The organism is Pseudorhodoferax sp. LjRoot39 (genome assembly GCF_964253035.1).
Taxonomy (GTDB): Bacteria; Pseudomonadota; Gammaproteobacteria; order Burkholderiales; family Burkholderiaceae_C; genus Pseudorhodoferax.
On sequence record NZ_CAXUQL020000001.1, the window covers coordinates 888,811 to 1,326,863 of the forward strand.

A 438,053-nucleotide genomic window follows, 5' to 3' on the forward strand; every position below is an offset into this window, starting at 1 on the left:
CACGCCGGTCAGGACCAGGCCCTGCTTGCGCTTGAGATTCCACCGCTCGTCCTGAGTCAAGCGCTTCCTCAACGTGGGCTTGAGGCGGTTGACGGTCACCAGCGTCGTGGCTTCGGTGGCGCCGTAGCCGTGCACCACCTCGGCACCCGTGAGTTCGTGGAAGCCGATCATCATCGACAGCGGCGGCTCGCTCGCGCCGGACAGCATGCGCATGCGGCTGAAGTCCGGCTTGACCGGCAGCGTCTCGATGTACTGCAGCATCGGTTGGAAGATGGCCGGTGCGCCGTTGGTGATGGTCACGCCCTCGGCAATCATGGTGTCGACCAGCGGCTTGGTGTCCTCGGCAGCGTAGCGTCCCGGCAGCACGATCTTGTCGGCCAGCAGCGTGGCGGCCTGTGGTAAGCCCCAGCACTGCCCGTGGAACATGGGCGTGATGAGCATGACGCAGTCGTCCAGCGTCATGCCCATGTTGGTGGCCATGCCCGTGGAGTGCAGGTAGATGCCGCGGTGCGAGTAGTACACGCCCTTGGGTTTGCCCGTGGTGCCGGTGGTGTAGCAGGCGCTGTAAGCCGAGGTTTCGTCGATCTCGGGCCAGTCGATCTTGGCATCAGCAGCGGCCAGCAGGTCTTCGTAGTGCAGCAGCGGTTTCAGCGTGGTCTTGATCTGGTCCAGCGGCTTGTCGGTCATCACGATCCAGCCCTTGATCTGGGGCGAGTTCGCTGCGACGGATTCGGCGATCGGCAGCAAGGACTCGTCCACGCAAACGTAAGACACCTTGCTGTGGCCGACCACGTAGCCCAGGTCCTCGGCGCCCAGGCGCAGATTCATCTGCAGCATGACCGCGCCCAGGCCGGGGATGGACCAGTACAGCTCGAAGTGGCGCCGGCTGTTCCAGTCCAGCACACCGACGCGGTCGCCCGGCTCGACACCGAGCGCGCGCAGCGCATTGGCGCTGCGGCAGACGCGCGCGTAGCAGTCGGCATAGGTGTAGCGATCCCAGCCGCCATCGGGTGTGCGGTAGACGATCTCCTGGTCCCCGTGGGTGCGCGCGGCGTGCCGGATCAGCGTCGTGGTGTTGAGCTGGCGTTCGTTGCCCGTGGTGGACGGGCAGCCGCGGATGGGCTGGGTGGTGCTGGTCATTTTCTGGTCTCCTAAGTAATTGCGTTGAGTGCCTGGAACCGTGGGGCCGGGGCCGCCTCGATGGCGCCGGAGGGGGTGGTCTGGTAGATACCCCGTGCCGCGTTGTGCGGATGCCGCGCCGCCTCGGCCAGGCTGAGCACGGGCGCGAAGCAGGCGTCGCTGCCTTCGAGCAACGCGCACCAGTGCGCCCTGGGTTGGCTGCGGATGAGGGCCGCAATGCGCTCCTTCAGCGCTGGCCACGTCGTCGTGTCGTACTGGTCGGCAGGGTTCACGTCCGTCAGGCCCAGCTTCGACAGCAGCAGTGCGTGGAACGCGGGCTCCACCACCGCGAGGCTGATGAAGCCGCCGTCGGCACAGGCGTACACGTCATAGAACGGCGAATCGTGAAACGGGCTCGGCTTCGTGCCGTCGATCTGCCCATTGGCGCGAATCCAATGCACCAGCGTGCCCATCATGGCCACGATGTCGATGATGGCGGCATCCACGACCCGGCCGCGGCCACTGCCCCTACCGTTACCGCGCGCATCGACCAGCGCGCAGGCGACACCGAAGGCCATGCCCAGCGCCCCGGCCGCGTCCCCGAGCACCGAGGGCGGCACGATGGGCATCTGCCCCTTGCGGGCCGACAGCGACAGCAGGCCCGTCAGCGCCACGTAGTTCAGGTCGTGGCCAGCGGCCCGGGAGAGCGGGCCGTCCTGGCCCCAGCCCGTCATCCGGCCATAGACCAGCTTGGGGTTGCGCGCCGCGCATTCGGCGGGGCCGAACCCCAGCCGTTCCATCACGCCGGGGCGAAAGCCTTCGATCAGAACGTCGGACTGGCCGATCAGATCCAGGGCGCGCGCCTTGCCGCCGGGCGACTTCAGGTCGGTGATCTCGACCGTCTTGCCCCGGTGCAGCGGGTTGGCCGCCGCCCCGCCCAGCGGCTGCGCCCCGGCGGCCTGCTCGGCCCGTGTCAGCGCAATCACCTCGGCACCCATGTCGGCCAGCATCATGGCGGCCAGCGGGCCCGGCCCGATCCCTTCGAACTCCACCACACGGACGCCGTGCAGTGGCTTTTGCAGCATGTGCGAGGCGTTCACAGCTTCCTCGCAATCAGTTCTTTCATGACCTCGTTCGCGCCGCCGTAGATCTTCTGCACGCGCGAGGTGGTGTACATGCGCGCGATCGGGTATTCGTACATGTAGCCGTAGCCGCCGAACATCTGCAGGCACTCGTCCACCACGCGGCACTGCTGCTCGCTGCACCACCACTTGGCCATGTACGCGGCTTCGGCGTCGAGCTTTCCGTCCAGCAGCCGCTGGATGCAGTCGTTGACGAAGGTGCGCACCACGTGAGCGGTGGTGGCGATCTCGGCCAGCTTGTGGCGCGTGGTCTGCATCTCGAACAGCGGTGCGCCGAAAATCTTGCGCTCCTTCGTGTATTCGACGGTGAGTTCCAGGGCCCGGTCGATGATGGCCGCCGCAGGCACGGCGATGGTCATGCGTTCGTAGGGCAACTGGCCCATCAACTGCTTGAAACCAAGCCCTTCGACGCCCCCCAGGACTTGATCGACCGGCACGCGCACCCCGTCGAAGAAGAGTTCGGCGGTGTCCGACGCATGCAGGCCGATCTTGTCGAGCAGGCGGCCCACGCGGAACCCTGGCAGGTTCTCGGTCTCCACCACGATCAGCGAAAGGCCTCGGCTGCCCGCCTCGCCGGTGCGTGCGACCACAATCAGCAGATTGCAGGTGTAGCCGTTGGTGATGAAGGTCTTGGCACCGTCGATCACGTAGTGGTCGCCATCACGGCGCGCGCGGGTGGCGATGGCCTTGAGGTCCGTCCCGCAGCCGGGTTCGGTCATCGCAATGCCGAGCAGCATCTCGCCGCTGCTCAGCTTGGGCAGCCAGCGCTGCTTCTGCTCCTCGGTGCCGTAGTCCATGATGTAGTGCGCAGCGATGCTGTTCACCTGGACGTTGTTGGGCATTTCCGCTCTGGTCAACTCATCCTGTACCACCAGCTGGTAGGCAATGCTGGCCCCGGTGCCGCCGTAGGCTTCGGGCATTTCGGGCAGCATGAACCCCATCTCGCCGAAGGGCCGCCAGGTCTCGCGCGGGACGTAGCCCTGTTCGCGCCAAGCGGGCAGGTGCGGAGCCATCTCGGCGGCGATGTAGCGGCGCACCTGGTCGCGAAAGGTCTCGATGTCGCTGTCCATCCAGGGTTGACGGTGCAATTGCGGCAGCATGGGAGCGCTCCTCAGAAGGTTTGTACGATGAAGGTTTGAAAACTTGGCCAGCGATGCGGCCCCGGGTCATGCCCGCATACCCACAACGGGGCGGGCGAAGCGTCGAATCTCTGCGTTCTCAGTCTGTCCAGGGCATATGGTCGGCATTCAGCCCGTGCGCGTCTTGCCCGCCAGTGCATGGCAAGTTGACTTTGCGTGTGCAAGGGAAAGCCCGGCTGACTCGACCGGGCCGATGGCGGAGCCGTGAGCAGTCATGCCGCGTGCATCGCTGGGCGACACTCCAAAGCGTTGTTTGAATGCGCGGCAGAAATGGCTGGTGGAGTTGAAGCCCCAGTGAAAGGCGATCGCCGAGACCTGCAGATGCCGGCAGACCGGGTCAACGAGTGTCCGCCAGCACGCTTGCAATCGGCTTTCCAGGATGTGGCCGACCACCGTGGTATCGCCCTGCGCAAACAGCGCATGAAGGTAACGCAGTGAAATACCGTGCGCCGCGGCGATGCGTGCCGGACTCAGGTCATCCTCTTGAAAATGCTGGGCGATGTAGGCAAGTACTCGTTCGCGCAACGCGGCCATGGCCGTGAATCGAGTGGCGCTCTCCGGCTCTGGCAGCGCAATGTCCAGAAGCCCGATCACCGTGCGGCAAAGGGCGACGTGGGCGGAGGGCGGCACGGCGCCGATCTCCTTTGCCAACCCCATCAGGTGTTGGCTGAGCAGTGAGCCCACGCCTGTGTGACTGTCAATGCGGCAGGCTGCGGGCGGCTGCTTGCGGCCCGGTAGATGCTCGCGCATGAGCTGCCAGGGAATCATCAACGACACGCTGTGGGTTCGTTCCAGCACCTCATAGTCTTGCCGCTGATCGGTACGCCAGAGGAACATGTCGCCCTCGCAGATTGGCGTGTCCCACTGCTGCAACTGTACTCGGCCGCTCAGGTTCAGCTGCAGCCCCAGGCAGAACTCATCGTCGAATGACGAATGTCCAGGAGGAGACTGCTCGACGCAAGCACCGGTCACGGTGCATACCAAGGAGGCTCCGGCGAGTTCGTGTCGCCGCAACTTCGCCTGGAATGCAGCAGGCTTCGCCGGGGAGGAAAGACTCCAGCGCTGGAAGGAGTCCTTGAGGATCGCTTCCGTCGCATCTATCCTGCCCTCGATGGGCGCATGGTCGATGGACCATTCCATGGGTGACTGTTGCAGCACTTGTCGTCTCCTGAATCTGCCCCCAGACGCCGCAGCCCATCGGGACCGGAGCGTCGACACCGTGGCGTGCTTTCGTGCGGCGCTCAGGGTACCCAAGGCATACAGGCAATCGTAGGCAGCGGTGCTTGGCGCGGCAATGACGGATGGTCTCGATCAACTGACAAGGCACCTCTTTCGACGGATGGGGGAGCGAGGCAACCCCGCAGCCGAGCGGCCCTGCGCTAACCTCCCGGCATCGACGGCGAACTGAAGATGCAAGGAGACGATGATGGATCTGGGTGCAATGCTGGCAGGCAAGCGGGTGCTGGTCACGGGGGCCTCGTCGGGCCTGGGCGAGAACTTCGCTCGGCTGGCTGCTGGTTGCAAGGCCAAGGTAGTGATTGGGGCGCGGCGCAAGGCGCGGCTCGACAAACTCGCCCAGGAACTCGAAAAGCTCGGTTCGCCTCAGGTCACGGTGCTGGAAATGGATGTGGCTTCCGAGCAGTCCATCGACGACGCCTTCGCCGAGATAGACGCCTCGGGCACCATCCTCGACGTGGTGGTTAACAACGCCGGGGCTTCCAACGACGCCTTGTCGCTCACGCTGCCTGCGTCCGACTTCGACTCGCTGATGGAGACCAACGTGCGCGGCGTGTGGCTGGTGGCCGCGCGTGCCGCGCAGCGCTGGGTGGATGCGGGGCGGGGAGGCTCAGTCATCAACATCGCATCGATCCTGGGCGAACGCGTGATGCCGGGCGCCATGCTGTATGCCACGTCCAAGGCTGCAGTCGTGCACATGACCAAGAGCCTGGCGCTCGAATGGGCGCGCCACGGCATTCGCGTCAATGCCATCGAGCCGGGCTACATCGACACCGAGATGACCGATGCCATGTGGGATACCGACCATGGCAAGGCGCTTATCAAGCGCATCCCGATGCGCCGCCTGGGTAAGCCGGAGGAGCTCAACGGTCTGTTCCTGCTGTTCGCGACCGAGGCCGGGTCGTGGATGACCGGCGCCTGCGTGCCAGTGGATGGCGGGCATCTGTGCTCGTCGCTTTGAGTGCGACCGCGTCGAAGCAGCGCTACGTTTTTTGGGTGCGCGAACGATAGACGCCTGGCGTGCTGCCGGTCCATGACTTGAAGGCCCGCTGGAAGGCGGTGCCGTCGGCGAACCCCAACTCGGCGGCGATGGCGCTCAGCGCGGCATCGGTGCTGGTCAACCGAACGATCGCCATGTCGCGCCGTAACTCGTCCTTCAGCACCTGAAAGGACTTGCCCTCCACGGCCAGATGCCGCTGCAGTGCGCTGACCGACATGTGCAAGCGCTGCGCGGCGACAGTCAGATCGGGCCACTCCGGGCACGCTTGCTGCAATAGCGCGCGCACCCGCGCGCTGGCTGTCCGCTCGATTAGACGCGGGCCGATCAGGTTGCCCGGTGTGGCACGCAAAAAGGTCTGGAGCGCGGCGGTGTCACGGCGCATCGGCTGCGTGAATGCGGATGCCTCGAACCAGACCGCCGACCGCGCCTGCCCGAACCGCAACGTGCCCGAGAAGATTTGGGCATAGTCTGCGGCACGCGGCGGTGGCTCGAAGGCAAAATCGAGCCCTCTGGGCACCAGTCGGCCGCCGTGCAGCCATACCAGCAGACGCCAGAAAACGCGCAACAGCAGCCCGTGCAGGAAGTCTGAATGTTTGCCCAGGGCGTGGCGCACGTCCAGAGCAGCACCCTTGAGCAAGCCATCAGAGACGGGCACAAGCGCCACGTCGTCCTGCAGCAGGGCGAAGGATGCACTCACGCGCTGCAAGGCGGCTGCCAGCGTCTTGGCCCCGAGCGTAGAGCGAGCCATCAGCGCAAAGCTGCCGCAGCGCAACGGCCGACCGTGTAGATGGCCTAGGCATTCGTCGTCCAAGCTGTTCTTCACGGCACTGAAGAGTGCGATGTATTGCTCTATGGTCACACGCGACTGCTCCAGATGCAGCAGCGACTCGGCGATGCGGGCCTGCGCCAGAACGCCATCCAGCCAGGACTCGGTGGCCAGTCCTTTGCTGCGCGCGCCGTCGAGCAGGCCATGCACGGCAAAAACAGGAACAGTGACGACGGGTTTCAACATGGTCAAAGGGAGCAACGATAGCTGGCGCTGAATCCGAAATTACACCAAGAAAACGGCCCGCTAACGATGTAGCGTCCGGCTGCGGTCAACCGGATTTTGCCTTGTGCATACAAAGTCAACTCGCCATGCACTGGCGGGCAAGACGCGTATGTGCCGAGTGCCCAGAATACCGCTTGGTAGCACACCCAGGGACGACCCGTGGACGTTCGGCATCGATGCATTCGCATGAATGCTTCTTCGGCAACGGCATGTCGGTGTGCTCACCCGAATAGCCCAGCAACCAGGAGAGAGTGAATGTCTGTCTGCGCCGTGCCTTTGCGCAACATGCTGATTGATGCGGTGATGCGCGAACGTCGTTCCGTGCGCGCCTTTCTGCCGACCCCGGTGTCGCAAGAAGCGGTGGCCCAGATTCTGTCGGTGGCAGCCAGCGCGCCCAGTGGCACCAACACCCAGCCGTGGCATGTCATTGCCGTGGCGGGCGAGGCGAGGAAGCGCCTATGCGACCGTGTATTGCACGCCTTTCACCATGAAGAGGGAGAGCACCAGTCCGAATACGACATCTACCCGGCCGAGTTCTTCGAGCCCTACCTGACCAGGCGGCGTCGGTGCGGTTTCGCTCTTTATGCCGCAGTCGGAATCTCCAAGGGAGATACGGATGCCATGCGCGCTCAACATGCACGCAACTTTGCCTTCTTCGATGCGCCGGTCGGTTTGATCTTCACCTTGGACCGGCGCATGGTGCAGAGCAGTTGGGTGGACTACGGGATGTTCTTACAGAACATCATGCTGGCGGCCCGCGCACGAGGCCTGGATACCTGTTCGCAGATGGCGTGGACCCTTTACCCGCGCCTTCTGGCTGAAGCCCTGCAAATCCCGGACGGGCAGATGGTCCTGTGCGGCATGGCACTGGGCTATGCCGACCCGGCGGCCGTGGTGAACCGCGTGCGCACCGAGCGTGAGCCGGTCGAGAACTTCACACGCTTCAGCGGCTTCTAGAAATCTTGTCATACCAACTAATCGCGTCGTAAGCCGCCTGAGAAATTCAGCCGCCCTGAAGCGGTTGATCGACCGGGCCTTGTCCTGGTGGGTAGGGTCATGCATGGATGTATGCCCTATGGGGCAGACGGGTTGAACCCACAAAGAGGAGTAAGCAATGTCTACCTACGCCGCGCCCTTGCGCGACATGCTGTTCACGATGAAGGAAGTCGGAGGCCTGGATGCGATCTGTGCCCAGCCGGGCCATGAAGAAACCACGCCCGACCTGGTCGAGGCCATCCTGCAGGAGGCTGCCCACTACGCCACCGGCGTGCTTGATCCGCTGAACCGCACCGGCGACGTGCAGGGCGCGCGCTGGCACGACGGCCAGGTCACGCCAGCCGATGGCTTTCGCGAAGCCTGGGCCAGCTTCTGCGAGAACGGCTGGAACGGCATGCCCGCTGCCACCGAATGGGGCGGCCAGGGCCTGCCCACGCTGGTGTCCACAGCCGTGCTGGAGATGTGGAAGTCGTCCAACCTCGCGTTCAGCCTGTGCCAGATGCTCACGCTGGGCGCGGTGGAAGCCATTGCGCACCATGGCAGCGACGCACTCAAGCGCCGCTTCCTGGAGCCCATGGTCGCGGGCCGCTGGACCGGCACCATGAACCTCACCGAGCCCCAAGCAGGCTCCGACTTGGCCGCGCTGCGCAGTCGCGCCGTGCCCGAAGGCGACCATTACCGCGTCAGCGGAAACAAGATCTTCATCACCTGGGGCGAGCACGACATGGCCGAGAACATCGTCCACCTCGTGCTGGCGCGCCTGCCCGATGCACCGCCCGGCGTGAAAGGCATCTCGCTGTTCCTGTGCCCGAAGTACCTGGTCAACGACGACGGCTCCCTGGGCGAACGCAACGACCTGGCCTGCACCTCCATCGAGCACAAGATGGGCATCCACGGCAGCCCCACGGCGTCGATGAGCTTTGGCGACTGCGGGGGCGCGATCGGCTACCTGGTCGGCGAGCCGAACCAGGGGCTGGCCTGCATGTTCACGATGATGAACCATGCGCGGCTGAACGTCGGCCTTGAAGGCGTGGGCATCGCCGAGCGCGCCTACCAGCGCGCACGCGCCTACGCGCTGGAGCGGGTGCAGGGCAAGCCACTGCTCAGCGGCAGCACCACCATCGCCGGCCACCCGGACGTGCGGCGCATGCTGATGGACATGAAGGCCCGCACCGAGGCCATGCGCGCATTGGCCTATTTCTGCGCCGGCCAGATGGACCGCGCCGCAGGCCACGCCGACGCGCAAGAGCGCGAGCAGGCGCTGGCCCTGGTCGGCCTGCTGATCCCGGTGGTCAAGGGCTGGTGCACCGACAGCGCACAGGGCATCACGTCCGATGGTGTGCAGGTGCATGGCGGCATGGGTTACGTCGAGGAAACCGGCGCCTCACAGCACTTGCGCGACGCGCGCATCACGACCATCTACGAAGGCACGACGGGCATCCAGGCCAACGACCTGATTGGCCGCAAGCTGGCGCGCGAGGGCGGGCGCACGCTGAAGGCACTGCTGGGCCGCATCGACGGCGATGCGCGCCGGTTGGCCGAGATGCCCGATGCCGCGCTGGCGCAGATCGGCGGCGTGTTAGCGGCTTCGGCGCGTGCGCTGGGGGACGCGGCCGACTGGCTGCTGGCCCACGACGACCAACCCGCGCAGTGCGCGGCGGGCGCCGTGCCCTTCTTGCGGCTGGCGGGCACGGTGATCGGCGGCTGGCTGTCGGCGCGCATGGCCGAAGCCGCCACTGCGCAACTCGCGGCGAGATCTGGCGATGCGGGCTTTCTCGGCGCCAAGCGTGCCACGGCCAGCCACTACGCAGCGCATGTCCTAGTGCAGGCGCCGATGTTGCGCGACATCGTCACGGGCGGCGCCGCCAGCACGCTGGCCCTGGCGGATGATCAACTCTGAATGATCCTGAAAGGAAACCCTCCCATGAAAATCCTGGTTCCCGTCAAGCGGGTGGTTGACTACAACGTCAAGGTCCGCGTCCAGAGCGATGGCAGCGGCGTGGACATCGCCAATGTCAAAATGAGCATGAACCCCTTCGACGAGATTGCCGTCGAAGAGGCTGTGCGGCTCAAGGAGAAAGGCGCGGCAACGGAGATCGTCGCCGTCTCGTGCGGCGTGTCCCAATGCCAGGAGACGCTGCGCACCGCCATGGCCATCGGTGCCGACCGCGGCATCCTGGTCGAGACCAATGAAGAACTGCAGCCGCTGGCCGTGGCTAAGCTGCTCAAGGCCCTGATCGACAATGAACAGCCCGGCCTCGTGATCCTGGGCAAGCAGGCCATCGACGACGACTGCAACCAGACCGGCCAGATGCTGGCGGCGCTGGCCGACCTGCCGCAAGCCACCTTCGCCTCCAAGGTCGAGATCGCCGGCGACAAGGCAGCCGTGACCCGCGAAGTGGACGGCGGCCTGGAAACCCTCAGCCTTACGCTGCCCGCCGTCATCACCGCCGACCTGCGCCTGAACGAGCCGCGCTACGTCACGCTGCCCAACATCATGAAGGCCAAGAAAAAGCCGCTGGACACCGTCAAGCCCGAAGACCTCGGCGTGGACGTGGCCCCGCGCCTGAAGACCTTGAAGGTCAGCGAACCCGCCAAGCGCGGCGCCGGCGTGAAGGTGGCCGACGTGGCCGCCCTGGTCGAGAAACTCAAGAACGAAGCGAAGGTGATCTGACATGACCGTACTCGTAATCGCTGAACACGACAACGCGACCATCAAGGGCGCGACGCTCAACACCGTGACGGCCGCCGCAGCCTGCGGCGGCGACGTGCACGTGCTGGTGGCCGGCCACAACGCCGGCGCTGCCGCACAGCAAGCCAGCCAGATCGCCGGCGTTGCCAAGGTCATCCACGCCGACGGCGCCAGCCTGGCCCACGGCCTCGCCGAGAACGTGGCCGCCCAGGTGCTGGCACTCCATGGCAGTGGTGCCGGCAACTACAGCCACATCCTGTTCCCCGCCACCGCCAGCGGCAAGAACGTGGCCCCGCGCGTGGCTGCCAAGCTCGACGTCGCCCAGATCAGCGACATCACCAAGGTCATCTCCGCCGATACCTTCGAGCGCCCCATCTACGCCGGCAACGCCATCGCCACCGTGCAGTCTGCTGATGCCGTGAAGGTCATCACCGTGCGCACCACCGGCTTTGACGCCGCCGCCGCCACGGGTGGCAGCGCCGCTGTCGAAACCGCTGCTGCGGCCGCCGACGCTGGCAAGAGCAGCTACGTGGGCAGCGAGATCGCCAAGAGCGACCGCCCCGAACTCACCGCCGCCAAGATCATCGTGTCTGGTGGCCGTGCGCTGGGCAGCAAGGAAAAGTTCGACGAAGTCATCACCCCCCTGGCCGACAAGCTGGGCGCTGCCATCGGCGCCAGCCGTGCTGCCGTGGATGCGGGCTACGCCCCCAACGACCTGCAAGTGGGCCAGACGGGCAAGATCGTCGCGCCGCAGTTGTACATTGCCGCCGGCATCTCGGGCGCCATCCAGCACCTGGCCGGCATGAAGGACTCCAAGGTGATCGTGGCGATCAACAAGGACCCCGAGGCCCCGATCTTCAGCGTGGCCGACTACGGGCTGGAGGCGGACCTTTTCGCAGTTGTGCCGGAATTCGTCAAGGCCTTTTAAATTGGATGAGATACACCATGGAGCTTCGGCATTTACGTTGCTTTATAGCGGTGGCCGAAGAACTTCACTTCGGCCGCGCAGCGGAAAAGCTGCACATCGATCAGTCCCCTTTGTCGCGCACCATCAAGGAGATAGAGGAAGAGCTCGGGGCGCAACTGTTCACGCGAACCACGCGAAGCACCCGCCTGACCTTTGCCGGAATGGCATTCCTGGAGCGGGTGCCGCGAATCTTCGAAGCTCTGAAACAGGCGTGTGACGGCGTCAAGTCCGCCGCCAGTGGGTTTCAGCGACAGTTGCGCATCGCTTTGTCCGATGGCATCACGCCCTCGCGAATGCCGACGCTGCTGGCACAGTGCCGAGCGGAAGATCCAGAGATTGATGTTCGGCTATTTGAGGTGCCGTTGGATCAACAGATCAAGGGTCTGCACGATGACCTGTATGACGTCGGCTTTTCGATGGCCGAAGAGGTGGGCGACGGCATTGTGGTCAGGCCTGCATGGGAAGACGAACTGATGGTGGCGGTCCCAGCTCGCCATCCTGTTCTGGCCCACAAGCACGTGCCGTTGGAAGAAGTGTTGCGCTATCCGCTGGCGCTATGCGATCCGGCGATATGCGAAGGCCATGCACGCCAAGTTGATCGCGTTTTGCAGCGCTACGAGCAACAGCCACTGATCGCCCAGCGCGTGGCGTCCTATGAGGTGATGATGACCTTGGTCTCAGCCGGATTGGCGCTCGGTTTGGCGGGCGCCGCGCACATTGCATCCGGCCGTGGGCCAGGTGTTGTGGCCCGGCGCTTGGCGGGCAAGCCGCAGATGCTGGCCACGTATCTGCTGCACCGTGACGTGGAGCCCTCCGAAATGCTGGCCCGGTTCATCGAACGAGTGGCCTCCATTGATTCGGCGGATGGCTCCAGCGCCGCCGAGGACTCCTGATCCACCTGCTGAAAGGACCCAAGCCATGACCCGATTCCTGCCGCTGCTGATGGTTGCCGCACTGACGGGCTGTGGACCATCCCAACCGACGGAAACCGTGGACTTCCTCGTTGCCCATCCCGAGCGCCTCAAAGAAGTCCAGCGCCTGTGCAAGGAAGACCGCGCGAAGGCAGGAGAAGAACTCTGCCGCCGTGCGGCCGAAGCCGCCAACCGGCGTTTCTTCGGCGATCGGCCGGAACAGCAATCCAAATAGCGCCCCGCGCCGTCGCCTGGCCGCGACAGAGTTCTTGCTGTTACCTCATCACGCCGCAGCGCGCTCGCGCATGCGGCATTTTTATTGCCTTCGCCACAGCAAGAAGTCTGGCCATTTTGGCCTGAATCCCCGCTATAACGGTCTTTGACCGACCTGCACGCTCGCCTTGATCCTCGGCACTACGGCATGTCCCTGTGCCGTAGCGGGAGGTTGGCCAATGCAAGGAACGAACGTGCTGTTCGGTCAGATTGCCGTTGTCTTCGGCATCGTGATCGCTGGCGTATGGAGCGCCACGCAATGGACAGCAGCGGCGCTGGGCTACCAGCTACGCCTGGGTTCGCCCTGGTTCGATTTCCTCGGCACGCCGGTCTATCACCCCTGGCGCCTGTTCGAGTGGTGGTTCTTCTTCGACGCCTACGCGCCGCATGTATTCGACGTGGGCGGTGCCATTGCCGCAGGCAGCGGCCTGATCGCGGTGGTGGTTGCCATCGGCATGTCGATCTGGCGCTCGCGCCAGTCCAAGCTGGTCACGACCTACGGCACGGCGCGCTGGGCCAACGCGGAGGACATTCACAAGGCGGGCCTTGACCAGCCTGCAGGCGTGTTCCTCGGCCTGCATCGGCAGCAGTACCTGCGGCACGAGGGCCCGGAACATGTCCTGACCTTCGCGCCCACGCGCTCAGGCAAGGGCGTGGGCCTGGTGGTGCCAACGCTTCTTTCTTGGCCAGCGTCTGCCGTCATCCACGACATCAAGGGCGAGAACTGGAGCATCACCGCAGGTTGGCGTTCGCGCTTCTCGCATTGCCTGCTGTTCAATCCGACGGACAGCAAGTCGGCGGCCTACAACCCGCTGCTGGAAGTCCGGCGCGGCGCGCATGAGGTGCGCGACGTGCAGAACATCGCGGACATCCTGGTCGATCCCGATGGCGCGCTGGAGAAGCGCAACCACTGGGAGAAGACTTCGCACGCATTGCTGGTCGGGGCCATTCTGCATGTGCTCTACGCGGGCGAAGACAAGACGCTGCGCGGTGTCGCCAACTTCCTCAGCGACCCGGCTTGTCCCTTTGAGCTGACGCTGCATCGGATGATGACCACATCGCATCTCGGCGATGGCCCGCATCCGGTCGTTTCCTCGGCGGCGCGCGAAGTGCTCAACAAATCGGACAACGAACGCTCGGGCGTGTTGTCCACGGCCATGTCGTTCCTCGGCCTCTACCGCGACCCGACGGTGGCCGAAGTCACCTCGCGCTGCGACTGGCGCATTGCCGACCTGATCGCGGCCGAGCATCCGGGGTCGCTGTACCTGGTGGTGCCGCCTTCGGACATTTCGCGGACGAAGCCGCTGATCCGCCTGATCCTCAACCAGATCGGCCGGCGCCTCACCGAATCACTCGATGGCAGCGACGGCATCGAGCGTCGTCACAAGCTGCTGCTGATGCTCGATGAGTTTCCGGCACTCGGACGCCTCGACTTCTTCGAGACGGCGTTGGCCTTCATGGCTGGCTATGGCATCCGCAGCTTCCTCATCGCGCAGTCGCTCAACCAGATCGACAAAGCCTACGGCCAGAACCATTCGATCCTGGACAACTGCCATGTGCGCGTGACGTTCGCCACCAACGATGAGCGCACCGCCAAACGGATCTCCGAGACGCTCGGCACTGCGACCGAGCTGCGCGCGCAGCGCAACTACGCGGGCCACCGGCTCGCGCCGTGGCTCGGGCACTTGATGGTGTCGCGCCAGGAAACCGCGCGCCCGCTGTTGACGCCGGGCGAAGTCATGCAGCTTCCGCCCGACGAAGCAGTGGTGATGGTGTCCAGCGTGGCGCCGATCAAGGCCAAGAAGCTGCGCTACTACGCGGACAGCAATTTCAAGCGGCGCGTGTTGCCGCCGCCCGCGCTGGCGAGCGAGCGATACGCCGACGCGCCGCCATCGCGTCCCGACGACTGGAGCGGACTGGCGATTCCCGCCGCACCGGCCGCGGCGTCCGCTGATGGCCTGGAGAACTTGGGTTCGACCGACGACGGTGGTCCGCGCCGTCAGCCCGAGCTTTCCGAAACCGTCGCCTACGACCCCGAGCAGGCCGCACCCGTGGCCGACCTTGGCCTGCTCGATGACGACGACATGCCGCTTCCCCTCCCGCGCCGGTTCGATCCGGCCCTGCAACGCACGGCCCGGCTGGCTTCCCTCGACCCTGACGACGGAATCGACCTATGACCCAGCACCGCCTCAATGTGTTCATTCAGCCGGAGCACAGCAAACGGCTCGACGAACTGGCCGCCACCAAAGGCGTATCGAAGTCCAGCATCGTCGCGGCGGCACTCGCATCGTGGCTGTCGCCCGATGCCGCCGACCAGCGGGAGGCGGCCATTGCCAAACGGTTGGATCGGCTGTCGCGCCACGCCGAGCGCATGGAGCGCGACCAGAACATTCAGATCGAGACGCTGGCGCTGTTCATCCGCTACTTCCTCACGGTCAGCACACCCGTGCCCGAAGCACATCAGGACGCCGCTCGCGCCCAGGGCAAGGCCCGCTTCGAGCAGTTCGTGGAGCAGTTGGGCCGCCACCTGCTGCGTGGGCGCAGTCTGGTGCGCGACGTGGTGGAGGAACTGCATCCCGACCCTTCGCGCATGGGTGAAGTGCAGGAGCGTACGTCATGAGTACCACGCCTTCTTCCTTCACCGCCGTTTCGCTAGATCGCCGCATCCAGATGTTGCGCACAGCGATGGGGCCGCTGATCGCCGCTGCGCTCGAAGACCCGGACGTGGTGGAAATCATGCTCAACCCCGACCGGACGCTCTGGGTGGATCGGCTTTCCACGGGCCGCGCGCCGATGGGCGTGGAGCTGTCCGAAGCGGACGGTGAACGCATTATTCGGCTCGTGGCGGCCCATGTCGGTGCCGAGGTGCATCGGGGCCAGCCGCTGTTGACGGCGGAGCTGCCCGAGACGGGCGAACGCTTCGAGGGCATCTTGCCGCCGGCCGCGCCGGGGCCTGCCTTCGCACTGCGCAAGCGCGCCTTTGGCGTGATCCCGCTGTCGCGCTACATCGAGGATGGAATGATGACCGCCGCGCAGGCGGGCTTGCTGGTGCGTGCAGTGCGCGAGCGCAAGAACATTCTGATCGCAGGTGGCACTAGCACCGGCAAGACCACGCTCGCCAATGCCTTGCTTTCCGAGATCGCCGCCACCGGCGACCGCGTGCTGGTGCTCGAAGACACGGTGGAGCTGCAATGCGCGGCCCGCGACCACGTGCCGCTGCGCACACGCGCGGGCGTGGTGTCCATGACCGAGCTGGTGCGCTCGTCCATGCGCCTTCGGCCGGATCGCGTGATCGTCGGCGAAGTGCGCGGCGCCGAGGCGCTGGATCTCATCAAGGTGTGGGGCACCGGCCATCCGGGCGGCATCGCCACGATCCACGCCGGCTCCGCGCTGGGCGCACTGCTGCGCCTGGAGCAACTGATTCTCGAAGTGGCGGTGAACCCGCCCCGTGCGCTGATCGCGGAAGCGGTCAACGTGGTCATCCACATCGCCGGGCGCGGACGCAAGCGCCGCATCGAGAGCATCGCTCGCGTCGTCGGCTTCGATGGCGTTGGGTATCACCTGGCGGACGCGCTGGAGGCTCCATTCCCGGAGTTGCTGCCGCAGTCCGACTTTTCCCCCCCTGTCCCCTGACCACTCTGGAGAACTGCCATGACGCAGATGATCGTTCCTGCTTTCCGTTTTTCCGCGTATCCGCTTCCTCGGCCACCGCGGCTGGATAGCCTGGCTCGCCCGGCCATGCAGGGCTTGATGCTCGCGGCGCTGATGCTGCTGCTTGCGGGCGCGGCTCAGGCCGCCGGTTCGTCGATGCCGTGGGAAGGCCCGCTGCAATCCATCCTGGAGTCGATCCAGGGACCTGTGGCCCGGATCATCGCGGTCATCATCATCATTGCCACGGGCCTGGCGCTGGCCTTCGGCGATACCTCGGGCGGCTTCCGCAAGCTGATCCAGATCGTCTTTGGCCTATCGATCGCGTTCGCGGCTTCGAGCTTCTTCCTGTCGTTCTTCAGCTTCTCCGGTGGGGCCGTCGTATGAACGGCCCGCACGATGGGATGCCTGGCTTCGAGGTGCCGCTGCATCGGTCTTTGACCGAGCCGATTCTGATGGGCGGTGCCCCGCGCACCGTGGCCATCACCAACGGCACCTTGGCCGCTGCCGTGGGCCTGGGCTTGCAGATGTGGATTCCGGGCGTGGTGCTCTGGATCGTCGGCCATGCGCTGGCGGTCTGGGGCGCTCGTGTCGATCCGCAGTTCATGCAGGTCTTCGCCCGCCACATCAAGCACCGGCCGCTGCTGGACGTGTGAGGTGATGCCATGCTGAACCTTGCCGAATACCGCCAGCGGCCCGCGCTGCTGGCCGACTGGCTACCCTGGGCCGGGCTGATCGCGCCCGGAGTCGTGCTGAACAAGGATGGCTCCTTCCAGCGCACTGCGCGCTTTCGGGGGCCAGACCTCGACAGCGCGACACAGGGCGAACTGATTTCCACGTCGGCGAGGCTGAACAACGCGCTGCGCCGGCTCGGTTCGGGCTGGGCGCTGTTCATCGAGGCCGAACGGCGAGCTGCTGCCGGCTACCCACACTCGGACTTCCCGGAGCCCTTGTCCTGGCTGGTCGATGAAGAACGCCGCGCCGCATTTGAGGACTCGGGCAACCACTTCGAGAGCGGCTACCACCTGACATTGGTGTACCTGCCGCCGGAGGAAGCCCGCGCTCGTGCGGCCGGAATGCTGTACGAGAACCGTCCGACCGAGGGAGTGGACTGGCGTGAGCGCCTGACCGCCTTCGTCGCGGAGACGGATCGGATTTTCGACCTGCTCGATGGCGTGATGCCGGAGATTGCGTGGCTCGATGACAGCCAGACGCTGACCTACCTGCACTCGACCATTTCCCCACGGCGATACCGCGTGGGCGTGCCGGAAGTGCCATTCCACCTCGACGCGCTGCTGGCCGACGCGCCGCTGATCGGTGGTCTGGCGCCGATGCTGGGCGACCAGCACCTGCGCGTGGCGACGGTGCGGGGCTTCCCCACCTCGACCTGGCCGGGGATTCTGGACGACCTCAACCGCCTCAGCTTTGGCTATCGCTGGTCAACCCGGTTCCTTTGCATGGACAAAGCCGATGCGGAAAGAGAGCTTTCTCGCCTGCGCCGCCAATGGTTCGCCAAGCGCAAGAACGTCATCGCGCTATTGCGCGAAACCATCTTCCAGCAGGAATCCCCGCTGGTCGATACCGACGCTAGCAACAAATCGGCCGATGCCGATGCTGCCTTGCAGGAGCTGGGCAGCGACCAGGTGGCCTTTGGCTACCTGACGGCAACCGTCATCGTCATGGACGCGGATGCCGCCGTGGCCGACGAGAAGCTGCGCATGGTGGAGCGTGTCATCCAGGGGCGCGGCTTCGTCACCATTCCCGAAACGCTTAATGCGGTGGATGCGTGGTTGTCATCGATTCCGGGTCATGCCTACGCCAATGTCCGCCAGCCCATCGTCTCGACGCTGAACCTGGCGCATCTGGTGCCGGTGTCCGCCGTATGGGCCGGGCCAGAGAAGAACGCGCATCTCGACGGCCCGCCGCTGATCGTGACCCGCACCGAGGGCGCGACGCCGTTCCGGCTGGTCACGCACATCGGCGATGTGGGCCACACGCTGGTGGCCGGCCCCACGGGCATGGGCAAATCGGTGCTGCTCGCCACCTTGGCGATGCAGTTCCGTCGTTATCGCGGATCGCGCGTCTTCGCCTTCGACATGGGGCGCTCGATGCGCGCCACCATCCTGGGCCTGGGCGGTGAGCACTACGACCTCGGGATGGATGGCGAGATCGCCTTCCAGCCCTTGGCCCGTATCGACCGCGAGGGCTACCGCACTTGGGCGGCCGAATGGATCGAAGGCCGGCTACGGCATGAAGGCGTCGCGGTTGGCCCTGACGAGAAGGCAGCGATCTGGTCGGCGCTCGGCAGTCTCGCCGGTGCGCCCGTGGAGCAGCGCACGATGACAGGGCTTTCCGTCCTGCTGCAATCGAACGCACTGCGGCAGGCCCTCGCGCCCTATGTGCTCGGCGGCGCGCACGGCAAGCTGCTGGATGCCGACCATGACCGGCTGGGCATGGCCGACGTGCAGTGCTTCGAGATGGAGGAGCTGATGCACAGCAAGGCCGCCGTCATGGCGGTGCTGCATTACCTCTTTGCGCGCTTCGACGAACGCTTTGACGGCGCCCCCACGCTGCTGATCCTCGACGAGGCGTGGCTGTTCCTTGACGATCCGGTGTTTGCGGCGCGCATCCGCCAGTGGCTCAAGACGCTGCGCAAGAAGAACGTCAGCGTCATCTTCGCCACGCAGAGCCTCGCCGACATCAAGGATTCGAGCATCGCGCCGGCCATCATCGAGAGCTGCGCAAGCCGCATCTTCCTGCCGAACCCGCAGGCGACCGAGCCGCAGATTCGCACGATCTACGAAGGCTTCGGCCTCAACAGCCGCCAGATCGAGATTGTCGCCACCGCGCAGCCCAAGCGCGACTACTACTACCAATCGCGTCTCGGCAATCGCCTGTTTGACCTCGACCTGGGCGCCGCGACGCTGGCCTTCGCGGGTGCTTCCACGCCGCAAGACCAGCGCGACATCGACGCGGTGCTTGCCGCTGCGCATTCCGATTCCTCTCCCTTCGCAGCCGCGTGGCTGCGCCACCGTGGCCTGCATTGGGCCGCCGACCTGCTGTCCTCGTTCCTGTCCACCCACCCCCAGGAGAACCCATCATGAAAAAGCGTCTTCTCGCCGCCGCCGTCGCGGCCATGCTTTGCACCGCTACCGCCGTGCAGGCGCAATGGGTCGTGATCGACCCCACGAACCTCGTGCAGAACACGCTGACCGCGATCCGCACGCTGGAGCAGATCAACAACCAGATCAAGCAGCTCCAGAACGAGGCGCAGATGCTCATCAACCAGGCGCGCAACCTGGCCAGCCTGCCGTCCAGCGTGGTGGGCCAGTTGCGCGCCAATCTGGCGACCACCCAGCGGCTGATCGCGCAAGCCAAGGGCCTGGCCTATGACGTGACGAATCTGGATCGGGAGTTCCAGCGCCTGTATCCCGAGCAATACGCCGCCACCGTGAGCGGCGACCAGATGTACCGCGATACGCAGGAACGCTGGAAGAACACGCTCAATGGTTTGCAGACCACCATGCAGATGCAGGCCCAGGCCTCACAGAACCTGAGCGACGACGAAGGCGTGCTGGCCGACCTCGTGGGCAAGAGCCAATCGGCAGTGGGTGCCTTGCAGGCGATGCAGGCCATGAACCAGCTCTTGGCCCTGCAAGCCAAGCAGTCCATCCAGACGCAGCGCCTGAGCATCACCCAGGATCGCGCTGCGTCGCTGGAACTGGCACGGCAGGCCGCTGCTGTGGAGCGTGGCCGCGAGGTGAATCGGCGCTTCCTGGGCGAAGGCACGCCGTACACACCGCAGTCCGTCGATTTCTACGGCCGGTGACGGGTGCTGTCATGACCCGCGTGCCTGCTCTCTGCGGTTTCGTGCTCCTGCTGGCCGGCTGCGGCCAGCAGGAGGGGCCTTCGGTCGATGCGCTCTCGGCAGATCCGTCGCGGCTGCACTTGCTCAAGGAGCAATGCCGCGCGGGCCAGCTCGACGACGCGTCTTGCGCGCAGGTGGCCCAGGCCGATTTGCGCCGCTTTCTCTCCGGCAAGACCGGGCCAGATGAGTACCAGACGCTGGCCGATCTGCCGCCGATTCCGCCCAGCTTCGATGAACCCGCAGAGGACAGCAATGCGGTGGCCACGGCCTCGCCTGTGCAGGAGGACTCGCCATGAATGACATTTCGGTCATCGACCATTTTCTCGATGTCTTTTCGCGCTACATCGACTCGGGCTTCGGCCTGCTGCACGGCGAGGTCGCATTCCTCACGGCCACGCTGATCGTCATCGACATGACGCTCGCCGGGCTGTTCTGGGCGATGGGGCACGCGACCGGCCAGGGCGAGGACGTGATTGCCAAGCTGATCCGCAAGGTGCTGTACGTCGGTGCCTTCGCCTACATCATCGGCAACTTCAACATGCTGGCCGGTGTCCTGTTCCGCTCCTTCGCGGGTCTTGGCCTGACAGCCAGCGGCTCGACCTTGAGCATGGGCAACTTCTTGCAACCAGGTCGATTGGCCAAGGCCGGCATCGACACAGCGGCGCCGATCCTCGACCAGATCAGGGAGATGGCGGGCTTCCCCGAGGTGTTCATCCACATCGCGCCCATCGTCGTGCTGTTCCTCGCGTGGCTGGTGGTTATCGTTAGCTTCTTCGTGCTGGCGGTGCAGCTCTTCGTCACCCTGATCGAGTTCAAACTGACCACGCTGGCGGGCTTCGTGCTGGTGCCGTTTGCCCTCTGGAACAAGACAGCGTTTATGGCCGAGAAGGTGCTGGGCAACGTGGTGTCCTCGGGCATCAAGGTGCTGGTGCTCGCCGTCATCGTGGGTATCGGCTCGGGGCTATTCGCCGAATTCAGGATACCGCCCGGTTCCGAGCCGTCCATCGACCAGGCGCTGGTCATCATGCTGGCCTCGTTGTCCCTGCTGGCCCTGGGCATCTTTGGGCCGGGCATTGCGACAGGCTTGGTGTCCGGTGGGCCACAGCTCGGCGCGGGCGCGATGGCCGGTGCTGCCATCGGCGCAGCCGGAACCGCCGTGGCGGTCGGTGCCGCGGCTACCGGCGTCGGAAGCGCAGTGGCGGCCGGGGCACGCATGGCACCCGCCGCCGCCCGCTCGATGGCATCGACCGCCAGCAGCGCCAAGTCGGCGTACCAGGCGGGCTCCACTTCGGCCGGTGGCGGCCTGAAGGGTGCCGCCGCCGGCGTGGGCAATGTTGCCAAGACCGGCGCGCAGGCGGCCGGGCAGAAAGTCGCCGATGGGGCGCGGTCGATGAAGGAGCGCATGGCGGCGGCCTTTCGGCCCGATGACGCCGGATCGGCGTCGGGGGGCGGCGCCGCACAGGCCGCAAGCGAGGCTCCCGCCACAGCCCCATCCACCGAGCAACCCGCCTGGGCCAAGCGCCTGCACCGCAGGCAGCAACTCACCCATGCCGCGACGACCGCCGCCCACACGCTGCGCGGCGGCGACGGCGGCAGCTCCAGCCAGGGGCCAAGCCTGCGTGATTCCGATTCCTGATCTTGAAGGAGAACTTCCATGCGATTCAAAAGACCGCAGGTGCGCTATGCCAACACACCGCAGCCTGCTACCCCGTACCAATCCGCTGCCCAGGCCTGGGACGAGCGCATCGGCTCGGCCCGCGCACAGGCGAAGAACTGGCGGCTCATGGCCTTCGGCTGCCTCACTTTGGCCGTACTGATGGCCGGTGGCCTGGTCTGGCGTTCCGCGCAGTCCATCGTCACCCCCTACGTCATCGAGGTGGACAACTCGGGTCAGGTGCGCGCTGTCGGCGAAGCGGCCACGCCGTACCGGCCCAGCGATGCGCAGATTGCTTACCACCTCGGCCGCTTCATCGGTCTGGTGCGCTCGCTGTCCATCGACCCCATCGTGGTGCGGCAGAACTGGCTCGATGCCTATGACTACACGACCGACAAGGGCGCCGTGGTGCTCAACGAGTACGCCCGCGTGAACGATCCGTTCGCGCGCATTGGCAAGGAGTCGGTGACGGTGCAGGTCAGCAGCGTGACTCGCGCGAGCGATACGTCGTTCAACGTGCGCTGGACGGAGACCCGTTTCGTCAACGGTGCGCTGGACCGCACCGAACGCTGGAACGCTGTCGTGTCCATCGTGCAGCAGACGCCGCGCACCGAGCAGCGTGTGCGCAAGAACCCCCTGGGCATCTACGTCAACGGGCTGTCGTGGAGCCGCGAACTGGAAGCTAACGAAGGAGCAAAACCATGAATGATCTTTTCCGTAAATCCGTCTTGCCGATCATGCTGCTTGCCCTCGCGGGCTGCGCCACGCAGGGCAAGCCGCCGCCGTCCATTTCGCTCGACGAGCCGGTACAGGCGCAGCCGCTACCGGAGCCGCCTGCGCCGGTGGAGGTGGTGGCCATGCCGCAAGTGCTGCCGATGCCGGCTCAGATGAAGCCTGTGCCGGATGCCAAGCCCGCAGCAGAACCTGCCGATGAAACCGTGCGTGTGTCCCGCGCCAACGCCGAGGCGCGTATCGCGCCCACGCGCGAGGGGTACGTCAACGCGATTCAGGTGTGGCCTTTCACCGATGGCGCGCTGTATCAGGTCTATGCGGCCGTGGGTCGCGTGACGGTGATCGCGCTCCAGCCCGGTGAGGAACTGGTAACGGTGGCCGCCGGCGATACCGTGCGCTGGATCGTGGGCGATACATCGAGCGGCAGCGGCGATGCGCTGCGCGTCAATGTGATGGTCAAGCCGATCCGCTCGGGCCTCAAGACCAATCTGGTCATCACGACCAGCCGGCGCACGTACCTGATTGAACTGACTTCGACTGAGAAGACGTGGATGGCGTCGGTGTCCTGGGAGTATCCGAAGGACAAGATGCTGGCCTTGCAGCGCCAGGCGCAGGCGGCCAGCGCCGCCGCGCCGGTCGATGCTGGCCTGTCGCTGGAGAAGATCCGCTTTCGCTATGCGGTCAGTGGCAGCAATCCGCCGTGGAAGCCGCTGCGCGCTTTCGACGATGGCGAGAAGGTCTACATCCAGTTCCCGCCGGGCATCGCGCAGGGCGAGCTGCCGCCGCTGTTCGTGATCGGCGCGCAGGGCGATGGGCAACTGGTGAACTACCGATTCCGTGCGCCGTACTACATCGTGGATCGCCTGTTCGGTGCGGCCGAACTGCGCCTGGGCGGAGACAAGGGCGATGTGGTGCGGATCGAGCGCACCGATGGCGTTTCCGGTGGCACGCGGAGGAACTGACCATGAGCCAGGACGACACTCGCGATCTTGGCACGCCACAGGCGGGCAAGGTCGCGCCCGAGGCGGTGGCGCTGCGCGCCCAGCCGCGCCCGGTCACACGTCTGAATCGGCGCACCTTGGCCATGCTCACGGGCGGCCTGTCGGTCGCCGTGCTAGGGGCCACGATCTGGTCATTGCAGCCACATCGGCGCGGCGCAGGCGAGCAGACCGAGCTTTACAACGTGGATCGAGTCTCGAAGTCCGAGGGGCTGGATGGCCTGCCTTCGGATTACTCCAAGCTGCCGAAGGTGCCGGAGCTGGGGCCGCCGCTGCCGGGCGATCTCGGCCCTGCCATCGTGAAGGCGCAGCAGCCGGTGACACCCACGTATGCGCCACCGGGCCACGACCCGGAGGACGCTCGGCGCAAGGAAGCCGAAGCGGCAGCGGCTTCCTCGGTGTTCTTCCGTTCTGGTACGCCCGGCAAGACCGCAGCGCCAGCGAATGCGCAAGCGGCTGGCCCGGCATCGACCTTGGCGGGCTTCGACCCGCTGGCCGCTGGGCCGGCCTCGACGGCTGCCCTGCCTGCCGACCCGACCGCCGTGCAGAACCGGCAAGACCAGAAAGAGGCTTTCCTGAAAGGCGGTTCTACGGAAACCCGCAATTCCGGCAATCTGCAAATGCCGACCTCGCCGTACCAGGTGATGGCCGGGACGGTGATCGCCGGGGCGCTGGTGACAGGCATCAAGTCTGACCTGCCGGGCGACGTGATTGGCACGGTGACGGAGTCGGTCTACGACTCGGCCACCGGCAAGTTTCTGTTGATCCCTCAGGGCTCGCGCCTCATGGGCAAGTACAACAGCCAGGTGAGCTATGGGCAGAGCCGCGTGCAGTTGGTGTGGAACCGCATCATCTTGCCGGACACGTCTTCGCTGAAGCTCGACAACCTCGCGGGCACCGACCCGGCCGGCTACTCCGGCCTGGAGGATGGCGTCGATTGGCACTGGGATCGCGTCTTTGCCGGTGCGGCGCTGACGACACTGCTGGGCGTGGGCGCGGAGCTGGCCGCGCCGGAGAACCGGCAGAACGGCAACCGCATCGTGATTGCCGGGCGCGACAGCGCGCAGGACAGCATCAATCAGGTCGGCCAGGAGATGACCCGGCGCAACATGAACATTCAGCCGACCTTGACGGGGCGGCCGGGCCTGCCGGTGCGGATCATCGTCAACCGTGACCTGATGCTGCGACCGTACCAGCCGCTTTTCGTCCAGAGAGGAGCGGCGAAATGAACACCTCCAAGAAATTGCGGCTTGGGCCGCTACCCAAGACCGAGAGCACGAAGCTCACGTTTTTGTGCCCGGTCAGCCTAAAAGCTGATCTCGACCGCTATGCCGTGGCGCACTCGCAGGCGTATGGCGAGGCAGTCGATGCCACTACGTTGATTCCTCTTATGCTGGAGGCGTTCATGGCCGGCGACCGGGGATTCAGGAAGGGTGGCGGGAGCAAGGCCATACCCTGAAGTAGGGTTGACGATGTGGACGCATCCGCTACCCCTTCACGATGAAAGCGCAGTCCACTGACTGCGCTTTCGCTTTTGACGGGGCTTGCGGCAGGGCGAGACTATGATGGTGCGATCTTGCCCGCCGCGGCGCCCCCACGCTTACCGCCGCGAAGCGCCTATGCAGCACCTAGCTCGAAAAGCAGCAAGAGCACTCAGCGGCTGAAATCTAGCCTAACCTATTGCCCTGTAAGAGCTTTTTCCCCACTGCATGTCTGAATGAAGGACTTGACAGCGGACATTTTTCATGGCGCCGCCTGCGCCAGCGCCACGTACTCGGCCACCGGCACTTCCTCGGCCCGGCGTTGCAGGTCGAAGTGGCCGGCGAACTGGCGCGCCTCGAGCCAGCGGCCCAGGCTGTGGCGCAGCAGCTTGCGGCGCTGGCTGAACGCCACCTGCACGAGCTCGCTGAGCAGCGCCACATTCACGGCCGGCGGCTCCGCCAAGGGCTCCATGCGCACCACGGCACTGTCCACCTTGGGCGGCGGATCGAAGCTCTCGGGCGGCACGAACAGCACGTCCTCCATCGCGTAACGCCACTGCAGCATCACGCTGAGCCGGCCATAGGCCGCAGTGGCCGGCGTGGCCACCATGCGGTCGATGACTTCCTTTTGCAGCATGAAATGCTGGTCGTGCACCTGCTCCACGTGGTCCAGCAGGTGGAACAGGATGGGCGTGGAGATGTTGTAGGGCAGGTTGCCGACGACGCGCAGCTTGCGCCCGATGGCAGCCGCGAGCGCGGTGAAGTCGACCTTGAGCACGTCGGACTCGACCACCGCGAGCTGCGGATGGCGGCGCAGCCGCTCGGCCAGGTCGCGGTCGAGCTCGATGACGGTGAGCCGGCCCACGCGCTCGACCAGCGGCTGGGTCAGCGCCGCCAGGCCCGGGCCGATCTCGACCATGGGGTCGCCCGGCTGCGGCGCGATGGCCCGCACGATGGCGTCGATGACGCCGGCATCCGACAGAAAGTGCTGGCCGAAGCGCTTGCGCGCGATGTGCTTCACTGCGGAGCCTGGCGCAGCTCGACGTAGGCGCGGCCACGCAGTTCCTGCAGCCAGCTGCGGTAGGCCTCGTCCATCTTGCGTTCGCGCACCATGTTGCGGGCCACCTCGCGCTGCTCGCGCGGGTTCAGCTGGTACTGGCGCCGCTCCAGCAGCTGGATCAGGTGCACGCCGAAGCGCGAGACGATGGGCTCGGAGATCTCCCCCGGGCGCAGCGCATCGAGCACTTCCTCGAACTCGGGCACGAACTGGCCCGGGTTGGACCAGCCCAGGTCGCCGCCCTGCGCGGCGCTGCCGTCCTGCGAGCTGGCCTGGGCCAGCGCGGCGAAGTCGGCCTGGCCGGCCTCGATGCGCCGGCGCATGGTGGCCAGGCGCTCGCGCGCATTGGCCTCGGTCTGCTGGGCATCGATGCGCAGCAGGATGTGGCGCGCGTGCTGCTGCGTGATGCTTTGCATCATGCCGCCCTGGCGCTTCTCGACCACCTTGAGGATGTGGAAGCCGGCGCCGGAACGCACCGGCGCCGTGATGCCGCCGGTGGGCAACTGGGCCGTGGCCTGCAGGAACAGCTCGGGGTAGCGGTCGGGGCTGCGCAGGCCCATCTCGCCACCGGCGGCGGCGTCCGTCCCGTCGGAGAAGCTGCGCGCCAGGGCGGCGAAGTCCTCGCCCGCGCGGGCACGCTTCTCCACGTCCTGCGCACGCGCCAGGCGCTCGGCAACCTGCTGCGGCGTGGCGTTCTCGGGCACGGCCACCAGCACCTGGGCCAGGTTGATTTCGCTGGGTGCCGCAGGCGCTGCGTCGGTCTGCTCGCGCAGGTACTGCTCTACCTCGGCATCGCTCACGCGCACGCGCGAGTCGAGCTCGCGGTCGCGCAGGCGCGACATCAGGATCTGGTCGCGCAGCTCGTTGCGGAACTGCGTGCTGGTCATGCCGTCACGCTCGATGCGACGGCGCAGCTCGGCCACGTCGATCGAGTTCTGCCGCGCGACATTCTGTTCGGCCAGATTGATGGCGGCTTCGTCGACTTTCAAGCCCGCCTCGCGCGCCTGCTGCAGCTGGGCGCGCTCGACGACCAGGCTTTCCAGCGCCTGGCGCGAGAGCTCGGCCTGGGTCGGCATGCGCCCCCCCTGCTGGCGCAGCTGCTGCGCCATGCGCGCGGTGCGGCGCTGCACCTCCAGGTTGGTGATGGGCTCGGAATTGACCACCGCCACAATGAAGTCGGACGCGCGCGCCGCGCCCTGGGCCTGGGCTGGCACAGTGGTCCAGCAGGCCGCGGCCAGGGCCACGGCGGTCAGGAAGGAAGCGGGCGCCATGCGGCGCTTGGACTGTTGCATCACTCGTAGGAGCCGAACCGGCTCGATGTGGTCACCTGCTCGCGCAGGAACTGGTAGCGGGGAATGTTGTCGCGCAGGGTCTTGAGCGGGCTGGAGCCCAGGCGCGCCAGGCCGACGAACTCGATCTGGAACATGATCTTGTTGTTGGCCGCGGCGTTGGAGCGCTGGGTGCGCTCCACCACGATGCGGCCGATCCAGCAGTCGCCGTCGTACTCCAGGCCCATGATGGAGTCCACGAACTGGCGGTCCTGCAGGCTGTAGGCCAGCCGGCCCACGCTGTACCAGCGGCCCGAGCCCAGGCCGCGGCCCGGTCCCAGGTCCTGGCCACGGTCGCCCCAGAGATCGTTGAGCGGCCATTGCCAGCCGACGTCGACCTGCTCGCTTTCCGGCAGGCCGCTGGTGGCGCGCTGCATGCGGTAGGCGGTGCTGACGACGCGGTAGTTGCCCGGGCTGTACTTCCCCGAGACCGTGAAACGCTCCGAGCGCCGCGTGTCGGGGTTGTATTGCACCGTGGCATCGGTCGACCACAGCGGATCCCAGTTCACCGAGGCGCCGGCCAGGAAGTCGCTCACACGGTCGTCCACGACGGCACCGCCCGGCAGGAACACGCGCTGGTCCTTGAAGCGCAGGCGCTGCGCGACGCCGAAGCGCGCCACCTGGGCGCCCGTGTCCGGCTGCAGGAAGCGGGTGTCCACGCCCAGCGTGAGCACGTTGCTGTCGGAGATGCGGTCGTTGCCGGTGAAGGTGTTCTCGCTGTAGATGGTGCCGAAGTTGAAGTCGGTGGCGCTGGTGTCGTAGATGGGCAGGCTATTCTGCTCGCGGTACGGCGTGTTCACGTAGAACGCACGCGGCTCCAGGGTCTGGCGCCAGGCTTTGCCGAAGAAATTGGCGTCGCGCTCGAACACCAGGCCGCTGTCGATGCTGAAGGTCGGCACGGTGCGGGTGGCACTGGTGGCGCCGCTGGCCAGCGGCGCATCGAATTCGTACTTGGCGGCGTGCAACTGCAGCTTGGGCGTGAAGAACCAGCCCGGCCGCACCCACGGCCGGCTGATCTGGCCCAGCAGGAAGCCGCGCTTGGCGTTGGGCTGGTTGGTGTAGCTGCGGTCGGCCGAGAACTGGGTGTAGTCGGCATCGACCGAGAAGTCGAACCCGCCCACGTCGTAGCGGCCGTAGCGGCCCGTGATCTGGGGCAGCCGGTCGTAGGGCGGCGTGATGGGGGCGCTGACGTCCTGCAGCGTCTGGTACTTGAGCGCGCGCAGGCCGGCCGAGAAGTCGCCCTGCGACCAGCGCAGGTTGGCGTCGGTGGTGCGCAGGCGCTCGGTCAGCGACGTCGTCGTGCTCGGGAAATCGCGCCAGTAGTCGTTGTCGCTGACCCGGTTGGCGTCCAGCGAGAAGGCCAGGTTGCCGATGCCCTTGACGCCGGTCTGAATCACGCCCGAATGCTTGGCCTCGTAGGACCAGCGGTCGCGGTCGCGCAGCTTGTCGCTGGGCATGTAGTCCAGCCGCAGCTGGCCTGCGTAGGTCGGCTCCATGTAGCGGAACTCGCCGCCCATCATGACGCCGCGCTTGCTCATGACAGAGGGGTAGAGCGTGGCGTCGCGGTTGGGCGCGATGTTCCAGTAGTAGGGCACCAGCAGCTCGACACCGTTGAGGTTGTCCAGCGCCACCGTGGGCGGCAGGAAGCCCGACTTGCGCGCGTCGCTGAGCGGGAAGGTGAAGGTCGGCAGCGCCAGCACCGGCACGTCCATGAAGCGCAGCACGCCGCCCTTGGCCTCGCCCACGTCCTGTTCGGTGTCCAGGTTCATGGTGGTGGCCGTCAGCACCCAGTCGGGCAGCCAGCTCGGGCCGGGCTGGCGCTTGCAGGTGGTGTAGGTGGCGTCGTGCAGCACCGAGCGCTTGTCGTCGATGAAGTCGGCACGGCTGGCCTGTCCATGGGCGCCGGCGCGCAGCAGCTGGTAGCGCGGGCTCTGGAAGAAGCCCTCGAAGGCATCGACCTTGAGCTCCAGCGCCGGGCCCTCGTAGACGTCGCCCGCACGGTTGATGCGCACGTTGCCCTGGGCCTTGGCCTGGTCCGAGGCCTGGTCGTATTCGAGCCGGTCGGCCTGGATCATGGTGTCGCCACGGCGCATCATGGCGTCGCCTTCGATCACGGTTTCCAGGTTGGGCCGGCCCGAGGTGCGCTGGCCGAAGAAGAAGGTCGGCAGCTGCTCGCGCACATCGGCCGGCACCTGCTCGGCCAGCCGCTCGCTGGGCTTGAGCTGCAACGGCGCGGTGTCCGCGGCCGCCCGCGCACGCGCGCCGTCGGCGGCCAGCAACAGCACCAGCGCCGCGACCGCACCAGCCGCGTGGCACAGGGCGAAACCGCCGATGGGGGAACGCTCGGGCAGGACGGAAGGGACGGGAGGCATCGAAGAGATCAGGGACGGTCCGGGCATCCGGGGCAGTCTAGCGTTGGACGAAGGGGCGGGCCTGAAGCCGCCACCAGCCCCGGGGCTTGCCGGCAAGCCGGTTTGTAGAATCGATTATCCATGAGCCAGAAGACCGAACCAACCGGCGTGCCCGGCCCGCAGACGCCGCCAGCCGTGGCCTGGTCCGACCCGCAGCGCGAAGCCGCGTTCCACGGCTGGCTCGCCGCCATCGCGCCGCGCCACCACCTCGTCCCCGCCACGCTGCAACCGGCTTCGGCCGACGCGAGCTTTCGCCGCTACCTGCGCATCGCGACCGAAGGCGGCGCGAGCCGCATCGTCATGGACGCGCCGCCGGTCCAGGAGAACAGCGAACCCTTCGTGCGCGTCGCCGCGCTGATGCGCGAGGCCGGCCTCACGGTGCCAGAGGTGCAGGAATGGGACCAGGCCGCCGGCTTCCTGCTGCTGTCCGACCTGGGCACCCAGACCATGCTGCAGGGCATGGACCGGGACAACGCCGCCGCCAACGCGGGCCGCTACCGCCAGGCCGTCGACGCGCTGATCGCCTGGCAGCTGGCCTCGCGCCCCGGCGTGCTGCCGCCCTACGACGAAGCCGTGCTGCGCCGCGAACTCGCGCTTTTCCCCGACTGGTACCTCGCCAGGCACCGCGGCGTGGTGCTGGACGATGCCCAGCGCGCCACGCTGGAGCAGGCCTTCAACGCCATCGTGGCCGAGAACCTGGCCGCGCCCAGCGTCTACGTGCACCGCGACTTCATGCCGCGCAACCTCATGCTGCTGCCCGGCGACGCCACGCGCCTCGGGGTGCTGGACTTCCAGGACGCGCTGTACGGCCCCATCACCTACGACATCGCCAGCCTCATGCGCGATGCCTTCCTGAGCTGGGACGAGGACTTCGTGCTCGACGTCACCGTGCGCTACTGGCAGGAAGCGAAGAAGGCCGGCCTGCTCGGCGAACGCAGTGCCTCGGGCTGGGGCGACGACTTCGGCACCTTCTACCGCGCCGTCGAATGGATGGGCCTGCAGCGCCACCTCAAGGTGGCGGGCATCTTCGCGCGGCTCACGCTGCGCGACGGCAAGCCCCAGTACCTGGCCGACACGCCGCGTTTCATCGCTTACATCCGCGCCACGGCCGGCCGCTACCGCGAACTCAAGCCCCTGCTGCATCTGGTCGACCAGATCGAAGGCACACAGGCCGTCACGGGTTTCGCCTACGGCCGGATGTAGCTGCCGGTGCCGCGCATCCACTGCCCCTCGCCGCTGGCCGCAGGCAGCACGCTGTCGCTGCCAGCCGGCGCCGCACGCCATGTGCAGGTGCTGCGCCTGCAGCCCGGCGACGCGCTCACCTTGTTCAACGGCGAAGGCGGCGAATTCGAGGCCACCGTCACGCAGATGGGCCGCAGCGAGGTGCAGGTCAGCGTCGGCGCCCACCATGCCATCGAGCGCGAGGCCGCGCAGGCCGTGCACCTGGCCGTCGTGATGCCGGCCAACGACCGCATGGACTGGCTGGTCGAGAAGGCCGCCGAACTCGGCGCGACCAGCATCCAACCCCTGGTGTCGGCACGCAGCGTGCTGCGCCTGCAGGGCGAGCGCGCGGCCAAGAAGGCAGCGCACTGGCAGGCCGTGGCCGTGGCCGCCTGCGAGCAATGCGGCCGCAACCGGGTGCCCACCGTGCATGCTGTGGCCGACCTCGCGCCGTGGCTGGCCCGTCCAGCGCAGGCAGATGCAGGCTTGCGTCTGCTGCTGTCGCTGCGCGAGGGCGCCCGCACGCTGCGGCAACTGGCGCCAGCCGCTGCCGTCACGCTGCTGAACGGCCCCGAAGGTGGCCTCGCGCCCGAAGAAGAAGACCTGGCCATCGCCGCCGGCTTCGCCCCGCTCACCCTGGGCCCGCGCGTGCTGCGCGCCGAGACCGCGCCGCTCGCCGCGCTCGCCGCGCTGGCCGCGCTGGCCGCACTGAACCACTGAGGCATTGCCCGCCATGAACCGCAATCTCTGGCTGCTCGCTTTGTGCCAGGCGCTGTTCCTGGTCAACAACGTGACCTTCATCGCGATCAACGGCCTGGTCGGCTGGTCGCTCGCGCCGCTGGGCTGGATGGCGACCCTGCCCGTCATGGGCTACGTGGTCGGCGGCGCGCTGAGCACCGGCCTCGTGGCGCGCACGCAGAAGCGCTGGGGCCGCAAGCATTCCTTCCTGCTCGGGCTGGGCGTGGCCTTCGGCTCGGCGCTGCTGTGCATGGCGGCGGTGCTGGCCAAGAACTTCTGGCTGCTGTGCGGCGCCACCGTGGTGGCCGGCTACTACAACGCCAACGCCAGCCTGTACCGCTTCGCCGCGGCCGAACTGGCGGCCGCGCCGCAGCGCGAGAAGGCCGTCTCGCTGGTGATGGCGGGCGGCTTGCTGGGCGGCATCGTCGGCCCCAACCTGGCCAATGCCACGCGCGACTGGTTCGCCGTGCCCTTCGCCGGGGCCTATGTGGCGCTGGCGGTGGCGGCCGTGGTGTCGGCCACGCTGCTGGCGTTCATCCAGTTTCCGCAGGCGCCTGCCGCGCAGCAGGGCAATGGTGGCCGGCCGCTCGGCGTGATCGTGCGCCAGCCCGTGTTCATCGTCGCGGCGCTGGCCGGCTCGCTGGGCTTCGGTGTCATGAACCTGCTGATGGCCGCCACACCGCTGGCCATGCAGCAGTGCGGGCTGCCGTTTTCCGCGGCCGCGCTGGTGCTGGAGTGGCATGTGATCGGCATGTTCGCGCCGGGCTTCTTCACGGGCCACCTGATCAAGCGCTACGGCACGCTGCCCATCATGTCCGTGGGCCTGGGGCTGAACCTGGCCTGCATCGCCGTTGCCCTGTCGGGCGTGGAACTGCACCACTTCCTGGTGGCCTTGTTCACGCTCGGCGTGGGCTGGAACTTCCTGTTCACGGGCGCCACCACGCTGTCGCTGCAAGCCTACACGGCCGAGGAAAAGGACAAGGCCCAGGCGGTGCTGAACTTCTGCATGTTCGCCACGCTGGCGCTGACCTCGTTCGCCTCGGGCGTGCTGGTCACCACGCGCGGCTGGACACTGCTGAACTACGGCTCGCTGGTGCCGGTGGCGCTCACAGCGGCCGGCCTGCTCTGGCTGGCGCTGCGCCGCCGCGCGCTGCCACGCACCGCCTGACGCTCAGTTGCCGCCGGTGCGGGCCAGCAGTTCCTGCGGGTCCAGCGACTGCAGCAGCACCTTGGCGCTGCCGTGCCGGTCGTTCACCTGCACGTCGAGCAGGCCGTCCACGCGCGGCGAGAGCTGCAGGAAGCTCTCGGGCACGGCGTGGACCTGCGCGTCCGCCACGTCCAGCATGGTCAGCACGTCGTCCACGCGCAGGCCCAGCACCGGCCGCGAGGGCCGCGCCGGATCGCGCAGCACCAGCACCACGCCGTCGCCGGCGCGCGCCGACTGGGCCATGCCGAACAGGCGGCGCGCGCAGAGCACGGGCACCAGCGGCGCTTCGCCGTTCACGCGCACCTGCAGCAGGCCCAGTGCCGCGCCGCGGCGCTCGGGCGTGCTGACCAGGCCCTCGCCCGACACCGCTTCGAGCAGCGCGCGCACCGGCAGCGCGTAGCGCCCCTGGCCGACCTGGAACACGGCCAGCATGCGCACGGCGGCGCCCGGCACGGGCGCCAGCACCAGGTCCTGGTCGCCCAGGCTCACACGGCGGGCCTCGGGCTTGCCCAGCGGCAGGCCGACCAACGCGCGCATGCCGTTGCGGTAGCCGTCGCTGCGCTTGAACTCGCGGTAGCCGCCGGCATGCAGGCTGGCACAGGCATGGGCCACGCCGCCGATCTCGACCAGGCCGTCGCCGTCCAGCGCCGCCACGGTGCCCAGCGGGTCGGTGCCGCCGCTGCGCGCCAGCACGCGGCCCTGCGCGTCGACGAAGGCGGCAAAGCCGCTGCGCTCGCCCAGCACGTCGCGCAGGATGGCCTGGAACTCGCGCGCGGCGTGGAACACGATGGCGATGCCGCCCAGCAACGCGCCCTGGCCGGGCGCGCGCACCGCGGCCAGGTAGGTGTAGGTGGGGCCGTCCTCGTGCAGGCTGGTGTCGGCGAAATCGCTGGCCGCGTACTGCTGGCTGCCGCGCAGCGCCTGGACCGCCGCAACCCAGCCGGCCGGCACCTCCAGACCGGCCAGGTCAGGCCGCTCGGCCGCGCGCGAGGCGCCGCGGATACGGCCGGCCGGGTCGAACACCACGAGCCGGCTGTAGACCGTGTAGAGCCCGTTCACGTGGTCCAGCACGGCGCTCAGCGCGTCCCAGCTGGCCGGACCGGCCGCGGCCGCCAGCCCCTGCTGCAGGGCCGGCGACAGCGCCCACCAGCGGCAGTCGTTGGCGCGCTCGTAGAGGTTGCGGTCCAGGATGTCGGCGGCCAGCCGCGCCAGCTCGCGCGACTGCCGGCGCGCGCGCCACAGCGAGGTCTGCGCCAGCTCGTCCAGCGCCATGTCCACGCGCCGGCGCGTGCGCAGGCTGGCCTGGTTGATCTGCGTGAGCACGGCTTTCAGCCGCAGCGCGTCGCCTTCCAGGTGCCCGGCCATGAGCTGGCCGTTCCAGACCACGCGGCGCAGCGCGCGGTTGATCGCGTCGGCGTCCTGGCGGATCGCCATCAGCGCCGGTGCGTTCTCGGGCACCACGGCCTGCAGCGGCGTGCCGGGGTCGGCGCCGCCGGTGTGGCGGAACGCGGTCAGCAGCGAGACCATGGCCTGCGCCCGCCAGGCCGGGCCCATATAGCCCTGGTAGCCGCGGCTCACGGAACACACGGCCAGGTACTCGCGGCCGGCGAAGGTGGTCAGCCGCACGCCGTCCGGCGCCACCGGCACCAGGCGCGCACCGGTCGGCACGTGGGCCTCGTCGTTGGTGGCCAGCACGCGGCGCTCGTCGTCCAGCAGCACGATGGCCACTTCCTGGCGGTTGTCGACCATGCTGGCGAAGATCTGCTGCATCTCGTCGCCGAAGCGAAAGCGCAGCACCAGAACGCCCAGCAGCGCGCCGTGCCGGCCCAGGATGCGGTGCGCGTACAGCAGCGCGGCCTGGCCGCTGGGCTGCAGGTCGCTGACGCCGTAGCGCTCGACATGGGCCGGCGCGGCCAGGGCCTGGGCCAGCAGTGGCTCGGCAGTGCTGTGCAGCGTGGCGCTGGTGTCCAGCCGCGCCAGCACCTCGCCCGTGGGCGCCAGCAGCACGATGTCGTCGTACACCGTGTACTTGGCCTGGTACTCCGCCAGCCGCGCCACCATGGCAGCCTGGGCCGCGGCCCGCGCATCGGGCGCCAGCGCGCAGAAGTCGCGCACCACGTCGTCGGTGGCCAGGAAGCCCACGTCGGCGGTGCGCTCGAACAGGTTGCGCACCAGGATGTCGATGGTGCACTGCGCCTGGGCCTGCAGCTCGTCGCCCAGCGAGGCCCGGTTCTCCTCAACGATCTGGCGGATCAGCCGGCCCTGCAACTCCTCGAAGCGCTCGCGCGTGGCGATCAGCGTGGGCAGGATGGGCGCCACCTCGGCCGGGCAACTGATGGCGGCGGCGGCCTCGATCATGCGCCAGATGGTGCCCAGCTCGCGCAGTTCGCGCTCGGCCAGCTGCACGCGGTGCATGTGGGCACTGATGTCCTCCGAAGCCTGCATGCCGCCTCCATGGGTGAAGTCGCCAGCGCCTGGTGGGGCAAGACCCCGTGGCCGGTGGGCGGACCGCAAGCAAGAGCCAAGCCATGCGCCCAGCGCCCTGGGCGGGAGAGTGGCTGCCGCTTGGCTTCCGTGAAATAGTTGCACATGTATGCAAACGGGCGCCGCACAATGCCCACCCCTAGTTCTATACCAGTGAGGCAACCATGGGCCTTCTCGAATCCGTGCTCGGTTCCGTTCTGAACGGCGGCCAGTCTTCCCCCCAGGCGCCTGCCGGACAGGCCGAAGGTGGCCTCGGCGGCATCCTCGGCGCCCTGGCCAGCAACCCGCAGCTGCTGCAGGTACTCATGTCTTTGCTGGCAGGCGGCCAGGGCCGCGCCGCACAGGCCGGTGGCGGGCCGCTGGGTGGCCTGGTGGAACAGTTCCAGCAGGCCGGCCTCGGCGACGTGCTGGGCTCGTGGATCGGCACCGGCCAGAACCGCCCCGTGTCGGCGGATCAGCTCGGCCAGGTGTTCGGCCAGGACCGGCTCTCGGAGCTGGGCTCGCAGCTGGGCATGGGCGGCGGCGACCTGGCCAGCCAGCTGTCGCAGATCCTGCCCGGCCTGGTGGACCAGATGACGCCGCAGGGCCAGCTGCCGGAACCGGGCGCAGCCGGCGGCAACGAAGGCTTGTTCGGAATGCTCGAAGCATTCGGCCAGCGCCGCTGACCTGGCCTGCCGATCCACGACCGCCCGCGCGCCAGCGCCGGGCGGTTTTTTTTCGCCGGCTCAGGCGGCCGGGAAGGCCGCGATCACCTGCGCCACCGCGGCCGTGAGCCGCTTGGCATAGGGCACGTGCAGGAATTCGTTGGGCCCATGGGCGTTGCTCTTGGGGCCCAGCACGCCGCAGACCATCATCTGCGCCTGGGGGAAGCCGGCCGACAGCATGTTCATGAGCGGAATCGTGCCGCCCTGGCCGATGTAGCCGCAGGGCGCGCCGAACTGCGCCTGCGAGGCCGCGTTCAGCGCGTTCTCGAACCACGGCGCCGTGGCCGGTGCGTTCCAGCCGGTGGCGCCGCCACCGCCCTGGAAGGTCACGCGGGCCTGGTAGGGCGCGTTGTCTTCCAGCAGGGTCTTGAGCTCCTGCACGGCCTGCGCGGCGTCGACCAGCGGCGGCAGCCGCAGCGAGAGCTTGAACGCGGTGTAGGGCCGCAGCACGTTGCCGGCGTCGCGCATCTCCGGGAAGCCATCGGCGCCCGTCACCGACAGCGTGGGCAGCCATGTGCGGTTCAGCAGCGCCTGCACCGGATCGGTGGTGGTGGGCAGCGCGGTCTGCACGGCGCCGCCGCAGTCGTAGTGCGCCCAGGGAAAGCGCTTGTAGATCTCCTCGCCCAGGATGGCGGCCGTGGCCTGGGCCTGGGCCAGCCGGTCGGCCGGCACTTCGCAGTGGAAGCTGGCGGGCAGCAGGCGGCCGGTGGCGCTGTCCTCCAGCCGGTCCAGCACCTGGCGCATGACGCGAAAGCTCGACGGCACCAGGCCCGAGGCGTCGCCCGAGTGCACGCCCTCGGTCAGCACCTCCACCTTCAGCACGCCGCCGGCCAGGCCGCGCAGGCTGGTGGTGAGCCAGAGCTGGTCGTAGTTGCCGGCGCCCGAATCCAGGCAGACCACCAGCGCCACGTCGCCCAGGCGCGGGCGCAGCGCGTCCACGTAGGGCAGCAGGTCGTAGGAGCCGCTCTCTTCGCAGGTCTCGATCAGGCCCACGATGCGCGGGTGCGGCGCGTTCTGCGCCTTGAGCGCCTGCACGGCCGCGATGCTGGCGTAGACCGCATAGCCGTCGTCGGCGCCGCCGCGGCCGTAGAGCTTGCCGTCCTCGTACTTGGGCGTCCAGGGGCCGAGGCCGGTGCGCCAGCCGTTGAACTCGGGCTGCTTGTCCAGGTGGCCGTACATCAGCACGGTCTGCGTGGCGGTCGTTCCGCTGGCCGGGATCTCGAAGAACAGCACCGGCGTGCGGCCTTCCAGTCGCACGATCTCCAGCTGCAGGCCCGGCACCTTCTGGGCCTCGACCCAGGCCGCGGCGTTGCGCATCACCGTCTCCAGGTGGCCATGCGCCACCCAATCCGGGTCGAAGGACGGCGACTTGGCCGGAATCGCGATGTAGTCGGTCAGCTGGCGGACGATGTCATCGTCCCAGGCGCGCGTGGCATGGGTCAGCGCGGCATTGGCATCGAGCACGTTGGCAGGGACACGGGCGTTCATGGCGGGGCACTCCAGGGCGCAAAGAGGGCATTGCACCACAAGGCCGGCGTGGCGTCAGGGGCTGCCCGCTACGTCCGCGCCAGCCATGCGGCGATGGCCTGCGCGCTGCGGAACTCGTCGGCCGCGCGCGCCGGCACGCTGGGATGGCGCTGGTTCCACAGGCGGGCCAGCGCCTGGCCAGCGCCGATCTCCAACACGCGGTCGACGCCGCGCGCCTGCAGGTTGTCCATGCATTCGTCCCAGCGCACCGTGGTGGCGATTTGCGCGGCCAGCGCATGGCGGGCCTGCTCGGCGCTGGCGATGCGGTCGGCCGCGTTGCTGAACAGCGGCGTGCGCGGGCGCGCCAGCGGCAGGCTGGCCAGTTGCTCGGCAAAGTCGGCTGCAGCGGCCTGCATGGCGGGCGTGTGCGAGGCCACCGCCACGCGCAACAGCGTGGCATGCGCGCCCGCGGCCACGGCGGCGGCCTCTGCCCGCCCGAGCGCGGCGGGCGGGCCGCCCAGCACCACGCTATCGATGCCGTTTTGGATCGCGATGGCCAGGCCGCTGTCGGCCAGCAGCCGCGCCAGCACGTACGGCGCGCATTGGCTCAGGCCCAGCAGTCCGCCCGGTGTTTGGGCTGCGCAGCGGTCCATCGCGGCGGCCCGCGCCTGCGCCAGGTCCAGCGCCGTGGAGGCGTCGAACACGCCGGCCGCGCTGAAGGCCGCCAGCTCGCCCACGCTGTAGCCGGCGATGGCCGCGGGCGGCGGCAGCAGCGGCGCGAGCTGCGACCAGGCCGCCAGCGCCAGCCCGGTCAGGAGGCATTGCGCATGGGCGTTGCGCGCGCCCCAGTCGGCATCGCTCAGGCTGGCGCGCCAGTCGGCCACGCCCAGCCGCGCGTCGACGCTGCGCGTGAGCGCGTCCTCGCCCAGCCAGGGCAGCATGCCGGGGTGCTGGCCGCCCTGGCCCGAGAACACGAGGCCCCAGGCCATTCAGAGGCTGCCCAGGCGTTGCAGCCAGCAGGCGGCGGCCAGTGTGTCGGCCGCGCCGCCGGGCGACAAGCGGCGGGCCACGAAGTCGCGGCCGATGGCGGCGGCCCGCGCCAGCGCATCGGGCTGCGCGGCGCCGCCTGCGGCCAGGAAGCCGCGCGCCGCGGCCTGGGCATGGCGCAGGCCTTCCAGGCCGCCGCGCAGCGCGAGGTTGCTGTCGTCGAGCACGGCGATCACATGGAACAGCGCGTCGAGCCGGGCCAGCGGCGGTGCCAGGCCACGCGCCTGCGCCACGGCGAGCGCCGGCAGCGCGGTGTCGAACAGCACCGGAAAACCCGCCGCCGCCTCGTGCGCCGCGCCGCGCAGACCCAGACGCCGCGCCACGCGTCCGCCGGGCAGCATGGGCGCGCGCTGGGCGCGCAAGGCCAGCGCCGCGCCCCAGTGCGCCACCAGCGCCGCACGCACGGCCACGGGCCGCAACGGTGCGCCGGCCTGTGCCACCGCGCCGGCAGCCGCGCACAGCAGACCGAGCTGGAACACCGCGCCGCGGTGGGTGTTGATGCCGCCCGTCGCGGCCAGCATGCGCGCCTCGGCCGCGATGCCGCACTGCTCCAGCGCCGCGAAGCCGACACCGGCCTGGCCCAGCGCTGCGACGCGTGGGAAGTAGCCGCGCAGCGCGAACAGGCTGCGCACGAAGGTGGCGGCGTCCATGTCGGCATGGCTGCCGTTGTCCACCAGGGTCACGAGGCCTGGCTTGGGGCTCAGCGCGAGCTCGTCGTACAGCGCCAGCGTGGCGGCGCGGCCGATGGCCTGCGGCGTGGCGCTGGGCTGCGCCGCAGGCCGGTGCGCAGATGCCGTCACGTCGCCTCCGCGGCCTGCCAGAACGGCGCATCGGCCAGGGCCACGCCGTCGAGCTGCTTGACCAGCAGGCTGGCCGTGCGGCCGGCGCGCCAGGCCAGCCATTCGCGCCAGGCCACGGCGCGGTCGCCCGCGAACACCAGTTCGCCGTCCAGCCGCAGCCCGTCCGACCAGGACTGCAGCAGCACGGCCACGGCATCGGCCTGCGCGGGACCCTCGACAGCGATGCACAGGTCGATGTCCGAGCCCGGACGCAGGTGGTCCAGCCCGGTCAGCAGCTGCCAGCCGTGGCTGCCGTAGACGCGCGCCGCGACGCCGCAGGCCGCCAGGCCGCCGCACAGTGCGCGCCAGGGCCGGCGCTGTGCGGCGCAGAGCAGCGGCGCCAGGGCGCTGGCCGGCGGAAAGGCTTGGTGCTGCGCGAGGTGCACCGCCGGCACGGCCAGCGCGATGCGCCGGCGCTCCCAGCGGCCCGGCGCGGGCAGCCCGAGGCAGACGGCGCGCCCGGCCTGCGGCCGCTGCCGCGTGACCACCAGCGGCAGCCGCCGCTGCGCCCAGTGCGCCAGGCAATCCTGCGCCTGCGCGTCCCTGCTACCTGCCAGCACGCGCTGCCAACCGGCGTCGGTCAGCCCCACAAGCTGGTGCCGGTGCAAAGCCCTCATGCTGCGTCCAGCACCCTGTGCGCGACCGCGGCCGCGAGCTTGCGGCCGCCACGCGCCGCGCCGTCCTGCGCACGCACATCCTCCACGGGCGTGTCTGCCAGCGCCTCGCGCAGCGCGGCCTGCAGGTCGCCCCGCCACAGCGCGCGCACGCCGCCCATGGCCACGTAGTTGTCCACGCCGGGCGCGAACACCGGGTTGTCCTTGGACAGCGCGGTCAGCATGGCCTCGGGCAGCTTGGTCACGCGCGCCATGGCCGGGATGCGCATCACGCGGATCTCGGCCTCTGGCAGCGCATAGCAGGCATCGGCGATCAACCCCGAGGTGATGAAGCCGCCCGACAGCGCCTGGTCGTACACCAGCCCCAGCACGCGGTGGCCGCTGCGCCGCGCCAGGTCGATCGCCATGCCCAGGTGCGCCATCGCGCGGTTGATGCCCAGCAGCTCGTCGCGCCGGCGCAGCTGCTGGCCCTGGGTGTCGATCAGCAGCACGATGGGCCGGCCCGGGTGCTGGGCGATGGTGTCCAGCACCACGCGGGCCTGGGCCAGCGCGAGCGCCACGCCGATGGGCGCGTGCCCCGTGGTGCCGACCACCGCGATGGGCGCGCCGTCGAGCTGCGCCGTGCCGTGCAGGAAGTCGCCCTCGGCCTGGATGCCGTGGCCGGGGCCGAACAGTTGGGTGGCGAGCAGGTTCCAGGCGAGCGGCATGGCAGGGTTCCAGAAAGAAATGTCAGTCGAGCTTGATGTTGGCGGCCTTGACCACGCCGGCCCAGCGCGTGATCTCGGCCTGCACGTAGTCGCCGAACTGGGCCGGGCTCAAGCTGCCGAACTGCGCGCCGTTGCTGGCCCACACGGCGCGGATCTCGTCGGACGCACCGGCCTTTTTGACCTCCTCCACCATGCGCGCCTGGGCCTCGGCCGGTGTGCCCTTGGGCGCCCACAGGCCATACCAGGTGGTCACCTTGTAGTCGGGCAGGCCGAGCTCGGCCGCGCAGGGCACGTCGGGCAGCGAAGGGTTGCGCTGGGCACCGGCCACCATCAGCGCCTTGATGCGGCCGCCCTTGATGTGCGCGGCCGAGGAACCCAGGCCGTCGAACATCATGTCCACGTTGCCCGAGATCAGGTCCTGCAGCGCCGGCCCCGCGCCGCGGTAGGGGATGTGGGTGATGAAGGTGCCGGTCTGCAGCTTGAACAGCTCGCCCGCCAGGTGGTGCGAAGTGCCGCCGCCTGCCGAGGCGTAGTTGAGCTTGCCGGGGCTCTTCTTGAGCTCGGCGAGGAAGCTCTTGAAGTCCGGCGCCGTCACGCGCTTGGGGTTGACCACCAGCACCTGCGGCACCTCGGCCAGGAGCGCCATGGGCACGAAGTCGCGCTGCAGGTCGTAGTCCAGCTTGGGGTAGACCGAGGGTGCGATCGCGTGGTGGATGGCGCCCATGAACAGCGTATAGCCGTCGGGCTGCGCGCGTGCGGCGATGGTTGCCCCCAGCGTGCCGCCGGCACCGCCGCGGTTGTCCACGATGAGCTGCTTGCCGGTCTGCTTGGCGAACTGGGCCGACAGCGGGCGCGCGAACGCATCCGTGCCGCCGCCGGCCGGGAACGGCACGACCAGCGTGACAGGCTTGGTGGGCCAGCCGGACTGGGCGCGCAGGCCCAGGCTGGTCAGGGCGATGCCGGCGGCGCCGGCGCGCAGCAGGCTGCGGCGAGGAAAAAGGCTGTGCATGCTCGTGTCTCCTTCGTTGTTGAAATCGGGTGGGCTGTGCCGCGTTCAGGCGCCGCCGTGGGGCCGCAGCGCCAGCAGCGCCGCCACATCGAGTGCGGGCACGCGCTGCGCGTCGGCCACGCCCAGGCGTTCCCACAGCCGCGTGGCATCGTCGTGCACGCCATCGTTCCATTGCGCTTCGGGCACGGCGGCCAGGCGCTCGGCCAGCAGCGCATGCTCGTCTTCCAGTGCCTGCAAGCAGACGGGACGTGCGGCGCCCAGCGCCGCGATGGCGGCGGCACGGAAGGCCGCTGCGTCGTCCTCCACCAGCGCATCGCAGTCGCCGGTCAGCCAGCGGTGCTTGCCGCCGCTCGTGCGCCAGACCAGCGCGCGGTCGCGCGCATCGTACTCGTCCACGCCGTGCGAGGCCTCGATGACCTCGGGCCCCGACATCGCCAGCCGCCCCACGTCGCTCATGACGATGTGGTCGGCACAGCGCGCCACGACGCCCATGCCGCCGAAGCAGCCGTTGGCGCCGCCGACCAGCACGATGACCGGGATGCCTGCGGCACGCACGTCGAGCACGGCGCGCATGACTTCGGACACCGCGATCAGGCCGGCGTTGGCCTCGTGCAGGCGCACGCCGCCCGATTCGGCCAGCAGCAGCACCGCGGCGGGCCGGTCGCGCAGCGTGCGCCGCAGCAGGCCCACGAGCTTGGCGCCGTGCACCTCGCCGACGCCGCCGCCCATGAACGCGCCCTCCTGCGCGGCGACGAACACGGTGCGTCCGTCCAGCAGCGCGCGGCCGATGGCCACGCCATCGTCGAAAGCCGAGGGCACGCCCAGCTGCGCCAGATGCGGGCTGGTCAGGCGCTCGGCCGGCGGCAGCCACTCGTGGAAGCTGCCGGCGTCCAGCAGCAGGTCCAGGCGCTCGCGCGCCGTGCATTCGGCATAGCTGGTCATGCAAGCTCCTTGGGCAAGGCGGCCACGGCCTGGTCCAGCCGCAGGCTCACAACGGCCGGCGTGGCTCCCATGTCGTTGATCGACACGCGCAGGCCGCCCAGGCCGTGCCGCGCGTGGAAATCGTCCACCACGGCCTGCCAGATCGGCGCGAAGCCGCGCGCCGAGGTCTCGACGCGCACGGCACAGTGCGCGTCGGCCGTCGCTTCCAGCAGCACCTCCAGGTTGCCGGAGCCGACCACGCCCACCAGAACCGGAGCAAAGGCACCAGCGGGCCGGCCGCCGACGTAGGAAAAGTCCAGGGTTTCGAGCCCTGCGGGGATGTCGCTCATGGTCTGCCTCTCACCAGTTCCGGAACCGCTTGGGCGGCTGGTACAGCCCGCCCGATGCGCGCACCAGGTCGCGCATGCTGCGCGCGGCCAGCAGCTTGCGCGTCGCATCGCGCGGGTCGATGCCCAGGTCGGCTGGCCGCTGGATGATCTTGCGGTCGCGCAGGTTCTCCACCATGCGCTTGTCTCTGGCCAGGCCCACGGCCGTGTAACCGGCCACGCCGCGGATGGCATGCGCGCGTTCCTCGTCGCTGCGGCACAGCAGCAGGTTGGCGATGCCCTCCTCGGTCAGCACATGCGTCACGTCGTCGCCATAGACCATGATGGGCGGCAGGGCCATGCTGGCCTGCTCCTGCAGCGTCCAGGCGTCCAGCCGCTCGACGAAGGCCGGCTGCATGTGCTCGCGGAAGGTCTCCACCATCTGCACCACGAGCTTCTGCCCGCGCGGCGTGCCGGCCGCGCCATGGCGGCCCGCGCGCGCCTCGGCACCGGCCTTCAGCCAGGCCGCGCTCGCGTGGCGGCGGCCACGCGCATCGGCCCCCATGTTCGGCGCGCCGCCGAAGCCCGCGATGCGGCCCAGCGTGGCGGTGGAGCTGTTGCCGTCCAGGTCCATCTGCAGCGTGGAGCCGATGAACAGGTCGCAGGCATAGTGGCCGGCGGCCTGGCAGAACGCGCGGTTGCTGCGCAGGCTGCCGTCGGGGCCGGTGAAGAACACGTCGGAGCGCGCGCGGATGTAGTCCTCCATGCCCAGCTCGGAGCCGAAGGAATGCACCGACTGCACCCAACCCGCCTCGATCGCCGGGATCAGCGCCGGGTGCGGGTTCAGCGCCCAGTGCTGGCAGATCTTGCCCTTCAGCCCCAGCTGCTCGCCGTAGGTGGGCAGCAGCAGCTCGATGGCCGCGGTGTCGAAGCCGATGCCGTGGTTCAGCCGCTGCACGCCGTACTCGGCATAGATGCCCTTGATCGCCATCATGGCCATCAGCACCTGGATCTCGCTGATCTGCGCCGGATCGCGCGTGAACAGCGGCTCGATGAAGTTGGGCGTGGGTGCCTGCACCACGAAGCCGACCCAGTCCGCCGGGATGTCGACGCGCGGCAACTTGGTCGTGCGCCCGTTCACGAGTTCGTTGACCTGCGCGATCAGGATGCCGCCCGAGAACGCCGTGGCCTCGGCGATGGCCGGCGTGTCTTCGGTGTTGGGGCCGGTGTAGAGGTTGCCCTCGGCATCGGCCGCATGGGCCGCCACCAGCGCCACCTGCGGCGTGAGGTCGACGAAGTAGCGCGCGAACAGCTCCAGGTAGGTGTGGATGGCGCCGATGGCGATGCGCCCGCCCGAGGCCATGCGTGCCAGCCGCGCGCCCTGCGGGCCGGAGAAGCTGAAGTCCAGCCTGGCGGCGATGCCGTTCTCGAACAGGTCCAGGTGCTCGGGCAGTGCCAGCACCGACTGCACCATGTGCAGGCCGTGCACGCGCGCCGGGTCCAGCTGCACCAGCGCCTTGGCGAGGAAGTCGGCCTGCTTCTGGTTGTTGCCCTCCAGGCAGACGCGGTCGCCGGGTTCGAGCACGGCGTGCAGCAGGCTGCCGATGGCGTCAGCCGCCACCACCTTGCCGCGCAGCTGCGGGCCGAGCGCCTGCGCGGCGCGCGCCAGGCGGGCGCTGCGCTGCTGTGCGCGGGTGTTCCAGTCGTTGGGTTTCATGGACGTCTTCTTGCCAAGCTGGGGGAACGATACGCGGCAGCCCGCGGCCCATCAATCACGCGGCGGCCCCGACCGTTACGCGTGGAGGAACGGTCAGGGCGCTGCCACTCAGGGGGCCGGCAGCAGCGTGGCCGAGACGCCGGCCGCGGCGGCCTTGGCGTTGGCCGCGTCGATGGCGCCGTAGTAGCCGCCCGCGACCAGCCCATCGGCCGCGGCGCCAAACTTGGCCAGGTAGTCGGCCCGGCCGCTGTACAGCGCGGACAGCGCGGCGCGCCGGTCACCCGCGGCGCGCGTGGCCGCATCCACCGCCAGCGGCAGCGCGCTGCCCGCGGAGGCGCAGCTCTCGCCTTCGGCATGGCCCTGGCCGCGCACGTTCCAGCCGGTGTAGGTGGCCAGCGGCACCGCCACCTCGGGCATGCGCAGCCCGCCCAGCTCGTTGCCGTTGGCATCGACGCGCGGCACCAGCACGGTGTAGCCCCTGGACAGATCGACCGCGGGCGCGGGTGCGCGGTAGTCGGTCACGAACACCTGGCTGTGGCGGGCCAGCGGCACGCCCAGGGCCAGCGGCGTGACCGCCGCGCCGTTGGGCACGCTGATGGCGGACAGGTCGGGCCAGCCCATGGCGGCTGCGGTGGGCAGCACGGCCGTGCCGGCTGCGATGGTGGGATGGCTGGACGGCGGCGGCGCGGTGTTGCGCACCACCCAGGCCTCCAGCGCGGGCACCAGCGCACGCTCCACCTGGGCCATGCTGACCGGGCTGTTCGCGAAGCGGCAGGTGGCGCCTGCGGCCGGCTGCGTGAACACACCCGTGCTCACGCCCGCGCCGCCGCCGTGGCCCGTGCCCAGCACCAGGTAGTAGCGCACGTTGTCGGGCAGCGCGAGGTCGCGCCCGGCGCCGTCGGTCACCACCAGCGAGGCCCGGCCGCCCCACCACTCGTAGCTGCCGTCCACCTGCATGATCTTGGGGCAGGTGCTGGTCTGCAGGCAGCGGCGCAGCAGCCCGTCGGTGGCGCCGCTGACGGGGTCGGTGCTCACGTTGTAGGCGAACGGGAACTGGTCGCCCACCATGAAGTGGTCCTCGTGCTGCTTGGACCAGCGCCCGGGCTGCGCGAAGCGCTCGTTGATCCAGGTGCGCCGGGCGGCAGGGATCAGCGCCATCATGCCGTCGAACACCGGCTTGCCCGCGCTGTCCTTGTTGAAGCCCTGGTACAGGAAGTCGCGCAGGAAGCGGCCCGACTGCGACAGTCCCTCGCCCAGCGCGATGTCGAAGTTGGTGGCCGGATTGGCCGGGCAGTTGCTGCCGGCCACGCACACCGCGGCCTTGAGGTCGGCCACCGGGTTGGCGTTGCCCTGCGCATCGGCCGCGTCGTGCTTGAGAAAGCTCACGAGGTCGCGCACCGCCGCGAAGCCCACACCCAGCACCTTGGGGTCCTTGGCGCGGTAGGTGAAGTTGTAGATGGTGCCCGCGTCCGGCGCCTGGCTGCCGCCCTGCGCGTCGGGCACGCTGGCCGGCGCCGTGAAGCGCACCGACACCGAGCCGTTGGCGTTGGTCACGTACTCCCAGTCGGTCACGGGCGCGGAGGGCGAGGCGTAGGTCTGCTGCCCGGTTGCGTTGTAGTAGGTCTGCCGCGCCGTGAACACCACCTCGGAGCGGTCCGTCAGCGAGGCGGGCAGGTAGTTCAGCGGCAGGTTGGGCACACCGGCGAAGTCGGGCACGTACTCCTCGCGCGCCAGGCCGGTGATGGCGCTGCCGTCGGCGTTGCGCGCCATCGGGAACGCGGTGCCCAGGTCGGCCGCCGCGCCGTTGCCCGACTGCGCCAGGTCGCCTTGCCAGCCGCTCCAGACCACCGTGTAGCCCTGGCGCAGCAGCGACGGAAAGTCCGCGCCCGGCGCTGCGCCGGTGGCCAGCGCCGCGCCGCCGCCGACGAACAGGTTCTGCCCCAGCTTGCGGCCGCGGTTGACCACGTCGTAGAACAGCACGCGGCGGCCATCGGCGGCGTTCCTGGGCCGCAGGATGACCACGTCGGTGGTGTAGTGCACCTGGCCGTCCGCTGCGCGCGGGGCCTTGTCCAGGTCGACGATGCCGGCGTTGTCGGGGTGGGCCGGATCGAGCTTGCCGTGCACGATGCCGGAGATGACGGTGTAGGGCCCGGCGGCGCCGGCCGGCGTGGCGCCGTTGTAGGCGTCGGTGCGGGACAGGACTTCGAAGCGGTCCACCTGGCCAGCACGCCGGTCTTTGTGGCCGTCGCCACCGCTGGCGCAACCCAGCAACAAGAGCGGCACGGCCGCCAGTGCGATGAATGGTCTCACGCGTTGTCTCCTCGTTTGTGGCGCCCGCGGCGCGGCCGCAGGGATGCGTGCGGCGTCCGGACGAAGGCCGACCATAGGCAGGCGCTGGCGGGCCATCAATCACATGGCTGGCGCGAAGCTTCCGCCGCGCGGAAGGATCGGGGGTTAACCCGTGGGAACGCTTGCCGCCGCAGTGGGGGCCAATACGCCACCAGCTCAGAGAACCGTGCGCGCGAGCGCTGCGCAGGGCATCCATCAAACGCACAGGTGGGCAGCCGATCCGCATTGGCCTTGGAGCGGGCCTCTTTGCATACTTTCCCCGCGGGCAGCGGTCACACATGCCTTTTCTGCGCGCGCGGTCCGAATGTCGATCCGCTGGCGTTCAGTGCGGGCGCGTTCAAGGCACGTCTGCAGGAGCCCGCGGCCAGGGGGTCATGCGGCACCAGCGGTGCGCGCTGATCCTGCGCGGAACCGTTGCCGATGTCAGGCGACCCTGAGGCATGCATCGCACGCCTTGGCCACCAAGCGAGCCATCCAACGGCCCTCGCACCACGTTCCAGCCTGCATGTTGGAGACGACGGCACGCGCGCATGCAGACGCAGATTCAGGTGTCGGCCGCTGCATAGGGACTGAAGCGACTCTGGTTCACGTCCACATCCAACGGCCGCCCGATGAACGGGAACGCGCGTTGCGGACACTGCGCGCGCTCGCACACCTTGCACCCCATGCCGATCGGCGTGGCGGCCTCCGGGTCGGCCAGGTCCAGACCCTTGGTGTAGACCATCCGCGGCGCATGGCGGATGTCGCAACCCAGACCGATCGAGAAGGTCTTGCGTGGCGCACCGTAGCCGCGCTCGCCGCGTGACACGGCACGCGCGATCCACAGGTAGCTGCGGCCATCCGGCATGCGTGCGATCTGCGGCAGGATGCGGCCGGGCTGGCCGAAGGCCTCGTAGACGGTCCACAGCGGACAGGTGCCCCCCGTGCGGCTGAAGTGGAAGTGCGTGGCCGATTGCCGCTTGGAGATGTTGCCGGCCCGGTCCACCCGCACGAAGAAGAATGGAATGCCCGGCGTGCCAGGACGTTGCAGCGTGCTGAGCCGGTGGCATGCGGTCTCGAAGCCCACGCCGAAGCGCTGGCCAAGCAGTTCGATGTCGTAGCGCAGCGCCTCGGCCGCTTGAAGGAAGCTGCCGTAGGGCAGCAGCAACGCGCCGGCGAAGTAGTTCGCCAGGCCGACCCGCGCCAGCTGGCGCGATGCGACATCCTCGGTGAACGGCGCCACGCCGGTCAGCGCGTCGATGAGACCGCCGATCTCCAGCAATGCCAGCTGCGTGCCGAGCTGGAAGGCCTGCTGGCCGGCATCGAGCGCGGCGGACAGGCGCAGCGTGCGGCCACCGGCGTCGAAGTCGCGCTTGCCGTGCGCGACGTCGTCGGTCGCGAGCACGCGCACGCCGTGCTGTTGGCGCAGGCGTTGCGTCAACCAGTCGGTCAGCGGGCTGCCGCTGCTGCTGGCCTGCGTGGCCAGGACTTCGGCCGCCCGGTCGACCGCGTCGAAGTAGTTCTGGTGCGCGAAGAAGAAGTCGCGCACGCGCTCGAAGGGCATCGCCGCCACCGGCGCGCCGCCGGCCCGGTCGTCCCCCACGGTCGCCGACATGTTCTCGATCTGTTCCGCCGCCGCCAGCGTGCGTCGGTACAGGGCCATCATGGCGCGGCCCATGGCCGGCATCTGCGAGGCCACTTCCTTGATCTCCTCCAGGGACACGGGCTCCGGCGCATCGGCCAGGGCTTCGCGCATGCCCGCCACCAAACGCGCCTCCTCGTCCTCGGAGAACTGCTGGATGTCGACACCCAGAACGCTGCTGATCTTCAGCAGCACCGACACCGTCAGCGGCCGCTGGTTCTGCTCCAGCTGGTTGAGGTAGCTGGGCGACAGGCCCAGCGCCTGCGCCGTGGCGATCTGCGACATGCCACGCTCCATGCGCATCTTGCGCAGGCGCACGCCCATGTAGGTCTTCTTCATGGCGCGCCCTGGGGCAAGCCGCCCGACCGTCCGTGCGCGTTCGCCCATCGCGCAAGGCCGGTCGCCTCAACCATGCGCGCACCTCGCCAGATCATTCGCAGAATTCGCAATTTCACGGGTTTCCATTCGCAAGATTTCGCACTTTCAGTCCTGGTGCCAGCCACGCATTCTGCGTAAATTGCGAATCATGACAACTCCTCCCGGCACTGTCGAACTGCGCGAACTGGTCCTGCCGGTGCACGCCAACCACCGTGGCACGCTGTTCGCGGGCCAGGGGCTGGCGCTGCTGGCCAAGGTCGCCTTCCTGTCTGCGCGCAGCCTGGCGCAGCGCGAGGTGGTCATGGCCGGCGTGACGGGCGTGGACTTTCTCGCGCCCGTGCCGGTCGGCCAGCAACTGAGCCTGCGTGCCTGGGTCACCCGCGTCGGCCGCAGCTCCATGACGGTCTGCGTCAGCGGCCTGGCCGACGCACCAGGCATGCCGCCCGAAGAGGTCATCAAGGGCATGTTCGAAATGGTCGCGGTGGACACCGCCGGCCGTCCCGTTGCCATCGATTCGTCCTACCTCCACAAGGAAACCATCCAATGACGTCCACGACCACCGAAGCGCCCGCCACGGGTTTCAAGCCCAAGAAATCCGTCGCGCTGTCGGGCGTGACCGCGGGCAATACCGCGCTGTGCACGGTGGGCCGCACCGGCAACGACCTGCACTACCGCGGCTACGACATCCTGGACATCGCCGAGGTCTGCGAGTTCGAGGAGATCGCCCACCTGCTGGTGCACGGCAAGCTGCCCACGCGCGCCGAACTCAAGGCCTACAAGGCCCGGCTCAAGGCCATGCGCGGGTTGCCGGCCAGCGTGAAGGAATCCCTGGAGAAACTGCCCGCCAGCGCGCACCCGATGGACGTGATGCGCACCGGCGTCTCCGCGCTGGGCTGCATCCTGCCCGAGAAGGACGACCACGGCCTGCCCGGCGCGCGTGACATTGCCGACCGGCTCATGGCCTCGCTGGGCTCCATGCTGCTGTACTGGTACCACTGGAGCACCCAGGGCAAGCGCATCGAGGTGGAGACCGACGACGACTCCATCGGCGGCCATTTCCTGCACCTGCTGCATGGCGAAAAGCCGTCCGAAGGCTGGGTCCGTGCCATGCACACCTCGCTGAACCTCTACGCGGAGCACGAGTTCAACGCCTCCACCTTCACGGCCCGCGTGATCGCCGGCACGGGCAGCGACATGTACTCGGCCATCGCCGGCGCCATCGGCGCGCTGCGCGGCCCCAAGCACGGCGGCGCCAACGAGGTGGCCTTCGAGATCCAGAAGCGCTACGACAACGCCGACCAGGCCGAGGCCGACATCCGTGCGCGCGTGGAGCGCAAGGAGGTCGTGATCGGCTTCGGCCACCCGGTCTACACCGTGAGCGATCCGCGCAACGTGGTCATCAAGGGCGTGGCCAAGAGGCTCTCGGACGAGGCCGGCTCGACCAAGATGTACGACATCGCCGAGCGCCTGGAGTCGGTGATGTGGGAAGTGAAGAAGATGTTCCCCAACCTGGACTGGTTCAGCGCCGTGAGCTACCACATGATGGGCGTGCCGACCGCCATGTTCACGCCGCTGTTCGTCATCGCGCGCACCAGCGGCTGGGCCGCCCACGTGGTCGAGCAGCGCGTGGACAACAAGATCATCCGGCCCAGTGCCAACTACACGGGCCCCGAGGACCTGAAGTTCGTGCCCATCGGAGAGCGCCGCTGACACGGCCGCGCGTTCCACGCGTTCACCCTCGGCCCTTGCCATCGGCAGCGGCCGTTCGGGGCGGGCTGCTGGCCCGCCCCTTTTTTCCTGTCGCCCCATGAACTCGAACCACAGAAAAAAGCTGCCGGGCACGGCGCTGGACTACATCGATGCGCGCGCCGCTGTCGACGCGCTCAAGCCAGGCGCCTGGCAGCGCCTGCCCTACACCGCGCGCGTGCACGCCGAGAACATCGTGCGCCGCGCCGAACCGGCCCGCATCGACGACTACCTGACGCAGCTCATCGAGCGCCGCACCGACCTGGACTTTCCCTGGTACCCCGTGCGCGTGGTCTGCCACGACATCCTGGGCCAGACGGCGTTGGTCGACCTGGCCGGCCTGCGCGACGCCATCGCCAAGGAAGGTGGCGACCCGGCCGCCGTGAATCCGGTGGTGCCCGTGCAGCTGATCGTGGACCACTCGCTGGCCGTGGAGTGCGGCGGTTTCGACCCCGATGCCTTCGCCAAGAACCGCGCCATCGAGGACCGCCGCAACGAAGACCGCTTCCACTTCATCGAGTGGACCAAGAAGGCCTTCGCCAACGTGGACGTGATCCCCGCGGGGAACGGCATCATGCACCAGATCAACCTGGAGAAGATGTCGCCCGTGGTCGCCGTGCAGGACGGCGTGGCCTTCCCCGACACCTGCGTGGGCACCGACAGCCACACGCCGCACGTGGACGCGCTGGGCGTGATCGCGGTCGGCGTGGGCGGCCTGGAGGCCGAGAACGTGATGCTGGGCCGCGCCTCATGGATGCGCCTGCCCGACATCGTGGGCGTGGAGCTGACGGGCCGCCGCCAGAGCGGCATCACGGCCACCGACATCGTGCTCGCGCTGACCGAGTTCCTGCGCCAGCAGAAGGTGGTCGGCGCCTACCTGGAGTTCTTCGGCGAAGGCGCGCGCCACCTCACGATCGGCGACCGCGCGACGATCTCCAACATGTGTCCGGAGTACGGCGCCACGGCCGCGCTGTTCTACATCGATGCGCAGACCACGGAATACCTGCGCCTGACCGGCCGCGACGATGCCCAGGTACAGCTGGTCGAGAACTACGCGAAGACGGCGGGCTTGTGGGCCGACACGCTGGAGACGGCGTTCTACGGGCGGGTGCTGAAGTTCGACCTGTCCACGGTCGTGCGCAACATGGCGGGGCCGTCCAATCCGCACCGGCGCCTGCCCACCTCGGCACTGGTCGAGCGTGGCATCGCCGGCGCCACCCAGCTGGCGATGGCCCGCACCGAGGAGGCCGAGGGGCGGATGCCCGACGGCGCCGTGATCATCGCCGCCATCACGAGCTGCACCAACACCAGCAACCCGCGCAATGTGATCGCCGCCGCGCTGCTCGCGCGCAACGCCAACAGGCTCGGCCTGGTGCGCAAGCCCTGGGTCAAGACCTCGCTCGCGCCGGGTTCCAAGGCCGTGGAGCTGTACCTGCAGGAAGCAGGGCTGCTGGCCGATCTGGAAAAGCTGGGCTTCGGCATCGTGGCCTTCGCTTGCACCACCTGCAACGGCATGAGTGGCGCGCTGGACCCGAAGATCCAGCAGGAGATCATCGACCGCGACCTCTACACCACGGCCGTGCTGTCGGGCAACCGCAACTTCGACGGCCGCATCCACCCCTATGCCAGGCAGGCCTTCCTGGCCTCGCCGCCGCTGGTGGTGGCCTATGCGCTGGCGGGCACGGTGCGCTTCGACATCGAGAACGACGTGCTCACGGTGGTGGATGGCCAGGAGATCCGCTTGAAGGACATCTGGCCGAGCGACGAGGAGATCGATGCCGTGGTCCAGGCGGCCGTCCGACCCGCGCAGTACCGCGCGGTGTACGAACCCATGTTCAGGCTGCGTGTCGACGATGGCGAGCGCGTGGCGCCGCAGTACGACTGGCGCCCCCAGTCCACCTACATCCGCCGCCCGCCCTACTGGGACACCGAGGGCGTGGGCGCACTGGCCGCGAACCCGCGCACGCTGCGCGGCATGCGCCCCCTGGCCCTGCTGCCGGACAACATCACGACCGACCACCTGTCGCCCTCCAACGCCATCCTGCTGGATTCGGCGGCCGGCGAGTACCTCGCGAAGATGGGCCTGCCCGAAGAAGACTTCAACTCCTACGCCACGCACCGCGGCGACCACCTGACCGCCATGCGCGCCACCTTCGCGAACCCGCAGCTGGTCAACGAGATGGCGGTCGTGGGCGGCGTGCAGAAGAAGGGGTCGCTGGCCCGCATCGAGCCCGAGGGCCGGGTCGTGCGCATGTGGGAGGCCATCGAGACCTACCTGCACCGCCGCCAGCCGTTGATCATCATCGCCGGTGCCGACTACGGCCAGGGCTCCAGCCGCGACTGGGCCGCCAAGGGCGTGCGCCTGGCGGGCGTGGAGACGGTGGTGGCCGAGGGCTTCGAGCGCATCCACCGCACCAACCTGATCGGCATGGGCGTGCTGCCGCTGGAGTTCCAGCCCGGCACGACACGGCTGACGCTGGGCCTGGACGGCACGGAAACCTACGACGTGGCCGGCGAGCGCACACCGCGCGCCATGCTGACCCTGCGCATCCACCGCAGGAACGGTTCCATCGACGAGATGCCCGTCCTCTGCCGCCTGGACACGGCGGAGGAAGCCTCCGTCTACGAAGCGGGTGGCGTGCTGCAGCGCTTCGCGCAGGATTTTCTGGCGGAACATGCCGCGATCGCCTGAACAGGAGAAGACAACACCATGCCGTTTGCACCACAGATCCGGATCCCCGCCACCTACCTGCGTGGTGGCACGAGCAAGGGCGTGTTCTTCCGTCTGCAGGACCTGCCCGAGCGCTGCCAGCAGCCAGGGCCCGCACGCGATGCGCTGCTGCTGCGCGTGATCGGCAGCCCCGACCCGTATGGCAAGCAGATCGACGGCATGGGCGCGGCCACCTCGTCCACGTCCAAGACGGTCATCCTGTCGCGCTCGGCTCGCCCGGGCCACGACGTGGACTACCTGTTCGGCCAGGTGGCCATCGACAGCGCGTTCGTGGACTGGTCGGGCAACTGCGGCAACCTGTCTGCGGCCGTCGGCCCCTTCGCCATTGCCAATGGCCTCGTCGACGCCACGCGCGTGCCCCGCAATGGCCTGTGCACGGTGCGCATCTGGCAGGCCAACATCGGCAAGACCATCGTGGCGCATGTGCCGATCACCAACGGCGAGGTGCAGGAGACCGGCGACTTCGAGCTCGATGGCGTGACCTTCCCGGCGGCCGAGGTGCAGCTGGAGTTCATGGACCCGGCCGATGAGGGCGAGGACGGGGGGGCGATGTTCCCCACCGGCAGGCTGGTCGACGATCTGGAGGTGCCCGGTGTGGGGACGTTCAAGGCCACGCTGATCAATGCCGGCATCCCGACCATCTTCCTCAACGCCGAGGACGTCGGCTACACCGGCACCGAGCTGCAGGGTGCCATCAACGGCGACAAGCAGGCGCTGGCCCGCTTCGAGACCATCCGCGCCTGGGGTGCCATCAAGATGGGGCTGATCCAGTCGGTGGACGAGGCGAGCAAACGCCAGCACACGCCCAAGCTCGCCTTCGTCGCGCGGCCGCGCGACTACACGGCCTCGAGCGGCAAGCCCGTGCGTGCGGCCGATGTGGACCTGCTGGTGCGCGCGCTGTCCATGGGCCAGCTGCACCACGCCATGATGGGCACGGCGGCCGTGGCCATCGGCACCGCCGCTGCCGTGCCGGGCACGCTGGTGAACCTCGCCGCCGGAGGGGGCGAGCGCCAGGCCGTCCGCTTCGGCCATCCCTCGGGCACGCTGCGCGTGGGCGCCGAGGCCCGCCTGGTCGACGGCCAGTGGCGCGTGACCAAGGCCTTGATGAGCCGCAGCGCCCGTGTGCTGATGGAGGGCCACATCCGCGTGCCCGCCGACAGTTTCTGATTCCGTAGAAGGTCTTTCCCATGTCCACCCGCAAACAGCTCAAGTCCCTGGTCGAAGCCCGCAAGGGCCTCATCGTGCCGGGCGCCTTCAACGCCCTGTCCGCCAGGGTCATCGCCGACCTGGGCTACCAGGCCATCTACGTGACCGGCGCCGGCGTCACCAACATGTGGTTCGGCATGCCCGACCAGGGCTTCATGGGCCTGTCCGAGATCGCCGAGCACACCGCGCGCATCCGCGACGCCGTGGAGGTGCCGCTGCTGGTCGATGCCGACACCGGCTTCGGCAATGCGCTCAACGTGCGCCACACCGTGCGCGTGCTGGAGCGCGCGGGGGCCGACTGCATCCAGCTGGAGGACCAGGTCGCGCCCAAGCGCTGCGGCCATTTCTCGGGCAAGGAGGTGATCTCCACCGAGGAGGCCGTGAGCAAGATCAAGGCCGCGGTCGATGCACGCCACGACCCCGACTTCCTCGTCATGGCCCGCACCGATGCCGCCGCCACGCACGGCTTCGAGGCCGCCGTCGAGCGCGCCCAGCGTTTCGCCGAGGCGGGTGCCGACATCCTGTTCGTCGAGGCCGTCACCCAGCCCGAAGAAGTGCGCGCCCTGCCGCAGCGCCTGGCCAAGCCCCAGCTCATGAACATGGTGATCGGCGGGCGCACGCCCATCTTCAACGCCGACCAGCTCGGCGAACTGGGCTACGGCATCGTGCTGTATGCCAACGCCGCACTGCAGGGCGCCGTGGCGGGCATGCAGAAGGCGCTGACCGTGCTGCGCGACGAGAAGGAGGTGCAGGAGTCCAGCGGCCTGGTCACGCCGTTTGCGGAACGGCAGCGGCTGGTGGGCAAGGCGGAGTGGGATGCGCTGGAGAAGCGCTATACGTGAATGCGCTGGGCAAGCGATACCGGCTGGTGCGAGGCTGAAGGGAGCTGGCGGGTGGGGCCAACGCCATGGGTGCGCACATGCTGGCGCCGCGGTTCATGCGACTGAGATTTCCGGGGGGAGGAGTTGCCGCGCATTCCTGCGCGGCGACCAGTTTGCGCCCACACCAGCCGTGGGTAATTGCGAAATGAAGGACTGCAATGGGCGCATAGAGGCCGGCGGCCAAAGATCCCTGTTTCCCTGCCGATATGCATCAGGCGCCTACTTGCCATGGACGCTGACCGACCACCGGCTTCTCGTGCCTGATGTCAGGAAGCGAATCGGCAAGAACCTCTCGATGATCGCGAAGTTGGTCTTCGCATGCGGAGTCAGCTCCGTGCTGGTGTAGGACGCTGCGCGCCCGCTCTGCCATACGGCCAGCGCGAGCGGCAGCGCCCACTGGTCGGCCAGGTGCAGCCCGAGCGCGGCGTCGCCGGCCTGGTAGGCCTGCACCTCACGGACCAGATCCTGTGCGACCTGCTCCGCACTGACGCCCTTCTCGCCAAACGCAGTGAAGACCTCGCAGACGTTGCCATGCGACAGGGTTGCCAGCAAGGCGTTGCCAGGACCTTCGTTCTGGCGTGCCGACGCCTCTCGCAACTGCTCGCCACTCCACCCCAGCGCCATGCCCAGGTGCTCGAGTTCGCGCCTGGCCACCGAGCGCGACAGCGCCGGCGAGAAGCACTCGGCATAGACCTCCACTTCGGCGCCGCGGTCGTTCAGATCGAACGGCTGCAACAGAGCTTCTACCGGCCAGACGGTCGCCTCGATCTCGCCGCCGCCGGCCGGATAGAAACCCAGACGACGCAGAGTCAGGTCGACACCCGCACCCAACCGGCGCAGCAGCGGTGCATAGCTGCGCTCCAGGAAGTGGAACGGCGGCGCCATGGGGTTGTGCGTGCCACCGCCCAGCTTCAAGCGGCTGGGCGCCCCAGCCAACAGCAGGGCCGGCCAGATGGTCTGCAGCACCAACGTGCAGCTGCCCGCGCTACCCACGTTGAACAGGTAGTCGCCCGCGCGCACCGGGCCCGGGTGGAAGCGCAGCGACTGAGAACCCAGTTCGGCTCCCTGCACGTCGGCACCTGAGACCTCGGCCGCCGCCTGCACACAGGTCAGGTGCTGGCGCATCAGGCCCGGCTTGGCGCGGCCGGCGCGGATGCTGGACAGCGTGAAGGGCTGGCCCGTGCACATGGACAGGGCCAGCGCGGTGCGCAGGATTTGTCCGCCGCCTTCGCCGGCGGAACCATCGATGTCGATCATGTTCTTCTCTTCTTGTTCTAGGTCTTGGTGTCGAAATGCAGGACGGCATCCCGCAGGTACTGGTCGAGCGCGCGCGCATCCGCCGCCGGACTCTTGCCTGGGACGTGCGCCATCGCTTCGGCAAGCTCCGCCTCGATGAAGGCGTGGATGCCGGCCCAGCGCAGGCTCGTGGCCGATTCTCCGGCCCGCATCTTGACCTCCAGTAACGCGTTGACCTCGTCCAGCACGGCGCGGTCCGTCAGGGTCTGGCTGGCCAGCTCCGCGAACCGCATCGGTGGCACACCACGCGCCTCGCGAATCCAGCGCGCGGCCAGCAACGGGCGCAGCACGTACAGGTACTTCTTGTAGCGCACGACGGCGCCATAGAGGTGTTCACGCAGGTTCTTCCTGGCCATCGACACGTAGTGGTGGTAGCCGCGCACCGGCGAAAACCCCTCCTCGGCCAGCGCCCGCAGCCGCGGTGCCCAGGACGTGTCCTGTCGGTAGACGATGGGCGAGCGTAGCCACTCCAGCAGCACCGGATTGGAGGCGCGCAGCAGCTGAAGCGTCTTGCGCAGGTCCCAGCCGTTGATGTCCAGGTCACCGCTGATGGGCTGCTCGATGACGTCGCGGCCCGGCTCGACGGTCAGGTACCAGTCCAGCCGGTGGACGTAGACGAAGCGCACGTCGTAGTCGCTGTCGGGCGAGGCAAAGCCCCAGCCGCGGCTGCCGGACTCGCACGCAAACAACACCGTCACCTGGTGTTGCTGCTCCAGCGCGGCCAGGTTCTCCAACACGGTGGCGCGCATGCCATCCGAAACGGGATGCGCGCTCACAACCGACTCTTGCTTCATGCTCCTGCTCTCCCCATGCATCTGTGTAGCAGGGTGAGAGCACGCAGCCCTCACCCGGTCAACCCTTCACGCACACCACCTGCTTCAGGGTATGCACCACCTCCACCAGGTCGCGCTGCGCGGCCATGACGGCGTCGATGTCCTTGTAGGCCATTGGGATCTCGTCGATCACGTCGATGTCCTTGCGGCACTCCACGCCAGCGGTCGCCTTCACGTGGTCTTCGACCGTGAACATCTTCTTGGCCTTGGTGCGGCTCATCACGCGGCCTGCGCCGTGGCTGCAGCTCTCGAAGCTCTCCGGGTTGCCCAGGCCGCGGACGATGTAGCTGCGCGCGCCCATGCTGCCGGGGATGATGCCCATCTCGCCGCGCTTCGCTCTCACCGCGCCCTTGCGCGTCACGAACACGTCCTGGCCGAAGTGGCGCTCCTGCTGCACATAGTTGTGGTGGCAGTTCACAGCCTCGACATGCGACTCGAATGGCTTGGCGATCACCGTGCGCACCGTGGCGATCAGGTTGGCCATCATGACTTCGCGGTTCTTCATCGCGAACTTCTGCGCCCAGGACACGCCGCGCACGTAGTCGCCGAAATACTGTGCACCTTCCTCGAAGTAGGCCAGGTCCTTGTCGGGCAGGTTGCGCTGGTGGCGCTCCGCGTCCTTCTTGGCCAGTTCGATGAAGTGCGTGCCGATGGCATTGCCAACGCCACGCGAGCCCGAGTGCAGCATGAACCAGACGAAGCCCGCTTCGTCCAGGCAGACCTCGATGAAGTGGTTGCCCGAGCCCAGCGTGCCCAGGTGCTTGCGGTTGTTCGTGTTCTTCAGGCGCGGGTGCAGTTCGCACAGCGCCTCGAACTCGCCGACCAGCGCGGCCCAGACCTGATCCACCGTCTCCGGCGGGTTCTCCCAGGTTCCCGGGTCACGGCCTCGGCTCTTGGGCGCAGAACCGTGCGGCACGGCCTTCTCGATGGCCGAGCGCAGCGGGCCCAGGTTGTCGGGCAGGTCCTCGGCCCGCAGCGTGGTCTTGGCGGCCATCATGCCGCAGCCGATGTCCACGCCGACGGCAGCCGGGATGATGGCCTTCAGCGTCGGGATCACCGAACCAACGGTGGCGCCGATGCCCAGGTGCACGTCGGGCATGGCCGCGATGTGCTTGAACACGATGGGCAGGCGTGCCGCGTTAGCCAACTGCTGGCGTGCTTCCTCCTCGACCGGGACACCCTGGGTCCACATCTTCACCGGCACACCGCCGGGTACTTCTTGCAGCTCGTAGCTTTGTTCAGACATGTTCTTCTTCTCCATCAAAAGTTGCGGTGACGAGGGGTGATGAAATCTTTCCACTCCGCCATCCACCAGGGGACCGGGATTCGAACCCGGGCGCTCCGCACCTGCGCGCGGAGCCCGCAGCCTGCGCTGCGTGCGTCTACCTGTAGTTCCATCTGCATTCACCGCCTAACAGGCGATGCCTTGCTGCGACAAGGACCGGTGAAACATCGTGCTCTACCACTGAGCTACGGCCCCCCATGTGGGGCCGGCGGGACTCGAACCCGCGACACCGAGCTTAAAAGGCTGTAGTTCCACCTGCATTCGCAGCAGGGCATCTCACAAAAAGCGCGACCAGGGATGGCAGGACATAGCCGTTGCCGGTTGCCCGGCCGGGGAGTCGAACCCCTGGCGATCCCATGTAGTCCTGCCAGCATTCGCGCAAACTCTCAGCATCCCCGCGTGGCGACGAACGGGTGGTGAGACCATTTCTGGCTATGTAGTCCCACCGGCATCCGCCACGCGACAACGCTTGGTTCTTCGGATCGGTGTCCCCGGCGACGAGAGTTGCAAGAGCGGCCTGACGGGGTTCCCGTTGCGGGGTTGCGGCCCCGCGCGGCCAGATGTGCTGTACTCCTGCAGGCATTCGCCTGGGACACCTTCCAATTCCTGCCGTTGCGCCTACTGGGCCGCCAAAGACACCTTCTCGATCTCGCCGAGCCAGTGCTCGGCGTCCATCTTCCCGCTGGCGAAGTTCGCCACCGTGGAGAACACCGCATCCGAGAAGCCACCGACATTGAGGATGTCGTGACGCTCCGCCGCTTGCGTGCTCGCGGTCGGCTGGATGTCGATGCACACCAGGCGCGCCTGCGGATTGCGGCGCTTCAGCAGTCCCCACTCGCGCAGGGTCTGCGTCGCACCACGCCGGTTGGCATCGACCCAGGACTCGTTGTCCGAGACCAGGATCACCAGGTCTACCTCCGCACGCTCGCGGTTGAGCAGCGCCAGTGGCGCGCTGCAGTTGGTGCCGCCGCCACCGATGCTGGCCAACGCCTGCGCGTTGGTCATGACCGAGTCGCGGGCATTCAGCGACAGCTTCACCACGTCCTGCTCGAAGGGCAGCACCCGCGCCTGTGGGTTCTTGCGCAGCACCGCCGCAGCCACCAGGGCGGCCACGTCGATGCAGCGCACGCTGGACGTCGCCGAGCCGCGGTGGCCGGTCACGGGCGAGCCCATGGAGCCCGACACGTCAGGGCAGACCACCACGCGTCCGTCCAGGACAGGCACGTTCGCCAGCGACAGTTCCATCGCGTCCTGCAGGGCGTCGCGCACCTGCACCGGCACGGTCTCACCCGCCGCCTTGAAAGCGGCCAGCAACTGGTACGGCATCACCCGTGCCTTCGCCACGGCCTGCGCGTCGCCCAAGCGGGCGGCCAGCGCGTCGGCCATGCCGGCGATCTCGAACACGCCGTGCCGTGTAAAGGTGTTCAGGTTCTGACGCACCATCTGCCAGGAGCCCGCTCGTGCAACCTGCGCCCATTGCGCCACGTTCAGCTCCAGCGCGGTCAGCATCTGGAACGGCACATCGGGCACCTCGGCCGCAACACCCTGAGCACTGTCGCGCTTGAAGCGCTCGAACGCCTGCGTGATGGGCGGCAGCGCCGCCACGTCGACCGTCTTGCCGATCAGCCAGGCGAACCAGGCTGCGCGCCAAGCCTCGGCCGGTTTGGGGTGGACCATCTTGACCACGTCGGCCAGGGACGGCGTGTTGCCCACGGCGGCGTTCAGCAGCTGCTTCTCGCTGGCGTTCAGCAGCCACTGCTGCACCAGCTTCTTCGGGCGGGTGCCCAGCGACTTGCGGCCCACGGCGCCACTGCGCAGGATCTGCACAAAGTTGCGCAGCATCTTGCCGTTGTCGACCACGCGGCCGAACACCTGGTTCAGCAGCGCGACATCGCGCACGGCCAGATGCGCGGCCAGCAGCGCAGGCATGTCCTTCATGTGGCCGTGCTCTCGGCTGTAGATGGCCGTCTTGGCGACGAAGGCCGGCTCCACTTGCCCGACCAGTGCCTGCACGACGTCGAGCTGGTCTTCGGCACCCGCGTAGAAGGTGCGGCTCAGGCATCCAGTCGCCGCCAGCTGCGCCAGCTGGTGCCGGGCGCTGAAGGCGTAGGCGGGTGCCTGCTCGGCGTTGCGCGCCGTGGCGGTGGGCAGCAGGGCCCCAGGGGCGGATGGGAAGAGCTGGGTGTTGACCATGAGGTTCTCCTCGGTACATTCAACTTGTTGTTGGTGCGTCTGGTATTGCAACGGGCGTGCCAATCCTGCTGTGCCTGGCTCATACCGGAAGAACATCATTGATTTGAAAGAGGAAAATGATGATCTGTGCATCTCCAGCAGACGGAGTTGACGTCTACTGCAAGATCAAGAAATAGAATTGAAGCTAGTAGGTTAGCCTTCTGGATATGGCCAAGAAGAACGTTGCGATTGGATTCATGGGTACCCAGCTGGATTCCGGCCTGGGTGCGGGGCGCTGGGAGAAGTGGCGACCAACCGTCTCCCTGGTCCAGCACGAGGACACGCTGATCGACCGGCTGGAGTTGTTCCACGCCACCAAGCACAAATCGCTGGCCCAGGTCCTGGCAGCCGACATCGCCAATGTGTCGCCCGACACGGTGGTGAACCTGGTGCCCATGGATGTGGCCGATCCCTGGGACTTCGGCGAGATGTACGGCGCGCTCTACGATTGGGCGCGGGGCTACCGTTTCGATCCTGTGCACGAGCAGTATTGGGCCCACATCACCACGGGTACGCATGTGGCGCAGATCTGCATGTTCCTGATGGTGGAGTCGCGCTTCATTCCCGGTGTGCTGCTGCAGACCGCCCCACCCAAGAAGCAGCAGCGTGGCAGTCCGGGCAGCTACACGCTGATCGACCTGGACCTGTCGCGCTACGACGTTCTGGCCCAGCGCTTCAGCCAGGCCCATGCGGAGGCCCTGGATTTCCTCAAGAGCGGCATCCACACCCGCAACCAGCGCTTCAATGCACTGATCGAGGAGATCGAGCGGGTGGCGGTGCGCTCGCAGGCACCCATCTTGCTGACCGGCCCCACGGGCGCCGGCAAGTCGCATCTGGCACGGCGCATGTACGAGCTGAAGAAATCACGGCACCAGGTGCAAGGCGAGTTCGTCGAGGTGAACTGCGCCACGTTGCGCGGCGACAGCGCAGCGTCCACCCTTTTTGGCCACAAGAAGGGTGCCTTCACGGGCGCGGCGAGCGAGCGCGCCGGGCTGCTGCGCACTGCCCACCAGGGGGTGTTGTTCCTCGACGAGATCGGCGAGCTGGGCCTGGACGAGCAGGCCATGCTGCTCAAGGCGGTCGAGGAGAAGCGTTTCCTGCCCATGGGAAGTGACCGCGAAGTCAGCAGCGACTTTGAGCTGATCGCAGGCACCAACCGCGATCTGCGCGTGGACGTGGCGCAGGGGCGCTTCCGCGAAGACCTGTTCGCGCGCATCAACCTCTGGGCCTACACGCTACCCGGGCTGGCGCAACGTCCCGAGGACATCGAGCCCCATGTCGACCATCTGCTCGCGCGGGCAGCGGCGCAGTCAGGCCGCGCGGTGCGCTTCAACGTCGAAGCCAAGGCCCGCTATCTGCAGTTCGCCCGGTCCGGTGAGGCACTGTGGCGCGGCAACTTCCGGGACCTGTTGGCCAGCGTGACGCGCATGGCCACGCTGGCCGATGGCGGGCGGATTTCGACGAGCTTGGTCGATGCGGAGATCCAGCGGCTGCGATGGCTGTGGCAACCACAGGAAGGCGCTAGAGCATCAACCGTCGATCTCGATGCGGTGCTGCCTGCCGGCTCCGCCAGCACGCTGGACCTGTTCGACCGCCTGCAACTTGAGGCTGTGATCCGAGTGTGCCGCGAGGCATCGACGCTGTCGGACGCAGGCCGGCGGCTGTTCGACCAATCGCGCGCCCAGCGGACGGTGATCAACGACGCCGACCGCTTGCGCAAGTACCTGCTCAAGTTCGGGTTGTCATGGGAGACGGTTCGTCAGTCGATGTGATCCCGTCCGAGTCCGCTTGATCTGAAGAGCAGCGGGTAGATTGGACGACAGTGTGTCGAGGCGGGCGGTGAGATACAACTGGCCGCCCTCCGCGGCCAGCCGCCTTGAAGACCTTCGCGGCAGCGGTGCAGCGCTAGCGGTCATTGATGCAGCCAAGTCCTCCGATGACGTCATGCTCAGACCTTGGCGAGGAAGGCCGCTGCATCACCTGCTTCGCACTTCCAGTCTGCGAAGACCCCGACCAGGCTGCATTCCACGCAGCGACAAGCAATGTAGTACCAGCGCACGTCATGTGTGCCGTCGTACACGGAGACACCGGACACCAGCTCGAACACCTCGTTCTCGCACACGCACTCGTGCGCCTCAGGCGCGGCTTCGTCAACGTAGTCCTCGCTGTCGCCCATCAGGTGTTCCTTGCCGCAGTCGGTGCAGGTGCGGATGGCCACACCGGCTTCTTCATCGGTCTGCAGCGCGAAAGTCCGGCATCCGCAATCGCATTTGGACGCGGCAAACCGGACAGCCTCATGGCGATTCGCAACGCTGTAGCTGCGAAGTTCGGCTTGGGTGTCGCCGGACGTAGTCCCGTACCAGAACTTGCCCTTCTTCGTCAGTGCCATGGATGCTGCTCCGTTTCTCAAGATGGGCCTGCCGGCAGGCCTGACGCCGGGCTCGCCCCATTCGTCTAGATTCTGCCTGGAGGTCTGGTGCGTCGTCGTGGAAGGCTTGGGGCGTGGTTGTCGCCGACAGGGGCTGCGGACACCCTTCAATGACTATTCTTGGAGATTGCCGCCATACAGTCTCTCGGATTCGTACGGCGCCTATCAGCCTTGACCCGATGTTCCCCGCCGCGGGTCAACGACTGCTGATGGCCAGAACCGGTGGTAGACCGGAGCCGCAACTCGCATAAACGGCGCCCCTCATACTTTTTCTCCTCACGCCATAGCCGCAGCGCCGAGCGCTGCCGGCTGCCGCGCCATCTCCACAAACGCCCGCAGGTAGTCCGTGGCCTGGTCCGCCTCCCGAGCCCCCAGAAAGATCTGCTTGGCAATGCCCCGCGCCCCCAGCCGCACAGGCACCACGCCCATCCGCGCCGCGTACTCCTCGACCAGCCAGCGCGGCAGCGCGGCCACGCCGCGGCCGCTGGCCACCATCTGCAGCATGATGTCGGTCGTCTCGATGGCCTTGTGGCGCCGGGGCGTGACACCGGCCGGCAACAGGAACTGGTTGTAGATGTCCAGGCGCTCGATGTCCACGGGGTAGCTGATCAGCACCTCCTGCGTCAGCTGCCTGGGCTTCACGTAGGCCGCCGTTGCGAGCGGGTGGCCCTTGGCCACGACCAGCACCTGTTCGTAGTCGAACACGGGCTCGAATGTCAGGCCGGGCTTGTACAGCGGGTCGGGCGTGACCAGCAGGTCGATCTCGTAGCCGAAGAGCGCGCCGATGCCGCCGAACTGGAACTTCTGCTTCACGTCGACATCCACGTCGGGCCAGGCAGCCAGGTAGGGCGAGACCACCTTGAGCAGCCACTGGTAGCAGGGGTGGCATTCCATGCCGATGCGCAGCGCACCGCGCTCGCCCTGCGCGAACTGGCCCAGGCGCTCTTCGGCCAGGTCCAACTGCGGCAGCACCCGGTTCGCCACGGCCAGCAGGTACTGGCCCGCCTGCGTGAGGCGCAGGCTGCGCCCTTCGCGCAGCCAGATGTCGGTGCCGATCTGTTGCTCCAGCTTCTTCATGCTGTGGCTCAGGGCCGACTGGGTCAAATTCAGCACGCCCGCAGCCGCCGTCAGAGACCCTTGCTTCTCGACCTGCTGCACGATGCTGAGGTGGATGCGTTCCAGCATTTCAAGTGAGCCAATTTCATGGATTGATGAAGTAATACCATTTTACTTCATGGGTCGCATTCCCTAGCATCCGGTCCACTGTGCTGCATGGCCGGGCCGCCCTCGCGGCGTGGCGCGTGCAGTTCCATCCCCAGGAACCCATGCAACATCCACTCCGTCTGGTCGCCGTTTCCGGCGGGCTACAGCGCCCCTCCAAGGCTGCCTCGCTGGCAGAGCATCTGCTGGACCTGTTCGCCCTGCAGTTGCCTTGCGAACCGCACCTGGTCGAACTGGGTCGGCTCGCCCCGCAGCTCGCCGGCGCCGTCTGGCGGGCCCAGCTGCCCGACGCGGTGGAGCGCGCGCTCTCGGCCGTCGAACAGGCCGATGCCCTGGTGGTGGTCACGCCGGTCTACCGCGGCGCCTACACGGGGCTGTTCAAGCACTTCTTCGACTTCATCCACCAGGACGCCCTGGTCGACAAGCCGGTGCTGCTGGCGGCCACCGGCGGCAGCGAGCGCCATGCCCTGGTGATCGACCACCAGCTGCGGCCGCTGTTCAGCTTCTTCCAGGCGCGCACGCTGCCCCTGGGCGTCTACGCGACCGACAAGGACTTCGTGGACCACCAGCTGCGGGACGAGGCCCTGATCGAGCGCGCCCGGCTGGCGGTGCAGCGGGCGCTGCCACTGGTGCAGCTCGCGCGCCACGCGCGGCCGTCCCCGGCCGATGCCCTGGTCGCGGCCTGAGCCGGACGTGACTTTCCTCCAGCATTCGACCACCCTATCGCCATGACCCAGGAACTCAGCTTCCAACTCAGGAGCATCCGTTTCGACGAGCACTACCAGCCGTCGGACAGCACGCGCATCACCACCAACTTCGCCAACCTGGCCCGGGGACCGAGCCGGCAGCAGAACCTGCGCAACACGCTGCGGATGATCGACAACCGCTTCAACGACCTGGCGCATTGGGACAACCCCACGGGCGACCGCTACGCCGTGGAACTGGAGATCGTCTCCGTCGAGATGGGCCTGGGTGCCGGCAGCGCGGCGGCCTTTCCGTTGATCGAGATCCTGAAGACCCACATCCTCGACAAGAAGACCAACAAGCGCATCGACGGCATCGTGGGGAACAACTTCTCCTCCTACGTGCGCGACTACGACTTCAGCGTGCTGCTGCCGGGCTACAACGCCGATCGGGCGGAATTCAGCGTTCCCCATGATTTCGGCGACCTGCATGGCAAGCTCTTCAGGCAGTTCGCCGCTTCGGACACGTACAGCCAGCACTTCAGCAAGCCGCCCGTGATCTGCATCAGCGTGTCCACCAGCAAGACCTACCGGCGCACGGACAACCAGCACCCCGTGTTGGGTGTGGAGTACCAGCAGGATGCGCTGTCCTCCACCGACCACTACTTCGCGAAGATGGGCATGCAGGTGCGCTTCTTCCTGCCGCCCAACGGCGTTGCGCCATTGGCCTTCTACTTCCACGGCGACCTGCTGGGCGACTACACGAACCTCGAGCTGATCGGCACCATCGCCACGATGGAGACCTTCCAGAAGATTTACCGCCCCGAGATCTACAACGCCAATGCCGCGGCCGGCAGGCTCTACCGGCCGAGCCTCAAGCACCACGACTATTCGTCGACGCAGATCGTCTACGACCGGGAAGAGCGCAGCCAGCTGGCGGTCAAGCAAGGCAGGTTCGCGGAAGAGCACTTCATCAAGCCCTACAAGCATGTGCTCGAACGGCTGGCTGCCGATGTCGCGCACTGAGCAGCTGGATCGCCACACCCTCTCGACCCATCCCAAGGAAAATCCGAATGTTCGAAACCTCCATCGCCGGCAGCCTGCCCAAACCTGCCTGGCTGGCCGAAACCAACAAGCTGTGGCCCCAGTGGCGGGCCGAAGGCGATGCGCTGCGCCAGGCCAAGGCCGACGCGACGCTGCTGTGGATCAAGGCCCAGGAAGACGCCGGCCTGGACATCGTGTGCGACGGCGAGCAGTCGCGCCAGCATTTCGTGCACGGCTTCCTGGAGCAGGTCGAGGGCATCGACTTCGAGCACAAGGTGAAGATGGGCATCCGCGACAACCGCTACGACGCGATGGTGCCGCAGGTGGTCTCCGCCCTGCGCCTGAAGGGCCGCGTCCATGCCTTCGAGGCGCAGCTGGCGCGCGCCCACACGAACAAGAAGCTCAAGTTCACCCTGCCCGGCCCCATGACCATCGTCGACACCGTGGCCGACCGCTTCTATGGCGACAAGGTCAAGATGGCCTTCGCGTTCGCCGAGCTGCTGAACCAGGAGGCGCTGGCGCTGCAGGCCGATGGCGTGGACATCATCCAGTTCGACGAACCCGCCTTCAATGTCTACATGCAGGACGCTGCCGACTGGGGCGTGCAGGCGCTCGAGCGCGCGGCGCAGGGCCTGACCTGCACGACGGCCGTGCACATCTGCTATGGCTACGGCATCAAGGCCAACACCGACTGGAAGAGCACGCTGGGCGAGGAATGGCGGCAGTACGAGGCGGTGTTCCCCGCGCTGGCCAAAAGCCGCATCGACCAGGTGAGCCTGGAATGCATCCACTCCCATGTGCCGCCCGACCTCATGCAGCTGCTGGCCGGCAAGGACGTGCTGGTCGGCGTGATCGACGTGGCCAGCGACGTGGTCGAGACGCCCGAGGAAGTGGCCGACACCATCGGCCGGGCACTGCAGTTCGTGCCGAAGGAGCGCTTGTTCCCGTGCACGAACTGCGGCCTGGCACCGATGGGGCGAGACGTGGCGTGGCGCAAGCTGCAGGCGCTGGCAGCAGGCACACGGTTGGCGAAGGAGCGGCTCGTCGCCCAGGATTGACTTGGCTGTCGGCATCAACGGCACCTGCGGATCCACTGCGGACGGTTGCGGGACGACCCCGTTCGCAGCGGAGATGCCCTCTGCGTGACCCTCGTGCTCCGAGGCTCCAGCCCAGCGCCGGATCTGCAATGAGGCTGAAGTCCGGACTGCGCGGCCAACCGACGGTCGCTACCGTGCGGCGAACTTCCGTTGGTGTCCGGACAGCGCCAGCTGAACATCAGGCCACGGTCCATGCCGCTCAACATCACGGTCCGGCTGCGCCGCGGACATTCGACGGGGTCCAGCTTCATCTACGGGTCTATCCATCCCGCAGAGCGCTATTTCGATGGAGCGCTGCGGGCGCCTTCAGCGCAGCGACGACTTCAGCATCCGGCACACCGCCAGCAGCGCCAGCAGGTTCGGATCGCGCTCGCGCGAGCGCAGGAAGTTCAGCGCAATCGTCTGCCGCACGCGAAAGCGCGCCTGCAGCGGCACCAGCCGCACATTGGCCGGCAGCACGCTGCGCACGCGGCCGGGCAGCAGCGTGCAGCCCACGCGCCCGTCCACGAGGTTCATGAGCGAGTAGATGTCGCCCGTGTGCATGGCGATCTGCGGCGCGAAGCCGGCGATGCGGAAGGCCTCGACGAAGCTGTCGTGCGTGGCGAAGCCGGCGCCCAGGCTCACGAAGCGCTCCTCCACGCAGGCGCCCAGGTCGACCTCGTCCATCGCCGCGTAGGCCGATTGCGCGGGCGCGGCGAAGAAGGTCTCGTCCTCGAAGAGCGGCTCGGACTCCACGTCGGCCGCGCCGGCCGGCACGGCCATCAGCGCGGCGTCGATGGCGCCCTCGCGCAGCTTGGCCAGCAGGTCGGCGTTGGAGCCCAGCATGAGCTCGGTCTGCACCTCGGGCTTGCGCTGCTTCATGCCCAGCACCAGGGCCGGCACGGCGCGGCTGGTCAGCGAAAACATCGAGCCCATGCGCAGGCGGTCGGCCGCGTAGCCGGCGATCTCGCGCGTGGCGCGCACGCCGTCGGCCAGCAGGCGGTCCATGTCGCGCGCCATCTCGGCCAGGCGCTGGGCCGCGGCCGTGGGCACCAGGTTGCGGCCCTCCTGGCGGAACAGCATGCAGCGCAGCGCCTCCTCCAGCGCATGCAGCGCGCGGTGCACGCTGACGGCGCTGGTCTGCAGGCGCTCGGCCGCGCGCGCGAGGCTGCCGGTTTCCATGAAGGCCAGCAGCACCTGCAGCTGGCGCAGCGTGATGGCCTCGTCGTCGAAGGCAGGCATGGGCGCGCGGGCGCCCTACTCGACGACCACGGCCGTGCCGCTGGCCGAGACCATCAGCATGCCGTTGTCGCGCCCCAGCACCTCGTAGTCCAGGTCCACGCCGACGACGGCGTTGGCGCCGGCCTCCTCGGCGCGCTCCTGCAGCTCGCGCATGGCGATGTCGCGGGCGCGCTGCAGTTCGCGCTCGTAGGTGGCCGAACGGCCGCCGACCAGGTCACGGATGCCGGCGAACATGTCCTTGAAGACATTGGCGCCCAGGATGGCCTCGCCCGCGACCACGCCGCAGTAGCGGGTGATGCGCTTGCCTTCGATGGAGGGGGTGGTGGTGATCAGCATGCGTTGCTCCGGTTACAGGCCATAGGCCAGTCGCGCCGTGGCGTCGAACACAGCGGCCTGGTCGGCCGGCGCAACCCATTGCTGCGCCGCGGCCAGCCACGCATCGTAGCGGCCTGCCAGGTCGAGCACGGGCCAGTCGCTGCCCCACAGGCAGCGCTGCGGGCCGAAGCACTGCAGCAGCCAGTGCGCATGGCGTTCCAGCACATCGACCGGCGCGCCCGTGGCAGCCTCGGTCCACAGGCCGGAGAGCTTGCAGAAGGCGGCCGTCTCGTCGGCCAGCGCCTGAAGACCGGCCGTCCAGGCGGCCCAGCCCGCCGCGTCGCCCGGGATGGCGGGCTTGGCACCGTGGTCGACCACGATGCGCAGATCCGGATGGCGCTCGGCCAGCCGCAGGATGCGCGGCAGGTGGCGGGGCTGCACCAGCGCGTCGAACACCAGGCCGCAGCGCGCCATGGCGGCCAGCGCGGGCCGCAGCGCGCCTTGCAGGATCCAGTCCGCATCGGCGATGTCCTGCAGCATGGGTCGCAGGCCCTTGAGCTTGGGCTGGCGCGCGAGTGCCTCGATGCGCGCGGGCGCATCCGGCGCCAGCAGGTCGACCCAGCCGACCACGCCGAGCACCTCGGGCACCTGCGCCGCCTCGTGCAGCAGGAACGCGGTCTCGGCCTCGGTCGGCGCGGCCTGCACCAGCACGCCGCCCTGCACGCCGCAGGGTGCGCTCACGGCACGCCAGTCGGCCAAGCCAACGTCGCGGTGGATGGGGCCGAGCGCGGGCGTGAGCCAGCCGTAGTCGCCGCGGTCCAGGCGCCAGATGTGGAAGTGGGCGTCGATCATGGCGTGGGAGCCTCCGCGGGCAAGAGACCCTGGGCGCGCAGCGCCTGCCAGAAGGCGGCCGGGATGGGCTGGGCCAGCATGGCGCGGCTGTCCTGCCACTGGGCCACGTCCTGCGCACCGGCCACGACGATGTCCACGGCCGGGTGCGCCAGCGGGAACTGCAGCGCCGCCGCGCGCAGCGGCACGCCATGGTCGGCGCAGGTGCGTTCGATGGCGGCCGTGCGGTCGATCCAGGCCTGCGGCGCGCGCGCGTAGTTGAAGCGCGGCTCGGCACCGCCCAGCACCCCCGTGGCCAGGATGCCCGAGTTGAACGCACCGCCCAGCGCGATGCGCACGCCGCGCTGCACGCACAGCGGCAGCAGGGCCGGCAGCGCGCTGTGGTCGAGCAGGCTGTAGCGGCCGGCCAGCAGCAGGCAGTCGATGTCGGCACCGGCCAGCACGTCCAGGCAGACTTGCACGTCGTTGACGCCCAGGCCGATGGCACCGACCAGCCCCTCGCGCTGCAGTGCGCGCAGCGTGGGCAGCGTCTCGCCCAGCACCTGGGCCAGCACCCGCGGGTAGGCGTCGCCATGCGTGGCGGCGTCGCAGTCGTGCACGTAGGCCACGTCCAGCCGCGCCAGGCCCAGGCGCTGCAGGCTGTCCTCCACGCTGCGGCGTGTGCCGGCGGCAGAGTAGTCCCAGCGTTGCGTGAACGGCAGCACGTCCACATAGCCGTTCTGGTCACGCGCGGCCTGGGCATCCGGGCGCAGCAGGCGGCCGACCTTGCTCGACAGCACGAAGCGCGCGCGCGGCAGCCCACGCAGCACCTGGCCGAAGCGCTGCTCCGACAGGCCGTTGCCGTAGTGCGGCGCGGTGTCGAAGCTCCTGCAACCGTCGGCCAACGCCGCGGCCAGCACGGCATGGGCCTCGGCAGGCGGCACGGCGCGGAACAGGTTGCCCAGCGGCGCACCGCCCAGGCCCAGGCGCAGGCCGTCGTTGCAGGCGGGAAAGCGCGTCACAGGCGCAGGCGGCATCGAACAGTCTCCTCAAGGAAAAATGTCGCTGACCCTATGACTAACATGTCAGTTCGTCAACAGGGCATCTGCCGATGGGACAACGCCTGTGCGCTGGGCACCATGCGCGGCCCATGCTCAAGAACCTGTCTCCCCTGCTCTCGCCCGACCTGCTGCACGCGCTCGCCTCCATGGGCCATGGCGACGAGATCGTGCTGGCCGATGCCTTCTTCCCGGCCGCCACGCACGCGCAGCGGCTGATCCGCCTGCCCGGGGTGTCGGCCGACGCGGTGCTGGACGCCGTGCTCTCGGTGCTGCCGCTGGACGACTTCGTGCCGCAGCCCGCCTGCACCATGCAGGTGGTGGGCCATGCCGAGGAGGTGCCGCCGGCCGTCGCGCAGTTCACCGAGGTGCTGGCCCGGCATGGCGAGGCCGCCCCCGGCGCGGTGGAGCGCTACGCCTTCTACGAGCGCGCGGCCAAGGCCTTCGCCATCGTGGCCACGGGCGATACGCGCACCTACGCCAACATCCTCCTGACGAAGGGCGTGTTGAAGTGACCAAGCCGCGCCGCCTGGCCGTGGTCGCCCCCGAGCCGACCAGCCAGCGTGCGCGTGCCTACCAGGGCTTCACGCAGCAGATCCTGGCCGGCGGCATCAAGCCCGGCCAGTTCGTCTCGCAGCGCGAGCTCATGACCCTGCTGGACATGCCGCTGGGTGCGGTGCGCGAGATGATCCCGCGCCTGGAGGCGGCTGGCCTGGTCAAGACCGTGCCGCAGCGCGGCCTGCAGATCGCGCACGTGGACCTGAAGCTCGTGCGCAACGCCTTCCAGCTGCGCGCCATGATCGAGCGCGAGGCCGTGCGCCACTTCGCGGCCGTGGTCACGGCCCCGGAACTCGCGGCGATCACGGCCGCGCACCAGGACATCATCGACCGCGCGAGCGCCTGTGCCGGCCACGCCGACGCCGCGCTGCTGGACGACGCCCAGGCCGTGGACTGGGGCCTGCACGACCGCATGGTCGATGCGCTGGGCAACGAGATCGTGTCGGAGATCTACCGCGTGAACAGCCTGCGCATCCGGCTGATCCGGCTGGAGCAGGCCGTCATCACGCCGGCCCGGCTGATCCCCGCGATGCAGGAGCACCTGCTGTTCGTCGCGGCGCTGGAACAGCGCGACGCCGCTGCCGCCGTGCGCCTGCTCGACGCCCACATGGACAGCGCGCTCAACCACGCGCTGACCGGCCCTGCGGCGATGCCGTTGCCCGCTTTCGTTCCCCCCAGCAACATCCCGAGGAGACGCACGCGATGACGCATGCCATCACCGGCCTGTGGCCCGCCCTGGCCACGGCCTTCACGGCCGGCGGCGCCGTCGACACCGCCCGCACGCTGGCCCAGGCGCGCCGCATGCTGGCCGCTGGCAGCGACGGCATCACGCCGTTCGGCACCACGGGCGAGGGGCCGGCGCTGACCGTGGCCGAACGCCAGGCGCTGCTGGAGGCTCTGCTGGCCGACGGTGTGCGGCCAGACCAGCTCATCGTCTGCACCACGGCCTGCGCGCTGGGCGACGCCATCACACTGGGCCGCCACGCGATCGCGCTGGGCTGCACGCGCCAGCTGTACATGCCGGCCTTCTACTTCAACCACCCGCGCGACGCGGGCGTGGTCGATGCGGTCAGCCAGATGGTGCGCGGCATCGGCAGCGACGCGCTGCGCGTGCTGCTCTACCAGTTCCCCTCGCTCAGCAACGTGGGCTTCAGCCATGCCGCCATCGCCACGCTGGCCGATGCGCACCCGGGCGTGGTGGTCGGCATCAAGGACAGCACGGGCGACCGTGCGCATTCGCTCGCGTTGGTGAAGGCCTTCCCGCAACTGGGCACGCTGGTCGGAGCCGAGCTCGACGTGGCGCCGGTCATGCTGCAAGGCGGCGCCGGCTCGGTCAACGGCCTGGCCAACCTGGCACCGCACCTGATGCGCCGCGTGGTGTCGCGCCCGGCCGAGGTCTCGGCCGCCGACCTGGCGCTGATGCAAGGCCTGCTGGCCCTGCTCGGCGTGCGCCCCGACATGCCCTTCGTCAGCGCCTACAAGACCGCGCTGGCCGAGCAGACGGGCGACGACGCCTGGCTGCACGTGCGCGCCCCGCTCTCGCCGCTGGAGCCTGCCGAGGCACAGGCCGTGCGCGCCGCCTACCGCGCGCTGGGCCAGGATTTCGCCACCCTGTAGACAACAAGCACCGGAGACAAGCCATGAACCATCCCGCCTTCAAGCGCCGTGAACTGCTGCAGGCCGCCGCCGGCGCCACTGCCATCGGCACCCTGCCCAACGTGTTCGCCCAGGGCAGCTTCGACTGGAAGCGCCACGCCGGCACCAGCATCGAGGTGCACCTGATCAAGAGCCCGCGCGGCGAGCTGCTGCAGCGCCACCAGAAGGAGTTCGAGGACCTCACGGGCATCAAGGTCGGTGCCGAGCAGATGCCCGAACAGCAGTCGCGCCAGAAGACCGTGATCGAGTTCAACTCGGGCCGCACCAGCTTCGACGTGGTGCACCTGTCCTACCACGTGCAAAAGCGCCAGTTCGCCAAGGGCAAGTGGATGGAAGACCTGCGGCCCATGTTCGCCAGCGCCGCGCCGCCGGACTTCGACCAGAAGGACTACTCGGCCGGCGGCATGTTCTACGCCACGCAGAGCGACGGCCGCATCGACAGCCTGCCGCTGAACCTGGACCCCTGGATCCTCTACTACAACAAGGACCTGTTCGCGGCCAAGGGCGTGGCCTACCCCAAGACCTATGCCGAGATCCTGGAGGCCGCGAAGAAGCTGCACGACCCGGCCAATGGCGTCGCCGGCTTCGTCGGCCGCGGCCTCAAGAACGCCAACGTGCCGCTGTGGACCGGCTTCTTCCTGGGCTGGGGCGGACAGTTCTTCGATGCCAACGGCAAGCTCGCGACCGAGACGCCCGAGGCCATCGCCTCGGCCACGCTGTACCGCGACCTGCTCAAGACCACCGGCCCCGCCGGCATCGCCGGCTACAACTGGAACGAATCGCAGAGCCTCTTCTTGCAGGGCAAGGCCGCGATGTGGATCGACGGCTCGGGCTTCGCGCCGCCGCTGGAAGACGCCACCAAGTCCAAGGTGGTCGGCAAGGTCGGCTACGGCGTGATGCCGCCCGGCCCCAAGGCCCAGGTCTCGGCCACCTTCGGCGACGGCATCGGCGTGTCCTCGTTCTCCAAGAAGAAGGAGGCGGCCTTCCTGTACATCGTCTGGGCCACCAACAAGGCCATGCAGGCGCGCATGCTGGCCACGGGCTCGGGCGCACCAGTGCGGCTGTCGGCCTACGGCGACAAGGACGCGATCGCCAACCTCAAGGTGCCGGCTGCCTGGCTCACGGCCGTGGCCGAGTCGCTGCGCATCGCCAAGCCCGGTCTGCCCATCATCGAGCCCGTGACCGAGTTCCGCGATGTCTACGGCATCGCACTCAACAACATGCTGACCGGTGCCGACCCGGCGGCCGAACTCAAGAAGGCCACGGCCGAGTTCGCGCCCGTGCTGGCGAAATCCGAGTCGTGATGCGCAGGCGCGTCTCGCCCTTCCTATGGTTCGTCGTGCCGGCCGTGCTGGTCGTGCTGGCCGTGATCGTCTTCCCGTGGATGTTCACGCTGTGGATGAGCCTGTTCGACTGGAAGATCGGCTCCAAGGCGCAGTTCGTGGGCCTGGAGAACTACCTGGAGCTGGCGACCAACACGCGCTTTCTCACCTCCATCCTGCACACGCTGGTGTTCACGGCGCTGGCCGTCATCGCGCCGCTGGTGCTGGGCACTGCGGCCGCGCTCATCTTCAACCAGAAGTTCGCGGGCCGCGGCTTCTGGCGCGGTGCCTTCGTGCTGCCCATGATGGCCACGCCGGTGGCCATCGCGCTGGTCTGGGTCATGATGTTCCACCCGCAGCAGGGCGTGCTGAACTACCTGCTGTCCCTCGTCGGCATCCCGCCCAGCGAATGGGTCTACTCGCCCATGCTGGCGATCCCCTGCCTGGTGCTGGTCGACATCTGGCAGTGGACGCCGCTGGTGATGCTGATCGTGCTGGGCGGCCTGGCCTCGCTGCCGACCGACCCCTTCGAGGCCGCGCACATGGAGGGCGCCACGCGCTGGCAGACGCTGCGCTACGTCACGCTGCCGCTGCTGATGCCCTTCATCATGGTGGCCGCCGTGGTGCGCCTGATCGACGCGCTCAAGACCTTCGACACCATCTACGTGATCACGCAGGGCGGGCCCGGCACCTCCTCGGAAACCATCAACCTGTACCTGTACCTGCAGGCGTTTTCGTTCTACCAGATCGGCAAGGCATCGGCGGTCGTGGTCGTGTTCTTCGTGCTCGTGGTGGCGCTCAGCCTGCTGCTCTTCTGGCTCAAGGAACGGTCCCGCTATGACGCGTAAGCTCATCGACAAGGCGCTGCTCGCGCTGTGCGTGTTTCTGCTGGTCTCGCCGGCCATCGGCTTCTTCCTCTGGATGCTGTCGCTGGCCTTCAAGAACGACGTGGACAACCTGGCCTACCCACCGGTGTTCATCCCCAGCCCGCCCACGCTGGCCAACTTCGAGAAAGTGTTCGACAGCGGGCCGTTCTTCCAGTACTTCCTGAACAGCATCACGGTGTCGGGCCTGGCCACGCTGGTGGCGCTCTTGATCGGCGTGCCGGCCGGCTACGGCATCGCGCGCCTCAAGGCCAAGAAGCTGCTGCTGACCATCCTGATCGCGCGCATGACGCCGGCCATCAGCTTTCTGATTCCGCTGTTCACGCTGTTCCAGGCGCTGGGCCTCACGGGCACGCTGGCGCCCGTGGTCATCACGCACCTGGTGATCACCGTGCCCATCATGGTCTACATCGTGGCGGGCTACTTCGAGACGCTGCCCATGGAACTGGACGAGGCCGGCCTCATGGACGGCTGCTCGCCCTGGCAGCGCTTTCGCCACATCGCGCTGCCGCTGGCACGGCCCGGCATCACGGTGGCAGCGATCCTGGCCTTCATCTTCTCGTGGAACAACTTCATCTTCGGCGCCGTGCTGGCCGGGCGCGAGACGCGCACCCTGCCGGTGGCCATCTACAACGTGCTGACCTTCGAGCAGATCGCCTGGGGGCCGCTGGCCGCCGCGGCCATCCTGGTCACGCTGCCGGTGCTGGTGCTCACGCTGGTGATTCAGAAAGAGATCGTCGGCGGCCTGACGGCCGGTGGCGTGAAAGGCGGATAAGAACAATGGCATCGGTCACCCTGTCGGGCATCACCAAATCCTTCGCGGAGACGAAGGTCATCAAGGGCGTGGACATCGCCATCGGCGACGGCGAGTTCGCGGTCTTCGTCGGGCCCAGCGGCTGCGGGAAGTCCACGCTGCTGCGCATGATCGCGGGGCTGGACGCGCCCAGCACGGGCGAGATCCGCATCGCCGACACCGTGGTCAACGACCTGCCGCCCAAGCAGCGCGAGGTCTCCATGGTGTTCCAGACCTATGCGCTGTACCCGCACATGACGGTGCGCGAGAACATGGGCTTCGGGCTCATGATCGCCGGCACCGCGGTGGACGCCATCACGTCGAAGGTGGCCGGCGCCGCGCGCATGCTGGGGCTGGATGCACTGCTGGACCGGCTACCCAAGCAGCTCTCGGGCGGCCAGCGCCAGCGCGTGGCCATGGGCCGCGCGATGGTGCGCGACCCCAAGGTCTTCCTGTTCGACGAGCCACTGTCCAACCTGGATGCCAAGCTGCGCGTGCAGATGCGCACCGAGATCCGCGCGCTGCACCAGCGCCTGGCGACCACCTCGGTCTACGTCACGCACGACCAGGTCGAGGCCATGACCATGGCCGACCGCATCGTGGTGCTGCGCGACGGGCTGGTCGAGCAGGTTGGCACGCCCGTGGAGCTGTACGACCGGCCCGGCAACGCCTTCGTCGCGACCTTCATCGGCTCGCCATCGATGAACCTGCTGCCTGCCACGGTGCAGGGCGGGAGCGCCGGCACGCTGGGCGGCGCGGTGCCGCTGCCGACGCCGGCGCAGAACCTTGAAGGCCGCAAGGTGCTGCTGGGCCTGCGGCCCGAACACCTCAAGGTGCAGACCGCCGGCACGCCCGGCATCGCCTGCGAGGTCAAGGTCGTGGAGTTCAGCGGCGCCGACACGCTGCTGGCCTGCGAGTCCCGCGGCCAGGCCGTGCAGGCCCTGGTGCACGACCGGCTGCTGGTCAAGCCCGGCGACATGGTCAGCCTGGCCATTGCACCGAATCTCGTGCACCTGTTCGACGCGGAAACGCAGCAGCGGCTCTGATCAGCCGCGCACGGTCCAGCCGACCAGGCGCAGTACCACGGGCCGCACCAGCATCACGCTGGCGAAGGCCGCCGGCATCGCCAGCGCATAGGACGCCAGCACGCGGTCGAGGAAGCGTGCGTCGACACCACCGTTGGCGGCGACGATCACCATGCTCATGAGGAAGGCCATGATGCAGGCCATGTAGAACGCGAAGGCCACGGGGGCCATGCGCTTGGGAAGTTTCCAGGTGCGGGGAGAAGCGGTTTGCGAAAGCATGGATGTCTTGAAAGCGAAGAGAAGGAATCGGAAAGCGAACACGCGGACCGCACTCTAGAACCGCGCGGCGCAGCGCGGTAGACCCGGATCGCCTGTTGCAGTCGATGGCTAGACTATCGAATCAGCATCTTCACCCACAGGCTTTTCCCATGCTCCAGCTGCGCGGCATCGAAACCTTCCTCAAGGCCGTCGACGGCGGCAGCATCGCGGCGGCCGCGCGCCAGCTGGGGATCACGCCCGCGGCCGCAAGCCAGAACATCGCACGGCTCGAGCAGGCGCTGGGCACGCGGCTGCTCACGCGCACGACGCGTTCGCTCGCATTGACCAACGCGGGCGCGCTGTACCGGGCCCGCGTGGCGCCGGTGCTGGCGCAACTGGAGATGGCCGAATCCGACATCGCCGACCTGGAGGGCCAGCCGCAGGGCCGGCTGCGCATTTCCTGCCCGACCGCCTTCGGCCGCAGCATGCTGGCGCCGCTGCTGCCGCGCTTCATGGCGGCCCATCCGCGCGTGGCGACCGAGCTGCTCATCGTCGACCGGCAGGTCGACGCACTCAAGGAAGACGTGGACATCAGCATCCGCTATAGCCATGCGCTGGAGCCTGGCATGGTGGTGCGCCGCATCGCGGCCGTACCCATGGTGTTCTGCGCCGCGCCGTCCTACCTGGAGCGGAGCGGGCGGCCCGCCACGCCCGAGGACCTGGCGCAGCACGACTGCCTGCTCTACCGCATGGAGGTCGACGGCAAGGTCATGCCCTGGTCCTACCTGCGTGAGGGCACGCGCGTGGTGCCGGAACTGCGCGCCGCGGCCGTGGCCAACGACGTCGACACGCTGGCCATGCTGGCCATACACGGGGCGGGCATCACGCGGCTGGGCTGGTTCATCGCCAGGCCGCTGATCGCCCAAGGCCGGCTGGAGCCGCTGTTCACGCAGAGCACGCGCAGCCGCAAGGCCCCGCGCATCGACCCCGAGCCGCTGGAATTCTTCCTGTGCTACCGCGACCGCCAGCACGTGCCCGCCAAGGTGCGCGTGTTCGCCGAGTACCTGGCCGAGGCGCTGCGCGCGCACCCGGACCTGCGCATGCCCGCATGATCCGGACAGGCCGGGGGCGTGGGCTCAGCGTCCCTTGCCGCCCTGGCGGCTGCGCACCTGATTGCCCGAGCCGATCTGCGATTCGCGGTCGTTGCGGCTGGCCGGCGAGCGCTGCGATTGGTGGACCTGGGTGGCGCCGCCGGGCGTAGGCTGGTTGCGGTCGTTGGCGACCTTGCCGTGGGCCTGTGCCTGCGGATCGCCATCCATGTCGCTGCGGGTGGACGAGGGCTTCTTGGACATGGCGACTCCTGTGTGTCGTGGAACAAGTCACCATGCTCGGCCCGGCCAGCGTGCGGGCGGTGTAGGCGCAGGCCGATTCGGGCGCCGGCCGGTGCCTGGCGCGGCGGCCTGCGCTGGCCACCGGCGGGCGCCGCGGGCCCCGGACACGCGACACTGGCACACTGCCTGCAAGGCGTGTGTGGCTACCCGCCCTTCCACGGCCGCCATCACACACTCCATGCTCCGACGCAAGACCCTGAAGACCCTCACGCGGCTGTTCACCAGCAGCCTGGCACCGCTGATGCCGCCCAAGCCGCGGCGCAGCAAGTCGGTGCAGGTGAAGGCCACCAAGCCCGCCAAGGCCCGCACCGTGCGCACGCCGGCCCAGGCCGCACCGACGGCCAAAGCCGCGGCCAAGCCCTCGGCCGGGCGCTGGCTGGTGGGCGTGGCCGTGGCGCCGGTGGGCAAGCGGCGGTACCGGCTGTTCCTGCCGGCCGGCCGCAAGCCGGGCCAGCGCATCCCGGTGGTGGTGATGCTGCACGGCTGCGACCAGAACGCCGCCCGCTTTGCGGACAGCACGCGCATGCACCTGCTCGCCGCGCGCGCCGGCTTCGCCGTGCTCTACCCCGAGCAGGACCGCCTGGCCAACCCCAATGGTTGCTGGAACTGGTATGACACGCGCACGCAGCGGGCCTTTGCCGAGGCGGCGCTGATCCTGCAGGCGGTCGACCAGGTCTGCACGCTGTACGGTGGCGACCGCACACGCGTGGCCATCGCCGGCCTGTCGGCCGGGGCCGGCATGGCGGCGCTGGTCGCGGCCCGCTATCCAGAGCGCTTCCAGGCCGTGGCCATGCACTCGGGTGTGCCGCCGGGCATGGCGGACAGCACCGCCTCGGCCCTGCGCGCGATGGCCGGCCATGGTGCGGCCGACGCCCTGGCCGCAACGCCCGAGGACATGCTGGCGCGCTGGCCCGCCCTGCTCGTGATCCAGGGCGGGCGCGACCGCGTGGTGGCCCCGCGCAACGGCGAAGCGGCTGCCTCGGCATGGGCCCAGGCAGCGCAGGCGCTGCCGTGCGCCACGCGCGCGGTGCAACGCGGCAACCGCCATGCCATGCACATCACCGACTACCGCGTGCGCCAGCGCACCGTGGCGTCGCTGGTGGAGATACCCGCTTTGGGCCACGCCTGGAGCGGCGGAACGGCCGCGCAGTCCTACGGCGATCCACAGGGGCCAGACGCGTCGCGCCTGGTCTGGGCATTCGCGCAGCGCCAGTTCGCGCGCCGGCGCTGAACCAGCGGCCTCAGCTTTCGCAGAATTCGAGGAAGGCGTCGAGTTCGGTGGACTTGTCGAACACGGCGTCGGCGCCGAGTGCCAGGCACTGGGCGCGGATGTCGACGTCGGCGTAGTTGGTCAGCACCACGGCACGCTGGCGGCCGTTGCGTTCGCGGCAGGCCTGCAGCACGCCCAGCCCCGAGCCGTCGCGCAGAAACAGGTCGATCACGGCCAGTTGCCAGCCGTCGGGATGCGCGCGCAGCCACTCGGCGGCATCGCCTTCCGATTCGGCCCAGGCCACGACGCGCATGTCCACGAGTTCTTCCAGCGCGACGATGAGGTTGTCGCGGATCAGAGCGTTGTCTTCCACCAGGAAGACCACCAGAGGAGCATCAGCACGGTCCATGCGCCGGATACTGCACGGCATCGCGCGCCGCAGGCAGCCGCGCATGGTCGCGGCCGCGCGTAGGACGCCGCCGGGCGCTGGCGCCGCCGTCAGCGCGGTGCCACGGCCCGGGCGATGGCCTGCGCCAGCGCTGCCTGGTCGAAGGGCTTGGCCAGTCGCACGGCCGAGAACGGCAGGCTGGGCGGCAACTCCGCGTAGCCGGTGGCCAGCACCACGGGCAGCTGCGGCCGCGCCTGCAGGGCGGCGGCGATCAGCTGCGCGCCGGTCATGCGCGGCATCACGTGGTCGGTCACCAGCAGGTCGATCGCCGGGTTCTCGTCCAGCAGGCGCAAGGCCTCGTCGCCCGAGCCGGCCTGCAGCACCGTGTGGCCCAGCTCCTCCAGCAGGGCCGCGGTGTTGGTCAGCACCAGCGCATCGTCGTCCACGGCCAGCACGCGCAGCGGGCGGGTGCTGGCCAGCGCGGTGCCATCGCGGGCGGGCCCGTCCGCCGGTTCGTCGCCCGCGGCAGCCGGCAGCCACAGCGTGGCCGTGGTGCCCTCGCCCGGCCGGCTTTGCAGCGTGAAGCGCCCGCCCGACTGGGCAGCCAGGCCGTGCACCATGGCCAGCCCCAGGCCCGTGCCCTTGCCCGCGCCCTTGGTCGTGAAAAAGGGCTCGGTCGCCCGTGCCAGCGTGGCCGCGTCCATGCCGCTGCCGCTGTCGACCACCACCAGGCGCACATAGCGCCCGGGCGCCAGATGGCCTTCCACGGCCACCGTTTCTTCTTGCGCCTGCAGCAGCAGGCGGCCGCCGTCCGGCATGGCGTCGCGCGCGTTCACTGCCAGGTTCAGCAGCGCCAGCTCGAGCTGGTTGGCGTCCACGCGCACCGGGCACAGCGCCGGCGGAAACTCGGTCTGCAACTGCACCATGCTGCCCAGGCTGCGCGCCAGCAGGTCGGCCATGCCGCCGACCAACGCCGGCAGGTGCACCACGGTGGGCTTGAGGTCCTGGCGGCGCGCGAAGGCCAGCATGCGCTGCGTCAGCGCCGCGCCGCGCCGAGCGCCGCTGAGCGCGTTGTCCAGCAGCTGCACGAGCTTGGGGTCGTCGGGCAGGCGGCGCTTGGCCAGGCTCAGGCTGGACATCACCACCATGAGCAGGTTGTTGAAGTCGTGCGCCACGCCGCCCGTGAGCTGGCCGATGGCGTCGAGCTTCTGCGACTGGAACAAGGCCTCGCGCGCCTGCTCCAGCGCCTGCTGGGCGGCACGGCGCTCGGTCAGGTCGCGTGTGACCTTGGCGTAGCCGATGATGGAACCGTCCTCGCCGCGGATCGGATCGATGACCACCAGAGCCCAGAAGCAACTGCCGTCGCGGCGCACGCGCCAGCCTTCGGCTTCGAAGCGGCCCTGCGTGGCGGCCGTCATGAGGGCCCGCGCCGGCAGGCCGGCGGCGCGATCGGCCTCGGTGTAGAAGTTGGAGAAGCTGCGTCCCAGGATCTGCGCCGGTGTGTAGCCCTTCAGGCGTTGCGCACCGGCGTTCCAGCTGACCACCCGGCCCTCGGGATCGAGCATGTAGATCGCGTAGTCGGTGACGGCCTCGACGAGCAACCGGTAGCGCATCTCCTCGCCAAGCTGGGCCAACTGCAATGGTGGGGGCGCTGGAGAAGTCATCGGGCGGAACGTCCCGCGCGACTATAGCCACACCCATGCGGGAACCGCCGCCAGGCGCAGCCGAATGCGGCGTTGTCCGACAGACCGGTGTCAGTACCCGCGCGATCGGTCGATGCGGTTGTCCGGCGGCTCGCCGGCCGCGACGCGCAGGATGTTGGCCGCGATCTGCCGTGCCGACGAGGACGGGATGGCGACCGAGGCCAGGTGCGGCGTGATCAGCACATGGGGCATGCCCCACAACGGATCGGTAGCCGGCAGGGGTTCGCGTTCGAAGACGTCCAGCGTCGCGCTGCCGATGTGGCCGCTCTGCAGCAGTGCCGTCAGCGCGGCCTGGTCGACCAGCGCGCCCCGGGCGACGTTCACGAACGCGGCGCCGGGCCGCAGGCGCTCCAGCCGCGCGCGGTCGAAGAGGTTCTGCGTCTGCGGCGTGAGCGGCAGCATCAGGACCACGATGTCGGCCTGGCCGAGCACCGCATCCAGCGTTTCCATGCCCGAAAAGCAGGCCACGCCCTCGATCTGGCGCGGGCTGCGCGACCAGCCCAGCGTCCTGAAACCCTGGCGCTGCAGTTCGTGGGCGGCCGTGGCGCCGAGCTGGCCCAGGCCCAGCACCGCGGCCGTGGTCTCGTCGGGCGCGCGCGGGTGGCGATAAGTCCATGCGCCGCGCCGCTGCGCCTGCTCGAAGTACGGGATGTCGCGCGCATGCCGCAGTACGGCGAACAGCACGTAGCCGGCCATCATGCGCGACATCTGCGGATCGGTGATCCGGGTGATGGGAACGTCGGGGGGCAGGTCCTTGCGCGCGACCAGCGCATCGACGCCCGCCCCCAGGTTGACGATGAGCCGCAGGTTCGGCATCTGCCGGAAGAAGCCCTCGGGAGGCTTCCAGGCCATCGCGTAGTGCACATCCTGCAGTCGCTCGACGGCGCTGGAATGCACCACCTCCAGGTCCGGGAGCTGCGCCTGCAGCGCATGCTTCCAGGTGTCGAAGTCGTCGAAATCGCTGTAGAAGACCAGGGTGCCCAGGCTTGTCCCCATCCTCAGCCGCCCTGCCGGCTCTTGCGCACCAGGCGCGCCACGGCCTCGATGGCGAACTCGTAGCCGTCGCCGCCCAGGCCTGCGATCACGCCGTCGGCCGCCTTGGAGATGAAGGAATGGTGGCGGAAGGGCTCGCGCTTCCAGATGTTGCTCATGTGGGCCTCGATGATCTTGCCAGGGAAGGCCAGCAGCGCATCGAGGATGGCGATGGAGGTGTAGGTCAGGCCCGCTGCGTTGATGACGATGCCGTCGGCCACGCCGCGTGCCTCCTGCAGCCAGTCGATCAACTGGCCTTCGTGGTTGGACTGCAGGAAGCGCAGCTGCACGCCGAGTGCAGCGGCCTTCTGCTCGCAGCGCGACTGCAGCTGCGGGAAGCTGTCGCTGCCGTAGGTCTTGTTGGCGTCCAGGCCGTAGAGGTTGGCGTTGGGGCCATTCAGGAACCAGACCGTGAGGGGGAGCGTGGCGGTGTCGGGCATGGGTGCTCTCAAGCGTCGTGGGGAAGGGTGGCCTGCATGGCGGGCAGCTGCGCGAGGCCGGCGTACCAGCGCGCCGCGGCGGGGTGGCTGCTGCGCCAGTCCAGTTCGGGGAAGCGGAAGTCCAGGTAGCCCAGGCCGCAGCCGATGGCGATCTCGCCAATCGTCGGGGCTGCCATGGCCAGTTCCGGCGCGGCAGCGTCGATGGCCTGCAGGCAGGCCGCGACCTTGGTCAGCAGCGCCTCGCGCCAGACCGGCCACTGCACCTCGGCAGGCCGCGCCGTCAGCTCGTAGCGCGCCAGCAGCGCGGCATCGAGCAGGCCGTCGCCCAGGGCCTGGCGCGTCAGCGCCGTCCAGCGCGCGGGGCCGGCGGCCGGGAAGATGCCGGCGCCGCCCAGGCTGTCGATGTACTCGCAGATCACGCGGCTGTCGTAGAGCGACTGGCCGTCGTCCAGGATCAGCGTGGGCACCTTGGCCAGCGGGTTGTGCGCTGCGATGCGGCCATCGCGGCGCACCGGGTGGGCGGCACTGTCCAGCCACTGGATGCGGCCGGCCTGGCCGCTCAGGTGGGCGCAAACCATGACCTTGCGCACGAAGGGCGAGGTGGGCGCATAGAGCAACTGCATGGTCAAGGTACCAGGACGAGTTTTCCGAACACCTGGCCGCTTTCCAGCAGCCTGTGGGCCTGCGCGGCCTGCGCCAGCGGCAGGCTGGCGTGCAGGCGCGGCGCGATGCGCCCGCTGCCGATCAGCGGCAGCACATGGCGCGCCAGCGCCTGCGCCATGCGGGCCTTTTCGGCGTGCGTCTGCGGGCGCATGGTGGACGCGTGCAGGCTCAGCTGGCGCTGCATCAGCGTGAGCAGCTCCACCGTGACGGCCGAGCCCTGCATGAAGGACAGGCTCACATGCCGGCCGCCGAAGGCCATGGCCTGCAGGTTGCGGCGCACGTAGTCGCCGCCCACGATGTCCAGCACCACGTCCACGCCGCGGCCCCCGGTGAAGTCCAGGCAGGCCTGGACGAAGTCCGTGGTGGGCCAGCAGACCGCCAGGTCGGCGCCCAGCGCCCGCAACGCGTCGAAGCGGGCCGCGTCGCTGGCGGTCGCGATGACGGTGCAGCCGGCCGCGTGCGCCATCTGCACCGCCAGCGTGCCGATGCCGCCGGCCGCGCCATGGATGAGCACGGTCTCGCCCATGGCCAGGCGGCCCAGCTCGAACAGGTTGTGCCAGACCGTGAACAGCCCCTCGGGCAGGGCCGCGGCCTCGGCGTCGGACAGCCGGGCCGGCACCGCGAACGCGTGCGCGGCCGGGGCCACGCACCAGGGCGCGTAGCCGCCGCCCGGCACCAGCGCCATGCGCCGCTGGCCCAACAGCGCGCTGTCGACCCCCGGGCCACAGGCGACGACCTCGCCGCAGACCTCCAGGCCCAGCACGTCGGTGGCGCCGGGCGCGGGCCTGGCGATGCCCTGGCGCTGCATGATGTCGGGCCGGTTGATGCCGGCGGCCAGCACGCGCAGCAGCAGCTCGCCGTCGCCGGGAACGGGCACCGGGCGTTCGGCCAGCGCCAGCACGCCGGCATCACCGGGTTCGCGGGCGACGATGGCCTGCATGGTGGATGGCAGCACGTCGGCCATGGCGTTCACAGGTGTACCTTCGCGTTGCGCGCTGCGGTGCTGAGCACCTTGGGGCGGCCCGGCGGTGCTCACTGGAGTACCTTCGGCTTCGCCTGCGGAGCGAGCGCCTTCGGGCGGCCGGGCGGCGCTCATTGGAGTACCTTCGCGCTGCGCGCTGCGGTGCTGAGCACCTTGGGGCGGCCCGGCGGTGCTCATGCCCGCGGACTGAAGACGCTCACGCCTTCGTGGGCCAGTGCCAGGCCGGCCACCGAACCCACCGGCCACTGCTGCATGGCCGCCAGGCCCGGGCTGCGCACGGTGATGATCTGGCGCGCGGTCATCGGCAGGTCCACATCGACGAAGGTGTTGATGTGGTCGCCCTGGAACACGTGGTGGACCACGGTGCCGCTCAGCACCGAGGCGGGGTGCAGGTTCTCCATGCGCAGGTGCTCGGGCCGCACGTAGACGTCCAGCCGCTCGCCCTCGTGCGAGGCGTCCACCAGCCGGTCCTGCGACAGGCGGATCAGGCCCGAGCCCAGGCGCAGTTGCACATCGCCCGCGCTCTGGCCGTGGTAGTGCGCCGGCAGGATGTTCACGTCGCCCAGGAAGGACGCGACGAAGGGGTCCTGCGGGTTCTGGTAGAGCTCGGCCGGTGGCGCGATCTGGCGGATCACGCCGCCCGACATCACCGCGATGCGGTCGGACATGGCCAGCGCCTCACCCTGGTCGTGCGTGACGAACACCGTGGTCAGGCCCAGGCGGCGCTGGATCTCGCGGATCTCCACCTGCATGGAGCCGCGCAGGCTCTTGTCCAGGGCCGAGAAGGGCTCGTCGAGCAGCAGCACCTTGGGCTGGATCACGAGCGCGCGGGCCAGTGCCACGCGCTGCTGCTGGCCGCCCGAGAGTTCACGCGGCTTGCGGTGGCCCAGGCCGTCGAGCTTGACCATGGCCATGGCGTCGTGCACGCGCCGGGCCGCCTCGTCCTGGGGCACGCCCTGCATGCGCAGGCCGTAGCCGATGTTGCGCTCCACCGTCATGTGCGGGAACAGCGCGTAGTTCTGGAACACCAGGCCGATCCGGCGCTTGTGCGGCGGCTCGCTGGTCACGGGCCGGCCGTCGATGAAGACCTCGCCGCGGTCGGCCTCGGCGAAGCCGGCGATCAGGTTCAGCAGCGTGGTCTTGCCACAGCCGGACGGGCCCAGCAGGGTCAGGAACTCGCCGCGCCGGATCTTCAGCGAGACCTCGTGCAGCACGGTCTGGTCGCGGTACTTCTTGACCACGCCTTCGAGGCTGACGGCCGTGTCGGCCGCGGCCGGGCCGGGCTCGGATGGGACTGGATGCATGCCGGGGACGATAAGCCAATCGGCCGCCTGCGGGTCTTTGCAGAAATTGAGGCCGCCCCTCGGAAAAAACGAAACAGCGGCCTTCTCCCCAGGCCGCGGTGCGCCCCCGGATGCAGGCGGCGCCGCTTCGCTTTTTCCTAAGCCTTGCGTCTGAAAAACGTGGTTCTCAAACGCGGCCTGCTTCATCAGACTCGGCCCCCATCGGTGCCTGGCAGCGCCGGCTTGCCCGGCCGAAACCACCAGCGTCGATGCTTCTGAGGAATACCAAATGTCAGTGGAGTCAGTGGAGAAAATCAACACCCTGGTGGTCGGCGCAGGCCAGGCCGGCATCGCGATGAGCGAGCACCTGGCCGCCATGGGCGTGCCGCACCTGGTGCTGGAGCGCCAGCGCATCGCGGAGCGCTGGCGCTCGGAGCGCTGGGATTCGCTGGTGGCCAACGGCCCGGCCTGGCACGACCGTTTTCCGGGCCTGAAGTTCGAGGGCGTGTCGCCCGAGGCCTTTCCGCCCAAGGAGCGCATGGCCCAGTACTTCGAGGACTACGCGGCCATGCTCAAGGCACCCGTGCGCACCGGCGTGGAGGTGTTGCAGGTCGAGCGCCACAGCGGCCGCCCGGGCTTCAAGGTGACGACGTCCGAGGGCGTGATCGAGGCCATGAACGTGGTGGCCGCCACCGGCCCGTTCCAGGTGCCGTCCTATCCCGCCATCGTGCCGGCCGACGCGCCCGTCGCGCAGCTGCATTCCTCGGCCTACAAGAACCCCGGCCAGCTGGCCGACGGCGCGGTGCTGGTCGTGGGCGCCGGCGCCTCGGGCTCGCAGATCGCCGAGGAGCTGCGCCAGGCCGGCCGCAAGGTCTACCTGTCGGTGGGCGAGCACTACCGCCCGCCGCGCTCCTACCGCGGCCGCGACTACTGCTGGTGGCTGGGCGCGCTGGGTCTGTGGGACGAGGTGCGCACCAAGCCCAAGAAGAAGCACGTCGCCTTCGCCGTGAGCGGCTACGAGGGCGGCCGGACGGTGGACTTCCGGCGCCTGGCGCATGCCGGCATCGACCTGGTGGGCCTGACCCAGTCGTACGAGAACGGCGTGATGCGTTTCGCAGAAGGCCTGGCGAAAAACGTGGCCGAGGGCGACCAGGCCTACTTCGACGTGCTGCGCGACGCCGACGCCTACATCGCCGAGAACGGCCTGCCGCTGCCGCCCGAGCCCGAAGCCTGGGAGCTGCTGGCCGACCCGCCCTGCCTGACCGAGCCCATCCTGAGCCTGGACCTGCAGCAGGCCGGCATCACCACGGTGCTGTGGGCCACGGGCTTCCAGTTCGACTTCAGCTGGCTCAAGGTCAATGCCTTCCACGAGAACGGCGAGCCGTACCACAAGCGCGGCATCTCGGCGGAAAGCGGCATCTACTTCCTGGGGCTGCCGAACCTCGTGAACCGCGCCTCGTCGTTCATCTACGGCGTCTGGCACGACGCCAAGTACATCGCCGACCACATTCTTCTGCAGCAGGGCTATCTGTCCTACGAGAAGCGCTGATCGCGCCGCAGGCATGCGGCAGGGGCTGCCGGATCGCGACGATCCGGCGGCCCTTTTGATTGTTTCCAGGAGAGCGAGCCCATGCCCGAGATCACCTGCATCGAGGACCTGCGCGTCCTGGCCAGGAAGCGCGTGCCGCGCATGTTCTACGACTACGTGGACACCGGTTCGTGGACCGAATACACCTACCGCAAGAACGAGGCAGACCTGCGCAGCATCGAGTTCCGCCAGCGCGTGGCCGTCGACATCACCGAGCGGAGCACCGCCAGCACCATGGTGGGCCAGCCGGTGCGCATGCCGGTGGCCATTGCACCGACCGGGCTCACGGGCATGCAGCATGCCGACGGCGAGATCCTGGCCGCGCGCGCGGCACAGCGCTTCGGCATCCCGTTCACGCTGTCGACCATGAGCATCTGCCCGATCGAGGCCGTGGCCGAGGCCACGGGGCGCCACCCGTTCTGGTTCCAGCTCTACGTGCTGCGCGACCGCAGCTTCGTCGAAGGCCTGATCGACCGGGCGCGCGCCGCCGGCTGCTCGGCCCTCGTCGTGACCATGGACCTGCAGGTCTTCGGCCAACGCCACAAGGACAAGAAGAACGGCCTGTCCACGCCACCCAGGCCGACGCTGCGCAACCTCGTCGACCTGGCCGGCAAGCCACGCTGGTGCTGGAACATGCTGGGCACGCGGCACCGCCACTTCGGCAACATCGTCGGCCACGCCAAGGGCGTGGAGAACATCGGCTCGCTGGTGGAGTGGACGCGCGAGCAGTTCGATCCGCGGCTGTCGTGGCAGGACGTGGAATGGATCAAGCAGCGCTGGGGCGGCAAGCTCATCGTCAAGGGCATCCAGGAGCCCGAGGACGCGCGGCTGGCCGTGGCCGCCGGTGCCGACGCCATCGTGGTCTCCAACCACGGCGGACGCCAGCTCGACGGGGCGGCCTCGTCCATCGCCATGCTGCCGCACATCGTCGAGGCGGTCGGCGCACAGGTGGAGGTGCACATGGACGGCGGCATCCGCTCGGGCCAGGACGTGCTCAAGGCCATTGCGCTCGGCGCACGCGGCACCTACATCGGCCGCGCCATGCTGTACGGGCTGGGCGCGCTGGGCGAGGCCGGCGTCGCCAAGGCGCTGGAGATCCTCCACACCGAACTCGATCTGTCGATGGCCTTCTGCGGCCGCACCGACATCCGCGCCGTGGACCGCAGCATTCTGCGGCTCGGTTGATCAGAGGCAGAGGTGATCGACGAGGCCGGCCAGCATGCGGTCGCAGGCCTGCAGCTGCGACAGCTCGACATACTCGTCGGCCTTGTGCGCCACCGTGATGCTGCCGGGGCCGCAGACCAGCACGGTCGTCTGCTGCCAGCTCTGCTGGAACAGGCCGCCCTCGCTGCCGTAGTCGACCCGGGTGGTGGGCGTGCCGGCGGGCAGCAGCGCGCGCAGCAGGCCGACGGCCGGCGCGTCCTCCGGCGTGGCCAGGCTGGGGTAGCTGTTGCGCAGCGTGACCTCGGGCAGCGGCGCGTCGGCGTGCTGGGCCTCGCGCTGCACGCGCGCGGCCAGGTTCTGCAGGATGCGCTCGAGGATCTGCGCGGGCTGGTCCTGCGCCACGTTGCGGATCTCGAAGCTGAGCTCGCATTCGCTGGGCACGATGTTCAGCGCACGGCCGCCCTGGATGGTGCCCACGTGCACGGTGGAGTACGGCACGCCGTAGCCCTCCTCGCGCGGGCCGGTCGCGGCCAGTTCGCGCTGGACCTCGCGCGCCGAGGCCACGATGTCGCTGGCCATGTGGATGGCGTTGACGAACTGCGGCGCCAGGCCCGAATGGCCGGCCTGGCCGCAGCAGACCGCGCGGTAGGCGGCCTTGCCCTTGTGGCCGGTGCCGATGCGCATCAGCGTGGGCTCGCCGACGATGCACAGCGTGGGCGCGGGCAGATGGCCTTCGAGCCGGCGCAGCAGGTGGCGCACGCCGACGCAGCCGATCTCCTCGTCGAAGGACAGGGCCAGCTGCAGCGGGCGTTGCAGAGGCCGGCCGGCCGCCGCCACCATCGCCATGACCGCGCAGGCGACGAAGCCCTTCATGTCGGCCGTGCCGCGCCCGTAGATGCGGCCGTCCCGGTGCGTGGCCTCGAAGGGCGGCGAGGTCCAGGGCTGGCCTTCCACGGGCACCACGTCGGTGTGGCCGGACAGCAGCACGCCCGGCACGCCCTCGGGGCCGACCGAGGCGAACAGGTTGGTGCGGCGCGGGTCCTCGGGATCCGGCGCGCGCGTGGAGGCGATGCCGGCCGTGGCCAGGATGTCCTGCACCGTGGCGATGAGCCCGTCGTTGGGCTGCAGCGAGACCGAGGGAAAGGCGATCAAGGTCTCCAGCAGGGCGACGCTGGCAGAGGCGGCAGAGGTCATGGCAGTTGCGCCGCTGGCGCTACCAGATGGGGGTCGAAGAAGCTGGCCGCGCTCATGCCCGGGATGTACTGGTCGGAGATGTAGGCGCGGCAGCGGTCCATGAAGGCCTGGGTCAGCCGGGACTGTTTCACGGGCTTGTAGGTCGCCAGCCCCAGCAGCATGGGCCGGTGCTTGCCGGCCAGGCGCAGGCGCACCAGGCGCTTGCCGTCCAGCGACAGGTTGGACTTGGGCCGCACGTTGAACAGCGCATAGCCGATGCCGTTGGCCGCCATGGAGCGCACCACCTCTTCCGAGCGCGAGCGCGCCACGATGTTGGGCGTCACGCCGGCGCTGGCGAACAGCGAGGTGAAGTAGTCCCGGCTCATGGGCAGGTCCAGCAGCACGAAGGGCTGCGGCGCGAGTTCCTCGAAGGTGACGGCCTTCTGCTGCGCCAGCGGATGCAACTCGCTCACGAGCACGTAGGGCGGCAGCGTGGCCAGGCTCTCGAAGGCGATGTCGTCGTCCAGCCGCAGGTCGTAGGTCAGGGCCAGGTCGATCTCGAGCGCGCGCAGCTTGTGCATGAGGACTTCCTGGTCGCCCTCGACCATCTGCATCTCGACCTTCTCGAACGCGCGCGCGAAGCCGAAGATCACCTCCGGCGCGATCATGGCCGTCAGCGACTGGAAGCTGCCCACGCGCAGCGCGCCCTGCATCACGTCGCCGGCGTCCGACGCGATCTCGTACAGGCGCGAGGAGCGTTCGAGCACGTCCTGGCACTGGTTCAGCACCAGGGTGCCGATGGCCGTCAGCCCCAGCCCCTTGGAGGGATGGCGCACGAACAGCTGCACGCTGAGTTCGCTCTCGATGTGGGCGATGGCTGCGGAGATGGAGGGCGAGGAGATGTGGATCTGCGCGGAGGCCGCGGCGATGCTGCCGTGCTTGGCCGTCGCGACGAAGTACTCCATCTGGCGCAGGGAAACGCGGTTGAGCATGTCGGTACAGAAAGGCGCGTCGGGACGCCGCGGGATGGCAACGGGCCAGTGTAGCGACGCGCTTCTCAGAGGTCTCCCGGCACGCCGAAGCTGGGTGCTGCGCGCGGGTCCAGCGCACGTGTGATGTAGGCCTGCATCTGCGGTTCGTAGAGCTTCCAGGTGGCGTACAGCGCCTGCACCGGGTCGGCTTCGACCCAGTCCAGCCGCAGGTCGACGACGGGCCAGCTCTGCGCGCCGTAGACCAGCAGGCCGGCCGAATGCACGGGCCCTTCCTCGCCACCGGCCGCCTGGCCGGCCAGCATGGCCTGCATCAGGCGCTCGGCCAGCGCGCCACTGGACTGCTCGAAGGCCGCCAGCATGGCCGCGGGCACGCCCCGGTCGCGCAGCATGTTGCCGGCGCAGGCGGCGTGCGTGCCGACCGCACTGGCCAGCGTGCCCAGCGCGTTGGCGCCGGTGAACACCACCGGCGGGTTGTGCGCATCGATGGCCATGAGTTGGCGGTAGTCGATGAAGGGGCGCTGCTGCAGCTCGGCCACGGCCTGTTCGGGTGTCTTGCCGGTGGCCATGAGGTCGAGCAGCAGCGGGCCGAGGTCGGGGTCGGTGATGTTCTGGCTGGCGGCCGCGCCCACGCCCTTGCGGCCGCGCACGCAGCGGGCCGCCACGGCGGGCGAGGACGAGGCCACGGCAGCACCGAACTGGCCGGTGGCGGGGCAGCGCGCGACGATGGAGAAGGTCATGGCGCTCAATCAGGAATGACGGCGGTGGCGTCGATCTCCACCAGCCACTCGGGCCTGGCCAGGGCCGAGACCACGATGCCGGTGGACACCGGGAACACGCCCTTGAGCCAGCGGCCGACCACGAGGTAGACGGCTTCGCGGTAGCGCGGGTCGATGAGGTAGATGGTGATCTTGCAGATGTCCTGCAGCTCGCCGCCGGCCTCCTTGAGCAGCATGGCGATGTTGGCCATGGCCTGCTCGGCCTGCCCGGCCACATCGCCGATGCACACGCTCTCGGAGGTGTCCAGGTTCTGGCCGATCTGCCCGCGCAGGAACACGGTGGCGCCCCGCGCGACGACGGCCTGGCAGAGGTCGTTGTCCAGCTTCTGCTCGGGGTAGGTGAGCTTGGTGTTGAACGGGCGGATGCGGGTGTGCTTCATGGTCGGCTGCAGGGCTGGTGACGGAAGACGCCGATGACGTCGGGAACGACATGGTCATCGCTGCCTGCCCACGGCGCCATTTGTTTTTTCCGGCCGCCCGTTTAGGAATTTCCGAGCGGTGCGCGCGCCTCCCCCTCGGAAAATTTGAGGCACCTCTACGTAAAAGGCGACTTGGCCGCACGCGCCGGCATTCCCATGATCCGGTCCGTGATGCGGGGACCGTTGCGGTCCCCAGGCATTCCAGTACCGGCAGATGTTCAACTTTTTCGATTGAGGTCAATCCATGATTCGCAAGCTTCTGACTCTGTGTGCGCTCTCGGCCACGCTGGGTGGCACCACCGCCTGGGCACAGGACAACGCGCTCGTGGTGAGCACCTGGGGCGGCAGCTTCCGCGACCTCATCGACGAGAACATCGGCAAGGAATTCACCCGCCAGACCGGCGTGCCCGTGAAGTACGTGACGGGCGGCACCATCGACCGCCTGAACAAGGCCAAGCTGGCCTCCAAGCCCGAGAGCGACATCACCTTCACGACCTCGCACGTCGGCTGGCTCTACGTGAGCAGCAATCTGTTCGAGCAGATCGACACGGCCAAGATCCCGAACTACGCCCACCTGGTGGAGCGCGCCAAGATCAGCCCGTTCCACATCGGCAGCTGGGCCTACGTCTACTCCATCGGCTACCGCCCGGACCTGGTGCCCGCGAGCATCAAGCTGGAGAGCTGGAACGACCTGTGGAACCCGGCGCTCAAGGGCAAGCTCAGCGCGCCCGACTTCGACCCCAGCCACATCATCGCGGTGTCGGCCATGCTGTCGGGCGGCGATGCCGCGAGCTGGGAGAAGGGCCAGGACAAGCTCAAGGCGCTCAAGCCCAACTTCAAGGCCTTCTACACCAACGATGCCAACGCGCAGCAGCTGATCGCCACGGGCGAGACGCCGGTGGAGGTGATCCTGTCGATGAACGCGTACCACATGGCCAGCCAGGGCGTGCCGATCAAGGTCGTGATGCCCAAGGAAGGCGCCGTGCTGGGCGTGGACACCATGGCCATCATGAAGGGTACGACCAAGGCCGACCTGGCCTACAAGTTCCTGAACATCGCGCTGTCGGCCGACGTGCAGTCGAAGATCGTCGCGTCGAAGAAGGCCAGCCCGGTCGTCAGCAACGCCAAGGTGTCGGCCGAGGACGCCAAGCTGCCCGGCGTGTTCACGACCAAGGAACAGTGGGACACGCAGACCATCGTGATCGACAACAAGCTGCGCGCAGAGAAGACCGCGGAGTGGCGCAAGTGGTTCACCGAAAACATCATGAACTGATCTCCCCACGAGATCGAGCAACTGGGTTTCGAGAAGGGTGGGCATGCGTTCCGATCTACGCGCCTGGCTGGTGTCCCCGGCCGTCATCGTTGCGGTGTGCATCGCCGTGTCCCTGCTGGCCGTGCTGCAGTTCAGCTTCCGGGCCTTCGTGCCGGGTTCGCTGGACGTGGGCGGCTTCACGCTGGAGAACTTCAGCGGGCTGACCAAGTCGATCTACCTCAGCGCGTTCGCCAACACCTTGCTGCTGAGCGTGGAGACGACTGTGTTCTCGCTGCTGGTGGCCTACCCGCTGGCCTATGCGCTGGTGCGCGTGCGCCACCGCGCGCTCAAGTCCTTCATCCTGGTGGTGTCCATCACGCCGCTGTTCCTGGGCGAGATCGTGCGCACCTACTCGTGGATCGCGGTGCTGGGCAGCAACGGCTTCATCAACGGCGTGCTGCGCCAGCTCGGCGTGATCGAGTGGCCGCTCGAACTCATGTTCACGCACCTGGGCGTGCTGGTGGCGCTGGTGCACGTGACCATTCCGGTGGTGGTGCTGATGCTGGCCACGGCCATCTCGCACATCGACCGCGACTACGAGAAGGCCGCGCAAAGCCTGGGCGCAGGCCCTGTCAAGACCTTCCTGACGGTCACGCTGCCGCTGTCCATGCCCGGCATCCTGGCCAGCATCACCACCGCCTTCGCCTGGACCTTCAGCGCCTTCGCCACGCCGCAGATGATCGGCGGCGGCCGCGTGCCCACCGTGTCCACCCTGGTCTACCAGCTCGGCTTCTCGTCCATGAACTTCCCGCTGGCCGCGAGCCTGAGCGTGGTGGGCCTGCTGCTGACCGCCGCCGCGCTGCTGGCGCTGGCGCAGCTGACCAAGCGGCTGAAGACCATCGGAGGGCACTGACGCCATGAAGATCCAAAGCGCCCTGCCCTTGCCGCTGCGCATCGCCGGCCCCGTGCTGATCGCCATGCTGCTGGCCTTCGTGCTGCTGCCGGTGTTGGTGGTCACCATCGCCGCCTTCAACGAGAAGGCCATCCTCACGTTCCCGCCCGAGTCGTACTCGCTCAAATGGTTCACGCGGGTGTTCAGCTACCCGGACTTCCAGCACGGCTTCCAGGCCAGCCTGGTCATCACCGGCTGGTCGTCGTTCCTGGCACTGGTGATCGGCACGGGCCTGTCGATCGCCGTGAAGCGGCTGGAGTTCAAGGGCAAGGAGACGCTGCTGGCCATCCTGCATTCACCGCTGGTGGTGCCGCACTTCACGCTGGGGCTGGGGCTGTTGATCCTGGTGTCGCAGGCCTCGGTGCAGCGCGGCTACGGCATCGCCATCCTGTGCCATGTGATGCTGGTGCTGCCCTTCGTGATGCGCAGCGTCTACGTGTCGATGGAGAACCTGGACGAACGTCTGGAGCAGGCCGCGGCCAGCCTGGGCGCCTCGCCGCGCAAGGTGCTGCTGACCGTGACGGTGCCGCTGCTGGCGCCCGGGCTGTTCGGCGGCTGGCTGTTCGCGGCCATCATGTCGTTCAGTGAGTTCACGGCCTCGCTGTTCGTGACCACGCAGGACACGCAGACGCTGCCGGTGGCCATGTACAACTACGTGCGCGAGTTCGCCGACCCGACGCTGGCGGCGCTGTCGGTGGTCTACATCGCGGTGACGGCCAGCGTGCTGGCCTTCGCCAACTACTTCCTGGGACTCGGGAAGATCCTCAACATCGAGGAGCACTGAGCTGCCTTCGGCCTGTCGAAACCTATGCACCACCACACTCCTGTCCAACCGGTCTTCCGCTACGACGGCTCAGGCCACCTCTGCAAGCTCGGCCTGATCTACATCGCCTCCAGCATCGTGATGGATGCCGAGTGGTCGGCGATGGCAGCGCCGGGTGTCTCCGTGCACACCACACGGATCAAGCTGCCCAAGGTCACGGTGGAGGGCATCGAGGAGATGATGAACTCCCCGGAACTGGCCCAGTCGGCCCGGTTGGTCGGCTCCGCACCGATCGACCTGATGTGCTTCGGGGGAACGAGCGCATCGTTCCTGCATGGCACGGCCTACGACCACGCCCTCATCGCGAAGATGCAGCAGTGGGTGCCCGGCGTGCGCGTCAACACCGCGTCCACCGCGACGCTGGCGGCCTTGAAGGAGGTGCGGGCGGGCAAGGTGGCACTGGCTTCGCCCTATGTGGATGCCGTCCATGCCAAGGCCATCCGCTTCCTGGAAGAGAACGGCCACCAGGTCGTCCAGCATGCCAACCTGCGCATCGACGAGGACCGCGCGCTGGCGGAGGTACCGCTCGAGAAGGTCTACGACCTGGTGCGCGCGGTGGACCATCCCGAGGCCAGCGCCATCTTCATCAGCTGCACCAACTTTCGCTCGGTCGGGGCGATCGAGGCGCTCGAACAGGCCTTGGGCAAGCCGGTGATCTCGGCGGTGCAGGCCTCGTTCTGGCACTGCCTGGAGACGCTGCAGGTCGCCGGCGCGCGTCCAGGCTATGGCCAGCTGTTCGCCAAGCGGCTGGCCGACTGCTCCGCCCTCTGAACACCCCCCGTTTTCCCCACTGCACCGGAGTTCCGCCATGCCCCTTCTTCGCCGCACCATCGTCTGCGCCGCATGCGTTCTGACCAGCATGGGCGCGCTCGCCCAGAACGCGCTGGATGACATCGTCAAGGCCGGCGTGATCCGCGCCGCGGTGCCGACCGACTATCCGCCCTACGGCTTCGTCGGCGTCGACATGAAGCCCCAGGGCCTGGACGTGGACATGGCCAACTACATCGCCGCCAAGCTGGGCGTGCGCGCCGAGCTGGTGCCGGTGACCAGCACCAACCGCGTGCCCTACCTGCAGACCCGCAAGGTCGACATCGTGGTCTCCACGCTGGCGCGCAATGCGGAGCGCGAAAAGGTCGTGGACTTCACGAGCGCCGCGTACTCGCCCTTCGTCAGCGGCATCTACGCGCCCAAGTCCGTCACGATCAAGAGCTTTGCCGACCTCGACGGCAAGTCGGTGGCCGTGACGCGCGGCACGATCGAGGACCAGGAGCTGACCAAGGTCGCGCCCCGGGGCACCACGCTGATGCGTTTCGAGGACCATGCAGCGACCATCGCCGCGCTGGGCTCCGGCCAGGTTCCGGCGGTCGGCAGCAGCCAGCCGGCGGTGTCCAGGCTCATGCAGACGCAGCCGCAGCTCGGGCTCGAATACAAGCTCCTGCTGAGCCAGAGCCCGAACTTCATCGGGATCCCGAAGGGCGAGGACAAGCTGCGCACCAGGATCAACGACATCGTGACCGAGGCCCGCAAGTCCGGCGAAGCGGACCGCCTCTCCAGCAAGTGGCTCGGCCGCCCGACCGGCGACATTCCGCTCTGAAAGGCCGGTGGCCGCTCAGAACGTGTGAATGAACCGATCGCGCCCACGACGGGGTGCGGCGGGCCGCAGGCGTAGGCGCAGGCCGCAGCCCGGGCTTGTGCCCGGGCAAGGACTGCAACGCCCGCATGTGGCCCGGCGCACCCCGGCCCGAAGGGCGAGGCCCTGGGCGCGGCAAGCATGAGGGAAATGGATGCTCATCGGGGGCCTCGCGTGGGTGTGAGCGGTTCGTTCACACGTTCTCAGTCCACGGCCAGCGTGAGCCAGCGCCCTGTACCGGACTGCGCCAGCTGCCAGGCCGCCAGCGCAATGGCTGCGGGCTGCAGCGCCTCCTCGCCCCACAGCCCCAGGTAGGCGCGGCCCGCGGGCACGAACGCACGCAGCGATTCGGCCTGCGCGCGCCCGCCCTCGGTGATGCACAGCACCGGGCCGGGCACACGGGCGATCCAGCATTCCAGCGGGCTGTCCACGCGCGCGCGCAGGCCGCGCCGCCAGTGGGTCTCGCAGGCCACGCTGGCCTCCAGCTGCGCCGCGCCTTCGTCCAGGTCGCGCAGCGCCACGGCAAGCCCGTGTTCGCGCTCGAAGGCCGCGGCAGCCGACTGCGCGGCGGCCAGCACGCCACGCGCGCAGATCCATTGCATGGCGGGCGGGCGCCGCATGGCTTCAGCCGTTGCGGAAGAGGTAGCTGTAGGCGCTCAGCGCGGGCACGCCGCCGAGGTGGGCGTACAGCACGCGCGAGCCGGATGGGAACTCGCGCTGGCGCACCATCTCGATCATGCCGTGCATGGACTTGCCCTCGTACACCGGGTCGGTCAGCATGCCTTCCTGGCGCGCGCACAGGCGGATGGCTTCCAGCGTGCCTTCGCTGGGCAGGCCGTACTCCGGGCCGCCGAAGCGCGTGTCGAGCACGATGTCCTTGGCGGTGATGTCGCGGCCCAGCTCCACGAGGTTCGCGGTGTTCTTGGCGATGCGCAGCACCTGGTCGAAGGTCTGCTGCGGCTTGGCCGAGGCGTCGATGCCGATCACGCGGTCGGCCCGGCCGTCGGCCGCGAAGCCCACCACCATGCCGGCCTGCGTGCTGCCCGTGACCGAGCAGACGACGATGTAGTCGAACTTGAAACCCAGCTCTTGTTCCTGCTGGCGCACCTCTTCGGCGAAGCCGACGAAGCCCAGGCCGCCCCTGGGATGCTCGGAGCAGCCGGCCGGGATCGGGAAGGGCTTGCCGCCGGCGCGGCGCACGCTGTCCATGGCCTCTTCCCAGCTCTTGCGGATGCCGATGTCGAAGCCGGAGGCATCCAGCCGCACGTCGGCGCCCATGATGCGCGACAGCTCGATGTTGCCCACGCGGTCGTACACGGCGTCGGCGTAGTTGACCCAGTTCTCCTGCACCAGCACGCACTTCATGCCCAGGTGCGCGGCCACGGCGGCAACCTGGCGCGTCTGGTTGGACTGGATGCCGCCGATGGACACCAGCGTGTCGTAGCCACCCTCGATGGCCTCGGGGATGAGGTACTCGAGCTTGCGCGTCTTGTTGCCGCCGAAGGCCAGGCCGCTGTTGCAGTCCTCGCGCTTGGCGTAGAGCTGCACCTCGCCGCCCAGGTGGGCGCTCAGGCGCTTGAGCGACTGGATGGGCGTGGGGCCGAAGGTCAGCGGATGGCGGGGAAACTTCTGCAGGTTCATGCGGGCTCCTGATGGGCGGGGTGGTCGATGGCCCAAAGCATAGGAGGCATGCCGCGCAACAGGGTTGCAAATTCAATCCGGTCTAGGCCAGTGGAATTTTCACAAGGCGTCAGAACATGTCGTAGAAATGCGCAGTCTCAACGTTCAGCGCAACAAAATTCCATTCCAAGAATGTCAGCCTTTGGCATTCCTTCTCTTGGCCGCAGGTCGGCTGCTGCCGCGTGGTGCGGCCAGCTGCGCGATCAGGAAATCGCGGAACACGCGCACGAGTTCTGGGTGCGAGCGCTCGGGCAGCATCTGCACCTCGATGTCGCGCCCGCTCAGCGTGCGGTCGTGGATCGGTACGGCGCAAAGGCCTTCCTCGACCAGCAGGCCGCGCACCGAGATCTCGCTGGCCAGCGTGACCGCATCGCGCAGCCGCACGAAGCGCAGCAGCGCGCCCACGTAGTTGCTCGTGAACACCGTGTCCACCGAGACGCGCTGCTTGATGCAGGCGATGTCGAACAGCTGGCGCAGCGTGGTGTCGGTGCCCGGCAGTGCCATCGGGTGGCCCTGCAGCTGCGCCAGCGTCACCTGCTTGCGCTCGGCGAGCGGGTGGGTGCTGCGCATCACGGCCATGCCGGGCGCGGGCTGGCGGTGCGCGACCTTCACGTCGGTGTAGCCCACGCGGCTGTAGCTGAACACCACGCCGATGTCGCAGGCCGCCTGGCGCACGCGCTGCGTGACCTCGGCCGGCGCCACCACGCCCAGGTGCACGGTGACGCCGCGGTGCCGGGCCAGGAACTCGTCGATCAGCGTGGGCAGGAACTGCAACGCGAAGCCCTCCGAACTCGCGATGCGCACATGGCCGCTGCCCAGGCCCTGCAGCGCCTGCATGCTGGCGACGATGCGCTCGGCGTCGGCCCCGGACTTGCGCGCATGCTCGGCCAGCAGTTCGCCGGCCGGGCTCAGCGTCATGCCGCGCGGGCGGCGCTCGAACAGGGCCAGGCCCAGCGCCTCTTCGAGCCCCGCGATCTGCCGGCTCACGGCCGAGCCGGCCACGTTGACGCGCAAGGCGGCCTCGCTGATCGAACCGCAGCGCACCACCTCGAGAAAGTAGCGCAGGGCGGTGCTCTGGAGTCGGTGCGACAAGGCCATGGCAGGGTCCCGGGAAGGTGTCGGTTTGCCATTTTGGCAAACCGTGCATCTGAATTTTCTGCTTCTCGCAAGTCAGCGTGCTGCCTACCATGCGCTCGTCCAAGCCCACCACGCCACCAACGACAACCTCAGGAGACACCCGAATGCGCAGAGAACAAGCCCTCGCCGCCGCGGCCGACCACTTCGACCAGGGGCACTTCCTGGCCACCCTGTCGCGCCGCGTGGCGCAGCGCACCGAGAGCCAGAACCCCGAGGGTGGACCGGTGCTGCGCGCCTACCTGGCCGAGGACATCACGCCGGAGCTGCAGGCCATGGGGTTCCGCTGCCGCATCCTCGACAACCCCGTGACCGGCGGCGGCCCCTTCCTGATCGCCGAGCGCACCGAGCCCGGCGCCAGCTTCGGCGTGCTGAGCTACGGCCATGCCGACGTGGTGCGCGGCCAGGACGCGCAATGGCGCGAGGGCCTGTCGCCCTGGCGCGTGACGGTGGAGGGTGACCGCTGGTACGGCCGCGGCAGCGCCGACAACAAGGGCCAGCACAGCATCAACCTCGCGGCGCTGGCGCTGGTGCTGCAGGCGCGTGGCGGCCGGCTGGGCTACGACCTCAAGCTCGTGCTGGAGACGGGGGAGGAGATCGGCTCGCCGGGCCTGGGCGCGTTCTGCGCACTGCACCGCGAGGCGCTGGCCGCCGACCTGTTCATCGCCTCGGACGGGCCGCGCGTGGCCGCGCCGCGGCCCACGCTGTTCCTGGGCTCGCGCGGCTTCTTCAACTTCCGCCTGCGCGTGCGGCTGCGGCCGGGCGGCCACCACTCGGGCAATTGGGGCGGCCTGCTGCGCAACGCCGGCACGCGGCTGGCCCATGCCATCGCCAGCCTGGTCGATGCGCGCGGCCGCGTGCTGGTGCGCAGCATGCTGCCCGACGCGCTGCCGCCCAATGTGCGCGAGGCACTGTCGACCATCGAAGTCGGCGGCGGGCCGGCGGACCCGGCCATCGACCCCGACTGGGGCGAGCCCGGCCTGACGCCGACCGAGCGCGTCTACGGCTGGAACACCATCGAGGTGCTGGCCTTCAAGACCGGCAACCCCGAGGCCCCCGTGGGCGCGATCCCGGGCGAGGCCTTCGCGCTGTGCCAGATCCGCTTCGTGGTCGGCACCGACAGCGCGCGCTTCATCGCACACCTGCGTGCGCACCTGGACCAGCAGGGCTTCGACGATGTGGCAGTCGAGCCCGATGGCGAGGCCATGGCCGCCACGCGGCTGGACCCGGACGACCCCTGGGTGCACTGGGCGCTGGACTCCATGCGCCGCAGCAGCGGCAAGGCGCCGGCGCTGCTGCCCAACTTCGGCGGCTCGCTGCCCAACGACGTGTTCGCCGAGCTGCTGGGCCTGCCCACGCTGTGGGTGCCGCACTCCTACCCGGCCTGCAGCCAGCATGCACCCGACGAGCACCTGCTGGGCAGCGTGGCGCGCGAAGGGCTGCAGATCATGGCCGGCCTGTTCTGGGACCTGGCCGAGCAGGGCCCGGCCATCGCAGAGCGGCGGCGCGCGGCCGCAGGTGTACCGGCATGAAGGCCGAGCGCTCGCGCAGCCGCAGCACGGCAGAGGCCGACGCATTGCCGGCCGGACTCGATCGCATCGACCGCGCCATCCTGCGCGCGCTGCAGCGCGATGCCTCGGTCTCCAACGTGGCGCTGGCGGCCAAGGTCAACCTCAGCGCGCCGGCCTGCCTGCGCCGCGTCGAGCGGCTCAAGGCCGAGGGCTTCATCAAGGGCATCGTGGCCTTGCTGAACCCGCGGCCGCTCAACGCCGGCATGCTGGTCATCATCGGCGTGGTGCTGGACCGCTCCACACCCGAGTCCTTCACCGACTTCGAGAAGGCCGCGCAGAAGGTCTCCGGCTGCCTGGAATGCCATGTGGTGACGGGCGAGTTCGACTACATGATGATGCTGCGCACCAAGGACAACGACAGCTTCAACCGCCTGCACGCCGAGCAGCTGCTGTACCTGCCGGGCGTGCGCCAGGTGCGCACGTTCATGGTGCTCAAGCAGGTGCTGTCGACCACGCAGCTGCCGATCTGAGCGGCCCGGCCATGCACTGCCGCGCCCAGCCCCCGCCGCCCTTCTAGCCGCGCGCCCGACCTGGGCCGCACTCCGTCTTCGCCCTGTTCGCCGACCCCGCGTGGCCGGCGCTGGATGCCTGCGTCCTGCGCCAACGCCCTTGCCCATTTTTCAACCCCCGCCCCCCAAGGAGAAAGCATGAAGAACCTCGTCGCAAGCATCGCCAGGGTCGCCCTGGCCACGGCCTTCGCGGCCCCCGCCCTGGGCTGGGCCCAGGCCTGGCCGGCCAGGCCGATCCAGCTCGTGATCCCGTTCCCGCCGGGTGGCGCCGTGGACGTGGTGGGCCGGCTCGTGGCCAAGAGCCTGGGCGAGCGCCTGGGCCAGCCCGTGGTGGCCGACAACCGCGCCGGTGCCGGCACGGTGGTGGGGGCCGTGGTGGCCGCCAACGCCGCGCCCGACGGCTACACGCTGCTGATCAGCTCGGGCTCGACCTTCACGATCAACCCGGCACTGAACCAGAAGCTGCCCTACGACGCGATCAAGAGCTTCGAGCCGCTGGGCATGACGGCGCGCGTGCCGCTGATCCTGCTGGCCCATCCTTCGGTGCCGGCCAAGGACTTCGGCCAGTTGCTGGGTGCCGTGCGCGCCGCGCCGGACAAGTTCGTCTACGGCAGCTTCGGCAACGGCACGACGGGCCACTTCGCCGGCGAGATGCTGTGGGAGCGTGCCGGCGTCAAGCTCACCCACATCCCCTACAAGGGCAGCGCGCCGGCCATGACCGACCTGATCGGCGGGCAGATCCCCCTGAGCGTGGACACCGTGGCCGCGGCGCTGCCGCAGCTCAGGGCCGGCAAGGTCAAGGCCATCGCGGTGCTGGGCGAGAGCCGCGCGCCGCAGCTGCCCCAGGTGCCGACCATCGCCGAGAGCGGCTACCCCGGCTTCGCAGCGGACTCCTGGCTGGCCGTGGTGGCGCCGCGCGGGCTGCCGGCCGGGGTGCGCAGCGCGCTGCACAAGGCGATTGCCGAGACCGCGGCCGCGGCCGACCTGCAGAAGGGGCTGGTGAACAGTGGCCTGCAGCCGGCCTACGAGCCAGGTGAGGCGGTGGCGGCGCGCATCGAGGAGGAGCTGCCGCGCATGCGCGCGACGGTGCTGCGGGCGGGCATGCAGAACTGAGCTGCGCGCAAAGGCGCTCTGAAACGACAAAGCCGCCCGAAGGCGGCTCATGTTCAGGGGGCGCTGGTGACTCAGACTTCGCCGCCAGGCAGTTGGCCATGGCGCACGGCGTAGACAGCTTCGGCGCGCACCGCATCGCGGCTCAGCGTGCTCTTGGCGGTGGCCACGGCGCCGACGTCTGCACCTTCGCCCAGTTCGGGCATCGTGCCGTTGCGTTCTGCTTGCAGGACTTCAGCGCGCACGGCTTCGCGGGTCAGGCCGCTCACGGTGGTGGAGACCTGGGGCACGTAGCCGACCTCACCGCCAACGAAGTCAGCGGCAAAGCTGGGAGCAGCGGCGAAACCGGCAGCTGCGATCAGGGCGGAAGCGACGAACTTGTTCATGGTGAATTCCTTTCGGTGATGGATGCGACTTGCTCAATCGGCGCGACAAGACACCGTGTCTGCCGCGTCTCGATGAGGCGTTGGGGGTGTGTCTCATCGATGGCTCGATTGTCGAAGTGGCTGGCCGAAAGAAAAACCGGGCGCCGGGCAAAGGATCGTTTCTGCAATCCAAACAATCGTGCGGTGGGCTCCTACACGCTGGCGGTGAGCGCGCTGTGCCTGGCGATTCGGACCGAGACGTGAAGTAGCACCCAACAGAAAACGGGCCGTGGGGCCCGTTCTCCTTGGGGGGCGGCCGAATCACTCTGCCGCTTCCACGCGGTCGTCGTTGGTCGTGCTCCGGCTGCCCTTCAGATGCAGCTCCACATCGCTGGCCCGGTCGCCGACCTTTCCGACGGCCTCGCGGATCTGGTCCTGGCTGACGTTCAGGCGTTCGGCCCAGATGCGCAGCGCTTCATCCGAGTTGGCGTCGATACGGTCGGCGCCAGTCGCGTTGGGTGCAAGGTTGATGTCTTCGTTGCCCATCGTTCAGTGCCTCACTTCGACTTGTCGCCGCTGGATTGTTGGTTCGGGTTGTCGCCCTGGGTCATGCCGGGCGGGTGGCCCTTCTGGCCTTGCTGGCCCGACTGCTTGCCGGCATCTTGCTGCTGTTGGCCCTGGGGCTTGCTGCCCTGACCTGGTTGGCCGGCCTGGTTCGGCTGCGACTGGTTGTGCTGGGCCGACTGGTCTTGGTTGGTGCCGCTGGTGGACTGGTTGGGTTGATTCGCCATTTGCGTCTCCTGTGTGCTGAGCGACATGCTCGGTGTCCAAGGTACGCCGCTCAAAATGACGCAGGGTGATCGAGGGGCCCGCTCCGGTGTAGGAAGACGCGCTGTGGAGCCCCCCGATGGCGATCAGCCCTTCATGCGCTTGATTTCGGCCTTCGCCGCTTCATGCTGCGCCTTGGCCTGCTGTTCGCACGCGTCCTTGGCATTGCCGTTCATGTCGTCGCACTTTTCCTTCGCGACTTCATAGGCCATTTCGGCCTTCGCTTCGGCAACCTTCTTGGCGTTGCCGTTGGAAGGCTTGTAGTTCTGCTCCAGCTCCGCCTTGGCGACGTTCTCCGTGCCCTTGGCTTCCTTCTCGCACACGTCCTTCGCGTTGTCCTTCAAGGTGTCGCATTTGGCCTTGGCCACCTTGTAGTCGGCCGAGATCTTCTCCTTGGCGACGTTGTATTCGTCCTTGGTCATCGCGTTTGCGCCGGTCGTGGCGAAGACGCTGCCAGCCAGGGCGATCCAGAGAAGATGCTTTTTCATGATGTGTCCTTCGGAAGTTTGACGTTGCGGTGTTGTTGGTCTGCCGAGCGGTGTGTGTGGCGCCCGGTGCAGCGACTTTCCGGCACCCGCTTGCCCACGGCGGTAGGACGCCGCCCCTTGGTGCGATAGGCTGGCCTGTGATCTGCGCGTGGTCGGACATCAACCGGCCGTCGCGAGAATCGTCCTCGCGGTCTCTCGTGTGGTCGGGTGGGGAAGGTGCGCGACAGAACAGGATGCCCTGCCCGGCGAATCGAGACCTGGAAGCTGGTACGGCCGGCGCTGTCCGTCCGCTTGCCGATGCTTGTGTGACTTTAAGCAAGAAGTTGCATCGCCGTTAAAGCAACAACTTGCACATTGATCCTCCCTGTTCACCGCTGAGGCTCGCCATCCGGGACCTCGCGCGAATGAAATAATTCAATCGATTGCGCTTTGTCTGTCGATGCGATTGAGCCTTGCACTTTGTCATGTGTTGCAAAAGGGCTTCTTCACATTGCCAAGCCGATCCGGCGAACAACGGTACATGCCTCGATACCCGCATCGGCCAAGAGCGACCAGTGAGACGCCTGAAAGCGGACGCTCAACGTTGAAGTTGAGAAGGCGCCGACGGCAGCACGTCAGGGCCCTGCCCGAGAAGATGAACTGATTCAGCGAGGGCCTAAGCCGCCAGCCAAATTGAGCGCAGCTGAGTATGTCTTCATCATTTCCTCCATGGATTTTGCTCGTTCGAGGTTGCTTGGTTGCGCCGCCCAAGCGACGTAATCGGCCTCCCATTCTTGACGTCGCACTATCGGAAAGCCGGCGTCCGCGATACGCGTTTGATGGAAAGACCACTGAAGAGGGCTGACTCGTCTGCCGTACTGGAACGCTCTGAACTGCGGCGTGCCCTCTTGTCGGGCTCGGTGTCTGAGCGTTCGCTTTGTGCCGGTCATGGCTGCCAGCAGGGCAAACTGAAAGTACTTGTTGATCGGGTCGACTTCAATGAACTTGCCGGCCTCCCAAACTTTATCGGAGATTGGGTAGAACAAACCATCCTTCATTTCATAGAGTTTCAGGTCTGCGGAGCAGAAGTCGTCAGGGCTTGCCCGAGCTTCAATTTCGAAGTATGAATCCTTTGGAGTGTCAATAAAGCATATGTCCAGCCTCTGTATCTGACAGTCGTCAATTAGAATTCCGCCTCGGCCCTTGATGGCGTCGCAGATCGCTTTCGCATGATTGTCTAGATCACCGTATTCAGGAGTCTCTAGAAGTTTCTCGTGATTCAAGTACAGAGTGATGGTCAGCGTCACCTGATAGTTGAAAACGAAGGCTGTCTTGAGTTCCGATCGAATCTGCTCCCGAAACTTTTCTTTTAGTTGAGTTTTATTTGAATACGAAATAGGTGGAAATCGAAATGTCCGCTTAAGTGAACCCATGAACGGGTTTACGCCTGCTTCATAGCCTTTGCGCTCGATATCAAGGAAAGCTTCGTCCATAGTGGGTTCTGGAGGTCTAAAACGTTGGAGTTGAATGGCACGCCCCGGCAAGCCGTGCGCGGACGCATACGTCTTGCCGAAGGTTGATCGATGTGAACGACCTGTTGAAACGTGCCGCCGTCTGAAGCTGCGAGCTTGCTTGCACGAACTCATAACGATGCTGAATAGATTGGGTGATGGCGCGCTGAAACGCCGTCAAATCAATAAATGAGGATCGCCAGGACAGATACCGGCACTTATAGAATTCGAAATGTCGTCGTTCGACGTTCGCACAGCCGGCATCGCGAAGGGCAGACCTTGGCGCTGCCGAACAAAAGATCATGAAGCCGTAGCCTTACCGCGGTAATGGAGCAAGCTCCGGGAACAGCCACTCGAATAGCGTCCTGTGGGTTTCGTCCACCTCGTACCGGGCCTCCCGGTTCTTCATCGCCTGCTTATAACGCTTGACTTTGATCGCCCATTTCCCGCTTTGGTCCTGCTCCGCAAGGAGTTGGCCGCGGCCGAACACCTCAAGTGCACGGCGAAACCAGCGCAGATATCTCGGGTAAGACTCGACGACGTAGTGTGCGACCTCAATAAAGTGGCGCCGGCGAATTCCAATGGGGCGGCCGTGCTTGGCAGAGTAGAAGACGTTGAGCATGGCTACGGGCAGGTATAGAGCATGCGCTCTGCCGTACGTGGCAAGGCAGCTTTCGTCGAGCATCCCCCAATCACCCCAGTTCACCGGGGCACATTCTGGAAACTCCCAGACGTTGTCCTCTTGGTCCTCCTGCGTGCGCTCCGTGTCAGCGACCTCAAGCCACCACCTTTCGAAGTAGGCAGGCCAGCGCCTTCGCTCCTCCTCCAGGGTGGCCTGGAACTCGGCCTTTTGACCCCGACAATCGATGTAATAGGCCTGCTGAAGCTCTGTATCGAGCTTCAGTTCGAAGAATGAAACCCGTCGTCGCCGTACCGTCGGCAAAAAGGGCGCAGGCTGGGGCTCAGACCAAGCGCAGTCCAACAAGAAGTCGCTGGCAGCGACCGAGGCATCTCTAGTGTCCTTGGACACAATCAATGCGTTCTGGTTGTTGATGAAGAACAGGTCGTCTTGGGTCAACCGGCGGCGCTCGTCGTCAAAGCGCGCGAACACCCACACGACGAGCCCGCCCTCCTGCTGATAGAAGTTCCAACGCTCGGCGATGACGTCCAAGAACGTCGTGGACAGCTGAACTTCAAAAGCGATCTTCAAGTCTCCGTACATCGCGCTTACGTCGGGCTTGCGCCAAGCCCCGGTTATGGGACCTGTCCAGCGAGCTTCCTGAGCGATGTCTGCGAATTTGCCGCTTGCGTGCAGCGAATCGGCAACCCACTTCTTCATTTCGCGGTGAAGGTAGCTCTCCTTGGCGCCGTTGTACTTGCGCGCATTGATTTCGGCCTGCGACAGCTCGCCACGGGTTATCGCGCTACAGCTTCCGTCTTCGACAAGGTGTCGGAAGTAGAAGCGCCGGGCCTTCTTCATTGACACCAAGGACACCGGGACGAAGCACTCAGGGCATAGGAACTTTGCCCGGTCTTGCTTGATGAGCCGCTTTACCTCGAACCGTAGCTGCATAACAGCCTCTTCTTCGGCCGTCAGCAAGAAGTCTGCATGTACCTCGGCGCCGGAGTCAGTGTCAAAGACGTTGGGAATGGCAGGAACCTCCACGCCGAAATTCCTGCAAGATGTGACCGCCGCTTCCGTCATGTCGGCAATTTTGCGGCCTTCCGCTGCCGTTTACGACCTTCCGGACTCATTGTCTTAATCACGAGGTGGTTGGGTTGAACGTACGCGCAGCTAAGCGATACCAAGCGACCCAGCGGCCTCTCTGCGCCTGTGCACACGTTCAGCACCTACGACCGCAGCATCAGTGTGAGGTCCGTCGGATCCACGTACCCGCAATGTCGCGAAAGCAATCTTGGCAAAAATCGACTTGCACCCGGGCCCCATCCCCGAAAATCGATCCATACCCGCCTACGTAATCAATCGACACAAATTCTGAAAAGATGTAGTCGCTACGTATCGCATGGCGACCACAACGGTCACATGTTAGCTCGTGCACAGCCTCGTTGGCTTCAACTATGGTCTTCTTCATTTTGAATTTTGCAACTGATCCCCATATTCGAAACCGACCAAAGGTGCAAGACCAGCTTTTATCCGCAACATATTGAAATCGCACCAAATCTCGAATCTGATATCGTCACTCGTTATGGGAGGCTCATGGTCTAGAAACCAAGTGTTTGCTGCCCCTGATGCATCGAAGGTTTGAATGGCGTAAAGCAGCCAGCTTGAAAATCCATCAGGTGGGGGAACTATGCGCTTTGTCATGGTCGATCCTTTGAGCATTACCGTCAGATTATTTTGCGCGCAGCTGCTGGATCATCTGTCGCGATTACACCGTCCGATTTCAGCGCTGTATGCGCCTTGAGAAGCTTGAGGGCTTCTTCGACCTTCAGTCGCTCAATTTCTTCGAAGGCCGCGCGACGGGTGTGTGGACATCGAATGCTGAGGTTTTCGGCGGCGAGCGCCTCTTCAATACGCCGCCGCGGGAGATGCTTGCCTTGCTCGAAGAGCTTGCGTGCGATGTGCGCAGCGCGTCGAAGACGATCTTCGCGCTTGGCTTGTGTCACCGCTGATCTAATCTCACGCGAGCGCTCTAAAAATGCGGCGCTCGCCTCGGGAAGTTGATAGCGTAGATGTGATACGGAGCTTCGATATTTTGCAGCGATGCTCTTGAAGGTTGGTGGAGTGGAATTGCCTTCTATGTGACGCCGCAATTCCGCCTCGACCTCACGCAGCTTCTCTGGGGGCAACTTGAATCCACGACGGCCAAAAACCGGCAATTTTGCAAAAAACTTGATGGAGCGCGGAGCTTCACTTCTACTCGCGTCCAGCAAGTCAAGAGGCTTCACGCCTAGCCTGAAGCATAGCTCCATGAAGCTATCAAATCGTGGCTGCGTATTTTGTTTTACCCAATCCGCCATAAGTTCTGGCGCGATCCAAATGACCTTTGCCATCTGTCGGACTGATTCGAACCTAGTGGACTCGGCAATTCGAAGAAGTCCATTGCTTAAATTATCCGGCTTCGCAAGATTTTCTGCAGCCGGTCCGAGCGCGATCATTTCACCGACTGCCTCGTAAAAGAATTCTTGACGGCTTATGTCAAGAGCGTCCTCGGGAATATTCAGGCGTAATCCCAGCGAAGCACCGCAGGCGTAGCATCGCCCATAATGGGAGCTTTCGCAGATCGGGATTTGCTTTGCATGACAAGACGCGCATTCGGACTGGAGCAGCCGGTTGTGCTTTTGGCAGCGCTTAACCACGGCGCAAGCCCACAATAGCGGAAAGTTTAGGGGTGTGCCCTGCTTCTCAGATTTTGAGACGCAGTCTGGGCACCATTGTCGCGAAGGATGAAGTAAGCCCGTTCCTTTTCGGTCGAAGAAGTTCTTCCAGTACAGAAATGTTGCAGGCTTTAGATCGCCAACGCCTGTTAATTTTTCTAAAGCCGAAGAAATCTCGATGGCGTACTTGCTGCAACCATTCACGGTGCGGGCATGATCGCTCGCAAAGCGAAACCGTCCTGTGTTTAGACTTACATTGGTTCTTGGCAGAACGATATGAACCAGCAAGTCCATGACGCGCAGGTTGTGAGCGAGTGCAAGCCGGTGCAGATAGTTGAGCAACGATTCTTGCTGTGCGGTGCCCTCGCCCAGTAGACGGCAGTGGTACAGGGTGCTGCGCGGTGGCATGCTGGAGTCGTTCGGACCTTCGGCAAACAGATCCAGGGTCCGGTTAGGCATGGGGTGCTCCCACCTGATCTCGGCTCGGCCCACGCATTCCGGCGCGGCCGACGCGTTTCTTCACCGGCGGCCGCACGGCGATCTCGAACTCGGGCGCCGGCATATGCATGGACGGCGTGTACGCCAAGTTGAGCTCTTTCGCGACATCTGCGTCATCGACCTCGACCATCTTCAGTTCACCAACCTTGGCTTCCTGCGCGAGGCGCTTGATCTGGCGATTGGGCAGTGCCTCGGCTTCGATGATCTCGCGCGTCAGGAGTGGCTCCTCCGGTGAGGCAGCAAGTGCCGCGACGAATGCTCGATCCAACCAATCTTTCAGAACCCCGACGCAACCAAGTGACTTCATGTAGAAGAAGTCGAAGTGATCCGCGAGACCTGGTTCTTGAGGGCAATCGATTGCCGCCAGCAGCGCGTGCAGAACATCGACAAAATTCGGATCAATTCCGCCGAGAGTCTGACTTTCCTGATAGCGAGGACAGTGGACAACCAGCGATCGACGCAGCAGTTGACCTGTGCCTTCGAGAATGCCGAGAAGGTCATATGCGCCGACCAAGACGATGGGGATCCGTAGCTCGACAGCGAGGGATTTCAGAATCTCGAACTGCAGGAACGGCAAAGCGCCGCGCTTCAACCGCAGCAATGCGCTGGCTTCGTCAAGGATGATGACCGGCACCTTGCGGTGACGTACCAGACTCTCCAAACTTCTTCGCAGCTCTTCGCGGACAAGGCCCTTCGTGCTGTCGATCTTCCGACCGTCCAAGCTCATCTCGAAGCGCGGAAGCACCTTGCGATCGATCAGTACTTCACCCGCGATGTGCAGCGCGCGCGTGAACGCGTCCTTCCAGTTGAAATGACCATCCAGCGGTGTTGGGGCGCGGAGCGAGATGTACGGCAGCATGCCCGGATCGTCTGCCATGCGTTGCGCGTGCACGTTGCGGAGATGCTTTTCCACGGCGCCGATGATGGTGCTCTTGCCGACGCCTGACGGGCCCGTGAGAACGATGACGCTTTCGGGCCGCGGTTGCGTCACTGCGCGGATGAGCTGCGTCAGGGCATGCTCGATGGTCGCGTGCTTCACGAGCTTGGACCGAAAGCTACTGACCCGAGGGTCAAGGGCAACAGCCGTCATAGGTCCTCCAGAACTCGCACGCTACGGCGCCGCACGGGGATCGCTGCGCCATCACCGTTGGTTGTGTGGCGAGGAAGAGATGAGACGACAGGTTGTGTTGCCGGCGCTTGGCCGTGGGGCAGTGACGCAGCGTCGGAATCGGTCTGTTCGATCTTCCTGCGGTGCGTTGCCGCTTCGACGTCGTGGCGAACTTGCCGCGCAACGTCCTCCTCCAGCTCACGCGCGTGCATGAACAGCGCGAGCCGCTCTGCCGTGATGGCCAACTGCTTGCCAGCGGCGCGGTCCTTGAGCTTCATGCTTTCCGTGGCCAGCCACACAGCGCGCTCGCTGTAGGTCGAGAACACCGCGTGAAGTTCGGAGTAGCAGGTGTGCCATTGCCCTCCGACGTATGCGTAGGCGATGCCGGCGTTGAAGGGGTCGTATCGCGCTTCCACGTTGGTGCCAAGCACGCCTGGCACTTGAAGCTCCGGGCACTTGAACCAGCGGTAGTTGATCTTGATGCCGGCAGGAGTGACCCGTGCGGTGCCTTTGCGAACAGCGGGACAGCTCGCAACGATGAAGGCTGCGTTGTAGGGAATTTCTCGATGCTCACGCTTGCCGTGGGATCGGAGGCCCAGTGCCCATGCTGCATCTGGCGACATTCCCAATGTGGTGTGATGGTTGGGGTGGTAGACCTCGTTCAAGTACTTTTCAAAGTTCTTGTCGAACAGTTCCAGCGTCCAGACCGCGTGCCGCGATGGCTCCACCTCCGGGCTGATCCGCCGGAAGTACTTCTCGACCAGGTCGGTGCTACCCATCAAGACCTTGACGAACTGCGACTGCGACGTGTTGAAGATCCGTTCGCAGACACTGCCGCCCTTCGGCTTGCCGGCGAGCCGATCTCTCTTTGAACCGCCCCGGAATTCGCGGAGGCCCGTTGGCTTGAGTCAGGCCGACATGGCCTGCTGCTCAAGAGTTCGATAGTAGTTGGCCTCGAACTCGGCCGGTGGCACGTACCCGATGGGTTCGAGCAGGCGCTGGTGGTTGAACCAGGCCACCCATTGCAGCGTCGCCAGCTCTACCGATTCCTTGGTCTTCCACGCACTGCGCCGATGGATGACTTCGGCCTTGTACAGCCCATTGATGGTCTCGGCCAGCGCGTTGTCGTAGGAGTCGCCCTTGCTGCCCACGGAGGGCTCGATGCCGGCCTCGGCAAGCCGTTCGGTGTAGCGGATGCTGACGTACTGCGATCCGCGGTCGGAGTGGCACACAAGGGCATCTTCGCGCTGCGGACGACGGTCGTACAGCGCCTGCTCCAGTGCGCCCAACACGAAGTCCGTCCGCATGGAGCTGCTCGTGCGCCAGCCCACGATGCGCCGCGCAAACACGTCCACGACGAAGGCCACGTACAGCCAGCCTTGCCAGGTGGACACGTACGTGAAGTCCGACACCCAAAGCTGGTTGGGCCGCTGCGCGTTGAACTGGCGATTGACCCGGTCCAGCGGGCAAGGCGCTTTGGCGTCGCTGATCGTGGTGCGTGCGGCCTTGCCACGCATCACGCCGCGCAGACCCATGTGGCGCATGAGTCGTTCCACGGTGCAGCGGGCCACCGTGACGCCCTCGCGCTGCAACTGGTGCCAGACCTTGTCGGCGCCGTAGACCCGCAGGTTCGATTGCCACACGCGCTCGATCTGCGGCATCAGCACCGCATCGCGTTTCGCGCGGGCGCACAGCAGCTCGGGGTGGCGCTGGCGGGCCGCATGGCGCCGGTACGCCGACGGGGCGACCTGCAGTGCCCTGCAGATCGGCTCGACCCCGTGCGCGGCGCGATGCGCGTCGATGAACGCCTTCACGACTTCAGCCGGCGGTCGAGCTCCGCCTGGGCGAAAAACGCGCTGGCCAGCTTCAGGATCTCGTTGGCCTTGCGCAGCTCGCGGTTCTCCCTTTCAAGCTCCTTCATGCGCTGCGTCTGCGTCGTGGTCACGCCCTCGCGCTGGCCCGTGTCACGCTCTTGTTGGCGCACCCAGTTCAGCAGCGTCTGCGGCGTGCTGCCGATCTTGCCGGCAATCGACACCACCGCCGCCCACTGCGACTCGTACTCACCGCGGTGCTCGAACACCATGCGCACGGCGCGCTCGCGTACCTCGGGCGAAAACTTCACTGACTTCCTCATGGCTCCATCCTCTCAAAAGTTGGAGCCTCCTCAAAATACGGGGCGGTTCAAACCGAGACAACCTTGAAGCGCGGCTGGTCGGGTTGGGCCTTGTGCGAAGGCTTTCCGACTCGTGCTCATTCGTTGAGAACCCGTTCGCGTTCAACAAGGAGTCGGCGTGCTGACCGATCGCATCATCGGGCGCGTGGGCGCCGACATCCTCGCTCAGCGTGTCTCAAGTTCGAACCAGCCGGGAGATTCCGCGGCCCTGTTCCGGCTCGACAAGCTGTCCTCCAGCCAGATCGCGTCCGTTGCGAGGGTCATCCTCGCCAACTCGGATCTGCTTGCTCGGGTTGATCTGATGATCCCCGCTGCTCTCGTTGAGGGGCAAGGCCTGCCGCCCGAGATTTTGATCTCGCACAACGCCGGCTACGTGCGCAACAACGCGGTGACGACGAAAGCGTCGATCCTGACGGCCAACGGAAATGAGCACAACCTGGCCGACACACTTGGCCACGTCATGGCGATTGGCGCAAAAGAACTGCGCGGCGACCCTGCTCCTTGGGTGGATGCCACGCTGCACGCGGGGGGGCTATCACCTGTTCCCGACGACCGAGCCGTGTTTCATTCGGCACTCGGGGGCCTGTTCGCATGCTCTGAGCTATCTCTGGTACAGCTTGGCGAGTTCTGCTCCGACATCGTTGAGGCTATGTCGACGCGTGGTCTTGCTATCCGAGATGCCGTGGGTTTTGCCATGCCGAGAGCAGGCCTGCCGCGCGATAGCGCGTTCTTCTCCAACGCCAAGACCTTCGCAGCCAATCGCAAGCCGTGGCAGAAGGCTTTCACCAAATTGTTTGCCCAACGCGCGCCGCTACTCAAAAAGCTGCGCCAGAACGGTCAGCCGCTGGACCCCGAGGAACTCAACGAACGCATCGCAGCCAACGCTTCTGAAATTGCCGAAGGTGCGCGTCTTGCCTTGGAAGCTTTTGCCACAGCACCGGCGGGCGATGTTGAAGCCGGTACTGCCCTCGCCCAATTCGAGTGGGAAGGCGATGGCGTCTATTTGGCGTTCGACAAGCCCAAGGAGAAGCTGCTCGGCTTGGCTGAGTCAACGATTCGATTCTTCGATCACGATTGCGATCAAGAAAACTCGCTCGATCCCGAAGGGCGCAAGCTCCTGGAGGATCTGAAGTCTCGCGAGCGTCGCTCCGACTTCAGCGAGGATGACGAAGAGTTCTTCGTCAAGCATCGCCGGCTGCTTGAGCAAGACGCCAAGCTCTGCGCACGCTGGGAGAAGGCCCTCTACGGCAAGCCCATCGAATGCGACGATTTCTTCGACGGCTTTGCTCGTGTGGTCAATAGCCTGCACGCCGGCCTGCGCGACGCCGAAGGCGAGCGGATCTTGCGCTTCACCGTGTCCAAGGGCCGGAAAGAGTGGCGCGAGCGCTTCAACTACGACGTCGGCAGCTACTTCTCGGCCATGTATCGCGGTTTGAAGGAGCTCATGGGTTCCAAGGCCGAGTGGAAGGTCGAACGCTTGGGCAACGCGAGCCTTCCCGACCCGCTCTTCGACTACGAGGCCTTCTTCGCCAAGGAAAAGGAACTCCGCAACGACAAGAAGAACAAGGTAAAGCCGAGTTCCTCCCTCTCGCGCGTGGCCTTGCAGATCAAGTTCGACGTGGCCTTGGTCCAGCTCTCCAAGGACAAGGAGACAGTGCTCGCGAAGACCCAGCTCCTATGGAGCTACAAACCCACCGCCATTGGGCTGTCGATGGTCGCGGACATGCGCCGGCTTTTGGAGAAGGGCGCAATCGGTTGCACGGAAGTTCCTCGCCGCCTGGTGAGCAAGAAAGGCGGGGTGCAGAACGTCTCGCTGCTCGACACCGGCACCCTGGAGGCAACCTACTCCACTGACGCGGGTTCCCTTGTGCCGGCCGCCAACAAGCTGCGTAGCCTGCGGGCCGACATCAAAGGCCGGATCAAGGACCTCGCCGAGGGCGGCTACCTTACCCCATCGCAGCGCGACGAGGTCAAGGCGTCCTGGGACAAGTTCGAGGAGGACTACATCAAGGCGATGGAGGATTTCGTCTCCACCGGTTTGCATGGCGAGGCCGTCATGCGCCAGGCGGAGTCCTTTGGTGCTTTGATGTCGACCCTCATGTCCCAGGCGCGCGGCGATGTGTGCCGCTCGCGCTTGGTGTCCGAGATCCTCTCTGTAGGCACCGCTCGCGTCGCTGGAGACAACCCCGCGCTCATCATTCCGCCATGGCACCCGGAACGCATGAAGGCGTTGGCGGTGAAGTCACGCCGCGTGGCTGGGTTCGCCACCCACTTGCTCTCCAGCGGCAGCATCCTGTATGGGGATCGCGAGATCTTCATGCGCGAGCTTTCCGACGAGATTGCCCATCCGTTTTATCCGGAGATCGCTGTCCTCAACCGGGCCGGCGCTCCGACGCTGGTCTCCGAGAGCAGCACGGTCAACGGCTACAGCCTGTTGGAGTCGCCCACTCGCGGCAACCAAGACGCCATGACCGACGTGGACCCGGCCGCCGCTGCCAAGCAGGCTCGTGAGCTCTTGGAGCGCTATGTCGGATTGCAGCCGCACGAAGCCTCCAACCTCAGTGTCGTGCTCTACAACGCCGACGCGGCCGAGCTGCCGCTAGCGACGGTGCGCGAGCTTTCTTCGATTCAAGAGGATGGCAAGCTCCAATGCAGCGTGTCGGTGCGCCACTCGGACCCGGCAAAGCTGCGCAGCGTCTATGGTGAATTGGTTAACAAAGCCGGCGACGATCCGGACTTGCCCGTGGTCAGCGAGACCAGCAACAACTTCATCGCGAAGCTGCGCATCTCGGTAACGCCGATCTCTGCGACTCCGGCTGAGAGCGCCCAGGGCTTCAAGGCCTTTGATGTTGCCTTCTTGCATGACGTGGTCTCTCGGGCTGCCTCGGCCGAATGGCTTTCTGTACCTTGGAGCAATGATCGGCCGAACCTTGAGCATGCTCCATCTCGCTGGTCCTACCGCAGCGTCTCAGGCGAGAACGAACTCAAATCCACTACCTTCTTGACCTGTCCTTTGCAGACAGCCTCCGGTTGGTCCTATGTGTCGGCCGTGGCCGCTGTCTGCCGGCAACTCGACGCTTTGCCCGGTGAGCGCTACCTGCCGGCACGGCGCATTTCTTTGCAAAGCCCAGCGCTGGCCGGCATGATCAAAGACGCCCACGAGTTGGCCGAGTGGGTCGCAACATACGACGAGCTGCTCGACAAGCGTCAGCTTCAGCACAACGACATCACCGTCGTTCGCTATCGCCGTGGTTCGACCAACGGCCGCAACATGATCGTGAGTTCGACGTCCGAACTGCGGCTGCTGGGCGTGCTGGTTCGCCGCCGCCTAGATGAGCTGAAATTGCAGCTCGACGCTTCCGAGGTCCAAGCCGCCGCCGACAAGGCCAAGCGCGATGCGCTTTCGATCTCCGGCGACATCGTGCTGCGGGCAGCCAAGCGTGGTGTCTCCGCGGGCGAAATGATTGGCCTGGTGCTCAGCCGCCATCTGCTCGCCGAAGAGTTCAGAGCTGCGGCGGGCGGGGGCCAGGTCTTGACCGCCTACTTCCTCCTTGACGACTACGCGAGCTGGCTCTCTCAGCCTGAGAGCCGCATCGCCGACATCCTTGCCCTCAATGTCGAGGAGCGGGAGGAAGGCGTCCGCGTGGTCATCTCAATCGTCGAATCGAAATACGTCGCCACCGAGGGCCTCGCAAAGGCGCGGCGCGATTCCAAGGATCAGCTCCTAGCCACGCTGGGCATGTTCCGCGAGGCGCTCTTTGGCGACCCTGGCCGGCTCGACCGCGACGTGTGGCTCGCGCGCCTGGCCGACATGCTCATCGACGCTGACATCCCGCCGGGGAAAACAGACCTGATGGAGCGCGCCCGGGCGAAGCTTCGCGAGGGCGACGTGGAGATTTCGCTCCGCGGCTACTCGCACGTCTACGTCCACAACTCGGACGCTGGCTCATCTTCGGCGTCCGAACAGGAGCTCTTGGAGGAGTCCGATGGGGTGAAGGCTTGGCAGGAGGTCTTCGACCGTCCAGACCTTCGCAAGCTCGCCGAGGCCTATGCCAAGGACGCGGGCGGGCTCGACGCCCGGGCGGGGCTGGGAGCCCATCAACCCTGGGAGGGGCACGGCTTCAAGAAGCCAGCGCCTCGCGTCCCATGGCTCGCTGCCATTGGCCAGCTCGCCAGCGGCGTGGTCGATGCCGCCATTGAAGCCATTCCGGAGCCCGACGTGGCCATCGCGATATCTCTGGCCAGCAACCCGGCGCAAGAGCCTGCGGCTCCTGCGCAAAGCCCGGCCCAAGCCAACGCTGCGCCGCCGGCTTCGGCCCAAAGCCCCGCGCCCCAGTCCTCGCCGTCCGCGAACCTCGGGACTGCGCTCTCCGAGCTCGTCGCTTCCAAATTCGCTGGCGGTGCGCAATCGGATGCCGAACGCGAGGAATGGGCCCAGGACGTCACCAAGAAACTCAAGGCCGCGCTCAACAGCTACGGGCTGCAGGCGGCAGTCCTTGGGACTCGGCTTACGCCCAATGGCTGCCTGGTGCGCCTGGCAGGCTCAGATCGGTTGCGCGTCGAGGATATCGAGAACAAGCGTACGCAGCTTCTGACCACGCACGCCATCAACCTCGTCACAGTCCAACCCAAGCCCGGAGAAATCGTGGTGACGGTCGCCGGCTCCAAACGGCAGGCCGTGTCGCTCTGGGAGCTCTGGTCACGCCGGGAGCTCAATCGCAACGTCGCAGGCATCAACACTTCCTTCCTCTTGGGCCTCCAAGAGATCAACGGCTCACTGTTGTATCTGAACATTGGCGCGGAGTTCGGCGGGCTGTCGTCCCACGAGCCGCATTCGCTGGTTGCCGGCGCGACCGGAAGCGGCAAGTCGGTGCTGATCCAGGCTTTGATTTTGGACATCGCCGCCACGAACTCCAAAGACTTGGCCCAGCTCATTTTGATTGACCCCAAGATGGGCGTCGACTACGCCCCGTTGGCGGACTTGCCGCACATGCGCGACGAGATCGTCACCACAAAGGAGAAGGCAGGCGAGGTGCTCGATGCCCTGGTGCAGGAGATGGAGGACCGCTACCGCGCGTTCGCGAAGGCGCGCGCGCGCGATCTGCCGACATACAACGCCAAAGTCTCGGCCGAAGAGCGACTGCCCATGGTCTTCCTGGTCCATGACGAGTTCGCCGACTGGATGCTTGACGATGCGTACAAAGCGGCGGTCGGCGCGGCAGTGCAGCGTTTGGGCGTGAAAGCACGGGCGGCAGGTATTCACCTCATCTTTGCTGCCCAGCGCCCTGACAAGGACGTAATGCCGATGCAGCTTCGCGAAAATCTCGGAAACCGGTTGATATTGAAGGTGTCTAGTGAGGCCACATCCAAAATCGCTTTGGATCGGCCCGGCGCCGAGCTCCTCCTTGGGCGAGGTCATTTGGCCGCGAAGCTAAATGGCGAGCAAGGTCTGATTTATGGGCAAGCACCGTTTCTTAACGACCCCGATATTTCCTCCGCTGTAGATGCAATCCGAAAAGATAATCTGTAAATATCATGAGAATGCTGATTGCAGCGATGCTTTTTGCCCTTGCCCTCTTCGCAGTAAGCATCGATAGCTACGCCAAGGATGCAAGTAAAAAACAAGGTATTTCCACGCGACCCGTAGAAAATTCTTCCGAAAACCTATCTATCCAAGCAGAGAAAACCCGATGGGAGCTTTCCAATGCGGCTTCCAAGCTCACTTCTGTCGAATCCGCAATTGCAAAGTCAACTGAACGAGCAGACCAGGTAGCACGCAGGACGTCACGATATTCTCTATATACCGTTCTCGGAACGGCAATTCTGACTGCCACCCTAAGTTTGCTTGCACAATTTCTTTTAATGCGCCATCAGCGAAGAATTAATCGGGCTGATGCAGAAGCCAAGGTGGCAAATAGCTACGTGGAATGGCAGCTTCGGCAGCTATCCGAACTTTATGGCCCTGTACGTGCGTTGCTTGGGCAATCTAACGTTCTTTATCGTCAGATGAACAAGGCTTTGGTTGCGGCGGATGCGGGGCGCTTTCGGCTTGTTGCGGGAAATGATTTCGATGGACTAGAGTTTCAAATAAAAATTGCAGAAGCGTGGATTAGGTTTAGAACTGTGAAGCATATTGCCGAGGTTTACAATAAGGACTACGGCGTAGAGCCTTACTTCGATGACGTAATTAACGTCGGCGAGCGGCTGGCAAAAGTAATTCAGGAGAAAGCCGGGTTTGCCCGAGAAGATGAACTAGTTCGAGTGATGGGGGAATACTTGGCTCATTATCTTGTTATGAAGCGACTGCACGAAAGAGCAAAGTCTGGCGAAAAAGTCCACGCAAATGCCGCGGACGAAAAAGCAGTTTTTCCCAACCGAATTCAAGATTTGGTTGATAATGGCTTCAGTACGATCAATAAGCAAGTGATGGTGTGGCGTGGACTCAAGGCTGCAGGAACTGATACGAGCCAACGAGCTGCGAACGTTGGCGTTTTATGAAGAACATGCGGAGCGCTATGCTCACCAGACCGAGCAAGCTGATCTAAGCCAACTTTATGCCCGTTTCTTGCAATTTGTGCCGCCGGGTGGTCGAATTTTGGACATCGGTTGCGGGGGAGGTCGCGACTTGCACGCTTTCAAAATCGCCGGGTTTGACTGCGTTGGACTTGACCCATCCCCGAATCTAGCACGGCTTGCTGCTGCTACTGCCGACTGTGAGGTGATGGTCGGACGGGCTCAGGACTTGAACTTTGTCAACGAATTTGACGGCATTTGGTCATGTGCCTCGCTGTTGCATCTTGATCGATCCGAACTTTCGCCCACGCTGACCCTTGTCCGGCGTGCCTTGAAAGAAAACGGCGTTTTTCTCCTATCAATGCAGAAAGGCCATGACAGCTTTGTGGCATCGGATGGACGATATTACGTTCAATATTCGGAAACCCAACTCAGCTTCGTCGTAGAATCCGCTGGCTTAGATATTATTAGCAATTGGCCAACCACGGACACCCTTCCGGGACGTCAAGCGATCACTTGGACTAATATTCTTGCCAGAAAACCTAAATAAAGTTTTCTCTGTATATTCAAGTGCTTTCCGCCCTATTTCGTTTTATTTGTGGCAAATGGCGCACGAACCATTGCCCTCATCGACCCCGTAAATGTCGTCGATATCATCCGGGCAAGATTTTACGGGCCGTAGCGGATTGATGGGGATGCTTTTGAGCATGCGGGCTCGGCGGATGCCGTATTCAGCTTGGATCTCCGCGATGCGTTCGGGCTGCTCTATGTCCGAGAGCGATTCACCCTTGGACCAGGTAAAGGGCGAGCCATGATCCAATGCGTCCTTCTCGAGCGCCTTTGCGGCCTCGTAGGCCTCCGGGTGCTTTTCCCGCAGGCGCACCCACTCGATTTTTTGCTGGAAGAAGCAGAAGGTGCAGCCGCTGCGCGAACGCCACTCATAGTATTTGGGGTAGCCGACGCCAGAGTTCTCCAAGATGTCGATGACGCCGGCCTTGTCGATACCGGCCTCGCGGAACGGCAGCTTCACAAAGAGGTTCTCGGCCTTTGCCGCGTAGCCCTCGCGATAGTCCTCATCGGCGCGGATGGCCACATAGGATGTGACCTTGTCGCCAGCCGCCAGCATCGGCCTGACCCACTCCTCAAACGGGGCGAGCTTCAACTTCCGAGTGCACCAACGCGAATTGGGGTTGGGCAGGAAGTGGTTGTATTGGCGCAGCCAAAATTTGAAGTCTCGGTTGGGGTTCAACCGAAGGATCGGCTTGTGCAGCTTCCCTTCGAGCTTGGCCAAGAACTCGTAGACCTCGGGGAGCTCTTCGCCGGTGTCAGTGTAGAAGTAGTCAATGTCGAGCTCAGGGTGCTTGGCGGCCATGTAGACGGCCAGCGCCGCGCTGTCCTTTCCGCCCGAGATCCCCAGAACATGCCGCTCAGCCATTGGCCTCCTCCTTGTCGATGGACGCCAGCTTCATCCCGGCCTTGGCCAGGATCGCTAGCAATATGTCGGTTCCCAAGCCTTGGCCCTCGAGCATCAAGGCCACCTCGTCGGCCTTGGCCTCCACGGTCTTGCGATGCCGATCCGAAATCGCGAACGAGCGCGAGATCGTCTTGGTGTCCGCGCCCGCGCCGATGACGACTGCGATGGCTTCGCTGTGCGCCTTGCGGCCCTGCACGGCTGCGAACGCCTCCGATTCGCGGAAGCGCCGGGCAAACTTCGCCAGCTCCAACACGGCCGCATCGATATGCCGGTCCACCCAGTCGCGAGGAGGCCTCTCGGCCGCCAGGGCTAGGATGCCTTCAAGGGAGGAGCGCGATCCGTCGTAGTTGGCCAGGCGCGTGGCGAAGCCATCCATCTGGAAATCACCCGAGATGCCGGAGACCGACTTCGCCCGCTCGCGCAGGGCTTCGAGGTCGTCGCGGCTCGCGTCGAGGGCGGACAGCATCTTGGCTTCGACTTCCGAGAGCATCTTGCCGTAGGCGCCGGCGAGCTCCTGCAGCGGCGCGCGCAGCGCCTTCACGTAGGCCTTACCGTCGGCCGCACCCAAAAGGGACGCCAGGTCGACGAACAACACCTTGTGCGGGTCGCTGGCCTTCAAGAGCATGTCGCGCATGTCCTTGGCTGTCTGGCCTAGCCGGGAGGTTCGGCGGCCCCATTCGGGCAGGTTGAAGACCATTGCCACCAGGCCGCGGGCGGCCTCTAGCGGGTCGGCCGCGCCGGCGTTCTCGCCGATCTCGGCCAGCAGCTTCGAAATGCCTTCGAGGATCCGGTTCTTGTCCTCGTCGATGGCCACCCAACGCAGCGAGAAGCGGTCGGGGTCTTGCAGGCACTCGTCGACATCGAAGTCGGTGAGCCTGGGCACGAACATCCCGTCCTTGTAGACGGCGATGTTCGCCTTGTGGGCGAGCAAAAAGGCCGTGAGGATCACGGGCTGGATGCCCTGCTTCATGCCGAAGGGCGGCGCGCTCCACAGCGCGTAGATCTCGTGCGCGCCCACGCGAGCGTCAGCGTCCGAGAAAAGGGCTCGGGTGGCCTCCCACAACGGCGCGAATCCTTCGGCGAAGCCGTCGCCGGGGGGAATGCATCGCCATGCGCCGGAGGTGTCCTGGCGATGCAGCTCCGTGCGTTTGAGCAGCGTGTCGTAGAGGCCGCGCTCGGCCGGGTAGCCTTCGAAACCCAATGCCTCTTGGCCTTCGGCGTTGATCATCGCGTGCAACAGGTCGCCCCTCGCCCTCACGCTGTTGCTCGACACGCTGTCGCGGTTGACCAGCTCGCTCCACACCGGGGGCGAGTGGGCGAAGAGTTCTTCCGCAAGCTCCGAGGCGACAGGCGATAGCTTGGTGCCAGGCTCCACGACTTCATCGGATCCGTCGTGCCACTTCGCCAGCGACACGGCGGCTTGCAGTTGGTCTTCCAAGTCGGCGCGGGTGGCCGCTAGGCGGGCGTAGACCTCGCGGCGGGCGACGGCGTCGCCCGAGAGCTCGTGGCGATCCTTGACTTGCTCCAAGGCCACCAACTCTGCCGAGAGCTCGGCAATGCGGGCGTGGTTTTCAGGGATGCCGATCATCACCGGCCAAGGACGCAGCTTCGCGCATGCCTGCGCGCGCTTCCTCGCGTCTCTGGGCTTCGTGCCTTTGCTCGGTAGCGCGAGGATGAAGGTGCCGAACTCGCCCTTCTTGGGGCGGTAGTCGGCGGTGATCTTCTCGGCCTGCTCGATGCTGCACAGCGAGAGCTCCATCCAGCGCATAGCGCCGGTCTCGTGGTAGTGCCGCTTGGCCACCACTGGGTGCAGGCCCATAAGCTGCGCGAGCCGGGCGTAGTCGATGCCGGGGGAGGCGGCCAGGGCTTGGGCGATGGCCGCGTCGATGTCGAAATCGCTGCCCTCGAACACCGACCAAGCGCCGGTGTAGCTCTTGAAGAGGGCAACTTTGAGCTCGGTGAGCTTTCGGAGGGCGAGGTCGAGCTCCGCGGCCGGCCGCGGGTAAAAGAGCGAGGCGATCACCGCCGAATCGGCCGCCAGGCCCGATCCGTTGCGGAAGAGGTCGATGATCGCGATGTTCTTGATCATCGAAACAAGCAAGGCGTCGCCCGTCTTGGCTTCGGCCCGCTCCACCGCTTCCACGGCTTGCGACCAGCGGTGGCCGTCGGGCGAGGCCAGGATCGCCGGCTCCAAGTTCGAGCGCAGGTAGTCCCAGTAATCGCTCGGGCGATACCAACTCGCTTCGTCCTTGCGCGTTGAGTTCAGGTACGAGCGGAAGCCATGCGGTTCGACCGACGACAGAAAGCCGAAGGTGCTGCGCTCGTTCTGGCCGAACTGCCGTTTGGAGATTGGGCCGAGCAGCGCGGCCATGGCCGGATGCAGCGGCCAGCAGGCCTCCAAGGCCTTGGCGAAGTTCTTGCCCACGGCAGGGCGGCGCGAACGGATCGCCTCCGCGATGGCGACGGAGGCCTCGGCCATCCATTCGGGGCGCATCTTGGCTTCGATCGCGCGGCCTATGAGCTCAACCACCTCGTCGCTCGCGGCCACGAACGGCAGGTCGACATAGCGGCCTTGGACCTTGGCCCAATCGTCTCGGGTGTCGATGCCAAGCCGGGCCGAGTACTGCGCGAAAGACTGATGGAGCACCCCCACGACCACCAAGCGGCCTTCGGAGCGCGCGGCGGCCTCGGCCAGCTCTTGGAAGAAGTAGACATCGTCCCCGGATCCCAGCGCGGAGGCTTCAAGGAATTTGCCCATCTCGTCGATGATGACCAGAGTGCCGTCATGCGGGCGGCTCTTGGCCTCTTCGAGAAGCTCCGCGATCAGCGATTGGGCAGTGGGCTTGCTGCGGCCATCGACGTTGCGCCCCTGCGCGCGGCGCAGCGACGCATGGAGCTCGGAGACCACGCTTCCGCGCCGACCCACGGCCGGCACAAGTAGCCATCCCTTGCGCACCGGGAAGGCCTTGTCGAAGGTGGGCTTGGAGTCCAGGCGCAGCGCCTCGCGGGCCTTGATCCGCAGGTTCTTATCCGAGTGCAGCGCGCTCGCCAAGGCCACGGCCAGAGAGCTCTTGCCGCCGCCGAAGGGGCCGGTCCAGGTGAAGCAGCGTTGATTGGTGCCGGAAAGCTGCTTGCACATTCCATCGACCACGGAGGCCGCCGTCGCATGACAGATGTATCCGGAGAGGGCGTCAGCGCGGCCGATGTCGGCGTCGACGCGAATGGATCGTTGGTACTGGCGCGAAATCTGGACGATGTCTGAGAGGGCCTGTTGCTTCTTTTCAGTCATAGGCGCGCCTGACCATGTTCTTGATGTCTTCCCCGGACAGCTGCTTGCGGTGGACTTGGCGAAGGCCGGCAGAGTCGGTCCATTCGAGTTTGCGTCCGGTGAAATCGGAGATGGCGATGAGCCGTTGGGCGATCGATTCCTCGTCGAGTTTGAAGACTCTGCCCGGCGATCCTTCGGCATAGGCGATGGTCTCGAAGGCCAGCGAACTTTGGCCTTCGGCCGTTCGGTCCCAGAAGTCGACGAGGGCGTATGCGAAGACGCCGTCATGCAGCGAGGCCTTAGGACCTCGCCGAAAAGCGTACTGGCCCTTGTGGACCTCCTGCAGCAGGCCCAACTCGCCGAGCAGCGGCTCGGCGAAGTCTTCGGGCGAACCACCGGCAGCGCGTGGAGCGTAGCTACGCAGGCAGGTTTCCAAGTCGCGCGAGATCGTTGTCGCGGAAAGTCGATGCTTCGGATCAAGCTCTCGGGCGTGGCGGGCCAAGGGCTCTTCGAGTTCTTGGCGGGTGAAGTTCGGCGCCGTTACGTGGTTGAACAACCATTGCCACGTGGTCGAGCGAAAGCAGCGTCCCGCAAGCTGCCAATGCGCAAGCCATGCGGTTGACGGATTCTCAGCATAGGGGTCAAGGCCGCCGTCTTGGAGGATCTCGGTCGCGAGGCTTGCAATGCGAAAGCCATCATCTACTTCATGCATGACTCCGCATGCCAATGCCCAATGTCGGATCGACGCGACCATGTTCTTGCCAACGCCGAATTCGGCGATCGCGTTCTCATCCGCGAAGGTCGACTTAGAGATGAGCCCTCCCTCTTCGGCCTGATCGAAAGCCTTCTTCAGCCACATCTGACGAAGCGGGAACGTTTCATGGCCGGAAAAATGGGCGGCCTTACCTCTACCGACCTTGGATGCGGACGTCTTCATCACGATGTCTGAGTTGGATGCGGTCTCCGAACTGGTGAAGTCCACCAGTTCGCAGGACTAGCTGTGCGAATATACAGAACTTCTGATGGCATTGGCGCAGCTGTGATGGCTTTCCTCCACAGGGGCGACGAAAGGCTCCGCCGGGGCGACGACGAACCGGCACGTCTGTGCAGGTCAGGCATGGGGAATGACGCGTGCCGCGACTGAATTTCGGCAGCGCTCTGCGTGACAGCGCCACTAAACGCGACCTATGGACGGCCTTGCGTGAGGCCGAGCCAACTTGAACGGCTCCGAACGGAGCGTTTAACTTAAGAATTGCACCTGCAAAATAAACTTAAAACTTGCATGAGGTGCAAGTCTTTGGTTTAAGTCACACTTGCCATCTGTGTGTCCCGCAGCTGTCCCGCCGGAGGCGAGATGGGGTTCCACAGGGCACTCGATCCGGTGGTGGAGAGGATGAGGATCGAACTCACGACCTCCGCATTGCGAACGCGGCGCTCTCCCAACTGAGCTACCCCCCCACGGCGGCAGGATTCTAGTACCGACGCGTGACAACGTGCAGCCATGGTGTCCAATCCCCGCCATGGATGCCCAAGACCCTCTCGAACGGCGGCTCGACGCGTTGGAACTCAAGGCCTGCGAGGCCGAAGACCTGTTGGACGAGCTGAACCTGACCGTGTACCGCCAGCAGCAGCAGATCGACGCCCTGGTCCGCCAGCTGGAGGCACTGCGGGCGCTGCAAACCGACCCCGGCGCCTCAGGGGCGCCGCGCAACCTGCGCGACGAGCTGCCGCCCCACTATTGAGATGGAGCGCCGGCGTGGGCGGCGTTCAGGCAGTCCTGGAACAGCAGCGCCGCACGCGAAGGCTGGGGTGAGCGCCGCAGCAGGCTCACGAACTGGCAGGCGTAGGAAAAGCGCTCGGGCGCCACGGCCTGCATCAGGCCCTTGGCCACGAAGCCGGCCGCGTAGTGGTCGGGCAGGAACCCGAGGAAGCAGCCCGACAGCACCAGCGTGGCGATGGCCTCCTGGTCGTAGCCGCTGGCGCGGCGCACGAGGCGCTCCTGGTGGCTCAGCTCCATGTTGGGCGAGTGGTAACCCAGGCCGGCGAACGGGTACTGGCGCAGCCGCGCCCAGCTGAGACTGGTGTGCGCCGCGCCGAACAGCGCGTGCGCGCGGCCGCAGTACAGCAGCATGGTCTCGCCGAAGAGCTCGGTGTAGCGCAGGCTGCGCGAGGCCCGGTGCGCAGGGATGATGCCGAGCGCGAAGCGGCCGTCGATCACGCCGCGCTCGATCTCGTTGATGGAGGCCACGTGCAGGCTGGGCTGCACCTCGGGCGCCTGGGCGCGGAACAGCGCAATGGCCTCGGCGATGCGCGCCTGCGGGTTGGTGGCGGTCTTGTCGAACACGGCCAGCTCCAGCGCGCCGCCCATGCGGCCGTGGATGTCGTCGATGCCGCTGCGGAACACGTCGACCGAGGCCAGCAGGCGCTGGGTTTCGTCGTAGACGCGCTGGCCTTCCTCGGTCAGCGCGAAGCCGGCCCGGCCGCGCCGGCACAGCACCAGGCCGAGCCGCGTCTCCAGGTCCTTGACGTGGCGGCTGATGGTCGAGGTGCCGATGTTGAGCTCCAGCTCGGCCGCCGTCATGCCGCCGCACTGCACCACGCTGCGAAACACCTTGAGCAGGCGCAGGTCCATGTCGTCCAGCTGCCCCAGCACGGCGCGGTTCTTTACTTGCATGGATCGTCAACTGAAGTTTGATACATCAACATTGTCCAAGAGATGGTGCTGCCGAACAATGCACGCTTTTCCAACCCATCCCGGAGCCGCCATGACCGTGCTGTCCGCGCCGCAGACCCAATCCTCCCCAACCGACGCCGCCTGGCTGGACGCGCACTGGATGCCGTTCACCGGCAACCGCAACTTCAAGGCCGACCCGCGCATGGTCGTGGGCGCCAAGGGCGCCTACTTCACCGACGCCGATGGCCGCAGGATCTTCGACGGCCTGTCGGGCCTGTGGTGCACGGGGCTGGGCCATGGGCGGGCCGAGATCACCGAGGCCGTGTCGCGCCAGATCGCCACGCTGGACTACGCACCGGCGTTCCAGTTCGGCCACCCGGGCTCGTTCGCGCTGGCCAACAAGATCAAGGAACTGACGCCGGCCGGGCTGGACTACGTGTTCTTCGCGGGCTCGGGCTCGGAAGCGGCCGACACCTCGCTCAAGATGGCGCGTGCCTACTGGCGCACCAGGGGCCAGGCCGGCAAGACGCGCCTGATCGGCCGCGAGAAGGGCTACCACGGCGTCAACTTCGGCGGCATCTCGGTCGGCGGCATGGTCGGCAACCGCAAGGCCTTCGGCCAGACCATCGAGGCCGACCACCTGCCGCACACGCAGCTGGCCGCCAACGCGTTCACGCGCGGCATCCCGGAAACAGGCGCCGAGCTGGCCGACCGGCTGCTGGACATCATCGCGCTGCACGACGCCTCCACCATCGCGGCCGTGATCGTCGAGCCGTTCTCGGGCTCGGCCGGCGTGGTGGTGCCGCCCAAGGGCTACCTGCAGCGCCTGCGCGACATCTGCACGGCCCACAACATCCTGCTGGTCTTCGACGAGGTCATCACCGGTTTCGGCCGCTGCGGCGCGATGACGGGTGCCGAGTTCTTCGGCGTGACGCCGGACATCATGAACATCGCCAAGCAGGTGACCAACGGCACGCAGCCGCTGGGCGCCGTGGTGGCCAGCAAGGAGATCTACGACACCTTCATGGCGGCCGGCGGCCCCGAGTACATGGTCGAGTTCCCGCACGGCTACACCTACTCGGCCCACCCGGTGGCCTGCGCTGCCGGCCTGGCCGCGCTGGAGCTGCTGCAGGCCGAGGACGGCGTGGGCCGCGTGAAGGCGCTGGCACCGCATTTCGAGCAGGCCGTGCACAGCTTGAAGGGCGCCAAGCACGTGCTGGACATCCGCAACATCGGCCTGGCCGCAGGCCTGACGATCGCGCCGGTGCCGGGCGAGCCAGCCAAGCGGCCCTACGAGATCGCCATGGCGATGTGGAAGAAGGGCTTCTACGTGCGCTACGGCGGCGACACGATCCAGCTGGCCCCGCCCTTCATCAGCGAGAAGGCCGAGATCGACCGGCTGGTGAACGCGCTGTCGGACGCGCTGGGCGAAGTGGCCTGAGCGGCACGCACAACAGCGGGAAGGGCCTTCGGGCCCTTTTTCTTTGGGCTCAACCGCGCTCGAAGTGGAACAGCGCGGTGGACGCGCGCGCGTTCGGGAACGCGCGGATCTCCAGCCCGGCCTGCAGGCCGAACGCGTCCAGGATCCTGAGGCCGTTCTTGCGCGCCAGCACCCCGAAGTCCTTGAAGGTGCCGACACGGATGTTGGGCGTGTCATACCACTGGTAGGGAAGGCGGCGCGTAACGGGCATGCGCCCGCGCAGCACCGACAGCCGGTTCGGCCAGTGGGCGAAGTTCGGGAAGGCCACGATGCCGCGCCGGCCCACGCGCGCGGTCTCGCGCAGCATGGTCTCGGCGTTGCGCAGGTGCTGCAGCGTGTCGATCTGCAGCACCACGTCGAAGCTGGCGTCGTCGAACATCGCCAGGCCTTCTTCGAGGTTGAGCTGGATCACGTCGACGCCGCGCTGTACGCAGGCGAGCACATTGGCGTCGGCGATCTCGATGCCGTAGCCCGTGCAGCCGCGCGTGGCCCGCAGGTGCGCCAGCAGCGCGCCGTCGCCGCAGCCCAGGTCGAGCACGCGCGCGCCCTGCGGCACGAGCCGTGCGATGGTCTCCATGGTCGACTGGTCGCTCATGCCGCGGCTCCTTCGCTGGCGATGCGCGCGAAGTAGGCGCGCACCACGTTGAGGTAGCGCGCATCGTCGAGCAGGAAGGCGTCGTGCCCATGGGGCGCATCGATCTCCGCGTAGCTGACGGCGCGCTTGTTGTCGAGCAGGGCCTGCACGATCTCGCGGCTGCGCGCAGGCGCGAAGCGCCAGTCGGTCGTGAAGCTCACGAGCAGGAACTTGGCCTGGGTCTGCGCCAGCGCCTGCTGCAGGCTGCCGCCATGGACACGCGCGGGGTCGAAATAGTCGAGCGCGCGCGTGATCAGCAGGTAGGTGTTGGCGTCGAAGTACTCGCTGAACTTGTCGCCCTGGTAGCGCAGGTAGCTCTCGATCTGGAACTCGACCTCCTGCGTGCTGTACTTGAGGTCGATGCCCTCCCGCAACTGGCGCCCGAACTTCTCGTTCATGACGTCGTCGCTGAGGTAGGTGATGTGGCCGATCATGCGCGCGATGCGCAGCCCGCGCTTGGGCACCACGCCCTGCGCATAGAAGTGGCCGCCGTGGAAGTCGGGATCGGTCACGATGGCGCGGCGCGCCACCTCGTTGAAGGCGATGTTCTCGGCGTTGAGGTTGGGCGCGCTGGCCACCACCACGGCATGGCGCACGCGCTCGGGGTAGCGCAGGCTCCAGCACAGGGCCTGCATGCCGCCCAGGCTGCCGCCCATCACGGCGGCCAGCTGGCGGATGCCCAGCGCGTCCAGCAGCCGGGCCTGGGCGTCGACCCAGTCCTCCACGGTGACGACCGGGAAGTCGGCACCGTAGACGCGGCCGGTGTCGGGGTTCACGTGCATGGGGCCGGTGGAGCCGAAGCACGAACCCAGGTTGTTCACGCCGATCACGAAGAAGCGGTCGGTATCGACCGGCTTGCCGGGGCCGATCATGTTGTCCCACCAGCCTTCGGACTTGGGCTGGCCTTCGTAGACGCCAGCGACATGGTGCGAGGCGTTCAGCGCGTGGCAGATCAGCACGGCGTTGCTCTTGTCGGCGTTGAGCTGGCCGTAGGTCTCGTAGCTGAGCGCGTAGTCGCGGATGGCCGCGCCGCTCTGCAGCGGCAGCGGCTGGCTGAACGGCATGGATTGGGGATGCGCGATGAGTGGCATGGACGCAAATACAAAAAACCCGGCTCGCTGAACAACGAAGCCGGGTTTGGGGGCGTCCGTGTTTAGCTGCATTTCGGAACTCGAAGGTTCCGGCGCCCGCAATCTGGAACAAATCGGCGCAGGGCGGCCAGTATAGGCCAAGCCGGCGCGGCCTCCCCAGGCCACCCCCCGGCACGCGCAACGGCTACTTTTGCTGCGCCGCCGCCAACTCCATGGCCTTCTTGCTGGTCTTGATGATGGAGCCGCGTGCCGCGATGCCGCCGTCGATGGTCACGATGGTGCCGGTGATGTAGGCCGCGTGCCTGGAGGCCAGGAACAGCATCAGCTCGGCCACTTCCTGGGCCTCGGCCGGGCGACCGCCCGGGTACTGCAGGAACAGCTCTTCCCAGCGGCCCTCGTCGCCCAGGTTGTCCAGCGCGCGGCGCTTCATGAGCTTGACCATGCGGTCGGTGGCCACCGGGCCGGGGTTCACGCCGACGACGCGGATGCCGTCGTCCAGGCTCACGCCACCCAGTGCCTTGGTGAAGGCCATCACGGCGGCGTTGCCGGTGGAGCCGGCGATGTAGTTGGCATCCCAGTTCTCGCCCGAGTTGCCGATGTCGTTGACGATCACGCCATGGCCCTGGCGCTTCATGCGTGCATAGACCAGTTGCGTGAGTTCCATGTAGCCCAGCACCTTGAGCGCGAAGCCGCGGCGCACCACCTCGAAGTCCAGCGACTCGATCGGGCCCGAGGGAATGTCGCCGGCGTTGTTGACGAGGATGTCGACATCGCCCACGGCTTCGTCCAGCGCGCGCATGGCGCCTGGAGCGGCCAGGTCCATCGGATGGATGGTCACGTGCACGTCGTGTGCGGCCACGATGGCGTCGCGCGCGGTGGCCAGGGCCTCGCCGTCGCGCGCGGCCAGGTGCAGGTGGCAGCCAGCGGCGGCGAAGCTGTGCGCGGCGGCCAGCCCGATGCCCTTGGAGGCGCCCGTGATGAGTGCGGTCTGTCCGCTGAGGTCGAGAGTGATCATGAGATGAGAGAGAACGAAAGGAACAGGGGGCTCACAGGCCGGGGAGGTGCGTGGAAATCGCCGCAATCAGGTCGACCATGTCGTCCTGCAGCAGCGTCACGTGGTCGACGGCCGCGGCAAACGCGGCCTCGGGATCGTTGCGGTCGAGCGCGTCCAGGATGGCCTGGTGCTCGCCGATGGTGGCCGCCATGCGGCCTGGCTGGAAGGTCACATGCCGGCGGTACACGCCCACGCGCTTGCGCAGGCGATGCGTCTGCTCGGACAGGTAGCTGGTGTTGGAGGCGTCGTACAGCGCTTCGTGGAATTCGCGGTTGACCTCGTAGAAGCTCTCGTGGTCGCCGATCGCCAACAGCTCCGTCAGCCGCTTGTGGATGGCGACCAGGTTGGCGCGCTGGGCCGGCGTGGCGCGGCGCGCCGCGTACTTGGCGCACAGGCCTTCGCTGACGGCCATCATCTGGAACATCTCGATCAGCACGGGCACCGAGATCGTCGCCACGCAGACGCCCTGGTGGCCGCGCATGTCGACGAGGCCGTTGCCGGCCAGCGACTTCAATGCCTCGCGCAGCGGCGTGCGCGAGACCTGGAAGCGCTCGACGAGTTCGGCCTCGTCCAGCCGCGTGCCGGGCTTGAGCGCGCCGCTGACGATCAGGCCCTCCAGCGTTTCCTGCAGTTCGTCGGCCAGCGTGACGGACTTGTCCCGGGCGCGCTCGCGCGGCGTGGATGCCGGCGCCTTGCGCGCCTTGCCGCGGCTTTTCTTGTCGTTGGTGTCTACGGTCGTCATGTGTTCTTGGACGGGGGTGGACGGTGGCGGTGGCACCCGCGTCACCGCGGTGGCCATCGACATATACGGTTCCGCAAAAGCAGTATCCATGCCACGGGAACTGCGCCGCCCTCGCGGCACTGCACCGCCTCTCGTGGCGCGCTCTTGGTGCGCCCCTTATCAAAAATACAAAAACTCCGTTTTTGGATGCACCGAATGCCTGCGTCGTGCACCCAAACAGGGTGTGCGAGCGAAAACAGGCCGCAAATGCATTGGCATGGCATCTGCTTTGCAGTCGCCGATGACCGCCAACACCACCACCACTCCGCGCCCGTTCGAACTGCGCAACGCGTACTTCGACCGGCTCTGCAACACCCCCGGCCTGATGTGGCTGGGCCAGAACACCAACCACTTCGACCCGCATCCCTCGGTGCTCGAGGCCGCCGTCGCCGCGCTGCAGGACGGCAGCTACCACGCCTACGCGCCGCCCTGCGGCTTCGAGGAACTGCGCCGGCTCATCGCCCTGGACGTCGGCGTGCCCGGTATGTCGGCCTTCGTGACCGACGGCGCCGTGGAAGGCCTCTACAACGTGTGCAGCAACATCTGCGCACCCGACACCGACTTCGTCACCACCGACCCGAGCTGGGCCTGGCCCATGCACTTCGCGCGCAAGGCCGGCGCACGCGTCGTGGAGCTGCCGATCTACGACGCCGCGCAGGGCTACAAGCTCACGCCCGAGCAGTTGCGCGCGGCCGTGACGGACAAGACCCGCGTGATCTACCTGGTGGACCCCAACAACCCGCTGGGCACCTGCCACACGGCGGCCGAGATCGAGGCCTTCTGCGACATCGCAAAGGCCGTCGGCGCGTACTTCATCCACGACGCCACGTATTCGCAGTTCGCCGACGGCTTCAGCCCCGCGCTGCGCTACTACCCCGAGAAGGCGATCCTGACCTACAGCTTCTCCAAGTGGCTGGGCCTGGCCGGCATGCGCCTGGGCGCGGTGGTCGCCAACCCGGACATCATCGAGCTGCTGGCCACGGCCCCGCCGAACAACCTGGGCAGCAACGTGGTGTCGCAGCGCGCCGCCATCGCCGGCCTCAAGAGCAAGGCCGAGTGGTTCCCCGGCGTGCTGGCCCGGCTGCGCGCCAACCAGAAGGCCGTGTACGAGGCGGTGCAGCGCATCCCGGGCCTGCACATCCCGGTGTATCCGTCCAACGCCAACCTGCTCGTGATCGAGACCGTGGACGCCGGCATCCGCCCCGAGGCGCTGGTCGAGGCCTACCAGCAGGAGGGCGTGATGATCCGCCAGGGCACGTACCACACCAAGCGCTTCGGCGACCGCTTCGTCAAGGTCAGCCTGAGCGTGCCCGAAGCCTGGGCCGCGCGCTTCTGCGAACTGCTGCCGGCCATGGTCGAGAAGGCCCGCAGCATGCCCGTCTCGTCCGCCCTGTTCTGAATGAATCCACCCCGTTTGGATGTCTCACTGCGTGTAGACATCCCATCCCCCTCCAGGGGCGCCGCCTGCGGCCGGGCAGAGCCCGTTCCGCGGCGTCCGCTGGCATGGCCGTCTCCGCGGCCATTTGAACCTTTGCCTGCGACCCGGCTTTGTGTCCTGCGGCTGGTGCGCGGCACGACGAATCGTTGGAGAAAAAGATGCCCATAATCACCACCCGCGACGGCACGCGCCTGCATGTCGAAGAAGCCAGCTCCGGCACGCCCATCGTGTTCGTGCACGAGTTCGGCGGCGACCACCGCAGCTGGGAGCCGCAGATGCGCCACTTCACGCGGCGCTACCGCTGCATCACCTACGGCGCGCGCGGCTACCCGCCGTCGGACGTGCCGACGGACGTGGAGCGCTACTCGCAAGCGATCGCCACAGACGACATCGCCGACGTGATGAGCGCGCTGGGCATCGAGAAGGCGCACATCGTGGGCCTGTCCATGGGCGGCTTCGCCACGCTGCACTTCGGCCTGCGCTATCCGCAGCGCGCGCTGTCGCTGGTCGTGGCAGGCGCCGGCTACGGCGCCGAGAAGCCGCTGGAGGAGTACTTCCGCAACGTCTCGCTGGAGGTGGCGCGCAAGTTCGAGGAACTGGGCGCGGTGGAGTTCTCCAAGATCTATTCGACGGCGGCCTCGCGCATCGTGTTCCAGGTGAAGGACCCGCGCGGCTGGCAGGAGTTCGCGACCCAGCTGTCCGAGCACTCGGCCGTGGGCTCGGCCCGCACCATGCAGGGCGTGCAGGCGCGCCGGCCCTCGATCTACGACCTGGAGGCCGAACTCAAGCAGATGCAGGTGCCCACGCTGGTGATCGTCGGCGACGAGGACGACCACTGCCTGCAGCCCGGCCTGTTCCTGAAGCGCACCGTGCCCGCCAGCGGCCTCCTGGTGCTGCCCAAGACCGGCCACACGCTGAACATCGACGAGCCCGCGCTGTTCAACCAGTTCGTGGCCGACTTCCTCGCCACGGTGGAGCAGAACAAGTGGCTGCCGCGCGACCCCAGGTCGGTTCCCGCCGAGATCATGAAGACCGCGTGATGGCTGCACCTTCCTCCTTCGTCAGCGAGCAGCGGCTGTGGAACAGCCTGCAGGCCATGGCGCGCTTCGGCGCCACGGCCGCCGGCGGTGTGAACCGCCAGGCCCTGTCCCCCGAAGACAGCGCAGCCCAGGCCGAGCTGGTGCGCTGGGGCCAGGCCATCGGCATGCTGGCCAGCCGCGATGCGGCCGGCAACCTGTTCCTGCGCCTGCCCGGCAGCAACCCCGGCGCCGCACCCGTGCTGAGCGGCTCGCACCTGGACAGCCAGCCCACGGGCGGCAAATTCGACGGCGTTTACGGTGTGCTGGCGGCCTTCGAGGCCGCGCGCGCCATCCGTGCGACCGGCGTGGCGCCGCGCCGGTCCATCGACGTGGTGGCCTGGATGAACGAGGAGGGCTCGCGCTTCGCGCCCGGCATGATGGGCTCGGCCGTGTTCGCGGGCGACCGCCCGCTCGACGCCATCCTGGCCGCGCAGGACACGCAGGGCGTGCGCGTGGGCGAGGCCCTGGCCGTGCAGCAGGAACGCCTGGCCCATGTACCGCTGCGCGCGCTGGGCGGCACCGTGCACGCCTTCGTGGAGGCCCACATCGAGCAGGGCCCGGTGCTCGAGCGCGAGGGCTACCCCGTAGGCATCGTGAGCGGCATCCAGGGCAAGCACACCTTCCGCGTGGAGGTGGTCGGCGAGGCCGGGCATGCCGGCACCTCGCAGCGCAGCGAGCGCAAGGATGCGCTGCTGGCCGCCACCGCCATGGTGCAGTCGCTGGCCGCGTCATTCCACGATGCCGAGGACATCACCAAGTTCACGATCGGCCGCTTCGAGGTGCTGCCCAACGCGCCATCGGTGGTGGCTGCCAAGGTGGTGTTCTCGATCGACCTGCGCCACCCCGACACGGCCCGGCTGCGCGCCATGAGCGCGCAGGTGGAGCACCTGTGTGCGGCCGCGCGCGGGCCCTGCGAAGTACACGTGCAGCGCCTGTCGGCCGCCGATTCGCTGGAGTTTCCGCAGGCGCTGCGCCAGCGCGCACGCGCGGTGGCCGACCGGCTCGCCACGCGCTGGCGCGACCTGCCCTCGGCCGCGGGCCACGACGCGCGCTACCTGCACGCGGTCACGCCCACGGCCATGCTGTTCGTGCCCTGCCATCTGGGCATCACCCACAACGAGGCCGAGTCGGCCACGCCCTCGGACCTGGCCGCCGGCACGCGCGTGCTGGCCGACCTCTTGCTTGAACTCGCCAATGACTAAGCCCGCGCACATCAGCGACGCCGAGTGGCAGGCCCGTGTCGACCTCGCCGCCTGCTACCGCCTGGTCGCCCGGCTCGGCCTGGACGACATGATCTACAACCACATCTCGATGCGCGTGCCGGGCAGGCCAGGGGAATTCCTGCTGAACCCCTACGGCCTGCTGTTCGAGGAGATCACGGCCTCCAGCCTGGTGCGCATCGACCTGCAGGGCCGCAAGCTGGAGGACACGCCCTACGAGGTCAACGCCGCGGCCTTCGTGATCCACGGCGCCATCCACGAGAGCCGGCACGACGCGCTGTGCGTGCTGCACACGCACTCGGACGCGAGCCTGGCGGTGTCGGCCCAGCCCGAGGGCCTGCTGCCGCTGTCGCAGTTCGCGATGCGCTTCTACCAGCGCCAGGCCTTCCACGGCTACGAGGGCGTGGCCATCGACCTGGACGAGCAGACGCGCCTGGTGCGCGACTTCGGCCAACACCCGGTCATGCTGCTGCGCAACCACGGCGTGCTGACCGTCGGCCGCACGGTGGGCGAGGCCTTCATGCTGCTGTACTACTTCGAGCGCGCCGCACGCATCCAGCTGCAGATGCAGGCCGCGGTGGCCGGCGGCGCCGGCCCCATCGTCGTGCCACCGCATGCCGTGTGCGAGCACGCCGCGCGCCAGTTCTGGGAGCAGCACGGCGACATCCTGATCGCCGGCGAGCGCGAGTGGCCCGGCCTCCTGCGCAAGCTGCGGCGCGACACGCCGCCCGGCACGCCGGCCCACGACGACTGAGTTCCCCACACCCCTTTCCATCTCCTTCGTTTCTCTGAGAGGTTCCCCATGAAGACGCGTCATTTCCTCAGCACCGTGGCCGCCGCCGTCGCGCTGGCAGCCCTCGCACCCATCGCCCAGGCCCAGACCAAGGAGCCCGTGAAGGCCAGCCTGCGCCTGAAGTGGCTCACGCAGACCCAGTTCGCCGGCTTCTACTACGCCCAGGCCAAGGGGTACTACAAGGACGAGGGCATCGACCTCACGATCAACCCGGGCGGCCCCAACCTGCTGACCGAGAACCTGGTGGCCACGGGCGCCGACACCTTCGGCCTGTCCGGCGGCTCGGACAGCGTGATGGCCGGCGTGGACAAGGGCCTGCCCATCGTCTCCATCGGCGTGGCGCACCAGATCACGCCGTTCGTGTTCGTGACCAAGGCCGACAGCCCCATCAAGACGCTCAAGGACTTCGAAGGCAGGAAGGTCACGACCTGGTTCACGGGCGCCAATTACGTGCTGTTCGGCATGCTGGGCCAGGCCGGCATCGACCGCACCAAGGTCGACATCCAGCCGCAGCAGGTCAGCATGACGCCCTTCGTCAACGGCGACGTCGACGTGGCCACGGCCACGGTCTACAACGAGATGTGGGTCGTGAAGGACAAGCTCGGCGACAAGATCCGCACCTTCCGCGCGGAGGACAGCGGCATCACCTTCCCGCGCGACACGCTGATCGTTTCCAAGGACACGGCGCAGAAGCACCCCGACCTGGTCAAGGGCTTCCTGCGCGCCTCGATCAAGGGCTGGCGCGAGGCCGCGGCCAACCCCAAGGAGGCGGTGGACATCGTCATGAAGGTCGCGCCCACGCTGAACCGCGCGCAGCAGGAGTCCATGCTGACCGAGGCCTACAAGCTCATGACGGCCGGCAAGGCCAAGACCGAGGGCCTGTTCACGATCGATCCGACGGCGCTCAAGAGCGCGCACGACTTCCTGCTGGCCAACAAGGTGCTGACCAAGCCGGTGGACGTGGCAGTCGCCTTTGACGACAGCTTCCTGAAGTCGCTGACGGCCGAGCAGCGCAAGCCCTGATGTCTGCCGCCATGCGCATGGCGGCCATGGGGCCGCAACGCCACGCCGCGCCGGCCGATGCGGCGCAGGCGCGCGCACGTTTCTTCAACTCGGCCAACGCCTTCAACATCCAGCTGCCGCCCGTGCCCTCGCACAGCTTCACGGCCGAGGCACAGCGCGCTATGGACCGGCAGGCACCCACCGGCTGGCAGCCCTGCGACCAGTCGCAGGCGCTGGGCGGCGGTACGCCCGCGACCACGCCGCTGATGCTGGCGCGCTACGCGCACATCGCGCCGGGCGAGACGCTGGCCTCGCACTTCGTGGCCACGGGCGCGATCTGGTACGTGATCGCGGGCAGCGGGCGCACGCAGGAAGGCGATGCCGCGCTGCTGGCCTGGTCGGCCGGCGATGTGTTCCAGGTGCCCGGCACGCGCGACCTGCACCACACCGCCGGCGCCGAGGGCGCGACGCTGTGGGTCGTGACCGACGAGCCGCTGCTGGCCGCCGGTGGCTTCGCGGCGCCCGCGACCGACGAGGGCGTGGTGCACTACCCGGCGGCCGAGATCCAGCGCCAACTCGCGCTGGTCTATGCCGCCGAACCCGAAGCCGAGACCTCGGGCCGTGCGCTGATCTTCTCGTCCGAGCTGCTGGAAAGCACGCACAACATCCACCGCACGATGACGCTGTCGCTGAACACGCTGCCGCCAGGCGACAGCCAGGCCGCGCACCGGCACAACTCGGCGGCGATCACGCTGATCGTGGACGGGGAGGACTGCCACTCCATGGTGGACGGCGAACGCATCGCCTGGGACCGCTGGGCCACGATGGTCACGCCGCCCGGCGCACCGCATTCGCACCACAACGGCGGCGCCACGCGGCGGGCCCTGTTCCTCATCGTGCAGGACGGCCAGTTCTACTACCGCGCGCGGACCATGGGCTTCGCGCCGGTCTGACCCCACGCGACCGCGGTGCGGCGGTCGCTCTCCCTTCGGTTCAGGCCGTCTGCAAGGCTGGGCGGCGCAGGCCCAGCAGCTCGCGCAGCGTGTCGCCCTCGTATGAGCGGCGGAACAAGCCGCGCTCCTGCAGCACCGGCACCACCAGGTCGACGAAGTCGTCGAAGCCTTCGTGGAAGTAGGGCGGCATCACGTTGAAGCCGTCGGCCGCGCCGCCCTCGAACCACTGCTGCAAGGTGTCGGCGATGGTCTCGGGCGATCCGCACAGCACCCAGTGGCCGCGCGCGGCCGCCGTCAGGCTGTACAGGTCGCGCAGGCTCATCTGCTCGCGCCGCGCCTTGGACAGCAGCACGCGCGTGAACGCGTGGTAGGTGTCGGGCAGGGCGAGTTCGGGCACCGGGCCGTCCAGGTCGTAGGTGGAGAAGTCGTGGCCGAAGCGCTCGGACAGCACGGCCAGCGCGCTGCCGCTGCCGATGTGCTCCTGCAGCGCGTTGAGCTTGTCGCGCGCCTCGCGGTCGGTGCGGCCCACCACCGGCATCACGCCGGGAAGCACCGTCACCTCGCTGGCCGTGCGGCCGAAGCGCGGCAAACGGTCCTTGAGCGATGCGTAGGCGGCGCGCGCCTCGTCGAAGTCCTGCACCACGGAGAACACCACGTCGGCCGTGCGCGCGGCCAGGTCCAGGCCCGGCGCGGACCCGCCGGCCTGCAGCACCACCGGGCGGCCCTGCGGCGTGCGGCCGATGTTGAGCGGTCCCTGCACCTTGAAGAAGGTGCCGTCGTGGTTCAGCGCGCGCAGCTTGGCCGGGTCGATGTACAGGCCGCTGGCGCGGTCGGCCACGAGCGCGTCGTCGTCCCAGCCGTCCCACAGGCCCTTGACCACGTCGACGAACTCGCCGGCCATCTCGTAGCGGCGCGCATGGTCGGGGTGGACCTTGCCGAAGTTGGCGGCGGTGCCCGCATGCGAGGTCGTGACGGCGTTCCAGGCCGCGCGGCCGCCGCTGATGTGGTCCAGCGAGGCGAACATGCGCGCCACGGTGTACGGGTCGCTGTAGGTGGTGGAGACGGTCGCGCCCAGGCCGATGTGGCGCGTGGACATGGCCAGCGCCGACAGCATGGTCAGCGGCTCCAGCCGCAGCGTGTACGAGGGATGGGCCTTGGGGTCGGCGTACAGGTTGTCGCCCATGAAGATCAGGTCGAAGCAGCCGCGTTCCGCGGTCTGCCCGATCTTCTGGATGGCGGCGAAGTCCTGGAAGCTGTCGACCGCGCCGGGCATGCGCCAGCCGGCGGTATGGCTGCCCGTTCCCAGCAGGAACAGGCCGAGATGCATCTGTCGTCGGGTCATTTCCAGAAAACCGTCCTGCGTTCGATGAAGCTCACGATGCCGAAGAAGAGCAGGCTGGCGGCCGAGGCCACGAACACTGCGGCCCAGACCTGTACGAAGTCCACCTGCACCACGGCTTGGTAGATCAACAGGCCCAGGCCGGCCTGCGCGCCCAGCATCTCGGTGACCACGGCGATCAGCACGCTGCGCGCGGTGGCCACGCGCAGGCCGGCGAACATGAGCGGCAGCGCGGTGGGCAGGCGAAGCCGCCACAGGATGGCCAGGCGGCTGGCGCCGAAGCTGCGCATGAGGTCCACGCTGCGGCGGTCCACGCGGTCCAGGCCCGACAGCGTGGACAGGAACAGCGTGAATGCAATGGCCAGCGCCACCATGACGTATTTGGACGACATGCCCATGCCGAACCACAGCAGCACCAGCGGCGACCAGGCGATCACGGGCACGGAGTTGAAGGCCGTGGCGGCCGGCAGCACGAAGCCGCGCACGCGCGGCGCCATGGTGACCCAGATGGCGCCGCCGATCCCGATCAGCGCGCCCAGCGCATAGCCGACGAGGGCCTCGGTGACCGTGACGCCGGCCGCGCGCGTCAGCACGGCGCGCATGTCCCAGATCGAGCCGAAGATCTGGCTGATGGCGGGCAGCGTGTACGCCGGCAGCTGGAAGCCGCGCGCCACGCCTTCCCACAGCGCGACCAGCAGCACCGCGCCCAGGATGCCGCGCTGCGCGGCCAGGGGGACCATCGGCTTCATTGCTCGGCCCCCCAGAACACCAGGCGGCGTTCGATGAAGGCCACCACGCCGTAAAACAAGGTGCCCAGCAGCGCACAGCACAGCAGCGCGGCCCACAGGCCCACGGCGTTCTCGTTGAACATGGCCTGCAGCAGCAGAACCCCGAGGCCCGTGGTGTCGCCGAACCATTCGCCGACGATGGCGCCGACCAGGCTCAGCGAGGCGCCCAGGCGCAGCGCCACGAAGATCTGCGGCAGGGCCGTGGGGAACTGCAGTTGGCGCATGAGCTGGCCGCGCGTGGCGCCGAAGCTACGCATCAGATCCACCTGGCGCGGATCGACCGAGCGCAGGCCGACCAGGGTGTTGACCGTGACCGGGAAGAAGGTCACGTAGAACGCGATGATGGCCTTGGCCAGCATGGTGTTGCCGAACCACAGCACGACCAGCGCGCCGAAGGCGATCACCGGGATCGTCTGCGACACGATGAACAGCGGGAACACCATGTCGCGCAGCACCGGCATGCGGTAGAACAGGATGCCGATGCCGATGCCGAACACGGCGCCCGCGCCGAAGCCCATCAGCGCCTCGGTCAGCGTGCGCACGAAGCCGCTCCAGTACGCGTCGGGCGTGGCGGCGATGGCCTGCAGCACCAGGCTCAGGCGCGGCAGGTAGTGGGCCTGGATGGACAGCAGCACGACAGCCGCTTCCCAGACGATGCCGACCGCGAGCAGGGCCAGCGCCACGCGCAGCACGCTGCGCAGGGCGCCGTTGGCGGCGGGGCGCGGCGGCGCGCCGGCAGCGCGTGCGACCGGCATGCCCGCCGGGGCGGAGAGGGGGGGACTGGACATCGCGGGCTCAGGCGTGGGCGGGACGTGCTGCGGTCGCCTGGAAGGACTTCATGCTTTCCTCCTCGATGGCGTCGAGCAGGATGCGCTTTTGGCGGATGAATGCGGGGTCGGTCAGCAGCTCGGGCTTGCGCGGCCGCGGCAGGTCGACCTGGAGCTCGAGCTTGATGCGGCCGGGCCGCGCCGTCATGGCCAGCACGCGGTCGCCCAGGAACAGCGCCTCGTCCACGTCGTGCGTGATGAACAGGATGGTGCGCTTGTGCTTTTGCCACACGTCCAGCAGCCAGCGCTGCATCATGGTGCGCGTGAGCGCATCCAGCGCGCCGAAAGGCTCGTCCAGCAGCATCAGGTCGCGCTTGAACATGAAGGTGCGCATCAGCGCCACGCGCTGGCGCATGCCGCCCGAGAGCTGGTGCGGGTACTGGTTCTCGAAGCCGGCCAGGCCGAACTCGGGCAGCATGCGCAGTGCCAGCGCACGTGCCTCGGCACGTGGCATGCCTTCGATCTCGATGGCCAGGATGGCGTTGTCGATCACAGTGCGCCAGGGCAGCAGCAGGTCGCGCTGCGGCATGAAGGAGACGCGGCCCAGCAACTCGTGCGCATGCACCGAGCGGTCCTCGAAGCGCAGCACGCCGCCGCTGTCGGGCTCGTCCAGGCCGGCCACCATGTTGAACAGCGTGCTCTTGCCGCAGCCGCTGGGGCCGACCACGGTGACCAGCTCACCGGGCGCGATCGCCACGTCCAGGCCCGCCACGGCCTGCACGGGACCGAAGGTCTTGTGGATGTTGCGCATTTCGAGCAGGGGGCCCGAGGGGGTGGAGGTCGGCCCGCTCATCGCGCTGCTCCGAAGGTTTGACGTGGCTTCATGCTGCGGAGAAAAGCAACAGGCATGCCACGTGGACACCGAAATCCTATTTCTCGAACACGAGCACTTCAAATGGGTATGCAAATTGCTGGAATCTGGATATTTGCCAAGCCGAACCATGCGCATGACCTCTGAAACCACCCTGCCGGCCTCGACCGGCCCGGCACCCGTCGACGCCCAGGACTTCCGCGATGGCATGGCCCGTCTGGGTGGCGCCGTGCACCTGGTCACCAGCGATGGCCCCCGGGGCTGGGCCGGCTTTGCGGCCTCGGCCGTGTGCAGCGTGACCGACGATCCACCGACGCTGCTGGTCTGCCTGCGGCGCGATTCATCGGCCCATGCCGCCGTCACCGGCAACGGCGTGCTGTGCGTGAACACGCTGGAGACCGACCACCAGGCCTTGTCGACGCTGTTCGGCGGCAAGACGCCGATGGACACGCGCCGTGCCGCGGCCGACTGGTCGCGCCTGGCCACGGGTGCGCCGGTGCTGGCGGATGCGCGCGTGGCCTTCGATTGCCGCATCGCGCGCAGCGTGGGCATGGGCACACACGACGTGCTGTTCTGCGAGGTGCTGGCCGTCGCCCACGGCGCCGCGGCGCACGGCGGCCTCTACTACACGGAGCGCCAGTACCGACGGCTGGCGCCGCTGCCCGCGTAGCGCCGAATCGGGGCACCGGCGCACACGCACAGGGCATGGTGCCCCGGTGTGGGTCAGGCGCCCAGCAGCGCCACCAGCCCCAGCACCAGGAAGATCACGGCCGACACCAGGTGCACGGCGCGCACCGGCACGCGCTGGGTCAGCTTCTCGCCAAGCCAGACCGCTGGCGCGTTGGCCAGCATCATGCCCAGCGTGGTGCCGGCGACCACCCAGGCCAGGGCGGCCTCGTAGCGCGCGGCCAGCATCACGGTGGCGATCTGCGTCTTGTCGCCGATCTCGGCCAGGAAGAACAGGACCAGCGTGGTGCCGAAGACGCCCAGGCGCGGCGCCTTGTCGCCCGCGTCGTCGTCGATCTTGTCGGGGATCAGCATCCAGACCGCCATGGCGAGGAAGGAGACGCCCAGCACGATGCGCAGGGCCGCAGGGCTGACAAGGGTCTGGATCCAGGCGCCGACCGCGCCGGCCGCGGCATGGTTGGCCAGCGTGGCGACCAGGATGCCGGCGACGATGGGCCAGGGCTTGCGGAAACGTGCGGCCAGCAGCAGGGCCAGCAGCTGCGTCTTGTCGCCCATTTCGGCGAGCGCGACGATTCCGGTGGAGATGAGAAAGGCTTCCAAGAACGAACTCCGGCCGGGACGCGAACACCAATGACTGCAGACAGCTTTCCCGGCACGAGAAGCTGTGCAGTCAAAGGTCTCGCTGAAACCCCGGGAAGGCCGTGCCCATTGCAGGCCCGCCACCGGTGGTCCGTTTGCGCCATGTCGGCCGCAGGCGCGGCACGAACAAGTCTGTTGACGCAAACCCCTCTCGCACGCAGCGAAGGTTGGCTACTCCCCCAAGACGGGCGGAATTGTAGCCCGGGAGAACCCGAGCCCTCGTTTCAGTATTCGCGTTTATCCCTACTTCAACTTGCTCGCAAATTGAACGGGCCCTCGCATAATTAAAAGTTCTTGCGCTTTTGCGGCGCATGAGCTTGCGGTGTTCGGTCGGTTCGGTTTGCGGGCGGCTCCCCCATCGCTTCTATTTCGAGAACTGATTTCCAAGGAGTCCTGCGTGGGCAACAGACTGTATGTGGGCAACCTGCCCTATTCCTTCCGCGACGACGACATGCACCAGGCCTTCAGCGCCTACGGCAACATCGCCAGCGCCAAGGTGATGATGGAACGTGATACCGGTCGCTCCAAGGGCTTCGGCTTTGTCGAGATGTCCAGTGCGGCCGAAGCCCAGGCGGCGATCGAAGGCCTGCACGGCCAAAGCGTCGGCGGCCGCGCGCTGGTGGTCAACGAAGCCCGTCCGCTGGAGCCGCGTCCGCCGCGCAGCGGTGGCTTCGGTGGCGAACGCAGCCGCTACTGAAACCGTTTCGGGGTTCTCACCACGGATTGGCACTTTCCACGTTGAAAATTTTCACGTGATTTGTGTTTCTTTCCGATCCGACCGCATATGATGGTAGAGCGTGGGCCTTGCGCTCATGCGGCTTGCGGTGTCGGCCAGTTCCGCGTCCTTGAGTTCTGCAGATTGCGTTTTCGGGACTCCATCGCTTTTTCTTTGTGTTTTTGAGGAGTCCCTTCAATGGGCAACAAACTGTACGTCGGCAACCTGCCGTATTCGGTTCGCGACAGCGATCTGGAGCAATCCTTCAGCCAGTTCGGCACCGTGACCAGCGCCAAGGTCATGATGGAACGCGACACCGGCCGCTCCAAGGGTTTCGGCTTCGTCGAGATGGGTTCCGACGCAGAAGCGCAGGCAGCCATCAATGGCATGAACGGCCAGTCGCTGGGCGGCCGTAGCTGCGTCGTCAACGAAGCACGCCCCATGGAAGCCCGTCCTCCCCGTAGCGGTGGCTATGGCGGTGGTGGTGGTGGCGGCGGTTACGGTGGCGGCGGTGGTGGCGGCTACGGTGGTGGTGGCGGCGGTTACGGCGGCGGCGGTGGTCGCAGCGGTGGCGGCGGCTACGGTGGTGGCGGCGGCGGTGGCCGCGGTGGCGACAGCTACGGTGGTGGCGGCGGTGGTCGCAGCGGCGGCGGTGGTGGCGACGGCGGTTTCCGCAGCCCCTACGGCTCGGGCCCGCGCGGCGGCGGCGGTGGCCGCGGCGGCAACAACAGCTACTGATCGCTCACAGCGCATCCAAAAAAGGCTCCTTCGGGAGCCTTTTTTCTGCGCGGCACCTGCTGGCGGATCAACCGTCCGCGTGCTCGCGGGGCTTGCGGGCGCGGCCGACCAGCAGCCGGTCGAACCACGCGTTGGGCAGGGCGCGCATGAGCTTGGCGACGACGCCCATCTGCCAGGGGATCACGCGGTAGCTGGCGCCGGCCGCGATGGCCGCGTGCGCCTTGTCGGCAAAGCGCTCTGCCGTCATCAGGAAAGGCATGCCGTAGCGGTTGCGCCGCGTCAGCGGTGTGTCGATGTAGCCAGGCGTGATGGTCACGACCTTCACGCCGAAAGGGCGCAATTCGCCCCGCAGGCTTTCGCAATAGGAAATGACACCGGCCTTGCTCGCGCAGTAGCCGCCGTGACCGGGCAGGCCCCGGATGCCGGCCACGCTGGCAATGCCCACCAGGGAGCCGCTGCGACGCGCGCGCATGGGCTGGATGAAAGGGTGGAAGGTGGCGGCCATGCCCAGGTTGTTGACGGCCAGGATGCGCGCGAACACCGCCAGGTCTTCACGCTCGGCAGTGTCCACACCGATGCTGATACCGGCATTGGCGACCACCACGTCGGGCAGGCCCTGGCGCTCCAGGCACGACCGGGCCGCCGCAATGATGCTGTCGGGCTCGGCCACGTCGGCGCCGTAGACCGCGACCCGCGCCGGGTCCAGACCTTGCGCGGCGCGCCAGCGCTCGATCTCGTCGGTGCGGCGCGCCACCAGCGCCAGGGTGTAACCGGCCTGGTGGTAGCGCAGGGCGAGCGCCTGTCCGATGCCGCTGGACGCACCGGTGATGAAGGCCAGCGGTGCGTCCATGGCGTCAGGGCGCGCGGCCTGTGACGGTGCCGCGCACACGGCCGTCGAGTTGCAGCAGGCGGTCCAGGTTGTCGTAGTCCATGCGGTCGGCCGTGAAGCGGTCGCCGCTACGCAGCAGCTCCACCGGCAGGTGCGAACGCACACGTTCCACATTGGTGTAGGCGTGCAGGAATTCGCTGCGCAGTTCAAGGCGCGGCAGCATGCGGCCGTCTGCGCCCTTGACAGGCTCGCGCACCACCACGGCATCGCCGAACAACTGCACCTCCGACCCATCGGCATTGGACAACGCGCGCTTGGCCGTGGAGACCGTCACATGGCCTTGCTCGTTCAGCGAACGGATGTGCGCCTTCTGGATCTCCAGCGTGTCGGTGTCAGGGTAATGCCAGGCCTGCTCGCCGCGGATGTCGCTGCGCAGCCGGCCATTGGCGTCGAAGGTCTTGACCGAGAAGTTGCGCATGAAGTAATCGGGCTCGTGGTTCACAGGCCGCACCGCGGCGGGCTGCGCCAGCGTGGGTGCGTTGCGCACCAGCCAATAGGTGCCCAGCGCCAGCAGCACCATGAGCACCAGGGGCAGGTAGATCGACAGGCGCTCCCAGGCATCGCGCAGCAGGGCGAACATCTTCATGCCTGGTAGGGCGCCAGCAGCTCGGCGTAGCGGCCGCGCGCCATCAGCAGCAGGTCGCAGAACTCGCGCGCCGCGCCCTGGCCGCCGGCCATGCGCGTCACGTAGTGGGCGGCTGCGAGCACCTCGGGGTGGGCGTGCGGCGGCGCGGCGGACAGCGCGGCGCGGTTGAGCATGGGCAGGTCGGGCCAGTCGTCGCCAATGGCGGCGGCGGCGCTCCAGTCCAACCCGAGTTCGGCCAGGATGGCTTCGGCAGCGGGGCGCTTGTCTTCCGTGCCGAAGCAGGCATGGACCACACCCAGCGCCTTGAGCCGCGCGCGCAGCGCCACGGAATCGCGCCCCGTCACCACAGCAGGCGTGATGCCAGCCGCCTGCAGCAGCTTGATGCCCATGCCGTCCAGCGTGTGGAAGCGCTTGATGGTCTCGGCCGCGCCGCGCGCATCGCCGGGCGGCAGCTCGGTGAAGTACAGGCTGCCGTCGGTCAGCACGCCGTCGACGTCGAAGAAGGCCACGCGCACGTCCTGGCCGCGCAGCAGCAGCTCGGGCGGATGGCTCAGCACCGGGGCGCGCGCCATCAGATCACCTTGGCCCGCATGAGGTCGCCGATGTGCACCACGCCGACCAGCGTGCCAGCCGCATCGACCACCAGCACGGCGGTGATGCGGTGCTGCTCCATGAGCTCGACGGCCTCGGCCGCCAAGGCATCGGCGCGGATCGTCCGCGGCCTGGCATGCATGACGTCGCCTGCGCGCACAGCGCGCAGATCGCTGCCCTTCTCGACGAGGCGGCGCAGGTCGCCGTCGGTGAACACTCCCTGCACACGCAGCACGTCGTCGACGATGGCGGCCAGGCCGCCCTTGGCGCTCATCTCGCGCATCATCTCGGCCAGCGGCGTGTCCACGGCCACGGTCGGCATCTCGGCGCCACTGCGCATCACGTCGCTGACATGGGTCAGCAGGCGCCGGCCCAATGCACCGCCCGGATGCGAACGCGCGAAGTCCTCGGCCTTGAAGCCGCGCAGCTCCAGCAGGGCCACCGCCAGCGCATCGCCCATCACGAGCTGGGCCGTGCTGCTGGCCGTGGGCGCCAGGTTGAGCGGGCAGGCTTCCTTCTCGACGCTGCTGTCCAGCACCTCGTCGGCATGGCGTGCCAGCGTCGACTGCGCGCCACCCGTGATGGCCACCAGCGGCACGCCCTGGCGCTTGAGCACGGGCAGGATCAGGTTGAGCTCGGCGCTCTCGCCGCTGTTGGAAATCGCGATCACGAGGTCTTGCGGCGTGACCATGCCCAGGTCGCCGTGGCTGGCTTCGCCCGGGTGCACGAACAGCGCGGGCGTGCCTGTGGACGCCAGCGTGGCGGCGATCTTGCGGCCGACGTGGCCGCTCTTGCCCATGCCCATCACGACCACGCGGCCGCTCAGGTGCAGGATGCGCTGCACGGCGCGCACGAAGCTCTCGCCCACGCGGGCCTTGAGCCCCAGCACGGCTGCGGCCTCGATGTCGAAGGTGGTTTGCGCCAGGCCGATGACCTGTGCCGTGTCCAGCGGCTGGACGCGTTCGCGCGAAGATGTCATGGCGCGAATTCTATCGAGCGCACCCTTGGTACGCGTCCGCAACCCGGGGGCAGCCCAGGGCAACACGCTAGCATGCGCGCACCATGTCCTCGCTCGAACTCACGCTGGTCTACCTGTTGGCGGCTGTGCTGGGCGTGGTGCTGTTCCGCTCGCTCAAGCTGCCGCCCATGCTGGGCTACCTGACGGTGGGCGTGTTGATCGGCCCCAACGCGCTGGCCCTCGCGCAGAACTCCGAGAGCGTCAAGCACCTGGGCGAGTTCGGCGTGGTGTTCCTGATGTTCGTGATCGGGCTGGAATTCAATCTGCCCAAGCTGCGCGCCATGCGGCGCCATGTGTTCGGGCTGGGCCTGTGGCAGGTGGTGCTGACCGTCCTCGTGGCCACGGGCGCATCGCTCGCGCTGGCGGCCATGGCGCCGCGCTGGTGGGGCATGCCCTGGCAGACGGCGGTGGCGCTGTCGGGCGCGCTGGCCATGAGCAGCACGGCCATCGTGGTCAAGCTCATGGCCGACCGCATCGAGCTCGAGTCCGAGCACGGCAAGCGCGTGATGGGCGTGCTGCTGTTCCAGGATCTGGCCGTGGTGCCGCTGCTGGTGCTGATCCCCGCGCTGGGCGCCTCGGCAGAGCAGATGCTGTTCGCGCTGGGCCTGGCCATGGTCAAGGCGGTGCTGCTGATCACACTGCTGCTGACGGGCGGGCAGCGCGTGATGCGCTGGTGGCTCACGCTGGTGGCGCGGCGCAAGAGCGAAGACCTGTTCGTGCTGAACCTGCTGCTGATCACGCTCGGCTTGGCGTGGCTGACCGAGATGGCAGGTCTGTCGCTGGCGCTGGGCGCCTTCATCGCCGGCATGCTGATCTCCGAGACCGAGTTCAAGCACCAGGTGGAGACCGACATCCGCCCCTTCCACGATGTGCTGCTCGGCCTGTTCTTCATCACCATCGGCATGATGCTGGACTGGCGCATCGTGCTGGAGCGCTGGCCCTTGCTGCTGCTGCTGGTCACGCTGCCGGTGCTGTTCAAGCTGGCGCTGATCACGGCGCTGGCCAGGGGCTTCGGCGCCTCGGCGGGCGTCTCGCTGCGTACGGGCCTGTACCTGGCGCAGGCCGGTGAATTCGGCTTCGTGCTGCTGACGCTGGCCAACAACCGCGGCCTGGTGCCGCCCGCGCTGCTCAACCCCATCCTGGCCAGCATGGTGCTGTCGATGCTGGCCACGCCCTTCATGGTGATGTACAGCAACGCCATCGTCACGCGCTTCGTCAGCAGCGACTGGCTGCAGCAGTCGCTGCAGATGACCAGCATCGCGCGGCGTTCCATCAACGCCAACAAGCACGTGATCATCTGTGGCTACGGCCGCTGCGGTCAGAACCTGGCGCGCATGCTGGAACGCGAGTCCATCCCCTACATGGCGCTGGACCTGGACCCGGACCGCGTACGCCTGGCCGCCGCGGCCGGCGATTCGGTGGTGTTCGGCGACGCCGCGCGGCTGCAGGCGCTGATGGCCGCGGGCCTGGCGCGCGCGAGCGCTGTGGTGCTGACCTACCTGGACACACCCGGCGTGATGAAGGTGCTGGCCCATGTGCGCGCCCACGCCCCGCAGGTGCCCGTGATCGTGCGCACGCAGGACGACCGCGACATCGAACGCCTGCAGCAGGCCGGCGCCACCGAGGTCGTGCCCGAGGCCATCGAGGGTTCGCTGATGCTGGCCAGCCATGCGCTGGCGCTGGTGGGCGTGCCCATGCGCCGCGTGCTGCGGCTGGTGCAGGACCAGCGCGATGCGCGCTACCACCTGCTGCGCGGCTACTTCCACGGTGCCGACGACGATGGCCAGGACGAGCTGGACCACGAGCGGCTGGCCACGGTGTCGCTGACCCTGGCCTCGCGCTCGCTCGGCAAGCCGCTGGGGCACCTCGCGCTGCACGCGCTGGGCGCGCGCGTGGTGCAGCTGCGCCGCATGGGCGGCGCTGCGGTGCCTGTCAACGACGAGGCCGTGCTGCAGGACGGGGACACCGTCGTGCTGTCAGGCCGGGCCGAGGCGCTCACCCTGGCCGAAGGGCGCCTGCTGCGCGGCTGATCAGCCGGCCGCGGCGGGCGGGGCCGCAGCGTCGGCTTCGGCCGCGGCCGCGGCAGGGCGCCAGTACACGCCTTCGACGACGACACCGGCCCGCATCTTGGCCGCCACCGCCACCAGGCCCTGCACCGGGCCGGGGTCGGCCTCGCTGGCCTCCAGTGCGGGCGCGAGGTCCACCAGCACCAGGTAGCGCCAGCCATCGGCATCCAGCGCCACCACCTTGAAGCGGAAGCCCTCGGCCGGAAAACCGCATTGCGCCATGGCCTCGCGCACCACGGCGAACAGTTGTGCGCGGCGGTCCGCGCGTTCCACCTTGCGCACCGCGGCAGGGTCCAGCCCGGCCGGCGCGCTCTTGTCCAACACCGTCATCTCAGGTCACTGCGTCGCGGCGGCGCCGGTTCACCATGCGCTTGGACACCACGGCGCCGGCCGCCATGGCCACGGCCAGCGCGAGTTCCGGCCGGCGGTTGGTCAGTTCGCCGAAGCGCAGCGGCGACAGGCTCCACAGCCGCGCCGGCATGCCGGCCTGCACCGTGGCGCTGCGTGGCGCGCGCGAGAAGAAGCTGCCTTCGCCCACGGCCGAACCGGCGCTGATGATGGCCAGCCGCACCTCGCCTTGTTCGTCCTCGTAGTGCACGCTCAGGTTGCCGCTCTCGACAAAGTACAGCGTGCGGTCGGCCGCACCTTGCTTGAACAGCACCTGCCCGGCCGCCAGCGCCAGCGGCTGCAGGTAGGGCGCCAGCACCTCCCACTGGGCCGGCGTCAGCTGCAGCAGCAACTGGTCGTCGACCTTGGTGGCGGCGATGGCCTGGATCAGGTCCTGGATGTCGAAACGGGCGGGGGGCGGCATGGCGTTCATGGCGGGGGGGCGTGCTCCTGCGGCTACTTGCCGATGCAGAACCGGGAGAAGATGACGCCCAGCAGATCGTCCGATCCGAAGGCGCCGGTGATTTCGTTCAGGGCATTTTGCGCCAGCCGCAGCTCTTCGGCCATGAGGTCCAGCGTCCGCCCATCGGCCAGGTGCAGCCCCACGGCGTCGAGGTGCTCCTGCACGCGGCCGAGCGCCTGCACATGGCGCGCACGCGCCAGGTACACCCCCTCGGGCAGTGCCTGCCAGCCAGCGATCTGCAGCAGCGCCGCGCGCAGTTCGGCCAGGCCGGCACCGGTCTTGGCTGACAGGTGCAGGCCCTCGGGCAGGGCACCATCGCCCGCGGCATCGCACTTGTTCCAGACCTGCAGCACGGGCACGCCGGCGGGCAGGCGCTGCGCGATGTCGGCGTCGGCCTGCTGCGCGGCCGGGTCGTCCCGGCGCAGCAGGTCGTGCAGGAACAGCACGGCGTCGGCCTTGGCGATGGCGCCCCAGGCGCGCTCGATGCCGATGCGCTCGACCGGGTCGTCGCTGTCGCGCAGGCCGGCCGTGTCGACCACGTGCAGCGGCACGCCCTCGATCTGGATGGACTGCTCGACCTTGTCGCGCGTGGTGCCGGCGATCGGCGTGACGATGGCCAGCTCGGCCCCGGCCAGCGCGTTCAGCAGAGAGGACTTGCCGGCATTGGGCTGGCCCGCGATGACCACCGTGATGCCCTCGCGCAGCAGCGCGCCCTGGCGCGTGCGCGCGAGCACCGCCTGCAACTGCTGCTGCAGGCCGTCGAGCTGGCCCTGGGCGTCGGCCTTGCGCAGGAAGTCGATGTCTTCCTCGGGGAAGTCCAGCGTGGCCTCGACCAGCATGCGCAGGTGGATCAGGCGCTCGCGCAGTGCATCCACCTCCTGCGAGAACTCGCCCGCCAACGAACGGCTGGCGCTGCGCGCGGCGGCCTCAGTGCTGGCGTCGATGAGATCGGCCACGGCCTCGGCCTGCGCCAGGTCAAGCTTGTCGTTGAGGAAGGCGCGCTGCGTGAACTCGCCCGGTTCGGCCGCACGCAGGCCGATGTCGGCGCCGGCCTGCAGGCAGCGCGCCAGCAGCAGCTGCATGACCACTGGGCCACCGTGGGCCTGCAGCTCCAGCACCTCTTCGCCCGTGTAGCTGTGCGGCGCCGGGAAGTGCAGGGCCAGGCCATGGTCGATGGCGCTGCCGTCCGCATCGCGGAACGGCAGGTAGGTGGCCTCGCGCGGCTTCAACGCGCGGCCGCACAGCGCGGCCACGAGCGGCGCGAGGTCGCGGCCCGAAGCACGCACGATGCCCACCGCACCGCGGCCGGGTGCGCTGGCGATGGCAACGATGGGGTCGCGGGGCGAAGCGGTCATGGGGTCTGGAATGTACAAAAGACAAGGGCCGCTCGCGCGGCCCTTGGCAGACGTGCGTCCCGGCTTACCGGAACTTCGGCAGGTTGAACTGCGGCGGCACGCCCATGCGGGTGTTGATCACCCACTGCTGCACGATGGACAGGATGTTGTTCGTGATCCAGTACAGCACCAGGCCGGACGGGAAGAAGAAGAACATCACCGAGAACGCCAGCGGCATGAACCACATCAGCTTGGCCTGCATCGGGTCCGGCGGGGCCGGGTTCAGCGCGGTCTGCAGCATGGTGGTCATGGTCATGATCACGGGCAACAGGTACCACGGGTCGGGTGCGGACAGGTCCTTGATCCAGCCGATCCAGGGTGCGCCGCGCATCTCCACGCTGGACAGCAGCACCCAGTACAGCGCGATGAACACGGGGATCTGGATCATGATGGGCAGGCAGCCGCCCAGCGGATTGATCTTCTCCTCCTTGTACATCTTCATCATGGCCTGCTGCATTTCCTGCGGCTTGTCCTTCAGGCGCTCGCGCATCTCCTGGATGCGCGGGTTCACCGCCTTCATCTTGGCCATGCTCGCGTAGGCCTTGGCGTTGAGCCAGTAGAACGCCAGCTTGAGCAGGAACACCAGCGCCACGATGGACCAGCCCCAGTTCTGCAGCACGCTGTGCAGCTTGTCCAGCAGCCAGTACAGCGGCTTGGCCAGCACGGTCAGCCAGCCGTAGTCCTTCACCAGTTCCAGGCCCGGCGTCAGCGACTCCAGCATCTTCTCTTCCTGCGGGCCGACGAACAGGCGCGATTCGGCGACCTGGCTCGCGCCCGGCGCCACGGCGGGCAGCGTGCTGATCATGCCGACGGCGTACAGGTTGTTGGAGACCTTGCGCGCGAAGATGTCGCGCTCGATGCCGTCGCCCAGCAGCCAGGCGCTCGCGAAGTAGTGCTGCACCATGGCCACGTAGCCGTTGGTGGCCTGCTTCTCGAACTTGGCGTCGTTCTTCTCGATGTCCTTGAACTCGACCTTCTGGTACTTCTTGGCTTCGGTGTAGACCGCCGGGCCCGTGAAGGTGGAGTAGAAGCTCGACTCGCCGGGCAGCTTGTTGCCGTCGCGCACCAGCTGCAGGTAGACCTGCGGCGTGACCGGCGCCGTGCCCGTGTTGACGACCTCGTGCTTGACCCCGATGGCGTAGGAGCCGCGCGTGAGCGTGTAGGTCTTGACCAGCTTCACGCCACCGCTCTCGGGCGACTCGAAGCGCACTTCCAGCGTGTTGCTGCCATCGGCCAGCTGGCGCGGGCCGGGCACGGCCGTCATCACGGTCGTGTGGTTGGGCAGGCCGGCAGCGCCGATCAGGCCGGTCTGGGCCAGGTAGACGCGGTCGGCGCTCTCGTCCAGCAGCACGAAGTGCCGGCTGGGGTCGTGCAGGTCGATGTTCTTGAGCAATTCGGCGCGCACCAGCGAGCCGCCGGCCGTGTCGAAGCTGAGCTTGAGCACGTCGGTGCTGACCTCGACGCGCTCACGCGATGGCGCCGGCGCAACAGGCGTGCCGGGCACCTGGCCAGCACCTGCGGGCGCCGCGGTGGTCACGGCCGTGGGAACGGCACCGGCAGGCGCGGACGCGGCCGAGGCCGAGGCCGCCCCCCCCGGTGCCGAGGAAGCCGCCGCCGGTGCGGTGGCCGTGGGCGTCGGGAAGAAGGTGGCCTGGCGACCGTTGTGGATCTGCCATTTGTCCCACAGCATCACCAGTGAGAAACCAAGGATCACCCACAGGATGGTTCGGCGGATATCGTTCATGGAAGGCTAGTCGGAGGAAGACGGGAACAGCCGGCCGAAGAGGCGGGGCCGCTGCGCGGGCACCGGGTCGTGTCCGCCATCGCACCAGGGATGGCAACGCGCGAGCCGGCGCAGTGTAAGGTAGCTGCCCACGCCCGCACCGTGCTGCTCCAGCGCGCCGATGGCGTAGGTGGAGCAGGTGGGTTCGAACCGGCAGGCCGAGCCCAGCCAGGGGCTCAGCAGCAGCTTGTAGCCGCGCACCAGCGCGATGAGGGCGCGCTGCATCACGCCGCGGCCCGGCGCACGAGCTGCTCGAGCTCGCTGCGCACCGCCTGCTTGAGTTGCACGGAGGTGGCGCTGATGAACTGCTTGCGGTCGAAGCCGCTGCGCAGCCGCACCACGTGGACCGCCGCGGGCAGGGCAGCCGCCTGCGCGTCGCAGACCGCATAGATCTGGCGGCGGATGGCATTGCGCGTGACCGCGCGGCGCGCCCAGCGCTTGGGCAGCACGGCGCCGATCCAGCAGTCGTCGACCGGGAACAGCGGGCGCGCGCCAGCCTGCTCTTCCACAGAGGGAGCAGGCAGCGCAAGGCGGTGCAGGGCGAAGTGGTCTGTCCGCGAGACGGTGGTGCCGGCCATCACGGCCTGGAACTGCGCGCGCGTCTTGAGTCGCTGCACAGAGGCACCGAGAAAGGGGAGACAGCCATGGGGCGAGCCGACGCGAGGAAGGCCACCCGCAAGGAACTCAGACAGCCAGGCGCTTGCGGCCCTTGGCGCGGCGCGCGTTGATGACGGCGCGGCCACCGCGGGTCTTCATGCGTGCCAGGAAACCGTGGACGCGGGCGCGGCGGATCTTGGAGGGTTGGTAGGTGCGTTTCATGTCACTTCCTTGGAAATCAGTTTCGGCGGGCAACGCCTTTGCATTGCCCGCAAGCGGACCACAGGTTCGGTGCCGAAACGAGGAGGCCATCGACACACACGCGGCGATGACCGGCCTATCCGCACCCGCGGCACCATGCAGTCGGCATCTCTCGCCTGCGCCATCGCAGACAAGCACACCAGGCAGGGCCAAACCTCGGGGAACCGGCGATTATCGCCAAAAAAGTTCGAAGGACAAGCTTTTCCGTATTTGCCCCCCGCGGCACCCGGTTCCGTATCCGCCACACGACATGCCCCTCCAGCTTGTGGACAACTACCCGGACACCTAGAATGCCCGGTGCTTCAAAAAAACATTTATCCACAGGAGCTGGGCGGCGCATGATCGAGGGGAACCACGCCAGCGGTGCCGCCGGCAACAGCCTGTGGCAGGCCTGCATCGACCAGCTTGCCCAGGAGCTTCCAGAACAGCAATTCAACACCTGGATCAAGCCCTTGACGGCCCAGGTGACGGGCGATTTCAGCAAGGTCACGGTGTACGTGGCCAACCGCTTCAAGCTCGACTGGATCCGCGCGCAGTACAGCGGCCGCATCATGCAGATGCTGGAGAACCTGTACGGCCAGCCGATCCAGCTCGAGTTAGCCATCACTCCGCGGGAAGCCGTTGCCAGGCTTACGCCTTTGCAGTTGGCGCGCGAGATCAGCGCGCAGTCCGAGCCGGCCGATCTGGGCGAGGAAATCTCGCCTGGCCCGCCCAAGAACCGCCTCAATTCGGCCCTCACCTTCTCCACCCTGGTGGAGGGCACGGCCAACCGCATGGCGCGGGCCGCCGCCATGCACGTGGCGGGCTCGCCGGGGCAGCTCTACAACCCCCTGTTCATCTACGGCGGCGTCGGCCTGGGCAAGACCCATTTGATGCACGCCGTGGGCAACCGGCTGCTCGAAGAAAAGCCCGGCGCCAAAGTTCTCTACATCCATGCGGAGCAGTTCGTCTCGGATGTGGTCAAGTCCTACCAGCGCAAGACCTTCGACGAGTTCAAGGAGCGCTACCACTCGCTCGATCTGCTGCTGATCGACGACGTGCAGTTCTTCGCCAACAAGGACCGCACGCAGGAAGAATTCTTCAACGCCTTCGAGGCCCTGCTGGCCAAGAAGAGCCACATCGTGATGACGTCCGACACCTACCCCAAGGGTCTGCCGGACATCCACGAGCGCCTGGTCTCGCGCTTCGACTCGGGCCTCACGGTGGCCATCGAGCCACCCGAGCTCGAGATGCGCGTGGCCATTCTGATCAACAAGTCGATCTCCGAAGGCACCGAGATGCCCGAAGAGGTGGCCTTCTTCGTCGCCAAGAACGTGCGCTCCAACGTGCGCGAACTCGAAGGTGCGCTGCGCAAGATCCTCGCGTACTCGCGCTTCAACCAGAAGGAAATCTCGATCCAGCTCGCGCGCGAGGCCCTGCGCGACCTGCTGTCGATCCAGAACCGGCAGATCAGCGTGGAGAACATCCAGAAGACGGTGGCCGACTACTACAAGATCAAGGTCGCCGACATGTACAGCAAGAAGCGCCCGGCCAGCATCGCGCGGCCGCGCCAGATCGCGATGTACCTGGCCAAGGAGCTCACGCAGAAGAGCCTGCCCGAGATCGGCGAGCTGTTCGGTGGCCGCGACCACACCACCGTGCTGCACGCCGTGCGCAAGATCGGCGGCGAGCGCCAGCAGCTGTCCGAACTCAACCAGCAATTGCACGTGCTGGAGCAGACGCTCAAGGGATGATGCCCGGCCCCTTGCCACCCACTGGCATGTGCGCAGGGTCCTCGCAGATCGCGCCCTGGATTCAGGCGAAAATGCGAAGCTTTTGCACCAGCTCCACAAGAATTTCACCGAGAGGTTGTTGACATGATCGTCCTGAAGACCCCCCAGAGCACCCTGCTTGCGGTTCTGCAATCGGTCTCCGGCATCGTGGAGCGCCGCCACACGCTGCCCATCCTGGCCAACGTGATGCTGCGCAAGAACGGCAACCAGGTGCAGCTGACCACCAGCGACCTGGAAATCCAGATCCGCACCACGGCCGAGCTGGGTGGCGACGAAGGCGGCTTCACCACCACGGTGGGCGCCCGCAAGCTTATCGACATCCTGCGCACCATGCCGGCCGACCAGACCGTCTCGCTCGAGTCGAGCCAGAACAAGCTGGTCCTGAAGGGTGGCAAGAGTCGCTTCACGCTGCAGACGCTGCCGGCCGAGGACTTCCCGCTGGTGCAGGAATCGGCCGAGTTCGGCCCCGCGTTCAGCGTGCCGCAGAAGACGCTCAAGGAACTGCTGGGCCAGGTCGGCTTCGCCATGGCCGTGCACGACATCCGCTACTACCTGAACGGCATCCTGTTCGTGGCCGAAGGCAAGCAGCTGAGCCTGGTCGCCACCGACGGCCACCGCCTGGCCTTCGCCTCGGCCACGCTGGAGGTGGAAGTGCCCAAGCAGGAGGTGATCCTGCCGCGCAAGACCGTGCTGGAGCTGCAGCGCCTGCTGTCCGACGCGGGCGGCGACGAGGCCCCGCAGATCGAGCTGCAGTTCGCCAACAACCAGGCGCGCTTTCGCTTCGGCGGCATGGAGTTCGTCACCAAGCTGGTCGAGGGCAAGTTCCCCGACTACAACCGCGTGATTCCCAAGAACCACAAGAACGCCATCACGCTGGGCCGCCAGGCGCTGCTGTCCAGCCTGCAGCGCACGGCCATCCTGACCAGCGAAAAGTTCAAGGGCGTGCGCCTGAACCTGGACCCGGGCACGCTGCGCGTGGCCTCCAGCAACGCCGAGCAGGAAGAAGCCCAGGACGAGCTGGACATCGACTACGGCGGCGACAGCATCGAGATCGGTTTCAACGTCACCTACCTGATCGACGCGCTGGCCAACATGCAGCAGGACATGGTCAAGATCGAACTGTCCGATGGCAACAGCTCCGCCCTGCTGACCATCCCCGAGAACACGAGTTTCAAGTACGTCGTGATGCCGATGCGCATCTAGCAGCCCCGTTGCTGCAGCAGCGACCCGCGTCACGCACGCGGGTTCGCTTTTTCCGAGTTTGTAGAAAGTACGCCATGACCGACGAAAGCCTGCCCGTTCCGCCGCAATCCAACGCTCCGGAGCCGCAACGCATCGATGCCCACCAGGCCGGTGCCAGCGAGGGCTACGGCGAGGGCGCCATCCAGATCCTCGAAGGCCTGGAGGCCGTGCGCAAGCGCCCCGGCATGTACATCGGCGACACCTCCGACGGCACCGGCCTGCACCACCTGGTGTTCGAGGTGGTCGACAACTCCATCGACGAAGCCCTGGCCGGCCACTGCGACGAGATCCTCGTCACCATCCACAGCGACAACTCCATCAGCGTCGTCGACAACGGCCGCGGCATCCCCACGGGCGTGAAGATGGACGACAAGCACGAGCCCAAGCGCTCGGCCGCCGAGATCGCGCTGACCGAACTGCACGCCGGCGGCAAGTTCAACCAGAACAGCTACAAGGTCTCGGGCGGCCTGCACGGCGTGGGCGTCTCGTGCGTGAACGCGCTCAGCAAGATGCTGCGCCTCACGGTGCGCCGCGAGGGCAAGGTGCACGTGATGGAGTTCAGCAAGGGCTTCGTGCAGAACCGCATCGTCGAGACCGTGAACGGCGTGGAGATCTCCCCCATGCAGGTGCTGGGCGAGACCGAGAAGCGCGGCACCGAGGTGCACTTCCTGCCCGACACCGAGATCTTCAAGGAGAACAACGACTTCCACTACGAGATCCTGTCGAAGCGGCTGCGCGAACTCTCCTTCCTGAACAACGGCGTCAACATCAAGCTCAAGGACGAGCGCAGCGGCAAGGAGGACGACTTCTCTGGCGCCGGCGGCGTGCGCGGCTTCGTCGACTTCATCAACAAGGGCAAGACCGTCCTCAACCCCAACGTGTTCCACGCCGAGGGCGAGCGCCCGGCCGAGACCTACGGCGGTATCCCCGGCACCCACATCGGCGTGGAAGTCGCCATGCAGTGGAACAGCGGCTACAACGAGCAGGTGCTGTGCTTCACCAACAACATCCCGCAGCGCGATGGCGGCACCCACCTGACGGGCCTGCGCGCCGCGATGACGCGCGTCATCAACAAGTACATCGAAGAGAACGAGCTGGCCAAGAAGGCCAAGGTCGAGGTGACCGGCGACGACATGCGTGAAGGCCTGTGCTGCGTGCTGAGCGTGAAGGTGCCCGAGCCCAAGTTCTCCAGCCAGACCAAGGACAAGCTGGTCTCCAGCGAAGTGCGCGCACCGGTGGAAGACATCGTCGGCCGCCTGCTGACCGACTACCTGCAGGAACGCCCGGGCGACGCCAAGATCATCTGCGGCAAGATCGTCGAGGCCGCGCGTGCGCGCGAAGCCGCCCGCAAGGCGAGAGAGATGACGCGCCGCAAGGGCGTGCTGGACGGCATGGGCCTGCCCGGCAAGCTGGCCGACTGCCAGGAGAAGGACCCCGCGCTGTGCGAGATCTACATCGTCGAGGGTGACTCCGCCGGTGGCTCCGCCAAGCAGGGCCGCGACCGCAAGTTCCAGGCGATCCTGCCGCTGCGCGGCAAGATCCTGAACGTGGAAAAGGCGCGCTACGAGAAGCTGCTGACCAGCAACGAAATCCTCACGCTGATCACCGCGCTGGGCACCGGCATCGGCAAGGCCGGCGGCACCACCGGCAACGACGACTTCAACGTCGCCAAGCTGCGCTACCACCGCATCATCATCATGACCGACGCCGACGTCGACGGCGCCCACATCCGCACCCTGCTGCTGACCTTCTTCTACCGCCAGATGCCCGAGCTGGTGGAGCGCGGCCACATCTACATCGCGCAGCCGCCGCTGTACAAGGTCAAGGCCGGCAAGGAAGAGCTGTACCTCAAGGACGCCTCGGCGCTCGACACGTTCCTGCTGCGCATCGCGCTGGTCAATGCCTCCGTGCACACCGGCGGCGAGAACGGCACCACCATCAGCGGCGACACGCTGGCCGAACTGGCGCGCAAGCACCAGGTGGCCGAATCGGTGATCCATCGCCTGACCAACTTCATGGACGCCGAAGCCCTGCGTTCCATCGCCGACGGCGTGACGCTGAACCTGGACACCGTGGCCGACGCCGAAGCCTCGGCCGTCGCGCTGCAGGCCAGCCTGCGCGCGCTGGGCAGCGGTGCCGAAGTGGCCGGCGAATTCGACGTGCGCACCGACAAGCCCGTGCTGCGCATCAGCCGCCGCCACCACGGCAACGTGCGCAGCAGCGTCATCACGCAGGACTTCGTGCACGGCGCCGACTACGCCGCGCTGAGCGAAGCCGCCAACACCTTCCGTGGTCTGCTCAGCGAAGGCGCCAAGGTCATGCGCGGCGAGGGCGAGCGCCAGAAGGAAGAAAAGGTCGGCGACTTCCGCCAGGCCATGCGCTGGCTGATCGGCGAAGCCGAACGCGCCACCAGCCGCCAGCGCTACAAGGGGCTGGGCGAGATGAATCCCGAGCAGCTGTGGGAGACCACGATGGACCCGCAGGTGCGGCGCCTGTTGAAGGTGCAGATCGACGATGCGATCGAGGCGGATCGGGTGTTCACGATGCTGATGGGCGATGAGGTGGAGCCGCGGCGGGATTTCATCGAGACCAACGCTTTGCGGGCGGGGAATATCGACGTTTGACGTATGGCGGCCCACCGGTTGCAATAGGGCAATGTCCCCGCAGCGCCCAGCAGCCTTCGTGCTTGAACGCCAGTCACAGTTGGCCGACCTGTGCCAGCGCAACCATGCGCGCCGCTTGCACCTGTTCGGCTCGGCGACGCGGGCAGACTTTCGCCCGACGGACAGCGATCTGGATTTCCTGGTGGAGCTGGACGAGACCCTGCAGCCTGCAGCCTACAGCCAGGCATTCTTCGCGCTGAAGGAGGGGTTGGAGATGTTGTTCCAGCGCCCGGTGGACCTGCTCACGCCGCAGGCGCTGCGCAATCCCTTCCTGCGTCGACGCATCGAAGCTGAACAGGTCCCGGTTTATGTCGCCTGACGCGGCCAAGTACCTGTGGGACGTCGAACAGGCCGCCGCCAAGACCTTGCGCTTCGTAGAGGCAAAGTCGTTCGACGACTACATGACGGACGAGTTGCTGCGCTCGGCGGTCGAACGGCAGTTGGAGATCGTTGGTGAGGCGCTGACGCAGTTGCGCAAGGCCGACCCTGCCACCGCCGCACGGATTCCCGATCTGTCCAAAGCCGTGGCGCTGCGCAACATCCTGATCCATGCCTACGCCACGGTCAACGACCGTCTGGTCTGGGGCGTCGTCGAGCAGCATCTCCGGCCACTGCTCGCGACGGCTGGCCAATTGCTCCTGGAAAGCGGCTCAGCCTGAATTCGGATGACGGGAGCCGGAAAGCGAGCGCGCCCGCAAGGCCTCGTACAACTGCGCCGGCCCCAGCAGGATGTCCGTCAGCCCGTCGCGCACACGCTCCGATCCCAGCGCCTGTGAGCTCATGGTCTGGTGGGCCTCGAAGGTGTCGATGATGGCGTCCATCAGCGCCCGGCGCAGGTCCGGAGAGTTCGCGAACTGGTCCTTGCTGTTGCTGGCCGCCTGCTGCGCCAGCGTCTCGTTCTCCAGCAGCTTGCCCTTGAGCACGCCGTTGACGTAGACGAGCTGGTCATCGTCCGTCAACTCGCCTTCGAACAGGCCGTTCACCTTCTCGATGATTTCTTCCAGATACGCGGCCTGCTTCTCCTGCACGCCGCCGCTGCCCACAGCGTCCATGGGCGGCAGCTTGTAGCTGCCATCCGCGTTGAGCCCCATCGGCTGTTTGCCGCGGCTCTTCAAGGTGTGGTGTGTCAGCACGACTTTGGACAGGTCCACCGTGTCGCGCTCGCGGCCGAAGTCCAGCAGCGGGATCAGGCGCTTGAAGAACAGGAAGCGCTTCTCGATGGCGGTGTTGCCGTAGTCGAAGATCTGGCCCAGGAAGGCATACAGCCGCACGTAGGCGCCCATATCGTTGCGGAACAGCAGCAGCGCGTCGAGCTGGTCCTTGGCCGCGCGGGCCGCCTTGTCGTCCTGCCTGTCCTCGGCCGCCACCTTGTCCTGCTGCGCCGCCTTGTAGCGCTGGAGCAAACGGTCCGCCACCGGCGCGATGGCCGCGTCCAACTGCTTCTGCGTGCCATGCGGGTCCAGGTCCACCCGGGCCACGCGGTCCACCTCGAACTCGTCGTAGAAACCCGTGGCGTCCAGCTTGGCCCGCAGGTCGTAGACCAGATGCGGGTCGGTCACCGCTTCCAGTTCGGCCGTCTCGTAGTAGGTCTTGAAGGCCTTGAGGATCTCCGCCGGCTCGTTGACGAAGTCCAGCACGTAGGTCGTGTCCTTGCCCGGGTAGGCGCGGTTCAGGCGCGACAGCGTCTGCACCGCCTGGATGCCGCCGAGCTGCTTGTCCACGTACATGCCGCACAACAGTGGCTGGTCGAAGCCGGTCTGGAACTTGTTGGCCACCAACAGCAGGTGGTGGTCCGGGCCCTTGAAGACCTCACGGATGTCGCGCCCGCGCAGGCCGGGGTTGAGCGCCTCGCTGGTCTCGGTCACGGCCTCGGGGAAACTCTCCGCGTCCTGCACCTCGCCCGAGAAGGCCACCAACACGCCCAGCGGGTAGTTCTGGCGTGCGATGTAGGCACGGATGGCCTTCTGCCAGCGCACGGCCTCCTTGCGGCTGCCGACCACCACCATGGCCTTGGCACGGCCTTCCAGCAGCGGCTGCACGTTCTCGCGGTAGTGCTCCACCACCGTCTGCACCTTGCTGGCGATGTTGTAGGGGTGCAGCCGCACCCATTGCATCAGGCCCTTCATGGCCGTGCTGCGCTCGACCTGTGTCTCGTCCCACTCCTTGCCGTCGTGCGCCAGCTTGAAGGCGCGCTTGTAGCTGGTGTAGTTGCGCAGCACGTCGAGGATGAAGCCTTCCTCGATGGCCTGGCGCATCGAATAGACGTGGAAGGGCTGCGGCAGCCCGTCCGCACCCTTGCGCCCGAACAGCTCCAAGGTCTTGGCCTTGGGCGTGGCGGTGAAGGCCACGTAGGTCAGGCCCGCCTGGCCCGGGCCGTCGGGGCCGCCAGCGCGGGCCTCCATCTGCGCGGCCAGCAGCGCCTCGGTGTCCACCTCGCCGCCGTCCTGCAGCTCGGCCCATTCCTGCGCGCTGAGCAGTTGCTTGAGCTTGGCCGCGGCCTCGCCGGTCTGCGAGCTGTGGGCCTCGTCGGCGATCACCGCGAAGCGCTTGCCCTCGGTGGCGGCCAGCTTCTGCACCTCGGCCAGCGCGAAGGGAAAGGTCTGGATGGTGCAGACGATGATCTTCTTGCCGGCCTGCAACGCCTGGCCCAGCTGCGCGCTCTTGCTGCCGTGTTCGTTCGTGATGGTGGCCACCACGCCCGTGGTGCGCTCGAAGTCGAAGATGGCCTCCTGCAGCTGCGCGTCCAGCACCGTGCGGTCGCTGACCACCAGCACGCTGTCGAACATCTTGCGGTGCTGCGCGTCGTGCAGGTCGGCCAGGAAGTGCGCCGTCCACGCGATGGAGTTGGTCTTGCCCGAGCCGGCCGAGTGCTGCACGAGGTAGCGCTCGCCCGGCCCCTTCTCCAGCACGTCGGCCACCAGTTGGCGCGTGGCGTCCAGCTGGTGGTAGCGCGGGAAGATCACCGCCTGCGGCTGCTTCTTGTCGTTGCGCTTGCAGATCAGGTAGCGGTGCAGGATGTCCAGCCAGCTCTCGCGCGCCCACACCTCTTCCCACAGGTAGGCGGTGGCAAAGCCGGCCGGGTTGGGTGCGTTGCCGGAACCGCCCGCGTTGCCGCGGTTGAAGGGCAGGAACTGCGTCGCCGAGCCGGCCAGCCGCGTGGTCATCATCACCTCGCTCTGGCTCACGGCGAAGTGCACCAGCGCGCCGCCGGGGAAGCCGAGCAAGGGCTCCGGCACGCCACCCTTGGCCGTCTTGGGCGCAGGGTGGCGGTCGAAGCGGTACTGGTCCACGGCGTCGTGCACGCTCTGCGTGAAGTTGCTCTTGAGCTCGGCCGTCGCCACGGCCATGCCGTTGAGGAACAGCACGAGGTCCAGTTCGTCGCCCGGGTTGTTGGGCGAATGCGCCACCTGACGCACCACACGCAGCCGGTTGGCCGCGTAACGCGCCTGCGTGGCCGGGTTGATGGCAAGCGCCGGCTGGAACTGGGCCAGCTCCAGCGGCTCGCGCAGGCCCAGCATCTCCACACCGCGGCGCAGCACATCCAGCGTGCCGCGTTCGTTGAGGTTCTTGCGCACGCGCTCGGCCAGCACCTGGGGCAGGGCGGCACCGTGTGTCTTGGCCAGGCGCTGCCAGCTCTCGGGCTGCGTGGCCTGCACCCAGGCCAGCAGGTCGGGCATGAAGAGGCCATGGGTGCGGTCGAACAGCGCCGCGTCGCCCTCGTCGTGCAGCCAGCCATGGGCGGCGAGGTGGGCGCAGATCTCGCGCTCGAAGTGGTGTTCCTGGTGCAGGTTCATGGCGGCGTGAGCAGGTCCGGGCGGTGGGTCATGGGAACAGGTTCTTCATGCGGATGGGCTCGGCTCTTCATCGTCGAGCGCCTTGCCCTGCATGGCCGCGCGCACAGCCTCTTCGATGGCCTGCAGCACATGCGGCTGTACCCGGTCGGCATAGCGCTTTCGCCGCTTGTTGGACAGGGTGCCGCCGTTCTGGTAGATCGTCACGATCAAGGTCGCCAGGTCGCTGCCGCGCAGGTCGTGGCGCGCGTCCACATGGCGCTTCACCCGGTCGAACAAGGCCAGAAATTCGACCTCCTGGCGCATGTGGGTGTCCAGCGAGGCCTGGGCCATGTCCAGCGTGAACTCCGCGGCTTCGGTCAGGTCGATGGCGCGGAACCACAGGTCCGCCCCGGGGGCCCACTCGTAGGCGTAGTGCTCGTCGCCCGCCCAGGTGACCTGGCACAGCTGGCGCGCCGGCCGGCTGAAGGCCGTCAGCGCCTGCAGGTAGGCCGCCTCGTGCTTCTTCATCGCCACCGAGATGGGTAGCAGAAACTGCGGCGGCAGCAAGCCCGATTGGCCCAGGCAGTGGTGGATCAGAAAGCGCGACAGACGCCCGTTGCCATCCATGAAGGGATGGATGAACACGAAGGCGAACGACACCACGGCCGCGTGCACCAAGGCGTCCAGCTCAGGCGGGCGCTGGTTGGCCAGTCGCATCAGGCCGTTCATCAGTCCCACCGCCAGGTCCGGTGCAGGCGGCACGTAGGTCACGCCCGCGGCGCCCGGCACGTCCCTTTGCAAGCGGTTCTGCTCGGTGCGGAACTGCGCGGCCTGGTCGTAGGGGTTGGAGATGGCGGCGTTCTGCAGCGCCACCAGCAAGGCTTCGGTGACGGGGCGCTGTTCATGCGCCGTCCGCAGCAGCGCAGCGAAGCGGGCGGCCTTGTCGTGGCTGGGCGCCTCGCCTTCGATGGCGAACGAGCCTTCCGTCTCGCTCAGATAGGCCCAGGTCAACGCCCGCTCCAGCATGGCCGGCCCCACCGATGCGGCAAAGGTCGTGGCCTGTCCCAGGATGTCGTTCTGCACCCGGGCCATCAGCGCAGGCGTCTTGCGCACCACCGGGCAGAAGTCGAGATCGCCCAGCCCATTGAACACGATGCGCCAGCGCGGATCACGTTGCGCGGGGCCGACGAAGTAATGGGCAGGGTCGAACAGCGGCGCATAGGCCGATGCCACGGCCAGATCGTCCAGGCCGGGCAATCGCTGCCGCTGCGAACGCTCCCACAGGTGTCCCAGCTTGCGGCCGTACACGCTGTTTGGAGCGGCCTGCACCAAGGCCGCCAGGTCTTCGGGCCGCACCCGCTGGAGCAGCGCCAACAGCAGATCGAGCCGCACGCCCTCGTGCTTGAGGGCAAACATCGCCTGCGGCAGCAAACCGGGCTCGGGCGCCAGCTTGTGCGGCACCAGCAGCGTCCCTTCGTCCAGCCGCTCCATGCGGCTCACCGACGCCAGGCGCGCGCGCTGGGCCCCCAGAAAGTCGGGAGCATCCAGCGCGTTCTGGATCCAGGCGTAGCCGATGTCGCTCATGTCATTTCGAGGCGTCTACACAGAAAAATCGTCAGGGGATAAGAATAAATGCCAGAAACCAGGGTTGGCGAAACTCTTTTCTTAATTTCTGCCCGAAGACGACCGCATCTGTGCGTCGTGAACGCCCTGGTGCGCGGCAAAATCCTCAGTTTTAGTACTTTTTTACCAGAATCAACTGCCATTCAGACTTTTTTGCCAAGACTTGCCGGGCCGCTGACCTTCGCTCGCAGCGCCTCGAAGTAGCCGGCAGTGACAGGTTCGCCGGGCTGCGAAGCAGCGCCGGCCAGCAGCCATTCGCGCAAGCGCACCAGGTCCCGGTCGCGGCGGATCAGCTCGCGCACGTACGCGCTGCTGGTGCCAAAGCCACGCGCAACCACCTGCGTGTCACACGAGGTCCTTGAGGGTGTCCGGCAGGGAGATGTTCATCGTGCCCATGCCCTGCAGGTTGCAGAAATTTGGCAAGGTCGGGTGGAGCTCACCCCTCCTGGTACGCCCGCTCGATCAGCGGCTTGGCCCGTTCCAGGTCGGCCGCGGTGTGAAGGCTCAACTCCACGTTGCCCGTGCCCCAGTGGCCGATTGCGCTCACGTCGCGGCTGAAACCTTCTTCCAGCGCCACCGTGGCCGGGTCGAGCTTCAGGTACACCAGCAGTCGGTTGGGCTGCACCACCACCGTGGTGAAGTTGCGCAGTTTGCGGAAGGCGGTGTAGAGCCTGAGCAGCTTCTCGTTCACGTCATCGCCCAGCGCGAAAACGAAGGAGCGCAGATCGACATACAGCTGGCGCGTGCTCTCAGGCGCCACGTCCAGCTGTTCGGCCAGGCTCTTGTCCTTGCCCACGGGGCGGCGCCCGCCCTGGAGTGCTGCCTCCGGCGGCTCGGCCGGCGTGCCCGCACCGGCCGGGCTACCACCGTCGGCCACGCTCTGCGTGTTGACCAGTTCCAGCAGCAGCAGGTCGTCGCCGAACTGCTTGTAGCGGATCAGCTCGATGTTGCGCGGGATCTGCTGCACGGCATGCTGGTCGTAGCGTGTGAAGTCCGCCGCGATGCACAGCAGCCGCGTGCCCGCCCATTCCACGCTGTCGGCCACCTCGCGGCCCAGCTTCTCCATCACCAGCCAGCGGAACTCGGCCTTGTGGTCCAGCAGCCAGTCCAGGTAGAACAGGCCCTGGTTGATCACGTTCTCGTTGCTGTGGCGCTTGTATTCGACGATCACCGGGCAGCTGTTCTCGTCCAGCCCCAGTGAGTCAATGCGGCCGCGGTGCGTCTTGCCGGTGGCGTATTCGGTGGCGAGGAAGCGCACACCCAGGAAGGTTTCCATCTGCGCCTCGATCAGCGCCTGGAGCTGGCGCTCCAGCGCGGCGGAGGACGCGGGCAACTCGGTGGCGCAGCCTGCGGAGAGGCGGAACAGCTGGATGTCGCTCATGCGTCTTCCTGCTCCACCGCCTCCGGCGGCACCGCCCGCGCGAACAAGGCGGCCAGCAGATCCAGCTTCTCGCTGACTTCCGCCGCGATGGACGCGACGGGCGCATCCGCCACCAGCCGGTGCAGTTCCCCCTTCTTCAGCAGCATCGGATGCCCCAGCCGCTGCGCCAGCCGGCGGAAGAACTCTTCGGCGAAGGCACTGAGCTTGCGCCGTTCCGTCTTGCTGGCCCACACCAACTGGGCCGCGTCCGGCGGGGATTGCCGCCAGGTGGCGAAGTCGCCCGCATCGCCGTCGAACACCTGTTCCAGCACCAGCGCGTCCAGCACATCGTCGATCTCCTGCTGGTGGCCGCCGAACAGTTCCATATCGGCGTAGTGCCGGGCCGCATAGCCGCGCAGCAACCCAGGCGTGACGAAGTAGTTCTCGGGCTCGTAGCGGCGCCAATAGCTGATGTTCAGTGCGCCCTCGCGGCTGCTGGTGCGGTCGCGCCCATCGTTGTCGAGGATGGCCAGCCCTTTGAGCCGGGGCAACAGGTTGCGCAGGCCATTGAAGTGCTGGCGCGGCGTGATACCGAAGCCACCTTCCACGCGCTCCAGCTCGGCATCGGCATCCTGCGCCGGGTAGTTGTTCTGCACGTAGAACGCATTGACGCGCTCGTCCCATACGGCGGCGATGGGGTGGCCGATGCGCTCGGCCAGCGCGCGCAGCATGTCGATGTCGGTCGCGCCCTCCACATACAGCACATAACCGCGCGAGCGGGCCTTGACGTAGTGGTCCGCGCCGAAATGCTTGAGGCTGTTGCGGATGTCGGCCTTGCTGGCCAGGTCGTCTGCCTGGCCATCGAGCAGCAGCGTGAGGTTGGTGTCTAGCGCCTCGTCCAGGATCACCTCGGAGTGCGTGACCATCACCACCTGCGAGCCGTTCTCGCTGGCGATGTCGCGCAGCAGCACATACACCTGCTTCTGGCGCAGGATCTCCAGGTGCGCGTCGGGCTCGTCCACCAACAGCACGCTGCCCTTGTGCGAGTACAGGTAGGCGAAGACCAGCAGCATCTGCAGGAAGCCACGGCCAGCGGACGACACGTCCAGCGCCTCCTTCGCGCCAGGCTGGCGGTACTGCATGGCGATGCTGCCGCGCGCCGTCTCCTGCGGCGCCTCCAGCTCCACGCTGAACAGGCGCCGCATCAGGGCCACGATGCGCGTCCAGTCGTCCTGCGAAGACTTGGCCACTGCGAGGCACAGGTTGCGCAATACATCCGCAGTACGGCCCTGCCCCAGTAGCACGTCCACGCGGCCGGGCTGCAGGATAGGCTCCTCCGTGTCCAGGCCCGACATGGGATAGAGCAACTCCACGTTCAGGCTGGCCGCATGCGCAATCAGGGCCAGGTCGGTCATGACCTCGGGTGTGTCCGGCGTGCAGTAGATCAGCTCGTCGCCCTGGTTTCGAAAGCGCATGGGCAGTGCCCGCACCTGGCCCTGGAACACCACGCCGACGGTGATGACCAGCGGGATGTCCTTGTTGCCCGTGCGCACGTGGGTGTTGTGCCAGAAGAAGCGCGTGCGCTGCACCGGTACGGCCACGATGTTCAGCCGGTTCATCGATGTAGCCGTACGTTCCTTGGCCGACGAGGTCTTGCGCGCGTCGTACCAGGTCTGCACCGCCTGCGACCACAGCGCCAGCGCCTGGATGGCGCTGGTCTTGCCGCAGTTGTTGGGGCCGATCAACACGGCTGGGTGGTCGAGTTCGATGCGCTGGCGTTCGCCGAAGCGTTTGAAGTTCTGGATCTCGATGTAGTGCAGCAGGCGCATGGCAGCGGGCTCCGGTCAGGCGGTGACAGTGTCGCGCACGTCGATCTGGCCGGTGACAGCGGCGGCGATGAGGGCGGAGCGGCGTTCCGTCAACAGCGATACTGCGCGCTGGCTTTCTCGGTTCAGCGCATCCAGCTTTCCGAGCTCGGTCTCGATGAAATCGCAGATTCGCCCTTGCTCTTCCATTGGAGGAACAGGAATGACGAAGCTGGCGATCTGCTCGCCACTGATATGCGGAACGCTCACTCCCGTTGTTTCGGGAGCGAAATGGGCTTCGAACGCTCGAGAACCAAGCAGCCGCATGATGAATCGCGGATCGACTGAATCGCCCGGCTGAATCTTTGCGACGCGTTGAAGCAACAGACACGGCAAGTCGTTCGCCTTGACAAGTGCGACCCTCATGCCTGTGCTGATCAGAGGTCGGTCCATTCCGATCACAACATCTCCAGCACGCAGTTCGAACAAGTCAAGGCGGTCCGCTTCGTTGCGTTTCCAGTAAACCACTTCTTCCCAGCGGAGTTCTCCGACTCCCACGTTCACGCCGCGAAGGAGCCTGACTTTGGTGTCATCCAGACAGAAGCCCGCCGATGGAAATGCGTAGCCGGGGAGGATGGAAATGTAAAAGCCAGCCTTGCCAACCTTCCAATGCGCCGGCACCTCCCCCAGCCACGCCACGCCGGAATCCTTCATCGGCGCATCGGAATCGAGGCCGCGGGTGACGGCGTGGGAGATGGTGGCCTGGCGCTTTTCGGCCAGCAGGGCGATGAGCTTCTCCTGTTCGGCAATCAGCGCGTCGATCTTGGCGGTTTCGTGGTCGAGGAAGGTGGCTATGCCCTCCTGCTCGGCCAGACGAGGCAGAGGCATCAGCAGGTCCAGAACGGCCGACTGTCCAATATTGAGCATCGAACTACTGGCGCCAGTCGCATCGAGTTCCATCTGAGACTTCGCGAGCCGCGTTCCAAGGTAGTAAGCCAAGTAGGTCACGACGCATTGGCTTTTGTCGGCACGCAAGCGGTACAACTTGTCGCATAGCAACAGGTTGTGGAAGTTATCCGGTACCACGGCGGCGCTACCGACAAGCTCCCTTGTGTTCGCCCTGGATATCAGAAGATCACCGCGTTTGAGCGAGTAGTGCTCCATCGGTTGGAGTTCTGCGGGCAGCTTCTTGTTCTCTGATGATCGGAATGTGCCGCCGTTGACGCAGCCAACTTTCATCACGCCCCACTCGTCAGGCGTTTCGGCTGGAAAGTTCTCGCACTGCGGGCTCCAGCCCTGTTCGATGGACGATGCGATGCGCTTCACTCGAACGAGTTCCCAATGCGCCGGGAGCTGGCCGAGCCATTCAACCGTGCTATCTCGGTACTCCCCATACCTCGGCAACGTCATTCCGCCAACCCCCCCAGCATCCGCATGATGCTGGCCGTCACCGTCTTCAGCTCCTCATCGATCACCTGCAAACTGCGCGGCGGCTCGAACACGTAGAAGTGCCGGTTGAACGGGATCTCGTACCCCACCTTGCTCTTCTCCTCGTCGATCCACGCATCGGGCGCGTGCGGCAGCACCTCGCGTGCGAAGTAGGCGCGGATGTCTTCGCCCAGCGGCACGTTCTCGGTGTCGCGCAGCGCGCTGTCGGGCTGGGGCTTGCCTTTCTGCTTGCCCTTGGCGCCCAGCACCGGCTGGCCCGCGGCATCCCTCAAAGGGCGCTCGACGGTGATGGTGGTGTAGCCGAAGTCCGCGTTGCGGAAGATGCGCGCAATGGGCACGCGCTTGAGGCGGCCGCCTTCCGGCGCCACGGGCGGGTTGTCGGTGTTCGTCACCAGCTGCGGCTCACCCAGCGCGTGGCCTGCAGCGTCGAACATAGTCACGAGCTCGGCCTCTGTGAAGTCACCGAACAGCCGCGTGACGGTAGCGATGTGGGCCTCGCTCATCTCACGCCGTTTGCTGCCCAGGCTCTTGCGCATCTTCTGCCAGAAGCCGCTGGCGTCGATGAGCTGCACCTGGCCCTTGCGGTCGGCCGGCTTCTTGTTGGAGAGCACCCACACGTAGGTGGCGATGCCGGTGTTGTAGAACATGTCGGTGGGCAGGCCGACGATGGCCTCCACCAGGTCGTTCTCCAGCACGTAGCGGCGGATCTCGCTCTCGCCGCTGCCGGCGCCGCCCGTGAACAACGGCGAGCCGTTGAGCACGATGCCGAAGCGGCTGCCGCCATCGCCATTGGCCACCGGCGCCATCTTGGCCAGCAGGTGCATCAGGAACAGCATGGAGCCATCGCTCACGCGCGGCAGGCCGGGGCCGAAGCGGCCGTCGAAGCCCTTGGCCTCGTGCTCCAGCCGCACGGCCTTCTCGACCTTCTTCCATTCGACGCCGAAGGGCGGGTTCGACAGCATGTAGTCGAAGCGGCGGCCGGCGTGGCCGTCGTCGCTGAGGGTGTTGCCGGCCACGATGTTCTGCACCGGCTGGCCCTTGATCAGCATGTCGGCCTTGCAGATGGCGTAGCTCTCGTCGTTGAGCTCCTGGCCGAACATGGTGAGGCTGGCGCGCGGGTTGTGCTCGGCCAGGAACTCGCCCGCGATGGACAGCATGCCGCCTGTGCCGGCCGTGGGGTCGTAGATGGTGCGCACCACGGCGTTGCCGGGCGTGAGCACGTCGTTGTCTTCGATGAACAGCAGGTTCACCATGAGGCGGATGACCTCGCGCGGCGTGAAATGCTCGCCAGCGGTCTCGTTGCTGATTTCGGCGAACTTGCGGATCAGCTCCTCGAACACCTGGCCCATGGCCGCGTTGTCCACGGCCTCGGGATGCAGGTCGATGCCAGCGAACTTCTCGACCACCAGGTACAGCAGGTTGGCCTTGGCCAGCCGCTCGACCTGGGTGTGGAAGTCGAAGCGCTCGAAGATGTCGCGTGCCTCGGGCGAGAAGGCCTGCACGTAGGCGTAGAGGTTCTGGCGGATGTGGTCCTGGTCACCCAGCAGCCGGGCAAGGTCCAGCGGCGAGGTGTTGTAGAAGCTCTGGCCGGATCGGCGCAGCAGGAAGGCCTCAGGCGGGACGCCTGCCCGCGTCTTGGCGTCGAACTCCTTCAGCACGGCGGGCTTGGTGGCTTCGAGCACGCAGTCCAGCCGGCGCAGCACGGTGAAGGGCAGGATGACGCGGCCGTATTCGGATTGCTTGTAGTCGCCGCGCAGCAGATCGGCGACGGACCAGATGAAAGACGACAGGGCCTGGTGGTTCATGGCAAGGGGAATAGCAGGGCTTGGGGGAGGGCCCCAAGGAGAGCGCGGAGAGCGCGCGGGTGCGGCGCGCATGGTAGCGGCCACGGTTGTCTGCAAGGGCTTTGCTGCAACAACCCATGCGAAGTGTCAGATTCGCCCTTGCTTCCCCCGCTTCTTCTCCTCGTAAGACATCGCATCCGCTTGCGCCGCCAGCTGCTCGAAGCGCAGGCCGCCGCCCGAACACGCGTACCCCACCGAGGCCCCGACCTGCAGCGCCACGCCGTCGAAGTCGATCGGCTCGCCCACCGTGCTGCGCACGCGCGCCGCGATGCCCTCCAGCACCTTCACATCCGCCAACCCCGGCAGCAGGATCACGAATTCGTCGCCGCCCGTGCGCGCCACCACGTCGCCGTTGCGCGACTGCTGCAGCAGCCGGGCACCCACGGTGCGCAGCACCTCATCACCTGCCGCATGGCCATGGCGGTCGTTGACGGGCTTGAACAGGTCGAGGTCGAAGCTGATCACGGCCATGGGACGGCCGGCCTGGGCCTGGGCCGCGCGGTCGATGGCGCGGCGGTTGGCCAGGCCGGTCAGCGGGTCCTTCTCGGCATCGTCGTGCAGGGTCTTGAGCCTGGATTCGCCCAGGCCCACGAGCCGGCCCGCATGGACGATGGCACCGGCCGTGAACAGCACGAACACCAGGCCGATGGCCGCGCTCCAGCGCTTGACGGACTGAAAGCCTGCCTCCCTGGCGTCGCGCCGCGCCTCCAGCAACGCGCGTTCCTCGGTGTCCATCACGTCGAGCAACTCGCGCAGGCGCTGGCTCGCGTCGATGTTCACGCGCGCAGCCAGCGAGGCCTGCAACGCGGCCGCACCATCGCGCTGCGCGATCACGCTGGAGCTGCCGTACCAGCCGAGGATCTCGGTGGTCTCCGAATGCACTTCACGGGCGCGGGCAGCCTGGCTGGGGTTGTCCTGGACGAGCTCCTGCAGGCGCTCCGTGGCATCGCGGGATGCGCCCGATGTCCGGGCCACTCTTTCGAGGAACTCGGGCCTGGGCGAAATGGCGTAGTTGCGCAACGCCAGCCCACCCAGCAGGACGCTGGCACGCACACGGTCGATCTCTTCCTGCACCTCGTGCGTGTGGTCGACCAGCGCATCGGCATTGCGGAAGTCGGCGATGTTGCGCCAGAGCAGGGCGCCGAACACCAGCAGCAGGGCCAGGGCGATGGCCTGCGAGATCTGCATCACGCGGGCGATGCGGTGCAGGGTGCCGAAGGGAGGGCTGTGGGTACTGGCGCTCATCGTCGTGCTTGTCTCGCGCGTGCGCGTTTGTTCTGTGTCGGCCGGATGCTAAGCCACAAGGGTGGGTGGGCACGCCGGTGCGTCCGGCTGGCGACATGCGGTTAGAGTAGCCGCGCCGCCGCAGCCCCGCGGCCCCGCACCGCCCCCATCCCAATCCAGGAAACCGACATGCCCAAAGCCTATTGGATCTCGACCTACCGCTCGGTCAGCAACCCCGACAAGCTCGCCGCCTACGCCCAGCTGGCCGGCCCGGCCATCACCGCTGGCGGCGGCCGCTTTCTCGCACGCGGCCTGCCCGCCAAGGTCTACGAGGCCGGGCTGGAGCAGCGCACCGTGCTGATCGAGTTCGACAGCGTGGCCCAGGCCATGGCCACGCACGACAGCGCGGCCTACGGCGCGGCGCTGGATGCGCTGGGCGATGGCGCCGAGCGCGAGATCCGCATCGTCGAAGGCGTCTGAGCCGCCCCACGGCGCGGCCTCGGGCCTCGGGCATCGGGCATCGGCCGCGGCGTGGCGCTGGACGGCTGGGACAAGACGATCCGCGTGGACCTCACGGGCGTGTTCTACGGTTGCCGCACCTTGGTCGCGGGCCTGGGCACGGACATGCCGGCCGGCGCCGCACTGGTGGCCAAGTTCATGGAACGCCTGCCGCGGTCCGCAAGCCGGCATGCGCCCGATCCGCGCAACACACAAGTCCTGGAAAATCAGTCCATGACACCAACCGATTCCGCCGATTTCGAGCAGATGTTCGAGTGGGCCCCGATCTCGCTCTGGCTCGAAGACTTCAGCGCGCTCAAGGACTTGTTCGACGGCTGGCGCACCGCCGGCGTGACGGACCTCGAGGCGCACCTGCGTGCCGACCCCACGCGCGTGCAGCAGTGCGCTGCCGGCATCCGCATCCTTCAGGTCAACCGGCAGACCTTGGCACTGTTTAGCGCCGCCAGCCTCGAGGAGCTGCAGCAGCGCCTGCCCGACGTGTTCCGCGGCGACATGTTCACGACCATGCTGCCCGAGATGCTGTCGCTGTGGAACGGCCGGCTCGACTACAGCAACCAGACCGTCAACTACGCGCTGGACGGGCGGCGCATCGACGTGGCGATCCGCGTGCGCGTGCTGCGCGGCCATGAAGACCGCTGGGACCGCGTGCTGATCTCGCTGGAAGACACCACCGCGGCCGTCCAGACGCGCCGGCAGCTGGCGGCCAGCGAAAGCCATGCGCGCGACCTGTTCCACTACTCGCCGGTCTCGTTGTGGGTGGAGGACTTCAGCGGCGTGAAGCAGCTGCTGGAGGAAGTGCGTGCGCAGGGCATCCAGGACTTCCGCGTGTTCCTCTCGGTGCACCCGGAGTTCGTGGAGCGCTGCATGGAGGAGATCCGCGTGCTAGAGGTCAACCGCCAGACGCTCACGATGTTCGGCGCCGCCAGCCAGGAGGAGCTGCTGGGCAACCTGGGCAAGGTGTTCCGCGACGAGATGCACGACACCTTCGCCGAGCAGTTGATCGACCTGTGGAACGGCAAGACCGAGCAGGTGCGCGAGGTCGTTAACTACGGTCTGGGCGGCGCGCTGATCAACATCCACATGCAGTTCGCCGTGCTGCCCGACCACGCGCACGACTGGAGCCTGGTGCTGGTCTCGCTGGTGGACATCACGGCGCGCAAGAAGGCCGAGGCCTACCTCGAGTACCTGGGCAAGCACGATTCGCTGACCCGGCTGCGCAACCGCGCCTTCTACGTGGAGGAGCTCAACCGCATCTCGCGCAAGGGTCCCTGGCCGCTGGGCATCCTGGCGATGGACCTGAACGGGCTCAAACGCATCAACGACAGTGAGGGCCATGTGGCCGGCGACGCCCTGCTGCGCCGTGCCGGCGAGGTGCTGGCCAGCGCCAGCGCGGGCCAGCCCGGCTGCATGGCGCGCATCGGCGGTGACGAGTTCGTGGCGCTGCTACCGGGCGCGGACGAGCGCGCGGCGCAGGAGCTCAAGGGCCGCATCGAATCGATGACGGAACTCAACAACCAGTTCTACCCGGGGCAGGCGCTGAGCCTGTCGATCGGTGTGGCCAGCGCGCAGCGCGCCTCGGAAGTGGAAGACGCCCTGCACGCGGCCGACCAGGCCATGTTCGACGCCAAGGCACGCTTCTATCAGGAAGGCCGCCACGAGCGACGGCGCCCGGCCGGTTGAGACCGGCTGGCATGGCAAGCACAGGAAATAAATGTATGCAACATTGATGCTGAAATATTTGACAGGATAAATTGCACATAATTGGCGTAAATCGGCATTCTGTGCACGCTCACTCCGCAATGAACCGGAGCGGCACAGGCACGCCGGGCCTGACCTGCCCCATCCGGGTTTGCCCCCGGCGCCAGCACCATGAGCTCCTTGCCTGCCGACTACGAACAGATGTTCGAATGGGCGCCCATCTCCCTGTGGTTCGAGGACTACAGCGCGCGCAAGGCCATGGTGGACCAATGGCGCAGCGAGGGCGTGACCGACCTGCAGGCCCATGTGCGTGCCGACCCTGGCCGCCTGCTGCAATGGGCCCAGGGCATGCGGCTGCTCAAGGCCAACCGGCGCACGCTGGAACTCTTCGCCGCGTCCAGCCAGGAAGAACTGCAGGCCCGCCTGCCCGAGATCTTCCGCGAGGAGTCGGCCGAGGTGATGCACCGCGAAGTGCAGGCCGCCTGGGAAGGCCAGCTGAATTACTCGAACGACACGGTGAACTACGCGCTGGACGGGCGGCGCATCGACGCGCGCATCCATGTGCACGTGCTTGAGGGCCACGAGCTGACATGGGCCCGCGTGCTGGTGGCGCTGGAGGATGTCACGCAGACCGTGCAGGCGCGTCAGCGCCTGGCCGCCAGTGAGCGCTATGCCCGCCACCTCTTCGCCCACTCGCCGGTGTCGCTCTGGGTGCAGGACTTCAGCGGCGTCAAGCGCCTGCTCGACGAAGTGCGTGCCCGGGGCATCCAGGATTTCCGGGTGTTCCTGAACGTGCATCCCGAGTTCGTCGAGCACTGCATGGAAGAGGTGCAGGTGCTGGAAGTGAACCGCCTCACGCTGGAGATGTTCGGCGCGGCGTCGCAGGACGAGCTCCGGGCCAACCTGCGGCAGGTGTTCCGCGCCGAAATGCACGACAGCTTCGCCGAACAACTGATCGACCTGTGGCACGGCAAGCTCGTGCAGGCGCGCGAAGCGGTCAACTACGGCCTGGGTGGCAACCTCATCAACGTGCACATGCAGTTCGCCGTGCTGCCCGACCACCTGGAGCGCTGGGACCTGGCCCTGGTGTCGCTGGTGGACATCACGGCGCGCAAGAAGGCCGAGGCCTACCTGGAGTACCTGGGCAAGCACGATTCGCTCACGCGGCTGCGCAACCGCGCCTTCTATGTGGACGAACTCAGCCGCATCTCACGCAAGGGGCCCTGGCCGCTGGGCATCCTGGCGATGGACCTGAACGGCCTCAAGCATGTGAACGACACCAAGGGCCATGCCATCGGCGACGTGCTGCTGCGCCGTGCAGGCGAGGTGCTGGCCAGCGCCACGGCGGGCCAGCCCTGGTGCGTGGCGCGCATCGGCGGCGACGAGTTCGTGGCGTTGCTGCCGGGCGCCGACGAGCGCATCGCGCAGGAACTCAAGAGCCGCATCGGCTCCATGGTGGCCGTCAACAACCAGTTCTATCCCGGCCATCCGCTGAGCCTGTCGATCGGCGTGGCCACGGCCCGCAACGCTGCCGAAGTCGACGAGGTGCTGCACCAGGCCGACCGCGCGATGTTCGAGGACAAGGCCCAGCACTACCAAAGCATCGGCATCGCCGACCAGCGCAGGCCGGCCGGCTGAACGGCGGGCGGCTGCTCAGGCCCTGCCTGCAGGCAGGGCTTCGTTCCCCTCCAGGTCGACCTCGAAGTTCTCGAGCAACCGGCTCACCAGCATGTAGAAGCCGATGGTCATGGTCAGCTCGACGAGTTGCCTGGGAGGAAGGCGGGCCGACACGGCATCGAACAGCGCGGCCGGTGCCTTCACCGTGCGCACCACGGCGTCCGTGTAGCGCAGCACCACATGCTCCAGCGCGGAGAAGGCCTCGGCGACAGGTGGCCCCTCGGGCTGCGCCAGAACGGCCTCGATCTTGGCCGCCGGCACGCCCGCCTGCGCGGCCACGCGGCGGTGCTGGAACACTTCGTAGTGCGAGCCACACAACGCGCCCACGCGCAGGATGACGAGCTCGCGCAGCACCGGGTCGAGTTCCGAGCGCCGCAGGATCGCATTGCCCAGCGCCAGGAAGCCCTCCGCGCTCGGGCCGCCATGCGCCACCATCCGGTAGATGTTGAGCGGCGGGCGCGCGGCCACCATCTCGCGGATGGTGGGGGAGGCCTGGTCGAGGTCGAAGTAGGGAATGCGTGCCATGGCGTGGGTCCTGGTCAGTCGAGACGGATGTTGGCGCTGCGGATCAGCTCGCGCCATTTGATGGTTTCCTCGCGGGCGTAGCGGGCCAGTTCTTCCGGCGTGCCGCCCTGCGGTTCGGATGCGGTCTCGAACATCACCTCGACGATGCGCGGTTCCTTGAGCGCCAGGTTGATCTCGCGGTTGAGCCGCTCCACGATGGGCCGCGGCGTGCCCGCCGGCGCCCAGATCGCGCCCCAGCCGGCCACCTCGTAGCCGCGCAGGCCCAGCTCGTCGAAGGTCGGCACCTCGGGCAGCTGCGGCAGGCGCTTGCGTGCGGTGACGGCCAGCGGCCGCAGCTTGCCGGCCTTGATGTGCGGCAGCGAAGCGGGCATGTTGTCCATGATGGCCGGCACCGTGCCGCCCAGCACGTCGTTGAGCGCCGGCACGCTGCCCTTGTAGGGCACGTGGACGAAGGAAATGCCAGCCATGCCCTTGAACAGTTCCAGCGCCATGTGCGTGCTGGTCGAGTTGCCGTTGGACGCCACGTTGATGGAGCCCGGCCGGGCCTTGGCCTGGTCGATGAAGGCCTGCAGCGTCGTGGCACCGAAGGACGGGTGCACGCTGAACACGTTGGACACCTTGCCTTGCAGCACGATCGGCTCGAAGTCCTTGACCGGGTCGTACTCCAGCCGGGGATACAGGCTCACGTTCATGGCGTGCGTGGTGTTGGTGCCGTACAGCAGCGTGTAGCCATCGGCCGCGCTCTTGGCCACGTAGGCCGCGCCGATGTTGCCGGAGGCGCCGGGGCGGTTTTCGACGATGACCGGCTGGCCCATCTGCCGCGCCAGCTGGTCGGCCACGCGGCGTGCCGAGGTGTCGGTGGAGCCGCCCGGCGGAAAGCCCAGCACGATCTTGATGGGCCGCTTCGGGTAGTCCTCCTGCTGGCAGCGGGCCGGCCCGGCCAACGCCAGCCAGGCTGCGGGAAGGGCGAGCAGGGCGGCCGCACGCCGCCTGCCATGCGAAACCTGGTGCATGGTCGGGTCTTTCGGAACAGGGGTTTCAGGAAGCGGCCAGGGCGATGCCCGCCGACAGGCCACCGTCGACGAGCAGCGCATGCGCGTTCACATAGGACGACTCGTGCGAGATGAGGAACAGCGCCGCATGGGCCACCTCCCAGCCCGTGCCCTGGCGGCCGAAGGGCAGCGGCATGGCCAGCCGGTCGGGCCGCCTGCGGGTGGCGGCGCGGCCCATGGGCGTGTCCATCAGTCCGGGCAGCAGGCTGTTGCAGCGGATGCCCCGGGGCTGGCCCGCCATGGCGATCGCCCGCGCCAACGCCACCTGCGCGGCCTTGGTGGTCTCGTAGGCCGGGTTGCCCGAGCTGTTGCGCAGCGCCGCCAGCGAGGAGACCAGCACGATGGAACCACCCGGCGCCATGTGCTGCAGCGCCTGCTGCGCGAACAGCATGTTGCTGCGCACGTTGACGGCGTGTTCATGGTCCCAGTCCTGCGCGGTCTGCCGCGCCAGTGGCAAGCCGCTGGCCACGCCGACCACGAGCACCAGCCCGTCCAGACCACCCATCTGGGCAGTGGCCCGCTGCACCAGAGGGGCGATCTGCGCGGCATCGGCCACGTCGGCCACTTCGGCATGGACGCTGCCGCCTTCCCGTGCGATTTGCTCGCAGGTGGCGCGCAGCGCCGGCTCCGACCGGTCCACACAGGTGAGCGCTGCGCCATGGCGGGCGAACAGCAGGCTGATGGCACGGCCGTTGCCGACCGGCGGTTCCGGGTCGTCGATGCTGCGCTGGCCGGCCCCCACCACGAGCACCTTGCGGCCATGCAGCCGTTGCGCCGGATGGTCGGATGGATGGCCGATGGCCGGCGCGAAGCACTGTCGCTGCGGATCGATCGCAAGTCCCTGCTGCATGACGTCTCCTGTTGCTGGTGTGCATCCTAGGTTTGCTGTTGAAACGTTTCAATATGGGGCTAACACCTAGCCCAAGTCGGGCTTGGCTATCATGCTGCGCAGGTCGTCGGAAGAAAGCGGATCGATGGGAAAAGGCAAGGTAGACATTCGCGACGTCGCGGCATTGGCCGGGGTGTCGGTGGGCAGCGCCTCCCGCGTGATCAATGGTGTTGAAAACGTTTCACCAGAAACCCGCGGCAAGGTCGAGCGCGCGATCGCCATCCTGGACTACCGGCCCAACCACACGGCGCAGGCACTGCGCTCGCGCTCGAGCAAGACCATCGGCTGTCTGTTCACCGACGTGACCAACCCGCTGTACGCCCGGCTGTTCCGCTCGCTCGAAGAGCGCTTGCGCAAGGACGGCTACATGCTGCTGCTGGCCAACGGCCTGAACGATGCGCAACGCGAGACCGAAACGCTGGCCATGTTCGCCCGGCGCGGCATGGACGGCGTGATTGCCGCGCCCGGCAACGAAACCGATGCGCAGGTGCTGGCTGCATTGAACGCGCTGCCCATGCCCGTGGTCGTGCTGGACCGCGACATGGACACACCCGGCTGCGACGCACTGCTGTTCGACCACGCCGCGGGCATGAAGGCCGCCATGGCGGAGCTCTTCGCGCAAGGCCACCAGCGCATCGCGCTGGCGCTGTGGCGTGCCAGCAGCCGGCCCGTGCGCCGACGCATCGAGGGCTACCGCGCTGCCTACAAGGCGGCCGGCCTGCGTGCGCCGGACATGCTGGTGCAGGCGGCATCGGCCACGAGTTCGGTGTTCGCCGATGTGGATGCACTGCTCAAGCGGGCGGACCGCCCCACGGCCATCGTCGCGCAGGGCACCTACACGCTGGGCAGCACGCTGCGCGCGATCGAGGCCAACGGCCTGCGCGTGCCGCAGGACATCTCCGTCGTCACCATCGGCGACACGGACTTCGCGCGCGACCATTCGCCCAGCATCTCGCTGCTCAACGTGGACGCCCAGCGTGTGGCCGAAGGCATCGCCATGCTGCTGCACAGCCGCATGACCGACGCCGGCCAGCCGGGGCGCAGCGAACGCGTGCCGCTGCAGTTCACCGACCGCGGCTCCATCGCGCCGGCACCGCGGCCCTGAACTTCAGTCGTCTTCCGTCGGGATCGCCGCCACGGCGTCGATCCACACGCGCGCCTCCGAATCGCTGGGCGCGCGCCAGTCGCCGCGCGGCGAGAGCGAGCCGCCCGAGCCGACCTTGGGCCCGTTGGGCACGCAGCTGCGCTTGAACTGGCTGGTCTGGAAGAAGCGCCAGACAAAGGTGCGCAGGTGCTTCTTGATGTCGGCCAGGCCGTACTGGTTGCGCGCACCCTGCAGCGTGTCGGGCCAGGGCCCTTGTTCGCGGTCGTGCCAGGCCGCGTGCGCGAGAAAGGCCACCTTGGCCGGGCCGAAGCCGTGGCGCACGATGTGGTACAGGTGGAAGTCCTGCAGCTCGTAGGGGCCGACCGTGTCCTCGGTGCGCTGGCCGGGCTGGTCCTTGCCATCCTCGCCTGCGCCCGCGGGAACCAGCTCGGGGCTGACCTCGGTCGCCACGATCTCTCGCAGCACCGTGCTGCCCGCGTCGCCCAGCAGGTTCTGCCCGGCCACCCAGTGCACCATGTGCTTGATCAGCGTCTTGGGCACGCTGGCGTTCACGTTGTAGTGCGACATGTGGTCGCCCACGCCGTAGGTGCACCAGCCCAGCGCCAGTTCGGAAAGGTCGCCGGTGCCGGCCACGATGGCGCCCTGGTGGTTCGCCAGACGGAACAGGTGGCTGGTGCGCTCGCCGGCCTGCACGTTCTCGAAGGTGATGTCGTAGACCGGCTCGCCGCGCGCGAACGGGTGGTCCAGGTCGGCCAGCATCTGGCGGCAGCTGGGCCGGATGTCGATCTCCCTGGCCGTGCAGCCCACGGTGGCCATGAGCCGGTGCGCCTGGTCCAGCGTGCGCGTGCTGGTGGCGAAGCCGGGCATGGTGTAGGCCAGGATGTGGCTGCGCGGGCGGTTGAGGCGGTCCATGGCCTGGGCCAGCACCAGCAGCGCATGGGTGGAGTCCAGGCCGCCGGAGACGCCGATCACCACCTTTTCGATGCGCGCGGCCTCCAGCCGCTGCACCAGCGACTGCACCTGGATGTTGAAGACCTCGCGGCAGCGCTCGTCGCGCGTGGCGGCATCGGCCGGCACATAGGGGAAGCGCTCCACCGTGCGGCGCAGCGCGCCGGGCGCCTTGGGTGGCGCCAGGTCGAACTCCACGGTGCGCCAGCTGGCCAGCTGCGCCTTGTGCTGCGCGGCCGAGGCGCCGAAGCTGTTCTGCCGCATGCGCTCGTGCACCAGGCGCTCCAGGTCCACGTCCGCAAAGATGGTGTGCGAGACATTGGAGAAGCGCTCGCTCTCGGCCTGCAGCTCGCCTCCTTCGTAGATCAGGGCCTGGCCGTCCCAGGCCAGGTCGGTGGTCGATTCGCCGATGCCGGCCGATGAATACAGGTAGGCCGCCAGGCAGCGGCCCGACTGCAGGCCGGCCAGCCGGTGCCGGTAGGCGGCCTTGCCGATCGTGATGTTGGAGGCCGACAGGTTCACCAGCACCGTGGCGCCCGCCAGGGCGGCGTAGCTGGACGGGGGGATGGGGACCCACAGGTCCTCGCAGATCTCGCAGTGCAGGGCCAGCAGAGGCTGCTGGCGGGCCCGGAACACCAGGTCCGACCCGAAGGGCACGTCCTCGCCGAAAAGCCGCACAGAGGTCGCCAGGGCCGTTTCGCCAGCTGCGAACTGGCGGCCTTCGTAGAACTCGCCGTAGTTGGGCAGGTAGGTCTTGGGCTGCACGCCCAGCACCTGGCCGCCGGCGACGATGGCCGCGCAGTTGAACAGCCGGTGGTCCACGCGCAGCGGCAGGCCGACGATGGCCACGGCATCGCGCCCGCGCGTGGCCTGGGCCACGGCATGCAGCGCATCCAGGCAGCGGTCGAGCAGGGTGGCCTGGTGGAACAGGTCGTCGCAGGTGTAGGCCGACAGGCCCAGCTCGGGAAAGGCCACGACCGAGGCACCCTGGTCGGCAGCGTCCTCGTACAGGCGCACCGTTTCGGCTGCATTGAACACCGGATCGGCCACCCGGTTGCGCGGCACCGCCACGGCCAGGCGCGCGAAGCCATGGCGCCAGGGGTGCAGGAAGGGCAGTTGGCTCAGTTCGTTCGGCACGGCGCTTCGGTCCTTTGTTGACAAGGCGGGTCGGCCGCGATGCTAACTGGCCGGCTACAGGGGCTCGCGCAGCGTGCCGCAGTTCCAGCACTGCTCGAAGGGCCCCTCCACGACCTCGGCGCAGCCCGGGCAGCCCCAGCGCCGTTCCGGCGGATGCTGGAGCTCCTCCAGCATGGCCAGGGCCCGGTCCAGATGGGCGTCTTCCTCGACCCAGATTTCGGGCAGGGCCTGGTCCGGCGGGATCTGGCCGGCGATGCCGCTGGCGTAGGCCCGCTGCACCGTGGCCGAAATGCCGTCGCGCCGCAGCATGTCGGCCCACAGCGTGGCGACCATGAGGTTGGGGGCGGGTGCGACACGTTGCATGGCGGGGCCCATCCTATGCGGGGACGGGCGCGCCGTTTGTCCCTATCTCTCTTCTATCTTCTCTATCTTTCAATAGTCGTAGTAGTAGAGGGCGGCTCAGGCTGTGGACAACTGCGGTTTGTCCAGCCGTGCCGCGGACTTGCAGCACCGCTGCGGCTGTGGGCGGCCGCGCTTTCGTGCTGTCGCGCCGGCATGAACAAGTTCGGCCGGACGCGCGCGGCTGTGGACAAGCCCCGGCTTGTGCCGGAACTATCCACACGGTTGTTCGTCAGGGAGCGGGATGGCGCAGCACCGCAGCGCCGGCCACGGGCAGAACCTGCGGCGCGGGCGTGCTGGCGTGGTGCGCACGCGTGGCCACCGCCTTGGCCTGGGCAGGTGGGGGCGCCGTGGCAGGGGCGGACGCAGCCCGGTGCTCGCTGTACTGCACAGCGGCCACCACGAGCGAGAACAGCAGCAGGTGCAACGCGATGCCGGCACCCGGGCTTTCCAATGTCCACTTCTTCATCTGCGTGGAATAATATCCCACAGAATGTCCACATCCTCCCGGTCCGCCGTCGTGCTGGCTTCGGTGCTGCGGCTGCTGCGGCCGGCGGTGCGCCTGTTGCTGCGGCATGGCGTGGCGTATCCCAGCTTCGCGGCGGCGCTCAAGCAGGTGTTCCTGGAGGCGGCACGCGACGAGCTGGCCGCCAGTGGCCAGAAGCCCACGGACAGCGCCTTGAGCCTGCTGTCGGGCGTGCACCGGCGCGACGTGCGCCAGCTGCGCGGCGCGGCGCGCGAAGCCCCGCCGCGCGACGCCATGAACATGGCCAGCCAGGTGGTGGCCCGCTGGCTCAGCGATGTGGCCTTCATCGACGACGAGGGCGCGCCGCTGGTGCTGCCGCGCCAGGCCGAGGGGCCGGGCTTCGACGCCCTGGTCGCGGCCATCAGCACCGACGTGCGGCCACGTGCCGTGCTCGACGAACTGCTGCGCCTGGGCCTGGCCGAGGAGGGCGCACAGGGCGTGCGCCTGCTCGCGCCGGGTTTCGTGCCGCGCCAGGGCTTCGCCGAGATGGTGCAGCTGCTCGGAGACAACGTGCACGACCACCTGGCGGCCGCCTGCGCCAACGTCGACGGCCAGCAGAACTTCCTGGAGCAGGCCGTGTTCGTGGACGAGCTGACGCCGGCTTCCGCCGCCGAACTGCACGCCCTGGCCGCCAGGGTGTGGCGCCAGGCCTTTCGCCAGGTCATGCGCGAGGCCCAGGCCCGCTTCGACCACGACCAAGCCCATGCCGACCCCGCAGAGCGCACACAGCGCGTGCGCTTCGGCAGCTACTTCCATGCCGCTGACGACCATGAAACGACCCGCTGAGCTGTTGACAAGCCTTTGGATCGCTTGCCTGCTGGTGGCCTGTGGCCCCGGCACCGGCGGCACGGGCACGGGCCCGAACGTGGGTGCCACCCTGGCCGAAGGCACCTACACCGCCACGCTGGACCCGGCCCTCGCGCCGATGCAGCCCTTGCCCTGTGGCGACCGGTGCGTGGGGCCGCTGGTCCTGTCGGTCAGCGACGTGCGCGTGGAGCTGAGCCTGCCATGCCAGCGCTTCGTGCACGAAGGCAGCTGGGAGTTCGATGCCGATGGCCGGGCCGAGCTGCCGGGCCGCTGGTCCACGCTGGCGGTCTGGGGTGACAAGACCGTGCTGCAGGAGCAGAGCGTGTTGCTCACGCTCGTGGCCAACCTGCCCGACGGGCAGGGGCTGCGGTTGCAGTTGAGCTTGCGCGGCCTCGACGGCGCGCCGCTGCTCGGACCGGTGTTGTTGACGCAACAGCCGCAGCAGGCCGCTGCAGTCTCCTGTCTATCTTTCAATTGATTCAATAGTGGTAGTAGTAGAGGGTGGCCGGTTGGTGTGGACAACCCGCTTTTCGCGAACGCGATCAAGGGCTTGGCCGAATCACAGCCATGTGGTGTGAAGCTCCACAACCCGAACCGGCGCCGACAACAACTTTGTCCTCACCGCCGCCGCTGTGGACAACTCCCCACTTGTGCCGGAACGATCCACAGGCTTGTTCCAAGCGGCGGCAGCTTCCTACAAGGCCGTCTGTGACGGCTACGTAGCATGTGCAACAAACCAAACAACGGGAGTTGCATGAAGCACACGACGAAGACAGCCCTTGGCGCCCTGTGCCTGGTGATTGGCTTCGCAGCCCAGGCGCAGCAAGGCCAGGGCCCCGGCCTGTACCTGGAAGCCGGCCAGGCCCGGCACCATGGCGCCACCACCGACGCGCTGACCTTGGGCGTGCGCGTGCCGACCGATGTGTGCTTTCTCAGCGGCCGGCTGGCCTTGTCGGTGGATGGGTACGCGAGCCGCTGGCACGCGGATGCCCTCCCCGGCGCGCGTGACGCGTTCACCCAACTGGGCCTGGTGCCCGTGCTGCGCTGGCGATTCGGTGAAGGGCGCTCGCCCTGGTTCGTCGAGGGCGGCGTCGGCGTGTCCTACCTCGTGCACGGCTACCGCACGCGCACCAAGGCGTTCGGCTCGCGCTGGAACTTCAGCGACCACCTGGGCCTGGGCTACAGCTTCGGGCGGCACGAGATCGGCGTGTACGTGAAGCACGTGTCCAATGGCGGGCTGGACAAACCCAACCCCGGCGAGACCTTCTACCAGCTGCGCTACGGCTACGCGCTCTGACTGGCGGGGCCGCGAGGCCCTTTCCGTGCGCGGCTACAGGTCGATCACGGCCGCCAGCGGCGCGTGGTCGGACAGCTTGTTCCACGGCGCGCCAGGCAGCACGATGGGCGAGTGCGCGCCGGCATTGCGCACGTAGATGCGGTCCAGCGACAGCACCGGGAACTTGGCCGGAAAGGTCTTGGCCGAATGGCCCGTGGCGTGCACGAAGACCTCGCGCAGACCGGCCAGCTCTTCCAGGATGTCGTGCGCGCGGCGGCGCCAGTCGTTGAAGTCGCCGGCCACCACCACGGGCGCGCCGGTGGGCACTTCCTTGTTGATCATCTCGGACAGCAGGCGCAGCTGCTCGCGCCGGTGCGATTCGCGCAGGCCCAGGTGCACGCAGAACACATGCAGCTGGTGCTTCTGGCCCGGGATCGCCAGCGCACAGTGCAGCAGGCCGCGGCGCTCGGGGCCGGGCAGCGAGACGTCGCGGTTTTCCTGGTGCACGATGGGGAACTTGGACAGCACGGCGTTGCCGTGGTGCCCGTGCGGATAGGCCGCGTTCTTGCCGTAGGCGAACTGCGGCCAGATCGAATCGGCCAGGAACTCGTAGTGCGGCGCCTCGGGGTAGTCGGCATGGCGGGCCGCGTGGCGCGCATGCGTTCCCAGCACTTCCTGCAGAAACACCACGTCGGCGTGCACATGGCGCACAGCCTCGCGCAGTTCGTGCAGCATGAAGCGCCGGTTGAAGGTGGTGAAACCCTTGTGGATGTTGACCGTCAGGACCTTGATCTTGGTGACGGTGCCGTCGGCGATGGTGTTCGACATGCTGCTGGGGTGACGCGGGTACGGGTGCTGGTTGTACCGCAGCCGGCCAGGCCGGCGCTGTAGGACGCCTGCCGGACACCGGGTCTGCGAGACCCGATAGAGCCGGCCGGCGCCCGCAGGTTCCTCAACCCCTGGGTTCGGGCTTGGGCGGCATGCCGTGGTGGTGCGGCCCCTGGCGCGGGCCCATGGCCATGCGCTGGTCGAACACCCGCTGCTGCTCCGGTGTGAGCGCGCTGTACAGCCGCAGCGTGGCCTCGGCGCGGCGCTCCATCTCGGCCGAGCGCTTGGCGTGCATGGCGCGCATGTGTTCGATGCGCTGCGGCGTGGTCATCTTGCGGATGGCTTCGCGGTCGAGCCGTTCGGGCGGCGGGCCGGGCGGCAGCATGCTGGCCGTGAACTGGTTCCAGGCCGGCTCCTGCTCGGCCGTGAGCTTGAGCTCCTGCTTGAGGCGGGCTTCGCGGCGCTCCATGCGCTGGGCGGGATCGGTGCGGGCGTGTTCGCGGGCATGGCGCGCCGGTGCGTCGACGGCCGGCGGCGCAGCCGGCGGCGTCTGCGCCATGGCGGCAGCGCCCAGGGCGGCCAGGCTGCCGGCCAGCACGATGCGATGGAGGGAGAAGAGAGAGCGGGTCATCAAGACTTCCTTTCTGTCGGAGAACCACAGCGGCGTGTTGCTCTGCTGTGCGGCCAGTGTCCGGCGCGCTTGTATCGGCCCGGTGCTGTTTGTCCGGCTGTTTGTAAAGTTCTCGCAAGGAAGTTTGCCGTGCCATGCGGCGGCGGCGTGCAACGACAATACGCGGCTTTCCGTGCAACGAGAGCGAACAGTGTTCAAGAACGTGATGGTTTACAAGCTCGGTGGCGACTGGACGGCCACCTGGGAGCAGATCGAAGAGGCGCTCGGCACGCAGCGCTTCGAAGAGTGCGGTGCGACACAGGAACGCTCGGCCGGCTGGGTGCCGCCGCGTGGCGAGGAACACGGCCCGCTGGTCGAATCCATCGGCGGCCAGTACCTGCTGCGCCTGATGGTCGAGAGCAAGGCCGTGCCGGCCTCGGTGGTCAAGCGCAAGGCCGACGAGCGCGCCCAGCAGATCGAGGCCACCACCGGCCGCAAGCCCGGCAAGAAGGAAATCCGCGACCTGCGCGAGGAAGCCAAGCAGACGCTGCTGCCCGTGGCCTTCACCAAGCGCGGCGCCACCTGGGTCTGGATCGACCTGCAGGCACGCCGCTTCGTGGTGGACGCCGGCAGCCAGAACCGTGTCGACGAGATCCTGAGCCTGCTGGTCCAGGTGCTGGATGGCTTCTCGGTGCAGGAAGTGCACACCGCCACCTCGGCCACGGCCGCGATGTCCGAATGGCTCAGCAGCCAGGAGCCGCCGGCCGGCTTCTCGATCGACCGCGAGTGCGAACTCAAGGCGACCGACGCGTCCAAGGCCGCGATCCGCTATGCCCACCACCCGCTGGACATCGAGGAGATCCGACAGCACATCGCCGAAGGCAAGCTGCCGACCAAGTTGGCCATGACCTGGGACGAGCGCGTCTCCTTCGTGCTGACCGAGAGCATGCAGCTGCGCAAGCTGCAGTTCCAGGACGGCGTGTTCGAGAAGACCTCGCAGGAGAAGGAAGACAGCTTCGACGCCGATGCCGCCATCTCCACGGGCGAGATCAGCCGTCTGCTGCCGGGCCTGCTGGAGGCGCTGGGCGGCGAGATCGAACTGGTGGCTGCGGTCGAGACGCCGCTGCCCGCCTCGGCCGCGCCCACCGCGCAGCCGGATACCGAAGACGCGCCTTTTTAGATCATCGCCAGCGGCGGCTTGCGCGCTGGCCTGGGGTAGAGGCGGGCCAGTTCGGCCTGCACGTCGGCCTGGAGCACGAGCTCGGCCGCGGCCAGGTTCTCGCGCAGATGCGCCTCGCCCACCGCTTTGGGCAGCGCATTGACACCCGGCTGTGCGAGCAGCCAGGCCAGGGCGAGTTGGGCCGTGCTGCAAGCTTGCCGTTCGGCGAGTGCCTGCAGCGGCGCGTCGTCTGCCAGCGCGCCCTGGTCCAGCGGGCTGTAGGCCATCAGCGCGACACCGTGGTCGCGCAACCAGGGCAGCAGGCTGTGGGCCGGCCCACGCTCGGTGATCGAGTAGTAGACCTGGTTGGCGGCGCACGCGGCGCCGCCATCGACGGCCCAAAGTTCCTGCATGTCGTCCACGTCGAAGTTGCTGACGCCCCAGCGCGCGATGCGGCCGGCCGCGACCAGCGCTTGCATGGCCTGGACCGTCTCGGCCAGCGGCACGCTGCCGCGCCAGTGCAGCAGGTACAGGTCGAGTCGGTCCACGCCCAGGCGGCGCAGGCTGCGTTCGCAGGCCGCCACCGTACCCTGGCGGCTGGCGTTGTGCGGATAGACCTTGCTGACGAGGAACAGCTCCTCGCGCCGCAGGCCGGCGCGCTGGGCTTCGGCCAGGGCCTGGCCGATGGCTTCCTCCGAGCCGCCTTCGCCGTACATCTCGGCCGTGTCGACCAGGCGCCAACCCATGTCGAGTGCGCTGCGCAAGGCCTTCACTTCGGTGGCGCGGCGCGCCCTGGATTCACCGATGCGCCAGGTGCCCAGGCCCAGGGCGGGCAGGGCCGGACCGGTGCCGGGCAGGGGAATGCTGTGCATGGGAACGCTCCTTTCGCCCGCATTGTGCGGGCGCGGGCTTCACTGGCCGAGGGCGCGGAGTTCGGCCGCCACGTGTTGCCAGGCCACATCGAAGCCGGGCTGCGGGCGTGCATCGGCGCTGGGTGGCAGCCGCAGCGCCATGCGCGTGCCGGCGCCCACGCTGTCGACCAGCGGCACGCCCACCTGGGGCTGGAGGGCCGCGGCCACACCCGCCAGGCCGGCGCCACCGACGATCACGGCCTGTGCGTCCCAGCGCTCGGCGGCTTCCTGGCAGGCGCGGGCCAGCATGGCGCGCGCGCCTTCCGGGTCGGCCATCAGTTGCGCGCCTGTGGGCGCCACGGTGTGGATGCCGACCAGCGCCTGGTGGCCGAGTGCCAGGGCCAACCGCTCCAGCATGGGCACCCAGCGTGCGCCGCCGGTGACGATGGCGAAGCGGCCGTGCTGCGTGGCCTCGGCGAAGGCGGCTTCGGCCAGGCCCGTGACGGGCACGGGGCTGGCCTCGCGCAGCGCGAACAGGCCGGGGTCGCCGAAGCAGCCGATCAGCACGGCATCGGGCGCGCTGCGGCCGGGCTCGGCCAATGCCGCGGCCCAGGCGTCGAGCGCGGCGTGTGCGGCGACTGCGTAGCTGGCCTCGCAGGCGATGTAGGGCGCGCCCAGGCGTGCGGTGACGCTCGTCACCTGCACGCCTGGACCGGCCTCGCGCTGCACATGCTGCTGCAGCAGCGCCGTCACGTGGGCCGAGGTGTTGGGATTGACGACGAGCAGCTGGCGCATGTCAGTGCCGCCCGGCCGCCCGAAGGCATTGACGCGCCCCCTCGGGGGGCAGCGATACGCGAAGCGATGAGCGTGGGGGTTGTGTCACGTCATGCCGCCAGCACGGCTGCGAGATCGAGGGCTGTGTCGGCCGGTGGCGTGAACTCCAGCCGCGATTCCAGCTGGTCCAGGTGCTTGCGCATGCAGCGGCTGGCTTCGCGCGCGTCGCGCAGGCGGATCGCGCCCAGCAGCACACCATGCTCTCGGCAACCGCAGGCCGTGGCCTCCTCGCGTTCCTGCGCGTGGTGGCTGCTGAAGGTCATCAGCACGAGCGAGGTGCGCGAGACCAGTTCGCGCAGCACACGGCCCAGCGTCTGGTGGCCGGCCGCCTGTGCGATGTGCAGGTGGAAGTCACCGGCCTGGCGGATCGCGCGGCGCATGTCACCGGCCTTGCGTGCGGTTTCCTCGGCGGCGATGCAGTCGGCCAGGCGCTGGATGTCGGCCGGCTGCGCCACCTGGATGAAGCGCTGCACCAGCGTCGGCTCGATCAGGCGGCGTACCTCGAACACCTCGCGCGCCTCCTGCTCGGTGGGCTGCGCCACGGAGGCGCCGCGGTTGGGCGTGAGCGTGACGATCTGCTCGTTGGCCAGCCGCACCAGCACCGGCCGCACGCGCGTGCGCGAGACACCGAAGGCGCTGGCGATCTTGTCCTCCACGAGCTTGGTGCCGGGCAGCAGCTTGTGGTCGAGGATGGCGGAGACCATGCGCTCGTAGATCTCGCTGTCCGAGACCGTGGGGGAAGCCGTGGGCGCGGCGTCGGGGGCAGGCATGGCGCGCACGCTAGGCCTTGCGCCGGCGCGCCAGCAGGGTGGCCAGGCCGATCGCCAGGCCCATGACGAGGAAGGACACGACGGTGGTCACGGTGCCGAGCGCATAGATGGACGGCGTGGTCACGGTGGAGGTCAGGCCCTGCAGTTCGAGTGGCAGCGTGTTGACGTCGCCGATGGCCTGCGAGGTGCGCGCGATCTCGTCCCACGACAGCGTGAAGCCGAACATGCCGATGCCCACGATGGAGGGCGCCACCAGCGGCAGCACCACCTGGCTGAAGCTCTGCCACGGCGTGGCGCCGAGGTCGCGTGCGGCCTCCTCGTAGCTGGGGTTGAAGCGGTTGAACACGGCGAACATGATGAGCAGGCCGAAGGGCAGCGTCCAGGTCAGGTGCGCGCCCAGGGCCGAGGTGTACAGGCCCAGCGCCGTGCCGTAGTTCTCCAGGGTGCTTTCCATGCCGAGCGCGCCCAGCAGCCACTTGATGCCGGTGTCCAGCAACCGGAACTCCAGGCCGATGCCCAGCGACACGATGATGGACGGCATGATGAGGCTGGCCACGACGATGTAGAACAGCGCGTTGCCGCCTCGGAGCTTCTTGCGAAAGGCCAGGCCGGCCAGCACCGACAGCACCACGGTCAGCACCATCACCGCCGCGCCCACGCCCAGCGAGCGGCGCAGGGCTGCACCGATGTCGACCACGCCCAGGCCTTCGGCCAGCTGGCGGAACCAGTGCAGCGAGAAGCCACGCATGGGGAACGTGAGGCCGCCTTCCGGGCCCTGAAAGCTCAGCGCCACGATCACGAGCATCGGGCCGTACATGAACAGCACGAACAGCGCGAAGACGATGGCCAGCAGCCAGAAGCCGGCGGGGCGGGCGTCGGAGATTCTTGCCTGCATCAGAGCTCCTTGCGGATGTCGACCATGCGGGTCAGCGCCCAGATGATCATGAGCACCACGGCCAGCAGAATCATCGCGTTGGCCGCGGCCAGCGGGAACTGCAGGTACGAGGTCTGCACCTGGATGATCTTGCCGATGGACGCGATCTGCTGGCCGCCCATGACGCCGATGGTCACGAAGTCGCCCATCACGATGGTGATGACGAAGATCGAGCCGATGATGATGCCGGTCTTGCACAGCGGCACGATCACGTTCCACAGCGTCTGCCAGGCGCTCGCGCCGCTGTCGCTGGCGGCCTCCAGCAGGCTGCGGTCGATGCGCATCATGCTGTTGAAGATGGGCACGATCATGAACATCGTGTAGAGGTGCACGAAGGCCAGCGTGACCGAGAAGTCGGAGAACAGCAGCCACTCCAGCGGCTCGTCGATGAGGCCGATGCCCTGCAGGCTCTGGTTGACCAAGCCGTTGCGGCCCAGCAGCGGCACCCACGAGATCATGCGGATCACGTTGCTGGTCCAGAACGGGATGGTGCACAGCACGAACAGCGCGGTCTGCATGCCCGCGCTGCGCACATGGAAGGCCAGGAAGTACGAGACCGCGAAGCCCAGCACCAGCGTGATGGCCCAGACCAGGAACGAGAACTTGAGCGTGGAGAGGTAGGTCTTCAGCGTCACGCAGAGGTCTTCACCGCCGGTGGCGCAGCCCTCGAAGATCGACACGTAGTTCTTGAACGTGAAGCCGGGCAGCAGCTCGTACTCGTTGAAGTCCCAGAAGCTGACCATCAGGATCAGCGCCAGGGGAATCAGGAAGAACAGCGCGAAGACCAGCGTGAAGGGCGCGGCCTGCCACCAGGCCGCGATGCTGCGTCCCGGCGCCGCGGACGGGGCACCGTGGGAGGTGGTGGCAGGTGCGCTCATGGCTCAGCTCAAGCGGCTACAAATTGGTTCCATTTCTGGACCATGTAGTTGTTCTCGTCCATCAGCGCGTTCCAGCAGGCGATGCCGCCCATGCGGGCTTCGTAGCTGCCACCGTCGCGCACGGCACCGGCCTTGGCCAGCACGTCGCCGTTGGGGCTCTTGATGTCCTGCGCGGCGGGCTTGCCTTCCATCCAGTAGGCCCACTCGTAGGCTTCCATCTTGGACTTGGCCGTCTCCAGCACGGCGCTGTAGTAACCCTGGCGGTTCAGGTAGGCGCCGGCCCAGCCGTCCAGGAACCAGTTGATGAACTCGTAGGCCCCGTCGAGCTTCCTGCCCGACAGCGTGGCCGGCAGGCCGAAGCCGGCGGCCCAGGCGCGGTAGCCTTCCTTCAAGGGCTGGAAGTTGCAGGCGATGCCCTTGGTGCGCACGGCCGTGACCGCAGGCGACCACATCGACTGGATCACCACCTCGCCCGAGGACATCAGGTTGACCGACTCGTTGAAGTCCTTCCACAGCGCGCGGAACTGGCCGGCCTTCTTGGCCTCGATCAGGGTCTTGATCGTGAGGTCGATCTCGGCCTTGGTCATGTTGCCCTTGTCGGGGTACTTGTAGATGCCCTTGGCCTCCACCACCATGGCCGCGTCCATGATGCCGATGGAGGGGATGTTCAGGATCGCGGCCTTGCCCTTGAACTCGGGGTTCAGCAGCTCGGCCCAGGAGTCGATCGGGCGCTTGATCAGGTCGGGCCGGATGCCCAGCGTGTCGGCGTTGTAGACGGTCGGGATCAGCGACATGAACTGTGTGGGGCTCTTGGCGAAGACCTTGCTCTTCTCGCCCTCCAGGAAGATCACCTTCTTGGGCGCCGTGCCCTGGTCGCCCACGGCCTTGCCGGCCACCTGGCCGGTGGTGAACAGGGTGGTGATCTTGTCGGCGTTCTTGATCTTTTTCGTGTCGATGCCCTTGAGGTTGCCCGTGGGCACGATCTTCTTGAGCGAGAAGTACTCGGTGTCGATCAGGTCGAAGCTGTTGGGCGCGGTGACGGCGCGCTTGGTCACGTCGTCGGTGGTCACGGCCACGTACTGGATCGTGATGCCCGTGTCGGCCTTGAACTTCTCGGCGATGGCCTTGTCCTGGTTCACGGCCGTGCCCAGGTAGCGCAGCACGATGGGCTCCTGCGCGTGCACGAAGGGTGCGATGCCGGTGGCCAGGATGCCGGCCGTGCCCTTGAGCAGGGTGCGGCGCTGCAGTGCAGAGGTGTCGTTGGTGTCGGACATGGGTCGTCTCTCCATTCGGTGGCAGGGGGTGGAAGAAAGGGTCAGGCGGCGAGCGCGTGCGCGTGCGGTGGCGCCCAGGACAGACGCACGTTCTCGCCCAGGGTGTAGGGCCGGTCGGCGAAGGCGGCCTCGGGCAGCATCAGCGACACGCCGGTGCGGCCGGCGCCGTTGGCGGCGTCCAGGCCCAGCAGCACATAGGTGCCCTGGTACTCCACGTCGGTGACGGTGGCGGCGATGCCCTCGCCTTCGGTGGCAATGCGCATGTGGTCGTTGCGCACGGCGATCTTGCCGGTCGGCGTGTCCAGCACGTTGTGCCCGCCCATGAAGCGCGCAATGAACTCGGTGGCGGGCCGGTTGTAGACCTCGTGCGGCGGTCCAACCTGCTCGATCAGGCCGTGGTTCATGACGACCATGGTGTCGGCCAGCGCCATTGCCTCTTCCTGCGAGTGGGTGACGTGGATGAAGGTCAGGCCGAGCTCCTTCTGCCAGCGGCGCAGCTCGGCGCGCATCTGGATGCGCAGGAACGGGTCGAGCGCGGACAGCGGCTCGTCGAGCAGCAGCACCTTGGGCTGGGTGATCAGCGCGCGCGCCAGTGCCACGCGCTGCTGCTGGCCACCCGAGAGTTCGCCGGGCTTGCGCTGCGCGAGGTGTCCCATGGCCACGCGCTCGAGCAGGTCCTGCGCCTTGGCCCGGCGCTCGGCCGTTGCCACGCCCTTCATCTTGAGGCTGAAGGCCACGTTGTCCAGCGCCGAGAGATGCGGGAACAGCGCGAAGCTCTGGAACATCATGGCCGTGCCGCGCGCGGCTGCGGGCAGGTCGGTGATGTTGCGGTCTTCCAGCAGCACGTCGCCGCTGCTGACGGTCTCATGGCCCGCGATCATGCGCAGCGTGGTGCTCTTGCCGCAGCCCGAGGGTCCCAGCAGGCAGCAGTAGCTGCCGCTTGCGATGCGCAGGTTGATGCTGTCCACGGCTGCTTGCCCTTGCGCATAGCGCTTGGTCAAGGCCACGAGTTCCACGGCCACGGGCCGGGGCGCGCTGGGAGAGGGTTCGGCGGAGGGCATGCGGACTGCCGTACGCAAAGCCCATGCCATGTTTGTACGCAGGCTTTGCCCAGGAATGCGTACAAAAAGCACCAAGCGAGTGCGTACATCGGGGCGCGGCGCCGGCCCCTGGTGCGCGCGGTGCCGCGCTGGTGCCACTTTCTTAGGGTTACAGAAGTTGCATGCGTCTTCAGCGCATTCGCGCGCAGATTCCCCTAGCATGGAGCTTTGATCGGAGAACGCCCAGTGGCCCTGCAATCCCCCTTTTTCGGCAAGCGTGAGAACGAACCCCTGAACACCCGGCCGAGTACGTTCAACAACACGTCTGCGTTGCAGCCCTCGTCCTCTTCTTCCTCCTCCTCCAGCAGCAACATGGCCACTTCCGCGACCTCTCCGTCAGTGCCCGGCAGCAGCGCGAGCGCACCGGTCAGCGCCGCCACGCAGGAGCCTGGCAGCAAGCTCATCGTCGGCCCCAACATCAAGCTCAAGGGCGTGGAGATCACCGACTGCGACACACTGGTGGTCGAAGGCACGGTCGAGGCCACGATGGACTCGCGCATGATGCAGATCGCCGAGCAGGGCGCGTTCAAGGGCTCGGCCGAGGTCGACCTGGCGGAGATCCGCGGCGCCTTCGACGGCGACCTCGTGGTGCGCGAGAAGCTCGTGATCTACGCCACCGGCAAGGTGAGCGGCAAGATCCGCTATGGCAAGGTGGTGATCGAAGAGGGCGGCCAGATCTCGGGCGAGATCAGCTTCGGCGCGGGCACCGCCAAGAGCAGCAAGCCGGCGCTGGCAGCGGCCTGATCGTTTCGGCTTTCTCCAACGCAAAGCGCCGACCCTCGGGTCGGCGTTTTGCATGGCGCGTGGGGCGGATCAGGCCGGCAGCGCGGGATAGTCGGTGTAGCCCTCGGCACCGCCGCCATACATGGTGGCGCGGTCCGGCACCTGCAGCGGAGCGCGCTCGCGCAGGCGGCGCACCAGGTCGGGGTTGGCGATGAACGGGCGGCCGAAGGCCACGAGGTCGGCACCGTCGGCCAGGGCCTCATCGGCCAGCGCACGGTCGTAGCCGTTGTTGACCATCCAGGCGCCCTTGCCGCCCGCGTTGCGGTAGGCGGCCTTGAGCCTGCGGTAGTCGAACGGCCGGTCCTCGATCTCGCGCGGGCCACCCGTGGCGCCTTCGATCACATGGATGTAGGCCAGGCCCAGTGGCGCCAATTCGGCCAGCAGGGTGTCGAACAGCGGCTGCGGATCGGGGTCGGAGATGCCATTGGCCGGCGTGACGGGCGAGATGCGCAGGCCCACGCGGCCGGCACCGATCTCGGCGGCCACGGCCCGCACCACCTCGAGCGTGAAGCGGATCCGGTTGGCGATGCTGCCGCCATAGTGGTCGGTGCGGTGGTTGGCGCCGAGCTTGAGGAACTGGTCGAGCAGATAGCCGTTGGCGCCGTGGATCTCCACGCCGTCGAAGCCGCTGTCCAGTGCGGCGCGGGCGGCCTTGCGGAAGTCGTCGACGATGCCGGCGATCTCCTCGGCGGCCAGCGCGCGCGGCGTGGAGGTCTGGTCGAAGCCGCCCTTGCCGTCGCGGATCAGGTAGGTCTTGGTGGTGGCGGGAATGGCCGATGGCGCCACCGGCGCCTGGCCGCCGGCCTGCAGCTCGGTGTGCGAGACGCGGCCCACGTGCCAGAGCTGGGTGACGATCTTGCCGCCGGCCGCATGCACGGCCGCCGTGACCTTGCGCCAGCCTTCCAGCTGCTCGGGTGCGTAGAGGCCCGGCACGTCGGCGTAGCCCTGGCCCTGCTGGCTGATGGCCGTGCCTTCGGTGACGATCAGGCCGGCGCCGGCGCGCTGGCGGTAGTACTCCACGGCCAGCGGCCCGGGGATGGCGCGCGGCGAACGGTTGCGCGTGAGCGGGGCCATGACGATGCGGTTGGCCAGTGCCAGGCTGCCCGCATGGGTGGGCTCGAACAAGGAAGACATGCACTCTCCGTTGGATTTATTTCTTGGCCGCCCCAGAGTGCCGGAGCGGACGAAGCGTGCATGTGCGGGCAGGACGGCCATCTGCAAGACAGCGCCCGCCTTGTTACATCGGCTTACTTGGCCAGGCCTTCTGCCTTGAGCGCTTCCTGCACGGCAGGGCGGGCCGCCACGCGGGCCATGAAGGCGGCCACGTTGGCGCAGGCCGAGAGGTCCACGCCCGTGTGCTTGGCCCAGGTGGTGACGGTGAACAGGTAGGCATCGGCCACGCTGAAGTGCTCGCCCGTCAGGTAGTCCTTGCCGGCCAGCTGTTCGTCGACCCATTTGTAGCGCGACACCAGCTTCTCGCGCACGCTGGTCTTGTAGTCCTCGGGCGTGGCCGGGTTGAACAGCGGGCTGTAGTTCTTGTGCAGCTCGGTGCCGATGAAGGTCAGCAGCGACTGCAGGCGGTAGCGCGCCAGCGTGCCGTTGGCCGGGGCCAGGTTCTTGAGCGGGGCCTGGTCGGCGATGTACTGCACGATGGCCGGGCCTTCGGCCAGGCGCGTGCCGTCGTCCAGCTCCAGCAGCGGCACATAGCCCAGCGGGTTGATGGTGTAGTAGTCGGTGCCGTCGTCGAGCTTGTGCGTCTTGGTCGGGGCCTTCAGGGCCTCGAACGCGATGCCGGCCTCGCGCAGCACGATGTGCGGGGACAGCGAGCAGGCACCAGGGGAGTAATACAGCTTCATGGCGTGTTTCCGAAGGGGTTGGGATCGTTGTGCCGCCCGGCTGCGTGAGCCCGCCCGACAGCGCCCGAACAGGGCCGCGCGATTGTCCTACACCCCCCTGTGCCGGCGGCTGATGCCTTCTGAAAGACCGCTTTCCTACAGTGCGTGCAAGCGCGGCGCCGCCGCTGTACAAGGAGAGTCGACATGTTGAAGTGGGCCATCATCTTTGCGTTGATCGCACTGGTTGCCGGGGGCTTGGGTTTCGGTGGCGTGGCGGCGGGCGCGGCCGGCATCGCCAAAGTGCTGTTCGGCCTGTTCCTGATCCTGGCCGTGGTGTTCGTCGTGCTCGCCGCATTGGGCGTCGGCGCGGCGAAGAAGATCCTGGACTGAGCCGTGCAGTCTGGTCCCGAGGGCCTGGGTCCCCAGCACTACGCGCAGTTGCAGCAATGGCTGCAGAGCCCGCTGCAGCGCGTGCAGCGCATCCTGCAGGTGACGGCCGCCGACTGGTGGCCCGATGGCCAGGTGCCGCAGACGCGCAAGGCCGCCGGCCGCGTGGTCCGTGCGCACCGCGATCACGCGCATGCGCACGGCGTGCGTGGTCGCCGCCACGCCTGAGGGCTCGCCATGCTGTCCTCCATCGACGTCAAGCTCGTCTACGACGTGGCCGAGCCCACGCACTTCTGCCTGCACCTGCAGGTGGCGGACCATGCCGACCAGCACCTGCGCGAAGAGCGTCTGCAGGTGGAGCCCGCGCTGCCGCTGCACGACTACCGCGACCCGGTGAAGGGCAACCGCTTCGTGCGCTTCGACGCGCCCGAGGGGCAGCTGCATGTGCATTACAAGGCGGAGGTCGAGGTGCACTACGAAGTGCCGGCGCCGGAGCTGGGCGAGGCACCCGTGAACCAGATTCCCGACGAGGTGCTGCACTTCCTCTCGCCCACGCGCTACTGCGAATCCGACCTGCTCGGCAATGCCGCGCAGCAGCTGTTCTGCAAGGTGCCGGCTGGCCTGGCGCGCGTGCAGGCCGTCAGCGACTGGATCCACGACAACATCGCCTACACACCGGGTTCCAGCGATGCGACGACCACGGCCCAGCAGATCTTCGTGCAGCGCCAGGGCGTGTGCCGCGACTTCGCGCACCTGGGCGTGACCTTCTGCCGCGCGCTGAACATCCCGGCGCGGCTGGTGGCGGGCTATGTGTTCTTCGACGAGCCGCCGCAGGACTTCCACGCCATCTTCGAAGCCTGGCTGGATGGCCGCTGGGTGCTGTTCGACCCGACCCGCATGGCGCCCGTGGAACGGCTGGTGCGTGTGGGCACGGGCCGCGACGCCAAGGACGTCGCCTTCGCCACGCTGTTCGGCAAGGCCCAGTTGCTCAGCAAGGACATCGTGGTGCGCGAAAGCGGGACACCGCCCGCCGCCACCCCGGGCCAGCCGCTGCTGCGCGCCGTCGCCTGATCAGCCGCCGGCCGCGCGCGCGGCCTGGCGGAACTCGCTCGGGCTCAAGCCCGTGTGCTCGCGGAACACGCGCGCGAAGTGCGACATGTTCGAGAAGCCCCAGGCCAGCGCGATGTCGGTGATCGAGCGGCCAGCTGCGGGCGCCTGCCGCAGCTCCTGGATGCAGGCCTGCAGCCGCTGCTGCTGGATGTAGCTGGCGAGCGTCTGGTCGCCTTGCGCGAAGGCGTTGTGCAGGTGGCGCTTGCTGCAGTTCAGCGCGGCCGCGATCTGCTCGATGGACAGCAGCGGGTCGCGCAGGTGCCGCGCCACATGGTCGCGGATGCGGTCGCGCAGCGCTTCCTTCAGCGTCACGGCCGTGCCCTGGCCCGCGAGTTCGAGCAGCGAGAGCTGCACCAGCTGCATGATGAGCTCGCCAGCGCCACGCGCGGCTGTCTCGCTCATCGCGGGGAGCTCCAGGTAGGTGGTGCGCATGGTCTCCAGCGCCAGGCGCGAGATGCCGTTGGCGCCGCCCACGTGGCGCGCCATGAGCGGGTCGAGCCGCACGCCGCGCTCGGCCATTTGATGCTTGGGCAGCATCACGATCAGGTGCTCGGTGGGCGCGGGGTTGTCGATCGCGTAGTCGTGCGTGGTGTCGTAGATGATCCAGCCGCCCGCCTGCGCGCGCGCCTTGCGGCCCCGCTGTTCGACTTCGGCGCTGCCCTGCCAGGGTGCGACGATCTTGAGGTAGCCGGCCTCGTCGCGGCGTGCCATCTGCGGTGTGCGCAGCACGCGGTGGCGGCCGGCCTCCAGCCGCGTGAGCACCACGTCGCCCGCGCGCGAGGCCGACAGCCGGCCGTCGAACTCGCTGTCGCCGTAGAGGTCGGAGTCCAGGCCGCCGAAGTGGCGCCAGATCCACTCGCGCCATTGCGGCGCCCGGTCGCGCGGGGCGACCGCGTCGGTGCTCAGCAGCAGGGACGGGGTCATCGGCTTCTCCGGGGCGGGGGACGGGCCGCGATCATAGGCCGCGCTGCGCGGCGCGCGGGGGCGGTGCCGGGTTAACCCGGGGGGGCGTGCACGCTGGTGCCAGCATTCCGTGCACGCTGCGCACAGCGCGCGCAGCGGCGTCTTCCTACGATCCGGGACACCGATTTCGAGGAGACGACACCATGACCATCCACTCCCGCCGCCGCGTGCTGCAAGGCGCGGCCGCCGCGCTCGGCAGCGCGGCCTTCGCCCCCGCGCTGCAGGCCCAGAACGCCCCCGTGCGCATCGGCTACGCGATGGCCCGCACCGGCCCCTGGGCGCCCGGTGCGCAGGTCAGCCAGGAGCCCAACTACCTCCTGTGGGCCGAGCAGGTGAACGCCGCGGGCGGGCTGGACGTGAAGGGCAGCAAGCGCCCCATCGAACTCGTGGGCGTGGACGACCGCAGCGACATCGAGACCTGCGTGCGCAGCTACCAGAAGCTGATGGGCAGCGACAAGGTCGATCTGATCCTGCCGCCCTGGGGAAGCAACGCCAACTTCGCGATCGCGCCGCTGGCCCAGCGCTTCGGCTACCCCATGCTGGCGCCGACCGCGTTGTCGCGCAAGCTGATCGACATGAACCTGTCGTTCTTCTTCTCCATCCTGCAGCAGCCCGACCGCATGATGGGCGCGCTGGTCGACATGCTGGTGGCGAACAACGTGAAGACGATCGCCATCGTCTACATGGACGACCTGTTCGGGCTGGAGAACTTCGCGGCGATCAACAACGCGCTCAAGAAGACCTCCATCCAGGTGGTGGAGCGCAAGAGCTACCCGCTGGGCGTGAAGGACCTCTCGCCCGTGCTGCGCGGCATCAAGGAGCAGAACCCCGATGCCTTCATCGGCATCACCTACCCGCCCGACACCATCCTCGCGAGCAAGCAGGCCAAGGAGGTGGGCTTCAACCCGAAGTTCTTCTACGCCTCGGTGGGCACGGCCTTCCAGCTCTACCGCAACGTGATCACGGCGCCAGGTGCCGAAGGTGTGCTGGGCATGGGCTCGTGGAACAGCAAGACCAGCGCGGGCGCCAAGGCCTACTTCGACGCGCACACCAAGCGCTTCGAGGGCAAGGAGCCGGACCGCTGGGCCAGCGGCCATTGCTGGGCGGCGCTGGAGATCCTGCAGGCGGCGGTGGCGAAGGCCGGGCTGGACCGCAAGGCCATCCGCGAATACGTGGCGACGACCGCCCACAAGACCATCATCGGCGACGTGAAGTTCACGGGCAGCGAGAACACGGCGACGCCGGGCAGCGTGGGCCAGTGGCAGAACGGTGAGTTCGAGGTGGTGTGGCCGGCGGCGATGGCCACGGCGAAGCTGAACCCTGCCAAGCCGGCGTGGAAGTGACGTGTCGTTGACAGCCTGGTTCGAACTCGTGGCCAGCGGCCTCATCACGGGCGGCATCTACGCGCTCGTGGGCCTGGGGCTGAATCTGCAGTACGGCCTCATGCGCATCCTGAACATCGCGCATGGCGAGTTCCTGATGCTGGGGGCCTATGCCACCTGGATGGCGCACACGCTGCTGGGCTGGTCGCCGCTGGCCGTGCTGCCGCTGGCCTTCGCGGGGCTGATGCTGATCGGCCTCGTCGTGCACGCCCTGACCTTCCGCAAGCTCGCGGCCCAGGCGCCCAACGTGGACGTGTTCGAGGCGCGCGGGCTCATGGTGGCCTTCGGCCTGATGTTCCTGGTGCAGAACTTCGCAAGCTGGGCCTGGGGCGGCGACCTGCGCGGCTACGACTACCTGACCACGCCGGTGGCGATCGGCGGCGCGCAGTTCGCGGCCAACAAGCTCGTGGTGTTCGGCCTGGCGTTGGTGTTTGCGCTCGCGCTGATGGCGCTGCTGCGCTTCACCATGCTGGGCAAGGGCGTGCGTGCGCTGATGCAGTCGCCCACAGGCGCGCAGCTGGTGGGCATCGACACGAAGCGGCTGCACCCGCTGATGTTCGGCGTGGGCCTGGGCCTGTCGGGCGTGGCCGGTTGCCTGCTGTCGATGGCCTACACCATCACGCCTTCGATGGGCGAGCCCTACGCGGTGACGGCGTTGATCGTGATCACGCTGGGCGGCTTCGGCAGCATGGGCGGCGCGCTCGCGGGCGGGCTGCTGCTGGGCGTGATCGAGGCGCTGGGCATGCACTTCACCAACCCCTCGCTCAAGGCGCTGCTCTCGTACGGCGTGTTCATCGCCGTGCTCCTGTGGAAACCCAACGGACTGTTTGCCAAACGATGAAGCGCGACTGGATTCTTCTGGCGGGGCTCACGCTGGCCGCGGCGCTGCTGCCTGGCATCGCGAGCGAGTTCCTGCTCTCGCTGGCATTGACCTGCCTCATGTACGTGGCGCTGGCCTCGAGCTGGAGCCTGTTCTGCGGCAGCACGCGCTACCTCTCGCTGGCCACTGCCGCCTTCTTCGGCATCGGCGCGTACACGAGCGCGTTGGTGCTCGAGAGCCTGCCCTGGCTGGCAGCCGTGGGCCTGGGCGCACTGGTGGCCGCGGCCATCGCGCTGGTGATGGGCGCAGCCGTGCTGCACCTGCGCGGCACCTACTTCGCGGTGCTGACCTTCGGCATGACCGAGCTGATCCGCCATGCCGTGACCTACTTCGAGAAGCAGGTCACGGGCACGGTCGGCCGCGTGCTCGTGGTCGTTCCCGAGGAGACGACCGTCTACTGGACGGTGCTGGGCATCGCGGCCATCGCCGTGGCCACGGCCATCGTGGTGCGGCGTCGGCGCTTCGGCCTGGCGCTGGTGGGCATCGGCTTCGACGAGCAGCGCGCGCAGACCCTGGGGGTGAACACGCGCATGGTCAAGACGCTGGGCTTCGCCATCACCGCGGCCTTTGCCGGGGCCGTAGGCGCTGCCATGGCCGTGCGCTGGACCTACATCGACCCGGTCACGGTGTTCAACCCTTTCATCGGCTTCCAGACCGTGCTGATCGCGCTGATCGGCGGCGCCGCCACGTTGTGGGGCCCGCTGGTGGCGGCCGTGGTGTTCAGCGTGCTGGCCGAGACGCTGCGGCTGCAGCTGCCGCAGGCCTACATGGTGGCGCTGGGGCTGCTGCTGATCCTGTCGGTCATGTACCTGCCCGATGGCCTCGGCAGTCTGCGCTGGGCCCAGGTGCGCGGCTGGTTCCAACGGGAGCGGCTCAATGGCTGAACGTCTGCTGGAAGCCCGCGCGGTCACGGTGCGCTTCGGCGGCCTCACGGCCGTGGACGCGGTGGACGCGGCGTTCGACGCCGGCGAACTGGTCGGCATCATCGGTCCGAACGGCGCGGGCAAGACCACCTTCTTCAACGCGATCTCTGGCGTGCAGCCGCCCACCAGCGGCGCGCTGCTGCTGGGCGGGCACGACCTGGCAGGGCAGGGGCCGCACCGCTTCGCGGCCCGGGGCGTGGCGCGTACTTTTCAGACGCCGCGCGTGTTCGGTGGCCTGCGCGTGGTCGACAACGTGGACTTCGGCCTGCAGTTCGCGGGGCGCAGCAGGGCTGCCGCGCCAGCACTGGCCGATGCCGGGAGCATCCTCGCGCTGATTGGCCTGTCGTCCCAGGCGGAGCTGCCGGCGTCCGCTGTCACGCCGGCGCAGCAGCGCCTGCTGGAGATCGGCATGGCACTGGCCACCCGGCCGCGGCTGTTGCTGCTGGACGAGGTGGCGGCTGGATTGACCGAAGCCGAGGTCCAGGCCATGGCCCGGCTGATCGGGCGGCTGCGCGGCGAACTCGGACTGGCCGTCGTCTGGATCGAGCATGCCGTGACAACGCTGCTGCGCCATGTAGAGCGTGTGCTGGTGCTGCACCAGGGCCGCAAGATCGCGGACGGCACGCCGGCCGAGGTCACGCGCAATGCCGAGGTCATCGAGGCCTATCTCGGAGATGAGGTGGTGGCATGAATTCCAGTGCATTCACCGTGGCGCGAGACCGCGCCGACGGTGTACTCCACTCCGCGAATGTCCCCCGCCCCGGGCCGCAGGCGGCCCGGGGCTCCTCCTTGATTTCGCTGCGTGGAGCACACCATCGTCGTGGTCAGGAAGCGCCGCGTTGCACCACCCCGCGCGACGCGACGTGTCCAGGGCCGAGGGCATCGGGTGGCCTTCGCAGCGAAATCAAGGAGGAGCCGAAGGCGGGGGACATTCGCGGAGAAGGCCACCCGGTGACCTCGGCCCACGCACAATGCCAAGGAGCCCGGACATGACCGCCCACCTCAAGATCCAGGGCCTGGGCGCCGGCTACGGCGGCTTCAACGTGATCCGCTCCATCGACCTGGAGGTCGGCCCCGGCCTCACGGTGATCCTCGGCCCCAACGGCGCTGGCAAGACCACCTTGCTCAAGGCCCTGGCCGGGCTGATCCCGCGCACGGGCACCGTGCTGCTGGACGATGCGCTGCTGCCGGTGCGCCAGAGCGGCGTGGCTGTGCGGCGCGGCATGGCGCTCGTGGCCGAGGGCCGCCAGCTGTTCCCGCAGATGACCGTCACCGAGAACCTCGAACTGGGCGGCTGGCTCAGCACGAAGGCCCAACGCACCGAACGCCTGCGCCAGGCTTTCGCCGACTTCCCGCGGCTGGCCGAACGCGCGCAGCAACTGGCCGGCACCATGAGCGGCGGAGAGCAGCAGATGGTGGCTGTGGCGCGCGCCATGATGTCCGCCCCGCGCCTGCTGATGCTGGACGAGCCCTCGCTGGGCCTGGCGCCGCGCATGGTGGACGAGTTGCTCGCCATCGCCAGGCGCATCGCCGACGCCGGCACCACGGTGCTGCTGGTCGAGCAGAACGTGAAGAAGGCCCTGGCCGTGGCCGACTGCGCCCATGTGCTGGAGCGCGGCGCGCTCGTGGCCAGCGGCCCGGCCGCCGAGATTGCGCAATCCGACATCGTCCGCCACGCCTACCTGGGCGTGGCAACCATCTGAAGGGAGAAACCACCATGTCCGACCTGTCCATGCTCATCAACGGCCAAGCCGTGGCCGCCGAGAACGGCGCCACCTTCGAACGCCGCAACCCGCTCGACGAGAGTCTGGCCACGCGCGCACCCGCCGCCACGCCCGCCGACGCCATCCGTGCCGTCGAGGCCGCGGCCGCCGCGTTCCCGGCCTGGAGCCAGACCGGCCCGAACGCGCGCCGCGCACTGCTGCTCAAGGCGGCCGATGCACTGGAGGCCAAGGCCCCGGAGTTCATCGCCACGCTGCCGCGCGAGACCGGTGCCACCGCCATGTGGACCGGCTTCAACGTGCACCTGGCGGCCGGCATGCTGCGCGAGGCCGCGGCGCTGACCACGCAGATCGCCGGCGAGGTGATCCCCTCCGACGTGCCGGGCAGCCTGGCCCTGGCCGTGCGCCAGCCGGCCGGCGTGGTGCTGGGCATCGCGCCCTGGAACGCACCCGTGATCCTGGGCGTGCGCGCCATCGCCACGCCGCTGGCCTGCGGCAACACGGTGGTGTTCAAGGGTTCGGAGCTGTGCCCGCACACGCACCAGCTGATCGCCCAGGCCTTCATCGATGCGGGCTTCCCGGCCGGCGTGGTGAACTACATCACCAACGCGCCGGCCGATGCGGCGGCCGTGGTCGATGCCATGATCGCCCACCCGGCCGTGCGCCGCGTGAACTTCACGGGCTCCACGCGCGTGGGCAAGCTGATCGCGGTGCAGTGCGCGCAGCACTTGAAGCCCGTGGTGCTGGAGCTGGGCGGCAAGGCGCCGTTCGTGGTGCTGGACGATGCCGACCTGGATGCAGCCGTGGATGGCGCGGCCTTTGGCAGCTTCGCCAACTCGGGCCAGATCTGCATGAGCACCGAGCGCATCGTGGTCGACGTGGCCGTCGCCGATGCCTTCGTCACCAGGTTTGCAGCCAAGGCCAGCGCGCTGCCGCTGGGCGACCCGCGCGGGACCGACCCCGTGGTGCTGGGCAGCGTGGTGGGCATGAGCACGGTCGCGCACTGCAATGCGCTGATCGACGATGCGCTGGCCAAGGGCGCCAGGCTGCTGTGCGGCGGCAAGGCCACCAACACGTTGATGCCGGCGACGCTGCTGGACCATGTGACACCGGCCATGCGCATCTACGGCGAGGAGACGTTCGGCCCGGTCAAGGCCATCGTGCGCGTGAACGGCGTGGAGGAGGCGATCCGCGTGGCCAACGACAACGCCTACGGCCTGTCGTCCGCCGTGTTCGGCCGCGACACGGCACGCGCCATCGCAGTGGCGCAGCGCATCGAGTCGGGCATCTGCCATGTGAACGGCCCCACCGTGCACGACGAGGCGCAAATGCCCTTCGGCGGTGTCAAGGGCAGTGGCTGGGGGCGCTTCGGCGGCAAGGCCGGCATCGCCGAGTTCACGGAGCTGCGCTGGGTGACGGTGCAGACGACACCGCGGCACTACCCATTCTGATTTGGCCTACACGATCGGCGGAAAACACGCCTTGCGCTGTCGGCGCTGGCAGGCGATGCTCGGCGCCCGAAACATGGCGGAGAAGGGCGGGGAATGCCGGCTGGGTCCGACGGTGCAGGCTTGGTTTTGGTCACGGTGGCGGTGGTTGTCGCCGTGCTGGGGGTGGGCTGCGCGCTGGCCTTGCTGTGGCTGCACCGTCGGCTGGGCCTGCAGCGCGGCCAGCTGCGCAAGGCGCTGAGCCAGCTCGCGCACTCCGAGCAGCAGACGCGCGACGCCAACGGGCTGCTGCTGGCCAAGCAGGGCGTCGAGCAGGCCTTCGCGGAACTCTCCACCTACATGCAGGGCATCGACCAGCATGCGCTGGTCTCGGTGACCGACACCGCGGGCCGCATCCTGCGGGTCAACGACAAGTTCGTGCAGACCAGCGGCCACAGGCGGGAGGACCTGCTGGGCCAGGACCACAGACTGCTCAACGCGGGCTACCACGACCACGGCTTCTTCGAACGCATGTGGACCACCATCCAGCGCGGCGAGATCTGGCGCGATGTCGTATGCAACCGCAACGACGCGGGCGGCCTGTATTGGGTGGACATGGCCATCGTGCCGCAGAAGGACGCTGCGGGCCAGGTGGTGCGCTACATCGCGGTCTGCGTGGACATCACCGAGCAGCGGCGCCAGGAGGACGCACTGCACTACCGCGCCACCCACGACGCGCTGACCGAGCTGCCCAACCGCACCCTGCTGCTGGAGCGCATGGCGCGGACCATCGCGCGGGCCCGCAGCCGCCAGCGGCCGGTGGCGGTGTACTTCGTCAACCTCAACCGCTTCAAGCAGATCAACGACAGCCTGGGCCGCAGCGCGGGGGACCAGGTGCTTTCCGAGATGGCGCGGCGCCTGCAGGACGAGGCACGCGGCGGCGACACGGTGGCGCGGCTGGCGGGGGACGAGTTCGTCGTGGTCTGCGAGGGACTGCCGCGCAGCATGGTCGAGCCATTCGGGGCGCGCCTGCACACCGCATTGCAGGCTCCGGTGCTGTTGTCCGGCGAGCCGCATGTGCTGGGCGGCAGCGTGGGGGTGGCGCTGTTTCCCGACCATGGTGATGAGCCCGAGACGTTGGTCAAGCGGGCCGACCTGGCGATGGTGCAGTCCAAGAGCCAAAGCGACCGCGGCGTCTGCATCTTCTCCAGCGAGATGCAGGACGCCATCGACGTGCGCGTGCAGAAGGAGGCACGCCTGCGCGATGCCATCGTCCGCCGCGAGCTGGTGCTGCACTTCCAGCCGCAGGTGGACTTCGAGACCGGCGCGCTCGTGAGCCTGGAGGCGCTGGTGCGTTGGGATTCGCCCGACTACGGTTTCCTGATGCCGGGCAAGTTCATCGGCCTGGCCGAGGAGTCGGGCCTGATCGGCGCGATCGACACCTATGTGGTGGATGCGGCATGCCGCCAGATGCAGCAGTGGCACCGGCAGGGGCATGGCTGGATCCGCACCGCCGTGAACCTGGCGGCGACCAAGTTCTCCGATCCGCACTTCAAGACCGAGCTGCACGAGGCCATGGTGCGCTACGGCATCCCGCCGGGCGTGCTGGAACTGGAGGTGACCGAGAGCCTGGCCATGCGCGACCCGGACGCGGCGCTGGTGCTCATGCACGAACTCAAGAAGCTCGGCATCCTGCTCTCGGTGGACGACTTCGGCACGGGCTATTCCAACCTGGGCTACCTCAAGCGCTTTCCGGCCGACCGGCTCAAGGTGGACCAGTCCTTCGTGCGTGGCCTGCTCAAGAACCCGCAGGACCGGGCCATCGTCGCGGCCGTGGTACGGCTCGCGCACAACCTGAACATGCGCGCCATCGCCGAGGGCGTGGAGAGCGAGGACGAGGCCATCCTGCTCTATGCGCTGGACGTGGACGAGATCCAGGGCTACTGGATGGCGCGGCCACAGCCGGCCGAGGCGGTGGAGAAGCTGTTCGACCAGCCGATGCTGCTGGACCCGGCGGCCTTCCTGCAACGCGAGGCGATGCCGGTGGTGCTGCTGGTGGAGGACGAGACGATCACGCGCGAGCTGCTGGAGCACGTTCTGCAATCCTTCGGTGTGCGCGTGGCCAGCGCGGCAAGTGCCGAGCAGGCCATGGAGATGTTCCACCAGCACGACTACGCCATCGCCGTCGTGGACCACTGGCTGCCGGGCAGCAGCGGCATCGCGCTGCTGAGCGAGATCCGCAAGCGCATGCCGCACACCGCGCGTGTGCTGATGACCGCCAGCAACGACCCGCAGGTGTTGCGCGACGCCATCAACATCGGCGGCGTTGCGCACTTCCTGGCCAAGCCCATCGACCCCGCGGTGCTGCGCAATGTGGTGCACGACGCCTGCTGGAACACGGCGGCGCAGCGCCGGCGCACGCCGCTGCCGCCGGCGGGTTGATTCCCGCGTCAGAGGAACATGCCGCCCGAGGCTTCCACGCGCTGGGCATTGATCCAGCCCGTGCCGGGGGCCAGCAGCGCGGCGATGACGGGGCCGATGTCGTCGGGCTGGCCGACACGGCCGAGCGCGGTCTGCGATGCGACGAAGGCGTTGAGCCCGGCGTTGTCGCGCACCGCGCCGCCGCCGAAGTCGGTGGCGATGGCGCCCGGTGCGACCACGTTGACGCGGATGCCGCGCGGGCCCAGTTCCTTGGCCAGGTAGCGCGTGAGCGTCTCCACGCCGCCCTTCATCGTCGCGTAGGCCGCGTAGCCCGGCAGTGCGAAACGGGCCAGTCCAGACGACAGGTTGACGATGCGGCCGCCGTCGGCGATCAGCGGCAGCAGCGCCTGCGTCAGGAAGAACACGCCCTTGAGGTGGATGTCGACCATCTGGTCGAACTGTTCCTCCGTGGTGTCGGCGAACGGGGTGTGCACGCCGGTGCCGGCGTTGTTGACGAGGAAGTCGAAGCGGTCGCGGCCCCAGGTCTGGCCGAGCGCGCTGCGCAGTGCGGCCGCGAAGCCGGGGAAGTTGCGCACGTCGGCCACGTCCAGCTGCAGCGCCACGGCGCGGCGGCCCAGAGCCTGGATCTCGGCCACGGCGGCGGTGGCCTCGGCGGCGTTGCGCTGGTAGGTCAGCACCACGTCCGTGCCCTGGCGGGCCAGGGTCAGCGCGGCGTTGCGGCCCAGGCCGCGGCTGCCACCGGTGATGAGGGCGATGGGGGTGTCGGTGCGGGTGGTGGTCATGGTGGACTCCGTTGGGTTGCGATGGGCGTGACTTTATTGATGTGCTGAAAGAAGAAAAAGGCGCGCGAAGTGATAGATTTGTTCGTCCAAAACGAACAGTGAGGCCGCCATGGTCCGCCCCGAACTGCTGCTGGTCTTCACGCGCGTGGCCGAGTTGTCCAGCTTTACCCAGGCGGCCGACAGCCTGGGCCTGCCCAAGGCCAGCGTGTCCAAGTCGGTGAAGCAGCTGGAAGAGGCCGTGGGCACGCAGCTGCTGCGCCGCAACACGCGGCGCGTGGTGCTCACGCACGACGGGCAGGCCTGCTACGAGCGCTGCAAGGACATGTTGGCCAGCTTCGACGACCTGCAGGCCATGTTCCGCCAGGGCGAGGCGTTGCGCGGCCGGCTGCGCGTGGACATGTCGCTGGGCATGGCGCACCGCGTGGTGCTGCCGCGCCTGCCCGGGTTCCTGGCCCTGCACCCGGCGCTGGAGATCGAGCTGTCCAGCAGCGACAGGCGCGTAGACCTCGTGGCCGACGGCTTCGACTGCGTGGTGCGCACGGGCCCGCTGGATGCCTCCGACCTGGTGGCGCGCCCGCTCGGCATGCTGGTGCAGCACAACCTGGCCAGCCGTGCCTACCTGGCGGCGCACGGCGTGCCGCAGACGCTGGACGACCTGGCGCGGCACCGGCTCGTGCACTACGCGACGCGGCTGGGTGTGCGCAGCGCGGGCTTCGAAGTGGAGGAGGGCGGCGTGGTGCGCGGCATCCCCATGCAGGGCAGCGTGACCGTCAACAACTCCGAGGCCTACGGCGCGGCCTGCCTGGCCGGGCTGGGCCTGATCCAGGCGCCGACCATCGCGCTGCGGCCGCATGTGGAGGCCGGCGAACTGGTCGAAGTGCTGCCGCAGTGGCGCGCACCCGGCCTGCCAGTGACCGTGCTGTACGCGCACCGGCGCCAGTTGCCGGCGCGGCTGCGCGTGTTCATGGACTGGCTGGCCGGGGTGCTGGCGCCGTACCTGGCGCCGCCCGCCTCAGCGAACTGAGGCGGGCGCCGTCGCGGCTTCCAGCCGCGTGAGCCAGGCCATCGCGACCACGGCGTCGCGGCCGCACATCTCGTGCGAGGGCTGCAGGCCGGCGCAGACTGCCGGGCGCTCAGGCGAGCCGAAGATGCGGCAGCGCAGGGCTTCGTCGAGTTGCACGCAGGCCACGCCGGCCGGCTTGCCGCCTGGCATGCCCGGGATGGGCGAACTGATCGAGGGCGCGGTGCAGCATGCGCCGCAGCCGCTGCGGCAGGTGGGGTCTGGCTTGCTCGGCACGGGGGGATTGTCGGCCAGCGCCGACACGACCCTGGGTCGGTCGGTAAAATGTACAGATCTTCGAAGGTTGTACAAATGCAGACGCTGCCCCTCAGTGAATTCCGCGCCAACGCCTCGGCCATGCTCGACCTGGTCGAGCAGGGCGAGACCGTGCGCATCCTGCGCCACGGCAAGCCCGTGGCCGATCTGGTGCCAGTGCGGCCCGACACCCCGAGCGAGCTGCCGCACTGGAAGCAGCGCATCACGCCGCGCAAGGTGGTGCGGGCGGACGGCAAGACCATCGCCCAGCTGATCATCGAAGAGCGCGAGCAGTCGAGGTACTGATGCGTCTCTTGTTCGATACCTCGGCCATCGCCAAGCGCTACCGCGACGAGCAGGGCCATGAGCAGGTGCAGCAATGGCTGGAACGTGCAGATGCGGTTGTGATGGCCGCTCATGCGCGCGTGGAGGTCGCCTCCAGCCTGTGCCGCGACCTGCACGATGGCGCGACGACGCGGCCCGAGTTCGATGCCGACCTGCAGACCCTGGCGCTGGACTTCGAAGGTTTCGAAGTCCTGGCGCTGGACGAGCGCATCGAGGCGCTGTCCATCCAGGCCATGGCCGCCTCTCGTCTGCGCGCCATGGATGCGCTGCACATTGCCACCGCCCAGGCGGCCGGCGTCGACATGTTCGTCACGGCCGACAAGCGCCAGGCCCAGGCGGCCCAGGCCCTGGCCATTCCCACCTTCCTCGTGCAGGCCAATTGAGATGAGCACTCCCTACACCCACCCCCAGGAATTCGACGTCATCGTCGTCGGCGGCGGCCATGCCGGCACCGAGGCCGCCCTGGCCGCGGCCCGCATGGGCTGCAAGACCCTGCTGCTCACCCACAACATCGAGACGCTGGGGCAGATGAGCTGCAACCCGTCCATCGGCGGCATCGGCAAGGGCCACCTGGTCAAGGAGGTCGACGCGCTGGGCGGCGCCATGGCGCTGGCGACGGACGAGGGCGGCATCCAGTTCCGCATCCTCAATTCCAGCAAGGGCCCGGCCGTGCGCGCCACGCGCGCCCAGGCCGACCGCGTGCTCTACAAGGCCGCGATCCGCCGCATGCTGGAGAACCAGCCCAACCTGTGGCTGTTCCAGCAGGCGGTGGACGACCTGATGGTGCAGGGCGACCGCGTGGTCGGCGCCGTGACCCAGGTCGGCATCGCCTTCCGCGGCCGCACCGTGGTGCTGACGGCGGGCACCTTCCTGGACGGCAAGATCCATGTGGGCCTGAACAACTACGCGGCTGGCCGTGCGGGCGACCCGCCGGCCCAGTCGCTGAGCGCACGCCTGAAGGAACTGAAGCTGCCGCAAGGGCGGCTCAAGACCGGCACGCCGCCGCGGCTGGACGGGCGCAGCATCGATTTCTCCAAGTGCGCCGAGCAGCCCGGCGACGGCATGCCGGGCGGCGAGCGCGACGCCATGCCGGTGTTCAGCTTCATGGGCCGGGCCGACATGCACCCGCGGCAGATGCCGTGCTGGGTCACGCACACCAATGCACGCACGCACGAGATCATCCGTTCCGGCTTCGACCGCAGCCCCATGTTCACGGGCAAGATCGAAGGGGTGGGGCCGCGCTACTGCCCCAGCGTGGAAGACAAGATCAACCGCTTCGCCGACAAGGACAGCCACCAGATCTTCCTGGAGCCCGAGGGCCTGACGACGAACGAGTTCTACCCCAACGGCATCTCCACCAGCCTGCCGTTCGACATCCAGTACGCACTCGTGCGCAGCATGCCGGGCCTGGAGAACGCCCACATCCTGCGCCCCGGCTACGCCATCGAATACGACTACTTCGACCCGCGCGCGCTCAAGAGCAGCTTCGAGACGCGCGCCATCCAGGGCCTGTTCTTCGCCGGCCAGATCAATGGCACGACGGGCTACGAGGAGGCAGCGGCCCAGGGCCTGTTCGCCGGTGCCAATGCCGCGTTGCAGTGCCTGGGGCGCGAGCCCTGGCTGCCAGCCCGCGACCAGGCCTACCTGGGCGTGCTGGTCGACGACTTGGTCACCCAGGGCGTCAGCGAGCCCTACCGCATGTTCACGAGCCGGGCCGAGTTCCGGCTGCAGCTGCGCGAGGACAACGCCGACATGCGCCTGACGGAAGTGGGCCGCCAGATGGGCCTGGTGGACGACGCGCGCTGGGATGCCTTCAGCCGCAAGCGCGATGCTGTTTCACGTGAAACACAGCGGCTGCGTTCGCTCTGGGTCAACCCGCGCAACCTGCCGGCGGCGGAGGCCGAGCGCGTGCTGGGCAAGGCCATCGAGCACGAATACAACCTGGCGGACCTGCTGCGCCGCCCCGGCGTGGACTACGCCGGCCTGATGTCGTTGGACGGTGGCCGCTTCGTGCCCGACCAGGCGCTGGACGAAGATGAGATCGAGCAGATCGAGATCGCCGCCAAGTACGCCGGCTACATCGGCAAGCAGAAGGAAGAGGTCGAGCGCGCTGCGCATCTGGAGACGCTGCGTGTGCCGGACGACTTCGACTACATGGCCGTGCCGGCCCTGTCGATCGAAGTACGGCAGAAGCTGGCGAAGCAGCGGCCCGAGACGCTGGGCCAGGCGTCGCGCATCTCCGGCGTCACGCCGGCGGCGATCTCGCTGTTGCTGGTACACCTCAAGAAGCGCGGCCGCGCTGTCAGCGCGTGAAGGGCCGGTTGCCGGATGCGGCGCAGGCCCTGGGCCTGGCGCTGTCGGATGCCGAGGCCGACGCCCTGCTGGCCTACCAGGGCCTGATCGCCAAATGGAACAAGGTCTACAACCTGACGGCTGTGCGCGATCCGGAGCAGATGCTCACGCAACACCTCGTGGATTGCCTGGCGGCCGTGCCGCCGCTGCGGCGGGTGCTGGCAGAGCAGGGCGCCGAGGCTCCGGCCTTGCTGGATGTCGGTGCCGGCGCCGGCCTGCCCGGCGTGGTCTTCGCCATCCTGCACCCGCAGCTGCAGGTGCACTGCGTGGACACGGTCGCCAAGAAGGCGGCCTTCGTGCAGCAGGTGGCGGTGGAACTCAAGCTGCCCAATCTGCGTGGCCTGCACGCGCGCGTGGAGAGCCTGGGGCAGGGCTACGACATCGTGTCCAGCCGGGCCTTCGCCTCGCTGGTCGATTTCACGACCTGGTCGCGCGCGGCCCTCAAACCGGGCGCGGTGTGGCTGGCCATGAAGGGCAAGGAGCCGGTCGAGGAAATCGCCGCGCTGCCGCCCGAGGTGCAGGTGTTTCACGTGGAACATCTGCAGGTTCCCGGTTTGGGTGCCGAGCGCTGCATCGTCTGGATGCGCGCCACCGCCGCTTAAACTCGCGGCCTGCTTCCCCTAGGAGATCCCGTGTTCGGCATTGCTGACTACGGCGCATTTGTCGCCGCCATCGTCGTGTTTCTGATGATTCCCGGACCGGGCAACCTGGCGCTGATCACTTCGACCAGCAAGGGCGGCCTGCGCGGCGGCCTGGCCTGCGCCGCCGGCATCATTCTGGGCGACCAGATCCTGCTGTGGCTGGCTCTGGCCGGCGTGGCGGCCGTGCTGGCTGCTTACCCGGCCGCCTTCCATGCCGTCCAGTGGCTGGGGGCTGCCTACCTGGCCTGGATGGGCGTGCGCATGCTGCGCGCCAAGCCGGGCGACGCGCCCGTGCTGCAGATGCAGCCGCGCCACTACCTGCGCCAGGCGCTCATGATCACCTTGCTAAACCCCAAGGCCATCGTCTTCTACATGGCCTTCTTCCCGCTGTTCATCGATCCGGCCCGGCACCAGGGCATGCTGACCTTCGGCGTGATGGCCGCCACCATCGCCGTGCTGGGCTTCACCTACAGCCTGGTCGCCGTGCTGCTCACCCACCGCCTGGCCGAGCGCCTGCGCGCAAACCGCCGCATCTCCAACGCCCTCGAGAAGATCGCCGGGCTGTTCCTGGTCGGCTTCGGCATCAAGCTGGCGGTGCAGTGATGGCGCGTGTTTTCTGCATTGCCAACCAGAAGGGTGGCGTCGGCAAGACGACGACCACCGTCAACCTGGCTGCCGGCCTGGTGCGCGCCGACCAGCGCGTGCTGCTGATCGACCTGGACCCGCAGGGCAACGCCACCATGGGCTCGGGCGTGGACAAGCGCGCGCTGGAACTCTCTGTCTATGACGTGCTGCTGGAGTCCGCCAGCATCGCCGAGGCCCGCGTGAAGTCCGAGAAATGCGGCTACGACGTGCTGGGTGCCAGCCGCGAGCTGGCCGGTGCCGAGGTCGAGATGGTCAGCGTCGAGCGGCGCGAGCGCCGGCTCAAGCAGGCGCTGGAAGCGGTGCAGGGCGACTACGACTTCGTGTTGATCGACTGCCCGCCGTCCCTGTCCATGCTGACACTGAACGGCTTGTGCGCTGCCCATGGCGTGGTCGTGCCCATGCAGTGCGAGTACTTCGCGCTGGAAGGGCTGACCGACCTCGTCAACACCATCAAGCAGGTCCACGCCAACCTCAACAAGGATCTCAAGATCATCGGCCTGCTGCGCGTGATGTTCGATCCGCGCATCACGCTGCAGCAGCAGGTCAGCGACCAGCTCAAGGGCCACTTCGGCGACAAGGTGTTCGATACCGTGATCCCGCGCAATGTGCGCCTGGCCGAAGCGCCCAGCTATGGCCTGCCGGGCGTGGTGTTCGACCCCGCCGCGCGCGGCAGCCAGGCCTACCTGAGCTTTGCACGCGAGATGGTGGCGCGCGCACGATGAGCGTGCAGGTGCTCACGCTGCCGGGCTGGCAGAGCTCCGGCCCCGGCCACTGGCAGACTCTCTGGGAGCAGCGCTACGGCGACCGCCGCGTCGAGCAGCACGACTGGATGCGGCCGCTGCGCGGCGACTGGCTGGCGCGGCTGGACGAAGTGCTGTTGGGCCTGCCGGCCGACCGACCGGTGGTGCTGGCCGCCCACAGCCTGGGCTGCATCCAGGTCGCGGCCTGGGCCGACCACAGTCGGTTGACCGCGCGCGTGCGCGCTGCCCTGCTGGTCGCACCCGGCGATGTCGAACGCGAAGACCTGCGCGTGCTGTTGCCGGGTTGGGCCCCGATCGTGCGCCGGCGGCTGCCGTTCCGCAGCCTGCTGCTGGGCAGCCGCGACGATCCCTATTGCAGCCAGGAGCGCGCCCAGGTCATGGCGCAGGACTGGGGTGCGGCCTACCACGACATGGGCGCCGGTGGCCACCTGAACGCCGAGTCCGGCCTGGGTGACTGGCCTGTGGCGCGTGCGCTGCTCGAAGAACTCAAGAAAGAAGACTGATCCTATGGTCACCAAACGCCCCAAGGGCCTGGGCCGCGGGCTGGAAGCCCTGCTGGGTCCCACCGTCTCCGACCACCCGGCAGCCGAGGCTGGCGCCGCCGCCGCCGACGGCAAGCCCAGCACGCTGAGCCTGGAGGCCATGGTGCCCGGCCAGTACCAGCCGCGCACGCGCATGGACGAGGGCGCGCTGTACGAGCTGGCCGAGAGCATCAAGGCCCAGGGCATCATGCAGCCCATCCTGGTGCGCCAGCTGACCGCGGGCGAGCACGCCGGCAAGTACGAAATCATCGCGGGCGAGCGCCGCTTCCGTGCCGCACGACTGGCCGGCCTGGACCAGGTGCCGGTGCTCGTGCGCGACGTGCCCGACGAGTCCGCGGCCGCGATGTCGCTGATCGAGAACATCCAGCGCGAAGACCTGAACCCGCTCGAAGAGGCCCAGGGCCTGCAGCGCCTGGTCAAGGAATTCGGCATGACGCACGAGCAGGCGGCCCAGGCCGTCGGGCGCTCGCGCAGCGCGGCCAGCAACCTGCTGCGCCTGCTGCAGCTGGCCGAACCCGTGCAGACCATGCTCATGGCCGGCGACCTGGACATGGGCCATGCGCGCGCGCTGCTGTCCTTGGACCGGGCCACGCAGATCACGGCCGGCAACCAGATCTCGGCCAAGAAGCTGTCCGTGCGCGAGGCCGAGAGCCTGGCCAAGAAGCTGTCGGCCGAGTTCACGCTGACCTCGCCCAACAAGCCCAAGAAGGAAAAGTCGCGCGACCTGAAGCGGGTGGAGGAGGAACTGTCCGACCTGTTCGCCGCGGACGTCGAGATCCGCATCAAAAAGCGTGTCAAGCGCGGGGGCCGCGTGCTGGAGGCTGGTGAGCTCAGCATCCAGTTCGGCTCGCTCGAAGAACTCAACGGCCTGATCGAGAAGCTGTCGCCCACGGTCGCGCGCTGATGCCGCGCCTGCCCTGGCCGCTGCCCGCCGTGCTGGCCTGGGCGCTGGCCTGGGGCCTGTTCCGCGCGCTGCTGGCAGCAGGCATGGCGCCGGGGCTCGCACTGCTGCTGGCCAGCGCCGCGGGCGCTCTGGCCAGCGTGCTCGGCAGCACGCTGTGGCGCCGGGCGCTGATTGCGCTGGGCTTTCCGCTGGCCTTGCTGTTGAGCGGCTCGGCCCAATGGGCGGCCTGGGCCTGGCTGCTGCCACTGGCGCTGCTGGCCCTGGTCTACCCCCTCAACGCCTGGCGCGACGCGCCGCTGTTCCCGACGCCGGCCGGCGCGCTGCAAGGCCTGGCAGTCCAGGCGCCGTTGCCGGCTGGCGCGCGGGTGCTGGACGCCGGATGCGGCCTGGGCCATGGGCTGCAAGCGCTTCACTGGGTTTATCCTCAGGCTGAGCTGCACGGTGTGGAGTGGAGCTGGCCGCTGCGCCTGGTCTGCGCACTGCGCTGCCCCTGGGCCCGGGTGCGCCAGGGCGACATGTGGCGCGCAGACTGGCGCCCCTGCGCGCTGGTCTACCTGTTCCAGCGGCCCGAGAGCATGGCGCGCGCGGTGGCCAAGGCCGAGGCCGAGCTGGCGCCCGGCGCCTGGCTGGTCAGCCTGGAATTCGAGGCCACGGCGCTGCGCCCCGCAGCCCGTCTGCAGGGCGCCGATGGCCGCCCCGTCTGGCTGTACCAGGCGCCTTTCAGCAAGGCATGAAAAAACCGCCCGAAGGCGGTTTCCTGTGGGCGCAGGGCCGGCTTACTGGCCGACCTTCAACACGCCACCGCGGCCCAGGCCGCCCTTGACCTCCTGCGCCTTGTAGTTGCGCAGCGAGATCACCATGGAGTTCCAGGAGTCGACGAAGGCCGCCACCGTGGCCTTGCCCTCGGGCGTGCGCGAGAAGCCGCCCAGGCCGGCCGCCGCGCCGCCACCGAAGGCGCCCAGGGCGGCGCCGAAGTTCGTGGCCGTGGCATTGCCTTCGGAGATGCCGATCTGCACGCCCGAACGGATGTCGAACAGCGTCATGGTCACGACCGAGGCTTTGCTTTCCATTGCACCGGCGAGCGCGCCGAAGCCGCCCGGCAGGAAGGCACCCAGGCCGGCCGCCACTTTGCCGGTGGAGTCGTTGTCGATGATGATGGCCGGCTCCAGGAAGTAGTCGGCCGCCACGCGCTGGCCCTTCTCCTGCTTGGAGCCCGCACGGAACTCACCGGAGTTGCGCTGCTTGTCGGTGATGGCCGACAGCTTGCTCTCGGTGCGGTTGTTGCCGATGGAGGTGATCACGAAGCAGTTGGACTGTTGCACGGCCAGGCGGAGCAGCGGCTCGATCGAGGTGACCTTGGTGGCCGCGCCGAAGCTGGCATACCACTCCTTGCCGCGGCCGTCGTCCACCGCCAGCGTGCCCAGCGGTGCATCGCAACGCTCCAGGTTGGGGTTGGCACCCGCGCTGGTGCCGCCGGCGGCGCCGCCGGTCACGGCCGTGGGGGCGCTGCCGGTCGTGATCTTGCCGCCGCCAGGCGTTTCACAACCGGCCAGGGCCAGCACGGAAGCGGCCAGCACGGCGGGACGCAGGAGGAAGGAGGTGTTCATGGCTTGGCTTTCTGCAAGAAGGATAGTGAAGGAAAAGAGGCGGTCAGTAGCGGTAGACCCAGCCGGTCGGGCGCCAGACCCAGTAGTAGGTGTAGCTGGTGGTCCAGAGGCCGAGCGAGGCCTCGCGTTTCAGGTCGGCCCAGGCCTTGTACTCGTCCTGGTTCTTCTTCCTGGCAGCCGTTGCTTCGGCCAGCAGCTTGCCGGCCTCCTTGTCGCCGCGGCCGGCGGCGAGCGACAGCCAACGCTCGGCTTCTGCAGGGTCGGAGCCCATCTCCTGCAGCCCCGTCAGGTAGAGGCGGCCGAGCGCCAGCTGGGCTTGCGGATGGCCGCGCTCGCCGGCGCTGCGCATCCACTGCAGCGCCTGGTAGCTGTTCTGCGGCACGCCGTCGCCACGGAAGTAGCGCAGGCCCAGGTCGTAGGCGGCGCGCGGGTCCTTGTTGGCGAGGTCGGTCAGCGCGGCGATGCGGCGCGTCTGCTCAGGGTTCTCGTCGCGCGTGGCGTCGAAGGTGGCGCTGTTGCGCGGGCGGTCGGAGCAGCCGGTGTTGTCGCAGATGCGAACCATGGCCGGCTGGTCTGGAGGGGCAGCCGGCGGCGCCTGCACGCAGGCGGCCAGCGCAAGTGCTGCGAAAGGCAGGAGCGGTCGGATCATGGATTCCCCATCAGAAAAGGCGCAACTTTATGTCTGGATCTGCAAGAAATCCATGCATGTCAAGTCAGAGGGTAACCAATTCTGACGAAATCTCCGAGGCCGCCGGGCGCTACAGCGCAAAGATCTTGCCGGGGTTCATGATGTTCTGCGGGTCCAGCGCGCGCTTGATCGTGCGCATCATGTCCACCGCGCCGGCGCCGGTCTCGTCGACCAGGAAGCCCATCTTGTGCAGGCCCACGCCATGCTCGCCCGTGCAGGTGCCTTCCAGCCGCAGCGCGCGTGCCACGAGGTCGTGGTTGAGCTGCTCTGCCTTCACGCGCTCCTCGGGCAGGTTCGGGTCGAGCAGATAGCCGAAGTGGAAGTTGCCGTCGCCCACGTGGCCGACCAGGAAGTAGGGGATGCCGCTGGCGTCGGCCTCGGCCACGGAATCGAGCAGGCAGTCCGCCAGCCGCGAGATCGGCACGCAGGTGTCGGTCGAGATCACCTTGCAGCCCGGGCGCGACTGCACGGCTGCGAAGTAGGCGTTGTGCCGCGCCGTCCACAGCCGCGTGCGCTCCTCGGGCGTGCTGGCCCATTCGAAGGCGTTGCCGCCGAATTCGGAGGCGATCTCCTGCACCGTCTCGGCCTGCTCCTTCACGCTGGCCGGCGAGCCGTGGAATTCCATGAGCAGCATGGTCTCCTCGCGCAGGCCCAGCTTGGCGTAGGCGTTGACCATGCGCACGGTGTTCGCATCGATCAGTTCCACGCGCGCGATGGGCACGCCCAACTGCACGGTCTGGATCACGCAGCGCACGGCCGCCTCGATGCTGGGGAACGAGCAGATGGCGGCCGACACGGCCTCGGGCAGCGGATAGATCTTGAGCGTGATTTCGGTGATCACGCCCAGCGTGCCCTCGCTGCCCACCATCAGGCGCGTGAGGTCGTAGCCGGCCGACGACTTCTTGGCGCGCGTGCCGGTGCGGATGGCCTCGCCCGCGGCCGTGACCACCTCCAGCGCCAGCACGTTCTCGCGCATGGTGCCGTAGCGCACGGCGTTGGTGCCGCTGGCGCGCGTGGCCGCCATGCCGCCGATGGACGCATCGGCGCCGGGGTCGATCGGGAAGAACAGGCCCGTGCTCTTGATCTCCTCGTTGAGCTGCTTGCGCGTGACGCCGGGCTGCACCGTGACGGTCAGGTCTTCGGCGTTGACGGCCAGCACCTTGTTCATGCGCGACACGTCGATGCTGATGCCACCCTGCACGGCCAGCAGATGGCCTTCGAGCGAGGAGCCGACGCCGAACGGGATCACGGGCACGGCATGCGCGGCGGCCAGGCGCACCGCCTGCGCCACATCGTCCGTGCTCTCGGCGAACACCACGGCGGCCGGCGGCGGCACCGTGAACGAGGACTCGTCGCGCCCGTGCTGCTCGCGCACCACGAGTGCCGTGGAACAGCGATCGCCGAAACTGGCCTTGAGCGCCTCGATCAGCGCCACGGGCACGTCCCGTGGATGGAATTCAGGGATCAGCTGGGCGGTGGTGGTGGGCGCGTTCATGGGCGTGTCTCCGGAAGGGGCGACCATTCTAGGAGTGGCCCGAACACCCCGTTCACCAAATACGGATGGCGCCCACCGGCCCCGGGCGGCATGCTTGCGTTCGTTCGAAACCCGACGAGACACGCTTCCCTCCATGACCACCATCACCCCACCCGATGCCGCGGGCGGCGTCCTTGCGCGCCACCAGGCCGCGTTGAAGCAGGGCCGCTTCCTGATCCAGCGCTGCGGCGACTGCAGCCAGCACGTCTACTACCCGCGCGAGCTGTGCCCGCACTGCGGCAGCGGCGCGCTGGACTTCGTCGCGCCCGCCGGCACCGGCACCGTCTACTCCGTGACCACGGTGCGCCGCAAGCCCGAGGCCGGTGGCGACCTCAACGTGGCGCTGATCGACCTGGACGAGGGCGTGCGCCTGATGAGCCGCGTCGAAGGCATGCCGGCCAGCGACGTGCGCATCGGCCAGCGCGTCCAGGCGCGCGTGCTGCAGCGTGAGGGCGCGGACGCGCTCGTGGTGTTCGATCCGATGCAGGGGTGAAGCGATGAGCGATTGGAAACAACTGCGTGGCCGTGCCGCGATTGCCGGCGTGGCCACCTTCGGCTGCGGCGAAGCCCCGGGCTACACCGACATGGAGCTGCTGGCCATCTCGGCCCGCCAGGCCGTGGCGGACGCCGGCCTGAAAATGAGCGACATCGACGGTCTGTGCACCGCGAGCGCCGGCGCCACCATGTGGGCCATGCCCGTCATCGAGCACCTGGGCATCCGGCCGAGCTACATCGACAGCACGATGATCGGCGGCTCCAGCTTCATCGCCCATCTGCTGCCGGCCATGCACGCGCTGGAGTCGGGCCAGTGCAATGCCGTGCTGGTCTGCTACGGCAGCACGCAGCGCACCGCCACCTTCGGCCGCAAGGAAGTCGGCCAGAGCCGCAAGTTCCTCGACCCGCAGCCCTACGAGCATCCGTACGAGCCCATGATGCCGCTGTCGGCCTATGCGCTGGCCGCTGCGCGCCACATGCACCAGTACGGCACCACGCGGCGCCAGCTGGCCGAGGTGGCCGTGGCCGCGCGCCAGTGGGCGCAGAAGAACCCCGAAGCCTTCATGCGCGATCCGCTCACGATCGAGGACGTGCTCAAGGCCCGCATGGTCAGCGACCCGCTGTCGGTGCGCGATTCTTGCCTGGTCACCGACGGCGGTGGCGCCTACGTGCTGGTGCGCGCCGACCGCGCCAAGGACCTGCCCAACAAGCCCGTCTACGTGCTGGGCAACGGCACGGCCTGCTGGAACCGCCAGATCTCGTCCATGCACGACGTGACCGTGACGGCCGCCAAGGACTCCGGCGCCGCCGCGTTCGCGATGGCGGGCCTGGCGCCCAAGGACATCGACGTGCTGGCGCTGTACGACGCCTTCACGATCAACGTGCTGCTGTTCCTGGAAGACCTGGGTTTTTGCAAAAAGGGCGAGGGCGGCCCCTTCGTCGAGAACGGCGCCATCGCGCCGGGCGGGCGCTTGGCCGTCAACACCAACGGCGGCGGCCTCTCGTGCGTGCACCCCGGCATGTACGGCATCTTCGCGCTGATCGAAGGCGTGCGGCAGCTGCGCGGCAATTGCGGCGAACGCCAGATCACCGGTGCCAAGACCGCGCTGGCGCATGGCAACGGCGGCACCTTGTCCAGCCAGGCCACCGCCATCCTCGGCCTGGCCGAAACGTTGTAATGAACACCCCCAGTCTCCGCGCTGCGCGCTCCGCCAACCCCCTCAAGGGGGCGCCGCCAGCGGCCGGGCAGAGCCCGTTCCGCGCCGTCCGCTGGCATGGCCTGCTCCGCGGCCTTCGGAGCAGTGGCGTGCGAGGCGACTGCAGTCTGTGCGAGCGGCGCACCAGAACCATGGACCACTGAAATGACCACCACCCAAGACAAGTACGAAGAAATCCGCGACGCCGTGCGCTCGCTGTGCGCGGAATATCCTGACGAGTACTTCCGCAAGATCGACGAGCAGCGCATCTACCCCGAGGCCTTCGTCGATGCGTTGACCAAGGCCGGCTGGATGGCCGCGCTGATCCCGCAGGAGTACGGCGGCTCCGGCCTGGGCCTGACCGAGGCCTCGGTGATCATGGAAGAGGTCAACCGCGCTGGCGGCAACTCCGGCGCCTGCCACGGCCAGATGTACAACATGAACACGCTGCTGCGCCATGGCTCCAAGGCGCAGAAGGAGTTCTACCTGCCCAAGATCGCCAGCGGCGAATGGCGCTTGCAGTCCATGGGCGTGACCGAACCCACCACGGGCACGGACACCACCAAGATCAAGACCACGGCCGTGAAGAAGGGCGACCGCTACGTCGTCAACGGCCAGAAGGTCTGGATCAGCCGCATCCAGCACTCCGACTTCATGATCCTCTTGGCGCGCACCACGCCGCTGGCGGACGTGAAGAAGAAGAGCGAAGGCCTGTCCATCTTCATGGTCGACCTGCGCCAGGCCGAAAAAAGCGGCATGACCGTGCGCCCGATCCTGAACATGGTCAACCACGAGACCAACGAGCTGTTCTTCGAGAACCTGGAGATCCCGGCCGAGAACCTGATCGGCGAGGAAGGGCAGGGCTTCAAGTACATCCTCGATGGCCTGAACGCCGAGCGCACGCTGATCGCGGCCGAATGCATCGGCGACGGCTACTGGTTCATCGACCGCGTCTCCAAGTACGTGAAGGACCGCATCGTGTTCGGCCGCCCGATCGGCCAGAACCAGGGCGTGCAGTTCCCGATCGCCGAAAGCTACATCGAGGTCGAGGCCGCCAGCCTCATGCGCTGGAAGGCCTGCGAGCTGTTCGACGCGCACCAGCCCTGCGGCGCCCAGGCCAACATGGCCAAGTACCTGGCGGCCAAGGCCAGCTGGGAGGCGGCCAACGCCTGCATCCAGTTCCACGGCGGCTTCGGCTTCGCCTGCGAATACGACGTGGAGCGCAAGTTCCGCGAGACGCGGCTGTACCAGGTCGCGCCGATCTCCACCAACCTGATCCTGAGCTACGTGGCCGAGCACATCCTCGGGCTGCCGCGCTCGTTCTGAGGAGCTGGACATGAGCGACCATCCCAGCAAGGACCTCGCCGCTTTCGCGGCCGGCCTGCGCTTCGAGGACATCCCCGCGCCCGTGCTGCGCCGCACCGAGGACCTGTTCCTCGACTGGTTCGGCTCGGTGCTGGCGGGCAAGGGTTCGCGCGCGGTCGAGTCCATCGCCACGCTGGCCCGCACCATGGGCCCGGCCGACGGCGCGAGCGAGGTGCTGATCTCGCGCACGCGCAGCAGTCCGCTGTTCGCCGCCATGGTCAACGCCGCAGCCTCGCACGTGGCCGAGCAGGACGACGTGCACAACGGTTCGGTGTTCCACCCCGCGGCCGTGGTGTTCCCACCCGCGCTGGCCGTGGCCCAGGCCATCGGCGCCTCGGGCCGCGACCTGCTCGTGGCCTCGGTGGTCGGCTACGAGGTCGGCATCCGGGTCGGCGAGTTCCTGGGCCGCTCGCACTACCGCATCTTCCACACCACGGCCACGGCCGGCACCGTGGCGGCCGCGGCCGCCGTGGGCCGCCTGCTGGGACTGGACGCCGCCAGGATGCTGCACGCCTTCGGCTCCGCCGGCACCCAGGCCGCCGGCCTGTGGGAGTTCCTGCGCGACGCGGCCGACAGCAAGCAGCTGCACACCGCCAAGGCCGCCAGCGACGGCCTGCTCGCCGCCTACCTGGCGCAGGACGGTTTCACGGGCGCGCAGCGCATCCTCGAGGGCAAGCAGGGCATGGGCGCAGGCATGTCGACCGACGCCGACCCCGCCAAGCTGACCGACGGCCTGGGCCAGCGCTGGACGCTGGCCGAGACCTCGTTCAAGTACCACGCCTCGTGCCGGCACACGCACCCGGCCGCCGACGCGTTGCAGCAGGTCGTGCGCCAGCACGGCCTGAAGCTCGCCGATATCGCCCAGGTGACCACGCACGTGCACCAGGGCGCCATCGACGTGCTGGGGCCGGTGACTGACCCGAGCACGGTGCACCAGAGCAAGTTCTCCATGGGCACGGTGCTGGGCCTGATCGGCGCGTTCGACCGCGCGGGCCTGGCGGAATTCGACGCGCACTTCCGCAGCCCCGACGTGGTCGCGCTGCGCGACAAAGTCACCATGGTGCTCGACCCCGAGGTCGATGGCGCCTACCCTCAGCGCTGGATCGGCAAGGTCACGGTGGTCACCACCGACGGCCGCACGCTGCATGGCCGCGTGGACGAACCCAAGGGCGACCCCGGCAACACGCTGAGCCGTGCCGAGATCGAGGCCAAGGCGCTGCAGCTGTCCGCGTATGCGAACGGCGCGAGTGCCGACGAGACGCGCGGCGTGGCCGAACGCGTCTGGCGCATGGCCGAGTGGCCGCGCGTCACCGAACTGCTGTAAACACCCAATTCAAGACGAAGGAGCACACAAGATGAGCGAACAAACATTGATGGCCGGCAAGGTCGTGGTCGTGACGGGCGCCGGTGGCGGCATCGGCCGCGACATCGCACTGGCGCTGGCCAGGTCCGGTGCGCGCGTGGTCGTCAACGACATCGGTGCGTCCGTCAGCGGCGAAGGCAACGACGCCGGCCCCGCACAGAAGGTCGTCGACGAGATCAAGGCGCTGGGCGGCGAGGCCGTGGCCAACACCGACAGCGTGTCCGACTCGCGCAGCGGCGCCCGCATCGTCACCTCGGCCCTGGACACCTTCGGCCGCATCGACGGCGTGGTGAACAACGCCGGCATCCTGCGCGACCGCTTCTTCCACAAGATGAGCGACGACGAATTCGACGCCGTCATCAAGGTCCACCTGTACGGCAGCTACTACGTGAGCCGCGCGGCCGCCACGCACTTCAAGGAGCAGAACTCCGGCGTGTTCGTGCACATGACCAGCACCTCGGGCCTGATCGGCAACTTCGGCCAGGCCAACTACTCGGCCGCCAAGCTGGGCCTGGCCGCGCTGTCCAAGTCCATCGCGCTGGACATGCAGAAGTTCAACGTGCGGAGCAACTGCATCGCGCCGTTCGCCTGGAGCCGCATGATCGGTTCCATCCCGACCGAGACCGATGCCGAGAAGGCCCGCGTGGAACGCATCAAGCAGATGACCCCTGCCAAGATCGCCCCGCTGGCCGTGGCGCTGTGCAGCGACTCGTCGCAAGACACCAATGGCCAGATCTTCGCCGTGCGCAACAACGAGATCTTCCTGATCAGCCAGCCGCGTCCGGTGCGCTCGGTGCACCGCTCCGAGGGCTGGACGCCCGAGTCCGTGCTGAGCCACGCGCTGCCGGCCATGAAGGCCAGCTACTTCGACCTGGACCGCTCAGGCGACGTGTTCACCTGGGATCCGGTCTGAGCCTCTGAGACGGCGGCGCGGCCGCTGGGGCTTTCGCGCAGCTGCGTGCTGCGCAGTGCACCGGTAAGTCGCCAGTAAGTCCGCCTGGAGGAGCATCGCGGCGTCAACCCGATCCGCTCCTCCATGACCCAGAACATCCGCTTCCCATCCCGCACCGCGCTGGCCGCTGCAGCCGGCCTGAGCCTGTTCGGCCACGCCGCCGCCCAGTCCGCCCCCGAAGCCACGCCATCCACACAGTGGGGCCTCGGCCTGGCCGTCGGCGCGGGCCAGCAACCCTACCGCGACGCCGGCAACAAGACCCGCGTGCTGCCGTTGCTCTACGTCGAGAACGCCTGGCTGCACGTCATGGGCACCAGCGCCGACCTCAAGCTGGGCAGCTGGCAGTTCGGCGCCGGCCACACGCTGGCCGTCACCGGCCGCCTCAAGTACGAAGGCGGCGGCTACGAAGACGACGACGCCCCCATCCTGCGCGGCATGGACGAGCGCAAGAACAGCCTGTGGGCCGGCCCCACGCTGCGCTGGAGCACGCCCTATGCGCGCCTGTCCGCCGACTGGACGGCCGACGTCTCCGGCCACAGCAAGGGCAACAAGCTGCAGCTGCAGCTGGACCGGCGCTTCGGCTTCGGCCAGTTCGCGCTGACGCCGCGCATCCAGGCGCAATGGCTGGACAGGAAGTACGTGGACTACTACTACGGCGTGACGGCCGGCGAGGCCCAGGCCGGCCGCCCGCAGTACAGTGGCCGCTCCGCCACCGTGCTCGAGTTCGGCCTGCGCGTGGACTATGCGCTGCGGCCCAAGCAGACCATCTTCCTGGACATCGGCACCAGCGCGCTGCCGGACGAGATCAAGCACAGCCCCCTGGTCGGCCGCTCCAGCGTGACGCGCGCCGCCGTCGGCTATCTGTACCGCTTCTGAGCCAGTGCAGGCCGCCCCGGTGCGCCCTGTGCTGAGACAATCGCGCCGCCCATGAACCGGATCGCGCTGATCGAAGACCATACGCGGCTGGCCGAGCTCGTGCGCCAGGCGCTGGCCAATGCCGGCATCGAGACCGATGTGTTCCACGACATCGGCTCGGCCTGGGCCGTGCTGCAGCAGATGCCCTACGGCGTGGTCGTCATCGACCGCGGTCTGCCGGACGGCGATGGGCTGGCCCTGGTCGCGCGGCTGCGCGCCGCCGGCCGCGCCACACCCTGCCTGATGCTGACCGCGCGTGACGCGCTGCACGACCGCCTCGAAGGCCTGGACGGCGGCGCCGACGACTACCTGACCAAGCCCTTCCCGATGGAGGAGCTGATCGCCCGCGTCCGTGCACTGCTGCGCCGGCCCGCCTTGGTGCAGGCGTTCGCGCCGCGCTTCGGCGACATCTGCGTGGAGCCCGAGCAGGGCGCCATGGTCTGTGCCGGCACCAGCGTCACGCTGCCGCCGGCAGAGCTGCAGATCATGCTGTGCCTGGCGCGCAAGGCCGGGCAGACGGTGCGGCGTTCCGCGCTGGAGGCTGCGGCCTGGGGCGTGTCGGAAGCGGTGACGCCCAATGCGCTGGATGTCGCGCTGCACCGGCTGCGCCGCAAGCTCGCGGCCTGCGGCTCGTGCCTGCAGATCGTCAACCTGCGCGGCCAGGGTTATGCGCTCCATGCCGCTGCGCTGGCCGCGTAGCCTGCGCCGGCGCCTGCTGGCGGTCTACGGCATCAGCATGGGGCTGAGCGTGGTGGTCGTGGGCGGGCTGGCGCTGCTGCTCACCCAGCCGTTCAACGACTACACGCTGCGTTCCGGTGCCGTGCACTTCGCCGAGGAATTGGCCGAGCGCGTCACATTCGGGCCGGATGGGGTGCCGACCGGCTTCGACAAGGAGCAGATCGAAGACTGGCTGCTGACCTCGGTCGCGCGCGAGGTGGCGGTCTGGATCGTCGATGCCGATGGCAAGGCGCTCTACCGTTCCAGCACTGCGGCGGATGCCCTCGTGATCGACAACCGGGTTTTCGCGCCGGGCCTGCGGCAGTTCAGGATCGACCACAGCGGCGTGTCCATGCACGGCGCCACCGTTCCCGTCGAACACCGCGGCCGCATCTGGTACGTCCAGTTCGTTGCCAGCGACCGGCTGGTGTCGGAGCTGCGCGATGCGTTCGGCAAGCCAGCCTTGTTCAAGGGCATGGCGGCGACCGTCGTCGTGTTCCTGGCGCTGCTGCTCGTGACCACGCACCTGGCGCTGCAGCGCATGCTGCTGCCCCTGCGCACCGCTGCCATGGGGGCGCAGCGCATCACGCCCCAGCGGCTGGATGCGCGGCTGCAGGCCGACGGGCTGCCGCAGGAGCTGGCGCCGCTGGTCGACGCCTTCAACCACGCGCTGGACCGCCTGCAGGCAGGCTTTCGGACCCAGCAGGACTTCCTCGCGAACGCCGCCCACGAACTGAAGACGCCGCTGGCGCTGATCCGCGCGCAGATCGAGCTGGCGCCGGCCGAGGGCCGCAATCCCCTGCTGCTGCAGGACGTGGACCGCATGGCCCGGCAGGTGCAGCAGCTGCTGCACCTGGCCGAGGCCAGCGAGCCACGCAACTACCGGATCGACGAGGTCGACGCGCAGGGCATGCTGGCCGAGGCCTGCGACTACATGGACCGGGTGGCCGAGCGCCACGCGGTCCGCCTGGTGCCGCAGGTGGCGGCCGGCGCGCCGTGCTGGCGTGCCGACCGCGGCGCCCTGTTCACCCTGCTCAAGAACCTGCTCGAGAACGCCATCCAGCACAGCCCGCGCGGCGCACGGGTGACCGTGGCGGCGGACGACGCCGGCTTCGTCGTGGCGGACCAGGGTGCCGGCGTGCCCACGGCGCACCTGGCGCGGCTGTTCGACCGCTTCTGGCGCAGCGACGAGCGGCGCGACGAAGGCGCCGGGCTCGGCCTGTCGATCTGCCTGGAGATCGTGCGTGCGCACGGCTGGCACATCGAGGCCCGGCCCGGCCGGGTCGGGCTCGAGATCCACGTGCGCTTCGCAGCGCCGTAGGCTTACTTCAGGCTCTCCACCTTCCCGATCGGCTCCATGTCCACGCCGTTGTAGCGCACCGGCTGCATGGCCGCCACGGCGTGCAGGTCTTCCGCGCTGTTGGCGATCGTCACGCCCGGCAGCAGCAATTCGACCTTGGGGTTCTTGAGGTTGCTGGCGATGTTGCGGATGTTCTCGCGCGTGAGCTTGTCGCCGCACTCGCGCAGCACATGGGCCATGAGCTGGGCCGCCACGTAGCCCGTCACGCCCGAGCTGTTGAGCGGGTCCACGCCGGGCGCGTAGGTCTTGAGCAGCTCCTTGTAGGCCTTCATCTCGGGGTCGTTGTCCCAGGCCTTGGAGCCGGGGTCCTTGTAGTAGGCCAGCGTGATCGCGCCCTTGGCCTTGTCAGCCCCGGCCGGCTCCATGGCCATCTTGACCGAGGCGCCAGCGATGTTCACGTAGCGCTCGGGCGTCCACCCGATCTCTGCGGCCTTGCGCAGGGCCTGGGCCGTGGTGCGCGCCGTGGAGGCCAGCACCAGCACATCGGCGCCCGAGGCCTTGAGCTGCACGATCTGCGAGTCCACCGTCGGGTCGGTCACCTCGAAGGTGGCCTGTGCCACCAGGCTGGCGTTCTTGCCGGCCAGGCCTTCCTGCAGGCCCTTCAGGATCTCGCGGCCCAGGTCGTCGTTCTGCATCAGGATCGCCACCTTGGCACCGGGCTTGTGGGCCGCGATGTGGCTGGCGAACACCTTGCCCTCGCCGCGGTAGCTGCCCAGCATGGGCGTGGTCCAGGGGTACTGCCTGGCGTTGTCGAACTGGCTTGCGCCGCTCTGCAGGAACAGCTGCGGCACCTTCTTGGCGTTCATGTAGCGCTGGATCGCCATGTTGCTGGCCGTGCCCAGGCTGCTGAACCAGGCCAGGATCTGGTCCTGCTCGACCAGGCGGCGCGCCACCTCCACCGTCTTGGGAGGCGAGTACTGGTCGTCGTACATCAGCAGCTTGACCTTGCGGCCGTTGATGCCGCCCTGCGCGTTGAGCCGCGCGAAATAGGCCTCGGCCACCTTGCCGATGATGGAGTAGCCCGAGACGGGGCCCGACAGCGGCATCGGGATGCCGAGCAGGATCTCGGTGTCGCTGGCGCCCGGGTCGTACTGTTTCTGGGCGAAGGCGAGGGGGGCGAGCAGGCTGCCGGCCAGGGCGGTGGCGGACAGCGCCAGCGTGCGGCGGGTGATGCGCATGGAGTCTCCGGTTTGGAATGGTTTTGGCGCGCCCTGCGGCGCGGGCGAGCGCGGACTATGGCGCGCGGCCGGCCTCGGCACCATGGCCGAAGCGATCACGCGCATTGGCGCAATCGATCTCAGTCGCCTGCGCCTTGGCCCGCCACCCGGCGCACGAGGTCCCAGGCCACCTGGGCGACCGGCGCCAACGCGCGGTGCCTGCGCCGCACCAGCACCACGCGGCGCTCCACGCGCGGCACCAGGGGCCGCACAACCAGGCCCGGCAGCCCGGCCGGCGGCAGCGCCAGCGTGGGCACGACAGAGATGCCCAGCCCGGCGTCCAGCATGCGGAAGATGGTGGTCGGGTGGCCGACTTCCTGCGCCACGGGGGCCTGCACGCCGTGCGCGCGCAGCGCCTCGTCGATGAGCCGGCGGCTGCCCGAGGCATGGTCCAGCAGCACCAGCGGCTCGCCGGCCAGCGCGGTCCAGCGCACGCTGCGGCGCCGTGCCAGCGGGTGATCGGCCGGGCAGACCAGGCAGAAGGGCTCGGTCAGGATGGTCTCGGCCTGCAGGTCGGCGCTCTGCGCAGGGTCGATCACCACGCCGAAGTCCACCTCGCCCGCGAGCACGCTGGCCAGCGCATCGTGCTGGATGCGGTCCAGCAGCACCAGCTCCAGGCCCGGATGCTCCAGCCGGCAGCGCGCGATGCAGTTGGGCAGCAGGTTGGCCGACAGCGTGGGGCTGCTGGCCACGCGCACGCGGCCTTGGCGCTGCGTGGCCAGGCCGCGCACGTCCAGCAGCATGGTGTCGAGTTCGTCCAGCACGCGGTCCAGCCGCGCGGCCAGGCTGCGGCCGGCCTCGGTCAGCACCACCTCGCGCGTGGTGCGGTCCAGCAGCTTCAGGCCCAGCTGCTGCTCCAGCTCGGTCACGCAGCGGCTCACGGCCGGCTGGGTCAGGCCGATCTGGTCGCCGGCCCTCGTGAAGCTGGCGTGCGCGGCCACGGCCTGGAACACACGCAACTGGCGCAGGCTGACATTCATGCGGCCGAATCATAAATTCATCAGATCAATCCATTTCTCTTTGGGCACGCGGCGCGGTCCAATCGCGGCATTCCTCTTCTTCCGCGACCCGACCATGGCCCGCTCCCGCCTGCTGCCCGACAACTTCACGCTCTACCTCGTTTCCACGGTCATCCTGGCCAGCCTGCTGCCGGCCTCCGGCCGCGTGGCCCAGGTGCTGGAGGTGGCCACCACCGTGGCCGTGAGCCTGCTGTTCTTCCTGCACGGTGCCAAGCTGTCGCGCCAGGCCATCCTGGCCGGCATCGGCCATTGGCGGCTGCACCTGGTGGTGGTGGCCGCCACCTTCCTGCTGTTCCCGCTGCTGGGCTGGGCGCTCAAGCCCTTGCTGCAGCCGCTGGTCACGCGCGACCTGTACACCGGCATCCTGTACCTGTGTGCGCTGCCGGCCACGGTGCAGTCGGCCATCGCCTTCGTGTCGATGGCGCGCGGCAACATCCCGGCGGCGGTCTGCAGCGCCTCGGCCTCCACGCTGCTGGGCGTGGCCTTCACGCCGCTGGTGGTGGGATTGCTGCTGTCGCAGAACGCCGCCATGGGCGACCCGCTCGACGCGATGGGCCGCATCGGCATGCAGCTGCTGCTGCCCTTCATCGCCGGGCATCTGCTGCGGCCCTGGCTGGCGGGCTTCCTGCAGCGCCGGGCCTCCGTCATGAAGGTGGTGGACCAGGGTTCCATCCTGCTGGTGGTCTACGCGGCCTTCAGCCATGCCGTGATCGACGGCCTGTGGTCGCAGGTGCCGCTGTCTGCGCTGGCCGGCCTGCTGGTGGTCTGCGCCGTGCTGCTGGGCCTGGTGCTGACCATCACCACCTGGAGCGCGCGCCGCATGGGTTTCTCGAAGGAAGACGAGATCACCATCGTCTTCTGCGGCTCCAAGAAGAGCCTGATCAGCGGCGTGCCCATGGCCAATGTGCTGTTCGCGGCCAACGTGGCCGGCGCCATCGTGCTGCCGCTCATGCTGTTCCACCAGATGCAGCTGATGGTGTGTGGGGTGCTGGCGCAGCGCTATGCCAGGCGCGCGCAGGCCGAGGTGCCTGCGGCGGTGGCGGCTACAGCAGCCGGTCCGCGAAGCTGAAATTCGCCAGGTGCCGCACCAGCTCCGCCGCCAACCTGGGCAGCGGCTGGCCGGCACGGTTGACGATCTTGGTCTCGCGCTGGGCCCAGGCGTCGGTGAGCGGCACCAGGGCCAGCTTCATGGTGCGCGCATGGCGCGCGGCCGAGGAGCGCGGCAGGATGCCGATGCCGACGCCGGCCTCGACCAGCAGGCAGATCGACTCGAAGCTCGACACCTGGATGCGGAACTCCAGGTTGCGGCCGATCTGGCGTGCCAGCGGCGGCAGGAAATTGGCCAGGGCGCTGCCTTCGGCCAGCGAGATGTGCGGCTCGTCCAGCGTCTGCACGAAGTCCATGCGCGGCAGCGCCGCCATCGGGTGCCGCGCCGGCACCACCACCACCAGCTCGTCGGCCACGAAGTCGCGCACCTCCAGCCCCTGTGTGTCCACGTTGCCGGCCACCAGGCCGATGTCGGCGTGGGCCTCGTGGATCGCCATCACGATCTCCTGGCTGAGCCGCTCGTGCAGGTCGATGCTGACATCCTTGTGCTGGGCCAGGAAGCTGGCCAGCGCCGAGGGCAGGGCGCTGGTGATCGAGGTGGTGTTGGCCAGCACGCGCACATGGCCCTTGGCGCCCTGGGCGTAGTCGCGCAGGTCGATCTTCAAATGGTCCACCTGCTGCAGCACCTTGCGCGCATGGTGCAGCAGCGCCTCGCCGGCCGGGTTCAGCTCCACGCCCTGGGGCTTGCGGTAGAACAGCTTGGCGCCGATGTTGTCTTCCAGCTGCTTGATGCGCGTGCTGGCCGCGGCCAGCGAGATGCAGGCGCGCTCGGCGCCGCGCCGCAGGTTGGATTCCTCGGCGACGAAGACGAACAGGCGAAGGTCGAACAGGTCGAAGTGCATGGCGTGGGGCCGCGAGCGTACCGCACTGGCGCGAACACCCCCTTTGCCAAAAACTGATGGCCGCCGGGGCGGCGCGGTGCCATCCTCGCCGCTCCGGCACCTGCCCACAACAAGCCCTTCAGGAGACACGACCATGCCGCAACCCTTCCACCGCCCCGTCCGTCGGGGCCTGCTGGCCGGCCTGCTGGGCGCCGCCGCGCTCGCCACCGCACCGGTCTGGGCCCAGCAGCAGCCCGTGCGCCTGGTCGTCGGCTACGCGGCCGGCGGACCGGTGGACACCGCTGCGCGCCAGTTCGCCCAGGTGTTCGGCCGCGAGCTGGGCCGCACGGTGATCGTCGAGAACCGGCCTGGCGTGGCCGGCGCGCTGGGCGGCGAGGCCGTGGCGCGCGCGGCGCCCGACGGCAGCATGCTGTACTTCGGCGCCAGCCCCACGCTGACGATCACGCCGCACGTGATCAAGAGCATGCCGTTCGACACGGTGAAGGACCTGACGCCGCTGTCCCCCGTGCTGACCTACGCCAACGCGCTGGTCATCAACAAGGACCTGCCGATCCAGAACCTCAAGGAGCTGATCGCCTATGCCAAGGCCAACCCCGGCAAGGTTTCCTACGGCTCGGCCGGCATGGGCGCCTCGAACCATCTCTCCGGCGAGTTGTTCGCCAAGCAGAGCGGCATCACGCTGACGCACGTGCCCTACAAGGGCAACGCACCGGCCATGACCGACGTGATCGGCGGCCAGCTGAGCATGATGTTCGACATCGTCAGCACGGCACGCAACTACATCCAGACCAACCGCGTGCGCCCCCTGGCCGTGACCTCGCGCGAGCGCAATGCCTCGCTGCCCGAGGTGCCCACCATGCGCGAGGCCGGCCTGCCGGGCTACGAGGTGATCGGCTGGTACGGCGTGTACGGGCCGGCGCACATGAAGACCGAGCAGGTGGCGCTGGTCAACACCGCCGTCAACCGCACGCTGGCCGACGAGGGCCTGCGCAAGCTCTGGGCCGAGCAGGGCTACGACATGTGGACCGGCGCGCCCGCCGTGCTGGCCGAGCAGCAGCGCAAGGACTTGGAGATGTGGCGCGGCGTGACCAAGGACATCAAGTTCGAATGAGCCCCGCCATGTTCAAGCACACCGTCCCCTGGATCGCCGCGCTCGCGGTTTCCGCGCCCGCCTTCGCACAGGACGCCTGGCCCACCAAGCCCGTCACCATCATCGTGCCGGCCGCGCCCGGCGGCACCACCGACATCGTCACGCGGCTGCTGGCCGATGGCCTGTCGCGCGCCTGGGGCCAGAGCGTGGTGGTCGACAACAAGGCCGGCGCCGCCGGCATCATCGGCACGCAGCAACTGGTGCGCGCCGCGCCCGACGGCTACACGCTGATCATGGGCAACATCGGCCCCAACGCGATCAACTACAGCCTGTACAAGAAGCTGCCGTACAAGGCCAGCGACTTCGCGCCCGTGACGCTGGCCGTCTCGGTGCCCAACGTGCTCGTGGTCAACGCCGAGTCGGGCGTCACCAGCGCCAAGGACCTCATCGCCAGGCTCAAGGCCGAGCCCGCCAAGCATTCCTTCGGCTCCTCGGGCAAGGGCCAGTCGCCGCACCTGTCGGGCGAGATGTTCCTGCAGCGCACCGCTACCCGGGCCGAGCACGTGGCCTACAAGGGCGCCGGCCCGGCCGTGGCCGCGCTGCTGGCCAACCAGTACACCTTCATGGTGGACAACCTGCCCAGCTCGATCGCGCAGATCCAGGGCGGCAAGTTCCGCGCCCTGGCATTGACCGGCGCCACGCGCAGCCCGCAGCTGCCCGACGTGCCCACGATGGCCGAGGCCGGCGTGCCCGACATGGTGGTCACGGCCTGGTTCGGCCTGGTGGCGCCGGCCGGCACGCCGCCGGCCATCGTGCACAAGATCCAGCAGAGCGCCCGCCAGGTGCTGCTGGCGCCCGAGAACGCACAGCGTCTGCGCGCCATGGGCGCCGAGCCCGGCGGCAACACGCCCGAGGAGTTCGCCCGCTTCATCGACGCCGAACGCGCGCGCTGGCACAAGACCGTCGAGGCCGCCGGGCTCTCGATGGACGAATGATTCCTGACCCTTTGATGGACCCGACATGATCCGCGACCCCGAAATCACCCAGGCCTTCCTCGACAGCGTGCGCACGTTCGTCAACGAGCGCCTGATCCCGGCCGAGAACACTGTGGCCGAGACCGACCAGATCCCCGAGGACATCGTCCAGGAGATGAAGGCCATGGGCCTGTTCGGCCTGACCGTGCCCGAGGAGTACGGCGGCCTGGGCGTGACCATGGAAGAAGAGTCGCTGATCATGTTCGAGATGGGCCGTGCCTCGCCGGCCTTCCGTTCGCTGTTCGGCACCACGGTGGGCATCGGCTCGCAGGGCATCCTGATCGACGGCACGCAGGCGCAGAAGGACCATTACCTGCCCAAGCTGGCGAGTGGCGAGCTCACCGCGAGCTTCGCGCTGACCGAGCCCGAGGCCGGCTCGGACGCGGGTTCGCTGCGCACCTCGGCACGGCGCGAAGGGGACCACTACATCGTCAACGGCAGCAAGCGCTTCATCACCAACGCGCCCACGGCCGGCATCTTCACGCTGATGGCGCGCACCGACCCGAACAACAAGGGCTCGGGCGGCGTCTCGGCCTTCATCGTCGACGCCAAGACGCCCGGCATCACGGTCGGCAAGCCCGACAAGAAGATGGGCCAGCGCGGCGCCCACACCGCCGACGTGAACTTCGACAACGTGCGCGTGCCGGCCGAGAACATCATCGGCGGCAAGGAAGGCATGGGCTTCAAGACCGCGATGAAGGTGCTGGAGAAGGGCCGCATCCACATCGCCGCGATCTGCGTGGGCGCGGCCGAGCGCATGCTCGAGGACGCGCTCAAGTACGCCATGGAGCGCCGCCAGTTCGGCCAGCCCATCGCCGAGTTCCAGCTCGTGCAGGCCATGCTGGCCGACAGCAAGATGGAAGCCTATGCCGCGCGCTGCATGGTCATCGACGCCGCACGCCGGCGCGACAACGGCGAGAACGTCTCGACCGAGGCCTCGTGCTGCAAGCTGTTCGCCTCGGAGATCTGCGGCAAGGTGGCCGACCGCGCGGTGCAGATCTTCGGTGGCTCGGGCTATGTGGCCGACCATGGCATCGAGCGCTTCTACCGCGACGTGCGCCTGTTCCGCCTGTACGAAGGCACGAGCCAGATCCAGCAGCTGGTCATCGCGCGCAACATGATCAAGGCCGCGAGCTGATTGCAGCTGCCGGACCACGACAACAACAACGGAGACAAGACATGACCACACAGCCGCTGCGCGCGCTGTTCGCACAGCGGTTGCGCCTGCCGCTGATCGCCGCCCCGATGTTCCGCGTGTCGGGGCTGGACCTGACGCTTGCGGCCTGCCGCGCCGGCGTGGTCGGCTCCTTCCCCACGGTCAACTGCCGCGGCGTGGCCGAGCTGGACCAGTGGCTCACGCGGCTCACGGCTGAACTCGGTCCGCAGGACGCACCGTTCTGCCCCAACCTCATCATGCGGCGCGAAAACCTGCGCGAGGAGCTGGCCTGTTTGCTGCGCCACCGCGTGGAGCTCGTCATCACGAGCGTGGGCGCGCCCGACCCCGTGGTCGCGCCGCTGCACGACATCGGCTGCCGCGTGCTGGCCGACGTGGCCTCGGTGCGCCACGCCGAGAAAGCGATCGCGGCCGGCGTGGACGGCCTGGTGCTGCTGACGGCCGGCGCGGGCGGACAGACCGGCTGGGCCAACGGCCTGGCTTTCGTGCGCGCCGTGCGTGCGTTCTACGACGGGCCCATCGTGCTGGCCGGCGGTGTCTCCGACGGCGCGGCGCTGCTGGCCGCGCAGGTGGCGGGCTGCGACCTGGGCTACATGGGCACCAAGTTCATCGCCACCGACGAGAGCATGGCCGACGACGGCCACAAGCAGATGCTGGTAGACAGCAGGATCGACGACGTGCTGCTCTCGCGCGCGTTCACGGGGCTGGAGACCAACACGCTGATCCCGTCCATCGTGGCCGCGGGCCTGGACCCCAAGGCCCTGCCCACCGACATGACCGCAGAGCGCGCCAACGCGCTGTACGGCAGCGGCGGCGAGACCAGCATCCGGCGCTGGCGCGACATCTGGAGCGCAGGCCACAGCGTCTCGGGCGTGGACCGGCGCGGCAGCGTGGCCGCACTCGTGGAACAGACGGCCGTCGAATACAAGGCCGCGGCGCAGGCCGCCATGGCCTGGCTGCCAGGAGCGGCGCGATGAACGCCGCGCACCAGCACCCCACCTACTGCGGCCTCGTGCTGCGCGCGCTCGCGCGCTTCCCGGACCGCGTGGCTTTCCAGACCGCCGAGCGCCAAGTGCGTTATGCCGAGGCGGCCGATTTCATCGGCCGCACCCAGGCCGTGCTGCAAGCCTGCGGCCTGCAACGCGGCCAGCGCGTGGCGTTGCTCAGCGCCAACCGCTGGGACAGCTGGTGCGCCGGCGTCGCGGCCCAGGCCCTGGGCGCCGTCGTCACCTCGCTGCACCCGCTGGGCGCGCTCGACGCCCACCTCTACCAGCTGGCCGATGCCGAGGCCGCGGTGCTGATCGTCGACGCCCAGGGCTTCGGCGAGCGCGGCGGCGAACTGGCCGCGCGCTGCCCCGGCGTGACCGTGCTCACGCTGGGCCCGGCCGGCTACGGCCGCGACCTGCTGCAGCTGGCCGACGCGCACGGCACGGCGAGCGCGCACGACCTGTCGCGCGCCGACGCCATCGCCACGCTGAACTACACCGGCGGCACCACCGGCCAACCCAAGGGCGTGGTCAAGACCTCGGCCGCCAATGCGCTGATGTCATTGACGGTGATGGCCGAGTTCGAGCTGCCGCGCCGCCCCAGCTTCCTGGCCGTGGCGCCGATCAGCCACGTGACCGGCACCAACGTGCTGCCCGTGCTCCACAAGGGCGGCACCGTGCACCTGCTGGAGCGCTTCGACCCCGAGCGGCTGCTGGCCACCATCGCGCGCGAGCGCATCAACTTCGCGCTGATGGTGCCCACCATGGTCTACGTGCTGCTGGACCATCCGGGCCTGGGCCAGCACGACCTGTCTTCCCTGGAACTGGTGCTGTACGGTGCCTCGCCGATGTCGCCCGCGCGGCTGGGCGAGGCCCTGGAGCGCATCGGCCCGGTGTTTTCGCAGCTCTACGGCCAGTCCGAGTGCTACCCGATCGCCGCCTTGCCCAAGGCCGACCACGACGCCGCGCGCCCGCACCTGCTGGCCGCCTGCGGCTTCGCGAGCGCGGCCTGCGAGGTCGCGCTGCTCGACGACCAGCTGCAGCCCGTGCCGCAAGGCGAGGCCGGCGAGATCTGCGTGCGCGGCGGCATGGTCATGAGCGAGTACTGGCGCCAGCCCGAGCGCACGGCCGAGGCCCTGGCCGGCGGCTGGCTGCACACCGGCGACGTGGCGCGCCGCGACGAAGAAGGGCGGCTGTACATCGTCGACCGCAAGAAGGACATGGTGGTCACGGGCGGCTTCAACGTCTACCCGCGCGAGGTCGAAGATGTGCTGAGCAGCCACCCGGCCGTGGCCCAGGCGGCCGTGATCGGCGTGCCCGACGCCAAGTGGGGCGAGGCGGTGAAGGCCGTGGTCGTGCTGCGGCCGGGCCAGCAGGTCGAGGCCGAGACGCTGATGGCGCTGGTGCGCGAGCGCAAGGGTGCGCTGCACGCGCCCAAGCAGGTCCAGTTCACGGACGCGCTGCCGCAGACAGCGCTGGGCAAGATCGACAAGAAGGCGCTGCGCGCGCAGGAATGGGCCGGCAGCGGCCGCAACGTGGCCTGAGCCACCGGAGACAGACATGAACAAGATCCAAGCGGTGCGCCGCACGCTGTGCGTCGCGCTGGTCGGTGGCTGGGCGCTCGCGTCCGCGCAGACCGCCGATCCCGCACCCGACTTCCCCGGCAAGCCCGTGCGCATCATCGTGAACTCGGGCCCCGGCGTGTCCACCGACATCCTCGCGCGCCAGATCGGCGCGCGCCTGGCCGAGCAGTGGAAGCAGCCCGTGGTCGTGGAGAACAAGCCCGGTGCCAGCGGCACGCTGGGCGCGGACTTCGTGGCCAAGAGCCCGGCCGACGGACACACGCTGCTGATCGGCGTCACCAACCTCGTGCAGACGCAGTTCCTCATGCGTTCGCTGCCCTACGACTTCTCGCGCGACCTCAAGCCCGTGGCGCTGCTCGCACGCGGCCCCAACGCGCTCGTGGTGGCCGCCACCGCACCCGTCAACACATTGGCCGAGTACATCGCGCTCGTGAAGTCGCAGCCCGGCAAGCACGCCTACGGCACCTACGGCAACGGCACCACGGCCCACATCTGGGGCGAGACCTTCCGCCGCCAGGCGGGCCTGGACACCGTGCACGCGCCGTTCAAGAGTTCGGCCCAGATGCTGACCGATGTGACGGGCGGCCAGATCGGTGCGGCCTGGCCCGACCTGGCCTCGGCCATGGGCCTGGTGCAGGGCGGCAAGCTCAAGGTGCTGGCCGTGACGGGCAGCCAGCGCCACCCGAGTCTGCCGCAGGTGCCGACCTTCGCAGAGAGCGGCATCAAGGGCCTGGAGCCCTATGGCTGGTACGGCATCTTCGCGCCGGCCGGCACGCCCGAGAAGGTGGTGCGCAAGCTCTCGGCCGCCTGGGTCGATGCCGTGCACGCCGTGCCCATCCACACGCGCATGGTGGAGATGGGCCTGGTGCCCGCTGGCGACCCCTACGACGCCTTCGCCGCCATGCTGCGCAGCGATACGCCCGTCTGGGGCAAGGCCATCCAGGACGGTGGCATCACGCTGGATTGAGGCTGCGAACATGGCGGCCCACCAATCCCAGGGAGCCGCCATGTCCGACACCATCGACTACTTCGCCCCGGTCCGCGCCAAGACGCCGCCGCTGTCCTCCGCCACGCGCGTGGGCAGCCTGGTATTCGTGTCTGGCACGCCGGGCTACCACGACGACGGCCGCATCGACGAGCACGACTTCGCGGCCCAGTTCGACCAGGCGCTCGCCAACCTGCGCGCCATCCTGGAGCGGGCCGGCAGCAGCCTGCGCGGCATCGCCAAGGCCAACGTGCTGCTCACGCGCGCGCAGGACGTGGCCGAGATGAACGTGCGCTACGCGCAGGCCTTCGGCCCGGCGCCGTTCCCGGCGCGCACCACCTGCGTCGTGGCGGCGCTGCCCGACCCGCGCATGCTGATCGAGATCGAATGCGTGGCCGTGGTGCAGGACGGAGCGGCCTGAGAAGCTGTGAACGAACCGCTCACGCCCACGCGAGGCCCCCCAATGACGAACTTCTCACGTTGCGACCGCTGCTCCCAGGGCCTCGCCCTTCGGGCCGGGGCGCGCCAAGCCACATGCGGGCGTTGCAGTCCTTGCCCGGGCACGAGCCCGGGCGGCGGACTGCGCCTACGCCTGTGGCCCGGCGCACCCCGTCGTGGCCGCGATCGGTTCATTCACAGCTTCTGAGCGCTGCGCGGCGCGGACGCTTCAGTCGACCACGCCGCGCTGGAATTCCGCGCGCGAGAGGAGGCGGTCGCCGTTGCTGTCGATCTCGTCGAAGCGCTCGGCCACGGCCGGCAGGCGCTGCGCCTCCTCGCGGCTGAGCTTGCCGTCGCCGTTGGCATCGGCGCGGTCGAAGGCCGCGTTGACGCGCTGGTGGGCCTCGTCGCGCGCGGCGCGCGGTGCGGGTTGCTGCAGCTGCGCCTGCACCAGGCTGCCGTATTCGCGCGCGTGGACTGCGGCGCCCGAGCCGCCCATCACCAGGGCGGCGAACAGGGCCAGGCTGTGTTCTTCGAAGCGGGCGAGGGTGCGGGACTTGCGCATGCGGGACAGGGTCGGTGAAGTAGCAGGATGGCCATTGCAGCAAACGCGCGCGCGTGGCGCCAGCACTCTTGCGCCCTGTTGCCGCCTTCACATCTGGCCGCGCGACTTCACATTTGGAAGCGGCACAATGCCCGGCTTTGACCCCCTGGAGACCACGGCATGGGCAAGCGCCTCACGCAGATCGCCACACGCACGGGCGACGACGGCACCACCGGCCTGGGCGACAACACCCGCGTCGCCAAAGACAGCCTGCGCATCACCGCCATCGGCGAGGTCGACGAACTCAACTCGCACCTGGGCCTGCTGCTCTGCGAGCCGCTGCCGGCCGAAGTGCGCGAGCTGCTCGTGGACGTGCAGCACCAGCTGTTCAACCTGGGCGGCGAGCTGTCGATCCCGGGGTTCGAGCTGCTCAAGCCCGAGGCCGTGCTGCAGCTCGACCAGGCCCTGGCCGACCACAACGCCCAGCTGCCGCGCCTGGCGGAGTTCATCCTGCCGGCCGGCACGCGCGCCGCAGCGCAGGCCCATGTGTGCCGCACCGTGGCGCGCCGCGCCGAGCGGGCCGTGGTCGCGCTGGGCCGCGCCGAGGCCGTGCGCGAGGCCCCGCGCCACTACCTGAACCGGCTGTCGGACCTGCTGTTCGTGCTGGCGCGCGTGGTCAACCGCATGGACGGCGGCGACGACGTGTACTGGAAGAGCGAGCGCCTGGCGCGCGCCGAGGGCGACAGCGCCGACTGAAGACGGGCCGCTGGCCGCGGGGCGGGGCTGCAACGGGGCCACCGCGACGGTTTTATATCGATCGATCTAGAATTCATTCTTCATCGATCACCGGATGCCGCGCCGCCCCATGTCCGCACGCAACGAACCCACGCACCCTTGGCTGGCGGGCTTGCTCTGGGCCGGACTCACCGTGACCATCTTCGCCGGCTGGTTCGTCGTCACGCGCTTCAGCGTGACGCGCGAACTGCGCCTGTGGGATGTCACCGCGTTGCGCTTCGGCGTCGGCGCGCTGCTGCTGTCGCCGGCCTTGCTGCGCCGCGGCCACCGGCTGCCGGCCGCGCGCTGGGGCGAAGGCCTGTTGTATGCCTGCCTGTGGGGCTTGCCCTTCGTGCTGCTGGTGGCGTTCGGCCTGCAGCGCACCTCGGCCGGCCAGGCCGCCGCCATCGCGCCGACGCTGATGCCGGTGTTCGCCGGGCTGTTCGCCTGGGCGGTGCTCAAGGAGTTCCAGGGCCGGGTGCGCTGGCTGGGCCACGGGATCATCGTGGCGGGCATCGTGTGCATGGTCGCCGCCGGGGCCGCGGCACACGGCATGGCCGATCCGCTGGGGCTGGCGGCGCTGGCGTGCGGATCGTCCATGTGGGCGGTCTACACGCTGCTGTTCCGCCGCAGCAGCCTCACGCCCGTGCAGTCCGCCGCGCTGATCTGCGTGTGGTCGGCGCTGCTGTTCCTGCCGGTCTACGTGCTGGGCGGGTTGAGCCGGCTGGGCCAGGCCTCGGGCGCCGAGATCGCGCTGCAGGTGCTGTACCAGGGCGTTCTCATGAGCGGCGTGGCGATCGTCTCGTTCAACCGGGCCGTGGCGCTGCTCGGGCCGGCGGCGGCCTCGGCCATCATCGCGCTGATCCCGGCCGTGGCCGCGCTGGCCGCCATTCCCGTGCTCGGCGAATGGCCTGCACCGGCCGAGGCCGTGGCACTGGCCTGCGTCGTCGGCGGCGTGCTGCTGTCCGCCCGCCGGGCCCCTTCCATCACCACGACCAAAGGAGACCGCACACCATGATCCGCTTCTACTTCCACCCGACCCCCAATCCGGCCAAGGTCGCGCTGTTCCTCGAGGAAACCGGCCTGGCCTGCGAAACCGTGCCGGTCGACACGAGCAAGGGCGAGCAGCACGCGGCGGCGTTCCGCGCGGTCAACCCGAATGGCAAGGTGCCGGCCATCGTCGACACCGACGGGCCGGGCGGGGGCGAGGCGCGCGTGTTCGACTCGACCGCCATCCTGCTGTACCTGGGCGAGAAGACCGGGCAGCTGATGGGCCTGCCTGCCGACCGGCCCGAGTTGCTGTCCTGGCTGATGTTCATCGCCTCGGGCCTGGGGCCGTTCTCGGGCCAGTCGGTGCATTTCCAGCATGCCGCGCCGGCCGGGCTGGAGTACGCCGTCACGCGCTACCGGCGCGAGGCCGAGCGCCACTACCAGGTGCTGGACCAGCACCTGCAGGGCCGCGACTTCATCGTGGGCGACCACTACACCATCGCCGACATCTCGGCATGGGGGTGGATCGACCGGGCCGCGCGCGTGCGCAAGGGCGAGGCCGAGCCGCTGGCGCCGTTCCCTGCGCTGCAGCGCTGGTTTGCCGCCGTGGATGCGCGCCCGGCCACGGCGCGTGCCCGCGCCATGCTGAAGAGCCACGCCTTCAAGAGCGTCAACGACGACGAGACCAAGCGCGCGCTGTTCCCCACCAACTACGCCCCCATCGTCTGACCGCAGGAGCTGCCATGGAACTGAACGCAAAACGGGTCTTGATCACGGGCGGGACCAGCGGCATCGGTCTGGCGCTGGCCCAGACGCTGCAGGCGCGCGGTGCGCGCGTGTTCATCACGGGGCGGCGCCAGCCGGCGCTGGATGCGGCGCTGCACACGCTGGGCGCGGCCACGGGCGCCTGCGCCGACGTGGCCACGCCCACTGGCAGGCAGGCCACGCTGGCACGGGCGCTGGACGCGCTCGGGGGCCTGGACATCCTCGTCAACAACGCCGGCGGTGTGCGTGCCGGCCGGCTGGAGCGCACGACCGAGGCCGAGATCGAGGCCATGCTCGGCGTCGACCTGCTGGCGCCCATCCTGCTGACGCGCGCGGCCCTGCCGGCCCTGCGCGCCAGCGGCGACGCCATGGTGGTCAACGTCTCCTCGGGGATCGCGCTGGTGGGGGCGCCGTTCTACGCTACCTACGCGGCGGCCAAGGCCGGGCTGGCCCGGTTCGGCGAGGCGTTGCGGCGCGAACTGCTGGGCGAAGGCATCCGGGTGCTGACGGCGTATCCGGGCGCCACCGACACGCCCATGATGCAGACCAACCGCGCCGGCCCCGAACTGGGTTTTTCGCGCGAGAGCGCGGCGGCCGTGGCCGACGCCATTGCTGGCGGCATCGAGGACGATGCCATCGAGGTGATGCGCGGGGGCGAGACGCGGGCGCAGATGATCGCGCTCAACCGAACCGATCCACTGGCCGTGGACGCGCGCTTCCTGGCCCTCAAGCCCGCGCTGGAACAATCGGTGCAGGACCACAGCGCGCTGTGACGGCAAGAAAGGCGGGGGTGCATGGCCAGACCACGGCAATTCGATGAGGCCAGCGCCCTGGCGGCGGCGATCCGCTGCTTCTGGTCGCGCGGCTACGAGGCCACCTCGGTGCGCGACCTTGCCGACGCCATGGGCATCACCGGCCCCAGCCTGTACAACGCCTTCGGCGACAAGCGCGCGCTGTACCTGAAGGCCATCGACCACTATGTGGAGAACGGCTTTTGCGACCGTGTGCGCCGGTTCGAGAACCAGCTGGCACCGCTGGCCGCCATCGCCGCGTTCTTCGAAGAGATCGTGGCACTCTCGCTGGCCGACACCGAGCACAAGGGCTGCCTGGTCGTGAATGCGGCGCTGGAAACCGCGCCGCACGATGCGGAGTTCCAGGCGGCGCTGGCCGCCGTGCTCGGCGACATGGAATCGTTCTTCCTGCGTTGCGTGCAGGCCGGCCAGGCCGCCGGCAGCGTGAACGCCACGCAGCCGGCGGCCGACCTCGCGCGCACCTTGCTGGGCTTGCTGATGGGCTTGCGCGTGCTGGCGCGCGCCCGGCCTGAGCCCGCGCTGCTGCGCGGCATGGTGCGGCCAGTGCTGGCGCTGCTGGACGCAGGGACTACCGCGGCGCCAGGATCGCCATCGTGATGCGCGACACGCAGGTCAGCTCGCCGGCCTCGTTGGCCAGGTCGATCTGCCACACGTGGGTGCTGCGGCCCATGTGCACGGGCCGCGCCGTGCCGGTGACCCAGCCGCCGGTGGCGCCGCGCAGGTGGTTGGCATTGATGTCCAGGCCCACGGCGCGCCAGTCCTCGGGCACGGAGAAGGCCGCGCCGCACGAGCCCAGCGTCTCGGCCAGCACCACGCTCACGCCGCCGTGCAGCAGGCCGTAGGGCTGGCGCGTGCGCGCGTCGACCGGCACGCGGCCGCGGATGAAATCCTCGCCAACCTCCAGGAACTCGATGCCCAGGTGTTCCACGGCCGTGCCGCGGTTGCCCTGCGTCAGCAGCTCGACGGAGATCGGTTTTTTCCAGATGGGCATGGTGGACTTCGGCAGCAGCGGTTGGTCGTGGGCAGCGCCGCACTATACGGGGCGGCCGGCCGGGCCGCTGGCCCGCAGGCGACATGCGCCTACGCGCGCATGCGCTCCATGGTCGGGCTGCGGCGTGCGTCGCCGAGGCACACTGCGCGCCATGCGCAAGACCTTGCTCGCCCTGGCCGTCGCCGTGCCCGTCGCAGCGGCGCTGGCGGCATGGTGGTGCTTGCCCTCCAGGGAGGAACTGGCCGCGCGGCTGGCCCAGGAGGCCGGGGCCGCGCTGGGCGTGGGCGTGCGCATCGGCGCGCTCGACTGGCAGCTGCTGCCGCGCCCGGCGCTGGAGTTGCGTGACATCGCCACCGACCAGCAGCGCCCGCTGGAACTGCGCCGCGTGCTGGTGCAGCCGCGCCTGCTGCCGCTACTGGCCGGCCGCATGGAGCTGCACAGCCTGGAACTCGATGGCGGCACCATCGTGCAGCGCTCGCTGCGTGAGTTCAGCCGTGCGGCGCCCAAGGAGCCGGATCGCGCGGCACCTGCCCTGGAACTGGACCGGCTGGCGATCCGCGACCTGACCTGGGTCTCGTACAGCGGCGTGGCCGTGGCCTACGCGGGCGATGCCGAGTTCGACGCCGGGCTGCAGCTGCGCCAGGCCAGGTTCTGGCGGCCCGGTCTGGAGCCGGTGGCCGATCTGCAGATCACACGCCTGGCGCCGGCGTCGCAAGCGGCCACGCAGCGCTTCGGCTTGCGCCTGCGCCTGGCCGGCGGCAGCGCCGAGGGCGAGGCCACGCTGCACACCGCGGCCGATGGCCGGCTGCGGCTGCAGGGCGAACTGGCGCCGCGCGGGGTGGAGCTGCAGCAGGCGCTGGCCGCCTTCAACCGGAATTCGCCGGTGGGTGGCAAGGCCGACGGCCAGACCCGCCTGTCCGCCACCGGCGAGAACGCTCTGGCACTGGTCCAGGGCCTGCACACGGCCACGCGCTTCACGGTGCGGCCGGCCACGCTGCTGCGCTTCGACCTGGAGCGCGCGGTGGACACGCTGGGCCGCGAACACCAGGGCCAGACGCGGCTGGACCTGCTGGAGGGCCAGGTGGACACGCAGAACACGCCGGGCCAGGGCATGGAGATCCGCTTCACCGACATTCGCGCCCAGGCCGGCGCCCTGACGGCCACTGGCTCGGCGCGGCTGCACCAGAGCCGGCTGCAGGCCAAGGCCGCGGTCGATGTGGTCGACGGCGTGGTCGGCCTGCCGATCTCGGTGCGTGGGCCGCTCGGCGACCTGCAGGTGCAGGTCTCCAAGGCCCCGGCCATCGGCGCCGCCGCCGGCACCGTGGTGCTGCCCGGCATCGGCACGGCCATCGGCGCGGCGATCGGACGCATGCTGGGTGGGGACGACGCGCCCGAGCCATCCCAGCCAGCGCGGCGCTGAGCCCCCGTCGGCCTTCCTGCGGCGCTGCCGCCATCGCCCGGACGGCCAGCCCTGGGGCATGGCCCTGCAACACGGCCTGGAGCGGCCTGACTGCGCTACGCTGCCAGCTTTTGGCCGACACGGAGAACCGCATGCCGCTGCAATGGACCTACGACGCAGAGTCCGTCGACTGGGAGGCGCTGTCCGCGCTGTACCGCGCCGCGCCGCTGGGCGAGAAGCCGCCGCAGCTGCTGCAGACGGTGTTCGGCAACAGCATGTTCAAGTGCTTCGTCTACGACGGCGCGCGGCTCGTGGCGGCGGGCCGCGTGCTGGCCGATGGCGCCGATTGCGCCTACGTCTGCGACATCGCCGTGCTGCCCGAGCAGCAGGGCACAGGCCTGGGCAAGCAGGTGGTGCAGCATCTGGTGGACGCCGCGCGTGGCCACCGGAAGATCCTGCTGTACGCCGTGCCGGGCAAGGAACCGTTCTACCGCCGCTTCGGCTTTTTGCGCATGAAGACGGCGATGGCGATCTTCGAGAACCAGGAGGCGCAGCTGGCGCACGGCTACCTCGGCGAGGACTGACGGCCTGCCTATCATGCTGCCCGCTGGCGCCACGCACGGCGCCGCCAGGAGGAGACCCACCGCATGCCCACCAACCCGACCGACCGCACCCCGCACATCACCCACTACCTCGACTGGCTGCAGCGCACGCGCGGCCTGGCGTTTGCCGACTACGACGCGCTGTGGCGCTGGTCCACCACCGACCTGGAAGGCTTCTGGCAGAGCATCTGGGACCACTTCGCCCTGCAGTCGCCCACGCCGCACCACGCCGTGCTCGCCAACGACCGCATGCCGGGCGCCGAATGGTTCCCCGGCGCCCAGACCAACTACGCGCGCCAGGTGCTGCGCCACGTGGACGCGGCCCACGCCGCGGGCTGCCCGGCCATCGTCAGCGACAACGAGCGCGGCCAGCGGCGTGAACTGTCCTGGCCCGCGCTGCGCCGCCAGGTGGCGGCCCTGGCCCTGCACCTGCGCGCCCAGGGCGTGCAGCGCGGCGACCGCGTGGCCGCCTACCTGCCCAACATCCCCGAGACCATGGTGGCCTTCCTGGCCGTGGCCAGCATCGGCGCGGTTTGGAGCGTCTGCGCGCCCGACATGGGCCAGGCCGCCGTGCTCGACCGCTTCCGCCAGATCGAACCCGTGGTGCTGATCGCCTGCGACGGCGTGACCTACGGCGGCCGCGACCTCGACCGCACGCAGACCGTGGCCGAGCTGCACGCGGCCCTGCCCAGCGTGCGCCACCTCCTGGTGCTGGACAACCTGGGCGGCCTGCCGCCCGTGCCCGCCAGCCAGCCGCTGGCCGCGGTGCTGGCGCGCGACGATGCCGCCACCGCCGCCTTCGAGCCCGACTGGCTGCCGTTCGACCATCCGCTGTGGATCGTCTATTCCAGCGGCACCACGGGCCTGCCCAAGCCCATCGTGCACGGCCACGGCGGCATCGTCGTGGTGGCCCTGGCGCTGTCCACGCTGCACAACGACATCGGCTGCAGCTACGAGGGCCCGGGCAAGGGCGAGCGCTTCCTCTGGTACAGCACCACGGGCTGGATCATGTGGAACTGCCAGGTCGCGGGCCTGTTGGCCGGCACCACCTGCTGCATCTTCGACGGCAGCCCGGGCGGCAGCCGCGAGCAGCCCGACTGGGAGGTGCTGTGGCGCTTTGCCGAAAGCACGGGCGTGACCTTCTTCGGCGCCGGCGCGGCCTACTTCGCCAACTGCATGAAGGCCGGCGTGGACCTGGCGCGCTACCCGGGGCTGGCGCGCGTGCGCGCGCTGGGCACCACGGGCTCGCCGCTCGCGGAGGACGTGCAGCGCTGGGGCACGGCGCAGTACCGAAGGCTGGGCGTGCAGGACATCTGGTGGTGCAACATCTCGGGCGGCACCGACTTCGCGGGCGGCTTCATCGGCGGCCTGCGCACGCTGCCGCAGGTAGCGGGCAAGATGCAGTGCCGCATGCTGGGTTCGGCCGTCGAAGCCTGGAGCGACGAAGGCAAGCCTTTGATCGGCGAGGTCGGCGAACTGGTCTGCACGCGGCCCATCCCCTCGATGCCGCTGTACTTCTGGAACGACGCGGGCAACGCGCGCTACCTGGCCAGCTACTTCGATACCTTCCCTGGCGTGTGGCGCCATGGCGACTGGCTGCGCGTGGACGCGGACGGCAGCTGCGTGATCTTCGGCCGCAGCGACGCCACCATCAACCGCCATGGCCTGCGCATGGGCACCAGCGAGATCTACAGCGCCATCGAGGCGCTGCCCGAGGTGCTGGACGCCATGGTGGTCGACCTCGAGTACCTGGGCCGGCCGAGCTGGATGCCGCTGTTCGTGGTGCTGCGCGAGGGGGCGGTGCTGGACGATGCGCTCAAGGGCCGGCTCAACGACGCCGTGCGCCGCGCGCTGTCGCCGCGCTTCGTGCCCGATGCCATCTTCCAGGTGCCCGAGATCCCGCGCACGCTGTCGGGCAAGAAGCAGGAGCTGCCGATCAAGAAGCTGCTGCTGGGCCAGAGCGCCGACAAGGTGCTCAACCGCGGCACCATGGCCAACCCGGCCTGCCTGGCCTGGTACGAGGACTTCGCGCGCGAACACGCGGCGAGGGGCTGAGGGCTTGCAGGACCGGCTGTTTCCCGAGGCCGAGGCGCCTCCGGTGGCGCCGCTGCCCGCACCGGCACCGTCCGCCGTGGCCGCGCCGCGCGCGCGCCTGCGCCAGGTCCGGCCTGCGCCCTGGCCGGCCGAGTTGGCCGAGCTCGCGGCGCGCTTGCCCGAGCGGCTGCATCTGGGAACTTCGTCCTGGTCCTTCCCCGGCTGGGACGGCCTGGTCTGGGAGGGCGAGTACACCGAGTCCATGCTCGCGCGGCGCGGCCTGGCCACCTACGCCCGGCATCCGCTCATGCGCGCGGTCTCGCTGGACCGGGCCTTCTACCAGCCCCTGACCGTGGCCCAGTACGCGGGCTACGCCGAGCAGGTGCCGCCGGACTTCCGCTTCGTGGTCAAGGCGCCCAGCGTGGTCGCCGACGCGCTGGTGCGGCGCGAGGATGGGCAGGGCATGCGCGCCAACACCGGCTTCCTCGATCCGGGCCTGGCCTGGTCGGCGTTTGTCGAACCGGCGCTGCAGGGCCTGGGCGCCAGGGCCGGCGCGCTGGTGTTCCAGCTGAGCCCGCTGGCGCCTGCCATGCTGGCCCGCATGCCGCACTGGATCGATCGCCTGCTGTCCATGCTGGCCGCGCTGCCGCCCTTGGCCCAGCTACGCGCCCAGGCGCCCGACCTCGTCATCGCCGTGGAAGTGCGCAACGCCGAATGGCTGACACCGGCCTTCGCCGAGGCCCTGCGTGCGGGCGGCGCCACCTACTGCCTGGGCGGCCACGCCAAGCTGCCGCCGATCGCCGAACAGCTGCCCGTGCTGCGCGCGCTGTGGCCCGGCCCCATGGTCTGCCGCTGGAACCTGAACCGCCTGCACGGCGCCTATGGCTACGAGGACGCCAAGGCGCTGTACCTGCCCTTCGACAAGCTGGTCGATCCGGACCTGGAGACGCGCGAGGCGCTGGCCCGTGTGGCGCGCGCGACCACGGCCGCGGGCCACCACGCCTACCTCACGATCGGCAACAAGGCCGAGGGTTCGGCGCCTTTGAGCGTGGAGGCGATGGCGCGGCTGCTGGCGCAGCCGTGATCAGCGCTGCCCGTCGTGGACGGACACGTTCTCCTTGAGCAGGCCGCCCAGGCGCGAGTGCACGCGCCCGCCCGTGCCCATGACGAGCGCGAACAGGATTTCCTTGGGCCGCGGCGCGTCCTGGATGCCGACCTCGATGCTGTTGAAGTGGCTGCGCACGTAGCAGGCGTGGATGTAGTGCACCGGCACCATGAGCCGGTAGCCCGCGCCGGCCACGGCCTTGGCCGCCGGCACGATGGCCTTGGGCTCGCCCAGCACTGTGCGCATGGCCCAGCCGCCGGCCTCGTGCCAGACCGCGCCGTGCTCCATCTCGCCGTCCACGCCGACGATGGCGGCCTTGCTGTAGACCTCCACCTTGTCGCGGCCCAGCGTGTCCACGAGCTCCTGCGCCAGCAGCGTGCCCAGGCTGCGCAGCTCGGCCATGAAGGGCATCAGGTCGGGCTCGTAGCGGCCCGCATAGGGGTTGCGGATCACGGCACAGGCCGCGGCCATCTTGAGCGGCGTTTCCACCGGCGGGCCACCCTCGTGGTAGGTGGTCTCGATGGTCAGGCTGCGCTTGCGGATCTCGATCAAAGACATGGGGCTTCCTTGCAAGGGAGGAAAGGGGCGATCATCGCCGAAGCGGCGCGCGGTTGACCAGCCAGATGCCGGCCGCCACCAGCGCCATCGCGCCCAGCAGGCTGGGCGTCAGCGGCTCGTGCAGCGCCAGGGCACCGAACACCAGCGCGCACAGTGGCGTGAGGAAGATGAAGGCCGACAGCCGCGTGGCCGGGTAGCGGCCCAGCAGCCACATCCAGGCCAGGTAGCTCGCGAAGGCGCCGACCACGGTCTGCAGCAGCAGCGAGGTCACGACGAAGGGCGTGAACTGCACGTCCCAGCGCTCGCCCATGGCCAGTGACAGCGGCGGGAACAGCAGCGCGCAGACCGCCAGCTGGTAGAACAGCAGCTTCTCGGGCGCCAGCCGCGTGAGGCCCGTGGCGCGGATCAGCACCGTCGTCAGCCCCCACAGCAACGCCGCCAGCAGCGACAGCAGGTCGCCGCGCCAGGTGTCCAGCCCGGTGCCGAAGCCCTCGCGCAGCGCGAAGGCCACGGCCACGAAGGCGAACGCCAGTCCGGTCCACTGCGCCGGCCGCAACCGCTCGCTCGGCACCCACCAGGGCAGCAGCAGCGCCACCCAGAACGGCGAGGTGTACAGGAACACCGTGGCGCGCGAGGCCGTGGTGTGCACCAGGCCCAGGTACAGGCAGACGAACTCGCCGAAGAAGAGCAGCCCGGCGGCCAGCCCGGCCGCGAGCGAGCCGTCGCGCCCGAACAGCGCGATGCCGCGCCAGCGGCACCAGCCCATCAGCAGCAGCGTGGCCGCGACGAAGCGCAGCGCGCCCTGCAGGACCGGCGGCATGTGCGCGATGGTGGCCTTGACCAGCACCTGCTGGCCGCCCCAGAGCACGCAGCAGACCAGCAGCAGGCCGACCGCCAGGCCATCCAGGTGGTCCTTGCGCTGGGGTTGCATGGCTCAGAGGGGATGCTCGGTGTAGAAGCGCCCGCCGTGGAACAGCAGCGGCGAGGCGCCGGGCCGGTGGGCGCAGTGCTCCACCTCGCCGACGAAGATCACGTGGTCGCCTTCCTCGTAGCGGCTGCGGTTGAAGCACTCGAACACGGCGGCCGCGCCGTCCAGCAAGGGTGCACCGGCCACGCCCTCGTGCCAGGCCACGCCACTCCAGCGGTCGGTGCCGCGCTTGGCGAAGCGTTCGGCCAGCGCCTTCTGGTCCGAGGCCAGGATGTTGATGGCGTAGTGCGAACCGGCACTCAGCGCGGCCATGGACGAGGCCGCCTGCGCCAGGCTCCACAGCACCAGCGGCGGATGCAGCGAGACGGAGTTGAAGGAATTGGCGGTCAGGCCGATCAGCTGGCCATCAGCCCGGCGCGCCGTGACGATGGTCACGCCGGTAGCGAACATGGACAGGCCCTGGCGGAACTCGGCGGCAGAAAAACTCGGTGCGCGCGCTTGCGGCGGCACGGCGGGAACAGGCATGGACCGGGAATCTACCCGAACTGCCGGGCGGCCCCGCGCCGCGCCCCGATTGGCGGGCCTGGCGCCAGGGCGAATGGTGGCGCGGCTGTCCTACGGCAGCTCTGCTTGCTCTCCGACAACGCCGGCGCGCCGCTGGTCGCAGAGTTCGAAGCTTGCCCATTGCTGCCCGGCTCTGCCTGGTGGCCAGGAGAACAACACCATGGCAGCCAACGACAGGCCCCCCGGCTCTTCCAAGCCCCGCGTCAACTACCTGCGCCGCCGTCCCCGGCCCGGGGCGTTGGTGCGGCCGGCCGACGACCTGGCCTTGCCGCACGAGCGCGACCAGTCCGAGCAGGGCATGACCGACGGCGGGGTCCCTGCCGAAGGCCGGCAGGCCCATGGCGACCTGCAGCGCGGTGTGCAGGACACCAGCAAGGCGCCCGAGATGGACCACGCCTACCGTCACCAGAAGGACTGAACACCGGTCGCCCAGGCGCCGCACCGCGGCCCGATTTCTGTTAATTTCCGGCGCTGCTCCGCTTCGCGGCCATCCGGGCCCGCGAAGTGCCCGATGGACCCCGACCCCCCGAAAGGCGCAGCTTTGGACACCCTCGCTTCCCCCACCCGTTTTGGCAGCGGCCAGGCGGTTCGCCGGCTCGAAGACGACGCTTTGCTGGCCGGCCGCGGCCAGTTCACCGACGACGTGGTGCTAGAGGCCCAGCTGCGTGCGGTGTTCGTGCGCTCGCCGTATCCGCATGCCAGCATCGTGTCGGTGGACGCCGAGAGCGCACGCGGCATGGCGGGCGTGGTGGCCGTCTACACGGGCGCCGATCTCGTGGCCAAGGGCGTCAAGCCGCTGCCGGGCACGGCCGGCTTCAAGCGTGCCGACGGCGGCCCCGGCGTCACGCCGCCGCTGCATGCCCTGGCGCACGAGCGCGTGCGCTTCGTCGGCGAGCCCGTGGCCCTGGTCGTGGCCGAGACGCTGCAGCAGGCGCGCGACGCGGCCGAGGCCGTGTTCGTGGACTACGCCGAACTGCCCGCCGTGACCACGCTGGCGCAGGCCCTGTCGGCCGGTGCGCCGGTGCTGACCGAGGCCGCGCCCGACAACATCGCCGCCGAAATGCGCCACGGCGATGCCCAGGCCACGGCCGAGGCCTTCGCCCGCGCGCGCCACCATGTCACGCTGGACCTCACGCACCAGCGCCTGGCCGCGCTGACGCTGGAGCCGCGCAGCGTGCTGGCCGGCGTCGATCCGGACAGCGGCCGGCTGACCATCCGCATGTCCACCCAGATGCCCTCGGGCGTGCGCAACACCGTGGCCGACGCGCTGGGAATTGCCCGCGAGCAGGCGCGCGTGGTGGTCGGCGACGTGGGCGGTGGCTTCGGCATGAAGACCGGCGCCTACCTGGAGGATGTGGCCTTGGCGCATGCTGCGCACCAGCTGCGCCGCAGCGTGAAGTGGGTGGCCGACCGCAGCGAGGAATTCCTCTCGACCTACCATGGCCGCGACGTGCAGACGCATGCCGAACTGGCGCTGGACGAGGGGGGCCGCATCCTCGCGCTGCGCATCGCCTCGCAGGCCAACGTGGGCGCCTACGCTACCGGCACCGGCGTGGCCATCCAGCTGCTGATCGGCCCGTGGGTGCAGACCAGCGTCTACGACATCCAGACCATCGACTTCCGCTTCCAGGCCGTGCTCACCAACCAGGCGCCCACCGGCGCCTACCGCGGCGCTGGCCGGCCCGAGGCCATCTTCAACATCGAGCGCCTCATGGACGAGGCCGCGCGCCAGACCGGCATCGACCGCATCGCGCTGCGCCGCGCCAACTTCATCCGCCCCGAGCAGATGCCGTACAAGAACCCGATGGCGCAGACCTACGACACGGGCGCCTTCGAGCAGCAGATGGACCAGGCGCTGGCGCTGGCCGACTGGAGCGGCTTCGACGCGCGCGCCAAGGCCTCGGCCGCCCAGGGCAAGTGGCGCGGGCAGGGCATCGCCACCTTCCTGGAGTGGACCGGCGGCAACGTGTTCGAGGAACGCGTGACGGTCAACGTGCAGGCCGACGGCGTGATCGAGGTGTTCTCGGCCGTCAACGCCATGGGCCAGGGCATCGCCACCTCGCTCGCGCAGCTCGTGGTCGACGCCTTCGGCGTGCCGCCCGAGAAGGTGCGCGTGGTGCTGGGCGACACCGACCGCGGCGATGGCTTCGGCAGCGCCGGCTCGCGTTCCATCTTCACGGGCGGCTCGGCCGTGCGCATCGGCAGCGAGCGCACCATCGACAAGGCGCGCGAACTCGCGGCCAAGGAACTCGAGGCCGCGGCCGAGGACATCCGCTACGAGGCGGGCGCGTTCACCGTTGCCGGCACCGACCTCAAGATCGACCTGTTCGAGCTGGCCGCGCGCCAGCCCGAGCGCCGCATCTTCATGGACTCCACGAGCAGCGTGGCCGGCCCGACCTGGCCCAACGGCTGCCACATCAGCGAGATCGAGCTGGACCCGCAGACCGGCGCCGTGGAGGTCGTGGCCTATGCCTCGATGAACGACGTGGGCCGCGTGATCAACCCGCTGATCGTGACGGGCCAGCTCGACGGCGGTGCCGTACAGGGCATCGGCCAGGCGCTGTGCGAAGAGGTGGTCTACGACCGCGAGACCGGCCAGCCCGTGGCCGGCAGCCTGATGGACTACGCCGTGCCGCGCGCCGACATCCTGCAGGCCGACTTCGTCACGCGCATGGACCAGAGCGTGCCCTGCAAGAACAACCCGCTGGGCGTGAAGGGCGTGGGCGAGCTCGGCACCATCGGCGCCACGCCGTCCATCGTCAATGCGGTGGCCGACGCGCTGGCGCGCAACGGGCTGGCTGGCAAGACCACGCAGCTGCAGATGCCGGTGACGGCAGCGCGGCTGTGGACGCTGATGCACGGTTGAGCATCAGGCCGGCAGGTCGACCCGGGCGCGCAGCCCGCCGCCTTCGGCCGGGGCAAGCACCAGCTGCCCACCGTGCTGGCGCGCGATGCGGTCCACGATGGCCAGGCCCAGCCCGGCGCCGCCGCCCGAGCGCGCGCTGCCGGCCTGGCGGAACGGCTGCTTGAGCAGCTCCACCTGGTCGGGCGGGATGCCCGGCCCGTGGTCCAGTACCTCGATCCACACCCCGCCGCGGCTGGCGCCGCTGCGCAGCCGGACCGGCGGCGCGCCATGGCGCCAGGCGTTTTCCAGCAGGTTGCCCAGCGCGCGCCGCATGGCCTGCGGGCGCAGCCGCACCGCCGGCAGCGGGGTGCGCCCGGTGCGTTCGTGCGGCACCGGCTGCCCGTGGTCGGCGTAGCTGGCGAGCACCTCGTCGGCCAGCACGTCCAGGTGCAGCGGCACGCCGGCTTCGTCGGTCTCGCCGCGCGCGAAATCCAGGAACTGGCCGACGATGGCGTCCATCTGCTCGATGCTGCGCGCCATGCCGGCCATCAGTTCGGCCTCGTCGCGGCGCTGCAGGATCTCGACCGCCAGGCGCAGCTTGGTCAGCGGCGTGCGCAGGTCGTGCGAGATGCCGGCCAGCATCAGCGTGCGCTCGCGTTCGTTGTGCTGCAGGCTGTCGACCATCTGGTTGAAGCTGCGGCTGACGGTGGCCACTTCCAGCGGCCCGTCCTCGGGCAGCCGGGGCGGCGGTGCGCCGCGGGCCAGTGTCTGCGCGGCATCCACCACGCGCGCCAGCGGGCGGTTCAGCCGGCGCTGGAACCACAACGCGCCGAGCACGGCCAGCAGCGCGCTGGTGATGCTCACGGCCAGCCAGGCGCCTGTGAACTCGCGCTCCGGCGGCGCGCCGGGCAGCACCAGCCAGTGGGCGGTGCCGTCCAGGGGCAGACGCAGTGCGAGCCGGCCGTCCTCGTCGCGGCGCCATGCGGCCTGCAGGCCGAGGCGCGCCGTGCGCTCTGACACCGCCTGCACGAAGGCGCGCTCCAGCGGCGTGAGCAGTGGGCTGCGGTGCCTGGCACCGCCGGGCTCCGGCTGCGCACGCTGGTTGAAGCGCGCCAGGAACTCGGCCCGTTGCGCGGGCGGCAAGGCCAGCAGCCCGGCGCGGATCGCATCCACGTTGCGCGCCACGCTGTCGGCGAGTTGCTCCAGACGCGGCTGCAACACCATTTGGCGCAGCAGCAGCGCGCTGCCGATCTGGCCCAGCACGATCAACAGCACGATCAGCAAGGCATTGCGGCCGAACAGGCTGCGCGGCAGCAGCTTCATGGCGGTGGCATGTCCTCGGGCACGAACACGTAGCCCACACCCCAGACGGTGCGGATGTGGCGCGGCTGCGCCGGGTCGGACTCGACCAGCTTGCGCAGCCGCATGACCTGCACGTCGATGCTGCGGTCCGTGGCTTCGTGGTCGCGCCCGCGCGCCAGTTCGATCAGCCGGTCGCGGCCCAGCGGCCGGTGCGGATGGCGGGCCAGCGCGGCCAGCAGGTTGAACTCGCCCGTCGTCAGCGCGATCTCCTGGCCGGAGCGGGTCAGCCGTCGGCGCGCCAGGTCCAGCACATGCGTGCCGAAGGCGATCTCGCCCGCGTCCGGTGCCGGACCGGTGTGGGCACCGAGCAGGCGCTGGCGTCGCACCATGGCCTGGATGCGGGCCAGCAGTTCGCGCGGATTGAACGGCTTGGGAAGGTAGTCGTCCGCGCCCATCTCCAGGCCGATGATGCGGTCCAGCGGGTCGCCGCGGGCCGTGAGCATGAGGATGGGAATGGTCTCGCCCTGGGCGCGCAGCCGGCGGCAGGCGGCCAGGCCGTCCTCGCCGGGCATCATCACGTCGAGCACCAGCACGTCGAAGCGTTCGCGCGCGAGCAGCCGGTCCAGCGCCGCGGCGCCGTCCACGGTGCGCACCGCATAGCCCTGGTCGCCCAGGTAGCGCTGCAGCAGCGCGCGCAGTTCGGCTTCGTCGTCGGCGACCAGGATGCGGGCAAGCGGCTCGGGCATGGCGGCCATCGTAGTCGCGCACTGTGGTGCGCCGGCCTGCCAAAGGTATGACAAACCATGACAGCGTTCCGCGGCTGTCATCGCTGGTCACGTCTGCACCCGGTGGTGCCATGCCTGGCACACAGGCTGCCGGCACAGTGGGCACTCCCGAACCATCCGAAGGAGTTGTGCCATGAAGACCTGGTCCCCTTTTCCTGCGCTCGCCCTGGCGGCGCTGACTTGCCTGCTCAGCGCGGCGGCCTGCGATGCCCACGCCGACAGCGGCCGCCTGTTGCGTTCCAATGCCGCCGGGGGCAGCACGGCCACCGCGTGGGTGCAGCGCGAGGGTCCGCGCGATGCCCGCGTGCAACGGGCCCGCGGCGTCGCGACCGATGGGCAAGGCAACGCGGTGGCGGGGGCGGCCGGCCGCTGGTCCGGCCCTGGCGGTGCCACGGCCGAGCGCCGCGCGCAGGTCCAGCGCAGCGCGGACGGCACGGCCACGGCCACCTCCAGCCGGGCCCTCGACGGGGCGCGCGGCAGCGTGCAGTCCGATGCCAGTGTGGCGCGCAGCGCCGACGGCCAGGTGCAGGCCAGCCGCGACACCACGGCCGTGCGGACGGCCACCGGCAACAGCGTGCAGCGCAGCGTGCAGTACGACAGCAGCAGCGGGCTGACGCGCAGCTACAGCTGCCACGATGCCAGCGGCGCCCCGATGGCCTGCCGCTGACCCGATCCACCACACCACCGGGAGATTGCCCATGTTCCACACCATCCACGCCCGCCTGTTCGCCGTGCTGCTGCTCGGCGCCGGTGCCCATGCCGCCGCCCAGACCCCAGCCGCCGGCAGCCGCGCCGAGAAGGCGCGCGCCACCTTGCAACAGCGCTTTGCCGCGGCCGACGGCAACGCCGACGGGCGCCTGTCCCGTGCCGAGGCGCAGGCCGGCATGCCCTGGGTGTACCGCCACTTCGACGCCATCGACACCGCCCACAGCGGAACCGTGACGCTGGCGCAGATCGAAAGCCACGCCGTCGCCCAAGGCGCGGCCCGCAGCCGCGCGGCGCGCTGAGGCCGGCCATGTCGCTCGAACTGATGCGCCAGGCCGAAGTGGCCCAAGCCTGGCTTCCCTGGCTGGGTGCGCTGCTCGCGCTGGTGCTGGTCTGCGCCACGGCCGAAGGCCTGGTGCAGACCTTCGTGCGGCGCCTGCCCTACGACTGGCGTGCCTACGCCGCGTCCATGGCCGACGCTGTGGGCCGGCGCGTGGTGGATGCGCTGGGCCTGTCGATCGCGCTGCCGGTGCTGGCCTTCGCGCACGCGCACCGCGTGCATACGCTGGAACTCTCGACCCCCGCGGCCGTGGCCCTGCTGTTCGTCGGCCAGGAGTTCTGCTACTACTGGTATCACCGCGCTGCCCACCGCGTGCGCTGGTTCTGGGCCACGCATGCAGTGCACCACTCGCCCAACGAGCTGACGCTGGCCGCCGCACTGCGCCTGGGCTGGACCGGCAAGCTGACCGGCACCACGCTGTTCTTCACGCCGCTGGTGTGGCTGGGTTTCTCGCCGCTGGCCGTGATGGCCACGCTGGCCGCCAATCTGCTCTACCAGTTCTGGCTGCACGCGCCATGGATGCCGCGGCTGGGGCCGTTGGAGTGGGTGCTGAACACGCCGACCCACCACAAGGTCCACCATGCATCCAATCCCGAGTACCTCGACTGCAACTACGGCGGTGTGCTGATCGTGTTCGACCGCCTGTTCGGCACCTTCGTCGACCTGCGTGCCGACGTGGTGCCGCGCTACGGGCTGACCACGCCGCTGTACAGCCACAACCCGGTGCGCATCGCCTTGCACGAATGGGGCAAGCTGGCACGTGACCTGTGGGCGACGCGCGGCTGGAAGGCGCGACTGGCCACTGTGTTCGGTCCGCCGGGAGGGCGTCCGTGAAGACGTTGTGCAAGCTGCTGGGGTTGCAATATACGATTCATATACGTTTTGTATAGAATCGGCACATGGGCATCGTCAAGATTTCAGACCTCATGCACGAGAACCTGCGCGTGGCGGGCAACGCGCTGAGCCGTTCCATCAACGCGCAGGCCGAGCACTGGATGCGCATCGGCATGCTGAGCGAGATGTACCCTGGGCTGGACCACCGCGACATCTGTCAGATGCTGGTGCGGGCCGAGTTGGCGGGTGGCTTCGACATCGCGGCGGCCGTGGCGCCACCGTCCAGTGGCAAGCCACGCGCCGCGGCGAAGGCCAGGCACTGAGCCATGCTGATGCCCCGCACCATCGGCATCAAGTCGCCCGAGGAGATCGCCAAGGCGCGGGAAGCCGGTCGCCTGGCTGCCGAGGTGCTCAGCGTCGTCGCGCCGCACGTGGTGCCGGGCGTCAGCACCGAGGCGCTGGACCGCATCGCCCACGCCCACATCGTGCAGGTGCAGCGTGCCACGCCCGCCAACATCGGCTACCAGGGCTATCCCAAGACCGTGCTGACCTCGGTGAACCACGTCGTGTGCCATGGCATCCCCTCGCCCGACAAGATCCTCAAGAAGGGCGACATCGTCAACATCGACGTGGCCGTCGTCCACGACGGCTGGTTCGGCGACACCAGCCGCATGTTCTGCGTCGGCAGCCCGAGCCCGCTGGCGCGCCGCCTGGTCGACACCACCTACGAGGCCATGCGCGCCGGCATCCGGCAGGTGCGGCCCGGCGCCACGCTGGGCGACATCGGCCATGCCATCCAGACGGTTGCGCAGCGCGCGCACTTCAGCGTGGTGCGCGACTACTGCGGCCACGGCATCGGGCGCAACTACCACGAGGCGCCCGACGTGCTGCACTACGGCAACCGCGGCGAAGGGCTCCGGCTGGAGGCCGGCATGGTGTTCACCATCGAACCGATGCTCAACGCGGGCAAGGCCGGGACGCGGGAGCTGGCCGATGGCTGGACCGTGGTAACCCAGGACCGTTCGCTGTCGGCACAGTGGGAGCACATGGTGGCGGTGACGCCGGACGGCTACGAGGTGCTGACGGTCTGGCCGGACGGCACCGGGGACTATGCGCCGGTGTGAGCCCGTCGCCGTCGGCGATCATCGAAGCGGTCCGTACCAACACCGAGGAACAGCATGAAAGTCGAAGGCCAATGCCACTGCGGTGCGATCGCGTTCGAGGCGCAGGTGGAGCCAGGCACCACCACGGTCTGCCATTGCACGGACTGCCAGACGCATTCCGGCTCCGCGTTCCGGGCCAACATCGCCGCGCCGGCGGCCAGCTTCCGGCTGCTGCGGGGCGAGCCACGCACCTATGTCAAGACGGCCGCGAGCGGCGCAAAGCGGGTGCTTGCGTTCTGCGGCGACTGCGGCAGCCCGCTCTATGCCTGCGCCGTGGAGAACCCGCAGTCCTACTCGCTGCGCACCGGCGTGCTGCAGCAGCGCCATGCACTGGGTGCGCCGCGCCGGGAGATCTGGACCCGTCGGCGCCTGCCCTGGGTGCAACTGGCCGGGGTGGGGGAGAGTTGCGACGGCCAGCCGTGACGGCCCGGCTCAGAAGGTGTGAACGAACCGCGCACCTGAGCGATCATTCAGTGCATGAGCACGGCGAAGACCAGGAACACAGTTGAACAAGCCCAGCCAGGCTTGTTCGGGCAAGGGGAACTGTCGGCAAGCGGCGAAGCGCCGGTGCAGGTTGCGGCCAGCGCGCAAGGCGCACCACGGGTGATGTCGCCGGTGCGCAACCAGGTGGAACTGCGCCCCGTCGACCTGGACGCGATGCTGGGGCTTGCGCACCCGGCGCGCACTGTGTGGGCCTTCGTGCAGACCATGGACTTGGCACCGCTGTACGCGCGCATCAAGTCGGCTGGCAGCCGCGGTGGCGCTCCAGCCATCGACCCTGCGATCCTGGTGGCGCTGTGGCTGTGGGCCACGGTGGACGGCGTGGGCTCGGCACGCGAGATCGATCGGCTGTGCGAGCGCGATGACGCTTACCGCTGGATCTGCGGTGGCGTGGGCGTGAACTACCACTCGCTGGCAGACTTTCGCACCGAGCACGAAGCCTGGCTGGACACGCAGCTGACGCGCTCGATCACCTCGCTGCTCGAGCGCCGGCTGGTCACGCTCGATGTCGTGGCACAGGACGGACTGCGCGTGCGTGCGCACGCCAAGGCCTCCAGCTTTCGCCGCCGCGACAAGCTGGCCGAACTGCACGCCCAAGCGCAAGAGCAGGTCCGTGCGCTCAAGCGCGAACTGCGCGAGGACGCCGGTGCCAGTGCGCGGCGCAAGCAAGCGGCCATCGAGCGCGCTGCGCGCGAGCGTGAGCAACGCCTGGCGGCCGCTGTGGCCACGATGGACAAGCTGCAGCGCAAGACGCCGGCCCAGCCCAAAGCGGCCAAGCGGTCCAAGCAGTCCCCGGGCGATGAACCACCCGGTGGCACATGCACCGCTGCGGTCAAGCCCGAACCCGAACCGCGCGTGAGCACCACCGATCCCCAGGCGCGCGTGATGAAGATGGCCGATGGAGGCTTTCGCCCGGCCTTGAACGCGCAACTGGCTGTTGATGTCCAGACCCAACTCATCGCCGCGGTCGCCATCACCAACAGCGGCAGCGACATGGGCCAGATGGCTCCGGTACACCAAGACCTCCAGCAGCGCTACGCCACCACGCCGCAGCACTGGCTGGCAGACGGGGGCTTCACCAAGCTTGCCGCCATCGACGAGCTGACCGAGCGCGGCACCCAGCCGGTGGTGCCGCCGCCGCGCAGCCGCAACCCGAGCATCGACAGCCTGGCGCCCAAAGGCACCGACACCGCGGCGCAAGCCCAGTGGCGCGCATTCATGACCAGCGACTTCGCCAAGGACCTGTACGTCTGGCGTGGCGCCAGCGTCGAATGCGCCAACGCGCAGCTCAGGCGACGCGGTCTGCACCGCTTCAACGTCTGCGGCATGGTCAAAGCGCGCGCTGTGCTGCTGTGGCACGCCTTGGCGCACAACTTGATGCGCATGCGCAGCCTGGGGATCAAGCCAGCGGCATGAATTCAGGGGCATACGCCCCCGCATGAGGCCGTACACGCGCGCAACAGGACGCCAACACATTCCACGGCTGCGCGCCGTGTCTGCCCGCGCGATGTGACCCGCGGACCAACTGGCGCCTTTGCCGGCACCTTGGCGTCGGCCTGCATCGTTGACAGGTGGTTCGTTCACGGCTTGTCAGGCCTGCGCGGCGGCCTGGCGCATCGCGCCGACCAGCGTGGACGGCTCCTGCGCACCCGACACCGCGAGCTTGCGGTTGAAGATGAAGAAGGGCACGCCGCTCACGCCCATCTGGCGCGCTTCCTGGTCGGCCTGGTCGATGGCGGCCAGGGCTTCGGGATCGTCCAGGTGCGCGCGTGCGGCGGCGGCGTCCAGGCCGCCCTCGGCCGCGATGGCGGCCAGCACCTCGGCATCGCCGACGAAGCGGTTCTCGATGAAATAGGCGCGCAGCAGGCGCTCCTTCACATCGCTGGCATCGGCGCCGCTGCGCTGCGCGAAGTCGATCAGCGCATGGGCCAGGCGCGTGTTGGGCTGGCGCGTGATGCCGTCGATGTTGAGCTCCAGCCCGGCCGTGCGGCCCGCGGCGCGCACGCGCTCGTAGATGGTGGCGGCGCGTTCGGGCCCGCCGAACTTCTCTTCGAGGTAGGCCTTGCGGGCTATGCCCTCGGCCGGCAGGTCGGGGTTCAGCTGGAACGGGTGCCAGGTGATCTGCACGGGCGGCAGGCCGGCGGCCTCGGGGCTGGCCAGCGCGGCTTCGAGCCGGCGCTTGCCGATGTAGCACCAGGGGCAGACCACGTCGGAGACGATGTCGATGCGCAGCGGTTCCATGTCAGTTCTCCTGGCGGCGGTGCCAGCCGATGAATTGGGGGGCGATGCGTGCGATCACCGGGCCATCGAAGTCCCAGGACATGCAGCCGCCCATGAAGAAAGGTGGGGTGGTGCGCACGGGCTCGGGCTCGCCGCGCTGCTGGCGCAGGTGGTCGCGGTAGGCCCCCAGGGTCTGGAACGCGGCCGTGGCCGTGCCGAACAGCAGCTCGCGCAAATGGGTGCAGCCGCGCGTGCTGCCGATGGCCTCGTCCAGCGCGCGGCGCCAACCGCGGCCCAGTGTGGCGCCGATCAGCTGGCGCACGGGGGGCTCGGCGCGCGGGCATTCCTCGAACGGGGTGGTCAGCATGGCGGCGTGGATGTCGACGATGGTCATGTTGTCGTCGATGGTCACGCGCACCTCCATGTCGTGCACGGGTGCACCGGCGGCGCGCTCGCGGCCACGCACGGTCTTGCCATAGGGCTTGGTGTCGCGCAGGTGGCCTTCGATGTCCCACAGGCCATCTTCGCGGTGGAAACCACGGTAGCTGATGCTGCGGTCGTGCGCGGGTGCGCGGGGGGCGGGAGGCGGAAGTGGCATGGCGCTGGCGGATCGGCTGGCAAAGCGAAATTCTAGGAGCCCGGCCTGGGCCGCGCATCGGCGCGGCGCAATGGCCCCGACGCGCGGGCGACAGGCTCAGACCGGTTTGCGCGCGAGCAGGAACAGCAGCGAGCCGCTGGCCGCCAGCAGCGCCAGCACCGTGAAGCCGGCGCGGTAGTTGCCCGTCAGATCGACCAGCACGCCGGCCACCAGCGGCCCGGCGACCTGGCCGATGGCGATGATCAGCGTGGACAGGCCCAGGATCATGCCGATCGCGTTGCGGCCGAAGTAGTCGGCGCGGATGGCCTGCATGAGCGGCCCGCGCAGGCCCCAGGCCATGCCGTGCAGCACCGCGAAGGCGGCCACCATGGAGGTGGCGTGGTGGCCGTAGGTCAGCAGCAGCAGCGCCACGCCATGGGCCAGCATGCAGCCGGCCGACAGGTAGCGCTTGTCGTAGCGGTCGCCGATCAGCCAGCCCAGCAGCACGCCGCCGATCTGCGCGCCGGTCAGCAGCGTGATGACCAGCGCGGCCTGCGCCACGCTGTAGCCCAGGCCCTCCTTCATGTGGCTGATGGCGTGCACGTTGACGGCCGTGACCACCAGCAGCGCGAAGCCGTGGCCCAGGCCCAGCAGCCAGAAAGCGCGCGTGCGCAGCGCCTCGCGCGCGGTGAACTCGCGCTGCGGCGCCACGGCCGATGCTGCGGTGGTACCAGCAACGGGCGGGGGTGGGGCGGGGTCGCCATCCACGGTGGCGCCATGGTCCTCCGGCCGGCTGCGGAACATCGAGGCCAGCGGCCAGCCGACCACGATGGACACCACACCCGAGGCGAAGGCCGTGGCGCGCCAGCCGTAAGTCAGCATCGACCAGGCCACGATGGGCACGAACAGCCCGCCCATGGCCATGCCCAGGTTCATGGCCGACAGCGCCCGTGCGCGCTTGCGCGAGAACCAGCGGATCACGGCGACGTTGATCGGGAAGTAGCCCGACAGGCTGGTGCCGATGGCGATGACGGCCACTGCCATGTAGAAGCCGGCCACGCTGTCGATGCGGCTCAGCAGCATGAAGCCGATGCCGAAGGCCACCACGCCGGCGCGGATCATGGCGCGCGGGCCGATCCTGTCGACCAGCCAGCCCAGCACCGGGCCCAGCAGCGCCGATTCGGCCGACTGCATGGCGGCGGCGCCCGACAGCGTGGTTTTGCTCCAGCCGCGCTCTTCGGCCAGCACGGCGACGTAGGCGCCGAAGGCCTGTTGCAGCAGCATGGCCTGCAGGAACTGCAGGCCGCCACCCGCGCCGACCATGCGCCAGCCGTAGAAGATCTTCATCGGTGCGGCGCGCGGCGCCGTCTCCTCTTGTCGTGGCGCTGACCATACCATCGCCCCCATGCACATGTTCGATCCCGATGCGCTGGAATGCCTGGCCGCCATCGTCGAGGAGGGCGGCTTCGAGCGCGCCGCGCAGCGCCTGCACATCACGCAGTCGGCGGTGTCGCAGCGCTTGCAGGCACTGGAGGCACAGGCCGGCACCGTGCTGCTGGTGCGGCGCCCGCTCAAGGCCACGCCGGCGGGGCAACTGCTGCTCAAGCACACGCGCCAGCTGCGGCTGCTGCGTGCCGACCTGGACCGCGACATGCGCGCCTTCGCACCGCAGTCCGGCGGCCGGTTGCGCGAGCAGGAGCGCGTGGCCGTGGCGGTGAACGCCGACAGCATCGCCACCTGGGTGTTGCCCGCGCTGCAGGAGCCCGTGGCGCAAGGCCTGCCGCTGGAGATCATCGCGGACGACCAGGACTTCACGCAGGAGTGGCTGCGCGAGGGCCAGGTGCTGGGCTGCGTGACCACGCTGGACCAGGCGCTGCGCGGCTGCCGCATGGTGCCGCTGGGTGCGATGCGCTATGTGGCTGTGGCGGCGCCAGCGTTCGCGCTGCAGCGGCTGGGTGGCGCGCTCACGCCGCACAACTTCCACCAGGTGCCGTTCGTGGCCTTCAACCGCAAGGACGACATGCAGCGCGAGTTCGTTTCAAGCCGCCTGGGCTTGCCGCGGCTGGCACTCAACCAGTTGTTCGTGCCGAGTTCGGAAGGCCAGGTGCGCGCCGTGCTGGCGGGCTGGGGCGCCAGCGTGGTGCCGGAACTGCTGGTGCGCGGGCTGCTGGCGGCCGGCGAACTCGTGGACATCGCGCCTGGCCACGCCGAGCGCGTGGCGCTGTACTGGCACTGCTGGAACCTGGAGTCCGAGGTGCTGGACGGACTCAGCCAGGCGCTGACGCAGGCTGCGCGCGCGGCGCTCGACTGATCTATTCGCCCAGCGTGGCGCGCAGCGCGCGGGCCTTCTCGGCGTCGAACGGACCTTCGACACGGGCCAGCACCTCGCCGCGGCGGTTCAGCACCACCACATGCGGCCGTTCCACGCCGGACAGGCCGGTCGAGCGCGCGAAGGCGGCACGGTCGGTGAACACAGGAACCACGGCCGCCTTTTCCTGCGCGTAGCGCTCGCGCAAGCGGTTCTCGATCATGCCGCGCTCGGCCGCGTCGCCGGGATCGTTGACCACCAGCATGCGCAGCCAGCGCACGGAGGCATCGCCGCCCAGCTGCAGGCCGTCGATCCAGCTGTCGACGGCGGCACGCTGGTCGCGGTGGAAGCTGATGAGGGCCAAGGTGCGGTCGGCGTCCAGGCCTTCGGGCAAGGCCAGCGGCCGCTGGTCGAGTTGGCGTGCCTGCAGGTTCGGCAGGCGTCCCATCACGCTCGATTCCGTGGGCGCCGCCACAGCGAGCAACACCGCGGCCAGGACGGCAAGAAACCATGCCAGGGTAGGTGACCAGACGCCTTTCATACGGTGGCTCCTGTGCGCGATGACGGGATGGGCGAAGCAAGATAGCGCGCGTGCGACAACCCTGGTCGCTCCGGGTGATTTCGAAACGTAAGAAGTTGCGACGAGATGCTGAACGCGCTCAGATCTCGATGAGCAGCCGGGCGCGGAAGCCTTCCTGCTCGCCGTTCTTGGCATAGCCCAGCGGATTGGCCACGACACGGCAGCCACGGTGCACGTAGTCGCTGGGCGCATGCAGGTGCCCGTGCAGCCAGAGTCGGGCGAAGGGCAGCAGGTCGTCCAGCGCATTGCAGAAGCCCGCTGTGCCGGGCGTGAGGCCATAGCGCGGGTCGGCGCTGTGCAGGCTGGGCGCGAAGTGCGTCACCACCACGGTGGTGCCGTCGAAGGGCTGGGCCAGCGCCGCGCGCAGCCACTGCTGGCAGGCCAGGCCTTCCTCGCGCATTTCGGCCGCGAGCCAGGGCTGGCCGTGGCGCGTGGTGCCGGTGCGGCGCAGGTAGTGGTCGGCCGCGCGGAATGCCTTGTGCCTGGCCTTCAACTGTTCAGCCAGCGAGTAGTGGCCGCCGCGCCCGGCCGGGCCGATGGCGTCGTAGTCGGTCCACAGCGTGCTGCCCACCAGGCGCAGCGCACTGCCATCGGCGGCTGCGCCGGGCAGTTCGACGACCTCGCGGTCCAGCCAGCGCAGGCCGAGGCGCTCGCAGGTCTCGCGCAGGCGCAGGGCTGTGGCGTCCACATCCAGCATGTCGTACTCGTGGTTGCCGGGCACGTAATAGACCGGCACCGGCCAGTTGGCGAACAGGCGCAGGCCGAAATCGGCATCGGCCATGCGCGAGCCGGTTTGGTAGGAGCCGACATCGCCGGCCAGGATCAGCACATCGGCGCCGGCCACGGGCTCGGGAACGAAGTTGGTGTGCACTTCAAGGTGCAGGTCAGAAAGCAGCTGAAATTTCATGGAATCGTGGTCTGCGCAGGGCCATGCCAAGGTTATGCGTGAACTGCATGGGCCAGGCCTTGCAACCCTAGGGATAACCCTTATTCTTCAATCACTCTGAACTTTGGACCGCCACAAGCGGTGTTTGTATGTTGATCGTTTCCTGGTTTGCCCGCGTTTACCAAGGGTGGACCGCTTCCGCCGCAGCCTCTGCCCACCAGGGCGCCCGTGACGGCGCCGCCCGCGAAGTCGCCTTCGCGCTGCTGGAGAGCGCGGACAACCTCGCCGGCCATGACCCGCACGAGGCACGCCGCCTGCGCAGCGCTGCGCAGGCCTGGCTCAGCGTGGTGCGCTGAAGCAGCGCCCTCACAGCGCAAAAGCCTGTTCGGCTGCGCGCACGACGGCCTGACGCAGCCACTGGTGGTGGCTTTGCAGGTCGGTGCGGCGGTGCCACAGCGCGGCCACGTGCACGGCCGCCACCTCGAACGGCAACTCCCGGTGCACCAGCTGCTCGGCGATGCCCGTGGCCTCGACAAAGTGGCGCGGCAGCACCGTCAGCAGGTTGGAATTGGCCACCACGCGGCCGGCCGTGAAGAACTGGTTGACCGTCAGCACCACGCGGCGTTCGCGCTTGAGCAGCGCCAGCGATTCGTCGATGAAGCCATAGGGCCGGCCCGAGAAGCTGACCAGCAGGTGGCGTGCGGCACAGAACTGGTTCAGTGTCAGCGTGCCGCCGGCCAGCGGGTGGTCGCGCCGCATCACGCACACGTATTCGCTGTCGTACAGGCGCTGGTGCTCGAAGGGCACGGCCTTGCCCACCTGGGCGCGGGCCGTGAGGTCGGCCAGCACCGCCGGGAAGAAGCCGACGGCCAGATCGGCCGTCTCGTCGTCCAGCAGCCGGCGCGGGTCGCGCGTGGTCAGCGGCACCACGCGCAGCGAGATGCCCGGCGCCTCGTCTTCCAGGATGTCCACCAGCCCCGGCACCAGCATGGCGGCGGTCGCGTCGGCCATCGCCAACACGAAAGTGTTGTCGGCTGACAACGGGTCGAAGTTGCTGGGTGCCAGCGAAGCCTGCAGTTGCCGCAAGGCCTCGCGCACGGCGGGCCACAGCGCCATGGCGCGCGGCGTGGGCTCGATGCCCTGGCCGCTGCGCTGCACCAACTCGTCGCCCAGCGCGTCGCGCAACCGCTGGATCGCATTGCTGACGGCGGGCTGCGTCAGAGAGAGATTGCGTGCTGCGCGCGTGAGGCTGCGCTCGGCCAGCACCTCGTCGAAAACGCGCAACAGGTTCAGATCCAGCGTGCGGAAATTCGGGGCGGCCATGGCGCTCGGGTGTGAATGGGTTGGCATACGACTCTATTCATCACCGTGGTGAATGTCCAGCATCATGAATATAAAGTTGAAGAACACTGGGGCAAACCCTAGTATTGACCCATGCCGCTGCCGAACCAGGTAGCGAAGAAAAGGAAAACACCATGACCAGCTTTGTTCACGTCGACTATCCCCAACAACACCCCGGCGTTGCCCGCGTCGAAGCGGCAATCCAGGCAGCAGGCAGCCTGCGCCAAGGCTTCGACGGCACCCGTGGCATCGCCGCGTTGCTGCTGGCCGCCGTGGTCTCCGCGCTGCTGGTGCTGGCCGACCGCATGGTCGATGGCTGGGCAGATGGCCGCTTGATGGCCGCCTGGGTCGTGCTGTGGCTGGTGGCCTTCGCTGCATTGGCGCTGTTCGCCACGCCTGCTCGCCGCCTGGCCACCGCGCTGGTGCAGCGTCTGGACGGTTGGTCGCAGCGCGTGGCCCGTGACCGTGCCGACGAACGCCTGTGGGCCACTGCCCAGACCGACGCCCGCGTAATGGCCGATCTGAAGGCGGCCGTGTCGCGCAGCGAACTGGCTGCCCCGCGGATTGCGGCGGCCCTGCATGCCGCTGAAGCGCCGGTCCGCATCAGCCTGCGTGAAGTGGTGCAAGGCTGGTACCGCGATGTGCAAAAGGCCCGCGCCGACGTGGCCTTCCTGGCCGCAGCCCACGAAGACCCGCGCATGCTGGCCGACCTGCGCGCCGCTGCCACCCGCGCCGAGTCCGTGCCGGCCCAGACGCAGACGCTGCTGCGCGGCGACAACGCCAGCAATGCATTGCGCGATGCTGCCCACGCCATGGGTGCTCGCCGCAGCTATTACTTCTGAGCCCAGCGCTCCGCTCTGGCCGCGCCAGGAACCCTTTCAAAGCCACCCTTCGCGGTGGCTTTTTTCATATCTTGGTGAAGCTGCCCTACTGTTTAAAATGAAACCATCGTCACAAATTTGACTGAGCGATGGATTCAATCAAATGGTTGCTGCTGACCTACAAGGTGCCAGCCGAGCCGACCTCCAAACGCATGGCGCTGTGGCGCCGCCTCAAGGCGTTGGGCGCGGTCTATCTGCAGAACGGCGTGTGTCTGCTGCCCAAGACCGACGACCACGTGCGCAAGCTCAAGGTGCTGGAGAACGACATCGCGTCCATGGAGGGCGATTGCGTGCTGCTGGAAACCATCGCGCTGGACCGGCTGCAGGAAGACAAGGTCATCGCCCGCTTCAAGGCAGACCGCGACGACCAGTACCGTGAACTGCTGGGCCGCTGCCAGGACTTCGAGGCCGAGATCGCCAAGGAGATCGCGATCCAGAAGTTCACGTATGCGGAGCTCGACGAGGAAGAAACCGACCTCAAGAAGCTGCAGACCTGGTTCGAGAAGATCCGCAAGCTCGATTTCTACGACGCCCCGCTGGCCACCACGGCCGCCGAACGCCTGAAGCAGTGCGAAGCCCTGCTCGACAGCTACGCCAAGCGGGTGTACGACGCCCATGACGAAAACCGTTGAATCTGGTGCCGGCGTGGCGCCAGCCCGCGGCGCACGCGCCGTGCCCCGCAGCGTCTGGGCGCTGGGTTTCGTCTCCATGTTCATGGACATCTCGTCCGAGATGGTCCATGCGCTGCTGCCCATCTACATGGTGGCGGTGCTCGGTACCTCGGTGCTGGCGGTCGGCCTGATCGAGGGCATCGCCGAGGCCACGGCTTCCATCGTCAAGGTGTTCTCGGGCGCCCTCAGTGATCGCTTCGGCAAGCGCAAGTTGCTGGCGGTGGTGGGTTGCGGCCTGGGCGCGCTGACCAAGCCGGTGTTCCCGCTGGCCGGCACGCTGGACTGGCTGGTGGGTGCGCGCTTCGTCGACCGCATCGGCAAGGGCATCCGCGGCGCGCCGCGCGATGCGCTGGTGGCCGACGTGACGCCGCCCGAACTGCGTGGCACGGCGTACGGCCTGCGCCAGACGCTGGACACCATCGGCGCCTTCACCGGTCCGCTGCTGGCCATGGGCCTGATGTGGTGGACGGCCAACAACTACCAGCTGGTGTTCTGGCTCGCCGTGCTGCCGGCCTTCGTGTCGGTGGCCGTGCTCGTGGTCTTCGTGCGCGAGCCCAATCTGCCCAAGGCCACACGGCCGCGCAAGCTGCCGCTGCGCAAGAGCGAACTCGTGCGCCTGGGGGCGCCCTACTGGTGGGTGGTCGGCACCGGCCTGGTCTTCACGCTGGCGCGGTTCAGCGAGGCCTTCCTGATCCTGCGCGCCCAGGCAGTCGGGCTGGAACCGATGTGGGCACCGGCCGTGCTGGTGCTGATGGGCGTGGCGTATTCGCTGTCGGCCTACCCGGCTGGCGTGCTGTCGGACCGCCGGCCGCGCCGGGACGTGCTGCTGGCCGGCCTGGCGCTGCTGGTCGCTGCCGACCTCGTGCTGGCCTTCGTGCCGGGCCTGTGGGGCCTCGGGCTGGGCGTGGTGCTCTGGGGCCTGCACATGGGCTTCACGCAGGGCGTGTTCAACACGCTGATCGCAGACAGGGCGCCGGCCGACCTGCGCGGCACGGCCTTCGGCATGTACAACCTGCTCACGGGCGTGGCCCTGCTGCTGGCCAGCGTGATCGCCGGCGCGCTCTGGGACCTGGTGGGCTTTCGGGGCACTTTTGCCTGCGGTGCGCTGTTCGCTGCGCTGACGGTGGTGGGGCTCATGCTGCGGCGGCGCCAGGCGGCTTAGAGTACGCGCCATTGAAAAAGCCACCTTGCGGTGGCTCCTTCATGGGGCGCGGTGCCAGCTCAGGCGGCCAGGCGCGTCTCGATCTGTTGCTTGATCTCGCCCATTTCCTTGGGCAGGTGGTAGGCCAGTTGCGTGAACAGGTCGTCGTGCAGCTTCAGCTCGGCCTGCCAGGCGGCTTGGTCGATGCTGGTCACGGTCTTGAACTGCTCGGCGCTGAAGTTGAGGCCGGTCCAGTTCAGCTGCTCGTAGGCCGGGCTCACGCCGAACACGTGCTCCTGGCCGCCTTCGGCTTGACCCTCCAGGCGGTCGATCATCCACTTCAACACACGCATGTTTTCGCCGTAGCCGGGCCAGACGAACTTGCCGTCTGCCCCCTTGCGGAACCAGTTGGTGGTGTAGATGCGCGGCAGCGTGGCGCCCGCCTGCTCCAGCTTGGCACCCAGGTTCAGCCAGTGCTGGAAGTAGTCGCTCATGTTGTAGCCCATGAAGGGCAGCATCGCGAACGGGTCGCGGCGCACCACGCCCTGCTGGCCGGCGGCCGCAGCGGTGGTTTCCGAGCCCATGGTGGCGGCCATGTAGACGCCTTCCTTCCAGTTGCGCGCCTCGGTCACCAGCGGCACCGTGGTCGAGCGGCGGCCACCGAAGATGAAGGCGTCGATCTTCACGCCCTTGGGATCGTCCCAGGCTTCGTCCAGCGCCGGGTTGTTGAGGGCGGCCACCGTGAAACGTGCGTTCGGGTGGGCGGCCTTGGCGCCAGTTTCCTTGGCGATCTGCGGCGTCCAGTCCTTGCCCTGCCAGTCGATCAGGTGCGCGGGCAGTGCCTTGCCGGCCACGTCGTCTTCCATGCCTTCCCACCAGACGTCGCCATCGTCCGTGAGCGCCACGTTCGTGAAGATGACGTTCTTGTCCAGGCTGCGCATGCAGTTGGGGTTGGTCTTGTAGTTCGTGCCCGGGGCCACGCCGAAGTAGCCGGCCTCGGGGTTGATCGCGCGCAGCGAGCCGTCGGCCTGCGGTTTGATCCAGGCGATGTCGTCACCGATGGTCGTGACTTTCCAGCCTTCGAAGCCGGCGGGCGGCACCAGCATGGAGAAGTTGGTCTTGCCGCAGGCGCTGGGGAAGGCGGCTGCCACGTGGTACTTCTTGCCGTCGGGCTTGGTCACGCCCAGGATCAGCATGTGCTCGGCCAGCCAGCCCTGGTCGCGGCCCATGGTCGAGGCGATGCGCAGTGCGAAGCACTTCTTGCCCAGCAGCGCGTTGCCGCCGTAGCCCGAACCGTAGGACCAGATCTCGCGCGTTTCCGGGTAATGCACGATGTACTTGGTCTTGTTGCAAGGCCACTTCACGTCGGCCTGGCCGGCTTCCAGCGGCGCGCCCACCGTGTGCACGCAGGGCACGAAGTCGCCGTCCACGCCCAGCACGTCGTACACGGCCTTGCCCATGCGCGTCATGGTCTTCATGTTCACGGCGACATAGGGACTGTCGGACAGCTCGATGCCGATGTGGGCGATCGGCGAGCCCAGCGGACCCATGCTGAACGGCACCACGTACATGGTGCGGCCCTTCATGGAGCCCTTGAACAGCGCGTTCTCGCCGGTCTGCAGCAGCTGGCGCATTTCGGCCGGTGCGGTCCAGTTGTTGGTCGGGCCGGCGTCTTCCTTCTTGGCCGAGCAGATGAAGGTGCGGTCTTCCACGCGGGCGACGTCGGACGGGTCGGACAGCGCCAGGAAGGAGTTCGGGCGCTTGGCCGGGTTCAGCTTCTGAAAGGTGCCGGCGTCGACCAGCTGCTGGCACAGGCGCTGGTATTCGGCGTCGCTGCCGTCGCACCAGTAGATGTCGGACGGCTGCGTCAGTGCGGCGATGTCCGAGATCCAGGCGATCAGCTTGGCGTTCTTCACGTGTGCCGGAGGATTGATGTTCAGTCCTTGCATCGTGGGGGCGTTCATGGGCTAGCTCCTAAGTTGAAAAATCGTCTTTCACAAAGTCGCTCGCAATGCAAGCGGGCCTTGGACCTGGTGGAAGACGACAGGTGCAGCCCGGCGCAAGAGTCCGGCGCCGGTCGGGAGGCCAATTCTAGGGATGGGGCTTGCACGCGGAGCCACGTTGGAGACAAAACCCATGCAAAACAAGCATAGGGTTATGTCTGCATGATGGCGGCCGTGACAAAGTTGTCGTCGCATGCACGCAACAAGTGCATGCGCGCAGCGCGTGAAAACAGGGGGGGGGGGAGAAGCGCGAGCCGGTGTGCCGGCGGCGGAAAAAACAACAGGCCGCGTTGCGCGGCCTGCAAGAGCCGCAGGGCTCAGGCCATCGAGACGGCGATGAAAGCGAGCAGGAAGATCAGCACGCCGCCGACGATGGGCAGCACGATGGGAATCATCGGTAGCACGGCTTCGACCGGGTCGATGTCGTGGGCGGCAACCTCGTGCGGGTTGGGCGTGGCGTGGGAGTCCGACATGTCTCTATTCCTTCGCTCGAAAGCGCGGATTGTAGCGATGGGGGTCAGCGCAATTCCTTGGTCTCGAAGCCGGCCTGGCCCAGCGCCTGCACGAGTTCGTCCAGATGGCTGCGCCCGCGCGTCTGCACCACGAGTTCGATGTCCACGTTCTGCGCCGACAACGCCGTGAACGCGCGCTGGTGCTCCACCTGGTCGATGTTGGCGCCGCTGTCGGCCACCACGGTGGCGATGCGCGCCAGCGAGCCCGGGTGGTCGGCGGCGCTCACGCGCAGCCGGCCGAGCCGGCCCGAGCGCACCATGCCGCGCTCGATGATGGCCGCCAGCAGCATGGGATTGATGTTGCCGCCCGAGAGCACCAGGCCCACCTTCTTGCCACGAAAGCGCTCCGGCTCGCGCAGCAACGCTGCGAGGCCGGCCGCGCCCGCGCCCTCGACCACGGTCTTCTCGATCTCCAGCAGCATCAGGATGGCCTGCTCGATGTCGCCTTCCTGCACCAGCATCAGCGCGTCCACGCTCTCGCGCACGATGGCTTGCGTGATCTGCCCCGGTGAGCCCACGGCGATGCCCTCGGCGATGGTGCTGCTGCCCTGGGCGTGCTGCGTTCCCTGCACGGCGTTGACCATGGCCGGAAAGCGCGCGGTCTGCACGCCGACGATCTCGATGCCCGGCTTCAGCGCGCGCGCCGCGGTGGCGATGCCGGCGATCAGCCCGCCGCCGCCGACCGAGACCACCAGCGTGTCCAGCGCCGGCACCTGGGCCAGCATCTCCAGGCCCACCGTGCCCTGGCCGGCGACGATGTCCTCGTCGTCGTAGGGGTGCACGAAGGCCAGGCCCTGCGCCTTGGCCAGCTCCTGCGCGTGGGCACGCGCTGCGTCCAGCGAATCGCCGTGCAACACGATCTCGGCACCGAAGCCACGCGTGCGCTCCACCTTCACGGCCGGCGTGAAGCGCGGCATCACGATCACCGCGCGCAGCCCCAGGCGTTGCGCATGGTAGGCCACGCCCTGGGCGTGGTTGCCGGCGCTCATGGCGATCACGCCGTGCTCGGCGCCGCCGGCCTGCACCAGCCGCACGAGCTTGTTGCAGGCGCCGCGCTCCTTGAACGAGGCCGTGAACTGCAGGTTCTCGAACTTCAGGAAGACCTGGGCGCCGGTGATGTCCGACAGCGTGCGCGATTCCACACAGGGCGTTTCCAGCACCTGGCCTTGCAAGCGGGCCGCGGCCTGGCGGATGTCGTCGAGGGTCAGCATGGCTGCATTGTGGGGGGCAAGGCTGGGTGTCGTCTGCGTTTTTGCGACCCTGTCTTCCAAAGCCCTGGACCCTGCGTTATCGTGGCTCACTCCTTTGCTCGACTGGAAACCCGTCCATGGTGAAGCGTTCGGCCCGTGACCCGGTGACCGCCCAGGTGATTGCCTCGCCCGGGCTGGAGGCTGCGCCAGTCCTGGACCTGATGTGTTCGCACTTCGTGCTGACGCTGGTCGCGCGGCAAGGCCCCAAGTTCAACGTGCGGCGCGACCTGAACAGCCTGCTGGCCATGGCCGGCCGCCACCTGGTGTGGCCGCAGCCCGTGTTGTTGCGCCTGCGCGAGTTCCTGGCCCGCCGCTGCAAGGACAACGAGTTCTGGCGCGGCCACACCGCGCTGTCCACGGCCGAGTTCATGGAGCGCCATGCGATCTGGCGTGGCCCCTACGAAGAAGGCACGCTGTTCTTCTACCTGGACGAATACGCCAAGGACCAGCCCAAGGACCTGCTGGCCGCGCTCAAGGTCACCTGCGACTGGCTCACGCGTGCGCTCAAGAAGCAATCCACGCTGGTGGAGAAGAACATCGATGCGTTGTCGGGCCTGCTGCAGCTCAACCGCGCCGAGCGCGCGCTGCTGCTGTACGGCACGCTCGCGCGCTACCAGCGCGACCTGCGTACCATCCTCGTGGAGGTCAAGGTCAACAACGCGCCAGAGGCCTATGCCGCGATCGCCGAGGTCGCCGGCGTGAGCGCCACCGAGGTCGGCGAGGCGCTGCGCGCGGGTTCGCGGCTCGAGCGCATCGGCCTGGTCGAGAACCTGATCTCCGAGCACAACATCACCGACCTGGCCGACCTCATGAAGGTCAGCGAGAAGCTGCCGCCCGTGCTCATGCGCGAGTACCGCGACCAGAGCGAACTCATGGCCGTGTTCACACGGCCGGCCACCAAGAGCGCGCTGGCCATGGGCGACTTCGGCTTCGTGGCCGACGACGCCGAGGTGCTGGTCGCGCTGCTGCGCAACGCGGTCGCGCGCAAGGAGCCCGGCGTCAACATCCTGCTGTACGGCCCGCCCGGCACCGGCAAGACCGAACTGGCGCGCGTGGTCGCGCAGGCTGCCAACCTCGACCTGTTCGAGGTCGAGTACGCCGACCGCGACGGCAACTCGCTCTCGGGCCGCGACCGCTACCGCTCGCTGCAGATCGCCCAGGTGTTCTTGAAGGGCAGCGTGCAGGCCGCGCTGCTGTTCGACGAGGTGGAGGACGTTTTCCCGCCCATCAGCACAGAGGCCGCGCAGCTCATGGCGCGTGCCGAGCAGATCGCGGCACCGCCCAGCGGTTCGGTCAGCGGCAAGGCTTGGGTCAACCAGATCCTGGAGAGCAACACCGTGCCCACGCTGTGGGTCACCAACCGCATCGAGCAGATCGACCCGGCCTTCCGCCGCCGCTTCGCCTACCACCTGGAGCTCAAGTCGCCGCCGCCCGGTGCGCGCGAGGGCCTGGTGCGCAAAACGCTTCAAGGCGTGGCCGTGTCCGACGCCTTCGTTGCCAAGCTGACCGAACGCAAGGGTCTCACGCCCGCGCAGATCCGCACCGCGGTGCGCTTCGCCGGCCTGGCCTGCGCCGACGCGGCCGGCACGGAGGAACTCATCGAGCGCCAGCTGCGCAACGCCGACAAGGCCCTGGGCCGGCACAGCGAGGAGCGTGCCGGCATCCCCGCGGCCACCACCTACGACCTGGAGATGCTCAACGTCGAGAGCCGCTTCGAGATCGGCCGCATCGTGCAGGCGCTGCAGGCGCGTGGCCACGGTAGCCTGTGCTTCTACGGCGCGCCCGGCACCGGCAAGACGGCGCTGGCCGAGCACATCGCGCGCGCGCTCGACAGGCCGCTCATCGTCAAGCGCGCGAGCGACCTCATGAGCAAGTTCGTCGGCGAGACCGAGCAGCAGATGGCCGCCATGTTCCGCGAGGCCGAGGCCGAGAAGGCCGTGCTGCTGCTCGACGAGGCCGACAGCTTCCTGCAGGACCGGCGCGGCGCCCAGCGCACCTACGAGGTCACCGAGGTCAATGAGATGCTGCAGGGCATGGAGCGCCACCGCGGCGTGTTCATCTGCACCACCAACCTCATGGACCGCATCGACCAGGCGGCGCTGCGGCGCTTCACGTTCAAGATCCGCTTCAAGCCGCTGCTGCCGGCGCAGCGCGAACGCATGTTCGTGGTGGAGGCGCTGGGCGGCGAGGCGGATCGGCTCGATGAGGTCATGCGTGCGCGGCTGCATCGGCTGGAGCACCTGTGCCCCGGCGACTTCGCGGCCGTGCGGCGCCAGGTCGACATCTTGGCCGCTGAGATGACGCCGGCCGAGTTTCTCGAACAACTCGAGGCCGAACACCGCATCAAGCCCGAGGTGCGCGAGGCGCGCGGGATCGGCTTCGTGCAGTAGTTCAGAGCAGCGCCAGCGTCTGCGTGTCGGGCTGGCCGCCGTAGTAGCGGGCCAGCACGTCGCCGAATTCAGGCTGCTCGGGCGCCGCCGCCTGGAACAAGGTCATGCACGAGCGCAGTTTGAGATCGTCGGGCGAGCCGAAGATGGCGTGCGCGCTGCGGCCCTGCACGCCCAGCACGAGGCGGGTTGCCTCCGTCAGCCGCGGCCCCAGCACAGGATGCGCGGCATAGGCCTGTGCCTCGGCCAGGGAAGCCAGGCCGAAGCGCCGCGCCATGCTGCTGCGGCCCAGCGCCACATGCTGCGGAAAGACGAACCACATCCAGTGGCTGCTCTTGTGTCCGGCGCGCAGCTCGGCGCAGACCTGCGCCCAGACGGGCTCCTGGGCCTGGACGAAGTGCGCGAAGTCTTGCATGGCGGCTCAGCTTTGCTGGCACACGCGCAGCACGTCCTCGCCGTACTTCTCGAGCTTGGTCGCACCCATGCCGCTGATGCCCTGCAGGTCGTCCAGCGTGTGCGGCGCGCGCTGCGCGATGGCCGCCAGCGTGGCGTCGTGGAAGATCACGTAGGCCGGCAGGTTGTGGGTCTTGGCCACCTCCGCGCGCCAGGTCTTGAGCGCGGCGAACAGCGCCTGCCCCGGTGCGTCCAGCGGCGCGGCAGCGGGTGCCACGCGGTCGCCGCGCGACTTGGACGTGCGTGACTTGCGGCCTGCCGGCGCGGACGCCGATTCGCGCAGCCGCACCGCCACCTCGCCCTTGAGCACCGCACGCGAGCCGTCGGTCAGCTGCAGCGTGTTGAACTTCTCGGCGTTGACGGCGATGGCGCCCGTGGCCACCAGCTGGCGCAGCACGCTGCGCAGCTGCGCTTCCGACAGGTCGACACCGATGCCGAAGGTGCTCACCTTCTCGTGCTGGAACTGCTTGACCTTTTCCGTCACCTTGCCGCGCAGGATGTCCATGATGTGGCCCGCGCCGAAGCCGATGCCGCTTTGCTGCTGCACGCGGTAGACCGTGGACAGCAGCTTGCGCGCGGCGTCGGTGGCGTCCCAGACCTCTGGCGGCGACAGGCAGTTGTCGCAGTTGCCGCAGGGCTGGCTGGCCTCGCCGAAGTACTTCAGCAGCCGCACGCGGCGGCAGTCCGTGGCCTCGGCCAGCGCCAGCAGCGCGTCGAGCTTGCCGCGCATGACCTTCTTGAATTCCTCGCCGGCCGGGCTCTCGTCGATCATGCGGCGCTGGTTCACCACGTCCTGCAGGCCATAGGCCATCCAGGCGTCGGCGGCCTCGCCGTCGCGGCCGGCGCGGCCGGTCTCCTGGTAGTAGCCCTCGATGTTCTTGGGCATGTCCAGGTGCGCTACGAAGCGCACATCGGGCTTGTCGATGCCCATGCCGAAGGCGATCGTGGCCACGACCACGATGCCGTCCTCGCGCAGAAAACGGTCCTGGTGCTTCTGGCGCACGGCCGCATCCAGGCCGGCGTGGTAGGGCAGGGCGTTCACGCCGGCCATGCACAGCGACTCGGCCACCTCTTCCACGCGCTTGCGCGACTGGCAGTAGACCACCCCGGCTTCGCCATCGTGGTCGCGCTCGATGAAGCGCAGCAGCTGCGTCACCGGGTCCTTCTTCTCGACGATGGCGTAGCGGATGTTGGGCCGGTCGAAGCTGCTGACGAACTGGCGCGCGTCCTCCAGCTGCAGCCGCTCGACGATGTCGGCGCGCGTCAGCGCGTCGGCCGTGGCCGTCAGCGCGATGCGCGGCACGCCGGGGTAGCGCTCGTGCAGCAGCGTCAGCTGGCGGTACTCGGGCCGGAAGTCGTGGCCCCATTGGCTCACGCAGTGCGCCTCGTCGATCGCGAACAGCGCGAGCTTGCCGCGCGCGGCCAGGCCGTCCAGCAGTTCCAGGAAGCGCGGCGTCACCACGCGTTCGGGCGCGGCGTAGACCAGCGTCACTTCGGCGCGGGCCAGCCGGCGCTCCAGATCCTGGGTGGCAGCCCAGTCCAGCGTGGAGTTGAGGTAGGCCGCGGCCACGCCGGCCTCGCGCAGCGCGCCGACCTGGTCGTGCATGAGCGCGATCAGCGGCGAGACCACCACGGTCACACCCTGGCCGGCGTTCTGCCGCGCGATCGCCGGGATCTGGTAGCACAGGGATTTGCCGCCGCCGGTGGGCATCAGCACCAGCGCGTCGCCGCCATCGACCACATGGTCGACGATGGACTGCTGGGCACCTCGGAACTGCGCGTAGCCGAAGGTCTCGCGCAGGATGGAACTGGTCACTTCACTCATCGCACCACACCTGTCTACATCTGCTCCCAGGGCAGGCCGTCGCAGCGCCAGCCATTGGTGCGCGAGCGCTGCAAGTCCTCGTTGAGGTCGCCCTCGAAGCCGTGCACGACGGCCACCACGTCGCTGAAACCGGCCGCTTCCAGCGCCTGGCCTGCATCACGGGCGCGCTTGCCGCTGCGGCAGATCAGCACCACGGTGCGGTGGCGGCTGCCGGCGGCGCGCTCGACGGCTGCGACGAACGCGGCCGGGTCCGGTGCCATGGCCGGGTATTCGTACCAGGGAATGTTCTGCGCGCCGGGCGGATGGCCGACATAGCGGAACTCGATCTCCATGCGCACGTCCACGAACAGCGGCGGATCGCCCGCGCCCTCGGCCGCGTCCCGCGTGCGTTCCAGCAGCAGGTCCCAGGCCTGCTTGGGAAGGAGTTCTTGCATGCCCGCGATTGTCACCCGGCCATCAGGCCGCTGGCGCGCAAAACGCGGCGGCCGATGGCCTCGTTCAGCACGGCGCCATGCGCGCGTGCGCCACCGACCAGCGTGAACCAACGTTTGGCGCGCGTGATGCCGGTGTAGACCAGCTCGCGCGTGAGCACGGGGTTGCCCTGGTCCGGCAGCACCAGCGCGGCGTGCTCGAACTCCGAGCCCTGCGACTTGTGCACCGTCATCGCAAACACGGTCTCCACGGCCTGCAGCCGGGCCGGCAGCACCCAGCGCACGGCCCCGCTGCCGTCGCCGGCCGGGAAGGCGACGCGGCGCACGGGCGGCGCGCCCGGCTCGGGCGCGGGCAGGTCCAGCGTCAGGCCCACGTCGCCGTTCATCAAAGACAGGCCGTAGTCGTTGCGCGTGACCAGCACGGGCCGGCCCGCGAACCAGCCCTGCGTGCCCTGCAGCAGGCCGGCCTCGCGCAGCAGTTCGGCCACTGTCGCATTGAGGCCCGTCACGCCCCAAGGGCCTTCGCGCAGCGCGCAGAGCAGCTGGAAGCGCCCCAGCGCCTGCAGCAGGTCGCCGGCCCAGGCATCCCAGGCCGCGGTGCCGGCGCCATCGGCCGGGCGCGTGGCGTGCATGCGGCGCAGGTAGTGCGCATGGCCGAAGGGCGCAGCGCGCTCGGCCAGCACCAGCGCGCGCAGCTTGGCATCCTGCGCGAGAAGGGCGGGCGGCTGGCTCAGGCGGCAGCTGCGCAGGTCGTCCCTGCCTGCGCGCCACAGGGCCTGGGCGGCGCGGCTGTCGCCGGCGTTGACGGCCTGGGCCAGCTGGCCGATGCCGCTGTCGGCTGTGAAACGGTGGCTCACGCGCAGCATGGCGATCGCCTGGTCCAGTGGCTGGCCGGTGGCGTCCTGCAGCGCGGGCGGCGGCTGCTGGCCGGCGGCCTCCTGCAGCCATTGCGCGGTGGCGGCGTCGTAGTGGCCTTCCTGCGCGCGGCTGCACAGCTCGCCGAGCACGGCGCCTGCCTCCACCGAGGCCAGCTGGTCCTTGTCGCCCAGCAGCACCAGGCGGGCGCCGGGCGGCAGCGCCTGCAGCAGCCGGGCCATCATCTCCAGGTCGACCATGGAGGCCTCGTCGACGACCAGCACGTCCAGCGCGAGCGGGTTGCCGGCGTGGTGGCGGAAATGCCGGCTCTCGGGCTGGCTGCCCAGCAGCCGGTGCAGCGTGGTGGCGGCGCTGGGCACGTGCGGGCGCAGCGCCTCGCCATGCGGCAGCGCGCGCCAGGGCAGGCGGTCCAGCGCGCCGCGGATGGATTCGGCCAGCCGCGCCGCGGCCTTGCCCGTGGGCGCGGCCAGGCGGATGCGCAGCGGCTCGCCGCCGCCCTGCAGGGCCATGGACTGCAGCAGCGCGAGCAGACGCACGACGGTGGTGGTCTTGCCCGTGCCGGGGCCGCCCGTGACGATGGCGAAGCGCTGGCGCAGGGCCAGCGCGCAGGCCAGCTTCTGCCAGTCCGGGGCGTCTGCCGTGAACAGCGCATCGAGCACGGGCCGGATCTGCGCGGCCGGCGCCACCGGCTCGGGCGCGAGCCGCGCGCCGACCAGCGCACGCACCTCGCGCTCGTGTTGCCAGTAGCGGCGCAAGTACAGACGCGGGCCCTGCAGCACCAGCGGCGCGTTGCCGGGGCCGGCCTCGCAGAGCCGGCTGGCGCGCAGCGCGGCGCACCAGTCGCCCAGCCGCAGCGCCTGCAGCCACTGGCTGGGCGTGCGCGCGAGCGGTGCGTCAGGCGCGTGGGCGGGCGGCAGCGAGAGGCTGGCCGGGCTGTCGGCCAGCGCGGCCTGCAGGTCCAGGCAGACATGGCCGCGGCCCAGCTGGTGGCTGGCCAGCGCGGCGGCCAGCAGCAGCGGGGCGCCGGCGGCGGGGTCGAGTTCGTGCAGGAACAGCGCGAAGCTGCGGTCCAGCTCGCGCAGCCAGCCGTGCTCCACCCATTCGCCGAGGTCGGCCAGCAGTGCGGCGCAGTCGTCCAGCGGCGGGGCCGGGGCGTCGAACAAATCAGGCTGGTTCATCCTGGATCCGGCAGTTGGATGCGCTCGACGGTGCCGTGATCGGCACGTCATGCAAGGCGCGACGACGCAGCGCACTTCTGTGCGCCAGGAGGAGCAACGCCGCATGGCGGGCCGAGCGCGGTGCTGGCGGGCGCATAGCGCGATCACCCCGCAGTTGAGGGCATTCGAAGGGGCCAAGGGCAATGTTCATGCGGCTCTTCTGATAGGCAGCGAGCGGTCAACTGCCGGATCCAGGATCACGGCGGAACAGGGTGTCCAGGGCCTCGATCAAGGCGCGTGGCGGCTTCGTCGCGAACACGCCCTGCGTGTCAGCCTCGGCCCCACGCAGGAACAGGTACAGCGCGCCGCCCACATGGCGGTCGTAGTCGTAATCGGGCAGCCGTGCACCCAGCAGCCGGTGCAGCGCGAACACGTAGAGCAGGTACTGCACGTCGTAGCGGTGCGCGAGCAGGGCCTGCTGCATGGCGGCGGCGTCGTAGGCGCGGGCATCGGGGCCGAGCCAGTTCGACTTGTAGTCGGCCACCCAGTAGCGGCCCTCGTGCTCGAACACCAGGTCCATGAAGCCCTTGAGCATGCCGGCCAGCCGCGTGCCGGCCAGGGCCGGGCGCGGGGCGGCATCGAAGGTGTGGGCCGTGACGAGCGCGTCGATGGCGCGCGTGTCGGCCCGGTGGATGGGGAACCAGAATTCGAGTTCGGTCTGGTACTGGGCCAGGCCGTCCAGCGCCGCGGGCGCCGCGTGACCGGGCAGCACGAGCGGCAGCTGCAGCCAGCGCAACACCCAGTCGCACAGGGGAGCGATCCAGGCCTCCCAGCCGCGCACGGCACAGCGGCGCGCGACGAGGTCGCGCAGCGCCTGCGGCTGCGCCACGACCTTGGCAAAACCCTGCAGTGCGCACCATTCCAGCAGGCCGTGCAGGAAGCTGCCGGGCTCGGCGCCGCGCGGGAAGGCGTGCCAGCTGCCGGCTGCCGGCGCGCGCGGGCTCTCGGCTTCGTCGGCGGGCTCGGCCTCTTCCAGGGCCTGGTCCTGGCGTGCGTCCTCCGGCTCGGCCGCCGTGGCGCCGAGCTGCTGTACCAGCGCCGAGTAGCTCGCGATCCACCAGGGCGCATGGCCCTGGCGCTGCGGCTGGCGCGCCGGCCCCACGGGCGGCGGCGCGGCGGCCTGCCAGGTCGCGTCGTCGGGCACGGGCGCGGCTTCCAGCGCGATGTCGGCGCAGCCCGCGGCCAGGGCCTGCAGCTGGGCGCGGTAGCCGGCCAGGTCGTCGATGGGGGCGCCGCCCGAAAGCACATGGCCCAGCGCGCTGCGGTGCAGTTGGGGCTTGCCGGCGTTGCCGGGGGCCAGCGGCGCCACACCCAGCCACAGGCCGTGGCGCGCGCGGGTGAGCGCCACGTACAGGAGGCGCAGGTCCTCGGCCAGCCGCTCTTCCTCGGCCAGGGCGCGGGCCTGGGTGTACTGGCCGTCCAGTTCGAGCACGCGCGCGTCGGCCGCGGTGTCATGAAAGCCCAGCGTTTCCTGCTTGCCGCTGCGCGTTTCGCGCCAGGCACTGATGAAGGGCAGCAGCACCAGCGGGTACTCCAGGCCCTTGGACTTGTGGATGGTGACGACCTTGATCAGCGCGGCATCGCTCTCCAGCCGCAGGATGTCTTCCTCGCCCTCGGGATGGGCCAGGCGCTCGGCCAGCGCGCGCAGCAGCGCATGCTCGCCGTCGAGTTCCATGGCGCGGCGCTGCAGCCACTCCGCCAGGTGCAGCACGTTGGTCAGCCGGCGTTCGCCACCCGGCTCGGCCAGCCAGCGTGCAGGCAGGCCGAAGTCGTGCAGCAGCTGGTGCAGCATGGGCAGCACGCCGTGGCGCTGCCACAGCTCGCGCAGCGCGCGAAAGCGCAGCGCCAGGGCCTCCCAGGCCAGTTCGTCCTCGCGCAGTCGGGCCAGCTCGGCCAGCGGCATGTCCAGGGTGCGCGTGGCCAGGGCGCTGCGCAGCAGGGCTTCGTCGGAAGGCAGCGCGCAGGCGCGCAGCCAGTGCAGCAGGTCCTGCGCCTCGGGCGTGGCGAACACCGAGGCGCGGTCGGACAGGTAGACGCTGCGCAGTCCGCGCGCCGCGAGTGCCGCGCGCACGGCATCGGCCTCGCTGCCGCTGCGCACGAGCACGGCGATGTCGGCCGGGCGCAGCGGCTGCAGACTGTCCCAGTGGACAAAGCCGGTGCGGCCCGCGTCGGCGCCGCGCAGCCAATGCACGACGGCGCTGGCGCTGGTCTCGGCCATGCGGCTGCGGTACTCGGCGCTGCCCACGCGCGGCTTGTCGGCATCGTGCGGTGGCTCCAGCGACCACAGCGTCAGCGCGGCCGCCGGCGCACCGTCGATCTGCAGCCACTCGGGCCGGCCCTCGGCCTGCACGGGCACGAAGGGCACCGGGTTGTCGCCATCCTGCGCGAAGCGGAAGGCCGCGCGCGGCTGCTGCTCGGCGTGCAGGAACACATGGTTGACGGCGCGCACCACGGCCGCGGTGGAGCGGTAGTTGGTGTCCAGCGCGTAGAGGGCGTCGCCGACATCGCGGCGCGCGCGCAGGTAGGTGCGGATGTCGGCACCGCGGAAGCCGTAGATGGCCTGCTTGGGGTCGCCGATCATGACCAGGCCCCTGTCGCGGTCAGCGCGTTCGCCGCCGTCCACGGCGTAGATGCGCCGGAAGATGCGGTACTGCACAGGGTCGGTGTCCTGGAACTCGTCGATCAGCGCGAGCGGGAACTGCGCGCGGATGCGCGCGGCCAGCGCCGCGCCGCCGTCGCCGTGCAGCGCGCCGTCCAGCTGCTGCAGCAGGTCGTCGAAGCCGAGCTCGGCCCGGCGCAGCTTCTCGGCGGCCAGGGCCGCGCGCAGCGCGTGGGCGGCCTGCGCGGCCAGGCGGGCGCGCAGTTCGTCGATGGCGATGCCTTCGCTGGCCTCCAGCCACGCGTCGAGGGCGTGTAGCGCGGGATGCTCGGGCAGCTGCTGGTTCTTCTTGAGCCGGGCGCCGGCCAGGCCGAACAGCGCGATGTTCCTGGGCGCGGGCGCGCCCTGGCTCCAGTCGGCCAGGGCCTGCAGCCAGCCGGCGAAGACGGCCTCGTCGTCCTTGCTGCGGTAGCTGGTGCTGCTCAGGTGGGGCCGGGCGGCGTGCCACAGGCGTTCGAGGTCTTCGCGCGCGGCGGCCCAGGCGGTGCGCGCCGTGTGCTCCAGCGCATCGGCGTGCTGGCGCGCCGCGCCCGCGGCGTGCAGCGCGGCCAGCGCGTCGTCGGCCTCGGGCAGCGCGCTGCCCTGCAACTGCAGCAGCGCATCCTCGCGGCGCAGCAGCGGCTCGACGGCCTTCCAGAGCGCCTCGGGATTGGCGAAGCACTGCAACAGCATCTGCGCCGCCGGTGCCGCGAGCGGGTAGTAATGGCGGCGCCAGTGGTCCTGCAGCACGCGCTGCTGCAGCTCGGCCAGGTCGGTCTGCAGGGTCTGGCGGAACAGGCTGCCGCTGTCGAAGGCGTGCTCGCGCAGCATGCGCCAGGCCCAGCCGTGGATGGTGGCCACGGCCGCCTCGTCCATCCACTGCGCGGCCACGCGCAGGCGGTGCGCGCAGGCCGGCCATTGCGCGGGCGGGAAGTCGGCGCGCAGCGCGTCCAGCACGTCGCCGGGCGCGGGCTCGGCCTCGCCCGCGAACACGCGCGCGGCCTCGTCCAGCCGCGCGCGGATGCGCTCGCGCAGCTCCTGCGTGGCGGCCTCGGTGAAGGTCACGACCAGGATCTCGGGTGGCGTCAGCGCGCGCGCGAAGGCCGCGCCGTCAGTGCCATGGCCCAGCACCAGGCGCAGGTACAGCAGCGCGATGGTGTAGGTCTTGCCGGTGCCGGCGCTGGCCTCGATCAGGCGCTGGCCGTGCAGTGGGAAGTGCAGGGGGTCCAGGGCTTGCACGTCGCTCATGCGGCGTCCTCCGCCGGCTGGCCCCCGTGCGCCCCGCCCAGGGCGCGCCAGAGCGGCCCGTACAGCGCCTCGCTCCAGTCCTGCAGGCCGCGGCCATCGGCCGTCTGCGCGGCCTGCAGCGCGGCGAAATCGGCGAACACGCGCGCAAGCGCCGGGCGCTGGCCTTCGCCGCTCGCGTGCTGGCCGCCTTCGTAGAGCGCCTGCGCGTTGCGCGGCTCGCCGGCCAGCACCGCGAACGCGGTCTTGCAGGCCACGGGCAGCGGCTCGGCCAGGCCCGCGGCCCAGGCCTGCACGAGCGCGGACAGCGTGGCCCTGGCGGCTTCGGCGTCGAGTGCGGGCAGGCGCAGCAGGCCCGATTCGCTGGCCAGCAGCGTGAGCGTGGGGCCGGCGGCGATCTGCAGCGCGAGGTGCGTGGGCCAGTGCCGCACGATGTGGTGCCAGGCCAGCGTGGGGCCCTTGTGCAGCCGGCCGTTGGCCAACACCAGGCAGGCCGGCAGCTGCTCGGCATCCGCAGGCAGGCGGCGCTGCGGCAGCGCATCGTCGAAGGCGATGGCCGTGGCCGGATCGGTCCAGCGCAGCGCGTGGCGCTGGTCCTCCAGCGCGGGCCAGCCGTCCAGCGCGTCCAGGTAGTGGCCCAGCGTGCGCAGGAGCGGCTGGGCCAGCGCACTTTCGGCGATCCGGCCGAAGGCCTGTAGCGGCAGCTGGCCGGCGCGGGCGAGCGCGGCGGTCTGTTCGGCCAGTGCGTCGGCCAGGCCGGCACGCGCGGCGGCGGGGCTCGGCTGGGTGTCGCACCAGGGCTGCAGCGCGGCGCGCAGATCGCGCTCCAGCGTCCATTGCTGCAGGCTGTCCAGGCCGAAGGCCTCGTCGTCCTGCGTGTCCTCGGCGTGCAGCGCCAGGCCGGTCTGCAGGCGCTGGCGGAAGAAGGCCTCCACGGGCTGGGCGAGGAAGTCGGCCAGCGGGCGCAGCGGCTGGGCGTTCTCTGGCTGCCAGGCCGCCAACGGCGCGCCAGGGCCGCGCGCGGGGGCGGTCTGCCCATGGGCGGCCTGCCATTCGCGGCCGTAGCTGTAGAGACCGTCGATGGCGGGAGCGGCCGGTGCGTCGGGTGCGAAGTAACGCGGGCTGAAGGGCTGCAGCGGGTGCTCGGTCGTCAGGGCCTGGAGCAGGTCGGCGCCGTCGGCCGTCTGCCAGCCGGCCGCGAGGTGGTCGCGCAGCTGGCCGATCAGCACGCTGGGGGCGCGCGCGCTGTGGTCGCGCACGTTGCGGCCAACCCAGCTGATGTAGAGCTGCTCGCGCGCCGACAGCAGGGCCTCGAGCAACAGGTAGCGGTCGTCGTCGCGGCGCGAGCGGTCGCCGGGGCGCCAGTCGCCCTGCATGAGGTCGAAGTCGGCATGCACCATGGGGCGTGGGAAGTCGCCATCGTTCATGCCCAGCAGGCAGACCACGCGGAACGGGATCGCGCGCATGGGCATCAGCGTGCAGAAGCTCACGCCGCCCGTCATGAAGCGCTGCTGCAGGCCCTGCTGCTCGAGCACGGCCAGCCAGCGTTCGCGCACCACGGCCAGCGGCAGCGGCTGGTCGAAGCCGGCGTCCGAGCATTCGTCCAGCCACTGGTCCAGGCCCTGCAGCAGCTGCTGCACGCGCAGCTGCTCGCGCGCGTCCACGGGCGCGAAGAAGCTTTGCAGCAGCGCGCGCAGGCGCTCGGCCCACTGCAGTGGCGGGGCGGGGTCGTTCAAGGTGGCGAGCGTCTCACCGAGCGCGCGCAGCAGCGCGGCCAGCGGGCCCAGTGCAGCGGCGTCGAGCCCGCCGATCTCGTCGTAGGGCGCGATGCCATCAAAGGCCTCGCCCTCGCCGACCGCGAAACCCAGCAGCATGCGCGAGATGCCGAAGCGCCAGCTGTTGACCTCGCCGGCCGCGCCCAGCGCTTGCTGCGCGCGCTGGGCGGCGTCCAGGCCCCAGCGCACGCCCGCGCCCGCGATCCAGCGCTTGAGCTGGGGCAGGGCCTCGTCGTCCAGGCCGAAGCGCGCGCGCAGCGCGCCGACCTCCAGCAGGTCCAGCACGTCGCTGGCGGCGAAGCGGCTGTCGGGCAGCTGCAGCAGCAGCTCCAGCGCCACCAGCAGCGGCTCCTGGCCGCGCCGGCCCTGGTCGGCCACGGTGTAGGGAATGTGGCGTGCGTCGGCCCGCGGCAGGCGGCCGAAGACGGCCTCGATGTGCGGCGCGTAGGCGTCCACGTCGGGCAGCATCACGATCACGTCGCGTGGCTGCAGCGTGGGGTCGGCGTCGAAGCGGGCCAGCAGCTGGTCGTGCAGCACCTCGATCTCGCGCTGGGCCGAGTGCGTGCTGTGCAAGCGCAGCGAGCGGTCCTGCGCAGTGTCGACCGCGGGCCAGCGCGCGCGCGTCTCGGCCAGCGGGCGCAGGTCCAGGATGTCGTCCTGCAGCTGTTGCAGCAGGCCGGCGGGGGCGGCGTCGTCGCTGAACAGGTCGATGCGGCCGCTGCCCACACCCGACCAGGCCGCGCGGTACTGGTCGGGCGCATCGAAGCTGTCGATCAGGTGCAGGTAGTCGCGGCCCTGCTTGCCCCAGGCTGCCAGCAGCGGGTGGGCGTGCTGGTGCAGCGTGGCCTCGTCGAGCTGGGCGGGCATGCCGGCCCGGCGCGCCTGGCGGCGGTAGGGTCCGCGCAGCAGGTCCTGGTCGGCCACGATGTCGGTCCAGTGGTGGCGGCAGGGGTTGTGCACGAACAGCATGACCTGGGCCACGCCCGCGATCGCGGCCAGCGCCTGCAGCGTCTGCGCGGGCAGCGCCGAGATGCCGAACACCACCACGCGGCGCGGCAGTGCGACCGGCGCCGGGCCGCTGTGCGCCTGCAATGCGGCGATGAAGCGCTGGTGCACGCCGGCGCGGCTGCCGGCCTGGCCGGCGGCGCCGGCATCCAAGATCAGCGCGCGCCAGAGCAGGGCCTGCCAGCGTTGGTCGGCGGGCAGGGCATGTTCGCCGCGGCGCAGGTTGCGCACCACGTCGCGCCCCGCCGCCCAGTCTTCCAGCCAGTCGGCGCGGTAGACCTGGTACTGGTCGAACAGGTCGGCCAGGCGCTGGGCCAGCTGGTGGCGCTTGCGCAGGTCGGCGTCGTCGGCCAGAAAGCGGGTCAGCGGTTCGAAGCCCGGCTGCCCCAGCAGATCGGGCAGCAGGCGCATGAGCCGCCAGGTCAGCGGCGCCTCGTCCAGCGGCGAGCGCTCGGGCACGGCGTCGGCACCCAGCACGGCGCGGTAGGCGCGCCACAGGAACTGCGCGGGCAGCTGCAGCTGGGTGGCCGCCGTGATACCCAGGCCGCCGCCCGCGGGGTCGTCGGGGTGCGCGGCCAGCGCCAGCTTGAGCCACTGCGCGATGCCGTTGCTCTGCACCAGCACGACCTCGTTCTCCAGCGGCGCCAGCGGGTGGCGTCGCAGCCAGGCCACGAGCAGCTGGCGCAGGTCTTCCGGCCGGTTGCCGTGCAGCACCATGAGGCCGGGTTGCAGGGGAGTGGAGGGAAAGGCGCTGGGCATGCAGGGCTGCGATGCTAGCGCGCTGCGCTGCCACAAGGCGCTTTCTACAATCGCCCCCACCATGAAGCTTCCCGCCTACACCCGCGCCCAGCAACTGCCGGACATCCTCGCCCGGCGCATCGCTATCCTCGACGGCGCCATGGGCACCATGATCCAGCGCTTCAAGCTGACCGAAGCGCAGTACCGCGGGGAAGGGGTGAGGGCCCCCTTCGCCTCCCAGTACGAGCGCTTCAAGGACTTCCACAAGGACGTGAAGGGCAACAACGAGCTGCTCTCGCTGACCCGTCCCGATGTGATCTCCGACATCCACGAGCGTTACCTTGCAGCCGGCGCCGACCTCATCGAGACCAACACCTTCGGCGCCACCACGGTCGCGCAGGAAGACTACGAGATGGCGCACCTGGCGCGCGAGATGAACCTGGAAAGCGCCAGGCTGGCCCGCGCCGCCTGCGACAAATACAGCACGCCCGACAAGCCGCGCTTCGTCGCCGGCGCCCTGGGGCCCACGCCCAAGACCGCCAGCATCAGCCCCGACGTGAACGACCCGGGTGCGCGCAATGTCGATTTCGAGGCGCTGCGTGCGGCCTACTACGAGCAGACCGAAGCCCTGGTCGAGGGCGGTGCCGACGTGATCCTGGTCGAGACCATCTTCGACACGCTCAACGCCAAGGCCGCGCTGTTCGCGGTGGACGAGTACTTCGAGGCCAGCGGCCAGCGCCTGCCCATCCTGATCAGCGGCACCGTGACCGATGCCTCGGGCCGCATCCTGTCGGGCCAGACCGTGACGGCCTTCTGGCACAGCGTGCGCCATGCCCAGCCGCTGGCCATCGGCCTGAACTGCGCGCTGGGCGCCGCGCTGATGCGCCCGTACATCCAGGAGCTCAACCGCGTCGCGCCGGACACCTTCATCAGCTGCTACCCGAACGCCGGCCTGCCCAACCCCATGAGCGACACCGGCTTCGACGAGACGCCGGCCGACACCTCCAAGCTGCTGCACGAGTTCGCGGCCGAAGGCCTGGTCAACATCGTGGGCGGCTGCTGCGGCACCACGCCCGAGCACATCGCGGCCATCGGCCAGGCGGTGGCGCCGCTGGCCACGCGCGCGGTGCCGGCACGCACGGCGTTCTACCCGGCCGCGGCCTGAACGGCCCACCATGGCCTTCACCTTTCCCCACGGCTTCGCCAGCCAGCCGGAGATCGACGAGGCCTACGACCCGTTCCGCCGGGCCCACGATGCCGCGGCGTCCAACCGCCATTTCGCCGAGCGCAGCGAAGAGGCCCGGCGCACCTTGCCGCACCGGCTCGGCGTGCCCTACGGCCCCACGCTGGCCGAGACGCTGGACATCTTCCCGGCCGCGCAGCCCGGCGCGCCCGTGTTCTTCTTCGTCCATGGCGGTTACTGGCGCGCCCGCGCCGCGCGCGACTTTAGCTGCGTGGCCCTGGGCCCGCAGGCCATGGGCTTCACCACGGTGGTGATCGACTACGCGCTGTGTCCCACGGTCACGCTGGACGAGCTGGTGCGCCAGGTGCGCGCGGCGGCTGCCTGGACCCTGCGCCACATCGCCGAGTTCAACGGCGACCCGGGCCGCGTCGTCATCGGCGGCAGCTCGGCCGGCGGCCACCTGGGCGCCATGCTGCTGACCACGCCCTGGTGCGCCGACTACGGCCTGCCCGACGATCCGTTTGCCGGTGCCGCGCTGCTCTCGGGCCTGTACGACATCGCGCCGCTGCGCTACAGCTACCTGCAGCCGCTGATCCAGCTGGACGAGGGCAGCGTGCGCCGCAACTCCCCCATGCACCGGGTGCGGCCCTGCGCGACGCCGCTGCTGCTGGCCTGGGGCGACGCCGAGCAGGCCGCCTTCGCGCAGCAGTCGCAGGGCCTGCACGCGGCCTGGCAGCAGGCCGGCAACCGCAGCGAACTGCTGGCACTGCCGGGCGCCGACCACTTCGAGGCCATGGTGCCCCTGGAGCAGCCGGACAGCGCACTGTGCCGCGCCCTGCGCGGCTTCGCCGGCGCTTGACGGCGGGCGGGCACGCGGCCTGCTACACCCACCGCGCCCTTGTCGACCGCCCGCCATGACCACTCCCCATTTCACCGAGCCGACCACCGGCTACTGGCAGCAGATCCTGCCCGCCACCGCGGCCGGCCCGGCCGACGGCCCCTGGCAGTACGGCTACCCGGCGCGCCTGCCCGACGGCCGCGTGCTGGTGCTCCCGATCCGCCAGATGGCGGGCCAGCCCGAACACGCCGTGGCCTCGCTGATCTGCAACCAGGCCGCGCTGGACGTGATCGATGCGCTGGGCGAGTTGCTGGCCGAGCGGCTGGCGCCGCTCCAGCCCGAGGCGGTGGTGGGCGTGCCCACGCTGGGTCTGTCCTTCGCGCCCATCGTGGCGCGCCGGCTCGGCCTGTCGCGCATGGTGCCGCTGGGCTACTCGCGCAAGTTCTGGTACGACGAGGCGCTCTCGGGCGCCGTGCAGTCCATCACCACGCCCACGGCCGGCAAGCGCGTCTACCTCGATCCCAATCTGCTGCCGCTGGTGCGCGGCAAGCGCGTGGTGCTGGTGGACGATGCGGTCAGCAGCGGCAGCACCATCGCCGCGCCGTGGAATCTGCTGGCGGCCGCAGGCGCCACCGTGCTGGGCGTGGGTGTGGCCATGTGCCAGGGCCGGCGCTGGGCCGAGGTGCTGGGGCCGCAGCGTGCGGCCCAGGTGTTCGGTGTGTTCGACAGCCCGCTGCTGCAGGCTGTGCCCGAGGGCTGGGTTCGGCGGGCGTGAAGCCCGGAGCAGGGCGTTTGGTACGCAACTTGCGTTTCAGGGCGTAGCCCGCAACGTATCGCCAATCGTATACGTTTTGGTGCATGGCCCGCCCCGGGTCGGTGCACCGCGTCCGCCATCCCCGCCCCTCCGGAGCCGCCATGACCTCTTCGCCCAGCCCTTCCCGTTCCCTGTCGCGCCGCCGCCTGTTGCAGGCAGCCGGCGCTGTGGCCTGCGGCGCCGTGGCCGCGCCTGTGTTCGCGCAGACGCGCCCCATCAGCATCACGCTGCCCTGGGTCGTCAACGGCTCCAACTACTGGCCCATGGTCGGCAAGGAACTGGGCTACTTCAAGAAGCGCGGCATCGACCTCACGGTCTCGCGCGGCAACGGCTCGGTGGCCGCGGCGCAGGCCGTGGCCAACAAGCAGTTCGACCTGGGCGTGGTGTTCTTCGGCGGCACGCTCGTAAACATGGCGCGCGGCCTGCCGCTGCAGGCCCTGGCCACCGTGGGCTACGACGCGCTGATGGGCAACCTGGTGCTGGAGGATTCGCCGATCCGCGCGCCCAAAGATTTCGAAGGCAAGCGCGTGGGCACGGTCGCCACCTCCGCCGAGTCGCCGTACTGGACGGCCTACGCGGCCAAGACCGGCATCGACCTCGGCAAGGTCACGCGCCAGCAGCTCGATGCGCGCCTGATCGAGCGCGCACTGATGGACAAGCAGGTCGACGCCATCACCGCCATCGGTTCGTCCAGCATCCCGGTGCTCGACTCGCTGGGCGTGAAGACGCGCTTCATCCCCTGGGCCAAGACCGGCGTGCAGCTCTACGCAGCCCAGGTCATCGCGCGGCGCGAGACCATCGAGGCCGACGCCGGCCTGTGCCAGGCCATGGTCGACGGCATCCTCGAATCCGTGGTCTACACCCTCAAGAAGCCCGAGGAATCGCTGGAGATCCTCTACAAGGCCCAGCCCGAGATCGGCATGGCCAAGGGCGGCAAGGAGAATGCCAAGATCTCCCAGGGCCTGGCCCAGGCCACCATGGTCGCGCCCGAGGCCATCGAGCACGGCATGGGCTGGAGCAGCATCCCCACGCTGGCCGGCATGATCTCGCTGGCCGCGCGCGCCGGCGCGCTGACGGCCGATGCCAAGCCGCTGGTGCCCGAAGACCTGGCCACCAACCGCTTCGTCGGCAAGATCAAGCTCAGCAGCGCCGAGTGGGAGCAGATCCGCAAGAACGTGGCGCCGTACAACAAGATGCTCGGCCTGGCCTGATGCCGTTCACGCTGCCCACGCGGCCCGAGCCGCTGGCGGCCGAGCGCGCGCAGACCGCGCTGGTCGTCATCGACATGCAGAACGGCTACCTTTCGCCGGGCGGCTATCTGGACCTGGCGGGCTTCGACATCGCGGGCAGCCCGCCCGTGGTCGAACGCGCCGCGCGCGTGCTTGCGGCGGCAAGGGCGGCAGGTCTCATGGTCGTGCACGTGCGCAACGGCTGGACCGAGAGCCTGGCCGAGGCCGGCCCGGCGACGTCGCCGATGTGGCACAAGTCCAACCCGCTCAAGTACATGCGCAGCCACCCCGGCGCGCAGCTGCTGATCCGCGGCAGCTGGGACCATGCCTTCGTCGAACCCATGCAGCCGCTGCCTGGCGAGCCCGTGGTCGACAAGCCGCGCTACAGCGCCTTCGCCGGCACCAACCTCGAGATGCTGCTGCGCGCGCACGGCATCACCACGCTGGTGTTCGTCGGCGTCAACACCAATGTCTGCGTGGAGACCGCCGTGCGCGATGCCTTCCACCGCGAGTTCTTCGCCGTGATGGTGGCCGACGCCACGCTGCAGGCCGGCGCGCAGTCTGTGTTCGACGCCAGTGTGTTCAACACCGAGAAGTTCTTCGGCTGGACGATGTCGACCGACGACGCGGTGGCCTGTTTTGAAGGACTGCCCGCGTGAACGACGGACTGACGCCGCGGCGCATCGTGCTGCCGCTGCTGTTCGCGCTGGCCACGCTGGCGCTGTGGGAGGCCGTGGTGCGCGGCTTCGCGATCCGCGAGGTGCTGTTGCCCGCGCCCAGCGCGATCGCGCAGCGCCTGGTGGAGACCTTGCCCTTGCTCCTGCAGCACGCCTGGCCCACGGTCTGGGAAAGCCTGGCGGGCTTCGCCATCGCCTCGGTGCTGGGCGTGGCGCTGGCCGCGCTGCTGTCCACCTCGGCCCTCATGCGCGACATGCTGTACCCCAACGTCGTGCTGTTCCAGCTGATCCCCAAGATCGCGCTGGCGCCGCTGTTCATCGTCTGGCTGGGCATCGGCTTCCAGTCGCGGCTGACCTTCTCGGTGTTCATCAGCTTCTTCCCGGTCGTGATCGCCACGCTGGCCGGGCTGGACCATGTCGACAAGTCGCTGCTGCGCCTGTGCCGCGCGTTGACGGCCACGCCCTGGCAGGTGTTCACTTCGGTGCGGCTGCCGCATGCGCTGCCCTATGTGTTCAGCGGCATGAAGATCGCCACCACCTTCGCCATCATCGGCGTGATCGTGGGCGAGTTCATCACCTCGCAGGCCGGCCTCGGTTACCTGATCCTGTTCGCCTCGGCCCAGGCCGACACGGCGCTGATCCTCGCGGCCATCCTCGTGCTGTGCGTGTTCGGACTGGCGTTCTACGGGCTCGTCGCGGGCCTGGAGCGCTGGATGCAACAGAAGTTTGGCGCCTGATGTCTTCCGTTTCCCCTTCCTGGCTGCAGCCGCTCGCGACCCCGGCCGAGCGCGGCCAGGCCTATGTGTCCGTGCAGAACGTGCACAAGACCTACGCCACGCGCAACGGCGCCGTCCATGCCGTGCAGCATGCCGATTTCGACGTGGCCGAGGGCGACTTCCTGAGCCTGGTCGGTCCCAGTGGCTGCGGCAAGAGCACGCTGATGTCCATGGTCGGCGGGCTCGAGAATCCCAGCGCGGGCCGCATCCTGGTCGGCGGGGAGCCCGTCACCGCGCCGCGCCGCGACTTCGGCTACGTGTTCCAGGACGCCACGCTGCTGCCCTGGAAGAGCGTGCTGGACAACGTGCTGTTCCCGATCCGCACGCAGAAGCGCGTGGTGGCCGACTACCGCGCCGAGGCCGAGCGGCTGCTGCGGCTCACCGGCATCTGGGACTTCCGCGACAAGCGCCCGGCCGAACTCTCGGGCGGCATGCGCCAGCGCGTGGCGATCTGCCGCGGCCTCGTCAACGACCCGCGCCTGCTCATGATGGACGAGCCCTTCTCGGCGCTGGACGCGATCACGCGCGACGACATGAACCTCATGCTGGCCCAGCTCTGGGACCAGGTGCACAAGACGGCCGTGTTCATCACGCACAGCATCCGCGAGGCGGTCTACCTGTCCGACCGCGTGCTGGTGATGAACGCGCGGCCCTCGCGCATCGTGGCCGACATCCGCGTGCCCTTCGCGCGCCCGCGCCGGCCGCAGATGCAGGAAGACCCGGTGTTCAACAGCATCTGCAGCTTCGTGCGCGAGACCATCCATGCCGGGCATGCGGGCCGCAGCGCCTGAGGCGGCCACGCCGCTGCAGCGCCTGGTGGCCGAGCAGCGCGCAGCGCTGGGCGGTCGCTTCAGCACCGACGACATCGTGGCCGTGCTGCACCAGGCCATCGTGCGCGGCATCTTCCACCCGGGCCAGGCGCTGCGCCAGGACGAGCTGGCGGCCGAGTTCCAGGTCAGCAAGATCCCGCTGCGCGAGGCACTGCGCACGCTGCAGGCCCAGGGCTTCGTCGAGCTGCCGCTGAACCGTGGTGCACTCGTGCAGGCGCCGACGCTGGACCAGCTCAAGGACGCCTTCGAGCTGCGCCTCTTGGTCGAGCCCAGCCTCATGCGCACGGCCGCGCCGCTGCTCACGCGCGCCGACCTCGACGAAGCCGAGCGCCTGGTGCGCGCCATGGACAAGGCCGGCACGGCCTGGGCCTTCAGCGAACTCAACGTGCGTTTCCACGACCTGCTCTACGGCCCGGCGCAGCGCCCGCTGTCCAAGCAGATCCTGGCCATGCTGCAGGGGCACATTCAGCGCATGTCGTTCATGCAGCTGTCACTGGCGGGTTTCAACCGCAGCTCGAACGAAGACCACCGCGTGATCCTGGCGGCGTGCCGGAAGGGTGATGCGGAGGCGGCCGCGCGCGCCGTGGCGGCGCATGTGAAGGGGGTGCGCAAGATCGTGCTGGAGCTGGTGGCGCAGCAGGGCCTGGGCTGATCGCGAGCCGGCATCACTCTTGCATTCAGCGGCACTGTCTTCCGAATGGAGGTGTCGCGATGAGAACAGGCAGATCTCGCTCTGCATCGCGGACCTGGGACGGTGAGCGCCCCAGGTCTGGCCCGGGTTCACGTGCAGACGCGTCAGAGGAGCGGCCGCTGGGCGGGCGCTCCGGCGGCGTGCCCCAGCAGGCGATTTCCGAACGCTGGGACGTGCTGTGCACCCACCTGTACCGCTGCCGCTGCAGCCTGGCGCGCACCTGACGATGTCCCATGGCGGTGCATGGCGCACCGCCCCGGCGCTCACTCCGGCTCGATGCCCGCTGCCTTCGCCACCTTGCCCCACTTGACCATCTCGCTGCCGATGAAGGCCGCAAACTGCTCGGGCGTGCCGCCCACCGGCTCCACGCCGGCGGCCAGCATGCGCTCGCGCACGTCGGGCAGGGCCAGGATGCGCGTGGTCTCGGCCGCCAGCTTGGCAACCACGGCCTTGGGCGTGCCGGCCGGGGCCAGCAGGCCGCCCCAGGTGCTGGTCTCGTAGCCGGGCAGGCCGGCTTCGGCCACCGTGGGTACGTCGGGGAAGGCCGGCAGGCGCTTGGGCGTGGTCACGGCCAGCGCGCGCAGCTTGCCGCCCTTGATCTGGGCGCTGGTCGCGGCCAGCGTGTCGAACATGATGGAGACGCGGCCGCTCATGAGGTCCGGGTGCGCCAGCGTGCTGCCCTTGTAGGGGATGTGCTGCATCTGCAGGCCAGCCATGCTCTGGAACAGCTCGCCCGAGAAATGCGGCGCGCCACCGTTGCCGCTGGACGCGAAGCTGAGCTGGCCCGGGTTCTTCTTGCCGAAGGCGATCACGTCCTGCATGGTCTTGAACGGCGCATCGGGCGCGACCACCAGCACCAGCGGCACGGTGTGCGTCTGCACCACGGGCTCGAAGCTCTTGACCGTGTCGAACGGCAGCTTCTTGAACATGCTGGGGTTGATGGCGTGGCTGCTGGCCACCAGCGCCAGCACATGGCCGTCGGGCGCGCTCTTGGCCACGAAGTCGGTGCCGATCACGCCGGTGGCGCCGGTCTTGTTCTCGATGACGACCGGCTGGCCCCAGGCCTCGGTGAACTTCTGGCCGATCAGGCGCGCGGCCAGGTCGATCGCGCCGCCCGGGGAGGCGGGCACGACGATGGTCATGGGCTTGGTCGGGAAGGTCTGGGCGAAGGCGGGGGCGGCAAGCACCAGCGTGGCGGCCAGGGCGAATGTTCTGCGTTGCATGTCTCCTCCAGGTGGTTGGACTCTCAGCGGCCCTTGGCCTTGCGCCATTCGGCGAAGTCCGTGCGGCTCTTCTCTTCGGTCGGCGGGTACAGGCCCAGGATGCTGCGGCCTTCCATGACCTTCTCCTGCACGAAGTCCTCGAACACCGTCATCTCGGTGGCCTCGGCCGCGATCTCGTCGGCCAGGTGTGCGGGGATGACCAGCACGCCTTCGGCGTCGCCGACGACCACGTCGCCCGGGAACACCGGCGCGTCGCCGCAGCCGATCGGGCCGTTGATCTCGATGGCCTCGTGCAGCGTCAAATTGGTCGGCGCGCTGGGCTGGCGGTGGTAGGCCGGCATGGCGTACTTGGCGATGTCGGGGCTGTCGCGGAAGCCGCCGTCGGTCACCACGCCGGCCACGCCGCGCTGCATCAGGCGCGCCACCAGGATGCCGCCGGCCGAGGCGGCGCGCGCGTCCTTGCGGCTGTCGATGACCATCACGGCGCCGGGCGGGCAGTCTTCCACGGCCTTGCGCTGCGGATGGTCGCGGTTCTGGAACACCTCGATGCCGTTGCGGTCCTCGCGCGCCGGCATGTAGCGCAGCGTGAAGGCCTCGCCGACCATGTTGGGGCCGTTGGGGTTCAGCGGGCGCACGTCCTGGACCATCTGGTTGCGCAGGCCGCGCTTGAACAGGGCGGTGCACAGGGTGGCGGTGCTGACCTTCATCAGCCGGTCGCGGGTTTCTTGCTTCATGCGGAGGTCTCCGGGTTCAAAAAATATCGGGCTCTGGGACGGGCTTGCCGAAGGTCGTCTCCAGGAAATCGAAGTCGCAGCCCTCGTTGGCCTGCTTGATGTGGCGGCCGAACATCCAGCCGTAGCCGCGCTCGTAGCGGGGCGGCGGGGCTGTCCAGGCGGCGCGGCGGGCGGCCATCTCCTCGTCGGAGATCTCGAGGTGGATGGTGCGGGCCGGCACGTCGACTGTGATGCGGTCGCCGGTCTTCACCAAGGCCAGCGGGCCACCGATGGCGGCCTCGGGCGAACAGTGCAGCAGGCAGCCGCCGTAGCTCGTGCCGCTCATGCGCGCGTCCGACAGGCGCAGCATGTCCTTCACGCCCAGCTTGAGCAGCTTGGTCGGGATCGGCAGCATGCCCCACTCGGGCATGCCGGCGCCCAAGGGACCTGCGTTGCGCAGCACCAGGATGTCGTCGCCCGTCACGTCCAGATCCGGGTCGTCCACGGCTTTCTTGAGGCTGGGGTAGTCGTCGAAGACCAATGCACGGCCGGTGTGGCGCAGCAGGTGCGGCGCCACCGCGCTGGGCTTGATGACCACGCCGTCGGGCGCCAGGTTGCCGCGCAGCACGGCCAGCGCGCCTTCGGCGTAGATGGGGTTGTCCAGCGGACGGATCACGTCGTCGTTGTAGACCTCGCTGCCGGCGATGTTCTCGCCGATGGTCTTGCCGTTGACGGTCAGGGCGTCGGTCTTGAGGTGCGGGCGGATGCGTTCCAGCATCGCGCGCAGGCCACCCGCGTAGAAGAAGTCTTCCATCAGGTAGGCGTCGCCGCTGGGCCGGATGTTGGCGATGACCTGCACGCGGCGGCTGAAGTCATCGAAGTCGTCCAGGCTCACGGGGTGGCCGGCCCGGCGCGACATCGCGATCAGATGGATGATGGCGTTGGTTGAGCAGCCCATGGCCATGGCACAGGCGATGCCGTTCTCGAAGTTGGCGCGCGTGAGCATCTTCGCGGGCGTCAGGTCGTCCCAGACCATGTCGACGATGCGGCGCCCGCATTCGGCGCTCATGCGCACATGGTTGGCGTCGGCGGCCGGGATGCTGCTGGCGCCGGGCAAGGTCAGGCCGATGGATTCGGCGATGCCCATCATCGTGGCGGCCGTTCCCATGGTCATGCAGGTGCCGTGGCTGCGCGCGATGCCGGCTTCCATTTCGTTCCAGGCCTGGTCGCTCAAGCGGCCGGCGCGGCGCTCGTCCCAGTACTTGAACGCGTCCGAGCCCGAGCCCAGCACCTGGCCCTTCCAGTTGCCGCGCAGCATGGGGCCGGCCGGCAGGTAGATGAAGGGGATGCCCATGCTGAGCGCGCCCATGGTCAAGCCCGGCGTGGTCTTGTCGCAGCCGCCCATCAGCACGGCGCCGTCCACCGGGTGGCTGCGCAGCAGCTCCTCGGTCTCCATCGCGAGGAAGTTGCGGTAGAGCATGGTGGTGGGCTTGACCATGCTTTCCGACAGGCTGATGGCCGGCAGCTCCAGCGGGAACCCTCCCGCCTGCAGCACGCCGCGCTTGACGTCTTCCACGCGCTGCTTGAAGTGCGTGTGGCACTGGTTGGCATCGCTCCAGGTGTTGACGATGGCGATGATGGGCTTGCCCTTCCAGTCCTCGTAGCCATAGCCCATCTGCAGCACGCGCGAGCGGTGGCCGAAGGAGCGGAAGTCGTCGGGGGCGAACCAGCGCGCGCTGCGCAGGCTGTCGTAGGTGCGTTGTGTCATCGTGGGGTGTCTGTGGGGAGGTCTATTCAGCCTTGATGCCGGCGGCCTTGATCACCTTGGCCCACTTGTCGACCTCGCTCTTCTGGTAGTCGCCGAGCTGGGCCGGCGTCATGTCGGACGGCAGCATGCCGAAGCCCTTGAGCCGGGCCTGCACCTCGGGCGTGGCGACGATCTTCATGATCTCTGCGTGCAGCCGGTCGACGATGGCCTTGGGCGTGCCGGCCGGTGCGAACACGGCCTGCCACGAGCCCATGTCGAACCCCTTCTGGCCGGCTTCGGCGATGGTGGGCACGTCGGGCAGCGATTCGAGCCGCTTGGCGCTGCTGACCGCGATGGGCCGTAGCTTGCCCGACTGGATGTGCGGGCCGACGATCAGCGTGGTGTCGAACATCATGTCGACCTGGCCGCCGACCAGGTCCTGCACGGCCGGCGCGCTGCCCTTGTAGGGCACGTGCGTGAACGCCACGCCGGACTGGTAGCTCAAGAGGGCCATCGCCATGTGTGGCGAGGTGCCGTTGCCGGGCGATGCCGACGACAGGCCGCCTGGCTTGGCGCGGCTCGCGGCCAGCACGTCGTTCAGGGTCTTGTAGGGGCTGTTCGCGTTGACCACCAGCACCAGCGGCCCGGAGCCCAGCATGGCGACGGGCGCGAAGGACTTGACCGGGTCGTAGTCGAGCTTGGAATACAGGCTGCCGTTGATGGAGTGCGAGCTGATGGTGCCGCCCAGGATGGTGTAGCCGTCCGGCGCCGCGCGCGCCGCGAGGGCCGAACCCACGCTGCCGCCGGCACCGCCCTTGTTGTCGATGACCACGGGCGTGCCCAGCGCAGTGGACAGTGCAGGCGCGATCACGCGGGCCAGCGTGTCGGTGTTCCCTCCCGGCGGGAACGGGACGATGTAGGTGATCGCCTTGCCGGTGGGCCAACTGCCCTGGGCCAGTGCGGGCAGTGCCAGGGTGCTGCCGGCCAGGGTGGCGATGGCGCCTTGGACGAGGGTGCGACGGTGCATGTCATCTCCTTGTGTACTGCGGTCCAGCTTGCTGGAACGGGATTGAAACACTAATATATTAGTACGTCAATGCAGAATCGCCCGCCATGAATGCCCTGCCCAAGATCCGCCTGGACCGCCAGCGCCTGGCTGCGCCACAGGTGCTGGAGCGGCTGCGCGAGGCTATCCTGGAACTGGAACTCGCGCCAGGGACCGTGCTGGCGCGCCAGGCGCTGGCCGAGCAGTTCGGCCTGAGCCAGACGCCCGTGCGCGAGGCGCTGTTGCGGCTGGCCGAGGAGGGGTTGGTCGACGTGTTTCCGCAGCACGCCACACTGGTCAGCCGCATCGACCTGCGGGCGGCGCGGCAGGCGCATTTCCTGCGGCGCTCGATCGAGCTGGAACTCGTGCGCGAACTGGCGCTGCGCCGGCCGGATGGCTTGGTCGCGGCGCTGCGCCGCCAGATCGCCCTGCAGCAGGCGCTGGCCCAGGCCCAGGAATACGGCCAGTTCGTCGCGGCCGACCGGCAGTTCCACCAGTTGCTCTATGCGGCGGCCGACATGGCGGCGCTGGTCGGCCTCGTCGCGCGCGTCTCGGGCCATGTGGACCGGCTGCGCCGGCTGCACCTGCCCACGGCAGGCAAGACCGAATCCATCCTGCGCGACCACAGCGCCATCGCCGAGGCCATCGCGGTGGGCGATGCGGCGGCGGCGCAGGAGGCTCTGCGCACGCACCTGTCGGGCACGCTCTCGGCCGTCGAGGAGATCCGGCTTCAGTTTCCGGACTACGTGGTCGAGCCCGACTAGCTAGAATCCCACCCCTTCCCAAGGAGCGTTGCAGCGGGCCATCCACAGGCGCCCGTCAGGCTTGGGACACTGCATCCGCAACGACGCTCACCGGCCCTTTGATCGCCCGATCGGATGCCCAGGTGAGACCATGACCCCAGATTCCGCTGCTTCTTCTTCCGCTGCCGACGTTGTCGCGCCGCCGCCCATGCGCCTGTCGGGCCTGGAGCCCGTCTCCATCGGCGCCGGCAGTCTGTTCGTCAACGTGGGCGAGCGCACCAATGTGACGGGCTCCAAGGCCTTCGCGCGCATGGTGCTCAATGGGCAGTTCGACCAGGCCCTGTCGGTCGCGCGCCAGCAGGTGGAGAACGGTGCCCAGGTCATCGACATCAACATGGACGAGGCCATGCTAGACAGCAAGGCCGCCATGGTGCGCTTCCTGAACCTGATCGCCAGCGAGCCCGACATCGCGCGCGTGCCCATCATGGTGGACAGCTCCAAGTGGGAGGTCATCGAGGCCGGCCTGCGCTGCATCCAGGGCAAGGGCATCGTCAACTCGATCTCCATGAAGGAGGGCGTCGAGAAATTCAAGCACGAGGCCCGGCTGGTGCGGCGCTACGGCGCGGCGGCCGTGGTCATGGCCTTCGACGAGCAAGGCCAGGCCGACACTTTCGCGCGCAAGATCGAGATCTGCGAGCGTGCCTACCGCGTGCTGGTCGACGAAGTGGGCTTCGCGCCCGAAGACATCATCTTCGACCCCAACATCTTCGCGGTGGCCACGGGCATCGAGGAGCACAACAACTACGCCGTCGACTTCATCGAGGCGGTGCGCTGGATCAAGCAGAACCTGCCCGGCGCCAAGGTCTCGGGCGGTGTCTCCAACGTGAGCTTCTCGTTCCGCGGCAACGACCCCGTGCGCGAGGCCATCCACACCGTGTTCCTGTACCACGCAATCCAGGCCGGCATGGACATGGGCATCGTCAACGCCGGCATGGTCGGCGTCTACGACGACCTGGAGCCGCAGCTGCGCGAGCGCGTGGAAGACGTGGTGCTGAACCGCCGCCCCGATGCCGGAGAGCGCCTGGTCGAGATCGCCGAGACTGCCAAGAGCGGCGCCAAGGACGAGAGCAAGAAGCTCGAATGGCGCGGCACGCCCGAGGCGCCCGCCACTGTGGAGCAGCGCCTGGCCCACGCCATGGTGCACGGCATCACCGACTTCATCGTGCCCGACACCGAGGAGGCCTACCAGGCCATCCTGGCCAAGGGCGGCCGGCCGCTGCACGTGATCGAAGGCCCGCTGATGGCCGGCATGAACATCGTGGGCGACCTGTTCGGCGCCGGCAAGATGTTCCTGCCGCAGGTGGTGAAGTCGGCCCGCGTGATGAAGTCGGCCGTGGCGCACCTGATCCCCTACATCGAGGAAGAGAAGAAGCGTGACGAGGCGGCCGGCCGCGACGTGCGCAGCAAGGGCAAGATCGTCATCGCCACCGTGAAGGGCGATGTGCACGACATCGGCAAGAACATCGTGACCGTCGTGCTCCAGTGCAACAACTTCGAGGTCGTGAACATGGGCGTGATGGTCCCGTGCCACGAGATATTGGCCAAGGCCAAGGTCGAGGGCGCGGACATCGTGGGCCTGTCGGGGCTGATCACGCCCAGCCTGGAAGAGATGCAGTACGTGGCCGGCGAGATGCAGAAGGACGAACACTTCCGCATCAAGAAGATCCCGCTCTTGATCGGTGGCGCCACCACGAGCCGCGTGCACACCGCCGTGAAGATCGCGCCGTACTACGAAGGCCCGGTGGTGTACGTGCCCGACGCCTCGCGCAGCGTGGGCGTGGCGCAGAGCCTGCTGTCCGAGCAGGCCAGCGCCTACATCGCCGAGCTCAACGCCGACTACGACAAGGTGCGCCTGCAGCACGCCAACAAGAAGCAGGTGCCGCTGTGGCCGCTGGCCAAGGCCCGCGCCAACAAGACGCCCATCGATTGGGCGGCCTACCAGCCCACGAAGCCGAAGTTCATCGGCCGCCGCGTGTTCAAGAACTTCGACCTCGCGGAACTGGCCAGGTACATCGACTGGGGTCCGTTCTTCCAGACCTGGGACCTGGCGGGGCCGTTCCCGGCCATCCTCAAGGACGAGGTGGTCGGCGCCGAGGCCCAGCGCGTGTTCAGCGACGGCAAGCGCATGCTCCAGCGCATCATCGAGGGCCGCTGGCTCACGGCCAACGGCATCGTGGCGCTGTACCCGGCCGCCAGCGTGGCCGACGACGACATTGCCTTCTACACCGACGAGACGCGCAGCCAGGCCGCGCTGACCTGGCACGGCCTGCGCCAGCAGACCGAGAAGCAGGTCATCGACGGCGTGCCGCGGCCCAGCCGCTGTCTGGCCGACTTCGTGGCACCGGCAGGCAGCGGCGTGGCCGACTACGCCGGCATGTTCGCGGTCACGGCCGGCATCGGCGCCGAGGCGCGCGAGAAGCGCTTCGCCCTAGACCTGGACGACTACTCGGCCATCATGTTCAAGGCCCTGGCCGACCGTCTGGCCGAGGCCTTCGCCGAATGCCTGCACCACCGCGTGCGCACCGACCTGTGGGGCTATGCGGCCGGCGAAGCGCTGGACAACGAGCAGTTGATCCGCGAGCAGTACCGCGGCATCCGGCCCGCGCCGGGCTACCCGGCCTGCCCCGAGCACAGCGTCAAGAAGGGCATGTTCACGCTGCTGCAGTGCGAAGACATCGGCATGGGCCTGACCGACAGCTGGGCCATGACGCCTGCGGCCAGCGTGAGCGGCTTCTACATCGGCCACCCGGACAGTGCCTACTTCAACGTCGGCAAGATCGGCCAGGACCAGGTGGAAGACCTGGCGCGTCGGCGCGGTGTGCCGGTCGGCGAACTCGAACGGGCGCTGGCGCCACAACTCTGAGCGTCGCGGCCGGACCGCTGCGGGGTTTTACGGTGCCTTACAAAAGAGACACCGGACGACAACCCCGCTTGCATAGCCTTGGCATCCATGGAGCGCGCCTGCGCTCCACTTCGAGGATTGCCCATGCAAGAACACCAAACGTCCCCTTCGATTTCCGCCCGTTCGGGCAACAAGCCGCTGTGGATTGCCGTCGGCGCGCTCGCCGTGGCTGTCGCCGGGCTGGGCGGCACCCTGCTGGGCACGCAACTGCCCCGCGGTGCTGCGGAACCGCCGGTCAGCCAGGCCGCGGGCCTGGTGCCCTTTGACGGTGTGCCCGCGGCAACGCCCAAGCCCGCAACCCAGAGCGCACCGACGCCATCGGCGGCGCCCCGCGTCGCGCCCGCGGTGGTCCGCGCGCCGGCGGCGGCCGCCGCACCCGTGGCGCGCTGCGACAGCTGCGGCACCGTCGTTTCCGTGACCGCCGTGCAGCGCGCCGGCCAGGGCAGCGGCGTGGGCGCCGTGGCGGGTGGCGTGGTCGGCGGTGTGCTGGGCAACCAGGTCGGCGGCGGCAGCGGGCGCGCCGTGGCCACGGTGCTGGGCGCGGTGGGCGGCGGCTGGGCCGGCAACGAGGTCGAAAAGCGCGCGCGCCAGACCACCCATTACGCGGTACGCGTCCGCATGGACGACGGCAGCGTGCGTACCGTGGAGCAGGCCGAGGCCGTGGCCGTGGGCAGCCCCGTGCTGGTGCAGAACGGCACAGCGCGGGCGCGCGGCCAAGTCACGGCCTGGAACGGTTCGTAGCGCGCGACCCCGCCATTCGTTGCAAAAAACAAGGCCGGGCGCCCATGGCGCCCGGCCTTTTTTCGACTTCAGAACTGGAGAAGTCGCCCGTTGCCGTCGGCCACCGCCAGAACAAAGCCCGGCGGAGTAACAAAAGTGGAACAAAAAATAGTTCAGATCGAGGGGGCGTCAAGGGAACTATTCACGTTCCCTGACATTTTGTAGCGGTGTTGGCCTACAAAAGCCACTAGCATCCGCCTACACCCGTTGAGCACGTCGTGCAACGCCCAGATCACATAAAAGTCATGAAAACTTTTGAAACTTCGCCTGCCAGTGAGCGGTTTGGGCAATATTTCCGCATTGCACCAGCATTGGACGCCGCGGCGAGAGACGAAGTGTATTTTGTGCGCCACGACGTGTACGCGCGGGAACTGGGTTTCGAGCCGGTGCGCGCAGAACAGCGTGAGATGGATGGCTACGACAGGCATGCGCTGCACTGCATTGTCCGGACCAATGACGACAATGTGCGTCCTGTCGGCTGTGCCCGGGTGGTGCTGACGGATCCGCAGGACCGGCACGCCCTACTGCCGTTCGAACGATCCTGCCGCGCCACGCTGGACCGCCGCATCATCGACCCGGCGGCGCTGCCGCGCGAACGCATCGCCGAGGTGTCGCGGCTGGCCGTGATGGGCGAGTTCCGCCGCCGCCGTGGTGAACTCCACCGTCCAGTCGCCTTGTCCGCCCGTGACAGTTCGAGCGATCCGGCGGCGCGCTTCCCCAATATTCCGGTGAGTCTGTATTTCGGTGCTGTGGCGCTGGCGCAGCGTGCTGGCGTCGAATACCTGTTCACACTGACGGAACCGCGCCTGGCCAAGCATTTCGCACGCGGCGGCGTGCAGATCGAAACCGTCGGCGCTCCCATCGAGCACCGCGGCATGCGCATCCCCTCGCTGATGCGCGTGTCGCAGGTCTACAGCAGCCTGCGCGCCATGGTGCGTCCGATCTGGCACGAGGTGCATGCCCAGATGGACACCTGCTACCTGGTGCACGAAGCCATGGTCCACCAGGGCCTGGCCGAGGTGCCGGTCACGCAGGGCGTGTCGCTGAGCGCCTGAGCGCGGATCAACCCGTCCCGGGGCCGCGCAATGCCCGGCGGTATTGCACCGCCTCCGCGATGTGGCTGGTCTGCAGCTTCTCACTGCCTTCCAGATCTGCGATCGTGCGTGCCACGCGCAGCGCGCGGTGGATGCCGCGTGCGGACCAGCCCAGCCGCGCCGCGGCATGGTTCAAGAAGCGGCTGGCTTCCTCGGTGCGTGGGGCATGGCGCTCCAGCTCCTGGCCCGCAAGGGCCTGGTTGCACTGGCCCTGGCGCTGCAGGGCCAGCGCGCGCGCCGCGGTGCAGCGCCCGCGCACCGTGGTGGTGCTCTCGGCCGCGTGCGTGTCCAGCAGTTCCTCGGGCGCCAGCGCGGCCACCTCCAGATGCAGGTCGATCCGGTCCAGCAACGGGCCGCTGAGCTTGGACTGGTAGCGCGCCACCTGGTCCGGGCTGCAGCGGCAGGCGCGGTGGGTGGCGCCGAAGTAACCGCAGGGGCAGGGGTTCATGGCCGCGATGAGCAGGAAGCGCGCAGGGAACTCGGCGCGCTGGGCTGCGCGGGCAATCGCGATGCGGCCCGTTTCCAGAGGTTCGCGCAGGGCCTCGAGTGCGGCACGGGGGAATTCGACGAGCTCGTCCAGAAACAGAACGCCGTGGTGGGCCAGCGAAATCTCACCCGGCCGGGGCGGCGATCCGCCGCCCACCAAGGCCACGGCACTCGCCGTGTGGTGCGGCGTCCGGGTGGGCCGGCGCATCCACTGCGCCAGCGAGAAATGGCCCGCCAGGCTGGCAACCGCCGCGCTTTGCAAGGCCTCCTCGGTGCGCATGGGGGGCAGCAGCTCGGCAAAGCGCTGGGCCAGCATGGACTTGCCGCTGCCCGGCGATCCGACCAACAGCACGCTGTGGCCGCCAGCGGCAGCGATCTCCAACGCCCGCTTGGCGGCGGACTGGCCTTTGACGTCGGCCAGGTCCAGTCCAGCGGCGGCGGCCGGTGGCAGGCCGGGCTGCAGCCGGGTCCAGCCTTCGCCGGGCGGCGCAGCGGGACCGTCTCCCGGCGGGAATGCGGCCACCACGTCCAGCAGGTGCCGGGCCCGCACGACGTGCATGTCCGGCACCAGGGCGGCCTCTTCGGCGCTGCCGGGCGGCAGCACCAGGATGGCGGGATGGGCCTGGCCGTGCAGCGCCAGGCTCAAGGCCAGCGCGCCGTGCACGGGCCGCAGTTCGCCAGACAGCGACAACTCCCCGGCGAATTCGTGGCCGGCCAGCCGCCCGGCGTCGACCTGACCACTCGCCGCCAGGATGCCCAGTGCGATGGGCAGGTCGAAGCGGCCGGAATCCTTGGGCAGGTCGGCTGGCGCCAGGTTGACCGTGATCCTCTTGTTGTGCGGAAACGCCAGCCCTGCGTTCTGGATGGCAGAGCGCACCCGCTCCCGCGCCTCCTTGACCTCGGTGTGCGCCAAGCCCACCAGCGTGAAGCTGGGCAGGCCATTGGCCAGATGCACCTCGACGGTGACGGCAGGTGCTTGCAGGCCGATCAGCACGCGGCTTTGCACCAAAGACAGGCTCATCGCTCGAATCCTCCCTATTGCGGTGCTTCTCTGACCATGATGGCGCGCACGGCCGCAAACCGCACCAAATTTGTGCATTCACGAGAACTTGCGTGTACTGCACAACGCCCCAAAACCCTTGCGCAGCGGGCGGGAAAGCCCGGCTTCGATTGGCACGCTCTGTGCATTGAGGACCGGCGCCACCTTTTTACATCCCGGAGAACGACCCATGACCGTGAGCCTCACCAAGAGCCTGATCCTTGCCGGCCTCGCCCTGTCGGGCGCCGCATTCGCACAAACCGCTGCCCCGGCTGCACCCGCCCCGGATTACACGCTGAGCTTCAACGCCGGTGTCGTGACCGATTACCGCTACCGCGGCCTGACGCAGACGCGTCACCAGGCTGCCGTGCAGGGCGGCATCGATTTCGCGCATTCCAGCGGTTTCTACCTGGGCACCTGGGCGTCCTCGATCAAATGGGTCAAGGACGGCGGCGGCGATGCGCCGGTCGAGATCGACTTCTACGGTGGTTACAAGGGCACGGCGGGCGCCATCAGCTACGACGTGGGCGCGCTGCGTTACCAGTACCCCGGCCACGACCTGGAAGCCAGCCCCAACACCACCGAGCTGTACGGCGCCGTGACCTACAGCATGTTCACGCTGAAGTACTCGCACGCCATCAGCGACCTGTTCGGCTTCGACGACAGCAAGAACAGCTACTACCTGGACCTGTCGGCCGCGTTCGACCTGGGCAACGGCTGGTCGCTGACGCCGCACATCGGCTACCAGAAGGTCAAGAACTACAGCGACAACTCGTACACCGACTACTCGCTGACGCTGGGCAAGGACCTGGGCAACGGCTGGTCCACCTCTGCGGCGCTGATCGGCACCAACGCAGACAAGGCTCTGTACCGCACGGTCAACGACAAGTTCGCCGGCAAGACCATGGTCGTGGTCGGCATCAAGTACGCATTCTGATTTTTTGTTCCTGAGGAGCCAGCCATGAAACTCGTAACGGCGGTCATCAAACCGTTCAAGCTCGACGAGGTCCGCGAGGCCTTGTCCGGCATCGGTGTCCAGGGCATCACCGTGACCGAAGTCAAGGGCTTCGGGCGCCAGAAGGGCCACACCGAGCTGTACCGCGGCGCGGAGTACGTGGTCGACTTCCTGCCCAAGGTCAAGATCGAAGCAGCCGTGTCCGACGACCTCGTCGACCGCGTGATCGAGGCGGTCGAGAGCGCAGCGCGCACCGGCAAGATCGGCGACGGCAAGATCTTCGTCTACGACGTCGAACAGGTCGTGCGCATCCGCACCGGCGAAACCGGCAAGGAGGCGCTGTAAGCAGCGTGCTCCCTTCAGAAAGAACATCGGCAATGAAAAAACTGTTTGCTTCCTTCCTTCTCGGCGTCGGCGTGTGGATCGGGGGATCCATGGCGCTGGCCCAGGCGCCGGCCGCTGAGCCGGCATCTGCCGCAGCACCCGCGGCCGAGGCTCCCGCTGCAGCCGCACCGGCTGCAGCACCCGCCGCAGCCGAGGCCGCACCGGCCGCCGCTGCACCGACCCCCAAGGTCGATTCCGGCGACACCGCCTGGATGCTGACCTCCACGCTGCTGGTCATCCTGATGACGCTGCCCGGCCTGGCACTGTTCTACGGCGGCCTGGCCCGCTCCAAGAACATGTTGTCGGTGCTGATGCAGATCTTCGTGATCTTCTCGCTGATCAGCATCCTGTGGGCCATCTACGGCTACAGCCTGGCGTTCTCGGGCGACGGCAACTTCTTCGGCGGATTCGACAAGATCTTCCTGAAGGGCGTCACCACCGAGACCTTCGGCGCGCTGATCACCATTCCCGAGTACGTGTTCGTCGCCTTCCAGGGCACGTTCGCGGCCATCACCGTGGCGCTGATCGTCGGCTCCTTTGCCGAACGCATCAAGTTCGCCGGCGTGCTGGTGTTCGCCGTACTGTGGTTCACCTTCAGCTACGTGCCGATGGCCCACATCGTCTGGGGCGGCGGCCTGCTGGCCAAGGACGGCGCGCTGGACTTCGCCGGCGGCACCGTGGTGCACATCAACGCCGGTGTCGCCGGCCTGGTGGGTGCCTACGTGCTGGGCAAGCGCATCGGCTACGGCCGCGAAGCCTTCACGCCGCACTCGCTGACGCTGACCATGGTCGGTGCCTCGCTGCTGTGGGTGGGCTGGTTCGGCTTCAACGCCGGCTCCGCCGGTGCCGCCAACGGCGCGGCCGGCCTGGCCTTCGTGAACACGGTGCTGGCCACCGCTGCCGCCACGCTGTCCTGGATCCTGGGCGAGGGCCTGCACAAGGGCAAGGCCTCGATGCTGGGCGCTGCCTCCGGTGCCGTCGCCGGCCTGGTCGCCGTGACGCCCGCTGCCGGCTTCGTCGGCCCGATGGGCTCCATCGTGTTGGGCCTGATCGCCGGCCTGGTCTGCCTGTGGGGCGTGGGGGGCTTGAAGCGCATGCTGGGTGCCGACGACTCGTTCGACGTGTTCGGCGTGCACGGCGTGGGCGGCATCGTCGGTGCCATCCTGACCGGTGTGTTCGCAGCCCAGAGCCTGGGTGGCACGGGCGGCCTGACGCCCGACACCTTCGCCATGGGCGCCCAGGTCTGGATCCAGGTCAAGAGCGTGCTGTTCACCATCGTCTGGTCGGCTGTGGTTGCCTTCATCGCCTACAAGATCGCCGACATGACGGTGGGTCTGCGCGTGACGGAAGAGGAAGAGCGCGAAGGCCTGGACATCTCGTCGCACGGCGAGACGGCCTACAACCGCTGAGGGGAGTGGCGCGGCGGACCACCCGTCGCGCCTGACACGAGCGAGGTCTCCTGAAGAGGTTGGGCCCGCGGAGCCAGCGCTCTGCGGGCCTTTTTTTGTTCCGGTTTTGCTCATGCGCGGCTTGAAAAATGCTCAAGGCCGCGCCAGGCCATGCGCCGTACCATCGCCCGCATGACAACAACGCCCCCACTGGAGGAGACCGTCGCGCGCGTGCGTGCCGCTGCCGCGCACGGGCAGCCGCTGCGCATCGTCGGCGGCGGCAGCAAGGACGGCTACGGCCAGTCGCTCGTGGGCGAGCCCCTCGATGTGCGCGGCCTGGCCGGCATCGTGAGCTACGAGCCCAGCGAACTGGTCGTGACGGTGCGCCCCGGCACGCCGCTCGCGGAACTCGAAGCCGTGCTGGCCGAACGCGGTCAGTGCCTGCCCTTCGAGCCTCCGCACCATCTGCCCACAAGCGACGCAACCCAGCCCAGCCGCGCCACCTGCGGCGGCATGCTGGCCGCAGGCCTGTCAGGCCCGGCACGCGCCAGCAGCGGCGCCGTGCGCGACTTCGTGCTGGGCCTGGAACTGCTCAACGGCCGCGGCGAACTGCTGCGCTTCGGCGGCCAGGTCATGAAGAACGTGGCCGGCTACGACGTCTCGCGCCTGATGGCCGGGGCACTGGGCACGCTGGGCGTGGTCACCGAGATGAGCCTCAAGGTGCTGCCCATGGCGCCGGCCGAGGCCACGCTGCGCTTCGACCTGCCGCAGCACGAGGCGCTGCGCCAGCTGCATGCCTGGGGCGGCCAGCCGCTGCCGCTCAACGCCAGCTGCTGGCAAGCCGGCGAGGGCCTCACGCTGCGCCTGCGTGGCGCCGTGGCGGCGGTCGACGCCGCCTGCAGCCGCCTGGGCGGCGTGGCACTGGCGCCCGACGAAGCCGCGCGCTTCTGGCAGGCGCGGCGCGACCTGCGCATGCCGTGGTCCGATGTGGGCCGTGCGCGCGACCTGTGGCGCCTGTCGGTTCCGCAGACGGCGCCGGTGCTGGACCTGGTCGGCGACACCCTGGTCGAATGGCACGGGGGGCAGCGCTGGCTGGCCGCAGATCCGGCACAGGCGCAGGCCGTGCGCAAGGCGGCGCAGGCCGTGGGTGGCAGCGCCACCTTGTTCCTGGCCACGGCCGGCGAACGCAGCGGCGCACGCACCGCGTTCTTCGATCCGCTGTCCCCAGCGCTCGCGCGCATCCACGCCGCGCTCAAGGCCTCGTTCGATCCGGCCGGCATCTTCAACCGCGGCCGCCTGTACCCGGACTTCTGATGCAAACCAATCTCTCCCCTGAATACCAGGGCACGCCCGACGGCATCGCGGCCGAGGCCATCCTGCGCAAGTGCGTGCACTGCGGCTTCTGCACCGCCACCTGCCCGACCTACCAGCTGCTGGGCGACGAGCTGGACGGTCCGCGCGGCCGCATCTACCTGATGAAGCAGGTGCTCGAAGGCGCCGAGCCCACGCGCGCCACGCAACTGCACCTGGACCGCTGCCTGACCTGCCGCAACTGCGAGAGCACCTGCCCCTCGGGCGTGGACTACGGCCACCTGATCGACATCGGCCGCAAGCTCGTCGACGCCAAGGTGCCGCGCCCGACCGGCGAGCGCGCCGTGCGCTGGGCGCTCAAGGAGGGCCTGCCCTCGGCCGGCTTCGCACCGGCCATGCGCGTGGGCCAGGCCGTGCGCGGCCTGTTGCCCGGCAAGCTGCGCGCCAAGGTGCCCGAGCGCCGCCATCCGGGCGCGTGGCCGCAGCGCCGGCATGCGCGCAAGGTGCTGCTGCCCGAAGGCTGCGTGCAGCCATCGATGATGCCCGGCATCGACCGTGCCACGGCGCGCGTGCTCGACGCCGTCGGCATCACGGCCGTGCGCGTGCCGGCCGGCGGCTGCTGCGGCGCCGTCAAGTTCCACCTCAACGACCAGGACGCCGCCAAGGCGCAGATGCGCGCCAACATCGACGCCTGGTGGCCCTATGTGCAAGGCGCGGGCGACACCGCCGTCGAGGCCATCGTCGTCAACGCCTCTGGCTGCAGTGTGATGGTCAAGGACTACGGCCATGTGCTGCGGGACGATCCCGCCTATGCCGAGAAGGCGCGCCGCGTGAGCAGTCTCGCGCGCGACCTGACCGAGCTGCTGCCGCAGATCTCCGAGGGGCTGGCCAAGCGCTTCGCAGGCAGGAAGCCGTCCGGCGTCGTCGCCTTCCACCCGCCCTGCACGCTGCAGCATGGCCAGCAGCTGCGCGGCCTGGTCGAGCGCCACATGGGCGAACTGGGCTTCGACGTGCAGGTCGCCGCCAACGAATCGCACCTGTGCTGCGGCTCGGCCGGCACCTACTCCGTGCTGCAACCCGAGATTTCCATGCAGCTGCGCGACCGCAAGCTCGGCCATCTGCAGGCACTTGCGCCCGAGACCATCGTGTCGGCCAACATCGGCTGCATCACGCACCTGCAGGGCGGCTGCAGCACGCCCGTGCGGCACTGGGTCGAGGTGCTGGACGAAGCGCTCGCCGACTAGGCTGCCAGCGCTTCCTCGATGTCCCGGCCCAGGCTCTCGGGCTTGTCGGTCGGCGCGTAGCGCTTGCGCACCTCACCGTCCTTGCCCACCAGGAACTTGGTGAAGTTCCACTTGATGGCTTTGGTGCCCAAGAGGCCCGGCGCCTCGCGCGTGAGCCACTGGTACAGCGGATGGGCGCCATCGCCGTTGACGTCGATCTTGCCCATCATCTGAAAGCTCACGCCGTAGTTCTTCTGGCAGAACGCGCCGATCTCGTCGTTGCTGCCCGGGTCCTGCCGGCCGAACTGGTTGCACGGAAAGCCCAGCACCACGAGGCCCTGGCCGCCATAGGTCTTGTGCAGTTCCTCCAGCCCGGCGAACTGCGGCGTGAAGCCGCAGGCGCTGGCGGTGTTGACGATCAGCAGCGGCCGGCCCTTGAACTGCGCCAGCGCGACCGGCTGGCCGGCGATGTCCAGGGCTTCGAAGTCGTAGGCGGTGGTCATCTCTGAGGCTCCTTGTGCGATGCAATCGGCAGACTGGATGCGGCGATCTCTTGCAGGCCGCGGTGCCAGAGGCCGCGGAGCAGGCCATGCCAGCGACATCCGCGGGACTGGCTCTGCCAGACCGCTGGATGTGCCCTCCTTCGCGCAGCAGAAGGGGGGAGCAGCGCAGCTGCCTGGGGGGGATGTTCTTAGTGCGTGTGGTCGTTGCGGGCGATTTCCAGCAGGTGCTCCACTTCGTCCGTGTGCACGCGGCAGTTGTGCTGGTGCCACCGCTGGATCACGAACATGAAGCCTGCCACCACCACGCCGAAGGCCGTGATGGCTGCGAAGGCCGACAGGCCCAGCCCGGTCGACAGGCTGTAGAACGCGCCCAGGCCCAGGATGCAGGCCTGCTCGTTGAAGTTCTGCACAGCAATCGAACGGCCGGCGCCCATCAGGTTGTGGCCACGGTGCTGCAGCAGCGCGTTCATCGGCACCACCAGGAAGCCGCCCAATCCTCCCAGCAGGATCAGGAAGGGCGCGGCCACCCACACGCTGTCGATGAAGTTCATGCCGATCACGAGCAGGCCCATGGCGATGCCCAGCGGCATCACGCGCGTGGCCATGTCCAGCTTCATGCGCATGGAGGCGATCACCGCGCCCACGGCCGTGCCGATGGCCACCACGCCCACCAGCGAGGACGCCTGCGTGGTGCTGTAGCCCAGCGCTGCGGCGGCCCAGGCCAGCACGATGTAGCGCAGGTTGCCCGAGACACCCCAGAACAGCGTGGTGGTGGCCAGCGAGATCTGGCCGAGCCGGTCGTTCCACAGCCGCGAATTGCAGCGCCAGAAGTCGGGCAGCAGCGCCATCGGGCTCTTGGGCATGGGCCGCATCGGCACGCCGGTGTCGGGGATGCGCGTGTTGATCCAGGCCGCGATCGCGTAGATGACGACCAGCACGGCGATGGCACCTTCGGCCGGCGTGTCGATGCCGGTGTCGAAGAAGGGCAGGTCGATCGCCAGCAGCCGGCTGGACACGGCATGGCCCACGAGCTGTCCGCCCAGCAGCACACCCAGGATGATGGAGCCGATGGTCAGCCCCTCGATCCAGCCGTTGGCCTTGACCAGCTGCGACGGCGGCAGCAGTTCGGTCAGGATGCCGTACTTGGCCGGCGAGTAGGCCGCTGCGCCCAGGCCCACGATGGCGTAGGCCATCAGCGGGTGGCTGCCGAACAGCATCATGAGGCAGCCGATCACCTTGATCGCATTGCTCAGGAACATCACCTTGCCCTTGGGCAAGGCGTCGGCAAAGGCGCCCACGAAGGGCGCCAGGATCACATAGAACAGCGCGAACATCGGCACCAGGGCGGCGCGCTGCCAGTCCGGCGCGCCGCTGGCGCGCAGCAACTCGATCGCGGCAATGAAGATCGCGTTGTCGGCCAGCGACGAAAAGAACTGGGCCGACATGATGGTGAAAAAACCGCGCTTCATCGCATGTCGTGGGGGCGATCAGTTGAGCTGATGCAAAGTGATAAGAGCTTGTCCGTTCAAGTGGCCGGCGGTTATATCACGGGGCCAATGCGAGAATTCTGCAACTCCTTGCCACCGTTGCGCGGTTGCACACCGCAGCGCTTTCTGCCATGCCCCGTCCCATCCAAGCCACGATCCACCATGCTGCGCTGCGTCACAACCTGCAGCGTGCGCGCCGTTCGGCCGGCGACGCGAAGGTCTGGGCCGTGGTCAAGGCCAACGCCTACGGCCATGGCATCGAGCGCGTGTTCGAGGCGCTGCGCGGGGCCGACGGCTTCGCGCTGCTCGACCTGGCCGAGGCCGAACGCGTGCGCGCGCTCGGCTGGCGCGGCCCCATCCTGCTGCTCGAAGGCGTGTTCGAGCCGCGCGACCTGGAACTGTGCTCGCGCCTCTCCTTGTGGCATGCCGTGCACTGCGAGGCGCAGATCGACTGGCTGGCCGCGCACAAGACGCAGCAGGGCCACCGCGTGTTCCTCAAGCTCAACTCGGGCATGAACCGGCTGGGCTTCGCGCCGGCCAGCTTCCGCACGGCCTGGATGCGGCTGGATGCGCTGCCGCAGGTCGAAGAGATCTCGCTGATGACCCACTTCAGCGATGCCGACGGCGCCAAGGGCATCGCCGCGCAGATGGCCCTGTTCGACGAGGCCACGCGCGACCTGCCCGGCGAGCGCAGCGTGGCCAACAGCGCTGCGACGCTGCGCCACATCGAGACCGCCGGCGTGCGCGGCGACTGGGTGCGGCCCGGCATCGCCGTCTACGGTGGCGCGCCCGACCACCCGGTCTTCAACGCTGCGCACTGGGAACTGCAACCCGCCATGACGCTGGCTTCCAAGGTCATCGGCCTGCAAGACCTGCTGCCCGGCGACAGCGTGGGCTATGGCTCCAGCTTCGTCGCCGACACCCCCATGCGCATCGGCGTCGTGGCCTGCGGCTATGCCGACGGCTATCCGCGCCACTGCGGCACCGGCACGCCCGTGTTGGTGGATGGGGTGCGCACGCGCCTGGTCGGCCGCGTCAGCATGGACATGGTGACGGTGGACCTCACGCCCGTGCCGCAGGCCGGGCCGGGCAGCGCCGTCACGCTCTGGGGCCGGGCCGGCAATGGCGCCGTGCTGCCGGTGGATGAGGTCGCCCATGCGGCCGGCACCGTGGGCTACGAGCTCATGTGCGCGCTGGCGCCGCGCGTGCCTGTCGTGGTCGCCGAGTAGGTGCCAGGGCCTGCGTGAGATCGGGCGGACTGGCCTTCACGCGTTCGTACAGCGCCTGCGCGGCCAGCGACAGGCTGCGCTCGCGCCGGCGCACGAGGTAGATGCGGCGCTTGAGCCCGCTCCAGGCCAGCGGCCGCGTCACCAACCCCGGCTGTGCGAAGTGGAACAGCGTCAGCGCCGGCATCACGCTCACGCCCAGGCCTGCGCGCACCATGCCCATGGCCGTGGCGAGCTGGTCCACCTCCATCAGCGTCTGCATCTGCAGCGGGTGCAGCGCGGCGTCCAGGTACTGGCGCACGCTGGAGTTGCGCGCCATGTGCACGAAGGGGTAGGCCGCCACGTCGCGCGGGCGGATCTCGCGCAGCCGCGCGAGCGGGTGGTCGGCCGGGCAGACCAGGTGGAAGTCGTCGCTGCAGAAGGGCTCGGCGCGCAGCTCCTGCGTGTCGGCGCGCACGGCGGCCAGCGCGAAATCGGCCTGGCCCTGACGCACCAGTTCCACGCAGGGTTCGGACAGCACGTCGGCCACCGTGATCTCCACCCCCGGGTGTGCAGCACGGTAGTCGCGCAGGATGACCGGCAGCCAGCCTGCCGCCAGCGAAGGCAACAGCGCGATGGACACGCGGCCGCGCCGCAGCGCACGCTGCTCCGAGACGCCAGCCAGCGCCGCGTCGAACTCGGCCAGCACGCGCCGCGCCGAAGCCTCGAACTCCAGCCCCTCGGTCGTGGGCGCCACATGGCGCGTGCTGCGGTCGAACAGGCGCAGGCCCAGGGCGGTCTCGAGCTGGCCGATCAGCGCGCTGAAGGCCGGCTGCGACAGATGGCACTGCGCGGCCGCCCGCGTGAAGCTGCGCTGGTCGGCCAGCGCCACGAAGGCCTGCAGCTGGCGCACGGAGACGTTGGAACGGGCTGGCTGATTCATTGAAATGGCGGATGAATTGATCCGAACTTTCGAATTCACAGATGAAGGGCCGGACTCTACATTGCGCCCCGGAACAGACAAGGAGACATGTGGACCAGAACATCCTGCGCATCGGCTGCGCGGCCGGCTTCTCGGGTGACCGCACCGATGCGGCTGCGCCCGTGGTGCGCGCGCTGATCGCCGCTGGCGGTCCCGCGTTCCTGATCTTCGAGACCCTGGCCGAGCGCACGCTGGCGCTGGCCCAGCTGGCGCGCCGCGCCGACCCCGAGGCCGGCTACGAGCCGCTGCTGCCCGACCTGCTGCGTCCGGTGCTGGCCGACTGCCTGGCCCACGGCGTGCGCATCGTCAGCAACTTCGGCGCGGCCAACCCCGCCAGCGCGGCCCGCCGCATCCACGCGCTGGCGCGCGAGCTGGGCCTGGCGGCCCCGCGCATCGCCATCGTCGAGGGCGACGACGTCTCCAGCGCCGCCCACCGCCCGCTGCTGCAGGCCGCGCTGGGCCCGGTGCTGGACGGGCTGGACCTGGTCTCCGCCAACGCCTACCAGGGCGCCGAGGCCATCGCCGACGCGCTGCTCGCCGGTGCCGACATCGTGGTCTGCGGCCGTGTGGCCGACCCCTCGCTGGCGGTCGGCCCGGCGCTGGCCCACTTCGGCTGGGCGCGCGACGACTGGATGCGCCTGGCGCGGGCCACCATGGCCGGCCACCTGCTCGAATGCGGCACCCAGGTCACGGGCGGCTACTACGCCGACCCCGGCTACAAGGACATCCCCGGCATGGCCGCGCTGGGCTATCCCATCGCCGAGATCGATGCGGACGGCCACTGCACCATCACCAAGCCGGCCGGCACGGGCGGGCGCATCGACGCCCACACGGTCAAGGAACAACTGCTCTACGAGGTGCACGACCCGGCCGCCTACCTGACGCCCGACGTGGTGGCCGACATCAGCGAGGCCGAGGTGCAAGAGCTGGGCCCAGACCGCGTGCGCCTGTCCGGCGTGCGCGGCCATGCGCGGCCGGCCACGCTCAAGGTGAATGTTTGCCATGCCACCGGCTGGCTGGCCGAGGGCGAGATCTCGTACGCCGGTGCGCGTGCGGAGGGCCGCGCTCGGCTGGCGGCGCAGGTGCTGCGCGAACGCCTGGCCGGCCTGGGGCCGCTGCGCGCCGACCTGATCGGCGTGTCCAGCGTGTTTGCCGACGATGGTGGCCAGTGGCTGGACAGCCTGCCCGACGGCGGTGCCCGCGACGTGCGCCTGCGCGTGGCCATGAACCACCGCGAGCGCGCCAGCGCCGAGCGGCTGGCGCGCGAGGTCACAGCGCTGTACACCTGCGGCCCGGCCGGTGGCGGTGGCGTGCGCACCGCCCTGCGCCAGCGCCTGGGCACGGTCTCGTGCGTATTGGCGCGTGAGCAGGCGCCCACGTCGTTCCGCTTCATCGAGGTCGCGGCATGAACACCGTCACGGTTCCGCTCTACCGCGTCGCCCACGGCCGCACCGGCGACAAGGGCAACCGCTCCAACATCAGCGTGATCGCCTGGCACCCGGCGCTGTGGCCGCTGCTGCTGGAGCAGGTCACCGAGGCGGCCGTGGCCGCGCAGTTCGCGCACCGTCGGCCGGCCCGCGTCACGCGCCATGTGCTGCCGCGCCTGCAGGCCATGAACTTCGTGCTCGACGAGGTGCTGGACGGCGGTGTCAACGACGCGCTGAACCTGGACAGCCATGGCAAGGCCCTGTCCTTCCTGTTGCTGGAGCTGCCCATCCAGGTCCCCCCTGTGCTGCTGCCGCTGCTGGCCGGTCCACCACTCGAACCACCCCATTGACTTTCAATCACCAGGAGACAAGACCGATGCAAGAACGTTTCAACCCCCGCCGCACCTGGCTGACCGCCGCGCTGGCGCTGACCGCCGGCAGCCTGGCACCGCAACTCGCGGCCGCGCAGGACTTCCCGAACAAGCCCATCACCTTCGTCGTGCCGTTCGCGGCGGGCAGCGCCACCGACCAGATCGCACGCGCGCTGGGCCAGTCCGTCACCGACCAGACCAAGCAAGCCGTGGTCGTGGACAACAAGGGCGGGGCCAGCGGCCAGATCGCCGCGAGCCAGGTGGCGCGCGCGCCGGCCGACGGCTACACCGTGCTGATCACCACCAACACCACGCACGCGGCCAACGAGCACCTGTACAAGAAGCTCAGCTACGACCCGGTCAAGGACTTCGCGCCCATCACGGGCCTGGGCAAGGGCGGCCAGGTGCTTGTGGTGCGGCCCGACGCGCCATACAAGAACGTCGCCGACCTCGTGGCTGCGGCCAAGAAGACGCCGGGCAAGCTCAGCTTCGGCAGCGGCAGCTCGTCCAGCCGCATGGCCGGCGAGATGTTCAAGCAGCTGTCGGGCACCGACATCCTGCACGTGCCCTACAAGAGCAACCCCAACGCGATCACCGACCTCATGGGCGGGCAGATCGACTTCATGATCACCGACACCTCCACCGGCGTGCCGCAGGTCAAGGGCGGCAAGCTCAAGGCGCTGGGCATCTCCACCGTCGAGCGCAACCCGCTGCTGCCCGAGGTGCCGACCATCGCCGAGGCCGGCGTCAAGGGCTACGACATGGGCTACTGGTTCGCGGCCTACGCGCCGGCCGGTACGCCGCCCGCCGTGGTGGCGCGCCTGAACGCGCTCCTGGCGAAGGCCGTGCAGAGCGCCGGCGCGAAGAGCTTCTTCGATGGCAGCGGTTCCACCGCCTGGACCACCACGCCCGAAGGCCTGGCCAAGTTCCAGGGCGAAGAGACGGCCAAGTGGGGCCGCGTGATCAAGGCGGCGGGCATCGAGCCCGAATAAGCCACACCGGCCGGCCAGGCGGCCGGCCTGCCTCGGGGCGCCAAGAAACCGCACAGCCCCGCTTTCGCCAGCAGAACGGGTGCACGGCTGCGCAGTGCAGGGCGCAGCCATGCCCGGACGACAACGAGGAGACACAGCATGCATCCCATCTTCATGCGCGGCCTGATCGGCTGCGCCGCCCTGTCCATGCTCACCGCCTGCGGCGGTGGCGGCGACGACACGCCAGACACCCCGGTGGCGACGCCGAAGAGCTGCGAGCCGGCCGCGCTGGCCGGCGTGCAGCTGGCCGGCGCCACGGTCACGGGCGCTGCGCCGGTGGCCGCCGGCAGCTACACCCCGCCGGGCGGCCGGGCCATCGCCAACCTGCCGGCGTTCTGCCGCATCACGGCCCAGGCCACGCCCAGCGCCGATTCGCTCATCAACTTCGAGATCTGGGTGCCCGAGGGCCAGGCCTGGAACGGCAAGATGGTGGTCACCGGCAACGGCGGCTACAGCCCCGCGCTCAGCACCGGCGACATGGCCTACGCCATGCGCCAGGGCTATGCGGTGGTCGGCGGCGACACCGGCCACCAGTCCGCCGATCCGAACGAGATGTTCTGGGGCGTGGACCATCCCGAGAAGATCCGCGACTGGGGCACGCGCTCCATCCACGCCATCACCGCGCCCTCGCGCACGCTGGTCGAGGGCCTGCGCGCCCAGGCGCCCAGCCGGGCCTACTACTACGGCTGCTCCACGGGTGGGCACCAGGGCTATGCGCAGATGCAGCGCTACCCGACCGACTTCGACGGCGTGATCGCCGGCGCGCCCGGCAACAACCGCACGCGGCTGAACGTCGAGTTCCTGCACCGCTACCTGTCCAACCGCGCGACCGGCACCAGTGGACCGGTGATCCTGACGGCCGCCAAGGCCAGCCTGATCACGCAGCGCGCCATCGCCGCCTGCGACGCGCTGGACGGCGTGAGCGACGGCGTGGTGGAGAACCCGCTGGCCTGCACCAGCGACAGGTTCGACGTGGCCGGCCTGCAGTGCACGGGCGCCGACGCCGCCGACTGCCTGACGGCCGACCAGGTGGCCGTGGCCCAGAAGATCTACGCCGGCCCGAAGAACCCGCGCACCGGAGCCCAGATCTACCCCGGCCTGCCGGTCGGCACGGAAGCGGGCTGGTCCGGCTACTGGGGCGGCGCCGAGCCCGTGCGCGCCGACTACTGGCGGCTGTGGGTGTTCGCCAACCCGCAGTGGGACTGGTGGACCTTCGACTACGACCGCGACATCGCCTATGCCGACGCCCGGGTCAGCCCGCTGGTGGACCAGACCAGTGCCGACCTGTCGGCCTTCAAGGCCGCCGGCGCCAAGGCCATCGTGTTCCAGGGCTGGCAGGACGCGGTGGTCAACCCGGTCGACACCATCGCCTACGCCGAGCGCGTGAAGGCAGCCCAGGGCACGCAGGCCGAGGCGGACAAGTTCTACCGCCTGTTCCTGGTGCCCGGCATGGGCCACTGCAGCGGCGGCAGCGGCGCCACGACCTTCGGCAACAGCGGCGGCCAGGCGCCCAACCCCACCGCCGACAACGACCTGCTCATGGCGCTGGACCGCTGGGTCGAGCAGGGCAGGGCGCCCGACAGCATCGTGGCCGCGCGCCTGAGCGGCGGCAACGTGGTGCGCACGCGTCCGCTGTGCGTGTACCCCAAGACCGCCGTCTACAAGGGCAGCGGAAGCACCGACGACGCCACGAATTTCAGTTGCCAGTGATCGCCCGAACCGGAGACAAACCATGAGAAGCATCTGCATCCCCTCGGCCCTGCTGGCCGCCGTGCTGCTCGCCGCCTGCGGCGGCAGCGACAACGACGACCCGCCGGTCAGCCCGCCGGCCGCGACGCCGCAGCTCAAGCTCAGCGTCACCGCCACCGAGGACTTCCCCGGCAGCTACGGCAGCGTCGGCGCCTACGAGAAGCTGACCGGCAGCATCAGCGGCGAGGTCGATCCCAAGGACCCGAAGAACGCCGTGATCCAGGACCTCGCGCTGGCGCCCGTCAACGCGCGCGGCATGGTCGAGTACAGCGCCGAGTTCGTGCTGCTCAAGCCCAAGGACATGGCCAAGGCCAGCGGCGTGCTGCGCTACGACGCGCCCAACCGCGGCAACATCCTCACGATGCTGAACCCCGCGGCCACGCCCAGCGACGCCGTGTACCTGGAGCGCGGCTACGTGCTGCTCTACTCGGCCTGGCAGGGCGACGTGCCCAAGAGCGCCGCGGCCCGGCTCACGGCCACCGTGCCCGTGGCGAAGAACGCCGACGGCAGCAGCATCACGGGCAGCTACCGCAGCGAGCTCGTGCCCTCGGCGGCCACGCCCGTCATGGCGCTGCCCGGCGGCGTGTTCAACGGCAGCATGATTCCCTACGCGCCCGCCAGCCTGGACAACACCTTGCCCGGCTACTCGCTCACGCGCCGCGTCAACGAGACCGATGCGCGCCAGCTGATCCCGGCCAGCGACTGGAAGTTCGCCGACTGCAGCGCGGCCAACGCCTTTCCGGGCACGGCCGACGGCAGCAAGGTGTGCCTCAAGGGCGGCTTCGATCCGAAGTACCTGTACGAGCTGGTCTACGTGGCCAAGGACCCCAAGGTCATGGGCGTGGGCCTGGCCGCGCTGCGCGACACCGTGAGTTTCTTCCGCAAGGCCGCCGCCGACAGCGCCGGCACGGCCAACCCGCTGGCAGGCCGCATCACGCACACCATCGGCCAGGGCACCTCGCAGTCGGGCAACGCCATGAAGACCTTTCTGCACCTGGGCTTCAACCAGGCGCTGGATGGCGGCAAGGTGTTCGACGGCATGTACGCCCACGTGGCGGCGCGCCAGACCAACATCAACACGCGCTTCGCCGTGCCGGGCGGCGGCGGTGGCCTGCGCACCGACCACACGGCCTTCGGCCAGACCGCGCCGCGCGGCCTGGCAGCCGACTACATGGACGACGTGAGCGGGCGCCAGGGCGGCGTGATGAAGCGCTGCGCGGCCACCAGCACCTGCCCCAAGTTCTTCCTGGGACTGTCGGGCACGGAGTTCTGGCAGCTGCAGGGCTCGCCGGTGCTGACCGACGCCTTCGGCCTGCGCGACCTAGCGCAGCCCGACAACGCGCGCATCTACTACTACGCCAGCACCCAGCACGGTGGCAACGGCGGCACCGCCAGCATCGGCTACGCGCCCACGCGCAACGTCTACCCGGCCGGCACCGTGGTGCACTTCACCGACACCTTCCGCGCGCTGTTCGTCGCACTGGAGGACTGGGTGGTGCGCGGCACCGAGCCGCCGGCCAGCCAGGTGCCCAAGCTTGCGGATGGCACGCTGGCGCGGCCCGACCAACTGGTCTTCCCCACCATGAAGGGCCTGACCTGGCCGGTGTCCGGCACCGCCACAGCGATTCCGGACTTCAACTACCTCGCGCGCTACAACGGCTTTCCGCTGTTCGACTTCGGCCCGCAGTACATCCCGCAGGACGAATCGGGCATCGCCACGCTGCTGCCGCCCTACTACACGGGCCGCGACTACGCCATCCTGGTGCCGCAGGTGGATCCGACCACGGGCCTGACCCGCGCCGGCATCAAGAGCGTGGAGGCGCGTGCGCCGCTGGGCACCAGCATCGAGTTCAACTACGTGGCCACGCCGGGCATCGTCGACCTGTCCAACCTCACGGGCAGCTTCATCCCGTTCCACACGACCGAGGCGGCACGCATCGCAGCCGGCGACACGCGGCCTTCGCTCGAGTCGTTGTACGGCACGCAGGCCGGCTACGTGGCGGCGGTGACCACGGCGGCCAACCAGCTCGTGGCCGAACGTCTGCTGCTGCAGCGCGATGCGGACCTGCGCATCCAGCAGGCCACGGCCACGGCGGTATTGCCCTGAGCGGCGCACCGGCGCGCGCACCGCGGGCGCGCACGCCATGCACCAGCTTGAGATGCCGGCGCCGCCGGTCTGCGCCAAATTGGACCATTTGGTCAAAATGGCTGGCGGAGATTTTCGTAAGTTGTTGAATCGATGGAGATAAACGGACTGGCATGAACGCTGCATGGAGCGGTGGGTGACGCGGGCCAGGGTGGTCCGCGTGCCAACACCTCGCGAGGCAACCCATGAAAGTCGGCGTCTTCATCCCCATCGGCAACAACGGCTGGCTGCTGTCGGAGAACGCTCCGCAGTACCAGCCATCGTTCGAACTCAACAAGCAGATCACGCTCTCGGCCGAGCGCTACGGCATGGACTTCGCGCTGTCCATGATCAAGCTGCGCGGCTTCGGCGGCAAGACCGAGTTCTGGGACCACAACCTGGAGTCGTTCACGCTGATGGCCGGCCTGGCCGCCGTCACCAGCAAGATCAAGCTGTTCGCCACCTCGGCCTCGCTCGTGATGCCGCCGGCCATCGTGGCGCGCATGGCCTCCACCATCGATTCCATCTCGGGTGGCCGCTTTGGCCTGAACCTCGTGACGGGCTGGCAGCGGCCCGAGTACGCGCAGATGGGCATGTGGCCCGGCGACCAGTTCTTCGGCACGCGCTACCAGTACCTGTCCGAGTACATCCAGGTGCTGCGCGAGCTCTGGGGCACCGGCAAGTCCGACTTCAAGGGCGCGCACTTCCAGATGGACGACTGCCGCCTGAGCCCGCGCCCGCAGGCCGCCATGAAGGTCATCTGCGCCGGCCAGAGCGACGCCGGCATGGCCTTCTCGGCCCAGTACGCCGACTACAACTTCTGCTTCGGCAAGGGCGTCAACACGCCCACGGCCTTTAAGCCCGCGGCCGACAAGCTGATCGCCGCCACGGCCCAGACCGGGCGCAGCGTCACCACCTACGTGCTGATGATGGTCATCGCCGCCGAGACCGACGAGGCCGCGCGTGCGAAGTGGGAGCACTACAAGGCCGGTGCCGACCAGGAGGCCATCGCCTGGCTGGGCGAACAGGGCGCGGCCGACACCAAGAGCGGCGCCGACACCAACGTGCGCCAGATGGCCGACCCGACCTCGGCCGTCAACATCAACATGGGCACGCTGGTGGGCTCCTTCGCCAGCGTGGCGCGCATGCTGGACGAGGTGGCCACCGTGCCCGGCACCGAGGGCGTGCTGCTGACCTTCGACGACTTCGTGCAGGGCGTGCACGACTTCGGCGAGCACATCCAGCCCTTGATGACCAGCCGCGCCGACGTGGACAGCCCCGTGCCCACCCGTGTCGCCCCGCTCAAGGAAGCCGCATGAAGACCAACCAGACCCTGAGCTCGACCACGCCGGTGGGCATTCCCGCGCCGGCCGGTGCGCCGCCCGCGCTGGTGCTGCCGGCGCGGCCCGAGCCGCTGTTGCTGCAGCCGTCCAACACCGCGCTCATCGTGGTGGACATGCAGAACGCCTACGCCTCGCTGGGCGGCTACGTGGACTCGGCCGGCTTCGACATCGCGGGCGCGCAGGGCACCATCGCCAGCATCGCGCGCTGCATCGAAGCCGCACGCCAGGCCGGCGTGCTGGTGGTGTTCCTGCAGAACGGCTGGGATGCGCAGTACGTGGAAGCCGGCGGCCCGGGCTCGCCCAACTGGTACAAGTCCAACGCGCTCAAGACCATGCGCGCCAAACCCGAGCTGGCCGGCAGGTTCCTGGCCAAGGGCGGCTGGGACTACGAACTCGTGGATGCGCTGCAACCCGCACCCGGCGACATCGTGGTGCCCAAGACGCGCTACAGCGGCTTCTTCAACAGCCAGCTGGACAGCACCCTGCGCGCCCGCGGCATCCGCAACCTGGCCTTCACGGGCATCGCCACCAACGTCTGCGTGGAGTCCACGTTGCGCGACGCCTTCCACCTCGAGTATTTCGCCGTGCTGCTGGAAGAGGCCACGCACCAATTGGGCTCGGCCGAGATCCAGCAGGGCGTGGTCTACAACGTGCAGACCTTCTTCGGCTGGGTCGCGGGCGTCGATGCGTTCTGCGCGACCCTGGCCGGCTGATCCCTTATTTCCACAGGAGCTTTTCCATGCCCCAAACCGCAGTGATTCCCCCCGGCACCGGCGTGCCTCTCGCCCCCTACGTGCCCGGCACGCTGGCCGACGGTGTGCTCTACGTCTCCGGCACGCTGCCCTTCGACAAGCAGAACAACGTGGTCCACGTCGGCGACGCGGCCGCGCAGACGCGCCATGTGCTGACGATCATCCAGGGCGTGGTCGAGGCCGCCGGCGGCACCATGGCCGACGTGACCATGAACCACATCTTCCTGACCGACTGGGCCAACTACGGCGCCATCAACACCGTCTACGCCGAGTTCTTCCCGGGCAGCAAGCCGGCGCGCTACTGCATCCAGTGCGGCCTCGTGAAGCCGGACGCGCTGGTCGAGATCGCGACGGTCGCCCACGTCGGTAACAAGGGCTGAGCGCGATGCCCGTCGTCGCGCACGACATCCACGGCCCGGCCGGTGCGCCGACCGTGCTGCTGTCTTCCGGCCTGGGCGGCGCCGCCGCCTTCTGGAAGCCGCAGACCGAGGCCCTGGTCGCGGCCGGCTGGCGCGTGATCGCCTACGACCAGCGTGGCACCGGGCGCACCGGCGGCACGCTGCCCACGCCCTACAGCATCGCCCACATGGCCGAGGACGTGCGCGAACTGCTGGACGCGACGCAGACCGAACGCTGCCACCTGGTCGGCCACGCGCTGGGTGGCCTGGTCGGCCTGCAACTGGCGCTGGACGCGCCCAGCCGCGTGGCCAGCCTGGCGCTCGTCAACGCCTGGTCGCAGCCCAACCCGCATTCGGCGCGCTGCTTCGACGCGCGGCTCGCGCTGCTGGCCGCCGGCGGCGCGCGCGCCTACTGCGAGGCCCAGCCCATCTTCCTGTACCCGGCCGACTGGTGCGCCGCGCACCCCGCGCGCGTGCAGGCCGAGGTCGACCATGCCGTCGCCCATTTCCCGGGCGCCGACACCATGCGTGCGCGCATCGCCGCGCTGCGCGCCTTCGACGTCGACGCGCAGCTCGCGCGCATCGGCGTACCGGTCTGGGTCAGCGCGGCGCAGGACGACGCGCTCGTGCCCTGGACCTGCTCGCAGCGCCTGGCCGAGGGCCTGCCGCGCGCCGAACTGCACCGCCTGCCGCACGGCGGCCACGCGCACAGCGTGACCCAATCCGAGGCCTTCAACACCGCGCTGCTGACCTTCCTGGCGCAGCACACCACACCATGACCCACCCCCTCGATGCGGCCGCCCTGGCCGCGCTGTTCCTCGACGCCCGCACGCACAACGGCTGGACCGATGAACCCGTCCCCGACGCGCTGCTGCGCCAGCTCTACGACCTCGTGCGCATGGGGCCGACCTCTGCCAACTGCTCGCCCGCGCGCTTTGTCTTCGTGCGCACGCCCGAGGGCAAGGCGAAGCTGGCGCCCGCGCTGTCCAAGGGCAACCTGGACAAAACCATGGCCGCGCCCGTCACTGTGGTCGCGGCCTGGGACACGGCCTTCTACGAGCAGCTGCCGCGCCTGTTCCCGCATGCCGATGCGAAGAGCTGGTTCACGGGCAGCCCGGCCGCCGCGCACGAGACCGCGTTCCGCAACGCCTCGCTGCAGGCCGGCTACCTGATCCTGGCCGCGCGTGCGTTGGGGCTGGACGCCGGCCCCATGTCCGGCTTCGACAAACCCAAGGTGGACGCCGCGTTCTTCGCCGGCACGACCTGGACCACCAACTTCCTGGTCAACCTGGGGCATGGCGACGCCAGCAAGCTGTTCGGCCGCCTGCCGCGGCTGGACTTCGAAGAAGCCTGCCAACTCGCCTGAAGGAACGGCCATGCAGCCAGACCCGAGTCCCTTGCCCCGCAGCGACTACCGCGACGCGATGGCGCGCCTGGGTGCCGCCGTCAACATCATCACGAGCGACGGTCCTGGCGGCCGCGCCGGCTTCACGGCCTCGGCCGTCTGCAGCGTGACTGACGAGCCGCCCACGCTGCTGGTCTGCCTGAACCGCAAGGCCTCGGTCCATGCCGCGTTCCAGGCCAATGGCGTGCTGTGCGTGAACGTGCTCGCGGCGGGCCAGCAGGCGCTGTCGGCGCTGTTCGGCGGCAAGACGCCGATGGACGAGCGCTTCGCGGCCAGCCGCTGGAGCGCCTTGGTCACGGGGGCGCCGGTGCTGGAGGCCGCGGCCGTATCCTTCGACTGCCGCGTGGTGCGCAGCACCGCGGTCGGCACGCACGACGTGCTGTTCTGCGAGGCCGTCGCCATCCGCAGCGCCGACAAGGCGCAGGGCCTGGTCTACTTCGACCGCCGCTACCACGACCTGCTGGCGGCCTGAGACGCTTCAGGCCGCAGTGGGCGTGCGCGCAATGCCATCGAGCACGATGGCCTGCAGGTTGCGCACGGTCTCTTCGAAGAAGTCGGCATCGGTCAGCGTGCGGCCGGTCAGCGCCTCGACCTGCACCGCGAAGTCGGCGTAGTGCTGGGTCACGGCCCACAGCGCGAACACCAGGTGGTGCGGCTGCACCGGCGCGAGCCGGCCGTCGGCCACCCAGGCACGGATCACCTCGGACTTGCGCTCCACCAGGTCGCGCAGCTCGCGCGCGAGCTCGTCGCGCAGCAGCGGCGCGCCCTGCACCATCTCCAGGCAGAACAGGCGCGAGGCATCGGGCCGGTCGCGCGAGAGCGCCAGCTTGTTGCGGATGTAGCCGGCGATCGCCGTGCGCGGGTCCTGCTCGGCGGCAAAGCCGCGCAAGGGCTCCAGCCAGACCTGCAGCAGCTCGCGCAGCACCGAGACGTAGAGCTCTTCCTTGTTGGCGAAGTGGTAGAGCAGGTTGCTCTTGGAGACCTCGGCGCGCGCCGCCACCTGGTCGACCGTGGTGCCGTGCAGGCCGAAGCGCGAGAACAGGCTCAGCGCGGCGGAGAGGATCACGCTGCGCTTGTCCTCGATCTTGCGGCCGCGCTGCTTGGTGGCGGGCTGCAGCAGCTTGCGCGCCACGCGCTGGGTGGCCACTGGCGCTGCGCTTGTGCCGGTCTTCTTGCGGGGCGTGCTGCTGGTCTTGCGTGCGGGGGATGCGGGCATGGAGGAATCTCTCTGGGCACCGATCATGCATGAAGCATGCGCGCCCTCCGCACCAGCGCGGCGCGCCCGCGCACCAGCCCAGCGCGGGCGCGGCGCGCAATGGGCCGCAGAGCCCGATTTGTCCAACTGGTCCAATTGGCATGGACGTTGCAAGCGGCACCGGATCGCACGTTTTTCCGGAGCCCCCATGCCCACGCTGAATGTTCCCGTGATCGACCTGCAACCCTGGTTCTCGGGCACGCCCGAGGGCAAGGCTGCCGTGGCCCGCGCCGTCGACGCGGCCTGCCGCGGCATCGGCTTCCTGGTCATCACCCACCACCAGATCGACCCGGCGCTGATCCGCCGCGTGTCCGAGGCCTCGCGCGCCTTCTTCGCGCTGCCGCTGGCGGACAAGCGCCGGGTCGACCGCCCGCGCGACGACGCCGTGCGTGGCTACAGCGCAGTGGGCGAGGAGGGGCTCTCCTACAGCCTGGAAGAGGCCGCGCCGGGCGACCTCAAGGAGTCGTTCTCGATCGGCCCCAGCGGCGTGCCCGACGACGACTACCACCGCGGCCCCGCGGCCGGCGCGCACTTCGAGCCCAACCAGTGGCCCGTGGGCGTGCCCGGCTTCCAGGCCGCGTACGAGGACTACTTCGCCGCGATGAGCGGGCTCGCGCGCGAACTCATGTGCATGTTCGCGGTCGGCCTGCAGCTGCCCGAGACCTTCTTCGACGACAAGATCGACAAGCACATCAGCATGTTCCGCGTGCTGAGCTACCCGGCGCAGACCGAGCCGCCACTGCCGGGCCAGATGCGCGCCGGCGCGCACAGCGACTACGGCAGCCTCACCGTCGTGCTGCCCGACGGCCCGGGCCTGCAGGTCTTCAACAAGGCCGGCCAGTGGGTCGACGTGCCGCAGGTGCCGGACAGCCTGGTCGTCAACATCGCCGACCTCATGATGCAGTGGACCAACGACGAATGGATCTCCACGCTGCACCGCGTGGTCAACCCGCCGTTCGACGACAGCATGAAGAACACCCGCCGCCAGTCGCTGGTGTTCTTCCACCAGCCCAACTACGACGCGGTGGTCGAGTGCCTGCCGAGCTGCCTCGCCGAAGGCGCTGTGGCCAAGTACGCGCCGGTGACCTCGGGCGACCACCTCACGTCCAAGTTCGTCAAGCAGACCACTTTCGGCGGCACCAAGGCAGCGGCATGACGGCCCACCTGTCGTATGTGAACGTCTTCGCCAAGGACGTGGTCGCGCTGAGCGGCTTCTACCAGCGCGTGTTCGGCTTTCCCGAGATCGAGGCCATCCGCTCGCCGATCTTCCGCGGCCTGGACACGGGCAAGTCCAGCCTCGGCTTCAACGCGCTGGACGCCTACGAGCTGCTGCAGCTCTCCGCGTTCTCCGACACGCGCGGCATCAAGTTCCTGCTCAACATCGACGTGGACAGCCAGGCCGAGGTGGACCGCATGGTGCCCATCGCGGTCGCGGCCGGCGCCACGCTGGTCAAGCCGCCCTACGTGACCTACTACCACTGGTACCAGGCCGTGCTGCTCGACCCCGAGGGCAATGTGTTCCGTATCAACTTCATGATGTCCTGAAAGGACCTTCTCCCATGCTGCGCACCCTGTTCTCCATCTCCGCGCTGGGCCTTGCGGCCGTCGCCGCCGTGCCCACCGTTGCGGTTGCCCAGGAGGGCTTCACGCTCAAGGGCAAGCCCGTCATCGCCATGCTGTACTACGGCCCCAAGAACGACGGCGGCTGGACCCAGGCCTTCGACGAGGCCCGCGTGAAGATCGAGAAAGAGCTGGGCCAGAAGATCCAGTTCGTCGAGAACATCACCGAGGACGCCTCGGTCATCAAGCCGGCCGCCGAGCGCTTCATCTCGCGCGGCGCCAACATCGTGATCGGCACGGCCTTCGGCCATTCCGACGCCTTCAAGGACCTCGCGGCCAAGCACCCCACGGTGGCCTTCCTGAATGCCTCGGGCACCACCAACGGCGCCAACCTGGAGTCCTTCTACGGCCGCACCTACGAAAGCCAGTACCTGTGCGGCATGGCGGCCGGTGCGGCCTCCAAGAGCGGCAAGCTGGGCTTCGTCGCGGCCAACCCTTTCGGCGTGGTGAACTGGACCATCAACGCCTTCGCGCTGGGCGCGCAGAAGATGAACCCCGCCGCCACCGTCAACGTGATCTACACCGGCACCTGGAACGACCCGGTCAAGGAGCGCGCCGCGGCGTCGGCGCTGATCGACCAGGGCGCCGACGTGATCGGCCAGCACGTGGACAGCCCCACGCCGCAGATCGTCGCGCAGGAGCGCGGCGTCTACGGCACGGGTCACCACCGCGACCTGCGCCAGTTCGCGCCCAAGGCCACGCTGTGCTCCTCGGTCTGGGTCTGGGACAAGTTCCTCGTGACCGAACTCAGGAAGGTCATCGCCGGCGGCTGGAAGCCGGCCCCGTACGGCGCCTTCATCCCCATGAGCGCGGGCGGCACCGACATCGCCGGCTTCGGCGCGGCCGTGCCGGCCGACAAGGTGAAAGTGATCCAGGCCGAGCGCGATGCGCTCATGAAGGGCAAGCAGATCTACGCCGGCCCGCTGGTCGACCGCGAAGGCAAGGAACGCGTCGCCGCGGGTGCCGTGCTGTCCGACGCCGATCTCTGGAAGATGGACTGGTTCGTCAAAGGCGTCGCAACCCAAAAATGAGCAATGCGCTTGCCCTGACCGGCATCCGCAAGAGCTTCGACGGCTTCCTCGCCCTGAACGACGCGCACGTCACCGTGCGCTGGGGCGAGGTGCACGCCCTGCTCGGCGAGAACGGTGCCGGAAAGTCCTCGCTCATGAACATCGCTGCGGGCCTGTACCGGCCCGAGGCGGGCGAGCTGCTGGTCGACGACAACCCCGTGCGCCTGCAGGGCCCGCGCGATGCCGCGCGCCACCGGATCGGCATGGTGCACCAGCACTTCAAGCTGGTGCGGCCGTTCACGGTGGCCGAGAACATCCTGCTGGGCCTGGCCGAGCCCGACCCGCCGCAGGGCTACCGCCGGCGGCTGGCCGAGGTGGCGCAGCGCATCCGCGCGCAGGCGCTGGCGCTGGGCTTCGCCATCGACCCGCAGGCGCGCGTGGACAGCCTGTCCATCGCCGAGCAGCAGCGCGTGGAGATCCTCAAGGTGCTGCTGGCCGGCGCGCGCATCCTGATCCTGGACGAGCCCACGGCCGTGCTGACCGACCAGGAGGCCGCGAACCTCCTGGGCACCGTGCGCGCGCTGTCGCGCCAGGGCGCGGCCGTGGTGCTGGTCACGCACAAGATGGCCGACGTGAAAGCCTACGCCGACCGCGTGACCGTGATGCGCGGCGGGCGCACCGTGGCCACGGTGGACCCCGCCGCCACGCCGGTGGCCGAGCTCGTGCGGCTGACGGTGGGCCAGGGCGTGCCGGCACCCGCCGCGCAGGCGGGCACCCGCACGCGCGGCGCGCCCATGCTCGTGGCGCGCGGCCTGGCCACGGCCGCCGCTGCAACGCAGCGCGCGCTCGATGGCGTGGACCTCACCGTGCACGCCGGCGAGATCTACGGCATCGCCGGTGTCGGCGGCAACGGCCAGGGTGAACTGGCCGGCGCCATCATGGGCCTGGCCACGGGCCTCGCCGGCGAACTGCGCCTGCAGGAGGTGGACCTCACACGGGTGCCGCCCTCGGCACGCCACGCGCTGCGCATCGCCGCGATCCCGGCCGACCGCTACAGCCACGCGCTGGCCGGCAGCTTGTCGGTGGCCGAGAACTTCGGCATCGGCCAGGTGCAGGCGGGCCGCTATGGACCCTTCGCCTGGCTGCGCCAGCGCCGCATGGCGGCGGATGCGCGCGAGGCCGTCGCCGCCTTCGACGTGCTGGGGGTGCGCTCGGTCGCGCAGAAGGCCGCGCTGCTGTCCGGCGGCAATGCGCAGAAGCTCGTGATCGCGCGCGAGTTCAGCCGCAGCCCGCGGCTGGTGCTCGCGCACAGCCCCAGCCGCGGGCTGGACGTGCGCGCCAGCGCCCAGGTGCACGCCCGGCTGCGCGCCGCACGCGACGCGGGCGCCGCCGTGCTGCTGATCAGCGAGGACCTGGACGAGGTGCTGGCGCTGGCCGACCGCATCGGCGTGATGGCGCGCGGGCGCATCGTCGCGCAGTTCGATCCACCTGCCGACCGCCAGGCCGTCGGCGAAGCCATGACCCACCATGATTGACGCAGCCGTCCCCGCGCCCCGGCGCCGGTTCGAACCGCTGGCCAGCCGCCGCTACACGCTGGAGATCCGCCAGCAGATGCCCTGGCAGCAGCAGGCACTGGTCCTGGCGCTGGCCGTGCTGGTCGGCCTGGCCATCTCGGGCGCCATCCTGGTCGCGGCCGGCGTGCCGGCCGGCGAGCTGTTCCAGGAGTTCATCGTCGCCACCGTGTTCGACGCGCAAAGCCTGCAGGCCGTGCTGTTCCAGGCCTCGCCCATGATCATGGTGGGCCTGGCGGCGTCCATCGCGTTCCGCGCGCGCTTCTGGAACCTGGGGCTGGAGGGGCAGATGGTCTGGGGCGCCATCGGCGCCACCGCGGTGTCGATCTTCGAGCTCGGCCCGCCCGCGCTGCGCCTGCCGCTCATGATGGCCGTGGCCGCCGGCTGCGGCCTGCTGTGGGCGCTGGGGCCCGCGCTGCTCAAGCTGCGGCTAGGCGTCAACGAGATCATCGCCACGCTGATGCTCAACTACGTGGCCGGCAACTTCCTGCTGCACCTGCTCTACGGCGCCTGGAAGGACCCGCAGAGTTCATTCCCGAACTCGCCGCAGTTCAGGGCGTTCGAGCGGCTGCCCGAGTTCTTCGGCCCCTCGGGCGCGGCCGTGGCGCTGGCGCTGGCGGCCATGGTGCTGGCCTGGTGGTTCGTCAACGCCAGCCGCGCCGGCCTGTACCTGCGCTTCGTGCACGCCAACCCGACCATGGCCGGTGCGGCCGGCGTGCCGGTGGCGCGCATGGTGTTGGCGGCGGTGCTGGTCTCGGGTGCGCTGGCCGGCGTCGCGGGCTTTCTCGTGGCGGCGGGGCAGGAAGGGCGGCTCACGCAGGCCTTCCACCATGGCTACGGCTTCTCGGGCATCCTGATCGCCTTCCTGGCACGCAACCACCCGGTGGCGGCCACGGTGGTGGCGCTGCTGATCGCCACGCTGTTCGTGGCCGGCCGCAGCCTGCAGGTCTTCTACCAGATCCCGTTCGCGATGGTGCAGCTGATCCAGGCCATCGTGGTCATCAGCGTGGCGTCGTCGGACTTCTTCATCCGGCACCGGTTGCGGCGCATGCAATGACCCAGTTCCAAAAAAGATGCGGCCGAGCGCAGCGATGGCCCGAACCCCAGGCCGAGCGCAGCGATGGCCCGGATGCGAGTTTCCCCTGTGCCCCTGCCGAGGAGCGCAGCGCCATGGGCTGCGCAAGGGCACCTTGCGCTTCGTTGACTGACTCATTGCGCTTGTTTGAGCGAAGTGAACGCAGTGAACGAAGCGAGTTGCGCAATGCAGCCCATGGCGCGAGCACCGCAGGTTGCCCGAAGCGCAGCGGAGGGACAGGGGCACCGGGGTCGCCTTCTTTTGCCTACTTTTCTTGGCGAAGCAAGAAAAGTAGGTCGGGGTGTGGGGATGAAGTCCCCACCTCCTCACCTCGATCAGACGTAGTGTTTTTTGCTGGCACCAGAGGCCGGGATGTGCGCCCGGCAGCGCAGTCACTTTCTTTCGTTTCGCCGAAAGAAAGTAACCAAAGAAAGGGCGACCCCGGTCCCCACGTCCCTCCGCTGCGCTCCGGGCAACCTGTGGTGCTCGCGGCCTGGGCGCATTGCACAACGCGCACCGTTCACTGCGTTCACTCAGCTCGAACAAGTGCAATGAGTCAGTTATTGAAGCGCAAGGTGCCCTTGCGCCGCCCAGGCCACTGCGCTCCTCGGCGTGGGCACAGGGGCCCCGGGAGCGGGGACACATTCGGGCCATCGCTTCGCTCGGCCGAGGAGTCGTTTGCATGGAACTGATCGGCCACTGGCTGGGCAGCGTCCCCGACTTCGCCGTGCCCTACGCGCTCGCCGCGCTGGGCCTGATCCTGACCGAGCGCTCCGGCGTGCTGGCCCTCGGCGCCGAAGGCCTGATGCTGGTCGGCGCGCTAGTCGCCATCGGCGCGCAGCTGGCCTTCGGCGCCACCGGCATCTCGCTGCTGCTGGCCATGGGCGCCGCCAGCCTGGTCTCCGTGCTGTTCGCCGTCATGGTGGTGTGGCTGCGCATCCACCAGGTCATCGCCGGGCTGGCGCTGGTGTTCTTCTGCCAGGGGCTGTCCAGCCTGCTCGGCACGCTGCTGGGCTGGACGAACCAGCCTGTCACAGCGCAGGGCGCGGTGGCGCTGTGGCCGCTGTCGGCGCTGCCGGTCGTGGGCGGGCTGTTCAAGCAGAACCCGGTGGTCTTCCTCACGCCATTCATTTTCCTTGCCGTGGTGCTGTTCCTGAACCGCTCGGCCACGGGCCTGAAGCTGCGCGCCGTCGGCGAGAACCCGCAGGCCGCGGATGCGGCCGGCATCCCGGTCGGCGGCATGCGCTTCCTGGCCATCCTGGCCGGTGCCGCGCTGGTCGGCCTGGCAGGGGCCTACATCTCGCTGCTGTCGACCAAGCTGTGGATCGCCGGCATGACGGGCGGGCGCGGCTGGATCGCCGTGGGCCTGGTGATCTTCGCGCGCTGGTCGCCCTGGAAGGCACTGGCCGGCGCCGTGCTGTTCGGCTGCATCGAAGCGCTGATCCCGCAACTGGCCGCGGCCGGCGTGCAGCTGCCGCAGTACTTCGTGCTCATGACGCCCTATGTGGTCACGCTGGGCGTGATGGTCTGGGTGGCCATCGGCCAGCGCGGCGGCGGTGGCAGCCAGCCCGGCGCCCTGGGCGAACCCTATGTGCGAGAGGAACGTTGATGCAGATCCATGTCTATGACAAGCCCCGCGAGGTCGCACCCTCGTACTTCGCCGACTACCTCGATCCGGCGACCACGGCGGTCATCTCGATCGACATGCACCGCGGCCACCTGGAGGACAGCCCCGATTGCCCGTGCCCGGCCCCGCGGGCGCGCGATGTGGTGGCGCCCATTGATGTCTTCCACCGCGCCGCGCGCGCGCTGGCCGTGCCCATCGTGCATGTGAAGTCGGTGCTGCGCCCGGGCGGTGCGGACGACCTGGCCGGCATTCCCGCGGCCTGGCGCCGCACCTTCCCGCTGCACGTGGGCGCCATCCCGAACGTCGATGCGCACGCCATCGAGGGCAGCCGCTGGACCGAGTGGGTGACCGAGGTGCTGCCGCAGGACCTGCGCGTGGAGAACAAGCGCCGGCTGTCGGCCTTCTACCCGACGGACCTGGATTTCCTGCTGCGCAACCAGCGCATCAGCACCGTGGTGCTGGACGGCGGTTTCACCGACTGCTGCGTGCTGAACACCGCCTTCGACGCCAACAACCACAACTACCGCGTGATCGTGCTGCGCGACCTCGTGCGCGGCACCGACGACCACCTGGAGGCCGCAGCACTCAGCATGGTCTCGCTGCACCTGGGGCTGGTCATGGATTCGGCAGCGCTGCTGGCGCAGTGGCGCGCAGGCCTTTGAGGCCATTGCGTGGTATGGCGCGCTTCTTGCGCCAGGCATGGCCTCGTTGATCTCGCTGCAGGGCCCCGCCAATGAATGTTTCCAACCGCCGCACCTTCCTTGCCGCCACACTGGCCGGTGCCACCACCGGGCTGCACGCACAGGACGCCTATCCGGCGCGCCCCATCCGCATGGTGGTGCCGTTCCCGCCCGCGGGCGCGGCCGATTTCCTGGGCCGCACCGTGGGCGAGAAGCTGGCGCAGTCGCTGGGCCAGCAGGTGCTGGTCGACAACCGGGCCGGCGCCGGCGGCAACATCGGCACGCAGGCCGTGGCGCAGGGCGACCGCGAGGGCTACACGCTGCTGCTGACCGGTGTGCCGCTGGCCGTCAACCGCTTCCTGTTCCGCACGCTGCCGTTCGATCCCGACCGCGATTTCGAACCCGTCGCGCTGATCGCCACCGTGCCCAACCTCATGATCGTGCCGGCCGATTCGCCGGCCAACACGGTCGAGGAGTTCATCGCCTATGCGCGCAAGAAGCCCGGCGGCGCGACCTTCGCGTCGATCGGCAACGGCACCTCGCTGCACCTGGCCGGCGCGCAGTTCAGCAGCACGGCCAGGCTCGACATGGTGCACGTGCCCTACAAGGAGACCGGCACGGCCAACACCGACCTCATGGCCGGCCGCGTGGACGTGATGTTCCAGACCATCTCGGCCGCCGCCGGCCTGGCACGCGGCGGCAAGGTCAAGGCCCTGGCCGTGACCAGCGACGTGCGCGTGCCGGCCTTCGCCCATGTGCCCACGCTGCGCGAGGCCGGAACCGACCTCGTGTCGGTGGGCTGGTTCGGCCTGCTGCTGCCGGCCCACGTGCCGCCGGCCCGCAAGGCGCTGCTGGAAGCGCAGGTGCTGGCGGCTGTGCGCGACCCGGCCGTCGCAGCGCGCATCGCCGACAGCGGCTGCATCCCGCGGCCATTGCCCGGCAAGGAGTTCGCGGCCTTCATCGCGGACGAGACGGGCCGTCTGGGCGAGGTGGTGCGCAAGGCCGGCATCACGGCCAGCTGAGTCAGTACAGCCCGCGCGCCCGCGCATGCAGCCGGGCCAGGCCGAACAGCGCGTCGGTGAACGGGGTCGGCGTCTGCGTGATCTGGCCCAGCTCGCGCACCGCGCCGACCAGCGCATCCAGTTCCACCGGCCGGCCGGCCTCCACGTCCTGCAGCATCGAGGTCTTGAACGCGCCGAGCTTGCGTGTGACGGCGTGGCGGTCCTCGGGCCGCTGCGCGATCGGGATGCCGATGCGCGCGCCGATCTCCTTGGCCTCCAGCATGACCTGGGTGACCAGGCCACGCACGAGCTCGTCGTCCATGATCTGGTCGGTGGTCACGCCCGTGATCGCGCTGATCGGGTTCACGGTCATGTTGCCCCAGAGCTTGTACCAGCAGTCCTTCTGGATCTGCGCGGACACCTGGGTGTCGATGCCAGCCTTGCCCAGCAGCGCGGCCAGGGCCTGCACGCGCTCGCTGACGCCACCCGCCGGCTCGCCCAGGATCAGCTGGTTGCCGAAATGGTGCTTGACGAAGCCCGGCCCGTGCAGCGCGCAGCTGGCATGCACGATGCAGCCCAGCACCGTCTCGGCCGGGATGGCTGCGGCGATGCGCCCACCCGGATCCACGCTCTCCAGGCTGCGGCCCGCGTAGTCGCCGCCGAAGCCCTGGAAGAACCACCACGGCACGCCGTTCATGGCCGTCAGCACCACGGTCTGCGGCCCCAGCAGCGGCGCGATGCGCGCGGCCACCTGGGCCATGGCCGGAGCCTTCACCGCGACCAGCACGAGATCCTGCACACCCAGTTCGGTGGGATCGGCGCTGGCCCGCACGGGCGCCGTCAGCGTCTGGCCGCCCTGGTCCAGCCGCAGGCCATGGGCTTGCAGCGCGGCCAGCGTGTCGCCACGGGCCACCGCGCTGAGTTCGCAGCCGGCCTGGGCCAGCCGCGCGCCGATCCAGCCGCCGATGGCGCCCGCGCCGAACACGCAGACGCGTTGGAACTGCACTGCCATCAGCCCTCGGCCGTGAAGCCCACGGCCTTCACGATCGGGCCCCACTTGGCGGTGTCGCGCGCCACCAGGTCGGCGAGTTCGGTCGGCGAGGACGACATGGCCTCCAGGCCGAAGCCGGCCAGGCCGTCGACCACGTCCTTGTTGGCCAGCGCGGTCTTCATCGCGGCGTTCAGGTGGGTGACGGTGTCGGCCGGCGTCTTGGCCGGCAGGAAGAAGGCGAACCACTCGCTGTGCGTGCCTTCCTTGATGCCTTGCTCCTCGTAGGTCGGCACGTCGGGCGCGAAGCGGTTGCGTTTGCTGCCCGAGGTGCCCAGGATGCGCACCTTGCCGCTGGCCAGGTGCTGCGTGAGGTCGCCGACCGGGCCCGACACCGCCGAGACGTTGCCGCCCAGCAGGTCCAGCATGGCCGGCTGGGTGCCGCGGTAGGCCGCGTGCTTCAAGTCCACGCCCGCGCTCTTGCCCAGCAGCGCACCGATGAAGTGTGGCGTGGAGCCGGCCGCCGGCGAGCCGAAGTTGGCGCCAGCCGGATTCGCCTTGGCCCAGGCCAGGAACTCGGGCACGCTCTTGATGCTGGCCGGCACGGCCGGGCCCACGGCCAGGCCGAAGTCGAACACGCAGCCCAGCGAGACGGGCGCCAGGTCGGCCTTGGGGTCGTACGCCAGCTTCTTGTAGATGTGCGGGTAGATCGTCAGCATGGACGTGGGCGTCTGCAGCAGCGTGGCGCCGTCGGGTGCGGCCGACTTGACGAACTGGATCGCGATCTGGCCGCCCGCGCCGGTGCGGTTTTCCACCACGGCGGTCTTGGCGTAGCTGGGCGCCAGCTGGGTGGCAACGCGGCGGCAAATGGTGTCCGATGTGCCGCCGGCCGCAAAGCCCGTGACGATGCGCAGCAGTTCGGGATGGGCCTGGGCCAGGGCGTGCTGGCCGATGGTCGACAGCAGGGCACCGGCGCTGGCGGACTGCAGCAGTTGGCGGCGGTTCATGGACATGGTTGTGCTCCTCGGGTGGACAAATGGTGCGCGGCATCCGTGCCGCTGGGCGCGCCATTGTGGGCGCGCGCCGGTGCTGCCGACCCCCGTGTTTTCTAGTATGTTGCAGTGCGCCATCGCTTGGCGCCGGCGGCTCAGGCCGGTGGGCCGAACAGCGGGTGCAGGTTGCTGTGCTTGGCGTCGAAGACCTCGTGGCCTTCGTCGATCTGCAGTGTCACGCCGATGTGGCGGCTGCCGAAGACCGGCGCCAGCTGCTCGCGCACGGCCGCGATCAGCGCCTCGCCGATGCGCTGCTGCAGCGCTGCGGGCCGGCCCCTGGCCATGCGCAGGTTCAGGTAGATGAAGGCGTAGTCGCCCTGGTGGTCGGCCACGGCGTAGTGCGCCGCGGCGAAGGCCAGCACGCGCGTGCCGCCGGTGGGGAACACCTGTTTGCCGGCGTCGTCGCGCTGCGCCAGCATGGTGTCCGAGAGCTGGCGGCACAGCGCGCCCATGTCCGTGGCCGGTTCCACATTGGGGCTGTAGAGCACGACGAGATGGGGCATGGGGGCTGTCTCCGGCGGTGAAAGCCATGGATTGTCGCTGGGGCGCGGTGTCGTCCCATGGCCGACACGGCCGCTGGCTGCAGGCCGACGGCGCACTGGCAGCTTCGTTTTGACAATGGGGTCTTGCGGGCTGGCTGTCCGCCAAACGTCCATCGGTGAGCCCGTCCATGCCAGAACACCGTCTGCCCGCATCCCGCCCCACGCCCGGCCTGCGCCAGGCGCGGTTGATCGGGCGCCTGCGCGAGACGCTGTTCGCGCTGCAGTGCGACGCCGATCCCGACCCTGTGGCCATCGACCGGCTCATGCGCCGGCTGGCACGCGTGCGCGGGCACGACAGCCGTTTGTTCCTGCGCGCCTGAGCCGCAAGGCACACCAATTCGCCTGGCAGGGATGTACACGGGCGCCGCCGTGGTCGTCCTGGAAACCATGGACAATCGCCCGCTTTCCGTCTTCCGACGCCCTTGTCCAACCTCTCCAGGAGCTTGCCATGACCTATCCCAGCACCCAACTCTTCATCGCCGGTGAATGGCAGGACGCCGCCGACGGCCGCACGCTGGCCGTGTTCAACCCGGCCACGGGCAAGGAAATCGGCCGCGTCGCGCATGCCGGCATTCCCGACCTGGACCGCGCCCTGGCCGCTGCGCAAAAGGGCTTCGAAGTCTGGCGCGACCTGCCCGCCATCGAACGCGCCAAGACCATGCGCCGCGCCGCTGCGCTGATGCGCGAGCGCGCCGGCGAGATCGCCGCCATCCTGACGCAGGAAAACGGCAAGCCCCTGGCCGAAGCCAAGGTCGAAGCCATGGCCTCGGCCGACATCATCGAATGGTTCGCCGACGAAGGCATGCGCGTGTACGGCCGCATCGTGCCCTCGCGCAACCTGGCCGTGCGCCAGCTGGTCGTGAAGGACCCGGTCGGCCCCGTCGCCGCGTTCACGCCCTGGAACTTCCCGATCAACCAGGTGGTGCGCAAGCTGTCGGCCGCGCTGGCCAGCGGCTGCTCCATGCTGGTCAAGGCGCCGGAAGAAACCCCGGCCTCGCCCGCCGCGCTGATCAAGGCCTTCGCCGACGCCGGCGTGCCGGCCGGTGTGGTCGGCCTGGTCTACGGCAACCCGGCCGAGATCTCCAACTACCTGATCCCGCACCCGATCATCCGCAAGGTCACGTTCACGGGCTCCACCCCGGTCGGCAAGATGCTGGCCGGCCTGGCGGGCCAGCACATGAAGCGCGTGACCATGGAACTGGGCGGCCACGCCCCCGTGATCGTCTGCGAGGACGCCGACATCCAGCTGGCCGTCAAGGCCGCCGGTGCCGCCAGGTTCCGCAACGCAGGCCAGGTCTGCATCTCGCCCACGCGCTTCCTGGTGCACAGCAGCGTGCAGAAGGAGTTCGCCGAGACGATGGCTGCCTACGCACGCGGCCTCAAGGTCGGCGACGGCCTGACCGAAGGCACGACCATGGGCCCGCTGGCCAATCCGCGCCGCCTGACGGCCATGGCCGAGTTCACGCAGGACGCCGTGAAGCAGGGCGCCAAGCTGCTGGTCGGCGGCGAGCGCATCGGCGATGCCGGCAACTTCTGGCAGCCCACCATCCTGAACGACGTGCCGCTGTCGGCCAAGGTCTTCAACGACGAGCCCTTCGGCCCCATGGCCGCGATCCGCCCCTTCGACAAGATCGAGGACGCCATCAGCGAGGCCAACCGCCTGTCCTTCGGCCTGGCCGGCTACGCGTTCACCAGCTCGCTCAAGAACGCGCACATCCTGTCGCAGCGCGTGGAAGTCGGCATGCTGTGGGTCAACCAGCCCGCCACGCCTTCGGCCGAGCTGCCGTTCGGCGGCATCAAGGATTCGGGCTACGGCTCCGAAGGCGGCCCGGAGGCCATGGAGGCCTACCTGAACACGCGTTCGGTGTCGATCACCAACGTCTGAGCGTTCGCCCGGTGCCCGATACCAACAAGGAGACTTCGATGTTCCGCCGTACCTTCTGCAGCGCGCTGGCCGCCGGCGCGCTGGCGCCGGGCCTGTCGTTCGCGCAGGCCTACCCGAGCAAGCCGATCCGCCTGATCGTGCCGTTCCCGCCCGGCGGCGGCACCGACATCCTGTCGCGCCTGGTGGCGGCCAAGCTGACCGAGGTCACCAAGTGGACCGTGGTGGCCGAGAACCGCGCCGGTGCCGGTGGCACCGTGGGCATCGGCGAGGCCGTGCGTGGCGCGCCCACGGGCTACGACATGGTCATGGGCCAGAAGGACAACCTGGTCGTCGGCCCCTGGCTGTACAAGAACCTGCCCTGGGACCCGACGCGCGACCTGGTCGCGGTCTCGCACATCGCCTACACGCCGGTGGTGATCGTGACGTCCAGCACCTCGCGTTTCAAGACGCTGGGCGACGTGGTGGCCGCGGCGCGCAATGCGCCGGACACCATCACCTACGGCTCGCCGGGCAACGGCACCACCATCCATCTGGCCGGCGAGATCTTCAAGACCGCGGCCGGCATCAACATCCGCCACGTGCCGTACAAGGGCTCCAACCCGGCCATGATGGACGTGCTGGCCGGCAACGTGGACCTGATGGTGTCCTCGCTGCCCTCGGCCATCGGCCAGCTCAAGTCCGGCAAGCTGCGGGCCCTGGCCGTGACCTCGGCCAAGCGCAGCTCCACCGCGCCCGAGATCCCGACCGTGGCTGAGCTGGGCTACAAGGACTTCGACGTCAGCACCTGGTATGGCCTGTTCCTGCCGGCGGCCACGCCCAAGGAGATCGTCGCCACCGTGCACAACGAGGTCGACAAGCTGCTGGCCATGCCCGACATGGTGGCCGCGGTCCAGGCCCAGGGCGCCGAGGTCCAGCGCATGACGGCCGAGCAGTTCTCCGCGCTGGTCAGGAGCGACTACCAGAAGTGGAAGGGCATCGTCGAGGCTTCGGGCGCGAAGATCGAGTGATCGGGGGCGGCCGGCGCGCGCCCGGGCGCCGCGGACCCTAGAGGCCGCGGAACACCGACACCAGGTCGTCCACGGCGCGGGGCCTGCCGAACAGCGCGCCCTGCACCTCCATGTGGGCACCGCCCTGCAGCGCGGCGAACTGCGACTCGGTGTCGATGCCGTCGGCCCCGACCACGATGCCCAGTTCCTCGCACAGCACCGTCATCGCACGCACGATGGCGTCGCCGTGCGCGCCCGGCTCGCCTTCGCCCAGCATGGCGCGTTCGATCTTGACCTTGTCGAACGGAAAGCGGCGCAGGTAGCCCAGACCCGAATGCGTCGACCCGATGCTGGCCATGGTCAGCCGCACGCCCAGCGCCTTGCAGGCGTGCAGTGCGCGGTTGGCGTTCTCGGGGTGCGCCAGCAGGGCCCGCTCGTCCACCTCCAGCTCGAGCCGCCCGGGCGCCAGGCCGCTGTCCTGCAGCGCGCTGGCCACCCAGCCGGCGACCGCCGCACCATGGCGCGGCAGCGCCGCGGAGATGTCCACCGCGACCTTGGGGCAGCCAGGCCAGCGCCGCATGTCCTCGCAGACGCGTTGCAGCATCCATTCCACCATCCGGCCCGACAGGCCGAGTTCGTCCAGCAGGGCCGAGAACTCGCTGGCCGGTACCTGGCCGCGTTCGGGGTGCTGCCAGTGCAGGGCCGCCGCCAGGCCGCTGACGCGGCGCTTGATCGGGTTCACGAGCGGCTGGTAGCTCAGGCCGAAGTCGCGCTGCTCCAGTGCCGCACGCAGTTCCAGCTCGTTGCGCCGGCGCGCCTGCATGCGCTGGTCCATCTCCGGCTCGAAGAAGCTGTGGCGGCCACGGCCTTCCTGCTTGGCCTTGTACAGCGCCATGTCGGCGTACTTGAGCAGATGCTCGGCGTCATGGCTGCCGTCCAGGATCAGCATGATGCCGACGCTGGCGCCGATGGTCACCTGGTGGTCGCCGAGGACATAGGGCGCGCTCAGGGCCTGCACCACGCGCGTGGCCAGATCGGCGGCGTCGCTGGGCTGGCGCACGTGTGATTGCACGATCGCAAACTCGTCGCCGGCCAGCCGCGCGACGGTGTCGTGCTCGCGCAGCAGCGAGCCCAGGCGTTCGGTCACGGCGCGCAGCAGCGCGTCGCCGATCGGATGGCCCAGCGTGTCGTTGACCTCCTTGAAGCGGTCCAGGTCGATGTAGAGCACGGCGCCTGGGTCGCCACGCGCGGCGCGGCGGATGGCCGCTTCGAGCCGGTTGCGGAATTCCACGCGGTTGGGCAGGCCGGTCAGCGCGTCGTGCAGGGCCATGTGCACGATCCGCGCCTGCGCGCGGTGCCGTTCGCTGACGTCCTCCAGCACGCCGACCCACTCCTGCACGCCGCCGCCGGGCACGGGGACGGCTGCACCACGCATGCGCACCCAGACCCATTGCCCGTCCTTGCCGGCGATGCGGAACTCCGCATCGACCTGCCGCGCCCCCTGGGACACGGTGGTCTTGAGCGCGTCGATGACCGGTGGATCGTCCGGATGCAGGCGGCTGCGCCACAGGTCGCCCAGCGCCTGCGCGTCGGGCTCGCCGGTCAGCAGCTCCCAGCCATCGGCCGCCAGCATCTCGCCCTGGGGCGTGGCGCGCCACAGCACCACCGCACCGGTGAGGGCCAGCGTGCGAAAGCGCAGCTCGCTCATGGCCAGCGCCTGCGCGTTGCGGCGCTCGGCCTCGGCGCGTTCGTGCAGCGCGGCCTGGGCCGCCTCGATGCTCACGCGCATGGACTCGAATTCGGTGATGGCCGAAGCCGTTGCCGGTGCCTCGCGGGCCGGCGGCGCGGCCTCGCCACCGGCCTGCGCCACCGCCAGTGCGTTGCGCGCCAGCGCCCGCGCCGGCCGCGTGATGCTGCGCGCGATCCACAGGGCGGCCAGCAACGCCGCCAGCAGGCCCAGGGCGCTGCCGGTGGCCAGTTGCACGAGCGGCTGTTGCCAGCCCCGGTCGAAGACGCTGACGGGCTCGCCGATCACGACGACCCAATCCGGCGTGGAGGCCAGCGTTTCGAAGGTCAGGATCACGCTGCCGCCTTCGGCGGTCACGGCCTGGAACTGGCCCCGCGGAGCGTTCAAGGCCTTGAGCCGCGCCCAGCTCGGCACGGGCCGCCCGACGAAGCGCTCGGTGTCGCGCGAGCGCGCGACCAGCAGTCCGTTGCCGTCGGTGACGGCGATCAGCAGGCTGTCGTCGTTGCGGCTGCGCTGCGGCGCCAGCTGAATCAGGTGCTCGGCAGGCAGCACCAGCGACAGCACGGCCTGCTCCTGCCGGGACGCCTTCAGCGCCAACGACAGCGCCACTTCCGGCGCCGAATGGCCAGGGCGCGTGAACAGGTTGGACAGCACCACGCCCTTGCGTTCCAGTGCATCGCGCACCACCGCATGCGGCAGCTCGTCGCTGTGCACGGTGGGTGGCTGGCCGGCGCCGGCTTCGCGGGCGGCGGAGACCACCAGCCGGCCTTGGTCCGCGCCATTGCTGTCGACCCAGCGCCGGGCTTGTTCCAGGGCGATGCCGCCGCCTTCGAGGCCACGGGCCATGGTCTGCAGCAAGGCGGCGCGGTTGGCCAGGTCACCTTCGATCGATTGCGCCAGCGTGCGCGTGGTGTCGGCCAGGCGCATGGTCGAGGCCTCGCGGTGGGCATTTCCGGACTTCCAGATCGCGAACACGGCCGTCGCCAGCGCAGGTGCCAGCGCCACGACCAGCAGCAGCAGCAGCACGGTGCGCAGGCGCGCGGTGCGTGTGGCGGGCGGAGAAGCTTGGAGGTGCGGTGCGTCGCGTGCGGCTGTCATGCTGGCCCCTGGACATGGAATCCCGGCAAAGATAGCAGGTGTGCGGGGGCCGACGCAGGGCCACCACCGCCTGGTGCCGCCACCGCCCACCCCGGCTGTGCGCACAGGGCCGCGTCTGCCCACTCACACGTTCTCAGGCTGCGGCCCGCTCCTGCTCCTGCAGGCCGCAGACGATCTCGCCCAGGCGCCGCAGGCCCGCCTCCAGTGCCGGTGTCCACGGCAGGCCGCAGTTGATGCGCACGTAGTGGTCGCAGCGCGTGGTGTTGGAGAACAGCGTGCCGGGCGCCACCAGGATGTGCTCGCGCAGCGCCGCGTCGAACACCGCCACGGACGACAGCGGCCTGGGCAGCTCCACCCACAGCTGCAGCCCGCCGGGCGGCAGGTTCAGCCGCGTGCCGGGCGGAAAGTGCTGCGTGATCGCTTCGGCCGTGCGCTCGCGCTGCGTGCGCAGGCTGGCGCGCAGCTGCTTCAGGTGCCGGTCGTAGGCGCTCGAGGCCATGAAGCCGCCGGCCGCCCACTGCGCCAGCGCCTCGTTGCTGCGCGACTGCGCGTACTTGAGCATCTCCACGCGCGCCTGCCAGCGGCCCGCGCTGATCCAGCCCAGCCGCAGCCCGGGTGCCAGCACCTTGTGCAGCGAGGCGCAGTGGATGATGTTGCCGCTGCGGTCGAACGACTTGAGCGCGCGTGCCGGCGCCGGCGCGTCCAGCAGTTCGCTGTAGGTGTCGTCCTCGACCAGTGCGATGCCGTGCTGCTCGCACAGCGCCGCGAGCCGGGCCTTGTGCGCGTCCGGCATCACGCTGCCCAAGGGGTTCTGCAGGTGCGGCACCACCACCACGGCCTTGATGTCGCGGTAGGCCGCGATGGCCAGTTCCAGCGCCTCGATCGACAGGCCGGTCTGCGGGCTGGTGGGGATCTCCAGCGCGCGCATGCCCAGCGTCTCCAGCACCTGCAGCAGGCCGTAGAACGTGGGCGACTCCACGGCCACCGTGTCGCCTGGCTGGGCCACCGCGCGCAGCGCCAGGTTCAGCGCCTCGATGCAGCCGTGCGTGGGCAGCACCTCCTCGGGCGACAAGGCCATGCCCACGCGCACGGCGCGCTGGGCCACGGCCTCGCGGAACGGCGTGCGCTCGCGCGAGGGCGTGGCCTGCGTCAGCAGCTCGGGGTGCTGGCGCAGCGCACGCGTGACCGCGTTGCGCATGGCCTCGGCCGGGTACAGCGCGGGCGCGCCGCGCGCCGTCGACAGGTTCAGGTGCACCGCGTGCGAACGCCGCTGCGTGACGAAGGCCGACACCTTCTCGTGGATGCCGACGAACTGCGCCGGGTCCGGCGCGCGGTCGGTGGCCGGCTCGTCCATGGGCACGATCTTCAGGCGCCGGGGCCGCGTCACGAAGTAGCCCGAGCGCTCGCGCGCCTCGGCCCAGCCCTCGCTCTCCAGGGTGCGGCAGACCTGCAGCGCGGTCGACAGGCTCACGCCGTGCAGCTGCATGAGTTCGCGCAGCGAGGGCAGGCGGTCGCCCGGCTGCAGCGCATCGGCACGGATGGCCTGCAGGTAGTGCTCGGCGATCTGGCGGTAGCGGGGCGTGGAAGGCATGGCGCGGTAGAACTCCGGCGCGATCTTGCAACGCAGCCCGGCGGCTGAACAGATGCAGATGGCGGCGCGAAGGACCATAACAGATGGCTTATTGGTGCGACTGTTCCGGTTCAGATGGACGGCGCCTGTGCCTGTTCCGCAAGGCACGCGCTGCCTACGATTTGCCCATGTTTTGATTCCTTGCCGGAGCCTGCCATGAACGCCACTTCCCATCTCCACACCACCACGCCGCTTGCCGCTGGCGAGTGCCTGCACCTGCCGGTGGACGCCGGCACCGTATTGGTGGCCACGCGCGGCGCGCTGCGCATCGAGGAGGCGCCCCGCTGGCTGGCCGAGCGTTGGGTGCCGGTCAGGCGGTGGCTGGACGAAGGCCAGTCCTACCGCGTGGAGCAGGCGGGCTGGCTGCGTGTGCACGCCCTGGGCGATGCGCAACTGGGCCACGTGCCGGCCCAGTCGCTGGTGGCTCGGCTGCTGGACCGGCTGCTGCACCGGCGTGGCGGGAGCCGGCCGGCGGTCTGTTGAGAAGCTGTCACTGCCACATGGCGGCCATGGTCCGCACGATGGGCACGTAATCGACCACGGCCTCGGTCCGCGGCCGCTGGCCGCCATAGACCTGCAGCGCGTGCGCGGCCGGGTCAGTGCAGTCCGTGCAGGCCTGGGTGGCCAGGATGGCCGTGGCCAGGGCCAGCGCCTGGCATTCGTCGCCAAGGGCCTGCGCCAGCGCATGCTCGTCCTGGCCGAGCGGGCGCCACTGCGCGCCGCCGATTCCGGCCGCGACCAGGCGCCGCACCGTGGCCGGCCGGATCTGCGCCGGGCCGAGCGACAGCTCCGGCAGCCTTCCCGTGAGGGCCAGCACGGAGCGGGCGAGTGCCCACTCCAGCGCGCGGTGGACCGCATGGCGGTTGAACTTCTCCACCGCCACGGCGGCGATGGCCAGGTCGCTGGCCTGGTGGAAGGGCAGGGGCGGCTTGGTCGGGCTGTCCGGCGGAACGCTGGCGCAAGCCTGGATCTCGGGCTGGATCGAGAGCGAATACAGCGGCCGCTTCGTGACCGGATCGGCCTGCACGCTGGCGCGCGTGAGGTAGCCCGAGCGCAGCAGGATGTTGGCCGCCACCAGGTTGCGGGTGTCGGCCACTCGGTCTGCGTCGGGCTCCTCCGCAATGCGGCCCTGTGCTTCCAGGCCTTGCACCAGCACCGGCAGGGACCGCTGCCCTGCGTCCTCGGGTGCGGACAGGTCCAGGTACTGCGCCACCGGCACGCACAGCGTGGCCGCCAGCGCCAGCGCGCCCAGCACCAGCGGCACGCGCAAGGCGCGCCGGCCATCGGCGCTCAGGGGGGCGGGTTCGTGGGCGCGTGCCATGGGGTCAGCCCGTCAGGAGCTTCATGGCGCTCGCGGCCAGGCCCGAGTTGAACAGCCACAGGGCGCCGACCCGCGACAGCTCCTTCATCGACACCGACGCCGTGCCGGGCGGGCCGCCCTGCCAATGCTCGTGCAGGTAGATGGCCAGCAGCAGGCCGAGCAGGCTCACATAGCCGAAGCCCAGCATGTACAGCACATAGAGGCCGAAGAACACGGGCTTCAAATGGGCCACGGCGGGGTTCGCCATCAGGTCCCAATAGACCATGGCCGGCCAGGCCGACAGGAAGGCCGCGAAGAAGCCCGCCGCGAACAACGTGGGGCCGAACTGGCCACGCACGCGACGCACGAAGCCGGGCCGGGGACCGCCGGGCCGGCCGGCGCCCGCGCGCCAGTGCAGCGTGCACCAGAGCCCCACGGCCAGGCCCACCACGAGGGGCGCTGCCGACTTGCCCAGCGCCGACCACAGCAGGTTCTGCGGGCTGCGGTCGGAGAACAGCGACTGGAACGTGAAATAGAAGTCCGTCGGGATGACCAGCGCGAGCAGCCGCGAGAGGCACAGCGTGCCGAACACCGCCACCGCGAACAGCGGCGCGTGCAGTTGCGCGAACGGAACTCTCATGGCGGCGTCCCTCCCGGAATGCGCGATTGTGAGGGCCGCGTTGGCAGTGGGCGCGCACGGCAAGGTGTAACAGGGCTGGGCGCCTACCCCGCTGCGCGCGGTGCGGCCTCAGAATGGGTCGATGCACATCAGCGGCGCCGATCCGCCATTTGCCAGCACGCTGCTGGCCACCTACCACGCCAGCCCGTCCGGCGATGCCTTCATCGTGATGGACGCGGCGGGCATCGTGCGCGGCTGGTCGCGCGCATGTGAAGTGCTGCTGGGCTGGTCGGCCGAGGAGGCGGCGGGCCAGTCGATCTCGGTGATCTTCACGCCGGAGGACCGCGACCGCAAGATCGACCTCTATGAACTCGAGGTGGCGCGCACCAAGGGCCATGCCGAGGACGACCGCTGGCATGTGCGCCGGGACGACAGCCGCGTGTGGGTCACGGGCACGATGACGGCCGTCAAGGCAGAGGACGGCAGTTTGCTCGGCTTCGTCAAGGTGATGCGCGACCGGACCGACCTGCGCACGAAGATCGAGCATCTCGAACAGGAGCGCGACACCCTGCAGGAGCGCCTGCAGCGCGCGCAGCTGTTCCTGCACACGCTGGGGCATGAGCTGCGCAACCCGCTGGCGCCACTGTCCATGGCCGTGCACCTGATGGGCACGCGCGAGACCGCGCCCGCGTCCGCGCAGGCGATCCAGGTCATCCAGCGGCAGATCGCGGTGCTGAAGGGCCTGGCCGACGACCTGATGGATCTGGCGCGTGCCCACCACGACGGCTTCGAGCTGGCGTTGGAGCCCGTGCACGTGCAGCAGTTGCTGTCCGATGCGCTGCAGGACCTGCAGCCCAATGCGCTCGCCAAGGGCATCGAGGTGCTGGCGGTGTTCCAGGAGGCGCCGATCACGCTGCAGGCCGACCGCCGCCGGCTGACCCAGGTGGTGCTGAACCTGCTGGGCAATGCGCTCAAGTACACGCCCTCGGGCGGCACGGTGTTCCTGAAGGCCGGCGAAGAGGTCAACGAGGTGGTGATCCGCGTGGAAGACAGCGGCATCGGCATCGGTGCCGACATGCTGCCGCGCATCTTTGAATTCTTCACGCAGGATGCCGGCGCCAGGAGGATGGCGCCCGGCGGGCTCGGCGTGGGACTGGGCCTGGTGCGCCAGATCGTCGAGCTGCACGGTGGCACCGTTGCGGCGCGCAGCGCCGGCCAGGCCAAGGGCTCCGAGTTCACCGTGCGCCTGCCCCTGCAGCGGCTGGAGCCGCTGCCACCTGCGCCGGTCTGAGCGCCGGCCTCAGCCGACCTTGCGCAGGCTGGACAAGGCGACCTCGCCCTGCGCGGTCGAGAACACCGGGTTGGCGCCCGCACCCGCGCCGCTCTGGCTTTGGCCCACGCCCGAGATCGCCAGCTCGCCCGTGTCGTACTGCTGCACCGCGCCGCCCTGGCGGATGACCAGGCGGCGTTGCTGCTGGAAGAACGCGTACTGCAGGTCGTTCTGTGCGCCGGTGGAAGAAGGATTGGAGAGGCCCTCGGGCCACCAACCGTTGTCGGACTGCATGGGCTGCATCGGTGCCATGGGTTGCATGGGCTTCATCGGTTCCATCGGCTTCATCGGCTTCATCGGTTCCATCGTGCGCTCCCGCTCGTGCAAAGGGAACAGTGTGCGGCGCGCCCGCCGCGCCCACGTCAGGGCCGCGCCGCTTCGCGCGTAGGCCCAGCGCGCTGCCGCTGGCCGATCAACGGGGGGGCGGCCGCTGCGGTGCGCTGCCCAGGGGCGGCGCGATGTCTTCCAGCGAACGCCCCTCGGCGTCGACGCCCCAGCGCCAGGCGATGCCGGCCGCCACCACCACCAGCGCCGCGCCGACGGCATAGCCCACGAACACGTTGGCCCGGCTGCCAGTCTCGATCAGCGCGCCGAACAGCGCGGGCGCCGCAAAGCCGCCGATGCCCGCGCCCACCGCGAAGAAGATCGCGATCGCCATCGCGCGCATCTCCAGCGGGAACACCTCGCTGACGGTGAGGTACGCCGAGCTGGCGGCGGCCGAGGCCAGGAAGAACACGGCCGACCAGGCCAGCGTCTGCGTGGTCGCGTCCAGCACGCCGTGCAGAAAGCCCAGGCCGGTCAGCAGCAGGCCGAGGCCCGACAGCCCATAGGTCAGCGCGATCATGAAACGCCGCCCGATGCGGTCGAACAGCGGCCCCAGCAGCAGCGGCCCCAGCACGTTGCCCGCGGCGAACGGCAGGATGTACAGGCCCACGCTGGCCGGCTCCACCGCATAGAAGCGGGTGAGCACCAGCGCATAGGTGAAGAAGATGGCGTTGTAGAAGAAGGCCTGCGAGACCATCAGCGCCAGCACCACCGCGCTGCGCTGGCGGTAGTGGTGCAGCAGCACCCAGGCCACCTGGCGGAATCCCGGCAGCGCCGTGCGGGCGAACTGCGGGCCGGTGTCGGCCGGCGCTGCGGGCTGCCAGCCGGGCCGCTCGCTGCGCACCTCGGCCTCGATGGCCGAGACGATCGCCTCGGCCTCGTGCGCACGGCCGTGGGCCATCAGCCAGCGCGGGCTCTCGGGCACGTGGCGCCGCACCACCAGCACCGCCACAGACAGCACGGCCCCCAGCAGAAAGCCCAGCCGCCAGCCCAGGTCCACGGCCAGCCAGCGCGTGTCCAGCAGCACCAGGCTCAGGGCTGCGCCGAGGCCGGCACCGATCCAGAAGCTGCCGTTGATGGCCAGGCTCACCCGTCCGCGCACGCGCGCCGGCACCAGTTCGTCGATGGCCGAGTTGATGGCCGCGTACTCGCCGCCGATGCCCACGCCCGTCAGGAAGCGGCACACCGCGAACATGGCAAAGCCGGGCGAGAACGCGGTGGCCATGGTCGCCAGCATGTACACGGCCAGCGTGATCAGGAACAGCTTCTTGCGCCCCAGCCGGTCGGCCATGCGGCCGAACACCAGCGCACCCGCCACCGTGCCGCCCACATAGAGCGAGCCGGCCCAGCCCACCTGCGTGGCCGTCAGCGCCAGCGTGTCGGGCCGCTCCAGCATGCTGCCGAAGGAGCCGACGATGGTCACTTCCAATCCGTCGAGCACCCAGGCAATGCCCAGCGCCAGCACCACGCGCCAGTGCCAGCGCGACCAGGGCAGGTGGTCCAGGCGGGCGGGGATGTTGCTGCTTGCGGACATGGGCCCGATGTGTAGCGCGGCCCGGCGCCAGCGTCTGTCGGCCGATGTCGCCGGTCGGCCCGCAGGCTGCATGCTGGCACCGTTGCCGGCCTGCGGCGCGCGGGAGGCAGTCTGGCCTGGCTGACATGGCCGCAGCCCCGGCACCGACAGCGGCGTCGCCGCGTGCGCACCAGACTGGCGGCACTTCTCTTCGACATGGCAGGCACCCCGTGAACATCGGCAACTGGATCAAGCTCGCCAAGGAGGCCGTCGTGGCCTGGTCGGACGACTACGCACCCAGCATGGGTGCGGCCATTTCCTACTACACCCTGTTTTCGCTGGCGCCGCTGCTGGTGCTGGTGATCGCCGTGGCCGGCCTCGCGTTCGGGGCCGAGGCGGTGCGCGGCCAGATCTCGGGCCAACTGGCCGCACTGATGGGGCCGGAGACGGCGCAGGCCATCGAGGGCATGGTCGAAAGCGCGACCGTCAGCGACGGCGGCCTGTGGGCTTCGCTGGCCAGCATCGCCGTGCTGCTGGTGGGCGCCACCAGCGTGTTCAGCGAACTGCAGTCGGCGCTGGACCGCATCTGGCATGTGCCCGAGTCCCGCAAGCCCAGCGGCATCTGGAGCCTGCTGCGGGCCAGGCTGTTCTCGCTGGGGCTGATCCTCGGCCTCGCCTTCCTGCTCATGGTCTCGCTGGCCATCAGCGCGGGCCTGGCGGCCTTCGGCAGCTTCATCGGCGGCCTGCTGCCGGGCCAGGAGGCCCTGCTGCAGCTGCTCAACACGGTGCTGGCTGTGGCCGTCACCACCGTGCTGTTCGCGATGATCTTCAAGCTCATGCCCACGGCCAAGGTGGCCTGGCACGACGTCTGGGTCGGCGCCATCGTCACCGCGCTGCTGTTCGAGGTCGGCAAGCTGCTGATCGGGCTGTACCTGGGCAAGAGCGCGCTGGCGAACTCCTTCGCCGGCGCCGGCGCGCTGGTGATCCTGCTGGCCTGGGTCTACTACGCTGCGCAGATCTTCCTGCTCGGCGCAGAGTTCACCAAGGTCTACGCCCACACGCATGGCTCGGCCCGCGACCGCGCACCGGCCACGCCCATCCAGCTGACAGCTGCCGATGCGCGCAAGACGACGGAGCCCGGCCCCGCAGCGCCGGCCACTGCGGCGCCGCAGGCCGGCATGCCCGCGGCGGTGTCGGCGCAGGCGGCCCATGCCGCGCGGGCGCTGCTGCCCCAGATGGCACTGCTCGGCGGCATGGTGCTGCTGCGCCTCGTCGTGCAGTCGCGGCTCAAGCGCGAGAAGAAGCTGCTGCGCCAGGCCCGCCGCTAGGGCGGCGGATCAAGCGATCTGCGCGCGTTCGTGCGTCGATTGTTCCGTGCGCGGAAACGCTCCTTTGCCCGGTGCCCGGTTTTTCTTTCGGGGTGCGGCTTCCACAATTCAACCCATCGATGAGACGCACGCAAGACGACGGCTCATCGAGGACGGGGACGGAAGGTCCGGCCCCGCCGACATGAGAAATCGCAACCGTCAATCGACAAGGAATCCATCATGAACAAGTTCATCGCCTCCGCCCTGATCGCCGCCGCCGGTTTCGCTGCCGCCCCCAGCTTCGCTGGCGACAACATCAGCGGTGAAGTCGGCTACGTGCCCCCCGTGAGCAGCGTCAAGAGCAACCTGACCCGCGAAGCCGTGCGTGCGGACTACCTGCAAGCCCAGCGCAACGATGCGCTGCCCGAACTGGGCGAAGGCGCCGACGTGGGTGCCGTGGCCAGCGCGAAGAGCACCCTGTCGCGTGACGCCGTCCGCGCCGAAGCCGTGTACGCCGTGCGCCACGGCCAGCAGCTGGGCGGCGAAGTCTGAGCGGCTTCGAACGCTCCGTGACGAGACCGCCTTCGGGCGGTTTTTTCGTTATGGGGCCCGGCCGTGCGCCAGCGCGGCGAGATCGTGCGAACTGCCAGAAGGTGTGTTGCCAGTTCGTTGGGGGGATGTCGCAGACGCTGTCTGCGAAATTCGGGGTGGCGCCAATTGTGCAGACGCTGTCTGCAAAATCTGCTCAGTTGGCCACCAGCAACTGCAGGACGCCCTCGCGCTGAAGAATGCCGAGCACTTCCGCAAGGCTTAACTGCTGTCCGCCATGCCAGTGGGGATGGTCGAGATGAATCTGCCCGACATGCCGCGCAGCAGCAAGCAGCGTTACCGTCTGACCGCCAAGGAGTCGCAATGGCTGGCCAAGAAGCGGAAGGGCAACTGATGCCCATCGGCTGGGCGGGACGCGAAGACTTGATTGCGACTAGTGATCGATGGGGCAACACGCAAGACCTGACCCCAAGACGCAGTGTTCAGCGGCCCGAGGCAGCCGCTGGCGAAGCAAACTCATACCAGACCCCGCGCCCTGCGCCACGCTGTGCCAGATGCCCGCGTTCTACCAAGGCGCGCAGGTGCTGCTTGAGCGTGTTGCGGTTGCCGCCGGTCAGACGGATCGCGTCGCCCATGGTGATGCGCCCGTGCTCGCGCGCGAACTCGACGATCTGCAGCGAGAGATCGGGCAGTGCGGCCAGCACGATCTTCTCGCGCTCCACCTTGCGGTTCAGCCGCCGCACCTGCTCTGCCAACGCGCGCAAGAAGAAGGTGAGCCACGGCTGCCAGTTCGGCGAATCGGTGCGGATGCTGCCCTGCGTTTGCCGCAGCGCCAGGTAGTAGGCTTCCTTGCTCAGCTCAACCACGCTTTCGAGCGAGCTGTAGGGCACATAGGCGTACCCAGATTGCAGCAACAGCAAGGTGGTCAGCACCCGGCTCAGGCGCCCATTGCCGTCCTGGAACGGGTGGATCTCCAGGAACACCACCACCCAGATGCCGATCAGCAGAAGAGGGTGCAGGCGTGCGGCGGCGCGCTCTTCGGTGAACCAGGCCACGAGTTCGGCCATCAGACGTGGCGTGTCGAATGGTGTTGCGGTTTCGAACACCACGCCCAGTTGTTTGCCGTCCTCGTCGAAGGCAACGACGCTGTTCGTGGACGTCTTGTAGTTGCCACGGTGCCAGCCGTCCTTCTCGCTGTAAGTGAGCAGGTCGCGGTGCAGCTGCTTGACGTGGTTCTCGGTCAGCGCAATGTCCTGCCAGGAGGAGAACACCAGCTCCATGACCTCCGCATAGCCGGCCACCTCCTGCTCGTCGCGGGTTGTGAAGGACTTGATCTGGAGGCCGGACAACAGCCGCTCGACCTCCCGGTCCGTCAGCTTGCTGCCCTCAATGCGCGTGGACGAGCCAATGCTTTCGATGGTGGCGACGCGGCGCAGGGCAGAAAGCCGGTCTGGCGCCAGTGTGCCGAGCGCGCGCCACGCACCCTTGAACTCGTCGATGCCGGCGATGAGTTGGAGCAGTTCCGGGGTGATCTGGATGGAGTGGGTGGCGATCATTTTTACCAATCCTAAACCCAATTACACCCAATATTGCGGGTCCCAGCGGCGTCATGCGTCGAGGTCGAAACCCCATTTGGGCATCCAATTGCACCCATTCATCTGTCAAGACGTCCATGACCGCGTAGTCGCGGCAGACGATGGCCATGTCGCTCCAGGCGTGTCCTTCGCCGTCATGCAGGCTGCCGAGCAGATCGGCGATGCGGTGCGCCTCATCCCGCAAGGTGGGCAGGCGGATGAACACCGGCTCCGCGCCCTCGCGCCCACACGAGACGGGCTGCACCAGCGGAATGCCGTCCTCGTCCTTCTCGTCCGGGCTCAGCAGCTCGGCGGCGATCAAGCTGGCTGTCTGCAGGATCTGGCGCGTGTTGCGGTAGTTGATCTTCAGGATGGTGGTGCGCCCCTGCGCCTGGATGACCTTGCCCCCGGAAAACGTATCCCTTGCTGGGTGTTTCAATGCAAGCAAGGAGATCGGAAATGAGCAAGGCAGTGCGGGCGCGCTACACGCTGGAATTCAAGCAGGAAGCCGTGCGCCTGGTGACAGGCGGACAGAGCATCGCAGCGGCAGCGCGCACGCTGGGCGTGGTGGAGCAGACGTTGTTCAACTTGGTTAAGGCTGAACGCCAGGGCAAGCTCACAGGGGCCGACAGCAAGGTTGTGAGTGCCGAGCAGATGGAGATCAGCCGGCTGCGGGCGGAATTGCCCCTCACCCCCCAAACATCCCCTCAATCTCCCCCGCATACGCCTTGTAAACACTTGCCCTGCGCACCTTCATCGTCGCCGTCACCTCCCCATCGTCGTGGTCCAGCTCCTTGGTCAGGAGGTGAAAGCGCCGGATCTGCGCCACCTGCGCCAGCCGACCATTCCCGCGGTCGATCTCGGCCTGCACCAGATCCCGCACCTGTGGCAACTCCACCAGCGAGCGAAAGTGCGTGAAGGCCAGGCGCTGGGCCTCGGCCCACTTGCCCACGGTCTCGTAGTCGATCTGCACCAGCGCGGCCACGAACTTGCGGCCGTCGGCCACCACGATGCATTCCTTGATGAAGGGGCTGCCCTTCATCTGGTTCTCGATCTCCGACGGGGTCAGGTTCTTGCCGCCGGCCGTGATCATGATGTCCTTGAGCCGGTCGACGATGCGGATGTGGCCGTCGGCGTCCTGCTGCACCACGTCGCCCGTGTGCAGCCAGCCGTCCTGCACCGCGGCGGCCGTGGCCTCGGGGCTCTTGTAGTAGCCCGCGAACACCATGTCGCCGCGGATCTGCAGTTCGCCCTGTTCGCCGATGCGAGCCTCCACCCCCAGCGTGGGCGGGCCCACGGTGCCGGTGCGCAGCTGGTTCACGGCCTGGCCCGTCACCATGCCGCTGGATTCGGTGAGGCCGTAGACCTCCACCAGCGGCACGCCCAGCGTGCGGAAGAAACGCACCACGTCGGGCGGGATGGGCGCCGCGCCCGTCAGCGCCACCTTCGCCGCGCGCAGGCCGATGAAGTTCTGCAGCGCGCGCAGCACGGTCCAGTAGGCCAGCGCGAAGCGCGCCCGCTCGGCCAGCGTCCACTGGCTGCGCGGCTTTTCGGCCAGCGGCGCACCGGCGGCCATGGCGCGCGCGTACAGCGCGCGCTGCAGCGGGCCGGCTTCCTGCATCTTGATGCTGATGGCCGCGTGCAGCTTCTCCCAGATGCGCGGCACGCCCAGGAACATGCTGGGCGCCACCTCGCGCAGGTCTTCCTGCACGGTGCGGATGGATTCGCCGAAGTGCACCTGCGAGCCCAGGTACAGCGGCACGAAGCAGCTCAGCATCTGCTCGGCCACATGGCACAGCGGCAGGTACGACAGGTGCGTGGTGGCGCCGGTAAGGCCCAGCCGGTCGACGATGCCGGGCACCACGCCGCGGATGTTGCGCCACGACAGCATGGCGCCCTTGGGCGCGCCGGTGGAGCCGGATGTGTAGATCATCAGGCCGATGTCGTCCAGCGTCTGCGCGGCCAGCGCCGCGTCGATGCGGCCCAGGCCCTTGCGCGCCTCCACGTCGGCGCCCAGGCGCTCCAGCTCGGCGAACGAGACGATGCGTTCGCGCACGGCGGGCGGGTAGCTGGCCAGGCCCTTGGTCTCCACCACCACGATGCGCTGCAGGCGCGGCAGCTGCGCCTGCGCGTCGAGGATCTTGTCCAGCTGCTCCTGGTCTTCGCAGACCACCACCTCCACGTCGGCATGGCCCACTACGTAGGCCACCTCGTTGCTGGGGCTGGTGGGGTACACGCCCACCGTCACCGCGCCGACCAGGCCCGCGCCCATCTGCGCCAGCACCCATTCCACGCGGTTCTCGGAGATCACGCCCAGGTGGCCGCCCGTGGGCAGGCCCAGCGACGCCAGGCCCAGGCCCACGTGGCTGGCGCGGCGCAGGTAGTCGGCCCAGCTGATGGGCTGCCAGATGCCGAAGTCCTTCTGCCGGATGGCCACGCGCGCGCCCTGGCGCTGCGCCTGCTCGCGCAGCATCTGGGGCAGGGTCTTGTGCGGCAGTTCAGGCGTGGTCATGACAACCAGCGCTTGCGGCGCTTGTAGTGCTTGAGGTCCTTGAAGCTGCGGCTCTCGCCGCTGCCGCCCACGCCCAGGTAGAACTCGCGCACGTCGGGGTCGGCCGCCAGCCGCTCGGCGCTGCCGTCGATCACGATGCGGCCGCTCTCCATGATGTAGCCGAAGTCGGCCACGGCCAGCGCCACGCTGGCGTTCTGTTCCACCAGCAGCATCGACACGCCGCGCTCGGCGTTGATGCGCGCGATGATGGTGAAGATCTCCTCCACCAGCATGGGGCTCAAGCCCAGCGAAGGCTCGTCCAGCAGGATCAGTTGCGGGTCGGCCACCAGCGCGCGGCCGATGGCCAGCATCTGCTGCTCGCCGCCCGAGAGGTAGCCGGCCAGGCCCTTGCGGCGCTCGTGCAGCCGGGGGAAGTAGGTGTAGACCGCGTCGAAGTCCTTGGGCGCGGCCTTGCGGCCGCTCAAAGCGTAGGTGGCGGCCACCAGGTTCTCTTCCACTGTGAGGTCTTCGAACACGCGCCGGCCCTCCATCACATGGGCCAGGCCCCGGCGCACCAGCTGGTGCGCGGGCTGCGCGTCGGTGGCCGCGCCGTCGAAGCGGATCTGCCCGGCCTGCAGCTCGCCGTCTTCCATGGGCAGCAGGCCGCAGATGGCCTTGAGCGTGGTCGACTTGCCTGCCCCGTTGCTGCCCAAGAGCGCCACGATCTGCCCGCGCGGCACGGCCAGCGACAGGCCGCGCAGCACCTGCACGACCTTGTTGTAGACCACCTCGATGTTGTTGACTTCGAGGATCGCGCCGGCGGCTGCGCTCATACGGTCAGAGCTTGATCCAGTCGGAGGCTGCGACCATCTTCTGCGCCTTCATGTCAGCGCGGTACACGCGCCCGACCGGAATCGAATTGCCCGAGATCGTGATCGGCGTGCCGATGATGCCGCCCGTGTCGAAGTCCTTGATGGTGTTTAGCGCGGCCTTCAGGTTCTTGCCGTCCAGCGGCTTGCCCGCGTCCAGCGTGCGCTTGGCGGCCTCGGCGAACAGCATGGCCGTCAAGAAGCCCTGGATGTAGGCCGTGCTCTGGTACTCGGGCCGCAGCGCGCGGATCTTCTCCAGCATCGGCGCCTTCTCGGTGTCGTAGTAGTAGCGGAACGGCATCACGCCCATGAAGCCGTCGCCGGCCTCCCCCATCTTCATGACGGTGGAGCTGTCCATGGTCCAGAAGGTGCCCATCCACTTGCTGGTCATGCCCTGCTGCTTGCCCTGCTGGATGAACTCGGGGATGGGCGCGAGGATGTAGCCGTGGAAGATGGTGTAGTCGGGCGCGGCGCGGCGCAGCTTGATCACCTCGGTCGACACGTCCACGCTGCCGGCCGGCGTCATGATCTTCACGGGCACCGACAGGCCCAGCTTCTTGGCCGTGGCCTCGCTGGCCTCGATCGGGTCGCGGCCGAATTCCGAATCGCTGTAGACGAAGGCCACCTTGGCGCCCGGCTTCTCCTTGGCGATGTGGTTCAGCAGGATGCCGAACATCTCCGTGTAGTCCGGCCCCACGAGGAACTGGTGGGGGTACTTGGCCGGGTTGTTCAGCTCGCTGGCGAAGGAGGCGCCGGCCATCAGCATCTGGCCGCTGCGGTCCAGCTCGCCGTTGATGGTCTTGGCAAAACCGGTGGAGTCGCCGTAGTACAGGTTGACCTTGTTCTGGCTGGTGATCTTCTTGAAGGCCGCCACCGACACATCGACCTTGTAGCCCGTGTCTTCGGGCACGTAGCGCAGCTTGCGGCCCTTGATGCCGCCTGCGTCGTTGACCATCTTCACGTAGTCGGCGATGCCGGCGTTGATGCCGATGCCGGCGAACGCGAACACACCGGTCATGGGGATGGACCCGCCGATGACGATGTCCTCGCCCTGGGCGCGCGCCAGGCGCGGCATGGCGCCCGCGACGAGGGCGGCGCCGCCGGTCAGCACCAGGGCGCGACGGCGGGTGGAAGCGATGGCTTGTGCAGCACGCATGGCAGGTCTCCTTCAGTTTCTAAAAGGCCAGAGATGGAAGAAGCGGCGGATGCGCCGCCACACTTCGGCGAGCCCGTGCGGCTCGAACACCAGGAAGCCCACGATCAAGAGGCCGAACACGACCGTGCGCACGGGAGACAGGAACACCGTCATCTCGGTGCCGCCGGGCAGCAGGTCGAAGACCAGCTTGAGCACCTCGGGCACCAGCGTCATGAACACCGCGCCCAGGATGCCGCCCAGGATGGAGCCCATGCCGCCGACGATGATGGCCGCGAGGAAGAAGATCGACATCAGCAGCGGAAAGCTCTCGGGCGTGACCACGCGGAAGAAGTAGGCCCACAGCCCGCCCGCCACGCCCGCATAGAACGAGGACAGCCCGAACGACAGCAGCTTGGTGCGCAGCAGCGGAATGCCCAGCACCTCGGCCGAGATGTCGCGGTCGCGGATGGCGATGAAGGCCCGGCCCACGCGCGTGCGGAACAGGTTGGCTGCGCCCAGCACCATGAGCAGCATGGTGGGCACGATGAGCCAGTAGATGCGGAACGAGGTGTCCAGCGGCAGGCCGAACACGGTGGCGGGCTTGAGCGACAGGCCGGTGGTGCCGCCCGTGAACTTCAGGTTGGCGAACAGGAAGTGCGCGATGAACGAGGCCGCGATGGTGGCGATGGCCAGGTACAGGCCCTTCACGCGCAGCGACGGAATGCCCACCACGATGCCGCCGACCATGGCCACCAGCCCGCCGGCAACGATGTTCAGCAGGAAGGGCGTACCCCAGCGCGCCTGCAGGATGGCCACCGTGTAGGCGCCCAGGCCCATGAACGCGGCCTGGCCCAGGCTCACGAGGCCGGTGTAGCCCGTCAGGATGTTGAGGCCCGTGGCGCTGGCCACGTTGATCGCGACCAGGCAGGCCAGGTAGAGCCAGTAGTCGCTCGCGATGAAGGGAAACAGCACGAGCAGCGCGGCGCCGATGGCCAGCCAGACCTTCTGCGTGCGCGAGTCGAACAGCGCCGCATCGGCGGTGTAGGTCTGCTTGAGGGTGCCGATTCTCATAGCCGCTCGATCTCATGCGTGCCGAACAGCCCGTACGGCCGGATCATCAGCACGAACACCAGCACGATGAAGGTGGCGAGCAGCTTGTACTCGCCGCCCAGGAAGGCCCCGGCCAGCGCCTCGATCAGGCCGATCAGCAGGCCGCCGACCAGCGCGCCCAGCACGCTGTCGAGCCCGCCCACGATTACCACCACCAGCACCGACAGCCCGAACACGCCCATCGACGAGGAGATGCCGCCGATGGCCCCCACCACGATGCCGGCGACGGCCGCGATCATGGCCGAGGCCACCCAGGCCAGCGAGAACACGCGCGGCACGTTGATGCCCATCATGGTGGCCGCGCCCTGGTCCGAGGCGGTGGCGCGCAGGGCCACGCCGCCGCGCCAGAAGCGGAACAGCAGCAGCACCGCTGCGATCAGCACCACGGCCGCCAGCGCGCCATAGGCCACCTTGGGCGCGAGGAAGGCCTCGCCCACCATCACGGGCGCCGTGGGGAAGAACTCGGGCAGCCGGCGCTGGTCCGCTGTCCAGATGATCTCCACCAGCCCCACCAGGATGGACGCCAGCCCCACCGTGACCATGAACACCGAGATCGGCGGCTCGCCCAGCAGCGGCCGGATCATGGTGCGCTCGACCACCGCGCCCAGGAGACCCGTGCCCAGCACCGCGCCCAGCACGGCCAGCCAGAGGGGCAGCGCCATGGTGGTGGCGAACGCGAAGAACAGGTAGGCGCCCACCATCAGCATCTCGCCGATGGCGATGTTGACCACGCGCGTGGCCTTGTAGACCAGCACGAAGGCCAGCGCCGCGAGCGCATAGAGCCCGCCGCTGGCGATGCCGGTCAGCGCGATCTCGAACAGGTAGGCCCAGTCGATCATGCTGTGGCGGTGCCTCGCAGCTTGGCGCGCAGGGTGCTCACGTCGCCCGCACCCAGGTAGGCGCGCACGACATCCGGATTCGCCTGCACCTCTGCCGGCTTGCCCTGCGCGATGATCTGGCCGAAGTTCAGCACCACCACGTGGTCCGACAGGTCCATCACCATGGCCATGTCGTGCTCCACCATGAGCACGGTGATGCCCCACTCGCGCCGCACGTCGAGGATGAAGCGCGCCATGTCTTCGGTCTCCTCGCGGTTCATGCCGGCCACGGGCTCGTCGAGCATCAGCACCTTGGGCTGCATGGCCAGTGCGCGGGCCATCTCCACGCGCTTCTGCAGGCCGTAGGGCAGGGCGGCCACGCTGGCGTAGCGGATGTGGTCGATCTCCAGGAAATCGATGATGCGTTCCTCCACGTCGCGGCGCAGCTCGGCCTCTTCCCGGCGCGCGCGGCCCAGGTAGAACAGCGCGTCGAACACGTTGGTCTTCAGGTGCGCGTGGCGGCCCAGCTTGATGTTGTCCAGCACCGTCATGCCGCGGAACAGCGCGATGTTCTGGAAGCTGCGCGCTAGGCCCATCGCTGCGCGTTTGGGCGCCGGCACGCGGGTGATGTCGGCGCCCTCGAACTCCACCCGGCCGGCCGATGGCCGGTAGAAGCCCGAGATGGTGTTGAACAGCGAGGTCTTGCCTGCGCCGTTCGGGCCGATCACGGCGGTGATGCTGCCCGGCTGCACGTCGAAGCCCACGCCGTTCAGTGCCTTCACGCCGCCGAAGCCCAGCGTCAGCGCGGCCACGCGCAGCACGGGTGCGGTGGCGGCGGAAGGCGCTGTCGGCAAGGCGGCGTTCATGGAGGCTGGTGTACGGGTTATTCCTGCAGCCGGCGGGCTACTCGTCCGTAGAATTCCTACCCACCGGTAACGCGCGATCTTCGTGACAAGCTGTCACGCGCGGCATCGGGAAATACCATGAGCACCACGCCGCGCCGCCGCCTCCCCCGGGCCATCGCCTCGCCCTGGCTGGCCGGCGGCACGCGCGTGGACCAGCGCGAGAAGAAGCGCCAGGCCGTGCTGCAGACGGCGGCGCGGCTGTTCAACGAGAAGGGCTTCCACGCCACCTCGCTGGACGACATCGCCGAGCGGCTGCACGTGAGCAAGCCCACGCTGTACTACTACGTCAAGAGCAAGGACGACATCCTGCTCGAATGCGTGCGCGCCGCGCTGGCGCTGATGCAGCAGGGCATCGCCGAGGTGCGCCAGCAGGGCGGCCGTGCGCTGGACCAGCTGCAGGCCTGCATGCGCAGCTACGCGGCCATCGTCATGGACGACTTCGGCCAGTGCGTGATCCGCATCGGGGAGGACCCGCTGCCGCCGCCGCTCAGGAAGGAATTGCGCCGGCTCAAGGCCGGCATCGACCACGAGTTCCGCCGGCTCGTGGCCGAGGGCATCGCCGAGGGTTCGCTGCAGCCCTGCGACCCCAAGCTGGCGGCCTTCATGCTGGCCGGCGCGCTGAGCTGGATCGGCCGCTGGTACCGCCCCGACGGCAGCATGGCGCCCGAACAGATCGCCGAGCAGGGCATCGCGCTGCTGCTGGGCGGCGTGCTGGCGCCCCGGCCTCCCACTTCCGCGCCACGTCGGCGCGCACCACGAAAGACATCCGCATGACCCAGGACGACGCCCCCCTGCTGATCGGCCGCGAAGGCGCGGTCGCCACGCTGCGCTTCAACCGACCGGCCGCGCTCAACGCGCTGGACGTGCCCATGGCCGAGGGCTTCCTCGCCGCCGTGCGCGACATCGCCGCCGACAGGAGCGTGCGTGCCGTGCTGCTGTCCGGCAGCGGCAAGGGCTTCATGGCCGGCGGCGACCTGGCCGTGCTGCAGGCCGATCCGCAGGGCGGTGCCAAGGCCTTGATCGGCCCGCTGCACGAGGCGCTGGTGGTGCTGGCCGGCATCGACGCGCCGGTCGTGGCCCAGGTGCACGGCGTGGCGGCCGGCGCCGGCCTGTCGCTGATGCTGCAGGCCGACTTCGTGCTCGCGGCCGAGGGCACGCGCTTCAACCTGGCCTACGTGAACATCGGTGCCAGCTGCGACGTGGGCGCCTCCTGGGCGCTGCCGCGCTGGGTCGGCCTGCGCCGCGCGCTGGAGATCGCGATGCTGGGCGACATGCTCGATGCGGCGGCGGCCGAGCGCATGGGTCTGGTCAACCAGGTGCTGCCGGCCGAGGGGCTGCCCGCGGCGGCCATGGCGCTCGCGCAGCGGCTGGCGAACGGCCCCACGGTGGCGCTGGGACAGCTGCGCCGGCTCATGCGCGCAAGCTTCGACCGCGCGCTGCCCGAGCAGCTCGATGCGGAATCGGCCGCCTTCCAGGTCTGTGCCGCGACGGACGATTTCCGCACGGGCGTGGACGCCTTCTTCGCGCGCAGCAAGCCTGCCTTCCAGGGCCGCTGAAACCCGCCGACCGTCCGCGGCTCAGGCCGTCCAGAGCTTCTCGTAGCCCTGCTGTTCGAAGCGGTCGATCATGGCCTGCATGAACAGCCGCACCTTGGCGGGCAGGTGGCGCCGGCTCTGGAAGGCGAAGTTGATCGTCAGGCGTGGCAGGTCCCAGTCGTCCAGCACCGGCACCAGCCGGCCGGCGGCCAGATGCTCCTGCACGATGTACCTGGGCTGCACCAGGATGCCCATGCCCGACAGCGCGGCCTGCACCACGATCTGGCCGTCGTTGGCCTCCAGCAGCGGCTTGACCACCACCTCCTCCCGCGCCTCGCCCTGGCGAAAGTCCAGGCGGTGCGGGTCCACGGCGTGGGTGTAGATCAGCATGCGGTGCGCAGCCAGATCGCCGGGCGTGCGCGGCATGCCGTGCCGCTCCAGATAGGCGGGCGCCGCGGCCAGGATGCGCCGCGTGGCCGCCAGCCTGCGGATGGTGATGTTGGAGTCGGCCTCGAACTGCCGCGTGCGGATGGCCAGGTCGATGTTGTTGTCGATGATGTCGTAGTAGCGGTTGGCCGCCACGAGCTCGACCGAGACCGCCGGGTAGCGCTGCGTGAACTCCGGCAGCAGCGGCGCGATGTGCAGCAGGCAGAACGAGAGCGAGGCGGTCACGCGCAGCACGCCCGTGGGGTTGGCGGCCGACTCGGTGACGGCGTCCTCGGCCTCGCGCAGCTCGGACACGAGTGAACGGGTGCGCCGGTAGAACTCGGTGCCGGCATCGGTCAGCTGCAGGCGCCGCGTGGTGCGCTGCACCAGCCGCACGCCCAGGTGCTCTTCGAGCGCGAACAGGTGGCGGCTGGCCGCCGAGGTCGACATGCCCAGCGCCTCGGCCGCACGGGTCAGGCTCCCGGTCTCCGCGACCTGCACGAACAGGCCCACCGATGCAAAACGGTCCATGGTGATTTTCCCGGTCCGCGGGAAAGAATTTCCCAAAATTGGGCTTTTTTGCCGCGCGGCGCGAATCTACCATCTGCCCATGATCAAGCACATCGTCATGTGGGACGTTCGCGGCGACACCCCCGCCGCCAGGCGGGAGGCGGCCCTGTTCCTCAAGGGCCGCTTCGAGAGCCTGGTGGGCGCCATCCCCGGCATGGCGCATTTGGAGATCGGGCTGGACAGCAGCCGCGTCGACTACGCCTGCGACGTGGTGCTGTATTCGGAGTTCGAGTCGCAGCAGGCGCTGGACGCCTACGCCTCCCACCCCGCGCACCTGCGCGTGCGCCAGGAGCTGGAGGGCATGCGCATCGCGCGCCACCAGGTCGACTACGCCAGCTGATCCCGCCGCGCCGCTTTTCAGCCACCCGGTCGCCCGCCGGCCACCACAACACGAGAGACAAGCATGACCCCCACCACCCCGCCCACCCGCTGCTTCTTCCACGGCCCGGCCATCGCCCTGGCCCTGCTCGCGGCCGGCACCTGCGCGCTCGCTCAGGACCGCTACCCCAGCAAGCCCATCCGCGTGATCGTGCCGTTCCCGGCCGGCACGGCGCCCGACGTGATGGCGCGCTACTGGGGCGACCGCGTGTCCAAACAACTGCAGCAGCCCGTGGTGGTGGAGAACAAGGCGGGCGGCTCGACCATCGTCGGCGCGCAGGCCGTGGCCAACGCGCCCGCGGACGGCTACACGCTGCTCTACACCGCCAGCGGCACGGTCACCATCAATCCCTTCGTCTACAAGAAGCTGCCCTACCAGGCGCAGGACCTGGTGCCCATCACACGCATGCTGTCGATCCCGCTGGTGGTCTCGGTGTCCAGCCAGTCGCCCTACAAGACGGCGGCCGACCTGATCAAGGACGCCAAGGCCAAGCCGGGCAACGTGAGCTACGCCTCCTACGGCGTGGGCACGGTGCCGCACATGTCCATGGCCTACTTCGCCAACAGCGCGGGCCTCAAGCTCAACCACGTGCCCTACCGCGACGGCGGCGTGACCGACCTCATCGGCGGGCGGGTCGACACGGCCTTCTCGCCCATCGCCGACGTGTTGCAGCACATCCGCGCGGGCAGGATCCGGCCGCTCGCGGTGTCCAGCGCGCACCGGCTCGAATCGCTGCCGCAGGTGCCCACGGTGGCCGAGGCCTTCCCCGGCTTCGAGGGCGATTCCTGGCACGGCCTGTTCGCGCTCAAGGGCACGCCGCAGGCGGTGATCGATGCGCTGGGCAATGTGTCGCGGCAGATCGCCGCGTCCGACGACTACCGCCGCTTCCTGGCCGAGCAGGGCCTGGTGCCCGTCGGCGGTTCTGCGGCGGACTTCGTGCAGGTCATCGACGCAGAATCCAGGCGCTGGGCCAAGGTCGTCAAGGACAACGACATCACGCTCGAATGAACCCCTCTTTCCTTCAACTCGCCAACCACCCATGAAGAACATCGACGTCGTCGCCCTCTGCGGCAGCCTGCGCAGTGCCTCCCTCAACCGCCGTGCGATCCGGCTGGCCCAGGAGGTCATGCCCGCCCACATGGCCATCGAAGAACTGGACTGGCGCGCCGTGCCCATCCTCGATGCGGACGAACTGGCGCACGGCTATCCCGCGCCGGTGGCGGCGCTGCGCGCACGCATCCGTGCCGCCGACGCGGTGCTGATCGCCACGCCCGAATACAACTTCAGCATCCCCGGCGGGCTGAAGAACCTGATCGACTGGCTGAGCCGCGGCGAGGACCAGCCCTTCAACGGCAAGCCCGTCGCCATCCTGAGCGCCTCGCCGGGCCCGCTGGGCGGCGCGCGCGTGCAGTACGACTTGCGCAAGGTGCTGCTGTTCGTCAACGCCATGCCGCTGGTCAAGCCCGAGGTCTTCATCGGCGGGGCGGCCGCGAAGTTCGACGCCGAGACCGGCGCCTGCACGGACGCGACCACGCGCGACTTCGTCACCCAGCAGATGGCCGCCTTCGCGCGCTGGACCGAGGCCGTGCAGAGAATGCAGGGCGACACCCCCGCCGCGCGAAGCTGACAGCGCAGGCCGGCGGGGCGTGGTGCCACGCGACTTCAACGAACAGGAGACTCCCATGGCCATGCGCCAACCCGATACCGGCCCCGGCGGCCTGCCGTATTTCCAGGAGGACAGCTCGGCCGAGGTCGTCAACGCCCGCATGGGCGATGACATCTCGCCGCGCATGAAGGAGGTGATGGGCGCGCTGGTGCGGCACCTGCACGCGGCAGTCAAGGAGATCGAGCCCACGCACGAGGAATGGCTGGCCGCCATCCGCTTCCTGACCGAGACCGGCCAGATGTGCAACGCCTGGCGCCAGGAATACATCCTGCTGTCGGACGTGCTGGGCGTCTCCATGCTGGTGGACTCCATCAACAACCGGCGCCCCAGCGGCGCCACGCCCAACACCATCCTGGGCCCCTTCTTCGTGGATGGCGCGCCGCGCTACCCGCTGGGCGCCGACATCTGCCGCGACGGCAAAGGCGAGCCGACGGTGGTGCGCGGCCGGGTGGTGGACACCCAGGGCCAACCCGTGCCGGGCGCGATGCTGGATGTCTGGCAGACCAACGACGACGGCTTTTACGACGTGCAGCAGCAGGGCATCCAGCCCGAGGGCAACCTGCGCGGCGTGTTCGAGGCCGATGCCGACGGCCGCTACTGGTTCAAGTCGGTCAAGCCGCGCCACTACCCGATTCCCTCGGACGGGCCGGTGGGCCAGCTGCTCGGCCGGCTGGGCCGGCACCCGAACCGCGCGGCGCACCTGCACTTCATCGTCACGGCGCCCGGCCACCAGCCGGTCATCACGCACATCTTCACGCCCGACTGCCCCTACCTGGGCGAGGACGCGGTGTTCGGCGTCAAGCAGGAGCTGGTCGCCGATTTCCAGAAGGTGGACGACGCCGACGAGGCGCGGCGCTACGGCATGGCGGTGCCGTTCTGGCGCGTGGACTGGGACTTCGTGCTGGCGCCCGCGGCCGGCGTGGCCTCGCGCGAGGAGCTGATCGGCCGCATCACCGCGGGCTGAGCCTGCCCGTGGTGGGCCACTACTCGGCCGTGATGTTCGCCGCCTGGATGATCTGCGCCCACTTCTGCGTTTCCGCGGTGATGAAGGCGCTGAACGCCACGGCCGTGCCGCCGCGCAGCTGCAGGCCGGCGGCTTCGGCCTTGCGGCGCACCTCGGGGTCGGCGATGGCGGCGTTGATCGCGCCGTTCAGCCGCTCCACGACGTCGGCCGGCGTGCCGGCCGGCGCCATCATCCCGTACCAGCCGTAGCCGACCACCGAGGCCAGGCCCTGCTCGCGCAGCGTGGGTGCGTCCGGGTAGAGCGGCGAGCGCTCCTCGTTGGCCACGCCCAGCACGCGCAGCTTGCCGGCCTGCACATGCGGAATGGCGGTGGAGATGGCCGTGAGCGTGGCGTCGATGCGTCCGGCCAGCAGCTCGGTGTAGGCCGGCGCGTCGCCGCGGTACTGCACGACGATGCCCTTGGCGCCGGCGGCGCGCAGCAGCAGTTCGGCCGTCAGGTGCGGCGCCGAGCCGGCGCCCGGCGAGCCGAAGGTGGCCCCCTTGGGATTGGCCTTGATGTGGGCGATGAACTCCTGCACGGTCTTGTAGGGCGCGGCGGCGTTGACGACCAGGAACAGCGGCGCGATGGCCGTGCTGGCGATCGGCGCGAAGCTCTTGTGCACGTTGTAGGGCAGGTCCTTGTACAAGGCCTCGCCGATGGCGATTGGCGCCGCCGCATGCAGCAGCGTGTAGCCGTCGGGCGCGGCCTTGGCCACGAAGTCGTTGGCGATGCGCGTGCCGGCGCCGGCCTTGTTCTCCACCACGATGGCCTGGCCCAGCCGGCGCGAGAGGTCGTCGCCCAGCACGCGCGTGAGGATGTCGTTGGAGCCGCCGGCGCCGTAGGGCGCGATCAGGCGGATCGGCCGGGTGGGCCAGCCCTGCGCGCTGGCGGGTGCGGCCCAGGGCAGGGCCAGTGCGGCGCTGCCGGCCAGGAAGTGGCGTCTGTTGAAGGTCATCGTTGTCTCCATCTCGTTGTGGGTGGCCTCAGACGGGCCGGATCGGGGGGTAGGCGAAGCGCTGCTCCAGGTGCTCGGCATGGGGCTGGTACAGCCGTAGCACGACGTAGAACGGCTCGTCGCGCGGCGCGGGCAGCCAGTTGGCGTCCGGCCCCGGGTCGTCGGCCTGCAGGCGGATGGTGAGGCTGCCGTCCGCCGCATGGCGCAGGCCGGGCGTGCGGTCGCCGATGGAGTAGCGCGCGATCGGGTTGGCGACAAACAGGCAGTCGCTGCGCCGGTACATGGTCAGCGACCAGAAGGCGCCCACGCGCGGCCCCGCGCCGGGCGCGAAGCTCAGCGCGTAGCGGCGCGCGCCGTGCAGTGGCGCGCCGTCCACATCGACCTCGGCCGTGGGGTACATCGCCTCGTCCATGCCGAGCGCGCCGATGAAATTGCGCGCGATGCGGGCGCGGCTGTGCAGGTCGTCGCCCCAGTGCGTGCGCACCAGGACCGGGATGGCCCAGCCGCCGCCCAGCGCATGCGGCTGCTGGTCGGCGCGCAGGCCCGCGTAGACGGCCGGCAATGCGCTGGCCAGCGCCTCGGGTGCGGCGGGCGGCCACAGCAGCCGCTCGCCGGGTGGCGGCGGGTTGCGCTGCAGCGCCGCGTCGACGGTGGCGCGGTAGAGCCGGGGATCGGGCACACCGGTGTCGGCGGCATCGAGTGCCGTGTCCACGCGCACCGCGGCATCGCTGCCGTCCAGCCGCTCCATGCGCAGCTGGGCCTGCAGGGCGCGCACCTGCGCGGCATCGGGGCCGTCGTCGTCGACCAGGATGCGGCCGATCAGCCAGATGTCGTCGCCCGGCGCGGCGATCACCTGCGTGATGCCGGCCGGCACCGTGCCTTGCCACGACGGGCCGTGCACCAGCGTGCGCTGGGCGCGGTTGCCTGTGGATCGGCGGCCGACGTAGGCGAAGGGGTTGGTCCAGGCGTCGAGCAGGCCCAGCGTCCAGTAGCGCTCGCCCATGTCGGGCGAGTCGATCACCACCGGGCCGGCGGACAGGTCGAGCCAGGCGTTGCTGTAGACGGTGTCGTTGTTGGGGCTGACGACCTCGCGGTCGTCCGGGCCGAGCCGGCGGTGGGTGTGGGTGAACTGGTTGACCCAGCGCATGGCCGAGGCGCGGCCTTCGCCGGCGAAGCCGTGCAGGGAGTGGCGCCGCGCGGTGGTGGCGGCCCGCATGCGCATCATCTCGAACAGGGGCAGGGTCTGGATGACGGAGGCGTCGGCGCCGTCGCTGGCGTGGGGCAGGGAGGTGGTCATGGTGGGGCGTTCGGTTGGGGTTCAGCCGACGGCGCCGGCGCGCCGCAGCACGGCGATGTCGGCCGCGCCGTAGCCGCAGGCGGCCAGCACGGCGTCGGTGTCGGCACCGCAGGCGGGCGCGGCCGGCGGCGCGGCGCGCGGCGCGTCGCCCAGGCGGTAGGGCAGGGCCAGCGCGCGGTAGTGGCTGCCGTCGGCGGCCACGGCGTCCACCAGCATGCCGCTGGCGTGCAGGTCGGGGCTGTCCAGCACCTGGCGGTAGCTGCGCACGGCACCGGCCACGATCTGGTGGCGGCCGAGCAGGGCCACGCACTCCTCGCTGCTGAGGTCCGACAGGCATTCGCGCAGCACGGCGCGCAGCGCCTCGCGGTTCTGCACGCGCAGCGCGTTGGTGCGAAAGCGCGCGTCGGTGGCCAGCGCCTCGCGCCCCATGGCATGGCAGAAGCGCACCCAGTGCGCATCGGCATAGGCCGACAGCACGATGTGGCCGTCGCGCGTGGGCACCACCTCGGCGGCCGGCGCGTTGTTCGGCTGGCCGGCGCCGATGCGCGTGGGCTCCGGCGCGCCGCCCAGGTAGTCGCACCAAGTGGTGGCCTGCAGGTGCAGCGCCACCTCCAGCAGCGAGGTGTGCAGCGTCTCGCCCACGCCCGTCTTCTCGCGGCCGTAGAGCGCCGCCAGCACGGCCTGGACACCCAGGTGGGCGGCCGCGGCATCGATGATGGGCACGCCCACCTTCTGCGGCAGGCCGTCGGGCTCGCCGGTGACCGCCATCAGCCCGCTCTCGGCCTGCGCGGCCACGTCGTAGCCGGGCCGCTCGCGCGAAGGCCCGTGCTCGCCGAAGCCGGTGATCGACAGGTAGACCACGCGCGGGTGGCGGCTGCGCACCGCCTGCGCGCCCAGGCCCAGCGCCTCGGCGGCGCCAGGGCGCAGGTTCTGGATGACCACGTCGCTGTCGGCGATCAGCCGCCATGCCACTTCGCGGCCGGCTTCGCTCTTGAGGTCCAGCGCGATCGACTGCTTGCCGCGGCTGTAGCTGCGCAGCATGGACTCGCCGTAGCGGCCGATGTGGCGGGCCTGGTCGCCCGTGAGTGGCTCGATCTTGACCACGCTGGCGCCGAGTTCGCCGAGCACCATGGCGGCGCCGGGGCCGGCGATGTACTGGCCCATGTCGAGCACGCGCACGCCCTGGAGCGGGGTGGCGGGGCGGGCTGTCTCCGGCGGGTTGTCGTTCTGCTTCATGGCCAGCGACGTTATCCTCGCCGGCGATTCTTGAAAATTCGCAAATCGTGAGGCTTCGATCACGGATCATGATCACCATGGACGCCAAGACCGACCACCTCGTGCGCAAGCTGCGGCTGCGCCACCTCGAACTGCTGGTGGCGCTGGCCGACGTGTCCACCATGCGCGGCGCGGCGGCCCGGCTGCACCTGAGCCAGCCGGCCATCAGCAAGATGCTGGGCGAGGTCGAGGAGTGCTTCGGCGCGCGCCTGTTCGAGCGCGGCCACCAGGGCATTCACGCCAACGCGCTGGGCCACGGGGCCATCTACCGTGCGCGCGCCGTGCTGCACGAGCTGGCCCGGGCCACGGAGGACGTGGACGCCATGCGCGGCGGCGCCACCGCCGTGCTGCGGGTGGGCGCGCCGTCCGTCACCGCCACGGTGCCGGCCGCCATCGCCCGGCTGCGCGAGCGCCTGCCGGGCACCGCGGTGCACGTGCGCGAGGGGCGCGTGCAGGAGCTGTTCCAGCGCCTGCTGGACGGCGAGCTGGACTGCGTGTTCGGCGCGATCACGCCGCAGCTGCAGTCCGGCGACCTGCTGCCGCGCGTGCGGCCCGAGGTGGTGCTGGACGATGCGCTGTGCGTGCTGGCGGCGCAGGCCAACGGCCTGTGCGCGCGGCGCCGCCTGCGCTGGGCCGAATTGCGCGGTGCGGCCTGGGTGGTGCCGCCGCGCGAGACACTGGTGCGCCAGGCCTTCATGACGGCCTTCCTCAACGACGGCGTGACGCCGCCCGAGCCGGTGGTGGAGGCGATGTCCTCGGTCACCGTGGGCGCCGTGCTGCGGCTGGACGCCACCTTGCTGTGCGCCGTGCGGCGCGAGCAGGCCGTCGACGAGATCGCACGTGGCGGCGTGCGGCAGCTGGCGGTGGAGCCGGCCATCGCCCTGCCGTCGTTCGGCCTGTTCACGCGCAGCGAGCGGGTGGAGCAGCCGGCCGTGCTCCAGGCCTTCGTGCAGGCCGTGCGCGAGGTCGGTGCGCGCGCGGCGCGTGGCGCGCAGATGGCGCCGCGGCGCGCGCGTCAGAAGCTGTGAATGAACCGATCGCGTCCACGACGGGGTGCGCCGGGCCACAGGCGTAGGCGCAGTCCGCCGCCCGGGCTCGTGCCCGGGCAAGGACTGCAACGCCCGCATGTGGCTTGGCGCGCCCCGGCCCGAAGGGCGAGGCCCTGGGAGCAGCGGTCGCAACGTGAGAAGTTCGTCATTGGGGGCCTCGCGTGGGCGTGAGCGGTTCGTTCACAGCTTCTCAGTCGAGCAGCTTGAGCCGCTGCACCTTGCCCGAGGGCCCGCGCGGCAGCCCGGCCACGAAGCGGAACTGCGCCGGCGTCTTGTAGCGGCCCAGCTTGTCCAGGCAGAACGCGCGCAGCGCCGTCTCGTCGCAGGCCATGCCGTCGCGCAGCACCACGCAGGCCAGGATCTCCTGGCCGTAGTGCCTGTCGGGCACGCCCACGGCCGCGGCCTCCAGCACGGCCGGGTGCTGCAGCAGGGCCTCGTCGATCTCGCGCGGCGCGATGTTCTCGCCTCCCTTGATGATGAGTTCCTTGATGCGGCCGGTGACGAAGAAGAAGCCGTCGGCGTCGCGGTGCCCCAGGTCGCCCGTGCGCAGCCAGCCGTCCGGCGTGAAGGCCGCGGCCGTGGCCTCGGGGTTCTTGTAGTAGCCGCGCATCACGTTGGGCCCGCGGATCGCGATCTCGCCACTGCTGCCGTCGGGCAGCGGGTGCAGGTCCGCGTCGATCACGCGCGCCGCGCAGCCGCTGGCGCGGCCCACCGCGCCGAGCTTGCGCAACGCCGGGTCCAGCGGGTTGGAGAACGCGGGTGCCACGGTCTCGGTGAGCCCCATGGTCTCGATCACGCCGATGCCGAACTTCTGCTCGAAGCCGCGCAGGTGCTCGGGTGGCAGCGCCGCCGAGGCCGAGCGGCAAAAGCGGATGGCCGCCGTGGCCGCGCGCGGTGGGGTCTCGCCCTCCAGCAGGAACGAGATGATGGTGGGCACCACGTTGATCCAGGTGCAGGCATGCTGCAAGGCCAGCGGCCAGAAGGTGCTGGCCGAGAACCTGGGGCAGATGACCACGCTGCCGCCGTGCGCCAGCGGTGCCAGCATGGTGACCGCGAAGGCGTTGATGTGGTAGAGCGGCAGCACGCCCAGCACCCGGTCCAGCGTGCCCAGCGCGTGCTCGGTTCCGATGGCCTGGGCGTTCGCCGCCAGGTTGGCCTGGGTCAGCATTACGCCCTTGGGCCGGCCCGTGGTGCCGGAGGTGTACATCAGCAGGGCCGTGGCGTCGGCGGCCGGCGCGGAGACCTCGACCTCGCCCGGTGCGTCCGCGATGCGGTCCGACGCCGGATCGACCACGCGCAACATGATCGGTCTGGCGATGCCGGCCAGCAGTGCGCGCACGCGCTCCTCCCAATCGGGCGAGACGAACACCAGCCGGCAGTCGGAGTGCTCCAGCACGTACTGCATCTGGTCCGGCTGCGACAGCAGGTTGACCGGGTTGACGCAACGTCCGCCGTAAATGCTCCCGAGCAGCAGCAGCAGCGTCTGCAGCCCGTTGGGCATCACGAACGACACCGTTTCGCCGGGCGCTACACCGGCCTGCGCCAGCAGCGCGGCGACTTCACGGCAGCGCGTGCGCAGCGTGGCGAAGCCGACCTGCCGGCCGTCTTCGCTGCCCAGCGCGTACACCGCCGCAGGACGCGCCGCGGCCTGCGCCTCGACCAGCGCGTGCACCGTGCCGGGCGCGCCCATCATGCCGCCCCGTACTTGTCGAAGAAGCTGCCGAAGATCTCGCGCTCGGTCGGCACACGCTCGGGGATGGGCCGCGACACGCGCGTGATGTTGAGGTAATGGCGGTAGTTCATGTTGTCCGAGAAGTTGTTGCCACCCCAGGTGCCGCAGCCCATGGACAGCGAGAACGGCAGGCCGTTGTCGAAGCTGCCGCCAGTGGCGATGCAGTGCGGCTGGTTCAGGATCACGCGCGCAACCGGCAGCTGCTGGCCCAGCACCAGCGCGCGCTCGGGCCGCGTGGTGTGCAGGCCCACCGAGTGGCCCGCACCCTGGTAGGCGTAGAGCTGGCGCACGGTGTCGGCCGCCTGCGCGAAGTCGGCCACGCGGTACAGCGCGAGCACCGGGCTGAGCTTCTCGCCGGAGTAGGGGTGGGCGTCGCCGAAGCCGTCCTCCTCCACGACCAGCATGCGCGGCCGGCCCGCGGCGATGGCCTGCCATGCGCTGCGGCCCGCGCCCTCGCGCGCGGCCATCTTCTCGGCGATGCGCGCGGCCGACTGGCCGATGGCGGCGGCCGACAGCTTGCCCTCGGGCCACATGAACTGCTGCAGCTCGGCCTTGCGCGCCGCATCGAGCAGCACGGCGCCGCGCGCCTGCAGCGCCTCCAGCAGCGGCGCGGCAGCGCCGGCCACGGCCACCAGGCTGTTCTCGGACGAGCAGCTGGTGGCGTTGTCGAAGGTCTTGGACAGCACGATGCGCTCGGCGGCCAGCGCCGCATCGGCGCTCTCGTCGACGATGCTGGCCACGTTGCCTGCACCCACGCCGAAGGCCGGCGTGCCGCAGGTGTAGGCGGCGCGCACATTGGCCTGCGAGCCCGTGGCCACGACCAGGTCGCACTGGCGCATGAGTTCGTTGGTGGAGGCCTTGTCGATCGGCGCCGGCAGGCACTGCACGAGGTCGCGCGGCGCGCCGATGCGGTCGAGCTGCGCGTGGATGTATTCGATGAGCCGCGCACAGGTGCTCCAGCCCTTGGGCGAGGGCGCCACGATCACCGCGTTGCGGCCCTTGAGCGCGTTGATGATCTTGTTGGCCGGCGTGGCCCCGGGGTTGGTCGAGGGCGTCACGGCGCAGACCACGCCCACGGGTCGCGCGATCTCGGTGATGCCCTTGTCGGCGTCCTCGTGGATCACCCCCACCGAGCGCGCGCCCTGCAGGTCGCGCAGCAGGCCCAGCGTCTTGCGGTGGTTCTTGCGGATCTTGTCGTCCACGTTGCCGATGCCGGTGTCGGCCACCGCCAGCTCGGCCAGCGCACGGTTGCGCGCCGGCTCCATGATGGCCCAGCCGGCCGCGGCCACGAGCTCGTCCACGCGCTGCTGGTCGTAACCCTCGGCGACCTGCTGCGCCGCGCGTGCGCGGGCCACGAGCGCGGCGACCGTGCGTGCCGCGGGGGAAGTCTTTTCCTCGATCATCTGCATGTCACTCCACCTTGATGTTGGCGTCGCGGGCCAGGCGGGCCCACTTCGCGAGTTCGCTGTCCACGGTCTGCGCCAGGGCCTGCGGCGCACCGCCCACGCCCTCGCTGCCCTGTTCGAGCAGCTTGGTGCGGATGTCGGGCTCCTGCAGCAGTTCGTTGAGCGTGCGGTTCAGCCGGTCGACCACGGGGCGCGGCGTGTGCGCCGGCACGAACATGGCGTACCAGGAATCGACCTCGAAGTCCGCCACGCCGGCCTCCTGCATGGTCGGCACGTTGGGAAAGGCTGCGCTGCGCTTGAGGGTGGACACGGCCAGCGCCTTGAGCTTGCCGGCCTTCACATGCGCCGCCGCCGCTGGGATGGACACCCACAGCAGCGGCACCTGGCCGCCCAGCACGTCGGTCACGGCCGGGCCGCCGCCGCGGTAGGGGATGTGCGTCATCTGGATGCCCGTGCGCAGCTTCATGAGCTCACCCGCCAGGTGGCCCGGCGAGCCGTTGCCCACGGTGGCGTAAGAGAGCGTGCCGGGCCTGGCCTTGGCCAGCGCCAGCAGCTCGGCCACCGTGCTGGCGCCGAACTGCGGATGGGCCACCAGGATCTGCGGCAGCGAGGCGACCGTGCCGACGGGGTCGAAGTCGCGCGCGGTGTCGAATGGGATCTTGGCGTAGATGGCCGGGTTGATGGTGTGCGAGGACAGCGTGAACAGCACCGTGTAGCCATCGGCCGGCGCCTTGGCCACGAGTTCGGTGCCGACCAGCCCGGCCGCGCCGCCGCGGTTGTCGATCACCACAGGCTGGCCCAGCAGGGCCTGGAAGCGAGGCTGCACGATGCGCGCGATCACGTCGGTGCCGCCGCCCGGCGGGTAGGGCACGAGGAACTTGACGGGCTTGTCCGGGTAGCCGTTCGGCCCCTGGGCACGGGCGGCCCAGGGCAGCAGCGCCGCGGCGGTGCCGGTGGCCAGGCTCAGGCAGCAGGCCCTTCGGCCGTGTTGGATGGTTTCCATGCTGTTTGTCTCCGGTGTGTCTCTGACGGACGTGGGAATGGCGGCGTGCCTGCCGCCTGCGGGCAACCCAGCATGTGGCTCGCTTCGCGGGCACATGCCAGGAGCATCTCGGACAGGGCGCGCGACTGCGCGCGCGCGAAACGGATCGAGGGCACGCTCATGCCGACCGCCACCACGGCCTGGCCGCGCGCGTCGAACACCGGCGCGCCCAGGCCGCACACGCCGGTGCGCCATTCCTCGCGGTTCTCTGCGAAGCCACGTGCGCGCACGCGGTTCAGCTCGGCCTGCAGCGCGGCGTGGTCGGTGATGGACCTGGGGGTGTGCGCCACGAGCGGCCCCAGCAGCGCGCGCAGGCCCTCGGCATCGGGCTGCTGCGTGGCCAGCAGGGCCTTGCCCGAGGCCACGCAGTAGGCCGGCGCGCGGCCGCCGATGCGCGAATAGGCGGCCACGGGCAGCGGGCTGTCGAATTTGTCCAGGTACAGGATCTCGGCGCCGTCCAGCGCCGCCAGGTGGATGGTCTCGCCCGTCGCCTGGGCCAGCCGGGCCAGCAGCGGGCGCAGCAGGCCCGGGATGTCGGCCGCCGCGCCGGCCTGGGCGCCGAGCTCGAACAGCTTCATGCTGGCGCGGTAGCCGCTGGTGGCTGTGTCTTGCGTGGCCCAGCCGCATTCGACCAGGGTCTGCAGCGTGCGGTGCGCGTTGCTGCGCGGCACGCCGAAGGCTTGGGCGACCTCGGTGACGCGGCATTCGCGCCCGGCACGTGCGAGCCATTCGAGCACGGCCAGGCCCTTGGCAAGCGTGGAATCCATGGTGTTCTAAATAATGGAACAGTGTTTGAAAAGTTGGAACAATGTAGATCTGCCGGCCAGGCACGTCAAGCCGCAGGGGCGCCGGGGCCGCTGGCTATAGTCGGCCGATGGCCAAAGAGAAGTCGATCTACACCTGCAGCGAATGCGGCGGCACCAGCCCCAAGTGGCTGGGCAAGTGCCCGCACTGCGAAGCCTGGAACACGCTGGTGGAGACCGTGGCGCAGCCGGCCGCCAGCGGCAGGAACCGTTTCGCCGCGCTGGCGCCCGCGGCCGAGCTGCAGGTGCTGGCCGACATCGAGGCCAGCGAGGTCGCGCGCACACCCACCGGCCAGGAGGAACTGGACCGCGTGCTGGGCGGCGGCATCGTCGACGGCGGCGTGGTGCTGATCGGCGGCGATCCGGGCATCGGCAAGTCCACGCTGCTGCTGCAGGCGCTGGACGCACTGCAGCGCAGCGGCATGCCCACGCTGTACGTGACGGGCGAGGAGAGCGGGGCCCAGGTGGCGCTGCGCTCGCGCCGGCTCGGGCTGGACCACAGCCAGGTGCCGGTGCTGGCCGAGACGCAGCTGGAGAAGATCCTCGCCACGCTGGACGCGCGCAAGCCCGGCATCGCCGTGATCGACTCGATCCAGACCGTCTACAGCGAGCAATTGACCTCGGCACCGGGATCGGTGGCCCAGGTGCGCGAATGCGCGGCCCACCTCACGCGCGCGGCCAAGTCCTCCGGCACGGCCATCGTGCTGGTCGGCCACGTGACCAAGGAGGGCGCCTTGGCCGGCCCGCGCGTGCTCGAGCACATGGTCGACACGGTGCTGTACTTCGAGGGCGACACGCACAGCAGCTTCCGCCTCGTGCGCGCGATCAAGAACCGCTTCGGCGCGGTCAACGAGATCGGCGTGTTCGCGATGACCGAGCGCGGCCTGAAGGGAGTCAGCAACCCGAGCGCGATCTTCCTGTCGCAGCACAGCGAGCCCGTGCCCGGCAGCTGCGTGCTGGTCACGCTGGAGGGCACGCGGCCGATGTTGGTGGAGATCCAGGCGCTGGTGGACGACGGCGGCCCCAGTCCGCGGCGCCTGTCGGTCGGCCTGGACCGCGACCGCCTGGCCATGTTGCTGGCGGTGCTGCACCGCCATGCGGGCGTGGCCTGCCTGGACCAGGACGTGTTCGTCAACGCCGTGGGCGGCGTGCGCATCGCCGAGCCGGCGGCCGACCTCGCGGTGCTGCTGGCCATCACCAGCAGCCTGCGCGGCAAGCCGCTGCCCAAGGGCTTCGTGGCCTTCGGCGAGGTCGGCCTGGCGGGCGAGGTGCGGCCCGCGCCGCGCGGCCAGGAGCGGCTGCGCGAGGCGGCCAAGCTGGGCTTCTCGGTGGCGGTGGTGCCCAAGGCGAATGCGCCGAAGAAGCCCATCGAGGGGCTGACCATCCACGCGGTGGACCGGGTGGACGAGGCGGTGGCGGTGCTGCGGGGCTGAGCGGCGCTGGCAGCACGTTACCGGGCCACGATCTCCGTGGCGCCATCGTGCTCCCGCAGCCGCACCGGCAGCACATGCGGCAGGCTTTGCACGAAGCCGGCGATGTTGCGCAGATCGACGCCGGCTGTCACCGGCAAGGCTCCGATGGCCGGACTGGCCACGCGTACCGTCTGCTTGCCGTAGCGGCCCAGTTCGGCCAGCACGCTGGACAGGGCGACGTTGTCGAAGTTCAGCCGCTGGTCCAGCCAGGGCGCCATGGACGCCGTGGCCATGCGCTCGACAGTGCCGAGCCGGCCTTGCGCATCGGCGCTGACCACCTGGCCGGGCAGCAGGTCGACCCGGGTTGGTGCGCTGTGTTCGCCTTGCGCGATGGCCACGCGCACACGGCCTTCCATGACCGCAACCTGCACCGCCCGGCTTCCCATGGACGGCGTATAGCGCACCAGGAACCGCGTGCCCAGCACCGTGACGCGGGTAGCGCCGGCCAGAACGTCGAAGGGCCGGTCCTGGTCGGCCTTCACCTGGAAGACGACCTGACCTTCAGACAGCAGCACCTCGCGGCGCTGGCGGTAGAACGTGACATCGGCCTGCGTGGCGGTGTCCATCTGCAGGTGGCTGCCGTCCGGCAGGGGGGCCTGCAGCTGCTGGCCGCGCTGCGTGGCGAACTGCTGGCTGAACACCGGCTGGCGTTGCCGCTGGTCCCGGCCGAACCAGCCGCCGCCCAGCATGGCCAGTGCGACGAGCGCAGCCAGGGCCAGCGGAAACAGGCGGCGGCTGTGCCGTGGTGCAGGATCGGCCGCGGGCAGGGGAGGCGTCCTGGCACCGGTGGCAGACGAGGCCTGGGCATTGTCGATGGCCACCGTGGCGCGCAGGCGGGCCGTGCCGACCGCTGGAATCTCGTCGACGGCATCCAGCACGCCCGCCATGTCCTCGAATGCGGCCCGGTGCGCGGGTGCCGCCTGCAGCCAGGCCTGCAGTTCGGCGCGCGCGGCCGGCGCCAGGCCGTCGCTGGCACGCACCGACCAGCGCAGCGCTTCGAGCTCGATCGCGGAGAGTTCGTCGAGCAGCGCTTCAGGATGCGCGTCCGGCCCGCTCGGGGGCGGGCCGTCGCTCGGTGTGGGAGGGCGCGGGTGCATGGGCGGGTGGATGTCGGCTCTTCTCGGATGATGACGCATCAGGTCGGCGCAACCCCATGTGGGCTGTTGCAACGCAGGCCTGTCACTGGGCGTCGTGCGCGGCCGCGTGCAGCGCCTTGCGGACCGGCGCGTCGCCCAGCGCCTTGCGGCAGGCCGCCACGGCCAGCATGATGTGGCGCTCCACCATGTTCAGCGAGATCTCCATCTGCGCGGCCACCTCGGCATGCGACAGGCCATCGATCTTGTGCAGGATGAAGGCCCGGCGGCAGCGCGGCGGCAGCGATTCGATGGCCGCGATCAGCACCTGCAGGCGCTGGCGGCCGGCGTAGACCGTGTCGGGTTCGCCTGCGCTGGGGCCGGGGTGGTCCAGCAGCACCGCGTCGCTGTCGTGCTGGCGGACCTGCAGGCGCCGGTGCCGGTCGACCAGCAGGTTGCGCGCCACCTCGTACAGCAGGGCGCGCAAGTCGTCGACCCGGTGGCCGGCGCGCTGGTGCTGGAGCACGCGCTCGAAGGCCTGCTGGGCCAGGTCCTGGGCCTCGTGCGGGTCGCGGACGGCACGCACCAGAAAAGCCAGCAATTCATCGTAGTAACGCACCTGCACGAACGCACTCCCGCCATGGACGACTCGAAACCCGTCGACTGGCTGAGATGTGGCGGTGGCTGGATCCTGGACGCTGCGCAGACGGGACGGCGGCGATTGTAGGGAGCGATTTTTTTGCCCGCGCACATCAGGGTGGCGCGGTGTGGTCCGTCTTCTCTGCAGGGGCGCCGTCGGGATGCCCGTCTCACTTTCGCAACAAGGAATCCATGGCGATGCCTCTTTCCCCGTTCACGCTGGCGCCGTTGGCCCTGGCGACCCTGCTGGCGCTGGGCGCCCCACTGGCGGCGCAAGCCCAGCCCGTCACCACGGCCGTGGAGGTCAGCCTGCCCGCGCAGCCGTTGTCGCAGTCGCTGCTGGAATTGGCGCGGCAGACCGGCACCACGCTGGTGGCACCGCCCGCACTGCTGACCGGGCGCGCGGCACCCGCGCTGGCGGGCCGGCTCACGGCCGCGCAGGCGCTGGAGCGGCTGCTGCAGGGCAGTGGACTGGAAGGCCGCGTGGAAGGTGCGGTGCTGACGGTGCGCAAGGCCGCCGGGGACGCCGCGGCCGCCGGCTACACGCTGCGTGAGGTCCGCGTGAGCGGCCGGCGCGACGGCGAGACCGAAGGCACGGGCTCGTACACCACAGGCGCCACCACCATCGGCAAGACCGCACAGGCGCTGCGCGAGCTGCCGCAGTCGGTCTCGGTGCTCACGCGCCAGCGGCTGGACGACCAGAACCTCAGCAGCCTGGGCCAGGCGGCCGAGCAGGCGACCGGCATCACCGTGCGCGACGGCGATGACCGGCTGGTGGAAATCCATTCGCGCGGCTTTCTGGTCGAGAGCGTGCAGCTCGACGGCGGCGCGCCCGTGTCCACCTCGTCCAGCCATTACGGCTACGCCTCTTACGACCTGGCCGAGTACGACCGCGTGGAATTGCTGCGCGGTGTGGCCGGCCTGCTCAATGGCACGGGTAACCCGGGCGGCGCCGTCAACCTGGTGCGCAAGATGCCGACCGCCAAGCCGCAGTTCAACTTCGCGGTGTCGGCGGGTCGCTGGAACAGCTACCGCAGCGAGCTGGATGCCTCCGGCCCGCTGGCATTCGACGGCAAGCTGCGCGGCCGGGCGGTCGTGGCCCTGGACAAGCGCCACCACTTCGTCGACCACAACAGCAGCTGGAGCCCCCTGTTCTACGGGGTGCTGGAAGCCGACATCGGCCCCGACGCGGTGCTGACCCTGGGTGCGCGCGAGCAGCGCGTGAACGCCCATGGCACCTCGACCTCGGTGCCGCGCTACAGCAGCGGTGCCGATGTCGGCCTGCCGCGCCACACCGGGCTGACCGCCGACTGGTCCTTCCGCAACATCGATTCGAAAGAGGTGTTCGCCAAGCTGGCCTGGCGCCTTGCCGACCGCTGGACCTGGCGCGTGAACGCCACCCGGACCGAACAGGAGGGCTACCAGAAGGGCGGCTTCGCCAACGGCGCGGTCGACATGACGACGCTGCGCAGCGCATGGCGCGGCACGGCGGTGGCGACCTCGGCCCGACAGACGCTGCTGGACACCAACCTGAGCGGCGCCTTCGACCTGTTCGGGCGCACCCACGAGGTGCTGCTGGGGGCGGACACGCAGGACATTTCGAGCCGCTGGCGCGGGACGGCCGCGCTCGGTGGCACGGGCAGTCCGCTGGATGTGTTCAACCCCGAACTTACGCCCTGGGCCGAACCGACGACGGGCCCCTGGACGCGCGACTACTCGCCCGTCGAGCAGCGACAGTACGGCGCCTACGGCACGCTGCGCCTGGAGGTGGCCGACGGCACCAAGCTCATCCTGGGCGCCCGCGTCAACCGCTTCCGCTACAACCAAGTCTACCGCACGCGGGCGGCCGGGGGCGACTGGGCCGTCAACAGCATCACGCAGTATTCCGAGCCGGCCAAGCTCACGCCCTTCGGCGGCATCGTGTACGACCTGGGCGACGAATGGACCGCCTACGCCAGCTATGCGGAGGTCTACCGGCCCCAAGCCAACATGAAGGCCGGTCCCGCGCCGGGCACCGGGCTGGATCCGATGCGCGGCAACAACGCCGAGCTGGGCGTGAAGGGCGAACTGCTGGACGGCAAGCTCAACGCGGCCTTTGCCATCTACCGCATCGTCCAGGACAAGCGCGCGGTGCTGGACCCGAACTTCCCGCAGGAGAGTTCGGCCTTCGCGGGCAGCTGCTGCTACCTGGCGCAGGGCGAGGTGGTGAGCCAGGGCTTCGACGCCGAGGTCAACGGCGAGCTGGCACGCGGCGTGCAGGTGGCGCTGGGCTACACCTACAACCACAACCGCAACAAGACCGAGAATGCGGCCTTCAGCACCATCACGCCCAAGCACCTCGTCAAGCTGTGGGGCACCTGGCAGCTGCCGGGCGCGGCTTCGGCCTGGAAGCTGGGCGCCGGCGCCACGCTGCAGAGCGCGCAGTACGTGACGGGCCAGGCGGCCAGCTACAACCCCACCACCGGCCTGTACAACGGCCCGAACACGGCCTACAGCTACACGCAGAGCGGCTACGCGGTGTGGAGTGCGATGGCCGAGTACCGCATCGACCAGAACCTCACGCTGACGCTGAACCTCAGCAACCTGTTCGACAGGACCTACTACCGCACCATGGGCGGCTCGTACGGCGGCAACTTCTACGGCGAACCGCGCAACGCCGTGCTCACGCTGCGGGGACGGTTCTGACGGCGGGCCGCTGACCGAGGCGTGCCGGGCGGCTCCATCCGCTGCCTGGCCTGCGCCATGGCGCGTCACAACGGCTCGGTGGCCACGAAGCGCGCGGGCATCGCGTCGGCGAACGGGAAGAAGCGGAACCAGGGCCTGGCCTCCTCCAGCACGCGCTGCACCGCAGGCCGCAGCAGCAGGCGCTCGAAGTAGGCGTGCAGCGCGCCCAACCCGTCCGGGATCGGCTCCAGGATCGACGCGTAGAACAGCGCGGGCAGCGCCGCGCAGTCCGCCAGGCTGAAGCCGTCGCTGGCCAGCCAGGTCCGGCCTGCCAGCTGCTGTTCGAACAGCGGGTAGGCGCGCTGCAGCGCGGTGCGCGCCTCGGCCACGCCATGCGGGTCGCGCACGGCGGCGTCGCGCAGACGGTCGCCGACGATCTTCTGCATGGGGTCCTGCAGGTGGTCGTCGCACACGCGGTCCCACAGGCGCACGTCGAGCCGCTCCCGGGCGTCGGTGGGCAGCAGGGCCGCGGCACCGGGATGCCGCTCGGCCAGGTACTCGATGAGGATGGTCGACTCGGGCAGCACCCGGCCCTGCGCCGCGTCGTGCAGCACCGGAAAGCGCGCCGGCGGCCACAGCGCCTGCAGCGCGGCGCGGTCGTCGGCCTTGCCCAGGTCCACCAGGCGCGGGGTGAAGGCGACGCCGCTGTCGTACAGCGCGATCAGCGCCTTCCAGCAGTACGAGGCGAGCGGATGGAAGTACAGGGTCGGTTCCATGGGGCATCCTTCGGGTGGCGCGCGGCATGCGGCGAGAATCGCGCCCCATGCAACTCAAGAAGATTCTCGTCCCCCTGGCCATTCTGGCGGTGTTGTTCTTCGCCTTCCGCAACTACGGCTGGCCCGGCATCGTGCTCGTCGGCGGCGCGCTGACGATGTGGGCGCTGCTGCACATCACCCGCATGATGCAGGTCATGAAGCGGGCGTCCGACCGGCCGATCGGCTTCGTCGGCAGCGCCGTCATGCTCAACGCCAAGCTCAAGCCCGGCCACACCCTGCTGCACGTGGTGGCCATGACGCGCGCGCTGGGTCAGCTGCGGAGCCCCAAGGACGAGCAGCCCGAGGTCTACCGCTGGACCGACGCCGGCGGCTCCTATGTCGATTGCACCTTCCAGGGCGGCAAGCTCCAGCAGTGGCAGATGACCCGGCCCGAGGCCGCGCCCGAGCCGGCCGAGGCGCCGCCGGCCGCGCCGTAAAATCCGCGGTTTTTCGCCCCACGGCAGCTTCCCCACAAAAAGGATTCGCGCACCATGAGTCTCATCCCCCCCGCGCCCTCCATGGCCGACCGCGACGGCAAGATCTGGATGGATGGCCAGATGGTCGACTGGCGCGACGCAAAGATCCACGTGCTGACCCACACGCTGCACTACGGCTGTGGCGCCTTCGAGGGCGTGCGCGCCTACAACACGGCGGGCGGCACGGCCATCTTCCGGCTGCAGGAGCACACGCAGCGCCTGTTCAACAGCGCCAAGATCCTGCGCATGCAGATCCCGTTCAGCCAGGAGCAGTTCAACCAGGCCCAACTCGACGTCGTGCGCGAGAACCAGCTCGAAAGCTGCTACCTGCGCCCGCTGGTCTGGATCGGTTCGCAGAAGCTGGGCGTGAGTCCCAAGGGCAACACCATCCACGCCATGGTCGCCGCCTGGGCCTGGGGCGCCTACCTGGGCGAAGAGGGCATGAAGCGCGGCATCCGCGTGAAGACCTCCAGCTACACGCGCCACCACGTCAACATCACGATGACGCAGGCCAAGGCCGTCAGCAACTACAGCAACTCGATCCTGGCCAACATGGAGGCCGTGGACGACGGCTACGACGAGGCCCTGCTGCTGGACGCTTCGGGCTTCGTCAGCGAAGGCGCGGGCGAGAACGTGTTCGTGGTCAAGGACGGCGTGGTCTACACGCCCGACCTGTCGGCCGGCGCACTGAACGGCATCACGCGCAACACCGTGCTGCACATCTGCAAGGACCTCGGCATCGAGCTCGTGCAAAAGCGCATCACGCGCGACGAGATCTACATCGCCGACGAAGCCTTCTTCACGGGCACGGCCGCCGAAGTCACGCCGATCCGCGAACTCGACCGCGTGGAACTCGGCAAGGGCTCGCGTGGCCCGATCACCGAGAAGATCCAGAGCGCGTTCTTCGACATCGTGAACGGCCGCAATCCCAAGTACGCCCACTGGCTCACCAAAGTCTGATCCCCATGAGCACCACCGCCACCATCGAACTGCTGGCCAAGGACCTGAACCCCCAGGGCGGCGTGTTCTGCCCCGCGCCCAAGGCCGGCATGCAGCTGTGGAACACCCACCCCAAGGTCTACCTGGACGTGGCCAAGACCGGCGAAGCCAAGTGCCCCTACTGCGGCACCGTCTACCAGCTCAAGGCCGGTGAGCACTTTGGAGCCGGGCACTAGCGCCCGTTCGCTCGTCATCGCGCCGCAGTGGATCGGCGATGCGGTGATGACGGAGCCGCTGATGCTGCGGCTCCACCAACGCGGCGAGCGGCTCAGCGTCGGCGCGCTGCCCTGGGTGGCGCCGGTCTACCGGGCCATGCCGCAGGTGGCCGAGGTCATCGAGTTTCCGTTCCAGCACGGCGGCCTGCAGTGGCAGGCGCGCCGCGCCATGGCGCGCCAGCTGCGTGGACGCTTCGACACCGCCTACGTGCTGCCGAACTCGGCCAAGAGCGCGCTGCTGCCATTCCTGGCCGGCATCCGGCGCCGCATCGGCTACCACGGCGAGATGCGCTACGGCCTGCTCACGCAGCGGCTGCCCAACCCGCCGCGCGACGAGCGTCCGCCCATGGTGGGCTTCTACTCGGCGCTCGCGGGCGAGCGCGGCACCGAAGCCGACCGGCCGCGGCTGCTGCTGCCACCGGCGCAGATCGACGCGGTGCTGCAGGCCCATGGCCTGGCGCGCCGCGGCTTCCACGTGTTCGCGCCGGGCGCGGAGTTCGGTTCGTCCAAGCGCTGGCCGCCTCAGCATTACGCCGAGCTGGCGGCCGGCCTGACGCTGCCCGTGCTGCTGCTGGGCTCGGGCAAGGAGCATGCGCTGTGCGAGCAGATCGCGCAGGCCGCACCGGGCCGCTGCACCAATCTCGCGGGCAAGACCGCGCTGCTCGATGCGTTCGGCCTGATCGCCGCGGCCCACAGCGTGGTCAGCAACGACTCCGGCCTGATGCACGTGGCAGCCGCCTTCGGCACGCCGCAGGTCGCGGTCTACGGCTCCACCAGCCCCGAGCACACGCCGCCGCTCAGCGATGCGGCCACCGTGCTCTGGCTCAAGCGCGACGCGGCCTACCAGCCGCCGCTGGACTGTGCCCCCTGCTTCCAGCGCGAGTGCCCGCTCGGCCACAACCGCTGCATGGTCGACATCCGGCCCGCGCGCGTGGCCGACGCGCTCGCTACCATCGCCTGAACTTCTTTCGGGAGACCGGCCATGCGCCATGCATTTCTGGGCACGGAACTGCCCATCATCCAGGCCCCCATGGCCGGCGTGCAACGCAGCCGGCTCGCGGCCACCGTCTGCGCGGCCGGCGGCATGGGCTCGCTGCCGGGCGCCATGTTCGACGCGGCCGGCCTGCGCACCGAGCTGCAGGCGCTGGTGGCGGCCGTGACCGGGCCGTGGAATGTCAACTTCTTCGTGCACCAGCCGCCGGCGCCCGACGCCGCGGCCGAGGCCCGCTGGCGCGAACGGCTGGCCCCGTACTACGCCGAGCTGGGCATCGATCCCGCCGGCGTGCCGGGCGGCGCCGGCCGCCAGCCCTTCACGCCCGCCATGGCCGAGGTGCTGGAGGAGTTCAAGCCTGCCGTGGTCAGCTTCCATTTCGGCCTGCCGGCGCCCGAGCTGCTGGCGCGTGTGAAGGCCTGGGGAGCCCAGGTCTGGTCCTCGGCCACCACGGTGGCCGAAGCCGTCTGGCTGCAGCAGCACGGGGCCGACGTGGTCATCGCCCAGGGCCTGGAGGCCGGCGGCCACCGTGGCCACTTCCTCTCGCACGACCTGGGCCTGCAGAGCGGCACCATGGCGCTCTTGCCGCAGATCGTCGATGCGGTGTCGCTGCCCGTGGTCGCGGCCGGTGGCATCGCCGATGCGCGCGGCGTGCAGGCCGCGCTGGCGCTGGGCGCCGCAGCCGTGCAGGTGGGCACGGCCTACCTGGGCTGCGACGAGGCCGAGACCAGCGCCCTGCACCGCGCCGCGCTGCGCGACCTGGCGGCGCCGACCGAACTCACGCGGCTGTTCACGGGCCGCCCCGCGCGCGGCATCGTCAACCGCCTCATGCGCGAACTCGGTGCGCTGAGCCCGGACGCGCCGGCCTTCCCGACCGCGACGGCGGCGCTGGCTCCGCTGAAGGCCAAGGCCGAGGCGCAGGGCCTGACCGATTTCACCTCACTGTGGTCGGGCCAGAACCGCAGTGGCTGCAACGAGCCCAGCGCCGCGGCCTTGACCCGCGCATTGGCCGGACGCTGAGCGCCACAGGCATTTGCATGGACACCCGGCAGATGCGCTGTGTGGTCGCGATCGCCGAGACCGGCAGCCTCACGCGGGCCGCCGAGCGGTTGGGCCAGGCCCAGCCGGCGTTGACGCAGACGCTGAACCGACTCGAAAGCGAGATCGGCGCCAAGCTGTTCGAGCGCAACCGCCGCGGTGCCGCGCTGACGGAGGCCGGCCAGGCCATCCTGGACGACCTGCGCGCCAGCCTGGCCTATGGTGATGCTGCCACCGAACGGGCGCGCGCCATCGGCGCCGGCCGCGCGGGCCGCCTGACCATCGGCTTTGTCACGCATGCGGTCTACGAAGTCCTGCCGCGCGCGTTGCGCCGGCTGCGGGCTGCGCATCCGCAGCTCGATGTGGTGCTGCGCGAGATGAGCAACGCAGAGCAGGTGGCGGCGCTCGAAGGCGGGCGCATCGATGTGGCGCTGCTGCATCCGCCCGTGTCCGTCCAGGGGCGCGTGCACGAGCTGCAGTTGGGCAGCGAGGCCTTCGTGGCTGCGTTGCCGGCGGCCGATGCGCCGGCCGGCGGTGCCACGGTGTCGCTCGCGGACATTGCGCGGCATGGCCTGGTGTGGTTTCCCGAGCAGCAGATCCCGGCCCTGCGCGCGCGCCTGCTGAGCGCGTTCCGCAGCGCTGGCCACGACGTGCGCGTGGTGCAGGACGCCAATCGCACGCTGACGGTGCTGGCCTGCGTCGCGGCCGGGCTGGGCTGGTCGCTGCTGCCCGGCTCGGTGCGCGCCCTGCAGCACGAAGGCGTGCGCTTCGCCAACGTGCAGGAGGTCGACCTGCTCCCACGCTTCGCGCTGTCGGCGCTGTGGCGCATGCGCTCGCGGCCCGGCTTCGCCGACCTGTTCGCCGAGATGCTGGTGGTCTAGGAGGCTCAATCGAGCTGGATCTTGTTGTCCTTGGCCAGCTGGGTCCACTTCGCCAGTTCGGCCTTGCGGAAGCTGTCCAGTTCGGCGGGCGTGGAGCCGATGACCTCTGCGCCCGTGGCCTCCAGCCGCTTGCGCACCTCGGGCTCCTTCAACACGGCCGCCAGCTCCTTGGACAGGCGCGTGGTGATCTCTGCCGGCGTGCCGGCAGGCACGAACATGGCGTTCCATTCGTAGACCTCATAGCCCGGCAGGCCGGCTTCGGACACCGTGGGCAGCTGCGGCAGCACGGCCGCGCGCGTCTTGCCCGTGACCGCCACGGCGCGCAGCTTGCCGCTCTGAATGTAGACCAGGCTGGACGCCAGGCTGCCGAAGAACACCGGCACCTGGCCGGCCATCACGTCGGTCAATGCGGGGCCACCGCCCTTGTAGGCCACATGGGTCATGCGCACGCCGGCCATGGCGCTGAACTGCTCGGCCGCGAGATGCTGGGCCGACCCGTTACCCGACGAGGCGAAGTTGATCTCGCCCGGCCTGGCCTTGGCCTGCGCGACGAGGTCCTGCACGGTCTTGATGCTGGTGGCCGGGTTCACCACCAGCACGTTGGGCACCTTGACCAGCAGCGACACCGGCGCCAGGTCGCGCAGCGTGTCGAACGGCATCTTGCTGCGCAGCGCCGGGTTCTGCGCGTGGTTGGACGCGTCCAGCAGCACGGTGTAGCCGTCGGGTGCGCTCTTGGCCACCAGGTCGCCGCCGATGGCACCGCCGGCACCGGCGCGGTTGTCCACCACCACCGGCTGGCCCAGCCGCTGCGACAGCGGCGTCGCGACGATGCGGGCCACGGCGTCCAGCGTGCCGCCGGGCGGGTAGCTCACGACCAGCTTGATGGGCTTGGTGGGCCAGGCCTGGGCTTGTGCGGCGGCAGCGCACAGGGCGATGGCCGCGGCAGCAAGCCTGCCGATCCAGCGGGTGTCAGACGGATGCATGCTTGTCTCCAAGGTCGAAATGAAAGAGTTCGGCGGGGGTGTCCGCCAGGATGCGTTGGCGCGAGGCCGGCTCTGGCACCCACTCGGCCAGCGCCGCGTGGGCGCTGCCATAGTCGACGGCGTCGCGGTGCTGCGTGTGCGGCCAGTCACTGCCCCACACCAGGCGCCCGGGGCCGAAGGCCTGCAGCAGCCTGCGGGCGGCTTCGCCCGGAGACCGGGCATCGGCCGGCGGCCAACTGCGGTAGGCGGCGGACAGCTTGACCCAGACGCGGCCGCTGGCGGCGGCGCGCAGCAGCCAGTCGCTCGGGCCGTCGGCGCCGGGCAGGCCGAAGTGGTCGACCACCAGCCTGCAGCCGGCGTCCAGCACCGGCTGCGCCGCCAGGGCCAGGTCGTGCGCGGGGCGGTGCACTTCCACATGCCAGTCGAGCGCGCGCACGTCCGACAGCAGGCGCTGCCAGTCGGGTTGCGCGAAATCCGGCAGCGGCAGGCCGACCAGGTTCAGGCGCAGGCCGCACACGCCAGCCGCGGCCAGCGCGCGCAGTTCGGCGGCAGGGGTCTGCGGATCGACCACCGCCACGCCCCGCAGGCGCCGGGGTGCGGCGCGCAGCGCCTGCAGCAGGAAGCGGTTGTCCGTTCCGAGAAAGCTGGGCTGCACCAGCACCGCGTGCGACACGCCGTGCACGTCCAGCAGGGCCAGGTAGTCGGTCAACAGGGCGTCGTAGTCGGGCGCGTGGCGGCGCTGGGGCGCCAGAGGCAGTCCGCGCACGAACACGTGGGCGTGGCTGTCGACGGCGTGGATGCCGGCGATCGCCACCTCACTCGTCCTTCATGCCGGTGGCCTTGACCACCGCGCCGAGGCGGGCGCGTTCCTCGTCCACGAACTTCTCGAACGACGCCCGCGTGCCACCGACCGGCTCGATGCCCATGCCCTTGAGGCGGCTGGCGATCTCGGCGGCTTTCATCGCGGCGTCGATGGCCGTGGCCATCTTGTCCAGGATGGCCGGCGGCGTGTTGCGCGGCGCGTGCACGCCGGCCCAGTGCGCGATGCGCAGTTCGCCATAGCCCTGCTCGGTGGCGGTGGCCAGCTCGGGGTAGGCCGAGATGCGGGCCGTCCAGGTGTCGGCCAGCGCCTTGAGCTTGCCGCTCCTGAGGTAGGGGATGGCGACGATGCTGGCCTCGGACGTGGCCTCCACCTGCTTGCCCAGCACGGCGGTGATGGATTCCGAGCCGCTCTTGTACGGCACGATGTCCAGCTTGGTGTCGTACCTGGTCTGCAGCACGCCGGCCACGAAATGCGGTGTGCTGCCGGTGCCGGCCGTGGCCCAGTGGAAGCCGTCGCTCTTGCGCGAGGCAGCGATGAATTCCTTGAGCGTGTTGTAGGGCGCGTCGGCCGGCACCAGGATCACCGAGGGCGCCAGGCCGATCATGGCCACCGGCGTCAGGTCGGCGTCCTTGTACGGCATGGTCTTCTTGATCATGCTGTTGGAGATCACGCCGGCTGCGCTGACCAGGAAGGTGTAGCCGTCCGGCGCGGCCTTGGACACCAGGTCGGCACCCAGCGCGGTGCCACCGCCCGGCTTGTTCTCCACGATGATGGGCTGGCCCAGCACCTTGCTGGCGCCTTCGGCCGCAGAGCGGGCCATCAGGTCATTGGCGCCGCCGGCCGAGAACGGCACGATGAGGCGGATGGGCTTGGTCGGCCAGGTCGCAGGTGTCTGGGCCAGGGCGGCCGTGCAGGCCAGGGCCGCGGTGAGGGCGGCCACGAGGCTGCGGCGAAAAAGGCGGGGCATGTTGTCTCCACATCAGGGCCGCGGCGTGCGGCCGGCGCAGTATCGGCAGCGGCGCAGCGCGTGGGAACGCCGCTCCACGTTGCTTTTGCATACGTTGCGCTTATGGAAACTGCGCGGCCTTGGTGCCAAGATGGCCGTTTTGAGGAGACACACCATGCAGAGCAAGAACACCGTCTGCCTGTGGTTCGACGGCGACGCCGAAGCGGCGGCCACCTTCTATGCCGAGACGTTCCCCGACAGCGCCGTCGGTGCCGTGCACCGCGCGCCGGGCGACTACCCGTCGGGCAAGCAGGGCGATGTGCTGACGGTGGAGTTCACCGTCGCCGGCATCCCCTGCGTGGGCCTGAACGGTGGCCCGGCGTTCCAGCACAGCGAGGCCTTCTCGTTCCAGATCGCCACCGACGACCAGGCCGAGACCGACCGGCTGTGGAACGCCATCGTCGGCAATGGCGGGCAGGAAAGCGAATGTGGCTGGTGCAAGGACCGCTGGGGTCTGTCGTGGCAGATCAGCCCGCGCGTGCTGCTCGATGGCTTCGCCGACCCCGACCCGGCCGTGGCCAAGCGGGTGTTCGCGGCCATGATGACGATGAAGAAGATCGACGTCGCCGCGATCCAGGCGGCGCGCCGCGGGCCGGACTGATCAGGCCGGCTTGTTCTTGAGCTTGCCCTTGGGCATCACCGTCGTCGTCGGCGGCGTGGGCCGGGTGGAGGTGCTGCTGCTCAGGCTCGGTGGAGGACTGCTGTCCTTCTTCGGTTTCTTCACCATCTTGTTGCTGCGCTGTTCGCCTTTGGCCATGCTGTTCTCCGGATTGAAGCGCCGAATATAGCGAGCTTGCAGGCGCATACTCGCGGCCCCATGGAAGACCCGAACCAGACCATCATCCCGGCCGCCTTCATGGCGCTGTACAGCGCCAACGGCCGCCCCACGGCCACGCGCGCGCATGTGGAAGAGCGCCACGACCTGTGCGAGGACATGGCCGCGCAGATGACCACGCTGTGCGACAGCCTGGAGCACAAGCACGACCTCAGCAAGGAGGAGGTGCTGCGCCGCTGCTGGATGGGCTTGCTGCAGGACGGCAGCGGCGTCGAGCCGCCCGAGGCGAACTGGATCGTGGCGCGCACGGCCGAACTGCTGGAGTGGCCGCAGCCGGCCTTCCTGCAGGCCTGAAGCCCTGAAGTCCTCAGAAATCTCAAACACTTCGCCGACAATCGCGGCCTTCCCGGGTCAGCCACGCTCGTTGTCGAAGCCAGCCTGTCGCATCCATTGCATTGCCCCTTGCCGGGCGTGGGCTGGCCGTGTTCGAGCGCTATTACCGCGAGTTGCTGGGTTTTCTGTCGCTGAGGCTGCGCGACCGCGACACCGCGGCCGACCTGGCGCAGGAGAGCTATGCGCGCGTCTACGCGAGCGAGCGCGCCGGCACCCCGGTGCGCGACCCGCGCGCGCTGCTCTACGCCACGGCGCGCAACCTGGTGATCGACCACCACCGCCGCAGCCAGGTGCGCGGCGGCAATGCCGAGCCCGCGACCGACGATGCGCCGCTGGACCCCGACGAGCATGCTGGCCCCAGTGCCCACGAGCCCGACAACGTGCTGGAGACACGCCAGCGCTTCGAGGCCCTGGCTGCCATCGTCGACAGCCTGCCGCCGCGTTGCCGCGAGGTCTTCCTGCTGGTGCGCATCGACGGGCTGTCCTATGCCGAGGCGGCAGCGCAGATGGGCATTGCGGTGAAGACCGTGGAGATGCAGATGAAGATCGCGATGGACGCCTGCTGGGAGCGCATGGAGCGGCTGGACAGCCGGGATGCGCCCGCGCCCCGGCCGGCCCGCCGGAGCCGGGCACGATGAGCGCGCGCGCTACAGGGTTGGTCCGCGGCCGTGCGTCTACCTGAACAGGAGCCCATGCCCTTGCCATTGCCCGCCACCGACAACGACGCGGACCTGCGCCAGGCCGCGCGCGACTGGTTCATGCGCCGCCAGCGCGGCGCCTGGGCGCGTGGCGAGCAGCGGCAGTTCGCGGCTTGGCTGGCGGCCGACCCGCGCCATGCCGAGGCGCTGGCGCGCTGCGAGGCGCATTGGAACCGCTTCGAAGGCATGCCGGCCGACCTCGTGCAGCGCATGCGGTACCGGCTGCGCGAGGACCAGGCGGCCGCCGTGGCGCCGCGGCGCGGCTTCCTGCGGCCGGCCTTCGCGCTGGCAGGCATCGCAGCCGTCACGGGCGGCGCCGGCCTGCTGGCCTGGCAGCAGTGGCAGGCCCAGGTGCTGTGGTCGCAGGCCTTGCGCACCGCGCGCGGCCAGCAACAGGAACTCACGCTGCCCGACGGCAGCCGCGTGCGCGTGAACACGGCCACGCGCCTGCAGGTGGCCTTCACGCGCGCGCGACGCGATGTCCGGCTGCAGGAGGGCGAAGCCTTCTTCGCGGTGCAGTCCGATCCCACGCGGCCGTTCTTCGTGCAGGCCGGGCCGGTGCAGGTGCGCGTGGTCGGCACACGCTTCTCGGTACGCCACACGCCGGGCCTGGCCGGCAACGACGGAGTGCAGGTCGCGGTCGAGCACGGCCGCGTGCGTGTCATGGGCCGGGACGAAGCCAGCGTGCTGCTGGGGGCGGGCGAAGCCGTCGCCAGCGACAGCACGGGCGCGCTTGCGTCGGTGGCGGCAGCGGGTCCGGTCGCGCCCTGGCGCGAACACCGGCTCAGCTTCCTGGACCGGCCGCTGGGTCAGGCCCTGGCCGAGCTGGAGCGCTACGGCGACACCGGCCTCGTCGTGCGCGACCCGGCCGTGGCCGCGCTGCGCCTGACCGCCACGGTCGACCCGCTGCAGCCGGCTGCGCTGCGCCGCGCACTGCCACGCGTGCTGCCGGTACGGCTAAAGGAGGAGGGCGCGCGGGCCGAGGTGCTGCTGGTGCGCTGACGGCTCGGCGCCGTGCAGCGCGAGGACTGCCAGTTCCTCAACGAGACCGACGCGTCCGGTGCCGACCTGGTGGCGGCCCTGAGCGTGCACTGACCCGTCCGCGGAAAAAATCGCGCGCGCCTTACAGGGTTGCGCCGCGCGCCTGCGTCTACCCAGCCAGGAAGCCCTTTTCTTGCCCGCTGGAGATCCCCCAATGCCCCGCAGTCCGCTGCGGCCCGCGCCGCTGGCGCTGGCCCTTGCCCTCGTGTTCGCCGCTCCCTTGCATGCCCAGGACGCGGCCGCGCCCGTCGCCATCCGCATCGCGGCCCTGCCGCTCGGCGAGGCGCTCAACGATTGGGCGCGCCAGACCCGCATCCAGCTGTTCGTGCAGCCTGATGCCACGGCCGGCAAGACCGCGCCGGCCGTGGCCGGCAGCCTGAGCCCGAGCGCGGCGCTCGACCGGTTGCTGGCCGGCTCCGGCCTGTACGGCCGCTTCGAGGGCCATGCCGTGACCATCGAGCGCGTGGCGGCCGGCGGTGGCGCGGCGCTGGCGCCCGTGACGGTCACGGCCACCGCCGAGCGCAGCCCCACCACCGAGCTGACCGGCTCGTACACCGCGCGCGCGCTGAGCATCGGCAAGATGGAGCAGTCCATCCGCGAGACGCCGCAGTCCGTCACCGTGGTCACGCGCCAGCAGATGGACGACCAGAACCTGGTGTCGGTGGAGGAGGTCATCGCCCAGACCACGGGCGCGGCCAAGTCGCAGCGCAACTTCGGCGCCCATGTCTACACGCTGCGCGGCTACGTGATCTCCGACACCAACTACCTGCTCGACGGCGTCTCCGGCGGCAGCTACAACCCGACCGGCTGGGTGCCCGTGGACACGGCCGTCTTCGACCGCGTCGAGGTGCTGCGCGGCGCTGGTGCGCTGGCCATGGGCGTGGGCGACCCCAGCGGCGTGGTCAACATGGTGCGCAAGCGCCCGCGCGCCGAGAAGCACTTCGAGTTCGCCCAGAGCATCGGCTCCTGGGACAACTACCGCACCGAGATCGATGCCGGCGGCGCACTCAACGCGGCCGGCACGGTGCGCGGCCGGGTCGTCGCGGCCCATACCGACCGGCACTACTTCTACGACATCGCCAAGTCGCAGGAACCCATGTTCTATGGCGTGGTCGAGGCCGACATCGCCAGCGGCACCAAGGCCACGGCGGGCTACCGCTTCCAGGAGCAGGACATCCGCGGCTACACCATCTTCCAGCTGCCGATGTACAGCGACGGCGGCTCTTTGAGGCTGCCGCGCTCGACGGCGCTGGGCCAGGACTGGAACCGCCACCAGGCGCGCGTGCACGATGTCTTCGCCGAGCTGGAGCACCGCTTCGCCGGTGACTGGCGCGGCAAGCTCACGCTCAACCATGTGCAGACCGACCTGGTGCAGAAACTCAACACCGCGCGCGGCGCGGTGAACCGCGCGACGGGCACGGGCACGGCCATCACCAGCAACTACTTCGTCGACCGCGACATCGAGGCCAACGGCCTGGACGCCCATGCCAGCGGCAGCTTCCAGGCGCTGGGCGGCACGCACCGGGCCATGTTCGGCGGTAGCTGGTCGGCGCAGGAAGTCCTGTCGCGCACCACCACGCAGGGCCTGAACATCCCGGTCGATGTCTTCAACTTCAACCATGCACTGATCCCCGAGCCCGCCACGCCGGCCTATGCCAACCAACTGCGCGATCGCGTGGCGCTGTTCGGCCTGTACGGCAGCGCCAACCTGGAGCTGGCCAAGCCGCTGCACCTGCACCTGGGCGGCCGGTTGAGCTGGTACAAGTCGCAGGCGCACGACGCGCTGACCGGCGCCGTGACCACCAACTTCCGGCAGAACGCCGAGTTCACGCCCTACCTCGGCCTGGTCTACGACCTGGGCCCGCAGTGGTCGGTCTATGCCAGCTACACCAGCACCTTCGAGCCGCAGACGCAGTACCGAGCCTTCCAGGGTGGCGCGCTGAGCCCGGCCGAGGGCGTCAACTACGAGGCCGGCCTCAAGGGCGAGCTGCTCGATGGCCGGCTCAACGTGGCCTTCTCGGTGTTCAAGATCAAGAAGCGCAATGTGGCCGTGGTCGACCAGGACCACCTCGGCGATTGTTCCGGGCTTGGCACCGGCACCACCGCCGATTGCTACCGCAACGCCAGCCTGCTGCGCAGCAAGGGCATCGACATCGAGGTCGGCGGCCAGCTCATGCCGGGCTGGGAGATTTCCAGCGGCTTCACGGTCCTGAGTACGCGCGACGACGAGGGCCAGCCGCTGACCTCGGACGCGCCCAAGCGCCTGCTGCGCGCCTCCACCAGCTACCAGCTGCCGGGCGCCTGGTCGGACTGGAAGCTCGGCGCCACCGTCAACGCGCAGAGCAGCAGCTACGTGGCCGGCTCGCCCAGCGTCACCAACCCGGGCCATGCCGTGCTCGACCTGCGTGCTTCCTACCGCATCAACCGCAGCTGGACCGCCGCGCTCAACGTGGGCAACGTGTTCGACCGGACCTACTGGGCCGTGATCGGTGGCGTGCGCAACGGCAATGCCTACGGCATGCCGCGCAACGCCACGCTGACGGTGCGCGCAAGTTTCTGAGCGCGGCGTGAAGGCCGGTTTCCGCCAGCGCATGGCGGCGCTGCACACCTGGTGCGGCCTGACCTGCGGCTGGCTGCTCTGCGCGATCTTCCTGACCGGCACGCTGTCGGTGTTCCGCGAGCCGATCACGCGCTGGATGCAGGCTAAGCCGCAGCTGGCCGATGCCGCCGGCCTGGCGCCGGCCGCGCTGGACAGCGCCGTGCGCCACCTGCAGGCCCGGGCGCCCGGCGCGGCCTTCTGGCGCCTGGAGCTGCCGGCGCGGCCCGGCGATGCGCTGGAGCTGTTCTGGCGCACGCCGGCCGGCCCGCAGCACGCGGCCGTGCACCCGGGCACGGGCGCGCTGCTGCCGCAGCCCTGGGGCCGGCCCACCGAGGGCGGCCGGCATTTCATGAGCTTCCACTACACGCTGCACGGCGGCACCGCGGGCTTCTGGTTGGTCGGCTGGACTGCCATGTGCGCGTTGGTGGCGCTGGTCTCGGGCGTGGTCGTGCACAAGCGCATCTTCCAGGACTTCTTCACCTTCCGGCCCGGCAGGGGCCAGCGTTCTTGGCTGGACGCGCACAACGCCGCGGCGGTGCTGACGCTGCCCTTCCTGTTCATGATCGTCTACACCGGGCTGGCCTTCTTCTACAGCAGCTACATGCCCTGGCCGCTGCGCGCGGCCTATGGTGCGGATGCCGGTGCCTACGGCCGCTACCAGGCCGAACTAGGCGCGCCCGCCGGCCAGCGCCGCCAGCGCAGCGGCCAGCCGGCCGCGCTGCCCGCGCTGGCGCCGCTGCTGCAGCGGGCTCAGGCGCTGAACGGCACGCCCGTCGGCGTGTTGTTCGTGGAGCGGCCGGGCGATGCGAGCCAGGTGCTGCGCGTGTTCGCGCGCGTGCCCGACACGGCTGGAACACGGACCATCCTGAACCCGCGCGCCAGCGTGGCCTTCGACGCCAGCGGCGCCGTGCTGGAGCGCCGCGGGCCCGGGCCGGCCGCCGGCCACGCCGCGCTGGACGCCCACCATGCGGTCGAAAGCCTGCATGTGGCGGCCTTCGGCGGCTGGACCATGAAGTGGCTGTACTTCGTGAGCGGCCTGGCCGGCACGGCGATGGTCGCCACCGGGCTGCTGTTGTTCTCGGTCAAGCGGCGCCAGCGCAGCCTGCACGAGTTCGGCGCGGCCACGCCGCGCGTCTACCGCGTGGTCGAGGCGCTCAACGTGGCTGCGCTGGCCGGTGCGGCGCTGGCGAGCATCGCCTACTTCTACGCCAACCGCCTGCTGCCGGCAGACCTCCCGGGACGTGCGGACTGGGAGATCCGCGCCTTCCTGGGGGTGTGGGCGGGCAGCCTGCTGCACGCGCTGCTGTGGCCGCCCACCCGCGCCTGGGTCGTGCAGCTGGGCGCCGCAGCCCTGCTGTGCCTGGCCTTGCCGCTGCTGAACCTGGCCAGCACCGGCCAGGGCCTGTGGGGCTACCTGGCCGGTGACGACTGGCAGCGCGCAGGCGTGGAGGCGGTGGCGCTGGGCCTGGGCCTCGTGCTGGCGTGCGCAGCGCTGCGCGCCAGACGGAAGCGGCGATGAGCGCCGGCTCGGACTGGCAGATCGCAGGCCGGGTGCTGGCCGCCGCGCTGGGCGGCTACGCGCTCAGCGCGCTGGCCATGGCCGACCTGGCACTGCTGCTGCCGCGCGTAGGCGGGGCCACCCAGGCCGAGGCCGTGCTGGTCGCCTCGCTGTGCAGCTTTGTCGTCTACACCGGCGTGGCGCTGTGGGCCTTCGCCACGCGCAGCGCCGTGCGCGCCTGGCTGGGCCTGTGCGGGGCAGGCCTGCTGCTGGCGGTGTTGTACCTGGGCCTGCGTTAGGCCGCGTCCGGCAGCGCGATCACGAAGCAGGCGCCGCCGCCTGCGCGCTCCTCGCAGCGCACCGAGCCGCCATGGCGCTCGGCAATCGACTTCACCAGCGCCAGCCCCAGCCCGACGCCGCCGTTGCTCTCGCTGGCGCCGGGCAGGCGGTAGAAGGGCTCGAAGATGCGTTCGCGCAGCGCCGGCGGCACGCCGGGCCCGCGGTCGAACACGCGCAGCACGGCCTGGCGGCCGTCGTGCTGCAGGCTGGCGCTGACCTCGCCGCGGCCGTAGCGGCGCGCGTTCTCCAGCAGGTTGCGCACGGCGCGGCGCAGCAGCTTGGGCACGCCGCGCACCTGCACGGGCGCGGCGTCGCTGCCGTCGGCGGCACCGGCCTCGAAGGCCACGTCCAGCCGCGCACATTCCTCGGCCGTGAGGCCGGTCCAGTCCACCTCCTCGACGGTGCCCATGTCGGCCTCGCGCGCGTCGAGCCGGCTGGCCAGCAGGATCTCGTCGATGAGCTGGTCGAGCTCGCCGATGTTGCGGCTGATCTCCTCGCGGATCTCGGGCGTGGGCGCCGTGCCCATCAGTTCCAGCCCCATGCGGATGCGCGCCAGCGGGGAGCGCAGTTCGTGCGAGGCATTGGCCAGCAGCGACTTCTGCGCGCGCATGAGCTGCTCGATGCGTTCGGCCGCGCTGTTGAAGCGCTGCGCCAGGAAGCCGACCTCGTCGTCGCCGCGCACGGCCACGCGCACCGACAGGTCGCCCGTGCCCCAGCGCTCCACACCGCTCTGCAGCCGTTCGAGCCGGCGCGTGAGCCGGCGCGCCACCGGGTACATCACCAGCGCGCAGCCGATGCCCACCATGCCCAGCACCCAGAAGAAGCCGTCCGGCGGGCGGCCCCAGATCGAGCGCGGCGGGCGTGGCATGTGCAGGATGAGTTCCTGCCCGTCCTGCATGCGCACCAGGAATTCCGGCCCGCTCTTGAACTCGGCGTACTTGGCCACCGTGGCCGGGTCGGGTGGCTCGTTGTCGCCCTCGAAATGCTGCGGCACGCGGCCGTCCAGGTCGCGCCAGCCACGCCAGGCGCCCTGGCCGATGGTCTCGCCAGCCATGTTCTGCACGACCACCGTGCGCGCCGGTGGATCGGTCGTGATGCGCCAGACCCAGCCCAGCAGCAGCATGAGCACGGCCACGGCCGCCAGCACCGACAGCCAGATGCGCACGTACAGGCGCTGCAGCACGCCGGGCAGGCGGCGCGGCGGGGCCTCGGAGCCCAGGCGCTCAGTCCTGCTGCTTGGCGAAGACATAGCCGGCGCCGCGCACCGTCACGATGCGCTTGGGGTTCTTGGGGTCGGCCTCGATGGCCGCGCGGATGCGGCCCATGTGCACGTCGATGGAGCGGTCGAAGGCTTCCAGTTCGCGCCCGCGCACGGCCTCCATGATCTGGTCGCGGCTCAGCACGCGGCCGGCGCGCTCGGCCAGCGTGACCAGCAGGTCGAACTGGTAGGCCGTGAGCTCGCAGGCCTGGCCGCCCACGGTCACGCTGCGCGCGTCGCGGTCGATCTCCAGCGTGCCGAAGCGCAGCACCTGGCTGGCCACGGGCGCGCCCTCGCTGCGCCGGCGCAGCACGGCGCGGATGCGCGCCAGCAGTTCGCGCGGCTCGAAGGGCTTGGGCAGGTAGTCGTCGGCGCCGAGCTCCAGGCCGATGATGCGGTCCAGCGGATCGCCCTTGGCCGTGAGCATCAGTACCGGCACGCGCGCCATCTCGCCCTGGGCCGCGCGGATGCGCCGGCACACCTCCAGGCCGTCCATGTCGGGCAGCATGAGGTCCAGGATCACGAGTTCGGGCAGGGCGCCGGCCTGCTGCAGCCGTGCCAGGCCTTCGGTGGCGGTGGCTTTGTGTTCCACCGCGAAGCCGCTCTGGCCCAGGTAGGCGCCCACCATCTGGGCCAGCCGGGTGTCGTCCTCGATCATCAGCAAAGGAGTGCTCATGGTTTTCTTCTGTGCAGGCAGGGGAGACGCCATGGTGCGGCGCGCGCGCCGACCTGTGTTGTCACGGCCGTAAAGTTAAGTAAAAGGCGGTCAGCCCGGCTTGACGGGAAGCCGCCGGCCCACCAGCCAGACCAGCGCCAGCACGGGCACGCCCAGCAGCGCCGTGCCCGTGAAGAAACTGGCGTAGCCGAAGCTGTCCACGTACTGGCCCGAGAAGCCCGCGATGAACTTGGGCAGCAGCAGCATCAGCGAGCTGAACAGCGCGTACTGCGTGGCCGAGTACTGCACGTTGGTCAGGCTGGACAGGTAGGCGATGAAGGCGGCCGAGGCAATGCCACCGGCCAGGTTGTCGGCCGAGACCACCAGCGTGAGCGCCGCGAGGTCGTGGCCACGGCCGGCCATCCAGGCGAACAGCAGGTTGCTGGCCGCGCTCAGCACCGCGCCCAGCATCAGCACGCGCAGCACGCCCACGCGCATGGCCAGCGCGCCGCCGACGAAGGCGCCCACCAGCGTCATGACCACGCCGTAGACCTTGCTCACGGTGGCGACCTCGGCTTCGGAGAAGCCCATGTCCACGTAGAAGGGGTTGGCCATGATGCCCATGACCACGTCGCTGATGCGGTAGACGGCGATCAGCGCGAGGATCTGCGCGGCCTGCCAGCCGTAGCGGCGGAAGAAGTCGGCGAAGGGCTCGACCAGCGTCTGCTCCAGCCACTCGCCCGGGCTGCGCGCGGGCTGGAACGCGCGGGGCGCCGGCTCGCGCGACAGCAGCACGGTCAGAACGCCGACCACCATGCTCGCCGCCATCGCCAGGTAGGCCGTGGTCCAGGCCGGGTTCTCGTAGCCGCTGGCCTCGACGCGCGCGCCGGCCACGATCCACAGCACCCCCGCGCCGGCCCAGATCATGGCCAGCCGGTAGCCGGTCTGGTAGGCGGCGGCCAGCGCGGCCTGCTTGTCGGTGGCGGCCGATTCGATGCGGAAGGCGTCCAGCGCGATGTCCTGCGTGGCCGAGCCGAAGGCCACCAGCAGCGCGCACCAGACCAGCGGCTGCAGCCCGCCGCGCGGGTCGGCCAGCGCCATGCCCACCAGGCCGGCGACGACCAGCGCCTGCGACAGCAGCAGCCAGCTGCGGCGCCGGCCCAGCCAGCCGGTCAGCAGCGGCAGCGGCAGCCGGTCGACCAGCGGCGCCCAGACCCACTTGAAGCCGTAGGCCAGGCCGACCCAGCTCAAGTAGCCGATGGTGGTGCGGTCGATCCCCGCGCCGCGCAGCCGGAAGCTCAAGGTGCCCAGCACCAGCAGCAGCGGCAGCCCGGCCGAGAAGCCCAGGGCCAGCATGCGCAGCGTGGCCGGCTCGAGGTAGACCCGCAGGGTCTGGCCCCAGGAGGGCTTCATGGTGGCCGGTGCGACCTCGAGTTCTGCGGGCTTTGCCGGTCGGGATGTCATCTGGGAATAATACGTGGCGGCCTTCTGTCACCGGCCGCGCGAAGCACCCGATGAAGCCCTTGAAGACCCTCGTCGCGCTCGGCCTGGCCGGCGCCCTGCTGAGCACCCCGGCGCTGGCCCAGCGCGAGGGTGTCAATGTCGGCCAGAACTCGGTCTTCACCGGCCTGGTCTCGGCCGACCAGATGGAGGCCACGGCCCTGCAGCAGTACCGCCAGGTGCTGCGCGAGGCAGCCCAGCAGAACGCGCTGGCGCCGGCCAACAACCCGCAGCTGCAGCGCCTGCGTGCGATCGCCACCCGCATCATTCCGCACGCGGTGGACTGGAACCCACGCGCCAAGGACTGGAAGTGGGAGGTCAACCTGATCGGCAGCAAGCAGGTCAACGCCTGGTGCATGCCGGGCGGCAAGATCGCCTTCTATACGGGCATCCTGAACCAGCTCAAGCTCAGCGACGACGAGGTCGCGGCCGTGATGGGCCACGAGATCGCGCACGCACTGCGCGAGCATGCGCGCGAGCGTGCCGGCAAGAGCGCTGCCACCAACCTGGGGGCCAACGTGTTCTCCGAACTGCTGGGCCTGGGCACGCTGGGCCGCACCGTGGTGGGCGGCGGCGTGCAGCTGATCGGCCTGTCGTTCTCGCGCGAGAACGAGACCGACGCCGACCTCGTGGGCCTGGAGCTGTCCGCACGGGCGGGCTACGACCCACGCGCCGCGGTCACGCTGTGGCAGAAGATGAACGCCGCGTCCCAGGGCGCGCCGCCGCAGTGGCTCAGCACCCACCCCGCGGGCAGCACGCGCATCACCAGCATCGAGCGCAACCTGCCCAAGGTCATGCCCTTGTACGAGCGCGCCAAGAGCGGCGGCTGAGGCCGTCACGCACCGTCACGGCGCGTCACAGGGCTGTCAAGGCAGCCCCCAAGAATCAGGGGCGTGACCGCGCTCCATCCCACCCCCCACTTGCGCCCCGCCCGTCTCTCCATGGCTCTGTGCACCGCCGGCGTCCTGGCCCTGCTGGCCGCCTGCGGCGGCAGCGACGACCCCGCCCCGCAGCCGGCCCAGGCCACACTGGCCGTGCTCGCCACCACGGACCTGCACAACAACGTCCGCAGCTACGACTACTTCAAGCTCGCGGCCGATCCGTCCTACGGCTTCGAGCGCACGGCCACGCTGGTGCGCCAGGCGCGCAGCGAGTTCGCCAACACGCTGCTGGTGGACAACGGCGACACCCTCCAGGGCACGGCGCTGGCCGACTACGAGGCCGTCGTCAACCCCATTCCCTGCACGCAGCAGCACGCCATGTACAAGGCCATGGGCGCGCTGCAGTACGACGCCGGCACGCTCGGCAACCACGAGTTCAACTACGGCCTGCCGTTCCTGAACCAGGTGCTGGGCGGCGGCCTCGACGTCGATGGCGTCGATGCCTCTCTGAAGTGCGCCGGCCCGGGCTTCGCCATGGTGCTGGCCAACGTCAAGAGCAACAAATCGAACCAGCCGCTGGTGCAGCCCTATGCGGTGCTGGAGCGCACGGTGCAGGCCAAGCGCAGCGACGGCACGGCGGTCGCGCTGCCGATCAGGATCGGCGTGATCGGCTTCACCACGCCCGGCATCCTGAACTGGGACAAGCGCTTCCTCGAAGGCAAGGTCGGCGTCGAGGGCGCTGTCGAGGCCGCCACGCGCTACCTCCCCGAGGTGCGCGCCAAGGGCGCCGACATCGTGATCGCGCTGCTGCATGGCGGCATGGACGCTGGCCCCTACGCCCCGAGCATGGAGAACCCCGGCCTGCACCTCGCCAAGGTGGCCGGCATCGACGCGCTGGTCATGGGCCACCAGCACGGCGTGTTTCCCGACCGCAGCGCGCGCCCGGCCTACACCCAGGCCGGCGTGGACAACGCGGCCGGCACCGTGCATGGCGTGCCGGCCGTGATGCCGAGTTCCTGGGGCAAGGCGCTGGGCGTGGTCCAGCTCGCGCTGCGCTGGGACGGTGCGCGCTGGAGCGTGGACAAGACCAGCAGCAAGAGCGAGCTGCGCAACATCCAGACCCAGGCCAGCCCGGCCCAGTACGTGGCCGTGGATGCCAGCATCGCGCCGCTGGTCGAGGCGCCGCACCAGGCCACCATCGCCTACGTGCAGCAGCCCATCGGCAGCACCGACTTCCGCATGAGCACGCTGTTCGCCGATGTCGGCGACCCGGGCGCGATCCAGATCGTCAACGCCGCGCAGCAGCGCTACGTGGCGGCCTACATCCAGGCCAACCTGCCGCAGGTCGCCAGCCTGCCGGTGCTGTCGGTCAGCGCGCCGTTCAAGTCCGGCTTCCAGGGCGCGGGCGACTACACCGACGTGGCGGCCGGCAACCTGGCCATCTACAACGCGGCCGACCTCTACCTGTACCCCAACACGGTCTACGCCGTGAAGGTCAACGGCGCCGACATCCAGCAGTGGCTGGAGGTAGCGGCGCGCCGCTTCAACCGCATCGACCCGGCGGCCACAAGCGAGCAGGCGCTGATCAGCACCTTCCCGGGCTACAACTTCGACATGTTCACGACGCCCGATATCCAGTACGAGATCGACGTGACGCAGGCCCAGGGCAACCGCATCAGGAACCTGACCTACCTGGGCCAGCCCATCGTGGCGACGCAGGAATTCATCATCGCGACCAACAACTACCGCGCCACCAGCGGCGCCAGCTTCATCCCCAAGCTGGACGGCTCGGCCACGGTCTGGGCCTCGCCGGATGCCAACCGCGACGTGCTGATCAACCACATCCGCGCCAACCCGGCGGTCACGCGCGCCAACGACGGTGCGGCGCGCAGCTGGCGCTTCACGCGCGTGGCGACGGCCGGCCCGGTGGTGTTCAGCAGCGCGCCGAACGCGCTGCCGGTGGCCCAGGCCGCGGGCCTGTCCAACATCTCGCTGCTGGCGGCCGACGACGGCTCGGGCAGGGGCTTGTCGAAGTACGCGGTCGACCTGTCGCGCTGATCAGCCAGCAGGCGCGCGCCGGCCGTTGCGCGCCGGTACGGCCAGGCCCAGGCGACGCGCGAGCCGAACGAGGTTGGCGCGGTCCATGTCCAGCGCGCGGGCGGCAGCGGCCCAGTTGCCGGCATGGCCGGCCAGCGCCTGCTCGATGGCCTGGCGCTCGAAGGCCTGCACGCGCTGGCGCAGCGGCACGGTGCCGGCGGGCAGTGCGGCGGGCGTGGCCGCAGCCGCCGGCGGCTGCCCCGGCGCCGCCAGGCCCAGGTCTTCGGCGCCCACGCTCAGCACGCGCGGACGTTGGCCATGGCGGCCCAGCGCGCGCAGGGCCGCGCGCGCGAGCACATGCTCGAGTTCGCGCACATTGCCGGGCCAGGCATGGGCCAGCAAGGCCTGCTGCGCGTCCGCATCCAGGCGCACATTGCCCAGCCCCAGGCTGGCGCGCTGCTCCTCCAGGAAGGCGCCGGCCAGCAGCAGCACGTCGCGGCCGCGTTCGCGCAGCGGCGGCACCTGCAGCGGGTAGGCGCCGAGCCGGTGGTACAGGTCGGCGCGAAAGCGGCCGGCGCGCACCTCGGCTGCCAGGTCGCGGTTGGTGGCGGCGACCAGGCGCACGTCCACGCGGTGCTCCCGGTCCGAGCCCAGGCGCTGCAGCTGGCCGTTCTGCAGCACGCGCAGCAGCTTGGCCTGCACCGCCAGCGGCAGCTCGCCGACCTCGTCCAGGAACAGCGTGCCGCCATCGGCCAGCTCGAACTTGCCCTGGCGCTCGGCCACGGCGCCCGAGAAGGCGCCGCGCACATGGCCGAACAGCTCGCTCTCGACCAGGGTCTCGGGCAGGGCCGCGCAGTTCAGGCTCACGAGCGGGCGGCCCGCGCGCGGCGAGGCCGCGTGCAGAGCCTGCACCACCAGTTCCTTGCCCACGCCGGTCTCGCCGCCCACGAGCACGGTCAGGTCGCTCGGGCCGACCAGCGCGATCTCGCGCAACAGCGCGCGGTAGGCGGCGCTGCGGCCCACGAGGCGGCGCGCGCGCTCGCCACCGGCCGCGCGGCGGTACTGCTCGGCGCGGCGCTGGGCGTCCTCGGCGCGCAGCGCGAGGTCGTCCATGCGCTCGGCCGCGGCCACGGTGGCGGCGGCCAGGTCGGCCAGACTCTGCAGCGCCACCATGTCCACGCCGTCGAAGCGCGACAGCGCCAATGCGTCCAGCGTCATGAGGCCCCAGGGCCGGTCCTGCACGCGCAGCGCGCAGCCCATGCAGTCGTGCACGGGCAGATGGCCGTGCACATGCTCGACGAGGCCGTCGTAGGGATCGGGCAGGCCGCAGTCGGGCGCGAAGCGCAGCGGGCCCTCCGCTTGCAGCAGGGCCTGCAGGCGCGGGTGCTGCCCGACCAGGAAGCGCCGGCCCAGCGTGTCGGGCGCCAGGCCGTCCACGGCCAGTGGCACCAGCGCGTCGCCATCCAGCCGCAGCAGCGCCACGGCATCGGCCGGCAGCAGGCGACGTACGGCGTCGAGCAGGCGCCGGTACCGCTCGGACGGCGGGATCTGGCGCGCCAGGTCGGCCACCAGCGGCAGCATGGCAGCGAGCAGGAGTTGGGGAGTCATCATGTCCCGAAAGAGGTCAGTTGGACTGGAATCAGAGTAATGTCATTTTGACTTGATGCGCGGCAAGCTGTTGTGGTGAAAGGACTTTCTCCCTGGCACGAAGGCTGCCTGCAGAAGCATGTCATTGACCAACCGAGTCCCTCATGCTGACCCCTGCGCAACGCGACATCGTCAAGAGCACCGTGCCCCTGCTGGAAACTGGCGGCGAGGCGCTGACCACGCACTTCTACAAGGGCCTGTTCCGCGACCACCCCGAGGTGCGGCCGCTGTTCAACCAGGCCCACCAGGCCAGCGGCGAGCAGCCGCGCGCGCTGGCCAACGGTGTGCTGATGTACGCGAAGAACATCGATCGCCTCGAAGCCCTGGGCCCGCTGGCGCAGCAGATCGTGCAGAAGCATGTGGCGCTGCAGGTGCTGCCCGAGCACTACCCGCTGGTGGGCGACAGCCTGCTGCGCGCCATCCGCGAGGTGCTGGGCGCCGAGATCGCGACCGACGCCGTGATCGCGGCCTGGGCCGCCGCCTATGGCCAGCTGGCCGACCTCTTGATCGGCGCCGAGGCCGCGGTCTATGCCGACAACGCCCAGGCCCCCGGCGGCTGGCGCGGTGCGCGCGCCTTCCGCGTGGCCAAGAAGCAGCGCGAGAGTGCAGAGATCACTTCTTTCCACCTGGTGCCGGCTGACGGCGGGCCGCTGCTGGACTTCCGCCCCGGCCAGTACCTGGGCCTGCGCCTGGTCGTGGACGGCCAGGAGATCCGCCGCAACTACTCGCTGTCGGCCGCGCCCGACGGCCGGCGGTACCGCATCAGCGTCAAGCGCGAGCCGGGTGGCGTGGCCTCCAACCACCTACACGAGCGCGTGCAGGAGGGCGACCTGCTCGACGTCTTCCCGCCGGCCGGCGAGTTCACGCTGGGTGCGGGCGACAAGCCGCTGGTGCTGATCAGCGGCGGCGTCGGCATCACGCCCACCCTGGCCATGCTGGACGCCGCGCTGGCCGCGCCGGGCCAGCGGCCCGTGCACTTCATCCATTGCGCGCGCAACGCCGAGGTGCATGCCTTCCGCGCCCATGTGGACGCCCAGGCCGCCCGGCATCCGCACCTGCAGGTCTTCTACTGCCATGACGAGCAGGGCGGCGACGGCCCCGCGGCGCATGCCATCGGCCGGCTCGACCGTGCGCGGCTGCAGGACTGGCTGCCCGCCGACCGCGATCTCGACGCTTACTTCCTGGGCCCCAAGCCCTTCATGGCGCAGCTGCGGCGCGATCTGCACGCGTTGGGCGTGCCGCCGGCGCAGGCCCGCTACGAGTTCTTCGGCCCGGCGTCGGCGTTGGCCTGAACGCCCGGCGAACCGGCGTGCAGTGCCAGGTGGACCCCGCGGACGCGCCCCGGGGAGGGCCACGCCGTGCGCGGCGCTACCAGGGCACGGCGGCCGGCGTGCCCTGGTGGTAGCGCAGTTGCCAGCCTGCCGCGGTGCTGACCCACAGCGACATGCGCAGCGTGTGCTGCGTGGGCCGGCCCGCGTCGCGCAACACGGAGCGAAAGTGCAGCAGCGCAGTGTCCGCGGCCAGGCGCTCCACGCGAAAGCCGTCCGATGCCACGTCGGGCAGCGCGGCCTGGCTGGTGGTGAGCCAGGCCAGCACGGTCGCGCGGTCGTAGGCGCGGCCCGAGCGCCCGACCTCGTGGAAGTCGGCATGCAGCAATCGCTCCAGCCGCGCCAGCGTGCAGGGGCGGCCGGGATGGTGCAGCTCGGTTTCGAGTGCCTGCAGTTCGTCGAGCAGGGCGCTCATGGGCCCGCGCGTTTCTTGGCGAGCGCAATCGCCGCCTGGATCGCAGCCCGCGCCTGCGGGCTGTTCTTCCAGCAACTGGAGCCGAGCAGCGATGCCGCGCTGGACACGATGTCCAGCGCATTGGCCTTGGCCAGGTGCGCCAGCGATTCGAAGCCAAGTTGCTCGAGACGGAACACCACGGTGGGACCGATGCCCTTCACGGCGAGCAGGGCCTGGCGTTCTGAAATCGGAAAAGGCATACAGGACAGGGCTGGAATGGGAACGCCCGGCGAGCATAGCGCGCCGCGGTGGCCGCCAGGCTGGCGTGGTGCAGATGCACCGGGCCCGGCTCAGCGGTACAGCGCCAGCGCGCCGATGCGCCGCTCGATGTCGGCCTGCATGCGCTTGTAGGCCGGGCTGCCGGGTTCACCGTAGCGTTTCTGGAACGTCGCCTGCGGCAGGAACTCGGGCAGGTCGCGCACATTGGGCAGCAGGTCCGGTTCGGTCAGGCCGATGGCCACGCGGCGTTGCAGCCGCTCCTGGGTCGCGGCCGGGCCGACCGCCAGCGCGCCCAGTCGCGTGCCGGCGCGGTCGGCGGCCAGGTCCACGAACGAGAAGCCGCTGCCGCCGGCGCCCGCATCGTCGAGTTCCTTGTAGAGCCCGACGGCATCGGCGAGCGGCGTGCCGGCCACGGCCGCCAGCGCGGCCGACACGCTGAAGTGCTGGGCCAGGTCGCCACGGCCGGCCAGGTGCACGCGCTGCGGCCTGGGTGCCGGGCCGTCGGCCGCGGCGGGTGCGATGGCCGCCAGGCCCTTGCCGTTGACATAGAAGGCCAGCACCAGCAGCGCGGCGCGCTGCTCCTGCGCCCGCGCCTCGGGCGTGGCCTTGGCGCCGCCCGCGCGTTCGCCAGCCAGGGCCAGCAGCGGCTGCAGCAGTTCGTGCAGGGCCAGGCCCTGCGGCTGCGGTGCCTGCACCAGCTGCGCCAGCCGCTGGTGCTGGGCGCGCAGGCGCTGCACCTCCTCGGGCGGCAGCAGCGCGGCCTGCAGCGGGCCGGGCAGGCCGTCGTGCCAGGCGTAGACCACGCTCAGGGCCTGCGGCGTGATCTGCACGCGCTGCACCGCATCGGCCGCGGTGCCGAGGCCGGGGTTGCGCTGCAGCCAGGCCAGCCCACGCGCGAGCAGCCAGTCGGACACGGCCTGCGGCAGCTCCAGCCGGCCCAGGCGCAGCGCCTGCACCTGCGGCAGGCCCTCGGTCTGCACCAACTGCCCCTGCACGTTGAGCCAGGAGCCGAACGGGCTGCTGGGCAGTGGCAGGCTCAGCTGCACGCGCGCCCGGCCGTCCTGCAGCTCGGCCACGGCCTGGCCGCGGGCCAGCTGCGCGGCCAGGTGCGGCAGCAGCAGGTCCAGCTCCTCGGATGTCAGCGTGATGGTGCGCAGCACGCCTGGTGGCGCCTTGCGCGGGTCGTTGCGTTCGGCCAGGCGCAGCGCGCGCGCCACGTCGGCCGGCGTGCTCACGGCCAGGCGCACCACGCTGGGCTGGTGGTCGGTGCAGTACCAGGCCAGCACCAGCAGGCCGACCACGCCCAGCGGCAGGATCACGGCGGCAGACAGCAGCAGGGCGGCGAGGCTCTTGGCAAGAAAACGCATCGGTCGATGCTACGGCATGGGCCCGTGTCATCCCGGCTTGTCCGGCGGCTGCGATCATGGTTCACTGCGCCGGCTGCGGCCCGACAAGAAACCCACAAGAGAGCTCCATGCGACCGACCACGCCCTCCCTCTTTCCCATGCGTTACAGCAGCTTCGCACTGTGCCTGGCAGGCCTCGCCGCCAGCGCGGTCGCGGTGGTGCTACTGCCCACGGCCTGGCCGGCCTGGCTGGCGCTGCTGGTGTTCGCCGGCCTCAGCGGTACCGGCGTGCACGACCTGCGCCAGACGCGCCACGCCATCCTGCGCAACTACCCGGTGATCGGCCACATGCGCTTCCTGCTGGAGTTCATCCGGCCCGAGATTCGCCAGTACTTCATCGAGAGCGACGCCGAGGCCGCGCCGTTCTCGCGCGCCCAGCGTTCGCTGGTCTACCAGCGCGCCAAGGGCGACCCGGACAACCGGCCCTTCGGCACCCACCTGGATGTGAGCCTCTTGGGCTACGAGTGGATCAACCACTCGATGCAGCCGACGCGGCTGGCCGGCCACGACTTCCGCGTGGACATCGGCGACACCGGTGCCCCGGCCCACACCCATCCCTGCACCCAGCCCTACAGCGCCAGCGTGTTCAACATCTCGGCGATGAGCTTCGGCGCGCTGTCGGCCAACGCCATCCAGGCGCTGAACCGCGGCGCCAAGCTCGGCGGCTTCGCGCACGACACGGGCGAGGGCTCGATCTCGCAGTACCACCGCCTGCACGGCGGCGACCTGATCTGGGAGATCGGCTCGGGCTACTTCGGCTGCCGCAACGACGACGGCACGTTCAGTCCCGAGCGCTTCGTGGCCAACGCCACCGACCCGCAGGTCAAGATGGTCGAACTCAAGATCAGCCAGGGTGCCAAGCCGGGCCATGGCGGCGTGCTGCCCGGCCCCAAGGTGACGACGGAGATCGCCGCGGCGCGCGGCGTGCCGGTGGGCATCGACTGCATCTCGCCGTCCTCGCACAGCGCCTTCGGCACGCCGCTTGAGATGATGCGCTTCATCGCCGAGCTGCGGCGCCTGTCGGGCGGCAAGCCGGTGGGCTTCAAGTTCTGCCTGGGCCATCCGTGGGAGTGGTTCGCCATCGTCAAGGCCATGCTGCAGACCGGCATCACGCCGGACTTCATCGTCGTCGACGGCGCCGAGGGCGGCACGGGCGCGGCGCCGGTGGAGTTCAGCGACCACGTCGGCGCGCCGCTGCAGGAGGGCCTGCTCATGGTGCACAACACGCTGGTCGGCGTGAATCTGCGCCAGCGCATCAAGATCGGCTGCGCGGGCAAGGTGATCACCGCCTTCGACGTGGCGCGCATGATGGCGCTGGGCGCCGATTGGTGCAATTCGGCGCGCGGCTTCATGATGTCGCTGGGCTGCATCCAGGCCCAGGCCTGCCACACCGGCCATTGCCCCACCGGCGTGACCACGCAGGACCCGGTGCGCCAGCAGGCGCTGGTGGTGCCGGCCAAGGCCGAGCGCGTGCACAACTTCCACCGCAGCACGCTGCATGCGCTGCAGGAACTGGTGCAGGCCTCGGGCCTGGAGCATCCGCAGCAGATCACGGCCCACCACATCGTGCGGCGCATCTCCGACACCGAGGTGCGGCTGCTGTCCAACCTGATCACGCGCGTGGCGCCCGGCGCCTTGCTCGGGCCGGTGGACGGGATGCACAACGTGTTCCGCTACTACTGGCCGATCGCCACGGCCGAGAGCTTCCAGCCGCTCAAGGAGGGACTGCACGCTGGGGCGGAGTGACTACGGCGTCTCGCCGCCGGGTGCCAACGGCTTGCCGGGTTTGTTGCGGCCCAGCTCTTCCATCATCTTCTCGCCCTCGCGGTCCTTGCCGTCGCTGGGCACGGACTCCTCGGCATTGGGTTCAGGCTCGTCCTTCATCGGCGGCGGCGGGGAGCGGTGGGGGTCTGGCATGGCAGGTCTCCGTTGCGTGGCACAGGCGCCCAGCTTCGCGCAGCCGGACCGATCTGCCGCCCCGGCATGGCCGCGAAAGCATGTAGTCGCGGGCCGACGCCGGCTCCGGCATGGCACGGCTTTCGCGTGGTGTTTCACGGACAATCGACGCCCCACCGAACGGAGAACCGCCTTGGACATGCCCGCCCACCAGCTCACGATGACCGTGCTCATGACGCCCGACACGGCCAACTTCTCGGGCAACGTGCACGGCGGCACCATCCTCAAGCTGCTGGACCAGGTGGCCTACGCCTGCGCGGCGCGCTACTCGGGCTGCTACGTGGTCACGCTGTCGGTGGACCAGGTCATGTTCCGCGAGCCCATCCTGGTCGGCGAGCTGGTGACCTTCCTGGCGGCGGTCAACTACACGGGCACCTCGTCGATGGAGATCGGCATCAAGGTGATCGCCGAGAACATCCGCACCCAGGCCTCGCGCCATGTGAACAGCTGCTTCTTCACGATGGTGGCCGTGGACGAAGACCGCAAGCCCGTGGCCGTGGCGCCGCTGCGCCCGTTCACGCCCGACGAGCGACGTCGCCACGCCCAGGCGCAGGACCGCAAGCAGCTGCGGCACGAGCTGGCCAAGCGCGCGCAGGAGATCCGGGCGCAACCCGACTGAGCCGGTCAGGCCTGCGGGCGGCAGTTCCACCATGCAGTTCTGAACTTCGGCCCGGCAGGGGTGGCAGGGCCCTGACGGGCATGCTGGCACCCTAACATCCTGCGCAGAGAACGCTGTACCGCGTTCCGCACAGGAGACGGGCTTGACCCAAGCGATCACGGCGCCGCCCCGGCGCATCCATGAACTGCTGGACCGCTGGGTCCTTTCGCAGCCCGACGCGCCGGCCGTGCGCGACGCCCACACCGCGCTCGGCTATGCCGCGCTCGACCAATCCGGCCAGGCCACGGCTGCCGCGCTGCAGGCCGCCGGCGTGCGCGCGGGCGACCGCGTGCTGCTGGTCGGCGAGAACTGCGTGGCGCTGTGCGTGCTGGTGCTGGCGCTGAGCCGGCTGGACGCCTGGCCGGCCATCGTCAACGCGCGCCTGTCGCCGCGCGAGATCGACGAGTTCATCGCCCACTCCGGCGCGCGGCGCGTGCTCTACACCGCACATGTCTCGGCCGACGCGGCCCGCCATGCCGAGCGGCACGGCGCAGCAGCCGTGGACTGGCCCGGCCTGCAGGGACTGTGGCTGGGCCCGCTGGCCACCGCGGTGCAGCCCGAGCCCTGCGCGGCGGACGCGGCCGAGCAGGTGGCCGCCATGATCTACACCTCCGGCACCTCGGGCGCACCCAAGGGCGTGATGCTGAGCCACGCCAATGTGCTGTTCGCGGCCCACACGCTGCGCACGCAGCGGCGCTTCGGCCCGGGCGACCTGCTGTACGGCGTGCTGCCCATGGCGCATGTGGTCGGCCTGTCGATCCAGTTCCTGGGCAGCATGGCCAGTGGCGCGGCGCTGCTGCTGGAGCCGCGCTTCACGCCGCAGGCGCTGGCCGACGCGCTCGAGCAGCAGGGCGCCACCGTGTTCATGGGCGTGCCGGCCATGTTCGCGCGGCTGCTGGAGCAGCGCCAGGGCCGGCCGCTGGCGGCGCCGCGGCTGCGCTTCATCGGCGTGTCGGGCTCGCCGCTCACCACCAGCCTGAAGGCCGAGGTGGAGCGCGTGTTCAGCCTGCCGCTGCACAACGGCTACGGCCTGACCGAGACCGCGCCCACGGTGGCGCAGACGCCCGTCGATGCGCCGCGTGCCGACTGCGCCGTGGGCCCACCCGTGCCGGGCGTGCAGGTGCGCCTGCTGGACTGCAGCGGCCAAGCCGTGGCGCCGGACGAGGTCGGCGAGCTGCACGTGCGCGGGCCCAACGTGATGCGCGGCTACTACCGCAACCCCGCGCAGACGCGGGCCGCCGTCGATGCCGAAGGCTGGTTCAACACCGGCGACCTCGCGCGGCGCACCGATGACGGCGCGCTGCACATCGCGGGCCGCACGCGCGAGCTCATCATCCGCTCGGGCTTCAACGTCTACCCGGTCGAGGTGGAGCAGGCGATCAACGCCTTCCCGCAGGTGCTGCAGTCCGCCGTCGTCGGGCGCACGGTGAACCACAACGAGGAGGTGGTCGCCTTCGTCGAGACCCAGGGCGGCGCCGCGCTCGACGAGGACGGCCTGCGGCGGCACCTGCGCGCGCGGCTTTCGCCCTACAAGCTGCCCAGCGAGATCCGCTTCCTGCCGGCGCTGCCGGCCGCGCCCACGGGCAAGGTGCTCAAGAACCTGCTCAAGACCATGGCCCAGCAACCTTCCAAGGAAACCGCATGACAACTTCCACCCCCAAGGCCGTCCTGGTCATCGGCGCCGGCGACGCCACCGGCGGCGCCATCGCCCGGCGCTTCGCGCGCGAGGGCTACATCGCCTGCGTGACGCGGCGCAGCGCCGACAAGCTCGCGCCGCTGGTGGCGCAGATCGAGGCCGAGGGCGGCCAGGCCCGTGCCTTCGGCAGCGACGCGCGCAAGGAAGAGGAGATGGTGGCCCTGGTGCAGAAGATCGAGGCCGAGATCGCGCCCATCGAGGTGGCGGTGTTCAACATCGGCGCCAACGTGCGTTTCCCCATCACCGAGACCACTGCCCGCGTGTACTTCAAGGTCTGGGAGATGGCCTGCTTCAGCGGTTTCCTGATGGGCCGCGAGGTGGCCAGGGCCATGCTGCCGCGCGGGCGCGGCACCATCCTGTTCACGGGCGCGACGGCCAGCCTGCGCGGGCGCGACGGCTATGCGGCCTTCGCCGGCGCCAAGGCCGCGCTGCGCGCGCTGGCGCAGAGCATGGCCCGCGAGCTGGGCCCCAAGGGCATCCACGTGGCGCACCCGGTCATCGACGGCGCCATCGACACCGAGTTCATCCGCACCACCTTCCCCGAGCGCTACGCGCTCAAGGAGCAGCAGGGCATCGTCGACCCCGAGAGCATTGCCGAGGCCTACTGGCAGCTGCACCGGCAGCCGCGCAACGCCTGGACGCACGAGCTCGAGCTGCGGCCCTGGATGGAAGCCTGGTGAACCAACAACAACCTGCGAGGAGACACCGCATGACCGCACCCAACGTCCAGTTCCTGTTCGACTTCGGCAGCCCCAACGCCTACCTGTGCCACCGGGTCATTCCCGCCATCGAGGCACGCACCGGCGTGCGTTTCGAGTACCGGCCCATCCTGCTGGGCGGGCTGTTCAAGCTGGCCAACAACCGCTCGCCGGCCGAGGCCTTCGCCAACATCCCCAACAAGCGCGCCTACGACCGGCTGGAGGTCGACCGCTTCGTCGCCCGGCACGGCCTCGCCCGCTACCGCTTCAACCCGTTCTTCCCGATCAACACGCTGCAGCTCATGCGCGGCGCGGTGGCAGCGCAGAAACTGGACTGCTTCGCGCCGTATGTGGAGGCGGTCTACGTCGCCATGTGGGAACGCGGCCTGGACATGGGGCAGGCCGAGGTGGTCAGCGCCACGCTCGCGGAGGCCGGCCTGCCGGCCGCACAGCTGCTCGCCGCGGCGCAGGACGCCGACGTCAAGGCCCAGCTGCTGGCCAACACCAACGACGCGCATGCGCGCGGGGCCTTCGGCTCGCCGAGCTTCTTCGTCGGCGACGAACTCTTCTTCGGCAAGGACCGGCTGCGCGAGGTCGAGGAGGAGATCGTGCGCCAGCGCGGCTGACTGCCGGCGCGCCGCCGGCCGAACCCGCGCAATGCGCTACGGCGCCGCCGGCAGCAAGGGCGCCACGAACGCCTGCGCCTCGGCCAGGTTGCGCGCTGCCAGTTCGCGGAACGCCCGCGGGATGGGCACGGGCAGGTCGGCCTGTTGCGCGTCGGTCCAGAAGCGCTGCGCCGCCACGGCAGCGCGGGCCCAGACCTCGGGCTTGGCGCCGATGCTGCCGATGCGCGGCGCGATGGGGTGCAGGTCAGGGTCCACGCCCGCGCCGATGGGGGCGTAGCGCATCGGCAGGATGTCGTAGGCCGGCGCCACGCCCTGGTATTCGCCGTCTTCACCGATCAGCAGCGAGATGTTCTCGAAGTGCCGGTCGCCGTTGCCGATCAGCTCGCTGAAGGCGGCCATCACGTCGATGCGCCGCGCGTCGGCCGCTGACAAGAAGCCGTCTCGCACGCAGCGCGCCGCGAACTCCGACCAGGTGTCGCGCGCGCCGAAGAACTCGTCGTCCACCGAGCCGGCGGACAGCATGCCGATGCGGCCGTGCAGCCCCACGCGGTCGAAGCGGCGCACTTCCAGGAACACATAGTCGGCCGCTGCCAGCAATTGCGTCTCGGCCGCCAGCACGTCCACGCCGGCCAGTGCGCGCAAGGCCAGGTGTTCGAGCGGCAGCAGGTCGGCCATGCGGCTGCCCTGGCGCGCGAACTTGACGATCACATGGCCGGCGTCCGGCGCCACGCTCAGGAACTTCGGCTGCTCACCGCCGGCGCTGGAGCCGAACGACGCCTCCTTCAGCGCGTTGGCCATGGCCACGTAGTGCGCCAGCTTGTCCTGCGGCGGATGGGCCAGGGCCTGGCGCAGGTCCATCTCTACCTGCAGCGACAGGTCGCCGTAGACCAGGTTGCCGGCCATGTTCAGGCCGCGCGTGAACAGGTAAGCGATGCGGTGGTCGTCGCTCCAGTCCTTCAGGCTTTGGGGCAGATGCAACGCCGACGCGACGGACTGCGCGACCTGGCGTCCCAGGAAGCCGGAGGGCGCCGAAAAAGCCATGTACGGCGGCAGGCCACCGTAGAGCCGGGTCTTGCTGTGCGTGCCGCGCTCCAGCGTTGCGCCACCGCTGAGGAATTCCAACTGGGCAAAGGGCTCGATGGCGCCTGTCGTGGTGACGCGGTAGACGGTCTGGCGAGCGCTGAGCCCGCCGGACAGAGCGCGAAGGCAGGCGTACTGCGGCGTGCGTTCACCCGGTACGCGGAACTGCGTGAATAGTTCAGGCGCTGCCTGAATGGCACGCGAGAGCGTGGGCTGGCTGATTCCAAGTGCTGCTGCCAGCGCTTGTGCAGACAGGGGCTTCTCTCGGAGAAGGCGTTCAAGCGCCTGGGTGCGCTCCTGGAGGGAGGGCCGGCTGGCACCGGTGGGCATGGTCGGTATGAATTGTTTGTGAATAGTTCAGTAAATAGTACAAGAATAAGAAAGAGATCACATCCCCAGCCGTTGTTCGATCTCCCGCACGGTCTGGATCAGCTTGGGCCGCACCTCCTGCATCAGCATCTCGGCCGAGGTCGCCGTGGCCGGGCAGGCAGCATTGACCACCATGGGCGGCAGCCCCTGGCCGGTGCGCAGCGGAACGGCGATGGCGTGGATCTCGGCATGCCAGTCGCCGAAGGAGCTGCAGCAGCCGTGCGCGGCCAGGTCGGCCACCGCGCGGTCGATGCCGGCCTGCAGGCGCGGCCACTGCAGCGGATCGAGCGCACGCAGGCGCTCTTCCAGCCCCTGACGCAGCGCCGGTTCGGCCCCGGCCAGGTAGGCCCGGCCCATGGCCGTGGAGGCCAGCGGGATGCGCGAGCCGATCTCCAGCCGCAGCGTGACGAGCGAATAGCCGCGGCAGTTCTCGATGTAGAGCATGGCCAGGTCGTCGCGCGTGCCCAGCGAGACCAGTGTGCTGGTTTCGTTGGCCAGGGCCTGCATCAGCGGCCGGCTGACCTCCTTGACGTCCAGCCGCGCCAGCGTGGTGCCGCCCAGCGCCAGCGCCGCCACGCCCAGGCGGTAGCGGCCCGACTCCTCGACGTGGTGCAGGTAGTCCAGCCGCGTCAGCGTGTGGGTCAGCCGCGTGACGGTGGACTTGGGCAGCTGGCAGCGCTGCGCCAGTTCCTGGTTTCCAAGGCGCTCCTCGCCCGACTTGAAGCAGCTCAGCACCCTGAGGCCGCGTGCGAGCGCGGTGACGAAGTGGCGGTCTTGCGGGGCGCGCGCGGGCGGTGTGGCATCGGCCCGGCTGTTCCGCACTGCAGTTGTCAATCGGCTTGGCATCCTGTCAATGCGGCCAGTTGCCGCAGAAAAATGGACAAATCGGAATCTTAGACTGCAGTGCAGAACCATCCCGCTGTACTACCCACCTACGGACAGCCCGCCGGCACCGCGATCCGGTGCTGCCGGGCCAGTTCCTTGGCGCGCGCCAGCACGGCAGGGGCGGTGAAGCGCGGCCCCAGCACCAGCGCGATGAACTTGAAGTCGACCGGCGCGGTGGCGCCTTCGGCCGCCTGGAACAGCGCGGCCACCATCACCGGGCTCTTGCACGACACCCGGACCACATCGCGGTAGTAGGCCCGCCACAGGCGGCCGAACACGATGGGGTTGAGTTCGCGCGTGATGATCCACTCGTCGAACGCGTACTGCCAGTACTTGACCAGCGACGCGAACTGGGCCGGCTCAGGCATTTCGGTCAGCGTCCAGAACCGCGTCGGCATGGAAGCGCGCAGCGCGTTGAAGCCCACGCGCAGGTTGCGGAAGGTGTCGGCGCGCGATGCCAGCAGCGTGAACGACAGCCCCACGAACGCCACCGTGGCCGAGCACGCCAGGATGATCGCCGTGAGCAGCGGCAGGCTCAGCCAGCCGAAAAACACCACGGGCGGCGCCGCCGGCGGCGCGGCGCTGGCGGCGATCTGGGCGATGGCGGGAACGGACGTCATGGATGGAGGGGCGTTGGAAACGGCCACCGAAGGCCGCGTGCAAGCCATGTTAACTGTATTTAAAAACAGTGTTTCAGGTGTTTGCAACCGATCGTTTCCGCCCCGGCGTGGGCGGCTTCGCGCGTCACGCCAGGCCGCGCACCAGTTCCGCCAGCAGGCCGTCCACGAGCACGTTCTGCGGCCCCGGCCGCCACACACCGTAGGCCTCCGACTGGGCCGTCACACCGTCCAGCGGCCGGAACACCGCGCCCTTGAGCGCGCTGCGCTGCATGGCCTGCGGCACCAGTGCCACGCCCAGGCCTTGAGCGACCATGGAGACCACGGCCAGCCAGTGGCGCACCTCGTGCCGCACCTCGGGCAGGAAGCCGGCCTGCGCGCAGATCGCCAGCAGGCGCTCGTGGTAATCGGGCGATGCCGCACGCGCGAACAGCACGAAGGGCTGGTCGCGCAGTGCGCCGACCTCCAGCACGCGCTGGCGGGCCAGCGCATGGTGCGCGGGCAGGCAGGCCACGAAGGGCTCGGTCAGCAGCAGGCGCGAGGCCAAGTCCTGTGGCAACCGCGCCGTGTGCATGAAACCCAGGTCCAGCCGGTCGTGCAGCAGGTCGGTGATCTGCTCGGCCGAATTGAGCTCGGCCAGGCTGATGCGCACGGCCGGGTGGCTGGCCTGGAAGGCGCGCAACGCCTGCGGCAGCCCGCGGTACAGCATGGCGCCGACGAAGCCGATGCGCAGCCGCCCGGCCGAGCCGGCCGCCACCTCGCGTGCCTCCAGCGCGGCTTCCTCGGCCTGGCGCAGCAGCTTGCGTGCCGAGGCGCGCAGCGCCTGGCCGGCCGGCGTGAGCCGCACCTGCTTGCTGTTGCGCTCGAACAGTTTCGCGCCGATGGCGTCCTCGAGCTGGCGGATCGCCACCGACAGCGGCGGCTGCGAGATCGCCAACCGCTCGGCCGCGCGGCCGAAATGCAGCTCGTCGGCCAGCACGGCGAAATAGCGCAGGTGGCGCAGTTCCACGGTCAGCCGCCCGCTGGCGCCACGTCGGCCGTCCCGGTGCGCAGGCTGTAGGCGAGGAACACGTCGTCGCGCGTCCAGCCCAGCGAGGCGTACAGGCGTTGCGCGGCGTGGTTGGTTCTGGCCGTGGTGAGGTCCATGCGCGACTTGCCGTCCGCCACGGCCTGGGCGTGCGCCGCCTGGAGCAGCCGGCGCCCTGCGCCGCTCCGGCGCGCCGCGGGCACGACGAACAGGTCGTACAGCACATAGATGGGCATGGCCTCGACGGAGCAGAAGCTCGGATAGAGCTGGCAGAAACCGGCCAGGCCGCCCTGCGCAGCCTGCGCCACCAGCAGCACCGATTCGCCGTTGGCGAAGCGCTGCTGAATGAAGGCCTGCGCGCCCACGGGGTCCGGCGCCTGGTCGTAGAACTGGCGGTACAGGTCGAACAGTGCGGCGATGGCGGGCAGGTCGGCCTGCTGCGCGCGGCGGATGGTGGTGTCCATGGGTTCCCGGGGCCGGTGCGGGTCGGTTGACCATACGCATCGGCTATTGATGGATATGCCAACAATATTAGACGCACATGGTCTGGTTCAGAACAATCGCGGCAAGGAGACAACGCCATGCCCGAGAACGCCGCCCACCCGATCCCCGACCGCCACGGCCAGAACCTGTTCACGAGCGACACGGAGCTGCACCAGCTGCTGGCCCTGTACCTGCCGGACGATCTGCGCCGCCACATGCTGCCGCACTTCGAGCGCCTGGGCGCGCTGGCCGGTGGCCGGCTCGACGAACTGGCCGGCACGGCCGACCACCACCCGCCCGTGCTGGAGCACCGCACGCGCACGGGCCTGGACCAGCAGACCATCGTCAAGCACCCGGCTTATGTGGAGATGGAGCGGCTGGCCTTGAGCGAGTTCGCGATGGGCGCCATATCGCACCGCGCAGAGAGCTTCGGCTGGCAGGGCAAGATGCCGCCGGCCGTCAAGTATGTGCTGTTCTATCTGTTCGTGCAGGCCGAGTTCGGCCTGTGCTGCCCGGTCTCGATGACCGATTCGCTCACGCGCACGCTCAAGAAGTTCGGCGACCCCGAACTCGTGGCGCGCTGCCTGCCGCGGCTGACCTCGCTGGACTTCGACGAACTGGCCCAGGGCGCCATGTTCATGACCGAGCAGGCGGCCGGCTCCGACATCGCCGCCACGCTGACACGTGCCAGCGCCCAGCCCGATGGCAGCTGGCGCCTCACGGGCGACAAGTGGTTCTGCTCCAACCCCGACGCCGACTTCGCCATGGTGCTGGCCCGGCCCGACGACGCACCGGCCGGCATCAAGGGCGTCTCGCTGTTCCTGCTGCCGCGCCGGCTTTCCGATGGCAGCCTGAACCGCTACCGCATCGTGCGCCTCAAGCACAAGCTGGGCACGCGCTCCATGGCCTCGGGCGAGATCACGCTGGACGGCGCGCAGGCCTGGCTGGTGGGCGAGCGCGGCCGCGGCTTCGTGCAGATGGCCGACATGGTCAACAACTCGCGCCTGTCCAACGGCGTGCGTTCGGCCGGCATGATGCGCCGCGCCTGCGCCGAGGCCGAGTTCATCGCCAGCCAGCGCCAGGCCTTCGGCAAGCGCCTGGCCGACATGCCGCTGATGCAGCGCCAGCTCGACAAGCTGCGGCTGCCGGCCGAGCAGGCGCGCAGCATGGTGTTCCAGACCGCGCAGGCGCTGCAGCGCTCGGACGCGGGCGAGCAGGGTGCCTACGCGCTGCTGCGCATCCTCACGCCGATGATCAAGTTCCGCGCCTGCCGCGACGCGCGCAAGGTGACGGGCGACGCGATGGAGGTGCGCGGCGGCTGCGGCTACATCGAGGAATGGTCCGACGCGCGCCTGGTGCGCGACGCGCACCTGGGCTCGATCTGGGAAGGCACGAGCAACATCGTGGCGCTCGACGTGGTGCGCGCGATCCAGCGCGAGAACGCGCTGCCCGTGCTGCAGGCCCACCTGCATGCGCTGCTGGACGAGGCCGGCCTGGCGCCGGCCTTCGACCGCGCACTGCGCGACGCCCTTGCGCGCGCCGCTGCGCTGGGCCAGACCGCCGCCGCACAGGGCGGTGAGGTGCTCGCGCGCCAGGCCGCATCCGGCCTGTACCACTGCAGCAGTGCCATCGCCATGGCCTGGGAGGCACAGCGCACGGGTTCTGCCGCGCGGCTGCGCTGGGCGCAGCTGGTGCTGCTGCACCGCGTGCTGCCGCGCGACCCGCTGGCCGTTGCCGACATCCCGGCGGACTGGCAGGCCGGCGCGCTGCGCCCCGCCGCTGTCGTCGCCTGAACCCTCGATCCCCGGCCGACCCGTCGCAGACCGGCGGGCGGCCGCTGCACTGCCCCAAGGAGACAACCATGCGCATCCTCGCCACCCTGCTGTCGGCTGCCCTGCTGGCCATCGCCCCCATCGCCCAGGCCGAGGGCTTCCCCGACAAGCCCGTCATGCTGGTCGTGCCCTTCCCGCCCGGCGGGCCGACCGACGCCATGGCCCGCACCATCGCCGCCGAGATGAAGGACAGGCTCGGCCAGCCCGTGGTCGTGGAGAACCGTGCCGGCGCGGGCGGCAACATCGGCGCAGAGTACGTGGCGCGCGCCGCGGCCGACGGCCAGACCCTGCTGTTCGGCACCTCGGGCCCGCTGGCCATCAACGCGAGCCTGTACCGCAAGAGCGGCTACGACCCGATCAAGAGCTTCGCCCCGGTCATCCGGGTCGGCCACCTGCCCAACATCCTGGTGGTCCACCCCAGCGTGCCGGCGCAGAACGTCAAGGAGCTCGTCGCCTACGCCAAGGCCAATCCGGGCAAGCTCAGCTATGCGTCGTCGGGCAACGGCGCGTCCTCGCACCTGGCCGGCGTGCTGTTCAACGAGAAGGCCGGCACCGACATCCAGCACATCCCCTACAAGGGCACGGGCCCGGCGCTCAACGACCTCTTGGGCGGCCAGGTGGGCATGAGCTTCACCGACGTGCTCACCGCGCTGCCCTATGTGAAGACCGGCAAGCTGCGTGCGCTGGGCATCGCCACGGCGCAGCGCTCGCAGGCGCTGCCCGACCTGCCGACGATCGCCGAGCAGGGCGTGCCGGGCTACGACGTGAGCGTGTTCTTCGGCATCGTCGCGCCGGCCGGCACGCCGGCAGACCGCATCGCCAAGCTCAACAAGGCCTTCGTGGAGGTGCTGGCCAGCCCCAAGGTCAAGGAGCTGTTCGCCACGCAGGGGCTGGAGAGCGCGCCCGACCACACGCCGGCGCAGCTGGCGAAGTTCATCGCCGCGCAGAAGGCGGCCTGGGCGGCCGTGGTCAAGCAGTCCGGTGCGCAACTCGATTGAGCGGGTGCGTCCATTAACCTCGGGCGTTTTCGATCCAACCTGACTGTTGCCATGCCCTCTTTCGACCACGAAGCCCCCGACACCCTGTTCAGCCTGCGCATGCCCATGGTCCAGGCCTTCGGCCTGCGCGGCCTGCACATCGCAGGCGACGAGGCCAGGGTGCTGATGCCGGCCAACCCGCAGCACACCAACAGCCGCGGCGACGTGCACGGCGGCGCCTATGCGGTGCTGATGGACAGCGTGCTCTCGTGCGCCGCACGTGCCCACGAACCCGCGCGCTTCGGCGTCATCACCGTCGACATGGCGCTGCACTACGTGGCCGGCACGCGTGGCGACGTGATTGCCACGGCGCGCTGCGAGCGGCGCGGCAAGTCGCTGTGCTTCGTGCGCGGCGAGGCCCATGACGCCGACGGCAACCTGCTCACGCTCGCGACCGGCACCTTCAAGCTGGTCGAAAGAACCCCCGCGTAGGAGAACTTCCCATGACCATCGCTCCCGGCGCCCTGGCCGGCATCCGCGTGCTCGACCTCTCGCGCATCCTCGGCGGCCCCTACTGCGGCCAGATCCTCGGCGACCACGGCGCCGACGTGCTCAAGGTCGAGCCGCCCGGCGGCGACGACACGCGCACGTGGGGGCCTCCCTTCCGCGACGGCGTGGCGTCCTACTACCACGGCCTGAACCGCAACAAGCGTGTGCAGCACCTGGACCTCACCGACCCGGCCGAGCGCGACAAGCTGCTCGCGCTGGTCGCCGAAGCCGACGTGCTGGTCGAGAACTTCAAGACCGGCACCATGGAGCGCTGGGGCATCGGCTACGAACAATTGCGCGAACGCTTCCCGCGCCTGGTCTGGTGCCGTGTCTCGGGCTTCGGCGCCGACGGCCCGCTCGGCGCGCTGCCGGGCTACGACGCCGCCGTGCAGGCCATGACCGGCCTCATGAGCGTGAACGGCGAAGCCGGTGGCGAGCCGCTGCGCGTGGGCCTGCCCGTGGTCGACATGGTCACCGGCCTGAACGCCGTGATCGGCGTGCTGCTCGCGCTGCAGGAGCGGCACAAGAGCGGCCAGGGCCAGTTCGTCGAGGCCGCGCTGTACGACGCCGGCATCTCGCTGCTGCATCCGCATGCGGCCAACTGGTTCATGGACGGCCGCGTGCCGGGCCGCACCGGCAACGCCCATCCCAACATCTACCCCTACGACACGGTGCGCACGGCGACCGACCCGGTGTTCCTGGCCGTGGGCAACGACCGCCAGTTCGCGGCGCTGTGCCGTGTCATCGGCGTGCCGGAACTGGCAGCACATGCGGACTACCGCGAGGCCGGTGGCCGTTCCGTCCACCGCGCCGCGCTCAAGCCCTTGCTGGAAGCCGCGCTGGCGAAGTTCGACGGCCGCCAGCTGGTCGACGACCTCATGGCCGCCGGCGTGCCGGCCGCGCCCGTGCTGCCCGTGGACGCTGCGCTCACGCACCCGCACACGGCGCACCGCGGCATGGTGGTGGCGCTGGAGGGCGGCTACCGCGGGTTGGGCGCGCCGGTCAAGTTGAGCCGCACGCCAGCCAGCTACCGTCACGCACCGCTGACGCCGGGCGATGCGTTCCTGGCACCGGATGGCGCGGGCTGAGGCCGGGTGGCGCGGCGTGCCGCGCTCTGGCCGGGCTCAGGCCTGATCCACACCCAGCAGCGCGAGCGCTTCGTCGAAGCGGTACTCGGCAATGTGCCGGCCCAGGCCTCCCGCATCCACGCCCAGCGCGCGCTCCAGCGGTCCGCGGTGCTTCTCGAAATACGCCAGCACATCGGGGTCGCTGTCGCGCAGCAAGTCGATGAGGCGGGCGGTGCTGGCTTCGCCGGCATCGGTCGGTGCGGCCGGCGCGGCCGGGGGAACGGCGTCGGCCAGCGCACGCACGAGCGGCCGCAGCAGGCGCTCGGTGGCATCCAGCAGGGGCGCCAGCTCCTGCGTTGGCGCAGCGGTGGCGAGCGCGGTCTCGAGCTCGCCGGCGAGACGGGCCAGCGGGTCGGCGCCGATGCCGGCGGCCAGGCCGCGCAGGGTGTGGGCGGCACGCCGGGCTTCGGCGGCGTCCTGCCGTTGCAGGGCATGGCGCATGCGCGCCACCGCGTCGGCCTGGCTGCTCGCGAAGTCGCGCAGCATGCGCAGGTACAGGGCCTCGCGCCCGCCCAGCAGGCGCAGGCCACGCTGGGCATCCAGGCCGTCGATGTGCAACGCGAGGTGGTCCGCCGCAGGCGTGGATGCCGGCGCGTCCGGGGGCTTGGGCGGTGCCGTGGCGGGCTGCCGGCCCGCCAGCCAGCGCAGCAGGCATTGCCACAGCGCCTCCAGGTCGATCGGCTTGGACAGGAAGTCGTCCATCCCGGCAGCCATGCAGCGCTCGCGGTCCACCGCCATGGCGTTGGCGGTCATGGCGATGATGGGCAGCTCCGCGTCCGGCAGCTGTTGCCGGATCTGCCGTGTCGCCTCGACGCCGTCCAGCTCGGGCATCTGCATGTCCATCAGCACCAGCGCGTAGGGCCGCGTGGTGGCCAGCTGTACCGCCACCAGCCCGTTCGGCGCCACGTCCACCGTGATGCCGACCTCCTGCAGCAGCGCGCAGGCGATCTCCTGGTTCAGCGCGTTGTCCTCCGCCAGCAGCACGTGGAAGCCGCGCAGCGCATGGAGCCGGGCGGGGTCGACGGCCGGCTGCCTGTCGGCCTCGGTCGGTGCATGTCCGATTTGCAGCCGGACGGTGAACCAGAACAGCGAGCCCTCGCCCGGCGTGCTCTCGACGCCGACCTGGCCGCCCATCAGCTCGACCAGGTTCTTGCTGATGGCCAGGCCCAGCCCGGTGCCGCCGAAGCGGCGCGTGGTCGATTGGTCGGCCTGCGAGAAGCTCTGGAACAGCCGTTCGATCTGCGCGGGTGTCAGGCCGATGCCGGTATCGCGCACCTCGAAGCGCAGCAGCACGCCATCGCCGCTGCGTTCCGCCACACGCACCTGGATGTCCACCGCGCCATGCTCGGTGAACTTGATGGCGTTGGTGGCGTAGTTGATCAGCACCTGGCCCAGGCGCAGCGGGTCGCCGCGCAGATGCGGTGGCACCTCCGGCGTGGTGGCGATGGTCAGCGCCAGGTGTTTGGCGTCGGCCTTTTCGGCGACCAGGGTGCGCAGGTTCTGCAGGACCTGGTCGAGGTCGAAGTCGATGGTCTCGATGTCGATCCGGCCGGCTTCGACCTTGGAGAAGTCCAGGATGTCGTTCAGGATGCCCAGCAGGTGTTGCGCCGCGCTCTGGATCTTGAGGAGGTGATCCCGCTGGCGTGCGTCCACGGCAACCTTCAGCGCGAGGTAGCCCATGCCCATGATGGCGTTGATCGGTGTGCGGATCTCGTGGCTCATGGTGGCGAGGAAGCGGCTCTTGCTGGCCGCCGCATCCTCGGCGCGCTCCTTGGCTTCGGTCAGTGCCAGCGCCTGCTCGCGCAGCGCCCGCGTGCGTTCGTCGACCTGGCGCTCCAGGTCGGCCGACAGCGCGCGCAAGGCGTGCTCCATCTCCTTGTGCTCGGTGATGTCGGCGGAAATGCCGGCCACGCCCGCGATGGCGCCATCGGGCTGGCGGATCGGGAAGCGGCGCGACAGGAAGATGCGCTCCTGCCCGTCAACATCGCGGCGCTCCTCGCTCTCGACCAGCGTGAGTGCCTGCAGCACATCGCTGTCATGCTGCCGCAGGCGCATGCCGAAGGCGCCAGGCCAGATCGCCTCGGGGGTCTGGCCCTGGATGTCGGCCGGAACGATGCCGTGGGTGCGGCCATAGGCCTCGTTGACGAACATGAAGCGCCCGGCCAGGTCGCGCACGTAGACATTGGCCGGCAACTGGTCGATCAGCATCTGGTTCAGCGCCAGCAGGGCCCGCGCCTCCGTCTGCAGTGCCAAGCTGAAGGCCACCAGCATGAACGGCAGCACCACGCTGCTCAGCGGCGGACCGTCCAGCAGCCCCAGGCGGATCAGGGCGGCCAGCACCGTGCTGCATGTGAGCAGCGCCAGGCCCAGGCCGACCCACCAGGCGCCTGGCCGCCGCTGCATGCTGCGCAGCGCATAGGCGCCGTAGCCGATCAGTGCGACCAGGCCCAGCAGGAAGATCTGTGCGCCGGGGTGCGTGCGGCCGATGGCCCGGGTCCAGCTGCCGCCACCAGGCATGGCGACACGCGTCAGCACGGGCTGCTCGGCGAAGAACACCGTGTAGGGCGCGAACCAGTTCAGGCACCAGACTGCTGCGAACACGGCCGTCAGCGGCCACACCACCCAGCGCGGACGAATGTCGGTGTAGAGCGCGATGAACCACAGCAGGCACACATACAGCACGCCGATCGTCGCGAGGTTCAGGCGCGCCAGCAGCATGAAGGTCGACGCGTCGGTGGTGCCGATCATGCCGATGTAGAGCAGGTTGCCTGACACGATGGACACGCAGAGCACGGCGAGCACCCACTGTGCCTGGCGCAGCCGCGGCAAGTTGTTCTCGACCACGTGACTCAGGGCGCCATAAGCGCAGAACCCGGTCACAAGATAGATTGCACTCTCCAGAACGTTCATGGGGTGGACATCCTCACTGCCGTGCGGCCGCTGTACGCGGAAGTATCGCTGAGGTGCCCGGGGCCCAGCCAGCATCGAACTGTGCACGGTTGGGGTGCTGGACGGCGCTGTGCGCACCGGAAAGGGGCAATGATCGCCCTGGGGGGCGACGCCGCAGGCCGCGGTCAGCCGGCTGCGCCCGTGCAGTGCGCCACGAACTCCGCAGCCGTGCGCCCCAGCGGCTTGTGCCGGTGCGTCACCACCGCCAGCCGGCGCACTGCCTTGGGCAGACGTGTGCGCAGCGCGACCAGCCGGCCTTCGTCCAGGGACTGCGCCACCGCCTGGAGCGACAGGCAGCCCAGCCCGGCGCCGGCCGCGACCAGCCGCTTGATCGCCTCGGTGCTGCCCAGCTCGAAGCCCACGTCCAGCCGGTCCAGGTGCGCCATGAGCCAGCTGTCCGTGGCCTGGCGCGTGCCGGACTCGGGCTCGCGCAGGATCCAGGTGGCGTCGGCCAGCTGACGCGCCGTGGCCACGCGCGCGGCCAGCGGGTGGTCGGGCGCGGCCACGATCACGAGCTCATCCTTGCGCCAGGGGTGCACCGCCAGGTCGGGGTGGGTCTGCGGCCCCTCGATGAAGCCCACGTCCACCGTGAACGCCGCCACGGCTTCGATCACCTCGCTGGTGTTGGCGATGCGCAGGCGCACGCGGCTGCGCGGGTGGGCGCGCGTCCATTCGGCCACCAGGCCGGGCAGCAGGTATTCGCCGATCGTGAAGCTGGCCGCCACGTGCAGCGGCGTGGCGTGCTCGCCGGCGAACAGCGTCTGCAGCTCGCCAGCGTGCTCCAGCACCGTGCTGGCGCGCGGCAGCAGCGCGCGGCCGTTCTCGTTGAGCAGCAGGCGCCGGCCCACACGGTCGAACAGGGTGGCACCGAGCGCCGCTTCGAGCTCGGCCAGCGCGGCGCTGGCGGCCGATTGCGAGCGCGACACGCGCCCGGCCGCGCCACGCGTGGAGCCTGCATGCGCGGTGGCGACGAAGACTTCGAGCTGGCGCAGGTTCAGGCGCAGGCGCTGACCGGGTTTTTCGATCATGGTGAGAGAAATTATCGGCTTTTCAGGATTGCCGCGGCTGCCTAGGATCGGCGGGCGACGGCGGCGCTGCGAGGGCGTTCCCGGCGACGACAACGACAAACCGAGGACCGCCCCATGTTCAAGTTCCTCTCGCCCGAGCCGGTGCACGACCCGCTTGCCGCCCCCACGCCCACCGACGCGACCACGGTCAAGACCACCACCTGCTACATGTGCGCCTGCCGCTGCGGCATCCGCGTGCATCTGCGCGAAGGCGAGAGCGGCCCCGAGGTGCGCTACATCGACGGCAACCCCGCGCACCCGCTGAACCAGGGCGTGATCTGCGCCAAGGGCTCGGCCGGCATCATGAAGCAGTACTCGCCCGCGCGGCTCACGCAGCCCTTGCGCCGCAGGCCGGGCAGCGCGCGCGGCGCGGGCGAGTTCGAGCCGATCTCGTGGGACGAGGCCATGGCCCTGCTGACCGAGCGGCTCGCGAAGATCCGCGCCACCGACCCCAAGAAGTTCGCCCTGTTCACGGGCCGCGACCAGATGCAGGCGCTCACCGGCCTGTTCGCGCGCCAGTTCGGCACGCCCAACTACGCGGCACACGGCGGCTTCTGCTCGGTGAACATGGCGGCCGGCATGATCTACACCATCGGCGGCAGCTTCTGGGAGTTCGGTGGGCCGGACCTGGAGCGGTCGAAGCTGTTCGTGATGATCGGCACGGCCGAGGACCACCACAGCAACCCGATGAAGATGGCGCTCGGCAAGTTCAAGCGCGCGGGCGGTCGCTTCATCGCGATCAACCCCATCCGCACGGGCTACGCCGCGATCGCCGACGAGTGGATCCCGATCAAGCCCGGCACCGACGGTGCGCTGCTCATGGCGCTGCTGCATGTGCTGGTCGCGGACGAGCTGATCGACCACGACTTCCTCAAGCGCTTCACGAATGCGCCGCAACTCGTGGTGCTGGACGGCGGCGCGCGCGACGGCCTGTTCGCCTTCGACCCCGATCCCGCGCGGGGCCCGCCGGGCGATGGCCGGCATCCGCACAACAAGCTCATCTGGTGCAGGAACGGCCAACGCGCGCTCAACGCCTACCCCGAGGGCATCGCCGAGGGCTGCGACCCCGCGCTCGAAGGCCACTACCTGCTTGCAGACGGCACGCGCGTCGCGCCTTCGTTCCAGCTGTTGCGCGAACGCGTGGCCAGCTGCACGCCCGAGTGGGCCGAGGCCATCTGCGGCGTGCCGGCCGCGCGCATCCGCCTGCTGGCACGCGAGATGGGCGAGACCGCCATGCACCAGGCCTTCGAACTGCCCATTCCCTGGGAAGACGCCTGGGGCAAGCAGCACCCCACCACCATCGGCCGGCCCGTGGCCTTCCACGCCATGCGCGGGCTGGCGGCGCATTCCAACGGCTTCCAGACCGTGCGCGCGCTGTCGGTGCTCATGAGCGTGCTGGGCACCATCGACCGGCCGGGCGGGTTCCGCCACAAGGCGCCGTACCCGCGCCACATCGTGCCCAACTACCGGGCCTTCAACGACCCGGCCATGATCCAGCCCAACACGCCGCTCAACGCGGCGCCGCTGGGCTTTCCGGCCAGCCCGGACGAGCTGGCCATCTACCCCGACGGCTCACCGATCCGCATCGACCACGCCTTCTCGTGGGAGCACCCGCTGTCGGCCCACGGGCTCATGCACAACGTGATCACCAACGCGGTCAAGGGCGACCCCTACCGCATCGACACGCTGATGATCTTCATGGCCAACATGGCCTGGAACAGCAGCATGAACACGCAGGCCGTGCGCGAGATGCTGAACCGCAAGGACGAGAACGGCGAGCATTGCATCCCCTTCCTCGTGGTCTGCGACGCGTTCCAGAGCGAGACCGTGGCCTTTGCCGACCTAGTGCTGCCCGACACCACGTACCTCGAGCGGCACGACGTGATGGGCATGCTGGACCGGCCGATCTCCGAGTTCGACGGCCCGGTGGATTCGGTGCGCGTGCCCGTGCTGCCGCCCACCGGCCAGTGCCGGCCGTTCCAGGAGGTGCTGATCGACCTGGCCACGCGCCTCCAATTCCCTGCCTTCACCACGGCCGAGGGTGGTGCCAAGTTCAAGGACTACCCGGATTTCGTCGTCAACTTCCAGCCGCAGCCCGGCATCGGCTTTCTGATGGGCTGGCGCGGCAAGGATGGCACCGAGCACCTGCGCGGCGAGCCCAACCCGAAGCAGTGGGAGATGTACGCGCAGAACAACTGCGTGTTCCACTACCACATGCCCGAGGGCATGCAGTACATGCGCAACTGGAACCGCGCCTACCTGAACTTCGCCAAGGACAAGGGCTGGCGCCAGAAGAACGACCCGGTGCAACTGGCGCTGTACAGCGACACCCTGCAGTGCTTCCGCCTCGCGGCGCAGGGCAAAACGGCGGGCCGCCAGCCGCCCGAACACCTGCGCGAGCGCATCGCCACCTACTTCGACCCGCTGCCCTTCTGGTACGCGCCGCTGGAGGAGGCCGCCACCGACCTCGCGGCCTACCCGCTCAACGCCGTGACGCAGCGGCCCATGGCCATGTACCACTCCTGGGACTCGCAGAACGCCTGGCTGCGGCAGATCCACAGCCACAACTACCTGCACATGAATCCCAAGACCGCGCAGGCCGCCGGCATTGCCGACGGTGGCTGGTGCTGGGCCGAGAGCCAATGGGGCAAGGTGCGCTGCATGGCGCGCTACACCGAGGCCGTGGAGCCCGGCACCGTCTGGACCTGGAACGCCATCGGCAAGGCCGACAGCGCCTGGCAGCTCGCGCCGGGTGCGGACGAGGCGCGCAAGGGCTTCCTGCTCAACCACCTGATCAGCGAGGAGCTGCCCTGTGCGGGCACGGGCTCCGGCACCATCAGCAACTCCGACCCGATCACGGGCCAGGCCGGCTGGTACGACGTGCGCGTGCGCATCCGCCCGGCCGACCCCGAGGAGCCGCAGGAGAGTTACCCACAGTTCGCGGCCGTGCCGCCCGCACCGGGCGTGCGCGGCAAGGCGCAGCGCGTGCTGGCCTACTTTGCCGGGAGCAAGAAATGATTCAGTGGCTCAAGGACTTGCTGCAGCCGCAGCCGCTGGTGTCGCCGGCCCCCGCCCCCGCACCTGCTGCCCAGCCCAGCGCGCGCTGGAAGCAGGGCGACACGCTGGCCAAGCAGCTGGCGCTGGTCATCGACCTCAACGTCTGCGTGGGCTGCCACGCCTGCGTGACCTCGTGCAAGGAATGGAACACCTCGGGCTCGGCCGGCCCGCTGGCCGATGAGCGTGCCTACGCGGCCGACCCCACGGGCACCTTCTTCAACCGCGTGCAGACCTACGAGGCCGGTGTGTTCCCCACCATGGACACGGTGCACTTTCCCAAGAGCTGCCTGCACTGCGAAGACCCGCCCTGCGTGCCGGTCTGCCCCACCGGCGCGAGCTACAAGCGCGCCGAGGACGGCATCGTGCTGGTGGACTACGACAAGTGCATCGGCTGCAAGTACTGCGCCTGGGCCTGCCCCTACGGCGCGCGCGAGCTGGACGAAGAACGCCAGGTCATGACCAAGTGCACGCTGTGCGTGGACCGCGTGCACGACCCCAAGCTGCCCGAGGAAGACCGCAAGCCCGCCTGCGTGAAGGCCTGCCCCACCAACGCGCGCCTGTTCGGCGACGTGAAGGACCCGATGAGCGAGGTCTCCATCGCCATCCGCGAGCGCGGCGGCTATGCGCTGATGCCGGAATGGGAGACGCAGCCGGCCAACCGCTACCTGCCGCGGCGCACCATGCAGTCGGGGGAGCAGCCATGAACCCGGCCATGTCGGTCGTGGTGTTCACGGCCATCGCCGGCACCGCGCAGGGCCTGGTGGTGGCGCTGGCCATGGCCACCTTGCTCGGCGTGCCGATGGCGGGCGGTTTCGTCGCCCACGCGCTGCTACTGGCCGCGGCCATGGCCACGGTCGGGCTGCTGTCCTCCTTCGGCCACCTGGGCCGCAAGGAGCGCGCCTGGCGCGCGGTGCTGATGTGGCGCACCTCCTGGCTGTCGCGCGAATGCCTGGTGCTGCCGGCCTTCATCGGCTGGACGCTGCTGTGGTGGGCGCTGCTGCCGGCCGAGGGTGCGGCGCCGCTCTGGCTGCCGCTGGGTGCGCTGCTGCTGGCAGGGCTGCTGTGGCTGTGCACGGCCATGATCTACGCCTGCCTGCGCTTCATCCAGGAATGGGCCCAGCCGCTCACGCTGGTCAACTTCATCCTGATCGGGCAGGGCGCGGGCCTGGTGCTGGCCAGTGCGCTGGCCGCCTTCGCGGGCGAGGACGCGCTGCTGCGCCGCACCGGCCCGGCCGCGCTGGGTGTGCTGCTGGCCGCGCTGGCCGCGCGCTGGGCCAGCCTGGCGCACAACGCCGCGCTGAAGCCGAAGTCCACGCTGCACAGCGCCACCGGCATCCGCACGCCGCAGCTGGTGCAGAAGTCCATGGGCATGTCGGCGGGCGCCTTCAACACGCGCGAGTTCTTCCACGGCCGCACGGCGGCCTTCCTCAAGAACCTCAAGTGGCTGTTCCTGCTGTGCGGCTTCGTGCTGCCGGCGCTGTGCGCGGCCGGGGCGCTGGTCGGTGGCCCCGTCTGGCTGTGGCCGCTGGCCGTGGCGCTGCAGGTGCCGGGGCTTTTGGCCGAGCGCTGGTTCTTCTTCGCCCAGGCCCGGCATCCGCAGAACCTGTACTACCAGGTCGTGTCCTGAATCCCCGGCCGCCACGCCGGGGGGCGCACTGGCTCAGGCCTCGTAGGCCGGATCGGTCACGCCAGCGACGGGCGTGATGAAGCTCACCAGATTGCCCAGGTTGCCCACGAAGGTGCTGCTGTTGATGACCTGCTCGACCTTGGGCGGGTTGGAGATGTAGGGCTCCTTGGCCGGCATCTGGTTGCTGCCGAAGGGCGAGGTGTCGTAGGGGTCGCCCACGTGCGTGCTCATGTACTCCTTGCCCAGGTAGGGCGTGCTCGGTCCGTTCTGGGTGTAGGCGTTGGTGAAGGTCGTCTGGTCCTCGCCCCAGTAGTTCTTCTCGCCCAGGCTGTCGATCAGGGCCTGGGTCTGCGCCTGGGTGCGCGTCGCCGTGCCCTTCACGGCGTTGGCCCACAGGTGCTGGAAGTCCACCTCGCCGTTCACCGTGAAGTAGGTGGGCAGTGCGCGCTCGCCTTGCACGTTGAGCGGCGAGCTGGCCACCATCGCGGCGATCTCGGCATTGGACAGCGCCAGCATCCGAGCCAGTGTGGCGCGCGGCGCGGCGGTGCTGGCGTTCTGCGAGGCGCCGTAGTGGCCCGGCGTGCGGCGCCAGTCGTGGTCGATGAAGTAGGCGC

415 protein-coding genes, 1 tRNA gene, 3 pseudogenes, 2 riboswitches and 1 other annotated feature (2 of these 422 only partly in view) are annotated in these 438,053 nt (G+C 69.0%); of the genes and pseudogenes, 224 read left to right on the top strand and 195 right to left on the bottom strand.

All coding sequences use genetic code 11. The features are described from left to right. The 4 genes from ACSQ4M_RS04215 to ACSQ4M_RS04230 all read right to left on the bottom strand — a co-directional run. A protein-coding gene (locus ACSQ4M_RS04215) for a long-chain fatty acid--CoA ligase (RefSeq protein WP_017405987.1) crosses the window boundary here: on the bottom strand, window positions 1–1,140 show its 5' portion. It extends 528 nt beyond the left edge of the window; the window shows 1,140 of its 1,668 coding nt (coding positions 1–1,140); it begins with the start codon at window positions 1,138–1,140; its stop codon lies off the left edge, out of view. Window positions 1,141–1,151: 11 nt separating this feature from the next. Further along, the gene (locus tag ACSQ4M_RS04220) at window positions 1,152–2,204 is read right to left on the bottom strand and encodes a CaiB/BaiF CoA transferase family protein (protein WP_035884637.1); all 1,053 of its coding nucleotides are present in this window, start codon (window positions 2,202–2,204) and stop codon (window positions 1,152–1,154) included. Window positions 2,205–2,215: 11 nt separating this feature from the next. Then, a complete protein-coding gene (locus tag ACSQ4M_RS04225; protein ID WP_016452528.1) occupies window positions 2,216–3,361 on the bottom strand; it encodes an acyl-CoA dehydrogenase family protein in 1,146 nt (381 codons plus the stop codon). Window positions 3,362–3,508: 147 nt separating this feature from the next. After that, window positions 3,509–4,540, bottom strand: a complete 1,032-nt coding sequence (locus tag ACSQ4M_RS04230; protein ID WP_017405984.1) for a helix-turn-helix domain-containing protein — start codon at window positions 4,538–4,540, stop codon at window positions 3,509–3,511. Between the two features lie 286 nt (window positions 4,541–4,826). Here ACSQ4M_RS04230 and ACSQ4M_RS04235 point away from each other — a divergent pair, with 286 nt between their 5' ends. Next, entirely contained in the window at window positions 4,827–5,597 is a 771-nt protein-coding gene (locus ACSQ4M_RS04235) for an SDR family NAD(P)-dependent oxidoreductase (protein ID WP_026062536.1), read from the top strand. 22 nt (window positions 5,598–5,619) lie between these two features. Here ACSQ4M_RS04235 and ACSQ4M_RS04240 read toward each other — a convergent pair whose 3' ends face one another. Then, complete coding sequence (locus ACSQ4M_RS04240; protein ID WP_016452525.1) at window positions 5,620–6,648, bottom strand: AraC family transcriptional regulator; 1,029 nt, start codon at window positions 6,646–6,648, stop codon at window positions 5,620–5,622. 294 nt (window positions 6,649–6,942) lie between these two features. Here ACSQ4M_RS04240 and ACSQ4M_RS04245 point away from each other — a divergent pair, with 294 nt between their 5' ends. From ACSQ4M_RS04245 to ACSQ4M_RS04335, 19 genes and pseudogenes are all read left to right on the top strand, one after another. Continuing rightward, complete coding sequence (locus tag ACSQ4M_RS04245; protein ID WP_016452524.1) at window positions 6,943–7,644, top strand: nitroreductase; 702 nt, start codon at window positions 6,943–6,945, stop codon at window positions 7,642–7,644. Between the two features lie 157 nt (window positions 7,645–7,801). Further along, complete coding sequence (locus ACSQ4M_RS04250; RefSeq protein ID WP_016452523.1) at window positions 7,802–9,583, top strand: acyl-CoA dehydrogenase; 1,782 nt, start codon at window positions 7,802–7,804, stop codon at window positions 9,581–9,583. Window positions 9,584–9,607: 24 nt separating this feature from the next. Next, window positions 9,608–10,357 carry an electron transfer flavoprotein subunit beta/FixA family protein gene (locus ACSQ4M_RS04255; RefSeq protein ID WP_035884627.1) on the top strand — a complete coding sequence of 250 codons (750 nt, stop codon included), beginning with the start codon at window positions 9,608–9,610 and terminating at the stop codon, window positions 10,355–10,357. Window position 10,358: 1 nt separating this feature from the next. Next, window positions 10,359–11,303, top strand: coding sequence for an electron transfer flavoprotein subunit alpha/FixB family protein (locus ACSQ4M_RS04260; protein ID WP_026382503.1), 945 nt, complete (start codon window positions 10,359–10,361; stop codon window positions 11,301–11,303). 17 nt (window positions 11,304–11,320) lie between these two features. Next, window positions 11,321–12,235 (top strand): LysR family transcriptional regulator, encoded by a 915-nt coding sequence (locus ACSQ4M_RS04265; RefSeq protein WP_016452520.1) that lies wholly within the window; start codon window positions 11,321–11,323, stop codon window positions 12,233–12,235. 25 nt (window positions 12,236–12,260) lie between these two features. Then, window positions 12,261–12,488: an EexN family lipoprotein gene (locus ACSQ4M_RS04270; protein ID WP_016452519.1), complete on the top strand. Its 228-nt coding sequence runs from the start codon at window positions 12,261–12,263 to the stop codon at window positions 12,486–12,488. 217 nt (window positions 12,489–12,705) lie between these two features. Beyond that, entirely contained in the window at window positions 12,706–14,703 is a 1,998-nt protein-coding gene (locus ACSQ4M_RS04275) for a conjugal transfer protein TraG (RefSeq protein WP_035884626.1), read from the top strand. Continuing rightward, window positions 14,700–15,146 carry a CopG family transcriptional regulator gene (locus tag ACSQ4M_RS04280; protein ID WP_017407929.1) on the top strand — a complete coding sequence of 149 codons (447 nt, stop codon included), beginning with the start codon at window positions 14,700–14,702 and terminating at the stop codon, window positions 15,144–15,146. Before ACSQ4M_RS04275 ends, ACSQ4M_RS04280 begins: the two co-directional genes overlap by 4 nt. Then, window positions 15,143–16,181, top strand: a pseudogene (trbB, locus tag ACSQ4M_RS04285) (P-type conjugative transfer ATPase TrbB). Before ACSQ4M_RS04280 ends, trbB begins: the two are co-directional and overlap by 4 nt. Continuing rightward, complete coding sequence (locus ACSQ4M_RS04290) at window positions 16,178–16,561, top strand: TrbC/VirB2 family protein (RefSeq protein ID WP_035884625.1); 384 nt, start codon at window positions 16,178–16,180, stop codon at window positions 16,559–16,561. The pseudogene trbB and the gene ACSQ4M_RS04290 overlap by 4 nt, the downstream one beginning before the upstream one ends. Beyond that, complete coding sequence (locus tag ACSQ4M_RS04295) at window positions 16,558–16,830, top strand: VirB3 family type IV secretion system protein (protein WP_017407881.1); 273 nt, start codon at window positions 16,558–16,560, stop codon at window positions 16,828–16,830. The genes ACSQ4M_RS04290 and ACSQ4M_RS04295 overlap by 4 nt, the downstream gene beginning before the upstream one ends. 9 nt (window positions 16,831–16,839) lie before the next feature. Continuing rightward, window positions 16,840–19,278 (top strand): conjugal transfer protein TrbE, encoded by a 2,439-nt coding sequence (gene trbE, locus ACSQ4M_RS04300; protein WP_035884624.1) that lies wholly within the window; start codon window positions 16,840–16,842, stop codon window positions 19,276–19,278. Then, window positions 19,275–20,003 carry a P-type conjugative transfer protein TrbJ gene (gene trbJ / locus ACSQ4M_RS04305; RefSeq protein WP_035884623.1) on the top strand — a complete coding sequence of 243 codons (729 nt, stop codon included), beginning with the start codon at window positions 19,275–19,277 and terminating at the stop codon, window positions 20,001–20,003. Before trbE ends, trbJ begins: the two co-directional genes overlap by 4 nt. Before the next feature lie 11 nt (window positions 20,004–20,014). After that, complete coding sequence (locus ACSQ4M_RS04310; RefSeq protein WP_017407589.1) at window positions 20,015–20,338, top strand: EexN family lipoprotein; 324 nt, start codon at window positions 20,015–20,017, stop codon at window positions 20,336–20,338. Beyond that, entirely contained in the window at window positions 20,335–21,678 is a 1,344-nt protein-coding gene (gene trbL / locus ACSQ4M_RS04315; RefSeq protein ID WP_035884622.1) for a P-type conjugative transfer protein TrbL, read from the top strand. The genes ACSQ4M_RS04310 and trbL overlap by 4 nt, the downstream gene beginning before the upstream one ends. An 18-nt stretch (window positions 21,679–21,696) precedes the next feature. Further along, entirely contained in the window at window positions 21,697–22,401 is a 705-nt protein-coding gene (trbF, locus tag ACSQ4M_RS04320) for a conjugal transfer protein TrbF (protein WP_035884621.1), read from the top strand. Continuing rightward, on the top strand, window positions 22,398–23,390 hold the full coding sequence (gene trbG, locus ACSQ4M_RS04325; RefSeq protein WP_035884620.1) for a P-type conjugative transfer protein TrbG: 993 nt from the start codon (window positions 22,398–22,400) through the stop codon (window positions 23,388–23,390). Before trbF ends, trbG begins: the two co-directional genes overlap by 4 nt. A 2-nt stretch (window positions 23,391–23,392) precedes the next feature. Next, a complete protein-coding gene (locus ACSQ4M_RS04330) occupies window positions 23,393–24,655 on the top strand; it encodes a TrbI/VirB10 family protein (protein ID WP_017407700.1) in 1,263 nt (420 codons plus the stop codon). Further along, complete coding sequence (locus ACSQ4M_RS04335) at window positions 24,652–24,885, top strand: DUF2274 domain-containing protein (RefSeq protein ID WP_017407699.1); 234 nt, start codon at window positions 24,652–24,654, stop codon at window positions 24,883–24,885. Before ACSQ4M_RS04330 ends, ACSQ4M_RS04335 begins: the two co-directional genes overlap by 4 nt. Before the next feature lie 284 nt (window positions 24,886–25,169). On the opposite strand, the gene rsmA is transcribed toward ACSQ4M_RS04335, so the two are convergent. The 3 genes from rsmA to ACSQ4M_RS04350 are packed head-to-tail and all read right to left on the bottom strand — an operon-like array spanning window position 25,170 to window position 29,664. Then, window positions 25,170–25,928, bottom strand: coding sequence for a 16S rRNA (adenine(1518)-N(6)/adenine(1519)-N(6))-dimethyltransferase RsmA (gene rsmA / locus ACSQ4M_RS04340; protein ID WP_436188374.1), 759 nt, complete (start codon window positions 25,926–25,928; stop codon window positions 25,170–25,172). Further along, window positions 25,925–27,256 (bottom strand): peptidylprolyl isomerase, encoded by a 1,332-nt coding sequence (locus tag ACSQ4M_RS04345; protein WP_436188375.1) that lies wholly within the window; start codon window positions 27,254–27,256, stop codon window positions 25,925–25,927. Before ACSQ4M_RS04345 ends, rsmA begins: the two co-directional genes overlap by 4 nt. Further along, the gene (locus tag ACSQ4M_RS04350) at window positions 27,256–29,664 is read right to left on the bottom strand and encodes an LPS-assembly protein LptD (protein WP_436188376.1); all 2,409 of its coding nucleotides are present in this window, start codon (window positions 29,662–29,664) and stop codon (window positions 27,256–27,258) included. The genes ACSQ4M_RS04345 and ACSQ4M_RS04350 overlap by 1 nt, the downstream gene beginning before the upstream one ends. A 120-nt stretch (window positions 29,665–29,784) precedes the next feature. Here ACSQ4M_RS04350 and ACSQ4M_RS04355 point away from each other — a divergent pair, with 120 nt between their 5' ends. The 3 genes from ACSQ4M_RS04355 to ACSQ4M_RS04365 are packed head-to-tail and all read left to right on the top strand — an operon-like array spanning window position 29,785 to window position 32,830. Beyond that, window positions 29,785–30,906: an aminoglycoside phosphotransferase family protein gene (locus ACSQ4M_RS04355; RefSeq protein WP_436188377.1), complete on the top strand. Its 1,122-nt coding sequence runs from the start codon at window positions 29,785–29,787 to the stop codon at window positions 30,904–30,906. A 6-nt stretch (window positions 30,907–30,912) separates the two neighbouring features. Next, on the top strand, window positions 30,913–31,644 hold the full coding sequence (locus ACSQ4M_RS04360) for a 16S rRNA (uracil(1498)-N(3))-methyltransferase (RefSeq protein WP_436188378.1): 732 nt from the start codon (window positions 30,913–30,915) through the stop codon (window positions 31,642–31,644). A 13-nt stretch (window positions 31,645–31,657) separates the two neighbouring features. After that, window positions 31,658–32,830, top strand: a complete 1,173-nt coding sequence (locus ACSQ4M_RS04365) for an MFS transporter (protein ID WP_436188379.1) — start codon at window positions 31,658–31,660, stop codon at window positions 32,828–32,830. A gap of 3 nt (window positions 32,831–32,833) precedes the next feature. Here ACSQ4M_RS04365 and ACSQ4M_RS04370 read toward each other — a convergent pair whose 3' ends face one another. Continuing rightward, a complete protein-coding gene (locus ACSQ4M_RS04370) occupies window positions 32,834–35,314 on the bottom strand; it encodes a chemotaxis protein CheW (RefSeq protein WP_436188380.1) in 2,481 nt (826 codons plus the stop codon). A 203-nt stretch (window positions 35,315–35,517) separates the two neighbouring features. Between ACSQ4M_RS04370 and ACSQ4M_RS04375 the strand changes: the two genes are divergently transcribed. Further along, entirely contained in the window at window positions 35,518–36,018 is a 501-nt protein-coding gene (locus ACSQ4M_RS04375) for a YidB family protein (RefSeq protein ID WP_436188381.1), read from the top strand. A 60-nt stretch (window positions 36,019–36,078) separates the two neighbouring features. On the opposite strand, the gene ACSQ4M_RS04380 is transcribed toward ACSQ4M_RS04375, so the two are convergent. The 11 genes from ACSQ4M_RS04380 to ACSQ4M_RS04430 form a co-directional block, all read right to left on the bottom strand. After that, window positions 36,079–37,545: a M20 family metallopeptidase gene (locus ACSQ4M_RS04380; protein WP_436188382.1), complete on the bottom strand. Its 1,467-nt coding sequence runs from the start codon at window positions 37,543–37,545 to the stop codon at window positions 36,079–36,081. 68 nt (window positions 37,546–37,613) lie between these two features. After that, window positions 37,614–38,513 carry an ACP S-malonyltransferase gene (locus ACSQ4M_RS04385; RefSeq protein ID WP_436188383.1) on the bottom strand — a complete coding sequence of 300 codons (900 nt, stop codon included), beginning with the start codon at window positions 38,511–38,513 and terminating at the stop codon, window positions 37,614–37,616. After that, a complete protein-coding gene (locus tag ACSQ4M_RS04390) occupies window positions 38,514–39,371 on the bottom strand; it encodes a triphosphoribosyl-dephospho-CoA synthase (protein ID WP_436188384.1) in 858 nt (285 codons plus the stop codon). It lies immediately after the preceding gene. Continuing rightward, window positions 39,368–40,027: a malonate decarboxylase holo-[acyl-carrier-protein] synthase gene (mdcG, locus tag ACSQ4M_RS04395; RefSeq protein ID WP_436188385.1), complete on the bottom strand. Its 660-nt coding sequence runs from the start codon at window positions 40,025–40,027 to the stop codon at window positions 39,368–39,370. Before mdcG ends, ACSQ4M_RS04390 begins: the two co-directional genes overlap by 4 nt. Then, window positions 40,024–40,731, bottom strand: coding sequence for a biotin-independent malonate decarboxylase subunit gamma (locus ACSQ4M_RS04400; protein ID WP_436188386.1), 708 nt, complete (start codon window positions 40,729–40,731; stop codon window positions 40,024–40,026). Before ACSQ4M_RS04400 ends, mdcG begins: the two co-directional genes overlap by 4 nt. A gap of 22 nt (window positions 40,732–40,753) precedes the next feature. Continuing rightward, window positions 40,754–41,740 (bottom strand): Bug family tripartite tricarboxylate transporter substrate binding protein, encoded by a 987-nt coding sequence (locus tag ACSQ4M_RS04405; protein ID WP_436188387.1) that lies wholly within the window; start codon window positions 41,738–41,740, stop codon window positions 40,754–40,756. Window positions 41,741–41,785: 45 nt separating this feature from the next. Further along, window positions 41,786–42,682 (bottom strand): biotin-independent malonate decarboxylase subunit beta, encoded by an 897-nt coding sequence (locus ACSQ4M_RS04410; protein WP_436188388.1) that lies wholly within the window; start codon window positions 42,680–42,682, stop codon window positions 41,786–41,788. Beyond that, a complete protein-coding gene (mdcC, locus tag ACSQ4M_RS04415; RefSeq protein WP_436188389.1) occupies window positions 42,679–43,011 on the bottom strand; it encodes a malonate decarboxylase acyl carrier protein in 333 nt (110 codons plus the stop codon). Before mdcC ends, ACSQ4M_RS04410 begins: the two co-directional genes overlap by 4 nt. Window positions 43,012–43,021: 10 nt before the next feature. Then, entirely contained in the window at window positions 43,022–44,704 is a 1,683-nt protein-coding gene (gene mdcA, locus ACSQ4M_RS04420; RefSeq protein ID WP_436188390.1) for a malonate decarboxylase subunit alpha, read from the bottom strand. A 108-nt stretch (window positions 44,705–44,812) separates the two neighbouring features. Further along, entirely contained in the window at window positions 44,813–47,014 is a 2,202-nt protein-coding gene (locus ACSQ4M_RS04425) for an alpha/beta hydrolase domain-containing protein (protein ID WP_436188391.1), read from the bottom strand. 583 nt (window positions 47,015–47,597) lie between these two features. After that, entirely contained in the window at window positions 47,598–49,013 is a 1,416-nt protein-coding gene (locus ACSQ4M_RS04430) for a short-chain fatty acyl-CoA regulator family protein (RefSeq protein WP_436188392.1), read from the bottom strand. Between the two features lie 187 nt (window positions 49,014–49,200). Between ACSQ4M_RS04430 and ACSQ4M_RS04435 the strand changes: the two genes are divergently transcribed. The 5 genes from ACSQ4M_RS04435 to ACSQ4M_RS04455 all read left to right on the top strand — a co-directional run bounded on the left by ACSQ4M_RS04435 (window position 49,201) and on the right by ACSQ4M_RS04455 (window position 55,577). Next, the gene (locus tag ACSQ4M_RS04435) at window positions 49,201–49,599 is read left to right on the top strand and encodes an acyl-CoA thioesterase (RefSeq protein WP_436188393.1); all 399 of its coding nucleotides are present in this window, start codon (window positions 49,201–49,203) and stop codon (window positions 49,597–49,599) included. Further along, complete coding sequence (gene prpC, locus ACSQ4M_RS04440) at window positions 49,596–50,762, top strand: bifunctional 2-methylcitrate synthase/citrate synthase (protein ID WP_436188394.1); 1,167 nt, start codon at window positions 49,596–49,598, stop codon at window positions 50,760–50,762. The genes ACSQ4M_RS04435 and prpC overlap by 4 nt, the downstream gene beginning before the upstream one ends. A 97-nt stretch (window positions 50,763–50,859) precedes the next feature. After that, entirely contained in the window at window positions 50,860–53,490 is a 2,631-nt protein-coding gene (gene acnD / locus ACSQ4M_RS04445; protein WP_436188395.1) for a Fe/S-dependent 2-methylisocitrate dehydratase AcnD, read from the top strand. Window positions 53,491–53,508: 18 nt separating this feature from the next. Next, a complete protein-coding gene (prpF, locus tag ACSQ4M_RS04450; RefSeq protein ID WP_436188396.1) occupies window positions 53,509–54,696 on the top strand; it encodes a 2-methylaconitate cis-trans isomerase PrpF in 1,188 nt (395 codons plus the stop codon). 20 nt (window positions 54,697–54,716) lie between these two features. Then, complete coding sequence (locus ACSQ4M_RS04455; protein ID WP_436188397.1) at window positions 54,717–55,577, top strand: isocitrate lyase/PEP mutase family protein; 861 nt, start codon at window positions 54,717–54,719, stop codon at window positions 55,575–55,577. A 258-nt stretch (window positions 55,578–55,835) separates the two neighbouring features. Here ACSQ4M_RS04455 and rtcA read toward each other — a convergent pair whose 3' ends face one another. The 4 genes from rtcA to ACSQ4M_RS04475 all read right to left on the bottom strand — a co-directional run bounded on the left by rtcA (window position 55,836) and on the right by ACSQ4M_RS04475 (window position 61,223). Continuing rightward, window positions 55,836–56,873, bottom strand: coding sequence for an RNA 3'-terminal phosphate cyclase (rtcA, locus tag ACSQ4M_RS04460; protein WP_436188398.1), 1,038 nt, complete (start codon window positions 56,871–56,873; stop codon window positions 55,836–55,838). 17 nt (window positions 56,874–56,890) lie between these two features. Further along, window positions 56,891–57,706 carry a nucleotidyltransferase domain-containing protein gene (locus ACSQ4M_RS04465; protein WP_436188399.1) on the bottom strand — a complete coding sequence of 272 codons (816 nt, stop codon included), beginning with the start codon at window positions 57,704–57,706 and terminating at the stop codon, window positions 56,891–56,893. Between the two features lie 58 nt (window positions 57,707–57,764). Next, the gene (locus ACSQ4M_RS04470) at window positions 57,765–58,991 is read right to left on the bottom strand and encodes an RtcB family protein (protein WP_436188400.1); all 1,227 of its coding nucleotides are present in this window, start codon (window positions 58,989–58,991) and stop codon (window positions 57,765–57,767) included. A gap of 657 nt (window positions 58,992–59,648) precedes the next feature. Continuing rightward, window positions 59,649–61,223, bottom strand: coding sequence for a vWA domain-containing protein (locus ACSQ4M_RS04475; RefSeq protein ID WP_436188401.1), 1,575 nt, complete (start codon window positions 61,221–61,223; stop codon window positions 59,649–59,651). Between the two features lie 206 nt (window positions 61,224–61,429). On the opposite strand from ACSQ4M_RS04475, the gene rtcR reads away from it, so the two are divergent. Beyond that, window positions 61,430–63,034, top strand: coding sequence for an RNA repair transcriptional activator RtcR (gene rtcR, locus ACSQ4M_RS04480; protein WP_436188402.1), 1,605 nt, complete (start codon window positions 61,430–61,432; stop codon window positions 63,032–63,034). A gap of 176 nt (window positions 63,035–63,210) precedes the next feature. Here rtcR and ACSQ4M_RS04485 read toward each other — a convergent pair whose 3' ends face one another. Then, on the bottom strand, window positions 63,211–63,651 hold the full coding sequence (locus ACSQ4M_RS04485; protein WP_436188403.1) for a hypothetical protein: 441 nt from the start codon (window positions 63,649–63,651) through the stop codon (window positions 63,211–63,213). A 315-nt stretch (window positions 63,652–63,966) separates the two neighbouring features. Continuing rightward, window positions 63,967–64,875: a LysR family transcriptional regulator gene (locus ACSQ4M_RS04490; RefSeq protein WP_436188404.1), complete on the bottom strand. Its 909-nt coding sequence runs from the start codon at window positions 64,873–64,875 to the stop codon at window positions 63,967–63,969. 140 nt (window positions 64,876–65,015) lie between these two features. Here ACSQ4M_RS04490 and msuE point away from each other — a divergent pair, with 140 nt between their 5' ends. The 3 genes from msuE to ACSQ4M_RS04505 are packed head-to-tail and all read left to right on the top strand — an operon-like array spanning window position 65,016 to window position 67,696. Then, the gene (msuE, locus tag ACSQ4M_RS04495; RefSeq protein ID WP_436188405.1) at window positions 65,016–65,597 is read left to right on the top strand and encodes an FMN reductase; all 582 of its coding nucleotides are present in this window, start codon (window positions 65,016–65,018) and stop codon (window positions 65,595–65,597) included. Window positions 65,598–65,639: 42 nt separating this feature from the next. Further along, complete coding sequence (locus tag ACSQ4M_RS04500; RefSeq protein ID WP_436188406.1) at window positions 65,640–66,620, top strand: DUF1852 domain-containing protein; 981 nt, start codon at window positions 65,640–65,642, stop codon at window positions 66,618–66,620. 47 nt (window positions 66,621–66,667) lie between these two features. After that, a complete protein-coding gene (locus ACSQ4M_RS04505; protein ID WP_436188407.1) occupies window positions 66,668–67,696 on the top strand; it encodes a methionine synthase in 1,029 nt (342 codons plus the stop codon). 345 nt (window positions 67,697–68,041) lie between these two features. On the opposite strand, the gene ACSQ4M_RS04510 is transcribed toward ACSQ4M_RS04505, so the two are convergent. From ACSQ4M_RS04510 to ACSQ4M_RS04525, 4 genes are read right to left on the bottom strand one after another with little or no spacing between them, the layout of a single operon-like run. Further along, window positions 68,042–68,956: a LysR family transcriptional regulator gene (locus ACSQ4M_RS04510; protein WP_436188408.1), complete on the bottom strand. Its 915-nt coding sequence runs from the start codon at window positions 68,954–68,956 to the stop codon at window positions 68,042–68,044. A gap of 15 nt (window positions 68,957–68,971) precedes the next feature. Next, window positions 68,972–69,292: a heavy metal-binding domain-containing protein gene (locus tag ACSQ4M_RS04515; protein WP_436188409.1), complete on the bottom strand. Its 321-nt coding sequence runs from the start codon at window positions 69,290–69,292 to the stop codon at window positions 68,972–68,974. 12 nt (window positions 69,293–69,304) lie between these two features. Continuing rightward, on the bottom strand, window positions 69,305–70,123 hold the full coding sequence (locus ACSQ4M_RS04520; protein WP_436188410.1) for an amidohydrolase family protein: 819 nt from the start codon (window positions 70,121–70,123) through the stop codon (window positions 69,305–69,307). Further along, window positions 70,120–71,136 (bottom strand): aldo/keto reductase, encoded by a 1,017-nt coding sequence (locus ACSQ4M_RS04525; protein ID WP_436188411.1) that lies wholly within the window; start codon window positions 71,134–71,136, stop codon window positions 70,120–70,122. Before ACSQ4M_RS04525 ends, ACSQ4M_RS04520 begins: the two co-directional genes overlap by 4 nt. Before the next feature lie 113 nt (window positions 71,137–71,249). Here ACSQ4M_RS04525 and ACSQ4M_RS04530 point away from each other — a divergent pair, with 113 nt between their 5' ends. From ACSQ4M_RS04530 to ACSQ4M_RS04560, 7 genes are read left to right on the top strand one after another with little or no spacing between them, the layout of a single operon-like run. Next, complete coding sequence (locus ACSQ4M_RS04530; RefSeq protein ID WP_436193963.1) at window positions 71,250–71,672, top strand: RbsD/FucU family protein; 423 nt, start codon at window positions 71,250–71,252, stop codon at window positions 71,670–71,672. Next, window positions 71,669–72,421, top strand: coding sequence for a GntR family transcriptional regulator (locus ACSQ4M_RS04535; RefSeq protein ID WP_436188412.1), 753 nt, complete (start codon window positions 71,669–71,671; stop codon window positions 72,419–72,421). The genes ACSQ4M_RS04530 and ACSQ4M_RS04535 overlap by 4 nt, the downstream gene beginning before the upstream one ends. Further along, window positions 72,418–73,332: a dihydrodipicolinate synthase family protein gene (locus ACSQ4M_RS04540; RefSeq protein ID WP_436188413.1), complete on the top strand. Its 915-nt coding sequence runs from the start codon at window positions 72,418–72,420 to the stop codon at window positions 73,330–73,332. Before ACSQ4M_RS04535 ends, ACSQ4M_RS04540 begins: the two co-directional genes overlap by 4 nt. Window positions 73,333–73,355: 23 nt before the next feature. After that, window positions 73,356–74,675: an ABC transporter substrate-binding protein gene (locus ACSQ4M_RS04545; RefSeq protein ID WP_436188414.1), complete on the top strand. Its 1,320-nt coding sequence runs from the start codon at window positions 73,356–73,358 to the stop codon at window positions 74,673–74,675. Further along, the gene (locus tag ACSQ4M_RS04550) at window positions 74,675–75,541 is read left to right on the top strand and encodes a carbohydrate ABC transporter permease (RefSeq protein ID WP_436188415.1); all 867 of its coding nucleotides are present in this window, start codon (window positions 74,675–74,677) and stop codon (window positions 75,539–75,541) included. The genes ACSQ4M_RS04545 and ACSQ4M_RS04550 overlap by 1 nt, the downstream gene beginning before the upstream one ends. Beyond that, the gene (locus ACSQ4M_RS04555; protein WP_436188416.1) at window positions 75,531–76,352 is read left to right on the top strand and encodes a carbohydrate ABC transporter permease; all 822 of its coding nucleotides are present in this window, start codon (window positions 75,531–75,533) and stop codon (window positions 76,350–76,352) included. The genes ACSQ4M_RS04550 and ACSQ4M_RS04555 overlap by 11 nt, the downstream gene beginning before the upstream one ends. Window positions 76,353–76,357: 5 nt before the next feature. Continuing rightward, entirely contained in the window at window positions 76,358–77,416 is a 1,059-nt protein-coding gene (locus ACSQ4M_RS04560; RefSeq protein WP_436188417.1) for an ABC transporter ATP-binding protein, read from the top strand. Here ACSQ4M_RS04560 and ACSQ4M_RS04565 read toward each other — a convergent pair whose 3' ends face one another. Next, window positions 77,417–77,674, bottom strand: coding sequence for a DUF2798 domain-containing protein (locus ACSQ4M_RS04565; protein WP_436188418.1), 258 nt, complete (start codon window positions 77,672–77,674; stop codon window positions 77,417–77,419). It lies immediately after the preceding gene. A 149-nt stretch (window positions 77,675–77,823) separates the two neighbouring features. On the opposite strand from ACSQ4M_RS04565, the gene ACSQ4M_RS04570 reads away from it, so the two are divergent. Then, complete coding sequence (locus ACSQ4M_RS04570) at window positions 77,824–78,765, top strand: LysR family transcriptional regulator (protein WP_436188419.1); 942 nt, start codon at window positions 77,824–77,826, stop codon at window positions 78,763–78,765. A 24-nt stretch (window positions 78,766–78,789) separates the two neighbouring features. On the opposite strand, the gene ACSQ4M_RS04575 is transcribed toward ACSQ4M_RS04570, so the two are convergent. Next, window positions 78,790–79,005 (bottom strand): hypothetical protein, encoded by a 216-nt coding sequence (locus ACSQ4M_RS04575; RefSeq protein WP_436188420.1) that lies wholly within the window; start codon window positions 79,003–79,005, stop codon window positions 78,790–78,792. A gap of 217 nt (window positions 79,006–79,222) precedes the next feature. Between ACSQ4M_RS04575 and ACSQ4M_RS04580 the strand changes: the two genes are divergently transcribed. After that, entirely contained in the window at window positions 79,223–80,275 is a 1,053-nt protein-coding gene (locus ACSQ4M_RS04580; protein ID WP_436188421.1) for an extracellular catalytic domain type 1 short-chain-length polyhydroxyalkanoate depolymerase, read from the top strand. Between the two features lie 10 nt (window positions 80,276–80,285). On the opposite strand, the gene ACSQ4M_RS04585 is transcribed toward ACSQ4M_RS04580, so the two are convergent. The 7 genes from ACSQ4M_RS04585 to ACSQ4M_RS04615 form a co-directional block, all read right to left on the bottom strand. Next, complete coding sequence (locus ACSQ4M_RS04585) at window positions 80,286–80,663, bottom strand: response regulator (RefSeq protein WP_436188422.1); 378 nt, start codon at window positions 80,661–80,663, stop codon at window positions 80,286–80,288. A gap of 89 nt (window positions 80,664–80,752) precedes the next feature. Then, on the bottom strand, window positions 80,753–82,306 hold the full coding sequence (locus tag ACSQ4M_RS04590) for an ATP-binding protein (RefSeq protein ID WP_436188423.1): 1,554 nt from the start codon (window positions 82,304–82,306) through the stop codon (window positions 80,753–80,755). Window positions 82,307–82,396: 90 nt separating this feature from the next. Then, window positions 82,397–83,341, bottom strand: coding sequence for a 2-hydroxyacid dehydrogenase (locus ACSQ4M_RS04595; protein ID WP_436188424.1), 945 nt, complete (start codon window positions 83,339–83,341; stop codon window positions 82,397–82,399). A 2-nt stretch (window positions 83,342–83,343) separates the two neighbouring features. Continuing rightward, the gene (locus ACSQ4M_RS04600) at window positions 83,344–83,817 is read right to left on the bottom strand and encodes a type II 3-dehydroquinate dehydratase (RefSeq protein ID WP_436188425.1); all 474 of its coding nucleotides are present in this window, start codon (window positions 83,815–83,817) and stop codon (window positions 83,344–83,346) included. A gap of 8 nt (window positions 83,818–83,825) precedes the next feature. Beyond that, window positions 83,826–84,440 (bottom strand): glutathione S-transferase, encoded by a 615-nt coding sequence (locus tag ACSQ4M_RS04605; protein ID WP_436188426.1) that lies wholly within the window; start codon window positions 84,438–84,440, stop codon window positions 83,826–83,828. A 2-nt stretch (window positions 84,441–84,442) separates the two neighbouring features. Further along, window positions 84,443–85,420, bottom strand: a complete 978-nt coding sequence (locus ACSQ4M_RS04610) for an NAD(P)H-quinone oxidoreductase (RefSeq protein ID WP_436193964.1) — start codon at window positions 85,418–85,420, stop codon at window positions 84,443–84,445. Between the two features lie 215 nt (window positions 85,421–85,635). Next, entirely contained in the window at window positions 85,636–86,766 is a 1,131-nt protein-coding gene (locus ACSQ4M_RS04615; protein WP_436188427.1) for an ABC transporter ATP-binding protein, read from the bottom strand. A gap of 268 nt (window positions 86,767–87,034) precedes the next feature. Between ACSQ4M_RS04615 and ACSQ4M_RS04620 the strand changes: the two genes are divergently transcribed. Next, window positions 87,035–88,294 (top strand): flavin-containing monooxygenase, encoded by a 1,260-nt coding sequence (locus tag ACSQ4M_RS04620; protein WP_436188428.1) that lies wholly within the window; start codon window positions 87,035–87,037, stop codon window positions 88,292–88,294. A gap of 81 nt (window positions 88,295–88,375) precedes the next feature. Next, window positions 88,376–89,518: an alpha-hydroxy acid oxidase gene (locus tag ACSQ4M_RS04625; protein WP_436188429.1), complete on the top strand. Its 1,143-nt coding sequence runs from the start codon at window positions 88,376–88,378 to the stop codon at window positions 89,516–89,518. Here ACSQ4M_RS04625 and argE read toward each other — a convergent pair whose 3' ends face one another. From argE to ACSQ4M_RS04645, 4 genes are all read right to left on the bottom strand, one after another. Next, window positions 89,519–90,691 (bottom strand): acetylornithine deacetylase, encoded by a 1,173-nt coding sequence (gene argE / locus ACSQ4M_RS04630; protein WP_436188430.1) that lies wholly within the window; start codon window positions 90,689–90,691, stop codon window positions 89,519–89,521. Continuing rightward, a complete protein-coding gene (locus ACSQ4M_RS04635) occupies window positions 90,688–91,662 on the bottom strand; it encodes a LysR substrate-binding domain-containing protein (protein WP_436188431.1) in 975 nt (324 codons plus the stop codon). Before ACSQ4M_RS04635 ends, argE begins: the two co-directional genes overlap by 4 nt. Window positions 91,663–91,727: 65 nt before the next feature. Then, on the bottom strand, window positions 91,728–92,399 hold the full coding sequence (locus tag ACSQ4M_RS04640) for a DUF1028 domain-containing protein (RefSeq protein ID WP_436188432.1): 672 nt from the start codon (window positions 92,397–92,399) through the stop codon (window positions 91,728–91,730). A 5-nt stretch (window positions 92,400–92,404) separates the two neighbouring features. Beyond that, the gene (locus tag ACSQ4M_RS04645) at window positions 92,405–92,818 is read right to left on the bottom strand and encodes a RidA family protein (protein ID WP_436188433.1); all 414 of its coding nucleotides are present in this window, start codon (window positions 92,816–92,818) and stop codon (window positions 92,405–92,407) included. 283 nt (window positions 92,819–93,101) lie between these two features. Here ACSQ4M_RS04645 and ACSQ4M_RS04650 point away from each other — a divergent pair, with 283 nt between their 5' ends. Genes ACSQ4M_RS04650 through ACSQ4M_RS04670 form a run of 5 tightly spaced genes read left to right on the top strand, consistent with a single transcriptional unit; the run spans window position 93,102 to window position 97,478 of the window. After that, window positions 93,102–94,130 (top strand): ABC transporter substrate-binding protein, encoded by a 1,029-nt coding sequence (locus ACSQ4M_RS04650; protein ID WP_436188434.1) that lies wholly within the window; start codon window positions 93,102–93,104, stop codon window positions 94,128–94,130. A 43-nt stretch (window positions 94,131–94,173) separates the two neighbouring features. Next, window positions 94,174–95,022: an ABC transporter permease gene (locus ACSQ4M_RS04655; protein ID WP_436188435.1), complete on the top strand. Its 849-nt coding sequence runs from the start codon at window positions 94,174–94,176 to the stop codon at window positions 95,020–95,022. Window positions 95,023–95,026: 4 nt separating this feature from the next. After that, the gene (locus tag ACSQ4M_RS04660) at window positions 95,027–95,845 is read left to right on the top strand and encodes an ABC transporter permease (RefSeq protein ID WP_436188436.1); all 819 of its coding nucleotides are present in this window, start codon (window positions 95,027–95,029) and stop codon (window positions 95,843–95,845) included. Window positions 95,846–95,869: 24 nt separating this feature from the next. Next, complete coding sequence (locus ACSQ4M_RS04665; RefSeq protein ID WP_436188437.1) at window positions 95,870–96,655, top strand: maleate cis-trans isomerase family protein; 786 nt, start codon at window positions 95,870–95,872, stop codon at window positions 96,653–96,655. A gap of 37 nt (window positions 96,656–96,692) precedes the next feature. Further along, window positions 96,693–97,478 carry a transporter substrate-binding domain-containing protein gene (locus ACSQ4M_RS04670; protein WP_436188438.1) on the top strand — a complete coding sequence of 262 codons (786 nt, stop codon included), beginning with the start codon at window positions 96,693–96,695 and terminating at the stop codon, window positions 97,476–97,478. Window positions 97,479–97,717: 239 nt separating this feature from the next. On the opposite strand, the gene ACSQ4M_RS04675 is transcribed toward ACSQ4M_RS04670, so the two are convergent. The 3 genes from ACSQ4M_RS04675 to ACSQ4M_RS04685 form a co-directional block, all read right to left on the bottom strand. Then, window positions 97,718–98,134 carry a hypothetical protein gene (locus ACSQ4M_RS04675; RefSeq protein WP_436188439.1) on the bottom strand — a complete coding sequence of 139 codons (417 nt, stop codon included), beginning with the start codon at window positions 98,132–98,134 and terminating at the stop codon, window positions 97,718–97,720. Window positions 98,135–98,138: 4 nt separating this feature from the next. Further along, on the bottom strand, window positions 98,139–99,155 hold the full coding sequence (locus tag ACSQ4M_RS04680) for a 1-aminocyclopropane-1-carboxylate deaminase (protein WP_436188440.1): 1,017 nt from the start codon (window positions 99,153–99,155) through the stop codon (window positions 98,139–98,141). 174 nt (window positions 99,156–99,329) lie between these two features. Beyond that, the gene (locus tag ACSQ4M_RS04685) at window positions 99,330–100,292 is read right to left on the bottom strand and encodes a LysR family transcriptional regulator (protein ID WP_436188441.1); all 963 of its coding nucleotides are present in this window, start codon (window positions 100,290–100,292) and stop codon (window positions 99,330–99,332) included. Window positions 100,293–100,435: 143 nt separating this feature from the next. Between ACSQ4M_RS04685 and ACSQ4M_RS04690 the strand changes: the two genes are divergently transcribed. The 3 genes from ACSQ4M_RS04690 (at window position 100,436) to ACSQ4M_RS04700 (ending at window position 103,521) form a co-directional block, all read left to right on the top strand. After that, window positions 100,436–101,860 carry a M20 family metallopeptidase gene (locus ACSQ4M_RS04690; RefSeq protein WP_436188442.1) on the top strand — a complete coding sequence of 475 codons (1,425 nt, stop codon included), beginning with the start codon at window positions 100,436–100,438 and terminating at the stop codon, window positions 101,858–101,860. Beyond that, entirely contained in the window at window positions 101,857–102,369 is a 513-nt protein-coding gene (locus ACSQ4M_RS04695; protein WP_436188443.1) for an Lrp/AsnC family transcriptional regulator, read from the top strand. The genes ACSQ4M_RS04690 and ACSQ4M_RS04695 overlap by 4 nt, the downstream gene beginning before the upstream one ends. Window positions 102,370–102,546: 177 nt before the next feature. After that, window positions 102,547–103,521, top strand: coding sequence for a Bug family tripartite tricarboxylate transporter substrate binding protein (locus ACSQ4M_RS04700; protein ID WP_436188444.1), 975 nt, complete (start codon window positions 102,547–102,549; stop codon window positions 103,519–103,521). A gap of 71 nt (window positions 103,522–103,592) precedes the next feature. On the opposite strand, the gene ACSQ4M_RS04705 is transcribed toward ACSQ4M_RS04700, so the two are convergent. From ACSQ4M_RS04705 to ACSQ4M_RS04755, 11 genes are all read right to left on the bottom strand, one after another. Then, window positions 103,593–103,904, bottom strand: coding sequence for a DUF4148 domain-containing protein (locus ACSQ4M_RS04705; protein WP_436188445.1), 312 nt, complete (start codon window positions 103,902–103,904; stop codon window positions 103,593–103,595). Between the two features lie 300 nt (window positions 103,905–104,204). After that, the gene (locus ACSQ4M_RS04710) at window positions 104,205–104,429 is read right to left on the bottom strand and encodes a DUF3606 domain-containing protein (RefSeq protein ID WP_436188446.1); all 225 of its coding nucleotides are present in this window, start codon (window positions 104,427–104,429) and stop codon (window positions 104,205–104,207) included. 11 nt (window positions 104,430–104,440) lie between these two features. Further along, entirely contained in the window at window positions 104,441–104,674 is a 234-nt protein-coding gene (locus tag ACSQ4M_RS04715; RefSeq protein WP_436188447.1) for a hypothetical protein, read from the bottom strand. 123 nt (window positions 104,675–104,797) lie between these two features. Continuing rightward, window positions 104,798–105,199, bottom strand: coding sequence for a hypothetical protein (locus tag ACSQ4M_RS04720; protein ID WP_436188448.1), 402 nt, complete (start codon window positions 105,197–105,199; stop codon window positions 104,798–104,800). A 644-nt stretch (window positions 105,200–105,843) separates the two neighbouring features. Beyond that, window positions 105,844–106,671 (bottom strand): RusA family crossover junction endodeoxyribonuclease, encoded by an 828-nt coding sequence (locus ACSQ4M_RS04725; RefSeq protein ID WP_436188449.1) that lies wholly within the window; start codon window positions 106,669–106,671, stop codon window positions 105,844–105,846. A gap of 334 nt (window positions 106,672–107,005) precedes the next feature. Continuing rightward, window positions 107,006–108,394, bottom strand: a complete 1,389-nt coding sequence (locus tag ACSQ4M_RS04730) for a DUF6035 family protein (protein ID WP_436188450.1) — start codon at window positions 108,392–108,394, stop codon at window positions 107,006–107,008. A gap of 384 nt (window positions 108,395–108,778) precedes the next feature. Next, on the bottom strand, window positions 108,779–109,015 hold the full coding sequence (locus ACSQ4M_RS04735; protein WP_436188451.1) for a hypothetical protein: 237 nt from the start codon (window positions 109,013–109,015) through the stop codon (window positions 108,779–108,781). A 23-nt stretch (window positions 109,016–109,038) separates the two neighbouring features. Further along, complete coding sequence (locus tag ACSQ4M_RS04740; protein WP_436188452.1) at window positions 109,039–110,487, bottom strand: TniQ family protein; 1,449 nt, start codon at window positions 110,485–110,487, stop codon at window positions 109,039–109,041. Further along, a complete protein-coding gene (locus tag ACSQ4M_RS04745; RefSeq protein ID WP_436188453.1) occupies window positions 110,480–111,616 on the bottom strand; it encodes an ATP-binding protein in 1,137 nt (378 codons plus the stop codon). Before ACSQ4M_RS04745 ends, ACSQ4M_RS04740 begins: the two co-directional genes overlap by 8 nt. After that, window positions 111,613–112,413, bottom strand: coding sequence for a Mu transposase C-terminal domain-containing protein (locus ACSQ4M_RS04750; protein WP_436188454.1), 801 nt, complete (start codon window positions 112,411–112,413; stop codon window positions 111,613–111,615). Before ACSQ4M_RS04750 ends, ACSQ4M_RS04745 begins: the two co-directional genes overlap by 4 nt. A 129-nt stretch (window positions 112,414–112,542) precedes the next feature. Further along, a protein-coding gene (locus tag ACSQ4M_RS04755) for an IS3 family transposase (protein ID WP_157086564.1) occupies window positions 112,543–113,768 on the bottom strand; the annotation gives its coding sequence in 2 pieces (ribosomal slippage) (window positions 112,543–113,480 and window positions 113,480–113,768; 1,227 coding nt in all). Beyond that, window positions 113,374–113,490, bottom strand: a sequence feature (AL1L pseudoknot). (Overlaps the previous gene by 117 nt.) Before the next feature lie 157 nt (window positions 113,769–113,925). Here ACSQ4M_RS04755 and ACSQ4M_RS04760 point away from each other — a divergent pair. From ACSQ4M_RS04760 to ACSQ4M_RS04770, 3 genes are read left to right on the top strand one after another with little or no spacing between them, the layout of a single operon-like run. Then, entirely contained in the window at window positions 113,926–119,337 is a 5,412-nt protein-coding gene (locus ACSQ4M_RS04760) for an FtsK/SpoIIIE domain-containing protein (RefSeq protein ID WP_436188455.1), read from the top strand. 11 nt (window positions 119,338–119,348) lie between these two features. Beyond that, window positions 119,349–120,305, top strand: coding sequence for a hypothetical protein (locus ACSQ4M_RS04765; RefSeq protein ID WP_436188456.1), 957 nt, complete (start codon window positions 119,349–119,351; stop codon window positions 120,303–120,305). Then, window positions 120,292–120,870 (top strand): class I SAM-dependent DNA methyltransferase, encoded by a 579-nt coding sequence (locus ACSQ4M_RS04770; RefSeq protein WP_436188457.1) that lies wholly within the window; start codon window positions 120,292–120,294, stop codon window positions 120,868–120,870. Before ACSQ4M_RS04765 ends, ACSQ4M_RS04770 begins: the two co-directional genes overlap by 14 nt. Window positions 120,871–120,912: 42 nt before the next feature. Here the strand turns inward: ACSQ4M_RS04770 and ACSQ4M_RS04775 are convergent, their stop codons facing one another. From ACSQ4M_RS04775 to ACSQ4M_RS04790, 4 genes are all read right to left on the bottom strand, one after another. After that, window positions 120,913–121,755, bottom strand: a complete 843-nt coding sequence (locus ACSQ4M_RS04775; protein ID WP_436188458.1) for a phosphoadenosine phosphosulfate reductase domain-containing protein — start codon at window positions 121,753–121,755, stop codon at window positions 120,913–120,915. Further along, window positions 121,748–125,083: an ATP-binding protein gene (locus ACSQ4M_RS04780; RefSeq protein ID WP_436188459.1), complete on the bottom strand. Its 3,336-nt coding sequence runs from the start codon at window positions 125,081–125,083 to the stop codon at window positions 121,748–121,750. Before ACSQ4M_RS04780 ends, ACSQ4M_RS04775 begins: the two co-directional genes overlap by 8 nt. After that, window positions 125,076–125,999, bottom strand: a complete 924-nt coding sequence (locus ACSQ4M_RS04785) for a DUF4007 family protein (RefSeq protein WP_436188460.1) — start codon at window positions 125,997–125,999, stop codon at window positions 125,076–125,078. The genes ACSQ4M_RS04780 and ACSQ4M_RS04785 overlap by 8 nt, the downstream gene beginning before the upstream one ends. A 445-nt stretch (window positions 126,000–126,444) precedes the next feature. After that, window positions 126,445–126,520 (bottom strand) — tRNA-Ala (locus ACSQ4M_RS04790). A 62-nt stretch (window positions 126,521–126,582) separates the two neighbouring features. Between ACSQ4M_RS04790 and ACSQ4M_RS04795 the strand changes: the two genes are divergently transcribed. Further along, window positions 126,583–126,804 (top strand): SlyX family protein, encoded by a 222-nt coding sequence (locus ACSQ4M_RS04795; protein WP_436188461.1) that lies wholly within the window; start codon window positions 126,583–126,585, stop codon window positions 126,802–126,804. Here the strand turns inward: ACSQ4M_RS04795 and ACSQ4M_RS04800 are convergent. After that, window positions 126,798–127,736, bottom strand: a complete 939-nt coding sequence (locus tag ACSQ4M_RS04800; RefSeq protein WP_436188462.1) for a LysR family transcriptional regulator — start codon at window positions 127,734–127,736, stop codon at window positions 126,798–126,800. The two genes, ACSQ4M_RS04795 and ACSQ4M_RS04800, sit on opposite strands and share 7 nt — an antisense overlap. Window positions 127,737–127,827: 91 nt before the next feature. Here ACSQ4M_RS04800 and ACSQ4M_RS04805 point away from each other — a divergent pair, with 91 nt between their 5' ends. Further along, window positions 127,828–129,177 (top strand): aspartate aminotransferase family protein, encoded by a 1,350-nt coding sequence (locus tag ACSQ4M_RS04805; RefSeq protein ID WP_436188463.1) that lies wholly within the window; start codon window positions 127,828–127,830, stop codon window positions 129,175–129,177. Window positions 129,178–129,226: 49 nt separating this feature from the next. On the opposite strand, the gene metW is transcribed toward ACSQ4M_RS04805, so the two are convergent. The 4 genes from metW to ACSQ4M_RS04825 form a co-directional block, all read right to left on the bottom strand. Beyond that, window positions 129,227–129,811, bottom strand: a complete 585-nt coding sequence (gene metW / locus ACSQ4M_RS04810) for a methionine biosynthesis protein MetW (protein ID WP_056665125.1) — start codon at window positions 129,809–129,811, stop codon at window positions 129,227–129,229. Further along, the gene (metX, locus tag ACSQ4M_RS04815; protein WP_436188464.1) at window positions 129,808–130,941 is read right to left on the bottom strand and encodes a homoserine O-succinyltransferase MetX; all 1,134 of its coding nucleotides are present in this window, start codon (window positions 130,939–130,941) and stop codon (window positions 129,808–129,810) included. Before metX ends, metW begins: the two co-directional genes overlap by 4 nt. Before the next feature lie 184 nt (window positions 130,942–131,125). Beyond that, entirely contained in the window at window positions 131,126–131,953 is an 828-nt protein-coding gene (locus ACSQ4M_RS04820; RefSeq protein WP_436193965.1) for an SDR family oxidoreductase, read from the bottom strand. Between the two features lie 34 nt (window positions 131,954–131,987). Then, a complete protein-coding gene (locus ACSQ4M_RS04825; protein ID WP_436188465.1) occupies window positions 131,988–132,737 on the bottom strand; it encodes a GntR family transcriptional regulator in 750 nt (249 codons plus the stop codon). 280 nt (window positions 132,738–133,017) lie between these two features. On the opposite strand from ACSQ4M_RS04825, the gene ACSQ4M_RS04830 reads away from it, so the two are divergent. The 6 genes from ACSQ4M_RS04830 (at window position 133,018) to ACSQ4M_RS04855 (ending at window position 139,261) form a co-directional block, all read left to right on the top strand. Beyond that, the gene (locus tag ACSQ4M_RS04830; RefSeq protein ID WP_436188466.1) at window positions 133,018–134,175 is read left to right on the top strand and encodes a pyridoxal phosphate-dependent aminotransferase; all 1,158 of its coding nucleotides are present in this window, start codon (window positions 133,018–133,020) and stop codon (window positions 134,173–134,175) included. Window positions 134,176–134,372: 197 nt separating this feature from the next. Continuing rightward, window positions 134,373–135,254, top strand: coding sequence for an alpha/beta fold hydrolase (locus ACSQ4M_RS04835; protein ID WP_436188467.1), 882 nt, complete (start codon window positions 134,373–134,375; stop codon window positions 135,252–135,254). Then, window positions 135,254–136,495, top strand: a complete 1,242-nt coding sequence (locus ACSQ4M_RS04840) for a M20 family metallo-hydrolase (RefSeq protein ID WP_436188468.1) — start codon at window positions 135,254–135,256, stop codon at window positions 136,493–136,495. The genes ACSQ4M_RS04835 and ACSQ4M_RS04840 overlap by 1 nt, the downstream gene beginning before the upstream one ends. Beyond that, on the top strand, window positions 136,488–137,267 hold the full coding sequence (locus ACSQ4M_RS04845; protein ID WP_436188469.1) for a class II aldolase/adducin family protein: 780 nt from the start codon (window positions 136,488–136,490) through the stop codon (window positions 137,265–137,267). The genes ACSQ4M_RS04840 and ACSQ4M_RS04845 overlap by 8 nt, the downstream gene beginning before the upstream one ends. A gap of 48 nt (window positions 137,268–137,315) precedes the next feature. After that, a complete protein-coding gene (locus ACSQ4M_RS04850) occupies window positions 137,316–138,329 on the top strand; it encodes an ABC transporter substrate-binding protein (RefSeq protein ID WP_436188470.1) in 1,014 nt (337 codons plus the stop codon). Beyond that, the gene (locus tag ACSQ4M_RS04855; protein WP_436188471.1) at window positions 138,329–139,261 is read left to right on the top strand and encodes a cupin domain-containing protein; all 933 of its coding nucleotides are present in this window, start codon (window positions 138,329–138,331) and stop codon (window positions 139,259–139,261) included. The genes ACSQ4M_RS04850 and ACSQ4M_RS04855 overlap by 1 nt, the downstream gene beginning before the upstream one ends. 40 nt (window positions 139,262–139,301) lie before the next feature. Here the strand turns inward: ACSQ4M_RS04855 and ACSQ4M_RS04860 are convergent, their stop codons facing one another. Genes ACSQ4M_RS04860 through ACSQ4M_RS04875 form a run of 4 tightly spaced genes read right to left on the bottom strand, consistent with a single transcriptional unit; the run spans window position 139,302 to window position 143,008 of the window. Beyond that, window positions 139,302–140,603, bottom strand: a complete 1,302-nt coding sequence (locus ACSQ4M_RS04860) for an LLM class flavin-dependent oxidoreductase (RefSeq protein ID WP_436188472.1) — start codon at window positions 140,601–140,603, stop codon at window positions 139,302–139,304. Next, on the bottom strand, window positions 140,600–141,340 hold the full coding sequence (locus ACSQ4M_RS04865) for an ABC transporter permease (protein ID WP_436188473.1): 741 nt from the start codon (window positions 141,338–141,340) through the stop codon (window positions 140,600–140,602). Before ACSQ4M_RS04865 ends, ACSQ4M_RS04860 begins: the two co-directional genes overlap by 4 nt. 5 nt (window positions 141,341–141,345) lie before the next feature. Beyond that, complete coding sequence (locus ACSQ4M_RS04870; RefSeq protein ID WP_436188474.1) at window positions 141,346–142,176, bottom strand: ABC transporter permease; 831 nt, start codon at window positions 142,174–142,176, stop codon at window positions 141,346–141,348. 7 nt (window positions 142,177–142,183) lie between these two features. Next, window positions 142,184–143,008, bottom strand: a complete 825-nt coding sequence (locus ACSQ4M_RS04875) for an ABC transporter ATP-binding protein (protein WP_436188475.1) — start codon at window positions 143,006–143,008, stop codon at window positions 142,184–142,186. 154 nt (window positions 143,009–143,162) lie between these two features. Between ACSQ4M_RS04875 and ACSQ4M_RS04880 the strand changes: the two genes are divergently transcribed. Continuing rightward, entirely contained in the window at window positions 143,163–143,696 is a 534-nt protein-coding gene (locus ACSQ4M_RS04880; protein ID WP_436188476.1) for a flavin reductase, read from the top strand. A gap of 53 nt (window positions 143,697–143,749) precedes the next feature. Here the strand turns inward: ACSQ4M_RS04880 and ACSQ4M_RS04885 are convergent, their stop codons facing one another. Beyond that, window positions 143,750–144,313, bottom strand: coding sequence for a TMEM165/GDT1 family protein (locus tag ACSQ4M_RS04885; protein WP_436188477.1), 564 nt, complete (start codon window positions 144,311–144,313; stop codon window positions 143,750–143,752). 84 nt (window positions 144,314–144,397) lie between these two features. After that, window positions 144,398–144,544: riboswitch (yybP-ykoY riboswitch) on the bottom strand. A gap of 205 nt (window positions 144,545–144,749) precedes the next feature. Here ACSQ4M_RS04885 and ACSQ4M_RS04890 point away from each other — a divergent pair. Both ACSQ4M_RS04890 and ACSQ4M_RS04895 read left to right on the top strand, forming a co-directional pair. Beyond that, window positions 144,750–145,049, top strand: coding sequence for an RNA recognition motif domain-containing protein (locus ACSQ4M_RS04890; protein WP_056897570.1), 300 nt, complete (start codon window positions 144,750–144,752; stop codon window positions 145,047–145,049). Between the two features lie 216 nt (window positions 145,050–145,265). Continuing rightward, the gene (locus ACSQ4M_RS04895; RefSeq protein WP_436188478.1) at window positions 145,266–145,805 is read left to right on the top strand and encodes an RNA recognition motif domain-containing protein; all 540 of its coding nucleotides are present in this window, start codon (window positions 145,266–145,268) and stop codon (window positions 145,803–145,805) included. Window positions 145,806–145,872: 67 nt separating this feature from the next. On the opposite strand, the gene ACSQ4M_RS04900 is transcribed toward ACSQ4M_RS04895, so the two are convergent. The 4 genes from ACSQ4M_RS04900 to ACSQ4M_RS04915 are packed head-to-tail and all read right to left on the bottom strand — an operon-like array spanning window position 145,873 to window position 148,850. After that, window positions 145,873–146,655 carry an SDR family oxidoreductase gene (locus ACSQ4M_RS04900; RefSeq protein ID WP_436188479.1) on the bottom strand — a complete coding sequence of 261 codons (783 nt, stop codon included), beginning with the start codon at window positions 146,653–146,655 and terminating at the stop codon, window positions 145,873–145,875. A 4-nt stretch (window positions 146,656–146,659) separates the two neighbouring features. Further along, a complete protein-coding gene (lptC, locus tag ACSQ4M_RS04905) occupies window positions 146,660–147,274 on the bottom strand; it encodes an LPS export ABC transporter periplasmic protein LptC (RefSeq protein ID WP_436193966.1) in 615 nt (204 codons plus the stop codon). 2 nt (window positions 147,275–147,276) lie between these two features. Further along, window positions 147,277–147,852 (bottom strand): KdsC family phosphatase, encoded by a 576-nt coding sequence (locus ACSQ4M_RS04910; protein WP_436188480.1) that lies wholly within the window; start codon window positions 147,850–147,852, stop codon window positions 147,277–147,279. Beyond that, complete coding sequence (locus tag ACSQ4M_RS04915; RefSeq protein ID WP_436188481.1) at window positions 147,852–148,850, bottom strand: KpsF/GutQ family sugar-phosphate isomerase; 999 nt, start codon at window positions 148,848–148,850, stop codon at window positions 147,852–147,854. The genes ACSQ4M_RS04910 and ACSQ4M_RS04915 overlap by 1 nt, the downstream gene beginning before the upstream one ends. Window positions 148,851–148,933: 83 nt before the next feature. Between ACSQ4M_RS04915 and ACSQ4M_RS04920 the strand changes: the two genes are divergently transcribed. Continuing rightward, complete coding sequence (locus tag ACSQ4M_RS04920; protein WP_436188482.1) at window positions 148,934–150,919, top strand: monovalent cation:proton antiporter-2 (CPA2) family protein; 1,986 nt, start codon at window positions 148,934–148,936, stop codon at window positions 150,917–150,919. On the opposite strand, the gene ACSQ4M_RS04925 is transcribed toward ACSQ4M_RS04920, so the two are convergent. The 7 genes from ACSQ4M_RS04925 to rpmH form a co-directional block, all read right to left on the bottom strand. Then, window positions 150,920–151,285 (bottom strand): hypothetical protein, encoded by a 366-nt coding sequence (locus tag ACSQ4M_RS04925; protein WP_436188483.1) that lies wholly within the window; start codon window positions 151,283–151,285, stop codon window positions 150,920–150,922. It lies immediately after the preceding gene. A 1-nt stretch (window position 151,286) separates the two neighbouring features. Then, window positions 151,287–151,775, bottom strand: coding sequence for a Crp/Fnr family transcriptional regulator (locus tag ACSQ4M_RS04930; protein ID WP_056665185.1), 489 nt, complete (start codon window positions 151,773–151,775; stop codon window positions 151,287–151,289). A gap of 23 nt (window positions 151,776–151,798) precedes the next feature. Next, entirely contained in the window at window positions 151,799–153,160 is a 1,362-nt protein-coding gene (gene mnmE, locus ACSQ4M_RS04935; RefSeq protein ID WP_436188484.1) for a tRNA uridine-5-carboxymethylaminomethyl(34) synthesis GTPase MnmE, read from the bottom strand. A 64-nt stretch (window positions 153,161–153,224) separates the two neighbouring features. Continuing rightward, window positions 153,225–154,943, bottom strand: coding sequence for a membrane protein insertase YidC (gene yidC, locus ACSQ4M_RS04940; RefSeq protein ID WP_436188485.1), 1,719 nt, complete (start codon window positions 154,941–154,943; stop codon window positions 153,225–153,227). A gap of 6 nt (window positions 154,944–154,949) precedes the next feature. Further along, complete coding sequence (gene yidD / locus ACSQ4M_RS04945; protein ID WP_436188486.1) at window positions 154,950–155,210, bottom strand: membrane protein insertion efficiency factor YidD; 261 nt, start codon at window positions 155,208–155,210, stop codon at window positions 154,950–154,952. Next, a complete protein-coding gene (locus ACSQ4M_RS04950) occupies window positions 155,207–155,599 on the bottom strand; it encodes a ribonuclease P protein component (RefSeq protein ID WP_436188487.1) in 393 nt (130 codons plus the stop codon). Before ACSQ4M_RS04950 ends, yidD begins: the two co-directional genes overlap by 4 nt. Before the next feature lie 67 nt (window positions 155,600–155,666). After that, complete coding sequence (gene rpmH, locus ACSQ4M_RS04955; RefSeq protein ID WP_056665202.1) at window positions 155,667–155,801, bottom strand: 50S ribosomal protein L34; 135 nt, start codon at window positions 155,799–155,801, stop codon at window positions 155,667–155,669. Window positions 155,802–156,178: 377 nt separating this feature from the next. On the opposite strand from rpmH, the gene dnaA reads away from it, so the two are divergent. The 5 genes from dnaA (at window position 156,179) to ACSQ4M_RS04980 (ending at window position 162,176) form a co-directional block, all read left to right on the top strand. Then, window positions 156,179–157,573 carry a chromosomal replication initiator protein DnaA gene (gene dnaA, locus ACSQ4M_RS04960; RefSeq protein WP_436188488.1) on the top strand — a complete coding sequence of 465 codons (1,395 nt, stop codon included), beginning with the start codon at window positions 156,179–156,181 and terminating at the stop codon, window positions 157,571–157,573. Window positions 157,574–157,696: 123 nt separating this feature from the next. After that, complete coding sequence (dnaN, locus tag ACSQ4M_RS04965; RefSeq protein WP_436188489.1) at window positions 157,697–158,815, top strand: DNA polymerase III subunit beta; 1,119 nt, start codon at window positions 157,697–157,699, stop codon at window positions 158,813–158,815. A 74-nt stretch (window positions 158,816–158,889) separates the two neighbouring features. After that, entirely contained in the window at window positions 158,890–161,478 is a 2,589-nt protein-coding gene (gene gyrB, locus ACSQ4M_RS04970) for a DNA topoisomerase (ATP-hydrolyzing) subunit B (RefSeq protein ID WP_436188490.1), read from the top strand. A 58-nt stretch (window positions 161,479–161,536) separates the two neighbouring features. Beyond that, entirely contained in the window at window positions 161,537–161,836 is a 300-nt protein-coding gene (locus ACSQ4M_RS04975; protein WP_436188491.1) for a nucleotidyltransferase family protein, read from the top strand. Then, on the top strand, window positions 161,826–162,176 hold the full coding sequence (locus tag ACSQ4M_RS04980) for a HepT-like ribonuclease domain-containing protein (RefSeq protein ID WP_436188492.1): 351 nt from the start codon (window positions 161,826–161,828) through the stop codon (window positions 162,174–162,176). Before ACSQ4M_RS04975 ends, ACSQ4M_RS04980 begins: the two co-directional genes overlap by 11 nt. On the opposite strand, the gene ACSQ4M_RS04985 is transcribed toward ACSQ4M_RS04980, so the two are convergent. The 8 genes from ACSQ4M_RS04985 to ACSQ4M_RS05020 form a co-directional block, all read right to left on the bottom strand. Continuing rightward, window positions 162,168–165,311, bottom strand: a complete 3,144-nt coding sequence (locus ACSQ4M_RS04985) for a type I restriction endonuclease subunit R (protein ID WP_436188493.1) — start codon at window positions 165,309–165,311, stop codon at window positions 162,168–162,170. The two genes, ACSQ4M_RS04980 and ACSQ4M_RS04985, sit on opposite strands and share 9 nt — an antisense overlap. A gap of 45 nt (window positions 165,312–165,356) precedes the next feature. Then, on the bottom strand, window positions 165,357–166,874 hold the full coding sequence (locus ACSQ4M_RS04990) for a Fic family protein (protein ID WP_436188494.1): 1,518 nt from the start codon (window positions 166,872–166,874) through the stop codon (window positions 165,357–165,359). Window positions 166,875–167,056: 182 nt separating this feature from the next. After that, entirely contained in the window at window positions 167,057–167,215 is a 159-nt protein-coding gene (locus ACSQ4M_RS04995) for a hypothetical protein (protein ID WP_436188495.1), read from the bottom strand. 134 nt (window positions 167,216–167,349) lie between these two features. Beyond that, the gene (locus ACSQ4M_RS05000; RefSeq protein WP_436188496.1) at window positions 167,350–168,294 is read right to left on the bottom strand and encodes a DUF5655 domain-containing protein; all 945 of its coding nucleotides are present in this window, start codon (window positions 168,292–168,294) and stop codon (window positions 167,350–167,352) included. Then, window positions 168,291–170,102 (bottom strand): ATP-dependent nuclease, encoded by a 1,812-nt coding sequence (locus ACSQ4M_RS05005; RefSeq protein WP_436188497.1) that lies wholly within the window; start codon window positions 170,100–170,102, stop codon window positions 168,291–168,293. The genes ACSQ4M_RS05000 and ACSQ4M_RS05005 overlap by 4 nt, the downstream gene beginning before the upstream one ends. A 15-nt stretch (window positions 170,103–170,117) precedes the next feature. Further along, on the bottom strand, window positions 170,118–171,404 hold the full coding sequence (locus ACSQ4M_RS05010; RefSeq protein WP_436188498.1) for a restriction endonuclease subunit S: 1,287 nt from the start codon (window positions 171,402–171,404) through the stop codon (window positions 170,118–170,120). 80 nt (window positions 171,405–171,484) lie between these two features. Continuing rightward, the gene (locus tag ACSQ4M_RS05015) at window positions 171,485–173,332 is read right to left on the bottom strand and encodes a type I restriction-modification system subunit M (RefSeq protein WP_436188499.1); all 1,848 of its coding nucleotides are present in this window, start codon (window positions 173,330–173,332) and stop codon (window positions 171,485–171,487) included. Between the two features lie 126 nt (window positions 173,333–173,458). Continuing rightward, window positions 173,459–174,616 (bottom strand): diguanylate cyclase domain-containing protein, encoded by a 1,158-nt coding sequence (locus ACSQ4M_RS05020; protein WP_436188500.1) that lies wholly within the window; start codon window positions 174,614–174,616, stop codon window positions 173,459–173,461. A gap of 168 nt (window positions 174,617–174,784) precedes the next feature. On the opposite strand from ACSQ4M_RS05020, the gene ACSQ4M_RS05025 reads away from it, so the two are divergent. From ACSQ4M_RS05025 to ACSQ4M_RS05035, 3 genes are all read left to right on the top strand, one after another. Then, window positions 174,785–175,075: a DUF1330 domain-containing protein gene (locus ACSQ4M_RS05025; RefSeq protein ID WP_436188501.1), complete on the top strand. Its 291-nt coding sequence runs from the start codon at window positions 174,785–174,787 to the stop codon at window positions 175,073–175,075. A gap of 252 nt (window positions 175,076–175,327) precedes the next feature. Then, window positions 175,328–176,794, top strand: a complete 1,467-nt coding sequence (locus ACSQ4M_RS05030; protein ID WP_436193967.1) for a sensor domain-containing diguanylate cyclase — start codon at window positions 175,328–175,330, stop codon at window positions 176,792–176,794. A gap of 189 nt (window positions 176,795–176,983) precedes the next feature. Continuing rightward, window positions 176,984–178,450 (top strand): sensor domain-containing diguanylate cyclase, encoded by a 1,467-nt coding sequence (locus ACSQ4M_RS05035; protein ID WP_436188502.1) that lies wholly within the window; start codon window positions 176,984–176,986, stop codon window positions 178,448–178,450. 15 nt (window positions 178,451–178,465) lie between these two features. On the opposite strand, the gene ACSQ4M_RS05040 is transcribed toward ACSQ4M_RS05035, so the two are convergent. Genes ACSQ4M_RS05040 through ACSQ4M_RS05050 form a run of 3 tightly spaced genes read right to left on the bottom strand, consistent with a single transcriptional unit; the run spans window position 178,466 to window position 180,916 of the window. Beyond that, a complete protein-coding gene (locus ACSQ4M_RS05040) occupies window positions 178,466–179,014 on the bottom strand; it encodes a carboxymuconolactone decarboxylase family protein (protein ID WP_436188503.1) in 549 nt (182 codons plus the stop codon). 14 nt (window positions 179,015–179,028) lie between these two features. Next, on the bottom strand, window positions 179,029–180,027 hold the full coding sequence (locus tag ACSQ4M_RS05045) for a Bug family tripartite tricarboxylate transporter substrate binding protein (protein ID WP_436188504.1): 999 nt from the start codon (window positions 180,025–180,027) through the stop codon (window positions 179,029–179,031). Window positions 180,028–180,052: 25 nt separating this feature from the next. Next, window positions 180,053–180,916, bottom strand: coding sequence for an SDR family NAD(P)-dependent oxidoreductase (locus ACSQ4M_RS05050; protein WP_436188505.1), 864 nt, complete (start codon window positions 180,914–180,916; stop codon window positions 180,053–180,055). A gap of 124 nt (window positions 180,917–181,040) precedes the next feature. Between ACSQ4M_RS05050 and ACSQ4M_RS05055 the strand changes: the two genes are divergently transcribed. Next, window positions 181,041–182,060 (top strand): LacI family DNA-binding transcriptional regulator, encoded by a 1,020-nt coding sequence (locus ACSQ4M_RS05055; RefSeq protein WP_436188506.1) that lies wholly within the window; start codon window positions 181,041–181,043, stop codon window positions 182,058–182,060. 3 nt (window positions 182,061–182,063) lie between these two features. Here the strand turns inward: ACSQ4M_RS05055 and ACSQ4M_RS05060 are convergent, their stop codons facing one another. From ACSQ4M_RS05060 to ACSQ4M_RS05070, 3 genes are all read right to left on the bottom strand, one after another. Continuing rightward, window positions 182,064–184,145, bottom strand: coding sequence for an NAD(+) synthase (locus tag ACSQ4M_RS05060; RefSeq protein ID WP_436188507.1), 2,082 nt, complete (start codon window positions 184,143–184,145; stop codon window positions 182,064–182,066). A gap of 54 nt (window positions 184,146–184,199) precedes the next feature. Next, window positions 184,200–184,508, bottom strand: a complete 309-nt coding sequence (locus ACSQ4M_RS05065; RefSeq protein WP_436188508.1) for a putative signal transducing protein — start codon at window positions 184,506–184,508, stop codon at window positions 184,200–184,202. Window positions 184,509–184,776: 268 nt separating this feature from the next. Beyond that, window positions 184,777–185,013, bottom strand: coding sequence for a hypothetical protein (locus tag ACSQ4M_RS05070; RefSeq protein ID WP_436188509.1), 237 nt, complete (start codon window positions 185,011–185,013; stop codon window positions 184,777–184,779). A gap of 24 nt (window positions 185,014–185,037) precedes the next feature. Here ACSQ4M_RS05070 and ACSQ4M_RS05075 point away from each other — a divergent pair, with 24 nt between their 5' ends. From ACSQ4M_RS05075 to ACSQ4M_RS05085, 3 genes are all read left to right on the top strand, one after another. Beyond that, the gene (locus tag ACSQ4M_RS05075) at window positions 185,038–185,856 is read left to right on the top strand and encodes a DUF6502 family protein (protein WP_436188510.1); all 819 of its coding nucleotides are present in this window, start codon (window positions 185,038–185,040) and stop codon (window positions 185,854–185,856) included. Further along, window positions 185,840–186,355: a hypothetical protein gene (locus ACSQ4M_RS05080; protein ID WP_436188511.1), complete on the top strand. Its 516-nt coding sequence runs from the start codon at window positions 185,840–185,842 to the stop codon at window positions 186,353–186,355. The genes ACSQ4M_RS05075 and ACSQ4M_RS05080 overlap by 17 nt, the downstream gene beginning before the upstream one ends. 276 nt (window positions 186,356–186,631) lie before the next feature. After that, window positions 186,632–187,174 carry an acyloxyacyl hydrolase gene (locus tag ACSQ4M_RS05085; RefSeq protein WP_436188512.1) on the top strand — a complete coding sequence of 181 codons (543 nt, stop codon included), beginning with the start codon at window positions 186,632–186,634 and terminating at the stop codon, window positions 187,172–187,174. Between the two features lie 33 nt (window positions 187,175–187,207). Here the strand turns inward: ACSQ4M_RS05085 and ACSQ4M_RS05090 are convergent, their stop codons facing one another. After that, window positions 187,208–187,981 carry an endonuclease/exonuclease/phosphatase family protein gene (locus tag ACSQ4M_RS05090; RefSeq protein ID WP_436188513.1) on the bottom strand — a complete coding sequence of 258 codons (774 nt, stop codon included), beginning with the start codon at window positions 187,979–187,981 and terminating at the stop codon, window positions 187,208–187,210. A 124-nt stretch (window positions 187,982–188,105) separates the two neighbouring features. Then, window positions 188,106–188,612, bottom strand: coding sequence for a Spy/CpxP family protein refolding chaperone (locus tag ACSQ4M_RS05095; RefSeq protein ID WP_436188514.1), 507 nt, complete (start codon window positions 188,610–188,612; stop codon window positions 188,106–188,108). A 190-nt stretch (window positions 188,613–188,802) separates the two neighbouring features. Here ACSQ4M_RS05095 and ACSQ4M_RS05100 point away from each other — a divergent pair, with 190 nt between their 5' ends. Next, window positions 188,803–189,771: a recombination-associated protein RdgC gene (locus ACSQ4M_RS05100; protein WP_436188515.1), complete on the top strand. Its 969-nt coding sequence runs from the start codon at window positions 188,803–188,805 to the stop codon at window positions 189,769–189,771. On the opposite strand, the gene ACSQ4M_RS05105 is transcribed toward ACSQ4M_RS05100, so the two are convergent. The 7 genes from ACSQ4M_RS05105 to ACSQ4M_RS05135 all read right to left on the bottom strand — a co-directional run bounded on the left by ACSQ4M_RS05105 (window position 189,768) and on the right by ACSQ4M_RS05135 (window position 196,352). Beyond that, entirely contained in the window at window positions 189,768–190,622 is an 855-nt protein-coding gene (locus tag ACSQ4M_RS05105) for an aldo/keto reductase (protein WP_436188516.1), read from the bottom strand. The two genes, ACSQ4M_RS05100 and ACSQ4M_RS05105, sit on opposite strands and share 4 nt — an antisense overlap. A gap of 39 nt (window positions 190,623–190,661) precedes the next feature. Next, complete coding sequence (locus ACSQ4M_RS05110; RefSeq protein ID WP_436188517.1) at window positions 190,662–191,396, bottom strand: aspartate/glutamate racemase family protein; 735 nt, start codon at window positions 191,394–191,396, stop codon at window positions 190,662–190,664. 89 nt (window positions 191,397–191,485) lie between these two features. Continuing rightward, window positions 191,486–192,205, bottom strand: a complete 720-nt coding sequence (locus tag ACSQ4M_RS05115; RefSeq protein ID WP_436188518.1) for a GntR family transcriptional regulator — start codon at window positions 192,203–192,205, stop codon at window positions 191,486–191,488. A gap of 10 nt (window positions 192,206–192,215) precedes the next feature. After that, a complete protein-coding gene (locus tag ACSQ4M_RS05120) occupies window positions 192,216–193,100 on the bottom strand; it encodes an ABC transporter permease (RefSeq protein WP_436188519.1) in 885 nt (294 codons plus the stop codon). Continuing rightward, window positions 193,100–194,017 (bottom strand): ABC transporter permease, encoded by a 918-nt coding sequence (locus ACSQ4M_RS05125; protein ID WP_436188520.1) that lies wholly within the window; start codon window positions 194,015–194,017, stop codon window positions 193,100–193,102. The genes ACSQ4M_RS05120 and ACSQ4M_RS05125 overlap by 1 nt, the downstream gene beginning before the upstream one ends. Window positions 194,018–194,025: 8 nt before the next feature. Then, window positions 194,026–195,291: an ABC transporter substrate-binding protein gene (locus ACSQ4M_RS05130; RefSeq protein ID WP_436188521.1), complete on the bottom strand. Its 1,266-nt coding sequence runs from the start codon at window positions 195,289–195,291 to the stop codon at window positions 194,026–194,028. 41 nt (window positions 195,292–195,332) lie between these two features. Further along, window positions 195,333–196,352, bottom strand: coding sequence for an ABC transporter ATP-binding protein (locus ACSQ4M_RS05135; RefSeq protein ID WP_436188522.1), 1,020 nt, complete (start codon window positions 196,350–196,352; stop codon window positions 195,333–195,335). A gap of 225 nt (window positions 196,353–196,577) precedes the next feature. Between ACSQ4M_RS05135 and ACSQ4M_RS05140 the strand changes: the two genes are divergently transcribed. Next, entirely contained in the window at window positions 196,578–197,135 is a 558-nt protein-coding gene (locus ACSQ4M_RS05140) for a bactofilin family protein (protein WP_436188523.1), read from the top strand. A 69-nt stretch (window positions 197,136–197,204) separates the two neighbouring features. On the opposite strand, the gene ACSQ4M_RS05145 is transcribed toward ACSQ4M_RS05140, so the two are convergent. Then, a complete protein-coding gene (locus tag ACSQ4M_RS05145) occupies window positions 197,205–198,308 on the bottom strand; it encodes an alkene reductase (RefSeq protein WP_436188524.1) in 1,104 nt (367 codons plus the stop codon). Between the two features lie 113 nt (window positions 198,309–198,421). Then, window positions 198,422–199,030: a glutathione transferase GstA gene (gstA, locus tag ACSQ4M_RS05150; RefSeq protein ID WP_436188525.1), complete on the bottom strand. Its 609-nt coding sequence runs from the start codon at window positions 199,028–199,030 to the stop codon at window positions 198,422–198,424. A gap of 183 nt (window positions 199,031–199,213) precedes the next feature. Between gstA and ACSQ4M_RS05155 the strand changes: the two genes are divergently transcribed. Genes ACSQ4M_RS05155 through ACSQ4M_RS05165 form a run of 3 tightly spaced genes read left to right on the top strand, consistent with a single transcriptional unit; the run spans window position 199,214 to window position 200,467 of the window. Further along, complete coding sequence (locus ACSQ4M_RS05155) at window positions 199,214–199,399, top strand: DUF1328 family protein (RefSeq protein ID WP_056663631.1); 186 nt, start codon at window positions 199,214–199,216, stop codon at window positions 199,397–199,399. A 3-nt stretch (window positions 199,400–199,402) separates the two neighbouring features. Further along, complete coding sequence (locus ACSQ4M_RS05160; RefSeq protein ID WP_436188526.1) at window positions 199,403–199,624, top strand: hypothetical protein; 222 nt, start codon at window positions 199,403–199,405, stop codon at window positions 199,622–199,624. A gap of 9 nt (window positions 199,625–199,633) precedes the next feature. Next, window positions 199,634–200,467 carry a transglutaminase domain-containing protein gene (locus tag ACSQ4M_RS05165; protein WP_436188527.1) on the top strand — a complete coding sequence of 278 codons (834 nt, stop codon included), beginning with the start codon at window positions 199,634–199,636 and terminating at the stop codon, window positions 200,465–200,467. Here the strand turns inward: ACSQ4M_RS05165 and ACSQ4M_RS05170 are convergent, their stop codons facing one another. Further along, window positions 200,468–201,430, bottom strand: coding sequence for a helix-turn-helix domain-containing protein (locus tag ACSQ4M_RS05170; protein WP_436188528.1), 963 nt, complete (start codon window positions 201,428–201,430; stop codon window positions 200,468–200,470). A 182-nt stretch (window positions 201,431–201,612) separates the two neighbouring features. Here ACSQ4M_RS05170 and ACSQ4M_RS05175 point away from each other — a divergent pair, with 182 nt between their 5' ends. From ACSQ4M_RS05175 to ACSQ4M_RS05205, 7 genes are all read left to right on the top strand, one after another. Continuing rightward, window positions 201,613–202,812 (top strand): amino acid ABC transporter substrate-binding protein, encoded by a 1,200-nt coding sequence (locus ACSQ4M_RS05175; RefSeq protein ID WP_436188529.1) that lies wholly within the window; start codon window positions 201,613–201,615, stop codon window positions 202,810–202,812. 1 nt (window position 202,813) lies between these two features. After that, window positions 202,814–203,692 (top strand): branched-chain amino acid ABC transporter permease, encoded by an 879-nt coding sequence (locus ACSQ4M_RS05180; protein WP_436188530.1) that lies wholly within the window; start codon window positions 202,814–202,816, stop codon window positions 203,690–203,692. Next, window positions 203,689–204,615, top strand: a complete 927-nt coding sequence (locus ACSQ4M_RS05185) for a branched-chain amino acid ABC transporter permease (protein ID WP_436188531.1) — start codon at window positions 203,689–203,691, stop codon at window positions 204,613–204,615. The genes ACSQ4M_RS05180 and ACSQ4M_RS05185 overlap by 4 nt, the downstream gene beginning before the upstream one ends. After that, the gene (locus tag ACSQ4M_RS05190) at window positions 204,608–205,345 is read left to right on the top strand and encodes an ABC transporter ATP-binding protein (protein WP_436188532.1); all 738 of its coding nucleotides are present in this window, start codon (window positions 204,608–204,610) and stop codon (window positions 205,343–205,345) included. Before ACSQ4M_RS05185 ends, ACSQ4M_RS05190 begins: the two co-directional genes overlap by 8 nt. Before the next feature lie 298 nt (window positions 205,346–205,643). Further along, the gene (locus tag ACSQ4M_RS05195) at window positions 205,644–206,357 is read left to right on the top strand and encodes an ABC transporter ATP-binding protein (protein ID WP_436188533.1); all 714 of its coding nucleotides are present in this window, start codon (window positions 205,644–205,646) and stop codon (window positions 206,355–206,357) included. A 14-nt stretch (window positions 206,358–206,371) separates the two neighbouring features. Then, window positions 206,372–207,826 carry an aldehyde dehydrogenase gene (locus ACSQ4M_RS05200; RefSeq protein WP_436188534.1) on the top strand — a complete coding sequence of 485 codons (1,455 nt, stop codon included), beginning with the start codon at window positions 206,372–206,374 and terminating at the stop codon, window positions 207,824–207,826. A 120-nt stretch (window positions 207,827–207,946) separates the two neighbouring features. Continuing rightward, the gene (locus ACSQ4M_RS05205) at window positions 207,947–210,244 is read left to right on the top strand and encodes an EAL domain-containing protein (protein ID WP_436188535.1); all 2,298 of its coding nucleotides are present in this window, start codon (window positions 207,947–207,949) and stop codon (window positions 210,242–210,244) included. Window positions 210,245–210,252: 8 nt separating this feature from the next. On the opposite strand, the gene ACSQ4M_RS05210 is transcribed toward ACSQ4M_RS05205, so the two are convergent. After that, window positions 210,253–211,026 carry an SDR family NAD(P)-dependent oxidoreductase gene (locus ACSQ4M_RS05210; protein WP_436188536.1) on the bottom strand — a complete coding sequence of 258 codons (774 nt, stop codon included), beginning with the start codon at window positions 211,024–211,026 and terminating at the stop codon, window positions 210,253–210,255. Between the two features lie 109 nt (window positions 211,027–211,135). On the opposite strand from ACSQ4M_RS05210, the gene ACSQ4M_RS05215 reads away from it, so the two are divergent. Beyond that, a complete protein-coding gene (locus ACSQ4M_RS05215; RefSeq protein WP_436188537.1) occupies window positions 211,136–212,050 on the top strand; it encodes a LysR family transcriptional regulator in 915 nt (304 codons plus the stop codon). Here ACSQ4M_RS05215 and ACSQ4M_RS05220 read toward each other — a convergent pair. Next, a complete protein-coding gene (locus ACSQ4M_RS05220) occupies window positions 212,039–212,323 on the bottom strand; it encodes a YkgJ family cysteine cluster protein (RefSeq protein WP_436188538.1) in 285 nt (94 codons plus the stop codon). The two genes, ACSQ4M_RS05215 and ACSQ4M_RS05220, sit on opposite strands and share 12 nt — an antisense overlap. Window positions 212,324–212,398: 75 nt before the next feature. Between ACSQ4M_RS05220 and ACSQ4M_RS05225 the strand changes: the two genes are divergently transcribed. Genes ACSQ4M_RS05225 through ACSQ4M_RS05265 form a run of 9 tightly spaced genes read left to right on the top strand, consistent with a single transcriptional unit; the run spans window position 212,399 to window position 219,265 of the window. Beyond that, window positions 212,399–212,647 (top strand): type II toxin-antitoxin system Phd/YefM family antitoxin, encoded by a 249-nt coding sequence (locus ACSQ4M_RS05225; protein WP_436188539.1) that lies wholly within the window; start codon window positions 212,399–212,401, stop codon window positions 212,645–212,647. Continuing rightward, complete coding sequence (locus ACSQ4M_RS05230) at window positions 212,647–213,069, top strand: type II toxin-antitoxin system VapC family toxin (RefSeq protein ID WP_326535312.1); 423 nt, start codon at window positions 212,647–212,649, stop codon at window positions 213,067–213,069. The genes ACSQ4M_RS05225 and ACSQ4M_RS05230 overlap by 1 nt, the downstream gene beginning before the upstream one ends. A 1-nt stretch (window position 213,070) precedes the next feature. Further along, window positions 213,071–214,999, top strand: a complete 1,929-nt coding sequence (gene mnmG / locus ACSQ4M_RS05235; RefSeq protein ID WP_436188540.1) for a tRNA uridine-5-carboxymethylaminomethyl(34) synthesis enzyme MnmG — start codon at window positions 213,071–213,073, stop codon at window positions 214,997–214,999. Then, window positions 214,996–215,640 carry a 16S rRNA (guanine(527)-N(7))-methyltransferase RsmG gene (rsmG, locus tag ACSQ4M_RS05240; RefSeq protein WP_436188541.1) on the top strand — a complete coding sequence of 215 codons (645 nt, stop codon included), beginning with the start codon at window positions 214,996–214,998 and terminating at the stop codon, window positions 215,638–215,640. The genes mnmG and rsmG overlap by 4 nt, the downstream gene beginning before the upstream one ends. A gap of 30 nt (window positions 215,641–215,670) precedes the next feature. Further along, entirely contained in the window at window positions 215,671–216,282 is a 612-nt protein-coding gene (locus ACSQ4M_RS05245) for a LysE family transporter (RefSeq protein WP_436188542.1), read from the top strand. Beyond that, complete coding sequence (locus tag ACSQ4M_RS05250; protein WP_189687303.1) at window positions 216,282–217,046, top strand: ParA family protein; 765 nt, start codon at window positions 216,282–216,284, stop codon at window positions 217,044–217,046. The genes ACSQ4M_RS05245 and ACSQ4M_RS05250 overlap by 1 nt, the downstream gene beginning before the upstream one ends. Beyond that, on the top strand, window positions 217,043–217,588 hold the full coding sequence (locus tag ACSQ4M_RS05255) for an RBBP9/YdeN family alpha/beta hydrolase (protein WP_436188543.1): 546 nt from the start codon (window positions 217,043–217,045) through the stop codon (window positions 217,586–217,588). Before ACSQ4M_RS05250 ends, ACSQ4M_RS05255 begins: the two co-directional genes overlap by 4 nt. A 4-nt stretch (window positions 217,589–217,592) precedes the next feature. After that, on the top strand, window positions 217,593–218,531 hold the full coding sequence (locus tag ACSQ4M_RS05260; RefSeq protein WP_436188544.1) for a ParB/RepB/Spo0J family partition protein: 939 nt from the start codon (window positions 217,593–217,595) through the stop codon (window positions 218,529–218,531). After that, complete coding sequence (locus ACSQ4M_RS05265) at window positions 218,531–219,265, top strand: class I SAM-dependent methyltransferase (RefSeq protein ID WP_436188545.1); 735 nt, start codon at window positions 218,531–218,533, stop codon at window positions 219,263–219,265. Before ACSQ4M_RS05260 ends, ACSQ4M_RS05265 begins: the two co-directional genes overlap by 1 nt. A gap of 42 nt (window positions 219,266–219,307) precedes the next feature. On the opposite strand, the gene ACSQ4M_RS05270 is transcribed toward ACSQ4M_RS05265, so the two are convergent. From ACSQ4M_RS05270 to ACSQ4M_RS05280, 3 genes are all read right to left on the bottom strand, one after another. Continuing rightward, a complete protein-coding gene (locus tag ACSQ4M_RS05270) occupies window positions 219,308–220,138 on the bottom strand; it encodes a hypothetical protein (RefSeq protein WP_436188546.1) in 831 nt (276 codons plus the stop codon). A 43-nt stretch (window positions 220,139–220,181) separates the two neighbouring features. Then, on the bottom strand, window positions 220,182–220,787 hold the full coding sequence (locus tag ACSQ4M_RS05275) for a tetratricopeptide repeat protein (RefSeq protein WP_436188547.1): 606 nt from the start codon (window positions 220,785–220,787) through the stop codon (window positions 220,182–220,184). Window positions 220,788–220,896: 109 nt separating this feature from the next. Further along, window positions 220,897–222,321, bottom strand: a complete 1,425-nt coding sequence (locus tag ACSQ4M_RS05280; protein ID WP_436188548.1) for an FAD-binding oxidoreductase — start codon at window positions 222,319–222,321, stop codon at window positions 220,897–220,899. A 133-nt stretch (window positions 222,322–222,454) separates the two neighbouring features. Here ACSQ4M_RS05280 and ACSQ4M_RS05285 point away from each other — a divergent pair, with 133 nt between their 5' ends. The 8 genes from ACSQ4M_RS05285 (at window position 222,455) to ACSQ4M_RS05320 (ending at window position 230,684) form a co-directional block, all read left to right on the top strand. Continuing rightward, complete coding sequence (locus ACSQ4M_RS05285) at window positions 222,455–222,853, top strand: Zn-ribbon domain-containing OB-fold protein (protein ID WP_436188549.1); 399 nt, start codon at window positions 222,455–222,457, stop codon at window positions 222,851–222,853. A gap of 4 nt (window positions 222,854–222,857) precedes the next feature. Then, complete coding sequence (locus ACSQ4M_RS05290) at window positions 222,858–224,033, top strand: thiolase (protein ID WP_436188550.1); 1,176 nt, start codon at window positions 222,858–222,860, stop codon at window positions 224,031–224,033. A gap of 183 nt (window positions 224,034–224,216) precedes the next feature. Further along, window positions 224,217–225,377 (top strand): acyl-CoA dehydrogenase family protein, encoded by a 1,161-nt coding sequence (locus tag ACSQ4M_RS05295; protein WP_436188551.1) that lies wholly within the window; start codon window positions 224,217–224,219, stop codon window positions 225,375–225,377. Window positions 225,378–225,387: 10 nt separating this feature from the next. After that, on the top strand, window positions 225,388–226,740 hold the full coding sequence (locus ACSQ4M_RS05300; RefSeq protein ID WP_436188552.1) for an MmgE/PrpD family protein: 1,353 nt from the start codon (window positions 225,388–225,390) through the stop codon (window positions 226,738–226,740). Window positions 226,741–226,771: 31 nt separating this feature from the next. After that, on the top strand, window positions 226,772–227,692 hold the full coding sequence (locus tag ACSQ4M_RS05305) for an SDR family NAD(P)-dependent oxidoreductase (RefSeq protein WP_436188553.1): 921 nt from the start codon (window positions 226,772–226,774) through the stop codon (window positions 227,690–227,692). Between the two features lie 123 nt (window positions 227,693–227,815). Next, entirely contained in the window at window positions 227,816–228,607 is a 792-nt protein-coding gene (locus ACSQ4M_RS05310; RefSeq protein ID WP_436188554.1) for a MipA/OmpV family protein, read from the top strand. A gap of 51 nt (window positions 228,608–228,658) precedes the next feature. Beyond that, window positions 228,659–229,345 carry a response regulator transcription factor gene (locus ACSQ4M_RS05315; protein ID WP_436188555.1) on the top strand — a complete coding sequence of 229 codons (687 nt, stop codon included), beginning with the start codon at window positions 228,659–228,661 and terminating at the stop codon, window positions 229,343–229,345. Further along, window positions 229,323–230,684, top strand: coding sequence for a sensor histidine kinase (locus ACSQ4M_RS05320; protein WP_436188556.1), 1,362 nt, complete (start codon window positions 229,323–229,325; stop codon window positions 230,682–230,684). The genes ACSQ4M_RS05315 and ACSQ4M_RS05320 overlap by 23 nt, the downstream gene beginning before the upstream one ends. A 2-nt stretch (window positions 230,685–230,686) precedes the next feature. On the opposite strand, the gene ACSQ4M_RS05325 is transcribed toward ACSQ4M_RS05320, so the two are convergent. Beyond that, a complete protein-coding gene (locus tag ACSQ4M_RS05325) occupies window positions 230,687–231,901 on the bottom strand; it encodes an ABC transporter substrate-binding protein (protein ID WP_436188557.1) in 1,215 nt (404 codons plus the stop codon). A gap of 119 nt (window positions 231,902–232,020) precedes the next feature. Beyond that, window positions 232,021–232,920, bottom strand: coding sequence for a LysR family transcriptional regulator (locus tag ACSQ4M_RS05330; protein WP_436188558.1), 900 nt, complete (start codon window positions 232,918–232,920; stop codon window positions 232,021–232,023). 94 nt (window positions 232,921–233,014) lie between these two features. Between ACSQ4M_RS05330 and ACSQ4M_RS05335 the strand changes: the two genes are divergently transcribed. Further along, window positions 233,015–234,028 carry a bile acid:sodium symporter family protein gene (locus tag ACSQ4M_RS05335; protein WP_436188559.1) on the top strand — a complete coding sequence of 338 codons (1,014 nt, stop codon included), beginning with the start codon at window positions 233,015–233,017 and terminating at the stop codon, window positions 234,026–234,028. Here the strand turns inward: ACSQ4M_RS05335 and ACSQ4M_RS05340 are convergent. Then, window positions 234,003–234,908 carry a LysR substrate-binding domain-containing protein gene (locus ACSQ4M_RS05340; RefSeq protein WP_056663529.1) on the bottom strand — a complete coding sequence of 302 codons (906 nt, stop codon included), beginning with the start codon at window positions 234,906–234,908 and terminating at the stop codon, window positions 234,003–234,005. The genes ACSQ4M_RS05335 and ACSQ4M_RS05340 overlap by 26 nt on opposite strands. A gap of 133 nt (window positions 234,909–235,041) precedes the next feature. On the opposite strand from ACSQ4M_RS05340, the gene ACSQ4M_RS05345 reads away from it, so the two are divergent. The 7 genes from ACSQ4M_RS05345 to ACSQ4M_RS05375 are packed head-to-tail and all read left to right on the top strand — an operon-like array spanning window position 235,042 to window position 242,181. After that, on the top strand, window positions 235,042–236,019 hold the full coding sequence (locus ACSQ4M_RS05345; protein WP_436188560.1) for a Bug family tripartite tricarboxylate transporter substrate binding protein: 978 nt from the start codon (window positions 235,042–235,044) through the stop codon (window positions 236,017–236,019). A gap of 8 nt (window positions 236,020–236,027) precedes the next feature. Next, complete coding sequence (locus ACSQ4M_RS05350; protein WP_436188561.1) at window positions 236,028–236,993, top strand: Bug family tripartite tricarboxylate transporter substrate binding protein; 966 nt, start codon at window positions 236,028–236,030, stop codon at window positions 236,991–236,993. A gap of 25 nt (window positions 236,994–237,018) precedes the next feature. Then, window positions 237,019–238,170 carry an acyl-CoA dehydrogenase family protein gene (locus ACSQ4M_RS05355; protein WP_436188562.1) on the top strand — a complete coding sequence of 384 codons (1,152 nt, stop codon included), beginning with the start codon at window positions 237,019–237,021 and terminating at the stop codon, window positions 238,168–238,170. A 41-nt stretch (window positions 238,171–238,211) separates the two neighbouring features. Next, window positions 238,212–239,183, top strand: a complete 972-nt coding sequence (locus ACSQ4M_RS05360; RefSeq protein ID WP_436188563.1) for an NAD(P)H-dependent flavin oxidoreductase — start codon at window positions 238,212–238,214, stop codon at window positions 239,181–239,183. Next, window positions 239,180–240,736 (top strand): AMP-binding protein, encoded by a 1,557-nt coding sequence (locus ACSQ4M_RS05365; protein ID WP_436188564.1) that lies wholly within the window; start codon window positions 239,180–239,182, stop codon window positions 240,734–240,736. Before ACSQ4M_RS05360 ends, ACSQ4M_RS05365 begins: the two co-directional genes overlap by 4 nt. A 16-nt stretch (window positions 240,737–240,752) precedes the next feature. Beyond that, the gene (locus tag ACSQ4M_RS05370) at window positions 240,753–241,742 is read left to right on the top strand and encodes a Bug family tripartite tricarboxylate transporter substrate binding protein (RefSeq protein WP_436188565.1); all 990 of its coding nucleotides are present in this window, start codon (window positions 240,753–240,755) and stop codon (window positions 241,740–241,742) included. Between the two features lie 40 nt (window positions 241,743–241,782). After that, window positions 241,783–242,181 (top strand): RidA family protein, encoded by a 399-nt coding sequence (locus ACSQ4M_RS05375; protein WP_436188566.1) that lies wholly within the window; start codon window positions 241,783–241,785, stop codon window positions 242,179–242,181. Between the two features lie 246 nt (window positions 242,182–242,427). Here ACSQ4M_RS05375 and ACSQ4M_RS05380 read toward each other — a convergent pair whose 3' ends face one another. Next, a complete protein-coding gene (locus ACSQ4M_RS05380) occupies window positions 242,428–242,763 on the bottom strand; it encodes an EF-hand domain-containing protein (protein ID WP_436188567.1) in 336 nt (111 codons plus the stop codon). 159 nt (window positions 242,764–242,922) lie between these two features. Here ACSQ4M_RS05380 and ACSQ4M_RS05385 point away from each other — a divergent pair, with 159 nt between their 5' ends. The 5 genes from ACSQ4M_RS05385 to ACSQ4M_RS05405 all read left to right on the top strand — a co-directional run bounded on the left by ACSQ4M_RS05385 (window position 242,923) and on the right by ACSQ4M_RS05405 (window position 246,680). Then, complete coding sequence (locus ACSQ4M_RS05385; protein WP_436188568.1) at window positions 242,923–243,498, top strand: cob(I)yrinic acid a,c-diamide adenosyltransferase; 576 nt, start codon at window positions 242,923–242,925, stop codon at window positions 243,496–243,498. A gap of 109 nt (window positions 243,499–243,607) precedes the next feature. After that, window positions 243,608–244,534 (top strand): DMT family transporter, encoded by a 927-nt coding sequence (locus ACSQ4M_RS05390; protein WP_436188569.1) that lies wholly within the window; start codon window positions 243,608–243,610, stop codon window positions 244,532–244,534. Further along, on the top strand, window positions 244,531–245,235 hold the full coding sequence (locus ACSQ4M_RS05395) for a glutathione S-transferase family protein (protein ID WP_436188570.1): 705 nt from the start codon (window positions 244,531–244,533) through the stop codon (window positions 245,233–245,235). Before ACSQ4M_RS05390 ends, ACSQ4M_RS05395 begins: the two co-directional genes overlap by 4 nt. 14 nt (window positions 245,236–245,249) lie before the next feature. Continuing rightward, complete coding sequence (locus ACSQ4M_RS05400) at window positions 245,250–246,044, top strand: SDR family NAD(P)-dependent oxidoreductase (RefSeq protein WP_436188571.1); 795 nt, start codon at window positions 245,250–245,252, stop codon at window positions 246,042–246,044. 21 nt (window positions 246,045–246,065) lie between these two features. Beyond that, the gene (locus ACSQ4M_RS05405; protein ID WP_436188572.1) at window positions 246,066–246,680 is read left to right on the top strand and encodes a TetR/AcrR family transcriptional regulator; all 615 of its coding nucleotides are present in this window, start codon (window positions 246,066–246,068) and stop codon (window positions 246,678–246,680) included. On the opposite strand, the gene ACSQ4M_RS05410 is transcribed toward ACSQ4M_RS05405, so the two are convergent. Beyond that, on the bottom strand, window positions 246,652–247,074 hold the full coding sequence (locus ACSQ4M_RS05410) for a hotdog fold thioesterase (RefSeq protein WP_436188573.1): 423 nt from the start codon (window positions 247,072–247,074) through the stop codon (window positions 246,652–246,654). The genes ACSQ4M_RS05405 and ACSQ4M_RS05410 overlap by 29 nt on opposite strands. A 151-nt stretch (window positions 247,075–247,225) precedes the next feature. On the opposite strand from ACSQ4M_RS05410, the gene ACSQ4M_RS05415 reads away from it, so the two are divergent. The 4 genes from ACSQ4M_RS05415 to ACSQ4M_RS05430 all read left to right on the top strand — a co-directional run bounded on the left by ACSQ4M_RS05415 (window position 247,226) and on the right by ACSQ4M_RS05430 (window position 252,193). Beyond that, entirely contained in the window at window positions 247,226–248,494 is a 1,269-nt protein-coding gene (locus ACSQ4M_RS05415; RefSeq protein ID WP_436188574.1) for a hypothetical protein, read from the top strand. Between the two features lie 131 nt (window positions 248,495–248,625). Then, window positions 248,626–249,057, top strand: coding sequence for a GNAT family N-acetyltransferase (locus ACSQ4M_RS05420; protein ID WP_436188575.1), 432 nt, complete (start codon window positions 248,626–248,628; stop codon window positions 249,055–249,057). A gap of 63 nt (window positions 249,058–249,120) precedes the next feature. Beyond that, window positions 249,121–251,130 carry an acetoacetate--CoA ligase gene (locus ACSQ4M_RS05425; protein ID WP_436188576.1) on the top strand — a complete coding sequence of 670 codons (2,010 nt, stop codon included), beginning with the start codon at window positions 249,121–249,123 and terminating at the stop codon, window positions 251,128–251,130. A gap of 4 nt (window positions 251,131–251,134) precedes the next feature. Then, window positions 251,135–252,193, top strand: a complete 1,059-nt coding sequence (locus ACSQ4M_RS05430) for a DUF72 domain-containing protein (RefSeq protein ID WP_436188577.1) — start codon at window positions 251,135–251,137, stop codon at window positions 252,191–252,193. Here the strand turns inward: ACSQ4M_RS05430 and ACSQ4M_RS05435 are convergent, their stop codons facing one another. From ACSQ4M_RS05435 to ACSQ4M_RS05445, 3 genes are read right to left on the bottom strand one after another with little or no spacing between them, the layout of a single operon-like run. After that, a complete protein-coding gene (locus ACSQ4M_RS05435) occupies window positions 252,194–252,772 on the bottom strand; it encodes an amino acid synthesis family protein (protein ID WP_436188578.1) in 579 nt (192 codons plus the stop codon). Between the two features lie 31 nt (window positions 252,773–252,803). Beyond that, entirely contained in the window at window positions 252,804–253,703 is a 900-nt protein-coding gene (locus ACSQ4M_RS05440; RefSeq protein ID WP_436188579.1) for a DMT family transporter, read from the bottom strand. 3 nt (window positions 253,704–253,706) lie between these two features. Then, window positions 253,707–254,225 carry a flavin reductase family protein gene (locus ACSQ4M_RS05445; RefSeq protein WP_436188580.1) on the bottom strand — a complete coding sequence of 173 codons (519 nt, stop codon included), beginning with the start codon at window positions 254,223–254,225 and terminating at the stop codon, window positions 253,707–253,709. Window positions 254,226–254,424: 199 nt separating this feature from the next. Here ACSQ4M_RS05445 and ACSQ4M_RS05450 point away from each other — a divergent pair, with 199 nt between their 5' ends. After that, window positions 254,425–254,682: a hypothetical protein gene (locus ACSQ4M_RS05450; protein WP_436188581.1), complete on the top strand. Its 258-nt coding sequence runs from the start codon at window positions 254,425–254,427 to the stop codon at window positions 254,680–254,682. A 123-nt stretch (window positions 254,683–254,805) separates the two neighbouring features. Then, window positions 254,806–257,130 carry a xanthine dehydrogenase family protein molybdopterin-binding subunit gene (locus ACSQ4M_RS05455; protein WP_436188582.1) on the top strand — a complete coding sequence of 775 codons (2,325 nt, stop codon included), beginning with the start codon at window positions 254,806–254,808 and terminating at the stop codon, window positions 257,128–257,130. 3 nt (window positions 257,131–257,133) lie between these two features. On the opposite strand, the gene ACSQ4M_RS05460 is transcribed toward ACSQ4M_RS05455, so the two are convergent. Then, the gene (locus ACSQ4M_RS05460) at window positions 257,134–258,432 is read right to left on the bottom strand and encodes an ATP-binding protein (protein WP_436188583.1); all 1,299 of its coding nucleotides are present in this window, start codon (window positions 258,430–258,432) and stop codon (window positions 257,134–257,136) included. Then, window positions 258,429–259,157: an osmolarity response regulator transcription factor OmpR gene (ompR, locus tag ACSQ4M_RS05465; protein WP_436188584.1), complete on the bottom strand. Its 729-nt coding sequence runs from the start codon at window positions 259,155–259,157 to the stop codon at window positions 258,429–258,431. Before ompR ends, ACSQ4M_RS05460 begins: the two co-directional genes overlap by 4 nt. 172 nt (window positions 259,158–259,329) lie before the next feature. Here ompR and ACSQ4M_RS05470 point away from each other — a divergent pair, with 172 nt between their 5' ends. The 7 genes from ACSQ4M_RS05470 (at window position 259,330) to ACSQ4M_RS05500 (ending at window position 264,155) form a co-directional block, all read left to right on the top strand. Next, complete coding sequence (locus tag ACSQ4M_RS05470; RefSeq protein ID WP_436188585.1) at window positions 259,330–259,863, top strand: hypothetical protein; 534 nt, start codon at window positions 259,330–259,332, stop codon at window positions 259,861–259,863. Window positions 259,864–259,894: 31 nt separating this feature from the next. After that, on the top strand, window positions 259,895–260,203 hold the full coding sequence (locus ACSQ4M_RS05475; RefSeq protein WP_436188586.1) for a hypothetical protein: 309 nt from the start codon (window positions 259,895–259,897) through the stop codon (window positions 260,201–260,203). 8 nt (window positions 260,204–260,211) lie between these two features. Then, entirely contained in the window at window positions 260,212–261,075 is an 864-nt protein-coding gene (locus ACSQ4M_RS05480; RefSeq protein WP_436188587.1) for a sterol desaturase family protein, read from the top strand. Window positions 261,076–261,140: 65 nt separating this feature from the next. Beyond that, complete coding sequence (locus ACSQ4M_RS05485; RefSeq protein WP_436188588.1) at window positions 261,141–261,398, top strand: ParD-like family protein; 258 nt, start codon at window positions 261,141–261,143, stop codon at window positions 261,396–261,398. A gap of 9 nt (window positions 261,399–261,407) precedes the next feature. Beyond that, complete coding sequence (gene map, locus ACSQ4M_RS05490) at window positions 261,408–262,199, top strand: type I methionyl aminopeptidase (RefSeq protein WP_436193968.1); 792 nt, start codon at window positions 261,408–261,410, stop codon at window positions 262,197–262,199. Window positions 262,200–262,253: 54 nt separating this feature from the next. Continuing rightward, the gene (locus tag ACSQ4M_RS05495) at window positions 262,254–262,661 is read left to right on the top strand and encodes a GFA family protein (RefSeq protein ID WP_436188589.1); all 408 of its coding nucleotides are present in this window, start codon (window positions 262,254–262,256) and stop codon (window positions 262,659–262,661) included. Window positions 262,662–262,844: 183 nt separating this feature from the next. Further along, window positions 262,845–264,155: an IS1182 family transposase gene (locus tag ACSQ4M_RS05500; RefSeq protein ID WP_436188590.1), complete on the top strand. Its 1,311-nt coding sequence runs from the start codon at window positions 262,845–262,847 to the stop codon at window positions 264,153–264,155. A gap of 174 nt (window positions 264,156–264,329) precedes the next feature. Here the strand turns inward: ACSQ4M_RS05500 and ACSQ4M_RS05505 are convergent, their stop codons facing one another. The 3 genes from ACSQ4M_RS05505 to ACSQ4M_RS05515 form a co-directional block, all read right to left on the bottom strand. Beyond that, window positions 264,330–264,980, bottom strand: coding sequence for a DsbA family oxidoreductase (locus ACSQ4M_RS05505; RefSeq protein WP_436188591.1), 651 nt, complete (start codon window positions 264,978–264,980; stop codon window positions 264,330–264,332). Between the two features lies 1 nt (window position 264,981). Further along, window positions 264,982–265,557, bottom strand: a complete 576-nt coding sequence (locus ACSQ4M_RS05510) for a DUF2889 domain-containing protein (RefSeq protein WP_436188592.1) — start codon at window positions 265,555–265,557, stop codon at window positions 264,982–264,984. A 96-nt stretch (window positions 265,558–265,653) separates the two neighbouring features. Continuing rightward, the gene (locus ACSQ4M_RS05515; RefSeq protein ID WP_436188593.1) at window positions 265,654–266,883 is read right to left on the bottom strand and encodes an MFS transporter; all 1,230 of its coding nucleotides are present in this window, start codon (window positions 266,881–266,883) and stop codon (window positions 265,654–265,656) included. Window positions 266,884–266,941: 58 nt separating this feature from the next. On the opposite strand from ACSQ4M_RS05515, the gene ACSQ4M_RS05520 reads away from it, so the two are divergent. Beyond that, window positions 266,942–267,847 carry a LysR family transcriptional regulator ArgP gene (locus ACSQ4M_RS05520; protein ID WP_436188594.1) on the top strand — a complete coding sequence of 302 codons (906 nt, stop codon included), beginning with the start codon at window positions 266,942–266,944 and terminating at the stop codon, window positions 267,845–267,847. 1 nt (window position 267,848) lies between these two features. On the opposite strand, the gene ACSQ4M_RS05525 is transcribed toward ACSQ4M_RS05520, so the two are convergent. Then, window positions 267,849–268,292, bottom strand: coding sequence for a hypothetical protein (locus tag ACSQ4M_RS05525; RefSeq protein WP_436188595.1), 444 nt, complete (start codon window positions 268,290–268,292; stop codon window positions 267,849–267,851). A 211-nt stretch (window positions 268,293–268,503) separates the two neighbouring features. Beyond that, window positions 268,504–269,331: a metallophosphoesterase gene (locus ACSQ4M_RS05530; protein WP_436188596.1), complete on the bottom strand. Its 828-nt coding sequence runs from the start codon at window positions 269,329–269,331 to the stop codon at window positions 268,504–268,506. 128 nt (window positions 269,332–269,459) lie between these two features. Here ACSQ4M_RS05530 and ACSQ4M_RS05535 point away from each other — a divergent pair, with 128 nt between their 5' ends. Continuing rightward, on the top strand, window positions 269,460–269,666 hold the full coding sequence (locus ACSQ4M_RS05535; RefSeq protein ID WP_056671030.1) for a hypothetical protein: 207 nt from the start codon (window positions 269,460–269,462) through the stop codon (window positions 269,664–269,666). Window positions 269,667–269,676: 10 nt separating this feature from the next. On the opposite strand, the gene ACSQ4M_RS05540 is transcribed toward ACSQ4M_RS05535, so the two are convergent. Then, complete coding sequence (locus ACSQ4M_RS05540; protein WP_436188597.1) at window positions 269,677–270,633, bottom strand: LysR family transcriptional regulator; 957 nt, start codon at window positions 270,631–270,633, stop codon at window positions 269,677–269,679. A gap of 152 nt (window positions 270,634–270,785) precedes the next feature. Here ACSQ4M_RS05540 and ACSQ4M_RS05545 point away from each other — a divergent pair, with 152 nt between their 5' ends. The 3 genes from ACSQ4M_RS05545 to ACSQ4M_RS05555 all read left to right on the top strand — a co-directional run bounded on the left by ACSQ4M_RS05545 (window position 270,786) and on the right by ACSQ4M_RS05555 (window position 273,365). Further along, window positions 270,786–271,493, top strand: coding sequence for a hypothetical protein (locus ACSQ4M_RS05545; RefSeq protein WP_436188598.1), 708 nt, complete (start codon window positions 270,786–270,788; stop codon window positions 271,491–271,493). A gap of 128 nt (window positions 271,494–271,621) precedes the next feature. Beyond that, the gene (locus ACSQ4M_RS05550; protein WP_436188599.1) at window positions 271,622–272,164 is read left to right on the top strand and encodes a Chromate resistance protein ChrB; all 543 of its coding nucleotides are present in this window, start codon (window positions 271,622–271,624) and stop codon (window positions 272,162–272,164) included. Beyond that, window positions 272,148–273,365: an MFS transporter gene (locus ACSQ4M_RS05555; RefSeq protein WP_436188600.1), complete on the top strand. Its 1,218-nt coding sequence runs from the start codon at window positions 272,148–272,150 to the stop codon at window positions 273,363–273,365. The genes ACSQ4M_RS05550 and ACSQ4M_RS05555 overlap by 17 nt, the downstream gene beginning before the upstream one ends. 59 nt (window positions 273,366–273,424) lie before the next feature. Here the strand turns inward: ACSQ4M_RS05555 and ACSQ4M_RS05560 are convergent, their stop codons facing one another. The 3 genes from ACSQ4M_RS05560 to ACSQ4M_RS05570 form a co-directional block, all read right to left on the bottom strand. Further along, a complete protein-coding gene (locus ACSQ4M_RS05560; RefSeq protein ID WP_436188601.1) occupies window positions 273,425–275,308 on the bottom strand; it encodes a phosphoenolpyruvate carboxykinase (GTP) in 1,884 nt (627 codons plus the stop codon). A 356-nt stretch (window positions 275,309–275,664) separates the two neighbouring features. Continuing rightward, window positions 275,665–275,820 carry a hypothetical protein gene (locus tag ACSQ4M_RS05565; RefSeq protein ID WP_436188602.1) on the bottom strand — a complete coding sequence of 52 codons (156 nt, stop codon included), beginning with the start codon at window positions 275,818–275,820 and terminating at the stop codon, window positions 275,665–275,667. Between the two features lie 44 nt (window positions 275,821–275,864). Then, window positions 275,865–277,070, bottom strand: coding sequence for a threonine ammonia-lyase (locus ACSQ4M_RS05570; protein ID WP_436188603.1), 1,206 nt, complete (start codon window positions 277,068–277,070; stop codon window positions 275,865–275,867). A gap of 116 nt (window positions 277,071–277,186) precedes the next feature. On the opposite strand from ACSQ4M_RS05570, the gene ACSQ4M_RS05575 reads away from it, so the two are divergent. Beyond that, window positions 277,187–279,499 (top strand): ATP-binding protein, encoded by a 2,313-nt coding sequence (locus ACSQ4M_RS05575; protein ID WP_436188604.1) that lies wholly within the window; start codon window positions 277,187–277,189, stop codon window positions 279,497–279,499. A gap of 1 nt (window position 279,500) precedes the next feature. Here ACSQ4M_RS05575 and ACSQ4M_RS05580 read toward each other — a convergent pair whose 3' ends face one another. From ACSQ4M_RS05580 to recC, 6 genes are all read right to left on the bottom strand, one after another. Beyond that, window positions 279,501–279,911, bottom strand: coding sequence for a DUF1810 domain-containing protein (locus tag ACSQ4M_RS05580; protein ID WP_436188605.1), 411 nt, complete (start codon window positions 279,909–279,911; stop codon window positions 279,501–279,503). A 6-nt stretch (window positions 279,912–279,917) separates the two neighbouring features. Further along, the gene (recQ, locus tag ACSQ4M_RS05585; RefSeq protein ID WP_436188606.1) at window positions 279,918–281,774 is read right to left on the bottom strand and encodes a DNA helicase RecQ; all 1,857 of its coding nucleotides are present in this window, start codon (window positions 281,772–281,774) and stop codon (window positions 279,918–279,920) included. Window positions 281,775–281,788: 14 nt separating this feature from the next. After that, window positions 281,789–282,208: a rhodanese-like domain-containing protein gene (locus tag ACSQ4M_RS05590; protein WP_436188607.1), complete on the bottom strand. Its 420-nt coding sequence runs from the start codon at window positions 282,206–282,208 to the stop codon at window positions 281,789–281,791. A gap of 11 nt (window positions 282,209–282,219) precedes the next feature. After that, window positions 282,220–284,259 (bottom strand): exodeoxyribonuclease V subunit alpha, encoded by a 2,040-nt coding sequence (gene recD / locus ACSQ4M_RS05595; protein ID WP_436188608.1) that lies wholly within the window; start codon window positions 284,257–284,259, stop codon window positions 282,220–282,222. Window positions 284,260–284,476: 217 nt separating this feature from the next. Beyond that, window positions 284,477–288,184, bottom strand: coding sequence for an exodeoxyribonuclease V subunit beta (gene recB / locus ACSQ4M_RS05600; RefSeq protein WP_436188609.1), 3,708 nt, complete (start codon window positions 288,182–288,184; stop codon window positions 284,477–284,479). Next, window positions 288,181–291,720: an exodeoxyribonuclease V subunit gamma gene (gene recC / locus ACSQ4M_RS05605; protein ID WP_436188610.1), complete on the bottom strand. Its 3,540-nt coding sequence runs from the start codon at window positions 291,718–291,720 to the stop codon at window positions 288,181–288,183. Before recC ends, recB begins: the two co-directional genes overlap by 4 nt. A 61-nt stretch (window positions 291,721–291,781) precedes the next feature. Between recC and ACSQ4M_RS05610 the strand changes: the two genes are divergently transcribed. The 8 genes from ACSQ4M_RS05610 to ACSQ4M_RS05645 all read left to right on the top strand — a co-directional run bounded on the left by ACSQ4M_RS05610 (window position 291,782) and on the right by ACSQ4M_RS05645 (window position 298,698). After that, a complete protein-coding gene (locus ACSQ4M_RS05610) occupies window positions 291,782–292,864 on the top strand; it encodes a homocysteine S-methyltransferase family protein (RefSeq protein ID WP_436188611.1) in 1,083 nt (360 codons plus the stop codon). 10 nt (window positions 292,865–292,874) lie between these two features. Next, a complete protein-coding gene (locus tag ACSQ4M_RS05615) occupies window positions 292,875–293,741 on the top strand; it encodes an alpha/beta hydrolase (protein ID WP_436188612.1) in 867 nt (288 codons plus the stop codon). A gap of 55 nt (window positions 293,742–293,796) precedes the next feature. Beyond that, complete coding sequence (locus tag ACSQ4M_RS05620) at window positions 293,797–294,495, top strand: phosphoribosyltransferase (protein WP_436188613.1); 699 nt, start codon at window positions 293,797–293,799, stop codon at window positions 294,493–294,495. A 140-nt stretch (window positions 294,496–294,635) separates the two neighbouring features. After that, a complete protein-coding gene (locus ACSQ4M_RS05625; protein ID WP_436188614.1) occupies window positions 294,636–295,745 on the top strand; it encodes an ABC transporter substrate-binding protein in 1,110 nt (369 codons plus the stop codon). Next, the gene (locus ACSQ4M_RS05630; RefSeq protein ID WP_436188615.1) at window positions 295,745–296,422 is read left to right on the top strand and encodes an isochorismatase family protein; all 678 of its coding nucleotides are present in this window, start codon (window positions 295,745–295,747) and stop codon (window positions 296,420–296,422) included. The genes ACSQ4M_RS05625 and ACSQ4M_RS05630 overlap by 1 nt, the downstream gene beginning before the upstream one ends. Continuing rightward, window positions 296,419–297,177: an ABC transporter permease gene (locus ACSQ4M_RS05635; protein ID WP_436188616.1), complete on the top strand. Its 759-nt coding sequence runs from the start codon at window positions 296,419–296,421 to the stop codon at window positions 297,175–297,177. The genes ACSQ4M_RS05630 and ACSQ4M_RS05635 overlap by 4 nt, the downstream gene beginning before the upstream one ends. Then, window positions 297,177–298,007 (top strand): ABC transporter ATP-binding protein, encoded by an 831-nt coding sequence (locus tag ACSQ4M_RS05640; protein WP_436188617.1) that lies wholly within the window; start codon window positions 297,177–297,179, stop codon window positions 298,005–298,007. Before ACSQ4M_RS05635 ends, ACSQ4M_RS05640 begins: the two co-directional genes overlap by 1 nt. Then, entirely contained in the window at window positions 297,979–298,698 is a 720-nt protein-coding gene (locus ACSQ4M_RS05645; RefSeq protein ID WP_436188618.1) for a GntR family transcriptional regulator, read from the top strand. Before ACSQ4M_RS05640 ends, ACSQ4M_RS05645 begins: the two co-directional genes overlap by 29 nt. Window positions 298,699–299,000: 302 nt before the next feature. Here ACSQ4M_RS05645 and ACSQ4M_RS05650 read toward each other — a convergent pair whose 3' ends face one another. Genes ACSQ4M_RS05650 through ACSQ4M_RS05665 form a run of 4 tightly spaced genes read right to left on the bottom strand, consistent with a single transcriptional unit; the run spans window position 299,001 to window position 303,447 of the window. Beyond that, window positions 299,001–299,960, bottom strand: a complete 960-nt coding sequence (locus ACSQ4M_RS05650; protein ID WP_436188619.1) for a tripartite tricarboxylate transporter substrate binding protein — start codon at window positions 299,958–299,960, stop codon at window positions 299,001–299,003. A 23-nt stretch (window positions 299,961–299,983) separates the two neighbouring features. After that, the gene (locus tag ACSQ4M_RS05655; protein WP_436188620.1) at window positions 299,984–300,694 is read right to left on the bottom strand and encodes a ribonuclease activity regulator RraA; all 711 of its coding nucleotides are present in this window, start codon (window positions 300,692–300,694) and stop codon (window positions 299,984–299,986) included. A gap of 16 nt (window positions 300,695–300,710) precedes the next feature. Next, complete coding sequence (araD, locus tag ACSQ4M_RS05660; RefSeq protein ID WP_436188621.1) at window positions 300,711–302,441, bottom strand: L-arabinonate dehydratase; 1,731 nt, start codon at window positions 302,439–302,441, stop codon at window positions 300,711–300,713. A gap of 22 nt (window positions 302,442–302,463) precedes the next feature. After that, a complete protein-coding gene (locus tag ACSQ4M_RS05665; RefSeq protein ID WP_436188622.1) occupies window positions 302,464–303,447 on the bottom strand; it encodes a Bug family tripartite tricarboxylate transporter substrate binding protein in 984 nt (327 codons plus the stop codon). Between the two features lie 86 nt (window positions 303,448–303,533). On the opposite strand from ACSQ4M_RS05665, the gene ACSQ4M_RS05670 reads away from it, so the two are divergent. From ACSQ4M_RS05670 to ACSQ4M_RS05685, 4 genes are all read left to right on the top strand, one after another. Further along, a complete protein-coding gene (locus tag ACSQ4M_RS05670) occupies window positions 303,534–304,229 on the top strand; it encodes a GntR family transcriptional regulator (protein ID WP_436188623.1) in 696 nt (231 codons plus the stop codon). Between the two features lie 14 nt (window positions 304,230–304,243). Beyond that, a riboswitch (S-adenosyl-L-homocysteine riboswitch) is annotated at window positions 304,244–304,325 on the top strand. Window positions 304,326–304,416: 91 nt separating this feature from the next. After that, on the top strand, window positions 304,417–307,131 hold the full coding sequence (gene metH / locus ACSQ4M_RS05675; protein ID WP_436193969.1) for a methionine synthase: 2,715 nt from the start codon (window positions 304,417–304,419) through the stop codon (window positions 307,129–307,131). 123 nt (window positions 307,132–307,254) lie between these two features. After that, window positions 307,255–307,911, top strand: coding sequence for a glycine zipper 2TM domain-containing protein (locus ACSQ4M_RS05680; RefSeq protein WP_436188624.1), 657 nt, complete (start codon window positions 307,255–307,257; stop codon window positions 307,909–307,911). Window positions 307,912–308,195: 284 nt separating this feature from the next. Then, window positions 308,196–309,005, top strand: coding sequence for a PEP-CTERM/exosortase system-associated acyltransferase (locus tag ACSQ4M_RS05685; protein WP_436188625.1), 810 nt, complete (start codon window positions 308,196–308,198; stop codon window positions 309,003–309,005). Window positions 309,006–309,012: 7 nt separating this feature from the next. Here the strand turns inward: ACSQ4M_RS05685 and ACSQ4M_RS05690 are convergent, their stop codons facing one another. Next, on the bottom strand, window positions 309,013–310,551 hold the full coding sequence (locus tag ACSQ4M_RS05690; protein WP_436188626.1) for a YifB family Mg chelatase-like AAA ATPase: 1,539 nt from the start codon (window positions 310,549–310,551) through the stop codon (window positions 309,013–309,015). 208 nt (window positions 310,552–310,759) lie between these two features. Here ACSQ4M_RS05690 and ACSQ4M_RS05695 point away from each other — a divergent pair, with 208 nt between their 5' ends. The 5 genes from ACSQ4M_RS05695 (at window position 310,760) to glcF (ending at window position 315,851) form a co-directional block, all read left to right on the top strand. After that, window positions 310,760–311,506, top strand: a complete 747-nt coding sequence (locus tag ACSQ4M_RS05695; protein WP_436188627.1) for a TorF family putative porin — start codon at window positions 310,760–310,762, stop codon at window positions 311,504–311,506. Window positions 311,507–311,530: 24 nt separating this feature from the next. Then, a complete protein-coding gene (gene glnK / locus ACSQ4M_RS05700; RefSeq protein WP_056671108.1) occupies window positions 311,531–311,869 on the top strand; it encodes a P-II family nitrogen regulator in 339 nt (112 codons plus the stop codon). A 32-nt stretch (window positions 311,870–311,901) separates the two neighbouring features. Beyond that, a complete protein-coding gene (gene amt / locus ACSQ4M_RS05705; RefSeq protein ID WP_436188628.1) occupies window positions 311,902–313,317 on the top strand; it encodes an ammonium transporter in 1,416 nt (471 codons plus the stop codon). A 171-nt stretch (window positions 313,318–313,488) separates the two neighbouring features. Continuing rightward, on the top strand, window positions 313,489–314,610 hold the full coding sequence (gene glcE, locus ACSQ4M_RS05710; protein ID WP_436188629.1) for a glycolate oxidase subunit GlcE: 1,122 nt from the start codon (window positions 313,489–313,491) through the stop codon (window positions 314,608–314,610). Further along, window positions 314,610–315,851 carry a glycolate oxidase subunit GlcF gene (glcF, locus tag ACSQ4M_RS05715; protein WP_436188630.1) on the top strand — a complete coding sequence of 414 codons (1,242 nt, stop codon included), beginning with the start codon at window positions 314,610–314,612 and terminating at the stop codon, window positions 315,849–315,851. Before glcE ends, glcF begins: the two co-directional genes overlap by 1 nt. Here the strand turns inward: glcF and ACSQ4M_RS05720 are convergent. After that, window positions 315,848–316,333 carry a glutathione peroxidase gene (locus ACSQ4M_RS05720; protein WP_436188631.1) on the bottom strand — a complete coding sequence of 162 codons (486 nt, stop codon included), beginning with the start codon at window positions 316,331–316,333 and terminating at the stop codon, window positions 315,848–315,850. The genes glcF and ACSQ4M_RS05720 overlap by 4 nt on opposite strands. Window positions 316,334–316,521: 188 nt before the next feature. Next, window positions 316,522–317,802 carry a lysophospholipid transporter LplT gene (lplT, locus tag ACSQ4M_RS05725; protein WP_436188632.1) on the bottom strand — a complete coding sequence of 427 codons (1,281 nt, stop codon included), beginning with the start codon at window positions 317,800–317,802 and terminating at the stop codon, window positions 316,522–316,524. A gap of 149 nt (window positions 317,803–317,951) precedes the next feature. On the opposite strand from lplT, the gene alr reads away from it, so the two are divergent. Next, window positions 317,952–319,049, top strand: a complete 1,098-nt coding sequence (alr, locus tag ACSQ4M_RS05730) for an alanine racemase (RefSeq protein ID WP_436188633.1) — start codon at window positions 317,952–317,954, stop codon at window positions 319,047–319,049. Here alr and ACSQ4M_RS05735 read toward each other — a convergent pair. Continuing rightward, the gene (locus ACSQ4M_RS05735; protein ID WP_436188634.1) at window positions 319,003–319,968 is read right to left on the bottom strand and encodes a LysR family transcriptional regulator; all 966 of its coding nucleotides are present in this window, start codon (window positions 319,966–319,968) and stop codon (window positions 319,003–319,005) included. The genes alr and ACSQ4M_RS05735 overlap by 47 nt on opposite strands. 89 nt (window positions 319,969–320,057) lie before the next feature. Here ACSQ4M_RS05735 and ACSQ4M_RS05740 point away from each other — a divergent pair, with 89 nt between their 5' ends. From ACSQ4M_RS05740 to rutF, 11 genes are all read left to right on the top strand, one after another. Then, window positions 320,058–321,416 (top strand): acyclic terpene utilization AtuA family protein, encoded by a 1,359-nt coding sequence (locus ACSQ4M_RS05740; RefSeq protein WP_436188635.1) that lies wholly within the window; start codon window positions 320,058–320,060, stop codon window positions 321,414–321,416. Next, window positions 321,413–321,784: an AtuA-related protein gene (locus ACSQ4M_RS05745; RefSeq protein WP_436188636.1), complete on the top strand. Its 372-nt coding sequence runs from the start codon at window positions 321,413–321,415 to the stop codon at window positions 321,782–321,784. Before ACSQ4M_RS05740 ends, ACSQ4M_RS05745 begins: the two co-directional genes overlap by 4 nt. 26 nt (window positions 321,785–321,810) lie before the next feature. After that, window positions 321,811–322,797, top strand: coding sequence for a Bug family tripartite tricarboxylate transporter substrate binding protein (locus tag ACSQ4M_RS05750; protein ID WP_436188637.1), 987 nt, complete (start codon window positions 321,811–321,813; stop codon window positions 322,795–322,797). Window positions 322,798–322,935: 138 nt separating this feature from the next. After that, window positions 322,936–324,546: a tannase/feruloyl esterase family alpha/beta hydrolase gene (locus tag ACSQ4M_RS05755; protein WP_436188638.1), complete on the top strand. Its 1,611-nt coding sequence runs from the start codon at window positions 322,936–322,938 to the stop codon at window positions 324,544–324,546. A gap of 22 nt (window positions 324,547–324,568) precedes the next feature. Continuing rightward, window positions 324,569–326,692: an alpha/beta hydrolase domain-containing protein gene (locus tag ACSQ4M_RS05760; protein ID WP_436188639.1), complete on the top strand. Its 2,124-nt coding sequence runs from the start codon at window positions 324,569–324,571 to the stop codon at window positions 326,690–326,692. Between the two features lie 224 nt (window positions 326,693–326,916). Then, window positions 326,917–328,029 (top strand): pyrimidine utilization protein A, encoded by a 1,113-nt coding sequence (gene rutA / locus ACSQ4M_RS05765; RefSeq protein WP_436188640.1) that lies wholly within the window; start codon window positions 326,917–326,919, stop codon window positions 328,027–328,029. Then, a complete protein-coding gene (rutB, locus tag ACSQ4M_RS05770; protein WP_436188641.1) occupies window positions 328,026–328,766 on the top strand; it encodes a pyrimidine utilization protein B in 741 nt (246 codons plus the stop codon). The genes rutA and rutB overlap by 4 nt, the downstream gene beginning before the upstream one ends. Before the next feature lie 26 nt (window positions 328,767–328,792). Continuing rightward, entirely contained in the window at window positions 328,793–329,185 is a 393-nt protein-coding gene (rutC, locus tag ACSQ4M_RS05775) for a pyrimidine utilization protein C (protein ID WP_436188642.1), read from the top strand. A 5-nt stretch (window positions 329,186–329,190) separates the two neighbouring features. Further along, window positions 329,191–329,982, top strand: a complete 792-nt coding sequence (gene rutD, locus ACSQ4M_RS05780) for a pyrimidine utilization protein D (RefSeq protein WP_436188643.1) — start codon at window positions 329,191–329,193, stop codon at window positions 329,980–329,982. Then, the gene (locus ACSQ4M_RS05785; protein ID WP_436188644.1) at window positions 329,979–330,569 is read left to right on the top strand and encodes a malonic semialdehyde reductase; all 591 of its coding nucleotides are present in this window, start codon (window positions 329,979–329,981) and stop codon (window positions 330,567–330,569) included. The genes rutD and ACSQ4M_RS05785 overlap by 4 nt, the downstream gene beginning before the upstream one ends. Before the next feature lie 10 nt (window positions 330,570–330,579). After that, on the top strand, window positions 330,580–331,080 hold the full coding sequence (rutF, locus tag ACSQ4M_RS05790; RefSeq protein WP_436188645.1) for an NADH-dependent FMN reductase RutF: 501 nt from the start codon (window positions 330,580–330,582) through the stop codon (window positions 331,078–331,080). A 6-nt stretch (window positions 331,081–331,086) separates the two neighbouring features. Here rutF and rutR read toward each other — a convergent pair whose 3' ends face one another. Then, entirely contained in the window at window positions 331,087–331,824 is a 738-nt protein-coding gene (rutR, locus tag ACSQ4M_RS05795) for an HTH-type transcriptional regulator RutR (RefSeq protein WP_436188646.1), read from the bottom strand. A gap of 187 nt (window positions 331,825–332,011) precedes the next feature. Between rutR and ACSQ4M_RS05800 the strand changes: the two genes are divergently transcribed. The 8 genes from ACSQ4M_RS05800 to ACSQ4M_RS05835 all read left to right on the top strand — a co-directional run bounded on the left by ACSQ4M_RS05800 (window position 332,012) and on the right by ACSQ4M_RS05835 (window position 340,468). After that, window positions 332,012–333,019: an isopenicillin N synthase family dioxygenase gene (locus tag ACSQ4M_RS05800; RefSeq protein ID WP_436188647.1), complete on the top strand. Its 1,008-nt coding sequence runs from the start codon at window positions 332,012–332,014 to the stop codon at window positions 333,017–333,019. After that, window positions 333,016–333,408 carry a VOC family protein gene (locus ACSQ4M_RS05805; protein WP_436188648.1) on the top strand — a complete coding sequence of 131 codons (393 nt, stop codon included), beginning with the start codon at window positions 333,016–333,018 and terminating at the stop codon, window positions 333,406–333,408. The genes ACSQ4M_RS05800 and ACSQ4M_RS05805 overlap by 4 nt, the downstream gene beginning before the upstream one ends. 14 nt (window positions 333,409–333,422) lie before the next feature. Continuing rightward, a complete protein-coding gene (locus ACSQ4M_RS05810; RefSeq protein ID WP_436188649.1) occupies window positions 333,423–334,514 on the top strand; it encodes a BMP family ABC transporter substrate-binding protein in 1,092 nt (363 codons plus the stop codon). Then, window positions 334,511–336,028, top strand: coding sequence for an ABC transporter ATP-binding protein (locus tag ACSQ4M_RS05815; protein WP_436188650.1), 1,518 nt, complete (start codon window positions 334,511–334,513; stop codon window positions 336,026–336,028). The genes ACSQ4M_RS05810 and ACSQ4M_RS05815 overlap by 4 nt, the downstream gene beginning before the upstream one ends. Beyond that, window positions 336,021–337,121: an ABC transporter permease gene (locus tag ACSQ4M_RS05820; RefSeq protein ID WP_436188651.1), complete on the top strand. Its 1,101-nt coding sequence runs from the start codon at window positions 336,021–336,023 to the stop codon at window positions 337,119–337,121. Before ACSQ4M_RS05815 ends, ACSQ4M_RS05820 begins: the two co-directional genes overlap by 8 nt. A gap of 700 nt (window positions 337,122–337,821) precedes the next feature. After that, complete coding sequence (locus ACSQ4M_RS05825; protein ID WP_436188652.1) at window positions 337,822–338,748, top strand: ABC transporter permease; 927 nt, start codon at window positions 337,822–337,824, stop codon at window positions 338,746–338,748. Beyond that, the gene (locus tag ACSQ4M_RS05830; RefSeq protein ID WP_436188653.1) at window positions 338,748–339,428 is read left to right on the top strand and encodes a cysteine hydrolase family protein; all 681 of its coding nucleotides are present in this window, start codon (window positions 338,748–338,750) and stop codon (window positions 339,426–339,428) included. Before ACSQ4M_RS05825 ends, ACSQ4M_RS05830 begins: the two co-directional genes overlap by 1 nt. A gap of 71 nt (window positions 339,429–339,499) precedes the next feature. Then, window positions 339,500–340,468 carry a Bug family tripartite tricarboxylate transporter substrate binding protein gene (locus ACSQ4M_RS05835; RefSeq protein WP_436188654.1) on the top strand — a complete coding sequence of 323 codons (969 nt, stop codon included), beginning with the start codon at window positions 339,500–339,502 and terminating at the stop codon, window positions 340,466–340,468. Between the two features lies 1 nt (window position 340,469). Here ACSQ4M_RS05835 and ACSQ4M_RS05840 read toward each other — a convergent pair whose 3' ends face one another. The 3 genes from ACSQ4M_RS05840 to ACSQ4M_RS05850 all read right to left on the bottom strand — a co-directional run bounded on the left by ACSQ4M_RS05840 (window position 340,470) and on the right by ACSQ4M_RS05850 (window position 342,990). Next, on the bottom strand, window positions 340,470–341,459 hold the full coding sequence (locus ACSQ4M_RS05840; protein ID WP_436188655.1) for a 2-dehydropantoate 2-reductase: 990 nt from the start codon (window positions 341,457–341,459) through the stop codon (window positions 340,470–340,472). Continuing rightward, complete coding sequence (locus ACSQ4M_RS05845) at window positions 341,459–342,448, bottom strand: Bug family tripartite tricarboxylate transporter substrate binding protein (protein ID WP_436188656.1); 990 nt, start codon at window positions 342,446–342,448, stop codon at window positions 341,459–341,461. Before ACSQ4M_RS05845 ends, ACSQ4M_RS05840 begins: the two co-directional genes overlap by 1 nt. A gap of 134 nt (window positions 342,449–342,582) precedes the next feature. Further along, on the bottom strand, window positions 342,583–342,990 hold the full coding sequence (locus tag ACSQ4M_RS05850) for a 5-carboxymethyl-2-hydroxymuconate Delta-isomerase (protein WP_056671185.1): 408 nt from the start codon (window positions 342,988–342,990) through the stop codon (window positions 342,583–342,585). A 167-nt stretch (window positions 342,991–343,157) separates the two neighbouring features. Here ACSQ4M_RS05850 and ACSQ4M_RS05855 point away from each other — a divergent pair, with 167 nt between their 5' ends. From ACSQ4M_RS05855 to ACSQ4M_RS05865, 3 genes are all read left to right on the top strand, one after another. Then, window positions 343,158–343,349 (top strand): hypothetical protein, encoded by a 192-nt coding sequence (locus tag ACSQ4M_RS05855; protein ID WP_436188657.1) that lies wholly within the window; start codon window positions 343,158–343,160, stop codon window positions 343,347–343,349. Between the two features lie 128 nt (window positions 343,350–343,477). Continuing rightward, window positions 343,478–344,914, top strand: a complete 1,437-nt coding sequence (locus ACSQ4M_RS05860; protein ID WP_436188658.1) for an NAD-dependent succinate-semialdehyde dehydrogenase — start codon at window positions 343,478–343,480, stop codon at window positions 344,912–344,914. Window positions 344,915–344,952: 38 nt separating this feature from the next. After that, window positions 344,953–345,921, top strand: coding sequence for a Bug family tripartite tricarboxylate transporter substrate binding protein (locus ACSQ4M_RS05865; RefSeq protein WP_436188659.1), 969 nt, complete (start codon window positions 344,953–344,955; stop codon window positions 345,919–345,921). Between the two features lie 37 nt (window positions 345,922–345,958). On the opposite strand, the gene ACSQ4M_RS05870 is transcribed toward ACSQ4M_RS05865, so the two are convergent. Both ACSQ4M_RS05870 and ACSQ4M_RS05875 read right to left on the bottom strand, forming a co-directional pair. Further along, window positions 345,959–348,745, bottom strand: coding sequence for a bifunctional diguanylate cyclase/phosphodiesterase (locus ACSQ4M_RS05870; RefSeq protein WP_436188660.1), 2,787 nt, complete (start codon window positions 348,743–348,745; stop codon window positions 345,959–345,961). A 133-nt stretch (window positions 348,746–348,878) separates the two neighbouring features. Then, the gene (locus tag ACSQ4M_RS05875) at window positions 348,879–350,336 is read right to left on the bottom strand and encodes a PLP-dependent aminotransferase family protein (protein ID WP_436188661.1); all 1,458 of its coding nucleotides are present in this window, start codon (window positions 350,334–350,336) and stop codon (window positions 348,879–348,881) included. 195 nt (window positions 350,337–350,531) lie between these two features. On the opposite strand from ACSQ4M_RS05875, the gene ACSQ4M_RS05880 reads away from it, so the two are divergent. After that, window positions 350,532–350,858: a hypothetical protein gene (locus tag ACSQ4M_RS05880; RefSeq protein WP_436188662.1), complete on the top strand. Its 327-nt coding sequence runs from the start codon at window positions 350,532–350,534 to the stop codon at window positions 350,856–350,858. A 7-nt stretch (window positions 350,859–350,865) separates the two neighbouring features. Here ACSQ4M_RS05880 and ACSQ4M_RS05885 read toward each other — a convergent pair whose 3' ends face one another. Together ACSQ4M_RS05885 and ACSQ4M_RS05890 are read right to left on the bottom strand one after the other, a co-directional pair. Further along, a complete protein-coding gene (locus ACSQ4M_RS05885; RefSeq protein ID WP_436188663.1) occupies window positions 350,866–351,696 on the bottom strand; it encodes a hypothetical protein in 831 nt (276 codons plus the stop codon). A gap of 4 nt (window positions 351,697–351,700) precedes the next feature. Then, entirely contained in the window at window positions 351,701–352,315 is a 615-nt protein-coding gene (locus ACSQ4M_RS05890) for a hypothetical protein (RefSeq protein WP_436188664.1), read from the bottom strand. A gap of 121 nt (window positions 352,316–352,436) precedes the next feature. On the opposite strand from ACSQ4M_RS05890, the gene ACSQ4M_RS05895 reads away from it, so the two are divergent. After that, window positions 352,437–353,585 (top strand): PAS domain-containing sensor histidine kinase, encoded by a 1,149-nt coding sequence (locus tag ACSQ4M_RS05895; RefSeq protein ID WP_436188665.1) that lies wholly within the window; start codon window positions 352,437–352,439, stop codon window positions 353,583–353,585. Between the two features lie 9 nt (window positions 353,586–353,594). On the opposite strand, the gene ACSQ4M_RS05900 is transcribed toward ACSQ4M_RS05895, so the two are convergent. Together ACSQ4M_RS05900 and ACSQ4M_RS05905 are read right to left on the bottom strand one after the other, a co-directional pair. Then, window positions 353,595–353,930 (bottom strand): hypothetical protein, encoded by a 336-nt coding sequence (locus ACSQ4M_RS05900; RefSeq protein ID WP_436188666.1) that lies wholly within the window; start codon window positions 353,928–353,930, stop codon window positions 353,595–353,597. Window positions 353,931–354,036: 106 nt separating this feature from the next. Continuing rightward, entirely contained in the window at window positions 354,037–355,482 is a 1,446-nt protein-coding gene (locus ACSQ4M_RS05905) for an MFS transporter (protein WP_436188667.1), read from the bottom strand. A gap of 209 nt (window positions 355,483–355,691) precedes the next feature. Between ACSQ4M_RS05905 and ACSQ4M_RS05910 the strand changes: the two genes are divergently transcribed. The 3 genes from ACSQ4M_RS05910 (at window position 355,692) to ACSQ4M_RS05920 (ending at window position 357,711) form a co-directional block, all read left to right on the top strand. Beyond that, on the top strand, window positions 355,692–356,789 hold the full coding sequence (locus ACSQ4M_RS05910) for a YihY/virulence factor BrkB family protein (RefSeq protein ID WP_436188668.1): 1,098 nt from the start codon (window positions 355,692–355,694) through the stop codon (window positions 356,787–356,789). Window positions 356,790–357,008: 219 nt separating this feature from the next. Next, window positions 357,009–357,320, top strand: a complete 312-nt coding sequence (locus ACSQ4M_RS05915; RefSeq protein WP_436188669.1) for a DUF4148 domain-containing protein — start codon at window positions 357,009–357,011, stop codon at window positions 357,318–357,320. Window positions 357,321–357,594: 274 nt separating this feature from the next. Beyond that, window positions 357,595–357,711: a Fic family protein gene (locus ACSQ4M_RS05920; protein ID WP_436188670.1), complete on the top strand. Its 117-nt coding sequence runs from the start codon at window positions 357,595–357,597 to the stop codon at window positions 357,709–357,711. Window positions 357,712–357,799: 88 nt separating this feature from the next. Here ACSQ4M_RS05920 and ACSQ4M_RS05925 read toward each other — a convergent pair whose 3' ends face one another. Both ACSQ4M_RS05925 and ACSQ4M_RS05930 read right to left on the bottom strand, forming a co-directional pair. Then, entirely contained in the window at window positions 357,800–358,873 is a 1,074-nt protein-coding gene (locus tag ACSQ4M_RS05925; protein ID WP_436188671.1) for a Fic family protein, read from the bottom strand. 109 nt (window positions 358,874–358,982) lie between these two features. Then, window positions 358,983–359,288: pseudogene (locus tag ACSQ4M_RS05930) on the bottom strand (3'-5' exonuclease); the annotation flags it as partial. Window positions 359,289–359,350: 62 nt separating this feature from the next. On the opposite strand from ACSQ4M_RS05930, the pseudogene ACSQ4M_RS05935 reads away from it, so the two are divergent. After that, window positions 359,351–359,575: pseudogene (locus tag ACSQ4M_RS05935) on the top strand (transposase); the annotation flags it as partial. A gap of 4 nt (window positions 359,576–359,579) precedes the next feature. On the opposite strand, the gene ACSQ4M_RS05940 reads toward ACSQ4M_RS05935, so the two are convergent. Genes ACSQ4M_RS05940 through ACSQ4M_RS05965 form a run of 6 tightly spaced genes read right to left on the bottom strand, consistent with a single transcriptional unit; the run spans window position 359,580 to window position 366,180 of the window. After that, window positions 359,580–361,403 carry an AMP-dependent synthetase/ligase gene (locus ACSQ4M_RS05940; protein ID WP_436188672.1) on the bottom strand — a complete coding sequence of 608 codons (1,824 nt, stop codon included), beginning with the start codon at window positions 361,401–361,403 and terminating at the stop codon, window positions 359,580–359,582. Further along, window positions 361,400–362,215 (bottom strand): ABC transporter ATP-binding protein, encoded by an 816-nt coding sequence (locus tag ACSQ4M_RS05945; protein WP_436188673.1) that lies wholly within the window; start codon window positions 362,213–362,215, stop codon window positions 361,400–361,402. The genes ACSQ4M_RS05940 and ACSQ4M_RS05945 overlap by 4 nt, the downstream gene beginning before the upstream one ends. A 4-nt stretch (window positions 362,216–362,219) precedes the next feature. Further along, window positions 362,220–363,407 (bottom strand): ABC transporter substrate-binding protein, encoded by a 1,188-nt coding sequence (locus tag ACSQ4M_RS05950; RefSeq protein WP_436188674.1) that lies wholly within the window; start codon window positions 363,405–363,407, stop codon window positions 362,220–362,222. 12 nt (window positions 363,408–363,419) lie between these two features. After that, window positions 363,420–364,457: a branched-chain amino acid ABC transporter permease gene (locus ACSQ4M_RS05955; RefSeq protein ID WP_436188675.1), complete on the bottom strand. Its 1,038-nt coding sequence runs from the start codon at window positions 364,455–364,457 to the stop codon at window positions 363,420–363,422. Beyond that, on the bottom strand, window positions 364,454–365,335 hold the full coding sequence (locus ACSQ4M_RS05960; protein WP_436188676.1) for a branched-chain amino acid ABC transporter permease: 882 nt from the start codon (window positions 365,333–365,335) through the stop codon (window positions 364,454–364,456). The genes ACSQ4M_RS05955 and ACSQ4M_RS05960 overlap by 4 nt, the downstream gene beginning before the upstream one ends. Continuing rightward, window positions 365,332–366,180 carry an ABC transporter ATP-binding protein gene (locus ACSQ4M_RS05965; protein ID WP_436188677.1) on the bottom strand — a complete coding sequence of 283 codons (849 nt, stop codon included), beginning with the start codon at window positions 366,178–366,180 and terminating at the stop codon, window positions 365,332–365,334. Before ACSQ4M_RS05965 ends, ACSQ4M_RS05960 begins: the two co-directional genes overlap by 4 nt. Before the next feature lie 117 nt (window positions 366,181–366,297). Here ACSQ4M_RS05965 and ACSQ4M_RS05970 point away from each other — a divergent pair, with 117 nt between their 5' ends. Both ACSQ4M_RS05970 and ACSQ4M_RS05975 read left to right on the top strand, forming a co-directional pair. After that, on the top strand, window positions 366,298–366,993 hold the full coding sequence (locus ACSQ4M_RS05970) for a TetR/AcrR family transcriptional regulator (protein WP_436188678.1): 696 nt from the start codon (window positions 366,298–366,300) through the stop codon (window positions 366,991–366,993). Beyond that, window positions 366,990–367,775 (top strand): enoyl-CoA hydratase/isomerase family protein, encoded by a 786-nt coding sequence (locus ACSQ4M_RS05975; protein ID WP_436188679.1) that lies wholly within the window; start codon window positions 366,990–366,992, stop codon window positions 367,773–367,775. Before ACSQ4M_RS05970 ends, ACSQ4M_RS05975 begins: the two co-directional genes overlap by 4 nt. Window positions 367,776–367,796: 21 nt before the next feature. Here ACSQ4M_RS05975 and ACSQ4M_RS05980 read toward each other — a convergent pair whose 3' ends face one another. Then, window positions 367,797–368,711: a LysR family transcriptional regulator gene (locus tag ACSQ4M_RS05980; protein ID WP_436188680.1), complete on the bottom strand. Its 915-nt coding sequence runs from the start codon at window positions 368,709–368,711 to the stop codon at window positions 367,797–367,799. A gap of 79 nt (window positions 368,712–368,790) precedes the next feature. On the opposite strand from ACSQ4M_RS05980, the gene ACSQ4M_RS05985 reads away from it, so the two are divergent. From ACSQ4M_RS05985 to ACSQ4M_RS06000, 4 genes are all read left to right on the top strand, one after another. Continuing rightward, on the top strand, window positions 368,791–369,090 hold the full coding sequence (locus tag ACSQ4M_RS05985) for a Dabb family protein (protein WP_436188681.1): 300 nt from the start codon (window positions 368,791–368,793) through the stop codon (window positions 369,088–369,090). A gap of 63 nt (window positions 369,091–369,153) precedes the next feature. After that, window positions 369,154–370,137 carry a Bug family tripartite tricarboxylate transporter substrate binding protein gene (locus ACSQ4M_RS05990; RefSeq protein ID WP_436188682.1) on the top strand — a complete coding sequence of 328 codons (984 nt, stop codon included), beginning with the start codon at window positions 369,154–369,156 and terminating at the stop codon, window positions 370,135–370,137. A 31-nt stretch (window positions 370,138–370,168) separates the two neighbouring features. Then, entirely contained in the window at window positions 370,169–370,756 is a 588-nt protein-coding gene (locus ACSQ4M_RS05995; protein WP_436188683.1) for an NADPH-dependent FMN reductase, read from the top strand. A 61-nt stretch (window positions 370,757–370,817) separates the two neighbouring features. Continuing rightward, a complete protein-coding gene (locus ACSQ4M_RS06000; protein ID WP_436193970.1) occupies window positions 370,818–371,759 on the top strand; it encodes an intradiol ring-cleavage dioxygenase in 942 nt (313 codons plus the stop codon). A 19-nt stretch (window positions 371,760–371,778) separates the two neighbouring features. Here the strand turns inward: ACSQ4M_RS06000 and ACSQ4M_RS06005 are convergent, their stop codons facing one another. From ACSQ4M_RS06005 to ACSQ4M_RS06015, 3 genes are read right to left on the bottom strand one after another with little or no spacing between them, the layout of a single operon-like run. Beyond that, window positions 371,779–372,753: a Bug family tripartite tricarboxylate transporter substrate binding protein gene (locus tag ACSQ4M_RS06005; protein WP_436188684.1), complete on the bottom strand. Its 975-nt coding sequence runs from the start codon at window positions 372,751–372,753 to the stop codon at window positions 371,779–371,781. A 28-nt stretch (window positions 372,754–372,781) separates the two neighbouring features. Continuing rightward, entirely contained in the window at window positions 372,782–374,050 is a 1,269-nt protein-coding gene (locus ACSQ4M_RS06010; RefSeq protein ID WP_436188685.1) for a DUF1254 domain-containing protein, read from the bottom strand. Between the two features lie 21 nt (window positions 374,051–374,071). After that, complete coding sequence (locus ACSQ4M_RS06015; RefSeq protein WP_436188686.1) at window positions 374,072–375,286, bottom strand: CaiB/BaiF CoA transferase family protein; 1,215 nt, start codon at window positions 375,284–375,286, stop codon at window positions 374,072–374,074. Window positions 375,287–375,363: 77 nt separating this feature from the next. Between ACSQ4M_RS06015 and ACSQ4M_RS06020 the strand changes: the two genes are divergently transcribed. After that, the gene (locus ACSQ4M_RS06020; protein WP_436188687.1) at window positions 375,364–376,353 is read left to right on the top strand and encodes a LysR substrate-binding domain-containing protein; all 990 of its coding nucleotides are present in this window, start codon (window positions 375,364–375,366) and stop codon (window positions 376,351–376,353) included. Between the two features lie 211 nt (window positions 376,354–376,564). On the opposite strand, the gene ACSQ4M_RS06025 is transcribed toward ACSQ4M_RS06020, so the two are convergent. Genes ACSQ4M_RS06025 through ACSQ4M_RS06040 form a run of 4 tightly spaced genes read right to left on the bottom strand, consistent with a single transcriptional unit; the run spans window position 376,565 to window position 381,321 of the window. Then, a complete protein-coding gene (locus tag ACSQ4M_RS06025; RefSeq protein ID WP_436188688.1) occupies window positions 376,565–378,067 on the bottom strand; it encodes an AMP-binding protein in 1,503 nt (500 codons plus the stop codon). Next, window positions 378,064–379,509 (bottom strand): acylating sulfoacetaldehyde dehydrogenase, encoded by a 1,446-nt coding sequence (gene sauS / locus ACSQ4M_RS06030; protein WP_436193971.1) that lies wholly within the window; start codon window positions 379,507–379,509, stop codon window positions 378,064–378,066. The genes ACSQ4M_RS06025 and sauS overlap by 4 nt, the downstream gene beginning before the upstream one ends. A 7-nt stretch (window positions 379,510–379,516) precedes the next feature. Next, entirely contained in the window at window positions 379,517–380,515 is a 999-nt protein-coding gene (locus ACSQ4M_RS06035; protein ID WP_436188689.1) for a tripartite tricarboxylate transporter substrate binding protein, read from the bottom strand. Further along, window positions 380,476–381,321, bottom strand: coding sequence for an IclR family transcriptional regulator (locus tag ACSQ4M_RS06040; RefSeq protein ID WP_436188690.1), 846 nt, complete (start codon window positions 381,319–381,321; stop codon window positions 380,476–380,478). The genes ACSQ4M_RS06035 and ACSQ4M_RS06040 overlap by 40 nt, the downstream gene beginning before the upstream one ends. Window positions 381,322–381,428: 107 nt before the next feature. Between ACSQ4M_RS06040 and radA the strand changes: the two genes are divergently transcribed. After that, window positions 381,429–382,790, top strand: a complete 1,362-nt coding sequence (radA, locus tag ACSQ4M_RS06045) for a DNA repair protein RadA (RefSeq protein WP_436188691.1) — start codon at window positions 381,429–381,431, stop codon at window positions 382,788–382,790. A gap of 17 nt (window positions 382,791–382,807) precedes the next feature. Here radA and ACSQ4M_RS06050 read toward each other — a convergent pair whose 3' ends face one another. Together ACSQ4M_RS06050 and ACSQ4M_RS06055 are read right to left on the bottom strand one after the other, a co-directional pair. Beyond that, on the bottom strand, window positions 382,808–383,926 hold the full coding sequence (locus ACSQ4M_RS06050) for a FecR family protein (RefSeq protein WP_436188692.1): 1,119 nt from the start codon (window positions 383,924–383,926) through the stop codon (window positions 382,808–382,810). Window positions 383,927–384,008: 82 nt separating this feature from the next. Continuing rightward, window positions 384,009–384,527: an RNA polymerase sigma factor gene (locus tag ACSQ4M_RS06055; RefSeq protein WP_436188693.1), complete on the bottom strand. Its 519-nt coding sequence runs from the start codon at window positions 384,525–384,527 to the stop codon at window positions 384,009–384,011. A 212-nt stretch (window positions 384,528–384,739) separates the two neighbouring features. Here ACSQ4M_RS06055 and ACSQ4M_RS06060 point away from each other — a divergent pair, with 212 nt between their 5' ends. Further along, window positions 384,740–387,226, top strand: a complete 2,487-nt coding sequence (locus ACSQ4M_RS06060; RefSeq protein WP_436188694.1) for a TonB-dependent siderophore receptor — start codon at window positions 384,740–384,742, stop codon at window positions 387,224–387,226. Window positions 387,227–387,291: 65 nt separating this feature from the next. Here ACSQ4M_RS06060 and ACSQ4M_RS06065 read toward each other — a convergent pair whose 3' ends face one another. Further along, the gene (locus ACSQ4M_RS06065) at window positions 387,292–387,981 is read right to left on the bottom strand and encodes a glutathione S-transferase family protein (RefSeq protein ID WP_436188695.1); all 690 of its coding nucleotides are present in this window, start codon (window positions 387,979–387,981) and stop codon (window positions 387,292–387,294) included. 47 nt (window positions 387,982–388,028) lie between these two features. Between ACSQ4M_RS06065 and ACSQ4M_RS06070 the strand changes: the two genes are divergently transcribed. Genes ACSQ4M_RS06070 through ACSQ4M_RS06095 form a run of 6 tightly spaced genes read left to right on the top strand, consistent with a single transcriptional unit; the run spans window position 388,029 to window position 392,620 of the window. Continuing rightward, entirely contained in the window at window positions 388,029–388,457 is a 429-nt protein-coding gene (locus ACSQ4M_RS06070) for a glycerate kinase (protein WP_436188696.1), read from the top strand. Window positions 388,458–388,511: 54 nt separating this feature from the next. After that, the gene (locus ACSQ4M_RS06075) at window positions 388,512–389,456 is read left to right on the top strand and encodes a branched-chain amino acid transaminase (RefSeq protein WP_436188697.1); all 945 of its coding nucleotides are present in this window, start codon (window positions 388,512–388,514) and stop codon (window positions 389,454–389,456) included. A gap of 5 nt (window positions 389,457–389,461) precedes the next feature. Next, complete coding sequence (locus ACSQ4M_RS06080; RefSeq protein WP_436188698.1) at window positions 389,462–389,671, top strand: zinc-finger domain-containing protein; 210 nt, start codon at window positions 389,462–389,464, stop codon at window positions 389,669–389,671. Continuing rightward, window positions 389,646–390,671, top strand: a complete 1,026-nt coding sequence (gene waaF / locus ACSQ4M_RS06085) for a lipopolysaccharide heptosyltransferase II (protein WP_436188699.1) — start codon at window positions 389,646–389,648, stop codon at window positions 390,669–390,671. The genes ACSQ4M_RS06080 and waaF overlap by 26 nt, the downstream gene beginning before the upstream one ends. Before the next feature lie 21 nt (window positions 390,672–390,692). After that, window positions 390,693–391,721: an NAD(P)H-dependent flavin oxidoreductase gene (locus ACSQ4M_RS06090; protein ID WP_436188700.1), complete on the top strand. Its 1,029-nt coding sequence runs from the start codon at window positions 390,693–390,695 to the stop codon at window positions 391,719–391,721. A 17-nt stretch (window positions 391,722–391,738) separates the two neighbouring features. Beyond that, entirely contained in the window at window positions 391,739–392,620 is an 882-nt protein-coding gene (locus ACSQ4M_RS06095) for a LysR family transcriptional regulator (RefSeq protein ID WP_436188701.1), read from the top strand. Between the two features lie 5 nt (window positions 392,621–392,625). Here ACSQ4M_RS06095 and ACSQ4M_RS06100 read toward each other — a convergent pair whose 3' ends face one another. Genes ACSQ4M_RS06100 through ACSQ4M_RS06110 form a run of 3 tightly spaced genes read right to left on the bottom strand, consistent with a single transcriptional unit; the run spans window position 392,626 to window position 395,393 of the window. Further along, entirely contained in the window at window positions 392,626–393,603 is a 978-nt protein-coding gene (locus ACSQ4M_RS06100; protein WP_436188702.1) for a tripartite tricarboxylate transporter substrate binding protein, read from the bottom strand. Continuing rightward, window positions 393,590–394,417: an amidohydrolase family protein gene (locus ACSQ4M_RS06105; RefSeq protein ID WP_436188703.1), complete on the bottom strand. Its 828-nt coding sequence runs from the start codon at window positions 394,415–394,417 to the stop codon at window positions 393,590–393,592. Before ACSQ4M_RS06105 ends, ACSQ4M_RS06100 begins: the two co-directional genes overlap by 14 nt. 1 nt (window position 394,418) lies before the next feature. Beyond that, entirely contained in the window at window positions 394,419–395,393 is a 975-nt protein-coding gene (locus ACSQ4M_RS06110) for a tripartite tricarboxylate transporter substrate binding protein (RefSeq protein WP_436188704.1), read from the bottom strand. A gap of 154 nt (window positions 395,394–395,547) precedes the next feature. Here ACSQ4M_RS06110 and ACSQ4M_RS06115 point away from each other — a divergent pair, with 154 nt between their 5' ends. Beyond that, window positions 395,548–396,033, top strand: a complete 486-nt coding sequence (locus tag ACSQ4M_RS06115; RefSeq protein WP_436188705.1) for a VOC family protein — start codon at window positions 395,548–395,550, stop codon at window positions 396,031–396,033. On the opposite strand, the gene ACSQ4M_RS06120 is transcribed toward ACSQ4M_RS06115, so the two are convergent. Then, the gene (locus ACSQ4M_RS06120) at window positions 396,034–396,189 is read right to left on the bottom strand and encodes a hypothetical protein (RefSeq protein WP_436188706.1); all 156 of its coding nucleotides are present in this window, start codon (window positions 396,187–396,189) and stop codon (window positions 396,034–396,036) included. Between the two features lie 60 nt (window positions 396,190–396,249). Between ACSQ4M_RS06120 and ACSQ4M_RS06125 the strand changes: the two genes are divergently transcribed. From ACSQ4M_RS06125 to ACSQ4M_RS06150, 6 genes are all read left to right on the top strand, one after another. After that, window positions 396,250–396,561 carry a hypothetical protein gene (locus tag ACSQ4M_RS06125; RefSeq protein ID WP_436188707.1) on the top strand — a complete coding sequence of 104 codons (312 nt, stop codon included), beginning with the start codon at window positions 396,250–396,252 and terminating at the stop codon, window positions 396,559–396,561. Window positions 396,562–396,662: 101 nt separating this feature from the next. Beyond that, a complete protein-coding gene (locus ACSQ4M_RS06130) occupies window positions 396,663–397,238 on the top strand; it encodes a sigma-70 family RNA polymerase sigma factor (protein ID WP_436188708.1) in 576 nt (191 codons plus the stop codon). A gap of 54 nt (window positions 397,239–397,292) precedes the next feature. Further along, entirely contained in the window at window positions 397,293–398,300 is a 1,008-nt protein-coding gene (locus ACSQ4M_RS06135) for a FecR family protein (protein ID WP_436188709.1), read from the top strand. Between the two features lie 193 nt (window positions 398,301–398,493). Next, window positions 398,494–400,899, top strand: coding sequence for a TonB-dependent siderophore receptor (locus ACSQ4M_RS06140; protein ID WP_436188710.1), 2,406 nt, complete (start codon window positions 398,494–398,496; stop codon window positions 400,897–400,899). A gap of 7 nt (window positions 400,900–400,906) precedes the next feature. Beyond that, window positions 400,907–402,457 (top strand): PepSY-associated TM helix domain-containing protein, encoded by a 1,551-nt coding sequence (locus tag ACSQ4M_RS06145; RefSeq protein ID WP_436188711.1) that lies wholly within the window; start codon window positions 400,907–400,909, stop codon window positions 402,455–402,457. Beyond that, entirely contained in the window at window positions 402,454–402,735 is a 282-nt protein-coding gene (locus ACSQ4M_RS06150; RefSeq protein WP_436188712.1) for a DUF3649 domain-containing protein, read from the top strand. Before ACSQ4M_RS06145 ends, ACSQ4M_RS06150 begins: the two co-directional genes overlap by 4 nt. Here the strand turns inward: ACSQ4M_RS06150 and ACSQ4M_RS06155 are convergent. From ACSQ4M_RS06155 to ACSQ4M_RS06165, 3 genes are all read right to left on the bottom strand, one after another. Continuing rightward, the gene (locus tag ACSQ4M_RS06155; RefSeq protein WP_436188713.1) at window positions 402,732–404,024 is read right to left on the bottom strand and encodes a sensor histidine kinase; all 1,293 of its coding nucleotides are present in this window, start codon (window positions 404,022–404,024) and stop codon (window positions 402,732–402,734) included. The two genes, ACSQ4M_RS06150 and ACSQ4M_RS06155, sit on opposite strands and share 4 nt — an antisense overlap. Next, window positions 403,999–404,709 (bottom strand): response regulator, encoded by a 711-nt coding sequence (locus tag ACSQ4M_RS06160; protein WP_436188714.1) that lies wholly within the window; start codon window positions 404,707–404,709, stop codon window positions 403,999–404,001. The genes ACSQ4M_RS06155 and ACSQ4M_RS06160 overlap by 26 nt, the downstream gene beginning before the upstream one ends. A 90-nt stretch (window positions 404,710–404,799) precedes the next feature. After that, a complete protein-coding gene (locus ACSQ4M_RS06165) occupies window positions 404,800–406,152 on the bottom strand; it encodes an AmpG family muropeptide MFS transporter (protein ID WP_436188715.1) in 1,353 nt (450 codons plus the stop codon). Window positions 406,153–406,202: 50 nt separating this feature from the next. Between ACSQ4M_RS06165 and ACSQ4M_RS06170 the strand changes: the two genes are divergently transcribed. Continuing rightward, window positions 406,203–407,018, top strand: a complete 816-nt coding sequence (locus ACSQ4M_RS06170) for a M48 family metallopeptidase (RefSeq protein WP_436188716.1) — start codon at window positions 406,203–406,205, stop codon at window positions 407,016–407,018. Window positions 407,019–407,129: 111 nt separating this feature from the next. Further along, the gene (locus tag ACSQ4M_RS06175) at window positions 407,130–409,127 is read left to right on the top strand and encodes a bifunctional 2',3'-cyclic-nucleotide 2'-phosphodiesterase/3'-nucleotidase (RefSeq protein ID WP_436188717.1); all 1,998 of its coding nucleotides are present in this window, start codon (window positions 407,130–407,132) and stop codon (window positions 409,125–409,127) included. On the opposite strand, the gene norR is transcribed toward ACSQ4M_RS06175, so the two are convergent. Next, window positions 409,128–410,714, bottom strand: coding sequence for a nitric oxide reductase transcriptional regulator NorR (norR, locus tag ACSQ4M_RS06180; protein ID WP_436188718.1), 1,587 nt, complete (start codon window positions 410,712–410,714; stop codon window positions 409,128–409,130). Between the two features lie 143 nt (window positions 410,715–410,857). Between norR and hmpA the strand changes: the two genes are divergently transcribed. Further along, window positions 410,858–412,045: an NO-inducible flavohemoprotein gene (gene hmpA / locus ACSQ4M_RS06185; protein WP_436188719.1), complete on the top strand. Its 1,188-nt coding sequence runs from the start codon at window positions 410,858–410,860 to the stop codon at window positions 412,043–412,045. 76 nt (window positions 412,046–412,121) lie between these two features. On the opposite strand, the gene ACSQ4M_RS06190 is transcribed toward hmpA, so the two are convergent. The 3 genes from ACSQ4M_RS06190 to ACSQ4M_RS06200 all read right to left on the bottom strand — a co-directional run bounded on the left by ACSQ4M_RS06190 (window position 412,122) and on the right by ACSQ4M_RS06200 (window position 414,121). Then, complete coding sequence (locus ACSQ4M_RS06190; protein ID WP_436188720.1) at window positions 412,122–412,496, bottom strand: DUF4440 domain-containing protein; 375 nt, start codon at window positions 412,494–412,496, stop codon at window positions 412,122–412,124. Then, entirely contained in the window at window positions 412,493–412,735 is a 243-nt protein-coding gene (locus tag ACSQ4M_RS06195; protein WP_436188721.1) for a helix-hairpin-helix domain-containing protein, read from the bottom strand. Before ACSQ4M_RS06195 ends, ACSQ4M_RS06190 begins: the two co-directional genes overlap by 4 nt. Before the next feature lie 90 nt (window positions 412,736–412,825). After that, window positions 412,826–414,121, bottom strand: coding sequence for a hypothetical protein (locus tag ACSQ4M_RS06200; RefSeq protein ID WP_436188722.1), 1,296 nt, complete (start codon window positions 414,119–414,121; stop codon window positions 412,826–412,828). 107 nt (window positions 414,122–414,228) lie between these two features. On the opposite strand from ACSQ4M_RS06200, the gene ACSQ4M_RS06205 reads away from it, so the two are divergent. Continuing rightward, window positions 414,229–415,905, top strand: a complete 1,677-nt coding sequence (locus ACSQ4M_RS06205) for an FMN-binding glutamate synthase family protein (protein ID WP_436188723.1) — start codon at window positions 414,229–414,231, stop codon at window positions 415,903–415,905. Here the strand turns inward: ACSQ4M_RS06205 and ACSQ4M_RS06210 are convergent, their stop codons facing one another. Beyond that, window positions 415,906–416,076, bottom strand: coding sequence for a hypothetical protein (locus ACSQ4M_RS06210; RefSeq protein ID WP_436188724.1), 171 nt, complete (start codon window positions 416,074–416,076; stop codon window positions 415,906–415,908). A gap of 172 nt (window positions 416,077–416,248) precedes the next feature. Between ACSQ4M_RS06210 and ACSQ4M_RS06215 the strand changes: the two genes are divergently transcribed. The 4 genes from ACSQ4M_RS06215 to ACSQ4M_RS06230 all read left to right on the top strand — a co-directional run bounded on the left by ACSQ4M_RS06215 (window position 416,249) and on the right by ACSQ4M_RS06230 (window position 419,793). Beyond that, the gene (locus ACSQ4M_RS06215; RefSeq protein ID WP_436188725.1) at window positions 416,249–416,734 is read left to right on the top strand and encodes an acyl-CoA thioesterase; all 486 of its coding nucleotides are present in this window, start codon (window positions 416,249–416,251) and stop codon (window positions 416,732–416,734) included. 142 nt (window positions 416,735–416,876) lie between these two features. After that, window positions 416,877–418,418: a class I adenylate-forming enzyme family protein gene (locus ACSQ4M_RS06220; protein ID WP_436188726.1), complete on the top strand. Its 1,542-nt coding sequence runs from the start codon at window positions 416,877–416,879 to the stop codon at window positions 418,416–418,418. Continuing rightward, window positions 418,415–419,149, top strand: coding sequence for an SDR family oxidoreductase (locus ACSQ4M_RS06225; protein ID WP_436188727.1), 735 nt, complete (start codon window positions 418,415–418,417; stop codon window positions 419,147–419,149). The genes ACSQ4M_RS06220 and ACSQ4M_RS06225 overlap by 4 nt, the downstream gene beginning before the upstream one ends. A gap of 29 nt (window positions 419,150–419,178) precedes the next feature. Then, window positions 419,179–419,793: a 2-hydroxychromene-2-carboxylate isomerase gene (locus tag ACSQ4M_RS06230; protein ID WP_436188728.1), complete on the top strand. Its 615-nt coding sequence runs from the start codon at window positions 419,179–419,181 to the stop codon at window positions 419,791–419,793. Between the two features lie 36 nt (window positions 419,794–419,829). On the opposite strand, the gene ACSQ4M_RS06235 is transcribed toward ACSQ4M_RS06230, so the two are convergent. The 5 genes from ACSQ4M_RS06235 to ACSQ4M_RS06255 all read right to left on the bottom strand — a co-directional run bounded on the left by ACSQ4M_RS06235 (window position 419,830) and on the right by ACSQ4M_RS06255 (window position 424,235). Further along, the gene (locus ACSQ4M_RS06235) at window positions 419,830–421,203 is read right to left on the bottom strand and encodes a HipA domain-containing protein (protein ID WP_436188729.1); all 1,374 of its coding nucleotides are present in this window, start codon (window positions 421,201–421,203) and stop codon (window positions 419,830–419,832) included. A 57-nt stretch (window positions 421,204–421,260) separates the two neighbouring features. Next, window positions 421,261–422,064 carry an IclR family transcriptional regulator gene (locus ACSQ4M_RS06240; protein WP_436188730.1) on the bottom strand — a complete coding sequence of 268 codons (804 nt, stop codon included), beginning with the start codon at window positions 422,062–422,064 and terminating at the stop codon, window positions 421,261–421,263. A gap of 110 nt (window positions 422,065–422,174) precedes the next feature. Then, window positions 422,175–422,747 carry a hypothetical protein gene (locus ACSQ4M_RS06245; protein ID WP_436188731.1) on the bottom strand — a complete coding sequence of 191 codons (573 nt, stop codon included), beginning with the start codon at window positions 422,745–422,747 and terminating at the stop codon, window positions 422,175–422,177. Between the two features lie 124 nt (window positions 422,748–422,871). Next, a complete protein-coding gene (locus tag ACSQ4M_RS06250) occupies window positions 422,872–423,753 on the bottom strand; it encodes a LysR family transcriptional regulator (protein ID WP_436188732.1) in 882 nt (293 codons plus the stop codon). Window positions 423,754–423,755: 2 nt separating this feature from the next. Next, a complete protein-coding gene (locus ACSQ4M_RS06255; protein ID WP_436188733.1) occupies window positions 423,756–424,235 on the bottom strand; it encodes an N-acetyltransferase family protein in 480 nt (159 codons plus the stop codon). 117 nt (window positions 424,236–424,352) lie between these two features. Between ACSQ4M_RS06255 and ACSQ4M_RS06260 the strand changes: the two genes are divergently transcribed. The 4 genes from ACSQ4M_RS06260 to ACSQ4M_RS06275 all read left to right on the top strand — a co-directional run bounded on the left by ACSQ4M_RS06260 (window position 424,353) and on the right by ACSQ4M_RS06275 (window position 428,700). Continuing rightward, the gene (locus ACSQ4M_RS06260) at window positions 424,353–426,047 is read left to right on the top strand and encodes an acyl-CoA dehydrogenase family protein (RefSeq protein WP_436188734.1); all 1,695 of its coding nucleotides are present in this window, start codon (window positions 424,353–424,355) and stop codon (window positions 426,045–426,047) included. Between the two features lie 68 nt (window positions 426,048–426,115). Beyond that, entirely contained in the window at window positions 426,116–427,084 is a 969-nt protein-coding gene (locus ACSQ4M_RS06265; protein ID WP_436188735.1) for a Bug family tripartite tricarboxylate transporter substrate binding protein, read from the top strand. 51 nt (window positions 427,085–427,135) lie between these two features. After that, window positions 427,136–427,555 (top strand): PaaI family thioesterase, encoded by a 420-nt coding sequence (locus ACSQ4M_RS06270; RefSeq protein ID WP_436188736.1) that lies wholly within the window; start codon window positions 427,136–427,138, stop codon window positions 427,553–427,555. Window positions 427,556–427,566: 11 nt separating this feature from the next. Further along, entirely contained in the window at window positions 427,567–428,700 is a 1,134-nt protein-coding gene (locus ACSQ4M_RS06275) for a CaiB/BaiF CoA transferase family protein (protein ID WP_436188737.1), read from the top strand. Between the two features lie 36 nt (window positions 428,701–428,736). Here the strand turns inward: ACSQ4M_RS06275 and ACSQ4M_RS06280 are convergent, their stop codons facing one another. After that, window positions 428,737–431,583 (bottom strand): ATP-binding protein, encoded by a 2,847-nt coding sequence (locus ACSQ4M_RS06280; RefSeq protein ID WP_436188738.1) that lies wholly within the window; start codon window positions 431,581–431,583, stop codon window positions 428,737–428,739. A 230-nt stretch (window positions 431,584–431,813) separates the two neighbouring features. Further along, window positions 431,814–432,716 (bottom strand): LysR family transcriptional regulator, encoded by a 903-nt coding sequence (locus ACSQ4M_RS06285; RefSeq protein ID WP_436188739.1) that lies wholly within the window; start codon window positions 432,714–432,716, stop codon window positions 431,814–431,816. 114 nt (window positions 432,717–432,830) lie between these two features. Here ACSQ4M_RS06285 and ACSQ4M_RS06290 point away from each other — a divergent pair, with 114 nt between their 5' ends. Genes ACSQ4M_RS06290 through ACSQ4M_RS06300 form a run of 3 tightly spaced genes read left to right on the top strand, consistent with a single transcriptional unit; the run spans window position 432,831 to window position 437,439 of the window. Continuing rightward, window positions 432,831–435,773 carry a molybdopterin-dependent oxidoreductase gene (locus ACSQ4M_RS06290; RefSeq protein ID WP_436188740.1) on the top strand — a complete coding sequence of 981 codons (2,943 nt, stop codon included), beginning with the start codon at window positions 432,831–432,833 and terminating at the stop codon, window positions 435,771–435,773. Then, window positions 435,770–436,516, top strand: a complete 747-nt coding sequence (locus ACSQ4M_RS06295) for a 4Fe-4S dicluster domain-containing protein (protein WP_436188741.1) — start codon at window positions 435,770–435,772, stop codon at window positions 436,514–436,516. Before ACSQ4M_RS06290 ends, ACSQ4M_RS06295 begins: the two co-directional genes overlap by 4 nt. Beyond that, window positions 436,513–437,439 (top strand): dimethyl sulfoxide reductase anchor subunit family protein, encoded by a 927-nt coding sequence (locus ACSQ4M_RS06300; protein WP_436188742.1) that lies wholly within the window; start codon window positions 436,513–436,515, stop codon window positions 437,437–437,439. The genes ACSQ4M_RS06295 and ACSQ4M_RS06300 overlap by 4 nt, the downstream gene beginning before the upstream one ends. 33 nt (window positions 437,440–437,472) lie before the next feature. Here ACSQ4M_RS06300 and ACSQ4M_RS06305 read toward each other — a convergent pair whose 3' ends face one another. Further along, window positions 437,473–438,053, bottom strand: partial view of a pectate lyase gene (locus tag ACSQ4M_RS06305; protein ID WP_436188743.1) — the end only. 1,432 nt of this gene lie beyond the right edge of the window; only the last 581 of its 2,013 coding nucleotides appear in the window; its start codon lies off the right edge, out of view; its stop codon occupies window positions 437,473–437,475.

Excerpts from the sequence above, each read along its gene's own strand:
- recQ (WP_436188606.1), bottom strand. The coding sequence starts at position 281,774 with ATGAGTGAAGTGACCAGTTCCATCCTGCGCGAGACCTTCGGCTACGCG.
- ACSQ4M_RS04730 (WP_436188450.1), bottom strand. The coding sequence starts at position 108,394 with ATGACGGAAGCGGCGGTCACATCTTGCAGGAATTTCGGCGTGGAGGTT.
- ACSQ4M_RS04485 (WP_436188403.1), bottom strand. The coding sequence starts at position 63,651 with ATGGCACTGACGAAGAAGGGCAAGTTCTGGTACGGGACTACGTCCGGC.
- ACSQ4M_RS05345 (WP_436188560.1), top strand. The coding sequence starts at position 235,042 with ATGCCGCAACCCTTCCACCGCCCCGTCCGTCGGGGCCTGCTGGCCGGC.
- prpC (WP_436188394.1), top strand. The coding sequence starts at position 49,596 with ATGACGTCCACGACCACCGAAGCGCCCGCCACGGGTTTCAAGCCCAAG.
- ACSQ4M_RS04380 (WP_436188382.1), bottom strand. The coding sequence starts at position 37,545 with ATGAACGCCCGTGTCCCTGCCAACGTGCTCGATGCCAATGCCGCGCTG.
- ACSQ4M_RS04910 (WP_436188480.1), bottom strand. The coding sequence starts at position 147,852 with ATGGCGCGCGCCCCGGTGCTGAGCCATCCGCCCGAGCTGCTGCTGCGC.
- ACSQ4M_RS04610 (WP_436193964.1), bottom strand. The coding sequence starts at position 85,420 with ATGCAGGCCATCGTCGCCCGCGAACCCGGTGATGCCGGCGTGCTGGCG.
- ACSQ4M_RS05590 (WP_436188607.1), bottom strand. The coding sequence starts at position 282,208 with ATGCAAGAACTCCTTCCCAAGCAGGCCTGGGACCTGCTGCTGGAACGC.
- ACSQ4M_RS04830 (WP_436188466.1), top strand. The coding sequence starts at position 133,018 with ATGACCGCCAACACCACCACCACTCCGCGCCCGTTCGAACTGCGCAAC.
- ACSQ4M_RS05840 (WP_436188655.1), bottom strand. The coding sequence starts at position 341,459 with ATGGCAGTGCAGTTCCAACGCGTCTGCGTGTTCGGCGCGGGCGCCATC.
- ACSQ4M_RS05270 (WP_436188546.1), bottom strand. The coding sequence starts at position 220,138 with ATGAACACCTCCTTCCTCCTGCGTCCCGCCGTGCTGGCCGCTTCCGTG.
- ACSQ4M_RS05265 (WP_436188545.1), top strand. The coding sequence starts at position 218,531 with ATGCCGCGCCTGCCCTGGCCGCTGCCCGCCGTGCTGGCCTGGGCGCTG.
- ACSQ4M_RS05805 (WP_436188648.1), top strand. The coding sequence starts at position 333,016 with ATGACGGCCCACCTGTCGTATGTGAACGTCTTCGCCAAGGACGTGGTC.
- acnD (WP_436188395.1), top strand. The coding sequence starts at position 50,860 with ATGAACTCGAACCACAGAAAAAAGCTGCCGGGCACGGCGCTGGACTAC.
- ACSQ4M_RS04665 (WP_436188437.1), top strand. The coding sequence starts at position 95,870 with ATGCACCACCACACTCCTGTCCAACCGGTCTTCCGCTACGACGGCTCA.
- ACSQ4M_RS05250 (WP_189687303.1), top strand. The coding sequence starts at position 216,282 with ATGGCGCGTGTTTTCTGCATTGCCAACCAGAAGGGTGGCGTCGGCAAG.
- ACSQ4M_RS04765 (WP_436188456.1), top strand. The coding sequence starts at position 119,349 with ATGCTGATTGCAGCGATGCTTTTTGCCCTTGCCCTCTTCGCAGTAAGC.
- ACSQ4M_RS04840 (WP_436188468.1), top strand. The coding sequence starts at position 135,254 with ATGGCTGCACCTTCCTCCTTCGTCAGCGAGCAGCGGCTGTGGAACAGC.
- ACSQ4M_RS06120 (WP_436188706.1), bottom strand. The coding sequence starts at position 396,189 with ATGGCCAAAGGCGAACAGCGCAGCAACAAGATGGTGAAGAAACCGAAG.
- ACSQ4M_RS04725 (WP_436188449.1), bottom strand. The coding sequence starts at position 106,671 with ATGGACGAAGCTTTCCTTGATATCGAGCGCAAAGGCTATGAAGCAGGC.
- ACSQ4M_RS05670 (WP_436188623.1), top strand. The coding sequence starts at position 303,534 with ATGAATGCCCTGCCCAAGATCCGCCTGGACCGCCAGCGCCTGGCTGCG.
- ACSQ4M_RS04575 (WP_436188420.1), bottom strand. The coding sequence starts at position 79,005 with ATGTCCAAGAAGCCCTCGTCCACCCGCAGCGACATGGATGGCGATCCG.
- ACSQ4M_RS06090 (WP_436188700.1), top strand. The coding sequence starts at position 390,693 with ATGCGCCATGCATTTCTGGGCACGGAACTGCCCATCATCCAGGCCCCC.
- ACSQ4M_RS04310 (WP_017407589.1), top strand. The coding sequence starts at position 20,015 with ATGACCCGCGTGCCTGCTCTCTGCGGTTTCGTGCTCCTGCTGGCCGGC.
- ACSQ4M_RS05680 (WP_436188624.1), top strand. The coding sequence starts at position 307,255 with ATGCAAGAACACCAAACGTCCCCTTCGATTTCCGCCCGTTCGGGCAAC.
- rutD (WP_436188643.1), top strand. The coding sequence starts at position 329,191 with ATGCCCGTCGTCGCGCACGACATCCACGGCCCGGCCGGTGCGCCGACC.
- ACSQ4M_RS05170 (WP_436188528.1), bottom strand. The coding sequence starts at position 201,430 with ATGACCCCGTCCCTGCTGCTGAGCACCGACGCGGTCGCCCCGCGCGAC.
- ACSQ4M_RS04245 (WP_016452524.1), top strand. The coding sequence starts at position 6,943 with ATGTCTGTCTGCGCCGTGCCTTTGCGCAACATGCTGATTGATGCGGTG.
- ACSQ4M_RS04670 (WP_436188438.1), top strand. The coding sequence starts at position 96,693 with ATGCCCCTTCTTCGCCGCACCATCGTCTGCGCCGCATGCGTTCTGACC.
- ACSQ4M_RS06175 (WP_436188717.1), top strand. The coding sequence starts at position 407,130 with ATGGCTCTGTGCACCGCCGGCGTCCTGGCCCTGCTGGCCGCCTGCGGC.
- ACSQ4M_RS05340 (WP_056663529.1), bottom strand. The coding sequence starts at position 234,908 with ATGCACTTCGACCTGTTCGACCTTCGCCTGTTCGTCTTCGTCGCCGAG.
- ACSQ4M_RS05415 (WP_436188574.1), top strand. The coding sequence starts at position 247,226 with ATGCGCAAGACCTTGCTCGCCCTGGCCGTCGCCGTGCCCGTCGCAGCG.
- ACSQ4M_RS04795 (WP_436188461.1), top strand. The coding sequence starts at position 126,583 with ATGGATGCCCAAGACCCTCTCGAACGGCGGCTCGACGCGTTGGAACTC.
- ACSQ4M_RS04750 (WP_436188454.1), bottom strand. The coding sequence starts at position 112,413 with ATGGGTAGCACCGACCTGGTCGAGAAGTACTTCCGGCGGATCAGCCCG.
- metH (WP_436193969.1), top strand. The coding sequence starts at position 304,417 with ATGCGCCTGTCGGGCCTGGAGCCCGTCTCCATCGGCGCCGGCAGTCTG.
- ACSQ4M_RS04590 (WP_436188423.1), bottom strand. The coding sequence starts at position 82,306 with ATGACTTCTCCAGCGCCCCCACCATTGCAGTTGGCCCAGCTTGGCGAG.
- ACSQ4M_RS05810 (WP_436188649.1), top strand. The coding sequence starts at position 333,423 with ATGCTGCGCACCCTGTTCTCCATCTCCGCGCTGGGCCTTGCGGCCGTC.
- ACSQ4M_RS04280 (WP_017407929.1), top strand. The coding sequence starts at position 14,700 with ATGACCCAGCACCGCCTCAATGTGTTCATTCAGCCGGAGCACAGCAAA.
- ACSQ4M_RS05510 (WP_436188592.1), bottom strand. The coding sequence starts at position 265,557 with ATGCCACTTCCGCCTCCCGCCCCCCGCGCACCCGCGCACGACCGCAGC.
- ACSQ4M_RS05845 (WP_436188656.1), bottom strand. The coding sequence starts at position 342,448 with ATGTCCATGAACCGCCGCCAACTGCTGCAGTCCGCCAGCGCCGGTGCC.
- ACSQ4M_RS06300 (WP_436188742.1), top strand. The coding sequence starts at position 436,513 with ATGAACCCGGCCATGTCGGTCGTGGTGTTCACGGCCATCGCCGGCACC.
- ACSQ4M_RS05155 (WP_056663631.1), top strand. The coding sequence starts at position 199,214 with ATGTTGAAGTGGGCCATCATCTTTGCGTTGATCGCACTGGTTGCCGGG.
- ACSQ4M_RS04650 (WP_436188434.1), top strand. The coding sequence starts at position 93,102 with ATGATTCGCAAGCTTCTGACTCTGTGTGCGCTCTCGGCCACGCTGGGT.
- ACSQ4M_RS06150 (WP_436188712.1), top strand. The coding sequence starts at position 402,454 with ATGAGCGCCGGCTCGGACTGGCAGATCGCAGGCCGGGTGCTGGCCGCC.
- ACSQ4M_RS04920 (WP_436188482.1), top strand. The coding sequence starts at position 148,934 with ATGTCCTCGCTCGAACTCACGCTGGTCTACCTGTTGGCGGCTGTGCTG.
- ACSQ4M_RS05630 (WP_436188615.1), top strand. The coding sequence starts at position 295,745 with ATGCCGTTCACGCTGCCCACGCGGCCCGAGCCGCTGGCGGCCGAGCGC.
- ACSQ4M_RS05225 (WP_436188539.1), top strand. The coding sequence starts at position 212,399 with ATGCAGACGCTGCCCCTCAGTGAATTCCGCGCCAACGCCTCGGCCATG.
- ACSQ4M_RS05005 (WP_436188497.1), bottom strand. The coding sequence starts at position 170,102 with ATGCGCCTGCTGCACTACATCGAGATCCAGAACTTCAAACGCTTCGGC.
- ACSQ4M_RS04400 (WP_436188386.1), bottom strand. The coding sequence starts at position 40,731 with ATGCCGCTCGCCTGGAACCTGCTCGCCACCCAACTGTTCGGCCCCGGC.
- metW (WP_056665125.1), bottom strand. The coding sequence starts at position 129,811 with ATGAGCGACCAGTCGACCATGGAGACCATCGCACGGCTCGTGCCGCAG.
- ACSQ4M_RS04855 (WP_436188471.1), top strand. The coding sequence starts at position 138,329 with ATGTCTGCCGCCATGCGCATGGCGGCCATGGGGCCGCAACGCCACGCC.
- ACSQ4M_RS04560 (WP_436188417.1), top strand. The coding sequence starts at position 76,358 with ATGGCATCGGTCACCCTGTCGGGCATCACCAAATCCTTCGCGGAGACG.
- ACSQ4M_RS04860 (WP_436188472.1), bottom strand. The coding sequence starts at position 140,603 with ATGACCCGACGACAGATGCATCTCGGCCTGTTCCTGCTGGGAACGGGC.
- glnK (WP_056671108.1), top strand. The coding sequence starts at position 311,531 with ATGAAACTCGTAACGGCGGTCATCAAACCGTTCAAGCTCGACGAGGTC.
- ACSQ4M_RS05820 (WP_436188651.1), top strand. The coding sequence starts at position 336,021 with ATGATTGACGCAGCCGTCCCCGCGCCCCGGCGCCGGTTCGAACCGCTG.
- ACSQ4M_RS05735 (WP_436188634.1), bottom strand. The coding sequence starts at position 319,968 with ATGAATCAGCCAGCCCGTTCCAACGTCTCCGTGCGCCAGCTGCAGGCC.
- ACSQ4M_RS05090 (WP_436188513.1), bottom strand. The coding sequence starts at position 187,981 with ATGTCGAACACCATCGCCGACGGCACCGTCACCAAGATCAAGGTCCTG.
- ACSQ4M_RS05290 (WP_436188550.1), top strand. The coding sequence starts at position 222,858 with ATGAGCGATTGGAAACAACTGCGTGGCCGTGCCGCGATTGCCGGCGTG.
- ACSQ4M_RS05530 (WP_436188596.1), bottom strand. The coding sequence starts at position 269,331 with ATGAAATTTCAGCTGCTTTCTGACCTGCACCTTGAAGTGCACACCAAC.
- ACSQ4M_RS05300 (WP_436188552.1), top strand. The coding sequence starts at position 225,388 with ATGAGCGACCATCCCAGCAAGGACCTCGCCGCTTTCGCGGCCGGCCTG.
- ACSQ4M_RS05645 (WP_436188618.1), top strand. The coding sequence starts at position 297,979 with ATGCCGGGCATGCGGGCCGCAGCGCCTGAGGCGGCCACGCCGCTGCAG.
- ACSQ4M_RS04615 (WP_436188427.1), bottom strand. The coding sequence starts at position 86,766 with ATGCATCCAGTCCCATCCGAGCCCGGCCCGGCCGCGGCCGACACGGCC.
- ACSQ4M_RS06165 (WP_436188715.1), bottom strand. The coding sequence starts at position 406,152 with ATGACATCCCGACCGGCAAAGCCCGCAGAACTCGAGGTCGCACCGGCC.
- ACSQ4M_RS06290 (WP_436188740.1), top strand. The coding sequence starts at position 432,831 with ATGTTCAAGTTCCTCTCGCCCGAGCCGGTGCACGACCCGCTTGCCGCC.
- ACSQ4M_RS05760 (WP_436188639.1), top strand. The coding sequence starts at position 324,569 with ATGAGAAGCATCTGCATCCCCTCGGCCCTGCTGGCCGCCGTGCTGCTC.
- ACSQ4M_RS04235 (WP_026062536.1), top strand. The coding sequence starts at position 4,827 with ATGGATCTGGGTGCAATGCTGGCAGGCAAGCGGGTGCTGGTCACGGGG.
- ACSQ4M_RS04685 (WP_436188441.1), bottom strand. The coding sequence starts at position 100,292 with ATGGCCTTGTCGCACCGACTCCAGAGCACCGCCCTGCGCTACTTTCTC.
- ompR (WP_436188584.1), bottom strand. The coding sequence starts at position 259,157 with ATGCCCGAGCCGCTTGCCCGCATCCTGGTCGCCGACGACGAAGCCGAA.
- metX (WP_436188464.1), bottom strand. The coding sequence starts at position 130,941 with ATGCCACTCATCGCGCATCCCCAATCCATGCCGTTCAGCCAGCCGCTG.
- ACSQ4M_RS04335 (WP_017407699.1), top strand. The coding sequence starts at position 24,652 with ATGAACACCTCCAAGAAATTGCGGCTTGGGCCGCTACCCAAGACCGAG.
- ACSQ4M_RS05570 (WP_436188603.1), bottom strand. The coding sequence starts at position 277,070 with ATGCTGACCCTCGACGACATCCGCCAGGCCGCGGCCCGCTTGCAAGGC.
- ACSQ4M_RS04930 (WP_056665185.1), bottom strand. The coding sequence starts at position 151,775 with ATGAACGCCATGCCGCCCCCCGCCCGTTTCGACATCCAGGACCTGATC.
- ACSQ4M_RS04350 (WP_436188376.1), bottom strand. The coding sequence starts at position 29,664 with ATGCCTCCCGTCCCTTCCGTCCTGCCCGAGCGTTCCCCCATCGGCGGT.
- ACSQ4M_RS05575 (WP_436188604.1), top strand. The coding sequence starts at position 277,187 with ATGGTGAAGCGTTCGGCCCGTGACCCGGTGACCGCCCAGGTGATTGCC.
- ACSQ4M_RS05990 (WP_436188682.1), top strand. The coding sequence starts at position 369,154 with ATGACCCCCACCACCCCGCCCACCCGCTGCTTCTTCCACGGCCCGGCC.
- ACSQ4M_RS04635 (WP_436188431.1), bottom strand. The coding sequence starts at position 91,662 with ATGCTCAACCGCGTTTCCCTGCGCCAGATGGAGTACTTCGTCGCGACG.
- ACSQ4M_RS05310 (WP_436188554.1), top strand. The coding sequence starts at position 227,816 with ATGACCCAGAACATCCGCTTCCCATCCCGCACCGCGCTGGCCGCTGCA.
- ACSQ4M_RS05640 (WP_436188617.1), top strand. The coding sequence starts at position 297,177 with ATGTCTTCCGTTTCCCCTTCCTGGCTGCAGCCGCTCGCGACCCCGGCC.
- ACSQ4M_RS04515 (WP_436188409.1), bottom strand. The coding sequence starts at position 69,292 with ATGCTGATCACCACCACCCCCTCCATCGAAGGCAAGCGCATCACCCGC.
- dnaN (WP_436188489.1), top strand. The coding sequence starts at position 157,697 with ATGATCGTCCTGAAGACCCCCCAGAGCACCCTGCTTGCGGTTCTGCAA.
- ACSQ4M_RS05905 (WP_436188667.1), bottom strand. The coding sequence starts at position 355,482 with ATGTCCGCAAGCAGCAACATCCCCGCCCGCCTGGACCACCTGCCCTGG.
- ACSQ4M_RS05970 (WP_436188678.1), top strand. The coding sequence starts at position 366,298 with ATGAGCACCACGCCGCGCCGCCGCCTCCCCCGGGCCATCGCCTCGCCC.
- ACSQ4M_RS05395 (WP_436188570.1), top strand. The coding sequence starts at position 244,531 with ATGATCCGCTTCTACTTCCACCCGACCCCCAATCCGGCCAAGGTCGCG.
- ACSQ4M_RS05785 (WP_436188644.1), top strand. The coding sequence starts at position 329,979 with ATGACCCACCCCCTCGATGCGGCCGCCCTGGCCGCGCTGTTCCTCGAC.
- ACSQ4M_RS05320 (WP_436188556.1), top strand. The coding sequence starts at position 229,323 with ATGCCGCTGCGCTGGCCGCGTAGCCTGCGCCGGCGCCTGCTGGCGGTC.
- ACSQ4M_RS04295 (WP_017407881.1), top strand. The coding sequence starts at position 16,558 with ATGAACGGCCCGCACGATGGGATGCCTGGCTTCGAGGTGCCGCTGCAT.
- sauS (WP_436193971.1), bottom strand. The coding sequence starts at position 379,509 with ATGATCGAGGAAAAGACTTCCCCCGCGGCACGCACGGTCGCCGCGCTC.
- ACSQ4M_RS05055 (WP_436188506.1), top strand. The coding sequence starts at position 181,041 with ATGGGAAAAGGCAAGGTAGACATTCGCGACGTCGCGGCATTGGCCGGG.
- ACSQ4M_RS05960 (WP_436188676.1), bottom strand. The coding sequence starts at position 365,335 with ATGATCGACTGGGCCTACCTGTTCGAGATCGCGCTGACCGGCATCGCC.
- ACSQ4M_RS04565 (WP_436188418.1), bottom strand. The coding sequence starts at position 77,674 with ATGCTTTCGCAAACCGCTTCTCCCCGCACCTGGAAACTTCCCAAGCGC.
- ACSQ4M_RS05720 (WP_436188631.1), bottom strand. The coding sequence starts at position 316,333 with ATGACCACCGCCTACGACTTCGAAGCCCTGGACATCGCCGGCCAGCCG.
- ACSQ4M_RS06040 (WP_436188690.1), bottom strand. The coding sequence starts at position 381,321 with ATGGATTCCACGCTTGCCAAGGGCCTGGCCGTGCTCGAATGGCTCGCA.
- ACSQ4M_RS05580 (WP_436188605.1), bottom strand. The coding sequence starts at position 279,911 with ATGCAAGACTTCGCGCACTTCGTCCAGGCCCAGGAGCCCGTCTGGGCG.
- ACSQ4M_RS04850 (WP_436188470.1), top strand. The coding sequence starts at position 137,316 with ATGAAGACGCGTCATTTCCTCAGCACCGTGGCCGCCGCCGTCGCGCTG.
- ACSQ4M_RS06060 (WP_436188694.1), top strand. The coding sequence starts at position 384,740 with ATGCCTCTTTCCCCGTTCACGCTGGCGCCGTTGGCCCTGGCGACCCTG.
- trbG (WP_035884620.1), top strand. The coding sequence starts at position 22,398 with ATGAATGATCTTTTCCGTAAATCCGTCTTGCCGATCATGCTGCTTGCC.
- ACSQ4M_RS04710 (WP_436188446.1), bottom strand. The coding sequence starts at position 104,429 with ATGGGCAACGAAGACATCAACCTTGCACCCAACGCGACTGGCGCCGAC.
- ACSQ4M_RS06160 (WP_436188714.1), bottom strand. The coding sequence starts at position 404,709 with ATGAGCACTCCTTTGCTGATGATCGAGGACGACACCCGGCTGGCCCAG.
- ACSQ4M_RS05610 (WP_436188611.1), top strand. The coding sequence starts at position 291,782 with ATGAAGCTTCCCGCCTACACCCGCGCCCAGCAACTGCCGGACATCCTC.
- ACSQ4M_RS06270 (WP_436188736.1), top strand. The coding sequence starts at position 427,136 with ATGCCCTCTTTCGACCACGAAGCCCCCGACACCCTGTTCAGCCTGCGC.
- ACSQ4M_RS05565 (WP_436188602.1), bottom strand. The coding sequence starts at position 275,820 with ATGTCGGACTCCCACGCCACGCCCAACCCGCACGAGGTTGCCGCCCAC.
- ACSQ4M_RS04240 (WP_016452525.1), bottom strand. The coding sequence starts at position 6,648 with ATGTTGAAACCCGTCGTCACTGTTCCTGTTTTTGCCGTGCATGGCCTG.
- argE (WP_436188430.1), bottom strand. The coding sequence starts at position 90,691 with ATGACCTCTGCCGCCTCTGCCAGCGTCGCCCTGCTGGAGACCTTGATC.
- dnaA (WP_436188488.1), top strand. The coding sequence starts at position 156,179 with ATGATCGAGGGGAACCACGCCAGCGGTGCCGCCGGCAACAGCCTGTGG.
- ACSQ4M_RS05135 (WP_436188522.1), bottom strand. The coding sequence starts at position 196,352 with ATGCCCTCCGCCGAACCCTCTCCCAGCGCGCCCCGGCCCGTGGCCGTG.
- ACSQ4M_RS05855 (WP_436188657.1), top strand. The coding sequence starts at position 343,158 with ATGCCAGAACACCGTCTGCCCGCATCCCGCCCCACGCCCGGCCTGCGC.
- ACSQ4M_RS05800 (WP_436188647.1), top strand. The coding sequence starts at position 332,012 with ATGCCCACGCTGAATGTTCCCGTGATCGACCTGCAACCCTGGTTCTCG.
- ACSQ4M_RS05620 (WP_436188613.1), top strand. The coding sequence starts at position 293,797 with ATGACCACTCCCCATTTCACCGAGCCGACCACCGGCTACTGGCAGCAG.
- ACSQ4M_RS05045 (WP_436188504.1), bottom strand. The coding sequence starts at position 180,027 with ATGCACCAGGTTTCGCATGGCAGGCGGCGTGCGGCCGCCCTGCTCGCC.
- mnmG (WP_436188540.1), top strand. The coding sequence starts at position 213,071 with ATGAGCACTCCCTACACCCACCCCCAGGAATTCGACGTCATCGTCGTC.
- ACSQ4M_RS04510 (WP_436188408.1), bottom strand. The coding sequence starts at position 68,956 with ATGCCTGCCTTCGACGACGAGGCCATCACGCTGCGCCAGCTGCAGGTG.
- ACSQ4M_RS05835 (WP_436188654.1), top strand. The coding sequence starts at position 339,500 with ATGAATGTTTCCAACCGCCGCACCTTCCTTGCCGCCACACTGGCCGGT.
- ACSQ4M_RS05825 (WP_436188652.1), top strand. The coding sequence starts at position 337,822 with ATGGAACTGATCGGCCACTGGCTGGGCAGCGTCCCCGACTTCGCCGTG.
- lplT (WP_436188632.1), bottom strand. The coding sequence starts at position 317,802 with ATGAAGCGCGGTTTTTTCACCATCATGTCGGCCCAGTTCTTTTCGTCG.
- map (WP_436193968.1), top strand. The coding sequence starts at position 261,408 with ATGCCCCGCACCATCGGCATCAAGTCGCCCGAGGAGATCGCCAAGGCG.
- ACSQ4M_RS05520 (WP_436188594.1), top strand. The coding sequence starts at position 266,942 with ATGCACATGTTCGATCCCGATGCGCTGGAATGCCTGGCCGCCATCGTC.
- ACSQ4M_RS04900 (WP_436188479.1), bottom strand. The coding sequence starts at position 146,655 with ATGGACGCACCGCTGGCCTTCATCACCGGTGCGTCCAGCGGCATCGGA.
- ACSQ4M_RS06080 (WP_436188698.1), top strand. The coding sequence starts at position 389,462 with ATGAGCACCACCGCCACCATCGAACTGCTGGCCAAGGACCTGAACCCC.
- ACSQ4M_RS04260 (WP_026382503.1), top strand. The coding sequence starts at position 10,359 with ATGACCGTACTCGTAATCGCTGAACACGACAACGCGACCATCAAGGGC.
- ACSQ4M_RS06125 (WP_436188707.1), top strand. The coding sequence starts at position 396,250 with ATGGAAGACCCGAACCAGACCATCATCCCGGCCGCCTTCATGGCGCTG.
- ACSQ4M_RS05030 (WP_436193967.1), top strand. The coding sequence starts at position 175,328 with ATGACACCAACCGATTCCGCCGATTTCGAGCAGATGTTCGAGTGGGCC.
- ACSQ4M_RS05385 (WP_436188568.1), top strand. The coding sequence starts at position 242,923 with ATGGGCAAGCGCCTCACGCAGATCGCCACACGCACGGGCGACGACGGC.
- ACSQ4M_RS05315 (WP_436188555.1), top strand. The coding sequence starts at position 228,659 with ATGAACCGGATCGCGCTGATCGAAGACCATACGCGGCTGGCCGAGCTC.
- ACSQ4M_RS04230 (WP_017405984.1), bottom strand. The coding sequence starts at position 4,540 with ATGGAATGGTCCATCGACCATGCGCCCATCGAGGGCAGGATAGATGCG.
- ACSQ4M_RS04570 (WP_436188419.1), top strand. The coding sequence starts at position 77,824 with ATGCTCCAGCTGCGCGGCATCGAAACCTTCCTCAAGGCCGTCGACGGC.
- ACSQ4M_RS06015 (WP_436188686.1), bottom strand. The coding sequence starts at position 375,286 with ATGAAGCAGAACGACAACCCGCCGGAGACAGCCCGCCCCGCCACCCCG.
- ACSQ4M_RS04715 (WP_436188447.1), bottom strand. The coding sequence starts at position 104,674 with ATGGCGAATCAACCCAACCAGTCCACCAGCGGCACCAACCAAGACCAG.
- rutC (WP_436188642.1), top strand. The coding sequence starts at position 328,793 with ATGCCCCAAACCGCAGTGATTCCCCCCGGCACCGGCGTGCCTCTCGCC.
- ACSQ4M_RS04745 (WP_436188453.1), bottom strand. The coding sequence starts at position 111,616 with ATGACGGCTGTTGCCCTTGACCCTCGGGTCAGTAGCTTTCGGTCCAAG.
- ACSQ4M_RS05115 (WP_436188518.1), bottom strand. The coding sequence starts at position 192,205 with ATGCCTGCCCCCGACGCCGCGCCCACGGCTTCCCCCACGGTCTCGGAC.
- ACSQ4M_RS04980 (WP_436188492.1), top strand. The coding sequence starts at position 161,826 with ATGTCGCCTGACGCGGCCAAGTACCTGTGGGACGTCGAACAGGCCGCC.
- ACSQ4M_RS04705 (WP_436188445.1), bottom strand. The coding sequence starts at position 103,904 with ATGAACAAGTTCGTCGCTTCCGCCCTGATCGCAGCTGCCGGTTTCGCC.
- ACSQ4M_RS05830 (WP_436188653.1), top strand. The coding sequence starts at position 338,748 with ATGCAGATCCATGTCTATGACAAGCCCCGCGAGGTCGCACCCTCGTAC.
- ACSQ4M_RS04675 (WP_436188439.1), bottom strand. The coding sequence starts at position 98,134 with ATGCGGCGCCCGCCCGCCATGCAATGGATCTGCGCGCGTGGCGTGCTG.
- glcF (WP_436188630.1), top strand. The coding sequence starts at position 314,610 with ATGCAAACCAATCTCTCCCCTGAATACCAGGGCACGCCCGACGGCATC.
- hmpA (WP_436188719.1), top strand. The coding sequence starts at position 410,858 with ATGCTGACCCCTGCGCAACGCGACATCGTCAAGAGCACCGTGCCCCTG.
- ACSQ4M_RS05145 (WP_436188524.1), bottom strand. The coding sequence starts at position 198,308 with ATGTCTTCCTTGTTCGAGCCCACCCATGCGGGCAGCCTGGCACTGGCC.
- ACSQ4M_RS04865 (WP_436188473.1), bottom strand. The coding sequence starts at position 141,340 with ATGGTCCCCCTGGCCGCGCAGCGCGGCATCCTGGGCGCGGTGCTGCTG.
- ACSQ4M_RS05815 (WP_436188650.1), top strand. The coding sequence starts at position 334,511 with ATGAGCAATGCGCTTGCCCTGACCGGCATCCGCAAGAGCTTCGACGGC.
- ACSQ4M_RS05355 (WP_436188562.1), top strand. The coding sequence starts at position 237,019 with ATGATCCGCGACCCCGAAATCACCCAGGCCTTCCTCGACAGCGTGCGC.
- ACSQ4M_RS04545 (WP_436188414.1), top strand. The coding sequence starts at position 73,356 with ATGAACCATCCCGCCTTCAAGCGCCGTGAACTGCTGCAGGCCGCCGCC.
- ACSQ4M_RS04870 (WP_436188474.1), bottom strand. The coding sequence starts at position 142,176 with ATGTCCAGTCCCCCCCTCTCCGCCCCGGCGGGCATGCCGGTCGCACGC.
- ACSQ4M_RS05685 (WP_436188625.1), top strand. The coding sequence starts at position 308,196 with ATGAAAACTTTTGAAACTTCGCCTGCCAGTGAGCGGTTTGGGCAATAT.
- ACSQ4M_RS06095 (WP_436188701.1), top strand. The coding sequence starts at position 391,739 with ATGGACACCCGGCAGATGCGCTGTGTGGTCGCGATCGCCGAGACCGGC.
- ACSQ4M_RS05085 (WP_436188512.1), top strand. The coding sequence starts at position 186,632 with ATGAAGCACACGACGAAGACAGCCCTTGGCGCCCTGTGCCTGGTGATT.
- ACSQ4M_RS05190 (WP_436188532.1), top strand. The coding sequence starts at position 204,608 with ATGGCTGAACGTCTGCTGGAAGCCCGCGCGGTCACGGTGCGCTTCGGC.
- ACSQ4M_RS04475 (WP_436188401.1), bottom strand. The coding sequence starts at position 61,223 with ATGGTCAACACCCAGCTCTTCCCATCCGCCCCTGGGGCCCTGCTGCCC.
- ACSQ4M_RS05000 (WP_436188496.1), bottom strand. The coding sequence starts at position 168,294 with ATGAGCGACATCCAGCTGTTCCGCCTCTCCGCAGGCTGCGCCACCGAG.
- ACSQ4M_RS04520 (WP_436188410.1), bottom strand. The coding sequence starts at position 70,123 with ATGATCGACGCCCACTTCCACATCTGGCGCCTGGACCGCGGCGACTAC.
- ACSQ4M_RS05185 (WP_436188531.1), top strand. The coding sequence starts at position 203,689 with ATGAAGCGCGACTGGATTCTTCTGGCGGGGCTCACGCTGGCCGCGGCG.
- ACSQ4M_RS05895 (WP_436188665.1), top strand. The coding sequence starts at position 352,437 with ATGCACATCAGCGGCGCCGATCCGCCATTTGCCAGCACGCTGCTGGCC.
- ACSQ4M_RS05920 (WP_436188670.1), top strand. The coding sequence starts at position 357,595 with ATGCCAGTGGGGATGGTCGAGATGAATCTGCCCGACATGCCGCGCAGC.
- ACSQ4M_RS05275 (WP_436188547.1), bottom strand. The coding sequence starts at position 220,787 with ATGATCCGACCGCTCCTGCCTTTCGCAGCACTTGCGCTGGCCGCCTGC.
- ACSQ4M_RS05420 (WP_436188575.1), top strand. The coding sequence starts at position 248,626 with ATGCCGCTGCAATGGACCTACGACGCAGAGTCCGTCGACTGGGAGGCG.
- ACSQ4M_RS06245 (WP_436188731.1), bottom strand. The coding sequence starts at position 422,747 with ATGACGTCCGTTCCCGCCATCGCCCAGATCGCCGCCAGCGCCGCGCCG.
- ACSQ4M_RS06100 (WP_436188702.1), bottom strand. The coding sequence starts at position 393,603 with ATGCATCCGTCTGACACCCGCTGGATCGGCAGGCTTGCTGCCGCGGCC.
- ACSQ4M_RS05515 (WP_436188593.1), bottom strand. The coding sequence starts at position 266,883 with ATGAAGATCTTCTACGGCTGGCGCATGGTCGGCGCGGGTGGCGGCCTG.
- ACSQ4M_RS06020 (WP_436188687.1), top strand. The coding sequence starts at position 375,364 with ATGGACGCCAAGACCGACCACCTCGTGCGCAAGCTGCGGCTGCGCCAC.
- ACSQ4M_RS04505 (WP_436188407.1), top strand. The coding sequence starts at position 66,668 with ATGTTCGAAACCTCCATCGCCGGCAGCCTGCCCAAACCTGCCTGGCTG.
- ACSQ4M_RS04845 (WP_436188469.1), top strand. The coding sequence starts at position 136,488 with ATGACTAAGCCCGCGCACATCAGCGACGCCGAGTGGCAGGCCCGTGTC.
- ACSQ4M_RS05200 (WP_436188534.1), top strand. The coding sequence starts at position 206,372 with ATGTCCGACCTGTCCATGCTCATCAACGGCCAAGCCGTGGCCGCCGAG.
- mdcG (WP_436188385.1), bottom strand. The coding sequence starts at position 40,027 with ATGAGGGCTTTGCACCGGCACCAGCTTGTGGGGCTGACCGACGCCGGT.
- ACSQ4M_RS04550 (WP_436188415.1), top strand. The coding sequence starts at position 74,675 with ATGCGCAGGCGCGTCTCGCCCTTCCTATGGTTCGTCGTGCCGGCCGTG.
- gstA (WP_436188525.1), bottom strand. The coding sequence starts at position 199,030 with ATGAAGCTGTATTACTCCCCTGGTGCCTGCTCGCTGTCCCCGCACATC.
- ACSQ4M_RS04470 (WP_436188400.1), bottom strand. The coding sequence starts at position 58,991 with ATGTCTGAACAAAGCTACGAGCTGCAAGAAGTACCCGGCGGTGTGCCG.
- ACSQ4M_RS04220 (WP_035884637.1), bottom strand. The coding sequence starts at position 2,204 with ATGCTGCAAAAGCCACTGCACGGCGTCCGTGTGGTGGAGTTCGAAGGG.
- ACSQ4M_RS05405 (WP_436188572.1), top strand. The coding sequence starts at position 246,066 with ATGGCCAGACCACGGCAATTCGATGAGGCCAGCGCCCTGGCGGCGGCG.
- ACSQ4M_RS05050 (WP_436188505.1), bottom strand. The coding sequence starts at position 180,916 with ATGCAGCAGGGACTTGCGATCGATCCGCAGCGACAGTGCTTCGCGCCG.
- ACSQ4M_RS06225 (WP_436188727.1), top strand. The coding sequence starts at position 418,415 with ATGACAACTTCCACCCCCAAGGCCGTCCTGGTCATCGGCGCCGGCGAC.
- ACSQ4M_RS06230 (WP_436188728.1), top strand. The coding sequence starts at position 419,179 with ATGACCGCACCCAACGTCCAGTTCCTGTTCGACTTCGGCAGCCCCAAC.
- rpmH (WP_056665202.1), bottom strand. The coding sequence starts at position 155,801 with ATGAAACGCACCTACCAACCCTCCAAGATCCGCCGCGCCCGCGTCCAC.
- ACSQ4M_RS06285 (WP_436188739.1), bottom strand. The coding sequence starts at position 432,716 with ATGATCGAAAAACCCGGTCAGCGCCTGCGCCTGAACCTGCGCCAGCTC.
- ACSQ4M_RS05390 (WP_436188569.1), top strand. The coding sequence starts at position 243,608 with ATGTCCGCACGCAACGAACCCACGCACCCTTGGCTGGCGGGCTTGCTC.
- prpF (WP_436188396.1), top strand. The coding sequence starts at position 53,509 with ATGCCGTTTGCACCACAGATCCGGATCCCCGCCACCTACCTGCGTGGT.
- ACSQ4M_RS04275 (WP_035884626.1), top strand. The coding sequence starts at position 12,706 with ATGCAAGGAACGAACGTGCTGTTCGGTCAGATTGCCGTTGTCTTCGGC.
- rtcA (WP_436188398.1), bottom strand. The coding sequence starts at position 56,873 with ATGATCGACATCGATGGTTCCGCCGGCGAAGGCGGCGGACAAATCCTG.
- ACSQ4M_RS05360 (WP_436188563.1), top strand. The coding sequence starts at position 238,212 with ATGACCACACAGCCGCTGCGCGCGCTGTTCGCACAGCGGTTGCGCCTG.
- ACSQ4M_RS05545 (WP_436188598.1), top strand. The coding sequence starts at position 270,786 with ATGACCAGCTTTGTTCACGTCGACTATCCCCAACAACACCCCGGCGTT.
- ACSQ4M_RS05410 (WP_436188573.1), bottom strand. The coding sequence starts at position 247,074 with ATGCCCATCTGGAAAAAACCGATCTCCGTCGAGCTGCTGACGCAGGGC.
- ACSQ4M_RS04405 (WP_436188387.1), bottom strand. The coding sequence starts at position 41,740 with ATGCACAGCCTTTTTCCTCGCCGCAGCCTGCTGCGCGCCGGCGCCGCC.
- ACSQ4M_RS05095 (WP_436188514.1), bottom strand. The coding sequence starts at position 188,612 with ATGACCCGCTCTCTCTTCTCCCTCCATCGCATCGTGCTGGCCGGCAGC.
- ACSQ4M_RS05665 (WP_436188622.1), bottom strand. The coding sequence starts at position 303,447 with ATGCACCGTCGCACCCTCGTCCAAGGCGCCATCGCCACCCTGGCCGGC.
- ACSQ4M_RS04365 (WP_436188379.1), top strand. The coding sequence starts at position 31,658 with ATGAACCGCAATCTCTGGCTGCTCGCTTTGTGCCAGGCGCTGTTCCTG.
- ACSQ4M_RS04720 (WP_436188448.1), bottom strand. The coding sequence starts at position 105,199 with ATGAAAAAGCATCTTCTCTGGATCGCCCTGGCTGGCAGCGTCTTCGCC.
- ACSQ4M_RS04740 (WP_436188452.1), bottom strand. The coding sequence starts at position 110,487 with ATGCCTAACCGGACCCTGGATCTGTTTGCCGAAGGTCCGAACGACTCC.
- ACSQ4M_RS05255 (WP_436188543.1), top strand. The coding sequence starts at position 217,043 with ATGAGCGTGCAGGTGCTCACGCTGCCGGGCTGGCAGAGCTCCGGCCCC.
- ACSQ4M_RS05195 (WP_436188533.1), top strand. The coding sequence starts at position 205,644 with ATGACCGCCCACCTCAAGATCCAGGGCCTGGGCGCCGGCTACGGCGGC.
- ACSQ4M_RS05650 (WP_436188619.1), bottom strand. The coding sequence starts at position 299,960 with ATGCAACGCAGAACATTCGCCCTGGCCGCCACGCTGGTGCTTGCCGCC.
- ACSQ4M_RS05750 (WP_436188637.1), top strand. The coding sequence starts at position 321,811 with ATGCAAGAACGTTTCAACCCCCGCCGCACCTGGCTGACCGCCGCGCTG.
- ACSQ4M_RS05625 (WP_436188614.1), top strand. The coding sequence starts at position 294,636 with ATGACCTCTTCGCCCAGCCCTTCCCGTTCCCTGTCGCGCCGCCGCCTG.
- ACSQ4M_RS04375 (WP_436188381.1), top strand. The coding sequence starts at position 35,518 with ATGGGCCTTCTCGAATCCGTGCTCGGTTCCGTTCTGAACGGCGGCCAG.
- ACSQ4M_RS04225 (WP_016452528.1), bottom strand. The coding sequence starts at position 3,361 with ATGCTGCCGCAATTGCACCGTCAACCCTGGATGGACAGCGACATCGAG.
- ACSQ4M_RS05915 (WP_436188669.1), top strand. The coding sequence starts at position 357,009 with ATGAACAAGTTCATCGCCTCCGCCCTGATCGCCGCCGCCGGTTTCGCT.
- ACSQ4M_RS04255 (WP_035884627.1), top strand. The coding sequence starts at position 9,608 with ATGAAAATCCTGGTTCCCGTCAAGCGGGTGGTTGACTACAACGTCAAG.
- ACSQ4M_RS05325 (WP_436188557.1), bottom strand. The coding sequence starts at position 231,901 with ATGCGCATCACCCGCCGCACGCTGGCGCTGTCCGCCACCGCCCTGGCC.
- rutF (WP_436188645.1), top strand. The coding sequence starts at position 330,580 with ATGCAGCCAGACCCGAGTCCCTTGCCCCGCAGCGACTACCGCGACGCG.
- yidC (WP_436188485.1), bottom strand. The coding sequence starts at position 154,943 with ATGAACGATATCCGCCGAACCATCCTGTGGGTGATCCTTGGTTTCTCA.
- ACSQ4M_RS04595 (WP_436188424.1), bottom strand. The coding sequence starts at position 83,341 with ATGGGGACAAGCCTGGGCACCCTGGTCTTCTACAGCGATTTCGACGAC.
- ACSQ4M_RS05745 (WP_436188636.1), top strand. The coding sequence starts at position 321,413 with ATGAACACCGTCACGGTTCCGCTCTACCGCGTCGCCCACGGCCGCACC.
- ACSQ4M_RS05015 (WP_436188499.1), bottom strand. The coding sequence starts at position 173,332 with ATGAACCACCAGGCCCTGTCGTCTTTCATCTGGTCCGTCGCCGATCTG.
- ACSQ4M_RS05375 (WP_436188566.1), top strand. The coding sequence starts at position 241,783 with ATGTCCGACACCATCGACTACTTCGCCCCGGTCCGCGCCAAGACGCCG.
- ACSQ4M_RS05880 (WP_436188662.1), top strand. The coding sequence starts at position 350,532 with ATGAACGCCACTTCCCATCTCCACACCACCACGCCGCTTGCCGCTGGC.
- ACSQ4M_RS04640 (WP_436188432.1), bottom strand. The coding sequence starts at position 92,399 with ATGACCTTCTCCATCGTCGCGCGCTGCCCCGCCACCGGCCAGTTCGGT.
- ACSQ4M_RS05215 (WP_436188537.1), top strand. The coding sequence starts at position 211,136 with ATGGTCCGCCCCGAACTGCTGCTGGTCTTCACGCGCGTGGCCGAGTTG.
- ACSQ4M_RS06140 (WP_436188710.1), top strand. The coding sequence starts at position 398,494 with ATGCCCCGCAGTCCGCTGCGGCCCGCGCCGCTGGCGCTGGCCCTTGCC.
- ACSQ4M_RS05230 (WP_326535312.1), top strand. The coding sequence starts at position 212,647 with ATGCGTCTCTTGTTCGATACCTCGGCCATCGCCAAGCGCTACCGCGAC.
- ACSQ4M_RS05065 (WP_436188508.1), bottom strand. The coding sequence starts at position 184,508 with ATGCAACGTGTCGCACCCGCCCCCAACCTCATGGTCGCCACGCTGTGG.
- ACSQ4M_RS05440 (WP_436188579.1), bottom strand. The coding sequence starts at position 253,703 with ATGCAACCCCAGCGCAAGGACCACCTGGATGGCCTGGCGGTCGGCCTG.
- ACSQ4M_RS04290 (WP_035884625.1), top strand. The coding sequence starts at position 16,178 with ATGACGCAGATGATCGTTCCTGCTTTCCGTTTTTCCGCGTATCCGCTT.
- ACSQ4M_RS05075 (WP_436188510.1), top strand. The coding sequence starts at position 185,038 with ATGTCCACATCCTCCCGGTCCGCCGTCGTGCTGGCTTCGGTGCTGCGG.
- ACSQ4M_RS04555 (WP_436188416.1), top strand. The coding sequence starts at position 75,531 with ATGACGCGTAAGCTCATCGACAAGGCGCTGCTCGCGCTGTGCGTGTTT.
- ACSQ4M_RS05175 (WP_436188529.1), top strand. The coding sequence starts at position 201,613 with ATGACCATCCACTCCCGCCGCCGCGTGCTGCAAGGCGCGGCCGCCGCG.
- ACSQ4M_RS05305 (WP_436188553.1), top strand. The coding sequence starts at position 226,772 with ATGAGCGAACAAACATTGATGGCCGGCAAGGTCGTGGTCGTGACGGGC.
- ACSQ4M_RS04455 (WP_436188397.1), top strand. The coding sequence starts at position 54,717 with ATGTCCACCCGCAAACAGCTCAAGTCCCTGGTCGAAGCCCGCAAGGGC.
- ACSQ4M_RS05130 (WP_436188521.1), bottom strand. The coding sequence starts at position 195,291 with ATGTCCGACACCAACGACACCTCTGCACTGCAGCGCCGCACCCTGCTC.
- ACSQ4M_RS06050 (WP_436188692.1), bottom strand. The coding sequence starts at position 383,926 with ATGCACCCGCGCCCTCCCACACCGAGCGACGGCCCGCCCCCGAGCGGG.
- ACSQ4M_RS05940 (WP_436188672.1), bottom strand. The coding sequence starts at position 361,403 with ATGACCACGCCTGAACTGCCGCACAAGACCCTGCCCCAGATGCTGCGC.
- ACSQ4M_RS04580 (WP_436188421.1), top strand. The coding sequence starts at position 79,223 with ATGCTCCGACGCAAGACCCTGAAGACCCTCACGCGGCTGTTCACCAGC.
- ACSQ4M_RS06190 (WP_436188720.1), bottom strand. The coding sequence starts at position 412,496 with ATGAGCGCCCTGCTCGACGAACTGCAGGCACTCGAAACCGAGCTGCAC.
- ACSQ4M_RS04660 (WP_436188436.1), top strand. The coding sequence starts at position 95,027 with ATGAAGATCCAAAGCGCCCTGCCCTTGCCGCTGCGCATCGCCGGCCCC.
- ACSQ4M_RS05285 (WP_436188549.1), top strand. The coding sequence starts at position 222,455 with ATGACCACCATCACCCCACCCGATGCCGCGGGCGGCGTCCTTGCGCGC.
- ACSQ4M_RS04880 (WP_436188476.1), top strand. The coding sequence starts at position 143,163 with ATGACCTCTGAAACCACCCTGCCGGCCTCGACCGGCCCGGCACCCGTC.
- ACSQ4M_RS04620 (WP_436188428.1), top strand. The coding sequence starts at position 87,035 with ATGTCAGTGGAGTCAGTGGAGAAAATCAACACCCTGGTGGTCGGCGCA.
- ACSQ4M_RS05125 (WP_436188520.1), bottom strand. The coding sequence starts at position 194,017 with ATGAGCGCACCTGCCACCACCTCCCACGGTGCCCCGTCCGCGGCGCCG.
- ACSQ4M_RS06135 (WP_436188709.1), top strand. The coding sequence starts at position 397,293 with ATGCCCTTGCCATTGCCCGCCACCGACAACGACGCGGACCTGCGCCAG.
- ACSQ4M_RS05450 (WP_436188581.1), top strand. The coding sequence starts at position 254,425 with ATGGCAGCCAACGACAGGCCCCCCGGCTCTTCCAAGCCCCGCGTCAAC.
- mdcC (WP_436188389.1), bottom strand. The coding sequence starts at position 43,011 with ATGAGCGACATCCCCGCAGGGCTCGAAACCCTGGACTTTTCCTACGTC.
- ACSQ4M_RS05975 (WP_436188679.1), top strand. The coding sequence starts at position 366,990 with ATGACCCAGGACGACGCCCCCCTGCTGATCGGCCGCGAAGGCGCGGTC.
- ACSQ4M_RS05365 (WP_436188564.1), top strand. The coding sequence starts at position 239,180 with ATGAACGCCGCGCACCAGCACCCCACCTACTGCGGCCTCGTGCTGCGC.
- ACSQ4M_RS05445 (WP_436188580.1), bottom strand. The coding sequence starts at position 254,225 with ATGCCTGTTCCCGCCGTGCCGCCGCAAGCGCGCGCACCGAGTTTTTCT.
- ACSQ4M_RS05535 (WP_056671030.1), top strand. The coding sequence starts at position 269,460 with ATGTTGATCGTTTCCTGGTTTGCCCGCGTTTACCAAGGGTGGACCGCT.
- rtcR (WP_436188402.1), top strand. The coding sequence starts at position 61,430 with ATGGCCAAGAAGAACGTTGCGATTGGATTCATGGGTACCCAGCTGGAT.
- trbF (WP_035884621.1), top strand. The coding sequence starts at position 21,697 with ATGCGATTCAAAAGACCGCAGGTGCGCTATGCCAACACACCGCAGCCT.
- ACSQ4M_RS05460 (WP_436188583.1), bottom strand. The coding sequence starts at position 258,432 with ATGAAGCTGCTGCCGCGCAGCCTGTTCGGCCGCAATGCCTTGCTGATC.
- ACSQ4M_RS04800 (WP_436188462.1), bottom strand. The coding sequence starts at position 127,736 with ATGCAAGTAAAGAACCGCGCCGTGCTGGGGCAGCTGGACGACATGGAC.
- gyrB (WP_436188490.1), top strand. The coding sequence starts at position 158,890 with ATGACCGACGAAAGCCTGCCCGTTCCGCCGCAATCCAACGCTCCGGAG.
- ACSQ4M_RS04490 (WP_436188404.1), bottom strand. The coding sequence starts at position 64,875 with ATGCTGGAACGCATCCACCTCAGCATCGTGCAGCAGGTCGAGAAGCAA.
- ACSQ4M_RS04780 (WP_436188459.1), bottom strand. The coding sequence starts at position 125,083 with ATGACTGAAAAGAAGCAACAGGCCCTCTCAGACATCGTCCAGATTTCG.
- ACSQ4M_RS05615 (WP_436188612.1), top strand. The coding sequence starts at position 292,875 with ATGGCCTTCACCTTTCCCCACGGCTTCGCCAGCCAGCCGGAGATCGAC.
- ACSQ4M_RS05350 (WP_436188561.1), top strand. The coding sequence starts at position 236,028 with ATGTTCAAGCACACCGTCCCCTGGATCGCCGCGCTCGCGGTTTCCGCG.
- ACSQ4M_RS05945 (WP_436188673.1), bottom strand. The coding sequence starts at position 362,215 with ATGAGCGCAGCCGCCGGCGCGATCCTCGAAGTCAACAACATCGAGGTG.
- ACSQ4M_RS05755 (WP_436188638.1), top strand. The coding sequence starts at position 322,936 with ATGCATCCCATCTTCATGCGCGGCCTGATCGGCTGCGCCGCCCTGTCC.
- ACSQ4M_RS04805 (WP_436188463.1), top strand. The coding sequence starts at position 127,828 with ATGACCGTGCTGTCCGCGCCGCAGACCCAATCCTCCCCAACCGACGCC.
- mdcA (WP_436188390.1), bottom strand. The coding sequence starts at position 44,704 with ATGAAACCCAACGACTGGAACACCCGCGCACAGCAGCGCAGCGCCCGC.
- ACSQ4M_RS06025 (WP_436188688.1), bottom strand. The coding sequence starts at position 378,067 with ATGATGGGCGCGCCCGGCACGGTGCACGCGCTGGTCGAGGCGCAGGCC.
- ACSQ4M_RS04915 (WP_436188481.1), bottom strand. The coding sequence starts at position 148,850 with ATGACATCTTCGCGCGAACGCGTCCAGCCGCTGGACACGGCACAGGTC.
- ACSQ4M_RS04775 (WP_436188458.1), bottom strand. The coding sequence starts at position 121,755 with ATGGCTGAGCGGCATGTTCTGGGGATCTCGGGCGGAAAGGACAGCGCG.
- ACSQ4M_RS05500 (WP_436188590.1), top strand. The coding sequence starts at position 262,845 with ATGTCGCCGGTGCGCAACCAGGTGGAACTGCGCCCCGTCGACCTGGAC.
- ACSQ4M_RS04645 (WP_436188433.1), bottom strand. The coding sequence starts at position 92,818 with ATGAAGCACACCCGCATCCGCCCGTTCAACACCAAGCTCACCTACCCC.
- ACSQ4M_RS06210 (WP_436188724.1), bottom strand. The coding sequence starts at position 416,076 with ATGCCAGACCCCCACCGCTCCCCGCCGCCGCCGATGAAGGACGAGCCT.
- ACSQ4M_RS05040 (WP_436188503.1), bottom strand. The coding sequence starts at position 179,014 with ATGGCACGCATTCCCTACTTCGACCTCGACCAGGCCTCCCCCACCATC.
- ACSQ4M_RS05210 (WP_436188536.1), bottom strand. The coding sequence starts at position 211,026 with ATGACCACCACCCGCACCGACACCCCCATCGCCCTCATCACCGGTGGC.
- ACSQ4M_RS04530 (WP_436193963.1), top strand. The coding sequence starts at position 71,250 with ATGCTCAAGAACCTGTCTCCCCTGCTCTCGCCCGACCTGCTGCACGCG.
- ACSQ4M_RS04330 (WP_017407700.1), top strand. The coding sequence starts at position 23,393 with ATGAGCCAGGACGACACTCGCGATCTTGGCACGCCACAGGCGGGCAAG.
- ACSQ4M_RS06035 (WP_436188689.1), bottom strand. The coding sequence starts at position 380,515 with ATGGAAACCATCCAACACGGCCGAAGGGCCTGCTGCCTGAGCCTGGCC.
- rutA (WP_436188640.1), top strand. The coding sequence starts at position 326,917 with ATGAAAGTCGGCGTCTTCATCCCCATCGGCAACAACGGCTGGCTGCTG.
- recB (WP_436188609.1), bottom strand. The coding sequence starts at position 288,184 with ATGAGCGACGTGCAAGCCCTGGACCCCCTGCACTTCCCACTGCACGGC.
- ACSQ4M_RS04465 (WP_436188399.1), bottom strand. The coding sequence starts at position 57,706 with ATGAAGCAAGAGTCGGTTGTGAGCGCGCATCCCGTTTCGGATGGCATG.
- ACSQ4M_RS05860 (WP_436188658.1), top strand. The coding sequence starts at position 343,478 with ATGACCTATCCCAGCACCCAACTCTTCATCGCCGGTGAATGGCAGGAC.
- ACSQ4M_RS04835 (WP_436188467.1), top strand. The coding sequence starts at position 134,373 with ATGCCCATAATCACCACCCGCGACGGCACGCGCCTGCATGTCGAAGAA.
- ACSQ4M_RS05865 (WP_436188659.1), top strand. The coding sequence starts at position 344,953 with ATGTTCCGCCGTACCTTCTGCAGCGCGCTGGCCGCCGGCGCGCTGGCG.
- ACSQ4M_RS04540 (WP_436188413.1), top strand. The coding sequence starts at position 72,418 with ATGACGCATGCCATCACCGGCCTGTGGCCCGCCCTGGCCACGGCCTTC.
- ACSQ4M_RS04690 (WP_436188442.1), top strand. The coding sequence starts at position 100,436 with ATGCGCAGAGAACAAGCCCTCGCCGCCGCGGCCGACCACTTCGACCAG.
- ACSQ4M_RS04345 (WP_436188375.1), bottom strand. The coding sequence starts at position 27,256 with ATGCAACAGTCCAAGCGCCGCATGGCGCCCGCTTCCTTCCTGACCGCC.
- ACSQ4M_RS06110 (WP_436188704.1), bottom strand. The coding sequence starts at position 395,393 with ATGCCCCGCCTTTTTCGCCGCAGCCTCGTGGCCGCCCTCACCGCGGCC.
- ACSQ4M_RS05555 (WP_436188600.1), top strand. The coding sequence starts at position 272,148 with ATGACGAAAACCGTTGAATCTGGTGCCGGCGTGGCGCCAGCCCGCGGC.
- lptC (WP_436193966.1), bottom strand. The coding sequence starts at position 147,274 with ATGTTCGCCCTGCTGCGCGATGCCTGGGAGCGCCTGTCGATCTACCTG.
- ACSQ4M_RS05025 (WP_436188501.1), top strand. The coding sequence starts at position 174,785 with ATGCCCAAAGCCTATTGGATCTCGACCTACCGCTCGGTCAGCAACCCC.
- rutB (WP_436188641.1), top strand. The coding sequence starts at position 328,026 with ATGAAGACCAACCAGACCCTGAGCTCGACCACGCCGGTGGGCATTCCC.
- ACSQ4M_RS06170 (WP_436188716.1), top strand. The coding sequence starts at position 406,203 with ATGAAGCCCTTGAAGACCCTCGTCGCGCTCGGCCTGGCCGGCGCCCTG.
- ACSQ4M_RS05950 (WP_436188674.1), bottom strand. The coding sequence starts at position 363,407 with ATGCGTGCTGCACAAGCCATCGCTTCCACCCGCCGTCGCGCCCTGGTG.
- ACSQ4M_RS05980 (WP_436188680.1), bottom strand. The coding sequence starts at position 368,711 with ATGGACCGTTTTGCATCGGTGGGCCTGTTCGTGCAGGTCGCGGAGACC.
- trbE (WP_035884624.1), top strand. The coding sequence starts at position 16,840 with ATGCTGAACCTTGCCGAATACCGCCAGCGGCCCGCGCTGCTGGCCGAC.
- ACSQ4M_RS05925 (WP_436188671.1), bottom strand. The coding sequence starts at position 358,873 with ATGATCGCCACCCACTCCATCCAGATCACCCCGGAACTGCTCCAACTC.
- ACSQ4M_RS06065 (WP_436188695.1), bottom strand. The coding sequence starts at position 387,981 with ATGGAACCGACCCTGTACTTCCATCCGCTCGCCTCGTACTGCTGGAAG.
- ACSQ4M_RS05120 (WP_436188519.1), bottom strand. The coding sequence starts at position 193,100 with ATGCAGGCAAGAATCTCCGACGCCCGCCCCGCCGGCTTCTGGCTGCTG.
- ACSQ4M_RS05110 (WP_436188517.1), bottom strand. The coding sequence starts at position 191,396 with ATGCGCCAGCTGCTCGTCGTCAATCCCAACACCTCGGCCCACGTGACG.
- ACSQ4M_RS06155 (WP_436188713.1), bottom strand. The coding sequence starts at position 404,024 with ATGTCTTCGCCAAGCAGCAGGACTGAGCGCCTGGGCTCCGAGGCCCCG.
- ACSQ4M_RS06075 (WP_436188697.1), top strand. The coding sequence starts at position 388,512 with ATGAGTCTCATCCCCCCCGCGCCCTCCATGGCCGACCGCGACGGCAAG.
- ACSQ4M_RS05260 (WP_436188544.1), top strand. The coding sequence starts at position 217,593 with ATGGTCACCAAACGCCCCAAGGGCCTGGGCCGCGGGCTGGAAGCCCTG.
- ACSQ4M_RS05885 (WP_436188663.1), bottom strand. The coding sequence starts at position 351,696 with ATGGCACGCGCCCACGAACCCGCCCCCCTGAGCGCCGATGGCCGGCGC.
- rutR (WP_436188646.1), bottom strand. The coding sequence starts at position 331,824 with ATGCCCGCATCCCCCGCACGCAAGACCAGCAGCACGCCCCGCAAGAAG.
- msuE (WP_436188405.1), top strand. The coding sequence starts at position 65,016 with ATGCAACATCCACTCCGTCTGGTCGCCGTTTCCGGCGGGCTACAGCGC.
- ACSQ4M_RS05550 (WP_436188599.1), top strand. The coding sequence starts at position 271,622 with ATGGATTCAATCAAATGGTTGCTGCTGACCTACAAGGTGCCAGCCGAG.
- ACSQ4M_RS04785 (WP_436188460.1), bottom strand. The coding sequence starts at position 125,999 with ATGAAGACGTCCGCATCCAAGGTCGGTAGAGGTAAGGCCGCCCATTTT.
- ACSQ4M_RS04655 (WP_436188435.1), top strand. The coding sequence starts at position 94,174 with ATGCGTTCCGATCTACGCGCCTGGCTGGTGTCCCCGGCCGTCATCGTT.
- ACSQ4M_RS04925 (WP_436188483.1), bottom strand. The coding sequence starts at position 151,285 with ATGACGGTGTTGGACAAGAGCGCGCCGGCCGGGCTGGACCCTGCCGCG.
- ACSQ4M_RS05690 (WP_436188626.1), bottom strand. The coding sequence starts at position 310,551 with ATGAGCCTGTCTTTGGTGCAAAGCCGCGTGCTGATCGGCCTGCAAGCA.
- ACSQ4M_RS04250 (WP_016452523.1), top strand. The coding sequence starts at position 7,802 with ATGTCTACCTACGCCGCGCCCTTGCGCGACATGCTGTTCACGATGAAG.
- ACSQ4M_RS05295 (WP_436188551.1), top strand. The coding sequence starts at position 224,217 with ATGACCACCACCCAAGACAAGTACGAAGAAATCCGCGACGCCGTGCGC.
- ACSQ4M_RS05080 (WP_436188511.1), top strand. The coding sequence starts at position 185,840 with ATGAAACGACCCGCTGAGCTGTTGACAAGCCTTTGGATCGCTTGCCTG.
- ACSQ4M_RS05955 (WP_436188675.1), bottom strand. The coding sequence starts at position 364,457 with ATGAGAATCGGCACCCTCAAGCAGACCTACACCGCCGATGCGGCGCTG.
- ACSQ4M_RS04735 (WP_436188451.1), bottom strand. The coding sequence starts at position 109,015 with ATGACAAAGCGCATAGTTCCCCCACCTGATGGATTTTCAAGCTGGCTG.
- trbL (WP_035884622.1), top strand. The coding sequence starts at position 20,335 with ATGAATGACATTTCGGTCATCGACCATTTTCTCGATGTCTTTTCGCGC.
- ACSQ4M_RS05280 (WP_436188548.1), bottom strand. The coding sequence starts at position 222,321 with ATGAACGCGCCCACCACCACCGCCCAGCTGATCCCTGAATTCCATCCA.
- ACSQ4M_RS05505 (WP_436188591.1), bottom strand. The coding sequence starts at position 264,980 with ATGGAACCGCTGCGCATCGACATCGTCTCCGACGTGGTCTGCCCCTGG.
- ACSQ4M_RS06115 (WP_436188705.1), top strand. The coding sequence starts at position 395,548 with ATGCAGAGCAAGAACACCGTCTGCCTGTGGTTCGACGGCGACGCCGAA.
- ACSQ4M_RS04680 (WP_436188440.1), bottom strand. The coding sequence starts at position 99,155 with ATGAACCTGCAGAAGTTTCCCCGCCATCCGCTGACCTTCGGCCCCACG.
- ACSQ4M_RS05105 (WP_436188516.1), bottom strand. The coding sequence starts at position 190,622 with ATGCACAGCATTCCCCTGCCCGGCACCGGTCCGGCCCTGCCCGCCCTG.
- ACSQ4M_RS04435 (WP_436188393.1), top strand. The coding sequence starts at position 49,201 with ATGACAACTCCTCCCGGCACTGTCGAACTGCGCGAACTGGTCCTGCCG.
- ACSQ4M_RS06010 (WP_436188685.1), bottom strand. The coding sequence starts at position 374,050 with ATGACCACCTCCCTGCCCCACGCCAGCGACGGCGCCGACGCCTCCGTC.
- ACSQ4M_RS05525 (WP_436188595.1), bottom strand. The coding sequence starts at position 268,292 with ATGGGACGCCTGCCGAACCTGCAGGCACGCCAACTCGACCAGCGGCCG.
- ACSQ4M_RS04985 (WP_436188493.1), bottom strand. The coding sequence starts at position 165,311 with ATGAACCTGCACCAGGAACACCACTTCGAGCGCGAGATCTGCGCCCAC.
- ACSQ4M_RS04585 (WP_436188422.1), bottom strand. The coding sequence starts at position 80,663 with ATGGACCGTGCTGATGCTCCTCTGGTGGTCTTCCTGGTGGAAGACAAC.
- ACSQ4M_RS05435 (WP_436188578.1), bottom strand. The coding sequence starts at position 252,772 with ATGTCTTTGATCGAGATCCGCAAGCGCAGCCTGACCATCGAGACCACC.
- ACSQ4M_RS04385 (WP_436188383.1), bottom strand. The coding sequence starts at position 38,513 with ATGGCCTGGGGCCTCGTGTTCTCGGGCCAGGGCGGCCAGCACCCCGGC.
- alr (WP_436188633.1), top strand. The coding sequence starts at position 317,952 with ATGCCCCGTCCCATCCAAGCCACGATCCACCATGCTGCGCTGCGTCAC.
- ACSQ4M_RS04265 (WP_016452520.1), top strand. The coding sequence starts at position 11,321 with ATGGAGCTTCGGCATTTACGTTGCTTTATAGCGGTGGCCGAAGAACTT.
- ACSQ4M_RS05985 (WP_436188681.1), top strand. The coding sequence starts at position 368,791 with ATGATCAAGCACATCGTCATGTGGGACGTTCGCGGCGACACCCCCGCC.
- ACSQ4M_RS05560 (WP_436188601.1), bottom strand. The coding sequence starts at position 275,308 with ATGAACGCCCCCACGATGCAAGGACTGAACATCAATCCTCCGGCACAC.
- ACSQ4M_RS05400 (WP_436188571.1), top strand. The coding sequence starts at position 245,250 with ATGGAACTGAACGCAAAACGGGTCTTGATCACGGGCGGGACCAGCGGC.
- ACSQ4M_RS05485 (WP_436188588.1), top strand. The coding sequence starts at position 261,141 with ATGGGCATCGTCAAGATTTCAGACCTCATGCACGAGAACCTGCGCGTG.
- ACSQ4M_RS05070 (WP_436188509.1), bottom strand. The coding sequence starts at position 185,013 with ATGAAGAAGTGGACATTGGAAAGCCCGGGTGCCGGCATCGCGTTGCAC.
- ACSQ4M_RS06295 (WP_436188741.1), top strand. The coding sequence starts at position 435,770 with ATGATTCAGTGGCTCAAGGACTTGCTGCAGCCGCAGCCGCTGGTGTCG.
- ACSQ4M_RS05900 (WP_436188666.1), bottom strand. The coding sequence starts at position 353,930 with ATGGAACCGATGAAGCCGATGAAGCCGATGGAACCGATGAAGCCCATG.
- ACSQ4M_RS04410 (WP_436188388.1), bottom strand. The coding sequence starts at position 42,682 with ATGACCAGCTATGCCGAATGCACGGCGCGCGAGCGCCTGGACCTGCTG.
- glcE (WP_436188629.1), top strand. The coding sequence starts at position 313,489 with ATGACAACAACGCCCCCACTGGAGGAGACCGTCGCGCGCGTGCGTGCC.
- ACSQ4M_RS06260 (WP_436188734.1), top strand. The coding sequence starts at position 424,353 with ATGCCCGAGAACGCCGCCCACCCGATCCCCGACCGCCACGGCCAGAAC.
- ACSQ4M_RS05370 (WP_436188565.1), top strand. The coding sequence starts at position 240,753 with ATGAACAAGATCCAAGCGGTGCGCCGCACGCTGTGCGTCGCGCTGGTC.
- ACSQ4M_RS05425 (WP_436188576.1), top strand. The coding sequence starts at position 249,121 with ATGCCCACCAACCCGACCGACCGCACCCCGCACATCACCCACTACCTC.
- recD (WP_436188608.1), bottom strand. The coding sequence starts at position 284,259 with ATGAACCAGCCTGATTTGTTCGACGCCCCGGCCCCGCCGCTGGACGAC.
- ACSQ4M_RS06200 (WP_436188722.1), bottom strand. The coding sequence starts at position 414,121 with ATGCGTTTTCTTGCCAAGAGCCTCGCCGCCCTGCTGCTGTCTGCCGCC.
- ACSQ4M_RS05875 (WP_436188661.1), bottom strand. The coding sequence starts at position 350,336 with ATGCCTTCCACGCCCCGCTACCGCCAGATCGCCGAGCACTACCTGCAG.
- ACSQ4M_RS04825 (WP_436188465.1), bottom strand. The coding sequence starts at position 132,737 with ATGACGACCGTAGACACCAACGACAAGAAAAGCCGCGGCAAGGCGCGC.
- ACSQ4M_RS06195 (WP_436188721.1), bottom strand. The coding sequence starts at position 412,735 with ATGCCTTTTCCGATTTCAGAACGCCAGGCCCTGCTCGCCGTGAAGGGC.
- ACSQ4M_RS04600 (WP_436188425.1), bottom strand. The coding sequence starts at position 83,817 with ATGCCCGACACCGCCACGCTCCCCCTCACGGTCTGGTTCCTGAATGGC.
- ACSQ4M_RS05480 (WP_436188587.1), top strand. The coding sequence starts at position 260,212 with ATGTCGCTCGAACTGATGCGCCAGGCCGAAGTGGCCCAAGCCTGGCTT.
- ACSQ4M_RS05020 (WP_436188500.1), bottom strand. The coding sequence starts at position 174,616 with ATGAGCGCCAGTACCCACAGCCCTCCCTTCGGCACCCTGCACCGCATC.
- mnmE (WP_436188484.1), bottom strand. The coding sequence starts at position 153,160 with ATGACCGCTTCGCCCCGCGACCCCATCGTTGCCATCGCCAGCGCACCC.
- ACSQ4M_RS05965 (WP_436188677.1), bottom strand. The coding sequence starts at position 366,180 with ATGAACGCCGCCTTGCCGACAGCGCCTTCCGCCGCCACCGCACCCGTG.
- ACSQ4M_RS06265 (WP_436188735.1), top strand. The coding sequence starts at position 426,116 with ATGCGCATCCTCGCCACCCTGCTGTCGGCTGCCCTGCTGGCCATCGCC.
- ACSQ4M_RS06255 (WP_436188733.1), bottom strand. The coding sequence starts at position 424,235 with ATGGACACCACCATCCGCCGCGCGCAGCAGGCCGACCTGCCCGCCATC.
- ACSQ4M_RS05995 (WP_436188683.1), top strand. The coding sequence starts at position 370,169 with ATGAAGAACATCGACGTCGTCGCCCTCTGCGGCAGCCTGCGCAGTGCC.
- ACSQ4M_RS06070 (WP_436188696.1), top strand. The coding sequence starts at position 388,029 with ATGCAACTCAAGAAGATTCTCGTCCCCCTGGCCATTCTGGCGGTGTTG.
- ACSQ4M_RS05165 (WP_436188527.1), top strand. The coding sequence starts at position 199,634 with ATGCTGTCCTCCATCGACGTCAAGCTCGTCTACGACGTGGCCGAGCCC.
- ACSQ4M_RS04990 (WP_436188494.1), bottom strand. The coding sequence starts at position 166,874 with ATGAGCGACATCGGCTACGCCTGGATCCAGAACGCGCTGGATGCTCCC.
- ACSQ4M_RS04430 (WP_436188392.1), bottom strand. The coding sequence starts at position 49,013 with ATGAAGAAGACCTACATGGGCGTGCGCCTGCGCAAGATGCGCATGGAG.
- ACSQ4M_RS04695 (WP_436188443.1), top strand. The coding sequence starts at position 101,857 with ATGAAGGCCGAGCGCTCGCGCAGCCGCAGCACGGCAGAGGCCGACGCA.
- ACSQ4M_RS05870 (WP_436188660.1), bottom strand. The coding sequence starts at position 348,745 with ATGACAGCCGCACGCGACGCACCGCACCTCCAAGCTTCTCCGCCCGCC.
- ACSQ4M_RS05890 (WP_436188664.1), bottom strand. The coding sequence starts at position 352,315 with ATGAGAGTTCCGTTCGCGCAACTGCACGCGCCGCTGTTCGCGGTGGCG.
- ACSQ4M_RS04605 (WP_436188426.1), bottom strand. The coding sequence starts at position 84,440 with ATGCAGTTGCTCTATGCGCCCACCTCGCCCTTCGTGCGCAAGGTCATG.
- ACSQ4M_RS06005 (WP_436188684.1), bottom strand. The coding sequence starts at position 372,753 with ATGACCTTCAACAGACGCCACTTCCTGGCCGGCAGCGCCGCACTGGCC.
- ACSQ4M_RS04895 (WP_436188478.1), top strand. The coding sequence starts at position 145,266 with ATGGGCAACAAACTGTACGTCGGCAACCTGCCGTATTCGGTTCGCGAC.
- trbJ (WP_035884623.1), top strand. The coding sequence starts at position 19,275 with ATGAAAAAGCGTCTTCTCGCCGCCGCCGTCGCGGCCATGCTTTGCACC.
- ACSQ4M_RS05695 (WP_436188627.1), top strand. The coding sequence starts at position 310,760 with ATGACCGTGAGCCTCACCAAGAGCCTGATCCTTGCCGGCCTCGCCCTG.
- ACSQ4M_RS04700 (WP_436188444.1), top strand. The coding sequence starts at position 102,547 with ATGAAGAACCTCGTCGCAAGCATCGCCAGGGTCGCCCTGGCCACGGCC.
- norR (WP_436188718.1), bottom strand. The coding sequence starts at position 410,714 with ATGACTCCCCAACTCCTGCTCGCTGCCATGCTGCCGCTGGTGGCCGAC.
- ACSQ4M_RS06000 (WP_436193970.1), top strand. The coding sequence starts at position 370,818 with ATGCGCCAACCCGATACCGGCCCCGGCGGCCTGCCGTATTTCCAGGAG.
- ACSQ4M_RS04270 (WP_016452519.1), top strand. The coding sequence starts at position 12,261 with ATGACCCGATTCCTGCCGCTGCTGATGGTTGCCGCACTGACGGGCTGT.
- ACSQ4M_RS05330 (WP_436188558.1), bottom strand. The coding sequence starts at position 232,920 with ATGAATGTCAGCCTGCGCCAGTTGCGTGTGTTCCAGGCCGTGGCCGCG.
- ACSQ4M_RS04875 (WP_436188475.1), bottom strand. The coding sequence starts at position 143,008 with ATGAGCGGGCCGACCTCCACCCCCTCGGGCCCCCTGCTCGAAATGCGC.
- ACSQ4M_RS05035 (WP_436188502.1), top strand. The coding sequence starts at position 176,984 with ATGAGCTCCTTGCCTGCCGACTACGAACAGATGTTCGAATGGGCGCCC.
- ACSQ4M_RS06275 (WP_436188737.1), top strand. The coding sequence starts at position 427,567 with ATGACCATCGCTCCCGGCGCCCTGGCCGGCATCCGCGTGCTCGACCTC.
- radA (WP_436188691.1), top strand. The coding sequence starts at position 381,429 with ATGGCCAAAGAGAAGTCGATCTACACCTGCAGCGAATGCGGCGGCACC.
- ACSQ4M_RS04625 (WP_436188429.1), top strand. The coding sequence starts at position 88,376 with ATGCCCGAGATCACCTGCATCGAGGACCTGCGCGTCCTGGCCAGGAAG.
- ACSQ4M_RS04370 (WP_436188380.1), bottom strand. The coding sequence starts at position 35,314 with ATGCAGGCTTCGGAGGACATCAGTGCCCACATGCACCGCGTGCAGCTG.
- ACSQ4M_RS04500 (WP_436188406.1), top strand. The coding sequence starts at position 65,640 with ATGACCCAGGAACTCAGCTTCCAACTCAGGAGCATCCGTTTCGACGAG.
- ACSQ4M_RS06205 (WP_436188723.1), top strand. The coding sequence starts at position 414,229 with ATGCGACCGACCACGCCCTCCCTCTTTCCCATGCGTTACAGCAGCTTC.
- ACSQ4M_RS05850 (WP_056671185.1), bottom strand. The coding sequence starts at position 342,990 with ATGCCCCATCTCGTCGTGCTCTACAGCCCCAATGTGGAACCGGCCACG.
- araD (WP_436188621.1), bottom strand. The coding sequence starts at position 302,441 with ATGACACAACGCACCTACGACAGCCTGCGCAGCGCGCGCTGGTTCGCC.
- ACSQ4M_RS06235 (WP_436188729.1), bottom strand. The coding sequence starts at position 421,203 with ATGCCCACCGGTGCCAGCCGGCCCTCCCTCCAGGAGCGCACCCAGGCG.
- recC (WP_436188610.1), bottom strand. The coding sequence starts at position 291,720 with ATGCCCAGCGCCTTTCCCTCCACTCCCCTGCAACCCGGCCTCATGGTG.
- amt (WP_436188628.1), top strand. The coding sequence starts at position 311,902 with ATGAAAAAACTGTTTGCTTCCTTCCTTCTCGGCGTCGGCGTGTGGATC.
- ACSQ4M_RS05335 (WP_436188559.1), top strand. The coding sequence starts at position 233,015 with ATGGCCCGCTCCCGCCTGCTGCCCGACAACTTCACGCTCTACCTCGTT.
- ACSQ4M_RS04355 (WP_436188377.1), top strand. The coding sequence starts at position 29,785 with ATGAGCCAGAAGACCGAACCAACCGGCGTGCCCGGCCCGCAGACGCCG.
- ACSQ4M_RS05475 (WP_436188586.1), top strand. The coding sequence starts at position 259,895 with ATGTTCCACACCATCCACGCCCGCCTGTTCGCCGTGCTGCTGCTCGGC.
- ACSQ4M_RS04525 (WP_436188411.1), bottom strand. The coding sequence starts at position 71,136 with ATGCCGCCTGCGCCTGTGACGCGCTTTCCCGCCTGCAACGACGGCCTG.
- ACSQ4M_RS05380 (WP_436188567.1), bottom strand. The coding sequence starts at position 242,763 with ATGCGCAAGTCCCGCACCCTCGCCCGCTTCGAAGAACACAGCCTGGCC.
- ACSQ4M_RS05470 (WP_436188585.1), top strand. The coding sequence starts at position 259,330 with ATGAAGACCTGGTCCCCTTTTCCTGCGCTCGCCCTGGCGGCGCTGACT.
- ACSQ4M_RS05540 (WP_436188597.1), bottom strand. The coding sequence starts at position 270,633 with ATGGCCGCCCCGAATTTCCGCACGCTGGATCTGAACCTGTTGCGCGTT.
- ACSQ4M_RS05655 (WP_436188620.1), bottom strand. The coding sequence starts at position 300,694 with ATGAAGCAAGAAACCCGCGACCGGCTGATGAAGGTCAGCACCGCCACC.
- ACSQ4M_RS05495 (WP_436188589.1), top strand. The coding sequence starts at position 262,254 with ATGAAAGTCGAAGGCCAATGCCACTGCGGTGCGATCGCGTTCGAGGCG.